This window comes from Paenibacillus hamazuiensis (assembly GCF_023276405.1).
Taxonomy (GTDB): Bacteria; Bacillota; Bacilli; order Paenibacillales; family NBRC-103111; genus Paenibacillus_AF; species Paenibacillus_AF hamazuiensis.
In genome coordinates this window covers 7,648,187-8,109,559 of sequence record NZ_JALRMO010000001.1, presented here as the reverse complement: position 1 = coordinate 8,109,559, position 461,373 = coordinate 7,648,187, and the positions used below count along the sequence as shown (strand labels likewise).

Annotated in this window: 404 protein-coding genes, 1 tRNA gene, 4 pseudogenes, 1 CRISPR repeat array, 2 riboswitches and 1 other annotated feature (2 of these 413 only partly in view); of the genes and pseudogenes, 86 read left to right on the top strand and 323 right to left on the bottom strand. The window is 53.6% G+C overall.

The features are described 5' to 3' along the window. Both MYS68_RS35885 and MYS68_RS35880 read left to right on the top strand, forming a co-directional pair. Nucleotides 1–410, top strand: the 3' portion of a protein-coding gene (locus MYS68_RS35885; protein ID WP_248930324.1) for a class I SAM-dependent methyltransferase. Its footprint begins 175 nt before the window's first position; the window shows 410 of its 585 coding nt (coding positions 176–585); the start codon falls outside the window, past its left edge; its stop codon occupies nucleotides 408–410. Then, entirely contained in the window at nucleotides 407–1,039 is a 633-nt protein-coding gene (locus tag MYS68_RS35880; protein ID WP_248930323.1) for a DedA family protein, read from the top strand. The genes MYS68_RS35885 and MYS68_RS35880 overlap by 4 nt, the downstream gene beginning before the upstream one ends. 192 nt (nucleotides 1,040–1,231) lie before the next feature. Here the strand turns inward: MYS68_RS35880 and MYS68_RS35875 are convergent, their stop codons facing one another. The 6 genes from MYS68_RS35875 to MYS68_RS35850 form a co-directional block, all read right to left on the bottom strand. Continuing rightward, entirely contained in the window at nucleotides 1,232–2,533 is a 1,302-nt protein-coding gene (locus tag MYS68_RS35875; RefSeq protein WP_248930322.1) for an ABC transporter substrate-binding protein, read from the bottom strand. A gap of 938 nt (nucleotides 2,534–3,471) precedes the next feature. Further along, nucleotides 3,472–3,645 carry a hypothetical protein gene (locus MYS68_RS35870; RefSeq protein WP_248930321.1) on the bottom strand — a complete coding sequence of 58 codons (174 nt, stop codon included), beginning with the start codon at nucleotides 3,643–3,645 and terminating at the stop codon, nucleotides 3,472–3,474. 50 nt (nucleotides 3,646–3,695) lie between these two features. After that, on the bottom strand, nucleotides 3,696–3,959 hold the full coding sequence (locus tag MYS68_RS35865; protein ID WP_248930320.1) for a stalk domain-containing protein: 264 nt from the start codon (nucleotides 3,957–3,959) through the stop codon (nucleotides 3,696–3,698). Nucleotides 3,960–4,456: 497 nt separating this feature from the next. Further along, complete coding sequence (locus tag MYS68_RS35860; RefSeq protein ID WP_275983629.1) at nucleotides 4,457–5,062, bottom strand: NAD(P)/FAD-dependent oxidoreductase; 606 nt, start codon at nucleotides 5,060–5,062, stop codon at nucleotides 4,457–4,459. A 173-nt stretch (nucleotides 5,063–5,235) separates the two neighbouring features. Continuing rightward, complete coding sequence (locus tag MYS68_RS35855) at nucleotides 5,236–6,072, bottom strand: carbohydrate ABC transporter permease (RefSeq protein ID WP_248930318.1); 837 nt, start codon at nucleotides 6,070–6,072, stop codon at nucleotides 5,236–5,238. Then, entirely contained in the window at nucleotides 6,072–6,956 is an 885-nt protein-coding gene (locus MYS68_RS35850; protein WP_248930317.1) for a carbohydrate ABC transporter permease, read from the bottom strand. The genes MYS68_RS35855 and MYS68_RS35850 overlap by 1 nt, the downstream gene beginning before the upstream one ends. 161 nt (nucleotides 6,957–7,117) lie before the next feature. On the opposite strand from MYS68_RS35850, the gene MYS68_RS35845 reads away from it, so the two are divergent. The 4 genes from MYS68_RS35845 to MYS68_RS35830 all read left to right on the top strand — a co-directional run bounded on the left by MYS68_RS35845 (nucleotide 7,118) and on the right by MYS68_RS35830 (nucleotide 12,147). Next, complete coding sequence (locus MYS68_RS35845; RefSeq protein ID WP_248930316.1) at nucleotides 7,118–8,911, top strand: cache domain-containing sensor histidine kinase; 1,794 nt, start codon at nucleotides 7,118–7,120, stop codon at nucleotides 8,909–8,911. Between the two features lie 2 nt (nucleotides 8,912–8,913). Further along, nucleotides 8,914–10,530 (top strand): response regulator, encoded by a 1,617-nt coding sequence (locus MYS68_RS35840; protein WP_248930315.1) that lies wholly within the window; start codon nucleotides 8,914–8,916, stop codon nucleotides 10,528–10,530. Nucleotides 10,531–10,639: 109 nt separating this feature from the next. Next, the gene (locus MYS68_RS35835; protein WP_248930314.1) at nucleotides 10,640–11,077 is read left to right on the top strand and encodes a hypothetical protein; all 438 of its coding nucleotides are present in this window, start codon (nucleotides 10,640–10,642) and stop codon (nucleotides 11,075–11,077) included. Next, a complete protein-coding gene (locus MYS68_RS35830) occupies nucleotides 11,077–12,147 on the top strand; it encodes a phosphodiester glycosidase family protein (protein ID WP_248931126.1) in 1,071 nt (356 codons plus the stop codon). The genes MYS68_RS35835 and MYS68_RS35830 overlap by 1 nt, the downstream gene beginning before the upstream one ends. A gap of 514 nt (nucleotides 12,148–12,661) precedes the next feature. Here the strand turns inward: MYS68_RS35830 and MYS68_RS35825 are convergent. Next, a complete protein-coding gene (locus tag MYS68_RS35825) occupies nucleotides 12,662–13,132 on the bottom strand; it encodes a carboxymuconolactone decarboxylase family protein (protein ID WP_248930313.1) in 471 nt (156 codons plus the stop codon). A 195-nt stretch (nucleotides 13,133–13,327) separates the two neighbouring features. Between MYS68_RS35825 and MYS68_RS35820 the strand changes: the two genes are divergently transcribed. After that, nucleotides 13,328–14,212, top strand: coding sequence for a sigma-70 family RNA polymerase sigma factor (locus tag MYS68_RS35820; protein ID WP_248930312.1), 885 nt, complete (start codon nucleotides 13,328–13,330; stop codon nucleotides 14,210–14,212). 67 nt (nucleotides 14,213–14,279) lie between these two features. On the opposite strand, the gene MYS68_RS35815 is transcribed toward MYS68_RS35820, so the two are convergent. Both MYS68_RS35815 and trmL read right to left on the bottom strand, forming a co-directional pair. Further along, nucleotides 14,280–14,540, bottom strand: a complete 261-nt coding sequence (locus tag MYS68_RS35815; protein WP_248931125.1) for an AbrB/MazE/SpoVT family DNA-binding domain-containing protein — start codon at nucleotides 14,538–14,540, stop codon at nucleotides 14,280–14,282. Nucleotides 14,541–14,695: 155 nt separating this feature from the next. Continuing rightward, a complete protein-coding gene (trmL, locus tag MYS68_RS35810; RefSeq protein ID WP_248930311.1) occupies nucleotides 14,696–15,160 on the bottom strand; it encodes a tRNA (uridine(34)/cytosine(34)/5-carboxymethylaminomethyluridine(34)-2'-O)-methyltransferase TrmL in 465 nt (154 codons plus the stop codon). A 139-nt stretch (nucleotides 15,161–15,299) separates the two neighbouring features. Between trmL and MYS68_RS35805 the strand changes: the two genes are divergently transcribed. Further along, on the top strand, nucleotides 15,300–16,013 hold the full coding sequence (locus MYS68_RS35805) for a response regulator transcription factor (RefSeq protein ID WP_248930310.1): 714 nt from the start codon (nucleotides 15,300–15,302) through the stop codon (nucleotides 16,011–16,013). A gap of 391 nt (nucleotides 16,014–16,404) precedes the next feature. Here the strand turns inward: MYS68_RS35805 and serC are convergent, their stop codons facing one another. After that, nucleotides 16,405–17,493, bottom strand: a complete 1,089-nt coding sequence (gene serC, locus MYS68_RS35800; RefSeq protein WP_248930309.1) for a 3-phosphoserine/phosphohydroxythreonine transaminase — start codon at nucleotides 17,491–17,493, stop codon at nucleotides 16,405–16,407. Between the two features lie 165 nt (nucleotides 17,494–17,658). On the opposite strand from serC, the gene thpR reads away from it, so the two are divergent. Beyond that, complete coding sequence (gene thpR, locus MYS68_RS35795; RefSeq protein WP_248930308.1) at nucleotides 17,659–18,240, top strand: RNA 2',3'-cyclic phosphodiesterase; 582 nt, start codon at nucleotides 17,659–17,661, stop codon at nucleotides 18,238–18,240. 13 nt (nucleotides 18,241–18,253) lie between these two features. Here thpR and MYS68_RS35790 read toward each other — a convergent pair whose 3' ends face one another. From MYS68_RS35790 to MYS68_RS35780, 3 genes are all read right to left on the bottom strand, one after another. Next, nucleotides 18,254–18,565 carry a hypothetical protein gene (locus MYS68_RS35790; RefSeq protein WP_248930307.1) on the bottom strand — a complete coding sequence of 104 codons (312 nt, stop codon included), beginning with the start codon at nucleotides 18,563–18,565 and terminating at the stop codon, nucleotides 18,254–18,256. A 275-nt stretch (nucleotides 18,566–18,840) separates the two neighbouring features. Continuing rightward, complete coding sequence (locus MYS68_RS35785; protein ID WP_248930306.1) at nucleotides 18,841–20,040, bottom strand: MFS transporter; 1,200 nt, start codon at nucleotides 20,038–20,040, stop codon at nucleotides 18,841–18,843. 47 nt (nucleotides 20,041–20,087) lie between these two features. Beyond that, nucleotides 20,088–20,531, bottom strand: coding sequence for a nuclear transport factor 2 family protein (locus tag MYS68_RS35780; RefSeq protein ID WP_248930305.1), 444 nt, complete (start codon nucleotides 20,529–20,531; stop codon nucleotides 20,088–20,090). A gap of 382 nt (nucleotides 20,532–20,913) precedes the next feature. Here MYS68_RS35780 and MYS68_RS35775 point away from each other — a divergent pair, with 382 nt between their 5' ends. After that, nucleotides 20,914–21,999: a glycosyltransferase family protein gene (locus tag MYS68_RS35775; RefSeq protein ID WP_248930304.1), complete on the top strand. Its 1,086-nt coding sequence runs from the start codon at nucleotides 20,914–20,916 to the stop codon at nucleotides 21,997–21,999. 43 nt (nucleotides 22,000–22,042) lie between these two features. Here the strand turns inward: MYS68_RS35775 and MYS68_RS35770 are convergent. The 12 genes and pseudogenes from MYS68_RS35770 to MYS68_RS35715 form a co-directional block, all read right to left on the bottom strand. After that, a pseudogene (locus MYS68_RS35770) lies at nucleotides 22,043–22,240 on the bottom strand (23S rRNA (adenine(2503)-C(8))-methyltransferase ClbB); the annotation flags it as partial. Between the two features lie 169 nt (nucleotides 22,241–22,409). Next, nucleotides 22,410–23,588 (bottom strand): N-acetylglucosamine-6-phosphate deacetylase, encoded by a 1,179-nt coding sequence (gene nagA / locus MYS68_RS35765; RefSeq protein ID WP_248930303.1) that lies wholly within the window; start codon nucleotides 23,586–23,588, stop codon nucleotides 22,410–22,412. 59 nt (nucleotides 23,589–23,647) lie between these two features. Then, nucleotides 23,648–25,033 (bottom strand): sugar phosphate nucleotidyltransferase, encoded by a 1,386-nt coding sequence (locus MYS68_RS38985; RefSeq protein ID WP_248930302.1) that lies wholly within the window; start codon nucleotides 25,031–25,033, stop codon nucleotides 23,648–23,650. Nucleotides 25,034–25,044: 11 nt separating this feature from the next. After that, a complete protein-coding gene (locus tag MYS68_RS35755; RefSeq protein ID WP_248930301.1) occupies nucleotides 25,045–25,767 on the bottom strand; it encodes an SIS domain-containing protein in 723 nt (240 codons plus the stop codon). A gap of 33 nt (nucleotides 25,768–25,800) precedes the next feature. Continuing rightward, nucleotides 25,801–26,799 (bottom strand): ROK family protein, encoded by a 999-nt coding sequence (locus MYS68_RS35750; RefSeq protein ID WP_248930300.1) that lies wholly within the window; start codon nucleotides 26,797–26,799, stop codon nucleotides 25,801–25,803. 33 nt (nucleotides 26,800–26,832) lie between these two features. Then, a complete protein-coding gene (locus MYS68_RS35745) occupies nucleotides 26,833–28,236 on the bottom strand; it encodes an APC family permease (protein WP_248930299.1) in 1,404 nt (467 codons plus the stop codon). 272 nt (nucleotides 28,237–28,508) lie between these two features. Further along, nucleotides 28,509–29,243 (bottom strand): GntR family transcriptional regulator, encoded by a 735-nt coding sequence (locus tag MYS68_RS35740; RefSeq protein WP_248930298.1) that lies wholly within the window; start codon nucleotides 29,241–29,243, stop codon nucleotides 28,509–28,511. 155 nt (nucleotides 29,244–29,398) lie between these two features. After that, nucleotides 29,399–30,238 (bottom strand): carbohydrate ABC transporter permease, encoded by an 840-nt coding sequence (locus tag MYS68_RS35735; RefSeq protein ID WP_248930297.1) that lies wholly within the window; start codon nucleotides 30,236–30,238, stop codon nucleotides 29,399–29,401. After that, complete coding sequence (locus tag MYS68_RS35730; RefSeq protein ID WP_248930296.1) at nucleotides 30,225–31,103, bottom strand: carbohydrate ABC transporter permease; 879 nt, start codon at nucleotides 31,101–31,103, stop codon at nucleotides 30,225–30,227. Before MYS68_RS35730 ends, MYS68_RS35735 begins: the two co-directional genes overlap by 14 nt. Before the next feature lie 74 nt (nucleotides 31,104–31,177). Then, complete coding sequence (locus MYS68_RS35725; RefSeq protein WP_248930295.1) at nucleotides 31,178–32,497, bottom strand: ABC transporter substrate-binding protein; 1,320 nt, start codon at nucleotides 32,495–32,497, stop codon at nucleotides 31,178–31,180. A gap of 15 nt (nucleotides 32,498–32,512) precedes the next feature. Further along, entirely contained in the window at nucleotides 32,513–33,361 is an 849-nt protein-coding gene (locus MYS68_RS35720; RefSeq protein ID WP_248930294.1) for a creatininase family protein, read from the bottom strand. A 157-nt stretch (nucleotides 33,362–33,518) separates the two neighbouring features. Continuing rightward, the gene (locus MYS68_RS35715; protein ID WP_248930293.1) at nucleotides 33,519–34,160 is read right to left on the bottom strand and encodes a GntR family transcriptional regulator; all 642 of its coding nucleotides are present in this window, start codon (nucleotides 34,158–34,160) and stop codon (nucleotides 33,519–33,521) included. Between the two features lie 160 nt (nucleotides 34,161–34,320). Here MYS68_RS35715 and MYS68_RS35710 point away from each other — a divergent pair, with 160 nt between their 5' ends. From MYS68_RS35710 to MYS68_RS35685, 6 genes are all read left to right on the top strand, one after another. Next, the gene (locus MYS68_RS35710; RefSeq protein ID WP_248930292.1) at nucleotides 34,321–35,487 is read left to right on the top strand and encodes a mandelate racemase/muconate lactonizing enzyme family protein; all 1,167 of its coding nucleotides are present in this window, start codon (nucleotides 34,321–34,323) and stop codon (nucleotides 35,485–35,487) included. Nucleotides 35,488–35,515: 28 nt separating this feature from the next. Then, nucleotides 35,516–36,340, top strand: coding sequence for a transporter substrate-binding domain-containing protein (locus tag MYS68_RS35705; protein WP_248930291.1), 825 nt, complete (start codon nucleotides 35,516–35,518; stop codon nucleotides 36,338–36,340). A 68-nt stretch (nucleotides 36,341–36,408) separates the two neighbouring features. Beyond that, on the top strand, nucleotides 36,409–37,080 hold the full coding sequence (locus MYS68_RS35700; protein ID WP_248930290.1) for an amino acid ABC transporter permease: 672 nt from the start codon (nucleotides 36,409–36,411) through the stop codon (nucleotides 37,078–37,080). Between the two features lie 5 nt (nucleotides 37,081–37,085). After that, entirely contained in the window at nucleotides 37,086–37,733 is a 648-nt protein-coding gene (locus tag MYS68_RS35695; RefSeq protein WP_275984147.1) for an amino acid ABC transporter permease, read from the top strand. Next, nucleotides 37,730–38,458, top strand: coding sequence for an amino acid ABC transporter ATP-binding protein (locus MYS68_RS35690; RefSeq protein ID WP_248930288.1), 729 nt, complete (start codon nucleotides 37,730–37,732; stop codon nucleotides 38,456–38,458). Before MYS68_RS35695 ends, MYS68_RS35690 begins: the two co-directional genes overlap by 4 nt. A gap of 14 nt (nucleotides 38,459–38,472) precedes the next feature. After that, entirely contained in the window at nucleotides 38,473–39,219 is a 747-nt protein-coding gene (locus tag MYS68_RS35685) for an HAD family hydrolase (RefSeq protein WP_248930287.1), read from the top strand. A gap of 203 nt (nucleotides 39,220–39,422) precedes the next feature. Here MYS68_RS35685 and MYS68_RS35680 read toward each other — a convergent pair. Both MYS68_RS35680 and MYS68_RS35675 read right to left on the bottom strand, forming a co-directional pair. Further along, a pseudogene (locus MYS68_RS35680) lies at nucleotides 39,423–39,758 on the bottom strand (23S rRNA (adenine(2503)-C(8))-methyltransferase ClbB); the annotation flags it as partial. Nucleotides 39,759–39,994: 236 nt separating this feature from the next. Beyond that, nucleotides 39,995–41,491, bottom strand: coding sequence for an Lsa family ABC-F type ribosomal protection protein (locus tag MYS68_RS35675; RefSeq protein ID WP_248930285.1), 1,497 nt, complete (start codon nucleotides 41,489–41,491; stop codon nucleotides 39,995–39,997). 503 nt (nucleotides 41,492–41,994) lie between these two features. Here MYS68_RS35675 and MYS68_RS35670 point away from each other — a divergent pair. Further along, nucleotides 41,995–42,396, top strand: a complete 402-nt coding sequence (locus MYS68_RS35670) for a VOC family protein (RefSeq protein ID WP_248930284.1) — start codon at nucleotides 41,995–41,997, stop codon at nucleotides 42,394–42,396. Nucleotides 42,397–42,553: 157 nt separating this feature from the next. On the opposite strand, the gene MYS68_RS35665 is transcribed toward MYS68_RS35670, so the two are convergent. The 4 genes from MYS68_RS35665 to MYS68_RS35650 are packed head-to-tail and all read right to left on the bottom strand — an operon-like array spanning nucleotide 42,554 to nucleotide 47,599. After that, nucleotides 42,554–43,849: an MBL fold metallo-hydrolase gene (locus MYS68_RS35665; protein ID WP_248930283.1), complete on the bottom strand. Its 1,296-nt coding sequence runs from the start codon at nucleotides 43,847–43,849 to the stop codon at nucleotides 42,554–42,556. A 3-nt stretch (nucleotides 43,850–43,852) separates the two neighbouring features. Then, nucleotides 43,853–45,526, bottom strand: a complete 1,674-nt coding sequence (locus MYS68_RS35660; protein WP_248930282.1) for an ABC transporter permease — start codon at nucleotides 45,524–45,526, stop codon at nucleotides 43,853–43,855. 12 nt (nucleotides 45,527–45,538) lie between these two features. Further along, the gene (locus MYS68_RS35655) at nucleotides 45,539–46,627 is read right to left on the bottom strand and encodes an ABC transporter substrate-binding protein (RefSeq protein ID WP_248930281.1); all 1,089 of its coding nucleotides are present in this window, start codon (nucleotides 46,625–46,627) and stop codon (nucleotides 45,539–45,541) included. A 6-nt stretch (nucleotides 46,628–46,633) separates the two neighbouring features. Beyond that, nucleotides 46,634–47,599 carry an ABC transporter ATP-binding protein gene (locus MYS68_RS35650; RefSeq protein ID WP_248930280.1) on the bottom strand — a complete coding sequence of 322 codons (966 nt, stop codon included), beginning with the start codon at nucleotides 47,597–47,599 and terminating at the stop codon, nucleotides 46,634–46,636. Nucleotides 47,600–47,810: 211 nt separating this feature from the next. On the opposite strand from MYS68_RS35650, the gene MYS68_RS35645 reads away from it, so the two are divergent. After that, nucleotides 47,811–48,713 (top strand): LysR substrate-binding domain-containing protein, encoded by a 903-nt coding sequence (locus MYS68_RS35645; protein ID WP_248930279.1) that lies wholly within the window; start codon nucleotides 47,811–47,813, stop codon nucleotides 48,711–48,713. 88 nt (nucleotides 48,714–48,801) lie between these two features. Further along, nucleotides 48,802–49,668, top strand: coding sequence for a hypothetical protein (locus MYS68_RS35640; RefSeq protein WP_248930278.1), 867 nt, complete (start codon nucleotides 48,802–48,804; stop codon nucleotides 49,666–49,668). A gap of 535 nt (nucleotides 49,669–50,203) precedes the next feature. Here the strand turns inward: MYS68_RS35640 and MYS68_RS35635 are convergent. Continuing rightward, complete coding sequence (locus MYS68_RS35635; protein ID WP_248930277.1) at nucleotides 50,204–51,439, bottom strand: DUF1501 domain-containing protein; 1,236 nt, start codon at nucleotides 51,437–51,439, stop codon at nucleotides 50,204–50,206. 17 nt (nucleotides 51,440–51,456) lie between these two features. After that, nucleotides 51,457–52,773 carry a DUF1800 domain-containing protein gene (locus MYS68_RS35630; RefSeq protein ID WP_248930276.1) on the bottom strand — a complete coding sequence of 439 codons (1,317 nt, stop codon included), beginning with the start codon at nucleotides 52,771–52,773 and terminating at the stop codon, nucleotides 51,457–51,459. 503 nt (nucleotides 52,774–53,276) lie between these two features. On the opposite strand from MYS68_RS35630, the gene MYS68_RS35625 reads away from it, so the two are divergent. Further along, nucleotides 53,277–54,632 carry an IS4 family transposase gene (locus tag MYS68_RS35625; protein ID WP_248928649.1) on the top strand — a complete coding sequence of 452 codons (1,356 nt, stop codon included), beginning with the start codon at nucleotides 53,277–53,279 and terminating at the stop codon, nucleotides 54,630–54,632. A 406-nt stretch (nucleotides 54,633–55,038) separates the two neighbouring features. On the opposite strand, the gene glnA is transcribed toward MYS68_RS35625, so the two are convergent. The 11 genes from glnA to liaF all read right to left on the bottom strand — a co-directional run bounded on the left by glnA (nucleotide 55,039) and on the right by liaF (nucleotide 67,695). After that, the gene (gene glnA / locus MYS68_RS35620) at nucleotides 55,039–56,463 is read right to left on the bottom strand and encodes a type I glutamate--ammonia ligase (protein ID WP_248930275.1); all 1,425 of its coding nucleotides are present in this window, start codon (nucleotides 56,461–56,463) and stop codon (nucleotides 55,039–55,041) included. A gap of 747 nt (nucleotides 56,464–57,210) precedes the next feature. Next, a complete protein-coding gene (gene aroF / locus MYS68_RS35615) occupies nucleotides 57,211–58,254 on the bottom strand; it encodes a 3-deoxy-7-phosphoheptulonate synthase (RefSeq protein ID WP_248930274.1) in 1,044 nt (347 codons plus the stop codon). Nucleotides 58,255–58,401: 147 nt separating this feature from the next. Then, nucleotides 58,402–58,956 carry a DUF2062 domain-containing protein gene (locus MYS68_RS35610; protein WP_248930273.1) on the bottom strand — a complete coding sequence of 185 codons (555 nt, stop codon included), beginning with the start codon at nucleotides 58,954–58,956 and terminating at the stop codon, nucleotides 58,402–58,404. Nucleotides 58,957–59,005: 49 nt separating this feature from the next. Next, nucleotides 59,006–59,959: a 4-hydroxy-3-methylbut-2-enyl diphosphate reductase gene (locus tag MYS68_RS35605; RefSeq protein ID WP_248930272.1), complete on the bottom strand. Its 954-nt coding sequence runs from the start codon at nucleotides 59,957–59,959 to the stop codon at nucleotides 59,006–59,008. A 104-nt stretch (nucleotides 59,960–60,063) separates the two neighbouring features. Continuing rightward, complete coding sequence (locus tag MYS68_RS35600; protein ID WP_248930271.1) at nucleotides 60,064–61,575, bottom strand: sensor histidine kinase; 1,512 nt, start codon at nucleotides 61,573–61,575, stop codon at nucleotides 60,064–60,066. Then, nucleotides 61,575–62,267 carry a response regulator transcription factor gene (locus tag MYS68_RS35595; protein WP_248930270.1) on the bottom strand — a complete coding sequence of 231 codons (693 nt, stop codon included), beginning with the start codon at nucleotides 62,265–62,267 and terminating at the stop codon, nucleotides 61,575–61,577. Before MYS68_RS35595 ends, MYS68_RS35600 begins: the two co-directional genes overlap by 1 nt. A 154-nt stretch (nucleotides 62,268–62,421) precedes the next feature. Beyond that, nucleotides 62,422–63,966 (bottom strand): trypsin-like peptidase domain-containing protein, encoded by a 1,545-nt coding sequence (locus MYS68_RS35590; protein WP_248930269.1) that lies wholly within the window; start codon nucleotides 63,964–63,966, stop codon nucleotides 62,422–62,424. 582 nt (nucleotides 63,967–64,548) lie between these two features. Beyond that, nucleotides 64,549–64,953, bottom strand: a complete 405-nt coding sequence (locus MYS68_RS35585; protein WP_248930268.1) for a YugN family protein — start codon at nucleotides 64,951–64,953, stop codon at nucleotides 64,549–64,551. A gap of 127 nt (nucleotides 64,954–65,080) precedes the next feature. Further along, the gene (locus tag MYS68_RS35580; RefSeq protein ID WP_248930267.1) at nucleotides 65,081–65,734 is read right to left on the bottom strand and encodes a response regulator; all 654 of its coding nucleotides are present in this window, start codon (nucleotides 65,732–65,734) and stop codon (nucleotides 65,081–65,083) included. Then, a complete protein-coding gene (locus MYS68_RS35575; RefSeq protein WP_248930266.1) occupies nucleotides 65,718–66,770 on the bottom strand; it encodes a sensor histidine kinase in 1,053 nt (350 codons plus the stop codon). The genes MYS68_RS35580 and MYS68_RS35575 overlap by 17 nt, the downstream gene beginning before the upstream one ends. 7 nt (nucleotides 66,771–66,777) lie before the next feature. After that, nucleotides 66,778–67,695, bottom strand: coding sequence for a cell wall-active antibiotics response protein LiaF (gene liaF, locus MYS68_RS35570; protein WP_248930265.1), 918 nt, complete (start codon nucleotides 67,693–67,695; stop codon nucleotides 66,778–66,780). A gap of 250 nt (nucleotides 67,696–67,945) precedes the next feature. Here liaF and MYS68_RS35565 point away from each other — a divergent pair, with 250 nt between their 5' ends. Next, the gene (locus MYS68_RS35565; RefSeq protein ID WP_248931124.1) at nucleotides 67,946–69,256 is read left to right on the top strand and encodes an ammonium transporter; all 1,311 of its coding nucleotides are present in this window, start codon (nucleotides 67,946–67,948) and stop codon (nucleotides 69,254–69,256) included. A gap of 515 nt (nucleotides 69,257–69,771) precedes the next feature. Here the strand turns inward: MYS68_RS35565 and MYS68_RS35560 are convergent. The 10 genes from MYS68_RS35560 to metA form a co-directional block, all read right to left on the bottom strand. Then, nucleotides 69,772–70,119, bottom strand: coding sequence for a hypothetical protein (locus MYS68_RS35560; protein ID WP_248931123.1), 348 nt, complete (start codon nucleotides 70,117–70,119; stop codon nucleotides 69,772–69,774). A 461-nt stretch (nucleotides 70,120–70,580) separates the two neighbouring features. Further along, the gene (locus tag MYS68_RS35555; protein WP_248930264.1) at nucleotides 70,581–71,279 is read right to left on the bottom strand and encodes a 3D domain-containing protein; all 699 of its coding nucleotides are present in this window, start codon (nucleotides 71,277–71,279) and stop codon (nucleotides 70,581–70,583) included. A gap of 172 nt (nucleotides 71,280–71,451) precedes the next feature. Further along, a complete protein-coding gene (gene thrS / locus MYS68_RS35550) occupies nucleotides 71,452–73,389 on the bottom strand; it encodes a threonine--tRNA ligase (RefSeq protein ID WP_248930263.1) in 1,938 nt (645 codons plus the stop codon). A 347-nt stretch (nucleotides 73,390–73,736) separates the two neighbouring features. Beyond that, nucleotides 73,737–74,681: a putative sporulation protein YtxC gene (locus MYS68_RS35545; RefSeq protein ID WP_248930262.1), complete on the bottom strand. Its 945-nt coding sequence runs from the start codon at nucleotides 74,679–74,681 to the stop codon at nucleotides 73,737–73,739. Nucleotides 74,682–75,077: 396 nt separating this feature from the next. Further along, the gene (locus tag MYS68_RS35540) at nucleotides 75,078–75,512 is read right to left on the bottom strand and encodes a hypothetical protein (protein WP_248930261.1); all 435 of its coding nucleotides are present in this window, start codon (nucleotides 75,510–75,512) and stop codon (nucleotides 75,078–75,080) included. 144 nt (nucleotides 75,513–75,656) lie between these two features. Continuing rightward, the gene (gene mqnC / locus MYS68_RS35535; RefSeq protein WP_248930260.1) at nucleotides 75,657–76,796 is read right to left on the bottom strand and encodes a cyclic dehypoxanthinyl futalosine synthase; all 1,140 of its coding nucleotides are present in this window, start codon (nucleotides 76,794–76,796) and stop codon (nucleotides 75,657–75,659) included. Nucleotides 76,797–76,948: 152 nt separating this feature from the next. Next, nucleotides 76,949–78,322: an EAL domain-containing protein gene (locus MYS68_RS35530; protein ID WP_248930259.1), complete on the bottom strand. Its 1,374-nt coding sequence runs from the start codon at nucleotides 78,320–78,322 to the stop codon at nucleotides 76,949–76,951. A 766-nt stretch (nucleotides 78,323–79,088) separates the two neighbouring features. Further along, entirely contained in the window at nucleotides 79,089–80,258 is a 1,170-nt protein-coding gene (locus MYS68_RS35525; RefSeq protein ID WP_248930258.1) for a MalY/PatB family protein, read from the bottom strand. Nucleotides 80,259–80,300: 42 nt separating this feature from the next. Beyond that, nucleotides 80,301–81,488 (bottom strand): aminotransferase class I/II-fold pyridoxal phosphate-dependent enzyme, encoded by a 1,188-nt coding sequence (locus MYS68_RS35520; RefSeq protein WP_248930257.1) that lies wholly within the window; start codon nucleotides 81,486–81,488, stop codon nucleotides 80,301–80,303. Beyond that, nucleotides 81,485–82,411: a homoserine O-acetyltransferase MetA gene (gene metA / locus MYS68_RS35515; RefSeq protein ID WP_248930256.1), complete on the bottom strand. Its 927-nt coding sequence runs from the start codon at nucleotides 82,409–82,411 to the stop codon at nucleotides 81,485–81,487. Before metA ends, MYS68_RS35520 begins: the two co-directional genes overlap by 4 nt. 110 nt (nucleotides 82,412–82,521) lie before the next feature. Further along, nucleotides 82,522–82,643, bottom strand: a riboswitch (SAM riboswitch). A 366-nt stretch (nucleotides 82,644–83,009) separates the two neighbouring features. Here metA and corA point away from each other — a divergent pair. Beyond that, nucleotides 83,010–83,945, top strand: a complete 936-nt coding sequence (corA, locus tag MYS68_RS35510; RefSeq protein ID WP_248930255.1) for a magnesium/cobalt transporter CorA — start codon at nucleotides 83,010–83,012, stop codon at nucleotides 83,943–83,945. Nucleotides 83,946–83,947: 2 nt separating this feature from the next. On the opposite strand, the gene MYS68_RS35505 is transcribed toward corA, so the two are convergent. Further along, nucleotides 83,948–85,075, bottom strand: a complete 1,128-nt coding sequence (locus tag MYS68_RS35505) for an HRDC domain-containing protein (protein WP_248930254.1) — start codon at nucleotides 85,073–85,075, stop codon at nucleotides 83,948–83,950. A 117-nt stretch (nucleotides 85,076–85,192) separates the two neighbouring features. On the opposite strand from MYS68_RS35505, the gene MYS68_RS35500 reads away from it, so the two are divergent. Continuing rightward, nucleotides 85,193–85,531: a hypothetical protein gene (locus tag MYS68_RS35500; RefSeq protein WP_248930253.1), complete on the top strand. Its 339-nt coding sequence runs from the start codon at nucleotides 85,193–85,195 to the stop codon at nucleotides 85,529–85,531. A gap of 108 nt (nucleotides 85,532–85,639) precedes the next feature. On the opposite strand, the gene ilvD is transcribed toward MYS68_RS35500, so the two are convergent. Continuing rightward, nucleotides 85,640–87,337 (bottom strand): dihydroxy-acid dehydratase, encoded by a 1,698-nt coding sequence (ilvD, locus tag MYS68_RS35495; protein ID WP_248930252.1) that lies wholly within the window; start codon nucleotides 87,335–87,337, stop codon nucleotides 85,640–85,642. A gap of 151 nt (nucleotides 87,338–87,488) precedes the next feature. On the opposite strand from ilvD, the gene MYS68_RS35490 reads away from it, so the two are divergent. Further along, a complete protein-coding gene (locus MYS68_RS35490; RefSeq protein WP_248930251.1) occupies nucleotides 87,489–87,782 on the top strand; it encodes a DUF3055 domain-containing protein in 294 nt (97 codons plus the stop codon). Between the two features lie 73 nt (nucleotides 87,783–87,855). Here the strand turns inward: MYS68_RS35490 and MYS68_RS35485 are convergent, their stop codons facing one another. The 6 genes from MYS68_RS35485 to MYS68_RS35460 form a co-directional block, all read right to left on the bottom strand. Further along, nucleotides 87,856–88,629, bottom strand: coding sequence for an alpha/beta hydrolase (locus MYS68_RS35485; protein WP_248930250.1), 774 nt, complete (start codon nucleotides 88,627–88,629; stop codon nucleotides 87,856–87,858). Between the two features lie 129 nt (nucleotides 88,630–88,758). After that, the gene (gene tnpB / locus MYS68_RS35480; protein ID WP_248931122.1) at nucleotides 88,759–89,862 is read right to left on the bottom strand and encodes an IS200/IS605 family element RNA-guided endonuclease TnpB; all 1,104 of its coding nucleotides are present in this window, start codon (nucleotides 89,860–89,862) and stop codon (nucleotides 88,759–88,761) included. 274 nt (nucleotides 89,863–90,136) lie between these two features. Then, a complete protein-coding gene (locus MYS68_RS35475) occupies nucleotides 90,137–90,454 on the bottom strand; it encodes a cupin domain-containing protein (protein WP_248930249.1) in 318 nt (105 codons plus the stop codon). A gap of 150 nt (nucleotides 90,455–90,604) precedes the next feature. Further along, nucleotides 90,605–91,444, bottom strand: a complete 840-nt coding sequence (locus MYS68_RS35470) for a 5'-3' exonuclease (RefSeq protein WP_248931121.1) — start codon at nucleotides 91,442–91,444, stop codon at nucleotides 90,605–90,607. 194 nt (nucleotides 91,445–91,638) lie between these two features. Next, complete coding sequence (locus MYS68_RS35465; protein ID WP_248930248.1) at nucleotides 91,639–92,277, bottom strand: TetR/AcrR family transcriptional regulator; 639 nt, start codon at nucleotides 92,275–92,277, stop codon at nucleotides 91,639–91,641. A gap of 377 nt (nucleotides 92,278–92,654) precedes the next feature. Then, a complete protein-coding gene (locus tag MYS68_RS35460; RefSeq protein ID WP_248930247.1) occupies nucleotides 92,655–92,966 on the bottom strand; it encodes a Dabb family protein in 312 nt (103 codons plus the stop codon). A gap of 193 nt (nucleotides 92,967–93,159) precedes the next feature. On the opposite strand from MYS68_RS35460, the gene MYS68_RS35455 reads away from it, so the two are divergent. Then, the gene (locus MYS68_RS35455; RefSeq protein ID WP_248930246.1) at nucleotides 93,160–94,032 is read left to right on the top strand and encodes a helix-turn-helix transcriptional regulator; all 873 of its coding nucleotides are present in this window, start codon (nucleotides 93,160–93,162) and stop codon (nucleotides 94,030–94,032) included. A gap of 164 nt (nucleotides 94,033–94,196) precedes the next feature. Here MYS68_RS35455 and MYS68_RS35450 read toward each other — a convergent pair whose 3' ends face one another. The 16 genes from MYS68_RS35450 to iolG form a co-directional block, all read right to left on the bottom strand. Beyond that, the gene (locus tag MYS68_RS35450; RefSeq protein ID WP_248930245.1) at nucleotides 94,197–95,093 is read right to left on the bottom strand and encodes an SDR family oxidoreductase; all 897 of its coding nucleotides are present in this window, start codon (nucleotides 95,091–95,093) and stop codon (nucleotides 94,197–94,199) included. 370 nt (nucleotides 95,094–95,463) lie between these two features. Next, nucleotides 95,464–96,405 (bottom strand): AraC family transcriptional regulator, encoded by a 942-nt coding sequence (locus MYS68_RS35445; RefSeq protein ID WP_248931120.1) that lies wholly within the window; start codon nucleotides 96,403–96,405, stop codon nucleotides 95,464–95,466. A 217-nt stretch (nucleotides 96,406–96,622) separates the two neighbouring features. Next, on the bottom strand, nucleotides 96,623–96,802 hold the full coding sequence (locus tag MYS68_RS35440; protein WP_248930244.1) for a hypothetical protein: 180 nt from the start codon (nucleotides 96,800–96,802) through the stop codon (nucleotides 96,623–96,625). Nucleotides 96,803–96,852: 50 nt separating this feature from the next. Beyond that, nucleotides 96,853–97,605, bottom strand: a complete 753-nt coding sequence (locus MYS68_RS35435; RefSeq protein ID WP_420852185.1) for an MgtC/SapB family protein — start codon at nucleotides 97,603–97,605, stop codon at nucleotides 96,853–96,855. Further along, nucleotides 97,602–98,624, bottom strand: a complete 1,023-nt coding sequence (locus tag MYS68_RS35430) for a CehA/McbA family metallohydrolase (protein WP_248930243.1) — start codon at nucleotides 98,622–98,624, stop codon at nucleotides 97,602–97,604. Before MYS68_RS35430 ends, MYS68_RS35435 begins: the two co-directional genes overlap by 4 nt. Next, complete coding sequence (locus MYS68_RS35425; RefSeq protein WP_248930242.1) at nucleotides 98,624–99,088, bottom strand: hypothetical protein; 465 nt, start codon at nucleotides 99,086–99,088, stop codon at nucleotides 98,624–98,626. Before MYS68_RS35425 ends, MYS68_RS35430 begins: the two co-directional genes overlap by 1 nt. Nucleotides 99,089–99,280: 192 nt before the next feature. Then, nucleotides 99,281–100,126, bottom strand: a complete 846-nt coding sequence (locus tag MYS68_RS35420) for an ABC transporter permease (protein WP_248930241.1) — start codon at nucleotides 100,124–100,126, stop codon at nucleotides 99,281–99,283. After that, nucleotides 100,123–101,295, bottom strand: coding sequence for an extracellular solute-binding protein (locus MYS68_RS35415; protein ID WP_248930240.1), 1,173 nt, complete (start codon nucleotides 101,293–101,295; stop codon nucleotides 100,123–100,125). The genes MYS68_RS35420 and MYS68_RS35415 overlap by 4 nt, the downstream gene beginning before the upstream one ends. 98 nt (nucleotides 101,296–101,393) lie before the next feature. Then, nucleotides 101,394–102,416, bottom strand: coding sequence for an ABC transporter ATP-binding protein (locus MYS68_RS35410; protein ID WP_248930239.1), 1,023 nt, complete (start codon nucleotides 102,414–102,416; stop codon nucleotides 101,394–101,396). Nucleotides 102,417–102,443: 27 nt separating this feature from the next. Next, nucleotides 102,444–103,268: an ABC transporter permease gene (locus MYS68_RS35405; protein WP_248930238.1), complete on the bottom strand. Its 825-nt coding sequence runs from the start codon at nucleotides 103,266–103,268 to the stop codon at nucleotides 102,444–102,446. Nucleotides 103,269–103,520: 252 nt separating this feature from the next. Next, nucleotides 103,521–104,663, bottom strand: coding sequence for a GNAT family N-acetyltransferase (locus tag MYS68_RS35400; protein WP_248930237.1), 1,143 nt, complete (start codon nucleotides 104,661–104,663; stop codon nucleotides 103,521–103,523). 181 nt (nucleotides 104,664–104,844) lie between these two features. Further along, a complete protein-coding gene (locus MYS68_RS35395; RefSeq protein ID WP_248930236.1) occupies nucleotides 104,845–105,882 on the bottom strand; it encodes a zinc-dependent alcohol dehydrogenase in 1,038 nt (345 codons plus the stop codon). A 296-nt stretch (nucleotides 105,883–106,178) separates the two neighbouring features. Beyond that, a complete protein-coding gene (locus MYS68_RS35390; RefSeq protein ID WP_338043652.1) occupies nucleotides 106,179–107,624 on the bottom strand; it encodes a CoA-acylating methylmalonate-semialdehyde dehydrogenase in 1,446 nt (481 codons plus the stop codon). 46 nt (nucleotides 107,625–107,670) lie between these two features. Further along, nucleotides 107,671–108,666 (bottom strand): 5-dehydro-2-deoxygluconokinase, encoded by a 996-nt coding sequence (iolC, locus tag MYS68_RS35385; protein ID WP_248930235.1) that lies wholly within the window; start codon nucleotides 108,664–108,666, stop codon nucleotides 107,671–107,673. Nucleotides 108,667–108,743: 77 nt separating this feature from the next. After that, the gene (gene iolB / locus MYS68_RS35380; RefSeq protein ID WP_248930234.1) at nucleotides 108,744–109,565 is read right to left on the bottom strand and encodes a 5-deoxy-glucuronate isomerase; all 822 of its coding nucleotides are present in this window, start codon (nucleotides 109,563–109,565) and stop codon (nucleotides 108,744–108,746) included. A 55-nt stretch (nucleotides 109,566–109,620) separates the two neighbouring features. Continuing rightward, on the bottom strand, nucleotides 109,621–110,634 hold the full coding sequence (iolG, locus tag MYS68_RS35375) for an inositol 2-dehydrogenase (protein ID WP_248930233.1): 1,014 nt from the start codon (nucleotides 110,632–110,634) through the stop codon (nucleotides 109,621–109,623). A 284-nt stretch (nucleotides 110,635–110,918) separates the two neighbouring features. On the opposite strand from iolG, the gene MYS68_RS35370 reads away from it, so the two are divergent. After that, nucleotides 110,919–111,233, top strand: a complete 315-nt coding sequence (locus MYS68_RS35370) for an aldo/keto reductase (RefSeq protein ID WP_248930232.1) — start codon at nucleotides 110,919–110,921, stop codon at nucleotides 111,231–111,233. Between the two features lie 225 nt (nucleotides 111,234–111,458). Here the strand turns inward: MYS68_RS35370 and MYS68_RS35365 are convergent, their stop codons facing one another. The 10 genes from MYS68_RS35365 to MYS68_RS35320 all read right to left on the bottom strand — a co-directional run bounded on the left by MYS68_RS35365 (nucleotide 111,459) and on the right by MYS68_RS35320 (nucleotide 120,471). Beyond that, the gene (locus tag MYS68_RS35365; protein WP_248930231.1) at nucleotides 111,459–112,118 is read right to left on the bottom strand and encodes a hypothetical protein; all 660 of its coding nucleotides are present in this window, start codon (nucleotides 112,116–112,118) and stop codon (nucleotides 111,459–111,461) included. Between the two features lie 29 nt (nucleotides 112,119–112,147). After that, nucleotides 112,148–112,900: a glycerophosphodiester phosphodiesterase gene (locus MYS68_RS35360; protein ID WP_248930230.1), complete on the bottom strand. Its 753-nt coding sequence runs from the start codon at nucleotides 112,898–112,900 to the stop codon at nucleotides 112,148–112,150. 173 nt (nucleotides 112,901–113,073) lie between these two features. Then, on the bottom strand, nucleotides 113,074–113,928 hold the full coding sequence (locus MYS68_RS35355) for an HAD family hydrolase (RefSeq protein WP_248930229.1): 855 nt from the start codon (nucleotides 113,926–113,928) through the stop codon (nucleotides 113,074–113,076). Between the two features lies 1 nt (nucleotide 113,929). Further along, nucleotides 113,930–115,084 (bottom strand): ABC transporter ATP-binding protein, encoded by a 1,155-nt coding sequence (locus tag MYS68_RS35350; protein WP_248930228.1) that lies wholly within the window; start codon nucleotides 115,082–115,084, stop codon nucleotides 113,930–113,932. 17 nt (nucleotides 115,085–115,101) lie between these two features. After that, complete coding sequence (locus MYS68_RS35345) at nucleotides 115,102–115,995, bottom strand: carbohydrate ABC transporter permease (RefSeq protein WP_248930227.1); 894 nt, start codon at nucleotides 115,993–115,995, stop codon at nucleotides 115,102–115,104. A gap of 42 nt (nucleotides 115,996–116,037) precedes the next feature. After that, nucleotides 116,038–116,934 (bottom strand): carbohydrate ABC transporter permease, encoded by an 897-nt coding sequence (locus MYS68_RS35340; protein WP_248930226.1) that lies wholly within the window; start codon nucleotides 116,932–116,934, stop codon nucleotides 116,038–116,040. 2 nt (nucleotides 116,935–116,936) lie between these two features. After that, nucleotides 116,937–118,355 carry an ABC transporter substrate-binding protein gene (locus tag MYS68_RS35335; protein ID WP_248930225.1) on the bottom strand — a complete coding sequence of 473 codons (1,419 nt, stop codon included), beginning with the start codon at nucleotides 118,353–118,355 and terminating at the stop codon, nucleotides 116,937–116,939. A gap of 16 nt (nucleotides 118,356–118,371) precedes the next feature. Then, nucleotides 118,372–118,587: a hypothetical protein gene (locus tag MYS68_RS35330; protein WP_248930224.1), complete on the bottom strand. Its 216-nt coding sequence runs from the start codon at nucleotides 118,585–118,587 to the stop codon at nucleotides 118,372–118,374. After that, complete coding sequence (locus MYS68_RS35325) at nucleotides 118,580–119,299, bottom strand: GntR family transcriptional regulator (protein ID WP_248930223.1); 720 nt, start codon at nucleotides 119,297–119,299, stop codon at nucleotides 118,580–118,582. The genes MYS68_RS35330 and MYS68_RS35325 overlap by 8 nt, the downstream gene beginning before the upstream one ends. Nucleotides 119,300–120,099: 800 nt before the next feature. Beyond that, the gene (locus MYS68_RS35320; protein WP_248930222.1) at nucleotides 120,100–120,471 is read right to left on the bottom strand and encodes a winged helix-turn-helix transcriptional regulator; all 372 of its coding nucleotides are present in this window, start codon (nucleotides 120,469–120,471) and stop codon (nucleotides 120,100–120,102) included. 218 nt (nucleotides 120,472–120,689) lie between these two features. On the opposite strand from MYS68_RS35320, the gene MYS68_RS35315 reads away from it, so the two are divergent. Continuing rightward, entirely contained in the window at nucleotides 120,690–121,454 is a 765-nt protein-coding gene (locus tag MYS68_RS35315) for an SDR family NAD(P)-dependent oxidoreductase (protein ID WP_248930221.1), read from the top strand. Nucleotides 121,455–121,559: 105 nt separating this feature from the next. Continuing rightward, nucleotides 121,560–122,243 (top strand): hypothetical protein, encoded by a 684-nt coding sequence (locus MYS68_RS35310; protein ID WP_248930220.1) that lies wholly within the window; start codon nucleotides 121,560–121,562, stop codon nucleotides 122,241–122,243. 106 nt (nucleotides 122,244–122,349) lie between these two features. Here MYS68_RS35310 and iolE read toward each other — a convergent pair whose 3' ends face one another. Together iolE and iolD are read right to left on the bottom strand one after the other, a co-directional pair. Then, entirely contained in the window at nucleotides 122,350–123,228 is an 879-nt protein-coding gene (iolE, locus tag MYS68_RS35305; RefSeq protein ID WP_248930219.1) for a myo-inosose-2 dehydratase, read from the bottom strand. Between the two features lie 19 nt (nucleotides 123,229–123,247). Continuing rightward, the gene (iolD, locus tag MYS68_RS35300) at nucleotides 123,248–125,110 is read right to left on the bottom strand and encodes a 3D-(3,5/4)-trihydroxycyclohexane-1,2-dione acylhydrolase (decyclizing) (protein ID WP_248930218.1); all 1,863 of its coding nucleotides are present in this window, start codon (nucleotides 125,108–125,110) and stop codon (nucleotides 123,248–123,250) included. Nucleotides 125,111–125,517: 407 nt separating this feature from the next. Between iolD and MYS68_RS35295 the strand changes: the two genes are divergently transcribed. Then, nucleotides 125,518–125,943 (top strand): alpha/beta hydrolase, encoded by a 426-nt coding sequence (locus MYS68_RS35295; RefSeq protein WP_248930217.1) that lies wholly within the window; start codon nucleotides 125,518–125,520, stop codon nucleotides 125,941–125,943. 132 nt (nucleotides 125,944–126,075) lie between these two features. Here the strand turns inward: MYS68_RS35295 and MYS68_RS35290 are convergent, their stop codons facing one another. The 10 genes from MYS68_RS35290 to MYS68_RS35245 form a co-directional block, all read right to left on the bottom strand. After that, nucleotides 126,076–126,747: a hypothetical protein gene (locus MYS68_RS35290; RefSeq protein ID WP_248930216.1), complete on the bottom strand. Its 672-nt coding sequence runs from the start codon at nucleotides 126,745–126,747 to the stop codon at nucleotides 126,076–126,078. A gap of 112 nt (nucleotides 126,748–126,859) precedes the next feature. Continuing rightward, the gene (locus MYS68_RS35285) at nucleotides 126,860–127,879 is read right to left on the bottom strand and encodes a LacI family DNA-binding transcriptional regulator (protein WP_248930215.1); all 1,020 of its coding nucleotides are present in this window, start codon (nucleotides 127,877–127,879) and stop codon (nucleotides 126,860–126,862) included. A gap of 141 nt (nucleotides 127,880–128,020) precedes the next feature. After that, nucleotides 128,021–130,864 (bottom strand): DUF5054 domain-containing protein, encoded by a 2,844-nt coding sequence (locus MYS68_RS35280; RefSeq protein WP_248930214.1) that lies wholly within the window; start codon nucleotides 130,862–130,864, stop codon nucleotides 128,021–128,023. A 32-nt stretch (nucleotides 130,865–130,896) separates the two neighbouring features. Beyond that, nucleotides 130,897–131,688 carry an endonuclease/exonuclease/phosphatase family protein gene (locus tag MYS68_RS35275; RefSeq protein WP_248930213.1) on the bottom strand — a complete coding sequence of 264 codons (792 nt, stop codon included), beginning with the start codon at nucleotides 131,686–131,688 and terminating at the stop codon, nucleotides 130,897–130,899. 6 nt (nucleotides 131,689–131,694) lie between these two features. After that, complete coding sequence (locus tag MYS68_RS35270) at nucleotides 131,695–132,984, bottom strand: CehA/McbA family metallohydrolase (RefSeq protein ID WP_248930212.1); 1,290 nt, start codon at nucleotides 132,982–132,984, stop codon at nucleotides 131,695–131,697. A 5-nt stretch (nucleotides 132,985–132,989) separates the two neighbouring features. After that, nucleotides 132,990–133,859, bottom strand: coding sequence for a carbohydrate ABC transporter permease (locus tag MYS68_RS35265; protein ID WP_248930211.1), 870 nt, complete (start codon nucleotides 133,857–133,859; stop codon nucleotides 132,990–132,992). A 7-nt stretch (nucleotides 133,860–133,866) separates the two neighbouring features. Beyond that, nucleotides 133,867–134,742 carry an ABC transporter permease subunit gene (locus MYS68_RS35260; protein WP_248930210.1) on the bottom strand — a complete coding sequence of 292 codons (876 nt, stop codon included), beginning with the start codon at nucleotides 134,740–134,742 and terminating at the stop codon, nucleotides 133,867–133,869. A 74-nt stretch (nucleotides 134,743–134,816) separates the two neighbouring features. Next, nucleotides 134,817–136,247, bottom strand: a complete 1,431-nt coding sequence (locus MYS68_RS35255; RefSeq protein ID WP_248930209.1) for an extracellular solute-binding protein — start codon at nucleotides 136,245–136,247, stop codon at nucleotides 134,817–134,819. Between the two features lie 172 nt (nucleotides 136,248–136,419). Beyond that, nucleotides 136,420–137,436 carry a LacI family DNA-binding transcriptional regulator gene (locus tag MYS68_RS35250; protein WP_248930208.1) on the bottom strand — a complete coding sequence of 339 codons (1,017 nt, stop codon included), beginning with the start codon at nucleotides 137,434–137,436 and terminating at the stop codon, nucleotides 136,420–136,422. A gap of 947 nt (nucleotides 137,437–138,383) precedes the next feature. After that, the gene (locus MYS68_RS35245; RefSeq protein ID WP_248930207.1) at nucleotides 138,384–139,199 is read right to left on the bottom strand and encodes a hypothetical protein; all 816 of its coding nucleotides are present in this window, start codon (nucleotides 139,197–139,199) and stop codon (nucleotides 138,384–138,386) included. 695 nt (nucleotides 139,200–139,894) lie between these two features. Between MYS68_RS35245 and MYS68_RS35240 the strand changes: the two genes are divergently transcribed. Further along, nucleotides 139,895–140,401, top strand: a complete 507-nt coding sequence (locus MYS68_RS35240; protein WP_248930206.1) for a hypothetical protein — start codon at nucleotides 139,895–139,897, stop codon at nucleotides 140,399–140,401. Further along, nucleotides 140,385–140,939: a hypothetical protein gene (locus MYS68_RS35235; RefSeq protein ID WP_248930205.1), complete on the top strand. Its 555-nt coding sequence runs from the start codon at nucleotides 140,385–140,387 to the stop codon at nucleotides 140,937–140,939. Before MYS68_RS35240 ends, MYS68_RS35235 begins: the two co-directional genes overlap by 17 nt. Before the next feature lie 100 nt (nucleotides 140,940–141,039). Here the strand turns inward: MYS68_RS35235 and MYS68_RS35230 are convergent, their stop codons facing one another. The 20 genes from MYS68_RS35230 to MYS68_RS35135 all read right to left on the bottom strand — a co-directional run bounded on the left by MYS68_RS35230 (nucleotide 141,040) and on the right by MYS68_RS35135 (nucleotide 158,360). Next, entirely contained in the window at nucleotides 141,040–142,026 is a 987-nt protein-coding gene (locus MYS68_RS35230; protein ID WP_248930204.1) for a siderophore ABC transporter substrate-binding protein, read from the bottom strand. Between the two features lie 25 nt (nucleotides 142,027–142,051). Beyond that, nucleotides 142,052–142,810: an iron ABC transporter ATP-binding protein gene (locus MYS68_RS35225; protein ID WP_248930203.1), complete on the bottom strand. Its 759-nt coding sequence runs from the start codon at nucleotides 142,808–142,810 to the stop codon at nucleotides 142,052–142,054. Further along, a complete protein-coding gene (locus tag MYS68_RS35220; protein WP_248930202.1) occupies nucleotides 142,807–143,754 on the bottom strand; it encodes an iron chelate uptake ABC transporter family permease subunit in 948 nt (315 codons plus the stop codon). The genes MYS68_RS35225 and MYS68_RS35220 overlap by 4 nt, the downstream gene beginning before the upstream one ends. Further along, nucleotides 143,744–144,697 carry an ABC transporter permease gene (locus tag MYS68_RS35215; RefSeq protein WP_248931117.1) on the bottom strand — a complete coding sequence of 318 codons (954 nt, stop codon included), beginning with the start codon at nucleotides 144,695–144,697 and terminating at the stop codon, nucleotides 143,744–143,746. Before MYS68_RS35215 ends, MYS68_RS35220 begins: the two co-directional genes overlap by 11 nt. A gap of 22 nt (nucleotides 144,698–144,719) precedes the next feature. Next, nucleotides 144,720–145,286: a nitroreductase family protein gene (locus MYS68_RS35210; protein WP_248930201.1), complete on the bottom strand. Its 567-nt coding sequence runs from the start codon at nucleotides 145,284–145,286 to the stop codon at nucleotides 144,720–144,722. A 146-nt stretch (nucleotides 145,287–145,432) separates the two neighbouring features. Continuing rightward, nucleotides 145,433–146,992, bottom strand: coding sequence for a helix-turn-helix domain-containing protein (locus MYS68_RS35205; RefSeq protein WP_248930200.1), 1,560 nt, complete (start codon nucleotides 146,990–146,992; stop codon nucleotides 145,433–145,435). 172 nt (nucleotides 146,993–147,164) lie between these two features. Further along, on the bottom strand, nucleotides 147,165–147,620 hold the full coding sequence (locus tag MYS68_RS35200; protein WP_248930199.1) for a MarR family winged helix-turn-helix transcriptional regulator: 456 nt from the start codon (nucleotides 147,618–147,620) through the stop codon (nucleotides 147,165–147,167). A gap of 189 nt (nucleotides 147,621–147,809) precedes the next feature. Then, nucleotides 147,810–148,463 (bottom strand): hypothetical protein, encoded by a 654-nt coding sequence (locus MYS68_RS35195; protein ID WP_248930198.1) that lies wholly within the window; start codon nucleotides 148,461–148,463, stop codon nucleotides 147,810–147,812. A gap of 162 nt (nucleotides 148,464–148,625) precedes the next feature. Then, nucleotides 148,626–149,588, bottom strand: coding sequence for a helix-turn-helix transcriptional regulator (locus tag MYS68_RS35190; protein WP_248930197.1), 963 nt, complete (start codon nucleotides 149,586–149,588; stop codon nucleotides 148,626–148,628). A 54-nt stretch (nucleotides 149,589–149,642) separates the two neighbouring features. Further along, nucleotides 149,643–150,665 carry a Gfo/Idh/MocA family protein gene (locus MYS68_RS35185; protein ID WP_248930196.1) on the bottom strand — a complete coding sequence of 341 codons (1,023 nt, stop codon included), beginning with the start codon at nucleotides 150,663–150,665 and terminating at the stop codon, nucleotides 149,643–149,645. A 213-nt stretch (nucleotides 150,666–150,878) separates the two neighbouring features. Continuing rightward, nucleotides 150,879–152,060 (bottom strand): LL-diaminopimelate aminotransferase, encoded by a 1,182-nt coding sequence (locus MYS68_RS35180; protein WP_248930195.1) that lies wholly within the window; start codon nucleotides 152,058–152,060, stop codon nucleotides 150,879–150,881. Between the two features lie 58 nt (nucleotides 152,061–152,118). Continuing rightward, nucleotides 152,119–153,198, bottom strand: coding sequence for a site-2 protease family protein (locus MYS68_RS35175; protein ID WP_248930194.1), 1,080 nt, complete (start codon nucleotides 153,196–153,198; stop codon nucleotides 152,119–152,121). Nucleotides 153,199–153,220: 22 nt separating this feature from the next. Continuing rightward, on the bottom strand, nucleotides 153,221–153,583 hold the full coding sequence (locus MYS68_RS35170) for an arsenate reductase family protein (RefSeq protein WP_248930193.1): 363 nt from the start codon (nucleotides 153,581–153,583) through the stop codon (nucleotides 153,221–153,223). Beyond that, nucleotides 153,580–154,524 carry an RluA family pseudouridine synthase gene (locus MYS68_RS35165; protein ID WP_248931116.1) on the bottom strand — a complete coding sequence of 315 codons (945 nt, stop codon included), beginning with the start codon at nucleotides 154,522–154,524 and terminating at the stop codon, nucleotides 153,580–153,582. Before MYS68_RS35165 ends, MYS68_RS35170 begins: the two co-directional genes overlap by 4 nt. A gap of 9 nt (nucleotides 154,525–154,533) precedes the next feature. Then, nucleotides 154,534–155,091, bottom strand: coding sequence for a cob(I)yrinic acid a,c-diamide adenosyltransferase (locus tag MYS68_RS35160; RefSeq protein WP_248930192.1), 558 nt, complete (start codon nucleotides 155,089–155,091; stop codon nucleotides 154,534–154,536). Between the two features lie 78 nt (nucleotides 155,092–155,169). Continuing rightward, the gene (locus MYS68_RS35155; RefSeq protein WP_248930191.1) at nucleotides 155,170–155,688 is read right to left on the bottom strand and encodes a type 2 periplasmic-binding domain-containing protein; all 519 of its coding nucleotides are present in this window, start codon (nucleotides 155,686–155,688) and stop codon (nucleotides 155,170–155,172) included. Nucleotides 155,689–155,758: 70 nt separating this feature from the next. After that, the gene (locus tag MYS68_RS35150) at nucleotides 155,759–156,025 is read right to left on the bottom strand and encodes an aspartyl-phosphate phosphatase Spo0E family protein (protein ID WP_248930190.1); all 267 of its coding nucleotides are present in this window, start codon (nucleotides 156,023–156,025) and stop codon (nucleotides 155,759–155,761) included. 171 nt (nucleotides 156,026–156,196) lie between these two features. Then, complete coding sequence (locus tag MYS68_RS35145; RefSeq protein ID WP_275983622.1) at nucleotides 156,197–157,399, bottom strand: aminotransferase class I/II-fold pyridoxal phosphate-dependent enzyme; 1,203 nt, start codon at nucleotides 157,397–157,399, stop codon at nucleotides 156,197–156,199. Between the two features lie 13 nt (nucleotides 157,400–157,412). Then, nucleotides 157,413–157,904: an Lrp/AsnC family transcriptional regulator gene (locus MYS68_RS35140; RefSeq protein WP_248930189.1), complete on the bottom strand. Its 492-nt coding sequence runs from the start codon at nucleotides 157,902–157,904 to the stop codon at nucleotides 157,413–157,415. A gap of 174 nt (nucleotides 157,905–158,078) precedes the next feature. Beyond that, nucleotides 158,079–158,360: a hypothetical protein gene (locus MYS68_RS35135; protein WP_248930188.1), complete on the bottom strand. Its 282-nt coding sequence runs from the start codon at nucleotides 158,358–158,360 to the stop codon at nucleotides 158,079–158,081. 509 nt (nucleotides 158,361–158,869) lie between these two features. Here MYS68_RS35135 and MYS68_RS35130 point away from each other — a divergent pair. After that, on the top strand, nucleotides 158,870–159,475 hold the full coding sequence (locus MYS68_RS35130) for a Uma2 family endonuclease (RefSeq protein WP_248930187.1): 606 nt from the start codon (nucleotides 158,870–158,872) through the stop codon (nucleotides 159,473–159,475). Between the two features lie 100 nt (nucleotides 159,476–159,575). Here the strand turns inward: MYS68_RS35130 and MYS68_RS35125 are convergent, their stop codons facing one another. The 7 genes from MYS68_RS35125 to MYS68_RS35095 all read right to left on the bottom strand — a co-directional run bounded on the left by MYS68_RS35125 (nucleotide 159,576) and on the right by MYS68_RS35095 (nucleotide 168,653). After that, nucleotides 159,576–161,564: a 5'-nucleotidase C-terminal domain-containing protein gene (locus MYS68_RS35125; protein ID WP_248930186.1), complete on the bottom strand. Its 1,989-nt coding sequence runs from the start codon at nucleotides 161,562–161,564 to the stop codon at nucleotides 159,576–159,578. 161 nt (nucleotides 161,565–161,725) lie between these two features. Continuing rightward, complete coding sequence (cysK, locus tag MYS68_RS35120; protein ID WP_338043649.1) at nucleotides 161,726–162,646, bottom strand: cysteine synthase A; 921 nt, start codon at nucleotides 162,644–162,646, stop codon at nucleotides 161,726–161,728. Between the two features lie 127 nt (nucleotides 162,647–162,773). Then, nucleotides 162,774–164,129: an MFS transporter gene (locus MYS68_RS35115; RefSeq protein WP_248930184.1), complete on the bottom strand. Its 1,356-nt coding sequence runs from the start codon at nucleotides 164,127–164,129 to the stop codon at nucleotides 162,774–162,776. 147 nt (nucleotides 164,130–164,276) lie between these two features. After that, nucleotides 164,277–164,750 carry a hypothetical protein gene (locus MYS68_RS35110; RefSeq protein WP_248930183.1) on the bottom strand — a complete coding sequence of 158 codons (474 nt, stop codon included), beginning with the start codon at nucleotides 164,748–164,750 and terminating at the stop codon, nucleotides 164,277–164,279. 104 nt (nucleotides 164,751–164,854) lie between these two features. Further along, nucleotides 164,855–165,274, bottom strand: a complete 420-nt coding sequence (locus tag MYS68_RS35105; RefSeq protein WP_248930182.1) for a DUF350 domain-containing protein — start codon at nucleotides 165,272–165,274, stop codon at nucleotides 164,855–164,857. Nucleotides 165,275–165,474: 200 nt separating this feature from the next. After that, on the bottom strand, nucleotides 165,475–166,155 hold the full coding sequence (locus MYS68_RS35100; protein WP_248930181.1) for a PspA/IM30 family protein: 681 nt from the start codon (nucleotides 166,153–166,155) through the stop codon (nucleotides 165,475–165,477). Between the two features lie 131 nt (nucleotides 166,156–166,286). Then, on the bottom strand, nucleotides 166,287–168,653 hold the full coding sequence (locus tag MYS68_RS35095) for an endonuclease MutS2 (RefSeq protein WP_248930180.1): 2,367 nt from the start codon (nucleotides 168,651–168,653) through the stop codon (nucleotides 166,287–166,289). Between the two features lie 237 nt (nucleotides 168,654–168,890). Between MYS68_RS35095 and MYS68_RS35090 the strand changes: the two genes are divergently transcribed. After that, nucleotides 168,891–169,256 carry a phage holin family protein gene (locus MYS68_RS35090; protein WP_248930179.1) on the top strand — a complete coding sequence of 122 codons (366 nt, stop codon included), beginning with the start codon at nucleotides 168,891–168,893 and terminating at the stop codon, nucleotides 169,254–169,256. A gap of 253 nt (nucleotides 169,257–169,509) precedes the next feature. Next, nucleotides 169,510–169,881 carry a cupredoxin domain-containing protein gene (locus tag MYS68_RS35085; RefSeq protein ID WP_248930178.1) on the top strand — a complete coding sequence of 124 codons (372 nt, stop codon included), beginning with the start codon at nucleotides 169,510–169,512 and terminating at the stop codon, nucleotides 169,879–169,881. 104 nt (nucleotides 169,882–169,985) lie between these two features. Here the strand turns inward: MYS68_RS35085 and coaW are convergent, their stop codons facing one another. The 6 genes from coaW to MYS68_RS35055 form a co-directional block, all read right to left on the bottom strand. Beyond that, entirely contained in the window at nucleotides 169,986–170,795 is an 810-nt protein-coding gene (gene coaW / locus MYS68_RS35080; RefSeq protein ID WP_248930177.1) for a type II pantothenate kinase, read from the bottom strand. Nucleotides 170,796–170,871: 76 nt separating this feature from the next. Continuing rightward, on the bottom strand, nucleotides 170,872–171,429 hold the full coding sequence (locus MYS68_RS35075; RefSeq protein ID WP_248930176.1) for a CvpA family protein: 558 nt from the start codon (nucleotides 171,427–171,429) through the stop codon (nucleotides 170,872–170,874). 18 nt (nucleotides 171,430–171,447) lie between these two features. Next, nucleotides 171,448–173,430 carry a cell division protein ZapA gene (gene zapA, locus MYS68_RS35070; RefSeq protein WP_248930175.1) on the bottom strand — a complete coding sequence of 661 codons (1,983 nt, stop codon included), beginning with the start codon at nucleotides 173,428–173,430 and terminating at the stop codon, nucleotides 171,448–171,450. Nucleotides 173,431–173,928: 498 nt separating this feature from the next. Then, complete coding sequence (pheT, locus tag MYS68_RS35065; protein WP_248930174.1) at nucleotides 173,929–176,361, bottom strand: phenylalanine--tRNA ligase subunit beta; 2,433 nt, start codon at nucleotides 176,359–176,361, stop codon at nucleotides 173,929–173,931. Nucleotides 176,362–176,380: 19 nt separating this feature from the next. Continuing rightward, the gene (pheS, locus tag MYS68_RS35060; RefSeq protein ID WP_248930173.1) at nucleotides 176,381–177,415 is read right to left on the bottom strand and encodes a phenylalanine--tRNA ligase subunit alpha; all 1,035 of its coding nucleotides are present in this window, start codon (nucleotides 177,413–177,415) and stop codon (nucleotides 176,381–176,383) included. Nucleotides 177,416–177,552: 137 nt separating this feature from the next. After that, nucleotides 177,553–177,824, bottom strand: a binding site (T-box leader). A 62-nt stretch (nucleotides 177,825–177,886) separates the two neighbouring features. Continuing rightward, nucleotides 177,887–178,660 (bottom strand): class I SAM-dependent methyltransferase, encoded by a 774-nt coding sequence (locus MYS68_RS35055; RefSeq protein WP_248930172.1) that lies wholly within the window; start codon nucleotides 178,658–178,660, stop codon nucleotides 177,887–177,889. Between the two features lie 167 nt (nucleotides 178,661–178,827). Here MYS68_RS35055 and MYS68_RS35050 point away from each other — a divergent pair, with 167 nt between their 5' ends. Continuing rightward, nucleotides 178,828–179,415 (top strand): DNA-3-methyladenine glycosylase, encoded by a 588-nt coding sequence (locus MYS68_RS35050; RefSeq protein WP_248930171.1) that lies wholly within the window; start codon nucleotides 178,828–178,830, stop codon nucleotides 179,413–179,415. 94 nt (nucleotides 179,416–179,509) lie between these two features. On the opposite strand, the gene MYS68_RS35045 is transcribed toward MYS68_RS35050, so the two are convergent. After that, nucleotides 179,510–179,968: an MEKHLA domain-containing protein gene (locus MYS68_RS35045; protein ID WP_248930170.1), complete on the bottom strand. Its 459-nt coding sequence runs from the start codon at nucleotides 179,966–179,968 to the stop codon at nucleotides 179,510–179,512. Between the two features lie 132 nt (nucleotides 179,969–180,100). After that, on the bottom strand, nucleotides 180,101–180,658 hold the full coding sequence (locus MYS68_RS35040; protein ID WP_248930169.1) for a DJ-1/PfpI family protein: 558 nt from the start codon (nucleotides 180,656–180,658) through the stop codon (nucleotides 180,101–180,103). Nucleotides 180,659–180,859: 201 nt separating this feature from the next. Here MYS68_RS35040 and MYS68_RS35035 point away from each other — a divergent pair, with 201 nt between their 5' ends. Then, the gene (locus tag MYS68_RS35035; RefSeq protein WP_248930168.1) at nucleotides 180,860–180,952 is read left to right on the top strand and encodes a putative holin-like toxin; all 93 of its coding nucleotides are present in this window, start codon (nucleotides 180,860–180,862) and stop codon (nucleotides 180,950–180,952) included. Nucleotides 180,953–181,154: 202 nt separating this feature from the next. On the opposite strand, the gene MYS68_RS35030 is transcribed toward MYS68_RS35035, so the two are convergent. Beyond that, complete coding sequence (locus MYS68_RS35030) at nucleotides 181,155–181,811, bottom strand: YheC/YheD family protein (RefSeq protein ID WP_248930167.1); 657 nt, start codon at nucleotides 181,809–181,811, stop codon at nucleotides 181,155–181,157. A gap of 267 nt (nucleotides 181,812–182,078) precedes the next feature. Between MYS68_RS35030 and MYS68_RS35025 the strand changes: the two genes are divergently transcribed. Further along, nucleotides 182,079–182,546: a GreA/GreB family elongation factor gene (locus tag MYS68_RS35025; RefSeq protein ID WP_248930166.1), complete on the top strand. Its 468-nt coding sequence runs from the start codon at nucleotides 182,079–182,081 to the stop codon at nucleotides 182,544–182,546. Between the two features lie 247 nt (nucleotides 182,547–182,793). After that, nucleotides 182,794–183,339, top strand: coding sequence for a hypothetical protein (locus MYS68_RS35020; protein ID WP_248930165.1), 546 nt, complete (start codon nucleotides 182,794–182,796; stop codon nucleotides 183,337–183,339). A gap of 115 nt (nucleotides 183,340–183,454) precedes the next feature. Here the strand turns inward: MYS68_RS35020 and MYS68_RS35015 are convergent. Further along, a tRNA-Gly gene (locus MYS68_RS35015) sits at nucleotides 183,455–183,525 on the bottom strand. Between the two features lie 352 nt (nucleotides 183,526–183,877). On the opposite strand from MYS68_RS35015, the gene MYS68_RS35010 reads away from it, so the two are divergent. After that, nucleotides 183,878–186,211: an EAL domain-containing protein gene (locus MYS68_RS35010; RefSeq protein ID WP_248930164.1), complete on the top strand. Its 2,334-nt coding sequence runs from the start codon at nucleotides 183,878–183,880 to the stop codon at nucleotides 186,209–186,211. Here MYS68_RS35010 and lepB read toward each other — a convergent pair. Then, nucleotides 186,204–186,737: a signal peptidase I gene (gene lepB, locus MYS68_RS35005; protein WP_248930163.1), complete on the bottom strand. Its 534-nt coding sequence runs from the start codon at nucleotides 186,735–186,737 to the stop codon at nucleotides 186,204–186,206. The genes MYS68_RS35010 and lepB overlap by 8 nt on opposite strands. A 97-nt stretch (nucleotides 186,738–186,834) precedes the next feature. Then, on the bottom strand, nucleotides 186,835–187,263 hold the full coding sequence (locus MYS68_RS35000) for a hypothetical protein (RefSeq protein WP_248930162.1): 429 nt from the start codon (nucleotides 187,261–187,263) through the stop codon (nucleotides 186,835–186,837). A gap of 168 nt (nucleotides 187,264–187,431) precedes the next feature. Here MYS68_RS35000 and MYS68_RS34995 point away from each other — a divergent pair, with 168 nt between their 5' ends. Together MYS68_RS34995 and MYS68_RS34990 are read left to right on the top strand one after the other, a co-directional pair. After that, a complete protein-coding gene (locus tag MYS68_RS34995) occupies nucleotides 187,432–188,352 on the top strand; it encodes an aldo/keto reductase (RefSeq protein ID WP_248930161.1) in 921 nt (306 codons plus the stop codon). Between the two features lie 186 nt (nucleotides 188,353–188,538). After that, complete coding sequence (locus MYS68_RS34990) at nucleotides 188,539–189,741, top strand: MFS transporter (RefSeq protein WP_248930160.1); 1,203 nt, start codon at nucleotides 188,539–188,541, stop codon at nucleotides 189,739–189,741. Between the two features lie 408 nt (nucleotides 189,742–190,149). Here the strand turns inward: MYS68_RS34990 and MYS68_RS34985 are convergent, their stop codons facing one another. The 5 genes from MYS68_RS34985 to MYS68_RS34965 form a co-directional block, all read right to left on the bottom strand. After that, nucleotides 190,150–191,760, bottom strand: a complete 1,611-nt coding sequence (locus MYS68_RS34985) for a copper resistance CopC/CopD family protein (RefSeq protein ID WP_248930159.1) — start codon at nucleotides 191,758–191,760, stop codon at nucleotides 190,150–190,152. Between the two features lie 53 nt (nucleotides 191,761–191,813). Continuing rightward, complete coding sequence (locus MYS68_RS34980) at nucleotides 191,814–192,227, bottom strand: DUF2203 domain-containing protein (RefSeq protein ID WP_248930158.1); 414 nt, start codon at nucleotides 192,225–192,227, stop codon at nucleotides 191,814–191,816. A gap of 12 nt (nucleotides 192,228–192,239) precedes the next feature. Continuing rightward, nucleotides 192,240–192,707 (bottom strand): nickel-responsive transcriptional regulator NikR, encoded by a 468-nt coding sequence (gene nikR / locus MYS68_RS34975; protein WP_248930157.1) that lies wholly within the window; start codon nucleotides 192,705–192,707, stop codon nucleotides 192,240–192,242. A gap of 204 nt (nucleotides 192,708–192,911) precedes the next feature. Beyond that, nucleotides 192,912–194,627 (bottom strand): diguanylate cyclase, encoded by a 1,716-nt coding sequence (locus MYS68_RS34970; protein WP_248930156.1) that lies wholly within the window; start codon nucleotides 194,625–194,627, stop codon nucleotides 192,912–192,914. A gap of 33 nt (nucleotides 194,628–194,660) precedes the next feature. Continuing rightward, nucleotides 194,661–195,044 (bottom strand): response regulator, encoded by a 384-nt coding sequence (locus MYS68_RS34965; RefSeq protein ID WP_248930155.1) that lies wholly within the window; start codon nucleotides 195,042–195,044, stop codon nucleotides 194,661–194,663. A 291-nt stretch (nucleotides 195,045–195,335) separates the two neighbouring features. Here MYS68_RS34965 and MYS68_RS34960 point away from each other — a divergent pair, with 291 nt between their 5' ends. After that, a complete protein-coding gene (locus MYS68_RS34960) occupies nucleotides 195,336–195,713 on the top strand; it encodes a hypothetical protein (protein ID WP_248930154.1) in 378 nt (125 codons plus the stop codon). Nucleotides 195,714–195,757: 44 nt separating this feature from the next. Here MYS68_RS34960 and MYS68_RS34955 read toward each other — a convergent pair whose 3' ends face one another. Further along, complete coding sequence (locus tag MYS68_RS34955) at nucleotides 195,758–196,150, bottom strand: gamma-glutamylcyclotransferase family protein (RefSeq protein ID WP_248930153.1); 393 nt, start codon at nucleotides 196,148–196,150, stop codon at nucleotides 195,758–195,760. A 221-nt stretch (nucleotides 196,151–196,371) separates the two neighbouring features. On the opposite strand from MYS68_RS34955, the gene MYS68_RS34950 reads away from it, so the two are divergent. Then, a complete protein-coding gene (locus MYS68_RS34950; protein ID WP_248930152.1) occupies nucleotides 196,372–197,133 on the top strand; it encodes a sulfite exporter TauE/SafE family protein in 762 nt (253 codons plus the stop codon). A 1,018-nt stretch (nucleotides 197,134–198,151) separates the two neighbouring features. Here MYS68_RS34950 and MYS68_RS34945 read toward each other — a convergent pair. From MYS68_RS34945 to MYS68_RS34830, 24 genes are all read right to left on the bottom strand, one after another. After that, entirely contained in the window at nucleotides 198,152–198,964 is an 813-nt protein-coding gene (locus tag MYS68_RS34945; protein ID WP_248930151.1) for a LamB/YcsF family protein, read from the bottom strand. 167 nt (nucleotides 198,965–199,131) lie between these two features. Further along, on the bottom strand, nucleotides 199,132–199,830 hold the full coding sequence (locus MYS68_RS34940; RefSeq protein ID WP_248930150.1) for an N-acetylmuramoyl-L-alanine amidase: 699 nt from the start codon (nucleotides 199,828–199,830) through the stop codon (nucleotides 199,132–199,134). Next, on the bottom strand, nucleotides 199,827–200,231 hold the full coding sequence (locus MYS68_RS34935) for a phage holin family protein (protein ID WP_248930149.1): 405 nt from the start codon (nucleotides 200,229–200,231) through the stop codon (nucleotides 199,827–199,829). The genes MYS68_RS34940 and MYS68_RS34935 overlap by 4 nt, the downstream gene beginning before the upstream one ends. Before the next feature lie 124 nt (nucleotides 200,232–200,355). Continuing rightward, nucleotides 200,356–200,823 carry a hypothetical protein gene (locus MYS68_RS34930; RefSeq protein ID WP_248930148.1) on the bottom strand — a complete coding sequence of 156 codons (468 nt, stop codon included), beginning with the start codon at nucleotides 200,821–200,823 and terminating at the stop codon, nucleotides 200,356–200,358. Between the two features lie 12 nt (nucleotides 200,824–200,835). Then, nucleotides 200,836–204,138: a hypothetical protein gene (locus MYS68_RS34925; protein ID WP_248930147.1), complete on the bottom strand. Its 3,303-nt coding sequence runs from the start codon at nucleotides 204,136–204,138 to the stop codon at nucleotides 200,836–200,838. A gap of 445 nt (nucleotides 204,139–204,583) precedes the next feature. Continuing rightward, a complete protein-coding gene (locus MYS68_RS34920; RefSeq protein WP_248930146.1) occupies nucleotides 204,584–206,032 on the bottom strand; it encodes a hypothetical protein in 1,449 nt (482 codons plus the stop codon). A gap of 288 nt (nucleotides 206,033–206,320) precedes the next feature. Then, nucleotides 206,321–207,079, bottom strand: coding sequence for a hypothetical protein (locus MYS68_RS34915; RefSeq protein ID WP_248930145.1), 759 nt, complete (start codon nucleotides 207,077–207,079; stop codon nucleotides 206,321–206,323). Further along, nucleotides 207,076–207,495: a hypothetical protein gene (locus MYS68_RS34910; protein WP_248930144.1), complete on the bottom strand. Its 420-nt coding sequence runs from the start codon at nucleotides 207,493–207,495 to the stop codon at nucleotides 207,076–207,078. The genes MYS68_RS34915 and MYS68_RS34910 overlap by 4 nt, the downstream gene beginning before the upstream one ends. 190 nt (nucleotides 207,496–207,685) lie before the next feature. Further along, nucleotides 207,686–208,285: a YmfQ family protein gene (locus tag MYS68_RS34905; RefSeq protein ID WP_248930143.1), complete on the bottom strand. Its 600-nt coding sequence runs from the start codon at nucleotides 208,283–208,285 to the stop codon at nucleotides 207,686–207,688. Continuing rightward, nucleotides 208,282–209,316 (bottom strand): baseplate J/gp47 family protein, encoded by a 1,035-nt coding sequence (locus tag MYS68_RS34900; protein ID WP_248930142.1) that lies wholly within the window; start codon nucleotides 209,314–209,316, stop codon nucleotides 208,282–208,284. Before MYS68_RS34900 ends, MYS68_RS34905 begins: the two co-directional genes overlap by 4 nt. Nucleotide 209,317: 1 nt before the next feature. Continuing rightward, a complete protein-coding gene (locus tag MYS68_RS34895) occupies nucleotides 209,318–209,716 on the bottom strand; it encodes a DUF2634 domain-containing protein (protein WP_248930141.1) in 399 nt (132 codons plus the stop codon). Continuing rightward, the gene (locus MYS68_RS34890) at nucleotides 209,713–210,054 is read right to left on the bottom strand and encodes a DUF2577 domain-containing protein (RefSeq protein ID WP_248930140.1); all 342 of its coding nucleotides are present in this window, start codon (nucleotides 210,052–210,054) and stop codon (nucleotides 209,713–209,715) included. The genes MYS68_RS34895 and MYS68_RS34890 overlap by 4 nt, the downstream gene beginning before the upstream one ends. Then, nucleotides 210,051–211,037, bottom strand: coding sequence for an XkdQ/YqbQ family protein (locus tag MYS68_RS34885; RefSeq protein WP_248930139.1), 987 nt, complete (start codon nucleotides 211,035–211,037; stop codon nucleotides 210,051–210,053). Before MYS68_RS34885 ends, MYS68_RS34890 begins: the two co-directional genes overlap by 4 nt. A gap of 10 nt (nucleotides 211,038–211,047) precedes the next feature. Beyond that, nucleotides 211,048–211,785, bottom strand: a complete 738-nt coding sequence (locus MYS68_RS34880) for a peptidoglycan-binding protein LysM (protein ID WP_248930138.1) — start codon at nucleotides 211,783–211,785, stop codon at nucleotides 211,048–211,050. Next, a complete protein-coding gene (locus MYS68_RS34875; RefSeq protein WP_248930137.1) occupies nucleotides 211,782–213,800 on the bottom strand; it encodes a phage tail family protein in 2,019 nt (672 codons plus the stop codon). The genes MYS68_RS34880 and MYS68_RS34875 overlap by 4 nt, the downstream gene beginning before the upstream one ends. A gap of 293 nt (nucleotides 213,801–214,093) precedes the next feature. Then, entirely contained in the window at nucleotides 214,094–214,516 is a 423-nt protein-coding gene (locus MYS68_RS34870; protein WP_248930136.1) for a phage tail assembly chaperone, read from the bottom strand. Nucleotides 214,517–214,532: 16 nt separating this feature from the next. After that, on the bottom strand, nucleotides 214,533–214,991 hold the full coding sequence (locus MYS68_RS34865) for a phage tail tube protein (protein ID WP_248930135.1): 459 nt from the start codon (nucleotides 214,989–214,991) through the stop codon (nucleotides 214,533–214,535). 1 nt (nucleotide 214,992) lies between these two features. Then, nucleotides 214,993–216,309, bottom strand: a complete 1,317-nt coding sequence (locus tag MYS68_RS34860; protein ID WP_248930134.1) for a phage tail sheath family protein — start codon at nucleotides 216,307–216,309, stop codon at nucleotides 214,993–214,995. Then, nucleotides 216,310–216,501, bottom strand: a complete 192-nt coding sequence (locus tag MYS68_RS34855; protein ID WP_248930133.1) for a hypothetical protein — start codon at nucleotides 216,499–216,501, stop codon at nucleotides 216,310–216,312. Continuing rightward, the gene (locus tag MYS68_RS34850) at nucleotides 216,494–216,925 is read right to left on the bottom strand and encodes a phage tail terminator family protein (protein WP_248930132.1); all 432 of its coding nucleotides are present in this window, start codon (nucleotides 216,923–216,925) and stop codon (nucleotides 216,494–216,496) included. The genes MYS68_RS34855 and MYS68_RS34850 overlap by 8 nt, the downstream gene beginning before the upstream one ends. Before the next feature lie 2 nt (nucleotides 216,926–216,927). Then, nucleotides 216,928–217,251, bottom strand: coding sequence for an HK97 gp10 family phage protein (locus tag MYS68_RS34845; protein ID WP_248930131.1), 324 nt, complete (start codon nucleotides 217,249–217,251; stop codon nucleotides 216,928–216,930). Nucleotides 217,252–217,391: 140 nt separating this feature from the next. Next, on the bottom strand, nucleotides 217,392–217,550 hold the full coding sequence (locus MYS68_RS34840) for a hypothetical protein (RefSeq protein ID WP_248930130.1): 159 nt from the start codon (nucleotides 217,548–217,550) through the stop codon (nucleotides 217,392–217,394). A gap of 193 nt (nucleotides 217,551–217,743) precedes the next feature. Then, the gene (locus MYS68_RS34835) at nucleotides 217,744–220,584 is read right to left on the bottom strand and encodes a glycoside hydrolase family 55 protein (protein ID WP_248930129.1); all 2,841 of its coding nucleotides are present in this window, start codon (nucleotides 220,582–220,584) and stop codon (nucleotides 217,744–217,746) included. A gap of 768 nt (nucleotides 220,585–221,352) precedes the next feature. Then, nucleotides 221,353–222,006, bottom strand: a complete 654-nt coding sequence (locus MYS68_RS34830; RefSeq protein WP_248930128.1) for a hypothetical protein — start codon at nucleotides 222,004–222,006, stop codon at nucleotides 221,353–221,355. A 168-nt stretch (nucleotides 222,007–222,174) separates the two neighbouring features. Between MYS68_RS34830 and MYS68_RS34825 the strand changes: the two genes are divergently transcribed. The 3 genes from MYS68_RS34825 to MYS68_RS34815 all read left to right on the top strand — a co-directional run bounded on the left by MYS68_RS34825 (nucleotide 222,175) and on the right by MYS68_RS34815 (nucleotide 224,139). After that, a complete protein-coding gene (locus MYS68_RS34825) occupies nucleotides 222,175–222,966 on the top strand; it encodes a helix-turn-helix domain-containing protein (protein WP_248930127.1) in 792 nt (263 codons plus the stop codon). 125 nt (nucleotides 222,967–223,091) lie between these two features. Next, nucleotides 223,092–223,730: an ImmA/IrrE family metallo-endopeptidase gene (locus MYS68_RS34820; protein ID WP_248930126.1), complete on the top strand. Its 639-nt coding sequence runs from the start codon at nucleotides 223,092–223,094 to the stop codon at nucleotides 223,728–223,730. Next, complete coding sequence (locus MYS68_RS34815; RefSeq protein ID WP_248930125.1) at nucleotides 223,720–224,139, top strand: S24 family peptidase; 420 nt, start codon at nucleotides 223,720–223,722, stop codon at nucleotides 224,137–224,139. Before MYS68_RS34820 ends, MYS68_RS34815 begins: the two co-directional genes overlap by 11 nt. Before the next feature lie 249 nt (nucleotides 224,140–224,388). Here the strand turns inward: MYS68_RS34815 and MYS68_RS34810 are convergent, their stop codons facing one another. The 5 genes from MYS68_RS34810 to MYS68_RS34785 form a co-directional block, all read right to left on the bottom strand. Then, complete coding sequence (locus MYS68_RS34810) at nucleotides 224,389–224,682, bottom strand: CD3324 family protein (protein ID WP_248930124.1); 294 nt, start codon at nucleotides 224,680–224,682, stop codon at nucleotides 224,389–224,391. 630 nt (nucleotides 224,683–225,312) lie between these two features. After that, nucleotides 225,313–226,323 (bottom strand): 5-oxoprolinase subunit C family protein, encoded by a 1,011-nt coding sequence (locus MYS68_RS34805; protein WP_248930123.1) that lies wholly within the window; start codon nucleotides 226,321–226,323, stop codon nucleotides 225,313–225,315. Further along, entirely contained in the window at nucleotides 226,320–227,306 is a 987-nt protein-coding gene (gene pxpB, locus MYS68_RS39225) for a 5-oxoprolinase subunit PxpB (RefSeq protein ID WP_420852184.1), read from the bottom strand. The genes MYS68_RS34805 and pxpB overlap by 4 nt, the downstream gene beginning before the upstream one ends. Before the next feature lie 3 nt (nucleotides 227,307–227,309). After that, a complete protein-coding gene (locus MYS68_RS34790) occupies nucleotides 227,310–228,101 on the bottom strand; it encodes an alpha/beta hydrolase (protein ID WP_248930122.1) in 792 nt (263 codons plus the stop codon). Between the two features lie 176 nt (nucleotides 228,102–228,277). Then, on the bottom strand, nucleotides 228,278–229,225 hold the full coding sequence (locus MYS68_RS34785) for a helix-turn-helix transcriptional regulator (protein WP_248930121.1): 948 nt from the start codon (nucleotides 229,223–229,225) through the stop codon (nucleotides 228,278–228,280). Nucleotides 229,226–229,382: 157 nt separating this feature from the next. On the opposite strand from MYS68_RS34785, the gene MYS68_RS34780 reads away from it, so the two are divergent. Beyond that, the gene (locus tag MYS68_RS34780) at nucleotides 229,383–229,841 is read left to right on the top strand and encodes a DinB family protein (RefSeq protein ID WP_248930120.1); all 459 of its coding nucleotides are present in this window, start codon (nucleotides 229,383–229,385) and stop codon (nucleotides 229,839–229,841) included. Between the two features lie 93 nt (nucleotides 229,842–229,934). Here the strand turns inward: MYS68_RS34780 and MYS68_RS34775 are convergent, their stop codons facing one another. Further along, a complete protein-coding gene (locus MYS68_RS34775; protein ID WP_248930119.1) occupies nucleotides 229,935–231,524 on the bottom strand; it encodes a bifunctional metallophosphatase/5'-nucleotidase in 1,590 nt (529 codons plus the stop codon). Between the two features lie 205 nt (nucleotides 231,525–231,729). On the opposite strand from MYS68_RS34775, the gene MYS68_RS34770 reads away from it, so the two are divergent. Beyond that, nucleotides 231,730–232,704, top strand: coding sequence for a phosphate/phosphite/phosphonate ABC transporter substrate-binding protein (locus MYS68_RS34770; protein WP_248930118.1), 975 nt, complete (start codon nucleotides 231,730–231,732; stop codon nucleotides 232,702–232,704). Nucleotides 232,705–232,816: 112 nt separating this feature from the next. On the opposite strand, the gene map (MYS68_RS34765) is transcribed toward MYS68_RS34770, so the two are convergent. Both map (MYS68_RS34765) and MYS68_RS34760 read right to left on the bottom strand, forming a co-directional pair. After that, nucleotides 232,817–233,563, bottom strand: a complete 747-nt coding sequence (gene map / locus MYS68_RS34765) for a type I methionyl aminopeptidase (protein ID WP_248930117.1) — start codon at nucleotides 233,561–233,563, stop codon at nucleotides 232,817–232,819. Continuing rightward, nucleotides 233,560–234,222 (bottom strand): TetR/AcrR family transcriptional regulator, encoded by a 663-nt coding sequence (locus MYS68_RS34760; protein WP_248930116.1) that lies wholly within the window; start codon nucleotides 234,220–234,222, stop codon nucleotides 233,560–233,562. The genes map (MYS68_RS34765) and MYS68_RS34760 overlap by 4 nt, the downstream gene beginning before the upstream one ends. A 172-nt stretch (nucleotides 234,223–234,394) precedes the next feature. Here MYS68_RS34760 and MYS68_RS34755 point away from each other — a divergent pair, with 172 nt between their 5' ends. Then, a complete protein-coding gene (locus MYS68_RS34755) occupies nucleotides 234,395–235,030 on the top strand; it encodes a DUF2238 domain-containing protein (protein ID WP_248930115.1) in 636 nt (211 codons plus the stop codon). A gap of 320 nt (nucleotides 235,031–235,350) precedes the next feature. Here MYS68_RS34755 and phnE (MYS68_RS34750) read toward each other — a convergent pair whose 3' ends face one another. The 9 genes from phnE (MYS68_RS34750) to cobU form a co-directional block, all read right to left on the bottom strand. Beyond that, nucleotides 235,351–236,178 (bottom strand): phosphonate ABC transporter, permease protein PhnE, encoded by an 828-nt coding sequence (phnE, locus tag MYS68_RS34750; protein ID WP_248930114.1) that lies wholly within the window; start codon nucleotides 236,176–236,178, stop codon nucleotides 235,351–235,353. After that, nucleotides 236,175–236,987: a phosphonate ABC transporter, permease protein PhnE gene (phnE, locus tag MYS68_RS34745; protein ID WP_248930113.1), complete on the bottom strand. Its 813-nt coding sequence runs from the start codon at nucleotides 236,985–236,987 to the stop codon at nucleotides 236,175–236,177. The genes phnE (MYS68_RS34750) and phnE (MYS68_RS34745) overlap by 4 nt, the downstream gene beginning before the upstream one ends. Next, nucleotides 236,987–237,757 carry a phosphonate ABC transporter ATP-binding protein gene (gene phnC / locus MYS68_RS34740; protein ID WP_248930112.1) on the bottom strand — a complete coding sequence of 257 codons (771 nt, stop codon included), beginning with the start codon at nucleotides 237,755–237,757 and terminating at the stop codon, nucleotides 236,987–236,989. The genes phnE (MYS68_RS34745) and phnC overlap by 1 nt, the downstream gene beginning before the upstream one ends. Nucleotides 237,758–238,047: 290 nt before the next feature. Continuing rightward, on the bottom strand, nucleotides 238,048–239,619 hold the full coding sequence (locus MYS68_RS34735; protein ID WP_248930111.1) for a cobyric acid synthase: 1,572 nt from the start codon (nucleotides 239,617–239,619) through the stop codon (nucleotides 238,048–238,050). 8 nt (nucleotides 239,620–239,627) lie between these two features. Beyond that, the gene (locus MYS68_RS34730) at nucleotides 239,628–240,278 is read right to left on the bottom strand and encodes a histidine phosphatase family protein (RefSeq protein WP_248930110.1); all 651 of its coding nucleotides are present in this window, start codon (nucleotides 240,276–240,278) and stop codon (nucleotides 239,628–239,630) included. Beyond that, nucleotides 240,275–241,366, bottom strand: a complete 1,092-nt coding sequence (gene cobD / locus MYS68_RS34725; RefSeq protein WP_248930109.1) for a threonine-phosphate decarboxylase CobD — start codon at nucleotides 241,364–241,366, stop codon at nucleotides 240,275–240,277. The genes MYS68_RS34730 and cobD overlap by 4 nt, the downstream gene beginning before the upstream one ends. Before the next feature lie 3 nt (nucleotides 241,367–241,369). Beyond that, the gene (cobS, locus tag MYS68_RS34720; protein WP_248930108.1) at nucleotides 241,370–242,176 is read right to left on the bottom strand and encodes an adenosylcobinamide-GDP ribazoletransferase; all 807 of its coding nucleotides are present in this window, start codon (nucleotides 242,174–242,176) and stop codon (nucleotides 241,370–241,372) included. A gap of 23 nt (nucleotides 242,177–242,199) precedes the next feature. Beyond that, a complete protein-coding gene (gene cbiB, locus MYS68_RS34715; RefSeq protein ID WP_248930107.1) occupies nucleotides 242,200–243,162 on the bottom strand; it encodes an adenosylcobinamide-phosphate synthase CbiB in 963 nt (320 codons plus the stop codon). Further along, the gene (gene cobU, locus MYS68_RS34710; protein ID WP_248930106.1) at nucleotides 243,150–243,797 is read right to left on the bottom strand and encodes a bifunctional adenosylcobinamide kinase/adenosylcobinamide-phosphate guanylyltransferase; all 648 of its coding nucleotides are present in this window, start codon (nucleotides 243,795–243,797) and stop codon (nucleotides 243,150–243,152) included. Before cobU ends, cbiB begins: the two co-directional genes overlap by 13 nt. Before the next feature lie 530 nt (nucleotides 243,798–244,327). Here cobU and MYS68_RS34705 point away from each other — a divergent pair. Next, a complete protein-coding gene (locus MYS68_RS34705) occupies nucleotides 244,328–244,885 on the top strand; it encodes a nitroreductase family protein (RefSeq protein ID WP_248930105.1) in 558 nt (185 codons plus the stop codon). 4 nt (nucleotides 244,886–244,889) lie between these two features. Here MYS68_RS34705 and MYS68_RS34700 read toward each other — a convergent pair whose 3' ends face one another. From MYS68_RS34700 to cobT, 13 genes and pseudogenes are all read right to left on the bottom strand, one after another. After that, on the bottom strand, nucleotides 244,890–245,447 hold the full coding sequence (locus tag MYS68_RS34700; RefSeq protein WP_248930104.1) for a cob(I)yrinic acid a,c-diamide adenosyltransferase: 558 nt from the start codon (nucleotides 245,445–245,447) through the stop codon (nucleotides 244,890–244,892). Further along, nucleotides 245,422–247,140 carry a cobyrinic acid a,c-diamide synthase CobB gene (locus MYS68_RS34695; protein ID WP_248930103.1) on the bottom strand — a complete coding sequence of 573 codons (1,719 nt, stop codon included), beginning with the start codon at nucleotides 247,138–247,140 and terminating at the stop codon, nucleotides 245,422–245,424. The genes MYS68_RS34700 and MYS68_RS34695 overlap by 26 nt, the downstream gene beginning before the upstream one ends. Nucleotides 247,141–247,394: 254 nt before the next feature. Beyond that, a pseudogene (locus tag MYS68_RS34690) lies at nucleotides 247,395–248,480 on the bottom strand (cobalt-precorrin 5A hydrolase); the annotation flags it as partial. Continuing rightward, nucleotides 248,473–249,267 (bottom strand): precorrin-4 C(11)-methyltransferase, encoded by a 795-nt coding sequence (gene cobM, locus MYS68_RS34685; protein WP_248930102.1) that lies wholly within the window; start codon nucleotides 249,265–249,267, stop codon nucleotides 248,473–248,475. The gene cobM and the pseudogene MYS68_RS34690, both read right to left, overlap by 8 nt. Continuing rightward, the gene (gene cobI, locus MYS68_RS34680) at nucleotides 249,264–249,986 is read right to left on the bottom strand and encodes a precorrin-2 C(20)-methyltransferase (protein ID WP_248930101.1); all 723 of its coding nucleotides are present in this window, start codon (nucleotides 249,984–249,986) and stop codon (nucleotides 249,264–249,266) included. Before cobI ends, cobM begins: the two co-directional genes overlap by 4 nt. Next, nucleotides 249,983–251,332 (bottom strand): precorrin-6y C5,15-methyltransferase (decarboxylating) subunit CbiE, encoded by a 1,350-nt coding sequence (gene cbiE / locus MYS68_RS34675; protein WP_248930100.1) that lies wholly within the window; start codon nucleotides 251,330–251,332, stop codon nucleotides 249,983–249,985. The genes cobI and cbiE overlap by 4 nt, the downstream gene beginning before the upstream one ends. Continuing rightward, nucleotides 251,325–252,488, bottom strand: a complete 1,164-nt coding sequence (locus tag MYS68_RS34670; protein WP_338043647.1) for a cobalt-precorrin-5B (C(1))-methyltransferase — start codon at nucleotides 252,486–252,488, stop codon at nucleotides 251,325–251,327. Before MYS68_RS34670 ends, cbiE begins: the two co-directional genes overlap by 8 nt. Nucleotides 252,489–252,574: 86 nt before the next feature. After that, on the bottom strand, nucleotides 252,575–253,225 hold the full coding sequence (locus MYS68_RS34665; protein ID WP_248930099.1) for a precorrin-8X methylmutase: 651 nt from the start codon (nucleotides 253,223–253,225) through the stop codon (nucleotides 252,575–252,577). Nucleotides 253,226–253,378: 153 nt separating this feature from the next. Beyond that, nucleotides 253,379–254,146, bottom strand: coding sequence for a precorrin-6A reductase (cobK, locus tag MYS68_RS34660; RefSeq protein ID WP_248931112.1), 768 nt, complete (start codon nucleotides 254,144–254,146; stop codon nucleotides 253,379–253,381). 879 nt (nucleotides 254,147–255,025) lie between these two features. Next, nucleotides 255,026–256,123 carry a sirohydrochlorin chelatase gene (locus MYS68_RS34655; protein ID WP_248930098.1) on the bottom strand — a complete coding sequence of 366 codons (1,098 nt, stop codon included), beginning with the start codon at nucleotides 256,121–256,123 and terminating at the stop codon, nucleotides 255,026–255,028. A gap of 17 nt (nucleotides 256,124–256,140) precedes the next feature. Beyond that, nucleotides 256,141–258,276 carry a precorrin-3B C(17)-methyltransferase gene (cobJ, locus tag MYS68_RS34650; protein ID WP_248930097.1) on the bottom strand — a complete coding sequence of 712 codons (2,136 nt, stop codon included), beginning with the start codon at nucleotides 258,274–258,276 and terminating at the stop codon, nucleotides 256,141–256,143. A 39-nt stretch (nucleotides 258,277–258,315) separates the two neighbouring features. Then, the gene (bluB, locus tag MYS68_RS34645) at nucleotides 258,316–258,993 is read right to left on the bottom strand and encodes a 5,6-dimethylbenzimidazole synthase (RefSeq protein ID WP_248931111.1); all 678 of its coding nucleotides are present in this window, start codon (nucleotides 258,991–258,993) and stop codon (nucleotides 258,316–258,318) included. Nucleotides 258,994–259,392: 399 nt separating this feature from the next. Continuing rightward, nucleotides 259,393–260,406 (bottom strand): annotated as a pseudogene (gene cobT / locus MYS68_RS34640) (nicotinate-nucleotide--dimethylbenzimidazole phosphoribosyltransferase); the annotation flags it as partial. 272 nt (nucleotides 260,407–260,678) lie between these two features. Continuing rightward, a riboswitch (cobalamin riboswitch) is annotated at nucleotides 260,679–260,873 on the bottom strand. 569 nt (nucleotides 260,874–261,442) lie between these two features. Between cobT and MYS68_RS34635 the strand changes: the two are divergent. Beyond that, nucleotides 261,443–262,423 carry an aldo/keto reductase gene (locus MYS68_RS34635; RefSeq protein ID WP_248930096.1) on the top strand — a complete coding sequence of 327 codons (981 nt, stop codon included), beginning with the start codon at nucleotides 261,443–261,445 and terminating at the stop codon, nucleotides 262,421–262,423. Nucleotides 262,424–262,497: 74 nt separating this feature from the next. On the opposite strand, the gene MYS68_RS34630 is transcribed toward MYS68_RS34635, so the two are convergent. The 19 genes from MYS68_RS34630 to MYS68_RS34540 all read right to left on the bottom strand — a co-directional run bounded on the left by MYS68_RS34630 (nucleotide 262,498) and on the right by MYS68_RS34540 (nucleotide 283,586). Further along, nucleotides 262,498–263,256 (bottom strand): ABC transporter permease, encoded by a 759-nt coding sequence (locus MYS68_RS34630; protein ID WP_248931110.1) that lies wholly within the window; start codon nucleotides 263,254–263,256, stop codon nucleotides 262,498–262,500. A 1-nt stretch (nucleotide 263,257) separates the two neighbouring features. Continuing rightward, complete coding sequence (locus MYS68_RS34625) at nucleotides 263,258–264,184, bottom strand: ABC transporter ATP-binding protein (protein ID WP_248930095.1); 927 nt, start codon at nucleotides 264,182–264,184, stop codon at nucleotides 263,258–263,260. A 120-nt stretch (nucleotides 264,185–264,304) separates the two neighbouring features. Continuing rightward, a complete protein-coding gene (locus MYS68_RS34620; protein WP_248930094.1) occupies nucleotides 264,305–265,114 on the bottom strand; it encodes a uroporphyrinogen-III synthase in 810 nt (269 codons plus the stop codon). A 347-nt stretch (nucleotides 265,115–265,461) separates the two neighbouring features. Next, nucleotides 265,462–267,336, bottom strand: a complete 1,875-nt coding sequence (locus MYS68_RS34615; protein WP_248930093.1) for a sensor histidine kinase — start codon at nucleotides 267,334–267,336, stop codon at nucleotides 265,462–265,464. Continuing rightward, complete coding sequence (locus MYS68_RS34610) at nucleotides 267,326–268,600, bottom strand: response regulator (RefSeq protein WP_248930092.1); 1,275 nt, start codon at nucleotides 268,598–268,600, stop codon at nucleotides 267,326–267,328. Before MYS68_RS34610 ends, MYS68_RS34615 begins: the two co-directional genes overlap by 11 nt. Before the next feature lie 153 nt (nucleotides 268,601–268,753). Continuing rightward, nucleotides 268,754–269,596, bottom strand: a complete 843-nt coding sequence (locus tag MYS68_RS34605; protein WP_248930091.1) for a carbohydrate ABC transporter permease — start codon at nucleotides 269,594–269,596, stop codon at nucleotides 268,754–268,756. Continuing rightward, entirely contained in the window at nucleotides 269,593–270,531 is a 939-nt protein-coding gene (locus MYS68_RS34600) for a carbohydrate ABC transporter permease (RefSeq protein ID WP_248930090.1), read from the bottom strand. Before MYS68_RS34600 ends, MYS68_RS34605 begins: the two co-directional genes overlap by 4 nt. 60 nt (nucleotides 270,532–270,591) lie before the next feature. Beyond that, nucleotides 270,592–271,845, bottom strand: a complete 1,254-nt coding sequence (locus tag MYS68_RS34595; protein WP_248930089.1) for an ABC transporter substrate-binding protein — start codon at nucleotides 271,843–271,845, stop codon at nucleotides 270,592–270,594. A gap of 218 nt (nucleotides 271,846–272,063) precedes the next feature. Continuing rightward, complete coding sequence (locus tag MYS68_RS34590) at nucleotides 272,064–273,812, bottom strand: DUF4179 domain-containing protein (RefSeq protein ID WP_248930088.1); 1,749 nt, start codon at nucleotides 273,810–273,812, stop codon at nucleotides 272,064–272,066. After that, nucleotides 273,799–274,380 carry an RNA polymerase sigma factor gene (locus tag MYS68_RS34585; protein WP_248930087.1) on the bottom strand — a complete coding sequence of 194 codons (582 nt, stop codon included), beginning with the start codon at nucleotides 274,378–274,380 and terminating at the stop codon, nucleotides 273,799–273,801. Before MYS68_RS34585 ends, MYS68_RS34590 begins: the two co-directional genes overlap by 14 nt. Before the next feature lie 225 nt (nucleotides 274,381–274,605). Then, entirely contained in the window at nucleotides 274,606–275,199 is a 594-nt protein-coding gene (locus MYS68_RS34580; protein ID WP_248930086.1) for a histidine phosphatase family protein, read from the bottom strand. Nucleotides 275,200–275,235: 36 nt separating this feature from the next. Next, nucleotides 275,236–276,114 (bottom strand): sugar phosphate isomerase/epimerase family protein, encoded by an 879-nt coding sequence (locus MYS68_RS34575; protein ID WP_248930085.1) that lies wholly within the window; start codon nucleotides 276,112–276,114, stop codon nucleotides 275,236–275,238. A 26-nt stretch (nucleotides 276,115–276,140) separates the two neighbouring features. Further along, complete coding sequence (locus MYS68_RS34570) at nucleotides 276,141–277,169, bottom strand: LacI family DNA-binding transcriptional regulator (protein ID WP_248930084.1); 1,029 nt, start codon at nucleotides 277,167–277,169, stop codon at nucleotides 276,141–276,143. Between the two features lie 27 nt (nucleotides 277,170–277,196). Next, nucleotides 277,197–278,768 carry a type 2 periplasmic-binding domain-containing protein gene (locus MYS68_RS34565; RefSeq protein WP_248930083.1) on the bottom strand — a complete coding sequence of 524 codons (1,572 nt, stop codon included), beginning with the start codon at nucleotides 278,766–278,768 and terminating at the stop codon, nucleotides 277,197–277,199. A 33-nt stretch (nucleotides 278,769–278,801) separates the two neighbouring features. After that, nucleotides 278,802–279,680: a carbohydrate ABC transporter permease gene (locus MYS68_RS34560; protein ID WP_248930082.1), complete on the bottom strand. Its 879-nt coding sequence runs from the start codon at nucleotides 279,678–279,680 to the stop codon at nucleotides 278,802–278,804. Nucleotides 279,681–279,732: 52 nt separating this feature from the next. Then, complete coding sequence (locus MYS68_RS34555; RefSeq protein WP_248930081.1) at nucleotides 279,733–280,626, bottom strand: ABC transporter permease; 894 nt, start codon at nucleotides 280,624–280,626, stop codon at nucleotides 279,733–279,735. 553 nt (nucleotides 280,627–281,179) lie between these two features. Further along, a complete protein-coding gene (tnpB, locus tag MYS68_RS34550; protein ID WP_248931109.1) occupies nucleotides 281,180–282,283 on the bottom strand; it encodes an IS200/IS605 family element RNA-guided endonuclease TnpB in 1,104 nt (367 codons plus the stop codon). Further along, a complete protein-coding gene (tnpA, locus tag MYS68_RS34545; RefSeq protein WP_248931108.1) occupies nucleotides 282,270–282,686 on the bottom strand; it encodes an IS200/IS605 family transposase in 417 nt (138 codons plus the stop codon). The genes tnpB (MYS68_RS34550) and tnpA overlap by 14 nt, the downstream gene beginning before the upstream one ends. Nucleotides 282,687–282,959: 273 nt before the next feature. Continuing rightward, the gene (locus MYS68_RS34540; RefSeq protein WP_248930080.1) at nucleotides 282,960–283,586 is read right to left on the bottom strand and encodes a Yip1 family protein; all 627 of its coding nucleotides are present in this window, start codon (nucleotides 283,584–283,586) and stop codon (nucleotides 282,960–282,962) included. A gap of 184 nt (nucleotides 283,587–283,770) precedes the next feature. Here MYS68_RS34540 and MYS68_RS34535 point away from each other — a divergent pair, with 184 nt between their 5' ends. Beyond that, nucleotides 283,771–284,004, top strand: coding sequence for a YozQ family protein (locus MYS68_RS34535; RefSeq protein ID WP_248930079.1), 234 nt, complete (start codon nucleotides 283,771–283,773; stop codon nucleotides 284,002–284,004). 109 nt (nucleotides 284,005–284,113) lie between these two features. On the opposite strand, the gene MYS68_RS34530 is transcribed toward MYS68_RS34535, so the two are convergent. Continuing rightward, on the bottom strand, nucleotides 284,114–286,900 hold the full coding sequence (locus MYS68_RS34530) for a WG repeat-containing protein (protein ID WP_248930078.1): 2,787 nt from the start codon (nucleotides 286,898–286,900) through the stop codon (nucleotides 284,114–284,116). 286 nt (nucleotides 286,901–287,186) lie between these two features. On the opposite strand from MYS68_RS34530, the gene MYS68_RS34525 reads away from it, so the two are divergent. Then, nucleotides 287,187–287,840, top strand: a complete 654-nt coding sequence (locus tag MYS68_RS34525) for a transcriptional regulator (protein WP_248930077.1) — start codon at nucleotides 287,187–287,189, stop codon at nucleotides 287,838–287,840. Nucleotides 287,841–288,234: 394 nt separating this feature from the next. On the opposite strand, the gene MYS68_RS34520 is transcribed toward MYS68_RS34525, so the two are convergent. Continuing rightward, the gene (locus MYS68_RS34520) at nucleotides 288,235–289,293 is read right to left on the bottom strand and encodes a TRAP transporter substrate-binding protein (RefSeq protein WP_248930076.1); all 1,059 of its coding nucleotides are present in this window, start codon (nucleotides 289,291–289,293) and stop codon (nucleotides 288,235–288,237) included. A gap of 71 nt (nucleotides 289,294–289,364) precedes the next feature. Further along, complete coding sequence (locus MYS68_RS34515) at nucleotides 289,365–290,093, bottom strand: class I SAM-dependent methyltransferase (RefSeq protein WP_248930075.1); 729 nt, start codon at nucleotides 290,091–290,093, stop codon at nucleotides 289,365–289,367. 163 nt (nucleotides 290,094–290,256) lie between these two features. Here MYS68_RS34515 and MYS68_RS34510 point away from each other — a divergent pair, with 163 nt between their 5' ends. The 3 genes from MYS68_RS34510 (at nucleotide 290,257) to MYS68_RS34500 (ending at nucleotide 294,134) form a co-directional block, all read left to right on the top strand. Further along, nucleotides 290,257–291,870 carry an ATP-binding protein gene (locus MYS68_RS34510; protein WP_248930074.1) on the top strand — a complete coding sequence of 538 codons (1,614 nt, stop codon included), beginning with the start codon at nucleotides 290,257–290,259 and terminating at the stop codon, nucleotides 291,868–291,870. Then, nucleotides 291,863–292,564 carry a response regulator gene (locus MYS68_RS34505; RefSeq protein WP_248930073.1) on the top strand — a complete coding sequence of 234 codons (702 nt, stop codon included), beginning with the start codon at nucleotides 291,863–291,865 and terminating at the stop codon, nucleotides 292,562–292,564. Before MYS68_RS34510 ends, MYS68_RS34505 begins: the two co-directional genes overlap by 8 nt. A 106-nt stretch (nucleotides 292,565–292,670) precedes the next feature. Beyond that, complete coding sequence (locus MYS68_RS34500) at nucleotides 292,671–294,134, top strand: HD-GYP domain-containing protein (RefSeq protein WP_248930072.1); 1,464 nt, start codon at nucleotides 292,671–292,673, stop codon at nucleotides 294,132–294,134. A 91-nt stretch (nucleotides 294,135–294,225) separates the two neighbouring features. On the opposite strand, the gene MYS68_RS34495 is transcribed toward MYS68_RS34500, so the two are convergent. After that, nucleotides 294,226–294,690, bottom strand: a complete 465-nt coding sequence (locus tag MYS68_RS34495) for a phage tail protein (protein WP_248930071.1) — start codon at nucleotides 294,688–294,690, stop codon at nucleotides 294,226–294,228. A gap of 342 nt (nucleotides 294,691–295,032) precedes the next feature. Here MYS68_RS34495 and dctA point away from each other — a divergent pair, with 342 nt between their 5' ends. Further along, nucleotides 295,033–296,322, top strand: a complete 1,290-nt coding sequence (gene dctA / locus MYS68_RS34490; protein ID WP_248930070.1) for a C4-dicarboxylate transporter DctA — start codon at nucleotides 295,033–295,035, stop codon at nucleotides 296,320–296,322. 40 nt (nucleotides 296,323–296,362) lie between these two features. Here dctA and MYS68_RS34485 read toward each other — a convergent pair whose 3' ends face one another. Both MYS68_RS34485 and MYS68_RS34480 read right to left on the bottom strand, forming a co-directional pair. Further along, entirely contained in the window at nucleotides 296,363–296,617 is a 255-nt protein-coding gene (locus tag MYS68_RS34485) for a hypothetical protein (protein WP_248930069.1), read from the bottom strand. Beyond that, nucleotides 296,614–296,994 (bottom strand): VOC family protein, encoded by a 381-nt coding sequence (locus MYS68_RS34480; RefSeq protein WP_248930068.1) that lies wholly within the window; start codon nucleotides 296,992–296,994, stop codon nucleotides 296,614–296,616. Before MYS68_RS34480 ends, MYS68_RS34485 begins: the two co-directional genes overlap by 4 nt. Before the next feature lie 140 nt (nucleotides 296,995–297,134). Between MYS68_RS34480 and MYS68_RS34475 the strand changes: the two genes are divergently transcribed. Then, complete coding sequence (locus MYS68_RS34475; RefSeq protein ID WP_248930067.1) at nucleotides 297,135–298,079, top strand: alpha/beta hydrolase; 945 nt, start codon at nucleotides 297,135–297,137, stop codon at nucleotides 298,077–298,079. Nucleotides 298,080–298,556: 477 nt separating this feature from the next. Here the strand turns inward: MYS68_RS34475 and MYS68_RS34470 are convergent, their stop codons facing one another. Then, nucleotides 298,557–299,579 carry a Gfo/Idh/MocA family protein gene (locus MYS68_RS34470; RefSeq protein ID WP_248930066.1) on the bottom strand — a complete coding sequence of 341 codons (1,023 nt, stop codon included), beginning with the start codon at nucleotides 299,577–299,579 and terminating at the stop codon, nucleotides 298,557–298,559. A 222-nt stretch (nucleotides 299,580–299,801) separates the two neighbouring features. Between MYS68_RS34470 and MYS68_RS34465 the strand changes: the two genes are divergently transcribed. After that, the gene (locus tag MYS68_RS34465; RefSeq protein ID WP_248930065.1) at nucleotides 299,802–300,932 is read left to right on the top strand and encodes an acyltransferase; all 1,131 of its coding nucleotides are present in this window, start codon (nucleotides 299,802–299,804) and stop codon (nucleotides 300,930–300,932) included. Between the two features lie 581 nt (nucleotides 300,933–301,513). On the opposite strand, the gene MYS68_RS34460 is transcribed toward MYS68_RS34465, so the two are convergent. The 12 genes from MYS68_RS34460 to MYS68_RS34405 all read right to left on the bottom strand — a co-directional run bounded on the left by MYS68_RS34460 (nucleotide 301,514) and on the right by MYS68_RS34405 (nucleotide 316,918). After that, complete coding sequence (locus MYS68_RS34460) at nucleotides 301,514–302,278, bottom strand: MerR family transcriptional regulator (RefSeq protein WP_248930064.1); 765 nt, start codon at nucleotides 302,276–302,278, stop codon at nucleotides 301,514–301,516. A gap of 197 nt (nucleotides 302,279–302,475) precedes the next feature. Continuing rightward, entirely contained in the window at nucleotides 302,476–304,740 is a 2,265-nt protein-coding gene (locus MYS68_RS34455) for a glycoside hydrolase family 3 protein (RefSeq protein ID WP_248930063.1), read from the bottom strand. A 180-nt stretch (nucleotides 304,741–304,920) separates the two neighbouring features. After that, nucleotides 304,921–306,414: a sulfatase family protein gene (locus MYS68_RS34450; RefSeq protein WP_248930062.1), complete on the bottom strand. Its 1,494-nt coding sequence runs from the start codon at nucleotides 306,412–306,414 to the stop codon at nucleotides 304,921–304,923. A 70-nt stretch (nucleotides 306,415–306,484) separates the two neighbouring features. After that, nucleotides 306,485–307,999: an ABC transporter substrate-binding protein gene (locus MYS68_RS34445; RefSeq protein ID WP_248930061.1), complete on the bottom strand. Its 1,515-nt coding sequence runs from the start codon at nucleotides 307,997–307,999 to the stop codon at nucleotides 306,485–306,487. 84 nt (nucleotides 308,000–308,083) lie between these two features. Continuing rightward, entirely contained in the window at nucleotides 308,084–308,959 is an 876-nt protein-coding gene (locus MYS68_RS34440) for a carbohydrate ABC transporter permease (protein WP_248930060.1), read from the bottom strand. Nucleotides 308,960–308,977: 18 nt separating this feature from the next. Next, complete coding sequence (locus tag MYS68_RS34435; protein ID WP_248931107.1) at nucleotides 308,978–309,847, bottom strand: ABC transporter permease; 870 nt, start codon at nucleotides 309,845–309,847, stop codon at nucleotides 308,978–308,980. Nucleotides 309,848–310,117: 270 nt separating this feature from the next. Continuing rightward, entirely contained in the window at nucleotides 310,118–311,041 is a 924-nt protein-coding gene (locus MYS68_RS34430) for an EamA family transporter (protein WP_248930059.1), read from the bottom strand. Between the two features lie 130 nt (nucleotides 311,042–311,171). Further along, a complete protein-coding gene (locus MYS68_RS34425) occupies nucleotides 311,172–312,788 on the bottom strand; it encodes a response regulator (protein WP_248930058.1) in 1,617 nt (538 codons plus the stop codon). A 107-nt stretch (nucleotides 312,789–312,895) separates the two neighbouring features. Beyond that, entirely contained in the window at nucleotides 312,896–314,635 is a 1,740-nt protein-coding gene (locus MYS68_RS34420; protein WP_248930057.1) for a sensor histidine kinase, read from the bottom strand. 144 nt (nucleotides 314,636–314,779) lie between these two features. Continuing rightward, on the bottom strand, nucleotides 314,780–315,628 hold the full coding sequence (locus MYS68_RS34415) for a polysaccharide deacetylase family protein (protein ID WP_248930056.1): 849 nt from the start codon (nucleotides 315,626–315,628) through the stop codon (nucleotides 314,780–314,782). A 233-nt stretch (nucleotides 315,629–315,861) separates the two neighbouring features. Further along, nucleotides 315,862–316,149, bottom strand: coding sequence for a YciI family protein (locus MYS68_RS34410; RefSeq protein WP_248930055.1), 288 nt, complete (start codon nucleotides 316,147–316,149; stop codon nucleotides 315,862–315,864). 109 nt (nucleotides 316,150–316,258) lie between these two features. Next, the gene (locus tag MYS68_RS34405; RefSeq protein ID WP_248930054.1) at nucleotides 316,259–316,918 is read right to left on the bottom strand and encodes an NADPH-dependent F420 reductase; all 660 of its coding nucleotides are present in this window, start codon (nucleotides 316,916–316,918) and stop codon (nucleotides 316,259–316,261) included. Between the two features lie 121 nt (nucleotides 316,919–317,039). On the opposite strand from MYS68_RS34405, the gene MYS68_RS34400 reads away from it, so the two are divergent. After that, entirely contained in the window at nucleotides 317,040–317,882 is an 843-nt protein-coding gene (locus MYS68_RS34400; RefSeq protein ID WP_248930053.1) for a LysR family transcriptional regulator, read from the top strand. Nucleotides 317,883–318,004: 122 nt separating this feature from the next. Here MYS68_RS34400 and MYS68_RS34395 read toward each other — a convergent pair whose 3' ends face one another. Continuing rightward, nucleotides 318,005–318,832, bottom strand: coding sequence for a helix-turn-helix transcriptional regulator (locus MYS68_RS34395; RefSeq protein WP_248930052.1), 828 nt, complete (start codon nucleotides 318,830–318,832; stop codon nucleotides 318,005–318,007). 202 nt (nucleotides 318,833–319,034) lie between these two features. Between MYS68_RS34395 and MYS68_RS34390 the strand changes: the two genes are divergently transcribed. Then, nucleotides 319,035–319,976 carry an NAD-dependent epimerase/dehydratase family protein gene (locus MYS68_RS34390; protein WP_248930051.1) on the top strand — a complete coding sequence of 314 codons (942 nt, stop codon included), beginning with the start codon at nucleotides 319,035–319,037 and terminating at the stop codon, nucleotides 319,974–319,976. Between the two features lie 469 nt (nucleotides 319,977–320,445). Here the strand turns inward: MYS68_RS34390 and MYS68_RS34385 are convergent, their stop codons facing one another. From MYS68_RS34385 to MYS68_RS34275, 23 genes are all read right to left on the bottom strand, one after another. Then, nucleotides 320,446–321,870, bottom strand: a complete 1,425-nt coding sequence (locus MYS68_RS34385) for an amidohydrolase (protein ID WP_248930050.1) — start codon at nucleotides 321,868–321,870, stop codon at nucleotides 320,446–320,448. 20 nt (nucleotides 321,871–321,890) lie between these two features. Beyond that, on the bottom strand, nucleotides 321,891–323,012 hold the full coding sequence (locus MYS68_RS34380) for a Gfo/Idh/MocA family protein (protein WP_248930049.1): 1,122 nt from the start codon (nucleotides 323,010–323,012) through the stop codon (nucleotides 321,891–321,893). 21 nt (nucleotides 323,013–323,033) lie between these two features. Beyond that, nucleotides 323,034–324,134: a Gfo/Idh/MocA family protein gene (locus MYS68_RS34375; RefSeq protein ID WP_248930048.1), complete on the bottom strand. Its 1,101-nt coding sequence runs from the start codon at nucleotides 324,132–324,134 to the stop codon at nucleotides 323,034–323,036. A 27-nt stretch (nucleotides 324,135–324,161) separates the two neighbouring features. Continuing rightward, nucleotides 324,162–325,919, bottom strand: a complete 1,758-nt coding sequence (locus tag MYS68_RS34370; protein WP_248930047.1) for a sensor histidine kinase — start codon at nucleotides 325,917–325,919, stop codon at nucleotides 324,162–324,164. A gap of 157 nt (nucleotides 325,920–326,076) precedes the next feature. Beyond that, entirely contained in the window at nucleotides 326,077–327,618 is a 1,542-nt protein-coding gene (locus tag MYS68_RS34365; protein ID WP_248930046.1) for an ABC transporter substrate-binding protein, read from the bottom strand. 65 nt (nucleotides 327,619–327,683) lie between these two features. Continuing rightward, on the bottom strand, nucleotides 327,684–328,571 hold the full coding sequence (locus tag MYS68_RS34360) for a carbohydrate ABC transporter permease (protein ID WP_248930045.1): 888 nt from the start codon (nucleotides 328,569–328,571) through the stop codon (nucleotides 327,684–327,686). 19 nt (nucleotides 328,572–328,590) lie between these two features. After that, a complete protein-coding gene (locus MYS68_RS34355; protein ID WP_248931106.1) occupies nucleotides 328,591–329,538 on the bottom strand; it encodes an ABC transporter permease in 948 nt (315 codons plus the stop codon). A gap of 93 nt (nucleotides 329,539–329,631) precedes the next feature. Next, nucleotides 329,632–330,483 carry a sugar phosphate isomerase/epimerase family protein gene (locus MYS68_RS34350; RefSeq protein ID WP_248930044.1) on the bottom strand — a complete coding sequence of 284 codons (852 nt, stop codon included), beginning with the start codon at nucleotides 330,481–330,483 and terminating at the stop codon, nucleotides 329,632–329,634. Nucleotides 330,484–330,669: 186 nt separating this feature from the next. After that, nucleotides 330,670–332,274 carry a response regulator transcription factor gene (locus MYS68_RS34345; RefSeq protein WP_248930043.1) on the bottom strand — a complete coding sequence of 535 codons (1,605 nt, stop codon included), beginning with the start codon at nucleotides 332,272–332,274 and terminating at the stop codon, nucleotides 330,670–330,672. Between the two features lie 18 nt (nucleotides 332,275–332,292). Continuing rightward, on the bottom strand, nucleotides 332,293–333,546 hold the full coding sequence (locus MYS68_RS34340; protein WP_248930042.1) for an MFS transporter: 1,254 nt from the start codon (nucleotides 333,544–333,546) through the stop codon (nucleotides 332,293–332,295). Between the two features lie 552 nt (nucleotides 333,547–334,098). Further along, nucleotides 334,099–335,550, bottom strand: a complete 1,452-nt coding sequence (locus MYS68_RS34335) for a stalk domain-containing protein (RefSeq protein WP_248930041.1) — start codon at nucleotides 335,548–335,550, stop codon at nucleotides 334,099–334,101. Between the two features lie 95 nt (nucleotides 335,551–335,645). Then, a complete protein-coding gene (gene rbsK / locus MYS68_RS34330) occupies nucleotides 335,646–336,599 on the bottom strand; it encodes a ribokinase (RefSeq protein ID WP_248930040.1) in 954 nt (317 codons plus the stop codon). Between the two features lie 4 nt (nucleotides 336,600–336,603). Next, the gene (locus MYS68_RS34325) at nucleotides 336,604–337,443 is read right to left on the bottom strand and encodes a carbohydrate ABC transporter permease (protein ID WP_248930039.1); all 840 of its coding nucleotides are present in this window, start codon (nucleotides 337,441–337,443) and stop codon (nucleotides 336,604–336,606) included. Between the two features lie 13 nt (nucleotides 337,444–337,456). Continuing rightward, nucleotides 337,457–338,317: a carbohydrate ABC transporter permease gene (locus tag MYS68_RS34320; protein WP_248930038.1), complete on the bottom strand. Its 861-nt coding sequence runs from the start codon at nucleotides 338,315–338,317 to the stop codon at nucleotides 337,457–337,459. A gap of 77 nt (nucleotides 338,318–338,394) precedes the next feature. Further along, nucleotides 338,395–339,726 (bottom strand): extracellular solute-binding protein, encoded by a 1,332-nt coding sequence (locus MYS68_RS34315; protein WP_248930037.1) that lies wholly within the window; start codon nucleotides 339,724–339,726, stop codon nucleotides 338,395–338,397. Nucleotides 339,727–339,814: 88 nt separating this feature from the next. After that, a complete protein-coding gene (locus tag MYS68_RS34310; protein ID WP_248930036.1) occupies nucleotides 339,815–340,711 on the bottom strand; it encodes a nucleoside hydrolase in 897 nt (298 codons plus the stop codon). Nucleotides 340,712–340,834: 123 nt separating this feature from the next. Further along, nucleotides 340,835–342,457: a response regulator gene (locus tag MYS68_RS34305; RefSeq protein ID WP_248930035.1), complete on the bottom strand. Its 1,623-nt coding sequence runs from the start codon at nucleotides 342,455–342,457 to the stop codon at nucleotides 340,835–340,837. Beyond that, on the bottom strand, nucleotides 342,432–344,189 hold the full coding sequence (locus tag MYS68_RS34300) for a sensor histidine kinase (protein WP_248930034.1): 1,758 nt from the start codon (nucleotides 344,187–344,189) through the stop codon (nucleotides 342,432–342,434). The genes MYS68_RS34305 and MYS68_RS34300 overlap by 26 nt, the downstream gene beginning before the upstream one ends. Before the next feature lie 104 nt (nucleotides 344,190–344,293). Next, entirely contained in the window at nucleotides 344,294–344,824 is a 531-nt protein-coding gene (locus MYS68_RS34295) for a hypothetical protein (RefSeq protein WP_248930033.1), read from the bottom strand. A 181-nt stretch (nucleotides 344,825–345,005) separates the two neighbouring features. Then, on the bottom strand, nucleotides 345,006–345,323 hold the full coding sequence (locus MYS68_RS34290) for a hypothetical protein (RefSeq protein ID WP_248930032.1): 318 nt from the start codon (nucleotides 345,321–345,323) through the stop codon (nucleotides 345,006–345,008). A gap of 130 nt (nucleotides 345,324–345,453) precedes the next feature. Then, nucleotides 345,454–345,945 carry a dihydrofolate reductase gene (locus tag MYS68_RS34285; protein WP_248930031.1) on the bottom strand — a complete coding sequence of 164 codons (492 nt, stop codon included), beginning with the start codon at nucleotides 345,943–345,945 and terminating at the stop codon, nucleotides 345,454–345,456. A gap of 67 nt (nucleotides 345,946–346,012) precedes the next feature. Next, complete coding sequence (gene thyA, locus MYS68_RS34280) at nucleotides 346,013–346,807, bottom strand: thymidylate synthase (RefSeq protein ID WP_248930030.1); 795 nt, start codon at nucleotides 346,805–346,807, stop codon at nucleotides 346,013–346,015. 370 nt (nucleotides 346,808–347,177) lie between these two features. Next, the gene (locus tag MYS68_RS34275; protein ID WP_248930029.1) at nucleotides 347,178–347,915 is read right to left on the bottom strand and encodes a WecB/TagA/CpsF family glycosyltransferase; all 738 of its coding nucleotides are present in this window, start codon (nucleotides 347,913–347,915) and stop codon (nucleotides 347,178–347,180) included. 259 nt (nucleotides 347,916–348,174) lie between these two features. Between MYS68_RS34275 and MYS68_RS34270 the strand changes: the two genes are divergently transcribed. Then, complete coding sequence (locus tag MYS68_RS34270) at nucleotides 348,175–348,981, top strand: Cof-type HAD-IIB family hydrolase (protein WP_248930028.1); 807 nt, start codon at nucleotides 348,175–348,177, stop codon at nucleotides 348,979–348,981. A gap of 76 nt (nucleotides 348,982–349,057) precedes the next feature. Here MYS68_RS34270 and MYS68_RS34265 read toward each other — a convergent pair whose 3' ends face one another. Both MYS68_RS34265 and MYS68_RS34260 read right to left on the bottom strand, forming a co-directional pair. Next, nucleotides 349,058–350,446 carry an MFS transporter gene (locus tag MYS68_RS34265; protein ID WP_248930027.1) on the bottom strand — a complete coding sequence of 463 codons (1,389 nt, stop codon included), beginning with the start codon at nucleotides 350,444–350,446 and terminating at the stop codon, nucleotides 349,058–349,060. A 138-nt stretch (nucleotides 350,447–350,584) separates the two neighbouring features. Next, nucleotides 350,585–351,547 (bottom strand): NADP-dependent oxidoreductase, encoded by a 963-nt coding sequence (locus MYS68_RS34260; protein ID WP_248930026.1) that lies wholly within the window; start codon nucleotides 351,545–351,547, stop codon nucleotides 350,585–350,587. 204 nt (nucleotides 351,548–351,751) lie between these two features. Here MYS68_RS34260 and MYS68_RS34255 point away from each other — a divergent pair, with 204 nt between their 5' ends. After that, nucleotides 351,752–352,351 carry a TetR/AcrR family transcriptional regulator gene (locus MYS68_RS34255; RefSeq protein ID WP_248930025.1) on the top strand — a complete coding sequence of 200 codons (600 nt, stop codon included), beginning with the start codon at nucleotides 351,752–351,754 and terminating at the stop codon, nucleotides 352,349–352,351. Nucleotides 352,352–352,476: 125 nt separating this feature from the next. Here MYS68_RS34255 and MYS68_RS34250 read toward each other — a convergent pair whose 3' ends face one another. The 6 genes from MYS68_RS34250 to MYS68_RS34225 all read right to left on the bottom strand — a co-directional run bounded on the left by MYS68_RS34250 (nucleotide 352,477) and on the right by MYS68_RS34225 (nucleotide 361,815). Further along, complete coding sequence (locus MYS68_RS34250) at nucleotides 352,477–354,540, bottom strand: hypothetical protein (protein ID WP_248930024.1); 2,064 nt, start codon at nucleotides 354,538–354,540, stop codon at nucleotides 352,477–352,479. Nucleotides 354,541–354,930: 390 nt separating this feature from the next. Next, nucleotides 354,931–356,184 (bottom strand): efflux RND transporter periplasmic adaptor subunit, encoded by a 1,254-nt coding sequence (locus MYS68_RS34245; protein ID WP_248930023.1) that lies wholly within the window; start codon nucleotides 356,182–356,184, stop codon nucleotides 354,931–354,933. A 21-nt stretch (nucleotides 356,185–356,205) separates the two neighbouring features. Next, on the bottom strand, nucleotides 356,206–359,307 hold the full coding sequence (locus MYS68_RS34240) for an efflux RND transporter permease subunit (RefSeq protein WP_248930022.1): 3,102 nt from the start codon (nucleotides 359,305–359,307) through the stop codon (nucleotides 356,206–356,208). Between the two features lie 163 nt (nucleotides 359,308–359,470). Beyond that, entirely contained in the window at nucleotides 359,471–360,823 is a 1,353-nt protein-coding gene (locus MYS68_RS34235; protein WP_248930021.1) for a sensor histidine kinase, read from the bottom strand. Further along, the gene (locus tag MYS68_RS34230; protein WP_248930020.1) at nucleotides 360,820–361,497 is read right to left on the bottom strand and encodes a response regulator transcription factor; all 678 of its coding nucleotides are present in this window, start codon (nucleotides 361,495–361,497) and stop codon (nucleotides 360,820–360,822) included. The genes MYS68_RS34235 and MYS68_RS34230 overlap by 4 nt, the downstream gene beginning before the upstream one ends. Nucleotides 361,498–361,572: 75 nt before the next feature. Further along, nucleotides 361,573–361,815 carry a hypothetical protein gene (locus MYS68_RS34225; protein ID WP_248930019.1) on the bottom strand — a complete coding sequence of 81 codons (243 nt, stop codon included), beginning with the start codon at nucleotides 361,813–361,815 and terminating at the stop codon, nucleotides 361,573–361,575. A 147-nt stretch (nucleotides 361,816–361,962) separates the two neighbouring features. Between MYS68_RS34225 and MYS68_RS34220 the strand changes: the two genes are divergently transcribed. After that, complete coding sequence (locus tag MYS68_RS34220; RefSeq protein ID WP_248930018.1) at nucleotides 361,963–363,360, top strand: hypothetical protein; 1,398 nt, start codon at nucleotides 361,963–361,965, stop codon at nucleotides 363,358–363,360. A 242-nt stretch (nucleotides 363,361–363,602) separates the two neighbouring features. On the opposite strand, the gene MYS68_RS34215 is transcribed toward MYS68_RS34220, so the two are convergent. The 3 genes from MYS68_RS34215 to MYS68_RS34205 form a co-directional block, all read right to left on the bottom strand. Next, a complete protein-coding gene (locus tag MYS68_RS34215; protein WP_248930017.1) occupies nucleotides 363,603–364,262 on the bottom strand; it encodes a LuxR C-terminal-related transcriptional regulator in 660 nt (219 codons plus the stop codon). A gap of 155 nt (nucleotides 364,263–364,417) precedes the next feature. Further along, nucleotides 364,418–365,575, bottom strand: coding sequence for an oligogalacturonate lyase family protein (locus MYS68_RS34210; protein WP_248930016.1), 1,158 nt, complete (start codon nucleotides 365,573–365,575; stop codon nucleotides 364,418–364,420). A gap of 102 nt (nucleotides 365,576–365,677) precedes the next feature. Next, nucleotides 365,678–367,216, bottom strand: a complete 1,539-nt coding sequence (locus MYS68_RS34205; RefSeq protein ID WP_248930015.1) for an extracellular solute-binding protein — start codon at nucleotides 367,214–367,216, stop codon at nucleotides 365,678–365,680. Nucleotides 367,217–367,593: 377 nt separating this feature from the next. Here MYS68_RS34205 and MYS68_RS34200 point away from each other — a divergent pair, with 377 nt between their 5' ends. Further along, entirely contained in the window at nucleotides 367,594–368,460 is an 867-nt protein-coding gene (locus MYS68_RS34200) for an AraC family transcriptional regulator (protein WP_248930014.1), read from the top strand. Nucleotides 368,461–368,613: 153 nt separating this feature from the next. Here the strand turns inward: MYS68_RS34200 and MYS68_RS34195 are convergent, their stop codons facing one another. From MYS68_RS34195 to MYS68_RS34180, 4 genes are all read right to left on the bottom strand, one after another. Continuing rightward, entirely contained in the window at nucleotides 368,614–370,965 is a 2,352-nt protein-coding gene (locus MYS68_RS34195) for a helix-turn-helix domain-containing protein (RefSeq protein ID WP_248930013.1), read from the bottom strand. Between the two features lie 153 nt (nucleotides 370,966–371,118). Beyond that, on the bottom strand, nucleotides 371,119–371,988 hold the full coding sequence (locus MYS68_RS34190; RefSeq protein ID WP_248930012.1) for a carbohydrate ABC transporter permease: 870 nt from the start codon (nucleotides 371,986–371,988) through the stop codon (nucleotides 371,119–371,121). A 120-nt stretch (nucleotides 371,989–372,108) separates the two neighbouring features. Beyond that, complete coding sequence (locus tag MYS68_RS34185; protein ID WP_420852183.1) at nucleotides 372,109–373,068, bottom strand: ABC transporter permease; 960 nt, start codon at nucleotides 373,066–373,068, stop codon at nucleotides 372,109–372,111. A gap of 20 nt (nucleotides 373,069–373,088) precedes the next feature. Continuing rightward, nucleotides 373,089–376,571: a glycosyl hydrolase gene (locus MYS68_RS34180; RefSeq protein WP_248930011.1), complete on the bottom strand. Its 3,483-nt coding sequence runs from the start codon at nucleotides 376,569–376,571 to the stop codon at nucleotides 373,089–373,091. 263 nt (nucleotides 376,572–376,834) lie between these two features. Here MYS68_RS34180 and MYS68_RS34175 point away from each other — a divergent pair, with 263 nt between their 5' ends. Then, nucleotides 376,835–377,572: a hypothetical protein gene (locus MYS68_RS34175; RefSeq protein ID WP_248930010.1), complete on the top strand. Its 738-nt coding sequence runs from the start codon at nucleotides 376,835–376,837 to the stop codon at nucleotides 377,570–377,572. 115 nt (nucleotides 377,573–377,687) lie between these two features. On the opposite strand, the gene MYS68_RS34170 is transcribed toward MYS68_RS34175, so the two are convergent. The 6 genes from MYS68_RS34170 to MYS68_RS34145 all read right to left on the bottom strand — a co-directional run bounded on the left by MYS68_RS34170 (nucleotide 377,688) and on the right by MYS68_RS34145 (nucleotide 385,922). After that, on the bottom strand, nucleotides 377,688–377,846 hold the full coding sequence (locus tag MYS68_RS34170) for a hypothetical protein (RefSeq protein WP_248930009.1): 159 nt from the start codon (nucleotides 377,844–377,846) through the stop codon (nucleotides 377,688–377,690). Between the two features lie 122 nt (nucleotides 377,847–377,968). Further along, nucleotides 377,969–379,255 carry a serine--tRNA ligase gene (gene serS / locus MYS68_RS34165; protein WP_248930008.1) on the bottom strand — a complete coding sequence of 429 codons (1,287 nt, stop codon included), beginning with the start codon at nucleotides 379,253–379,255 and terminating at the stop codon, nucleotides 377,969–377,971. Nucleotides 379,256–379,630: 375 nt separating this feature from the next. Next, nucleotides 379,631–381,154 (bottom strand): YcdB/YcdC domain-containing protein, encoded by a 1,524-nt coding sequence (locus MYS68_RS34160; RefSeq protein ID WP_248930007.1) that lies wholly within the window; start codon nucleotides 381,152–381,154, stop codon nucleotides 379,631–379,633. Nucleotides 381,155–381,179: 25 nt separating this feature from the next. Further along, nucleotides 381,180–381,992, bottom strand: coding sequence for a GNAT family N-acetyltransferase (locus MYS68_RS34155; RefSeq protein WP_248930006.1), 813 nt, complete (start codon nucleotides 381,990–381,992; stop codon nucleotides 381,180–381,182). Between the two features lie 240 nt (nucleotides 381,993–382,232). After that, a complete protein-coding gene (locus MYS68_RS34150; protein WP_248930005.1) occupies nucleotides 382,233–382,394 on the bottom strand; it encodes a hypothetical protein in 162 nt (53 codons plus the stop codon). A 33-nt stretch (nucleotides 382,395–382,427) separates the two neighbouring features. After that, nucleotides 382,428–385,922: a beta strand repeat-containing protein gene (locus MYS68_RS34145; RefSeq protein WP_248930004.1), complete on the bottom strand. Its 3,495-nt coding sequence runs from the start codon at nucleotides 385,920–385,922 to the stop codon at nucleotides 382,428–382,430. Nucleotides 385,923–386,410: 488 nt separating this feature from the next. Here MYS68_RS34145 and MYS68_RS34140 point away from each other — a divergent pair, with 488 nt between their 5' ends. Then, nucleotides 386,411–386,992 carry a CBO0543 family protein gene (locus MYS68_RS34140; protein WP_248930003.1) on the top strand — a complete coding sequence of 194 codons (582 nt, stop codon included), beginning with the start codon at nucleotides 386,411–386,413 and terminating at the stop codon, nucleotides 386,990–386,992. Between the two features lie 5 nt (nucleotides 386,993–386,997). On the opposite strand, the gene MYS68_RS34135 is transcribed toward MYS68_RS34140, so the two are convergent. Next, a complete protein-coding gene (locus tag MYS68_RS34135) occupies nucleotides 386,998–387,888 on the bottom strand; it encodes a LysR family transcriptional regulator (RefSeq protein WP_248930002.1) in 891 nt (296 codons plus the stop codon). A gap of 129 nt (nucleotides 387,889–388,017) precedes the next feature. Here MYS68_RS34135 and MYS68_RS34130 point away from each other — a divergent pair, with 129 nt between their 5' ends. Next, nucleotides 388,018–389,088 carry a branched-chain amino acid aminotransferase gene (locus tag MYS68_RS34130; RefSeq protein ID WP_248930001.1) on the top strand — a complete coding sequence of 357 codons (1,071 nt, stop codon included), beginning with the start codon at nucleotides 388,018–388,020 and terminating at the stop codon, nucleotides 389,086–389,088. Nucleotides 389,089–389,198: 110 nt separating this feature from the next. Here the strand turns inward: MYS68_RS34130 and MYS68_RS34125 are convergent, their stop codons facing one another. The 6 genes from MYS68_RS34125 to MYS68_RS34100 all read right to left on the bottom strand — a co-directional run bounded on the left by MYS68_RS34125 (nucleotide 389,199) and on the right by MYS68_RS34100 (nucleotide 394,846). Next, complete coding sequence (locus MYS68_RS34125; protein ID WP_248930000.1) at nucleotides 389,199–390,032, bottom strand: sugar phosphate isomerase/epimerase family protein; 834 nt, start codon at nucleotides 390,030–390,032, stop codon at nucleotides 389,199–389,201. A gap of 88 nt (nucleotides 390,033–390,120) precedes the next feature. Further along, nucleotides 390,121–391,311, bottom strand: coding sequence for an MFS transporter (locus tag MYS68_RS34120; protein ID WP_248931104.1), 1,191 nt, complete (start codon nucleotides 391,309–391,311; stop codon nucleotides 390,121–390,123). After that, nucleotides 391,311–391,775: a MarR family winged helix-turn-helix transcriptional regulator gene (locus tag MYS68_RS34115; RefSeq protein ID WP_248929999.1), complete on the bottom strand. Its 465-nt coding sequence runs from the start codon at nucleotides 391,773–391,775 to the stop codon at nucleotides 391,311–391,313. The genes MYS68_RS34120 and MYS68_RS34115 overlap by 1 nt, the downstream gene beginning before the upstream one ends. 90 nt (nucleotides 391,776–391,865) lie before the next feature. Then, entirely contained in the window at nucleotides 391,866–393,311 is a 1,446-nt protein-coding gene (gene cls, locus MYS68_RS34110) for a cardiolipin synthase (protein ID WP_420852182.1), read from the bottom strand. Nucleotides 393,312–393,476: 165 nt separating this feature from the next. Then, a complete protein-coding gene (locus tag MYS68_RS34105) occupies nucleotides 393,477–393,953 on the bottom strand; it encodes a NanQ anomerase/TabA/YiaL family protein (protein WP_248929998.1) in 477 nt (158 codons plus the stop codon). Between the two features lie 62 nt (nucleotides 393,954–394,015). Continuing rightward, the gene (locus MYS68_RS34100; RefSeq protein ID WP_248931102.1) at nucleotides 394,016–394,846 is read right to left on the bottom strand and encodes a glycoside hydrolase family 191 protein; all 831 of its coding nucleotides are present in this window, start codon (nucleotides 394,844–394,846) and stop codon (nucleotides 394,016–394,018) included. Between the two features lie 48 nt (nucleotides 394,847–394,894). Here MYS68_RS34100 and pelF point away from each other — a divergent pair, with 48 nt between their 5' ends. Then, nucleotides 394,895–396,325, top strand: coding sequence for a GT4 family glycosyltransferase PelF (gene pelF, locus MYS68_RS34095; RefSeq protein ID WP_248929997.1), 1,431 nt, complete (start codon nucleotides 394,895–394,897; stop codon nucleotides 396,323–396,325). Beyond that, the gene (gene pelG, locus MYS68_RS34090; RefSeq protein WP_248929996.1) at nucleotides 396,306–397,040 is read left to right on the top strand and encodes an exopolysaccharide Pel transporter PelG; all 735 of its coding nucleotides are present in this window, start codon (nucleotides 396,306–396,308) and stop codon (nucleotides 397,038–397,040) included. The genes pelF and pelG overlap by 20 nt, the downstream gene beginning before the upstream one ends. A 99-nt stretch (nucleotides 397,041–397,139) precedes the next feature. Here pelG and MYS68_RS38730 read toward each other — a convergent pair whose 3' ends face one another. Next, nucleotides 397,140–397,265, bottom strand: coding sequence for a hypothetical protein (locus MYS68_RS38730; protein ID WP_275983612.1), 126 nt, complete (start codon nucleotides 397,263–397,265; stop codon nucleotides 397,140–397,142). A gap of 118 nt (nucleotides 397,266–397,383) precedes the next feature. Between MYS68_RS38730 and MYS68_RS34085 the strand changes: the two genes are divergently transcribed. Then, nucleotides 397,384–397,869: a hypothetical protein gene (locus MYS68_RS34085; protein ID WP_248929995.1), complete on the top strand. Its 486-nt coding sequence runs from the start codon at nucleotides 397,384–397,386 to the stop codon at nucleotides 397,867–397,869. Beyond that, nucleotides 397,866–398,369, top strand: coding sequence for a hypothetical protein (locus tag MYS68_RS34080; RefSeq protein ID WP_248929994.1), 504 nt, complete (start codon nucleotides 397,866–397,868; stop codon nucleotides 398,367–398,369). Before MYS68_RS34085 ends, MYS68_RS34080 begins: the two co-directional genes overlap by 4 nt. Before the next feature lie 98 nt (nucleotides 398,370–398,467). Here the strand turns inward: MYS68_RS34080 and MYS68_RS38725 are convergent, their stop codons facing one another. Then, the gene (locus tag MYS68_RS38725; protein ID WP_275983611.1) at nucleotides 398,468–398,590 is read right to left on the bottom strand and encodes a hypothetical protein; all 123 of its coding nucleotides are present in this window, start codon (nucleotides 398,588–398,590) and stop codon (nucleotides 398,468–398,470) included. Between the two features lie 161 nt (nucleotides 398,591–398,751). Between MYS68_RS38725 and map (MYS68_RS34075) the strand changes: the two genes are divergently transcribed. After that, nucleotides 398,752–399,495: a type I methionyl aminopeptidase gene (gene map / locus MYS68_RS34075; RefSeq protein WP_248929993.1), complete on the top strand. Its 744-nt coding sequence runs from the start codon at nucleotides 398,752–398,754 to the stop codon at nucleotides 399,493–399,495. A gap of 177 nt (nucleotides 399,496–399,672) precedes the next feature. Here map (MYS68_RS34075) and MYS68_RS34070 read toward each other — a convergent pair whose 3' ends face one another. Next, the gene (locus MYS68_RS34070; RefSeq protein ID WP_248929992.1) at nucleotides 399,673–401,736 is read right to left on the bottom strand and encodes a molybdopterin oxidoreductase family protein; all 2,064 of its coding nucleotides are present in this window, start codon (nucleotides 401,734–401,736) and stop codon (nucleotides 399,673–399,675) included. A gap of 156 nt (nucleotides 401,737–401,892) precedes the next feature. On the opposite strand from MYS68_RS34070, the gene MYS68_RS34065 reads away from it, so the two are divergent. Further along, nucleotides 401,893–402,372 (top strand): hypothetical protein, encoded by a 480-nt coding sequence (locus MYS68_RS34065; protein ID WP_248929991.1) that lies wholly within the window; start codon nucleotides 401,893–401,895, stop codon nucleotides 402,370–402,372. Then, entirely contained in the window at nucleotides 402,369–402,887 is a 519-nt protein-coding gene (locus MYS68_RS34060; RefSeq protein ID WP_248929990.1) for a hypothetical protein, read from the top strand. The genes MYS68_RS34065 and MYS68_RS34060 overlap by 4 nt, the downstream gene beginning before the upstream one ends. Nucleotides 402,888–402,893: 6 nt before the next feature. Here MYS68_RS34060 and MYS68_RS34055 read toward each other — a convergent pair whose 3' ends face one another. From MYS68_RS34055 to MYS68_RS34025, 7 genes are all read right to left on the bottom strand, one after another. Continuing rightward, a complete protein-coding gene (locus MYS68_RS34055) occupies nucleotides 402,894–404,354 on the bottom strand; it encodes an AraC family transcriptional regulator (RefSeq protein WP_248929989.1) in 1,461 nt (486 codons plus the stop codon). 238 nt (nucleotides 404,355–404,592) lie between these two features. Beyond that, nucleotides 404,593–405,165, bottom strand: a complete 573-nt coding sequence (locus tag MYS68_RS34050; RefSeq protein ID WP_248929988.1) for a nitroreductase family protein — start codon at nucleotides 405,163–405,165, stop codon at nucleotides 404,593–404,595. Between the two features lie 19 nt (nucleotides 405,166–405,184). Next, the gene (locus tag MYS68_RS34045; RefSeq protein WP_248929987.1) at nucleotides 405,185–406,228 is read right to left on the bottom strand and encodes a FecCD family ABC transporter permease; all 1,044 of its coding nucleotides are present in this window, start codon (nucleotides 406,226–406,228) and stop codon (nucleotides 405,185–405,187) included. After that, the gene (locus MYS68_RS34040) at nucleotides 406,225–407,232 is read right to left on the bottom strand and encodes a FecCD family ABC transporter permease (protein WP_248929986.1); all 1,008 of its coding nucleotides are present in this window, start codon (nucleotides 407,230–407,232) and stop codon (nucleotides 406,225–406,227) included. Before MYS68_RS34040 ends, MYS68_RS34045 begins: the two co-directional genes overlap by 4 nt. An 83-nt stretch (nucleotides 407,233–407,315) precedes the next feature. Further along, nucleotides 407,316–408,317 (bottom strand): ABC transporter substrate-binding protein, encoded by a 1,002-nt coding sequence (locus tag MYS68_RS34035; protein WP_248929985.1) that lies wholly within the window; start codon nucleotides 408,315–408,317, stop codon nucleotides 407,316–407,318. Between the two features lie 241 nt (nucleotides 408,318–408,558). Continuing rightward, nucleotides 408,559–409,944, bottom strand: coding sequence for a sugar porter family MFS transporter (locus tag MYS68_RS34030; protein ID WP_248929984.1), 1,386 nt, complete (start codon nucleotides 409,942–409,944; stop codon nucleotides 408,559–408,561). Between the two features lie 205 nt (nucleotides 409,945–410,149). Further along, on the bottom strand, nucleotides 410,150–410,629 hold the full coding sequence (locus MYS68_RS34025; protein ID WP_248929983.1) for a hypothetical protein: 480 nt from the start codon (nucleotides 410,627–410,629) through the stop codon (nucleotides 410,150–410,152). Between the two features lie 206 nt (nucleotides 410,630–410,835). Here MYS68_RS34025 and MYS68_RS34020 point away from each other — a divergent pair, with 206 nt between their 5' ends. Next, nucleotides 410,836–412,023: an ATP-grasp domain-containing protein gene (locus MYS68_RS34020; RefSeq protein ID WP_248929982.1), complete on the top strand. Its 1,188-nt coding sequence runs from the start codon at nucleotides 410,836–410,838 to the stop codon at nucleotides 412,021–412,023. After that, nucleotides 412,020–412,784, top strand: coding sequence for an esterase family protein (locus MYS68_RS34015; RefSeq protein ID WP_248929981.1), 765 nt, complete (start codon nucleotides 412,020–412,022; stop codon nucleotides 412,782–412,784). The genes MYS68_RS34020 and MYS68_RS34015 overlap by 4 nt, the downstream gene beginning before the upstream one ends. Here MYS68_RS34015 and MYS68_RS39220 read toward each other — a convergent pair. The 9 genes from MYS68_RS39220 to MYS68_RS33975 form a co-directional block, all read right to left on the bottom strand. Next, nucleotides 412,765–412,896 carry a PIN domain-containing protein gene (locus MYS68_RS39220; protein WP_420852181.1) on the bottom strand — a complete coding sequence of 44 codons (132 nt, stop codon included), beginning with the start codon at nucleotides 412,894–412,896 and terminating at the stop codon, nucleotides 412,765–412,767. The genes MYS68_RS34015 and MYS68_RS39220 overlap by 20 nt on opposite strands. A 583-nt stretch (nucleotides 412,897–413,479) precedes the next feature. Beyond that, a CRISPR array of direct repeats spans nucleotides 413,480–421,181; the repeat unit is 33 nt; unit sequence ATTTCAATCCACACATCCCGTGAGGGATGCGAC. A gap of 182 nt (nucleotides 421,182–421,363) precedes the next feature. Further along, a complete protein-coding gene (cas2, locus tag MYS68_RS34010) occupies nucleotides 421,364–421,654 on the bottom strand; it encodes a CRISPR-associated endonuclease Cas2 (RefSeq protein ID WP_248929980.1) in 291 nt (96 codons plus the stop codon). A 63-nt stretch (nucleotides 421,655–421,717) separates the two neighbouring features. Continuing rightward, nucleotides 421,718–422,749, bottom strand: a complete 1,032-nt coding sequence (gene cas1c, locus MYS68_RS34005) for a type I-C CRISPR-associated endonuclease Cas1c (RefSeq protein ID WP_248929979.1) — start codon at nucleotides 422,747–422,749, stop codon at nucleotides 421,718–421,720. Further along, a complete protein-coding gene (gene cas4, locus MYS68_RS34000; RefSeq protein ID WP_248929978.1) occupies nucleotides 422,746–423,405 on the bottom strand; it encodes a CRISPR-associated protein Cas4 in 660 nt (219 codons plus the stop codon). Before cas4 ends, cas1c begins: the two co-directional genes overlap by 4 nt. Beyond that, nucleotides 423,395–424,255 (bottom strand): type I-C CRISPR-associated protein Cas7/Csd2, encoded by an 861-nt coding sequence (gene cas7c, locus MYS68_RS33995; protein WP_248929977.1) that lies wholly within the window; start codon nucleotides 424,253–424,255, stop codon nucleotides 423,395–423,397. Before cas7c ends, cas4 begins: the two co-directional genes overlap by 11 nt. 15 nt (nucleotides 424,256–424,270) lie before the next feature. Further along, nucleotides 424,271–426,178 (bottom strand): type I-C CRISPR-associated protein Cas8c/Csd1, encoded by a 1,908-nt coding sequence (cas8c, locus tag MYS68_RS33990; protein ID WP_248929976.1) that lies wholly within the window; start codon nucleotides 426,176–426,178, stop codon nucleotides 424,271–424,273. Continuing rightward, complete coding sequence (cas5c, locus tag MYS68_RS33985; protein WP_248929975.1) at nucleotides 426,175–426,894, bottom strand: type I-C CRISPR-associated protein Cas5c; 720 nt, start codon at nucleotides 426,892–426,894, stop codon at nucleotides 426,175–426,177. The genes cas8c and cas5c overlap by 4 nt, the downstream gene beginning before the upstream one ends. 247 nt (nucleotides 426,895–427,141) lie before the next feature. Beyond that, the gene (cas3, locus tag MYS68_RS33980; RefSeq protein ID WP_248929974.1) at nucleotides 427,142–429,571 is read right to left on the bottom strand and encodes a CRISPR-associated helicase Cas3'; all 2,430 of its coding nucleotides are present in this window, start codon (nucleotides 429,569–429,571) and stop codon (nucleotides 427,142–427,144) included. A gap of 356 nt (nucleotides 429,572–429,927) precedes the next feature. Next, nucleotides 429,928–430,731, bottom strand: a complete 804-nt coding sequence (locus MYS68_RS33975) for an alpha/beta fold hydrolase (RefSeq protein WP_248929973.1) — start codon at nucleotides 430,729–430,731, stop codon at nucleotides 429,928–429,930. Nucleotides 430,732–430,920: 189 nt separating this feature from the next. Here MYS68_RS33975 and MYS68_RS33970 point away from each other — a divergent pair, with 189 nt between their 5' ends. Continuing rightward, the gene (locus tag MYS68_RS33970; protein ID WP_036715734.1) at nucleotides 430,921–431,358 is read left to right on the top strand and encodes an Rrf2 family transcriptional regulator; all 438 of its coding nucleotides are present in this window, start codon (nucleotides 430,921–430,923) and stop codon (nucleotides 431,356–431,358) included. A 192-nt stretch (nucleotides 431,359–431,550) separates the two neighbouring features. After that, nucleotides 431,551–431,634, top strand: a complete 84-nt coding sequence (locus MYS68_RS33965; RefSeq protein ID WP_156124776.1) for a putative holin-like toxin — start codon at nucleotides 431,551–431,553, stop codon at nucleotides 431,632–431,634. A gap of 449 nt (nucleotides 431,635–432,083) precedes the next feature. Here the strand turns inward: MYS68_RS33965 and MYS68_RS33960 are convergent, their stop codons facing one another. After that, on the bottom strand, nucleotides 432,084–432,686 hold the full coding sequence (locus MYS68_RS33960) for a sulfite oxidase-like oxidoreductase (RefSeq protein ID WP_248929972.1): 603 nt from the start codon (nucleotides 432,684–432,686) through the stop codon (nucleotides 432,084–432,086). A gap of 196 nt (nucleotides 432,687–432,882) precedes the next feature. On the opposite strand from MYS68_RS33960, the gene MYS68_RS33955 reads away from it, so the two are divergent. Next, nucleotides 432,883–433,458 carry a hypothetical protein gene (locus MYS68_RS33955; RefSeq protein ID WP_248929971.1) on the top strand — a complete coding sequence of 192 codons (576 nt, stop codon included), beginning with the start codon at nucleotides 432,883–432,885 and terminating at the stop codon, nucleotides 433,456–433,458. A gap of 47 nt (nucleotides 433,459–433,505) precedes the next feature. Here the strand turns inward: MYS68_RS33955 and MYS68_RS33950 are convergent, their stop codons facing one another. The 7 genes from MYS68_RS33950 to MYS68_RS33920 all read right to left on the bottom strand — a co-directional run bounded on the left by MYS68_RS33950 (nucleotide 433,506) and on the right by MYS68_RS33920 (nucleotide 442,296). Then, complete coding sequence (locus tag MYS68_RS33950; RefSeq protein ID WP_248929970.1) at nucleotides 433,506–435,020, bottom strand: leucyl aminopeptidase; 1,515 nt, start codon at nucleotides 435,018–435,020, stop codon at nucleotides 433,506–433,508. A gap of 40 nt (nucleotides 435,021–435,060) precedes the next feature. Next, entirely contained in the window at nucleotides 435,061–436,107 is a 1,047-nt protein-coding gene (locus tag MYS68_RS33945) for an aldo/keto reductase (protein ID WP_248929969.1), read from the bottom strand. Nucleotides 436,108–436,457: 350 nt separating this feature from the next. Then, on the bottom strand, nucleotides 436,458–436,796 hold the full coding sequence (locus MYS68_RS33940) for a hypothetical protein (RefSeq protein WP_248929968.1): 339 nt from the start codon (nucleotides 436,794–436,796) through the stop codon (nucleotides 436,458–436,460). A gap of 67 nt (nucleotides 436,797–436,863) precedes the next feature. Further along, on the bottom strand, nucleotides 436,864–438,240 hold the full coding sequence (locus MYS68_RS33935) for an ATP-binding protein (protein ID WP_248929967.1): 1,377 nt from the start codon (nucleotides 438,238–438,240) through the stop codon (nucleotides 436,864–436,866). Between the two features lie 234 nt (nucleotides 438,241–438,474). After that, entirely contained in the window at nucleotides 438,475–440,046 is a 1,572-nt protein-coding gene (locus MYS68_RS33930; protein ID WP_248929966.1) for an anti-sigma factor domain-containing protein, read from the bottom strand. After that, a complete protein-coding gene (sigI, locus tag MYS68_RS33925; protein WP_248929965.1) occupies nucleotides 440,039–440,866 on the bottom strand; it encodes an RNA polymerase sigma factor SigI in 828 nt (275 codons plus the stop codon). Before sigI ends, MYS68_RS33930 begins: the two co-directional genes overlap by 8 nt. 1,004 nt (nucleotides 440,867–441,870) lie before the next feature. Then, nucleotides 441,871–442,296, bottom strand: coding sequence for a hypothetical protein (locus MYS68_RS33920; protein WP_248929964.1), 426 nt, complete (start codon nucleotides 442,294–442,296; stop codon nucleotides 441,871–441,873). A gap of 284 nt (nucleotides 442,297–442,580) precedes the next feature. Between MYS68_RS33920 and MYS68_RS33915 the strand changes: the two genes are divergently transcribed. The 5 genes from MYS68_RS33915 to MYS68_RS33895 all read left to right on the top strand — a co-directional run bounded on the left by MYS68_RS33915 (nucleotide 442,581) and on the right by MYS68_RS33895 (nucleotide 451,155). Continuing rightward, entirely contained in the window at nucleotides 442,581–443,087 is a 507-nt protein-coding gene (locus tag MYS68_RS33915) for a DUF4912 domain-containing protein (RefSeq protein ID WP_248929963.1), read from the top strand. Between the two features lie 11 nt (nucleotides 443,088–443,098). Next, nucleotides 443,099–446,005: a 1,4-alpha-glucan branching protein domain-containing protein gene (locus tag MYS68_RS33910; protein ID WP_248929962.1), complete on the top strand. Its 2,907-nt coding sequence runs from the start codon at nucleotides 443,099–443,101 to the stop codon at nucleotides 446,003–446,005. Nucleotides 446,006–446,057: 52 nt separating this feature from the next. Further along, on the top strand, nucleotides 446,058–448,460 hold the full coding sequence (locus MYS68_RS33905) for a sugar phosphate nucleotidyltransferase (protein ID WP_248929961.1): 2,403 nt from the start codon (nucleotides 446,058–446,060) through the stop codon (nucleotides 448,458–448,460). A 148-nt stretch (nucleotides 448,461–448,608) separates the two neighbouring features. Beyond that, nucleotides 448,609–448,875 (top strand): KTSC domain-containing protein, encoded by a 267-nt coding sequence (locus MYS68_RS33900; protein WP_248929960.1) that lies wholly within the window; start codon nucleotides 448,609–448,611, stop codon nucleotides 448,873–448,875. Between the two features lie 312 nt (nucleotides 448,876–449,187). Further along, complete coding sequence (locus MYS68_RS33895) at nucleotides 449,188–451,155, top strand: glycoside hydrolase family 15 protein (protein WP_248929959.1); 1,968 nt, start codon at nucleotides 449,188–449,190, stop codon at nucleotides 451,153–451,155. Between the two features lie 180 nt (nucleotides 451,156–451,335). On the opposite strand, the gene MYS68_RS33890 is transcribed toward MYS68_RS33895, so the two are convergent. Both MYS68_RS33890 and MYS68_RS33885 read right to left on the bottom strand, forming a co-directional pair. Then, on the bottom strand, nucleotides 451,336–452,199 hold the full coding sequence (locus MYS68_RS33890) for a sugar phosphate isomerase/epimerase family protein (RefSeq protein ID WP_248929958.1): 864 nt from the start codon (nucleotides 452,197–452,199) through the stop codon (nucleotides 451,336–451,338). A gap of 123 nt (nucleotides 452,200–452,322) precedes the next feature. Next, on the bottom strand, nucleotides 452,323–452,871 hold the full coding sequence (locus MYS68_RS33885; RefSeq protein ID WP_248929957.1) for a peroxiredoxin: 549 nt from the start codon (nucleotides 452,869–452,871) through the stop codon (nucleotides 452,323–452,325). A 239-nt stretch (nucleotides 452,872–453,110) separates the two neighbouring features. Between MYS68_RS33885 and MYS68_RS33880 the strand changes: the two genes are divergently transcribed. Continuing rightward, nucleotides 453,111–454,559: a catalase gene (locus MYS68_RS33880; protein WP_248929956.1), complete on the top strand. Its 1,449-nt coding sequence runs from the start codon at nucleotides 453,111–453,113 to the stop codon at nucleotides 454,557–454,559. 70 nt (nucleotides 454,560–454,629) lie between these two features. Here MYS68_RS33880 and MYS68_RS33875 read toward each other — a convergent pair whose 3' ends face one another. The 5 genes from MYS68_RS33875 to MYS68_RS33855 all read right to left on the bottom strand — a co-directional run. Next, nucleotides 454,630–456,090, bottom strand: a complete 1,461-nt coding sequence (locus MYS68_RS33875; protein ID WP_248929955.1) for a tetratricopeptide repeat-containing glycosyltransferase family 2 protein — start codon at nucleotides 456,088–456,090, stop codon at nucleotides 454,630–454,632. 61 nt (nucleotides 456,091–456,151) lie between these two features. Further along, the gene (locus tag MYS68_RS33870) at nucleotides 456,152–458,503 is read right to left on the bottom strand and encodes a hypothetical protein (RefSeq protein ID WP_248929954.1); all 2,352 of its coding nucleotides are present in this window, start codon (nucleotides 458,501–458,503) and stop codon (nucleotides 456,152–456,154) included. A gap of 169 nt (nucleotides 458,504–458,672) precedes the next feature. Next, on the bottom strand, nucleotides 458,673–459,752 hold the full coding sequence (gene leuB / locus MYS68_RS33865) for a 3-isopropylmalate dehydrogenase (protein ID WP_248929953.1): 1,080 nt from the start codon (nucleotides 459,750–459,752) through the stop codon (nucleotides 458,673–458,675). 163 nt (nucleotides 459,753–459,915) lie between these two features. Next, nucleotides 459,916–460,608 carry a response regulator transcription factor gene (locus MYS68_RS33860; protein ID WP_248929952.1) on the bottom strand — a complete coding sequence of 231 codons (693 nt, stop codon included), beginning with the start codon at nucleotides 460,606–460,608 and terminating at the stop codon, nucleotides 459,916–459,918. Then, nucleotides 460,605–461,373: the 3' portion of a sensor histidine kinase gene (locus tag MYS68_RS33855; protein ID WP_248929951.1), read on the bottom strand. It continues 767 nt past the right edge of the window; only the last 769 of its 1,536 coding nucleotides appear in the window; its start codon lies beyond the right edge, outside the window — the gene reads right to left on this strand; the stop codon is at nucleotides 460,605–460,607. The genes MYS68_RS33860 and MYS68_RS33855 overlap by 4 nt, the downstream gene beginning before the upstream one ends.

Below are 461,373 nucleotides of genomic sequence, written 5' to 3'. Positions count from 1 at the left end.
CCGTTACGAAATTCATTCATGAAGCCGGATATCCGGACACAAAGGTCTTTTTGTTCGAAAAGGAACCCGTCCTGAGAAGCAGGCTTGCCGGTGAATATCCGGAATATTACTGCTTCCCGGATGCCGTTCAACTGGATACCGCTATCCGCAGCAAAGGGGTAGAGCAGCTCGATTGCGTGATCAGCGGTTTGCCGTTCGCCAATTTTCCCCAGGAAATCCGCGATGCGATCATAGGACAGGTCGTGAAGACTTTGAAGCCCGGCGGTTTGTTTGTGGCGTTTCAATACTCTTTGCAAATGAAAAAGCAGCTGGCGCGTCATTTTCATATTGAGGATATTCATTTTGTCATGGGAAATGTGCCGCCCGCCTTCGTTTATGTATGCCGGAAAAAGGAAAGGAGCAGCCGATGACTTACGATGCTCTGCTGCAGATGATCCAAACGTTCGGTTATCCGGCCTTATTTTTCGCATTGTGGCTCGGCATCGTCGGCACCCCGATTCCGGACGAGGTGATCGTCATGACCGGCGGGGCGGTGGCGGCCCACGGGCTGCTGCAGCCGATACCGGCTTTCGCGGTAACGTATTTGGGCGTCGTCTCGGGACTATCCATCGGGTATGTGCTAGGGCGGTATGTCGGCACCCCGGTATTGGACCGAATTCGGCGGAAAAAGAAAATGGGCAAATATATGGCCGTATCGGAAAAATTGATCCAAAAATACGGACCCTTTGCGCTGTTTCTCAGCTACTTTTTCCCGATCGTGCGCCATGTTTTACCTTATATCGTCGGCTCTAACCGCATGCCGTTCGGCAAATATGCGTTATATTCCTATACGACCGGACTTATTTGGACGGGTATCTTTTTTATGACGGGACGGATGGTCGGCAGCCACATCCAGGAGGTTGGCGCCGTCATCCATCATTACGGAATAATTGTTCTGCTGATTGTGCTTGCCGCCGGCATCGTGTGGGGAATTATCAAGTACATTCGCCCTCTCAAAGGACGCTCGCTCCATCCTCCGGCAGGGGACACCCGCAACTGATCGGACAACCATCTAACCTCACGGAACCAAATCCCCAAAAGTGAAGTGAACCTTTCCCTTTGCAGCTTGTTCCTGGTACTTTTGTGGGGAGCCCCCGGTTTATCCACAAATGAGCTGCGCATCATTTCCTGAATGACAAAAATCCCCGGGCACTTCGTCGGTGCCTCAGGGATTTTTCTGCTTACATTGGCGTTATTTCGTTGTTTTCAGGCTGTCCCATGTTTTCTGCATATCGGCAAGCAGTTGATCCTTGTTCATTTGCTTGGCAATATAGGCTTGCATGGATGCCGCGAACTTCTTGCTCGTCGCTTCGCCGCCCGGGAACTTGAACCAGTTCCAGCTAAGTGTTTTGCCGTCCTTGCTGTATCTCATAATATCGCCGGCCAAAGGTCCGAGCACACTTTCGTCGCCGGTGATCGTTTTGAACGCCGGGATGAACTTGAATTCGTTCGTGATATATTTTTTGCCGACATCGGAAGTGACAAGCCAGTTCAGGAACTTTTTCGCTTCTTCCTTGTTCGGAGAGTTTTTGTTAATAACCCAGTTGTTCGGCACCCCAACGAAAAGCTTGTCGTTCGCCGCCGGATCGTCGCTGATCGGCATCGGCAGGAAGCCTACCTTCAGGTTCGGATTCGTTTGCGTCAGCTGAAGCTGGGTCCAGTTGCCCTGCTGCGTCATTGCCGCTTTGCCGGTGGCGAAGTCGGTGACTTGCGTTTTATAGTCGGTTTGCAGCGGGTTTTTGTTGCCGTATGCGAGCTGCAGATCGAACAGCCGGATCCATTGGTCGAATACCGGGTTGCCCGGAATTTTGCCGGTCCCTTTGTTCAGGCTGTCGATGAAGGCATTAGGATCCTGCTGGTAAGCAAACGGCAGATTGGCGAAATGGTTGCCGAGCACCCACCATTCTCCGTAGCCGTTTTCGAAAGGCGTGATGCCTTTGGCCTGGAGTTTTTTCGCTGCGTCTTCAAGCTGGGTGATCGTTTTCGGCAGCTCGGTAATGCCCGCCTGCGCGAACAGATCTTTATTGTACAGGAAACCGTAGCCTTCGAGGTTGAGCGGTTGGCCGTACAGCTTGCCGTTTTTGGTCATCGGCTCTTTGGCCACGTCAACGAGGTCTTTGACCCAAGGCTGGTCGGACAAATCCTCCAGATGCTCGATCCATTTGTCCAGGTCGGAGAACCCGCCGTTGTTAAACAGATCCGGTTTGTCCCCGGAATTGAATTTTGCCATCAGCGCCGCGCCGTAATCGGAGCCGCCGCCTACCGTATCGATTTGGATTTTAACGCCCGGGTTCGCTTTTTCGTATTCGGCTGCCAGCTTTGCCAGCGGCTCCGCGATCTCCACTTTAAACTGGAACATCTTCAGGGTAATGTTTTTGCCTCCGGCGGCCGTATTGCCCCCTGCAGCCGGCGTCTGTTCTTTCTTTGCACAGCCCGCCACAATGGACGTCGTCAGCACAAGGGACAAGCCAATTATGCCAAGCTTCTTTTTCAATTGAATAACCTCCCTAATTTGTCTTGTGTGGACGAAGCTTTTTTTACTTTTCTCAATTTTATTGTAAAAAATACCTCCGTTTCCGAACACGTACTATATTGATGGAAAAGGTGCAGTTTATTGATGGGAATATCTCCCCCCTAACTCCCCCCATCGGGGGGACCCCAGGCTTCCGAAGCAGGTTTTGCTCCGCAAAGCCCTTAAGGCGCTCGGGCGCCCTGGACCCGCCCGGTTTGCGTGGCTGCTTGCTTCTAATTCGCGTCTGTCTGGCATGGAATTTTTGCCTGCGGACAAAAATTCCTATGCCAGACACGCTTTACTATGGCGCAATGCTGTATGGAGGGACTATCTGCCTCGTGCTCGCGAATGCCCCGCCCTGCTTGCTGACGCAAGTTTGGGCGGGCCACGCTTTACTTTTACGACAAAACAAGAAAAGACCTTCGTTTTTGAAGGTCGGTCGTAGCGCTTTTTTATCTCACTTCAATAACAAATGCATGCCCCGTCTCCGCCAATGTTGTACCAGGCTTATATTGCCAGACCCCCTTCAATAAGTACACGTATTTCCCTTTCTGGTCAGGTACTCTAATGGTATTGTTTTGAATATCTTCGTAGGCTCTGTTCTGACGCTCATCCCAGTATTCGTAAAATTTTATAGTCGGTTCCGGTTCGTAGTTGTAATCTATCACAATCTGATCTCCGGGTTTAACCACGACCGGTGTCAGGTCCTTAACCAGAATATTTGCAGGCGCTGCGTCAGCACAACCAACAGTCCAGCAATGGGAAGCGTCCACCAAAGGGAAGGTTTGATTGCCGACGGACAAAGTTGGGCGAGGCTGATCTGCTCCTCTAACTAAATGAGGACCCAAATAATGTACTTTCAGACTAACATCAGCGTAATTGGTGACATCTCGTAATAGTTGGAGTTCAAAGTCCTTAATTTACCCCTTATCTATATTATCGGTATATTTGCTGGCCTCGCCAATCAGTTTATTGTCTTGATCAAAAAAACTAAGAGTCATATAGATTCCTACTTGATTATATTTTTCAACTGTAGGGTCATTATCTATAAGAAGCTTCCCCTGTACAACGGTGACAGCATCCTTTTTGGACAACTGTAACCCTGCAATGGAGACATTTGGATAAGCCGCATCTTTAATTGGCCTCACTTTATCGAAGCAACGGAGATCGTACCGGTTTTGCTGTCAAATCCGACGCTTCCGCCCAATTGCTCCGTAATGTATCTCAAGGGCACATAGATATCTCCGCCATAGTTAAGAAGTGAAGCGCCTTCGAGCTGTTTGTTATTAATAAGCAGCTTATGAGGTGAAATGATAAATTGCAGCAACTGTTGCTCGGCAAAGGCAAATGGACTTCTCATCAATGCGATGATTCCTAAAATAAAAATAAAAAATTTCCAGTTTCGCAACGTCCTGTAGTCCCCCACTTTAAACTCTCTAATAACTTCATCTGAATCTGGAATTTTAATCTTCGCATATGTTTGAAAGTGCAAGATGATTTGCGAGAATATTAGCATACTCCAACGGAATCGCCTGTAAGTCATATATACTGGCAGGCTAACGGTTGCTGCAGAGCTTATTTGGCTCAAAAACGTCATTTTTACATTGTAACGGTTGTGTCAGAGCTTATTTCTCATCTTGCCTCCCTTAAAACGAGGAAAGTTCACAAATAACCTCTCTGGCAACCGTTACTGTTCTGAAACCACCCATTTCGCCCCCATAAGCTCACCTGCAACCGTTACACCCCATATCGCATGAGCCGCAGCCGCCCGTCGTACTGCACATGATTTCTACTGCCAACGCATAACGAAATAGTACCCCAATTCCCCCCAAATATCCGCACAAAAAAGATGCCCCCCATGGAGAGCACCTCATTTAGACCATATTAGGCCTATTCAAAAGCTTATTAAGACTTCAGCACATCATGATCAACATAACGTTCGCCATTGATCTCGCTGATCACGTTGATCGCGACCTTAGCGCCGTCGCCGGCGGTGATGATCGTATGTAAGCTCACGCCTGCGGCCGCACCGGCGGCCCAGATGCCGGGGATGTTCGTTTTGCCGGCGGCATCGACATCGACTATCGTTTTAACCCGCGGCTCGGTGCCCGGTTTGGTGGCGATGCCGGACGCTTCCGCCAGATCGGCGAACAGACCCGTTGCCAAAATCACGTGCCCGGCCGAATAGCTGCCGCCCTCGGTGGCCACCGTAAAGCCGTCGTCCGACTTCGTCACCGAAGTCACTTTGCCCGTCACAAACTCGGCGCCGAATTTGCCCGCTTGCTTCTTGCCGAGCTCGACGAGATCGGGGCCGGAAATTTCGGCTACGCCGTAATGATTTTCAATCCATGCCCGCTTCGTGATGCTTTGATCGCTGTCGATGACCAGCGTCTTCTTGCCGGCTTTCGCGGTAAACAGCGCGGCGCTTGCACCGGCGGGACCGGCGCCGATAATGGCTACATCGTACTTCATCGTCTTATCCATCTCCTTATCGATCGAGTGGGTGCGCATCGCTTTTTCACGATGATTGTGTGGTGGTGTTTTTTGCTAATTTCATCCTAACGGAAAATAAGTTAGTTTGTCAACATTTCATACATTAAAGTTTGTTTAGTCGCCAAATAACGACAAAAAACCTAAAAAGGCGCAGTAGAAGCGCCTTTTTAGGTTTTCCCAAAACCCGTACATTATCCTTTGACCGAACCTGCCGTAATGCCTTCGATGATATGCCGCTGCATGAACAGGAAGAAGATGATGATCGGCAGTACGCCCAGCACAAGCGCGGCAAGCGCGAGGTCCCACTGCTTCGTATACTGCCCGAAGAAGGAAAACGTAGCGAGCGGAATCGTGCGCAGGTCGGGACTGTTCAGGACAAGCGACGGCAGCAGAAAGTCGTTCCAGATCCACAGGCTGTTCAGCAAAATGATCGTCACGGTCATCGGCTTCAGCAGCGGGAAAATAATGCGCCAGAAAACACCGTACGGTGAGCAGCCGTCCACCGTGGCCGATTCTTCGATCTCCATCGGAATCGATTTGATAAAGCCGTGGTACAGGAATACGGTCATCGAAACGCCGAAGCCGAAGTAGCAGATCACCAGCCCGGGGATGCTGTCCATGAGCCCGACATCGCTTGCCACTTTCACAAGCGGAATCATGATCGATTGGAACGGTATGACCATCGCCGCGACAAAGGCAAAGAAGATCATATTATTGATCTTGGTGGGCGTACGCACAAGCCGGTAAGCGGCCATCGAGCTGATCACCACAAGACCGAGGTTGCTGAATACTGTAATCAGCAGCGAATTCAGAAACGCCTTCGGAAACTTCATAATATCCCAAACCCGCACGTAGTTCGAAAAATTAAGCGACTTCGGCAAACCTGCCGCATTGATCAAAATTTCCGCGAACGTTTTCAGCGAGTTGGCGATGACGAAATAAAACGGAACGATAAACAGCAGGCCGAGCAGGATGCCTAAAATCTCCAGCCCGAGGACTCGCCCCGTGTAACGGCTTCTTGCTTCCACTACACTTCCACCTCCTTGGACTTCGTAATGCGAACCTGAACCAGACTGATGATCGCCACGACGATAAAGAAGATCAGCGCCTTGGCCGTACCGAGGCCGTAACGGTTGTTGCGGAACGCTTCCTCATAGATGTTGAGGGCGACCGATTGCGTCGAGTTAAACGGCCCGCCTTTGGTCAGCGACACGTTCAGGTCGTACATTTTGAACGCCCACGATATGGTCAAAAACAGACAGACGGTCACCGCCGGCATGATCATCGGAATCGTGATCTTGCGCAGCGTCTGGAATCGGGTTGCTCCGTCGATATAGGCAGCCTCCTGCAATTCCTTCGGCACGTTGGCCAAAGCCGAGATGTAGATGACCATCAAATAACCCGACGTCTGCCAAACGGCAACGATGATCAAGCCCCAGAACGCCGTCGGCGCATCGCCGAGCCAAGGCCATTGAAAAAACGGCAGATGCGTAACTTCCCCCAGCGTGGCAAAGCCTTTGACGAAAATAAACTGCCAAATAAAGCCAAGCAGGAGGCCGCCGATGACGTTGGGCATAAAAAACACCGTCCGCAGCACGTTGCGCGTCTTGAGCGCCTGAGTCAGCAGCAGCGCGAGCAAAAAACCGACCAGGTTCGCCATGATAACTTTGACGACGGTAAACTTGGTTGTAAACCAGAACGATTTATGAAAATCTTCATCATTCAGCAAAATGTACTTGATGTTGTCCAGCCCGATCCATTTGACGTCGGACGTCACTCCGTTCCACTCCGTAAACGAGTAGTAGATGCTCATCAGAAACGGAATGATTACAATGATGGTAAAAAACAAAACGGCCGGTCCGACGAACACCCATTGATGGAGCCAGCCCGTCAGCTTATTTTTCGAACGCATGGGAAAGTCCCCCTTATGTCAGGTATAGCAGCATACCGTTAGTATAAAACCGCGGTCCCCACAGCAACACCTATTCTCGTGACGCATCAGGTGGAATTTATTGATGTGGATTGGTACAATGAATGGCGTAAACGTGACTGACGGCAAAAGGAGGGACAGGTTTGATCCGAAACAGCATCAGGGGCAAGCTGATCTTGTTTTTGCTGGGCGCAACGATCCTGCCGATCGTATCCTCCATTGTCATCACGTATTATTTCACCAAGCAAAACGTTTCCCAGGAAACGATCCGCAGCAATTCGAACCTGATTTACCAAGGAAAAACGAACATTGTCACCTACCTGAACATCATCGAGCAAACGTCGCTCGCCGTATACAAGGATCAGGACTTGTACAGCATTTTGGAAACCGGCGGCAGCGACGATTTTATGGTAAAAAATGAAGTTTACCGCGCGCTGCAGTCGATATCCAATAGCGTGCGCGATATTCACCAAATCTATTTGTACATTGCGGCTGCGGGCCGTTCACATCTGTTTGTGCACGGACAGCCCGGAAGAAACGCGCCGCCCGACCCGGCCTTTATCCCGAACGTACACAAGGGCGGCGTGTCTCTCGAGCCTACCCATATCAGCCATTCGTACGGAGTCGGGAGCAGTTTTTATGTTCCCCCGAGCGTTGTCGTGTCTATGCACCGATCTATTTTTAATGTAGTGACCCAGCGGGAGCTGGGGACTTTGTCCATCGACATCAATATCGAGGTGATCCGCTCGATTTGCGAGCAGCTGTACGACCGGAATCAGGAGGAGCTGTACATATTGGACCGCAGCGGCCGCGTCATCTATGGACCTGACCCCAGCGTCTGGGGGAAGCCGCTGCCAAAAATGTGGGTGCCTTATCTGCTCGAAATGACCGAATCCAACGGCACGTTCGAATGGAACAAACCGGAGTTCCAAGGCGTCCATATATTTGAAAGGATGCAAACTCCATATATGGACTGGGTGCTCGTAAAAAGCATACCGAACGAGGTACTGTACCATAACGCCCGCGAAGTAACCCAGCTCAACTCGACGGTGTTTGTCATCTTCCTTGGGCTCGTCATCGGCGCAACGCTGTATATTTCGTTCCGTTTTACGCAGCCGATTAAAAATTTGCTTCGCTACATCAGCCAAATTCAGTCCGGCAATATGCAGGTCGACATTAAGGTGACTTCAAACGACGAGATCGGCATTTTGGCCAGACGGTTCCGGCAGATGATGCAGACGATCAACAATTTGATCATGCGCGAATACAAGCTCGACATCGCCAACAAGACGAATCAGCTCAAAGCGCTGCAAGCCCAGATCAACCCGCATTTTTTGTACAATTCCTTGCAGTCGATCGGCACGCTCGCGCTGCAGCACGATGCGCCGAAAATTTATTCCTTGCTGTCCTCGCTCGCCAAAATGATGCGCTACAGCATGAATACGAACGAAACGCTCGTCCCGCTCAAATTCGAGATCGACCACGTGAAGTCGTATTTGCAGCTGCAAATGCAGCGGTTCGAAAACGAGCTGAGCGTCACCTTCGACATCGATCCGCAGACGCTGTCCACAGAAGTGCCGAAGATGATTCTTCAGCCGCTCGTGGAAAATTACTTCAAGCACGGCTTTGATCCGCGCGAGAAAACCGGGGAGCTGAAGATCGCAAGCTCATTTGCGGATGAAGCTTTTTTACAGATCACGGTGGAGGATAATGGCCGGGGCATGGAGCCGGAGCAGCTGGAGGATTTGCAAAACCGTCTGATGCGGGACGAATACCCCGGGGAAGCGGTCTCCGGCAGCATCGGGCTCGTGAATGTCAAATCCAGGCTCGCTCTTTATTATGAAGGACAATCCCGGATTGAACTGGAACGAAGGGAACCGTCCGGGCTTAAGGTGACGCTGGCCATTCCGCTTTCCCGCGAGGAGGATATGCAGTAATTATGAAGGCGATCATTATTGACGATGAAAAACATGTCCGCGATGCGATCAAGCTTCTGGTTGACTGGAAGCATTTTGGGATCGACACGGTGCTTGAAGCGCAGGACGGGATGGACGCGATGAAGCGAATTGAAGAGGAAAAGCCGGAGCTTATTTTTACCGATATGATGATGCCGCTGAAAAGCGGGATGGAGCTGCTCGAATGGCTGCGGGACTATGCGCCGCACAGCAAGACGATCGTCATCAGCGGGCACGACGATTTCGAGCTTGTCCGCCACACGGTCAAATACGGCGGCACCGATTATATTTTGAAACCGATCGACCGGGACCAGCTGCACGAAGCGGTGGAGAAGGCGCTGGCCAGCTGGCGCCAGGAGGAAGAGCAGCGCTGCGAACAGCGGCAGCGCAACATCGAAATGAACCAGATCCGCCCGGTGTATTGGGACAAAATCTGGTCGGGTCTCATCACCGAGCCGCATAGCTACGAGAGCGCGGCGGAGGCGCTACACCGCGAATTCGGAATCGGCCGCGGCGCCTCCGAGTGCCGCCTGGCTATACTCAGCCTGCTGGCGATGAGCGAAAGCTTGAAGAGCAAGTTCGCATCGAGCCAGGACCTGCTTATTTTCAGCCTGATCAATATTTGCAACGAATTTTTGCACGGATCGGGGAACGGGACCGCCTTTCGCCATTGGAACGACGAGGATGAAATCATCCTTATCTGGTGGCGTCATCTGGACGGTGTGGAAGAGCAAATCCGCAGTATCGACAACGGCATCGTGAAAACGCTGAAATCCCGGCTCGATTTCGGCATCAGTCTCAGACAGCCGTTTCCGAAAGGGGTTCCCGCCGCCTATCGGGAAGCGAAGGAAGCGCTGCTGCAGCGCAACCTGCTCGTGCGGGACACGCGGCTTCACCTGTTTGCGCCGGCGCCGCCGGTTCGCCCGAAAATGCCGCACTTCAGCAGCTTCGAGGAAAGCTTCCGGTTCGCCATCCGCAGCGGCAGCGAGGAGCAAATCCGCATCGCGGTGCGCGAATGGATCCGGGCCGTGCGGGAGCAGGAGGCGATTACGCTGGAGCAGCTGCAGCTGTGGTGGCACGAATATACGGTGCTGCAAACCCGGTGGCTGCAGGAGCTGTTTCCCGAGGACGGCTCAACGCCGGCTCCGTTCTCGTCGTACGATATGCCTTTCAATGTCCCGCTGGACGAAGAAGGGAGGCTATCGATCGGCACATGGCAGCAGCAGCTTGAGAGCGCTCTGATCCAGCTTTCGAGGCGGCTTTTGGAGCGGCAACACAAGGAAAACCACGTCATTTACGAGATTGCAAAGTATATCCAAAACCATTATCATCAGGATATTACGCTTCAAGACATCGCCGGTCATTTTTACCTTAGCCGGGAGTACATATCGCGCAAATTCAAGCAGGAGTTTCACGTCAACATCAGCGATTATATCACGTCCATCCGGATGGATCGGGCCAAGCTTTTGCTGCTCAATCCGTCCTACCGCATTTCGCAAATCGCGGAGCTGGTCGGATATGACGACGAGAAATATTTCAGCAAGGTATTTAAAAAAACAGTCGGCATCTCGCCGAACGAATACCGCAAGCTTCAGTCCTGAGTGTGCTGCTGCCGTACTAGGTCGCAGGGGCTTTAAGTCCCAATCTCGCTGCGGTGTCTTAAGCGTTTAGACTAGACATGTTATACTGGGAGAGAGGTGAAACCGGCAAATGAGCACGCCAATAGAAACGACCGCTGTCCCGCAGCCGGCGGCGCGAAACACCCGATCCGCCGCCAAGGTCAAGCCGAGAACTTACATATTTTTGCTGATGGGTTGGATACTGCTCATCGCAGTCGGTGTCCTGGGGGCGAAAATGTACGCGGATTATTTAACGAAGCAGGTGGAGGCGCAAATCGCCGCGCAAACCGAAGCGCAGCTTAAGCAGGTGCAGGAAGATTACCAAAAGCAGGTAACCCAGCTCAAGGAAAGCGTTTCGGCGGATATGAGCAAAATGCAGACGAAAATCGACTCGTTAAACGAGCTTCTCGCCTTCACGAAGGACAGCGCCAACAGCAAAACGGACAACAGCAACCAGCTGTATACTCAGCTCAATGACGTCAAGAAAAAACTCGACGATTTGAAAAAAAGCTTGGATGTGCTGCAATGATGAGTCCCGTTCAAGCGATCAACCGGCTTTTTTTGCTGGCTCTCGCCCCTTTCATGGGAGCATTAATGTATATGCTGTTCATGCAGGCCGCCGTCAAGCTGCCGGATCTTCAGCTTGCGCCGATGCCGGCTTTTTCCGTCAGTGCGGAAGTGCAAGCGGCCGATCAGAAGCTGGAGAAAGCGAAAAACGACGCGGTCCTGACGAAAACGGTCATTGAGAAGTTTTACGAGTTGTATGAAAAAAGCACAAATGACGTCGCCGCCATGGCCAAAACGGCGGTAGCCGCCGCTGCGCGGCCGAATGCGATCTACGATTCGCGTATCACCGCCAAGCTCGGCAAGGTTGCAAGGCAATCCTCCAGCTCCAACATCGATCTGAAGCTTTTTTATTTAAATGAGGCAAACTATAAAGGGTATGCGCTCAAAGTCGAGATGAAGTCGGACAAAGCGATGAAGATGGTGCTCGGCAAGGACAAGCTGGGCAGCTCGGAGACGACGCTCGAAGCCGTAAGGCGCACCGGCGCGGTCGCTGGGGTAAATGCCGGCGGCTTCGCCGACGACGCGAAAACGGGCAAGCGGTACCCGCTCAGCACGACGATGATCGGCGGCAAATACGTGTACGGCTTCGAGCCAACGTTCGACAACTTGACGTTCATCGGTCTGAGCAAGGACCGCAAGCTGATCGGCGGCAAGTTTTCCCGACAGGCCGATTTGGACAAGCTGAATCCGGACTTCGGCGCCACCTTCGTGCCGACCTTGCTGCAAAACGGCAAAAAGGTGTCGATCCCGTCCCCGTGGAACAGCTCGCCCGCCCGCGCTCCGCGAACCGTCATCGGCAACTACTACAACGACCAGCTGCTGATTATCGTGACCGACGGCTACGACGAGAACGGCAATTCCGGCGCCACGCTCGCCGAGCTGCAGGACAAGCTGATCCAGCTCGGCGTCAAAGACGCCTACAATCTCGACGGCGGCGGCTCGTCAAGCCTTATTTTCGACGGCCAGGTGATCAACCGTCCGTCGGACGGCAAGCTGCGGCCGCTCGCGACGCATTTTTTGTTTTTCAAGTAACGGGCTGCAGGTGAAAATTGTTCACGGTTTATTCGGTTTCTTTTCAGATGGGCTTGGGATATAATAAAGTATACTTATGCGCAAAAGATGCTTGGGAAGAGGTGTACGAAATGTCCGCTACATTCTGGATTATGATGGTTACCATCGCGATGTTTCTTGCCGCCATGTTAACTGCCGCTTATAACGAAGACAAGACTAGAGGGTTGTAGCAAAATCACCCCCTAAATCCCCCTCCAGGGGGACCCCAGGCGCTCGGGCGCCCTGGACCCGCCCGCCGGGAGGGACTGCTCGCTGCTAGGTCGCGTGTGGCCGGCATAGATTTTTTACCTTCGGGTAAAAAATCCTATGCCGGCCACGCTGCACTTTGGGAGCGGTGCCGGGGCAGCAGGTACGTGCTTCTTGCCCGCGGGTGTCCGGAGCGGTTTGGCTGGCGCCAAACTGGCTCCGGACGCGCTTTACCATTTTGGAGGAGATGCAATAAAGGACGTCCCACAGAGGACGTCCTTTATTTGTCTTAGCCGGCTGAAACGTTGACCATCTGTTTTGTCGAGACATTGAGGCGATTCCACAAATTGACCGTCGCGATGCCGGCGATAAGTGTGGCAATCGCCTGTTCACCGTAAAGGCGCGCAGCTTCGTTATAGATCTCGTCCGGAACCGGATCTGTCCGGTCGCTAAGACGGGTCATCGCCTCGCTGAGCGCCAACGCGGCCCGCTCGGCTTCGGTGAAATGCGGCGTTTCCCGCCATGCCGCTACAGCCAGAAGCCGGTCTGTCGTTTCGCCTGCCCCCAGGGCGTTGCGGGAATGAAGATCAACGCAGACGCTGTCTCCATTCATTTGGCTGGCCCGAAGATATGCAAGGAAAAGCGTCGATTTGGGAATGCCGGATTTCTCTGCAGATGCAAACAGGGCTTTGCCCAAATCCTGCAAGGCTTGGACCGCATCGGGTACGATCGTAACGGGACTTTTCATTCTGGGTTGCATGGAAAAACACTCCTTCTTTTTTCGATGGAGCCGATTGATTTCGGCCCTTCAAAACGTTGACGTGTAGAATTCCGTAAATGTGACAGATGCGTCCGGGAAATGGGAAAATGAAAAAGTTGCTGCCGTTTTGTCACATCTGACCGATTTCGTTCGTCAATATTTTAGGAGCTAATTTTATATGAAGAAGGAATGGGTATGGCGAACAAATATGAACGGTTAGCGGAGCAATTTGAAGCAAATCGGGATCACTTGCGGGCAGTGGCGTACCGAATGCTCGGATCCTTAAGCGAAGCGGAGGATGCGGTTCAAGAAGCCTGGCTGCGCCTTAGCCGAACGGATGCGGACGTTATCGAAAACCTGGGGGGATGGCTGACGACGGTGGTCTCACGAATATGTCTGGATATGCTGCGATCAAGAACATCGAGACGCGAGGAATCGATTGAAACGCATATTCCCGAATCGCTCGCAAGCCAGGAGGATAAAATCGATCCCGAACAGGAAGCGGTGCTGGCCGAATCCGTCGGTATCGCCCTGCTGGTTGTGCTTGGCCGATTGAACCCCGCGGAGCGGGTCACGTTTGTTCTGCACGACATATTTGCCATGCCCTTCGCCGAGATTGCACCCATTGTTGGAAAATCGGAGTCTGCGCTGCGGCAGCTTGCAACCCGGGCAAGGCGCCGCGTGAAGGGCCAAGCGGATGCCCCCGGCGATAAGCTCGTCCGCGAACGCGAGCTTGTCGACGCCTTCCTGGCCGCTGCTTATGCCGGCGATTTCGACAGGCTCGTAGAAGCGCTCGATCCGGACGTCGTCCTTCGCGACGATCGCCGGATAGGAACCGCAAAAGTAACCCGAGGCGCAAAAGCGCTGGCCGAGCAGGTGTCGGGGCGCGCGCAGGCTGCGCAATCCGCCCTCGTGGACGGCTCGATTGGAGTTATTGCAGCTCCTCGCGGAAAACTGCTTTACGTGCTTAAATTTACGGTGAAGGAGGGGAAGATCGCTGCGGTCGACCTGATCTCCGAGCCTTCGCGCATACATCAGCTTGACCTTGCAGTACTGAATGATGTAAGTGTCCTAAAATAGCAAAACACCGCTCTTCTTCGGAAGATGCGGTGTTTTGCTTTATGCGGTCAAAACATAAAATATTGTATCAAGCGCGTTGTTTCGGTTTCATCTCGTTCATTTCGCTCAGGCAGACGGAACATATATGACGTTCCTTAAATTCGCTGACCTGCTCCATATTGCTGCAAAATACGCATCTCGGCCGATAACGCTCGAGAATGATGTGATCGCCGCTGACCAGAATCTCGACAGGATCCCCTTCGTTCATCTGATACCTTTTACGCAGTGACTTTGGCAGCACGATACGCCCCAACTGATCTACTTTCCGTACGACACCTGCCGGTTTCATCATCAATTCACCTCGCTTCCCGCAACAAACCTCAATCTCCTGAAGCATGTACTTATGGCTCTTACATTTATACATATTCGCCAAACAAAGGAAAAATCCTGCCAAACGTCAGGTCCTGCTCATAATGTTCGTAAATTGCCATTATTTTAAGTCCATTACGTTAAATGGAAAAATCCGTTTTGCCGAAGTCCCTCGTACAAAATAATCGCCGCCGAGTTGGACAAGTTGAGCGAGCGAACGGCATCGGTCATCGGCATCCGCATGAGCGTGTCGGGGTGTTCGTCCAGGATATGCTGCGGCAGCCCTTTCGTTTCTTTGCCGAACACGAAGAAATCCCCGTCGCGAAACGCAAAATCGGTGTAGATTCGCTTTGCTTTTGTCGTGGCGAGGAAGAAACGCCCTTCCGGATACATTTCCTTCACTTCCTGAAACGAGTCGTGATACTCCACCTTCACCGCATGCCAATAATCGAGCCCGGCCCGCTTGAGCGTCCGGTCGTCCGTATTGAAGCCAAGCGGCCTGACCAAGTGCAGCACCGTCCCCGTTGCCGCGCATGTCCGCGCGATATTGCCTGTGTTCGCCGGAATTTCCGGCTCTACCAAAACGATATGAAATGCCATATGACCCGGGTCACCTCTTTTTCATTATTGATGTTCATTGCCGCTTATTTTTACATTCGGTTTACCTTTTCTTAATATGTCGATGATCTATCGCTGTCATAATACAATCATAGACGCATAAATAAAGGAGACTTTCCGAATGAAAAAGAAGATCCTTGTCGTCGACGACGAACCTTCCATTTCGATGCTCATAGAATTCAACCTGAAGCTGGTAGGCTTCGAGGTTCATTGCGTATACGACGGCGAAGCCGTATTTCAGGCGATTCAACATTTTCGCCCGGATTTGATCGTGCTTGACCTGATGCTGCCGAAAATGGACGGCATTCAAGTATGCCGCAAGCTGCGCGACCAAAACAACCTCGTACCGATCATTATGCTCACGGCCATGCAGGACTTGACCGATAAAATCGCCGGACTGGACAACGGTGCCGACGATTATATGACTAAGCCGTTCAGCCCGCAGGAGCTGATTTCCCGGATTCAGGCGATTTTGCGGCGCGTTCAGGCGCTTCCTTCCGCAATGGAAAGCGCTCCGGTAACCGTCGGCCAAATCGTCATTCAGCCGGATCAGCGGGAAGTGAAAGTGCGCGGCGAAGCGATCGAGCTGACTCCGAAAGAATTCGATCTTCTGCTTTTTCTGAGCAAGCACCGCGGCAAAGTGCTCAGCAGGCAGCAGCTGCTGCACGGCGTATGGGATTATCATTTCCTCGGAGACACGCGGATCGTCGATGTCCATATCAGCCATCTGCGCGATAAAATCGAGCACAACGCACGCAACCCGGAATATATTGTAACGATTCGCAACGTCGGATACAAGCTGACGGAGCCGGCTGTTAAAGAGGTTATGGCGTAAGAGGGGCACACCCTAAGTCATGGGGCCCCCTAAATCGGGATGCCCTCCCCCCTAAATCCCCCCATCGGGGGGACCCCAGGCGCTCGGGCGCCCTGGACCCGCCGGCCGGGAGTTCATGCTCGCTGCTAGGTCGCGTGTGGGCGTCATGGATTTTTACCTTCGGGTAAAAATCCTATGCCGGCCACGCTTTACTTTGGGAGCGATGATGAAGGGAGTAGGTGCGTGCCACTATCCCGCGTTTGTCTGCCATGGTTTGCTGGCGCAAACCTATGGCGGACACGCTCAACTTTTTTGCTCGAAGTGCCCTTGTACCATGCAACCCGCAAAAATGCCCCACTGCCAAATACGGCAGGGGGCTCTTTTTGCATAACGTCCGTTTCTTACGTTCCGTTTATCCGTTCCGCTTTTGGAAATCGGCCATAAACTCGGCGAGCGCTTTGCAAGCTTCGTACGGAACCGCGTTGTAGGTCGAGGCGCGCAGGCCGCCTACGCTGCGGTGGCCTTTCAGGCCGACAAAACCTTGCTGCTCGGATTCCTTCACGAACTTTTTCTCCAGTTCTTCGTTTTCCATTCGGAACGTGATGTTCATCAGCGAACGGTATTCCGGAGCGACCACTCCGCGATAGAAGCCGCCGCTGTTGTCGATAGCCTGGTAAATGAGCGCCGTCTTCTCGCGGTTTCTTTGCTCCATCGCCGCTGCGCCGCCGTTTTCCTTGATCCATTTAAGCACCAGGTTCACCATGTATACCGAATACGCCGGAGGCGTGTTGTACAGGGAGTTGTTCTTGGCGTGGGTCGCGTAGCTCAGCATCGTCGGAATGTTTTTCGGCACGAGGCTCAGCATGTCTTCGCGCAAAATAACGACCGTAACGCCGGACGGTCCAAGGTTTTTCTGGGCACCCGCGTAAATCATCGCGAACTTGGAGACGTCCACCGGACGGCACAAAATGTCGCTCGACATATCGCCGATCAGCGGCACGTTCCCGCTATCCGGGTATTCTGGGTACTGGGCTCCGCCGATCGTTTCGTTCGACGTAATATGCAGGTAAGCTGAATTCGGTGCGAGCTTGATGTCGCTGAGCGCCGGAATGCGCGTAAACTTGTCCGCTTCGGAGCTGGCGGCAATCGCCGTTTCACCGAACTGCTTCGCTTCTTCGATCGCTTTTTCCGCCCAAGATCCTGTATGTACATAGCTGGCAACCTGGCCCGCCTTCAGGAAGTTCATCGGGATCATCGCGAATTGCGTGCTGGCTCCTCCTTGCAGGAACAACACCTTGTAGCCGTCCGGTATGCCCATAAGTTCCTTGAGCAAGCTTTGCGTCTCGTCGTTAACCTGCTCATATTCGCCACTGCGGTGGGAAATCTCCATAATGGACATGCCGATCCCCTTATAATCGACGAATTCCTCCTGCGCTCTTTGCAAAACCTCGAGCGGCAGCGCTGCCGGCCCGGCGTTAAAATTGTAAGCCCGTTTACCCATCTTCTCCACACCTTCGCATATGTTTTATATACTGGCTATGATAACAGAGTTGCTTCCCATCCTTCAAGGGGTTTGCCGCAATCTCCGACATATTGATACATTTTCCGAAAACGGCCATATTATCTATGACGGCAAGACCTCCAAGCAACGAAAGGAGCTGTTCCCGTGAGTGAAACCATTCGTTTATTTATAGCCGTTCCTCTGCCCGATCCGGTCAAAAGGGAGCTGGAAAAACGCTGCTTGACATTGCGACAGGAGCTCCCGTTTCAAAAATGGGTGCATCCGGACGATATGCACATCACGCTGCAATTCCTCGGCGAGACGCCTTCCGGCAAGGCGGACCGCATCCGCGAGGAGCTTGGGCGCCTCGCTGCCGAGACCGAGCCGATGCGCCTCGCTATCGAAGGGCTCGGCACGTTCGGCAAGCCGTCCGCGCCGAGCATCTTATGGGCCGGCGTCCGCGGCGACGTGCCGCAGCTGGCGGCGCTGCAGAAGCGCGTGGAAGCCGCCATGGAGCCGCTGGGCTTCGCGGCGGAAGGCCGCGCTTATTCGCCGCACGTGACGCTTGCGCGGCGGTATAGCGGCGCTTCCGCGTTCTCCCGCCAGGCGATGCCGGCCTGGGCTGGCGACGCTCTCGCCTGGACGGCCGGCGATATCGTGCTGTACCGCAGCCATTTGACGCGCAAACCGATGTACGAGAACATCGGTTCGTTCCGGCTTTTGGCTCAAGTAAGCACGGCTCACTAAAAACGAGCCGGGTTCAACTAAAATTCGCATACATAAGGAATCCGCCCAAAGATGCGATCCAAATAAGCGGAATGCCGTTCCAGATCAGGGCAGCCTTGTATTTTCGGCGGGAAAAGAAAACCCACCCCAGGACTAGCGAGACGAGAAATGCCAGCGGATAAAGCAATATAAAGATGAAAATGAGCCAGGTTTGCACATCGCCGGCCGCTTCGGGCGAGTCGAACATCATGACGGACATGCCGGAGATAAACAGCCATACGGCGATAAAGAGGACGTACACGATTTGCGATAAGATGAGCGCCACTAACGCTGCTTTACGATTCATTCGATTTAACCTCTTTTCCATAAGTCGCTTGGCTTGTCGAAGCCTTCTTCATATTACCATAGGCCGTCTTGGCGTACACTGAAAAGTAAGCGCTTTATGTCAGGTTTTTTCGAAAATAAGTGTAAACGGAAAAAACAAAAAACACGCCTCACCCGGCGTGTCCCGTAAATTACGTTCGGTTCCTTTCAACATGAGTGTGGCGCCTACCGTCGAAACGGTACCCATTCTGGCACTCCCTTTCCAATTTTGCCTCAAGGTTAAAACTTGAATCCCGCTCAGTCTGCCAATGAAATATCGGTTGTTCCGGGACGCTCCCGCCGCGACAACCAAAGTGAAAAGCCCGCTGCAAAGAATGCGATTAACACACTGACGGCTCCCACCCAACCGATATGCTTCTCCGAGAACAGATTAACCGTAAAGCCGCCGATTGCCGCTCCAAACGCCATACCCAACTGCAGGATCGAGTTGTTCAAACTGAGCATAAGATCGGATGCCCGCGGTGCCAGCGTGATCAAATAAAACTGCTGAACCGCAACGGTTGACCAGGCGGATAAGGCCCACACGATAAGTAAAAGAAACGCACCGACAAGAGATTTCGCAAGAAAAGCCAGAAGCAGCAATATAGCGGCGTGCACAAACAGCCCGATCAGCAAAGTTCGAGGTACTCCCCATTTGTCCGTTCCGTATCCTCCCAAGCGGGCTCCGGCAATGCTGAACAGGCCGAAGACGAATATGCCCAAGCTCACCTGGCTCTGCTCCAGCTGCACCACCTTTATCAAATAAGGCGATATATACGTAAAGACAACCGAGTATCCCAAAATCCAGAATAAGGTGGCGAGCAGACCGCTCGTAATTCGTATTTCTTTAAAAAGAGCAAGCTGCCGGCTGAACGGAACCGATGCTTGGCCGGCGATCACAGGCACAGCCTTCGCGATCGCGATAAGAGTTGGAATCGCAAGCAGCCCAATCCCTGCGAAGATATACCGCCAATCCGTATAGCTAGCAATTAATCTGCCGATCGGCACTCCCAGCACAAGTGAAGTACTGAAACCCATGATGACGGCGGCTATCGCTCTTCCCTGTTTACCGGGTGCCGACAGATGCGCTGCAACTGCAAGCGATACGACGAGATAGACTCCCATACTCATGGCCAGCACCACCCGGGAGAGCATCATAAGCTCAATTCCCGAACTGATGAATGCAATGAAATTGCCCAGGATAAAAACAACCAGAGTATAGATCAGCAGCTTCTTGCGTTCCATTCTCGAGGTGAGCGCTACAAGCAAGGGAGCGCCAACCGCGATGACAAGCGCAAAAACGGTAACCAGTTGCCCCGCCACAGCTACGGATACTTGCAAATCGGCTGCAATCACATCGAGAATTCCGGCAACGACCAACTCCGACGTGCCGATCAAAAAACCTCCGGCTGCCAGCAAAGCGATTTTCCATGAATTCGATATTCCCGTTCCATTCATTTTCATTTCCTCCTCTTGGCTTCACTATTTATTATGAAGCTGATCTTTTAATTACCTTTATCATAGCCTTGCTGCTCGCGAACTTCTTGTAAGTTATTCCACACATTTTGTATGAACTTGCTTAAATGTCCCTGATCCTGCATCGTCTGCAGGTCCGCAAAAATAATTTGGTTCTCCCGGATTCGAAAGGTGTACCAAACATGAAATCGTCCCGTTCCCGGCGCTTCGGCACTCATGAGAACGCGTGCTCCATGCGGTAACGGAAATCCGAACAGCGCCTCGTATCGATATCCGATCACTTTTAGTCCGGCCCACGCCTTGATTGCAGATTTGCCGATGATTTCACGATTCATGTCAAGTATGACGGCGGAATCCGAGAAACACGCCGTCAACTCCCGCAAATCGCCGCGATTGGCGCTTTCCATATAAACCTGAACCGCAGGCGGAATTATAAAATTTCCGTAATCCGGTTCATCCTGTTGATCTTTCATTCTCAAGACCCCCTATGAAATGATGTGGACTTTATATTCAGTATAAAAAGCTTCATCATACGGGTATTGGACGATTCTCGTTTGTTTTTGTATATTCCGAGCTCACAAAGAAAAAACGCAGCAGCGGCCAAGGAAGCCATGGATACAGTTGTTCCAGCGGGACGAAGGCCGATTCCACCATATTTTTTATCGCTCGGTTCAATGTCCGTTCGCCGCCCCCCTTTTGCGAGAGAAATATCGGACAAAATCAGGGAATGGGCGCATACCGTTTCCAGATCAATGTTTCGACATATGCTTGAATAGATCACCTTGTTTCGATCAAACCAACGATTTTGAACATATTGCTTTATCCTTTATCCAATTACTGGAAGGAATGATATGAATGAGTACGAATAAACGGGAACAAGACAGTACTCAGGATTCCTCACGCCGTCTTGCCGTTATTGATACGTGGTTCCCGTGGAAACAAAGCGGGTTCCGCTACTGGGAAAACATGCAAATTTTTTCGCAGCGGCCGGACACGCTGTTCTTTGCCATACAACCTTACCATGACGAATTCCCGGCTCCCGTCCATCACTTCTCTCAATTCAAATCTCTCGCCGTCTCGGAAAGAATTACGGATATTTATTGCGTTTTTCTGAATCTGACACTCAGCTTGTTTGGCACGTGCTCTCTACCGGATGGGAGCAACATGCCGGGATCGAATCCGTCTTGGAATATCGGATCCTTTCTGGAAGAACGACAGATTAGGCTGCATGCGACAATTTATCCGGGCGGTGGGCTGAGTCCATTAACGAACCCGGAATTTTTGAGGATTGCGGGCCGTTATTGCTCCACGATTTTCACGAATGTTGAGGAAGTACTCCTTGCCGTTCCCGGAAGCTTGTACCATCCTGTAGTCATCAATACCGATTTGTATGATTATTCTCCAAAACTTCATCAGTTGCCGATACAGTTGGCCTTCTCCGCCTACAATTCCGTGCGAAAAGGGTTCCCACTGATGGCCGACGGTTTCAACCGGCTTTCGGAGCATTTCCATCTCCATCTCATTGGCAATTGGGACGATCATTTGCACTTATTGACAAACAAAAATTACACTTTTCATGGTATCCTAAGTCCTGAGCGGTTGAAATCCGTCTACGAGAAATGTCACGTGTTCCTCAACTGCAGCATTCCGGATCAATATGCATTGGACGGATTTCCGACAACGTCGGCTGTTGATGCCATGTCCACCGGATGCGTTCTCGTTTCGACGAATCCGCGAAATGACCGACTCATTCTCGAGCCTGAAAAGGATTTTATCGAAGTGCAGCCAAGCGGCCAGGCCATTGCGGATGCACTTTTCTGGATCAAAGATCATTTTGGGGAAGCGATGCAGATTGGAGCGAATGGGGCAAACAAGATTAAGAACCGTTTTGACGCGAAGCAAATTGTTAAATCGAAGCTGTCGCATATTTTCAGTGAATGAGTGAACTAATAAACCGCTGCTTTATGTTAATTTCCGACACCGGTTATTCGGAGCGGTATAGCTGGCCGCATGCCGCGTTAATGTCCGATCCGAATTGAGTTCGGACCGTGATACCGATCCCCTTTGACTTCAAAATCCGAACAAACGTTTTAATCCGATCAGGATCGGATGACCGATAGCTGTCTGGCGTAACTTCGGTCGAATTGAATGGAATCAGGTTAACGTGGTAGAGATGTTCCCCAGCGATTTTCGTTTGTTTTTGTATATTCCGAGCCCAAAAAGAAAGCCGCAGCATCGTGAATGCTGCGGCTGGAAACCCACATTGATTAACGCGTGAGGAGAAACTCTCTGGGGGACAAACCGGTAATCCGCTTGAAATGCCGGTTCATGGATAAGTGTAACTAAGAAGTTTAGTTCGAATCAAACACCTTTCTGCCCCCGACCCACGTCGCGGCTACGTCAAAGTTCCGGTTCAGAACCGTTATATCCGCGTCATATCCGGGACAAAGCCGCCCTTTTCGATCATCGATACCGAGAACCGCAGCAGGGGCCAAGGAAGCCATAGATACAGCTTGTTCCAGCGGGACGAAGGCCGATTCCACCATATTTTTTATCGCCCGGTTCAATGTCAGCAAGCTGCCGGCCAACGTACCGTCAGGCAGCGTCGCTTTTCCGTCCTCTACTTGGACGGATTGGCCGCCCAAGTCGTAAACTCCGTTCGGCATTCCGCCCGCTCTCGTACAGTCGCTGATTAGAATCAGACTTTGTTTTTTCAATCTGTACAGCAGGTTGGCGACGTGAGGATGTACATGAATGTTGTCCGCAATGAGCTCCGTTCGCAAACCTTCAAAATACATGGCTGCACCTACGGCACCCGGTTCACGGTGATGCAGCCCGGTCATCGCATTGAAGCAATGCGTAATCTGGGTTAACCCTGCTTGCAGCGCTTCGGCGATTTGTTCGAAGCCCGCTCCCGTATGTCCCGCAGAGACTGTAACTTTCCTCTCGCTCAAATACCGGACCACTTCAAGGGCACCCGGCAATTCCGGCGCCAAGGTGACGATTTTCAGAAGCCCCTTTGCTCTATCGTACAGTTTCTTTGCCTGGGATAGCGAAGGCTGCGTTATAAAACTTTCATTCATCGCCCCGCGGTACCGCGGATGAATCCACGGTCCTTCGATATGAATGCCTAACACCGCTGCTCCCGATTCGAAAGCCCCATCTTTTTCTTGAAATTCGGTTACATTATCGATCGCATTCAGCAAATCTTCCTCACTGCTTGTAATCGTAGTGGGCAAAAATCCGGTAACGCCGTAAGAGGCTAAAGCCGCCGAAATGGTTAGTAAAGCTTCCGGCGTTCCGTCCATGACATCGCACCCTGCCAAACCGTGTACGTGCAAATCGATCAAACCGGGCAAAATCCAGCCGTCGCTTATTTCCTCAACTTGTGGAATCGTCCCGCCATCCCACTCTTCCATAGGTCCTGCAAAAATAATGCTCCTATTTTCGGCTACGACCAATCCATTATGGATAACCCGGTTTGGCGCCACCAGGTTGCCCTTCCAGGCGAATCTCGTATTTTCCGCCATCTGTACCTCACCATTTAAAATGAAATAGGGGGGCCGAAGCCCCCGTGGTCGCGAAGCGATTACCAGCCGTAACGATGGGCTCCCCATTCTTTTTTTACGAGCTGTTGTTGATCAAGGTGGATCAACGTGTGCGACGGCACATCCTTTTCCACCAAAACGGCCGGTCCGATCACGCTGTTGGAGCCGATTTTGACGCCCGGCATATAAAGCGATGCGATTCCGGTTCTGGCATAGTCGCCAAAATAAACGGCGTTTCCGAACTTTTCCGGATATTCTGTCCTACCTTGCACCTTCTGCATTTGCGGCAAATCGTCAAACCGCAGTACGCCGACCGTAACGCCGGCCGCGATATCGGTGGAAGTGCCGACGACGCCGAAAACTTCTCCGTAGTGCGTAAAGCTCACATTATCAAAGGTGATCCCTTCAAATTCGGCGCAATGACCGATACGATTCCGGTTTCCGATTACGCTGAAATCCCCGATTCTACAGTAGTCCGTGATGACGCAATTGTCGCCGATCACCGAGTTGCCGCCTATGATAGCTCCATTGTCGACGATAGTTCCCTTGCCTATTCTTGCATTTCCTTTGATTTGCACATTCCTTCCAATAATAACCCCTTCACCCAGAACGACCTGCCCTTTAATCTCGGCGGACGGATGAATAGCGGCGGAATCCGGGATGCTGCTCTCTTTGAGAGCTTTGATTTCGTCGTTTAATACCAATTGAGCGGCCTGCAATAAGTGCCACGGTTTATCCAAATCGACGACGTCGGTTTCCGCGCAATGCGCGGTTACGCGAAGACCGTCCTCGATCATGATCTGTAACGATTGCTCAAGTGCCGCTTCCATCGGCGGCATAACGCCGACATTCACATTCGTCATAAAGCCGGGATTTTGAGCCAGCGCCGATTGCAGCGCTGCCGTTCTGACTGCATAAACGCCTAATAACCGATGATTCACGTAATGCGGACGCGGATGCCCATAGATCTGCAGCACCATCTTGTTGTTGACGTTGGCGCAAAACCAGTCTTGCGCCCGATCCTTATCCAGCGGTTTGACGAGAAGATCCGCATCGCTCCCGGATTCGGACGATTGCCGAATAAAACTTTGCATTGCAGCTTGCGTCGTGACGATATCCCCATACACAATCAGCAGCTTCTCGTCATTAATCATCGGCAGCAATCGTTCCAATGTATCCGCCGTCCCTTGTGGAGACGGCAACGAAACCACTTCAACGCCTTCGATTCCGTGGCACAGCGATTTCAAGCGTTTGTCGAGATATGCTGCCGCAACGATAATACGTTCAATTGACAGACTCTTCAGATGACCGATCATTCTATGGAGAACAGGCTTGCCGGCAACCGGCAAGGCGGCTTTGGGCCAATATTCGTTATAGGGCCATAGCTTGGAGCCCTTTCCAGCAGCAAGTATAATGGCAGTTTTCACCGGATCCGGCCTCACTTTACGTAGGTTTTAAACAAAAGATCGTTGTATTGGTCGGCACCGTCTAAATTGCTGCTTTTAAAAACCGGCGGCTCGAATCCCGCTGCCACCAATTCGTTTAAAATCGTCACCAACATCGTCTGCGCCAAGGCGATTCCGGCGAAGCTGGATGTCGGCCCCGTAGGCGTTTCCAGACCTTCCACGAAGAATGCGGCGTCACCCGTTTCCGCGCCGTTGTCCAAAATAACGTCGGCCAATTCGAACAATCTTTTGCCGCTTTGATGGCGCGAACTGACTTTTGAGGAATGCGACATGCTGGTCATGGCGATGACGCCCGCGCCCAATTCGCGCGCTTTGATCGCCATTTCCACCACGACGGCGTTTCGCCCCGAATTGGAGACGATCATAACCGTATCCTTGCTTCCGACTTCCTTCAGGTTGAGCAGCACTTCGGCATATCCTTCGAGGCGCTCCAGATACGTGCTCTTATTAGGCTCTTCATGCAGCATCAGACTGGGCTCCAAAATAGCCTTGATCAGCGCCAAACCTCCCGCCCTATTGTACAGTTCTTCCGCAATCATATGGGAATGTCCGCTGCCGAAAACGTAAAACCGTCCTCCGGCCAGTATCGACTTTTTCACTAATTGAGCCGCTTGCAGGATGCTTTCCTGCTGGTTCAAAACAGCCTTCTCCAAATGTTTCATCAAGTATTCGCCATATTTTTGAATCATGTTCATCGTGTTTCCCTCCGTCTTATCCTTTTATCTAATCTACATGTTCGATTGTTTGCTTTTCCCCGCAATGAGCCGTTTCGCTCCCCATAACCCGCTCTTGTCTCCCAGCTCCGCGGCTTTCACTTGAATACGGTCTTGCTGAACCTTGAATAAATGTCTGTTCATTTCGGATGTAATAAGCGGAAGCAGTACGGCGCTCTGCCGCATCACCCCCCCTCCGAAAACGATGGCCTGCGGGTTCAGCACATGCACCAAATTGGCCGCTGCAATCCCCAAATAAATGCCTGCATTTCGGATGATAGCCTGACATGCCGAATCCCCTTGTTCAGCCGCTAAAAAAACCGTCTCTGCCGACACTTCGTCCATCCGACCGTTTGACAATCTCGCCACAATATCCGATTTGCCTTGCAAAAGAAGCTGCCTTCCTTGCAATCCGATCGCAGTGCCTGAAGCAATCGCCTCCAAGCAACCGCTATTTCCGCAGGAACAAAGGGGCCCGTCGGGGATCATCGTCATATGCCCGATTTCACCCGCCAAATCCTGATGACCGCGGTATACTTGACCGTCCATGATAACGGCTCCGCCGATCCCTGTGCTAATCGTGATATACACAATATGCTGCATACCTTTACCTGCGCCGTGACAAGCTTCACCGATGCCGGCACAATTCCCGTCATCATCGATGTAAACGCTAACTCCGCCGCACTCCGCCTGAAGCCGTTCAGCCACCGGATAATCGACCCATTTCAGATTGCCGGTAAAATGCACGATTCCTTCTTTCGTATTTAGCGGCCCCGGCACGCTGACGCCAATTCCCGACAACGTTCTGCAGGACAAATTCAGTTCCTCTTTAAGCTCGGTAAAAGTGGCGGCTATCCGCTTCGTAATATCGTCGGGTCCTTTCAAAGCATCCGTGGAGATACGCTTCGTCGCCAACAGTGCATCGTCGGAAGCGATTCCCGCTATTATTTTCGTGCCTCCGATATCGACCACTCCATACAAATCTTCGTGCTTCCATGTCGGTCTTTGCATCATTTCTTGTTAATCCTTTCGGTTTCGTCAGGCCGTTCAATCGCCTGGATGGTTCATGATCTTTTCAAGACGGTCAAGCATGTCCCCGCCCTTCTTTCGCAAACGGAATCCCCATATGATCCCGGCTGCGATGTAAAGCACGACTAGCAGCAATATCAGATTATACGGCCAAGGCGGCAACGGAAATACCGTTCCATATATCGGCAGCAGCATGAACAATCCGCCTATCCCTGGCATGATGGCATGATGCCACCAATTAAAATGCAATGGATCATGTTTTTTCATAAACCGGTATAATGAAAGGGAAGCGATCACATACAAGAGCAAAATAGGCAATGTCCCGAAAGATCCCAGAAAACCGTAACCATTCGGATATGGCCCGAATAAAATGCCGATCACCAGAGCCAGAACGATCGTACAGAGGGCAACCAGATGAATCGAATTTTTGGGGGCGGCGAATTTGGGATCGATTTGGCCGAGAACTCTCGGCAAAACGCCGTCGCGGCCCATGGCGAAAATCACTCGCACCGTCGCGTTGTTTAGTGCCAAACTTACGGCAAATGCGCTGAGAATGCCCGCAATATCGACTGCCCATCGCATGCCCGTGCCGGCATATCTGCTTGCCAAGTCCTCCATCGGAATCGTCGCTGCGGCAAAATCCGCACCCTTGCTGGGGCCATAGCCGATTGACATCGCATAAGTCATAAAGATATAAAAAATACCGACCCCGATAACCGAGCCCCATATCGCCCTCGGTATATTTTTACGCGGATTCGATGTTTCTTCGGCAACTGTCCCCGCCGATTCAAAGCCCATAAACGTCATCATGGCGAATATCATCCCGAAGAAAACGCCACCCCAACCTGTCGGCGAATGCTGCGGCGTAAATACGGACCATGTGTTTCCTTCCGCCCCGCCTTTCGCAATAATGGAGACCGCGACGATGACGAGAACCAACACTTCAAAAGCGACGAAAAACAAATCGGTCTTCATCGAGTTGCTTATTCCCCGCAACGATAACCACCATATGATTCCCGCAAACAAGAGAGCGATTGCAATCCAGCTGATCTCAAACCCGAACAGCGACTTGCACACGGAAGACGTAAAAAAAGCCGCAGCCAGCAAGTTTTGGGGATAAAAAACGAAATATCCGCTGAATAGAAGCCATCCCGAGACAAACCCGGCTACTTTGCCGAGCCCCGCCGTATTATAGGCGAAAAACGAGCCGGCGTGAGGCAATCTTTTGGCAAATTGTACGATCGTATTGGCGACAAAGAGAGAGCCGATCAACGATACGATGAATGCAAGCGGCACGGCGCCGCCGGCAGTTTGTGCGACAACCTGCGGAGCAAACATCATCCCTGCAGCCGGAGCCATAATCGCAATCGACATGGCGATTGCCCCCGGCCAACTTATAGCATTCTTCTTAAGTTCACTCATGCAAATCCCCCTTCAATATAGTCTAAGCCGATGTTATCGTTTGCCTTTCTACTGGAACGGTCTGAATGGTTGACTCCTCCTTCGCTGGATTCAATCTTTTCATCACGAAAACAAATATGATATCTGATAGAATTTAAATAGTAACTCTTCAGATGAGTTAATTATATCACGATTCCTTTTCTCCGCAACACTTTTTTTTGGAAATCGCTTCGGACAAACAAAAAAAAGCCACTCACGCGGCTTTTTTTGGTCGTTGAAGGTTGTCACAGCACCTACTTCATGTTCTCTGCACGGCGAATCACTCTGAAATTAACCAATTGGGGATGATAATAGTCGTTTGACGTTATCGCAATATTTCCTGAAGAGTCATAGCAAACCTCCTCTAACAATAGAACAGGTTCACCTACGCGGATATGAAGCCTTTGACTGACCGCCTGGTCCGCTGCCATAGCCCGCACGGTAGTTTCCGCAAAGCTGATCGTTGAACCGTTTCTCTTCAAATACTCCAATAGCGAGCCACTCTTCAGATAAGCCTCCAGTTCATCGATCGCCAGCCCCTCATCCTTGAACACGTCGATCGAGAATACGACGGGTTTGCCGTCGGCGGTTCTGACGCGTTCCAGCACAATAACCGACATTCCGGAAAAGTCGGGAAAGAACAGCTTGGAAGCATGCGCCCTTCGTATGTTCACGTACGAAGTGGAGGGCACGAAACCTGCGTCTTCAATCACTTTCGATACGCCGATGAAAGATTCAAGCCCGGGCTTTAACTTGTAAGCGGGACCCGAAACCAATATTTTCGTATTGGCTCCGTGTCTGACCTGAATAATCCCCTGCTCTTCCAAATGACGAAGAGATTCTCTTATCGTGCTTCGGCCCACCTCGTAAATGATCGCAAGCTCATTTTGAGGCGGCAAATGATCCGAGTATTTCCCTTCCCGTATATCGTGGTTTATTTTATCCGATATAATGCGGTATAATGGCTTTGACTCGTCTGAAGTGTCCATCGGATACCTGTCCTCCATTGGTAAACAACTTTGCAAATTGCATCGTCACAGTCGTATGCATTATAGCATATCGTCAAGTTTTTACCAAGACAGAAGAGGATATCTTCATAACGCTTCATTCAATGCCTTAAGCCTGTTTCGGGCGTCATATACCATCATTTCACGGCGCCTGCCGTCAAACTGCTAATAAAATATTTTTGCAAAAATAAAAATAGGACGATCAGGGGCAAACTCGATACGATGGACGCCGCCATCATATCGTTCCATTCGATTTTGTAAAAACCGTTAAGCTGAGCAATTCCAACAGGGATCGTTTTCATGCTCTCGGATGTTGTCAATATAAATGCGAACATATACTCGTTCCAGCCCACCAGGAAAGCATAAATCGCTGTGGCCGATAATCCAGGTAAAGATAAAGGAAGAATGATCTGCACAAATGTGCGCAGTCTGCTGCAGCCATCTATCATGGCAGCTTTGTCAAGCTCTTTAGGGATGCTTTGAAAGTACCCCATCATCATCCAAGTACAGAACGGTATCGTAAACGAAATATATACCAGGATCAAGCCAAGATGGGTGTCGATTAAACCGAATGATTTTAACACTTTGTAGAAGGGGATCAACAGCATAATGGAAGGAAACATTTGCGTCATTAATAAAAAAGTAAGGAAAGTACCCTTCCCCCGGAAGTTAAACCGTGAAGTTCCATACCCGGCTAATGCGGAGAAAAGTAAAGATATGACGGTAGCCGTAAAGACAATGAACACGCTGTTTGCGAAATATTCTGCGAACGGATACTCCTTCCATATGCGAATAAACGAGTTAAACGAAACCGTGTCCGGTATCCATTTCAAAGGCGTGGACATCACATCCTCCGACCGCTTCAATGCTGTGGAAGCCATCCAAAGCGAAGGAATCAGCACGAACAAGGATGCTATGATCAATACGATGTAACTGCACAGGTTAAGGAGCAGCATTCTGATTCTAATCGTTGTCATGGTTGAGCATCCTCCTGTATACATAACCTATTAATGTACAGACGAACAAAACGATAACCGCCATTGCCGCAGCCTTGCCAAACTCAAAAAATTCAAACGCCGATTTGTAAATATCGATACTGACGATATTCGTTTCGTTTGCCGGCCCCCCCTGCGTCAAAAGCCAGACCACAGTGAAATGCTTAAACCACCATACCGTGTCTAAAATCAGGGAGACCAGTAAAACAGGAAGCAAACCGGGGAGGGTGATGAATCGAAAGGATTGCACGCCGGTGCATCCGTCAATTTTAGCGGCCTCATATAAATCCTCGGAGATCGTCTGCAAACCGGCCAGCACCATTAGCATTAACATGGGAAATCCCTTCCAAATACAAACGACAACGACAGCCCAAAAAGCGACGTCCACATTGCTCAGCCAAGAAACAGGCGCCGATATCAAATTGAATTTGAACAAATAATGGTTCGTTAACCCGTACATCGGATTCAAAAGCCATTTCCACAGCAATCCGACAACGACCTCCGGCAGTAACCAGGGCAAAATAAGAATGGCTCGGAAAAGCGTTTGCCCCGGGAGTTTTCTATTTAATAAAATGGCTAAGCCCAATCCAATAACGAAGTGGCCGCCAACGGTCAACACCGTAAATTTCAAAGTCACAAAAATCCGCTGTAAAAATTCAAGATTTCCAAATATATCGCCGTAATGGCTGAACCCGACAAAATCCCATTGGTTCAGCAGATTAGTATTAAAAAAGCTGATGTACATCCCATATAAAAGAGGGTAGGTTACTAATAACATTAAAGTGACGATTGAGGGCAAAACAAACAGGTATCCGCTGATGTGAGTTTTCCCGGACAACTCCTTCATGAAATTACACTCCTCCAGAGTCGTCTGGAGGGACATTCGGTCTCCTCCAGACGTCCGATTTCAATTGAATATCGTCATTTCTGCTTGGAAATCAATTCATTGGCCCGGGCTGCCGCCTTATTTATGGCTTCATCCGTTGTAGCCGCTTTGCTGATCATCAATTGATAAGCTTCCGTTACAATGTCGTTAAATTGTGAGTATGAATCAAAATCCGGAGTCGGAAAAGCATATTCAATGGCCTTAACGAAACCCGCGAATTCCGGGCTGGATAATTGCTGATCTTTACCGACCTCTATCTTGGTTGGCAAACGGCCGCTGATTGCGTTAAACTTCAATGAGTTCTCCTTCTTAACAAGAAATTTCAAAAAGTCGGCAGTCTCATTTTTATGCTTGCTGCTTTCAGCAATGGAATAGCCGAATAAACCGAATGTTGCGGAATGTCTTTCTTTCTTCGGAAGGGGAGCGCTATAGAGTTTGCCTTTCAGATTCGGATTCTGCGATGTGATTGTACCGATCGCGTTAGGGCCGCTAATGATCATCGCAACTTTATTATTAGCCATCAGATTGGCAACCTCGGGGAATCCGTTCTCTAACGTTCCCGGCGGAACAACACCGTGTTTATTGTTCAGATCGGCGTAAAATTGAAAAGCTTCTTTGGCTTGAGGCGTATGAAGTTCCGTGATCCATTTCCCATTTCGATCCTTTGTAATCTCATCAACCCCAAAGGTTCGCAAGAAAGGGATAAATCTCGCAGCCCCCGAAGAATTTCGCGTGCCGATCATGCCGAATCCCCACTGGTCGGTCGTACCGTCGCCGTTAGTGTCTTTTGTAAGCTTTAAGGCGGCTTTAAGAAAATCGTCCCAGGTTTCCGGCGCTCCCAGTCCTTCTTTCTCAAACCAATCGCCTCTATAGATGAGAGCTTGAGGTGTGGCGAACCATGGAAGAAACTGCAGTTTCCCATCAACGCTCGCCTCGTTTATCATATTTGGGTAAAATTCTGCAATATAATCTTTGCCAAGCAGGGAAGTAAGATCGGCTGCTGCGTTCATTCTGTTTGCAATTCTCATAAATTCCGGCGTATTAAAGAAAGCATCGGGTAAATCTCCCCCCGTTGCAAGAGCGGTAACTTTCTTATAGAGTTCATTATAAGGAACGCCGATAAACTCGATTTTGATATTCGGGTGCTCGGCCATATATTGGTCGGCCAATTCTTTTTCCGCCGGCCCTTCCGGCTTCTCCGTTTGCTCAACGGATAAGATACGTAAAGTTATTTTATTTTCATTTGATTGGGAATGCTGGGTAGTTTCCGGTTTTTGCGTACAGCCATTTAACAGGAACAGCGCCGAAAGCAGGCATGCCGACCAAATGGCGGCTTTCATTTGTTTTCCTTTCATAGCCGTGCTCCTTTACTAAAAGTGAAGTAAATTGTCGAGTTCAAGTTCCGGTTTATTCGGATGATTATCGTGCCGCGGTCTGATTTCCCGATTCTTGAATTCCTTGATCAGCCGGGCCAGCCGTTCTACAGTCGTATCATATAAGATTTGGCCTTTCTCTTTAGTGGAAGCACTTGCAATTCCGGATACGCCGGACTTCGAGAACGTAGTCCACCATTCCATCATCAAAATCGGTGAAGGCGCTTGCAACTCGTTCCAATGGAACTCCGAATCCGGCAAGCCGTATTCGTCTTCAATTTTGTCCATACGCACCTCGTTTTCATTTAAGTGCAAGTACATCGATGTTTCCCACTCGCATGCGTGCCCCATACCGCCTTTTTCGGTCGTTCTGATTTGTCCTGCCACATCCAATGCCAAACTTGTATGAATCAGAGCGGTACATAGCGCTTTCCCTTTTGTTTCAATATTGGTTTGTCTTGCTACGATATCCAGGAACGGCATATTGGAACCGTGGCCGTCTACGATAATGATTTTTTTAAATCCGTGGTATGCCAAACTTTTGGTTACACATAAGCAATATTCGATGAACGTTCTGCCTGTAATGGTTATTTGCCCCGGAAAGTCCATATGGTGCGTATTGAAGCCGTAAGGAATGTTAGGCATGACCAGGACATCGTCAGGAACCAATTTTGCCGCTCCAATGGCAACCTCCCTGGCCAAATAGTTATCAACTTCCATTGGCAGATGTCTGCCATGTTGTTCGGTGGAGCCGACGGGAAGAAGAATGACCCTGTTCTCGTCTATCGCTTGTTGAATTTCTTCCCATGTCAGCTTCTCATAATAAAACGTTTTCAATTTACTCATTTTCCAACAACCTCCACAAATGATTTGATAAGTACACTAAGATTTTAGTAAACGTTAATGTTATTGTCAACAATTATCATGATGAAAAAAAGATCGCTTTCTCAATCCAAATGAAAAGCGATCTTTGGGGGCCGCGCCATTTTTAACTATGGTTTGGCTAATAGATATGCTCTTTTAACACGGGTTCAATATATTCCCAGTTCTTAGTCTTAATTGCTTCAAACAGCTCTTTATGTTCGTTCATCAATTGGGAGAAGTTATCCATTTGGTGTTTTTCCCGGGTGTTTGTCATGAAATGAAAAACAATTCTGGACGATACGCTTTTCCAAAGCGTGATCAGATAAGGTTCCCCTGTCAGCGCTATAAGATATTCATGGAACTCCAGATCTTTTTCAACAATTACTTCTATTTCCTTTTGTTTACAGGCTTGATTGAGCTCATCGAGTATTTTTTCCAATTGTACGAAATGAGTCTCGTTAAGATTAGGTATGATTTTTTGTATCGAAAAAGACTCCAGCAGCACTCTAAGCGGATTCAATAACATGGTAACTTCGTCTTTCTCAACCTTAGCTACCATAGTTTCTTTATGAGTTTGCGTAACGAGCAGCCCTTCTCTCTCCAGAAGCAAAATGGCTTCCCGAATCGGCCCCCTGCTAACGCCCATCTCTTTGGAAATGTCATTTTCCCTCAATCTTGTTCCCGGATCGATTTTCCCTCTGATAATTGCACTTTTTATATCCTTATAGACTTGATTTCTTAATGTATCGGTTTTTTTTACCGTAAAGCCGTATTCGTTCATGATATATCCTCCTCGCTAGCTATCACATTCCTTTTTATTATACATCCTTTTATACAAATAACAACTAACGTTTTTGTTAATGTTATTGTTGACAATACAAAAAGGGTGATGCTACTATGGGGTCATTAACAAACATTAATTCATACGGGAGGTAACAGCTATGCAAATTATTGATGTGACAACAACTCAAGTACAGATCCCTTTTCGGAAACCGGCAAAATGGTCGGGAGGCACGAGACGAAGCGCTCCGGCCATTGTCGTAAAAATCATCACGGATGAGGGAATCGTCGGACTCGGGGAATGTGTCGGACCTACGATACCAACCATTCAAACGATTGTGGAGAAAGAATTTAAACCTTTTCTTATCGGCTGCGACCCCATGCGAACCGAATGGATACTTCATCGCTTAGAGGAATATGTGCTGAATTGGAAACAACTAGGCCTTTACGCTTTGGCTGGAATCGATATCGCGTTATTGGATCTCAAGGCCAAAGCATTGAATACGCCGTTGTATAACCTGCTCGGGGGAATGTACCGCAGTCACGTTGATTTTGCAGGGTATTTGTTTATCGACGAGCCGCTTGCGAACGCCAAAGACGCTGAAGAGATCGTAAAACAAGGATATAAAGAAATTAAGATTAAAGTCGGTCGCGATATTGAGTTCGATACGGCACGTCTAAGAGAAATCCGCGCCGCAGTCGGGCCTAATGTCAAACTACGGATCGATGTAAACCAAAACTGGAGCGTCTCGACAGCGATCAAAGCCATTAACAAGATGGAAAAATACGATTTGCAGCTGGTGGAGCAGCCGACCCCGTATTATGACATCGACGGTTTGGCGCAAGTCAGCAAGTCCGTGTCAGTACCGATTACCGCCGATGAATCTTGCACGGATTTTGAAAGTGCTTTGAGATTGATCGACAAACGCGCTGTCGCTGCGTTTACCGTTTATCCTTCCGAGGCAGGCGGTTTGTTGAAAGCGAAGCAAATTGTCGATCTTGCTAATGAGAACGGAATTTGGTGTGTGACAGGCACTTGGGCCGAGACGGGCATCGCTACCATGGCTAACGTCCATTTGATTGCTGCATCGCGAAACTTCCCATTCGCCAATGACACCCACTACGATTACTATCATAGCGATGTGTTAACAACAAATTTGAGTTTCGCGAACGGCAAAATCGTTGTCCCTGCCAAGCCCGGTCTGGGCATCGATATTAGCGAAGAACGTCTGGGCGCCTTATCAAAAGAAGAAGTGCGTGAAATGGTCTTTTTTGATTCTCAGCAGCAAGATGATGAATTTGTTCCAAGAATCGGAAACCTGTTATAAAAACAGGTGAAAGCGGGGGGGGCTGTGTATGAGAAAACTTCATATTTATTTCTTGCTGATCGCATCGTTAGCGCTTGTTCTCTCGTTGACAGGATGTTTCGGATCTACGGCTGCGCCGGGCAACGGGGTGGAAAACTCCATTCTGGCAAAGGTCGTTCAATCCAAAAAGTTAAAGGTGGGGGTGATTCTTTCCTACCCTCCATTCGGTTTTAAAGACGAAAAAGGCAATCCGCAAGGCTATGACGTTGATATCGCTAAAGAACTGGCGAAGTCGCTCAATGCCGAACTTGAGATTATGGATTTGGATTCTTCCGCGCGAATCCCGGCCATTGAAACGGGGAAAGTGGATGCGGTTATAGGCAGCTTTTCGCGCACATACGAGCGTTTGCAAAAAGTAAATGTTTCCGCCCCCTATTCGGCTGCGAGCGAGAAAATGTTGGTCAGGAAAGATAGTACGATTGCAAAAGTTACGGATCTTAACGATAAGAAGGTAGCGGTTGTGAAAGGTTCCACCAATCAGGCCGTTACTGAGCTTGCTCCCCAAGCCCAGCTTGCGTATTTCTCCAATTCAGCGGAATGTGTCCTCGCAGTCAAAAACGGCCAAGCCGATGCGTTTGTAGAAGACGAAAGCTTCCTGGCTTACCAAGCCAAGCTTTATTCCGAGCTTAAAGTGGTAGGAGATCCGCTTGTGCCTACTTTATATCAAGGTATCGCGGTTCGTAAAGGCGATCAGGAATGGCTAAATTACTTGAATTTCTTTGTCTTTCAAATCAATAATCAAGGAACGAACAAAAGCATTTATACCAAATGGTTCGGCATAAATCCTCCTTATCCGCTTAACCCGCAGTATTAAAATGATAAAAAGAAGTCGAGGCCTGTTGAATGAGGCAGGCCTCCTATTGTGAGCAAGGAGGAACCCGAATGCTGCTCGACTGGTCTACCCCAATCCGCAACTGGAATTATTTGTTGGGCGGAGCCGTAATGACTTTATGGCTCACCATTCTCGTTTTCTTTTTATCGTTTTTGTTGGGTGTTATTTTGGCGGTTTGCCGCATGAATAAACAAGTATACCCATTATACTTGATTTCAACAACGTATGTGGAGTTAATCCGAAATACGCCCGCGCTTGTCCAGATCTTTCTTATTTATTTTGGCCTCCCCCAATTTGGCATACACTTCTCGCCGATTGAAGCCGGGATTATTGCATTGACCGTAAACAACTCGGCATATATGGCTGAAATCATCCGGGCCGGGATTCAATCCATTCATAAAGGACAATGGGAAGCAAGCAGGTCTATAGGCCTTACCTATATGCAAATGTTTAGATACGTCATTTTCCCGCAAGCTTTTAAAAGAACGTTCCCAATCGCAGGAAATCAATTTATTATGGTGATTTTCAATACGAGCCTGCTCGCGATTCTCGATGTGAAAGAACTTACCGACCGTGCGTTGATTTTGAACGGACAAACATTCCGGACGTTGGAAATTTTCGTTTTTGTTACCGGTATTTATTATGTGTTATATTTTATCATTTCCACGCTGTTCAATTGGACAAACCGCCGATGGTTGCTTAATAAACACGAAACAAGGTGACAACAATGGACTGGAGTGTAATCTACGAATACCGGCATCTTTTGTGGAGCGGATTTATGGTGACATGCAAGCTTTCCGTTACCGCCATCCTGTTAGGCACACTGACGGGAATCGTTATCAGCATGGCTGCAACCGGCCGGCTAAAGTGGCTGAAGGCACCCCTTGCCGCATATGTCCAGCTCTTTCGCGGGTCACCGCTTCTTATTCAATTATTTATGTTTTATTTTGGATTATCTTATATTGGAATCAATATCGATGTATTCGAGGCAACCGCCCTGGTTTTCACCTTATACTCCGGTGCCTACATCGCCGAAATTTTCAGGGCAGGTATTGAGTCCGTCCCCAAAGGGCAATTCGAGGCCGCAAAGGCCCTCGGCTTTTCTTATACTCTTTTGATGTTTAAAATCATTCTTCCTCAAACTTTAAAAATAGCATTGCCGCCGTTGATCGGATTTTATATCACTCTCATCAAGGACACCTCCATTGCCTCCGTAGTCGGTTATGCGGAGTTATTGAACCAAGGAAAAGCGATTATGAACATTGCCGGCAAACCTTTTGAAATTTTGCTTTCCATATCCCTCGTGTACTTTATCATATGTTATCCGCTTTCTTTGTTTGTAACCTGGATGGAAAGGAGAATTTACATCAAATGATTACGCTTAGGCATCTCAACAAATCGTTCGGACAGCTTAAAATTCTCCACGACGTATCGCTTCAAGTTGAAAAAGGGGAAGTTGTGGTCGTTATAGGTCCCAGCGGCTCCGGTAAAAGCACTATGCTTCGCTGCATCAATCATTTGGAAACAATTGATTCCGGCGAGATTTATATTGACGGGCAGCCGGTGCTGTCGAAAAAAGCAGTTATCCGTAAGATTGGAACCGAAGTGGGCATGGTTTTCCAATCGTTCAATCTATTTCCCCACTTGACTGTATATGAAAATGTTGCCTTGGGTCCCCGTCACGTGCGTAAGTTGAATAAGCGGCATGAAAGTGAAATTGTCGAGACTCTCCTTGGGAAGGTCGGGCTTCTCGACAAAAAAGAGCGCTATCCGGAGCAATTATCGGGCGGACAGCAACAGCGGATTGCCATAGCACGCGCCTTGGCGATGCAGCCCAAAATCATGTTATTCGATGAACCCACTTCCGCATTGGATCCCGAACTGGTCGGGGAAGTATTATCCGTTATGAAACAATTGGCCAAAGAAGGAATGACGATGATTGTCGTCACACATGAGATGAATTTTGCGCGGGATGTAGCCGATCGGGTAGTCGTCATGGCCGAAGGCCGAATTATAGAGGAAGGATCACCCGAGACGATTTTTACCAACCCGCAAAATGCCAGAACACAAGAATTTCTTAAAGCCGTTATCCAACGATAGGAGGCTATCAGTATATGAAATTGAAAGAAATTAGTATCGGGAAGCATAAAGTAAAGGCACAGGCGATCGGTTTTGATAAAGATGGGACGCTTTTCGACGCATTGACCTATTGGAGAAACATAGACCGGATCAGAAAAGAGCTGTTTTTGCAGATTGTCGGTTCCAAACACGAGAACGCATGGGAAAAAATCATGGGTTTCGTACACCCGGATCGAATCCATTACAGTGGTGTATTGGCCGTCGCTACAACCGAAGAAGAAATCATATTGGTAGCCGGATTGATGTTCCAGCTTCATGCCTGGCCCTGGTATCAATGTAAAAAGTTAGCCAGTGACTTGTTCATACAAGCCGACAAAAAACTGGAATACGACCGAGCCTTCTCCCCGGCAGCGGGAGTACCGGACCTGCTGTTGCGATTAAAGAGCAAAGAATGGACTGTAGGTATCCTGACTTCTGACAGTTCTTTAAGAACTAACGCATGCATGAAATTGATAGGTATGCAGGAAATGTTGGATTTTATCGTAACCCCAGAGAATGTTGAACGCGGAAAGCCTTCACCTGATTTGGTTTTCTACGCTTGTGAAAAAATAGGCATTGATCCTTCGCAGCTTATTGTTGTAGGTGATTCCATCGTGGACATGCGCATGGCGAAAGAAGCGGGAAGTATTGCGGTCGGACTGGTTACTCATGCAGGCTCTGAAGAAATATTGGGTAAAGAGGCTGATTTTCTTATTCACTCCTTGACTGAGATCGAACCGTAGTGAAAGCGCATAATGACAACCGCGCCCCTGCATCATTGAATATTTAGAAGCCCCACTCATCGAGTGAGGCTTCTTTTTTTATGGAGCCATGGGCGACTGCCCCTGAAGCTCATCGCTGCCAATGCAGCGTTTTCCCGTTTTGGTCAGTTTCATAACCCAAGCTTTTAATTCCCCGACATCGATTATTCGGAGCGGTATAGCTGGCCGCATGCCGCGTTAATGTCCGATCCGAAATACGATTTCCACCCCCGCTCATAAGTAAGTCGTACGGCTTCAACGCGTTCGTCGCCTGCAATGGCAAACAGCATCTTGCTGACCTGTTTCGACGTGAGTTCCTTTACCGGAACGATGCTGCAGACGTTCGGACCAAGCATCCGGGTCAATTCGTCGCGCAAAAATTTGGGCAGTATGGTCATCCGTCCGTATTCGCCGATGTTTTGCTTGAAAATTGCGTCCATTATCTGAGCATACCGATACTCGGGCTGCTTGAAATCGGACAACATTCGCCGAATCGTTTCATATTTCGAGGTTAGTTTCATGTCTTCTCCTTATCGCCGGAGAAAACGCAAAAAAGCAACCGTCAGTTGGCGCTTTGACACGTCATTAACCAACTATACAGAAAAGCGCATACGTTTGCAGAACGAATCGCTAAGTGCACCTGTCGATAGATGGGTAAGCCTCCGGCAACCGATTTGTTTTTTGGTGAACCGCTTCATCTAACAGGAACCGGTTCACATAATCATCTGCAACCTCAATCTTCATCGCTTTCATCCTCCTAGAATTGGTTGATCTCCTTCAGTTCCACAATCTTTGTCGCGATATGCTTGCAAAACTCGCTGTCATGCTCCACAAAAAGGATGGTCGGAGAATGCTCCAGCAGCAGCTCTTCGATCTGCATTCGGGAAATGACGTCGATAAAATTGAGCGGTTCGTCCCAAACATGCAAATGAACCCGCTCGCAGAGGCTTTTCGCGATCAGTACCTTCTTCTTCTGTCCGCCGCTAAAAGAAGCGATGTCCTTTTCGAATTGCAAACGCGAAAAATCGAATTTCCTTAAAATCGCTTTGAACAAGCTTTCGTCAATCCCGCTGTTTCTGGCGAATTCCGACAAATTGCCCCGCAAGTGGGAGGTGTCCTGCGAAACGTAGGATATTTTCAACTGGCTCCCTCTTCGAAACGTGCCGGAATAAGGAATTTCTTCGCCGTAAATCAGCTTGAGCAAGCTGGATTTGCCCGAGCCGTTCGGGCCGGAGAGCGCAATGCGGTCCCCTTGCTCCACCGTAAAGCTGACGTCGCGGCAAACCTTCCTCTCGCCGTAATGAATCGAAACGCGGTCAAACTCGACTAATTGCTGTTTGTGATACGCCATCTGGGATATTTTCAGGCTTTCCGAGCCTTCAACATTGTTAAGCAGCTGGGATCTTTCCTCAATCGCGGATTGTTGTCTTTGCTCGATCGATTTGGACCTCTTCATCATTTTGGCGGCCTTGTGACCGACGTACCCTTTATCGACCTTGGAGCCGGAGTTGCGGGTGCCGTTTTTTGTTTTTTCCACTTCATGCGACCAGTTGCTCGTCCGTTTGGCCGCTTCGGACAGCCGTTTGATGTCCTTCCTCAGCTTTTCGTTCTCGGCCATCTCAAAGTTGTCCTGTCGTTGTTTGTTCTCCCACCAGTCGGAAAAATTTCCTTTCTGGATTTCGATATTCGTCTTGTTGATCGAAAGAACGTGGTCCACGCAGTTGTCCAGAAACGCCCGGTCGTGCGATACCAAAATAAACCCGCTTTTATCGTTCAAATAATCGCTGACCAGCTTCCGGGCATGCAGGTCCAGATGGTTGGTCGGCTCGTCAATAAGCAAAAAACGGTCTTCCTTCAAAAACAGGGCCGCCAGCATCACCTTCGTTTGTTCTCCGCCCGACAACGATTCGAACGGTCGGTATAACACGTCCTCCGACACCTTCAGCAGAGAAAGCTCGCGAAGAAGCTGCCAGTGCTCAAAGTCCGGATAGATGTCTGCGACCACGTCGACGGTATGGTTCTCTTTGTGTTCAACGTGGAACGGGAAGTACTCGAAGCCGACGCCCGCCGAAATCGTTCCGCTGTATTCGTACTTACCGAGCAGCAGATTGAGAAAGGTAGTCTTGCCCCGGCCGTTTCTCCCCGTAAAGCCCAGTTTCCAATCAGTATCGATTTGAAAGCTTACATTCTCAAAGATGTTGTCGTAACTGCCGTCATAAGCAAACGTCAGGTTCGTTACTTTGATCAATGACATGTGTCGTCAACCTCCTTTGTTAAAATAAGAAAAACTTCTGATCGGAGCCTTTTCGATAAAGGTACATCCGTTTTTAGCGGAAGCTTTTCTTGCGTGCAGAAAGTTCTCATACGCGCTTTAGCGTTAATGAGCTTAAACTTTCTGACAATAAAAAAAGAGCTACAAGAAAGTTACCTTTCTTGTAGCTCAAAAAAAATACGGCACATTCAACCCGGCGCAGGGTATGAAAAGGGTATATTTTCTGAGTGAAAAGAATAAGGTAACTTTCTTGCCAATAAAGAATAAAACAAATTCCGCTTTATTCTTTAAACAGGTGGCAAGAAATATTACATTATCCTCTTCAACTCCAATCGTTAAGTGTCAGCACGATTCTAACATACCCGCTTCTACATTGCAACATCCTTTAGTCGGCTTCACTACCACAGATTCTTCTCAAACAATTCCAAAATTTTACACATTGATATAAATAATATGCTAAACTCAAAATGGAGGTGCGGTTAATAATGAAGATAGCAAGACTGGAAGGACTTACACTGCTGGCTGACGATGTGGCCCGCTTGGCCCGATTTTACCAAGAAGTCTTGGGATTTGATATCGTTGTAGAAGAGGAACATTACGTAGAATTCAGAAATACCGGGGTGAGATTGGCCATTTGCTCCAAATCTCTGATGTCCGAGAATACCAACGATCATCCTTCTTTCAGAGAAATTCGCAAAGGCCAAGCCGTCGAGCTTAATTTCCAATGTGATTCACCAGATCAAGTATACGCCTTGTACGCCGAATTCGTTTCGAAGGGAGCCATTGACGTCACAGCCCCACAAATCAAGTCTTGGGGGCATACTACTGGCTTCTTCGGCGATCCCGAGGGAAATATTCATTCCATATTTGCGGTGAATCCCGTGTAAATGGCGGTGGAATAATCACCGTGCTCCTACGCTTCGCTTTGTCCGCTCTGGACGAACCCTTCGGGTTCCCATTCACTGCCCTTTAAATATTTATGGAGCCAAGGGGGACCTCCCCCCTGACTTCATCGCTGCTAGCGATGCGCTCTCCCGGCTGGGCTTACCGCCCTCTTCCCCCGGTTACCAGCCTGTCACCACACTCGAGCGAATGGATTCCCTTATACCCGAGCTGCGCCAAATGAGCCGCCGCCAGGTCCGTGGACGCTTTGCCCGCGTGGACGAGCAGCGTCTCCTTGCTGTCCACCGCATCAAGCATTTCCCGCACATCGCGGATGCCCTGATGCACCTTGTAACGGATCAACTCGGCGCGGCAGCCGTCCGCAGATTTGCTTTTCAGCAGCGCGTCGCCGAAGCTTCCGGCGGCCAGATGCCCGGTCAGCACCACGCTGGCGGCAGCCGGATTCCGGCTGAGCTCGCGGTAGTACCACTGCGCTTTCGCCGACTGCATCATGCCGTCGCTCGTCAAAATGACGCGCGGTCCCGTTTCCCCGATCAGCCGTTCCCGCTCCTCCCGATCACGCACTTCGCGAACGAGACCGTCCGCCAGCACCTCGCGGATGCACCGCTCCGCCTGCGGCCTTAGCCAATCCGGCCAAGCCAGCATCCGCTCCAAAGCGCCCAAGATATCGGCCTCGGCGATGACGGGGAGCTGCGGAAACGTCTCGCGCAGCCAGACGAGCAAGTCCTGCCCGCGGCCGTATACCGGGACCGGCAGCAAAACCGTTCCCCCTCGAGCCGCCGTTTCCGCCACCGTCTCCTGCAGACGGGACAGCTTGAGCTCCTGGCTTTCCTCATCCATGCCGCAGGCGGCATCGACGATGGCCAGCTCCACCTGCCGTCCCGCAAGCTCCGGCCAATCCGCCGCCAGCAGGCATGATTCCCGCGAATAGTCGCCCGAGAAAAAAACGAGGCTCCCGTCCATATCGAGCAGCAGCCACACCGAGCCGGCCAAATGGCCGCTGCGGCCCCACATGACCTTCAGGGAAGGCGTTATCGTCAGCCATTCTCCTGCATCCACCCGCTCCTCCAAAAAAGCGAAGCGGATCGAATCGATATGCTCCTCACCGTAGGGGAGTTCCGCCGATCGCGATACGACATATTTTTTCCATGCGGCAAAATATCCCGGCAGCTGCTCGGCGGTAGCGCGGGTCGTCCAAACAAGGCCGCGGTAGCCGAGCTTATACAGCAGCGGAATCGCCATCGAATGGTCCTCATGGGCATGGGACAAAAAAACGGCGTCCAGCGCCGCCGCCTCTTGCGCGTCCACTGCAGGGTACTGCCCGGCGCCTTCTTTTTTCACGCCGCAATCGAGCAGAACGCGCAATCGATCCTTTTGAATGAAGTAGCTGGAGCGCCCGTGTTCTCCGGCGCCGCCCCAAACCGCTATGTTGATCATCGTTTATACATCCCAGTCTTTTTTTGAACTTAAGTAATTGACCGCAAGCAGCATCGCCGTAGTCAGTCCTACCGACACGACCGCCATCGCCATGCCGAGCTGCACCTTGCCCTGCTCGAACTGGGCGAAGATGTATGTGGCCGACGTTTCCATCGAAGGCGGCAAAATCAGCAAAGACGCCACCAGCTCGCGGATCGAAATCGTAAAGGTCATCATCCATCCGGCGAGCATCCCCGGGACGATCAGCGGCAGCAAAATGCGCCGCAGCACATACGACGGCTTGCCGCCGAACACCTGCCCCGCCTGAAAAAGCGCAGGATCGAGCTGGGTGAAGCTCGCTTTGACATACTGCACCGTATACGGCAAAAAAAACACCACGTACGTCAGCACGACCATCCCGTACGTATTGTAAAGCGGGATCGGCATCCACGGCGCGTTCCAGACGATGATCAGCCCAAGCACGATGACGATGCCCGGCACCGTATTGGGCAGCATGCTGAACAAGTCGGTCAGCCGCTGCGGCCATGTTTTCGCACGGTGGATCATAAGCGCGAGAAACGTTCCGAGCACGACCGCCAAGGTGGCCGCCGCCAGCGATAACGTCAGGCTGTTCGTCAGCGCCTGCATGCTCTTCGACCCCGGGGCGAGCAGCTGCACATAGTTGCTCAGCGTCAGGTTGCTCCAGGCAAGCCCTTGGCCCCGCAGCTTCATCAGCGAGGCGGCGATGATGGAGAAATATGGCACGCCGATCGACAGTACGAGCAGTCCGCCGACGTAAGCCCAAGCGATCGCGGCCTTCCAGCCGCTGAGCCGGTATATGCTGCGCCGCGCCCCTTTTCCGCCGACCAGTTGATAGGAATGCCTTTGCGTCACCCACGCCTGCACATACCACAGCAGCAGACAGGTGCCGAGCAGCACGGAAGCGAGCGATGTCGCTTTGCCGAAATCGATCGGCCAGCTCGAAATGTACTTATGGATTTCGGAGGTCAGGACGTAAAAACCGATTTTGCGTCCAAAAGTCGCCGGCGTGCCGAATTCCGCAATCGTTTTGACAAAAATGAGCAGCGCTCCCATCGCATAACTGGACAGCAGCAGCGGGACAACGATGCGCCGGAACCGGTACGCGAAGGAGCCGCCGTGCAGCGCCGCCGCCTCTTCCTTGCTGCCGCCGATGCGCACGAGAGATCCCCGCAGGATCAAATACAGAAACGGGAACAAATGAAGGCTCATGATCGCAACCATGCCGAAAACGCTGAAAAAATGCGGCGTCCACGCCGCCGCGGCCGGCAGCAGCTGCTCCATGTAGCCGTTACGCTGCATGAACAAAATCCAGCCCATCGAGCCGATATAGGGCGGCGTCATAAACGGCACGAGCAAAACGATGTCAAGCCATCTGTGCCGGGACAAGCCGGTATTGGCCATCACCCAGGCAAGCGGCAGCGCAAGCAGCGTCGTTCCGGCCACCGTGCACAGCCCGATCCACAGCGAGTTTACATACACTTCGCCGAGCCCGCTGCCCGCAACCGTTCTAAGCGGTGCAGCCAAATCCAACCCCTGACTCCCCTGCACGCTGGACAAAAAAATGAAAAAGAGCGGGACGACCACCAGCGCCGCCAGAAGAACCAAGGCGAGGGCCATCCCGATGCGTTGAAGCGAAAGTGTGCCGGTCAACTGCATATATTCACCGTCTTATTTGAACAGCTGGGCGAATTTTTTGGTAACGGCGTCTCCGTTTGCGTCCATCCAAGCCCAGTCCACCTTCATTTGCGGAATTTGCTCCGCGCCCGGGCGGTCTTTCGCTTTGACGTCCTTGCGGCCCGGCAGCAAATACGTGTCGGCCACCATTTTTTGCGCTTCGTCGGACAGCAGATAATCGATGAACGCTTTGGCGTTATCGACGTTTTTGCTCGTCTTGACGATCGCGGCAGGACGCGGACTGATCACGGTTCCGCTTGCAGGGTAGAGCAGATCGACCGGCTCTCCCTTTGCCTTCGCCTGGTACGTCATGTAGTCGACCGCGGCGGCTACGACGCTTTTCGCGCCGGTGATGACCGGATCGAGCGCTTCCTGATTGGCGCCGGCCATCGCCACGCCGTTTTTCTTGTACTGCTCCAGCAGGTCCCAGCCGGAATCGCCTTTGCCGCTCAAATAGCCGGTGACGAAATCAAGCGCGGAGCCGGATTGCGCCGGATCGGGGATATTGATTTTGCCCTTCCATTCTTCTTTGGCGAGGTCGGCCCACTCCTTCGGGGGCGTCTGGACGAGCTTCGTATTGTAGGCGATGCCGAGCGCGGAAGAGCTGTAGCCGAAGAAATGGCCGTCCTTGTCGGACCATTCGGGGATGAGCTTGTCCGCATTTTTCGCTTCCTTGTATTCCAGCGTCATGCCGCTTTTCTTGAGCCCTTGCGCGGCCGGAAGGGAAGCGAGCACGACGACGTCGACGACCGGATTCGCTTTCTCCGCTTCCATCCGCGACAAAATTTTCCCCGTCGTGCCTTGGAACATTTCCACCTTGACGCCGGTTTTCGCTTCATACCCTTTCTGAATCGCTTCCGCCAGCTCCTTCGGACCTGCACTGTACACGACCAGCTTTCCGCTCAGCTTCTTCTCTTCGTCTTTCTTGACTTCCTGCTTCGGTGCCTCCTGCTTCGGCTCCGCCGCCTGATTGGCCGCAGGTTTTGCGGCGCTGCCGCAGCCGGCGAGACTGAAACCGATCATTGCGGTCAGAAGCACCAGCGCCCCTTTTTTCAACCCATTACGTTTGTTCACTTGATACATCCTCCCTTAATTTGATATGGCATGTATGTGGCGGGGGGAAACGAACAGCTCGCAGGTTTCCCCGACCGGCAGCCGCTGCGGATGATAAGCGGTCCAAAGACCGGCGGCTCCCATGTCGATCCCGATCTCGTAGCGGTCCCCCAAGTAGCTGACCGTACGGATGACGCCTTCGTAGCTGTGGCACGCCTCTGTCCGCTGCCATAGCGCGTGTTCCGGACGGAACATGAGCCTGTCTTTTTCAATCCAGTTGGTCTTGCCGATAAAGCCGGCGACAAACGGATGCGCCGGACTGCGGTAAATGTCCTCCGGCGTGCCGGCCTGAAGCACCTGCCCGCCCTGCATCACGACGATTTCGTCCGACATCGTCATCGCTTCCGTCTGATCGTGGGTGACGTACAAGGCAGTCAGCCCAATATCGCGGACGAGGCTCATCAGCTCCATCCGCATCTCCTCGCGCAGCAGCGCGTCGAGCGCGCTGAGCGGCTCGTCGAACAGCACGAGCTGCGGCCTTGTCACAACGGCGCGGGCAAATGCCACCCTTTGCTGCTGGCCGCCGGACAATTGGTGCGGGAAGCGGTTTTCCATGCCGGTCAGACGAACCATCTCGATCGCCTCCGAGACGCGGCGGCGCACATCGTCTTTTTGCCCGGTCGCCCGAAGCCCGTACGCGATGTTTTCGAACACGGTCATGTGCGGCCAAAGCGCGAAATCCTGAAACACCATGCCGAACCGGCGGCGGTGTACCGGCATGTCGATCTTCCGCGCCCGAGAAAAAATATAATCCTCCCCGAGCCGAATCTCCCCTTCGTCCGGCTTCTCGAGGCCGGCAATCATCCGCAGCAGCGTCGTCTTGCCGCACCCCGACGGACCGAGCAATGTCGTAAACCGGTTATGCCCGATGCGCAGCGAGGTCGGCTTCAGCGCCTGAACCTGGCCGAAGCTTTTGGCCAACCGTTCGATGATGACATCCATTTTCGTAAATACCTTCTTCCATTCGGGAAACTATCCTCAGTGTACAGGCCAAACTCGCGGAAAATATTATCCGAACGTAAAGGTTTTGTTAATTTTTTCAATGGATTCTATTCATTTCTATAGATTTTATCTATAATGTGTTGTGAAAAAGCCCGAGGAGTAACGAAGGCAACGAAACGACTACCGGAGGGCTGCAAAGGAGGGCACCTAAGTGAACATCAATCTGGTGAAGCTGGAAATCGTCGAGCTGATCGAGCGGCACAAAAAAATTACACCCGTAGCCGGACTGCTCGGCCTTAAACAGCCGACCGTCACTTTTCATATGAAAAATTTGGAGGAGGAGCTTGGCGTCCCTTTGTTTGAATCCCGCGCGGGGAAAATCAATTTGACGGAAGCGGGTGCTGCTCTCCATCATTACGCGGTTAAAATCAACGCCTTGGCTCAGGAAGCCGAACGCGTCGTCAAAGAGTTCCGCGAGCCGGGGACGGGGTCGCTCAAAATTGGCGCGAGCTACGTTCCGGGCACCTACATTCTTCCCGAGCTGATCAGCCGCTTTGTGAAAAATCACCCGAAAACGAAGCTGAGCTTGTCGATCAAACCAGCTTCGCTCATTAAGGACATGCTGCTGAATCACGAAATCGATATCGGCGTCTTCTCGGCCGGGCCGGCTGCACATGCTCCTCTGGCAATCGAAACGGTGTGTGAGGATGAGATGGTCGTTATTTTTGCGCCGAACCATAAGTTTTCACGATATGAGCAGCTGTACCCGGACATGCTGAACGATGTGCCGTTTCTTTTCCACAGCCCGGAGTCCAGCACAAGAGCCCTGACGGAAAAATGGGCTCAGGCAAACGGCGTGCAGCTCAGCTGCGCGATGGAGCTCGATTCGGTGGAGGCGATCAAGCAGGTGGCGATGCGCGGGGAAGGCGTATCTTTCGTTTCGCGGCTGGCCGTCGGCCGCGAGGTCGAGCGCGGGGAGCTGGCGGTGCGCGCCATACCGCAAAACCACGTGAAGCGGTACGTCTTTTACGCGTTCAATGAGCACCGTCACAAGTCTTCTCTGATGGATGCCTTTATCGACTATATTCGTTCGTCCGTCACTCCTTTACGATAACAACATGTGCGGTTAACACTCTTCTTACAATTGCCGCTTACATTCTACCTTGTAGGAAAAAAATCCCCCTATGCAAAGGAGAATGAAAATGATGAGAAAAAGAAGCAAATGGATGGCCGGCCTGACCGCCGCTTTATGCGCCGTGGTCATGTCCGCATCAATCATGGCGCCGGGCCCTGCCAAGGCGGCAAGCAATATGGTGCCGGACTACGAGGTCAAGCTGCTGATGAACCCTTCCGCTGTGCTGGGTACGGACTACAAGCTGACCAGCGCCGTCAAAAGCGCCTTCGGCATGCCTGATACCGTAACCAAAATGAACGTGCAATTTTTGGACACCGACAGCAAAGACATTTACAGCAACGGCTGGAGTCCGCGCGTCCGCAAAACGGAAGGTGAAAGCGGCTTCGAGCTCACCTACAAAAAGCGGTTCCCCGTCGTGGGCGACGATATCGATGCTGCGCTCACAACGGCCAATCAGGACGGCTTCGACTCCAGCGACACCAACTACGAAGCGCAAATCGAGTGGGGCTACCAGAAGAAAACGCTCAGCGTCACCCGCTCCAAATCGGGAAGCAAGTCCGGCTACAGCGGCATGGATCTGCCATCCCTCAAAGATTCGCGCAGCCTGCTGATCAACAACGCTCCCGGCAAATTCGACGACTACGTATACAACGGCTGGGGCACCGAAATGCTCGGTACCTCCCGCATTTACGGCCCCGTTCTGGCCAAGCGATCCATCGGCACATGGAGCGGCCTCAAGACGTACATCGAAGTTTGGCCGATCAAAGATGCCGCCGGAACCGGTACGGAGTACGTCGTGGAAATTTCCTTCAAAACGGCGGACCGTGCCGTAGCGTCGCAAAAGCACGACGAGCTGATTGCCTACCTGCAGAGCAAGGGCTGGTTCCTCCCGCAGGATTCGCTGAAGACTCAGCTGATCATGGATCGCTACTGAAGTCCACCCCCTAAATCCCCCTGCAAGGGGGACCCCAGGCGCTCGAGCGCCCTGGACCCGCCCTGTTGGAGGGAGTGCTCGCTGCTAGTCCGCGTTTGCCCGGCATGGATTTTTTTTACCTTTGGATAAAAATCCGATGCCGGGCACGCTTTACTTTTGGTGCGATGCCTGGGGAGTCGGTGCGTGCCGCGCTCACGCGTATATCCGGCACGGTTTTGCTGCGCAAAACCTGTACCGGACACCATTACTTTTACCGGATCAGTCCAGTCAAAATCCCCCCGCCCTTCCCCGCCAAGTCAGGTTACGGGAACCATAGCGGAATTAGGGTTCGCTAAGTGGGTCAGTTTCCGATGTTTTTGAAAATTAGCGGAACTCAGGTGATCTATTTGTCTGATTCCCCACTGCATTAGCCATTTTTCACCGATATAGCGCATCTCAGTTCCTCTATTTTTTCAAAGTGCCTTTTTATCCGAGAATAGCGAACGTGGGTTCCTCTATTTATCATAAGCTGCTTATTTTGGCGGAATCTGTTCCATCATACAAAAGCCAACTTCTCGTATGTCTGACCCAAAGCTCCCTTGGCGTCGCCTTTGAGCCAGTTATCCAGCAAGGTGTAATAGACGGAGCGGAAATCCACCTCGTATTTCAAATCCCCATTGTCGAGGTTCGTAAGGCTCGGCTGGGTGCCGTAAAGCCCGCCCTTCACCCGGCCGCCGAACACAAACATAGGCGCAGCCGTGCCGTGGTCGGTTCCGCCGCTGCCGTTTTCCCTCACGCGACGCCCGAATTCGGAAAACGTCATCGTCACGACGCGATCCTGCAGCCCATGCGCCTCCAAATCCCGGTAAAACGCGCTGAGCGCCTGATCCATCTGCAGAAGCAGCTTGGCGTGCATGTTTTTCTCATCCGCATGATCATCAAAACCGCCCAGCTGCACATTGAAAACACGCGTCCCCGCCCCACCGGCAAGCAAGCGCACGACAAGCTGAAGATCCTTGGCGAAGCCGGATTTCGGGTATTCGATTTTGTTTTGATACGCGCCTGCCAGCGCATGAATCGCTTCCACGCTTTCATACGCGTCTACGCCGCGCTGGCAGGTGACCTGCACCCTGGCTATCTGGCGCTGCGGGTCGTACATGTCGAGAAACGCTTTGGACAAACGGTTCTGGTCGGCCTTCGGCGTTTTCGCGTCAAAAAAGTTAAACGATTCGATGGACTGAATGAGAGGCACGCCGATCTTCTCCGAGCTGAACGCCTTGCTCGCGGCGCTGCCGATCTGAATCGCCTTGAGAGGGTTTTTCGACTCCGCAAGCGCCGTTTCCACGTAGCGGCCGAGCCAGCCGGAGCGAATATACTTTTCCGGCTCCGCCGTCTGCCAAATTTCCATCGAACGGAAGTGGGAATGATCCGGCTTCGGGTACCCAACCCCCTGGATGATCGCCACCTTGCCTTGGTCGTACAGCTGCTTAAGCCCGGTCAAACTCGGGTGCAGGCCGACCTCGTTGTTGATCGCGAGCACCTCGCTCTCCGTAATTTTCAAGGTCGGTCTCGCGTCGAAATAACCGCCCAGCCCGTAAGGAACAAGCGTATTGATGCCGTCGTTGCCGCCGGACAATTGCACGATGACCAGCACCGGATTTTCCACGTTCGGATCATCGCTCACCATGCTGAGCGGCGTGCCGTCCTCGGCAAAAATCATCGGTCCCCCGAGCCCTAACGCGGCGAGGAGCGCAGTGCCTTTGATAAGAAATTCACGTCGGGTCAATTTCATGAAAAGCCACTCCTTCCTTATTTCATTTGGGCTTCGGGACTGATCATCAGCAGGTGGAGCAGCCCTTTCATGCCGCCCACTTTTTGCTTGCTGTAAACGAACGTATCCTCCGCGTATTTGGCAAGCACCTGCAAGGTGTTATCGCCGATCTCCCACAATCCGACATTTTTACCGAGTCCGGTCACCCACTCCTCCGGCTTGGCATGCTCACCCAAAGCGTAGTCCGCCGACGTCAGCAGGTTATTGCTCACACGCCTGGCGACCGATTCGGCGAATTGGTAGCGGGACAATAGCGGCGTGCTCGTTAGCCAGCTTGTACCGCCGCGCCAGCCGGCCACATCGGGAGGCAGGTAGAGCTCCTGCCCCATTTTCCGAGCCGCTTGGGCGAAGCCTTTCGACATCGGCAAATCGAACGCTTTCACGATGCCGACCACGTATTCGACCGGCGTTTTGATCAGGCTGCCGCGGATGCTGTCGTCGTAAAATTCGTCCGAGGTAAACAGATTGTATAATACCTCGCCGACCGTGCTTTTCGTTATAAAATCGTCCGCGACCTTCTTCACCCAATCGTCCGAAGGCGCATCCGCCGCAAAGAAACGAAGCAGCTTTAGCGCCATAAAGCGGGGAAGCGCCTCCTGTCTGAACAGCACGTCCACGAAACTCGTTTCGTCAAAATTTCCCGTTTCGCCGAGCACGGTTTTAGTACCCGAATCGTGCTGCTTCGGTTGAAACGTCACCGCGTCGGTCTTCTTGTCGTAATGCCAGCCGGTCAGGGCTCTTGCCGCCTCACGGATATCCTGCTCCGTGTAATTGCCGATCCCGAGCGTAAACAACTCCATGACCTCGCGGGCATAATTCTCGTTCGGTTTCCCCTTGCGGTTGCTGTTCGAATCCAGCCAAATCATCATGGCCGGGTCCTTCCCTATCTCCAAAACCAGCTCGTGGAAATTGCCGACCGCATATTTGCGCAGCAGCTCGTTTTGCCTGACCATCAGCGGAATTTCCCGGACCTTCCGGTAGGAGGTCGTCAAATGGCCGTGCCAAAAAAGAGTCATCTTCTCGATCAGCGGAGCCTCGGTATGAATCATGCGATACAGCCAATATGTCTGCTGGTCGCCGATTTGATCCTCCGTCAGCTCCTTGCCGTCGGCCTTGACCGAAACGAGAGGCGGGATTTCCTGCGGTTTCCCGCTCAGCGATTCGCCCGCAATCAGCCGGCGCACGGTCTCCTCTTTCCCCAAACCAAGCACCGTGCTGACATCTTGTTTGCCCGGAAAAAATGCCGCTCTATTTAACAGATGCGCCGCTTCTTTTTCCGTCCAGCCTGCTCCCATAAGGCACCACCTATCTGTGAGGGTTCGATGAGGTTTATTATAATTGGGATTTGTTACAAAATCGTGACGCCCCCTGAGTGACGCCCCCCTAAATCCCCCAACCGGGGGGACCCCAGGCGCTCAGGCGCAATGTTGTCAGGTTAAGTGGGAAATAGCGGAACTATGGTTCGCTAAGTGGGGCGATTTCGGACATTTTTGAAAATTAGCGGAACTCAGGTACTCTATTTGTCTGTTTTCCCAATCCACAAGCCATTTTCTGCCGATTTAGCGCATCTCAGTTCCTCTATTTTTTCGATGGGCCCATTTTTCCGAGAATAGCGAACATAAGTTCCTCTATTTTATAAATTATAAACTCAACTTTCGCACCTTGAAAATCTAACCTAAGCCAGATGTGGTGCGGGTTGCGGACGATTAATTCTTTGAGTTGACAGAAAAAACACCTTTCGTTTGGTAAAATGGAAATTGTCCAGATCCCCATTCCAAACAGAAAGGTGCGTATCTTCATGGTACACCAGAACGCTCTGTCTGAAAAGAGTTTGCATCGAATTACATCGTTGTTTGTTACTTTAAAAATCGGCCACTTGCTGCGCCAGGCCGGCATTCGCAAGTCGTTCGGTATGCCAGCGCTGGAAGTTTTTCAGCTTCTGTTCACGCTTGTTTTCCAACAGCGTAATTGGTATCGCCTGTTAGAGAGTGAGCGCTCCTCGGTGCCCGGCAAGGACGTCATCTATCGTTTTCTTAACCATTCCGGCTTTGCGTGGCGTAAATTCCTTCATAGCCTAAGTCTCTTGGTTGTTCGGCGCTTCGAATCTCTCATTTCAAGTTCTCGTACTCGCGTGTTTATCGTAGACGATTCTGTTTTGAAGCGAAATCGAAGCAAGAAAGCAGAACTGTTGGCTCGCGTTCATGATCATACGACAGGTCGATTCGTCCGCGGTTACAATATGCTCACGCTGGGTTGGTCGGATGGCTTCAGTTTTGCTCCCATCGATTTTGTCATGCTCAGTTCCGCTAAGATCACCAACCGTTTTTGTGAAATAAAAGATAACTTGTCGAAGCGGACTCAAGGATATAAGCGTCGCTTGGAAGCATTCACCCGTAAGCCAGATGCGGTCGTAGAATTACTCAAACGTGCGATTCGGGCTGGTTTTGCTGCTGATTTTGTGCTCATGGATAGCTGGTTTACGCAAGCGCCACTTTTGCGAAGCCTTATGTCGGAAGGGCTTCACGTCATCGGGATGATCAAGGACATGAAGCAGCGCTATGTCTTGGGTGAAGACCTCGTCACGTTGAAGGAGCTTTACCAAAGGCTGCCGCGATCGACCAAAATAGATGTACTCGGCTCGTTTCTTGTTCAAACAGCTTGTGGACTGCCAATTCGACTCGTATTTGTGCAAAACCGTAACTGTCGTAGGGAATGGCTTGTTATCTTGAGCACCGATACCGAACTGAGCGACACGGAAATCGTGAGGATTTACGGAATGCGGTGGAGCATAGAAACCTTCTTTAAATTCACTAAATCCCATTTGAAGCTTGGGACGGAGTTCCAAGGCAGATCGTTCGATTCGCTGATTTGCCATACGACGATTGTGTTCAGTCGTTACTTGTTATTAGAATGGGAACGTCGTGCGAATCAGGATGCTCGTTCACTTGGAGGTCTCTTCTTCCTATTTGCAGACGAAGTTCGGGAACTTGACTTCAAATCGGCGCTACAACAAATCGTGGTGTTCTTCTTGGAGTTGACCAAAACCAAGACGAAAAGGGAGAGGTCTGCACTTATTTGTCAAGTCCAACAATGGATTGCTGGTTTGCCCAACTATATCAAGGGTTTACTGACTGATCTTAGCTGCGAAAGTTGAGTTATAAATTACTTATTTTCGAGGAATAACAGTTTTCAAGCGTCATTCGGTCTTCTATGGTTCAGCCCTCGATTTCGTCCATACCTGTTAACCTGACAACATTGCGCTCGAGCGCCCTGGACCCGCCCGTATAGAGGGAGTGCTCGCTGCTAGTTCGCGTTTGCCCGGCATAGGATTTATTGCTGTTAGGCAATAAATCCTATGCCGGGCACGCTGCACTTTTGGAGCGGTGCCGTGTAAGAAGTTGAGTGCCACGGGCCCGCGATTGTCCGGTCTCGCTTTGCTGATGCAAAGCATTGACCCGGCCCCGCTCTACTTTTTACGGCGAGGCAGCATTAAGAGCGACCAAAATAAAAACCCCCGGGACGGTAACGTCCCGAGGGTTTGGGCCCACTTGCAATATATCTTACAGGTCGAAGTACAGGTTGTATTCGTACGGATGAACACGGATCGAAACAGCTTTCGCTTCGTCGCGTTTGAATGCTACGTAGTTATCGATGAAGTCCTTCGTAAATACGCCGCCTTCTAGCAAGAACTCGTGGTCAGCTTCCAAAGCGTCAAGCGCTTCGTCCAGGCTGCCCGGAACACTGCGGATTTCGGCTTTCTCTGCATCGGACAATTCGTAGATGTTTTTGTCGTACGGACCGTAGCCCAGTGCGCGCGGATCGATTTTCTTCTTGATGCCGTCCAGACCTGCCATCAACATAGCTGCGAAAGCGAGGTACGGGTTGGAAGTGGAGTCCGGAGTACGGAACTCGATACGGCAGCCTTTCGGCGTAACGGCAGCAACCGGAATACGAACTGCAGCGGAACGGTTACCTTTGGAGAATACGAGGTTAACCGGAGCTTCGTAACCAGGTACAAGACGCTTGAAGGAGTTCGTGCTCGGGTTCGTGATCGCGATCAGAGCCGGAGCGTGGTACAGGATACCGCCGATGTAGTTCAGAGCGAGTTCGCTCAGGTTAGCATAAGCGCCTTTTTCGTAGAAGAGCGGGTTGCCTTCGTTGAAAATGGACATATGCACGTGCATACCGCTACCGTTGTCGCCAAACAGCGGCTTAGGCATGAAAGTAGCCACTTTGCCGTATTGTCTTGCTGTGTTTTGTACGATGTACTTATATTTCAAAAGGTTGTCAGCTGTTTTAGTGAGCGTATCAAAACGGAAGTTGATTTCGCCTTGACCTGCAGTCGCCACTTCGTGGTGATGACGCTCGATGCGAAGACCTGCTTCCATAAGCAAACGGCACATTTCGCTGCGGATGTCTTGTTGAGTGTCGGTCGGAGCAACCGGAACGTAACCGCCCTTAACCGGAATTTTGAAGCCGAGGTTGCCGCCTTCTTCTTTACGGCCGGTGTTCCATGCAGCTTCTTCGGAATCCACTTCAAAGTACGATTTATTCATTCCGGATTCGAAACGAACATCGTCAAAAATGAAAAACTCGGATTCAGGAGCAAAGTATGCGTCTGTACCTACGCCTGCAGATTTAAGATATTCTTCCGCTTTATGAGCGATGCTGCGCGGGTCGCGATCATAGCGCTCGCCTTCCGGAGTGAAAATGTTACACATGATAACAAGTGTCGGATGAGCGGTGAAAGGATCGACAAAAGCGGATTCCGTGTCAGGCATCATAACCATGTCGGATTGCTCGATGCCGCGGAAACCCGGGATGGAGGAGCCGTCGAACGCTACGCCGTTAACGAAAGTTTCGGCGTCCACTTCAACTGCCGGCAAGCTGATATGCTGCACGCGTCCGGACAGACCGATAAAACGGAAATCTACCCACTCGATGTTCTTTTCTTTGATAAGATTCAAAACATTTTGAACAGACATGCTATAATTCCTCCTATTTCCGTACATTGTTCGTACTTGGTGATGAGATTGTTCAACTTTTCAATTCACTTGGGATAATTATAAGCCTATCTCCGAATAATCGTCAATAGTTATGTAAGGTATTTTTTAAGGAGGTGTAAGGTAATCTTACACTCCAACGGGTTTCTGTTCACAATTTGGACAAAAGGCATATTCACCCCCTAAATCCCCCTTAGGGGGACCCCAGGCGCTCAGGCGCCCTGGACCCGCCCGTACGAGGGAATGCTCGCTTCTAGTCCGCGTTTGTCCGATATGGATTTTCGCCTTCGGCTAAAAATACTATCTCGGACACGCTTTACTTCGTGCACTGTCCATTGGAGCAGCTTCGTGCCTCGGGCTCGCGTTTGTTCGGCCTTGCTTTGCTGGCGCAAAGCTTTGACCGAACACGCTTTACTTTAATAGGGGTGAGATGGGCTGCTGTGTGATAAACTGCGTGCCTCATCCAACATCCGCTTTACACTGCTCTTCTCTGCAAAGTTTCGTTAGGTTATGACTCCACCGGGCTCCATTTGAAATACACACCGAATTTCCGAATATTCGGGTTGGGCAAACGTTTCCATGAACGTCCATAATTACTATCATAATATAAAGATGAATCAACATCACTGGTGGAATGTTCCATGGGAACGAATCGACGATGAAGCAGGCAATAACAACAGCAAAATGCCCCTCGGCGTTTGGACGCCTGAGGGGCATTTTGCTGTATGATTACGCGAACACGTAGTTCTTCGCGGTGTTGAACGTTTTGCCGACGAGAGGAGCGAGCTTCTCTAGATCAAGCATCAGCTTCGCGAATTGATCCGGGAACAGCGACTGCACGCCGTCGCCGGTCATTGAGTTGTCCGGATCGGTATGCATTTCGACGATGAGGCCGTTTGCGCCGGCAGCGACGGACGCCTTGCTCATCGGCTCGACCAATTCACGGCGGCCGGTGCCGTGGCTCGGGTCGGAGATGACCGGCAGATGGCTCAGCGACTGCAGCACCGGAATGGCGGTCAAATCGAGCGTGTTGCGGGTGTACGTCTCGAAGGTACGGATGCCGCGCTCGCACAGCATGACGTTCGGGTTGCCGCCGGCCAAAATGTACTCGGCCGCATTCAGAAACTCATCATAGGTGGCGCTGAACCCGCGCTTGAGAAGTACCGGCGTCTGGATCGTTCCGAGCTTGCGAAGCAGATCGAAGTTTTGCATGTTGCGGGTGCCGACCTGCAAAATATCGGCGTACTGGGCGCATACCTCGACATATTCGGGAGTCATGACTTCCGTAATCGTCAGCAGTCCATGCTTCTTGCCGGCCTCGGCCATCATCTCCAGCCCTTCGACGCCGATGCCCTGGAAGCTGTAAGGGCCAGTGCGCGGCTTGAACGCGCCGCCGCGGAGCACCTGCGCTCCGGATGCCTTGACAAGCCTTGCGATCTCGTCGATTTGCTGAGGCGACTCCACCGCGCAAGGACCTCCCATGATCGTCAGCTCCTGGCCGCCGATTTCCACTCCTTTGATATTGATCACTGTGTCGGACGGATGAAAGTCGCGGCTCGCCAGCTTGTAGGATTTCGAGATTTTCACGACCTGCTCGACTCCGGACATTTGCCGCAGCTGCTCGGCAAGCTTCGGATCGGCTTTGCCGATAATGCCGATGACGGTTTTGTCCTCCCCTTTGGAAATGTGCGCTTGCACGCCGTGTTTTTCAATATGTCGGACGATTTCGGCAATCCGCTCTTCCGATGCTTTATTCGAAGTAATAACGATCATAATTACACTCTCCCTTTGAATATGTATAGTTGAAAAGCACTCATTCGCACTTAGACGCTTCAACGCTTATACGCTTTTAAGCTTTTAATCGCTAAAGCAAATATACAACGGGAAAGCCCTCCCCGTCAATCCCTTTGCAAAAAAAATTTACGTTTCGGATTCCGAGGAGAGCATCAGTTGTGCCTTGCGGCGCTTCCGTTTATCTTTGCGCTTGGCTTCGTAAAAGTCGAGCAGCCATTTGATCGGGAAATACGACAGCAAGCCGAGAACTGCGCCAACGACCATGCCGCCGACGATGAGCTTTAACCCGCCCTGGAGAAACATACCCAGCCAATCGGGCATCATGTCGAGCACATGCCGATAATGCTGCCTGGGGAGTATCAAGCCGCCTACTTTTCGGATCGGGAACAAAAACGGAATGTAGATGATTTTGCCCAATACGAACCCGACAATGGCTCCGGCCATGCTGGCCCTAAACAAATAAGTGAACGGAAATAGCAAAAAGGTGGCTAAGTATATGGTCGGCGGAGTGAACATCTCGATGGCGAGGCCGATGGCAAAGCCGCGCGCCACTTTGCTTGAACCGCCTTTTGCCCTTAGCAGCATCAAATATTTAAACCGCAAATACCGCTTCGTATTCCGGACGTTGATGCGTCTAACCGATTGCATCAGGCCGCTGAATTTACCTTCAATACGCTGCATGCCCTTTCATCCTATTCTGATCTTTATTGTCAGCAAAAGTTGCCTTCGTCTATTCGCCGCCCGATTTCGACTTGACGGCCGGGATAAGCTTCGCCATGTTGACGGTGCGGCGAACTTCCCATGTGGATGAATTGTGCGCATCGTATTGTTCCAAATATTGAATAACTTCCTTTGTAATAGGCGTAGGAGTGGAAGCGCCGGAGGTGACGGCAACTTTGCGGACCGGGGCGAGCCATTCCCGCTTCAGCTCCGTTACGTCGGCAATCCGGTAAGCTTTGACCCCTGCGATCTCTTCGGATACTTGGGCAAGCCGGTTCGAATTGTTGCTTTTCGGATCGCCGACGACGATGACCAGATCGGCTTCCTTCGCTTGCTCCGCCACCGCCTCCTGCCGCACCTGCGTAGCAAGACAAATTTCATTGTGAATTTCAGCCTTCGGAAAATGTTCCAAAAGCCGGTTCATAATATGCCGGATGTCCCATTGGCTCATGGTGGTTTGGTTGGTGATGATGATTTTATCCGATTCCAGCCGCAGCTGACCGATTTCCTCGGGCTTTTCGATCAGATGCACCTTGCCGGGAGCGACGCCGACGGCGCCTTCCGGCTCGGGATGACCTTTTTTGCCGATATAGATGACCTCATAGCCGTCCTGCACTTTCTCCCGGATCAAGTCGTGCGTGCGCGTCACATCCGGACAAGTCGCATCGACGACGGTCAGCCCCTTCTCCCGGGCTATGCGGCGCACTTCCGGCGACACGCCATGGGCCGTGAAAATGACGGTTCCGCGGTCGACTTTCTCGAGTATTTCAAGCCGGTTCGGCCCGTCCAGCGTAATGACCCCTTCGTTTTCGAAAAATTCAGTCACATGAGCGTTATGCACAATCATGCCCAAAATGTAAATCGGTCTGGGCAGATCCAGATTTTTTGCGGTTTGCATGGCCAAAGCCATGGCGTCGACGACCCCGTAACAATACCCCCGCGGCGATATTTTGACAACTTCCATCAGATAGCACCTACTTACTTCCCTTTTTTATGGAGAAAATTCTCCTATATTCGTATACGGAGCCGTGGTTTGTTTCTATATAAATTATACCGCATTCCTTTCGTTCACGAAAGCAATATCGCATCGCTTGTCGAATTTTGGTTTAAAACAGGCAGCCAGATGACAAAAGTCGACCCTTCGCCTTTCCGCGTCTTCACTTCGATGGATCCTTGATGCTCGTCGATAATCCATTTGGCGATCGACAGGCCGAGCCCTGTGCCCGATTTTTGGCCGCGGGACACGTCCGCCCGGTAAAAACGCTCGAAAATATGCGGCACTTCCTCTTTATCCATGCCGATCCCCGTATCTTCGATGCGAATGCCGACCTGGTCTTTCTCCTTGAGCGTATCCATCCGCACGAAGCCGGTGTCGGTATATTTGAACGCATTTTCCACAAAAATAAACAGCAGCTGCTGCAAATAATCCCGGTTGCCGTTCACGAAAACGCCGTCGATGGCCGATAAATCCCCGGTGATCCATTCCGCCGTACGCGGAAGCAGCTGCGCTTTGCGCGCGACCTCCTCAACCAAGGGCTTCAGCTCCAAAGGCTCCTTCGTCATCTCAAAACCGGCATCCGCTCTCGCCAAAGAAAGCAGATCACTCACGAGCCGGCTCATCCGCGCCGCCTCCCCGGCAATATCGTGCATCGCCTCGAGAGACAACTCAAGCTGCTCCTGACTCGCGTTTTCCGCGTTTTGCGACGTCGCTGTCCACATTTTCTCCAGTAGATCGACATTGCCGCGGATCGTGGTGAGCGGAGTCCTCAGCTCGTGCGATGCGTCGGACACAAAACGCCGCTGCGCACGGTAGGCCTCCTCCAAATCGTCATAGGCCAGCTGAATGCGGCCAAGCATACCGTTGATCGTGCTGGTCAGCCGGCCGATTTCGTCCTGCGGCCCATCATATAAAATGCGCTTCTCCAGATCGGCGCCTTTTTCGATTTGCCCGGCGGCTTCGATGACTTGATCGATCGGACGCAGCGCCTTGCGCGCGAGAAAGTAGCCGAGCGACGCTGCAAGCATAATCGTCAGCACTACGGTAAAGCTGAGAATGACCCGGAGCGAGCGGAAGTAACGTGCGGTCTGCTCCATCGGCAAAGCTGCTTGCAGCACTCCGATCATTTTTCGCTCATTGCTCTGCAAGGCGTAAATGCCTTTATTATAAATCAGAAATTCGACATTTTCGATTTGCGCGGTTTCAAGAAAAGAATAGGGAAACTTCGCGAGCAGCTGCTGCCTTTCTTCGTTTATTTCCGGCAAGGCTATGTCGAGATCTTCCAAATTGGCGGATTTGTTTTTTCTCCCGTTGATCATGTTTACCACTTGATAATAGGTGCCCGTGTTGCGCAGAACGTCCCGGTCTCCCAGCGCCAGGTCAAGGCTGAGATTGCCTTGGAGTGTCAAGGACGGCCTGAGCTGAATACGGGAGTGAACCGCGTCCGCTTCCGACTTCAGAACGTCAGCCACATCGTCATAGATGTAATAGTACAGAAAAAAATAAAGCCCGATACCGAACAGCAGCAATACGACCGACAAGATGCCTGTATACCATAGAGTTAGCCGCAGCCGAATGCTCATCAGGCTTCACCTCTCAGCACATAACCCGCTCCGCGCACCGTCTGGATGATGCGCTTATGGCCATATTCCTCCGTTTTCTGCCGCAGCAGGGCGATATACACCTCCAGCACGTTGGATTCGCCGCTGTAATCGTAGCCCCATATTTTTTCCATGATGATGTCGCGGGAAAGCACGCGTTTCGGATTTTGCAAAAACAGGTGGAGCAGGTCGAACTCCTTGGTCGTCAGTTCGATTCGTTTGTCGTCCCGATACACTTCGCGGGTGTCCAGATCCATCGTCACATCCAAATATTGAAGACGATTGGTCGGTTTTTCCGTTTTGTCCGCGGCGCGTCTGCGCAACAGCACACGCACGCGAGCGAGCAGCTCCTCGAGCGCAAACGGCTTGACCAAATAATCGTCAGCTCCGAGATCAAGACCGCGCACGCGGTCGGAGACCTCGTCTTTCGCCGTCAGCATCAGCACAGGCACCTCCGACCCGCTTTCGCGGATTCGGCGGCACACTTCCCAGCCGTCGAGCTGAGGCATCATCACGTCGAGCACGACGACGTCCGGATCGTGCTCCAATATTTGCTTTAAGCCTTCGACGCCATTGTGCGCCGTAAAGACGGTGTAGCCCTCGAAAGCGAGGGTGCGGCGCAGCATGGAAATGATTTTTTCATCGTCGTCGATCACTAGGATTTTTTCTCTCAAACCAGGTCACCTGCCCAATGCGGATCGTGAACCGTTATCACGTCCGTAGTTATATCTCATTTTACCGAATATTGTTCCCGTACACAAAAAGAAGCAGAGCTTCACGCCCTCGCGTCCACTCTACTTCCTTCGTTCTAACCTTTTTTTCTCTCTGTTACTGCTGCTGTTCGTTTTTGTCGGCGATCGTCACTTCGATCGGGATTTTTTTGCCGTCCCTCATGATGTTTAGCGTAACTTTATCGCCTACTTTAAATGTCTTGACTTTGTCTACCAGTTCTTTAGACGTTTTTACCTTCTGGCCGTTCACGTCGAGAATGACGTCGTAAGGTCTCAGTCCCGCTTTAAAGCCAGGACCTTTACGGTCGATTTGCGAGACGATCGCACCCTCCGTGTTTTCCAGCTTCAGCTCGCTGACCCACTCTTTATCGATATCCTGCAGGTATACGCCGATATATGGAACCGGCTCCTTCGGAATTTTGATATTGTTTTTCAAGTTGTCGAGAACCGAAGAGATCGTGCTGGTCGGAATCGCGAAGCCAATCCCTTGCGCCTGGGAGCTGACTGCGGTATTGATCCCGATCACTTCGCCGTTCAGGTTGAGCAGCGGTCCGCCGGAGTTGCCGGGGTTGATCGATGCGTCGGTTTGCAGCAGATGCTTGTATTCGCGTGTGCCCTGGCTGTCCGGGATGCTGATCGGGCGTTCTTTCGCGCTGAGTACGCCTACGGTAACGGTATGGTCGAAGCCGTAAGGGTTGCCGATCGCGACGACCCAATCGCCTACATTGACACTTTCGGGATCGCCGAGCGGCAGGGTGGCGAAATCTTTATCGCCGTCGATTTTCAACGCGGCCAGGTCCAGATCGTAGCTGTTGCCGAGCAGCTTGGCTTTAAACGGCTGATCGTATCCCTGCACCGTAACCCAAATTTCGTCGGCGCCGTCGATCACGTGCTCATTCGTCAGAATATAGCCTGACTTTTCAAAAATGAAGCCGGAACCCATGCCGCCGGGCTGCAGTTGATCATTCCCTTTGTTTCTCGGCTGCTGGGTGCCGAAATCATCGCCAAAAAACTGGCGGAAGAACGGATCGTCGAAGAGCGAGTTTCCGCGGCCGGAGCTTTTCGCCTTGACCTTCGTTTCGATCTTGACAATCGCCGGACTGGACTGTTCGACGATTTGCGCGATGTTGTTCGGGCGAGAGAGGTCGACCGACGTTTTCTTGATATCGCCGCTGCCTCCGGAAGACGATCCGGCCGCGTTGGACGAAGAGGGCGCCGCTCCGAGCGTTCCCTGCGAGCCGGTGAACAGATTCATTTTATCCGATGCGAACATCAGGCTTCCTACGACCAGAGCGCCCGCCAGGAAAGCGGCGAATCCGCTTTTTAAACCGGACGATTTTTTCGGTTCGAACTGCCAGTTGCCCATTGAGGAGGAAGTTTGCGACGAATACGGCTCAAATGTGCGAAGCGGTCTTGGCGGAGTCACCTCCACCCCGGGCTGTTCGCTTTTGCCGGCCGGATAACCGCTGTCCGCGGCCTTGTCATCGTGGCCCGACGATTTATACGGACCGTACGAGTAATAGTAGGATGGCCGTTCCGTCTCCGGCTTTCCCTGCGCTCCGTCACGCAGTTCGTTATTTTGCTCATCGGTGGAACGACGGCCGAAAAAATCGCTGTAATCGTTGCGTTTGTTGTCCTCCATAAGTCCTTTTCCCTCCAACTGAACATGACTCGTATGAATGCGCTGTCTAAATTTTATCGTTGACTATATCATGCACTTTCAACCTTAATGCAACCTTAAAATTTTATAAATGGATGCTAAAAAATCAGCATGATCACCTTTAATCACCGATTTACCCCCTAAACCACAGACCACCCCCTAAATCAGCCATGCCCCCTAAATCCCCCTAAAGGGGGACCCGAGGCGCCCCAAGCGCCCTGGACCCGCCCGCAGTACGGGAATGCTCGCTTCTGGTTCGCGTTTGTCCGGCATGGATTTTTTCGCCTTCGCTCGAAAAATCCTATGCCGGACACGCTGTACTGCGTGCTCAGCAGAAAGAGCAGCTTCGTGCCTCGTGCCCGCGGTTGTCCGGTCATGATTTTGCTGACGCAAAACCTATGGACCGGACCCGCTAAACGATGGAGTACAGCTGCACTGACACCATAAATGCAACACAACATATAAGAAAAGCGACGTCCTTGCCCTCCAAAGTGAGAGAAAACGGACATCGCTCTCGGGTAAACCGTCATCCGGGCCGGTTTGGATAAACCGACTTGAGTCGGATTACTTCAACCAGTTTTGTTCGACTTCCTTCAGCAATTGACGGGCTTTGGATACCCACTCGTCGCCCACCGGAGCATCCTTGTCGACCGGTTCCTGAAACTGGTTGAGCATACCTGCACCATGCGCTTCGGCGTCAAGCCCTTCGTTGTATACATGATTCAGAACGAAAGGCTGGCCGAGCAAAATCGTGGCCCCGGTCCGTTCCGCGTTGCCATCGACTTCGCCGCTCGTCGTTTGAAACGGGATGCGCAGCCATACTTTCTGCGCTTCGTCCAGGCTGCAGTCAAAGCAGCCGTTCTCATAGGTCCAATTTCCGCCGAGCGTAAATCCGTAACCGCTCAAATAATCCCGGGCCGCGTCAAAAGATTCCTCTTTGCCGGCCAAGCCGGATTGAAGCTGCTCCATGTCCCCACTCCTTCGCTATTCTTCAGTTGTAGGATGGACCTTAAGCAACCGTTTTATCCTCTTAGCCGACTGCCCAAGAATCCCCCGCCTCAGCGGCAGGGCTGCGAGTGGCGGGGATGTTCAAGTGTCAGTTTTTGCCGCCGAGCCCGTTCCGGTGAGCATAGATGGCGAGCTGCGTCCGGTCGCTGAGGTCCAGCTTCATGAGCAAATTGCTGACATGGGTTTTGACCGTCTTGATGCCGATGTGCAGCTCGTCGGCGATTTCCTGATTCGATTTGCCTTCGGCGATCAGCAGCAGCACTTCTTTCTCCCGCGCCGTAATGCCGTCGTCCTCCCCTTGGGCCGAACGCTGCCTTAGTCCGCGGCTGAGCGCCTGCGCCACTTCGGTATTCATTTCCGGCATTCCTTTGTACGCGCTGCGAACGACGCGGACAAGCTGATCGGAGGACACCGTTTTCAGAACATAGCTGGTCGCTCCCGCCTCCACGGCAGCCAGCACCTTTTCATCCTCCAGGAAGCTCGTCAGCAGCACGATCTTGATGGCGGGTTTTACCGCCTGCAGTCGTTTTGTCGCTTCGACGCCGTCCATCACCGGCATCATCAGGTCCATCAGAACGACATCCGGGGTGACTTCCCCTTTTTCGATCATCCGGAGTGCTTCCTGTCCGTTGGGTGCTTCGCCGACAATATCCATATCCGTTTCGAGCGACAAAAAAGTACGCAGCCCGATGCGCACCATATCATGATCGTCCACAATCATTACTTTAATCATTTCCGTCATCGTTTTTTACCACCTTCGGCTCTTCCTTGAACTTTGGAATTTTTACTTTAATCGTTGTGCCAGCACCCGGCTTGCTCGTCACTTCCATATCCCCGCCGAGCTTCTGCGCCCTCTCGCGCATGGTCGTCAGCCCGTACGATTGGCCGGTCACGTCATCCCTGCTGAATCCCTGCCCGTCGTCCCGAATCTGCAGCATCACCTGATGCCCCGCATCGAACAGCGACAAAATGACCGATTGCGCGGACGCGTGCTTCACGACATTGGCCATACCCTCCTGAACAATCAGGAACAGCTGATGTTCGATCGCTTCGGACAATCCTTCCAGACATTGCAGCTCCAGCCGGCCCTGCAGCCCGTTTTGCCGGCAATAATCGGGGAACCACTTATCGAGCCCTTCTTTGAGAGACACGCCCTCAAGCTCGATGGGCCGAAGCTGGGCGATAAGTCCGCGAATTTGCTTCTGCGCATGATGGGACATCTGCGTCAGCTGCTCCATAATCGGCTGTGCGGCTTCGGGTTTTTGCTCCAGCAGCTTCGGCAGAGAAGCTGCGGACATATGGATCGCAAACAGCTGCTGGCTCACTGTGTCGTGCAGGTCGCGGGCGAGCCGCTTCCTCTCCTCCGTAACGGCCCGTTCGATGGTTTGCGTTTCGGACGCATGTTTCTCCGCCGTTTTTTGCAGAAGCTGCACTTTATTTTCCACGGCCTCGGCCATCTCGTTGAAGTCTTGATAAATTCGGTGAAACGGGTCCGATGGATCGGATAAAATACGCCTGGTCCAATTTCCTTTAGACAGCTCGATAATCGATAAGTGCAGCGTATCCAAGCCCCTTTGAATCGAACGGCCGCGGAAAAAGCCGACCGTCAGCCCGAGCAAAAGCAGCCCCGCCAGCACCGTGATCTGGATCACCGGCGCCTGCAGGCCTTCCGACAAAATGCGGATGGCGGCGATGAAGCCGCCCATCACAAGCAGCGTCACCGCCCCGAAGGAAATAAGTACCTTCCATTTGATATTGGTCATTTTCGATGGCAACATGTACGGATCATCCTACCCTTTTAACTACGACATCGCCGATGAACATGCTGACGACGAGACGGATTTTTTTCCCTGCTTCCGAATAATGGGGGGTTTGCATGGAGATCGATCGCATCATGCCGCCTTCCCGGCGGTCGAGCACGTTCATGTCACCCATAAAGGATGAGGCCTCCACATGCACCTCCACATCGTAATCGTTCGGCACAAGCAGTTTGACGTCCCCTACGAAGGCGGACACGGTAATGCGCGTCTCCCCTAAAGGAATGGAAGCTTTCGTTAAATCAACGACCGTATCCCCTATAAAATGGGAAATATTCAGCGGAGTGAGCTCCCAGTAATCCTGGCCCAGATGGACGTCGCCGATGAAGCTGCTCCGCTCCTGAACATTGCTTTTCCAATCGGTATGGATATATTCGTGCCCGGAGTGCTTATGAAACACTTCCTTCGCCTTTTCGTAAAATTCCTTCGCGTCGTCGCGGTATTCGCGGCTTTTGTAGGCTCGTTTCATTTCTTTCCATTGCCGTCTGGCCTCCCTTCGCTGCCGCCGCAGCTCATCCCTTTGTTCATCATCCGGACGGGCCGGCTTGAACAGCATGCTTAAGCCAAAAACAATCAGAAGCAGAGGAAGCGTATATTGAAACACGTCATGAAAGGAAATATCGGTAACGTGAAGATTGTTCAACAGCAGAATCGTCCCGACAACCGTCACGATGCTGTTCCATACGTAGCCTCCGCCCCAATGCCTGTGGCGGGTGGAGTGGAGAAAGCCCGACAGACCGAAATAAATGATAAAAACCGGCCAATAGGTTGAAAATAAACTGCGTATGTCAAAATCGACCACCCCGAGCTGATTCAGCAAAAAGAGCACCCCTGCCGCGATCAAGGCGAATCCGAGCAGCAATTTATTTAAAAAGTGAGCGTTCATGGCAAAGTCCGTCTCCTTTTTATGCTGGTTGCATCCGTTGTCATGTGTACATTGTAAACCTTTCTGCAGCAGCTTAAAAGCGGCGTAAGATGGAATGTCCGCTCCGTCCCGGGACGGAGAACAAAATAGGAACGAACAATCGTTTATTTGTGTCATTTTATCTTACGTATTTCGTTGACATTACTATCATTAGACACGTATAATGATGGTCGAAAGTGTCATATTTGTACGTTTTAAGGAGATGAACATGATGGATGTGGCTACACTCTCTGGCGGCTTGGATACGATCTGGGTCGTACTGACAGCGGCCATGATTTTGCTCATGGAGGGTGGATTCGCCTTGCTAGAAGCGGGGTTCGTCCGGCAAAAAAATGCAGTCAGCATCATTATGAAGGTGTTTGTCGATATCGCTTTTGGTGCACTTGTTTTTTACTTCTTCGGCTTTGCGCTCATGTACGGCAAGGATATGTCCGGTATCATCGGTTCCAGCGGCTTTATGATGGGAGGGGACCTTACACACATCAATTTAACAATCTCCCATGACACCTATTGGCTGTTCCAATGCGCCTTCGTCATCGCGGTTATTTCCATCGTATCGGGCGCTGTTGCCGAACGCATGAACTTCCATGCGTATATTTTGTATACGATCGCCATGACGGGCATCATCTACCCGATTGCGGGCCATTGGGTGTGGAGCGTGGGCGGTTGGCTCGGCAAGCTCGGCATGATCGATTTTGCCGGATCGGCGGTCATTCACGCCTTGGGCGGCTTCTCGGCTCTTGCCGCAGCCATTATCGTCGGCCCGCGCATCGGCAAGTTCGGTCCGGACGGCACGGCCAACATCGTCCCGCCTTCCAATCTCCCGCTCGCTTCCGTCGGCGCGTTTATTCTTTGGTTCGGCTGGTTCGGCTTTAACTCAGGCAGCACGCTTAGCGCAACCAACGGCTCGATCGGCCATATCGCGGTGACGACGATGCTGGCCGCCGCTTCCGGCAGCGCGACGTGCATCCTGTTCACGATGCTGCGTTACCGCAAATCGGACCCGCCGATGGTCATTAACGGCGCTCTTGCCGGCCTCGTCGGCATCACCGCAGGCTGCGCCTTCGTCAGCGACGGCGCGGCGATCCTGATCGGGGCCGTATGCGGCATCGCGATGGTTTTCGCCACGGAGTTTCTCGAATCGAAGCGAATCGACGACCCGGTCGGCGCCTTCGCCGTACACGGCGTCAGCGGCAGCCTCGGCACTCTCGCGGTCGGGCTGTTCGCCAAACCCGAGCTGACCAAAGGCATCGGTCAGGAGTATAGCGGCCTGTTCTACGGCGGCGGCTTCTCTTTGCTCGGCGTCCAGGCGCTTGGCCTCGTCGTCGTTTGCATATGGGGCTTCGCTTTGACGTGGATCGCGTTTAAGACCATCAAATTGTTCGTACCCGTCCGGGTCAGCCGCGACGAAGAACTCGTCGGCCTCGACGTCGGCATCCACGGCGTCCCGGCCTACAGCCAGGAGCACGATTTTATCGAGCTGAACCAGCTTGGCAGCATTCCTTCCAAGGAAAGCCGTTAATAGTCGTTGACGATACCTCACATGACAATCCGGCACCATTTTGCAATAACAAAACGTGCCGGATTGTTTTTTGCCATATTATCGTATCGCACCAAATTAAAGTGTACCCGCATGAAGTGTGGCACAAGCCCAGCTAAAACACACCATTTCTACTTGCGGATTCTATACGAAAAATCATATAAAAGTTGCCCTAAGATCGTAAAACAGAGCAGTCTATATGAAATTTCATATACATATCTACCCTAGGACAATAGTATCGAACAATTTGTATGAAAAATCGGTTACAATTTTCCCTATTGTGTCAGTCTCAACTATTGTATCTGAAAAATCATATAGATTAACGAATAGATAGGAAAATGAGATCCCTCCACCACCCCACCACCACCAAACTAAAGCGAGCCAAGCACCACTTTCGGCGTTAGCCGCAACGTGTCTGGCATTCGCGGACACAAAGCACCGCCGAGTGTCTACACCACAAAAAAACCCCCCGCACGCCGCGGAGGGTTTATGACATGTCAAATCAATTCGTTTTCCATATCTTCCGGAACGTTCACCAAATCGGAAGGATTCGTCTGATTCAAGATCGCCCTGGCATTCTCCAGCTCTATGCGAAGCTGGCGTATTTGGTCCATCGGTTTCTTGACGTAATGGATATATTCAACGGCGAGATGATGATCCGGCTTTTTGCCGGAAAACATGCGGCGCAGCGGAGACATCGACTGATAGGCGCGCTCTTCCATCAAACGCTTCCTTTCATACCTTTCGACGACCTGCTCGATTTCAGCAATTTGCTGCTCTTTACGAGCAATATAGGCCTCAAGAAAAGGATATATATCCGCGGCTCTTCTTTGACTCACCTTCATCGAGCTCCCCGTCAGCATTGCGCTTAGCATGAAATATCACCTGTCTTTAAATGTTAACATTCATCACAATAATTTTATTTTACACCAAAAACCGTATTTTGAAAATAACTTTTTTAACATCAAATCGTGTTTGTGCATTTTTTACTGGTTTTTCCATGATAAAATAACGGACAATCTTCCATCAGGCCCGTAACTTCGTTCGTTTCCCCAAAAGGAAAAGCGCCGCTCTAAGTAGCGACGCCTTCTTGCTTTTATCATCAATCCACAATTATTTGCTTTTTGTTTCGCAAGCATTTTGAGCTTGCTGGTTTGTAGTCGCCACCTCTTGGGCGAATTCGACATCGTTTTGCACCGGCTGGTTTTTGTTTTGCTTGTTTTTAGCCATGTTCGTCACCTCCCTCACACTTATAGTATGGGAAGGAGGACGAGCATCTATGTTGGTGAATATTGCCGAGCGCGATTTAGGACAAAATTTCGTTTTTCAACTGATTCCATATCGCTTCCGTTACTTTGCCCCCGCCTTTTTTCACCACGTACACCTTGACGGTGCGCTTGCCCCATTCCTTAAACACTTGATCCTTCGTTTCAAAATAAAGGTCGATGCGATTCCCTTTCACCGCGCTTCCCGTATCCGCCACGACTCCGTAGCCGTAACCCGGAATATAAAGTACGGTGCCTAGCGGGAACACCTTAGGGTCGGCGGCTATCGTGGAAAACGACTTATCGTCGCGCCTTACCTTAAGTCCGGAATAAGTCAATCCGTATTCAGGATGTCCCGGATTTTTTCCGGTCGATTCCTTCCCGGCATAATAACCGGTTGCGACGACTTCGACCGCCGTATATTGGCTTAAATCCGTTTTCCAATCCGGAGCAAACTTGTAATGCCGTTCCTGCTGTTTTACTGCAGCTTGCGTTTGGGCGGCAATGGAGGATGCCGTTACCGCATCCCGCTTGCCATCGGCGGACGAGTTTTTTTCCGCGGCGGCAGCCCGTTCACTTTTTTCGGCATTGGCCGTTGCCGGTCCGAATGTCCAGTTCATCGATTGGGTTATATGTTCTGTTTCAGCCGGAGACTGTTCTTGTTCGATTAACACGAAAAGCATGATCAAAGTACTGGCCAGGCAAATCCATTTGGCGTGAAACGCCGTTCTGGGTAACATAACGATTGAGATACCTCCCCTTAATATAAGAGGCTGTCCCCTTTTGTAAAACTTTATACCTGAGGCAGTCTCTCATGGTTAAGGTTTCCCAATCTGGTTTGATTATTCACGCCTGCTTCGCATGATTTCCCGGCAAAAAAAGAGCGAAGGGCAGCTCCCTTCGCTCCTTGCTTTATACTTTTCTCGTGCGGATTTCTTCGCCGATATGCGCGATCGTATCCGCGATCGTTTTGGCGCCGAGATCTCCCTCGCCGCGTTTGCGGACGGAGACGGAGCCGGCGTTCATTTCGTTTTCTCCGACGACGAGCATATACGGAATTTTCTCAAGCTGCGCTTCGCGGATTTTGTAGCCGAGCTTTTCGTTGCGGTTGTCCGCCTCTGCACGGATACCGGCTTGCTGCAGCGCTTCGGTCACCTGGTTCGAATAAGCCTCGTACGCCGTCGAAACCGGAATGACGCGGGCTTGAATCGGCGACAGCCAGGTCGGCAGCGCCCCTGCGAAGTTTTCCAGCAAATATGCCGTCATCCGTTCCATGGTGGAAATGATGCCGCGGTGAATTACGACCGGACGGTGCTTCTGTCCGTCTTCTCCGATATATTCCAGCTGGAACCGCTCCGGCAGCAGGAAGTCAAGCTGCGCGGTCGACAGTGTCTCCTCTTTCTTGAGCGCCGTCTTGATCTGCACGTCCAGCTTCGGCCCGTAGAACGCCGCCTCGCCTTCCGCTTCGTAGAAGGGCAGTCCGAGCTCTTCAACAACCTCGCGGAGCATGCGCTGGGACATTTCCCACATCTGATCGTCCTGATAATACTTCTCCTTGTCCTGCGGATCGCGGTACGACAGGCGGAAACGGTATTCCTTGATGCCGAAATCTTCGTAAACCTGGCGAATCAGGTTGACGACGCGGGCAAACTCTTCCTTGATCTGGTCCGGCCGGCAGAAAATATGCGCGTCGTTGAGCGTCATCGCTCTTACGCGGTGAAGACCGGTCAGCGCGCCGGACATCTCGTAGCGGTGCATCGTGCCGAGCTCGGCGATGCGGATCGGCAGGTCGCGGTAGCTGCGCATATCGCTTTTGTACACCATCATATGGTGCGGACAGTTCATCGGGCGAAGCACAAGCTCTTCATTGTCCATAACCATTTTCGGGAACATGTCCTCATGGTAATGGTCCCAGTGGCCCGATGTCTTATACAGCTCCACGTTGGCGAGCACCGGCGTATACACGTGCTGGTAGCCGAGACGCTCCTCCAGATCGACGATGTAGCGTTCCATCGTGCGGCGCAGCTTGGCCCCGTTCGGAAGCCACAAAGGCAAGCCTTGTCCCACTTCCCGGGAAAAAGTAAACATCTTCAGCTCTTTGCCGAGCTTGCGGTGGTCGCGTTTCTTCGCTTCCTCCAAAAGCCGCAAATGCTCGTCGAGGTCGGCTTTTTTCGGGAAAGCCGTGCCGTAGATGCGCTGCAGCATTTTGTTTTTGGCGTCGCCGCGCCAATAAGCGCCCGCTACGCTGAGCAGCTTGAACGCCTTGATCCGCCCGGTCGACGGCAGATGCGGCCCGCGGCAAAGGTCGAAAAACTCGCCCTGCTCATAAATCGAAATTTCCGCATCCTCCGGTAATCCGTCGATCAAATCAAGCTTGAGCGGATCTCCCAGATCCTTGTAAATCCGAATCGCTTCATCCCGCGAAACGACGCGGCGTACGATCGGCAAGTTCTCGTGAGTGATCTTTTCCATTTCCTTCTCGATCTTTTCCAAATCTTCCGGGGTGAGCGACTTTTCCATATCGATATCGTAATAAAAACCGTCCTCGATCACCGGACCGATCCCCAGCTTCACCTCGGTGATCCCGTAAATCCGTTTGATCGCCTGCGCCATCAGATGCGCAGTGCTGTGCCGGTATACTTCCAGGCCGTCGGCGCTGTCAAGCGTCACGATCTCAATCGCCGCATCCTCATGCAGCTCCGTGTTCAAATCGACCACTTTGCCGTTCACTTTCCCGGCTACTGCGTTTTTCTTAAGTCCGGGGCTGATCGAGCCGGCGATTTGTTCAATCGTCGTGCCTGCGTTGTACTCCCTCACCGCTCCGTCCGGAAATGTTATGCGAATTGACATGATGTTTTCCTCCCTTTTCCAATCGATAAAAAATTAAAAAAGCGCGTCATCCCGCGAAGGGACGAGTGCGCTTGGTCTCGTGGTTCCACCCTAATTTCGATTCTGGACGGGCCGACTCGGCCGCGGAGAATCCTCATTGAATCATTGGATAACGGTAATGACCCGATGGCATTTACTTGGCCTTCTGTCTTGAGCCTTTCCATACCATAGCTACAAAGGGGTAAATCGCGAATGGTTCCCGAAGGGGCTTGCAGCCGTGTCCCCTCTCTCTGAGCGGTCCTTTCTCGCAATCGTTGTCTTTGATCATAGCCTTACTTTCATAATATTAAACACCGGGCCGCCGGTTGTCAAGAATGTTCGCCGAGCTGGAAAGCCCCGCCGGAACCTTTGGGCTCGCCGAGCAGCGCCTTGCACAGCTTGCAGTAACTGCACACTTCGGCCCGCTGCTCGAATATTTGCAGGATCGTATGGATGACCTGCACCTCCGGCTCCCGTGTATGAATAAAAATTTTTTGCGGTGATACCGTAATGAGTGTGCTGACAATCATATCCTCGAAATTGATGTCTTTCTCGATCATTTCCACGGTCAGCGTAGCATCGAAATCGCTCGTATCGATCGGCTCCAAATTATCGCCCAGCAGCGTAAAATCGTTGCCCCCTTGATGAATCAGATGCGCGACCGGGATTTTCGCTTCCTGAATGTAGACAAAATATTTTAACAGCGAAATAAATTCCTGATATTGTTTATCCATCACAAATTCGTCGATCGAGTATTCGACGACTTCCCTTAATTCCTCCAAGTACTCGTGGAGACGGAAGCGGACAAATCCCTGCAAATTCAGATCGGTATGCTCCTGCAAATATTTATGGAATGCGTCGGTTAACCGGTTTTTACGGCGAAGCAGCGTCGTTTTTCCCTGCTCGTGAGCATCCTCCGCACCATGAAGCATCTGGCGGCAGTACGCCAATATCGCTTCGATGTCGTCTTTATCGTGGTAGCCGTAATCGGTCTGAATCATCTTTTGCACAAGTCCGTCTTCCTGTTCGAGCAAAATCAGATCCGCGATGCACTCGGCCACCTTCCGGTAAACCATGTCCGCATGCTCCCCCAACTGAAAAACCGGCAGCACGCCCACACCGTTAATTTGGACGTTCGGCCCCAATTCCTTTTTGGAGAGCTGCACAATATCCTTGCCGATATGTAAATGAGCCAAAGCTTGTTCCATATTTCCGGTCAGCATATCCGCCATCTCCGCTTCCCGAGACATCAGCGTAATCGAAAACAGCTTCACTGTGCTCACTCCTTTCGCTTCCCAAAGTTCTTTTTAAAGTATATGGTTCGCCAGTTGCATATATACAAACAACAATTTGGAAGGGAGCCGGACAGTGGGATAAGCTTGAAGCGGTTTAAAGACGGACTGTTTGCGGAAACGGATCATGCAGTCCATAAAAACAGGGGGCAACAATCGTTGTCACTTGAGCGCTAAGCGGGACGGAGAAAGATAATAAGTTTGTAAGGGCAGCAATTTGGAGTAATCCAAGTGGATTGGAAGATCAATTTGTTTGCCATGTTACTATGCTGCAAATAAAAACCCTTGGAATATAGAACCATCCAGACCAGATGTAAGTTGGACGTCGACTGCGGTCCGCGACTCGCTGGGATAAGTATTCGCCGATCCGGAAGGAGCTCATGGTTCTCCATTCGTTCCTTCCCATTTGTCATATTTAAAAGCGTAACAAATATGAACTGTTAATATAACAGACAGCACAAGCACGATTATATGCAGCAAGTCAATTAGTAAATATTCATGTTTTCCGATTCCCGTAAGTGTCCACCAAAATATAGGCGGTCCCTGTATTATGATAGATGCTACCCCAAATATAAGTAGAAATACGGCTATTATTTTTTTTAATATTGCATTTTTGTAAAGAAGTGATACAGACAAAATTGATACGAGTTCCCCAAGTAAAAAACTTACATTAGCCCATCGCCTAACATATCCATCTTCCGAACCTTGTTCCATTCCCAAAAAGGAAAAATCAAAAACATTTATCTTATAACATGAAGCTAAAAGAATTGATGCGATCCCGAGTGAAAAAGAATACGTTATCAACTTTCTCATATCTTTGCCCCTCATTACTACCTGAATTTGGTAAACGGTAAAAACTCAGCGATCGGTCTTGTGGAGAAGATTCAACAAAAAAACGCTTATCGGTACGAATCCCTGCGGAGGATTAGTCAGATAAGCGTTTCGAAAAACCGTTAATCAGTTCTGCATGACAAAATCTTTGTCCACCGTTGCATTTTCATCGTCAAATACGCGAAGAATCTCGTATTTCGTATTGCGCTGCGCGGGAATTTTGCCCGCTTCGCGGATGATTTGCAGCGTGGATGAGATGTTCACCTTATGCGTAGCCCCGGCTGCGGAAACGACGTTCTCTTCGATCATCGTGCTGCCGAAGTCGTTGCAGCCGTAATGCAGCGACAGCTTGCCGATTTCCGGTCCCATCGTCACCCAAGACGATTGCAGGTTCGGAATGTTATCGAGCATGATGCGGCTGATCGCGACGGTTTTCAAATATTCCTCCGGCGTTTGGCGCTCAGCCTTCAGGTTCGTATTGTCCGGCTGGAACGTCCATGGAATGAATGCAAGGAATCCCGGCGTTTTATAGCCGTTTTTGATGCATTCGTCCTGCGCGTCGCGAATGCGGATGATGTGCAGCGCCCGCTCCTCCATCGATTCGCCGAAGCCGATAACCATCGTTCCGGTCGTATGCATCCCGATCTTGTGGGCCGTCTGCATGACGTCCATCCAGTCGCGCCAGGAGCCCTTCAGGCGGCTGATCTTGCGGCGCGTGCGGTCGTCCAATATTTCCGCGCCGCCGCCGGGAAGCGAATCTAGGCCGGCCTCGTGGATTTGGCGGATGACCTCCTCCAGCGACAAGCCGCCCGACACTTCCTTCATTTTCATGATCTCGGCCGGTGAGAACGAATGCATCTGAATCTGCGGGAAGCGCTTCTTGATTTCGCGCAGCAAATTCGTGTAATAGCTGAACGGCAGATCCGGGTTGGTGCCGCCCTGCATCAAAATTTCGGTGCCGCCGACATCGATCGTTTCCTGAATCTTTTGGAATATGACTTCGTCCGGCAGCACATACCCTTCCTTGGAGCCCGGCGGCCGGTAAAAAGCACAAAACCGGCAGTACACATCGCAAATGTTTGTATAGTTGACATTTCGCCCGATGACAAACGTCGTAATCGGTTCGGGATGATGCTTCAGCATGATTTGGTTGGCGGTATGCCCCATTTTCTCAATTTCGTCGGATTCGAAAAGCGCTATGCCTTCCTCAAGCTCAATTCGACCGCCGGCAAGCGCCTTGGCCAAAATCGGATCGATAGAACTCATCGTTATGCACTCCTTCTTTCCATCGCTTATTCATCCATCGTACCATAAACGGGCCCAACCGTCACCCGCATCCTGATGCCGGATTTGTCGTAAAAACGACAAAAGAACCCGTGAAGGTCCTTTTTGCAAAGAAGTAAACGGATCTGTTATTTTTAAGCCGAGCTGACCTTGCGGCTTTTCGGAATCCGCTCCTTGGCTCTCGACATTTGAACCTGGCGGTCCTGCTCTGTCATCCATGGGGCCGGTTTGGCAAAGAAAAAACCTTGTCCCATTGGAACCTCCATATCGACCAGCACCTCCGCCTCCTCTTGGCGCTCCACCCCTTCGGCGATCACCTGGCAGTTGATATGCTGAGCAAAATGAAGCAATGCCTGCAGCAGCGATTGTTTGACCGATGTCGTGTCGATGTTCTGGATGACGGATTTATCGATCTTGATAATGTCCGGAATGAGCTCGGAAATCGACTGCAGGCTCGAATACCCGGCCCCGGCGTCGTCCACCGCAAAGCGAAACCCGTAGGATCGGTATTTGGCCAAGATCGAGCCAATGTATTCGAAATCCTGGATCGCATGGCGTTCCGTAATCTCGATGATGATTTGACAAGGCGACAGGTTCGGGTATCCTTCGAGCAGCTCGAGCACCTGGTTTAAAAAAAGCGGATGACCGAGCGTGACCGGCGTCAAATTGATGAATACCTGCTCCTTGATCTGGCGCGCGCTGATTTCCTCGCAAGCTTTTTTGAACACGAGAAATTCCAGCTTGGACAGCACGTCGGCCTGGTAGGCAAAATCGAACAGCTCCACCGGCGTATGAAACGGACTGTTATGCGGACCTCGGGACAACATTTCCCAACCGAAAATGTCCCCGCTGCGCAAATCCATGATAGGCTGGGCCAGTACGGAAATATTTTCGGACTGAACGATTTGCAAAATATGCTGCCTCGATTGGGAGAAGCTGCCCGGCAGCCGCCTGGTCGCAATCGAAAGAGCGTAATGGTAGGCAAGCGAAAGCGCAGTTTCCGCGCTCTCGATCTCCTGTCCGATCACGTAACATCCGACCCGGAATACAATCGGTCCGCTCGTGCCGGCTCCCGCCCAGAGCCGCATTTGCCGCTCCAGCTCGTGACGAATCTGCATCCCTTTTCTTTGCAGCTCGTCAAATGAAAAATCGGCATGCTCTTTCACGATAACCCCGTAATTATCGCCGCTGAACTGTTTGATGCCGAGAATATCCTGAGGGGCGATATGGGCGGCTACGACCGCTTTCATCACCTGTTTGATCTGATTTTGCAGTTGTTTGATCGAAGAATACGAATGTGTCGAATAAAACCGGGTGTAATTTTCCAAATGAAATAAAATCATGCCGCACAAGCGTCCCTCATGACGGTATTGCTTCACCAGAGATAGAATAGGGTCGCGAAAGGTGAACTCCGGGGGGAAATATTTGAGCGCGGAATTGGGAAAGGGCAGGTACACCATAAGCTTGAGCCGCTCTTTCCATTTGCTTCCTTCAACGTTGCGTGCCATGGTATCCCCCGCTCGATAAAGTAGTTAAACCGCTTTTATCCAAAACTTAGAAATATCATATCATGAATGTTCAAACGAAGTCACCCCCCTAAAGGCATAACACCCCCTAAATCAGGAGGTCCACCCCCTAAATCCGGGAGGTCCACCCCCTAAATCCCCCTTAAAGGGGGACCCCAGGCGCTCGGGCGCCCTGGACCCGCCCGCTGGGAGGGACTGCTCGCTTCTAGGGTCGCGTCTGCCGGGCATGGATTTTTTTACCTTTGGATAAAAAATCCTATGCCCGGCCCGCTACACTTTTGGAGCGATGCCGGAGGTGGGGCTAAGTGCCTCGGACCCGCGGTTGTCGGCCATGGTTTTGCTGGTGCAAAACCTATGGCCGACACGCTCAACTGCGACGCAACACCCGCTTCTGCTTCTGCTTCTGCTTCTGCTTCTGCTTCTGCTACTGCTACTGCTACTGCTACTGCTACTGCTTCTGCTTCTGTTTCTGCTTCTGTTTCTACTTCTGCTTCTGTTTCTACTTCTACTTTTACTCCTGCACCTGTACCCGCTCCTACTTACATCACTTCTAATTCAACTTCCGCTCACACTCCCGCTTCAATATCGACACAAGCATCAACGTCAGCCTTACCCTCAACTTAAAACTTCAATATCAACATTTACAACAACATCTGCACCGCGGCCAGAGCTGCTTTGCCAATATGAGCAGCAAAAAAGAGCCTGATAATTCACCAGGCTCTTCTATATTGCTTTATTCTTTATTCAATTACGCATTTACCGCATCTGCGAAGCGTTCCAGCGCTTCGGCCAGGATGGAGCGCGGGCAGGCGATGTTGACGCGAAGGTAGCCGACGCCCTGCTTGCCGAACACGGAGCCTTCGCTGAAAGCGACGCCCGCTTTTTCGAACATCAGCTGCTTCAGCACCTTCGGGTCTTCCGATATGGCGCGGCAGTCCATCCAAACGAGGTACGTGCCTTCCGGCTTCATCACGCGGACCTGGGGCAGGCGTTCATGCATAAACGACAGCAGATAGTCCAGATTGCCCTGCAAATAATCGATCAGCTGCTCCAGCCATTCTTCGCCGTACGTGTAGCTGCTTTCCACAGCCGTTAGCCCGAAGTAGCTTTCCATGTGCAGAGATAAAGTTTTTAAAGCTTGGTTGTACTTGCGGCGGAGCCGCTCGTTCGGGATAATGACCGAAGCGGCTTGCAGGCCGGCCAAATTGAACGTTTTGCTCGTTGCGATGCAGGTGAACGAAATTTGGGCGAATGCGTCCGAGATCGACGCGAACGGAACATGCTTATGCCCGCGATAGACGAGATCGTGATGGATCTCGTCGGCCACAACCAGCAGGCCGTGACGTACGCAAATCTCGCCGACCCGCGTCAGCTCTTCCCTCGTCCACACCCGGCCGCCCGGATTGTGCGGCGTGCACAGCAGCAGCAGCTTGGCGCCTTCCGCAGCCTGTTTCTCCAGCAGCTCGAAATCGATGACGAAGCGGCCGTTCTCTTCGCGGAGCGCATTGTCGACGACCTCGCGGCCGTTCATTTTGATTACATCGTAAAACGGATAATAAACCGGCGATTGCAAAATCACTTTGTCTCCCGGCTCCGTAAACGCCTGCACGATCAGGCTGAGCGCCGGGACGACGCCGGGGCTGGATGTGACCCAATCGTTTTCAATGCTCCAGCCGTGCCTGCGGCTGAGCCACCCTTTGACCGCCTCGTAGTACGAATCCGTTCGAATCGTATATCCGTAAATGCCTTGCTGCGCGCGGCGGTTAATTGCCTCCACCACTTCCTGCGGCGGCTTGAAATCCATATCCGCCACCCACAGCGGCAGCACATCGGCGCGGCCGAACAGCTTTTCCGATTGATCCCATTTATAGGAAGCCGTTCCCGTCCGGTCGATGATCTCGTCAAAATTGTATTTCACCGTAGTTCCCGCCTTCTTCTTTAGAATGATCCGCCGGGCGGATTACTTCCCTTCGATCTCCTCTTGCGCCAGCTCTATCGCGCGGGACAGATCAGCGATCAGATCGTCGATATGCTCGATGCCGACCGAGTAACGCAGCAGCTTGTCGTCAACGCCGACCCTGCGGCGGATTTCCTCCGGAATGTCCGCGTGCGTCTGCACAGCCGGATACGTCATCAGCGATTCGACGCCGCCGAGGCTTTCCGCAAAAGCGATCAGCTTGATATGGCGGAGAATCGGCTCGATGAAACGGGCGTCTTTCATTTTAAAGGAGAAGATGCCGGTGTTTCCGGACGATTGCTTGTTTTGGACCTCATGCCCCGGGTGGGTCGGCAGCGCCGGGTAAAACACCTGCTCTACCTGCGGATGCTGCTCCAAATACTGCGCCATCTTCGTGGCGTTGTACTGATGGCGCTCCATGCGGATCGCGAGCGTCTTCATGCCGCGCATAAGCAGCCAGCTGTCCTGCGGGTTCAGCACGGCGCCGATTGAGTTGTGCAGAAACGCCATCTGCTCGGACAGCTCCTTGCCCTTCGTCACGATCAAGCCGGCGAGCACATCGTTGTGGCCTCCCAGGTACTTCGTCGCGCTGTGGATGACGATGTCGGCGCCAAGCTCGATCGGCCGCTGGAAAAACGGCGTCAGCAGCGTGTTGTCGACGATCGACAGGATGCCTTTCTTGCGTGCCCAGCTGCACACCAGCTCCAGATCGGTGATCATCATCAGCGGATTGGTCGGCGTCTCGATCAAAATCGCTTTCGTGTTAGGCTTAAAGCTCGTTTCCAGCGCGTCAAGATCGTTCGTGTCCACGTAGGTGGACGTCACGCCGAAGCGCGACATGATGCGCTCCAGCAATCGGTACGTGCCGCCGTACAGATCCAGCGAGACGATCAAATGATCGCCTTGGCTGAACAACGCGAAAATCGTTTGCAGCGCGGCCATACCGGAGCTGCAGGCGAAGCCGGCATCGCCGGATTCGAGGTCGGCGATCGCCTCTTCCAGGATCGCGCGCGTCGGGCTTTTCGTGCGCGCATAATCGAAGCCGGTGCTTTTCCCGAGCTGCGGGTGGCGGAATGCCGTCGATTGATAGATCGGGAAGCTGACCGCCCCCGTAACCGGCTCGGACTGGGAGCCGATTTGCGCGAGCCGGCTTTCGATATTTAATCCGCGAAGCGTTTCATTCAATGTCATATGGCGTATTCTCCTTTGTATAAATCGTACGGCGTTTCCTGGTACACATAATAGTTCAGCCAGTTCGAGAACAGCAGATTCGCATGGGCGCGCCATGTCACCAGCGGCTGACGGCTCGGATCGTCGTTCGGGTAGTAGTTTTTCGGAACGGCGATATTCATCCCTTTCTTGATGTCGCGGTCGTATTCGGCTTTCAGCGTACACGCGTCATATTCCGAATGTCCGGTTACAAAAATATGGCGGCCGTCCTTCGAGGCGGCGATATACACGCCGGCCTCCTCCGATTCCGACAAAATTTCCAGATCCGGCACCTTCAAAATATCTTCCCGGCGCACTTCCGTATGCCGCGACTGCGGCACGAAAAATGTCTCGTCGAAGCCGCGCAGCAGCTTGACGTTTGGTCTTGAGATCGTGTGCGGGAACACGCCGAACATTTTTTCCGGAAGCGGGTATTTCGGCACTCCGAAATGGTGGTACAAGCCGGCCTGCGCCGCCCAGCAAATATGAAGCGTCGATGTGACATTATGGGTCGACCAATCCATGATCGTCTTCAGCTCTTGCCAGTAGTTGACGTCCTCGAATTCGAGCGTTTCCACCGGCGCGCCGGTAATGATCATGCCGTCAAACCGCTCATGCTTCACATCGTCGAACGTCTTATAAAACTGCTCGAGGTGTTCGGCCGACGTATTTTTCGACGTATGCGTTTTCGGGTGCAGCAGCACAAACTCCACCTGCAGCGCCGTATTCCCGAGCAGCCGCAAAATTTGCGTCTCCGTCGTTTCTTTGGTCGGCATCAAATTCAGGATCGCAATCCGCAGCGGACGGATATCTTGATGAAACGCGACGGTTTCATCCATCACGAAAATATTTTCTTGCACCAGCACTTCTTTGGCAGGCAAATGATCGGGAATTTTAATCGGCATACTGCTCACTCCTTTAATATGTTCTCAATGGGTTGTAGGAGCCGCCGCCCGAGAATTAAAAAAAACCTTTCTCAGGGCGCGAGAAAGGTTTTTGTTTGTCACATTATCCTCTCTCATCTCCCAGAAGCGAATCGCTTCCGCAAGAATTAGCACCGTGCATCCCCCTCGCTAGAAAGGGTTGTCGGTTGCCGGGTATCATAGGGCCAGTCCCTCCACCTACTCTTGATAAGAGCTCCATCGATATGCAGTTGTTATAAATAATTTATACGAAAACCTTCCGCGCGTCAAGCGCAAAGCATATAAAAACGGAACCAAATGACGGCTTTTACCATAACTTAAAAAAGGCGCAAAAATCGCCGGAAATCCATTCTTTTCTCCTTGAATCGTGGAAAATGAAGGTATATACTAGACAAGTATTCGACATGATGATGAAAAGGGGTGCACATCCGCGCATGGACGGGGACCGAAGTAGAAGTTTTCCGTATTTCGCAAAACAACTGGATATGAAAGCTGGAAAACGGTCGGTGCTCACGCCTGCGGTTGTTTTGTAACCCCTGCGTGCCCGGCTGTTTTCCGCTGGCAGAAAGGGTGGGGACAGATGAAGGCACGTCTTGTACAAAACGGCATTTTTACGATTATCGAAGATATTACCCAAACCGTGGTTGAGCCCGAATCCGGCTTTTACTGGATCGACGCGGGAATTGAAGATTTGGAAGTTCTGCAGCCGCTGTTTCATTTGCACGATCTGGCGGTGGAGGACTGCTTGATGGAAGAGGAGCAGCGCCCGAAAATCGAGATTTACGACACGCATTATTTCATCGTGATGAACAGCATTCGCTTTGACGACGAGGAAATTTTCCTCCGTTCGCTTAACATTTTTCTCGGCAAGCATTACATCATTACCGTAACCCGGCAAAAAATCAACGAAATCCGCACGCTGAAGCCGATTCTTTGGGAAGAGGAAGTTTCGGCCCCGGACTTGTTTCTCTACCATCTGATCGATCTCGTGGTCGATAACTATACGACGGTCGCCGACCGGATCGACGTGAAGATCGAGAAGCTGGAAGAAGACATTTTGATGCATACGAAAAAATCGCACCTGAACGAAATCATCGGTCTGCGAAGCGAAATATTGTGGCTCCGCAAAGTGCTCGTCCCGCAGCGCGAGGTGATCGCCACGTTAAACCGCAAGGACCTGAAGCTGATCAGCGAGCCGCTGAAAAAGTACTTCGGCGACATTTACGAAAACGCGGTAAAGATCGCGGAGACGTTCGATACGTTCCGCGACCTGATGGGAAACTTGCGGGAGGCATACCAATCCAGCCTGGCCAACCGTGCGAACGAAATCATGCGCGTGTTTACCGCGCTGACGACCATATTCATGCCGCTCACGTTCATCACCGGTATCTACGGAATGAACTTCGAATATATCCCCGGACTGCACTGGCAATATGGCGGCGTGGCTGCCGTTGTATTTATGATCGTGGTCGGCGTAGCGATGTTTGTGGTATTTCGGAAGAAAGATTGGCTGTGAAGCTAGCTGGCCTCGACGATGTCGGGGCTTTTTGTTTTGCGGTACTTCAGGCGAAGCAGGCGGAGCCATTCGTAGATGCGATCGATTTCTTTGCCCTTCAGCTCGTCCGGCTTGTACATCGATTCCAGCACCGGCTTCAGGTACCGGTCGCCGAGCAGATCGAACGCTCCGAGCGCTTTTTCCACCTCAGCAGCGGGCACCGACTTAAGCTCGGCGTCGGCAAGCGGCGTCATATCGTAGCCTTCGCGGTCCAGTTCCTCCGCCCATGCGACGAGATCGCGCCGTTTGAGCGAAGTTTTATCCGCCAAGGTCGCCAGCGCCGCTCCTTGCGATACGGCTTCGAGCAGGCTCAGCTTAAGCTCCTTGCGCTGCTGCTCCGCCTTGCGCTTCTCTTCTTTTTGCTGCTGCAGCCACAGCACGAACTCGGCCCGGTTTACACGGTTTTCCACCCAATTGAGCGGAAACGCCATCTCGCGGTCATACGGCTGGGTAAGCCGCAAAATCGCTTCGCCATACTGCTTGGCCCGTTGTTCTCCTACGCCCGGCAGCTGCATCAGCTCCTCCGTTGTGTGAGGAACGAAGGCGCTGATCATGCGCAGCGTCTTGTTCGTCGCCAAAATAAACGGCGATTTGCCGTCCTTCGCCGACTGCTCTCGTCGCCATTGGCGAAGCTGCTCATACAGCTCCTCGTTGCTGCTGAACTCGCTGTAATATTGCAGCATCATCGCCTGCGCATACCGTTCGCCCATCAGCTCGACCGGATCGGCAACCGCCGCGTCAAGCAAAGGTCGGTATCCCTCGGACTGCTTGACGTACAAATTTTGCCGAAACGCTTCCATCAGGCTTTCCCAGCTGTGCCCTTCGTACCAGACCGACTGCTGCATCTTGCCGTCATCCCGCGGCTCGCTCCATATCGCATTCCATTCCCCCTGCTGCTCGGCAATGGTCAGCCTTGCGGTTTTGACCCGGTTTTCCGTTGTTTTCTTCTCCAGCGTTGTTAAAAAGACGACGTTCACATCTGTCTCCTCCTTCGAATGGTGGTCAGCTTCCAAACGCAGAACGCAAAAAAGCACCTCTCCTACCGTGTAAGAGAGGTGCTTCCTCGTTCCGTTCGTTTTGAAATTATCCATATGATAGCATGTCCTGAGCGCAAAATCAAGAACATTTTACCATATATTCCTGTATCGGGATAACAGCGGTACGTTCAGGGCACAATGGAGAAAACGTACATCACGGGAGGTTACCCAATGGACCGCTTGGAACGAAAACGCGAATCGATCCGCAACAACTTGTCCCCTCAAGCCCAAAACGGCTTTATTCAAGAAGAGGAGCAGCAGCGCTACACCGACTTCCGGAATGTCGAATCCCAGCGCAACGATTTGACGGCCGAGGAATTTCCGGAAGGTCCTTACGGCTCCGGCTCTCTCGTAGAATCCATCGGCAAAAGCACGCCATGGCGTGAGGATCAGCGCTCGCAAAACGCTTACACCTACGAAAATCGCAATCTGCATGAAGGTATCCCGAGAGACCACCCGGGCGATTTCGAAACTCCCTCCGAAAACGAGGATGTCGACTTGAACGCGTAACCCGCTTCACCCAAATAATCGATCAGACCGCTTGATAGAACTTTTCGGGGTGCCCCTTACCTTTCCCGGAAAAAAGGCCCCGCTTCCGCGAGGCCTCCCTTAGCTTGATTAAATTTTAAGCACACCGCCGGCACTTGCGTTCGTCACCAGCTTGGAATAACGTGCGAGATAACCCGTTTTCACCTTCGGCTCGAAACCTTTCCAGTTCGCGCGGCGGCGCTCCAATTCTTCGTCGCTCACCTGCAGCGTAATGGTGCGGTTAATCATGTCGAGGTCGATGAAGTCGCCGTCCTCGACGAACGCGATCGGACCGCCTTCCGCCGCTTCCGGCGAAATATGGCCGATGCTGATGCCGCGGGATGCGCCGGAGAAACGGCCGTCGGTGATCAGGCCGACCTTCGCGCCGAGGCCCATGCCGACGATTTGCGACGTCGGAGCGAGCATTTCCGGCATGCCCGGACCGCCCTTCGGTCCTTCGTAGCGGATAACGACAACATGTCCTTCTTTGACTTTGCCGTTGGCGATGCCGGCGAGCGCCTCCTCCTGCGAATCGAAGCAGATGGCCGGGCCGACGTGGCGGCCGCCGACGGATTTATCGACCGCACCGACTTTCACGATGCTGCCTTCCGGAGCGAGGTTGCCGAACAATACGGCCAGACCGCCCTCTTGGCTGTGCGGGTTATCGAGCGGACGGATAACGTCCTTATTTTTGATCTCCGCTCCGGCAACCGCCTCGCGAAGCGTCGTCGCATTAACCGTGATGCAGTCGCCGTTGAGCACGCCCGGCTTTTTGAGCAGCTCGTTGATGATTGCGCTCACGCCGCCCGCATTGTGCACGTCTTCGATATGCCACGTGTTGTTTCCGTCGACGGCCGGAGCCACTTTCGACAAATACGGCACACGTTTTGCAACCTCGTTGATGCGTTCGATCGGATATTCGAAGCCTGCTTCTCGCGCCAGCGCCAGTGTATGAAGCACGGTGTTCGTGGAGCCGCCCATCGCCATGTCGAGCGCGAACGCGTTGTCGATCGCTTCCATCGTCACGATGTCGCGCGGTTTGATGTCCTTCTCGATCAGAGTCATCAGCTGCTTGGCGGAACGCTTGACGAACTCTCTGCGCTCTTCGGAAATCGCCAAAATCGTACCGTTGCCCGGCAGCGCAAGGCCAAGCACCTCGCACAAGCAGTTCATCGAGTTCGCCGTAAACATGCCGGAGCAGGAACCGCATGTCGGACAGCCGTATTGCTCCAGCTCCTGCAGGCCTTTCTCGTCGATCTTGCCGGCTTGGTAAGCTCCCACGCCTTCGAATACCGAGGAGAGAGAGATCGCGCGTCCGTCGCTTGTTTTGCCGGCCTTCATCGGACCGCCGCTGACGAAGATGGTCGGGATGTTGACGCGCAGAGCGCCCATCATCATGCCCGGCGTAATTTTATCGCAGTTCGGGATGCAGACCATGCCGTCGAACCAGTGCGCCGAAACGACCGTCTCCAGGGAGTCGGCGATAATTTCGCGGCTCGGCAGCGAATAACGCATGCCGATGTGGCCCATCGCGATGCCGTCGTCCACGCCGATCGTGTTGAATTCGAACGGAACGCCGCCCGCTTCGCGGATCGCTTCTTTGACCAGCTTGCCGAACTCCTGCAGGTGCACGTGTCCCGGAATGATATCGATGTACGAGTTGCACACCGCGATAAACGGTTTATCGAAATCTTCTTCTTTCACGCCGGCAGCGCGCAGCAAGCTGCGGTGAGGGGCGCGGTCGAAGCCTTTTTTAATCATGTCGCTTCTCATTTTGGGCTTAGCCATACCGTTCCTTTGCCTCCTAAAATAAAAAATATGAATCTGGAATGGAATCACTTCATTAAATTCTATCACTTTTTGACCGAAATGAAAATTTATTATTTGAATTTAATCATGTATAATCGAAGGAAAAATGTGCCGAATGGAGCTGTTCCTCATGTCCGAATTTGATTTCTTGTACGATACGACCGAAGAAACGACAACCCGTTTTCTCTGCTTTGTCGGCGAGACGATGCGACGTTTCGACCTGGCGATAATCAACACGAACCGTTTTTACGGAAAAAAAATGGTCACCGACATGCAGACCGGACGCACCGCCGTCATCGGCCCGGACGATCTCGCCGCGGAAGGATACCTCGAATACGCGTACAAGCTGACGGAAGAAGAAGCGGAGGAGCTGCGCACCTTTTTGGGCGAAATCGTCGGGACGATTAACTTCACGGATATATAATCCGCAAGGCGCACCTCGCCAATATGATGCAGGAACCTGAGCAATCCGGACGGCCGGGCTCAGGTTTTTTCTTTTAAGGAGCGAGCGGAAGCCACTTGAGCACGCTTTGGATTTTGGCGTCCCAGTAGCCCCATTCGTGAGATCCGGCCTCCTCCTCGTAAGTCAGCTCCAACCCTATCGTGCGGCAGTGATCGCGGAAACGGACGTTATCTTCATAGAGAAAGTCCTCCGTGCCGCAGCATTGATACATCATCGGACGAGGCTTATCCGACGCCGACAGCTGCGACGCCAGCGCGAACAAATCGTGACTGCCGCCCGCCAAAGCGGACAAATCGCCGAAAATGTTCCGCATCTCCTGCGAATCGCGCCGCTTCACATGCTCCGCCATATCGAGCGCTCCCGACAAGCTGGCTGCGGCCGCAAACTTTTCCGGGCAAGTGAGCGCCAGCTTGAACGCTCCGTAGCCGCCCATCGACAGCCCCGCCACGAAGTTGTCCTCCCGCCGGTCCGATAAAGGGAAAAACGAACGGGCGAGCTCAGGCAGCTCTTCGCTGATAAACGTCCAATATTTGCCTCCGTGCGCCATATCGGTGTAAAAGCTGCGATGCACGGCAGGCATAACCACGGCGAGGCCGAGCGAAGCGACATAACGCTCGATCGAGGTGCGGCGCAGCCATATCGTATGGTCGTCCGACATTCCGTGGAGCAAAAACAATGTCGGATGTTTGCCGCCGCGCGCGCTGGACGCCAGACCGATCTGCCCTTTGGTCGGCTGGGGTATGATCGCGTACATCGAACAGCTCAATCCCAACGCCTCCGAGAAAAACTGACATTGCATCAAAGCCATGATCCGTCACCATCCTTAAAAGTTTATTTGAACCTCTCACGACTAAAGTCGCGAGATTCCTGCGCTAAACGCTCCAATGAGCGAAGGTAAGCAGGCTACCCCCGTAGTCCCTACGGTTGGCGTAACGATTTACGCTGAAAATAGTCTTTTGCCTTCGGCAAGAATGTTTCGACTTGCGTTTATATCCCTTTGATGATGTTCATGGCACGAAGGACAAGTCCAGTCACGAAGATTCAGATTTTTAACCTCTTTGTTTTGGTATCCGCAACTAGAGCACAACTGAGAAGAGGCGAATGTTTTCCCCACGACTACCAATTCTCTTCCATACCATTTCGCCTTGTACTCTAACATCGTTCTGAATTGATACCAAGACACTTCGCTAATCGCTTTTGCTAACTTATGGTTCTGCATCATATTCGAAACTTGCAGATCTTCCATCGCTATCATGTCGTGGTTTTTGACGATGTGCGTTGAAATTTTGTGCAAGTAATCGGTACGAGCAGCCGCAATCCCTTCATGGATACAAGCAACCTTGACCCGTTGTTTGTTCCAGTTGGATGAACCTTTTTTACATCTGGAAAGCTTGCGTTGTTCACGGGCTAATTGATGCTCCATCTTGCGAAGGAATTTCGGATTCGCAAACACTTCACCAGTAGAAAGGGTCGCAAAGTCTTTTAATCCAACATCGATTCCCACTTCCTTGTTTGTTTTTGACCATGCTTGTATCTCCGTCTCTACCAACAAGGAAACGAAATATTTTCCAGAAGGATTCCGTCTAATGGTTGCGTTCACAACTCGTCCTTCCACTTCTCTTGATTTCGCAAAACGAACAAATCCCAATTTAGGTAACTTGATCTTATTGCCTACGACAGCAATATTTCCATTTATATATTTGGTTGTGTAGGATTGCACTTTGTTTTTCTTGCTTTTGAATCGTGGAGCATCGTTTTGCTTCTTAAAAAATCGGGCGTAAGCATCGGCAAGGTTCTTTACGGACGATTGAATCGCTATGCTGTCCACTTCTTTTAGCCATGTAAATTCGGATTTTAATGCTGGTAATTCAGCGGAACAGGCACAGTATGTTAATCCGTTGCCCGTTTCCTTGTATACTTCATTCCACTTCGCTAAGAAATGATTGAAAACGAATCGACTACATCCAAGCGTTTTAGCGATTTGCGTAATTTGTTCTTGGCTGGGAAAGATACGAAATTTGTAAGCTTTATGGATTTGTATGGTTTTCACCACCTTTCTGATTTTGAATATACTGTCGAATTTGCGCTTCGGTGTGTTCGCTTACGGTTTTATTTTTTTCTTAATATTACATCATAACATGTGTTGGATGTAAAACGCACCAAAATTGGGGCACATCCATCCGAAACTCCGAAGCCGATTCATCTTATGACTAAAGTCACAAGTGTTCTCGGCTGAATCATAAACCGCCATCGTAAGCGCATTCATGCCTGCGAAAAAGGTACCTTTCTCCCTTGGAGCAAGGTACCTGCTGCAATCAGCGCTTGATCAAATCTTCGCGCACCGGTGTAAACGAATCGAGCAGAGCGCTTGGCTCCAGCGCCTTGCAGCCGTGCTTGGCGTTGCTCGGAATGTAGATCGTCTCGCCGGCGCCGATCACCGTTTTTTCCCCGTCGATCGTAAATTCCAGCTTGCCTTTCAGGCAGTACGACAGCTGCTCGTGCGGATGGCTGTGGACGTACCCTTCCGCTCCCTCTTCAAAATGCACTTCCATCATCATAATCGTCTGCCCCGGCGCGAAAATTTTCCGCTTGACGCCCGGCTCCGCGTTTTCCCATACGTTGATGTTGCTCATCGTTACAGCCTCCCGATCGGGACGAAACCCGAATGTTCATTTTTGACCAAAGCGGCCATGCCTCCGCTTCATTTTACCAAATGGACGGCATGGTGGAAAAGGGAGAAACTTTAGGTTCGTGGGGGTTAGCCCAGTATTCCTGGGGTCTTGTTAATCCCGCTGCACAAGCCGCTTCAGCCCTTTAAACTCAAGCTCGTCGAATTTGCCGAGCACCCGGTCCGCATCGATCTCCCATCGGCAATCCTCAAGCGCGCAGGCAACCGGTGCTTCGGTCAAAATCGTCGCGAGCTCCCGCGACAGATGCAGCATATCCAGCTCCGCTTCGATTTTACTGCGGATTCCTTTAGGCAGTTTATCCAGGTTTTCGAGAATCCCGTCGATCGATCCGTATTCCTGAACGAGCTTCAGCGCCGTCTTTTCGCCGATGCCTTTCACGCCCGGGTAATTGTCGCTGGTGTCCCCCATCAGCCCCTTCATGTCGATCACCTGCCGGGGCGACAGCCCTTTTTCCTCCCGCAGCGATTGCGGGGTGTATACGGCGTAGTTGGAAAAGCCTTTTTTCATGATCACGACGGTCACCTTATCGTTTACCAGCTGCAAAAGATCGTGATCGCCGCTAAGTATGTATACCCGGGCAGCTTCGCCGAAATGCCGGGAAAGCGTGCCGATGCAGTCGTCCGCCTCGAAGCCGTGAAGGCCGATGTTCGGCACGCCGAAGCTTTCGACCACTTCCTTCACAAGCGAAAACTGCGGGATCAGCTCCTCCGGCGCTTCCGGACGGTTTCCCTTGTAGTCCGGAAACTTTTCCGTGCGGAACGTCGAACTCCCCATATCCCAGCAGCAGGCGACATGCGACGGGCGAAACGTCTCCACCGCATCCCAAAAATATTTGACGAAGCCGTGCACCGCATTTACCGGCACTCCGGCGCTCGTTTTCTGTATGTACCCGCCGTAAGCGGAAGCGTAAAAAGCACGAAACAATAACGCCATTCCGTCGACCAGCAAAATCGAGCGGTCCTGCTCTGAAGGTTGTGACAATCTCGCTCTCTCCTTTCTGATATCGATTATACCATGGGAATCCCTGAAAAGCCCCCCCAAAACCCAAGCACCCCGCTGTTTAGCGGCAATAAAGCAGTAGACCGGGACTCCTTATCAAGCAAGGAATCCCGGCCATTTTAACATGATTATGAAATGGTCTGTAAAATATTGACGATCCGTTTTTCAAAATCAGAATCGTCCACCGTATCCAAATACTCGGGTCTAAGCAGTTGATACTGTTTCATTTTATAAAAATCCATAATGGCTTGTTTCAAGGTGACATCGTACTGAATCGAAAAGGACGGTTCCATGAAGCGCCGCAGCACGGCGTCATCTTGAACCATAAACAGCGCTGCATTCAATCTGTTGAAAATCTTCCGATCCATCCCGGCTTGAAAAAATGTTTGCAAATTTTTATTTCGATTTTGTTGGGCGGCTGCAAGACTATCAAAATGGTGGGGATAAAATTCTTTGAGATCTTCCAAAAACAAATCGGATATATAAGTAACACAGATCAAAGATTGTAAAAACGTTAATTGAAAGCGCTCGACAAAAGAGACGTCATCATCTTTGACAACGGCATTGGATTCTTGCACGTAATGAATGTAATATTCTACAACCTGCTGGATGATTTCATCCTTGGATGCAAAATGCTTATAGAGCGTCACTTTGCTGATATCCATATATTTTGCGATATCGTCCATTTTCAGTTGGCTGAATTTGATTCTTCTTATTACAGGTTTTATTTTTTCTATATATTGATCGACGCTCACGCGTTTTCTCACGAATGTATGCCTCCTTTGATGCTCATCACTCCTATTATATCAAAATCACGGCCACAGCAAACATTCTTTATAAAAGTAATTAAATTAACTAATTTAACAAAAAGTATTTATTTTATAAATAAATCAGCATGAAAGTCGTGATCACAGGAGACACATATAGTTGGAATTATCGGCAACGCCGGTAGTACCTCAATGCAGAAGGAGTTTCGTTATGTATCACCGGAGAGAAACGAACGAATATACAACGATTTTTTCAATTGTTCATTACGTTCTTCTGCCCCGTTAGGCGAGCAAAGGCTGCCGAATGTGCCGGCAGCCTTCATCATGAGTATATTGAGCTCTTGTATCCTTCATTTGAGTCGCATAATGGGATGCGGTCATGCAAACGGGTAATCCATGACTGCGATCCCTTCCACAAACGGGCCGACTCGCTGTAAAAAGTTCTGGTGCAGCGGATGCCGGATATAATCCCGGCAAGCCTGCCGATTCTCAAAGGTTACCCGAATGCCTAACGTATAACCCTGCATATGCTCCGCTTCATCCGTGACGTTAATTCCGGCGCTAAGGCCCACAATGCCCGGAATCGCATCCTTGAAGGCATAGGCGTGCTTCACCGCATCTTCTTGTTCGTCGATCGTAACGTTAGGCTTGAGTTTCAATAGTACGATATGTTCATACTTCTTGTTCATTTTCATCACCTCAATTGTTTTGTCCGAATGGACATGTGCAGGTTCAAGCCGCCGTTCCTGCCCCTTCCCATTCTTGCCTCCATCCCGAAGGATGACATAAACTAGTGTATATGGGCTCGACAAAGCCAGGAAGAGACTGGTTATCGTAGGATTGGGAGTCCTACATTCGCGTTCGATAGGAGGTGTGGTGAACATGTCGATCAAGTTGGACCGTTACGAGGAATTAGCCCGTTTTTTGCGCACACGCCGGGAACGGATTACCCCAAAGCAGGTGGGATTGCCGGAGTCCGGGCGCAGACGCACGCCGGGACTTCGCCGGGGCGAGGTTGCCCAGCTTGCGGACGTAGGCTTGGATTGGTATACCTATTTGGAACAAGGCCGTCCTATCAACGTATCCGTAGAGGTACTCAATCGAATAGCCGTTGCGCTTAGACTCGATGAATCGGAACGCAGGCACCTGTTTTTTCTTGCACGCAAACAACCGCCCTTAGAAGAAACGAAGATATCTGCCCGGGTGAGCATGGCGCTTCAACGTTTTTTGGATAGCCAAGGTGCTTCACCGGCGAATGTCATGGATGCACGCATGAATATCATCGCCTGGAATTCGGCCTACTGCGCATTGAACGGAGACCTTGCCGCCATGTCGGATAAAGAGCGGAACTTTGTTTGGATGACTTTTACATCTCCCCGATTTCGCTACATCAAGGGAGATCAATGGGAGCTCCACGCCAAGCGGATAACCGCTAAATTCCATGCAGGCTATGCGCGTTACGTTGACGACCCTTGGTGGTCTGAACAATACGATGCGCTGTGCCAAGCCAGCCCGGAATTCCGGGAATTTTGGGAGTCTCATGAGGTTCTCGACGCCATCGATGCCCCAAAGGCGCTTCGTTGTCCGAATCTCGGGGTCTTGAATTTCGATCATGTTTCGTTTCAATATTTGGAGGATCCAAGCTTGACGGTTTCCATCCATGTTCCCCATCGGGACGGCACGTTGGAAAACATGCAGCGATTGTTAAGCGATTACCGGCACCGCCAATCGGAATCGTTTGCTTCTTTAACTTAAATGGGCGACTGACTAAAAACCACTAACGAATACAAGCGATGGATCAAATCCATCGCTGTAGTCGCATGCCTCACCGGATTCAACGTCAGCGCCGGGAAATGTCGGACACATAGAATACATGCCGACAACGAGAGCACATCAGAACAGCCGATTATTCGGAATCATCAGGTTGTGAAATACTGCTCCCGATCAAGATCAGGAATAAGCGCCGGCTGCACAGGCCGCCATCCGAATCGTTCCCGCGTCAGAGCGCTTGATGCCGGCATATCCATCGAAACAAAGTGCGTCAACCAACCGAAGTGGCTCGCTGCCTCCTCGGGCGACTTGCTTTCCACCGGGACACCCAGGCGGCGGCTGATGACGCCGGCGACCTCACGGATCGCCACCCCCTCGTCGCCAATCGCATGCAGCTTGGTGCCCGCCGGTGCCGCCTCCAGCGCCAGCCGGTAAAGACGTGCAGCATCGAGTCGGTGCACGGCAGGCCAACGGTTGGCGCCGTCTCCTACATAGGCCGAGACACCCGTGCGGCGGGCGACATTGATCAAGGCCGGAACGAAGCCGTAATCGCCATCGCCATGTACCGAGTGCGGAAGCCGCACCACCGACACGCGCACGCCGCGCCGTGCCATCGCAAGCGCCGCCGCTTCCGAAGCGGCACGGTGCGTCACAGCGGAGCCCGGATCGGGATCGTCTTCTTCGGTCCCGAGGCGGCCTGGCGTGAGATGTCCGATCACGGAGGTGACGACTAAGGGCCGGCCGGATTCCGCAAGCGCGGTGCCGAGCGCCTCGACTGCGAGCCTGTCCGTCGCACCGGAGGCCGTAAGATTCGAGAAATCGTGAATAAAGGCAGTGTGGATGACACCATCCGAGGCAGCAGCTCCGCGCCTCAGGCTCTCCAGATCATCCAGAGAGCCTCGGTGCACTGCAGCTCCGGCCGCGTCGAGCATGGCTGCAGCCTCATCCGAGCGAGCGAGGCCGAGCACCTCGTGCCCTGCTTCTATCAGTTCGCGCACGACGGCGGAGCCGACGAAGCCGGTTGCTCCTGTTACAAAAACACGCATAATGAAGTCCTCCTTGACCTGCTATATAGTAGAGCTCTCGAATGCCTACGGTGCGAATCAATGATCAGCATCGCCGGCCTCGAGGCTAAGCTCATTATAAGTTGCGTTTCACCCGGATGTTTGCCCGTTCCGCGTCACTTCTTGCCTAAAACGCCGGAACTTGCCCTGACCTCTACCACGACCACCCATGGAAGAATATGGACGCCCAATTTTCCGCGAATAAAAAAAGAAAACCCGCCTGGCCCTACGGCCGCGGGGTGCGAGGGAAAAATCGGGGTAATGTCGTATCTCGGGCAGTACATACCGACGCAGTGAAGACGGCAACGCTTGGTGCCGTCCCATACGGATTTGGCCCATCCGGCATGTGTATTTACCGACGCAATCTGGCGATGTCTCTCCTGGGCGGGCTTCCGAAAAGGCGGCTGTAATCTCGATTAAATTGTGAGGTGCTCACATACCCCACCAGCCGGCATGCCGTGGTCGCATCCATTGAGCCGGAGACCATCAGACGTCTCGCTTCATGAAGGCGCAGCGTTTTTTGGTACTGCAGCGGGCTCAGCGAGGTGACGGACTTGAAATGCTCGCGAAATGAGGATTCGCTCATATGCACCAGCTCGGCCAAGTCTGCAACCTTCATCTGCTGGGAGAAGTTGTCGCGGAGCCAGGCAATCGCCTTCGCAACTCGCTGAACGCCGGAATCCGCAAAACCCATTTCAGCGACGTGAACGCCGATAGTGCTGCGCAGAACTCGTATCAAAATCTCGTCCATCACGAGCGGGGCAATCAATTCAGCATCGCCGGGATTCGGCAGACAATCCATCAGCCTCTTCACCGCACCTATAATGCCCAGGTCGGCGCCCGTGACGTAACCCGCGCTGCGCTGACGAGCCGGAGGCAAACCCTGGGGATATACTTTCAGGACCAGCTCGGCGATCTTTTGCGGATCAAGGTCCAGTCTTACGCCGAGGAACGGTTCGGAATAGCTGGCGTGTGTGGCCTTCATAGCGATCGGAAGGGCAACGGGAAACATAAGCATCTGCGACCTGCCGAACTGGTAGATTTCCTGCCCCACCGTGACGGTCTTTGCCCCTTGTGCAACAATTACCAATGAGGGCAAGTAGAAAGTTTTCACGTAGTCCATGTCCGTACGCGAATAGCGGCTGACGTGCAAACCGGAGATACGCTGGCTAAAGGTACCGTCATTGGGAGCATGGGTATAGATCAGGTGTGCCAACCGGGCCATTTCCGCATCAAGCGATCCCCCGATTTCCCCGGGCGCCTGTGAAACCGCATGTTCATCCAGCATCCTCATCTTTTCCAAGACAACTCCTGTATGCCACCTCAAGGGGCTGTTATTGCCATAGTTATGGGTATGGTTCGTTTACGATCCATTCTTAATGATATCATGCGGAGTTCAACCAATCTAGAATTTTCCATTGCGTCAGAATACGCAAAAAAAAGAACACCCTCCGGCATTCGCACGGATGGTGTCCCGTATGCTTCTTCGGACAAGCCTATAGTGCGGCGCGTCACGCATGCATGAGCGCCGATTCAAATATGGCGAGATTCGCCTGCTCGTTGAGCCGGATCTGTCCGGCATTCCGCCATGCATCGACTTGTGCGGAAAGCTCGCCGCAGACGTCGATGCCGACGACGTTTTTGCCTGCGATCAGCGCGTGCAGCGCTTCGATGAGCTGCTTCAGCCGCATCGTTCCTAGCTCCCAGTTGGTGGCGGTATAAACGCCGAACCGACTTCCGGCTAATGCACCTGCTCGACTCCGGCCGAATGGGTGACGATCATCGGTTTGCCGTCCGACTCTGTATACAGCACGAAATCGAGCGTGTTGATCTGCTCCATCGCGCTGACGAATTTGCTCGGATGGTTTACTTTCAAGCTGAAGCAAAGCCGCATGGTCGCCTTGTTCCCGTCCTCGCTCTCCGGGATCATTTTCACATTTACGATCTGAATCCCCTGCTCGCCGAATGCGGAAGCGATTTTGCCGAGCACGCCCGGTTGGTCCAGCGTTTTGATGGTCAGCTCATGGTTTCTTCGATTGCGCATCAAATATTTCTCCCACTTGTTCAGCACCAGCAGGCTGATCAGCACGAGCATCGTCGCAAAAAACGCAGCATACAGAAACCCGGCTCCGACGCAAAGCCCGATGGCGGCGACGACCCACACCGAGGCGGCGGTCGTCAGCCCGCTGATCACGGAGCCGTTGCGAAGAATTGCCCCCGCACCGAGAAAGCCGATGCCGCTGATCACCTGCGCCGCCAAGCGGGCCGGATCGACCCTTACATTGGTTTCATTCACAAACTCCGAGAAGCCGTAAATCGAAAGCAGCATAATCGTCGCCGAGCCGAGACAAACAAGAATATGCGTGCGAAAGCCCGCTGCGTGATTGTGCCATTCCCTTTCCATGCCGACCACGCCGCCAAGCACTACCGCGAGCACCATACGCAGCAGCAGCTCTCCGTGCGAGATCGTCCAAAGGCTTGCTGTTCCCATCATGTTAGTTCACTTCCTCCATGTAAATCGCGAACGTAAATCGCGTTCGTAAATCCGATCATCGTATGTGCGCCGCAAAAGGTGCCATACAGCTCCGCCCGCAGCCAGCGCACTCCGTCCAGCGAAATGTCGCCGGAAGCGGAGGGCTCGCTTCGGGTGACGGCGAATTCGCCGAGCGTCCCTGCGTTGCTGACGATCCTCAGCGTCAGCTTTTGCTCCGGCAGCTCCCACTGTCCTTCCCGCGCGGAAAAATCGGCTCCGGCCGCAACCCTCGCCGACCGTGAGCCGGTCTGCAGCCGGAGCTCGTCACCTACCCCGGCCACTTGTCCCTCCGGCGACGTGACGGCAAGTGTCGGCAGCGGCCCCATCGAGACGATGACGGCGCCCCTGCGCAGCGCATCCAAAGCGGCTGGGACAAGCCCTCCGGCGCACCCGTCAATACCGAGGAACGTCGCGCACACCGGCTCGCTGACCGGATCCGATACGTGCCAATCCCGGCCGGATGTCGCCGCAATCCGGTGGCCTTTGTTCAGCAGATCGGTCCACATGCCGAACGCACGGGCGTTATTTTTGCGGATCGACGGAAACAGGCCCGACCACACTTCCACGTAGTCGACTTCGTTCCAGTCGGTCACTTCGAATTCCCAGAAGCAGCCGGTGCACATCGGGCTTCCGACCCTAAAAGGATGGGCGACGCCGACCAGGCCGCCCTGGCGGTGAACCGCTTCGATGCCCCGGTGGATATGAAACGGGCTGAGATTGCGCCAATCCACATAGTCCCGGATGCCCATCGTCAGCATATGGCCGAAAAACGTCGTCCACTCCAGCCCGGGTATGATCTCGATTCCGGTTTTTCGCGTTACCTCCTCGCGTCCTGCGAGCCCGGTCATCGTATTGTGATCGGTTAAGGCGACACCGCGCAATCCGAGCGCTTTGGCGGCCAGCGCCAACTCCTCCAAAGACATCTTCCCGTCGCTGTGAAACGTATGGCAGTGCAGCTCAAACGGCAGCCACTCGGTCATTATACGCCGCCCCCTTCCCAAACATGCAAAGAATAGCGGCACTTTTCCGTAACCACGCAGTGCACGTTGATCATCACCTTCACCTGTCCGCGCGGAAATATCCCCGGGACAAGTCCGGGGGATGCCTGCTCCGCTCCAATCACCAGATGCTGAGCCGGATCGTGCCGGTGCCCCGCTCCGCGGAAGCCGTTTTCATCGTCGAAGGAAAGCGTCAGCAGATTGTTCAGCGGCATGAAATCCCGCCAATTTTCCTCATATCCTTTTCTATGCTCATCGAGAATAAATTGCTCCAAGCCCTGCAAAATCAGTGGCTTCGCCTGTTCCTCATCGTCCAGCGTCTTCGGCTCGTAAGCAAATTCCACGTGGAGCTCGCGGCATTCCTCGTGCAGATGCAGCGTATACGTAATGTGGCTTTTGGAACAGCTTGGCGTGACCGTTCCTTCCGCCTGCAGCAATGTGTTCATGACGTCTCCTCCCGACAATCGTAAATGTCCATACAGCAAGTATATGCCGGATTGTTATTGGAAAAAAGCACCCTTTCCTTTAGCCCGCCTCCCGCATTCGAAAGCCCGGCTAAAGGAAAAGGTGCAAAAGGGGAGCATTCGCCGAAGGAAATCTCTCCCGCGCGCTGCCGAACAGAACAGGCCCCGTTCGTTTTAATGCGACGATGTCTTGTCGTCCTTGATCATCGTACGGATATAGAAATACCCCATAATCGAGCAAAGCACGAACATAAATACCGCGTTGGCGCTCGCCAGCTGCGTATCCTGATACGCCGAAAAAATTTGCCGCATCGATACGCCAAGCACCTGGGGCGAGTTCGGACCGATCAGGAACGGCGCGGTAAAGCCGCCGATAATTCCCATGAAAATAAACGTCACGGCCACCCACATCGTCCGGTAAGACAGCGGCAAAATAAACCGGAAAAAGATCTGCAGCCGGCTCGCTCCGATATCTTTGGCGCTTTCGATGATCGCGTTTGGAATGGCGGACAGCGCCGAGCTGAGCAGCATCGTCGTAAACGGAATATTAAACCACAGGTTGGCGAGGATGATCCCTTTATAATCGAAAATGATCTTCGGTATCTCTTCGATGCCAAACGGCAGCAGCAGCCTGGAAAGCCATCCGTGGTTGCCGTACATATTGATGATCCCGTAAGAGGCGATGACTGAAGGAATGAACATCGGAATCATGTACATTTTCTTGATGCCGGTGACGATCGGACCGCTGCTGAACCGCAAGTAGACGGCGAGCGCGTAGCCGATGAGCAGCACCAGCACGACGGAAATCAGGGTCAATTTTAACGTAAACGTTATGTTCGCTACCGACACCTTATCCGTAAATAAATAGACGTAATGCGTCAAGCTGTAATTGCCCTTGCTGTCCTTAAAGCTCTCGTTGATGGCAAGAATGATCGGCACGATGACGACGAAGCACAAGATCAGGAAGGAGGGGATGACAAGCGCGAGCCCGAAAATCCCCTGTTTTATCGCTTTGCTCATTGGCCGGCAACATCCCGCTGCCAGCGTTTTTGAATCTCCTTGCCCAGATCTCCGAGGGCGAACGTGCGGTAGCCGCCGGCCACGTCCTTAAACTTGTCTCTGAGCTCCTGCGGCATTTCCGACCATTTGATGCCCGGGTAGCCGTTCATTTTGCTGACGATGACCGACTGCGCTTCCGGCGACAGCACATAGTCAAGGAATTTGGCTACCGATTCCTGATGCTCGCCGAGCTTCGGCACCATCAGGTAGGTCGGACCGCCGGTAAAAGACGGCTCGATTTGCGTCAGCTTGGTCGTGTCCGGCAGCAGCTTTTTGCCGATTTGCTCAAGCCCTTGGTCGGACCAGGCGGTAATCATGTCGACTTCGCCATTGGCGAGCAAATCGAGAGTACCTTGGTTTTTCTTCGGATAAACGCCTTTCTGATACATGTACGGATGCAGCTCCTTCAAAAGAGCGAACCCTTTATCCCACTGCTGCATCCACTTCGGATCGTCGCTTACGTTCGCTTCCGGCGGCAGGAAGTTGTAGATGGCGGTTTGTACAAAAGAATCTCCCGCGCCGCCCGTGGCGGGATCGTTGTACGCAAACCGTCCGGGGTTTTTCTTGATCCAGTCGTACAGCTCCTGAGCCGTTTTCGGCGGCGTCTTTACCTTGGCGCTGTTATAGGCAAGCACGACGGCGGAAGCGCGGTACGGAATCGCCATCGATTTGACGGTCGTTATTGCCTTGTCCTCAATCTTGGCGAGATTCGGAATTTTCTTACTGTCTACTGCGGCCCACAGATCTTCCTTGATGCCCTTCGTTACGTCCGACAATCCCGCCTCATACAGATCGATGTTGCCGGATTTCTGATTCGCCTGCTTCGCAGCAATGATGCGGTCGACCGTCGATTGGCCGCCGGCGCTGGAGTCGATATGCACCATTTTGACCTTGATATTCGGATTTTTCTTCTCGAACATCGGCACCAGCGTTTCCCAAAGCTCCTTCACATTCAGCGAACCGGTGAAATAGAAGGAAAACTCGTCTTTCGCCCCGGCCTTCGACGCGTCGCCCCCGCCGGACGAGCCTGTAGCAGCGGTTCCGCTTCCGCCCGAACCGCAGCCTGCCGCAAGAGACAACACCAACACGGAAGCCGCTGCCATGCTCAAACGCTTTTTCATTTTGACCATCCCTTATTCCTCCCAAATTATATATTAGGTCCCCCCAAAGTGAAGCCAACCTCCGCAGCCAATTCCCGGTACTTTGGTGGGAGCCGCCTTAAACAACCTTAAGCTGACTTGTAGGTCAGAACCTTGGAAAACGTAATGCCGACGAACTGGCCCGGATACATGTCCTTCACGGAATCGCGGGGTAAAAACGCTTTCAAATTGCCGCATTCCGTCTCCAGCGAAACTTCAGCATAATGACCGAGAATCATGATTTGGTGAATCGTTGCCCGCATCCCTTCATCCGGCTTCGAAATGGCGATATCCTCCGGCCTGACGGCGACGGTCACATCTCCTTGCAGTTGCTCCGTATTGGCGTACCGAAGCTGCTTTACATGCACGTGGCTGCCTTCGGCCTTGCCTTGGATAAAATTCATTTTGCCGATAAACTGCGCGACAAACAATGTTTTCGGATGGTCGTAAATTTCCTGCGGCGTCGCCATCTGCTCGATGTTGCCGGCATTCATCACGATGATCCGGTCGGAAATCGACAGCGCCTCTTCCTGATCGTGCGTGACGAACACCATCGTCAGTCCCGTGCTCGCCTGGATGTCGCGCAGCTCCTCGCGCATTTCGTGGCGAAGCTTCGCGTCGAGCGCGGAGAAAGGCTCGTCAAGCAGCAGCACCGCCGGCTCGAGCAGGAACGCCCGGGCGACCGCAATCCGCTGCTGCTGACCTCCGGACAGCTGGCCCGGGTATTTTTTCTCGGAGCCCGGCAGACGGACAAGATCGAGCACGCGCCGAATCGCTTCGTCGATCTCGCTTTTGCTTTTTTTGCGGATTTTCAGACCGAAAGCGAGATTGTTGTAAACGTTCATATGCGGCCACAGGTTGTAGCCCTGGAATACCATCGCCGTCGGCCGTTTTTCCGGCGGCAGCTTGAGCACGCTTTTGCCTTCGATGAGAATATCCCCCGAATCGGGCTCGAGAAAGCCGCCGATGCTGCGCAGCACCGTCGTTTTGCCGCAGCCGGAGGGCCCGAGCAGCGTAACCAGCTCGCCTTTGCCCACGTCAATGTTGATGCCGGATACGCCATCTCCCGTTTTGTACCGCTTCGTGAGGTTTTGAATCGACAGCTGAATCATAGGTTCCTCCCGTGTGTAGATGTGATCTTATTTCATCTGGAAGCCGCCCGACATCACGTCGGCCGAAACGAACCGCTGCGCAGCCAGCAGCAGCACGATCGTCGGCAGCGTCAGGATAATCGAAAACACCGCGCCCGCCGTACTCGGATAATCGGAAATGATCGAGTACATGACGACCGGCATGGTCCGGAAATCCGGGATACCGACAAGAAACGTCCCTTGCGCTTCATCCAGCGAATGAAGGAAAGTGAAAATCGAAGCGACCGTGATGCCGGGAAGCGCCATCGGAAACGTTATGTTCCAGAATACTCTGAAAGGGCTGGCCCCGACGTCCCTCGCCGACTCCTCCTGCGCCTGGTGCACGTTGCGGAACGCCGAAGACGGAATCCAGGTCATAAACATCAGCGTGTTGACGATGTGGATGAGCACGACGCCCATGAACGTATTCATCAGACCGACCTTGTAAAAAAGCACCGCAATCGAGACGTAAAGCCCCATTTTCGGAAAAGCGTTGGTGAGCAAAAACGAGAACAGGAACATCCGGCTGAGCGGAAAACGAATCCGCGCAAACGCGTAGGCGGCCGGGATGCAGATAATGATCGATAAAGCGGTTACAACCGTGGCTATCACAAAGGAAAGCCCGATCGATTTAACCACCTCATCCTTGGACAAAACGAATTTCCACCAGTCCAGGGACCACGATTGCGGGAGCGGAGCGGGATACTGCCACTTTCCTGTAAACGCTAACAAAAGCAGGTTCAGTAAAGGGCCCATAAAGAAAACGGCAAAAATGACGAGAATGATAAACTCGATCAGCCTTCGTCTGCCGAGGGCTTTGAAATACCACATCATGCTGTGTCCATCTCTCCTTTGCGTAAAAGTCGACAACTTTCAATTAAACCGGTTTAACGATTGGGACAAAAAGGGGTAAGCGGTTAACCTTATGTATTGTTGATTATGCGTAATGTTCAAACATTTGTCAATGTTTTTTTGTCGAATTAAGTAAATTTCATTTGTAAGCGCTTTATTATTCCGCTGCAAATATATCGAAGGGCTCTATTTCACAGCGGAATAAGGTTAAGCGATTAATCAAAATATAACTTCTTAAACAAAATTTAAATTGCTTGTATAAACAAACGGCAGCGGAAACAGCTCTCCCAACACTCTTTTAAGCTCCCCCTGCCCCGTCAGCTGCGGACCGTTAAAAACAAGCGTCGTCGCTCCTCTCAGGTCGACTGTAAGCGTCTCGTTCCCCAAGCGGATCCGGTAATTGCCGTTTGCGTAGTCCACACATTCGAGACGGGATGCCGCCTCTTCGCCGATACGTCCTGCCATATAGGGTCGCAAAGCGTGCCACATACCGGTGAAGTCAATCATGCGGATCGTGCCCGGAATCGTCGTTTCCTTAACCGCGCAGCCGGTGGAGGCCAGTTTCTCCGCCAACGCATGCCGATGCGGCATGACGGGGACATTCGTCCGTTCCGGTTTGAAGTGTCCCGCGACCTCGCTCAGCAAGCGCACAACCGTTTCGTCTCCTCCTGCATATTCGACGACCTCAGCCGTTAAGGAGTCCCCCTTTGCCGGAAGTCCGACCACGATGTAGCCGAGCATCTCGCCGTTGTCCGCCGTATGCACCAGCACATGCTGCTCCGCCGAGTAGTTGCTCATCACGGCCGCGCTGCGGATCAATAAAGACATCTCTTCCGGCGAACGCCGGTAGTATGCCTGATCCGCTTCCATCAGCCGCAGCATAGCCCGAACATCGCGTTCTTCATCGTATGGACGGACCGTTCCCGCTTGTTCGGCGAGTCCTTGCCAGTCTTCCCCAGGCATCAGCGTGAAGTGCCTGACTGAGCCTACCTCCATACAGTCGTTTCTGAGGTACAGACTGCGGTTGCCCGATATGAGCAGCACATGTACGTCGTTTTCCCGGCATTGATCGATCGCCATCTTCACCAGCGTATCGGCAAAATTTCGCCCGCGATAAGCCGTCTCCGTGCAGACCGAGCCCATGCCGACAGCGGAGATCGCGCAGCCTGCAACGGACAGCTGCATCGGCAGCAGCCCTACGAGCGTTGCCGGTATGCCGTCTTCTTCCATGACAAGAAGGTTCTCCGCATTATTCTCGGAAAAAAGCATCGCATAAGCCGTTCCCATCGAGGTTTGTCCCGGTTTGCGGAACGTGCGGTCCGATAAAGCGATAAGCGCCTCCAGCTCTTCGGGTTTGGCGCAGCGTGCGGTTGGCATATGATTTTCCTCCTCAAGGAACTCCTGTTATTCGCTAAATATTTGCTTCGCATAATTTTCCGGCAATAAGTAAAGCGCTTTACTCTATTAAATCTTATGCCTCTTCGAGCGAATCTATGACACTTTTGCCCGATCTGAAGCGAGAGGGGCTGATAACCAATCCCCTCTCATTGTATCCCCGTTACTCGTCGTATGACAAAAACACCTTCAGCCCTTGCTTCCTCTCGCACAGCTCGAACGCTTCCTTCCACCTGCTGAGCGGCAGGCGGTGCGTGACCGTCTCCGTCAAAGCCAGCTTCCGCTGGTGCAGCAGCTTGATGACGCGCGCCCACGTTTTCTGCGAATGCGCGAGCGTGCCGACGACCTGGAGCTGCTTGTACAGCACCGTGTCGAAAGGCAGCGTCACATCTTTGCCGATGATGCCGACCTGGATGTGCTTGCCGAGCCGCCTTACGGCCTCAAGGCAAGCAACCACCGATGCGCCGGCGCCGGCACATTCGACGGCGGCGTCCACGCCGAGTCCTCCCGTTTCGCGGAGGACGATCGCCTGCAAATCCTCGGCCGTCACGTCGACGGCGAGGCTGGCTCCGAGGCGCAGCGCCAAACGTAAGCGCATGCGGTCCTGCCCGGTGCCCGCGACGATGACGCGGCAGCCTTTGGCCGTGAGCAGCTGCAGGCAGAGCATGCCGATCGGACCGGGACCCGACAGCAGCACGACGTCGCCGGCATGCAGGTCGGTCAGCTCCTCGATCGCTTGCACCGCGCAGGCGAGCGGTTCGGCGAGCGCCGCTTCCTCCAGCGAGACGTGATCCGGCAGCGGATACACCTGGTCTTCGCGCACGGCGACATATTTGGTGAAAGCGCCGTTCACGCCGTGTCCCATCCCGCGGCGGATCGGGCAGAACATATAGTAGCCTTGCAGACAGTATTCGCAGCTGCCGCAGACGACGGCCGTCGACGGGTTGACGGCAACCCGGTCGCCCGGCTTCACGCGCTGCACCGCACTGCCGACCTCGACGACGACGCCGGAAAACTCGTGGCCAAGCGTGACGGGCGGGTAATTTTTAAACGTATCGTGGTAAACGTGCAGATCGGTGCCGCAAATGCCGGTGTACTTCACTTCGATTTTCACGCCGACGTCCGGACGGATTTTCGGCTCCGGAATATCGATCAGCTCGACATTTCCGGGTCCCGGGTGAGTTTTGACGAGAGCCTTCAAACGGGATCGCTCCTTTATGCGGGTATGGGCCGTTTCACGGCGGCAAACGGGAAAGGGAACGCGAGCAAGGAGCCGGCATAAGCCAAGCTCCTTACTTCTGTTCCCTGTCGTTAGCCGCCTTCAAAAGTACGTTCAAAAAGGTGCGTCGCTTCGGAGTAGGGGAATGCTTCCGGTCGCTCTTGAGATCGTAAATTTATAAATAAAATATAAAGGTTAATTTACGATCTCAAAGGCGAACGCTTACGCTCCTTCAGCATACCCCTAAACTCCTTCGCTCGCTTTTTGAACACTCTCTACTAGTAACGCGCGACGACCATTTTTTTGCGGGTATAAAATTCGACGCCGTCTTTGCCGTTGGCATGCAGATCGCCGTAAAACGATTTTTTGTAGCCCGAAAACGGGAAAAACGCCATCGGCGCAGGTACGCCGACATTGATGCCGAGCATGCCCGCATCGATGTTTTCACGGTAATGGCGGATCGCCTTCGCGCTGTCGGTGTACAGCACGCCGCCGTTCGCGAACTCGGACGCGTTGGCCAGCTCGATCGCCTCATCGAGCGTTTCGACGCGAACGATGGAAAGCACCGGCGCGAAAATTTCGTCGGACCAAATTTTCATCCCTTTTTTCACATGGTCGAAAATCGTCGGGCCTACGAAATAACCGTCGCCGCCGGCAGCCGGAGCTTCGCGGCCGTCAAGCAGCGCAATCGCACCTTCGTTCAGCCCGGTTTCGATATAGGAAACCGTGCGGGCTTTGTGCGAGTCGCGGATAACCGGACCGAGGAACACGCCTTCGTCAAGGCCGTTGCCGATCGTGATCGCCTTCGCCGCTTCCACGAGACGCGGGATCAGCTCATCCGCCGCTTTGCCTACCGCAACGACGACGGATGTCGCCATGCAGCGCTCGCCGGCGGAGCCGAACGACGCGTTGATGATCTCTTTGATCGCGAGGTCCATGTTGGCATCCGGCATGACGATCGCGTGGTTTTTCGCGCCGGCCAAAGCCTGCACGCGTTTGCCGTGCGCCGCGGCGGTTTTGTATACGTATTCGGCTACCGGCTGGGAGCCGACGAACGAAATCGCGCTGACATCCTGGTGCTCGAGCAGGCCGTTAACCACGTCATGAGCGCCGTGCACGATATTAAGCACGCCGTCCGGCAGCCCCGCTTCGCTGAAGAGCTCGGCGAGCCGGTTAGCGAGCAGCGGCGTGCGTTCGGACGGCTTCAGCACGAACGTGTTGCCGCAGGCGATCGCCAGCGGGAACATCCAGCACGGCACCATCATCGGGAAGTTGAACGGCGTGATCCCGCCGACGACGCCGATCGGATAGCGGTGGAAGTTCGACTCAAGACCTGTAGCGATATCCGGCAGATTGCTGCCCATCATCAGCGTTGGCGCGCCGGCCGCGAACTCGACGCACTCGATGCCCCGCTGCACTTCGCCGTACGCTTCGCCGTAGCTTTTGCCGTTTTCCTTGGTCACGAGCTCGGCGAGCTCTTTCCAGTTATCGACGAGCAGCTGCTGATATTTGAACATAATGCGCGCGCGGCGCGGTACCGCTACGTTTTTCCACTCCTTGAAGGCCGCTTTGGCCGCAGCCACGGCGGCGGCGACATCTTCCTTCGAGGACAGCGGCACGTGAGCCAGCGTTTCGCCTGTCGCCGGATTCGGCACGATATCGGTTTTGCCGGAGGTCGCTTCCACCCATTTGCCGCCGATAAAGTTTTTCAATATTTGAGTCACGGTGATCTCTCCTTAAAAGTTGTTCGTTCCGATCGTCTATTCTGCGTTACTTGCTCGTATGCTTATCGATAACCGCCTGGATTTCTTCGGCCGTCGGCATCGCGTCGGAGCAGCTGTGGCTGGACACGACGATGGAGGCGGAAGCGGCGCCGAACTGCTGGCTGCGCGAAATGTCCCAGCCGTTCATCAGGCCGTAGATGAACGCCCCGGCGAACGAGTCGCCTGCGCCGAATGTCTTAACGACGTTCGCCGGGAACGTCGTTCCCTTGAACGACTGGCCGTCGTGCGTAAAAGCGGTGGAGCCGTCGCCGCCGCGCTTGACGAGCACGATTTTGGCGTTATGGCGGAACCAGTTTTCCGCCGTCGCGCGGTCGTCCTGCTTCAGCGGGCCGTACGGCGCTTCGAGGAAATCGAACTCCTCGCGACCGCCGAGGATGACGTCGCTTTTCTTGGCGACAAGGCTGCAGTAGATGCCTACTTCGTCCTTGGAAGCCCACGTGTACGGGCGGTAGTCGATGTCGAAGAACACGACGACCTTATGCTTGCGCGCAAGCTCCACCGCCTTGAACACCGCTTCGCGCGACGGGCTTGCCGCAAGCGCCGTGCCGGAAATCATAATCGTCTTCGCATTTTTGATGTATTCTTCCTTCACGTCGGCCGGCTCGAGCTTCAGGTCGGCGACATTGTCACGGTACATCAGGATGCTGCAGTCGGTCGGCGATTTGATTTCGGTGAAAGCGAGCCCCGTCACGCTGCCGGATTTGTCGGTAATGACGCTCGACGTATCGATGCCGCGCTCCTTCAGGTAGTTCGTGATGAAGCGGCCATGCTGATCGTCGGACACGCGTCCGATGAAGCCGGCTTTTTTCCCGAGGCGGGCGATCGCAATCGTAATGTTGGCGGGAGATCCGCCCACGTATTTGGTAAACGTCCGCGTCTCTTCCATCGGACGATGAATTTCGTTGGCGTTAAGATCGATGCACAAACGGCCCAAGCCGATGAAATCCATCGGGCGGTTTTCTTCAAAAGTAATGTAGCTCATAGGATCCTCCTTGTTAAGCGAGAGGCTTATCCGGAGCGGCTGCACCGCCCGAATCACCGCCCCGCGCTCCGGCTCGTTTACTTCGTCCACTCATTGAAAATCCATTCATGATCCGGATCGTTCTTGAACTTCCACGTCCGAGTCGGCCCGGCCATAACGTTCAAGTAATAAACATCGTAACCCGGAGGCGCCGATACCGGATGGTAGCCTTTCGGCACAAGCACCGCATCGCCATTCCGCACGGCGAGCGTTTCGTCCAGCGTACGGTCGTCGGTATATACTCTTTGTATCGCAAAGCCGTGTTCCGGCTGAACCTTGTGGTAGTACGTTTCCTCGAGATAAGACTCCTCGGGCAAATTGTCCTGGTCGTGCTTGTGCGGCGGATAACTCGACCAATGGCCGTTCGGCGTAAACACCTCGACGACGAGCAGGCTGTCCGCCGGTTTCCCCTCCGGCAAAATGTTGTGGATGTACCGCTGCGCATTGCCCTTACCTCGAACCTCCACACCGACCTCGGACGGCGGAATGAGGCGCGCGGGGTAAGTGCCTTTGCCGGGAGCGCGGCATATCGCCACCTCCAGCTCGGTCAGCGCCTCGATGTCATAATGGTCCCCGTTCGGTACGTACACCGAATAAGGCGGCACCTGCTCAAACACGTTCATCCGGCCGCCGAGGTCTTCCCATTTTTCCTTCGCGGTCGCCACATTCGCTTTTCCCGTCATAATGACGACGCATACTTCCTGGTCTCCCGTTTCCTGACGGAGCTGCTGCCCTTCCTGCAAGCGGTACACTTCGAAGCCGACGTAAGTCCAACCCGCCGATTCCGGCGTGATGGCAAGCACATTGCCGTCACCCTTGCGCAGCTTGGAGCTGCTGACGATCAAATTCGAGGCTGTCATCGTTTGTTGCTCCCTCCCGAGTGGAAAAACTTGGTCCGCCTATTATTCGGCAGCCCTATTTAACTTCTTCAAGCTTGACCGGTCTTCCTTCCGAAAGCGATCGTTTAGCGGCAAACGCGATTTTCTCCGCCTGCAGCGCGTCGTTGCCGTCGACCGGCACCTTTTCCCCGTTCAGGACGCTGTCGATAAACTGGCGGGTCTCGTCGATGTAGGAATCGTGATATCTTTCCAGAAAGAAAAACTTTGGATTGTCGCGGATGATGCCGTTTTTCGTGCTGATCTCCGCCGTGTTCGGGAAGTCGTTGTTCGTGCCTACGCTGCCTTCCGAGCCGAACACTTCGACGCGCTGGTCGTAGCCATAAACGGCTTTGCGGCTGTTATCGATGACGCCGAGTGCGCCGTTAGCGAACTTCAGCGTGATGATCGCCGTATCGATGTCGCCGAGCTCCCCGATCGCCGGATCGACAAGCACCGCGCCCTGCGCGTAGACTTCGGTCACCTCGCTGCCCGAAACGAAACGGGCCATGTCGAAATCGTGAATGGCCATATCCATAAACAGGCCGCCGGATACTTTCACATAGTCGAGGCTCGGCGGCGCCGGGTCGCGGGATGTGATTTTGATCAGATGCGGCTGTCCGACCGTGCCGTTCTGAACGAGCTCGCGCACCCGCTTGAAGTTATGGTCGAACCGGCGGTTAAAGCCGGTTTGCAGAAGCACACCCGCTTTTTGCACCGCTTCAAGCGCTTCCACGGTTTGCCGGTAATCGAGGCTGATCGGCTTTTCGCAAAAAATATGCTTGCCCGCCTGAGCGGCTTCGGTAATAAACGGAACGTGCGTATTCGTCGACGAGCAAATAAAGACGGCTTGAATATCCGGATCCTGCATAATGTCTTTGTAATCGTTCGTTACGCGGCCGACGCCCAAATCTGTGGCCCACGAGTTCAATTCGTCCGTCACAAATACGTCGGAGATCATCTTGATGCTTACCCGCACGTTGCGGCTCAAGTGCTCCGCGTGCAGTCTTCCGATTCGGCCTGCGCCGATGATGCCTACTGTCAGTTTCCCCATAGTTTCAAACCTCGCAATGGCTATAATTTGGACGTGCTTGCTTGTTGAAAGGAGTTTGGTTAAGCGCTTAATCCCCATTATACTGAAATCCCCCCGGAATGGGAAGATGCTTTGCGAAATTTTGCAAAACTCCGTTATTCCGAGCTGCATGCCATTCAGACAGATTTCGCCAAAAAATTACGGCCTGCTTATTGTCGAAACGTTTTTGGTCGCGGTATACCGGACACAAGCTCAAGCAGGGAAAGCACTTACCCTAAATTCCTTTCGAAAGGGGCTGCGGACTGATGAAACGAATTTCCATTGAAGGATTGCATAAACCCGTCGGCCAGCTGATTATGGGCGGAGATCATTTTAGAGCCGAGAACTTCGAGCTTATCAGCAGCTTGCTGGACGAATTTGCGGCAAGCGGAGGCAACGCGATCGATACTGCGTATCAATATGGGGAAGACGGCGCCAGCGAACGAACGATCGGCCGATGGATGAAGGAAAGAGGCAATCGGGAGCAGATCGTCATTTTGACCAAGGGAGCTCATCACGACGAAACCGGACGGCGTGTCAATCCGAAAGCGATAACAAACGATTTGGACGCCAGCCTCTGAACCCGGATGATCTCTGCCGTTTAATTGGAGAAGTAGCAACAAAAAGGGGACAGGCCACGGCGCTGTGTGTTTGCGATTATAGCGCCTCCGAGGCTCTTGCTTCTTTTAATTTTTAATTGCAGCAGCCGTCACATTTGAAATTAAAAGTCAAGGACAAAAAGAAAAAATGTGGAAAACCTTCTGTAACGAGGTTTTTCACATTTTTCATGAAAACGAAACCGCTGGTTATAGCACTTTGTTCATAATCACCAATCCCAAGTTGGCTGTGTTCATGTCATCGCGAAAAGGTTTGATGACGCGCAGGTTCATTGCATATTTTTGCTGCAAGGAGTTTACGCCTTCGAAAGCGATAATTTTTTCGCCTCTTATTGTGCCGTATAATAAAATTTCTACTCCTAAAGGATCGTGCACCTTCTCATCTTTGTCCTTGTGCGCGGCACCCATGTACGCGGAGTATTCACCTGTACAGCCGCATAGAGGGCATTCGTCGACGTAGGAATGTAAACGTCTGGGCCGATCCACCTCGTAATGGACGCTGGCTGCAATTTGGTAATAAGATTTTCCTTCGATCATCGTCGGCGGCCGGTTTCTGAGCGGAGCCAAATAAAAACGAATGTGCATCGAATGGTCGTGACTGCGTGTATCGTCTGGCCCCAAACGGATAGGCTGCAGGCCTCTTCGCTGGGCGAAGGCGTCGCAACCCTCGGCGTTGTGGAAATACCCGAAATCATTGGCCATACCCGTACAATCCTCAAGCTCGTTCAAAAGCAGCTTTACGGCTCCGTCATAAGACGAGCACAAGGATTGCTCCATGTAAAACCAAACATTGGGATACCTGGGGGCGGAATTCGGAAATATGTCCATTGACGGCAATGAGTAAGACATGTATACCACTCCCTTAATCATAAATCTGTTCAAACGCGCAGCCTGGTAACCTTCTTAAGCACGTCCGGTACATCCGTATCCACCATATCGACGCCCCATTCCTGCATCATGATCCAAATATCCGGATCATTGTTCAGGCCCCCGCATACCAATAATCCCGCTTGATGCGCCTTGTCGACGACGTCTTTAGAAAGATGGTGCCAAGATGCGTTTAAGATGCGGGCGCCGATTTCTTTGGCATTTTTCACAGGGTCAAGCAATTTACAGTGATAGATCATGCTCGCCATCAATTCACCGTTCAAATCGGTCGTTTTTTTAACGGCAAGATGGTCGCTGGACATCACCTGGACTTGTTCGACCATGCCCGTTGTTTCGATCACCTGCACGACCTTCTCTTCCAATCCTTCGTAATGCCACGGGGTTTGCTTCAGTTCGATGCTTACCCAGATTTTCCCTTTTGCCCAAAGCAGAACTTCTTCCAGGGTCGGAATTTGCAAGCCGGCATATTGCTCGGAGAACCAGCTTCCCGCATCCAATCGCTTTAATTGCTCGAGGGTGTAATCGTTCACTCTTCCTTTGCCGTCGGTTGTTTCGTCCAAAGTGTGGTTATGAATAATGACCGGAATGCCGTCTTTACTAAGATGAACGTCAAGCTCAATAAGATCCGCTCCCATTTCCAACGCCTTCTCAAACGATAACATCGTATTCTCAGGATAATATCGGGCAGCCCCTCTATGGCCGCCGATATATGTCCCCTTTGATGGATCAAGTATTTTCCTCATTTGCTCATACCTCCATGTACATGAGTTGATCCCACCGCAGCCCATCGTAAGCAACCGTTACACGGTCGCCGCTTTCGTCGAACGCACCTGCATATCTTCATGCAGCAAAGCGAATTTATGGCTGATATGCTTGGCGAAAATTTGCGTGCGGGAGTCAATAGGCGGGAATCGCTTCAACGGCGCTCGTCCCTAAAAACAGAAGATCCTTGCAAATTTCTCCCTCCTAATGCATACTCAATCACTTCCAGCAGCGCATCCTCGTCATTCGTCCGGTTCGTCACCCAGGATGCAGCTTCCTTCAGCCGGGGGTGGGCATTCCGGACAGCGACGCCGTGGCGCAACATTCCCACCATCTCGAGATCATTCAAGTTATCTCCGACTGCCGCGAATTGGTCCGGCTCTGCGCCAACCAGTTCAATGAGACGGAGCAAAGCGGTTCCTTTATTGACATTCGGAGGCAATATTTCCAAATACGTCGGTTCGGATTGCACGGTATTAAGGGCGGCCGCTTCCTGCTGAAAGAGCCGGATCCGATCGGGAGGCCCGATCAGCATCATTTTACTGATGCCGTCCGGCATCGCATAGAAGTATTCGAAAGGACGACGGTCGATGTCAATTTGATCCTTATTCGCATGTTGGACGACGGCATCCGAATATTCCGGACTATAGACGCGCTCGCCGCCAAACACAAGCAAATCCAGGCCAAGCTCTTTGCCAACGGACTTGTAGAGATTCAGTGCCGCTTCAGCCGCCTCGGAGGGCAGCGCGTGTTCGACGAGATAACGGCCTTCGACCGGATCGTAAATTTTGGCGCCATTATACAAAATGAGCGGCGAGGCCAGGTTAAGGGCTCGAATAATGGGGAGCACGCCTGGTAACGTTCGTCCGGTGGCCAATGAAAAGTGGCCTCCCCACCTCATATATTGTTGAATTCGTTTCATTAGCTTGTCGGAAATTTGCTGCTTGGAATTCAATAAGGTGCCGTCCAGATCGGTTATAATCCATTGAATGCCAAGATGAACGATCATTTTATACAATAGCTGCTCTTTCCGGGTTCGGTTCCCGTTCGGGCTGGTTGTCCCAACCTTTATGCGAGCAGAGACTAAGCCCCGAATCAAGCTCAAACAGATATAAGTTTCCTCCGACTTGAAACCACACCGTCTGTCCTTCATGCACCTGCAACCCCACATCCGCGACTCCTTTGACGATCGAATTGCCTATCTCGATATGGACCAGATTTTCTCTTCCGGTATACTCGGTAAGCACCACTTTTCCCGAAAGATTCGGTTCTGGGGAAACCGGCTCCGCCGCACGGATTTTGACCTGATGCGGCCGGAACGCCCAGCGGATGTGCTGTTTCCTGTGTACTCCATTCGCCCCTTCCATCGCTCCATACGGCAGCGGGACGACGTGTCCGGTTTCCGTCAACCGTAAGCTTTGTCCCGCCGTCTCCCATACGCACTCCAATTCGTTCATGTTAGGCATGCCGAGGAAGCGGGCGACAAACCAGTTCGCCGGAGCATTATAAAGCTCTTGCGGCGTACCGAACTGCTGCAGCACACCACCGTTCATGATCGCGATTTTATCCGACATCGATAAAGCTTCTTCCTGATCGTGTGTCACCATAATGGCGGTGATGCCAAGTTCCTTTTGCAGCCGGCGAATTTCTTCGCGCATGTTGATACGCAAATTGGCGTCGAGGCTGGAGAGCGGTTCATCGAGAAGCAGCAGGCTCGGATTTTTGACTATCGCTCTGGCAATGGCCACCCGCTGCTGCTGTCCGCCGGAAAGCTGGCTCGGTTTGCGCGTTAAATAATCGTGCATATGCACTCGTTTCGCCGCTTCCGCAGCCCGGTGCAGCCTTTCTTTGAGCGGCACGCCCTGGTTTTTGAGCGGAAACGCGATATTGTCCTGCACATTCATATTCGGATACAATGCGGAGTGCTGAAATACCATGCCGAGATTTCGCTCTTTCGGTTGCACGCCGTTCATCGGCTTGCCGTTAAAATAAATCTCTCCTTCGGACACCGGATAAATGCCCGCGATCATCAGCAGGCTTGTCGATTTGCCACAGCCGCTGGGACCCAGGATCGTGACTAATTCGCCGTCACCGACGCTTACATTCAACCCCTTGACCGAAGGGGCTTCGTTATCATAAGTTTTGCTAACATTACGGAGTTCCACTCGCATCGAGGTCACCTCTACATTTTCATCTTCATGAGAGCCTGTTGGGAGAAAAAATACAATATGAGACAAGGCAGCATATAAAAAACAGCGAGCGCCATGACGATGCCGTAGCTGCCGTGAAATTCTTCTACGAACAGGCTGTGCAAAATCATCGAAAGCGTATTGGTACGGTCATCAAACAGAAATACCGAAACCATGACGTATTCCCCCCAGCCGCTCAGAAACGCAAACAGCGAAATGGCGACGACTCCCGGCCATACATTCGGAAGATATACCTGGATAAACGTTTGAAATCGGCTGCTGCCGTCCACGCTGGACGCCCATTCAAGATGCTTCGGAACTTCGTCGAAAAACCCTTTGATGATCCATGTCGACATGCCCATGCCTGCGAACGCCTTGAGCAAAATGATTCCGGTCAACGTGTTTACAAGTCCGACGGCGTTCAAAATGTAAAATGCTGCAATCATGCCGGTTATCGCCGGAAAAGCATGCGTCAGCAAAGTGGACTGAAGCAAGAACTTGCTTCCCGGAAAGTTTCCACGCGACAATACATAACCGGCCATCAGACTTCCCGCCACCTCTACGACCGATGTGCCTAACGCAATCGTTAGCGTACTGCCGAACATGTTCCATACATTCGGATAGACTGCACCGTCCATCACAAGGTTCGGTGACCATAGGAAGCTCCAGTTCTGCAGCGAAAAGGACTTGGGGAAAATACCTCCGATCAATTCGCCGCTGAACGAAATGAGCACGATCCATACGTATAGCAATACGAGCGGTACCGACGTCACCGTCATTAGAGCGATAGACAGGATGTTGGGCAAAGACTGTTTTATCCGCCCCAGCCTCCGCTGCCGCGGGTATGCTTGGCTGCGCCCTGCTTGCATTTGTTTGATCATTTCCATTTCTTCAGCGTGTCTCCTTTCTTCCTGGAATCGCGTTTCCCCCTACTTCGCTGCATTCATAAGCTTATGGAAGCCAAACACGCGATAGGCGAGAAATATAACGACGAACACAATAGGCAAAATGAAAAGCGAAACAGCGGAACCATATCCAAAATCCAGACTGGAGAACGCCTTATGAAACGCATATAACGCCCAGGTTTCCGAACGGCTATTCGGGCCTCCGTCCGTCAGCAGTAAAATCGACTCGTAGCTTGTAAGCAGCGCCAACCCTTGCCAAATGACGAGAAACATGATGGGCCAGCGCAGGAACGGTACGATCAGGTTGCGCAGAATGCTCCACTCGGACGCTCCATCCACTTTGGCCACGTAGAAATACGATTTGTTAATAGACTGCATCGCAGACGACAGAATAACCATCGAAAGCGACGAACCCATGACTCCTGCCAGCAAAATGTTGATAAGCAGCGGGTACTTGTCCAGCCAGGCGACTGGTGCCGAGCCGTAGAGAGTATGCATCAAGCTGTTCAGGACGCCATACTCGCTCGAACTGAAAATCCACGTCCAGAGCATCGCCTCCACGACTCCCGGCGATACCCGGGGCAGCAGCCAAATCGTGCGGAACCAGGAGCCGACCGTTTTGTTCTCCATGTAATAGGTGGTAGTGACGGCTATAATAAATCCCCAAACGACCTTGAACAGCAGCGTCATACATACGAATATAATCGTATTCAGCATAATGAGGCCGATTTTCGGGTCGATGAGCGCCTTGCGGAAGTTCACGATACCGTTGAACTTCCAGTGCATTGAGGAGTCCATCGACGTGAATGCGATCAGAATAACCAAAATCGCCGTGGCCAAAAAAAGCACGTATTGATTGAAAAAAAATGGGACCAATAACATCGCGTTAAAGCCCTGCTCTTTGACTTTTCTCCAAACCATCTTTATTTCACCACGATGCTGCCCAGGTCTAGCTTCATCTGCTGCTCCATCCACTCTGCCGCTTTTTCCGGTGTCATCGTACCTGTTTCTACGTTTTTCAACGCTTCGGCGCGGATTTTCTCGTATTTCGGCTCATCCGGGTGATTCGGCACGAATTTGGAATAATTGGTCATGTAGCTGACCGAATTTAAAAATGCGCTTTCCTTAGCAAGCTCTTGAGCTTCTTTGGTGAAAGGAATATGCGAGCTTTGCGTGGCATGGTTTTTCTGGTACTCCGGTGCGCTGACTTCCACAAGCAGCCGCTTCACGAGCTCGGGATGTTTCGTCGTCTTGCTGGCGACGTATACATAAGGATTGGACATGGTGATCGGCTTGCCGCCTTTCTTGCTCGGAGGCAGCAGGATGACGCCGAGGTTTTGCTGAATCCACTCGCTGTTCACGTTGCCGAGTTCATTGTGATAACCGTTTTGCTTGAACCTTGCTTCCTCCCAAATGCCGCCGCCTACGAATAGCGCGGTTCCGTTGACGATTTCTTTCAGCCGGTCTTTCTCCGAGTAAGTCATCATCGAATCGGGAAGCAGGCCCGAATCAACCAATTGCTTGACCTCTTTGAACGTTTCGACCACATTCGCTTTGTCGAAAACATATTGTTTTTTATCCTCGTCGTACATTTGCACACCGTTATTCACATAGAAGGCTGCAACGTCACGAGGGCCAGTATTATGCAAAAAACCGTGCTTCACGAGCTTTTGGTCCACCGCTTGCTTTGCGACGTCGGCCATGTCCTGCATCGTGAACTCGCCGTTCTCTACCTTCTTAGGTAGCGCAGCGATTTGCTCGTCCGTCCAGCCAAGCTTTTTCAGGTGAGGCTTGTAGAAGAACACCATTCTAGCCTCCGTATCCTGAATGACGCCCCAAATGTGCTTGTCCCATGTAACGGCATTCCAGTACCCAGGCATCAGGTTTTTAAAAACATCCTGGTTTTTCATATCGTCCATCTGCATCACATAATTTCCTTCGGCCAGCCAGCCGATATTGGAGTAGCCGATTTCTGCGATATCAGGCGCTTTACCGGACTTCGAGGAGAAGATGATATATTGATTCAAATCATCCGGTTTTAGAACGGGATTCACTTTCAGCCGGTATTTCGAATCTTCCTTTTCCAACTTTTGATTTAATTTTTCCGCAGCCTTCGCGAGGTTCTCCATCCCGTACGAATCGCCGACAGGGCGCCTTCCCGCCACCGTCAGTTCAACCGTCTCAACGTTCCCAGCCGTTTGAGCGGAGGCTTGTCCCGCATTGTCGCCCGCGACGCTTTTGTTGCCTTCAGTCGTCTTTGCCCCGCAGCCTGTTGATATTGCGGTTACTGCTGTCAGCAAAACAACTGCAAGCTTTACTTTATTGCCGTTCAATAGTTTCATCTTTGCCGTCACCTCATTAATAGGATTGTTTATCGCATTGCTCGATTAACATCTTCACTGCTTCAAGACATGATTGACTGTCTCGTTCAAACCTGGGCTTTAATTCGATGATGCCCATGACAGGCCGGCTATTCATTGCAAACAGCGTCTCGTAAAGGATTTCTCTCCATCCGACCGGAAGATGCAGGTCCCCTTCGCCAAGCCGTACTTTGTAATGTTCATCGTCAGCCACCGTTCATTCTCGTTCTTCGTACAAAAAATCGGATCAAATCGTTGCGCATATAATCGTAAGACAGGAAAATCGGTTTCGCTTTGGCGTCGTAATGAATTTGCACGAATTTGAGAAGCGGCGCCCCGGATTGTTTTAACCGGAAAGGAAGAGAGTCTTCTTCACTCACGGTTTTGATTTCCATCAATGCTTCGGATATCGTGATGCCGTGACTTTGTTCGAGATATCGGGAAAGTGAGCCGGACTCGAACCGGTTCGGGAAATCGTCCCCCACAATGCTTTGAAGTACAATGTTTTGCGAATAAACAATCGGCTCTCCATCCGCAGCGCGGATCCTATCGACGATAAACACCCAATCCTGCTTGTCCGTTTGCAGCAGAACCTGTTCCTCCTGGGCCGGTCGGCGCTTGAAAATTTGTATCTCCAAGTCGCCCACGGCCAGGTTTGATCTGCTGATCAGATCGGTAATGCTGGAATACCGGTTCAGGGTGCTTTCCATATGCAAGCCCTTTTGCCGGACGTAATAGCCCGATCCTTGGATACTGTAAATCCGTCCCATTTCAACCAAACTTTTCAGTGCCTTGCGAATCGTCTCACGACTTGTGCGAAAACGTTCGGCCATAGCTTTCTCAGTAGGAAGCTTCTCGCCTCCGGCAATCATATGAGCATCCATTTCATCGATGAGAATCTTGGCTATTTCAATGTATTTGTTCATAGAAGGCTTATTGGATCACCCCGACCGCGTGTCATATTCAGTTCAACACCCTTATACTAAGTAAAAACAGTCATCAGAGTGTTACATAAGTATCAAATACTATTAACGTGACATTAAGAGTTTGAAAATTTGTCTAGACATATTCGGAATATTTCCACTCCTCGAAAAAGTAATATTTGTTTTAATCGGCATTAATTCCGCATAAATCCTGCGATTCTAAGGTAATCCTTCGTAACACTATCAAAAATATTTGTCTAGTCCAATATGTAGCTGCGAACGGACTATGAACGCCGCAGCGAGAGAACGGGGAAGTTTGCTGGGAACGACCGTATCTTCGAAATTCAAGGTATGTCAAAAGACGAGTTTATTGCTCTGAATGCAATCGCGAAAATTTGCGAGGAGCTTGAATACAGGAGTGGAGAAATAATTGAATTAATTCGTGGCAAAAAGACGGAAGCCAATAATCGGGCTTCCGTCTTTTGTTAATGGATCTGTTAAAGTTCGTTGTTGATAGCCCCATAAAACCCGCCTCATTCGTCAGCAATAGGTAAACGTTTGAGGAGATCTCCGGCTTTTCCCTTTCGTATACGTGATAGATTTATTGTGACCGATTCGAATCGTTATGGACAGGTGTGTTGGGTTTGACGCTTACATTTCGCCAAAAATGGCTCCAATCCATCATCTGCAGCCCTAAAACGTCTCTACGGTCCGCCAAATTTTCGAATAGAAGAAAAAAGGGCGCCCCGGTCCGTTAAAATGCCGACAAGATATTGCCGGACGACTGCACCGACGCTCCGCAGCTAACTTTGCTCTCCTGCCTGCTTCGCTGCGCCGGTGCGTTTCAAAAACTCAATATGTTCGAACCCCCATCCGCACATATCGGTGAGCACCTTGCCCAACGTTTGTCCATGCTCGGACAGAGAATATTCCACCTTCGGCGGAATTTCCGGGTATACCTTGCGCACGATAAGCCCATCCTGCTCCAGCTCCCGGAGCTGGGTGGTCAGCATGCCCTGCTTCACTTCCGGGATGAGCCGCCGCAGCTCCCCGAAACGCTTCGTCCCCTCCTGCAGCAAAATAAACAATATGAACGGCTTCCATTTTCCCCCGATCGCATTAAGCGTCGCCAAAATGCCCTGCGTGGAGACGGATCCGGTCGTCCTCTCTTTCATCTGTCGCTTCACTCCCCAATCTGGCACAATAAAGCTGCTTTTGCAGTAACTTTAACAAATTATCCCCACGTTGAAAAGTACGTCGAAACCGCGTACTAAGTACGGTAAACAGGACTATGTCCGGAAAAAAAGCGTACTTCTCAAAAGCTCGTTTTTCGTTAATAATCAGTCTCGTCAAGAAGAGCACTCAATCACAATTTTCAGGGAGGACGATGAAAATGAACATTTCGTTGGATGGAAAAGTAGCGATGGTAACGGGAGCCAGCCGCGGCATCGGGCTTGCCGCCGTTAAAGTGCTGGCCGGGGCCGGAGCCAAAGTGGCCGCTGTCGCCCGCCAGTCGTCGGAAGAGCTTGAGCAGCTCGGCAAAACCTCCGATGTACTGCCTGTCATCGCCAACGCGGCAACAGCCGAAGGCGCTGAGCAGGCAGTAAGCGAGATCGCGGCCCGCTTCGGCAAGCTGGACATCTTGGTCAACAACATCGGCGCCACGGATACCCGCAAAGGGGCCGGTTTTCTCGCCTTGCCCGACGAAGAATGGTACGACATGCTGGAGGTCAACCTCATGAGCGTCGTGAGGGCAACGCGCGCCGCGCTGCCGCTGCTCACTGTGAAAGGAGGCGCGATCGTCAACGTTTCTTCCATGAATGCGATCATGCCGAACCCGTTTATTGTCGCTTACAGTGCAGCCAAGGCGGCGGTCACCAACCTGTCGAAAAATTTAGCCGGAGAATTCGCTTCCAAAGGCGTGCGGGTCAATACCGTCGCTCCGGGGCCGACGCTGACGGCGATGTGGGACGGCCGGGCTCCCGAAGGCGAGAAGGAACGAAATGAGATGGCCAAAAACTACGGCATCTCGCTTGGCCGGTTCGCGGAGCCTCACGAGGTCTCGAATCTGATCCTTTTTCTCGCCTCCGACCAAGCGGCCATGATTACCGGAGCCGACTACATCATCGACGGCGGACTTGTGAAAACAATACATTAATTTCAAAATAAGCGGCTTATCCTGCTGCCCCTTCGCGGCACCTTCAACATTTCCCATGACTAACATGATGTGGTATTATGCAGTTAACATGGGAGGTGCCGCACTATGGGCGCAAAAAAATCCGCAGGAAAACTGGCTTCCTTTGTCATATCCGGGATGATGGCATTAGCTGTGGTACACGATGCGACAAGCCATGCGACAAAAAACATGTCCGTACCGGCCATAGCGGATACGGCGTTTGACGGCATGTCCTGGACCGCTTCTCCGGAGCGGCTGACGGACGGCAGCGATGCGAAGATAAAACCGCTTCTGGGCACGATGTCGGGGGCGATAGCCCTCCATTACCGCGGGGCAAAAGATACGGTTGCCGTCAGCATCGAATATTGGCAAAATGGCATGAAAACGAAAACATCCGAAGGGCTCAGCATGGGCTTTCCGGACAGTGAGATAGACAACCAAGGAAATTACCAATTCGACAGCGATTTCGTTTATTCGCTGCAGAATCGTTACGACACGAGCGGAGCAACGGGCAGCGATCTGGTTTATGCGCTCGTCTCCAAGAACGGCTACGGCAGTACGGCCGTCAAGGTGGAAAAACCTGCGGAGATCAACATGCTGGGAGAAATGAAACTGCAGACAAGCGTCAAAGTCCCCCTGAATGAAAGTACTCTCGTGTGGGGGCTTCAAGGCACGGATGCGGGGCAGATGACCTCTTACTCCTCCATGGCCGACACGCTGCAGCATGCAAAATGGGCGATGGTTGTCCGGATCGGCTTCCCTTCGCCATAGGCCGATCCAAAGCCCCCTGTTATCCGCAATATTAGCTGTGCATCATTTGCCGGGAATCGAAAAAGCCCTGCCGTGGAAACGAGCGGCAGGGCTTAACAGCTTATTCTTATTTGCTCACCTGAGCGATGTACTCACGCGCTTTCTGCGCGTATTCCACGGGATTGGCGATCGCCGGATCCTGCTCCGCCTCGATGATCATCCAGCCCTCGTAGCCGCGGGCCTTCAGCTCGGCGAAAATCGGCGTGAAGTCGATGCAGCCGTCGCCCGGCACCGTAAACACGCCTTTGCGGACAGCTTCGCGGAAGCGGGTGTTCGTCTCGCGCTTCCATTCCAGCACGTCCTTGCGAATATCTTTCAAATGGACGTATTTGATGCGGTCATAATACGTCTTCAAAATATGCAGCGGATCGCTGCCGCCGAAATAGGCGTGGCCCGTATCGTACAGCATATGCACGAGCTCCGGATCGGTCGATTCCATCAGGCGCGCGATCTCTTCGCCGCTCTCCACCACCGTTTCGCCATGGTAATGGTACACGAGCTGCATGCCGTTTTCCTTGCAGTAGCGGCCGGCTTCGTGCAGCCCTTCGACCATATGCTTCCACTGCTCGTCAGACAGCGGCTCGACGGATACGGTGTTTTTCTCCAAATCCTCGAACGCGTTGCCGGTTTCGCACGTCACCACATATTTGCAGCCCATCGCCTTCAAAAAGTCCGTGTGCTCGCGAAACGCCTTGAGCTCTTCCTCGCGGCGGGACGGATCGCTGAAATGAACCGACTTCCACTGGGAAGTCAGCACCATGTCAAAGCTGCCGAGCAGCTTCTTCAACGCATCGACGTCGCGCGGAAACTTGCGGCAAAACTCCGTTCCTTCGAAGCCGAGACGGGACATATCTCCCAGCACCTGCTCCGCCGTATAATGGTCGCCAAGCTCCATGATGTCTTCATTCACCCAGTTGATGGCGGAGATTCCGTATTTTACGTTCATGGGTATGATGCCTCCTGAATTAATATTTTCTCGCTTCGCCAAGCTTTGCCTGCAGATCTTCGTACGAGCGCTGCACCTTCTCCTGTGTGGACACTTCGGCTACGCCGACATGCCACCACGATTCGTATCCGTCGGTATTCGTCCCCGGCAGCACCTTGATGTCGATCAGCGTCGTCACCGTCTCCTGCTTCGCTTTCGCCAGCGCATCCTGCAGCTCTTCGATCGTGCGGGCGCTGTACGCTTTTGCACCCATCGCGCGTGCATGCGCGGCGAAGTCGATCGGCAGGTAATCGCCGCTCAGCTGGTTCGTCGCCGTCGAACGGCTGCGGAACTCGTTGCCGAAGCCGTCGCTGCCGTGGCCCCTTTGCAGGTTGTGAATGCATTGGAAGCCGTTGTTGTCAAGCAGCAGCACCGTGATCTTGCGGCCTTCCTGGATGCTGGTCACGAGCTCCGAATGCAGCATCAGATAGCTGCCGTCGCCGACGAGCGCGTAGACGTCGCCTTTCGGATCCGCGAGCTTGGCGCCGAACGCGCCGGAAACCTCATAACCCATGCAGGAGAAGCCGTATTCGAGGTGATACGTCTTCGGCTGCGTCACGCGCCATACGCGGTGCAGGTCGCCGGGCATGCTGCCCGCGGCGCAGACGATGACATCATCCTCGCCGATGAAGCCGTTGATCGTGCCGAGCACCTGCGTCTGCACCAGGCCGTTCGGGCTGGTCAGCGAGTACAGCCGGTCCACCTCGTCGTCCCACTGCTTCTTCAGGCCGCTCAGCTCTTCCGCCGAATAGGAGGCCGCATAGCCGGCATCCTTCAGCGCGGCGGTCAGCGACTGCAAAGTGACTTTCGCGTCGGCTGTCACGTAAGTCGCATCCATCTTGTACGCGTCAAGCGGGCTTACGTTGATGCTGAGAATGTCGGCATCCGGAGCGAATGCCGTTTTCGAGGCGGTCGGGAAATCCTGCAGCCGGGAGCCTACTGCGATGACGAGATCCGCCTGAGCCGCAAGCCGGTTCGCGCCGAGCGTGCCGGTAGTGCCTACCCCGCCGAAGCCGAGCGGATGCTTCCACGAAATCGCGCTTTTGCCGGCCTGCGTCTCGGTAACCGGAATGTTAAACGCCTCGGCGAACCGCACGAGCTCATCCGTCGCAAGCGAGTAATGAACGCCGCCGCCGGCGATAATGACCGGGCGCTTCTTGCCGCGAATGAGCTCCACTGCCCGGGAAATCGCGGAAGGAGCAGCCGGCTTGCGGTCGATGTAATGCACCCTTTTCGCGAAAAACGATTCCGGATAATCGTAAGCTTCGCACTGCACGTCCTGCGGCAAACAAAGCGTCACCGCGCCGGTTTCCGCCGGGTCCGCCAGCACGCGCAACGCATTGATCGCCGCCGTCATCAGCTGCTCCGGACGGTAGATGCGGTCCCAATATTTGCTGACCGGCTTAAACGCGTCGTTCGCCGTCACCGTGTAATCCAGCGGGTACTCGATCTGCTGCAGCACCGGATCCGGCTGGCGACTGGCGAAAATGTCGCCGGGAAGCAGCAGCAGCGGAATGCGGTTTACCGTCGCGACGCCGGCGGCGGTCACCATATTAAGCGCGCCCGGACCGATCGAGGAGGTGCAGGCGAACATTTCGAGGCGGTTTTTTTGCTTCGCATATGCGATGGCCGCGTGGGCCATACCTTGCTCGTTTTTGCCCTGAATAAACAGAAACTCATCCTTGTACTGCTCCAGCGCTTGTCCGATCCCCGTCACGTTGCCGTGCCCGAAAATCCCCATCACGCCTTTGAACATTTTGTGCTGCACGCCGTCGATTTCGATATACTGATTGTTCAAAAAACGCAATAATGCCTGAGCCATCGTCAATCTGATCGTTTTCATGTTCCGCTCCTTCACCGACAAATTTAAGCGCTTCACCTGATTCAAATATATGGTGCTTTAGTTCAAATCATGCACTTGTTGATTGCAAAGTAAATCATTTTGATTAAGCGCTTACCCCACTACTAAAAATTATAACCGAAGCTCTCCGGTTGTCAATGAATTTCCTTTGTTGCGGACTTACAGCATGAAAAAAGCAATTGAAAAGAAACCGCTTCCCGGGTTTCGTGCTAGAATAAGGTGGAGTTTTCCGTTTTCCGGGTAAAATCAGAGGAAGGAATGAACGACGCTTGAGAAAACGTGTGCTTTTCATTCAAGGCGCAGGGCTCGGAGCCTACGAAGCGGACGGCAAAATGGCTCTGCAATTAAAGGAGGCCTTAGGCCCTGAATAAAATGTGTTTTATCCGCGGATGCCGGATGAAGGGAGCCCGCGTTATGAAGCATGGAAAGACCGGATTGGAAAAGAGTTTGCCGCATTAAACGGCGAGGTGATCGTTGTCGGCCATTCTTTGGGCGCTTCGGTTTTGCTGAAATATGTAACCGAAGAGGAGCCTGCCAAACCGGTTGCGGGTATGTTTCTGATCGCACCGCCCTTCTGGGGCGCTCCAAATTGGGAAGCTCGCGAGTTTGCGGCGTGTGAAGATTTCGCTCGCAGGCTTTCCGGCATAGAGCGAATTTTCCTTTACCACAGCCGGGACGACGAGGTCGTGCCTTTTGCCCATCTTGCGATGTATGCGCAGCATCTCCCGCAGGCGGCCGTCCGCGAGCTTGATGGGTGCGGGCACCAGCTTGCGGGCGATTTGTCCGAGGTTGCGCACGATATTAAAAGCTTGTGAACGAAGCCCCCGGCTCTCGCAAGTTTGCTTCTCATAATTTCCAGGCATAAAACAAATGCAGCGGCATCCGCGGCGTTCACCTTCGCGCACCCGGACGCCGCTACGCGTATTTGCCGGACGGCAGGCCAAAACTTACAGCGCGGCTCTGATCTCGGCGAGGCAGCTTTCGATCCGCTGCGGAATTTCCTTGTACAGCTGCTCCCACGGCACATACAGATCACGCGGGATAACGTAACGTTCGAATTCCATCGCCGGATCGAAGCGGAATTTTTGCAAATACTGCTCTACGATGCGGTTTTTCTCTTCGTTTGTAGTGTACACACCCTCGTAAATGCCCGTCACGATCAATCCGCCGTTCCCCGCCCTTACGTTTGTCGCCTCCCGCAAGTCCGGCAGCAGCTCGAACAGTTCGGCCATAGGTGAAAAAGCGTGTTTGCCCGGCTGCGAATACAGCTTTGCGTGCGTGCCGTCCTCGATGTTGCTTCGGTCCTTCAAAAGCCCCTTCAAATAGCGGCCGTGAAAACTGGCCTCGCAATCGAGCACCTCGCCGTCCTGTCCGACGAATATCCACACATGCTCCATCTCATACAAATGCTGAATGTCATAATCCCAATAAATCGCGTATTCGATCACGTGCTTCAGCTTCGGATTGTCGAAGCGGAATTCCCGGTTGAACGAGCCGGAGCGGCCGGCTTCGCTAAACACCGTGACGCCCACCCTGACCGGGAAAAACGGTTCTTTGCGGTCAAAGTATATATACGGCGCGTATTTTTCCGCCAGCTGCAGATCAAAGTTGGTTGTCATACCATTTTATCCTCCCGGTTGGTTTGATAAAAAAACCTCCCCGAGCTCTCCATCCGATAGGAGAGCGCCTTACGCCGGTTCGGCGCAAGACAGGAGGCGAAAAACGGTGGTTCTACGGAATTTCGATCGGCTCCTTCGGCATGCATGAGCTGCGGACCACAAGCTCCGGCAGCAGCACGACTCTTTGCTTGAGCGACTTTTCTCCCTTGATCTCCTGCACGAGCAGGTCGATCGCCTGCCGGCCGATTTCCTGTATCGGCTGTCCGATCGTCGTCAGCGGCGGGTCGATGATGGTCGCGAGCACGGTGTTGTCGAAGCCGATCACGGACAAATCGTGCGGCATATGCAGCCCCCGCTCCCGGGCCGCCTGAATCGCACCGATCGCGAGCAGATCGTTGCAGGCGAACACCGCGGACGGGCGGTCGTCCAGCTCCAGCAGGCGCAGCATCGCTTCCTTGCCGCTCTGCACCGTAAACTCGCCGACGGCGAGCAGGCGGTCGTCGAATTCGACGGCAGCGGCCATCATCGCCTGCTTGCAGCCGCGAATGCGCTCGAGGTTGCTTTTGTTAACCAAATCCTCCGCGATGATCGCAATGTGCCGGTGTCCGAGCTCGGCCAAATAGTTGCCGGCCTGATAGCCGCCGAGAAAATCGTCGACCATCACCGTATCGACCGCAAGCGTCGGCATTTCGTTGGTGATGAGCGCGATCGGAATATTTTGCGAGATCAGCTTCTTCAAAAATTGGTCGTTCTGAATCCGCGTCGCCACGATAATGCCGTCCACCCGCTTTTGCGTAAGCAGGGAATAATAGCGGATTTCCCGCTCCGGATCGTTGTCCGTGCTGCAGATGAACACGTTAAACCCGTACTCGTGTCCCCTGTCCTCGACAGCCCGTGCGATCTCGGCGAAAAACGGGTTGGCAAGGTCCGGGATGGTCAGCCCGATCGTAAACGTGCTTTTGCCGGTTAAGGCGGAGGCGACCATGCTCGGCTGGTACTTGAGCTGGTCCATGACGCTCAGCACGTGATTGCGCGTTTTCTCGCTGATCCGCCCCGTCCCGTTGATGACCTTCGATACGGTGGCGATGGAAACCCCGGCGGCCTGGGCTACATCGTATATGGTCGGCTTCATGCCCTGCTCCTTTCAAACGTTCACATTCTTGGGTATAGATTCTATCATACGATACGAATCGCCGTTCTGTAAACTTGAAGGGAGCCTGTCGGATTTTCGCGTTTTCCGCAGGATCCGAACGTCTACCCGAGAGCGCTGCCGTTATCGGATGCGAAGGGTATGCACTTCAAACGGCCGGGTATGCAGACAAACGACTGTACAGCTGCGCTCGGCATTTGCCCGCACTTCCAAAGCACCCGAATTCCTTTCGAGCAGATCGGTTTGCACGACCTCGCGCACTTCTCGAGGAAGATGGATCGCCACCCGGCGCTTCTCCCCTATGCATTCGCGAAGGCGCAAAATGACGCCGTCCCCGTCTTCCGCCGGCTTGAATGCGACGACGGCCATTCCGTCCAGCCCAAGCGGCAGCATCTCCTTGACGCCGCCGGCTGCCGGGCGATGAACCTGCAGCGCCATCGGAGGCGCCATCGTTTCCTGCGCCGTTTTCCAAACGCCGCCCTGCATCCAGTCGCCTTCATGCGGCACCAGCCGGTAGCGAAAGCGGAAATCTCCGCCCTGCCACTGCGGGAAGTTCGTCCCCCACCAGTTGTTGAACAGGTTGAAGTTGATCTCCGGCTTCTCCGGTTTGTAGTCGGGCTCAAAATCCCACATGCCGTTGCGGCCGATGAAAAACAGCGGCGTATCGAGCGGGATGATCGCCATCCCGGCGAAGCCGTTGGAGACGTCGACAAAGCTTTCGCAGCAGTTCAGCAAGGTGCTCGAGGACGGCACCAGATCGGTGCACGGGTCGAGCACGGTGCCAAGTTTGTTTACGCGGTACTGCGGGCGTTCCAGCTTCAGCGGGAACAGCAGGTGGCCGGATTCCGCCTTCGGCGTCTCCTCCTTGCCCGCGAGGTTCAGCTCCATATCGAGGTACGGCTCTTCGGAGAGCGAGTAGCTCCAGCGCACTTCCCGGGCGTTTCCGTATTCGCCGACCGATTCGGCTTCCGTGCCGGCGATGCATTCCACCCGGACGGAGTAACCGTCCTGCACGATGCGAATATCGCTCAGCTGAGTCGTATAAGATAGACGTTTCTGGTCCTCGGGATATCCTGTTTTCCCGAAATCGTGCACACCCCAGTCGTAAAACCGGTACGCGTATTTTTTCAAATACCTCGTAATTTCGCTGCTGGAGTATACGTTGTATTCGAACTGGCCGAAGCCATACTCGGCCGCCCCGTCGATCCATTCCTTGTTCAGCCTTTTATCGAAAAAGCTGCGGACCCAGCCGGTGCGCCGGTCGATTTGGATCAGCAGGTGCCTGTTTTCCAGCACCGCTTCCGCTTCGGTCAACCGGCCGACAACAGATGGCCCGGCACCGGCCGAAACGACCTCCTTGAGGACGGCGGAGCTCACATCGGCCGCCGAGGCGGCCAGTTCGAGGACAGCGTCCGGCACCGTGCCCGGTGCAGCGCTTGGCGTGACGCCCGATGCCGCTTCCGGCGCATCGCCGGGCTCCGCGCCCGGCGAGCTTCCCGCAGGATTGCGCTCGTAAGCGAGCGTCCTGAAGCCGAGCGCCGGCAGCTCCTTCACGAAAGCATAGGCTCCGCCGTCACAAGGAATGAGGCGGACCTGCCCGCCCGCAGCGGTGTCGATCAGCCGCTCGCCTTCCTTCGGCAGCTGCTCCTCATCAAGCCATACGAGGCCGTCGCGGGGCCAACCGAGGTAATTGTACACCTGCAGCATTTTTACCGAGCTGTCATCATCGACAGGACTGCCGTGCCCAACCGGACTGCTGCCGGCAATCCCGTCATCGCCCTGGCCGCCGAACGGCTCGGCCGCTCCGCGTTCCGCGATCAGACGAACCGCTTCCTGCAAGGCAGCCTCGGCTTTATCCAGATACTCGCGCTGCTCCTGCCACGAATGCTCCATCCGCTTGTAGCGCTCGCTTTGTTTGTCCTTGCGGAACGACTCCTTATCGTACGTTCTCGGGAACAGGAACGTCTTGCAGTCCATTCCCCACGTATGCTCGCCGAACAGCAGCGTATGCTCGTAGCTTTCGGCGATTTTCCCTTTCGCGGCGGCGATCTCTTCGCCGGCGCCTGCGAACGCGCGGTGCGCCAGCGCGCTCTCCGCCGCGGCGATCCGGCCGCGCAGCCCGCGGACGCGCGCCACTTCGCGCGGCGCCGTCCCGACGCCGTGAATCCACGCGTCGGCCATATCCCCGCGAATGACCGGAAGCTCCGGGTTTCGCGCGAGAAAATCATCGGCGAAGTCGCCGAGACTGCCGATGTGCAGCTCCGCATTCAGGCCAGCCGCCTGAATGGAAGCCTTCATCTCCGCAATGACCGAAGCGTCATGCGGGCCGTGGTTGTCGCTCGTTTGGATCATCGCGAGCCAAACGGGGTGGTTCCAGTCGCCCGGCGGAAGGATGCCGGTGCCGTAGGAGCCCTTCGAGTAAAAAGTCAGCAGCCGTTCGCCGTCCGGCCCTTCCCAATAAAACGCCGGAGGCACGTCCGGCGGCGTCGAGGCCGGGTTGCAGCCGAGATGCAAAATGTTCACGCCGGCTTTTTTCAGCAGCGACGGCACGATCCACGTGTGTCCCGGCACGTCGGTCATTTTCGCATCCTTCGGCTCGTAGCCGAACTGCTCCGACAGCTTGCGCGACACGTACATGCCGCGAATCCATTCTTCAAGCCCGCAAAATTCCGTATGCGTCGTATAGGGAAGCTTGTGCCAAATCAGCTGGCGGCTCGCCAAAAACTCCAGCGCCTTCGCTTTGTCCTCCTCACCCGCGCCTTCCAGCGACTGCAGCAAAGGCCAGGCGGACATCGTCCATACGTATTTCTCCGCTCCGGGGTTGTCTTTCGTTTTCTCGCATATATCGATAACGTCCTTCAGCATTTCGGTCCTGTACCGCTGCACGACGTCCGATACCCAGCCGGTAAAGCCGATATCGAAGTGCGTTTTGAAGACGACGTATATTTTTTCCAAAGATCGGCTCATCCGTTAATCTCCTTTTTTCTGTCCAGCTTTTCTTACAATTGCAATCGGGAAACGACCGGATAATGATCGGATGGGAACGCTCCATCCACCGACCTGCGGACGACCATCGTTTCGAGCACTTCGATGTCCGGCGAAACGAAAATATAGTCGATCGGCTCGCCCTCCGTCCCGCCTTTGAAGCTGTGGGCCGTAAGTCCGATCGGGCCGGATAATGCCGTAAAGGCGTCCTTAAGCCACGTCGAGCGGCCTTCATACTCCATATCGCCGCGCAAAAAACGGATCGGCACATCGTCCGGGGCGCTGTTGAAATCACCAAGCAGCGCGATCGGCAGCGAATGCTCGAATTTGTGGGAACGGATCACGTCCCAGATGACCTTGGCCCCGCGGCAGCGGGCATCATGGCTGTAATGATCGAGATGCGTGTTGTACGCCATCAGCTGCTTGCCCGTGCCGACGTGGCGAAACCGCGCCCACGTGCAAACCCGCGGGAACATGCTGCCCCAGCTTTTCGACGCGATCTCATCCGGCGTCTCCGACAGCCAAAACTGCCCCTGCTCCAGCAGCTCCAGCTCCGCTTCCTTGTAAAAAATCGCGCAATGCTCGTTGTCGCGGCCCCCGAAGCGCCCTTGCCCGATCCATGCATAACCCGGCAGCTTCGGTTCCAGGTCGGTCAGCATGTCGTAATAACCTTCCTGCGTCCCGACGATGAGCGGATTTTGCTCGCGGATCACAAGCGCCGCGTGCTCCACCCGGTTCGGCCAGGCGTTCGCGCCGTCCTTCGGCTCGTTATACCTCAGGTTGAACGTCATTGCCGTAAATTCCATCCTCCATCACCTTTCCCAATAAATCGGGTTCGTCAGCGCCGCAAGCAGCATTTGATCCGCCTGCTCGAAATGACGCCAAACTTCCGCCCGGTAAAATAACCGTCCCTCCGCATTCGCTTCAAACAAGCCTTCGCCGCTCCGGTTGACGTTGACGGTCTGCTCGACGCCGCGCTCGCTGATCAGCTTCACCCGGTCACCGGCAAGCAAATTGTCGATTCGCAGTCTTATGCTCGCTTCGTCCTGATCGGCCGAAGCCGGGATCACATCCCCCGTCATGTAATCGCCGCAGGTCAGCTCCATAAACGGTCCCTCCGGCGAATGCGTCATGACGACACGGCCTTTGCCGATGCCTTCCAAAATGCCGTCGATCGTCTTCATCTCCGCGTACACCCACGTGCAGGGCATCGCATGCTTCACATACGGGTCCGGGCGATGCACATCGCTTCCGCCGACGGCGACCAGCCGTCGACCGGATTCCAGCTGCTCCTGCCACCAGGCGAGCGTGCGCGCGTTCCGTTCGCTGAACGGGCCGTTCCAAACCTCCACCCAATCGTGGTCGACGTCGAATCCCCACTCCCAAGCGCAATAATCGCAGTGCGGGTGGTTCAGCACGATCTTCGCTCCCTTGGCGCGCGCTTCAGCCAAGTGCTCATTCACATCATCCCGGCTTTTCACGCGGAAATCGTTCAGCGGATCGGTCACGCCGAGAAAATTGCTGTGCCCGAAATTCGTCGTAAACTCCATCCCGGGGATCATCACGACGTTCGTTCCGCGCGGATACGTGTAGTTCTGGCTGATCGCGTTATGGTCCGTCATCGCGATGAAGTCGCAGCCGAGCTGCTCCATGATCGCCGCGTTTTCCTCCAGCGTATACTTGCCGTCGCTGTTCACGCTGTGCGTGTGCAGATCGCCCTTCAGCCATCTGGGCGTGGCGAGAGAGCAGCGAACGGTGACGTTCACCGTGCAGCCTTCCTGCGGCACCTTGTATGCGTTGTGCAGCACCGCCCATTCGCCCGGCGCAAGGTCGCCCGCCAAATAACCGGGGGTCGCCGTCTCCCGGCCGATCCGAAACTCCGTGCGGGCGCCGCCGCTCCAGCCGCGCACCCGCTTGCCGTCGCGCACGCCGAGGTCGATCACCGCACTCGGCTCCCCGTGCGATACCACACTGTAGGCGACATGAATCTCCTCCGCTTGCTCCGGCATGGTGAAAGGAATTTCGATATAGCTGCTTTGCGCCTCGGCGGGGATGAATCTTGTATATGAGGACGTGATGACTCGTCTTCCTGTCCCGTTCATTCGGATCACTCCTTATTGGCACCGACCATGATGCCTTTGACGAAATATTTTTGCACATAAGGATAAATGATGACAAGCGGCAGCAGGGCAATGACGATACCCGCCATCCTTACGTTGGTGGTGATGATGAAGTTGCTGCTTGTTGCGTCGGTATCGATGATCAACGACTTGAGCGCGATTTGCAGCGTATATTTCGCGTGGTTGTTAATGTACAGCAGCGCCGGAGTAAACTGGTTCCAACGGCTGACGAATTCGAACAGCGCGACCGTGGCGAGTCCCGCTTTGGCCAGCGGCAGGTACATCGTGACGAAAATCCGGAAATCTCCCGCACCGTCGATCCGGGCCGACTCGTTCATTTCGCTGGGCACCGTCAGGAAAAAGTTGCGCATAAGCAATATGCTGAAGCCGGATACGAGTCCGGAAATAATAAGCGCTGTCAAAGTATTAAGCAAGCCGAGCTCCTTATTCACGATATAAAGCGGAATCATGATGGCTTCGCCGGGCACCATCATCGTCAGCATGATCAGGGAAACCATCAGCTTTTTCCCCGGCAGCCCTTGCTGCACGAGCACATACCCCGCCATCGCGCAAAGGATGAGATGTCCGGCCGTGCCGACCAAAGTAACGATCACATTGTTTGTAAAAGGCATGTAAAGCTGCATCCGGTTCCAAACGGTCGAAAAGCCTTCCACGCTGAACTCCTTGGGCCAAAGTACGATGCCCGGCTGCATGGAAGCGAAATTCGTCGAAAACGCAAGCGCAAATGTGTTCAGAAAAGGAACGATCATCGTCGCGATCAAGAGCAGCAGAAAAACGGTGTTGATCGTGTCGAACAGCCGGCTGGCCCAGCCGCTATGCGGATATTTATCGAGCATGTATGTCTCACCCCTCATCGTAACGAATGATCGCTCTGGTCACAAACGTAATGATCAGCGTGGCGAAAATGACCAGGAACCCGGCGGCCGTCGCCGTGCCGATCTTGAACTCGAGTATCCCTTTTTGATACGTATACATCATGATGACATCAACTTTATTCGCTACGGCGCCGTTGCGCATGACGAAAATTTGGTCGAACATGCGAAGAATGCTCAGCACGTTCAGCATAATGACCACCTTCATCGTCGACACGAGCGACGGCAGCGTCACATACTTCACCTGCTGCCAGCGGTTCGCGCCGTCGATGCGCGCCGCCTCGTACAGCGAAGGGTTAATGGATACGATGGCAGCGAGGTACAGGATGCAGGTGAACCCCATTTCCTTCCACACCGCGGTCAGCACCATCACCCAGCGGATATAATCGCTGCTCGACATAAATCCGATCGGCTTCGCCGCCCCGGCCAACTTCAGGATTTGGTTGACGATCCCGGTATCCGGAGACAGCATCAGTATCCACATGCCGCCGACGACTACCCACGAGAACAGGTGAGGCAAATAAACGATCATTTGCGTTACTTTTTTGAACCAGGTCGAAAATACTTCGTTCAGCGACAGAGCAAGCACGATCGGCATCACAAAACCTACAACCAAGGTGCCTCCGCCGATGATCAGCGTATTTTGCAGCGTATCCCAGAAGCTGCTGTCCCTAAGCACCGCCAAATAGTTGTCGAATCCGACGAACGGACGGTTGCCGATCAGCCGGAATTCCTGAAAGCTGATCATAAAACCGCGAACGAGCGGATAATAGGAGAAAATAAGAAAATAGGCCATGATCGGAAGCATCATGATGTACAGAGACTTAAATTTCCATACGGCCTTCAAGTAAAATCACCGCCTTTTTGGCATTCGGAAGTAACGAGGCTGCCCTTAAAGGGACAGCCTCCAGCTACCATACTTTAGTCGATCAGCTTTTGCGCCTTCAGCGTGTCGCGCATTTTATGCACCGCGTCGGCTGCAGGCATTTCGCCCATAATCGCCTTGAACATGTATTCGTTGATGATCTTCTCGGCGTCGGCCCATTTCGGAGGCGTCAGCTCCAGAGAAGCGTATTTCATCACCAGGTCCTGAGCTTCCTTCACGCCCGGAAGCAGGCCGAACGGAGCCGGAACCTTCTTGTTGTACCAGAACGGAACGCCGTGATCCTGAGCATGGTCTTTGCCCGCCTGAGTGAGCTCGTACTTGTCGCCGTTCATTTTGTAATCCTGGTCCTTGATGCCGAGGCTGCCGAGAATGATGCCGTCTTTGGAGTGCCACCATTCGATGAATTCGAACGCCGTTTTCGGATGCTCCGCATTGACCGGAATAACCCAGACGTCAGGGTCGCCGCGGCGAAGCATATAGTTGCCGTTCGGTCCGGCAACGCCCGGAAGACCTTTTGCTTCAAACGCCGTGTTCGGATCCTGCTGTTTCCTCGTATTGTTCAGCATGCCCACCCATGCGTCCCAGTACGTGATCATGCCGACGCGATCGGTCAGGAACAGGTTGCGCATTTTGCCGGTATCATTAGTGGCGAAGTTCGGATCGAGAATGCCTTCCTTGTACAGCTTGTTCAGCCACTCGTAGACCGGAATCGCCGCGTCGGTGGCATAAGGAACGTCAAGCTTGCCGTCTTTCTCCACGTAACGCTGCTTGAGGCCCGCCGCGCTGAAGAAACCTTGAAGCTCGTAAGATCCTGCGGTGCTGAGACCGTAAGTGTCCTTCTTGCCGTTGCCGTCCGGGTCCTGCTCGGTGAACGCTTTGAGCACTTTGTAGTAGTCGTCGAGCGTTTTCGGTTCCGGCAGGTTCAGCTTCTTGAGCCAGTCGGCGCGTACGATCGGCATCGTACCGCCTTGGAACTTCGTGAATACGCCGTAAATTTTGCCATCCTTCGTCTTTACCTGATCCCACTCCCCGGAAGGCAGTACTTCCGGATCCTGCAGCGTCTTGGAGCCCTTTACCTGTGAGGTAAGGTCGGTCAGAATGCCCTGGGAGATGAACAGATTCATTTTCTCCTTGCTGATTTGCAGCAGGTCGAACTTCTCTCCGGAAGAAATCGCCGCAAGCAGCTTCTGATCGTAATCGGAAGCCGGTTTGTTAAGCGTCGCCTTGATGCCGGTGAGCCGTTCGATCTCCTTCTCGAAAAGCGTGTTCTCCTCCGGTGTTTTACCGCCGATAACGCCGGACATCATTTTCAGCACGCGCTCTTCCTTCTTCTCCTCACCTTTCGGCTGCTCGCCCGCTTTAGGGGCTTCCGAACCGCCTCCGCCGCCGGAACATCCGGCGACAACGCTGCCGAACAAGGCGACTGCCATCATGGAGCTTACGACTTTCTTTTTGTTCGTTTTCATCATGAACCTCCCATTTTGGATGCATTTTAAAATAAGCTGTTATATTGCAAACGCTTTACAAAATCTTAATAAAGCGCTTTCAAACCTGATGGGACAGGCTTCGCCGCACAAACTTAAAGTCTGCGTGCAGCCTGTGTCTTTGCCGGCCCGGGCGAGGTTATCCGCTAGAGCGTCATTCGCCCAGCCGTCTGCACGAATCGCGGAATACGATGGCGGCTTCGACAATTTTTTGCCGGATTGCGGAAGGGTCGCTCATCTTCTCGATTAAAATTTTCGCCGCTTCCGTACCGAGCTTCTCCGAAAACAGCTCCACCGAAGTCAGCTTCGGGCTCATCTCCTGGGCCAGCGTCGCGTCATTGCTCAGGGCAATGATCGAAAGCTGCCCGGGCACATCGACGCCGAGCTCCCTCGTCGCCCGCAGCACGCCGAGCGCCACCCGATCCGTATCCGTAACGACGGCGGTGTAGGGAATTTTGCCATACGTGTTCAAAATGGACATATACCCGTATTCGGTTGCGCTTGAATGCAGTTTTCTCGAAAAATTGATCACATGATCTTTCGCAAGCTGCAATCCGCTTTCCTGATAGGCTTCGGATAAACCGCTTTCCCTGTCAAAAGCAACCGTCATATCGGACGAGGCGTTCAGGAAAAGCGCCTTTTCGTGTCCGCATGCAAGCAAATATTTGCCTACGTCATACGCCAGCTTCGTGTTGTCGTTGTCCACGTAGCTGATCGTATCGTCCGGCGGATCGGGTCTTCCGACGAGCACGAGCGGAATGCCCATCTGGCTGTACCTCTCGATCCTGGCGTCGTGCTTGCGTGGGTTTAGCATGATGACGCCGTCCACAGGATCGCTGGAAAATTGCCTCGGATCATCGTGTTCCGGCAGCGTGTCCAGCAGTACCCGGTAGCCGTGCCTGGAGCATTCCTTAATGACGCCGTTGATCATTTGAATCTCAAACTGCGACATCGTTCCGTCTTTGGAAATCGGCATCTTGAGACCTGCGATCATCGTCTTCTTGATCGCCAGGCTCCTGGCAACATGGTTCGGATAATACCCGAGCTCTTTGGCTACCGCTAATACGCGCTCAGTCACTTCCTGGCTGATCGGTCTCTTTTTGCTGAACACGCTCGACACGGTCCCTTTGGACACTCCGGCATGTTTCGCAACATCATCGATGGTAGCCATGGTCCCCTCCCTTTTGTAAAGAAATCGTTAAACCGGTTTAATGATTTGCCAAATGAAAACCGGTCTATTAAACCGGTTTAATTGATTACACTTTAATTATACAACCCGTTTTTTCATCTTACAACCCTTTTTTGTTAACTGTGGGTAAATATTTAGTAAAGCGCTTAACTCATGAAGGTACCCCCTAAACAAGATGACCGAGCGTCACAATGGGGAATGAAAATGGGCGCCATCGTCTATTTTCCCATCAAACCCCCCCCACAGGAGGCCCCCAGGCGCTCGGGCGCAATGTTGTCAGGTTAGGCGGGAACATAGCGGAACTATGGTTCGCTAATCGGGTCGATTTCGGATATTTTTGGAAATTAGCGGAACTGAGGTGTGCTATTTGTCCGTTTCTCCACTCCTCAAGCCATTTTTCACCTATTTAGCGCATCTCAGTTTCTCTATTTTTTCAAATCGCCCATTTTTCCGAGATTAGCGAACGTGAGTTCCGCTATTTATAAACTACTTATTTTCGAGGAATAACGTTCCTAGTGTCGTTCGCTCTTATATGGTTCAACCCTTGATTTCGTCCATGCCTGTTAACCTGACAACATTGCGCTCAGGCGCCCTGGACCCGCCCTTATGGAGGAACTGCTCGCTTCTAATTCGCGTCTGCCCATCATCGATTTTTTAGCTTCGCCCAAAAAATCCTATGTCGGGCACGCTTTACGTTAGAGGCTATGCCGTGGAGAGTCTCTACGTGCCTCATGCCCGCGTTTGTCTGCCGTGGTTTGCTCACGCAAATCGACGGCAGACACGCTTTACTACGGCACGGTGCCCGGGGAGAGTAGGGGCATCCGGCCCGCGTATGACCGCCATAGTTCTGCTGTAGAGCTATGTAGTTATTTTCAACCTCTGCAACACGACGATAAGCAGTCCCCATGCGAACCCCGGAAAGGCGTTCCTCATAGCACAGGCTCCTGTTTCCGTTGTCGAATGTACATGAGAAGATGCTCCCCATATATCTTCGGCTGTATGTTCACTATTTGCGTGGATGCATATTCCCCTTCCCCGTTCGCGGTTTCCAGCGCAAATCGAAGCTGGTAGGCATGAAACCGGCGGAAATCGTTATCCGGTAATTGCACGGAATAATCAAGCTGTACCGAATCATCGGCTCGCAGTTTCAAGGGAAATAAGGCGAAATTCGGCATATGTCCATTCAATCGAACGTCAACCGCCTGGTTCAGTATGTTCGGAAAACTGTAAGTAACGGAAGTGATCGCGACATCGTTGCGGACGATATACCCTACGCTGCCGGTATCGTCTGACCAACCTTTTGAGTGAGTGGATTGAAGCGGATATTGACTCCGTGGATTTGGGTGTACGATAATCTCGCCGATCCGAACGGTATCGACCAGCCCGTCATCGTAGTAGACGCGCAATCGATCGAACGATACCGTCCGGTCAAGCGAATCGATTACGCCTGACTGCGGAGATACGATCGCTTCGCACAGTTGTAGCCGCCCCTTCTCATCGCGGTTCGAAACGCGCTCAACGCGCAGCTGCAGTCCGTTAGGCAGCTCTAATCGAAACGGCACTCGTTTAACGTCGTTATTCGTTACGAAGTATAGACTCATATGCTCGAACAACGATGCGGGTATTTCGTAGTAATGCATTAGAAATAGCGGTCTCTCCAGCTTTTGAGACTCGTAATACCACAAGTTCCCGCCCCATACCGCCACAATAGTTGCAAGGAACGGCCAAAGCCAGTATTTAAGCATAAAGTCCTCCGGTCGTTAATAACACGGATTTATGAGCGAAAAACAACTTACCCTAACAGTTAGACGCAAGCTGGACCGACATAATTGCCTTTCATTTCTTTGGATGGAAAAATATGGGGTAACCGATATCGGGATGTCCGTTATGCAAGCTCAGTATGTTGTCATCGCATAAGTTCAATCCTGGCGTCAGAGGTACGTCCGCCGAACGAAACTGGATAGCTTTGGATAAATTTGCTTTTATTTTCTGATAATAAGAAAAGCTTCTGATCGAAGCCATCTCGACGAAGATACATTCGTGTTTTAGCGGAAGCTTTTCTTGCGTGCAGAAAGTTCTCCTACTCGCTTTAGTGCGCTAATGAACTTAAACTTTCTGTCACTAAAAGAAAAGCTTCTGATCGAAGCCATCTCGACGAAGATACATTCGTGTTTTAGCGGAAGCTTTTCTTGCGTGCAGAAAGTTCTCCTACTCGCTTTAGTGCGTTAATGAACTTAAACTTTCTGTCACTATAAGAAAAGCTTCTGATCGAAGCCATCTCGACGAAGATACATTCGTGTTTTAGCGGAAGCTTTTCTTGCGTGCAGAAAGTTCTCCTACGCCCTTTAGCGCGTTAATGAACTTAAACTTTCTGTCACTAAAAGAAAAGCTTGCAGGTCATGCCTGGATGCGCCATATACTTTGATCGGGGAGGGAGGGTATGCTTGTATCCGTTCTGATCGCAAGCATTTTTGCTACCGCATTTTTGATAAAAGGAGCTTTCGCCCTCTCCCGTCATTTTCATTGGCTGGAATATTTTTGCCTGGTCTTTATGTTCATGGGCTTCAATTCCTGGGCATTTGATTTTTACCTGGCGGATTACCAATCGCTCGATTTAACGGAGAGCTACTTGCCGTTCGCGATTGTCACCGTTCATTTTGTCATTATGTATCCGTTAAGCTTCGTCTGGGTGCTCGCTCTTTTCAAAGTGAAAAAAACGGCTGCCGTTCGTTTCGGAGCAGCGGCTCTCTGGATAGCCGGTTACGAACTGTTATTGTTTTTGGATACCTTGCTCGGCATTTTCATTATTACCGGCTCTTACTGGGTTCCGGCAGCGGTCACCGTTTCGTACAACTTGATCACTATCATAGCCGCTATATTGTCGATAAATAGATTGGCTAACATCATACGCAAGGAGGAAGGGGAGGCGAATGGAGACCGCTCTTGAATTGTTTCATAAGTTTTATGACCCTATCAAACCTGTCGTTTTCGACAAAAATGAATGGGCGGTCATAGCCATCGCCACCATTACGGAAGGCAGCGCCATTTATATCTATGCCAAGCATAGAATCATGAGATTGAGCGAAGGGTTGGCTTTGATATTATTTAATGTTTATCTTACTTCGCTGCTTGAATTTATTTTGGCGACCAGACCTGTTGATTTGTACGACACGATTGACCGGGACAGCGGCGAACTTTTCGACTTCCCTTTGGAACTCGTATCTTACCCCGTAGCGATGTACATCGCCATGCATTTTTTTCTCTCCTGGAAAATTAAAAAAAGGTACTTCGTCCTCCTGGTGGCTCCTGTACTTTGCGCTCTGGAATGGATCTGTTTACGTTATTTTTCGCTATTTACCTATAAGAGCTGGAATCTTATGCTCAGCTTTCTGTTTTACATCGGCGTTCTTACACTCAATGTCAATATGATCAGTTGGATTCATCATAAAGTTGCGGCGAATGGCGGTTCGAAAAACGTGAAATAGAACCGGAGCCCCCGATTACCCACTAAAATTAGCCGTGCATAATTCCCTGGCAATAAAAAAGGACACCCCCGCCAAAGGCGGAATGCCCTTTTCACCTATTTTACTTAAACCCTTTCGCGACCTCGCCGATCATCTCCGCAGCGGAGACGAGTCCGCCGCCCGACAAGTACCAGTAGCTCGGGTCCAGGTATACGATAGTGCCGTTTGTGAACGCCTTCGTTTTCTTGATCAGCTCGTTTTCCACGAGCGCCTTCGCACCGGCCTTCTCCCCGCCGACGGCTGCGGTCCGGTCGATGACGAACAGGTAGTCCGGATTTTTTTGCGCGATGTATTCGAACGAGATGCTTTGTCCGTGCGTGGAAACCTCGATGTTTTTCTCAACCGGCGTGATGCCGAGCACATCGTGGATCAGTCCGAACCTTGAGCCTGGGCCGTAGGCGCTGATCGCTCCTTCGTTCGCAAGAATGACGAGCGCGTTTTTCCCGCTGGCCTTGGCCTTGTCTCCGACCTCTTTGACCGCCTGATCGATTTTGGCCAGCTCAGCGTCCACGGCGGATTCTTTGCCGAAAATTTGCCCGAGCATCTTCATGTTGGCTTTGAACGAATCGACGAATTTGCTGTTGTCTACGCCCACATACAGCGTCGGCGCCAGCTTGCTCAGCTCGGGATAAGCGGTCTGCTGCCTGCCGGAAATCAGGATGAGATCCGGCTTGATCGAGCTGATTTTTTCGTAATTCGGCTCCTGCAGCGTTCCGATGTTCTGGTACTTGGCGTCTTTGTATTTGGCCAAATAAGGCGGCAGGTTCGACTGTGCCACCCCGGCCACTTCGACGCCCAGCTTATCGAGCGTATCCAAGGCGCCGAAATCGAATACGATGACTTTTTTCGGATTTTTCTTCACCTTCGTTTCGCCAAGCTGATGTTTGAAAACCAGCTCGTCGGAAGCGTTGGCCGCAGCCGGCGTGCCACCTCCTGAAGTCGCAGCGGGTGCTGCCCCGCCGGCCGGTCCTGTACCGGACGTGCCGCATGCAGATGCAAATACCGTCAAACCGATCGCTAAAACCGCGAATAACAACCATTTTTTCATCACGACCACCTCTTTTAATAGTTTATCACGTAAAATAAACGCAAATTTTATGGCCGCCGATCGTTTCGACCGGAATGTCCATGTCGTATACTTCCCGCAGCACGGAAGGCGAGATGATCTCATCGGTCGTGCCTTCGCGTATGACCTTACCGCCCTTTAAAGCCACGATGTAATCCGAGTAACACGAAGCGAAATTGATGTCGTGGATGACGATGACGACCGTTTTGCCGAGCTCGCCCGCCAGGCGGCGCAGCACCTTCATGATTTGCACGGAATGCCGCATATCCAGGTTGTTTAACGGCTCGTCTAGCAAAATATAGTCGGTGTCCTGGGCCACGACCATCGCAATGTATGCCCGTTGGTTTTGCCCTCCGCTGAGCTCATCCAAATATCGGTGCTGGATGTCTCCCAGCTCCATGTAGGCGATCGCCTCGTCGACGTGCCGCCAGTCGTCCGGCTTCAGCTTGCCTTGCGAATACGGAAACCGCCCGAACGAGACGAGCTCCCTGACCGTCAGCCGCACGTTGACGTGATTGGACTGCTTCAGGATCGAGATGCGCTTCGCCAAATCCGTGCTTTTGCAGCGTCCGATTTCTTCGCCGTCGATCCGAATTTCTCCGGAATCCCGGGGAATGAGCCGGCTGATCATGGACAGCAAGGTGCTTTTGCCGGCTCCGTTCGGGCCGATGAAAGAAGTGATCTTCCCTTTCCCGATGCGGACGGAAACGTCGTCGACGACGCTTTTGCCGCCGTATGCTTTGGAAACGTTCCTTACCTCTATCATGATTTGTTCTCCCTCAGCAGAAGATATAGGAAGTAGACGCCGCCTATCAGGTTGACGATGACGCTCAACGTTGTCGTGAACGTAAACACTCTTTCCACGACGAGCTGTCCGCCGACCACGGCGATGATGCCGATCAGTATCGCGCCGGGGATGAGTTGCCGGTGGCGGTACGTGTTCATCCATTGATAGGCGACATTGGCGACAAGCAGTCCAAGGAACGTGATCGGCCCGACCAGGGCGGTCGACACCGAGATGAGGGCGGCGACGATGAGCAGCAGCCTTTTCACGACAAACTCATAATCGACGCCAAGGCTGATCGCCTGCTGCTTGCCGAGCGAGAGCACGTCCATATATTTGGCGAATCTCGAATAATACACCGCCACGATAATCACGACGAAGCAGCAAATAGTCGTCAGCTGTCCCTGCACCTTGTTATAGGTGGCGAACATTTTGCCCTGCAGGACGAGAAATTCGTTCGGGTCGATCAGCACCTGCATAAACGTCGTCAAGCTGCCGAGCAGCGTGCCCAGGATAATTCCGATCAGCAGTAAAAAATAAATATGATTGCCCTGCTTCTTAAACATCACCTTGTACAGCAATCCGGCAAACAGCAGCATGAGGCCGAGAGTCAAGGCGAAGTTGAAATTGTTGTCGACCAGCAGCTTGTTGCCCGATCCGAGCGCGTAGACGACCGCCGTTTGCGTCAGCATATACATCGAGTCGAGCCCGATCATGTTCGGCGTGAGAATCCGGTTGTTCGTCATCGTCTGGAAAATGACCGTGGAGAACGCAATGCAGCCGGCGGTCAGCACCATGGCCAGCACCTTCCACGCCCTGCGGGGCAGCACGTATCCCCAGTTGTCGCCGACGCCGGCGAACAAAAATACGGCGATCGCCGCAAGCGCGCCCGCAGACAGAAACGCGATCTTTGCCTTATACGTCATATGCCCTTCTCCTGATCAGCAAGTAAAGAAAAATAGCGCTTCCGAGTACCCCGACGGTAAGGCCGATCGGAATTTCAAACGGATAAATGATCACGCGCCCCAGTATGTCGCACGCCAAGACGAACAAGGCCCCCAGCACGGCGGTATGCGGCAGGTTTTTTTGCAGGTTGTCGCCCCGGTACAAGGTGACGATGTTCGGAATAATCAGCCCGAGAAAAGGAATCGTGCCGACCGTCAGCATGACGACGGAAGAAATGAGGGCGACGATCGCCAGACCGATGTTAACCACCTGCCGGTAGCTCAGCCCGAGATTGACCGAAAACTCCTCGCCCATGCCGGCAATCGTAAACCGGTTCGCGTACAGATAAGCGAGAACGACCACCGGAATGCTGACGTACAGCAGCTCGTAGCGCCCTTTCATGGTCAGCGCGAAATTGCCCTGCAGCCACGAGGCAAGGCTTTGAATCAAATCGTATTTATACGCGAAAAAAGTGGCGACGGAAGTGACGATATTGCCGAACATAAGCCCGACGAGCGGAATGAAAATCGCATCCTTGTATTTCACTTTGTCAAGAATTTTCATGAACACGAACGTTCCGGCCAGGGCGAACACGAAGGCGACGAGCATTTTTTGCAGCGATGTGGCGGACGGAAACAGCATGAGCGAAACGAGAATCCCGAGGCGGGCCGAATCGTCCGTTCCGCCTGTCGTCGGGGACACGAATTTGTTCCGGCTCAGCTGCTGCATGACAAGACCGGCGATGCCCATGCTCACTCCGGCAATGATGATGCCGATCAGCCTCGGCACCCTGCTGATGAGCAGCACCTGAACCTGATCGTCGCCCAGCTTCATCAGCTCCAGCGGGCTGATGTCCTTGACGCCGACGAACAAGGAGATGAGCGACAAGACGACGAGAGCAGCCAGCATGTAGCGCAGCTTCATTTGCCGCTCCTGCCCGGCCGGCCTAAGCTTCATCAATGACGGTCAAAAGCTCCTCCGCGGGAATTCTCGGCTGCGCGGAAGGAATTTTCGCCGGATAGCCGACATGCAGGCTGCCGACGATTTTTTCGCCGGGCCGGACGCCGAGCGCTTCCCGGAACTCCGGTTGATGAATCAGCTGGTACGTCTCCCAGACGAGTCCTAGTCCCTGCTCCCAGGCCAGCAGGCTGAAATTGTGAATGATGCAGCTCGTCGACGCGTAATCCTCTTCCCAAACGACCGGATGCGTATTTTCCTTCATTACGACAATGACAAACATCGGCACCGCCATCAGCTTGTCATATAACCGCTGCCCCGCCTCGCGGGCCTTCTCCGGGTCTCTCTCGCGCCGTTCTCCGGCTTGGCGGCTCACTGCGGCGATACGCTCGCGGCCTTCCCCGTGCACCAGAATGAACCGCCAAGGCTGGGTCATCTTATGGTTCGGCACCCAAACCGCCGTGTCCAACAGCCGCTTGACCAAATCGACAGGCACGGGGCGTTGCTCGAACACGTGTACGGAACGGCGCTCTTGAATCAATTGTGAAAGCTCCATAGTTCCTCCATTTATACCGGTTATTTTTTGTGACATTGATAATCATTATCAACAATAATTCATTTTACACCATTCGTACGCTGCTGGAATGGACATTTCTGTATTTCGCATGGATTTTTCTTGCAGCCGGCGGATCTGACGCCGGGTCAGCCGGTGGCCAGATCGTTCACCAGCTGATCGATCAGACTTTCATAAAATGCCGCATTGTAAAGCAGCGGTTCCTCATGGCGAATAAATATGCACCGCTTCTTGCTGCGGTTCCGTTTTAAATGCAGCCATTCCTCCTCGATCCCGCAGCAGCTTTCGTCTGTCATCGAATTCGGCGCCAAAAAGAGCACGTTATCGCAGTCCAGCGCAGCTATGTCGTGCAAAGACGGCACGTCGAGGAAAGCGATTTGCGAAACCGCGGCGGGCGGCTTCACGCCTAGTTCATCGTAAAACAAATCCCTGATCTTGATACGCTGCATCCCATATAAACGGAACATCGCCTCATAAACGCTGACGACGAGAAACGGTTCGTCTCCCAGGCGGCGCTCGACTTGCTTCCGGGCGTTGTCCGCTTTCGCTTGAAAATAAGCAAGCCAGCGCCGGGCCACGGTCGGAATGTTCAGCGTGCTTCCGATTTGCACAAGCCGCTCTTTCCACGAGTACCCTTTCCACTTGATCATGACGACCGGGCAAATTTGCGACAGCTTCTCGTACACTTCGTCTTCGACCGGCGCCGTAAAGATCAGTTCCGGGCGGCAGCTTGCTATTTGCTTCAGATAAGGCTCTTTGACCGGATCGCTGTACCATGCTCTCGGAAGCTCCAGAACGGGTGTGATGCCGAGTACCGCCAAATCTCCGCGAAAAACGGGACATAGATTGGCGACTCTTGTTCGGGAGCATGATGCGAATTCGGTCGGAGTAATGCCCATATGTTTTTTAAACAACCGGCTGAAATATAATTCATCGGGATATCCGATCGTATGGGCGACTTCCATCACGGATGACGAATGCCTGGCCAGCAAACGAAGCGATTCGTTAAGCCGCACACTTGTCATAAACTGCAGCGGGCTTAGTCCCGTATGCTGCTTGAACGCCTTGTAAAACCGGGCGCTGCTGGCGCCCGAAAGCTGCGCCATCCGCTCGATATCCATCGGCTCTCCGTACTGCTGCAGCATCGTTTGCTTCATCTGCACAACATAATCGAGCAGATCGTCGTCCGCACCTCTGGGCTTGCCCATAAATGCCGCAAGCTCGGCGGCAATGGCGTACAATTGGGCGTGCACCCGATAAAACAACGCCCAATCGTGCTGCCAGTATTCGTTCAAAAAATCCGCAACCCAGCGTTGAATGCGGGGCATCCGCAGATGATACAGCCGCAGCTCCTCCGACCGTCCAAATGGAGCCGGCAGAGCGCAGTTTGCACCGTCTTGCCCGTCGCCGGCACAACGCATCAATACCACGCAGACCTGCTGTTTGTCGTTATTAAATATCGAGCAGCGGCAATTTGCCGGTACAAAAAACAGTTCGCCATAATGCATCTGGCCGTTCTTCCGCCGTTCTCCGGCCTGCAACGTTACCCTGACCGAGCCTTTCAGCACAAAGCCGAACAAAATATGCCCGCCGCTGGAAAGCTCTTCATTTTTTCCCATCTCCAGTTTCAGTTCCTGGGCACCCATGTAACGAAGCGAGTGCCCGCAAAACGGTTGACGTTGTTCCATCCGGCACCCCTCTACAGCAAAAAAGATCACATTTCAAATTTTAAATGAAAATGATTCTCATTGTCAATTTTATTGACGGCAACCAAAAATTACGCATCATGCACACCGCTCATAAGCCGCGGCAATCGAAAAAAAATCACCCCTCATTGGGGGTGTCAAGTCCTTCTTATTCCTATTCCTGTTCAACCAGATTGCGAAGCACGATTTTCAACAGGTTTATGAGCAAATCATACTCCTCATCGGTGATGCCTTTCCGGGTTTTGCTCTTGACGCGGCTCAGCGCTTCCTGCACTTTCGGCACGACCTCGCGTCCCGCTTCCGTCAAATAGAGCAGCTGATAGCGGTTGTCGGCAGGATTGGCTTCCCTCCGCACGTAACCTTCCGCTTCCAGCTTGTTAATCGCCTTGGCGGTGGTCGTCTTGTCGATAAGCAGTTTCTCGCTCAGCGCTTTCTGAGTGATGGGCTGCTGAAAAGCAATGGCCATCAGAAAAATATATTGGCCGCTTCCGATTCGATATGGCGCAAGCTCGGCTGAGATCAATATTTGCATGTGGCGATAAATCGCCGAGATGTATTGGCCGTGCGATTCCGCTACGCTCTTGTTATTTGGCTTCCAATGCTCGCTCAAATTTACCCCCCTCAAACAGGATGTTATTGCAACTAATATCAGGATACATCACACAGAATGCTATTGCAACTATTAGTTTGAATGGCAAAAAGGCCTGAAATCACCGCAAGAAAGGACTGCTCTCTTGCCTGGATATTTCGGCCAAAGTTAAAGCAAGCTAACTATTAGGCGGATTTAAGTTCCGAAAAATCAAAATTCAAAGTCGTCTTCAAGCTCTTTTTTATATTGAAACGCCATGTAGGCAATAAACATGAAAAACAAGAGCAGGGCCAGATACAGAATCACCGTTTTTCTAAACGCAATAAGAATTCCTGCAATCGAATTGCAAAATAAAAAAACAAAAAGAAACGCAAGCCACCTGCCATGGAGTTTGGGCCGTTTCTGCTTATGCATCGTGGCGATCGAGGTAAACCCTATCCTTTTTTTATACAGAAACGCGGAAAAGAGGTAATGAAGGCCTACAAAATACCACGATTCCATCGTGTAGTCGTCGGCCAGCTTCGCCAAGGTGAGGTCGACGTCAAATTGATTCAGGAACAAAGTAACGGCAAACTCCAATAAACCGCTAATCGTGTAGCATACGACAACCATAGACAACGATTGGATCCAGCTGAATCCCGTTAACAGGGTAAAGAAAACAATGACCACTAAAGGCGGTACAACGGTTATCAGCCCTATCAGGTTTGCAGACTGCAATATCAAGGATATGCTGGAGGCGAATACGGAAATCAGCACAATTTCCTTCCAGATCTGCGTCGGCTTCAAGCGAAAAAGCACTAAGCCGTTAATAAGTATGGCGATCCATGCGCATAGCGATACCGTAAAAGAGTTGATATAATTCATTATTCCTTCGTCACCAAAACCCCGTTTTCCCTCCATCTTACTTGAAAAATCATTTCATAGCCATGTCAATTTGTTCCCAGCTTCATCTCCCGCCGGGTTCGGGTGCCCCTTCAATATTTCAACGAAAAAATTCCCGGCAAAGAGTATTTGCCGGGAATTTCCTTACACGCCCTTCATATGCTGCGCCCTGTATTGGGTCGGGGTCGTGCCGAGTTTCTTTTTGAATACGTAATGCAAATAGTTGGAGCTGGAAAAGCCGTTGTCGTAGGCGATCTGCTCAATCGTTCTGTCGCTGGTCGCCAGCTCCCCGCAAATTTGCGTCAGCCGAACCTGCTCCATATATTCGCTGAACGTGCCGCCGGTCATCTCGCGAAAAATGCGCTGCAGCTGTCTCGGACTGATCTGCACTCTTTCCGCCACCGTCTCGAGCGTCAGCGGCGCCATATAATTGTCGTGAATAAACTGCACGGCGAGCTGGTAACGGTAAGATTTCATATCGCGCGAAGGCAGATCGAGCCGAGGCACATGGGCATAAGCGCTGATCGTCCGCAGCAAAATCTGGATGACCGACTGCTTGATCATCGTATACAAGCCGAGCTGGTTATCCCGCCAGGCCCGATAGGCGGTCAGAAAGCATTCCATCGCGCGGTATTGGTCGGCGGCCGGACGCAGCGGAAGCTTATCCAGCTCCCGGATGCAGGCTTCCGCCTCGGCATATTCCCACTGCTCGCCCCAGTCCGTCCCTGAGGAACCGCAAGCGCCGCCACCCAGCTTCACGATGTCGATGTGCAGGCACAGCTCCTCCATCGGCTCGTGCAGATCCGATTCCTGCCTGTGCAGCACATTCGGACCCGTCAAATACAGCATCCCTTCATGCAGCGAAAAAGACTCCTCGCCGAGCACGACCCTTCCTTTTCCTCGGGGAATGAAGTGAAATTCGTATTCCGAATGCTTGTGAAAATCGATGATTTTCCCCGCTCCGAACGACGTGTAATGCAGCTTATACACCCGTATGCCGTAGCCGCCCCAGCGGAACTGAATATCCAGACGATCCAACGCATAACGCTGTTCCGTCATGATTTGATACGGAAACGGCTTCGTTCCCGTTCGCAGCTGTATATCCACGTTTTTTCACCTTCCCCGAGAAAATCCGTTCGGTTATGAGCAATCCCGCCGGTTTTACTCCGCCAAGCCGCTCAGCTTAAACGCCGCTCCGCTTTGCGCCGAACGGTTCGACGCCTCCATCAGACGCGTCAGGTCGAGCGCGAGCTGAATATTTTCCTCAGCGGTCGTACCGTTCCGAATATGCGATACCCATTGCTCGAATGCCGACGGCTTATTGGCCGGAAGCTCTTCCTTGACCTGCCACTCCTTCATCGCCTCTTCGCCCAGCTTCGAGCTGCGCACAAGCAGCTTATTGTCATGTGTCGAATACAGCAGACTGCCCTCCGTACCATGCACTTCGATCACAAACGGCGAGAAACGGTTGACAAACCCGGCTTCGACGATAGCCAGCGCCCCGTTTGCATAAGACAGCACCGAAACCGCATTGTCTTCCACTTCCCGGCCCATGACGTAGCCATAGTTAGCGCTTACGCTCTCCGGCAGTCCGAGGAACAATCGGGCAAGGTACATCGGATGGCAGCCCAAATCGATCATCGCTCCGCCGCCGCACTGCTCTTTATTGTAAAAATGCGCCGGCAGCCAGCCCTCCGGCCCTCGCTCCGAAGGCACCCCGCCGTTATGGGACAGGCGCGTCCGAACGAGCGTCACCTTGCCGAGCAGTTCCTCTTGCAAAATCTGCTGCACCGCCAGCGTATAATTCGCATTCAGCCGCGGCAGCGAAACCGTCAGCTTCACTCCGGAAGCTTCCACCGCTTGAATGATCTCGTTGCATTCCTTGATAGTCGGAGCTATTACTTTCTCGGTAAAAATATGCTTGCCGGCTTTGGCCGCCGCCACCATGACGTCGCGGTGCATATTGGTCGGCGTGTCGACGATGACCCCGTCGATATCCGGCTGAGCGAGAAGTTCGTCCAGGCTGTCGTAAAAACGCACCCCGCGCTCCTCCGCTTCCTTGCGGCCGCGTTCGGGAATTTCATCCCATACGGCTACGATTTCCGTTTCCGGATGCTCGCTAGCCTGCTTGGCATAATCTTTGGCATGCACGTGCCAGAAGCTTAACATAGCTACTTTAATCATCGGCTCTCTCCTCCAAAAAAACGACTTACTTGGATTTTAACATGGAGGTGGAACCGATGAATATTTTAATTTCGCGACAGACCGATATAAGAAATAATGACATGAATTTGAAAAGAGGCGGATTATATCACAGGATCCGCACTCCCGCAAGAGGACCTTTCTCCTGTCCATCCACTCGGCGTACCGGTGCATTTCTTTGGCTCATCTCATAGATTACCTGCTCCCTTTTTCCCGCAAAAACCGGCCGATCCGCTCCACCGCTTCAAGCAGCCGGTCCTCCTCCTGCACCAAAGCGATTCTGACGTACCCTTCGCCTTCCGCGCCGAACGCGTCTCCCGGAATTACGACAACGCCTGCCGAATACAAAATTTCCCGGGAAATTTGTCGAGATGTAAAGCCGGCCGGAATCGGCGCCCATATGAACATTGTCGCCTTCGGTCGAGGGATTTCCCACCCTACGCTGCGCAGTCCGTCGATAACGACATCCCTGCGCCGCTCATAAATCGGAGCCACACTAAGATCGGTTTCCATATCCTCTTGAAGCGCGGCGATCCCCGCTTCCTGGATGGCGGCAAACACCCCGTAGTCGATATTCGACTTCAGCGTCTTTAATGCTCCGACCGCTTCCGGGTTCCCGACCATAAACGCTATGCGGCAGCCCGCCATGTTAAAGCTTTTCGACAAGGAGTGAAATTCGACGGCAACTTCCTTGGCGCCTTCGATTTCCAAAATGCTGTTCGGGCGGAAGCCGTCAAATGCCATCTCCGAGTAAGCCAGATCATGTACGATCAGCAGCCCGTACCGCCTTGCGTAGTCGACAAGCTTCTCGAAAAACGACCGCGGGGCGACCGCCGACAGCGGATTGCTCGGGTAATTGAGCAGCATGAACTTCGCTTTGCGGGCAATATCCTCGGGAATCGACTCGAGCCGCGGCAAAAAGTCGTTATCCGCCCGCAAGGGCAGCAAATACGGTTCTACGCCGGCGAGTACCAAGCTCGCCGAATAGATCGGGTATCCCGGATCGGGAACGATCGCCACATCCCCCGAGTCCGTTATCGACAAGGCCAAATGCGCAAGTCCGTCCTGCGACCCCATCAGTGTCACAATTTCCGACTCGGCATCTAGCTCCACCTGAAACCGGTGTTGATACCACCGCGCAACCGCTTGTCGAAAAGCGGGGCTGCCTTCGGATGTCGGGTATCCGTATGCTTTCGGATTCGCGACCGCCTTCTGCAGCGCCTCCATCACTCTCGCGGACGGAGGACGGTCCGGGCTGCCGATGCCGAGGTCGATGACATCGACGCCGCTTCGTCTTACTTCTTCTTTCCATTCCGCCATTTCGGTGAAAATCGCCGAGCCGAGCCGGGACAACCGTTTGGATGCGATTTGCTTCATCACATTAACCTCTTTTATTTATGGGATTAATCGTTCGCCGCGTTTACTTTGTAAGCGATTATAGATCGACAGCTTTATGAATCAGATGCATCATGTAGACGAGAAATCCGACGAGTAAGCCATAGGCGGCGCCGAATTTCCAGCGCGAAGCTACGGGCACGTCGTAATAGGCGTCATTTTCATACACTTCGTAATCGACCTGGCAGTGAACGATGAGCTGCAGCCCCTCTTCCCTCTGCACGTGTTCGATTTTGACCACCTGCGCGCGCCGAACGAGTCCTTGCTGGGGCAATTCGAGCCGGCCTTGAAACTGCAAGCCGTCCCAATACACGTTAACGACCTGCCGTGCGTCGTCCAGATTCGAATAGGTCGAAAAGTCGAGCTCCCTCTTATGCTCCGGACCGGGTATAAAATACCCCTGCTCCACAAGCGGCTGTGCGGAGACCGGAAACGCCGCCGCGGCGCTCCGCTGCTGCCCTCTCTTGCGGTATTTGACGAATTTATTGTACAAATTCAATGCAAACATAATCCAAATGAAAATAAGTACAAAATTCCAGGTGTAATAAATAACGACAAGTCCGCCGATCAGCCCGGCCAGCCACAGCCAGCGTGTGACTGCGGTTACGATGCGGCCGCCGTCCAGAGGATGAACGGGCAGCAGGTTAACCAAATTCAGCAAAAAACCGGCATATGCGAGAGCGTACAGCAAACGATGGCCCGTCATCTCGGCCGCGGCAAACACGGCGACCGCTCCCACCGTGCCCAGCATTGGCCCGCCGATGGCCATGTAGGCTTCGGTCACCGCGTCCCGCGGATAACGCTTCATGCTGATGAATGCGCCGAGAAACGGGATGAACAGCGGCGCGGTGACCGGCAGCCCCTTGCGTTTCGCCGCGATCACGTGACCCAGCTCATGTACGAAGATGAGCAGCACGAGCCCTACGGCAAAGCCGAGCGGGTAGAGCATTGCATAAGCGGCCACCGATGCCAGCATCGAAAGCACGGCGGCGCCGGCTTTGCCGAATTTTAAAAGCGGAAGCAGCGTCTTCGCTTTTGCAAGCAGAAAGGCGAAAGCCGTTCCTATGACCCATAGCGGATTGCGTTTGCGATTGTTGTGCGGGTTGTTACGCGGGCTCAAGTAAGCTCCACCTCCACGGAATTTATCGGCGGCCCCACACCTCTTCGTATTGCTCCTCTTTATAGCCGACCGTCACCCGGCTGCCGTCGGTCACGACGGGACGTTTGATCAGGCGTCCGTTCGCCGCAAGCAGCTCGAGCTGCTCGTCTTCGCTCATGCCCGGCAGCTTATCCTTCAGCTGCATCTCTTTGTATACTTCTCCGGAAGTATTGAACCATTTGCGAAGATCGAGGCCGCTTTGTTTGACGAGCTTCTTCAGCTCGTCTTTCGAGGGGGGCTGTTCAAAAAGCGGAACCGACTCAAGTTCATGGCCTTTCGCCTTGAGCGACTTGACGGCGCTGCGGCATGTGCCGCACTTGGCATATTCGTAAATTTTCAGCTTCATGTCTTAATACGCTCCTTAGCTTCCAATAGATTCAAACATTGCTGCATATCCTCCGGCAAGCCCGCCGTAAACTCCACCCTCTGCCTTGTGGCCGGATGCGTGAAAGCCAGCCGGCAGGCGTGCAGCGCGTGGCGTTCCATCATCAATTCGGAAGCTTCTCCTTCCGGCTCGGCGGCGCCTCCGTACATTTTATCCCCGATAAGCGGATGGCCCAGATGTTTCATATGGACGCGAATCTGATGGGTTCGGCCCGTTTCCAGCTTCAGTCTGACGAGGGTCGCTTTGGCGAATCGCCGCTCTACCCAAAAATGGGTGACGGACGGATAACCGCTTGGCGTGACGATACGTACGTGCGGCTGCTCCGGGTCGCGATCGATCGGCTCGTCGACGGTTCCGCTGTCTTGCTCCACCATGCCGCGCACCAAGGCGAGGTACTCCTTCTCCACCGTTCCGGCCTGCATCTGCTCGGATACTTGCTGGTGCACGAACGGATTTTTCGCGATCGCAAGGACGCCGCTCGTTTCCTGGTCGAGCCGGTGAATCGGCCGGAACCGGCAGTGGACGCCGGTCTGCTGCCAGTGATAGACAACCGCATTGGCGATCGTGCCGACATAATGCCCGTGCGTCGGGTGAACGATCATGCCCGCCGCTTTGTTCACGATAAGCAGGTGGTCGTCCTCATATAGGATGGAGAGCGGCAGATCTTGCGGCAAAATGTCGTCCGACTGCTCCTCCTGCATCCGCAGCTCAACGAGATCGCCAGCCTTCACCTTGACGTTAATGTACTGTCGGACGCCGTTTACGGTAATGCCCTGTTCGGTCAGCTTGAGCCGAGAGAGCAGCTTGCGCGACACGTTCATCCTTTTTTGCAAAATCGTCCGCAGCAGGAAGCCGTCTTCCTCCGGCGGCACTGTATATGTCAGAGGTTCGTAATAATTCATCACGGATTTTTAAACACCTCGGCGCTTGGGCTCGTAATGGACATCCTCCACCCGCTCGCGGTAATTCGCCATTCGAGCTGCGGTGAAGAAGAAATCGGAGAGCCGGTTCAAATATTTGCGCACTTCTTCGTTGATCTGCTGTTCCCGTCCGAGCGTCACCACGCGCCGCTCCGCGCGGCGGCATACGGTGCGGCAAACGTGAAGCGCCGAAGACGCCGCCGTCCCGCCGGGCAGTATAAATCTCGTAATGTCCGGCGTCTCGGCATCGTATTTGTCGATCCACGCTTCGAGCCGCTCCACCATTTCGCCGGTTACCTGGTACGGGCGCGCTCCTACCGTGAGCACCGCCAAATCGGTGCCGCAGTCGAACAGCTCGTGCTGAATTTGCCGCAGATCGGCCGCAAGGTCGGCAAAACGCTCCTCATCCAGCCCGCTGATCGCGGCGCCGATGAAGCTGTTCAGCTCATCGACGGTGCCGTACGCCTCCACGCGCGCGTCGTCCTTGTCGACGCGTCCGCCGATAACGCCGGTTTGACCTTTGTCCCCGGTGCGGGTATATATTTTCATATGGCTTATCCCCCTCGACCTGGCATAAAGCAAAGCCCTCTATGATGCGCACCTGGCCGTCATAGAGGGCATCTGCATTTATTTTTGCGCGATAATCTTCATCACTTGAATCGATTTTTCCTTGTCTTTGGCGTTAACCGGAACAAAGGCGACCAAATCTTTGCCGTTCAGCTTCAAATCGGTCATCCATTTGACTTTTTCCAGCGGCACGCCGTACAAATGGGTTTCCCCTTCGCCATTCTCGCCTGCCGCCAGCACGCCTTCAGGGAAATCATCCTTGTTCAGCACGTCATCCAGCGGAACGCACCCGGTTTGTTTGACCATCAATTTAAACTGCTCGGTCGGAACGATAAGAATGCCGTTATCCCCGGCGGCAATTTCCACGATCAGCTTATCCATCGAAAAAATCGGGCTCGTATTCAGCTTGACGGTCGGCGTTTCGCCCAGCTTTCCTTGCAAAGCTGCCTGCAGCTTATCTCCCACCTCGCTAGGAATACCATTCGAAGACATCATGAAAATCGGGACATCCGCCTGCGGCCCGCCGCAGCCGATCAACGTGAACAGCAGAACAATGGCGAGCATCCATTTCAGTTTCATGTTTTCCCTTCTCCTTCTGTTCTCTTTCCTTCATCATACCAAAAATGATGGCATCAAAAAAGGGACCCTCTCACAGGTCCCCTTTCCCCCGATTCATATACTCATTGATTTTCTCGTCCAGCTGCATGCTGATCTCCACGATTTCCGGAGAGCTGAGGTCCGTATCCTCGCGGACCAAATGCTCCAGTCTGCGGCGAAGAGCATAAATCTCTTCCTCCAAAGACGTGACGGATGAGGATTGCTTTTGTTTCCGAAAAAACCACTGCACCTTTTCATTCGATTCGCGAATCCACGACATCTTCCGATAGTCGGCCAGCTGATATTCCAGAAAAGCCATAAACTCCCCTCCCAAATCAGTATCGCAAGACAGAGCTTCATGAAAGCCTGAAACTATCATGAATCTATCTTAAAGATACCAGCTTTTGAGAGAATTGGAAATCGCTAAATTTGTCGAATTTCAAAGAATAGCGAATATTTGTACGCTTCACGCGGAGAATTTACTATTTTATTACAATTTAGCCAAGAAATTTCCTATCCGATCAATCGCTTCGGTGAGCTGACTGACCGAATAAGCGTATGAGCAGCGGAGAAAACCTTCCCCGCCCTTGCCGAACACATGTCCCGGCACAGCGGCGACCTTCGCCTCAAACAGCAGACGCTGGGCGAATTCATCCGAGGTCATGCCGGTCGATGCGATCGACGGGAACGCGTAGAAAGCGCCCTGCGGTTCATGGCAGCTCAGACCGATTTCACGGAACCCTTTAACGACAAGGCGGCGCCGCTGGTTATACGACTCGACCATCCGGTCCTTTTCCTCCATCCCGTTCTTCAGCGCTTCGAGAGCGGCCACTTGCCCCATGGAGGGCGCGCACATGACGGTGTATTGATGGATTTTGAGCATAGCGGAAATCAGATCGCGGTGTCCGCAAGCGTATCCCATCCGCCAGCCGGTCATCGCGAAAGCCTTGGAAAAGCCGCTGACCAGAATCGTCCGGTCCCGCATGCCCGGAATTGAAGCAAAGCTGACGTGCTTCTGATCATATGTCAGCTCGGCGTAAATTTCGTCGGAGATGACGATCAGGTCGTTCTCTTCGACGATCTTGGCGATCGGCAGCCAATCTTCGTACGTCATGATCCCCCCGGTCGGGTTGCTCGGGTAACAGAGGATCAGCACCTTCGAACGCGGCGTAATCGCCGCCTTGAGCGACTCCGCCGTCAGCTTGAAATTGTCCTTGGCAAACGTTTCGATGCCTACCGGGATGCCGCCTCCGATCGAGGTAATCGGCGAATACGATACATAACAAGGCTCCGGAATCAAAATCTCGTCGCCAGGCACGATGAGCGCCCGCAGCGCCAGGTCGATCGCCTCGCTGCCGCCGATGGTGACGATCACTTCGTCCGTCGGCTCGTACAGCAGCTGGAACGATTCGTATAAATACTCGGCAATCGCCTCGCGCAGCTCAAGCAGCCCCGCATTAGGCGTATATTTCGTATTGCCGCGCTCGAGCGAATAGACGCACGCTTCGCGTACGTGCCACGGCGTGGAAAAGTCCGGCTCGCCGACACCGAGCGAAATGATGTCTTTGCTGCCGCTGACCAGGTCGAAAAACTTGCGGATGCCGGAGGGCGGAATTTCCCGCACGAGCGGCGCCAAATATTTGGACATCGACTTCTCAGCCGATGCGGTTTGCGACGGTTCTTGCTTAATCATTGCTCATCACCCTTTACGGAGAGATTAACATGCGGTGATCATCCTGATGATCCTCAAAGATGACGCCGTCCTGCTTGTATTTTTTCAAAATAAAATGAGTTTTGGTCGACAGCACCCGATCGATCGGGGACAGCTTGTTGGATACGAAGGAGGCGACTTCCTTCAGCGTCTTGCCTTCGATTTCCACGAGCAGGTCGTAGGCGCCGGACATCAAATAAACGGATTTGACCTCGGGATACAAATAAATGCGCTCCGCAATCGCGTCGAAGCCTCTGCCACGCTCCGGAGTGATCTGCACCTCGATCAGCGCGGTCACCTTCTCGCCGTCCACCTTCGACCAGTTGACGATCGTCGCGTATTTGGCGATGATATGCTCGTCCTCGAGCTCTTTAATCGCCTTCGCCACCTCCGCCTCCGATTCGCCAAGCAGCGTTGCGATCAGTGCCGGCGTTCGGCGCGCGTCTTCCTTCAACAGGTCAATAATCTTCGCTTTAAATTCGTCCATAGCTGGCGCCTCCTGCATTCAAGCAATTGTTTTATTACTTCATATTACAACGAATCCCCCGCACGTGCAAAGCGAAAAACGGCCGGGCCCGTTCAAGCGGAAAAGGCCCACTGTGGAAGTGGGCCGGATAGCGGCTATAGTTAAAATATTCATCGATCGTTTGCGAGCAAGGGATCAGATAAACTCCGCCTTTAACAGCTTCATGATATATTGCTCGATTTGCCGCTTTTCATAGGAGCTGTGCACCGCCACATCCATGACGGCCGCATCCTCCCCGGCTTCGGCGATGACGCCGATGCCGACGAGCTCATCCTGATCGTAGGCGGCGACTACATGCTTGGATTCGCAAACCGCCTTGTATTCAAACTCGTCCGTATGCATCGTTTCTTCGATACTATGCACAAACCGATCGAATACCTCCGGTTCCGGAACCGCATTATGATAGGCGATTTTCAAGACAATCCTTCCTTTCGCGAGAGCATATGGTTAATAATAATTATACGTTTAATTGCATTTTTATTCAATGTATTTTTAAAAAAAGGACCGCGAGACCATGTTCGGTTCTATATGCGAACAACATGGTGTAACGGTTGCAGTTGAGCTTATACAGGTCAAATTGTTGATTTCAGAACGGTAACGGTTGCCAGAGTGGTTATTTGTGAACTTTTATTGTTTTGAGGGATGCAAGATGAGAAATAAGCTCTGCCACAACCGTTACGAATTAAAGATGACGTTCTTGAGCCAAATAAGCTCAGCAGAAACCGTTAGCCAATCCTTCTACATGACTCACATGCCGGCAAGGTTCCCGAATAGGGGGATTTCGTTTCATGCCTGTTCTTTGCTTATAACGTTTTACTTTCGGCCAGCGTTAAGAGAAATTTCGTGAGAAGCTTTTGGACGGGCTGTGAGCGTTTAATCCGGTACGGTATAATGGGAGTAGTACGATACGTATGGGAGGCGGAAGTATGGAAGGGAAAAAAAATCGCAGCGACCTGATCCGCGAACAGCCGGTGGCATATGACGAATACGCAGAACTGCCGGATGACGGCAACCGTTATGAACTCGTCGATGGCCGGCTGGAGCTGATGTCTCCCGGAGCTTCGCCCAAGCATCAAATCATCGGCTCGGCCGTTTTGGCAAGTTTGACTGCAAGCTGCGGCGACGACTACCTCATTTTCTACGAGGTCGACATCATTTTATCTTCATACCATGTACGCCGGCCCGATATCGTGATGGTGCATCGCGACAGGAACGGCATCATAACGAAACGCGGTGTCGAGGGGCCTACCGACCTGGTCGCCGAAATCGTCTCCGTCCATTCGCTTAGACGCGACAAGGTCGATAAACTCCGCGCATACTCGGCATTCGGCATTCCGGAGTATTGGATCATCCTCCCAGGTTCCGGTATGCTTGAGCAATATGAGCTGGGACATGCCGGAATTTATGAACTGAAAGACGTTTATTCTGGCGACGAGCCGGTCCGCTCGGAGCGGCTTCCTTGCGTAAAGCTGACCGTAAACGACGCGCTGCGGGATGCCAGGCTGCTGCCGAATGAAGACGAAGGGGTTTAAGAGATGAGGGATCGCCCGATCAAGAACGATCCCCTTCCATGAAAAAAAGCTTCACGCGCAACGAAACGTTGCGTGAAGCTTTTTTTGCTGTTTCAGCGTCTTACCGGTTAGCCAGCACCCACACGACGTGAGCGATCTCCGCCCGCGAAGCCGGCTCCTTTGGGGCGAACCGGTTGTCCGGCCGACCGCTCAGCAAGCCGTCCCGAGCGAGCTCCGACACGGCGGCTCTTGCTACCGGGTCGATCATGGCGTCGTCGGCGAAAGTCGTATCTCCCGGCGAACCGGACACCGGCGTTTTCCCGGTTTTCTTCGCGTAGGCCCATTTCATCGCGACGGCCATTTCTTCGCGGGTCAGCTGCTCCGACAGCCCGGCTCCACTCCAGCCAAGCGCGGTTTCGAGCTCCGGCCGTCCGAGTCCGAGCGCTTTCGCCAAATAGCCGGAGAACTCGCCGCGCGTTACAGCCTCAAGCGGGGCAAAGCGGGTGACGTCCACGCCGGCGATGATTCCTTTTGCGGATAGGCCATAAATGTCCTGCGCGGCCCAATGATCGGACGTGACGTCCGCGAAGCCGTTCACGGTGATGCGGCCTTCCGTTTTAGCGCTCAGGACGCCTTTCTTTTCCGCATAAGCAATCAGCAGCTCGAAATCGGTCAGCGCCTCGTTCGCGCCGACGACGGTTTTGGCGCCCGCAAACATCGTATATTTATCGCCGCCCGTGTACATATAGTTGGAGAGAGCCAATCTGTATTTGCCTGCTTTATCCAAAGGCTTGCCGTTCACAAGCGCCTGCTCGATTCTTTGCCCGACAGGCTTCGCCGGATTGTAAGCATACGACAAACCCGACGTTTGCAGGAAAGCGCCGGCCACCTTGTCCACCGCCGAAACGCTGTTCTCGAGAGCGGCCAGCAGCATGTCGCCGGTCACTTCGGCTACAACGATTTTGTTGCCGAACGGCAGAATCGATTTGGCATCCTTCAAAGTGAAATCGCCCTGATTGATGCTGGCCCGAATGCCGCCGCCGTTGGCGAAGGCGATGTCGGTTTGATAATAGTCGCGGTAAGCATCGGCAATCAGATTGCCGATGGCCGTTTCTTGAAACCGGGATTCGTGGTGTTCTCCATACGGCAGGCCGCTGTCCGCCGAGGCGATCTTTTTGCCCAGCTCCTGATCGAGCCTCGCCTGGTAATCGGCGGCGAATTCGGCAAGCGCTCCGTCTTCCTTGATGTTCTCGTCCACCTTGAGAAACTCGTGCGAAAGCGTCAATTGGCCGTCGGCACCTCTGCCGACCGTTACATGCGCGATCGAGCCCATATTCCCCTGAGGCGCGAAAATATATCGCTTTACCGCACCGTCCACCTCATAAACAAACGATTTCTCCTCGGCCTCCTCTTCCGTAAACACAACCCGGATATCGGGAACCGCCTGCAGAAGAGCTTTGTCGTCCTCTACGGGCTCCTGGGTAAGGGCGACGATCAGATCGGGATTTTGCTCCTTTTTCAGCTGGTCCACGGCAAGCTTGGCCGCTTCGATGACATTTTTCTGCTTGACGGCGGAATCCGGAGTCGTCGTCTCCATAGCGCTCGTCAGCCCGATGACGCCGATGCGAATCCCCTGCTTTTCGTATAGTTGATACGTCGGCACATTTCCGAACGGCTTGCCGTCCTTGCCGACCAAATTGCTCGAAATCCAGCTGAATTTCGCTGCTTTAATGAGCTCCAGCGTATTGGCGGAGCCTGCGTCAAAGTCGTGCTGTCCGAAATTGGCGACATCGATCGGGATCCGGTTAAACGCTTCGACCATCGGAAACCCTTTGAACACGCCGCCAAACAACGTGCCTCCGCCGAGGTCTCCGCCGAACGCAACGATCTTCTCGTCGGCCGCGCCGTCGATCAGCGTCTTGATGCGGGCCACTCCGCCGCGGGTGCCGAGCTTATCGACCACCGGACTAATCTCATGTCCGTCGTTGAAATACATGATGGACACGGTGCCTGAAGAAGGCGTTTCCGCCCGGACAATTGAAACGCTTCCGAGGGCAAGGGTGAGAAGCGGCGCGGAAATGAGGATTGCGGATACGAATCTTTTAAGCATAGGTGTTTACCAACCTCTTCCATCGTTTGGACTCTAAACACACCTATACTATCGCTCCTATGTTTTCCCTATGTTAATCCTATGTTAAGAACGGGTGAAGCCGGGCAGCTGGAAGGGAGCCGGCGGCTTCCTCGGCGTCCGGCATGCCCGGCAGGTCCGTATCAAAAAATATCCATGCTGAGGTACCGTTCCCCGGTATCCGGCGCGATGCACAGCACCCGCTTCCCGGCTCCCAGCTTTCTGGCGACCTGAAGCCCCGTCCAAACGGAGGCGCCGGCCGACGGCCCGACCAATATGCCTTCCTCCCTCGCAAGCCGGCGCGTCGTCTCGAGCGCATCGTCGTCCGATACCTGTACGATTTCGTCGTATACGCTCGTATTCAGGATCGCCGGCACGAAGCCGGGGCTTGTCCCGACGAGCTTATGCGGGCCCGGCTGGCCTCCGGACAGCACCGGAGAGCCCTTCGGCTCAACGACGTAAATGCGGATGCCCGGCACTTTCTCGCGCAGCACTTCCCCGGTCCCGGTAATCGTGCCGCCCGTTCCCGAAGTAGCGACAAACGCATCGAGCCGCCCTTCCATCTGCTCGATGATTTCCACCGCCGTCGTGATGCGATGGATGTCCGGGTTCGCCTTATTCTCGAACTGCTGCGGGATGAAGCTGTTCGGAATTTGGTCCCTCAGCTCGAGCGCCTTGCGAATTGCCCCCGGCATCCGTTCGGCCGCCGGCGTCAGCACTACTTCCGCGCCGTAAGCCTTCAAAATATTAATGCGCTCCTTGGTCATGTTGTCCGGCATGACCAAAATCGCCCGGTAGCCCTTGGCCGCGGCATTCATCGCCAGCCCGATGCCGGTATTGCCGCTCGTCGGCTCGATGATCGTCGCTCCCGGCTTCAGCACCCCGTCCTTTTCTGCCTGCGCTATCAAATTAAAGGCGGCGCGATCTTTGACGCTGCCGCTCGGATTGAAATATTCCAGCTTGACGTACAACTCGGCATCTTCCGGCCCCACGAGCCTGCGAATGCGTACGGCCGGCGTATCGCCGATCAGCTCGGTGATGCTGTTTACCATTTTGCGGGTCACTATGCGCCACACTCCTTCTATTGCCATGCCGCATGCTGCGGCGGAAGCAATCATAAATCTATTCCATTATTGTAAACTCCGGCCTCCTTTTGTCAAGGAAAAAAGCCCGGCAGGGGCGTTTTTCGCCTTACCGGGCAGCTTTTTTTGCGGCTGCGGCCGCTTTTTCCGAAAGCGAAAGCTGACCGAGCTGCCTCCGCATGAAAAACCATGCAAGCAGCGGCGAGCTGCCGATGCCCAGCAGGAGCCAGTTGATCGCCGTAGGTGAAGTCGTTCTCATCACGACAAACGTAAATATGAGCGTTCCGAGCATCCGGCCGGCGTTCAGTCCAAGCTCGCGCATCACGATGTATTCCTCGCGTTTTTTCACGCTTTCCTCGAATTGTCCGATCAAATCGAACACGCTCGACGTCATCGGAATCGTATAGAGAGGGGTAAACAGCGCCACTCCCACCCCAAATACGAGCAGCGTCGCATAGTTCACCCGCCAAAAGAACGGAACGATGACGGCAACCATCACAAACGCTCCGGCGAACATCGCCCACTTCCGGTGCGACGGTTTAAGCAGCCTGCCGACGATCATAAAGCTGAACAGCGCAACGGCGGACGTAATCAGCGAAAAGTTGCCGATTTTCATTTCCGTGCCTGTAGCTATATACACCATGAGAGCGATCATAAAGCCGAATACGCCTTCGCGCATGCCCTGAGCGACCAAGGCAAGGCCAACCGTGCGCCAGGGGGTCTCCGCCCGCTTCAAACAGCGCAGCGTCAAAAACCATTCGTACCGGCCAACCGACTTCCGCTTTTTCAGAAAAAAGCTGCAAACGACGCCGATCAGGAAGATGACCAGCGACATCGTAAAAATAAGCCGGTATCCGCTCGCCGCCTCCATCCTTACGATCAAAAAACCGGACACCCACGGGGCAATCATCCCGGCCAAAGATCCGAGGAGGCCCGCCCAGCCGTTAAATTTGTCCCGGTTCGCCGGACTCGTCACTTCAAAATAAACGACATTGAAGGCGATCCAGAAAAAACCGGATGACATGCCTTGAATGATCCCAAGCAGTGGGAAGTAATCGACCGCCGCGGCACCCAGCCATAAAACGACCAAATAAAACAGCGCCGATACCGCTACGCCGGCCCGCAGGCAGTTCATTTTGTTATGCTCCTTGACCCATTTCCCGGCCAGCCAAAACGTAAAAGCCATCGTCAAGTGGTGAATCAGCGTAAACCAGCCAAGCAATGCGAAATCCTGCCTTGCTTTCCATAAGTACACGTTCACGAACGTGCCGGACAATGCGTTACCGACGGCGAACAGACCGTTTACCGTCAATAGCAGGCGGGATTGGCCCGTCAAGGCTGCCGTCTGCTCCCGCTTCTTCCCTCCGCTTCGCCCTCGCTCCCAGTCACTTCCGCGGAAGTAACCGCCTTTTTTCCACCGTCCCCATCCGGGTGAAAAAAGCTGTTTGCTGCTGTCTGAATGCATAAGACCACCTGTGACTTGAGTAGTGCATTGCTGAAGTTTCTTACTTAAGCTTCCCCCATACGGCGAAAATCATTAGAGATGTGGCGAAAATGGAGCGAATTGAAAAAAGGGACACCTTTGCCGCCTATGGCAAGGTATCCCTCTAGATTATTCGATATTTTGCTTGAGCAGCTCGATGAGCGCGGTCCGCTCCTCTTCCCCGAGCTGGGTTTCCATCCGGAAGCAGGCCGGACATATAAATACCTTGGTGTTGAACGGCGGCTTAAGAAGCGGCCGCGGGAGCAGGTCGTTCGGCGCCGGCTTAAACGTCTCCTCCGTGATCTTCTGTGTTCCGGCCAGCAGCATGAATTCGTGGCAGGAAGGGCATTCCGGAGTCTCTTCCTGGCGGTCGAGCAGCTGCTGCACATTTTCCTCATAAGTGAAAATGTCGTCGTCCGACAGCTCCTCATCTTCGTCTTCGTCGTCGAAAACAAGCTGTTCCCCTGTCTGTTTGACCTTCAGCTTGATGCTGCGGTACCCGCCCAGCTCGTTCAGGCAGTGCGGACACGTCTCTTCAGGGCCGATTTCCGGATCCCAGACGATTTCCGTCTGGCACCACGGGCAAACCTGGTTGTCTTCCATCGCTTATTCCTCCGGGATTTGGCGTCATGCGTATTTAATAAAATAATATACGCCCAAGGCGATAAACACAAACGATATGGCAAACAGCGTCCCCCATAAATACTTCATGTCACGCTGGCACCTACCACATAGGAAAGCGAAATCGAAATGATCATCGACAGGAAGCCGACGGCTCTGTTATCCTTTTGGATTTGTTCGTCGATATTGAAGTACGGCGTCAGAAACTCAAATATAAAATAAGCCACGAGCAGCAGCACGAAGCCGTAGCTCGCCCAAATCAGCGACTGCAAAATCGAATCGTTGTTCAAGATCGCAAAGCGGAACAAATTGCAGATGCCGAAAATTTTCCCTCCCGTCGCCATCGCAACGGACAGGTTGCCTTTTTTGATTTCATCCCAATCCTTGTATTTCGTCACAAGCTCAAAAACCGTCAGAAAGACGATCAATGCCAATACGGCAATGGAAAAAAACGCTAACGTTTCGATATACGGATTCGCGAGCAACAAGTCCACCTCTTCGTTCAAATATCATCCCTGCCTTTAATATAAAATCCCCCCAAAAGTGAAGTAATCCCTCCGCAGCCTATTCCGATTACTTTTGGAGGAGCCCCCGGGTTAATGACAAAATATCAGCTTCGTAATTTGCATTATTAGGCCGCAAACGGCTGAAGAGACTGAAGGGGTTAGCTTCAGTCTCCTTATGGGCGTTTATAGGCAACTTCCGATTAGGACTGCTGTTTCTTCTCGTTAATTTTCGCCTTAAGTGCGGCAAGTTCGTCTTCGACGCCGTCGTTTTTGTCGAGCGCACTCAACTCGTCGTCCAACGTGCGGTTCGAGGAACGCAGCTCCTTGCTCGCCTCGGCTTCGGCCTCAAGCTCGAGCACCTTTTGCGACATGCGGTCGAAGCCTTTGGCCGCGTTATCCGTACCGAAACCGGACATCGCCTGATTGATTTGCTTCTGAGCTTTGGCCGCTTCGGCGCGCGCTACCAACGTATCTTTCTTCAGCTTCATCTTGCTGAATTCGTCTTTCATCTCCTGAAGCTGTCCGCGCAGCTGATCCGCGTTGGTCTTCGCGATGTCGTACTGCTGCTTCATCTCATCGTAACGCTGTTGATGCTCTTTCTTGTCCTGCAACGCACGGCGGGCGAGATCTTCGTTGCCCTGCTCGAGCGCCTTCATCGCCTGCTCCTGGCGTTTGTTCACGATCTCTTCCAGCTCTTCCACCTGCTGCTGGAATTTCTTCTCTACGGCGATTTGTTTCGCTACCGCCACTTCCGCATCTTGAATGTCTTCTTCCATATCGCGCAGGAACTGGTTCAGCATCTTGACCGGATCTTCCGCTTTGTCCAGCAAGTCGTTGATCGAAGCCATCGTCAAGTCGCGCAATCTTTTGAAAATACCCATGTGTAAATCCTCCCAAACATAATATTGTATGATCAGTTTGAATAACTTTTCTTTCCCTCGAGGTCACTACACATGTAAATACGCATGACGGTGCACAAGAGTTTCAAAAAAATTTTTTGAGGCGGACGGCCTTACTTCAGCTCTGCGACCGTCACGCCGATGCCGCCTTCGTTATAATTGCCGACGCGATATGATTTGACATGCTTATGCCGGCGCAAATAGTCGTGTATGCCGGAACGGAGAATGCCGGTCCCTTTGCCGTGGATGATGTACACTTGTCCGAAGTTGGCCAAAAACGATTCGTCCAGGAACCGGTCGACCTCAATGAGCGCATCCTCCAAATTTTGGCCCCGCAGATCGAGCTCCATGCGCGTGTTGTCGTCGCGCGTCCGATTGATGCTGGAGGTCGCCTGCGGCTGCGCCGCCTTCCCTCCTCCCGAGGCGGCCTGTTTCACCAGCTCGAGGTTCGCCTTGCTTACCTTCATCTTCATAATGCCAAGCTGGACGGTTGCTTCCGTGTCGCCGATATCGACCACATGGCCTTTCTGGCCCAGGTTGGTCACCAGCACCTCGTCGCCCGGCTCGATCCGGTCGGCTTTCTTCTTCGGCGCTTTCGCGGATTTGTCGCGAAGCTCCGGCACCGCCTGATCCAGCCTGCGCCGCGCCGCGATCAGCTGGTGGTCCTTGACGCTGCCCGCCGCTTCCTTGGCGAGGCGGCGCAGCTCCGCGATGACCTCCTCGGCCTCGCGGCGGGCTTTCGCGACGGCCTCCGCGGCGTCGCGCTCCGCTTTGGCGAGCAGCTTGTCGCGCTGCTCGCGGAACTTCTGCCGCTCGGCCTCGAGCTCGCGGCGCAGCGTTTCCACCTCCCGCCGCAGCTGCTCGGCGGTGTGCCGCTCCGCTTCCGCGGTCAGGCGGTTCTCTTCCAGCGTGGCGATCATCGATTCGACGCGCTGGTCTTCCTCGCCGACCTGACCGCGGGCATGCTCGATGATCGAGCGGGCGAGGCCAAGACGCTCGGCGATCGCAAACGCGTTGCTGCGGCCGGGGACGCCGACGAGCAGCCGGTACGTCGGCTTCAGCGTCTGCACGTCGAATTCCATGCTTGCGTTGATGACCCCCTGACGCTCGTAAGCGTACGCCTTGAGCTCGCTGTAATGCGTCGTTGCGACCATCCGGGAACCCATTTTCTGAATATATTCCAATATTGCGATGGCAAGCGCCGACCCTTCCGCCGGGTCCGTCCCCGCTCCAAGCTCGTCGAGCAGCACCAGGCTTTTCGGCGTCATTTCCCGCAATATTCGGATGATGTTGGTCATGTGGCTGGAAAACGTGCTGAGGTTTTGCTCGATGCTTTGCTCATCGCCGATGTCGGCGTAGATCGCATCGAATACGCACAGCTGGCTGCCTTCCTCCGCCGGCACGAACAGCCCGGCCATCGCCATCAGCGACAAGAGGCCGATGCATTTGAGCGACACGGTTTTGCCGCCCGTATTCGGCCCGGTGACGATGATCGTCGAGTACTGGTTGCCCAGCTCGATATCCAGCGGCACGACCTTGTCCGGCGCGATGAGCGGATGACGGCCTCGCTTGATCTTGATAAATCCGCGGTCGTTCATCCGCGGCATCGTCGACTTCTGCTCGCGCGCCAACCCGGCTTTGGCAAAAATAAAATCGAGCTCGCCCAAGATGTCCACGTTATTCAGCAGATCGTCCACCACTTCGCCGACTTTCGCCGTCAGCGCCCGCAAAATTTTTTCGATCTCGGCCTGCTCCTTCAACGTCAGCTCGCGCAGCTTGTTATTGAGCTGGACAACCGACTCCGGCTCGATGAACAGCGTCGCCCCCGAAGCGGATTGATCGTGAATCATGCCTCCGAAATGCCCGCGATACTCCTGCTTGACCGGAATGACATAACGGTCGCCACGCATCGTGATGATGTTATCCTGCAGCATCTTCTGGATGGACGGCGTCCGGATCATTTGCTCCAGACGGTCCCGGGCACGCGTTTCGTTCGTTTTCAGCTCCTGACGGATGCGGGCGAGCTCGGGGCTTGCGCTGTCGAGCACCTGCGCGTTTTCGTCGATGCAGCGCCTGATCGCTTCTTCCACCGGCTTATGGTCGGCCAAATTGCCGCACAGCCCCATCAGAAGCGGCACTTCATACTCTTCGTTAGCGGCTTCGATGAACTTGTGCAGCCGCCGCGCGCCGAAAATCGTAGTGGCGATATCGAGCAGCTCCGTCGTGTTCAGCATGCCGCCGATGCGCGCACGGTGCAGCGCCGCCGTAATATCGCGGATGCCTCCGAACGGAGCGCCTCCCTTCAGTCGATCGACATTGGTAGCTTCGTCGGTCGCTTTCAGGCGCCGCTTCACTTCTTCGAAATCGCCGATGGGCTCAAGCTTCTCCGCTCTGTCCTTTCCGAGCGAAGTGGCCGCATGATGGGCAAGTGTATGTAAAATGGCGTAAAAATCCAACGTTTTTAATATTTTCTGATCCAAAATAAGACCTACTTCCTTTAGTCAATATACCTTTTATTATATCCAATGGCCCTGCGATTAGCTACACGGCGCGGTTGCCTTAGGGCCTGAAATGGGCAATATTGTTGCTTATAATTGTTTTTTCCGTGGGGACACTAGGTAATGCACCGGCAAACAAACGGCGTGCCACGGCAAGCGGCCCGGCGAATGCTGACCGATCCGGTTTTCCCAATGCAAACCATAAAGGAGGAGAACACGATGCACATTATAGGACATATCGTTCGTTTTATCGTTTCGGCTCTTGTTTTGATGTTTGTCAGCTTTATCGTTCCCGCCTTCTCGATTGGCGGTTTCTGGAGCGCGTTGTTCCTGGCTCTTGTCATCGCCGTTGCCGCCTATGTCATCGAGGGCATCTTCGGCAGAAAAATAACGCCGTTCGGGCGCGGTATCGTCGGTTTCCTGACGAGTGCGCTTGTGATCTGGCTCGCGCAATTCATTGTCGGCGGCATGAGAACGACGATTATCGGTGCGATTTTGGCCGCTTTGGTGATCGGGATCATCGACTTGTTTATCCCTGTAAAAACGCCGTTTGAAGGCTTCGCCCGCAACAAGCGGGATAAATAAATGAAAAATGCCGGGTTACCCTGCTGTTACACTCCGCACCTTTTACAGAAACTTAAAAGATCAGTCCTTGAGCATATGGCTTAAAGGCTGATCTTTTTCTTTTTCCGTGCAGACTATGATGCCGCTCACACCAAAATAAAACGTTCACGAAGACTTCACGCCGATTTCATAGGTTTGTCACAGCAAAAAATCGGCGCCAGGTGTAATATAGTATCCAGAAATATATGGATATTTCCTTCAGGAGGGACGTAGGATGAGAAAAGTATGGACATTGGCGATAGCGGTTGTCGTTATATTCGCGCTCGCCGCCTGCGGCAAAAAAGAAGAAGCGGCACCCGCCAGCGCGCCAACAGGACCTGTGCAAGAGGTGAAGCTGGAAGCTTCGAACTTCCAATTCGACAAGCCCGAATATAAAGTGAAAAAGGGGCAGGACGTGAAAATCACGCTGGAAAACAAACAAGGCGTGCACGGGGTGCAAATCCAGGGCATCAACGTGAAGCTGGATGCGAGCAAGCTCAGCCAGACGTTTAAAGCCGACAAGGAAGGCACCTACGACATCATATGTTCTGTTCCTTGCGGTTCGGGACATGTCAACATGAAAGCGAAGCTGGTCGTGGAATCTTAAATTATCGAAGTTATGATTAGTCCGTTTTGACTATGCCAAAAGAAGCAGTCTCTCCTCGCGGGGAGACTGCTTTTATTATTTCGCCGGAAGAAACGGCCGAAGGGTTATGACAGTAACGCGCCGAGCGCCCCGCTATAATGGCCGTCTTTCAACACCGTCGGTTCGCACCCTCTGAGCCTGGTATAGTTCGCCACAGTGTTTTCCAGTACGTCGTTTTCAATAAAAGAAGAACCTATGTAGACGATGGATGAAGTGCCGCTCTGGGCCGCCGCCTGCACGCTGATCGTCGTGATCGTCTCACCGACCAGCCCGATGACGGATGCCAGCATGTCTTCCGGCTCTCTCCCCGTCTGCAACCCGAGCGCTTTGCCGAAATTGCTGGCGGTTAAATCGCCCGGAATCGGCGGCTCGGTCCCTTCATAAATGTCGCTGACCTTCAGGTCGATGTGCTTGCGGTTTCCGAGGCGCGACATCCGGATGATTTCCTCATAGTCGCGGATGCCGGTGAGCAAATAAGAGAGCCCCATCAGCGTCCCTCCTCCGACCCCAATCCCTCCGACCCGAAGGTGCCGGTCCTTTTCCACGTAATGAACGGACGTACCGGTGCCGACATTCGTCAGCACAAACGAGTCCGGAAAAATCCCCTGACGTTCCATAAGAAACTTCGCGCCTTTGCAGGTTGCGTCGAATTCGACCATCGACCGGATCGGACGCTGCAAATGGCTTTGCAGAAGTGCGCTTTTCCCGCCGGTCGCGCAAATATCGGCATCCGGGAATCGGTCCCGAAGCCGTTTCGCCGCCTGCGCGATTTCCGCAGCCGGAACTTTCTCGAATTGCAGCACGCCGTCCTGCATATATGCGATTTTGATGAGGGTGCCTCCCGCATCGACGCCGATTTTATTTGAGCTGAGCAAAAAATCCCCTTCTTTTTCTTAGACTGTAATTGCGGATCAGCGCCGGGTTTGTCTTGTTTCCTCCGCAGGCAAGCGCTTAACGCGTTTTCCATATTTCGTGAAGTTTTTCCGCGACAATCGGAGCCTCATTGACCACATACGGTGCGGCGTAGGACCCCTTCAGCCACCGCTGCACCTGATCGTTCGGCACGATCGTCAGCACGTTGACGGCGACCACGACAAGCACCGCCGCCTCGATAAAACCTAACAGAGCGCCGGCTGTCTGGTTTAACGATTTGATCCCCGGTACCGATGCGACCAGATTCAGCAGCCGCCCGATGATGGAAAGCGCCAGCTTGGTGCCGAAAAACAATATCGAAAACGCGATCGCATTCGTTATGTATACGTCGAGGTTTAGCCCTTTGACGAGAAATTCGTACTGCGTATAAGTCCCTCCTGTCGGCTGGGTCATCCATTTGCCGATCCAGGTCCCGACATCGCCGTACCACTTGCTCGCCACCAAATAAGCTATAAACAAACCGGCGATCGAGATCAACTGGCTGATCAGCCCCCGGGAGTACCCGAGAGCCAAGCCCGCCAATATTGCGACCCCAATCGCCCAATCCAATCCGTTCAACGCATGTATGATATCCATATCCGGTATGTTTATCCTTTACTTTTCGTCAATGAGATGAATCCATTCGTTAAATTCTTCCTGCAGCTTCTCGTACTCCACCTTCAGCGCCTCGTAATCGCGGGCGACCGTTTCGGCCTGTTCGCGTCTGTCCTGTTCGTCCTTCAGCTGCCGCTGCAGCTTCTCCTGATCGTCCAGGAGCTGACTGACATCTTCCTCCAAACGGGCTATTTGGTCATACAGCCGCTGCATCGTCTCTTCCTGCGACCGTGCGCGCTCCAGCTCATCCGCCAGCTGCTTGTCCAGCTCCTCGTTTTGTGCGGCAATGCGCTCGTAGTCGGTCTGCAGCTGCCGTTCCTTGTCGTCGCGGTCCTGCTCGGCCTTTTGCAGCGCGGCGAGCCTTGCATCCAACTGCTCGTTTTGCTGCGCGAGCTGCCGCTGCGCGGCTTCCAGCCGCTGCAGCTCCTGCTGCAGCAGGTCCCGCTCCTCGCGCAGCTTTCCTTGCGCGGCTTTCAGCCGCTCAAGCTCTTGGCGCTGCTGCGCATGCGCGGTCTCCCAATGCACGCGCTCGCTTTCCAGCGCCTCACGCTGCTGCGTCAGTTCCTGTGCATGCGCTTCGCTCAGCCGCTCCCGTTCCGCTTGCGCCGCTTCCAGCGCCGCTGCCTGCTCCGACTGAACTGCCTCCAGTGCCGCCGCTCGTTCCGCTTCCGCGAGCTCCAGCAGTTCGCGCTGCTGCGCCAGTTCTTGTGCGTGCGTTTCACTCAGCCGCTTCCTCTCCGCCTCCAGTGCAGCGGCGTGCCGCGCCTGCATCGCCTCAAGCGCCGCTGCGTGCTCCGCTTGTAAAAGCTCCAGCAATTCGCGTTCCTGCGCCAGCTCCTGCGCATGCGCTTCACGCAGCCGCTCCCGCTCCGCTTGCGCCGCTTCCAGCGCCGCCGCGTGCTCCGCCTGCACTTCCTTCAGCGCCGCCGCATGCTCCGCTTCCGCGAGCTCCAGCAATTCACGCTGCTGCGCCAGCTCCTGCGCATGCGCTTCGCGCAGCCGCTCCCGCTCCGCTTGCGCCGCTTCCAGCGCCGCGGCGTGCTCCGCCTGCGCTCGCTCCGCCGCTTCGCGCTGCTGCGCCAGCTCCTGCGCATGCGCTTCACGCAGCCGCTCCCGCTCCGCTCGCGCCGCCTCCAGTGCCGCCGCGTGCTCCGCCTGCACTTCCTTCAGCGCCGCCGCATGCTCCGCTTCCGCGAGCTCCAGCAATTCACGCTGCTGCGCCAGCTCCTGCGCATGCGCTTCACGCAGCCGCTCCCGCTCCGCTTGCGCCGCTTCCAGCGCCGCCGCGTGCTCCGCCTGCGCCCGCTCCGCCGCTTCGCGCTGCTGCGCCAGCTCCTGCGCATGCGCTTCGCGCAGCCGCTCCCGCTCCGCTTGCGCCGCTTCCAGCGCCGCCGCGTGCTCCGCCTGCGCTCGCTCCGCCGCCTCGCGCTGCTGCGCCAGCTCCTGCGCGTGCGCTTCGCGCAGCCGCTCCCGCTCCGCTTGCGCCGCTTCCAGCGCCGCGGCGTGCTCCGCCTGCGCCCGCTCCGCCGCTTCGCGCTGCTGCGCCAGCTCCTGCGCGTGCGCTTCGCGCAGCCGCTCCCGCTCCGCTTGCGCCGCTTCCAGCGCCGCCGCGTGCTCCGCCTGCAGCGCCTCCAGTGCCACGGCGTGTTCCGCCTTCACTTCCGCTGCGGCCGTTTCGCGTACCTGCGCAAGCTCCTGCGCATGCGCCGCCTTCAGCTGCTCCCACTCCTGGCGCAGCTTGTCCTGCAGCCGTTCGAACTCCTGCTGAAGCTTGAAATATTCATCGGCCATGTTCACCGCAGCCAGCACCGCGATTCGCTGGGAATCGAGCCGCGCGTTGGCCTTGGCGATCGAGTGCATCTGGTCGTTCACATGAGCGGCCACCTGCTTCATGTAATGCGGGCTCGTGCTGCCGCCCCCGACCAGCTTGTACTGAGATCCATATATGTCGACGGTTAACCGGATTTTATCTTCTGCGCTCACCGCTCGTTTTCTCCCTTCTATCCTGCAGCGAAAATTCCGTCCCGCACGCAGGTTCATGCAATTTAAGCTCAAAAACTTGTTTAAAATCGGTTCCACTTAAGCTATCGGCAAACAATAGGCTTAAAAAGTTGGCTTATCACGGCGGCTTCCCCCATTTCGCGGCACCCTTGGCAAAAATAAGCCAAGTTTATTCGCTTAAGCCGATTTGCCGGTTCGTAATAACCCACATTAACCAAGATACTGCGCTTATCTCGCTTTAATCCGCTTTCGAAGCGTTTGGCCCCTTGTGTACCCTGTGCGTCTTATCCCTTCACGTACGCTCAAATGCATCCGAACCAGTCTCGGGAAACCTTCCGGCTCACAAAATGGGACCTTTTACCATTAGTTCCAATCGCTTTCGGAGACATACTCCCCGGCAAAACCCAAAAAGGCCCGCCGTATCCATAAAGATTCGATACGACGAGCCTTTTTTCCTGCCATAGTTCTGTAGAAGTTTGTCTATTTTCTGAGCTCCGCTCCGAAAGTTTGCTCTAAAGCGGCGACCGCTTTCGCATGCAGTTCGCTGACTTCCTCATCGGTGAGCGTACGCTCCGGCGTCCGATAGACGAGAGAGAACGCGACGCTCTTTTTGCCCGCGCCGAGCCGTTCCCCTGTGAACACGTCGAATACTTGAATCGATTCGAGCAGATCTCCCGCCACCTCGCTTGCTTTGGCAACCAAATCCGCCACCGGCACAGCTGCATCCACCACCAGCGCCATGTCGCGGCTGATAGCCGGATAACGCGGCAGCGCCCGGTAAGCGATGCTGCCGTTCGCATTCGCGGCGAGCGGTTCAAGTTCCACCTCAAGAACGTAGGTATCCTCCAAATCTTTGGCCTTCTGGTAAGCCGGGTGCAGCTGCCCGATATATCCGATCGCCTTGCCGTCAAGGCGGATCTCCGCCGTCCGTCCCGGATGGTAGCCTTCCGGCTGGGCCGCAGCATACGTCAGTCCTTCGATGCCGAGGTAACCGACAAGATTTTCAAAGATCCCCTTCAGATCGTAAAAATCGACCGCGGCCGCCTTCCCCGTCCAATGCATGTCTTGGCGCTTCCCGGTGATCGCCGCCGATAACAGCAGCCGCTCCTCCGGTAGCTCCGTCAGAGCCTTCTGCTGCGTCAAGAATGCTTTGCCGATTTCGAATACCGCCACATCGTCCATGTTCCGATTGCGGTTGTAGCCGATCACCTCAAGCAGATGCGGAATGAGGCTGGTCCGCAGCGTGCTGTGCTCCTCGCTCATCGGCATGGCCAAAGCAACCGGCTGCGTCTCTTTGAACGCGCCCGGGAACTCCTCGATCAGCTTCGGATCGGTGAACGTATACGTCACCACTTCGTGCAGCCCGGCGGCAGTCATCCGTTCGCGCGCAATGCGGCGAATTTTCTGCTCCTTCGTCAGCGAGCCCGGCGTGGTCACTCCGCTCATCAGCGTGGTCGGAATGTTATCGTAGCCGTGCAGCCTCGCCACTTCCTCGATCAAATCGACCGTGCGGGTAATATCGCCGCGCCGGCTCGGCACGTGAACAGTCAGCGATCCGTCTGCGCCTTCTTCCACCGGGAAATGCAGTCTGGCAAAAATATCCTTAACCTGAGCCGCGCTCAGCTGCGTCCCCAGGTATTGATTGATCCGGTCCGCCGTAATCGCGATCGTCACCGGCTTATGCTCTTTCGTGCGCGCCTCGACAATGCCCTCGGCGATCTGACCTCCCGCATACTGCGCCATCAGCGATGCAGCCCGGTTCAGAGCCGGGATCACGGCTTCGGGGTTCACTTCCTTCTCGAAGCGCAGGCTCGCTTCCGAGCGAAGCCCGAGCTGGCGGGACGTTTTGCGCACCGAGCCGCCGTCGAACTTGGCCGATTCGAGCAAAATACGCGTCGTGCCTTCCGTCACTTCGGAATTGGCGCCGCCCATCACACCGGCGATCGCCACCGGCTTCGTTCCGTCGGTAATAAGCAGCATATGCGGCTCCAGCGTGCGCTCCACATCGTCGAGCGTCACGAGCTTTTCGCCGGCATTCGCCAAACGAACGTCGATATGGCCGTTCGCCAGCTTATCCGCATCGAACGCATGAAGCGGCTGTCCGTATTCGAGCATCACGTAGTTCGTGATGTCGACGATGTTGTTGATCGGGCGGATGCCTGCCGCCATCAGCCGGTTTTGCATCCATAGCGGCGATTTGCCGACCTGCACGCCTTCGATCAGCCGCGCCGCGTAATGCGAGCATTGCTCCGCCGCCGTGATCTTGACGCTGATTTTATCCGCCGCGCGGACCGCGCCTCCGCCGATTCCCGCTTCCGCGTCAGGCAGCTTCACCTCGCAGCCGAGAATCGCCGCGATTTCATAAGCCGCGCCGAGCATGCTGAGCGCATCCGAACGGTTCGGCGTCAGGTCGAGCTCCAGCACCTCGTCGTCGATCGCGAGCACCTCGAGGATGCTTTGCCCGATCTGCGTGTCCTCCGGCAGCACGAGGATGCCCTCCTGAATTTCCTTCGGCAGCAGCCTGTCATTGAGTCCGAGCTCCTTCGCCGAGCAGATCATGCCCTGGGATTCCACGCCGCGCAGCTTCGCGCGTTTGATCACGAGGCCGTCCGGCAGCTTCGCGCCGATCAGCGCGACGGGCACCTTTTGCCCGGCCGCTACATTTTTCGCCCCGCAAACGATTTGCAAATCCTCGCCTTGCCCGGCATCGACGGTGCAGACGCTCAGCTTGTCGGCGTCCGGATGCTTCTCCCGCGTTTTTACATAGCCGACCACGACGTGTTCCACGCCTTTGTTGCGGCTTTCCACAATGTCCACTTCAATGCCGCTGCGCGTCAGCTTCTCCGCCAGCTCCGCCGCCGTATATCCGCTCACGTCCACATACTGGGACAACCATTGGTAAGATACTTTCATGTCTTTTCGCTCCCCTCTCTCACAAATGAACGAACTGCTTCAGGAAACGAAGGTCGTTCGTGTAAAAATGCCGAATATCGTCGATGCCGTACTTCAGCATGGCGATCCGCTCGACGCCCATCCCGAAGGCGAAGCCGCTGTATACTTCCGGGTCGTAACCGGCCATCTCGAGCACCCGCGGATGCACCATGCCGGAGCCGAGAATTTCCAGCCAGCCCGTCATCTTGCACGTGCGGCATCCCGCTCCCCCGCACATCATGCAGCTCACGTCAACCTCCGCGCTCGGCTCGGTGAACGGGAAGAAGCTCGGACGCATGCGGATTTTCGTCTGCTTGCCGAACATCTCCTGCACGAACTGCAGCAGCGTTCCCTTCAAGTCGCTCATCCGGATATTCCGGTCGATGACCAGACCTTCGATCTGCGTGAACATATGCGAATGCGTCGCGTCGTCGTCGTCGCGGCGGTACACTTTGCCCGGGCAAATGATCTTCACCGGCACTTCGCCTTTCATTTTCTCCATCGTGCGAACTTGAACCGGCGACGTATGAGTGCGCATCAAGATCTCTTCGGTAATGTAAAACGAATCCTGCATGTCGCGGGCCGGGTGGTTTTTCGGCAGATTGAGCGCCTCGAAGTTGTAATAATCCTGCTCCACCTCAGGCCCTTCCGCCACCGTATAGCCCATGCCGACGAAAATATCCTCGATCTCCTGGATCACTTTCGTCAGCGGATGCAGAGCCCCGGTTGCAGCCGGACGGCCGGGCAGCGTCACGTCGATCGTTTCCGCGCGAAGCCGGTTTGCCGTTTCCGCCTGCTCGTATTCCTGCTGCTTCGCTTCAATGACGGATTCGATCGCCGCGCGAACGTCGTTCGCGACTTGACCGATGATCGGCCGCTCCTCGGCGCTGAGCGCCCCCATGCCGCGCAGTATTTCGGTGAGCGGGCCTTTTTTGCCCAAATACTTGACCCTCAGGTCATTGAGCTGCTGCTGGTTTTCCACCTGCGCCAGCTCCTGCAGCGCTTCCTGCTTTAATGCTTCCAACTTGTCCTTCATGTTCATACCTCCTTCGAAAATTGCCTCCAAAAGTTTCGCGGCCATTTCATGCACAGGAACATATCCCCATATCCCCCGTTATCCACGGAATTGGCTGCGCATTATTTCCTAAACGACAAAAAAGGCCTTTTCTCCCAAAAAGGGACGAAAAAGCCGCGGTACCACCCTTGTTAGAACCTTTCTTCCTTCTTCCGCCGTTGCGACCGGCACAAGCCTGGAAAAGGTTCTCACTCGTTGCTCATAACGGATATTCTCCGGTTCCCCCTACTTGCACGCCGGATTCAGGCGGTTTCAAGGGTCTGCTCGGGAGCGAACTTCGGCAGCCTGGTTCTTTGAAGCGGCTCTCAATCTCCGGCCGGCTTCTCCCTGTAAAGAGGCGCTGCGTACTTTTCTCCTTCAACGCATTTGACGATATGTTCAATTAACACGTATTATATGCAAACGCCGCTTGCAATGCAAGTGGGCATTCGATTATAACGGTTTTCTCGCCTGCACGAGAATCGATTCGCCCTGAAAGCTGTGGACACGCCCGTTCTCGATTTCCACCTGAAAATGCTTCCGCACCCGCTCCGGCGCCTCCACCATCCGCTTCTCCAGTTCTGCCGCCGCCTCGGGCGGGAGCCCCATCCGCTCCGTCCAGCCGCGGAACTCGAACGGTTTCGGAAAAACCCGAAGCTGCTTCACTCTAAAGCCGCTGCGCTCGATACGCGCGAGCCATTCGGATTTTTTCCACGCGCGGACATGGCTGTGATCCCGTCTCTTCTCGATGTCGTTGTACCACTCGTCAAGTTCGTTCTCCTCCGGAGCCACATTGTCGATCAGCAAAAAGCTCCCGCCCGGCGCAAGCACGCGGAACGCCTCGCGAACGAAAGCGTCCGGATCCGGAAAATGGTGTGCGGCTATGCGGCAAGTAACCAGATCGAAAGCCTCATTTGCAAAAGGAAGCGATTCCGCGTCTCCCGCCGCAAAGCTGACGTTCGTGCGGCCTTGGCCGGCGATAAACTTCCGCGCCTGCTCCAGCATCGCTTCCGTCAAATCGCAAGCGGTGACGCTTTCGATGAATGCGGCGAGCGCATTCGCCACATGGCCTCCGCCGGTCGCTATGTCGAGCGCCCCGCGGCTCCCTTCGGCCTGCGCGAGCTCCACCAGCGCTTTCAAATCGTCCCCCTGCGCATGCAGGCGGCTTGTTACGTAATTCGCCGCGTTTTTCCCGAACTGGCTTTGCACTTGCTGCTTAATGTCCATTGTATACACACCATCCTTTTAGTTTCATTTGGTGAAACAATATTTCACGTGACGGTATGTTTATATTATCATAAATGTCTTCAAAGTTGAAGCGGCCTATGCCCTTTTTATCCAAAAATTCCGTTTGGGTTATAATAGATCATGATCTCAAAAGAAAGGGGAGCCGCATGCTTATGCAGCCTCTGGATGTTTCGTTTTTTCAACGGCCTACGCTCGAGCTGGCGCAGGCTTTACTCGGCAAGCTGTTGATCAAGGAAACGGAATCCGGGGCAGCCTCCGGATGGATCGTGGAAACGGAAGCCTACATCGGTCCGGAAGACCGTGCAGCACATAGCTTTGGAAACCGAAGAACTCCAAGGACGGAAATCATGTTCGGTCCGGCCGGTTATGCGTATACTTATGTCATGCATACGCATTGTCTTATCAATGTGGTCAGCGGACAAGCCGGTCAACCGGAGGCTGTTCTCATCAGAGCCATCGAGCCGTGTACCGGACTCGAGCTGATGTACGAACGCCGCGGCCGGGATAAAAAGAAAAGCGAACTTGCCAACGGTCCGGGAAAGCTGACCAAAGCCCTTGGGATCGTAAAAGCGGATTATGGACAACCGCTCTTCAGGAAGCCGCTTTTTATCGCGGAAGGGCGCACCGTAGATTCCATCGCCTCCGGACCCAGGGTTGGCATTGACAATACCGGCGAAGCAAAACATTATCCTTGGCGTTTCTGGGAGAAAGGTAGTCTCTTTGTTTCTAAGTGAGAAAGCAATCGAAGGAATCCGTCCCTCCGACAATCATGCGGCGCCCCCGGCACCTGCGGTCAGGGCAGCCGCATGATTGTTGAGTCGAACCCCGCTAAATATACTCATGCCTCGCGATCGCCGCCGCCTGCCCCACGTAACGGCCTTCGCCGTCAATCAAGTTCCAGACCGTCGCGTTGTTGATGGAAAACCGTTTGCCCGTCCGCGAAATGCGGATTCCCGTATAATTGTCGACATATCCTTTCTCGCTGACCGTTCTCATAAAAACCTCCCTTTCCGCCTGCATCATCGGCTCCGCCGTTTGACGCGACGGCGTTTGCGTAAAGGCATCCCATTCCATTTCCCACAGCTCCAGCGCCCTGCGGTTGCCGTAATTCAATACCGGATCGGCTTCCGTGCCGTGTGACAAAATGACGATCGGCGCCTCGAACAGCTGGCCTGCCAGCGGTTTTGCGCCGTCTATGTCGAGCAATTTTTTCCCCGTCCATCTAAAATAGCTGTCCACCAAAAGTCGTGCATGCGCCTCGCTTTCGGCAAGTCCTTTCTTCTGCATTTCGCGTCCCTCCCATAGTCTGGCTGCTTCTTTACGGTCTCTATCATAGCTGAAATTCCCCAAATATTTAAGAGAATTCCAGAGAAAAAAAAGAACCGCCGGCACGCACCGGCAGCTCTCGTTTTGTTCGTTTTATTGTTTCACCAGCCGCAGAAACTCTCTCATGAATCCGGGAAGATCCGGCCAAGCGTGACCCGATACGAGGTTTCCGTCGACGCACAACGTTTCCGACGCATAACGCGCTCCGAGGTTTTCCACGTCGGGACGGCAGGCGGTATATGCGGTCATCGTGCGCCCTTCGAAATAGCTGTTATTTTTCACCGCATTCAGCACAAGAGCCGCATGGCAGATGGCGCCGACCGGCTTATTCGCTTCAAAAAAGCGGCTGACGATACGGGGAATATTCTCATCCAAGCGGATATATTCCGGCGCCCGTCCGCCCGGGATGATGAGGCCGTCGTATTCCGCAGGTTCGACCTGTTCGAACGAAATGTGCGATTCGAGCTGGTAGCCGGGTTTCTCCGTGTATGTATCCCAGCCTTCGAAGTCGTGCACGACGGTCCTGAGCACTTTTTTCTTCGGGGAAGCGATCACCGCTTCGTAGCCTTCCTCCAGCACGCGATAATACGGGTAATACACTTCCAGCGCCTCAGCCGCATCTCCGGTCACAATCAGGATCTTCTTAGACATTCAATCACCCCAACGTCAAATTGTGGGTTTTGTCCCACTGTTTCCATTTTGAGGGAGACGCCTGTTTTTGTAAACGGAGGAAATATGTCGGAATATGCCGTTTTTCGAGTATATAAAGATTATATACGAATATATGTTCCTCATGGTATAATCTACTTGTACAACCAACCTTTGGTGAAGGCTCCTTCCGGAAAGGAGGGGATGCCTATGGATACTTTCCAAACGATTATGTCGTTTCTGAGCTTCGGAACGTTTATTCTGGCGCTCTTGACGTACGTCGATAAACGAAAGTAACCCACCTCTGGTTGCCGCCCGAGTGGGTTACTTCATCCTAAAGCAATACCTTTGGAGGGAGTCCCACCAAAGCTTGTTGTACAAGGACCGTGGATGCTACCAACATCTGCGGTCTTCTTTTATTTTACTCATTTCCTAGCTCAAATATATCACGTAAACTTTAGTTAAGCAATAAATGAAGCTCATGGGCCGATTGAAGCCGTTAATGAGGATTGGTATTAACCTCCAATATCCATACTCTTCCTTGCCTGTCAACGCCGAAATCATACCCCAGTGCGCCGATTCCCGGAAAGTGGGATTCCAGCAAAAACGTGCAGGTCCGCGCGACTCCAACCATCGTGGCGATTTTGGAACGGACGAGCGAGGCGGGGAACGTCCGCCGCAGCGCGTCCCGCCCTCTCATCAATGTACCTCCTCTGCATATATTGGTGACGAAAAGCCCCGGACGCGCCAGCCTGCCGACAACCGCGCGGATCGCCCACGAGCGGCCCGTTTTGACCATTTTCACACGGTAATCCACCGGCCGGCCGCCGATCCTTGTTAAATGGATGCCCTGCTGCACCATGTACTGACGGCCTTTGCGGATCCGGTTTAACGCTGCAACCAACCCCTCGAACGTGCCGTACCTTTTTTTGCTTCCGTAATAATGAAGAAAATATCCGCCTTGTGCTCTCTCGATTTTGACGACGAGGTGTCCTCCGGTGCCTATAAACGGTTTGGCCACAACGAAGGAAAATTGCTGCAGCATCGCCTTCAGGCTCTCGCTGCTGTACACCCGCATCGCCGGAACGTGCTTCGATGCCCCGTCATGGCGGAGCAGGATTTCGAACTTTGTCCATTTATTGGCGACATGTCGCATTAATGTCCCACCTCTCTTTTACAAGACACGCTCAATACTCAGAGTATGCTTGGACGAGAGGCTTTACCTAGACGCTTGGACCGCTGCCGTAAAATCGGGCTGGGCATCAAATAGCTATCGTGATGATACATATCATGAAATATGCTACAATTGGATACAGAGCCCCCTTTCAGGTGGCTTATTATTTTATCGGGAGGATGGCTGGTATGAATAACATCAACGGCATCAAACTGTGCAGGGAAAAACAAGTGGGGGGTGATATCTACTATGAACCCTAGTTTTAACGCGCTTGGTGCCACACGCCGACATTTAATCAGTCAACTTGTGTTTTTTGACGAACAAACCCACCACTTTGCAGATATGTATCTTTCGGGAATTAAAAACCCGGAACGAAATCTTGTGGAAACGTCGATCAAACAGTACACGGAAAAATTGATGAGTATACTTGAGAATGATGATCGTATACTTGATGAAATGCTTAGAAATGTCGTTTTAATCGGCAGCAAGGCGGAAGTGCTCTTTGAAGACGATGGCTCCAGCGAGTCTTTTACGGTAGTCCATCCGTCGGAAAGCGATCCCGACGCCAACCGAATTTCTTTTATCTCGCCGATAGGCAGGCAACTGCTTTGCGCGAAGCCCGATTGCCCTCTGCTCCTGGAGACTCCTGCCGGGGAGCATCCTGTACGGATTCGTGAAATCAAATATACCTATATCGGCGGATTTCAAATTGAATAATTGAAAAAAAGGCACACTAACTCATTGTTTATGGACAATCGGTTAGTGTGTTTTTGTTTTCTCGGTTTATGTCGGTTGATATGTATAGAGGGATAAGCAGAAATGTACCCATTCAATAAGTGTATCATCTTCACGTTTGGCATTTTTTCCAAAAACAAGCATAAACAACCTATATTTTCGCATTCCATTTTATGTAATTATTAAGAGGTAGCTGGCCAGCTATGAGTTCAAATCATGGAGGGGCAATATGAAAATGAAGAAACTTGTAAGCGTTTTACCTATGATTATAGCGTTGTTAACTTTCTCGCAAGCCGCATTTGCCGGAGCTACCCCTATTACATGGGACAATTATACGGACTACGGCAGGTACAACTGCAACCCAATTCCACAAGTAAGTGACGGAGAAGTTTCCGTCAATAGTATGATTGAAAACGGAAGCTATTGTTACGGCGTATCCCGTGGAGAAACTTATGTTGAGAATTTAAATCAAGTTGTAGTGAACTTTTATGGGTATCTCTATAATCGGGGATCAAATTTCACTGTAGATGTTTACGGCGGAAATTCCATTTACTCAACCCGATGCGGATGCACAGTTGAAGATATTAATTCCTACTATTGGTACGATTACCAAGGCGATGCTTCGGAAAGCGATGACTTTTACGATACATTAATAATCGATGTAACCGGATATTCCGGCCCGATCAATTTCTACGTTGACGCCGGTATTTCTAATTATTCCGGGATAAGTAACGGTGGTACCGCTTATGCCAGACTCGATATTGAATACAGATAATTGAGTTTCTATCATCCGGCTCAAACCAAGAAGGAGGAGGCAGTCATTGCTTCCTCCTTTCATCACAACACTCCATATAAGCAAAAAACCCTTGCTGCACAAGGGTTTTCGCGTAAGCGGGTGATGGGAATCGAACCCACGCTACCAGCTTGGGAAGCTGGAGTTCTACCATTGAACTACACCCGCATGATAAATAAAGCCGACGTAAAATTTATTATATATCGTGAATTTCGTATTGTCCAGATCTTACCCCGCTTCAAATTTCACCGCTCAAGAAATCGACAAAACACCCTAAATGTCATAGACAGCTTTCGACATAATATGGTATAAAAGAACTATAAATATTGCCAAACAAAGGCAAACCATGCGAAAGCGCGGGACACGAAACCAGAGGGACTCAGCAATCGGATTATGCCTGCAGTTGCCGCCAATAAGGTTACGAAACCCCTTACATCGGCAGCCGCCGTCTTTCGATTTGTCCTCGACCTCAAGACATCCGAAAATCATGACATCAAGGCCATCGGAGGATTGTGTATTCATGCATCTCTACATCTCCCTCATCCTTTTCCTGCTCCCAGTTTTCGGCTTGTTTTATATGGCGGTCGATATTTATCAGCGCAACAAAAACAGCGCTCTCAACCGGATCGCTTCTTTGTTTATGCTGACCTCCATGCTGCTGCCGTTCGGCAGCTTTCTCCTCAGCGTGCTGCCGGCCGCCTATACGGAGCAGATGGCCCTTACGTTCATCTATATTCCGTCCCAAGCCGTCATGTGTTTGGTCATCCTGTATTGCGCCCGCCTTACCGATCTTTACCGGGGCGTTTCCCGTATGCTCATGCATGTGGTTTGCTTCGCCCCCGGAGCCGCAGGAATTGTTTTGCTAACCCCGGCCGAATGGATTTCCATCGACATCATCCGCCACGGCAGCTGGATTGCTCAATACCCGGGTCCAGGTTTACTCGTGTTTTCAGTCATTTGTTCGATGTATACCTGTGCCGTCTGCATATTCATGTCCGTCTCCTCTTACCGTTATGTAAAAAGGCAAAATTTGACGCTAAAAATAAAGCAAATGAAATCTGTGCTTTCCGGGCTTGTGCTGGGTGCAGCCTGGGCCATCCCTCTCTCCTTTTGCAAAAATCCCGGGTTCCTCCCCGCCGACATGCCGCTGCCTAACTTAGGCATATTCGGCATTCTCATCTTTGCCCGATTTTTGCGTCATGCGATGGTCAGGTACGATTTCATGCCTTCGATTGAGCGAAAATACCGTGCGCTGTATGAAATGTCCCCCTTGTCGATTTTGCTGCTTGACCGGGACGGGGTTATCAAAGAAGCGAACCCGCAGGCTTCGTATTTGCTCGGCTGCGATGTTTCCACGCCGATCGGTCGCTCCTTTCGCGACTATGTCCGAACCGAAGTCCACCCGGCGAACCAATTGTGGAAGGGAGATTTCGAGATCGTCGCCGATCAGGGTGAGAGCCGATGCATCAGAGCGGAGAGCGAATATGTCGCTACTGCCTCCGACTTGTTTCAATGCGTCATCCTGCTGGATGTGACCGACAAAAAGCTGGCCGAAGATCAAGTGCGATATCTCGCCTATCACGATCCTTTGACAGGGTTGGCTAATCGAATCGAGTTTCGCTTGAAGCTGCAAACGGAGCTGTCGCTGGGCAACTCCTTCGTGCTCCTGCTGCTTGATCTGGATCATTTCAAACAAATCAATGATACGCAGGGGCATCACGTCGGGGATTTGCTCGTGAAGCACGTAGCGGAACAGCTTCGCAAGCGGTTATCCGCAGGGACGATCGTAGCCCGGCTGGGAGGAGACGAATTCGCCGTCATCCGCCGCATGCCGCTGCACGAACCGATAGCCGACTTTTGCCGGTCGCTTATCGACAGCATCCGGTCTCCCTTTTACCTTAACGACAAGCAGTATGATATATCCGCCAGCATGGGAGTTTGTCTTTCGCCCGAACACGGCAGCGATGCGGACGAGCTGCTTCAATATGCCGACATTGCCATGTATCAGGCCAAAAAGCTGGGGAAAAACCGTTATGTGATGTATTCGCCGGAGCTTCATCGGGTAGAGCAGGCCCGTTTTCAATTGGAACGTTCGATTCGCGAAGGGCTTGAACGCGGGGAATTCACGCTTCATTATCAGCCCCAGGTAGCTATCCGAACTGGCGAGATTGTAGGAGCGGAGGCGCTTATCCGCTGGCATAAGCAAGGGGTGGGGATGATCCCGCCGGGCGAGTTCATCCCTCTGGCCGAAGAAACCGGAGTTATCGCCGATATCGGTTATTGGGTGCTTCAGACGGTATGCCGGCAAATCCGCGTCTGGTCCGAATCCGGCCTTCCTCCCATATGCATTTCCATGAACTTGTCGGCCAAGCAGTTTTTGGACCCGGGGTTTCCTGCCCATCTGTCGGATACGCTGGCGCGAACCGGCATCGATCCGTCGCTGCTTTGTCTGGAAATCACGGAAAGAACGGCTCTGACGGACGAGTCGTACAGCTTGCAGCTGTGCCGCGATATCATCGGTCTTGGCGTGAAGTTGTCCATTGACGACTTCGGGACCGGTTACTCATCCTTCTCCCTGTTAAAGCAGCTGTCTGTCGATTCGGTCAAAATCGACCGTTCGTTTATCAAGGATATGGCGCAGGATGAGAGCGACCGCGCGATCATCAACGCGATTATCGCCATGTCCCGCAGCTTGGGCAAAAAAGTGATCGCGGAAGGCGTCGAGCACGAGGATCAGTGGAACATGCTGCGCATGATGGAGTGCGATGAGGTTCAAGGTTATTACGTCAGCAAGCCGCTGACGGCTGCGGATTTCGGACATTTTCACGCCGGTCAAAAAAAGGCCGCTATTTGAGCGGCCCGATCTCGGTGAGCGGATAGTAACGAAACATCGCTTTCCCGATAATTTTGCTTTTGTCCACAAACGGAGTCGGCCACAGATGGGCATCGAGACTGTCATTACGGTTGTCTCCGAGGAAGAAATATTTATCCTCGGGCACCTTGAGCGGGCCGAAGGTGTACGTCATTTTCTCCCTAATGTACGGCTCGTCCACCTTCTCGCCGTTGCGGTACAAGCTGCCGTCCTTGATTTCGATCGTATCTCCGGGAAGCCCGATCAGCCGTTTGACGTACCGCTCTTCCTCATGGCCCGGGAGCGGCGGATAAAATACGACGATATCCCCGAACTGAAAATCGGTGAACCGCACCAGCTTTTCCACCATAATTTGATCCTGCAGCTGTATCGTAGGAAGCATCGAGCCGGTCGGCACTCTCATGCCTTGGGCTACGTACGTATTAAATGTAAAGCTGACAACCACGGCCACGAGCAGGCTGGGCACCCATTCCTTGAGAAACTTTTTGATTGGAAGCAAACCGGTCACTCCTTTAAAGCAAGGTACCTTCACTTTACACGAAATGACCGGGCGATATATTAAAATAACATAAATTTTAAAAAATGCCTTGCCTTAGGGCACGCGGTTACTTAGCCGGTTGCTTGTTTTCCAGCTGCATATATTCCTTGAAATTGCGGCCTCCTGTTTTCCACTCCACTTCCGCGTGATCTACATCCGTCCACCTTTTCGGCGTTGTCTGAGCATCAGCCTTATATGCGACTTTTGTCGTTACCGCATCCGGGTTGACCGCCGGAAAATCAAGCGTGCTGTTATCCTTGAATACGAATCGGAATGTCAGTTCTTCTACTTTTTCCGCTGCAAAATATTCAACAACCGGCGTTACTGTGGTTTGATTCCCCGAGCGAATAAATGGCGCGGTAACCTTCCAAGTCTGCGACTGGCCCGTCAACAGAGCCGGTTCGTTGTTCCCCCGTTGCCGGATCGTGGCAAAGATGGAGATACCCACGATCACGATGATCAGTACGGCAGTAATGATGGTCGCTTTTTTACTCATAACGAATCTCCCCTCTGGTTTTTCCTCTTCCTTGATAGGATTGTTTGCCGTTAACTATTTTATTCCATATTCATGGACGATTTCAACTTTCGACAAGATCAGCCTTTGACTTGAAGCTTCTGTTAACGTTAACATAGAAATTGAACTTAACCGACTGGAGGGATTGAGATGAAATACCGCAGATTGGGCAAAACGGAGTTGAAGGTTTCGGTCATCGGCGTAGGCACTTGGCAGTTCGGCGGAGAATGGGGCATGGAGTTCAACCAAGGCGAGGTCGACGCCATTCTGGACAAAGCCGGAGAGCTCGGAATCAATCTGATCGATACGGCCGAATGTTACGGCGACCATTTGTCCGAGGCGTTTATCGGCGATTACATATCGCGCAGAAATCGGGAGGATTGGGTTATCGCGACGAAATTCGGGCATCATTTCGAGAAAAATTTCGAGCGCGAGCAGCTGTGGGCCCCTTCCGACGTGCTCAAGCAGCTCGACGGTTCGCTTAAGGCTCTGCGTACGGATTACATCGACGTATATCAGTTCCACTCTGGCACGGACGAAGCGTTCGACAACGACGAGCTGTGGACCGTTCTGGACAAGCAGGTGCAGGCCGGCAAAATCCGCCATCTCGGCACATCGATCGGCAGCAACGACAACTTCCACCAGACGGCTGGCTCGACCAAGGTCGGCTCGAAGGTCATCCAGGTCATTTATAACCGGCTTGATCGCAAGCCCGAGGAACGGGTTTTTCCGTCCTGCCAGGAGCAGGATTTGGGCGTGTTCGCGCGGGTGCCGCTGGCGAGCGGGTATTTGAGCGGCAAATATAAACCCGGGGCCGTGTTCGCCGAAAACGACGTGCGCCACCGCCACGATCAGGAACAAACACTGAAGAAACTTCAGCAGGTGGAGGAGATTCGGCAAAATGAAGTGCCGGCCGGCATGGATATGGCGACATGGGCTTTGGCCTGGTGCCTTAAGCATCCGGCAGTGACCGCGGTCATCCCCGGCTGCAAAAATCCGCAGCAGGTTGCCGCGAACGCCAAAGCAGCCGAATATTTGAACGACAGCCATCCGCAAGCTTGGAAAGAGTAATCGATAGAGCCGGATCCGCAAGAGCTTTTGAAAAAGAAGCCCTTTAGGGTCCGGCTTTTTTCATGAAAGCAAAATAATCCATGTTATTAGGTCACGGTGTCCATGTTATTCGGGGAAAAGCCGATGTATGCTAGCGACAAAAGTACATCTTTCATCATGTCGTACGGCAGAAAGGGCTTATCCCGCATGAACATATCGACGCGAATTTATCTCGATGCCGCTTTGCAAAACGTCAAAAGTGTCACGTTTTTCACCTTTTTGCAGGTGCTGATCGCACGTCTGGGTGCCAGCAACTTTGAAATTGCGCTGTCCAATTCGCTGCCGCCGCTTTTTTGCGCGCTGTCACTCGCTTTCATCACGAGACAGCTCCCCGTGACGAAAGGGGTATTCCTGACAAGCGGGTACGTTCGCCAATGTGCGTTTTTGTGCATGGCGTTTTCCGTGCTGCTGCCGAATCCGATCCCATACCTGCTCTTCTTCTGGTCGATCAACGCGGTAGCCGTCATGATCACCGGCGCCCAGCAGCCGGCCATTATGCGCAAATGGGTCGAGCCAAGCGAATTCCCGAAAATTTTCAGCACGAATAAAATTATCGGCATCGTCATTGCAACGCTCGGCAGCTTCGCCATCGGAGCCGTATTGGATGCGACAGGAGCCTTTTTCCCTAAAAACTTCGTCGTCTCCATGCTGATCGGCTGCTTGGCCACGTTTACCGGAATGTCCTTAATCGCCGAGCTGGCGCCGCATGAGAAAAAGCCGATCCGCTTCACTTGGGTGAAGCCTTTCCAGGAATGCGACCGAACCATCTGGTGGATGGGGCTCAACAATATCGGAGTGGCGATGGTCGCCCCTCTGTTTATCATCTATCACGTCAAAGTGTTGGGACTTACGAATACGCAAATCGCCTACTTCGTGGTGACCTCCGGCATCTTGTCGGCTTTGCTGCTGCCGCTTGCGCGCAGACTTATGGAACGGTTAAGCTCGTCCAAAGTGTACGCTGTCGCCGTTCTCGGCATGGCGGTCGCGATCATTCCCTATGGCTTCGTCCATCAGCTGTGGCTGCTGATCGTACTGCAGGGCTTGATCGGCCTTTGCCAATCGATCCACGAAGTCGCTTCGCAATCGATGATGATGGAGGAAGCCGGCAAGCATAAGAAGGAGATGGCGTATTTCTCCGACTTCCAGCTCGTCATGAACGGCGGCAACGCGATCGGCGCGTTTGTGGCCGGCGCCCTGGTCGCGGTCATGCCGCTTTGGGGCTGCTTTGTTGTGATCGCCGCGCTGCGGCTGGTGTTTTTTATGGCAAGGTCCCCCCTACGTTCCCCGGAAGGGGGCCACAGGCGCTCGGGCGCCCTGGACCCGCCCGTTGGAGGGAGTGCTCGCTTCTAGTTCGCGACGGCTCCCCCCTAAATCCCCCCAACGGGGGGACCCCAGGCGCTCAGGCGCCCTGGACCCGCCCGTTGGAGGGAGTGCTCGCTTCTAGTTCGCGTTTGTCCGGCATGGCTTTTTACCTTCGGGTAAAAAGCCTATGACGGACACGCTTAACTTTGGGTGCGATGCTTTGGGAGGCGGTACGTGCCGCGGGTCCGCGCCTGTTGGCATGGGTTTTGCTTACGCAAAATCCTATGCTGCCGCGCTTTACTTTAGGAGTAAGTGATCGTCCTCCCAGCATTCTACACCGTGCAGAAAGAGCGATTTGTCAACATCCCATATACACGTCCCGTCGGATTTCGCGCCAGCCCCCGATACAAAAACAGCATACATCGCAGAAATAGCTGCGTTGTACGCTGTATTTTTTCAGTAGATCCGCATTTCCTTTTCATACACCATTTCGTCGTCGTTGCTGTCCATGACCCGGACCTCGACCTTCCACAGTCCCGCATAAGGAAGGTAATTGCCCTCCGCCCGGTACGAATACGGCTTCATGCCGTAGTTTTCGCTGCCCGGCTGAGGATCATCGAACGGAGCGATCGGCACCTCGATCGGGGCGATGTCCGCGGATTCCTCATCCTTCAGCTTCAGCAGCACCTGCTTCGGCTTGCCCATCTTTTCCGGGAGCCACACCCGGACGATAAACGTATTCGGCCCGGGTGCGTTCGGGGAAATTTGCACGGTCATGTGCTGCTTCTCGCCCATCACGTGGTAATGGAGCGGTTCATTTGGCGGCAGCGGGCTCAAATACGTAAACACACCGACGATCCCGACGATCAACACCATCCAGATCGCATCCAGCACGAGCCATCCGGGCAGCGAAGGCTTCCGCAGCCGGTACGCCCGGCGCACCCAGCCCGCCGTCACAACGACAAAGAAAACGAGCGCCGTTTTCGCCAGCAGCAGCCAGCCCCATTTCGTGTAGATCACGTACCGGACATTCGGCAAAAAGAGCAGTGTCGTCAAAACGCCGGACACAATCAATATGAAAACAGAGTACAACGCCGCTTTCGAAAAACGCGGCAGAAAAATTAAAGCTTCCTCCCGGTTTATGCGGTACAACGCAAGCAGAAGAATAAGGCCGCCCATCCACACGGCCGCCGAAGCCAGATGGATGCCGTCCAGCAGCAGCGTTTCCCGAAGCGGCCCGAATGCCGCCGCATGTCCGTTATACGCTTCCGCCGCAAAGAGCCCGGCAGCCCAGAGCATATCCAGAACCGCATTGCGATGCAGCAATACGAAACCGAGCAGCGACAAACCAAGCACCGCAAGCCAGGCGTAGCCGGTTCCCGTACGCGTAAACAGCTCGATAAGGGCTTCGGCTCCGCCCCCGCTTACCATATCTTGCAGATGTGTGTACATCATCAGGATGACGGCAAGCAGCAGCGCTCTCTGCAGCCAGGTGCCAACGCCGTTAAGACGCGACTCTGTTTCCGGATGCAGCGGCTTCAGCATACGTCTCCAGATCACCCACCCGGTGGCGCCGAGCAGCGAGGCGTAATAAAGTATCCGCGCGATGAATTGCAGCAGCTCCTGCCAGCCGAAGGAATAAGCCAGCCCGTTATGCTGATGCATCCCCTGCATCGCATCGGCCGGCAAAGCGGTTTTCGGCCCCCCCTGGCCCACGGTAAACATATAAGTACCTTCGACCGGATGCCCGTCAGCGGAAATCACATGATAGGTGACAATGTAGTCGCCGTCCGGCAATTTCGGCAAATCGAGAGCAAGTCCGGTATGCTCGGCGTTCATGGCCGCCTTGGCCGCGGTGACCTGTTTTTTCCCGCTATCGTAAACCTTGATATAATAAGAACCTTCCTCCAGCCGTTCGTTAAACGTCAGCGTCACTTGAGCCGGCGACGACGCCACTTGGGCATTCATCCCGGGCTCGGTCTGAATGAGCGTCGCATGCGCGAACACCTTAACCGGCATAGCCAGAGCCAGTAAAACAAATATCCAAAGTAACCGTCTGATTTTCAAAAAAAGCTCCTCCCGGACGTTGCCTGAATAGTTCGACTCGGACGTCGCCGGATTTACCATTCTTCCCCGGTTATGGGCTTGCGGCCGGCGAAGCCGTCATACAAACCGTGATAATGAGCGATATCCGGCTCGCCTTGCTTCCAGCAAAGCAGCACCTCTTCCCCGCGGATCAGCGCGGGAAAATCGACAAGGCCGTGGTCGACGTCCTTCAGTTCGATCCCTTTACGCTCGAGGTTCGCCACCCCGGTCTGGAACTGCATTTGGATGAATTCGAGCTCGCATTCGAGAGCAAAATAAGGATCGTTTTCCTGAGACTGTCCGCGGTTCCCATGACTCAGCTTCAAGTCCCGCAGCTCCATATATTTCGCTTCAAACTGGCGCTTGAGCTGCTGCAGCTCGTCCAGCTGTACGCGAACCATCGGCAGCAAGCTGCTCGCCTCCTGCAGCGTAAAATATTTTTTCCCCACGACCGTTCCCCCTTACCCGTGATGATGATCTTCATGTCCGTGCGGCTCTTGTCCGCCATGATGCTCATCCACATGAGTAACCGACAGCTCGGCGTAAAAGACGCCTTTAAGCACCTGCATTTGCTGCTGCAGCTCCCTTAAACGGCGGTAAACCCCGCGAACGACAATCACTTCGAGACATTGATGATGGTTCAAATGAATATGCAAAGTCGAGTTGATCTCATGATGAAACCGGTGCTGGAGCTCTGTCAGCGTCATCGGCAGCTCGCTGATGTGATGGTCGTAAACAAGCACGATCGTTCCGGCGACCTGCCGGCTCTCCTCAATGCGCCCCGGAGCCAGCAGCGCCTTGCGGATCAGATCGCGAACCGCCTCCGAACGGTTGTCGTAGCCTTGCTGGCCGATCATCTCGTCGAACTGGTCGATTAAGGATTGGGGCATCGATACGCCAAAACGAACCAACTGTTCCTTGTCTGCCATAGCTTCCTCCGCACAAGTCGATAATATTTTTAATGTAACATACTCGGCGCGAAAAACCCAAATCTTTTTAACATGGTCCCTCCCGCAAAAAAAAGCCTGCGAAAAATTTCTAAACGAAGTCCTTCCAAGGATGAGCGACCGCGGTTCACAGGAAAATCCGACGGTGGGCACATTACGTTAAAAAAGGCCGGCGCAACGCCGACCTCATCCTTCCAGCAAACGTTTTACGCGCGTCTCCAGCTCCACGACGGAAAACGGCTTGATCATGACATCGTCCGCACCGAATTCGATCCCCTTAGCCGCCTCTTCCTCTCTGGAACGCTCGGACATCATCAGCACCTTGATGCCGCGGTGGAGCGATCGTTCGCTTTTCAGCCTTTCCAGCACGTTAAACCCGTCGGAATCCGGCATCATGCGATCCAGTATGCACAGATCCGCAGTGGACGGAGATGTTGCATGCCGATAAGCGTCTTTGCCGCTTGCCGCCTCTACGATCTCGGCATCCAGCTGCTGCAGCCTTGAACCGAGAATCGAGCGGAGAATCGGATCGTTCCCTGCGATGACGATTTTTTTGCGGGCGACAGGCTGCTGGGGAGCGGGCTGAGCCTCTGCGGCATGCCGTTTTTCCTCATACATGACGACACGGTCGCGGCCTTGCTGCTTGGCGTCATACATCGCGGCATCGGCCTGGCGAATCCATTGATCCAGACTAAGTCCGTCACTCCAAGTGGACACTCCCGCGGAAAAAGTAATGTGAAAAGGTTTGCCTTCAACGTGCGCCACGGGATTTTCGTGAGCCATCTGCCGAATGCCTTCCATGAGCTTGACGGCATTCGCTCCGTCCGATCCCGGCAGCACGATGACGAATTCCTCCCCGCCGAAGCGCGCCAATAGGTCCGTTGCCCGCACATGGTTTTGCAGCAGATGGGCTAGTCCCTGCAGGACCAGATCGCCGATATGGTGCCCGTACGTATCGTTGACCGATTTGAACCGGTCGATATCGATAAAAACGATCGAAATCGCAGCCGGATACCGGCGCACCCGCTGCAGCTCCACCTGCACCTGATGGTCAAAGTAGCGGCGGTTGTATACGCCGGTCAGCGGGTCGCGAAACGCCAACTGCTCGAAATTTTTGGTCCGCCGCAGCAGGCTGAAAATCCGAGCGCTCAGCTCCTCGTATTCGAACGGCTTCGTCACGTAATCGTCGGCCCCCAGTTGAAAGCAGCGCACCTTATCCTGGACGTCATTCCGGCCGGAAATGACGATGAGCGGCACCCATTTCAGCGTAGGGTCTTCTTTCAAAAATGCGAACAGCTCGTATCCGAGCTCGGGATGCATCATCAAATCGAGGCTGATCAAATCGTAGTTGCGCTCGTACAGCAGTTGTTTGGCCGTCTCAACATCGGAAGCTTCGTCTACGGTATATCCGTCCAACACAAGCCGACGGGCCAAATAGCCGCGCAGCACATCGTCATCGTCGATAATAAGCAGGCGGGAACCGCTTAGCGGATTTTCCGCTGGCTGAGGCGCCCCCCCTGGCTCGGCCACTTCCATTTCCCGCTCGTACAGCTCTTTTTCCATCATCAGCTCGAGCATATGCTTCCGCCCGCTCCCGATGCTTTCGAAAAAACGTTCCGCCGTATCGCCACGGTCATCTTCCGCATCCGCGGCCCACTCCCACAGGCGCGCCAGCTTTTCGGCAGCCGCACCGATGCGGGTAAAACCGAAAATCGGAGCGCTCCCCTTCATCGAATGAACCATCCGGTATATCGTTTTGGCCGCATCCGGCCCCGGTTTCCCGGCAAGCAGCGGCTCCAACTGCTGCAGCTGCTTATTCAGCTCCCGCAAGTACAGCTTGCGGCTTTCCTGAAGAAGCTTCTTATCCTTGCGCGCAGGATCATCCATTGGGGATGCATTCATTTTTCTCACTCCACTATAGTCCATAATAATCCGTCAAGAACCGCGGGAATCGATAAGCTCCCGCACTGCATCCAAAAGCTGCAGCGGACTGAACGGCTTCACGATGTACTGCGTAACTCCGGCCGTCATAGCCCGCTCTCTGTCTTTGTCCAACGTCTTGGCCGTAAGCAGGATCACCGGAACATCCCGGTTCGGGTTATCGTGGTTACGCAGCCATTCGCATACTTCCACTCCCGTACGCTCCGGCATCATATAATCGAGAATAATCAAATCGTACTGCCGCTCCTGAAGATGGTTCAGCGCCTGCAGACCGTCCTCGGCCTCCGTGATCGCATAACCTTCCTCCGCAAGCGTTTCCGTAAGCAAAAATCGAAGCGCCAGCTCGTCGTCGGCCAGCAAAATGTGATGAATCGTCATGGACATCCCCTCGGCAATGCGCCAGTTTGTACCATTATACCATTCCTCCTTGCTTCCTTGTTACATAAAATAAGTAGAACGAGACAAAGGCGCAAAACGGAGCGGAATAGCGCCTAAGGGGTAAATCTTGGATATACCGGAACTTTTATGGTTTCTAAGACTTAAGAACTATGTTAAAATAAAATCAAGTATATAAGGAAAAATTTATAATTAAGTACTTTCGAGGATGAGCGCCTGCCATTTAATCCGATCGATTCGGCGCCACTCTTACCGGCAAAGGGGCTGACCCACATGGACAATATCGACCACCTCATTCGCAAGGTATCCAAATACGTGTCTTTCGGACAGCCTGTATCCCAAGGCTCTCTGGTGAGCCAGCGCATTTCCGATCCGCGCATTCCGATCCTCGCTTTTTATTTGGGCATTCAGCAAATGGAAGGTCAAAACGACTACTATCACGAAGTGTGGCTGAAAAAAGAAGGAACGTTCGCCATTACCGAAGCTTGGTACCGGGGATCCAACGTAACGCGAAAGCTGCTTATGGACAACCTGAACTTCGAGCAGCTGAAAAAGAATTTCGGCGACGACAACGCCAATAGCGTCGTTTTACGCATAACGGAGATTATCAAAAAGTCGGAAAAAACCGACTACTGGAGGCCTTCCAGGTAAACCGGATTCATCGAATAAGGCCCCTTCAATGAGGCCGTAAGGGTTCAGCTTTGCACAGCTCCCCGCCCTCTGCGGTATTCCCGCCACGATCCTTCCCGGATCCGCGGCAGCCCTCGGGAGTCGGTATAGACATATACCCAGCCTTCCTTCGATCCATCCTCAATATCCTGTACCCAAACCCGCTCATATTCGTTCGTTTCGCCGGGCCCGTAATAGCTTTCCAGCTCATCCATTTCGGCCAGCCCATCCGGCGTTACCGTCAGCCATTCCCCATCGATCCGGCTTCCTTCGGCATCAAGCACAAGGGCAGGATACGGCCCGACATCGTACAGTGTCCCGCGAATGGCCCCCGGCTTTACGGCATATACATAGGGCGCAGCGATGCGATGATTGCTCTCCCCCGTGAGCAGCGTCCCATAAACAAATACGTTCACCATCGTTTCTCCCCCAGGAGCACAGCCTAATTATGGTGCATATTATACTGTAACTGGGCATGCGGCTACAAGATCGGGGCGGGTTCGAAATTAACCGAAAATTTTTTCAAAAAAACACTTCTGCTTAGGCTGAATCATATGTTATAATCAAAACCAAGTAAATTTATAGGCTTTCTTAATGATTGTCGTGATTCTACAAAAAAAGTTCACGTCGAGGTGTACTCATGGATATTAAAATTGCCCTGATGGGGTTATTGGTCGGATTTATGGTCGGATTGACGGGGGTTGGCGGAGCTTCGTTGCTGACACCGATTTTGGTAATTATCGGCATCAATCCGAAAATCGCCGTTGCCACCGACCTGTTCTACAATTCGGTCACCAAGCTGTTCGGCAGCATCCAGCATATCCGGCAGAAGACGATCAACGTCAAGCTGGTGATTTATTTGGCCATCGGCAGCATTCCGAGCGCCATCGTGGCGATATTGCTGCTGCAGTTTTACAATCCGCTGGCCGGCCATCAAGACGAAATCATCAAGCATTCGCTCGGCTTCGTCCTTGTCCTCGTTGCGATTATTACGCTCGCCAAGCAATTTTTCGAACCGCTCGGAAAAACGAAACTGCAGGATAAACCGATCGAAGAAAAACGCGCCCTTACCATCGCCATCGGCGCCGTTCTCGGCTTTATCGTCGGCTTGACCTCCATCGGCTCCGGCTCGCTGTTCGCGATCGCCATGTTGTATTTGTACCGGCTTACCGCCGCCGAACTCGTCGGTACGGACATCGTGCATGCCTTCTTCCTCGTGTCGGCCGCCGGCCTGCTGCATGCGGGCCTCGGCAATATCGACTATATGCTGGCGCTCAACCTTCTCGTCGGTTCGGTGCCAGGCGTGCTTCTCGGCAGCAGCCTCTCGGCGAAAATGCCGGCAAAGCCGCTCCGCGCGATCATGGCGACACTGATTTTGATCAGCGGGTTGAAGTTGATTTGAGGAAGCCGCTTATGATAAAAAATTCGGATAACCCTCCCTTACAGCTATTATAGCTCCGGGAGGGTTATTTATTTTTTCTGGGGGAATATACAGGAAGGCTGCAAATAGGAGGAAGCGAAATGACATCGAAGCTTTCTTAGAAGATATCCGCAAAACAGGCCAGTTATTAACTTGCCGGCGTACAGTTTATCCCCTTACGAAATACGAATCGAAATCCACTTAGGCGTTGGGTGTCAGTTGCGGTTTTGACATGTTGCGAATAGACGCAGTTTCTTGTTTTATTTCTTCGTCTGCCGTGATTCTGCGGCCTATAAACGCAAAAAGTTGTATTATTTTGAGACTATGCCCGAAAAACAAGAGGAAATGGAAACAATAATACAAGTCATTGTGTTAATTTGGTTAAAATGACCCTGATTGGATCCGGATAAACCAAGTTTTTGGTATTATCGCCGCCGAACCGACTTTCCGGCGCAAGCAAGAACCCGCTCCGGCAGCGATGCGCCTAAAGCGGCCGGTGTATCCGGGGGCGAACTGCCGCCGGGTCCGTGAATTAAGGCTCAAAGGCGCGGACCGTTACGCCAGCGGCTTCTCGAGCAAGAACCCACTCCGGCGGCAGCGCGCCTAAAGCGGTCGGTGTACCCGGGGCGAGCTGCGCCGGTTCCGCGATTAAGGCTCGAAGGCGCGGACCGTTACGCCAGCGCTTCTCGGGCAAGAACCCGCTCCGGCGGCGATGCGCCTAATGCGGCCGGTGTATCCGGGGCGAGCTGCGCCGGTTCCGTGATTAAGGCTCGAAGGCGCGGACCGTTACGCCAGCGGCTTCTCGAGCAAGAACCCGCTCCCGCAGCGATGCGCCTAAAGCGGCCGGTTTATCCGGGGGCGAACTACCACCGGCTCCGCGAATTAAAGCTCGAAGGCGCGGACCGTTACTCCCGCGGCTTCTCGAGCAAGAACCAGCTCCGGCGGCAGCGCGCCTAAAGCGGCCGGTTTATCCGGGGGCGAGCTGCTTCCGGCTCCGTGATTAAGGCTCGAAGGCGCGGACCGTTACGCCAGCGGCTTCGAGCTCTTGGCGGATGCGCGCAGCGAACTCGAGCGCGTGCGGGCCGTCGCCGTGGATGCACAGCGTATCCGCGGCAACCACGATGTCGTGACCGTCCGTGGCGGTCACGCTGCGCTGCCGCGCGATGCGGACCGCCTGCCTGGCGGCGGCTTCCGCATCCGCGATCACCGCCCCGCGCTCGCTGCGTGGGGCCAGTGCGCCGTCCGGCCGGTAGGCCCGGTCGGCGAAAGCTTCGGCTGCGGCGCGCAGCCCGATCCGCGCCGCGGCGCGGATCAGCTCGCTGCCGGCGAGCCCGAACAGGACCAGCGCGGGATCGACGCGCTGGACCGCTTCGGCGATGGCGGCGGCCAGGGCCGGATCGGCCGCCGCCATGTTGTACAAGGCGCCGTGCGGCTTCACATGCCGCAGGGCCCCTCCTTCGGCGCGCACGAACGCCTGCAGCGCGCCGATCTGGTACACGGTCAGCTCGTACGCCTCGCCGGCCGTGATCTTCAGCTCCCGCCGGCCGAATCCGGCAAGGTCGGGCAGCCCGGGGTGGGCGCCGATCGCCACCCCGCGGTCCAGGCACAGCCGGACCGTGCGGCGCATGACGCCCGGGTCCCCGGCGTGGAAGCCGCAGGCGATGTTCGCGGAGCTGACGTAATCCAGCAGCCGCTCGTCCTGGCCGATGCGGTACGCGCCGAAGCTTTCGCCCATGTCGCTGTTGAGATCGATGCGAGGGGAGGATATGTCAGGTTGTATTGGATGGGATGTTTTTTGGGTTGCTTTTTCCATGCTTGCCGGCACCTCCAATGGATTCACACGTTCCATCATTAGTGCCAGTATAGCAAAAGTGCCGGTCATGTGACCAACCGTCGTGATGGAGTCAAAGCATTTTTACGAACGGTTGAAGGATTTTGTTACAAGGCTCAAATTCGGAGGACCGGCTTGTCCGACAAGCTCTAATCCTGCACGTCCTGCCCGGACGCTTTACGCAGTTCGTTGGCCAACCGATGAAACTCGGCTCTGGCCTCGTCATTTCTTGTCGCCTCGTATGCAGCCGCCAAAAAAGCGATCATTGCATTGGCATCATCCGCTGCCAGCATGTAATCAGCTCCTTCTTGTTCCAATTCGAAATACAATCGTTCCCATGGGAACTTCGGGCCGGGACAAAGCGGCTTTCCGACCGGATTGACCATGAAATGCCCAATGACGTGGTACCGGTCCAGTTCGAAATCTTGTCCCCACATTTCCCTGATAAAATACCGGATATACCGATGCAGCCATACCGACGAAGCAAATTGCTCCTCCGTCAAATCCCCGTCCGTCCCCTCGTGTTCGATCGATACGGAATACAAATTCGGGTTAATGCCGGGGTTGTCGCGAATGACCGGCAGTTCCGAGGCCGCGATATCTTTTGCCGATAATCCGTTGGCCCATGCCATTCTCCGAATATCGACATACTGATGGATTCGGCCGTCTTTCGCCACCCCAAAATGAGCCGAAGATGTCTGATTATCCGGACTGCGGAACCAGTTGTCCATGCTGCTCATTGATCCGGCGGAAATATGATTCACAATCACAAAAGGGATAAGTCCCTGTCTGTCGCTTGAATTCGTATGCTCGTTACCCATCCAAACGATTTCTCTATCGGCTGTCACGATTGTTCACCTTCCCCTTTGGTTTTAAGCACCGTGATGATTTGCTTTACCGTGTCGGGCAAAGGCAATCCCATTCTTCCGTAGTTCTCCGTGATGCTGATCAGTTCGTTTGCAAGATAAAAGCAAATCGCTCCCGTCATGATCCAGTCCACTTCCAGCAAAATATCCATCCGATGAGCGAGTACGACGATGAGCACCATGAACATTTTTCGGGCCAAGCCTTTAAAACCTACGTCGCTGCTCAACCCTTTGCGTTCCATGATCGATGCGCCGATGCCGCTGATATAATCGATAAAAATAGCGATGAGAAATAAAGCCAGCAATTCGTTCCACCTCCCAAAAGCATAGGATAAGCTGATGCCTACCCCAGCCGAGGTTAAATTTGTGATCGTTTGGTACATGATCTGTTCCTCCCTTCTGCTTTTGTTTATGAAAGCGCGTTCATCATGCGGTATCAAAAGCTGAGTAACACGGTGGCCATCTGCATTCGCGTAAAGTTCGATAGACTATCATTGATAGCATAGATTACGCATTCTCTTTTAGTTGGTTGATATGATACTCTAGATCGGCGATACGGTTTGACTGGTCATTAATCCGCTGCTGTAAATCGAACATCAGCTGTAAAACATAATCATCCTGTGAGACGGTTGCGCGACTTTCAAGCGATAACGCATCTTTTGGGAGCCCTCTTGCCATATGCTCAATCGTTTGCGGCTGTGACTTGCTTCGGAGCGTATCGATTTCTTCCGGTGATAGCCCCTCGGTCCATTCCCCCGCTTCAAAGTCGAAACGCGGCTTATATAGACCCGGTGGAACGGAGATGGCTACTTGGTAAGCTTCGAATATTTCGAGTGATGTATCTATTTGGCTCCCGGTCGTGTAATCCCTACTGCCGCTTAATTCGGATAAAGGAAAAACGCCCGAGACATGATCGTCTACGAGCGTTGGTTCGAGGTAAAATCCGTCTTTATCGACGATGATTGCTTCTTTCAAATTTTAACCTCCTTACACTTGATCAATAAAGAACGATATGTTCATAAGAGAAATAAATGTACTATCACCGGTTAAAATTCTTACTGCGCCATTAGGTGCAATATCAACGTTGCAAGCTACACCGTTTAAAGAAAGTCCCTGATCAGAGAATAGCTTCGTGGGTCTATATCCAGCAGGCAAATAAAATGCTGGAGTGGTGGCCCCTATACTTCCGTTTTTAATAACACCTGTTAAATAAACTTTGCCAAATTCATCTTTCATATAACCAATTTTAGGTCTATTCGAATCACCATAATCAACCCATCCATTCAACAAAGTTGGCGTAATCCACTGTCCCTGTACCTTCCGCGCTTTTGTTATTTCTAATGCGCCTACTCTCGCTTCAATATCAGTTTGGTTTAAGACGAGTATATCCAGAGTAGTCTTAATATTACTAGCATACTCGCCTAATACTTGAAGTACGTTACATGTAAGGCTGTATTGGTCAAGTGCAAGATAACTAACTTCGTACGAGGAATAGGAATCATATGCATAAATAGGAATATCCGCTTGACTGGTACCATAAGTGTAACCGGCATCAGTCCCTTTAACGACAGCTGGCGAAATCCTACCATTTGAATAAACTGAAATAATTTTGGAGGCCCGTTTACTTAAACGGTTAAAATCATAATCGTTTGGTATACCAATGTGCCCATCTACATAAGAGTTGTTAATTCTATAGGTACCCCCAGCAGTATAAATTTTGGGAATAGTCTTCTCCCTCACAATCACCCCATTGCCAATTTCGATCTGATTAATACCCTCATTCAGCGTTACACCCCCTTCATAGGCGATTTCTTCACTTGTCGGCGTGGCAAGCTGGTATTGAAGCTTGTAGCCACTTCCGGTTCCATCCAAACCCGTGCTTGACTTACTTGTTGGAAGAGATGTAACGCCTTGCCATCCGGCAACTTTATCATATCTTGCCCAAGCCTTATTTAATCCGTCAGTTCTGTTATAAGTTGACGTTGGCGTTATGCCAGCGGATGAATCATACATCTTCCATCCATAAAAATAAGCCTGGATCTCTTCAGGTGATGGCCGATAATTGTCCCCCCAACCCGTGTCATTATTGTTCAAATCGAGGTATATGTTTCGGTCACTCCATAAAATAAATCTGTCGTAGACATTTGTCGCAATTGCGGTTTCTCCTAAGTTCGCCATAACTTTGCCGTCATATTTAGCAAGCACAGCCGTCCCAGGGGTATTGATAGAATTAATGATCGGAGCACCAACACGTTTGACCCCTGCGAGCATGTCGTTAAACTTCCACGGCAGATCTCCTGATAAATCCATTGTTTTAAACCTTGATAATTTAAAATACTTGCCGTCCCTTTTGCTCAGCGTATCATATACCGCCCCATCAATAGATGAAGAGAGACACAGATTCGGATAAATTAAATAGTCATCGTTCCTCGGTTTGAATGGTTTTATAAATGCACCAACGTTCAATCTTATCTTGTCAAATGTGTATGTCCCAGCAAAACTAGCAGTCAAACAATAAATTGCAATAGACGCTGTGTTACTTGTTGTTGTAAATGTAAGTGACCCCGACGCATTACCTTGACTAAAACCATAATTATCTGATATGGCATTCCCGTTTACATCATATAATAAATAATTAATTCTCGTTTCATCTGATGGGGAAGAAATCAATGCTGACAGTGTATATTGTGTATTTGGCAAAACAGGAATTTTCACTGATGTAGAATAATCAACAACACCTGCGGGAACCATTATATTCAATTTGTATGGTTCAATGATGGTCGCGTACTGACTAATTGTCCACTCGCTGAAAGGGGGAACCAGGTTCTCGCCATATTTATAGACATAGGGATTTGTGATAGATTTCATATCATCAACATATGGGTATTTTGCTACAATCCATTGATTTGTTGAGTTTACTGTAAATGTTCCGACTGGTAGCAAATCATATTCCACCGAGGGTATTTCATAAACACGCACACTGTCTACAATCAATTTTTGGCCTGTTGCATTCGCTCGAATAAACGGACTCATTGAGACTGTTAGATCTGTTGCAGATGTGAACTTCCTGCCTACAATCTTTAGGGTTCCATCCATAGGAACTTCATACGTTAGTAGTCCTGGGAAGTCAATTCCGGCACTTACCGTTGACGCGCTCTTTAATGAAGCTATACTTACATAGCATTTTCCAGCTTTAAATGAGTATTGTTTCTTTGTTACAGCACTCGCAAAAGATGAGGTACTAGACGTAACTGCAAGTGCATATATACCGTCTGTCAAAGCTGGAACAGTAGCAATTGTGGCTTGATATACGTCAAAAGTAGAAGTAGTGTCACAATTCCCATCCCGCCCAAGCAAATTAACCAGCGTTCTCCCCTTAATGCTGATATTCTCCAATGGAGCCGTCCTCGTCGCGGTGACAACCTGCTGCCCGTAACCTAACGTCACCTGCGTCGGTGCCGGGGACGTGCCTACGTAGCTGTCAACATAGGACGTTGTCGCCGCATCCGTCAGTCCCGCTCCGGAAATCGTCGTCGGCTTACCTGTCAATTCGTTCCAATCCACATTCCCCCACACTGCACTGTTTGCCGTTGCACCAGCTTTCAACACTTTGCCTGCGTTTGTAGTCCCGGTAGCCGGAACGTGGGAGTTGCCATCGCCGGACGGATGGGTATAAACCGTAACGTCGCTGCCATCCACCTGCACTTTGCCATTATTGGAAGAAGCGGATGTTCTGTTCGCCCCGTTGGAAATCCCGTCCAATTTGGCCTTATCCGTCCCCGTCATAAAACCCGCTGCCCCGCCGGCAACTGCGTTGGCATGAGCGGTTCCGCCTGCACCTGCATGCGCATCCAGCAAATCTTTCACCATCTGGGCCGAGCCGCTGACCTGCCCGCGCAGGTCAGTCGTTGAAATCGTCCCCAGCGTCGCCCCTGTGCCGATCTTCCAAAGCATCACTGCTCCATCGACTTCAGCCCCGGTCGTATTATGCGTAAAGCTCCCGTCGCTCTTCAAGTAAACGTAATAAGTCGTATTCGCTGCCGGAGAAACAATCGAATACACCGTATCCTCGGTTTTACTCACAATCGTCTGCAAAAAATCGGCCACACCGGGACCGAGCGTAACGTCAATTTTACTTGGAGAGCTGACGTAAACGACGCTTTTAAGCAAAAACGGCTCCCTAACCGCCATCTGATCGAGTTGGTCCCAGATTTTATTAAACGCAGCCCGGCTTACGATTTCATCGCCATACGGCTTTGGAATGCCCAGTTTGGCTGTATTTTTCGGCATTTAAGAAATCACCTCCATTGTGTTCCCCAACATGTTTAAAGCGTTAAATTCGTTCTAAGTCCAGTTTTCGGTGGCCGGATCTACCCCGTATGGATCCATAGACCTGCCACGCTGTCAACAAGAACACCAGTCACATAATCCCGCCGCCATCAAAACCAACAATACCTTGAGCACGTTGTCCTCCCCTCCGACATATGGGCATCAAAATAGCCCCGCATCAGCGAGGCTTTATTTTGATGTGTTTTCATTCCTGCATTTGTCTGAATTCGAATCGGACTTGCGTTCGGATCAGTTGCCGGTATCAGTTCAATGCAACCTAGAGTACAGCCCTGAGTATAGCAGCGTAATGATTTGAATGGCTACCCCGGTACCTGGTTTAAGATTATTTACTCTTATCGGCAGTACATTGTAATATCCAGTCCCGAAAAAAAGATTCGAGACTTACTTATCCAAGTGTGGTCCAACTATATGACTGTCTAATGTTAACACCACTAGGCTTAGTTTCTTGAAAAGTAAAACCATCTGAAGTTGGTGATATAGTGTAACTTGAGTTACTCGATTGTCCTGATGGACTTAACTGATAATACAACCATCTCAAGCTAGCAACTGAGACACCGTATTCATTATATACGACAATGTATATTGCTTTAGGCTGATACGGTAATCCAGTGACATTAAATGATACAGAAGTAACACCTGTTATAAGTGCTGTGGATCCCCTCCGCTCCATTGTATCCAATGTACCTGCTACCCCAAACATGGATACATTTTTGAGTATATTCCCGGGCTGCAGGTTAGGTTCTCCTATGATGCGACCACCACTATAATAACCGGCACCAAGCCATTGATCATACGTAGTTGGATTCCATGTAGGTGCTCCGTTGTTAGGCATCGTACCTTGCACTCCGGCAATCCATGTGCCCGTCAAAACTCTGTCAGTCGGAACGGATACCCCTGCGACATAACCTGATCCATTATGGTAACCCGCCGGAATGCCTTGGTTTGACGTGCTCGGAGTTATCACAACGGAGCCCTGGTTAGGCATTGTGCCGGCGACTCCTGCGATGGTTGTACCATATAGGACACTTGCAGCCGGCACATTAACACCTGCTACATAACCCGATCCATTATGGTAACCTGCTGAAATTGTCTGGTTCGATGAGCTAGGAGTAATTACCGTAGCACCACGGTTGGGCATTGTCCCTGTTTGCCCCGCAATGGTTGTACCGACAAGCACATTCGCGACCGGCACCGACACTGCGGAAACAGTCCCCCCAGAGGTGTATCCAGCCGGAATTGATTGGGCGTTACCGCTCGGCGTATAGTTTAGCGCCCCATTGTTAGGCATTGTCCCAGTTGCTCCTGTTGTTGTAGCGTTACTGAACGTCTTGCCTGCCAGCACATCACCCGTCCCGGCGTTGCCTGTCGCCAGTTGGATGCTGCTAATCTTCGACGATAATTGAGCAAAGGTATCGCTGCCGGATGCCGGTACCCCTTTGCCAGTAATGGCGGCAGCGATTGCTTTTTTACCGTCACTGGCATACTGAAAAAGCTCATTGATTGCTGCGACCACGTTATTTTTAGCCGTGGTGAGTAGCGAGGAGAGAGTACCTACCGCCCCATCTAGTTGGGCTTTTGTCGCAACGTCGCTGGCAACTTTAGTCGCCGTTACAGCCCCATTTGCGAGCTTGGCGGTCGTAACCGATCCATCGGGATGATCAAGCACCGCAGCCGTTTTATGCACGTTCATGTCATTGTCTGTCGCGTATTGCGGATGTGGGTCACTTGCATTCGTATGAGCCGACATCGCGCTATCGACGGTATCTTTACGGGCAATGTCATCGGCAGCGGAAGGCGCAGCCACCTTTGCCCTACCGTTCGTATCGCGCTGCATGATGGTACTCTCTGTTGCCGCCGAAGTTGCCCCGTGTACTCCGCTTGTCGCGGCGACGTGGCTATCTAAATCTGTTTTCCTGGCCGCATTCTGATCTATTGTATCTACCAAAGCGTTATGTGCTTGTCTTGTTACATTCTCGTTGCCTAACGGCCGCGGTAGGTTAAGCCTTGGTGTATAGTCGGGCATGATCAACACCATTCCTTTCTTTTTTTATTTTGTTCCGCCGTTTGTTTCGTGAAAGATACTTGCGGAACGGGCATGTCTGGTTGAGTCAGTCCCATTAGTTTACATACCTCCTATGATGACATTAACATGTATCTGATTATCACTTGTTATCGTACCCTGTTCGGGGTCATCCGAATAAATTCGAACGCTGCCGGATACAGAGTTAGCCCCGAAAGTTACATTAACTAATTTCATTTTTACTTCTGTTCCTGCATTTTGCCCTTCACTCCGTAACCATAGACTTTCCGCTATATCCTTAAAAGCTGTTGCGGTAGCTTTTATGTATAGAGGTGAAGTAATACCACGGTTATCTAAATTTTGTATTAACACAAAATTTGGAGCAAAAGCAACGTTGAAACTAAAAGCATAATCAGCTTGTTTAGTTGTATAGGAACTAAGCGTTAATATGACATTTTGGTTACTTGTGTTGTATTGAATTGCCCCACCACCACCGCCCGATCCGGTTCCCATAATCAAAGCGCCCTTCACATACGCTGTTTTTCCTGCTAGAATGTCAGCAGCCGTTGCCGTAGCATCGCTGGTAAACGTCCCGTTTACATTAAAAATTTTTACCCCTGCTGCAATGTTTGAGGGGGTTAAATTCTGGTCACCTTTTACGGTTCCGCCCCTGATATAACCTAAAGGTAATGGCCAGTCGGAATTAGATGGTACAATGTCCCCTAAAAATCCAATATCCGTAATAGCTCCTGATTTTTGTGCAAAGCTTCCTTTTGACGTAAACGTTGCGGTTTCTACTACTTGCCCAATATTTGCGTTTCCCTGTGGAGGGATAATACTTCCCATATTTAAAAAATTCATGACGGCATCACCCTCTCAATAGGATTTATATAGAGTGTTTGCGTGCCGCTCAGAGATACTACATCAAACGAAGCCAATCCAATGGTATCCACTTGACCGGGAATGAGTTTCATAATAATTTGTCCGCCAATAAGAATATGAATGTTCTGTGTATTTGAAGGGTCAGACTGTACTCTATACCCAATTGCTCCTGTAACGTTAACTGTCTGTGATGTCGTCGTCACGGACTTGTTGCTAGACTGACCGGGTATAAACCGCTCATACGGCATATCCATGATTATAGTTTTTATAGTATCTTTTGGAGTAACTCCATCGGCCCCATAAATCACCACGGGGACGAAAAAATTTTTTTCATCTGCAGTCGGTCTAACCGCTCCGGCCTTACCGTTCGAATCGGTCGGAAATGTAAAAGACATGGTTGATTATCCTCCTTACAGGGCAGTGGAAAATTCTTGTTGAAAAATAGTTTAATAGAAAAATAACCCAATCAGGCGAGTTTACGATATCCTTAAGGTTCTCAAGCCAGAAAAGAGATCGGATCGCAGAAAGAGTTATTCTGTTTATTACTTGATTTCGCCGCGATTGACCAACCATAAAATAGTGTGCTTATTCAACTCCTCTCAGTGGAATACCAGTCTCCGGAATGGAAGTACCGCGGAAAACTTCGATTTGGTCCCATGTTAAACGGATTTCGTCAAGCGCATCCCACGTCCATCTCATATAGTCCAGCTCGTTCCAAATAAAGTAAGTAAACAAGTACTCTACCGATAGATGCGCCGGTTTAATATCGTCGATTAGCTTTTTTAAATCGTTGAGATTGGACGGGATGCCGCGCGTATCGATAAACTTGATATAAAACTTGTATTCATCCAGCTTTTCCACGACATCCACGGTCCCGCCGTCAAAAGCCTCGGCCACGTTTTTAATTTGAGCGACTGTCACCGTACCGGTGCCGCGAAGCTTGGAGATAATGACCGAACGCCGCTCAGCGTAAGGCTTCTGGGGATTCGTCGGAATCGCCAGCTCGCTTTCCCACCGGTCCAGCCCCCAAGTTGCGGATTCCACAAAATGTTGATCAAACACGCTTTCCGAGGCCGTGAACAAAGCATCGAACTCCAAGCCCTCCGTGCTCATAAGCTCTTTCATTTCATATGAATTATCGTAATACCACGGCAAATACCGCATCAATAAATCCAAACGGCTCATGTGAGCACCACCGTCCCCATAACGGCTACGTTCCCATCTTCAATTTGGATATTGCCGGTTCCGCCGTTAACCGTCAGGTTAGAATAATCGAGTACACCCGGGGTATCCAGAATCAAATTTGCAATTCTTGCATAGCGTACCCACGGATCTTCAAAAGCAAGCGATACGAGATATTGCTGTAAAGCCTTTTCAAATACCGCTGATGCTTGCTGTAAATCCGTACCGGCAGTAACGGTCAGTTTGGCGGAAACATCTATAGGAACTTCACCGGCTGCTTCCACCGTAACCTGCGCTCCGATCGGGCGAACGCTCTCGATGTACTCCGCAACTTCGCCGATCACAGCAGGACTTGGCGCCGTCATATCCGTTCCGAGCAGGGCCACCTTTACGGAGAGCGGACCGTTCCATTCAGGGAAAGCCTTCGCTTTACCGACCCCGGGGTTGTTTCGCGCCCAAACTTCATATTGATAGCGGTTCCCGCCTGTAACCGGCTTCGTTACTTTCTGTTGATACCTGTCCAACAAAGACGCATCCGATTCCTTCTCTTCGCCGGGAATAAGGATTTCGGTCAGTTCCCCTCGCGCCAGACCGTCGATATAGTCGATAGGCAGCAAAGTTCCCACCTGCTGATTGCCGATATTCCCCGCCGTCTCGCATTCCATCACGAATTGACCGGCTGCAATCTGTTCAACGGCAACGAAGGTGACGCTTGAAATCGAAAACCTTTTGCCTATCGGAATATTGAACGGTCTGTTGCCGGCATCATAGAACAACCCTTTCAGCTTGGCCTTGGTCGCCGGCTTACGGGTGATCCCCGACCATGCGATGCAGCGATCCAAATATTCTCCACTTGAAGTACCGGCAAAAGACAGGTTGATGTTGGTATCCAGCTCCGCATAAAGCTGCGCAAGCTCAAGTGCTGCCGGTGCCAATGCATCATAGATGATGCTGCCTTCGCGTTTGTCGATATCCGAAGGAATACGCGCAAGCATTCTTTGAAGAATTACTTGATAGGTCTGATTCTCATACATACTAAACCTCCTTGGCTATTTGGAAGCTTCCATAAGTCGATACAACCGTAAATTGGACGACCGCTTCTTCGCCTTCGCTCGAGATTTGCACATTTTCGATCGCTTTAATCCTGTCATCCTGAAGCAGCGCCTCTTGAATCCGATTCGTAATCTTCGAGTTAAAAAATAGCGGGTCGCTTCCCAAAATATCCTTGAACTCGAATCCATAATTCGAGCTGTAAATCAAATATTGGAATCGTTCGGTTTCAAGGATTTTATAGACCGCTTGTTTGACCGCATCGAGTCCGTCCACCCTGCCGCGAATTCGCCCCGTTTTTATATCGAAGCGGTACGTCTTGCTCGGTCCGTTAACCACTTTTTGTGAGTTTGTGCTTGATAAAATACCTCCTTGGGGTATCATACGTTCACCAACTTGTCCAGTATAATGAATTGCTGACCTCCCTGAACGCGAAGCAGCAGCAATTTATCCCCCGTCTCCAAACCTTTTCGGATGACTACCGGTTCGGTCAGGGCTTCTTCCGTTACTCCATCCTTATAAGAATGGCTGTGTTTCAAGTCCACTGTAAAAGGAGTTAGTTGCTCAGGAATGACTAAAAAATCCTCTGAAAGAATTAAGCGCTGGTCGATACTCACTTCCAATGGATTCGTTTGAGTCACGGTTCCGAACATGATCGCCACCGGATTTCCAGCTTCCACCGCTCCGACTCCCGCTTGTTTAATTATTTCCAAAAGTCTCATATCGGATCATCACCTACCCGGATATCCATCAAATCCAAGGACATCGTATGGATCGCCCCCTCGAACTTATGCGTGCATTCGTTCACCAAAAAACGCTGGTTAATTCCGAGCTCGTCGATGCTGATTGAAATATAACAGCCTGCACGGACTCTCGCGTCTCCTAAAGCTTCGATTTGAAACGAGCGCTCCACTCTATTCTTCAGCCTGATCAAATTTTTCAGTGTTTGAATAATTTGCGCTTCGTTCATTTTTTCGTCGAATTCCCGATATTCCTGGAGCAGCCCCCATTGTACGATGTGGCTGTCTTCTTGGGAAATATAATGCTTGTCCTTTCCCTCTTGCTTGCTTTTTTGCACGAGTAGTACCCGGTTGAAGGAGTTTTCGATGGAGCGTTTTTGCTTATAGTCATACACCAAGCTGGCATCTCCAAGCGAAATGTTGACCGTCATATCCTTGGCATCGCGCAAAGACAGCCGCCCAAAATCGTCATAGAAAATGTAATTTACCGTGGTTGCGATAAGCGTCTTGTTTAAGGCTTTGCAGATGATATCCAGCAGTTTTGCATTCAATTCCAGCATGGAAGGAATTTTGTATCCCGTATCGGCAAGATAGCCGACTTTTAATTTGAAGTCTTCGGCAATCCGCTGAATGATCTCCGTTACCGATTTATCTTCAAACTTATAGGAATAGTTAAATAACAAATAACGGGTTTGGTCGTACGCCGTTACCCGTACATCTTCAGCTCTTCCGCCATCCACAGCGAAAACATAACCAAAAAAAAGGTTTTGCCCATCTTTTTTGACTCTGACGATGTTGCCGACATCGAGATTAAAATCGCGGTCTTCATATAATCCGCCTTTGATAAAGGTGAATTCGATGCTGGAAGGCTTGCCGATCTTGCTCGTTTTATAAGTTACCTCCGAAACAATATTGGATATATCCCATAAATTCCCTTTTTTGTCGTTGATTATGATTTCAAGCATGTGTACCTCCCTAATTCTGAGGTATTTTCAGATACTTACCTGCCGGCAAATGTTTCGCTTCCGCATCCGTGAGGCCGTTCAGATCCTGAATCTCCTTGCTGCGGCTGTCATCTCCGAGCAGCATTAAAGCCAATGTGGAAAGATTCATGCCTTCCGGGAGGGAGTATGTTTCCGGTCGAATTCTGCCATCCGGACGTCCGGGAGGTTGTTGAATCAATATCAATTGGCCGTTTTCATCCCTGGTTTCCGTTATTTTTCTTGCCGAGTAGAAAACGTACTCCTTGAGCGTTAAGCTGTACTCAATATCGCCGGGAGAACCTGCAACCTCTTTCCATTCAAATTTTTCTATGGATGCAGGGATGTTGATGTCGCGAACGTCATTTGATGTCAGCTTCGAGGTCGCCATGTTATAAATAAACCGGATAGGTCGTCGGCTTTCCTGCCACTTTCGAATCAGCAGCACATATTGCATCGGGGCTTTCACATCGTTAGTTACAACATACGGAGGATAAGGCTTTTCTGTAAGAAACGGAAAAAAGCTGCTGAAGTTGATCTCTTTGAGCCTCGGATTCTGAATCACATTGATCTCGCCTGCTCTCGTCTCCTGCGTGCCTCCGCCGATGCCGACGATATTGTAGGTTTTACCCTGCCCTTCCTCGCGGACTTCGATGGAATCCGGGTTTACCGGAATTCGAAATCCTTCGGCATAATTGTTGAAGCTAAGCTCGATACCATAATGTTCAATCAATAGGAATACACCCCTTGCGCGGAATTAGCGAGGGTCGCCTCCATCGCTTCTTCGATTCTTTTGATCATCGCATCGATATCGGCGCCTTGATGTATGTCCCCTGTAGATACTTGCACCGTAGGCGTCAACGTAACGAAATTTTGGATGCTTTGAATTTCCGCCAAATCCCGCATGACATCCAGATCTTCGCTGGAAACATCCACGGTATCATCGATTTTGCCCACAGTGTCTACACGTCCTATGTTTGCAGGGGGCTGCTTGGCGTTCCAATTCCCGAAGATACTGTTAAAATCCATATTGCCGCTTCCATTTTTAACGGCGTTGATGGCAATGTCGGAAAACTTAAGACCTTGGCCGAAAGCTTCGGTTACATTCTTTTGAGGCATCCGGTACTTGGATAAATCGCGTACATCTTCATTTGTAGTTGGCTTAAATTGGTCCAAAAACTTGGTGTCTAACGATTCAATGTCAACGTCAATTTTTAGACCCGTTATTGAGTTTATTTTACTGATCAGCCAATTAAGTCCTTTGTCTATGCTTTTAATGAAGTTGATAAAGAATTCAACCATTCCTTTAACAAGATCAAATATAAGCTTTTTGATGGCATACACCGGATCGTTGAACATATTTGCAAAAAACTCGACAAATGCGACAAGCCAGTTCCAAAATACGGCGATTACATTTTGCAAATAAGCAAACAAGGCGAAAAACGCTCCCGACACGAAGCCGACAATTTGTTGGGTGGATACTCCAAAATCATTTAAGACGGCAATAAGTAAAGCTACAATGGCAATGACGGCAAATACAGGCCACACCGCGATAATCCAGGAACCGAGCCAAATTGCGGCAACGACAGCCGCTATAATGCCAACGGCCAACAACACGTTCTGTAATGCTACTAAGTGATTCATAATGAAGCCGACAACTGTTGACGCTGCGTTGCCAATAGCATATAAAGCAACCTGCAGACCTGTAAAGAAAGGTTTGAATTTCCCTTCGTCAAATGCTTGATTAAGCACGGTAATCAGCGGCAGGAGAGATTGTAAGGCCATCCCCCCGGAATCGGCCAACGCGGACTTGAATTTTCCGCTCAATTGGTCTAATTGTTTTGTAGGGGTGCTGAGCATCTTGTCAAAAGCTTCTTTCCCCATGCCCTGTTTTGCCAAAAGCTCATCGAACGCTTTTAAAAACCCATCCATATTACCTGATTTACCAAGTTCACCAAGATTCAATTTCTCTATTTCGCTCTCAGGAATACTAAATTTCTCGGCAAGTGAAGAGGTATCGCCGGAAAATGCTTCTTTTACCGCCGAAACCGCTTCTTCGTACCCGCTGCCGGAGCTGTCGAAGGCATGAAGCCGCTGCGCAAAATCATTAAGCTTGGTTAATTGATCCGTGTTTTTGGTTACCGACAAAAGTGATAAAGATCCTTCCAGCGCTTCTTTGACTTCGGTACCCGTTTTAAGTGCATCGGCTTTAAACTTCTCAAACATCGCCGATCCGACCTCGGCATCCCCTGTTTTTGCTATAAACATATCTTTTAGCTTCTGATATTCCATGGCTCCGCCAATGGTTGCTTCGCCGAGCTTCTGGATAGTCTCCATACCTCCGAAAGCTTCTCCTACAGACTTTGCTTTTTCCAAGAACCCCTCGGATTTTTCATTGGCTCCTATTGCTTCGGAAACTGCTCCTGTAGCAGCGGAACTATTAGCCGGTCCTGGTTGGTTTCCTCCGAATAATTGTTTAATTCGGCCCGCGGCGACAGCCAGTCTTGCCACATTCAAAGCAACCTGAACGATAACCGGAAGCCTCCTCAAAAAGACTCGAATCGTCCTTCCTACTCGGCCCAGGCTGCTCGTATTTACCGCTGCACCTACATTCATCTGGACAGGGACACTGAGCTGCTGCTGCAGCTTTTGAGCCGTCTTGGTAGTTGCATTCATACTTGTTCGAGCTTTCGCCAAAGTTTGGGAAAACCGGTCAAAGAGCCTTAATGTTGCGCTGATTGTTGCCAAATATTTACCCTCCTTTCCTAAAATAACGATGTTTTGACACTTCAATAAAAACGGGAAAGGCAGGAGCCTCCTCCACAACTTAGGGACAAGCTCTCTGCCCTTCCCGTAACTACTTTCCCCAAATTACCTCGACTTCTTCGCGCGATGCTGCTTTTCCGTCTCCACGCGAATATCAATCATCGCATAAATGACGGCGCGCTCGCGCTTCGACATCTTCAGCAAATCTTGGGGTAAAATTTTTAGCTCATGGAGGGCGTAGTAAGCATAGTTAGCCTCACCGTCGCCCCCTTTAATCAGTTTTTTACGTCATCGACAAGCTCGTTGATATCCTGATCGAACCCGTTAAGCTCCTGTACCTTTTGAATAAGGGTCGTATACTCCCCGGGGAGCAGCATTTTCCGCAGAAGGTTTTCTGCGCCGAGGACCCCGTAGGAACTTTGAAGTTCGGCATCCTTAAGGTTAGGGAAAACGACACTCGCGACAACCAGGCGGGCGATATATTCCTCGGAGTTCGTCTCCGGAACATACATCCCGTTTTTACCTTTTACTCGGCGCGTAGCCGCCTTGCGGCACTCCTCGTTTTCCGCTTCGGTCATGCTCCGAAGTTTCCAGGGAACCGGCTGTCCCTGCTCATCCTTGAACCGTTCGGAGACGACAACCTCTTCCGTAATGTCGATGGCTGCGTTTTGCGCATAGAAAACACGTAAGTCGCTCATAGATACTCCTCACCTATTAAATAATTTTTGTAAAGTTATCTTTAATTTCGACATCGTCATAAGTGAACGACACTTCTTCTTCAAGAGCATCCGAATCGGTGTCAAGCGAAGCCATGATCACGCTGTCCAGATTGACGTTTTTCAAAATCACCGTTTGTTTGCCGATGCTCGACGAAGGATCTTCGTTCACAACCTGAATGTCAAAGAAGGCGTCCTTCCCCGTCGTGATGTAGTCATGCATCATTTTCCGGAACTTGGTCGTCACATAGTAAATCGTCATAGTTCCGGTGCCTTTCCATCCCTTCGGCTTATACTGAGTGCCGCGCTTACCAAGCGTTTTGATCTCGGCCTTGTCCTTTTCGGCCTTTGCCTCCAGTTTCTTGACGTAGAACATTTCTTCCCTTTGACTTCCGATAATCATAAAAGCCTTGCCCTCTTGACCACTGATCGTATCTCTCGCCTGTAAAAATGCCATATTACTTCACCTTCACTTTCGTATATACTTTTTCAATCGAATCCACTGGCTGAACGCTTACTTCCACGTACACGCTGTCGGAATCTTCGCCCGGCAGAACGACAACATCCGTTTCCGAATTTACATTTTGAACGGCATTGATGTTTTGAAGAGACTTGAGGTACGTAATGTATTCGTTCCAAAGCGTGCTTCGGCCGTCGGCATCGTTATCGACTTTGCCGTTGTAATACAGATCGAAAATGTTTTTGAAATCTACAGCGATGCCGTCAAGCACGCGGATCACGCGGTTTTTGGAAAACATTTTGCCCTTGGCCGGGCTAAAGCTTTTGAAAGAATTGATGTCCTGCTCGACGATAGCCCGGTTGTTGTTTTGAACGAAAACAAATTCCCCGTTCAGCAGCGCAGCTTCAATTTGAGAGTTCGTATACCGGATATCCACGTCAACCGCATCATCGTACGCTTGGTAGGTAAGAGATTGGTTCACCTGGGCTGCAGCCGTCGCAGCAGCCACCCAAACAGTAGCTTTAACGGAGTCAATGATCGTGCCGTCCGACAATTTTACACCGTTTTTGACGCTGATGATCCCTTCATAGTCCGCTGCAGGATAGTTTTCCACGACAACCTGAACCTTTCTTCCCTCGCTGTCGCGCAAACGCTCCACAAAAGATTTATACAACGATTTAAGCGTCGCATCGTTCGAGACGAGCGCCATCGTTTGAAACTCAAACACTTCAATGGCGGTTAAATAATCCATATGATCCTGGTTGGTCACCGTACCGTTGGCACCTCCGGTTAACGGAGCGCCGGCTGTAGTCGTAAGCGTGCCTGCACCGCTGAAATCGACCCAATCGTTATTAGCGAGTTCGTCAATGCCGGACACTGTTTGAGAGTCGACTTCTTCGCCCGAAAGCAACGTTTTTACATCGAACTTGGAATTGTCATCCAAATTGGTCTGGACTACAATCGAAAGATCGTTGCCTCTGGTTCCGCCATATTTAGCGGTTGCTGTCAGGTTGGAAACAGCAACCGTAGCTTTCGTTCCCGTGTTCAGACGATAAAGCAGCAACGTTTTTGCCCTTTTCAGCGCTTCCCTCACCAGCAAAATTTGGGGATTCGAAATATCGTAGCCCAAGACAGCGCTCGTATCGTCACCGGCGCTGATCGTCATCACTTTTTTGGAATCGCCCCAGCTAAGCGGCAAGCCCATCGTGACAACGCCGCGTTCACCCGCCGTGCCGGCAGGACCTCCCTCACCTACAAAATTAATATACATACCGGGACGAACTTTATTTTGAATGGTCCATGTTCCACCAGCCATTTATTTCACCAATCCTTTCTGAAACTTATGAATAATTGTCTCGACTTGCTCCGTCGTATAGTACTCGCCGTTTTGAAGAAGGGCGTTTAGCGCATCCTTTTCTACAGACGAAAACTGATTGGACGCCAAAAACTGTTGTTTTGTAAACACAGGAGCATCGTCCTGCGATTTAGGCTTATTTTCTTTAGACATTGTGAAGTTTCTCCTCCTGTTTCAAGTGCATCATTTTGGGGGACGGCAGCTTATCTTTTATGAGATAAACGTCAAAATTGACGAAAAAATGAAGAACTTGATCCATGATTTCAAACTTTATATCGCTGCTTCGAATAGAAGAGCCCGAATAAGGTACAAATTCCAACTGATCGAATAATCGCTCGCCCATGATCTCGCAATCCGTTCTTTTCTGGGACGAATTCCCATCGGGAATGAACTGAATTTCAAATGCGTAGGTCCGTTTGTACCTTCCGCCCGTCTCCCGGCTCTGAACGCCGTTTAAGGTAAATAGGAAGAAACAAGGCTTTTGAAATTCCTGCAATTCGTCCGTGTATATCGAAATTCCCGGTTCCATCTCCGACAGACGCTGCGCAATACCATTTTTGATATCGCTGTTTGTCATATTCACCATCCCAAATGCTGCTTAATAAATCGATTTGCTTTATTTTCCACCACTGCGGCCATCTCGTTTTCCAACTCCCGAAGCGATTGGAAATCCGCACCTTGATATTTTATCTCCACCGTATAGAAGCCGGCCTTTCTTTGAATAGGTCCGGCTGTCCAGCCGCTGTGGTCTTTAGGTGTCTTCTTTATAACTTTTGCCCTCAATCTGGAAGCAAGCTCATCCAAACAATCCTCAAAAAAGCGAGGTGTAGCAGCATGCATGTTATCGAGCTTTTGCCCCAAAGCATTGAAATCTTTAAATTCAAAATCGCCAAATTTGCTCATAGGCCTTCCCGCTCTGAATGAATTCTTGTTAAACGAAACGTGAATACCACTATAAAGCGTACTTACCTATCGTTCAAAACCGGACCCGCACGCCGGTCCGGCATCGTCACGCTGCCGCGCATCGCCCGTTCACCTCCCGTTCAATTCGGCTGAAGCCGCTTGGTTCGCGCCGATTCCTTGATGCAGACCGGCTTCATGCAAAACTGCACGCTGCCCTCCCACCGTCCCCAAATGCAGGAAGCGCATTTGCGCGGCGGCATCAGCTTCGGCTCGTCGCCGCCGGCGAGTCGAGAACTCATCCTGCCCCACCTCCTTCCGCCAAAGCTTGCTTTACGGAAACAAAAAGAGCCGCCCTGCGGCAGCTCCCTGTCCACCCCGGGTTTAACCGGGTTGTTTATTGTTCCTGACTTGATTATAAAACAAGAACATGTGTTCGAACAATTTTTGTATATTGTTCCTTATTTGCCAAAATTGTCAGCCTGAACGATCCGGTTACACAATAGCCCCAAAAGTCTTAAAGTCAGCCGCCGGACCAACATACTCCCACGTCACCGTACCGTCCATGGCGCTTCCCGATGTGTGTGTGGGTGCTACGCCGCCGGATGTCCCCGTACCGGTCTGGGATGCTCTATACACGTAGTTCCCGGACTTAACTACCTTACCGGAGTCATATAACTTATTTGCCCCCCACGTTAACTCATAGGAGTAACCTGCTGTCATACACACCCACCCTATATATGCAGTCGGATTGGTATTGTATATCTTATCTCCTTTATTCCAGTAAACCGCTGCGGTAGGCAGGGCAGAGAGCTCAGTAACTCTTTTACTGCTGCTGCCTGCCCCTATGTTATTATAGATTGTGCAGTAGTCGGCAGACACCGATATGATGGTCGTTCTGCTGCTGCCCATGTTAACAAATAAATTTCCTTGGATTACGTGGTCCTTTGAAGCATACACAGCACCTATCGCGGCTTGGGTAGCGTTACCGTGATCGGCAAGGTCAAATACGTTGTTGGAAACTGTAACCCTGTCGCCCAGTAAATTGACTACGCCCCCCCATGTATTTTGAGCCGATGTTGTTATATACCCGCTTATATAGTTTTCACTGATAATAGAATTTCCGAACACCCTTATACCGCCAACCCTGTTCCCTTTTACTATTGACCCTGCCGGTAAAAGCATGATTTTACCCGGGGAGTAGTTGTTCTCTACTGTCCAGTTAGCATCGGCTATATTCGTATATACTTCAATTGAGCACTCCTGGGCCGGATTAGGCATGATCATTCTATTGTCCGATATAATGTAGTCCTTGCCTCCACCGTGTATATCCATGGCATTGTATGGGCATTCGGCATCCAGCTCGATGCTGTTGCCAATGATACTAACCCCTTTGATGTTGGCCGCTATAGCATTGTTAGCAGCCACGCTGATACCGGAACAGCTGTGCCCACTAAGCGGATCGGTTTTAACTTTAATGGTGTTGTCTTTGATGACAATATTTTTCGCAGACTGACCGGGTACCGTCATTTCCAACTTTATGGACTGACCATCGAAATACATAGGAATGCCAGGGAGCGGTGCTCTAACTATCTTGTTATTAGAGATATTGATATTTTCCAATATACCGCTGCAGCCCAGATTGGCGCCAATGACGGTGTTATGTGAAATATTAATATTCTTATAAACAGCCAATGCCCCGCCAAAAGCTATAGAACCCCAGTTCTCTATAGTGTTGTACACGATGTCCCCATAGCTGGTTGTCCCCGGATTGAGACCGTTTACCAAACTTCTTAGGATGAGGGCCTCGGCTGTACCGACTTTACTGCCTCCGCTCATATCTATACCATTATAGCAGTCTTTCATCAAATTATGATCCACCATATACTTGGTGCCGCCTATGCCGCCGACATTAGAGCAGCTATGGTGGAAATAATTTCCGGTTATCCTGTATTCCTCACAACTTCCCTGATTGGTGCTTATCATCCTGCCTTTTTGGTATCTGAATTCACAATCTTTCACGACAAAGTTTTTATATGGGCCATTGCCTGTCGTGTTAAGGAATACGTGGGCGAATTCGCAGGTAAAAACCCGATTTCCTCCATCAAGCACTACTCCGTCAATAGTCCAGTTAGACGCAGTATCCCCCTTGCCGCTGAGAGTGGTTTGGTTATCCACACATATATTTGTGTGACATAAGATGATCCCCTTCTCCTTGGATACCAGATTTACATTGGATGTGATGAGCAGAGTTCTGGCTGTATCAGGGTTTACTTTGACATGGTATACACCCCTGGAAAGCAGGATAGTACCTCCGCCGGCAGCGCTTAGCATGTCGTACATTTTGTTGATTATCGCCGTATTATCACCTAAAACTGCCATATTGGATACTGTGTTGATAGCGGAGTCTGCTAACACCAGGGAAGTGGTGCCGCCGCCCGAAACTATAGTTGTGGTTAAAATTCTGTTTACCTTTGAGGCAGGCGGAGTTGAAGACACCCACGGCGGTATCCCTGCGGAAATATCGCCTTGGCCCATATCTTCCATAAATGCCGTAACATCCCTGAAAATACCCAAGATCCCCCTACTGCCCGGAGGGTTGGTCTGTTCGCCATACACTGCCCACCCATGCCGCTGCACTCCTGTAGGGAAGGTGATTTTGACCCTGCCGGTATCATACCCTAATTTGTCAGGCGCATTATTGATTTCAGCAATATCGCTGACAGCCGTATATCCGCCGTATTTATCAAGGATACAAATCCTATATCTATAAGTGGTGGTACCGGCAGGCACGGGAACGTTGTACTTATTCGTTAAAGTGAGCGTGGGCAGAGGGACTTTGGTTGGAAATGTAGATTGCAAATTGGCTCCTGCCCCTACAATCATGATGGTCTGCCCATCTTTAAACTTGGTCTTATCGGCGTCCGGTATGGTCAAAATGTTTGATCCTGCGGAGATAGAGGCCCTGTAGGTGATGACGCCTTTCTCCTCGTCCCCTTCATTAGTACCGCCAAACCATTGCGGATAAAATACGGACCCTTTTACACTGGTTGTGTAGGTCCCACTTCCTGTAAATATTGGCTGCAAAGGTGCGTCTATCGGGGAGTCTATGGCAACAGTACGACCGGCGTTTACTTTCAATCTGGCACCGGCAGCAAATACGACCTTTTTTGACTTCGGTAAAGTTAAGTTGGCGTCTACAGCGTATACTCCCTTAGGGAAAATAATCGTGCCCTCGTCACTGTTCACAGCGTTTGTAATTGCCGATGAATCGTCAGTGACTCCATCGCCAACAGCGCCAAAGATTTTTACACTTATACCCAGATCCGTACTCATCTTATCACCCCATATTTATTGTTTATAAAAGCTTAGCCATCTATTTTCCAGGACCGCTCAGCCAATAGGGTGCATAATATTTGATGAGAGAGTACATCTCCTCAAACTTTTTTTGATGCCATGCGTTGTTAAGGTGTACCATTTCTTCAAGACGATAAGTTGGCGTTTTGCGCGATGGTCGAAACAGACGCTCGCTACCTGCCCAGCTCCTTAATCAAAAGCTGTACAGGTCCGTATTCTTTACCGATTTGTTACTGCACCAACCGCATATACACTCCATACGGCGCGGCCGTCGCGACGCCTTGGCGGTTTTTGCCGGAAGATACGCTTGTACTCTACAAAAGTATCGTACCCTGTGACGCTGCCTGTGCATACAAGAACAGCTATAGCACAGGCACGCTGCAACTGACGATTGCTCCAGTAGGGTACAGTCTAAAGCCGAAGTCCATAGTGAGTTTACTGGATGGATCTATGCAGTAGCCGTTATTCCAGACCCGCCATTGGCCTTTACAGTATATGCCGAAACAGCTTGGCCGGCTCTAGGCGTGCTTACTGATTTAAGGGTTGCCGGTACGAGCCATCCTTGCCCAAAATGTTCCTCCTCCTTCCACAAAAGATTTACTACCGGAAACAAAAAGGAGCCGCCCTACGTCAGCTCCCTGTCCAACCCAGGGTTCACCCAGATTGTTCATTGTTCCTGTCATTACATATAAACCGGAAAGGATTTTATTTGAATTTTGGTTTAATATGCCTTAAATAATCAAATCATCAACCCGTCCGATCTCTGCTTACTTCCTCTCCATACATATAAGATGCAAGCTGCACCATCAGATCCCGGCGAATTTCGTACAGCCGCTGCCGCGACACTCCGATGTGCCGGGCAATCGCGTTCATCCGCTGCCCGTCCAACATACATTCGAGCACGGTCCGGTATCGGCCGTCCTTCACTTGCTCCGCCGCCGCGTCGATCCGCTTCACCTTCTCCTCCAGCGCCAAAAGCCGCTTCCAGCATTTATCCCGCTTCTGCACTTCTCTTAATACGACGCTGCTGTACGTGCCCTTGCCTTTCGGTTGGGCGGCATCGATTCCGTATTTGGACGTTAAGCCGGTGTCGATCTGTTCCAGTTCTTCCCGCAAGCGGACCATTTCGCGCACCATCCACGAGTAGTCTTTAACTTCCTCATCCACCTGGATGGCTCTTTCGAAGGCTTGTCCGGAGGAGGAACCATAATCTTCCTCCGCTTCCCTCACTACCGCTTTACGCGCTCCGGATCGCGGCTTCCATTCCGGGCAGTCCTCAACTTGTCCGATCGATATTTGATGAATGCGGCAAATGCTCTTCTCTCCCCAAAGACTGCCGGGACATGCTCCGCAAATATGTTCCCTGAAATGCTCTTGATCCGTCTTCGTCCATTTCGTCATGGTTCACGGCTCCTTCTATGCAAACATATGTTCCTATTCAATTATATTATGTACGCATTTCGCGTACATTTCAAGCATAAATTTTAATTTATTTCCAGACTATTGAAAAAACGTACGCGTTATGCGAAACTATATATACAAACATAAGTTCGCCGGAGATGAAGACAAATGATCGGTCCGAAATTGCAGCAGCTTCGCAAAAGCCGCCGCTGGTCCATCCAGCGTATGGCCGATGAGCTGGGTATCGCCAAAAGTACATATGCCGGTTACGAAACAGGGTATCGGGAGCCGTCGCTGGACACCATCCGCAAAGCGGCCGTGCTGCTGCAGGTTAGCGTGGACGAACTGCTCGGAACAACTCCGCCGAAGGAACCGTCTCGTGGCGGATTTGACGCGGAAGCTTCAGGTTCGGGCAGTTCCGCAGGGGAACATCCCGCAACGGGCACTCGCTCGCGCACGAGCGATCAAGCGGTGGAAGGGCCGATTCGCGAAGGGAGTTCGCATAGAAGCGGTCTCGCCGAGCGCCGTCCCGGGGGCCCCGGAACGCTTTTTGCAAGGGGAGCGCATTTCTCTTTAAGCCGTTCTCAGGTGCACAACGTTCCCACAGAGCGCAGTCCGCGATTAAGCGGCGATGCCGTAATGGGACTTCGCCATACGGCCCCCTCTACCGCAGGTACCACAAATGCCGACGATGCTACTGCGGAAGCTTCAGGTTCGGGAGATGATACCGAAGGTTCAGCCAGTAGGAACGGCCATGCCGATAAAGATGCAAGTACCGCCACCTCCTCCTCAACCGTTCTCCCCGAGCTTTCGCTGCAGGATACCGATCCCGAGCTCGGCTTGTGGTTCAAGGAGCTGCTCGAGGCCCCGGAGGAACGGCGCGCGGAGCTTAGGCAGATTTGGGATATTATCAAGCAGCGGGAAGCGGGACGCTCTCCTGGACAGCGGCAAGGAGAATGAAGCGGAAAGCCCTCGGAAAGGCTTTTCTTCAACCTATATATCGAACGTTCATTCCCGTTCTATGGGTAACGGCGAATGAAGAGGCTTGAACTTTTTTAATACGGTCAGATATATGGAGGGAATTTATGAAGTACGGATATAAAATGACGCCGCTGGAGGAGACAGTGAGCGGAATGCTGCAGCATCTCGGAATCACGCAGCCGGAGCAGCTGGAGCCGGAAGTTATAGCGGACAAGCTTGATATTTGGGTGCATTATGCAGAGATGAGCAGCAGGGCGCTCGAACGCGGCGGCATGGGCTCGATCATTCTCGACAGCAGGCTTTCGCGCGAGGAGCAGATGGAGGATTTCGCCCACGAGCTGTGCCATATACTGCTTCACGCCGGCAACCAGTTGGTCATGCCGATCGATTTCATCCGGCTTCAGGAGGCTAAGGCCGATCAGTTCGCGATGCACCTTTGCGTGCCCACTTTTATGCTGCTCGCGCTGGAGCTGCCGGAGCACAAGACCGAAGCGGCCGCTTCGATCGCAAGCATATTTCGCGTCCGTCCGGCGTTTGCGCTGCGCAGGCTGGAGCATTTCGTCAGGCAGTCGCTCGCCTCGCGGCGGGAGGATGATTTTCAAGCCGGCATTCGGGGGCAGGACAACCGGTTTAGAAGCGGTGGCATCGATTTTGCCGTTCGAACAGGCCGTTCAACGATGCTTTACAGTAAGGAAAGAGGCGTCGTCGGATATGTAAAAGAGGAGGCCGACGATGCAAACTAAAATCATACCGGTGGTCGCCGAAGGCCGAACGAAGCGCTTTTTCAGCTTGAGCCTGGACGATGCCGACTTGTCCCGCGCCCCGCACCTGCAACTGCCCCGGGTGACCGAGGCCCAGTTCGCGCTGCAGCTCGCCGACGAGGGACTTGCCGGACTCGGCATTCGCCAAGGCGACTATCTGCTGTTCGGAACGACACAGCCGCTTCGCGCCAGCGGACAAATCGCACTGATCCGCCAAGAGGACGAGTATATTATCCGGGAAGCGCATTGGTCGGGGGATACGACCCTGCTGCGGGTACCGGGCGACATATACCCCGAGCTGCAGCTGCCGACGGAGAACATCCGGATCGTCGCGGTGCTCGATAACGCGATGAAAGACGACGAGCATGTGCAGATCGTTCATTTTCACTGACCGGTCGCATGAGGAAAACTTAAGAGCGATAGCTGCTCCCCCAACAAAGTGAAGATACGCTTCGCAGCAAATTCCGAATACTTGGTGGGGCCCCCGGCGGCGGAAGTTTTTTCTCGCGATTCGGAATGTTGGACGTCTCCAGCTAATTAATCTCTATACAAATAACCCGGAGGCCGCTTCTGCGCCTCCGGGTTCGTCCGCCGCCGATGGACCCTTCCACCGGTCCGCGGCTCATGTGTGTCCGTGCCATCACATCTCCGCCTGCCGCGCCAGGCTGACGCGGGTTTTGACGATGATTTTACGGATGCTGTCTTCCGACAGATGGTATTTTTCGATCAGCTCCCTTACGGTTGAGCCGTTCTGATACTGCTGAAAAATTTCGTTGTTGCGCCGTTTGATGAACAGGCGGGTTCCGTTGTTCTCGCCCCATCCCGCGCGTTTTTGTTCTTTTTTCGGTATATAAATAATCTCACCCTGAATGTATTCTTGCAGCTGTTTAAGCAAGCTAGGGGGAAGAACATCTTTTCCGTTTTTGTAACTCATTTACAAAAACCTCCTTAAGTTTACCTTGAGCTGTTTCCGACTTCCAAGCATTAACTCCAAATGCAAATCCAAATGTATTAAGTGTGCTCATCGTTATACCTCCTAATTAGTTTTTTGAATTTCCCGAAAAACAAAAAAACGTCTGCAGCAGACGTCACGAGCCCGAACCCAGGCGGCAAAAATGAAAAAACACGATCCCCAAAAACAATCGTGTACCCCTGGTTCTTCCAATATGAAACTTAGCAGGTGGACGGTCTTGTTACGAGCTTATTCAATTGTTAATCGGGAAACCCCTCAAATCCAAATGTTGTCAGCACGGCACAACGCTCCTTTCACCTGTTATTATTTAACATTATTATCCAACACACTTTCAGTATAACCAAAGACAAGTATGTATGTCCAGCAAAAAATATAGGGGAGGCCCGAAGGCCTCCGGTTGCAAGGCTCTGCTTTACGCAGAGACCACCTCAGGTAACGTAATCATTTCTTTCGATCACTCCTTTCTCGAGAACTGGCCGCTTCCTCCGTTCGCTAGCTAAACGAAGCCGCTGCAAACGTCGCCATTTGCCGCGCTGCCGGCCGCACTTCCATTAACTCACATTCGGAAGGCTCGCTCAAGCGAAAGAATCGTTATACCGATTTAATCCTTGCCGCAATCCCTGCGGCGAGCAGCTGCAGCTCCCGGGAGCGTATCCACAGCAGCTCTTCGGCTTCTTCCACGGTGACGGGGCGGAACCGCACGGTATCACCCGGCTTCAGCTGCGCGAGCAGGGGCAGATCGACGGCCGCGACGTGGGCGATCCGGGGATACCCCCCGGTCGTCTGGCAGTCGGCGAGCAGCACGATCGGCTGCCCGCCCGGCGGCACTTGGACGGTGCCGGGGGCTACCGCCTCGGACACCATCTCCAGCGGCTGCCGAAGTTGGAGCTCCGCTCCTTCCAGCCGGCAGCCCATCCGGTCCGACCGCACCGTCACGCGGTACGGCTCGGACCAGAACCGATCCCGGGCAGCGGGATCGAAGCGGTCCAGCTCCGGGCCGGGGATCGCCCGGACCGTGACGCCTTGGCCGTAGGCCGGCAGCAGCTCCGGCTGCACGAACCACGGCGGCCACGCCGCCGCGGCGCCCGGCGCGGCCGCCGCCAGCCGCTCCGCGAGAGCCCGCCCGGCCGGGCCGGGCTCTCCGCGGGCGAGCGTATCGCCGGCCTGCAGCGCACGGCCGGCGAAGCCCCCGAAGCCGCCGCGCACGTACGTGCTGGCGCTGCCCATAACGGCCGGCACGGCGAAGCCGCCGGCCACGGCGATGTACGCCCGGCAGCCGCTGCGGGCGTAGCCGAGCTCGAGCACGCTTCCGCGGCGAACCAGCACCGGGCGCCAATACGGCACCGGCGCGCCGTCCACGCGGGCGTCCAGCTCGCCGCCGCAGAGCGCGATCAGCGCGCTCTGCTCGAAGCGAAGCGCAGGGCCGGCCATCGTCGCCTCCAGCACGGCGCAGCCTTCGGCGCCTCCGGCCAGCAGGTTGGCCACCCGCATCGCAAATGCGTCCAAAGCGCCGCTCACCGGCACGCCGACGCCTCTATAGTCGAAGCGGCCGAGGTCCTGCACGGTCGTGTGCAGGCCGGGCCGCAGCACCGTCACGGTCATAGGCCGCCCCCCTTTCCGCCTTTCGGCACGGCCAATCGGCGAAGCTCCTCAAACTTCGCCTCCGGCACAGGAACGAACCGGACGCGATCCCCGGGCCTCAGCAGGGCCGGCGGCTGCCGCAGCGGGTGAAACAGCCGGACCGGCGTCCTCCCGATGATTTGCCAGCCTCCCGGCGATTCAAGCGGGTAAATGCCGGTTTGCCGGCCGGCCAAACCGACCGAACCGGCCGCTACGGACAGCCGCGGTTCGGCGCGGCGCGGCATTTCAAGCTGCGGCGGAACGACGCCGAGATACGGAAAGCCGGGGGCAAATCCGACCATGTACACCTTGTATACATCCCGGCTGTGCAGCTCTACGACGGCATCCTCCGTCAGCCCGCAGCGCCTCGCCACTTCCACAAGATCCGGTCCGTAAGCGCCGCCGTAGCATACCGGGATTTCAAAGAGCGAAGCGCCCGAAGCGGACTCCCCGGCACCGTCGGCGGGCTCAGCTTCGCTCATATCGTGAAGCCGCTCGCGAATCCAGCTGCATATGCGCCCGTACGCCGAATCCGGGGAGATAGGTGATTCCCCGGAGATCGGTGCTTCCGCCGAGATGCGAAATCCTTGCCAGGAAGCACCATCTGACGGTATGCCGGACTTTTCCTCCGGCATGTCCGCGCGCCTTACTTCCGCCTCGCTTCCCGCGTCCATCCGGACCTCCGAAGCACCGGTCGCTCCTCCCGCTTTCGCCTTACTAAAGCTGTCACCGACTTCCGCAGCCCGCTGCACTGGCCCGCCTTCGCCCGCGCCCCCCTCGTAATACACCGTTACGGTCGCATAAGCGCAGGTGATCTCCGTCGCCAGCGGGTGCCTCGCCCTTTCCAATCGGCCGGCCGCCTCCTGAACGGCTTCGAACACCGCAGGATCCACAGCGCTGCCGAAGCGCACCGTCACTGCCGCATCTCCGAGGGGATACAGCTCGAACTGCGATACGGACGGCATCTTCTAAAACCCTCGCTTGCGCAGCCAGTTCGCACAAAGCGTCGTCCACGTATGGGCCTCCGGATGATCCCCGGCAAGGCCGAGGCCGTGCCGTCCGCTCTCGTACACGTGCAGCTCGTGCGGCACCTTATGCCTGCTGAGCGCCATAGCCAGCTGCAGGCTGTTCTCAACCGGAACTGACGCGTCGTCCGCCGTATGCCACAGAAAAGCCGGCGGCGTCTCGGCGGTCACCTGATGCTCACCCGACAGCAGTTTGACGAGCTCTTCATCCGGCTCGGGTCCGAGCAAATTCGATTTTGAACCGGCATGCGTAAATTCTCCGAACGTAATAACGGGGTAACACAGCACCATCAAGTCGGGACGGCTGCTTTCGCGTTCCACCGCATCGTCCGCTTCCGGATTGCCGAGGTCGTAGTGAAGGCCCGCCGACGATGCCAGATGCCCGCCCGCAGAAAAGCCGAGAATGCCGACGCGCTGCGGATCGATATTCCAGCGGGCCGCCGTGCTCCGCACGAGCCGGATCGCCCGCTTGGCATCGCCGAGCGGCACCGGATGCCGGTAAGGCGCAACGCGATACTGCAGCACGAATGCGGCGATGCCCAGAGAATTGAGCCAGCGTGCTACAGGCTCCCCCTCGTGCTCCGCTTTTCTTCCGTAGCCGCCCCCCGGACAAACGATGACGGCGGGAGCCGGATTCGCGCTTTCCACCGGAAACGGCACGATGTACGGAATATCTTCTTTTCCAGTTCCCTGAGCATAAGGTGTCCCATCAGACCACAATAAAATTTCTTCCATCCCTTTTCCTCCTCGTCGCTAAACCAATATTGATCAACAATCCGCAATCCGTTCCATATAAAATCATACAACAGCGTGAAAACGTTCGCATCTTTTTTTGCGCCGGAAATTTCATATGGGCCGTGACGAATGGCACACGTCTTAACCCCGGTGGTTTTTCGATCGGAAGTTTGCCCCTACTGATACAGCTTGCGCAGCTCGTCCAGCCGGTTTTTGATCATCTCCACCGCAAAATCCGGCTTTGTGAGCACGGCCTCCGTTCCGTAACCCATGAAAAAGTCGATCGCCCAAGGAATGAAAGGGCGGTCGATCGTCGTCCGAATCACTCCGGTTCCGTCGGAACGCACATGCAAATCGGAGGAAAGCCAGATGTCGGATTGGCATTTTTTCACGCCCCGCGGCGTCAGCTCCACCTCCAGCTCCACTTCATGCGTTTGGTTTTCAAAAGAAAACCAGTCTACGAGCGTTTTTTTCCGCACATCTTCTCTCCGTACGGACTGATCGTTTTTGACCTCGGCCGATACGATCCGGTCTACGCGGAACATCCGCATCTCTTCGCTTTTAAAGCAATAGGCTGGACAATACCAGAGCCCGTTCATCGCATACACGCCGATCGGCTGAATGTCCCGCTTGCTGACGCCGTTTTCGGAGTCGTATTCGATGAACAGCACCTGACCGCGAAGCGCCGCTTCCAGGCACGGCTTTAAATATTTCGCCCCCAGCTTGTGCTTCGGCACTTTGAACATAAAGCGGTTCTGAAGCGCCTGAATGCGCTCCTTGGCCTCTGCAGGCAAGTAATGATAAAACTTTTTCAATGCGGAGACGGACGACTCCTCAAAGGGCAGCGCCGAGTATTGCTCCAGCGACTGGTAAGCGAAAAACATCGCCGTCGCCTCCTCTTCGGAAAAACATATCGGAGGCAGCATTTTCTCCCGCAGCACACGGTAACCGCCCCCCGCCCCCACTTCCGAATACAGCGGAACCCCGAGCTCGCTCAGCTCCTGAAGATCGCGTAAAATCGTCCGCTTGGACACATGAAACTCGTCCGCAAGCTCCTGCACGGTAAACCTTCTTTTGGCGTTTACCGTCATGAGCAGCTCGATGAGCCGCTTCGGCTTGGCCATCCCCGGTCCTCCTTTTCCGCCAAATTATTTCGAATATGACAGGTTCTGTCACTATTTCCTGTTACGCTGCCAGTGGTTACAAACAATATAGCGCCGCGCGGCATAGGATGACAAGCCGTTTCTCATTGCCTGCGTGCAGGCGCGGGGAGGATTAAACATGAACGATGCCTTGCTTGAGACATGGCGTATTCACCAGCGGATTCATCTGTTTATGCTGGAGGCGATCGATGAGGAGCAGTTGAAAGCTTCTTGGGAAAAAGGAAGGTCGGTCGGGGAGCATCTGCATCATATCGTCAAAGTGCGGAGGATGTGGCTGAAGCAAGCCGCCCCGGAATGGCTGGGTGAGCCGAAAGATGACGATTCGAAAGTTTCCGTAACCAAAGCAGCGCTGCAGACGGCGCTCGCCGATTCCGCCGACCGGATCGAACGCCTGCTGGAGCTTGGGTTGGAAACCGGCCGGATCAAGGGGTTCAGGCCTCATCCGACCGCATTTCTCGGATATTTGATTGCCCACGAAGCCCACCACCGCGGACAAATCGCCCTGCTGCTTCGCCAAGCGGGCGTTCCGCTCGACAAGAAAACCGCTTACGGCATGTGGGAGTGGGGAGTGCGGTAGAGAGCCGATTTCTCTAAGTGTCCACGTGCCCGGGATTGGGAGAATGAACCGGGGGCCCTTCTCTTCGTCGTTCTCCCTCCATTGCATTCCATTTCAGTCATGAATCACTTTCCAGTTATTGTTGCAAGTCGCTTCGATGGTCCCTTTTTCCATAATGTAAGTAGCGAGCAGCTCCGCCACATCCGTCGGAATATCTCTCACGACCGGCTTGCCCTGAAACATCAAATAGTTTCCGCCACCACCGGCGCGGTAGTTGTTCATGACGACGTCATACTCCGCGGACGGGTCGATCGGCTTGCCGTTTACGGTCAGTTCAACCACACGTTCTCCCACTGGACGGGAAATATTGATCGTATATTCGATGCCTTCCCACATGTCGTAATTGTAGTGCTGCGGCTTCGGCGTCGTAAAATCCGGACTGACCTCGATCGGTCCGCCGTCATACTGTTTGAAATACGAGGCGGACCGCTCCAGAGCGTCCTTCATGTCCTGTCCGCTGATGCGGATAACCTGCAGCGTATTCGGGTAAATGTAATTCGACACGATGTCGCGCATCGTAATGTCGGGAGGAAAGCCGGGCGAAATATTGTCGAATAAAGCGGTGTTGGAGATCGGCGCCCCGGAAATCTCCATCTGCACCTTGTTGATGAATTCGATCAGCGGGTTGTCCTTCAGCCGCGTCGCCATCGGGTCCCGAACGAGCATATCGCCCTTCAGCTTGCCGATCGGCTGGTCCAGCCACACTTGAGCCTTCGCTTCATGCTCCTTCGCAATATCCAAAATCGCCTGATCAGCTTGAACGCCCTCCACCGGAATCAACTCGGAGCTTTTCTCCGCGACGACCCAGGCTCCGTCCCGCTTCTCCAGCTTTATCCGCACTTTGCCGAGCGTAGCTCCCGCCACTCCCGGCTGCACGACGGTCACCCCGTCTATACGGACACCTTCGATGCTGCGGTGCTGGTGTCCGGTCAGCAGCACATCGACGCCGGGAACCTCTTTGCAGATCGCATATCCCTGGTTTTCCCCGGTCAGCGGCTCGGTCGGCTCGCCCGTCGTCAAATCACGCTCGAAGCCGCCGTGGTACGAAACGACGATCACGTCCGGACGTTCGTTGTCGCGAACATATTGAATCCAGCGCTTGACTGCCGCCAGCGCATCTTCAAAAACAAGCCCTTGAATATGGTCCGGGTTTTCCCAATGCGGAATGTAATGCGTGGTGAGCCCGATGACGGCCACCTTGGGGCCGTCCGGAAACGTTTTTACGATATAGGGCTTGCCGAAAAAAGGCTCCCCCGATCCGGCATTCAGCAAACCGGCGCTGAGCCACGGAAAATTCGACTCTTTTACCGCTTTTTGCAAAAAGTCCTTGCCGTAATTGAACTCGTGATTGCCGATGACCGCCGCATCGTAGCCCAGTTCGTTCAGGCAGGCGACCATCGGATTGGGGCTCTCGCTGTCCAGCCTCGCATGATGATAGGCAAGCGGGGTGCCCTGAACCAAATCGCCGTTATCGATGACGATCACATGCTCGTTTTGCTCGCGTTCCCGGCGAATGAGCGTGGCGATTTTGGCCAGCCCTACTTCGCTTGGCTTATTATTTGCGTAATGGATGGGTAAAATATTTCCATGAACGTCGCTTGTTTCCAGCAGTGTCAAAGCAAAAACTGCCTTGCTCTCCGACATGATACCACTCCCGAAATCTTGATTTTTGGTATTTTAGACAAACTATATCAATTCCGGGGAGGGAAAACAATCGCACCTTCGCGACCGTTCGACATTATGTAAGCGATGTCAGCATACTTAACAACTTTTTAACTGAAATTGCAGGCGGATTATGGTATATTAAAAATTGTATGAAAAACAAAGAATTCACAGGAGGTCAATTTTAATGGTAAAAAAGTTTGCAGCGATCAGTTTGTCCGTCCTTATGGCTGCGGGAATCGTTGCCGGATGCGCAAAGAAAGAAGCGGCTCCGCAGCAAGGCGCGACACCGGCTCCTGCCAAAACCGCAAGTCCTGCTCCGCAAGGCGGCACCTTCGAACCGAAGGAGCTCAGAGTTCAGTTCGTTCCTTCGCAGCAGGCGGAAACGCTCGAAGCCAAAGCAAAGCCGCTTGAAAAATTGCTGGGGGACAAGCTTGGCATTCCGGTGAAAGTATCCGTCTCCACGAACTACAACACCGTTATCGAAGCGATGGCTTCCAAGCAAGTCGATGTAGGCTTCCTGCCTCCGAGCAACTATGTTGTTGCCCACGATGACAAAAAAGCGGCCGATCTGCTGCTTCAAGCACAGCGTTTCGGCGTAGACGACGCAACAGGCCAGCCGACGAAAGATCTTGTCGACTTCTACAAATCAATGATCATCGTCAAAGCGGATTCCCCGATTAAGGACATTAAAGACCTGAAAGGCAAAAAGATCGCATGGCAGGACGTTACGTCCTCTGCGGGTTACATTTACCCTGCAATCCTTCTTAAGAAAAACGGCATCGATCCGGATAAAGACGTTACCGGCATTACGGTAAAAGGTCACGACAAAGGCGTTCTTGCCGTTCTGAACGGCGATGTGGACGCTGCAGCCGTGTTCCAGGACATCCGCGCGCAAATGAAGGATGTGCCGGACGCCGTTCAAAAAACCCGCGTACTTTCCTTTACGGATAAAATTCCGAACGATACGATCTCCGTTCGTTCCGACATGAGCCAAGCCTGGAGAGATAAAATCTCGCAAGCGTTCATCGATCTCGGGAAAAACGAAGACAGCCGCAAAATCCTTGTCGACATTTACTCCCACCAAGGCTACGTCAAGGGAGACGACAAAAACTTCGATATCGTTCGCCAAGCTGCGAAAGAAATCGGACAGAAGAAGTAATCATATCCTTGGTGACATCGGTCACGAGCGAAACTTAAAAACCGGGAGCGGGGCTCCCGGTTTTTTTGCGCATTGCGATAGATTGACCTGCTACTGCGGTGCAAGCACGGGCTTACTGTTCGGTAAGCACGACCGGCCCGTCCGCCGTAATCGCGACCGTATGCTCATATTGCGCGGACAAGCTCCCGTCGGCCGTTCTTGCCGTCCACCCGTCCGCTTCGATGTACATGTGATGGCTTCCGGCGTTAAGCATCGGTTCGATCGTGAACACCATGCCTTCCTTGAGGCGAATGCCTTTGCCCGGCTGCCCGACGTGCATGTAGTTGGGCTCTTCGTGCAGGGAACGGCCGATGCCGTGGGCCAATAGATCCCGTACGAGCGAGTAACCGTGCCCTTCGGCGTGCGACTGGATAGCGTGAGTAACATCGCCGAGGCGGTTCCCCGGGACGGCTTGCCGAATGCCCGCATCCAGGCATTCCTTGGCTACCTGCATAAGCGACCGCGCCTCCTCCGATATGCGGCCAACCGCATAACACCAGGCCGAATCGCCCAGCCAGCCGTCAAGCTCGGCAACGATGTCGATTTTGACGATATCCCCTTCCTTGAGCGGCTTTGCCGACGGAAAGCCATGCGCAATGACATCGTTCACGGACGTACAGGTGGCAAAGGCGTAGCCGTTATATCCTTTGGTGTAGGGTCTTGCCCCGAGCTTCGTCATATGCTTCTCCACGATATTGTTCAGCTCAAGGGTGCTGACCCCCGGACGGACATAAGGAGCGATGGCCTTGTGGCATTCGGCAACGACGGCTCCGGCTTTTTTCATCTGTTCGATTTCATGAGGGGTTTTAAGAATGATCATAACTCCGCCTCCGATACGCCGAAGCCGGCAAACAGGACATCGACAACCTCGTCAAGGTGCTTGGCATCGTTCCGGTGATGGATATACAAGCCTGCACAGCCGACAAGCGCACCGATCATAGCGTTTATCCGCCGTTCCGCCCATTCGTTCGGGTTATTCCCGGACTGTGCTTCAAATCCGTTCCCCGCATTCGCCCGTTTCCGTTTCTCATTAAAATCATGTCTTTGCATCGCTTCCACCATCGGACGGTACAGTTCCTCCTGAAAGCGCGCGAGCACAAGGTCATAACGCTCATCCGGAAGCTGGTGGAAATTTTCGGCCACCATTTTATACAAAATAAACACCGCCGGTTCCTTGACCCAAAGCTGCACCAGCCGTTTGCATATTTCCTTAAGCTCCGTGCCCTGGTTGTTTTCCGAAGCATGATGGATGACGGTTTTTGCCTGATCCAGCGCATGGTGGAACAGATCGTCAAACAGCTGCAGCTTGTTTCTGTAGTAATGGTATACGGTTCCGTAGCCTAGACCGGCATGCACCGCAACGTCCCGCATTTCCATGACGTACCCTTTATCCAAATACACTTCGGCCGCCGCCCTGATGATTTGCTGAACTCTCATCCAGCGAATTTCCTCGTTTTGCTCTTTCGTTCGTGGAGACACCCGGCGTCCCTCCTTTTTTTTGACCTACTGATATGTCGATATAAAATATACAACTTTTTCCGGCAAAAAGCAACGGGCAGGTACTAGATCAAGTTAGTACTTACGCCTTATCCGGCTTCGATTTTACAATAAATCCGTAACCTGCATTTGGAAATAAAGAGGGGAATCCAGCATGAACACATTATCATCGTCTTTGCCGCTGCGAAGCAATCGGGCTCTTCTGTGCATGACAGCCGTCTACGGCGCCTTCTGGGGGTGGATGGCTGTCTCTCCTTCGAGCCGATACGATTGGTTCCTGGAAAATCTGCTCATTTTCGCCACACTTATCGCTCTTGCCGCAACGTATCGCAGGTTCGCGTTTTCCAATCGCTCGTATGCGATGACCGCGCTGTTTTTGGCGCTGCATACGTGGGGGGCGCATTACTCCTACGGCTCCATGCCGATCGAAGCTTGGCTGCAGAGCATCACCGGGTCGACAAGGGACAATTACGACCGGATCGTTCATTTCTGCTACGGCCTGCTGCTGGCGCATCCGATTTTCGAGTTTCTGCTGCGTTATGCGAAGCTTGGGCGGGGGACCGCTTATATTTTTTCAGCGACTGTCATCCTCGCTTCCGGCGCATTTTACGAGCTGATTGAAATGTGGGTCGCTCATTTGGTCGCTCCGGAGATCGGCACGCTGTTCATCGGCACGCAAGGCGACGAATGGGATACGCAGCACGACATGGAGCTGGCGCTGTACGGAGCGATCATCGCGTTGTCGGTTACTGCCGGAATGAGGAGAATGATTGCTCGCAAATTAGTTTAATAGTATGATAGACGCATATACTGGAGCAAACCAACGTCAAATTGGAAGAAACCAAAAAAAGAACTGAAGCAGGACATCGCCGCGCTCGCCTCGAAGATGGAACAACAGGAGAAGACATTCACCTACAGATCAAACATTCACGAATATAGCATTGATATACTCCACCCGCGAGCAATTGAAAATGAAAGCCGACATTGAACAGTAAAAAAGCAGATTATAATTGACCGCCCGACGGAAGTCGGGCTTTTTCTTTTTTCAAACAAAAAGAGCGCTCCACGAGGAACGCTCAATCGGTACATATTCATTGTCAGCGGCCCGGATTATACCAAGCGCTTGCGGATATAACCGGAGATCAAGTCGATAATCGTCACAAGTACAATAATGCCGAGCAAGATGATGCCGACGCGGCTCCAGCCCCTCGCTTCGAGGGCGAAAACGAGCGGCGTGCCGATACCGCCGGCGCCGATCATCCCGAGAATGGATGCGGAGCGTACGTTAATTTCAAAGCGGTATAACGTGAATGAAAGGAATTCCGGCAGCACTTGCGGAATGACGGCGAACCATAGCACTTGCAAACGGTTCGCACCACAAGCCGTAAGCGCCTCCGTCGGGCCTAAATCCATATTTTCCAGCGCCTCAGAGTACAGTTTGCCAAGCATTCCGATGGAATGAAGCCCCAAAGCAAGCACACCTGCAAATGGAGTAGGGCCTACAGCTTTAATAAACAATATCGCCATTACCAGTTCCGGAAACGTCCGGATCAAACTCAACATAAATTTACCGGACGCTGTCACCGCTTTGAATCTGCTCATATTATTGGCTGCCCAGAAAGCAAATGGCACGCACAATATTGCCGAAATGAACGTCCCCAGAATCGAGATCGCCAACGTTTCGATTAGCTTGGTAATCAGGTCTTCTCCTTCAGAAAGCCACTGGAGAAAACCCATCCCTTCAGGTATGTAGACATATTTCCAGTCAGGGTTGAACAATCCTTTCAGGATAGCATAAGAAACCTGGCCGGCGGTTTCCTTAATGCCGGAAAATTTTATTCCGCTAAATGACCATATATAAACTAACAAAATAAACAGGGCGACTAGCCAAAATCGAATGCGATAGCGCGGCGAAGTTTTCAAAGTATCGTTCCTCATAACAGCTTCTCCCGAAGTTTAGTACTCGTGTAATCGATGATAAGCACGATAGCCAGCGTCACCAGGATGATCGTGGAGGTGCGATCATACCGCAGTTGGTTGAGAGTCCGGTCCAGAAAAAGCCCGATCCCGCCGGCGCCGACCAAACCGAGCACGGCGGCCGCTCTAATATTGACTTCGAACGTATAGAGCACGTAGGCGGTAAACTGTGCCAGCACCTGCGGAACGACACCGAAATGAATCCACTGCAGCTTGTTTGCACCTACCGCGGTCATTGCTTCCAGAGGACCCGGGTCAATAGCTTCAATCGACTCGTATAAGAGCTTGGCTACAAGACCGAAGGAAAAAAACACAAGCGCAAGTACCCCTGCCACTGGACCAATTCCGAATATAGCTACGAATACGGCGGCAAACAACAAGTCGGGAATTGAACGAACCAGGTTCAATATGATCCGGGATACATAGATAAGCAATGGGGATTTCGTCACATTGCCTGCTGAAAACAAAGCGATCGGGATGGCGAGCAGCGCGCCGATTGTGGTACCGACCACCGCCATCTGAATTGTTTCCAATATGGGTCCCCAGATGACATCCAGATAACTCCAGTCAGGCGGTACCATTTCCACAAGCAGCTTACCCATTTCCGGAGTCCCGGTAAAGAGCGAAGTGAGGCTCGCGTCCGTCTTATAAGCGCTGCCCCAAAGCAGCACGACGATCAAAATCAAAGTGAGGTACGTTTTGGTGCGGTCCGGCTTTTTCAGGACGGCTGCCGCAGCCCCGCCGGTTTGCTTTTTGCCGGTATCGGCCATCAGTCCGCCACCCCCAACAGCTCGTCCTTCTTGATCGCCCGTCCGTAAATTTCCGAAAACTTTTCGTCCGTCGCCTCGGAAACCGGTCCGTCGAATACGACTTGGCCGGCGCGCAAACCGATGATCCGCGTCGCATATTCCCGTGCCAAATCGATAAAGTGAAGGTTGACGATCGTTGTAATGCCGAGCTCCTCGTTGATTCGTTTCAGGTCGTCCATAACCTGGCGCGTCGTCAAAGGGTCAAGGGAGGCGACAGGCTCGTCGGCTAAAATGATTTTCGCCTCCTGCGCAAGCGCTCTGGCGATGGAGACACGCTGCTGCTGACCGCCGGACAATTCATCGGCGCGGGAATACGCCTTTTCCTTGATATTGACTCTCTCGAGCGCTTTGAGGGCAAGGTCCACATCGTGTTTCGGGAACAATCCGAGTACGGTGCGCAGCGTGGAATGGTAGCCTACCCGTCCCGACAGCACGTTGCGGAGCACGGAGGAACGTTTCACAAGGTTAAAGCTTTGGAAAATCATCCCGATATCCCGGCGCATGCGACGAAGCTCCGCTCCGCTGGCCGCGGTGATCGATTTGCCGTCGATGAGAATTTGACCGTCGGTAATTTCATGAAGGCGGTTGATCGAACGCAGCATGGTCGATTTGCCCGCGCCGGACAAACCGACGATGACGACAAATTCTCCTTTATGAATAGTCAAGTTAATGTTGTTCAAGCCGACTGTTCCGTTAGGATAAACCTTGGAAACATTTTTAAACTCGATCATAGGCTACCCACTTTCATCCCAATGGTATATAGTTAACGGAAATATATTCGACATTGCTCGTCATTTTCCTTTTAGAGCGGGATAAATCAATAAAACCTTAAATTTCCTGGGTAGTTTGCCCCATTTCATCCACCGGCATCCGTTTTTTGCCATTTACAAACAAAAGACGAGTGCCGACAAAGCCGCAGGTCCGCAGCAGCCGGCGGATCGCGTTGTCGCACTCGTTTCATTTTGAAAAGCGTCTTACATATCAATATGGCGAATAACTCATGTTCCAAACTTTTAACCTTCTAAAGTTTTTTCCGTAAATCCGCAGCCTCTTTCTGCGATGCCGCTTCGTACGGAGCCAAGCCTGCGATGCCGTAAAGCTTGTTCATATCGAGATGCGCGCGGACGTGCTCTGCGAGCCGGTCGAAGGCGAGGGATTGGCGGCTGCGGAAAGAAAGCACCGTTTCGAGCGCCTCCAGGCCTTTGGCTTTGCGAACTCCGTCGAGCCAGTGTCTGCGGAACGCATCGTTATGAAAAATGCCGTGCACGTACGTCCCCCATATGCGCCCGTCCTCCGAAATCGCTCCGTCCTCGCGGTCCTGCAGAGAAAACAGCGAATGAACCGCTTCCAGCCGCGTCGTTTGGCCCATGTGGATTTCGTAGCCTTCGACGGGGATTCCTTGCCGGCCGGACCACTCGGGATGTCTGCAGGCAACGATGCCGCTGACTCTTTCGGTCCGTTTTTCCTTATAAAATAGCGTCTCCAGAGGCAAATAGCCGAGTCCCTCCGCTTCCCCTTGCTCCGATTCGACTTGAAACGGATCGCTCAGCTTGCGGCCGAGCATTTGATAACCTCCGCAGATGCCGACGAGACGGCAGCCGCTTGCCGCAAGCCGGTCGATGGCTCCGGCAAGTCCGGATTGCCGCAGGAAGGCGAGATCGTCCAGCGTATTTTTCGAACCGGGCAAAATGACGATATCGGGCTCATGAAGCTGATCTGCGCTTTGCACGTAACGGACGGATACATCAGGCTCGGCCGCAAGCGGATCGAAGTCGGTGAAGTTGGAAATACGAGGGAGACGGATGACGGCGATGTCCACGTCTTTGCCGGCGGTTTCCGCAGCGCTCTGCGGCCGCTCCAGCACAACCGAATCCTCCGCTTCGATGTCGAGGCTGGGCAGATGCGGGATCACGCCGAGCACCGGGATGCCGGTGCGCTGTTCCAGCCAATCGAGCCCGGGCTGAAGCAAGCTGATGTCCCCTCGGAATTTGTTGATGATAAACCCTTTCACCCGGCTTCGCTCGTGCGGTTCAAGCAGCTCCAGCGTGCCGACGATGCTTGCGAACACGCCGCCGCGGTCGATGTCGGAGACAAGCACGACGGGGGCGTCCGCCCATTCCGCCATGCGCATGTTGACGATGTCGCGGCTTTTCAGATTGATTTCGGCGGGACTTCCCGCCCCTTCGATCACAACGACGTCGTACTGCGAGCGAAGCCGTTCGAGCGCTTCCTTGACAATGCCTGCGGCGAGCGGCAAATACTCCTCGCGGTACCGCCTCGCGCTCATCTCTTCGTGCGGCTTGCCGTGCACGACGATTTGCGCCGTCATCTCCCGGGTCGGCTTGATCAAAATCGGGTTCATATCGGTCGTGGCCGCGATGCCGCATGCCTCCGCCTGAACTCCCTGCGCACGGCCGATTTCTTTGCCGTCGAGGGTGACATACGAGTTGAGCGCCATGTTTTGCGATTTGTAGGGCGCCACCTTCAGGCCGTCCCGGACAAAAATGCGGCACAGCGCGGTCGTCAGCACGCTTTTGCCCACGTCGGAGGCGGTGCCTTGAATCATAATCGTCTTGGCCCGCTTCAAGCTCATCCCTCCTTCTATGAAAACAATTGTTTTGCAAGCTCAAGCTCATAGGTCTGGCCGTGGCCGACGGCGATGTCCCAGAAAGGCTTGTGCAGCGCGCGTGCCAGCCACGCGCGAATCGGTCCGCCGTGTGAGACGATAAGAACCGGCCCGTTATGCCGCTTGCCGATGTCGGCCATAAACAGATTCATGCGCTCTGAGATTTGCTTCAGGGACTCTGTTCCGCCCGGAGGAGGTATCGTTTCGAAACGGTCGTACCAGGCGATCAGCTCTTCCGGGCAAACCCGCAAAGCTTCTTCGTAAGTGAGCCCCTCGATGCGGCCGAAGTCCGTTTCCCGCAGCCGGGCGTCGTATGCGATAGCGTGGAGTGGTGAGAGCCCCTTGGCGGCCGCCTGCATCTCCTGCAGGATCAGCTCCGCCGTCTCGGCTGTCCGCTGAAGCGGGCTGGAGTAGATCGCCTGAAAGCGAAGAAGCGCCAGCTTGCGGCCGAGCTCCGACGCTTCGAGTCGCCCCTGTCCGTTCAGCGGCTCGTCGGTGCGGCCGAGGTAACGCCGCTCGGCGTTCCAGTCCGTGACGCCGTGGCGTACGAGCATGACGCGGCAAGCCGGGGCCGGTTCCTTCGCTGCGTCGGGATGTCCGCCCGCTCCGGGTATCCGCCGGCTCACCGTCTTTCCTCCAGCGCGCCGGAAAGCGCGGCAATAAGCCGCTCGTTCTCATCGCGCGTCCGCACGGCGATGCGGAAATACGTGTCGTCCAGCCCGCGGAACGTGGCGCAGCGCCGGATCAAGATGCCTCGGCGGGCGAGCCGACGCTGCAGCTCGGACGCGTCCGGATGCCCTTGGCCAAGCCGGACGAGCAGGAAATTGGCCGCGCCATGGAAAGGCCGGCAGCCGAGCTTCGCCAGCTCGGCGAGCAGCCGAGCGCGCTCGGTCGCTATGAGCCGCCTCGTGCGCTCCGCGTAGTCCGTGTCGCGCAAGGCGAGAACGCCGGCTTTTTGCGCGAAATGATTGACGCTCCACGGAACCTGCAGCCGTCTCAACTCCTGAATGCGGGCCGGATGCGCCGCCGCATAGCCGAGCCTCAGGCCGGGAATCGCATAAAACTTCGTCATCGAGCGAATGACGAACACATTCGCTCGCTGCGCCGCCTCGCGGATTAGCGTCACATCCTCTTCGTCGGGGAAAAAATCGATAAACGCCTCGTCCATCACAACAGCGGTTCCGTGCCGTTCGGCATGCTCCAGCAGATCATGAAGGCCGCTGCGCTCCCAGCGCGTCCCCGTCGGATTGTTCGGCTGGCCGAGGAACAGCAGATCCGCCCGCGCAGCCGCATCCAGCAGCGCCGAAATATCGGGCACAAAGTTGTTGTCGGCTTGGGTGTAGACGGGAACCACTTCCGCTCCGCATTTTTCCGCCGCTTCCCGGTATTCGATAAACGCCGGCTCGACGAGTGCCACAGTGCCGGGCGTCACCGATCGCACAATAAGATCGATCAATTCCGCCGCCCCGTTTCCAACCAGGATCGCCTCGGCCGCTATCCGATGGACCGCCGCAAGGGCGGAGCGCAGCTCGCGCACCTCGGGGTCCGGATACCGCACGATCGCCTCCCACTCTTCCACAAGCAGCCTCTGCAGCGCCGGGGGCGGCCCCAGCGGATTGATATTGGCGCTGTAATCGAGCCCTTGCCCGGGCATGTGCCCGTACAGCTCGGCCGCCGTGGCCCAGTCTCCGCCATGGCCGTTTTTTTCCAGCATGATTTATCCCCCCCATTCTGCTGCCGCGTAAACGGCGGCGACCAGCCCCGCCGCTTCCACGGCTTCATTCAGCGCCCCGTACGTATCGCCGGTCCAGCCGCCCAGCCTGCGCATAACGTAACGGGCAAAGGCGAAGCCGGCGGCCAGCTGCCCGGCCGCGACGGCTCCCCATAACGGCCACGGCGCAAGGAAGGCTGCCGCTGCGCACCAAACGGCGCCGACAGCCAGGAGCATCGTGCGCCCCCGGGCATCGGCCAGAAGCGCCCCGAGCCCGTTCGGTCCGCCGATATAGGGCCGGCGCACGATCGCCGCCGCCATACACCAGCGGCTTATGGCCGGGACGGCAAGCAGCACGGCCGGCAGCGTTCGGGCGGCAAAACCGGGATGGGACGCGGCATATGCAAGCAGCTCGTACAGGCAGATCCATTTGATCAGTAGCAGCAGCACGGCGGCGATAACGCCCATCGCCCCTACGCGGCTGTCCTTCATGATCTCCAGCATCCGCTCGCGGCTTCTGTGGCTGAGCAGCCCGTCGGCCGCATCCATCCAGCCGTCCAGATGAAGCCCGCCGGTCAGCGCGATCCACAGCACCAGCAGCAATGCCGCATTCAGCAGCGCCGGCGCTGCCGGAAGAAGCCGCGCTGTGAGAACGAGCAGTGCGCCGATCACGATGCCGACCAGCGGGTAAAACGCGACGCTGCGGCTGACGGTCCGCCCGTCGTATGGCACGGAAACCGGCAGCGGAATCCGGGTCAGAAACTGCAACGCTACGGTAAGCGCCTGAAAAGCGGATACGATTTGCCGTTTCATCGAGGGTTGCCTCCTTCCGCTCATCAGCGCCACCAGGCGACGCCCAGCGATGCGCAAAGCGCCGTCATGAGCAGCGAAACCGCCGCATACATGATGCGGATCGTGCGCGGAATGTCCTCCGGCACGATGTCGCGGAGCGCATCGCCCATGCGGGCGCGCACCGAGATGTCGCCGCCGTAGCGGTTTTCGCCGCCGAGCTGGATGCCGAGCGCGCCCGCCACGGCGGCCTCCGGGATGCCGCTGTTCGGGCTCGGATGCTTCGCCGCGTCGCGGCGCATTGCGAGCCACGCGCCTTTTGCGCAAAGCGGGCGGATAAGCAGCGTGACAAGCCAAAGCAAAAGCCCGGTGATTCGCGCGGGTATGTAATTCAGCACGTCGTCGAGCCGGGCCGACGCCCAGCCGAAATAGCGGTATTTGTCGTTTTTGTAGCCGACCATCGAGTCCAGCGTATTGACCGCACGGTAAAGCAAAGCGCCGTATACGCCGCCGATCAGCGCGTAAAAGAGCGGCGATACGATCGCATCGACGATGTTTTCGGCGACCGTTTCGACAGCCGCCCGCGATACCTCGCGTTCGGACAGCAAATCCGTATCGCGGCCGACGATATAGCCGACGTATTTGCGCGCCTCGTCCAAACGGCCCGCCGCAAGCGGTTCGTACACAAGCATCGCGGCGTCCCGCAGCCCTTTCGCGGCTATCGTCGTGGACGTCAGCCAGACGGTCAACGCTGCGGCGGCGTACGGATGGATGCGTGAAGCGAGCGCGATCAGGCCGGCGGATAAGGCGAACGTAACGGAGAGCACAAATACAACAAGCGCAATGCCGCTGCACGTTTGCCGCCACGGCGGATGAGCGGGCCGGCGAAAATGCCGGTCGAACCAGCCGATCAGCTTGCCGAAGCCGACGACCGGATGAGGCAGCGCCCGCGGATCGCCGACGAGCAAATCGACGGCAAGCGCTGCGGCCGCAAGCGCTATCGAGTCCATGGCGGATCCGCCCCTTCCGGCCGCCACGCCATTTGCCGCAAATTCAGCGGCATGCCGCAAACGACGTAAAACACGTCGTCCGCTTCCTGCGCGAGCGTCTGGTTCGCTTGACCCGCGATGTCGCGGAATACCCGCCCGAGCGGATACTCGGGCACGAGGGCGTGCCCGACCTCGTTCGTCACGAGCACGGAGGAGAACGGAGCCTGCCTTAGGCGATCGGCAAGCTTCTTCACCCGCTGCAGGATGCGCTCCTCCGCCTCCGGCTCCGCCCACCGTTCTTCTCCGTCCGGTCCCGGCTCCAGCAGCAAATTGCTGATCCACATCGTGACGCAGTCGATCAGCACCGTACCCGTCGGCGCCGTTTCCTGCAGCTGCGCGATCGCATTTTCCAGGTCATAAGGCGCCTCTATCGTACGCCATTCCTTGGGCCGCCGCTCCCGGTGAAGTGCCGCGCGCCGCTCCATTTCCTCGTCCCACAGCTGGGACGTGGCGATATAGATCACGGGACCGCCGCTACGTGCGGCCAGCATTGCAGCGTAACGTTCGGCAAAGCCGCTTTTTCCGCTGCGGGCCCCGCCGGTAACGAGCGCCATTCCGCCGCGGCCGGCCGGGTCTGATGAAGTCTCGCGCAGCATAGGCGCCTCCTTTTGGCATGGGTTTATCCTTGATTCGACAAAAAAACGAACATACATTCCGCAATTATCTTTAAAACGGCAGTTCGGCAGGATAGGGGAACTGGTTCCTCTATGTCGCCGAAAAACGCAGGCGGGCCGTAAAAAACCGGGAAATAGGAAACCTCAGTTCCGCTAAACCTTGAAAAAACCTCGGAAAAGCTGTTATAGCGAACTGCAGTTCCGTTATTCGCAGCAAAAGCTTAACCCGAACCGGGCGGGATGGCCGGCATGTGTTTGACCACCGTCATGCGACGCCACACCGCGCGCTGCGAGCTGCCTGACCTTCCGCCGTGCAGCGCCGGAACGCATGCCGGGAGAACCGTGTGTTAGTAGCTCCTTGCTCAAGCCGAATGACCGGCCGCTCCGCAGCTACGAGCCCGGGGCTTTGACTGGCCCCGCGGGCGCCCATCCTTTTGTATTTCCGCCACTTTGGTAATCGTGTATGATGGAAAGTAGATCTCATTGTGACTTTTGAAAGGAGCATTTAATCCATGTCTGTGTTTGACGTGTTAAAAAGACGCCGGGCCGTCCGCAGCTACGAGCCCCGCGAAATCGAGGACGGCTTGATCGCCCGCCTGCTCGAGGCGGCTACTTTGGCGCCGAACGACCGGCTGCGCGAGCCGTGGCATTTCTATGTCGTGCGCGGCGAAGCGAAGCGGCGCTACGAGCAGATGGCGTCGGAATATTTGCAGGAGCGTTTTCCAACCAAGCCGCACCTCGTAAAGGAATCGCTCGCCGTGCTCGAAACGACGCCGCTGATGATCGTCGTCACGGCGGATATGATCCCCGGCGACGAGGCTTCCTCCGAGGACAACGAGTATGCCGCGGCCTGCGCGATCCATTCGATGTGGCTGGCTGCTCAGGAGCTCGGACTCGGACTCGTCTGGAGAACGCGCGGCGTCGGGCTCGTGCGGGACGAGCGGCTGCAGCGGTTTATCGGTTCCCCGGAAAACCGCAAAATCATCGGCACCGTGTTTGTCGGCTACCCCGCTGCGGAAACGCCGGCTACGGCCCGGACTCCTTTTGCGGAGAAAACAACTTGGCTGTGACCTCCTAATATTCAAGCCCCAAAACGGCGGGGACTCCCTCGTCGTAATAGTGCTTGACCGGCTGAATTTCCGAGACGAGATCGGCCTTTTCGATGATTTCCGGCTTCGCCCCCCGTCCGGTCAGCACGAGATGCATATATGGCGGCCTTTGCTCAATCAGCTCGAGCACTTCCGCAAGCGGAAGCACGTCGGCGACGGGAAATCGCTCGATGCCGAGCGCGTTGTTGATTTCATCGAGAATAACGACGTCCCAGTCCCCGTTCATCGTCTCCTCCTTCGCAATCGCCCAAGCCTTTCGCAGCGCCTCGCGATGCTCCTCCGGCGTCTTGGTCCACGTAAAACCGACGCCGAGCTGGCGCATGTCGATGCCGATCCGGCTTAGGGCGATCTGCTCCCCGTACGTGCGCTGCGGTGACTTGATGAACTGCAGCACCAGCACCTTGTAGCCTCGCCCGGCGGCGCGCACCGCTAGCCCGAGGGATGCGGTCGTTTTGCCTTTGCCATTTCCGGTATAGACAAGCGTGTAGCCCTTGCGGTTAGACCTCCGATCGGACGAGCCCATCGGTTCTCCTCCTTTTTTCACCGTAGAGGGCGCACTGCCTGACAAATCGGCGTGCCGCCTCCACATTAGATGCAAAATGGACATGCGTATACCCCGCCGTAAGCGTCGGCAAACCGTAACCGTCTTTGCCGGCACCGCGCAACCCTTTCGTCTCGTAGGCGTAAGGAAAATCGTTTTCGGCCGAGATATCCACCGTGAGCGTCGAATAATGAAACTCGTGTCCGCGAATCGTTTCGCCTTCAGCGAGCAGCAGACTGTCGCGCAACCCTTTGACCTCGCGGTAGCCGAGCGCCGCAAGCTTCGGCTGCATGCGCACCTCCGCCGGAATGAGCCCGGCCATTTCGTGCTTCACCCCTGCGCGGTCGGTGATGGAGCGGGTCAAATACATGTAGCCGCCGCACTCGGCAAACAACGGCAGTCCGGCCTCCGCGCGCTTCTTCAAATCCTCGCGGACATGGCGATTTTCGGCAAGCCGGGAGGCGAATTCCTCGGGAAAGCCGCCGCCGATGTAGACACCGTCCGCGTCGTCCGGCACAGCCTCCCCCGCGAGAGGGCTGAACAGGCGAAGACACGCGCCGAGCTGTTCGAGCAGCTCCAGATTTTCCGGGTAATAAAAGTTGAACGCCGCGTCTTTGGCGACGGCGATGACCGGGATTGGACCGGGATCGCCTTCGCCGGAATCTTCGGTACCGGCGGGACTGCGCGGACCGGCGAGACCGGCGGGACTGCGCGGACCGGCGAGACCTGCGGGACTGTGCGGATCGCCGAGACCCTCGGGACCAATGGTGCTGTGCGGATCGCCGAGACTCTCGGCACCGCCGGGACTGCGCCGATCGGCAAGGCCGTCGATATTGGATACACTGCGCTGATCGTCGAGACCAATGGTGCTGCGCGGACCGGCGAAACTGGCCGGACCGCTTAGACCTCCGGTCCTTGAGCCGGCGCTTCCGCGGGTTTCCGCCGCAAACAGCTGCCGCTCCGGCCAATCGAGCGCGGGGGCGCCGCCGGCCAACGCCAGCAAGGCGTCCAGATCGACGCCTTGCCGGGTCAGCTCGGCGGCACGCCGGAATAGCGGCGCGAGCTCGCCGCGCTCGACCGCGGGCACGAGGCCGAGGTGCCGCTCCGGCACTTGCAGCTCGTCGTCGCGGCCGAGCCAGCCGAGCACCGGAATGCCGCATTCCTGCTCGATCGCCGCTTTGACGAGCTTGAAATGGCCGGCGCTTCCGCATTTGTTCGCGATGACCCCGGCGATGCGCCCGGGGCCCGCCATTTGCATGAAGCCGAGCACAATCGCCGCAGCGCTGCGCGCCATGCTTTGCGCGTTCACGACGAGCAGCACGGGGCAGTCCAGCAGCGCGGCGATTTCGGCGGTCGAACCGGCGTCCGACAGCGGATCTTTGCCGTCGAACATGCCCATAACGCCTTCGATGACCGATACGTCCGCACCGGCCGAGCCGCGCAAAAAGATTTCCTTCATCGTATCGTGCGTCAGCATCCACGTATCGAGATTGCGCGACTGCCTGCCGGTGACGGCAGTATGGTACGTCGGGTCGATGTAGTCGGGGCCGCACTTGAAGCCCTGCACCTGCAGGCCTCGGCGCTGCAGAGCGGCCATCAGGCCGATCGTCACCGTCGTTTTGCCGGAGCCGCTGCCGGTACCGGCCACGACGAAGCGGGGTCTCGTCTCGCTCATCTTTGGCCCTCCGTACGGGAAATGCCTGTCAGCGTATCCGCCGAACCGGCATTCGCGTCGCTTTCCCGGCCGTCCGCCGCCGAATTGTGCGCCCCATCGCGGGACGCCGGGACGGCTTCATTAAGCGGCAAAGCTGATGGCCGTTCGGAAGCCGCCGGTTCTTCAGCCGTCGCCGCCGTTTCCGAATGTCCCGCAATTGCCGTTTTTCCCGCATCTTCCGAAGACTCGCGCCGCCCCGGCGCTCCGGGTGCTCCATTAAACGGCACGCGGGAGATCGAAATCGTCACGTTGCCGCTCTTGCTCTTCTCGAGCAGCCACTCCGCCGCCCCGCTCGACAGCCGCGCCGCCGGTTCGCTGACGCCGTAAGCGCCGGTGTACTTATACACCGTTTCCGACGGATTGGCGAGCGGCACTTCATTAAGCTGCTGCGGCGTGTATGTAACGAGTGGCCAGCCGTATTTGGCGCAAACGTCGAGAAGGCCCTGCTCGTCTTTTTTCAAATCGATGGTCGCGATATTGCGCACGCTTTTAACCGACAGCCCAAGCTCTGCCAGCGTTCCGAGAATGACGCTTTCGATCTCGTCCGCCGCCGTTCCGCGGTTGCAGCCCATGCCGAGCACGAGCGACTTCGGCCGGTACAGCACGCCGTTCCGCAGCAGCGCCTCCTCTTCCTCCGCAGTCAGCAGCCGGTCGGTGACAACAAGCGCGGCATCGTGTGCCGCCTGCATCGCCTCCCGCGCGCCGGAGTACACCCGAATATGATCCGGCAGCGGCTTGTCGTAAGGCCACCAGTTCGTTTCCCCCGTTTCCTGCACGACGGCGATGCGTTCCTCGTTGACGACCGAAGCGCTGACCGGGGTCGCTTTGTCAAAGCTTTCGATGACCCAGCCGAAGCTGCGGCCGAACAGGTCCACGGGAATCGTCTGCTGCACGTCCGAAGCGGTCGTAATGACCGGGCGCGCGCCGATGACCTTCGCCACCTCGCGGGTCAGCTCGTTCGCCCCGCCCAGATGGCCGGACAGCACGCTGATCGCATGCTCTCCGCGGTCGTCGATGACGACGACGGCCGGGTCTTTCTTTTTATCCTCGAGAATCGGAGCGATCATCCGGACGACCGCCCCGAGCGAAATAATTAGAATCAGTCCGTTATACCGTTTGAAAAGATCCGGCAAAATCAGCTTCACCGAGCCTTCAAAAAGCCGGAAGCCCCTCTCCTCTTCGTCCCCGCGGGCGAACTTGCTCATATAATACAAGTCGGTTCCGGGAAATCGGGCGGCGAGCTCGCGCGCCATCTCCACTCCATGCTTCGTAATCGCAACGGCGGCAAAAGGATTACTCACTGGCGGCCACCCCTTTTCGGTAACCGTGCGTAAACGTTTTGTCGTACAGCTTGGAGCGGTGCTCGTCCCGGTCGACCAGCGTCGGATCAAGCGCCTTGCCGGCCAAAATCATCGCGTGCATGCGGATGCCCGCCTTGCGCAAATCGTCGTCGAGATGCCGCAGCGTCGTGCGCACGATCTGCTGGTCCGGCCACGTCGCGCGCTGCACGACGGCCACCGGCGTATCCTCGTCCCAGCCCGCCTCGAGAAACTCCTTCACGACCTTTTTCGCCAGCGTCGCGCTTAAAAAAAGCGCCACCGTGCAGTGATGCGCCGCCAAATCGCGCAGCTTCTCGCGGTCCGGCACAGGCGTGCGGCCCTCGGCGCGCGTCAGAATGACCGTCTGCGTCAAATCCGGCACGGTCAGCTCGGCCCCAAGCACCGCCGCCGCCGCAAACACGGAGCTGACGCCCGGCACGATTTCGTAAGCGACCTCTTCCTGCTTCAGCAGCACCATCTGCTCCAAAATCGCCCCGTACACCGACGGATCGCCGGTGTGGATGCGTGCCACCGCCTTGCCTTCGCGCACCGCCTCCACCATAACCCGCACCATCTGCTCGAGATCCATGCCGGAGCTTTGCAGCACCTTTGCATGCTCGCCGGCACGGGCAACGAGCTCCTCGCTGACGAGCGAGTCCGTATACAGCACGACGTCGGCCTGCTGCAAGATGCGCAGCCCTTTCACCGTGATCAAATCCGGATCGCCGGGACCGGCGCCGACGATATACACCTTCGGTTCCAGCGTCATTTTCTCACCACCATCAGCGTCAAATATTCCAGCTCCTGTCCCTTCAGCTCGCGCACATCCCGCCAAACGAGCTCCTGCGGCGACGTCACCTTCGTGACGACGGATGCTTTTTCCGAGAGGCGCAGCTCTTCCAATATTTCGATCATCATATCAAGCACCTTGGCCACTTTGATAAAAACGACGGTCTCGTGTTCCTCGATCGCCCGTTTCATCTCGTCGCGGTCGCCGGTCGCCGGCACGATCGCCACCTGGTCGTCCCCGTCGGCCAATGGCACGCCAAGCCTTGCAGCCGCTCCGAGCACCGACGAAATGCCGGGCACCGAGCGGATCGGCACCTCCGGATGAAGCTCCTGCATCAGCCGCGCCATATGGATGAACGTGCTGTACAGGTTCGGATCGCCCTCGGTCACAAAAGCGACATCCCGTCCCGCCTGCAAATGCTGCCAGCATAAATCGACGGTTTTGTTCCATTCGCGGTCCAGCGTCGCCTGGTCCTTCGTCATCGGAAAAACGAGGCCGAGCATCTCCTTCTCCGCCGTGTTCACGTACAGCTCGACGATTTCGAGCGCATACGATTTGGCGCCCATCCGTTTTTTCGGATAGGCGATGACCGGACATTCCTTCAGCATGCGGAACGCCTTGACCGTAATCAGCTCGGGATCGCCCGGGCCGACGCCGATGCCGTACAGCGTTCCCGTTTTTACCGCCGTCTGCGTCATTCTCCGCTTCCTCCTTGCTCCAGCGCATTTCCGTCCCCGGCTTCCCGGTAACCGGTGATGACATAAATCGGATTAAGACCTTCGAATCTCGTCATGTCCAAAATCGGCTTGCTCCGCGACACCTGCACCAGCGTGATGTTTGCCGCGAAGCCTTCCTCCCGTATCGCCGAATGGGCCAGCGCCAAAGTCTCGATCGTCGTCGCATTCACGACGATGCGCCCGCCTTCCTTCAGGCGCGTGCAGCAAACGCGGATCAGCTCGCGCAGCTCGCCGCCGCTGCCGCCGATAAACACGGCATCCGGATCGGGCAGACGTTCCAGGCCGTCCGGCGCCTTCGCGTGAATCGCCGTAAAATCGGCGCGGAACTTGCGGCGGTTGTTCTCGATGTTAGCGAGATCGCCTTCGTTTTTCTCCAGCGCGTATACTTGCCCGTACGGCGTCAGCCTCGCGCATTCGACGGCGACCGAACCGGAGCCGGCGCCGATGTCCCACACGATGCTGTCCGCCTTCAACTTCAGCTCGGCGATGCTCAGCACGCGGACCTCTTTTTTCGTGATGAGCCCTTTGTCCGGCTTGCGCTGATCGAACTCATGGTCTTCGAAGCCGAAGCCGTGCCGGGACGGGGGCGCATCCGCTTTGCGGCGCAGCACGACGACGTTCAGCGGCGCGAACTGTGCGCTTGCCATATCCGCGAGCGTCCACCAGCCGCATTTCTCATCGTCGCCGCCGAGATTTTCCGCCACAAACGCATCGTATTCGTCCATTCCGAACTCGAGCAAATACCGCGCAATGGCGGCGGGACTGTTCTCTTCGTCGGTCAGCAGCGCGACCTTCGCCTTGCCGTCGATGCGCTGAGCCAGCCCCTTGATCGGTCTGCCGTGCACGCTTTCCAGCGCCGCATCCTGCCAAGCTTCTCCCATCCGGGCAAATGCGAGCTGCACCGAGCTTAAGTGCGGATGGATGCAAACCGCATGCGGTCCCGCTTTTTTCGCGATATAACCGGCGATGCCGAAAAACAGTGGGTCTCCTGACGCCAGCACCACGACCTTGCGGATTTCCCGCAGCGCATTCAGCCGGTCCACCGTTTGCGTGAGGCCGCTTTTGATCACGATGCGCTCGCTGCCGATGCCGGGAAACATCGCCAGATGCCGCTCCCCGCCGACCAGCACGTCCGCTTGTTCGATGAGCGCCAGGCTCGCTGCGTTTAACCCGCGCGGGCCATCGTCGCCGATGCCGATAATTTGTATCCGATGGTTGTCGTTCGGGCGCTCCGCATGCCCACTTTTTCCTTTCCAATCGCCAACGTTTTTCATAACGTCCATCTGCTCCACATACTCTTTACCCAACGATTTCCGCCCTCCCCAAAACGTCGCCTTTCATCGTTACGAGCGCCGTTTCTACCGTTACGCCGCCGCCGATATGCTCCAGCGCATGCCGGCAGGCGTATTCACTCAATTTGTCGAAAAATGTACTCAGCCCCGCCTCCGCGGCGAGGTCTCCGGCCTGAGCCGCCGTATTCGCCTCCGCGATCGCCTGCTGCAGCTGAAGCTCCGCTCCCGCTTCCGCCGCCACCTGCGCCAAAAAACCGAAATCGACGGGAGCGCTTTTCGAATGCACCATCATGACGCCCTGCGCGACCTTGGAAAACTTGCCCATCATGCCGACAAGACTGATTTTCTCCATTCCGAGCCGTTTGGCATGCTGCAGCGAAAATCCAACGAAATCGCCCATCTGGATAAACGCCTCTTCGCTCAGCTGCGGATTCATTTTCATCGCGTATTTCTCGCTGCTGCCTCCGGTCGTCAGCACGACGTGCCTTACGCCGGTCGCTTTCGCGACCTGCAGCGCCTGGATGACGCTCGCCTTGTAGGCGGCCGTCGAAAACGGCACCACGATCCCGCGCGTGCCGAGAATCGAGATCCCGCCGATGATGCCGAGCCGCGCATTCAGCGTCTTCTTGGCGATTTCCTCGCCGTCCGGCACGGAAATGACGATGCGGACGCCGCGCGAAGGGGCGATTCCGTATTCGCCCAGCAACTCCTCGGCCATCTGCGTCAGCATGCGCCTCGGCACCGGATTGATCGCCGCCTCGCCGACGGGCACCGGCAGTCCCGGCTTCGTGACGCGCCCGACGCCGACGCCGCCGTCCAGCTCGATGCCGCCGCCGTCCTTCCAGGTGACAGTGGCGACGATTTTCGCCTTGTGCGTCGCGTCCGGGTCGTCGCCGGCGTCCTTGATCGTTGCGACTTGCGCCATATCGCGCGTAAATTCGCCCTCGATCAGCTCGAACGTATGGGCAAAGCCGGCCGGCAGCCATATTTCCGCTTCGCTGACCGGCTGCTGGGTGATCAACATCGTGAGCGCGCCTTTGGCCGCTGCGGTGGCGCATGCCCCGGTCGTATAGCCGTGCCTCATCGGCTGCTTTTCGTCCTGCTCGTTCTGTTTATTCTGCTTGTCCCCGTTATCCTGCCCGCCGAGCCCGTCCTGCCGCCGCTCGCTCACCCGGATCACCTCCCGGCTTATCGTAATGTTATGCTGACTCCTCGTCCCGGCTCGTGCCCCGGCATCGATTCGCTTCGTTAATCCCGTTAACCCCGTTTGTCCGCCATAATCGACAGCGCGTTCAGCGCCGCCACGACGATGGTGCTTCCGCCTTTGCGACCGATATTCGTAATGAACGGAATATCGAGCTTGCGCAGCTCGTCCTTCGATTCCGCCGCCGACACGAAGCCGACCGGCATGCCGATGACGAGACTTGGTTTCGCGAGCCCGTCTTTGACGAGCCGGATCAGCTCGAGCAGCGCCGTCGGTGCGTTGCCTATCGCGTAAATGCCGCCTTCCGCTTCGCGCGAAGCTTTGCGCATCGAAATGATTGCGCGCGTCGTGTTAAGCCGCTTCGCCTCCTCCATCACGTCGGGATCGGAGATGTACACTTTCACGTCTCCGCCGTATTTGCGGATGCGGTCTTTGCTGACCCCGACCTGCACCATTTGCACGTCGGCCACGACCGTTTCGCCTCCCCGGATCGCGGCGATGCCCGCCTCTATCGCTCGCGGGTGGAATACGAGGCTGCGCCCGAGCTCAAAATCCGCCGAAGCGTGAATGACGCGCTGCACCACCGGGTACTGCTCCTCCGTAAAAGGATGCTCCCCGAGCTCCTCGGTAATGATCTGGAAGCTTTTATCTTCGATTTCCTGCGGCTGAATCGTCAGCGGCTTGAATTCCGTTTTGAAATCCATTTGGCTTGTCCTCTCTTTCATTTTTACAAAAAGGGCCCTATGATCAAAATACCTATTCATGCGGCGGCAGGCATCCGGTAACAAAAGCGAACGCGTTCGCTTTTTCGTCGGGGCTGACGTTCACTTCGCCGGTATCGCCGCTTTCGCCGCCTTTTACGCGATAATCGTCTTAAGCTGCTCCAGCACGCCTTCGTACTCTGTAAATACTGTGCCGAATTCGATCTCCGGCCGCGAAATGATAATCACGTCGATGCCCATTTCAAGCGCTGCTTCCACCTTATCGTCGACGGCGCCGACTTTGCCGCTTTCCTTCGTAATCATAAGCGTCGTGCCGAACTGCCGGTAAAGCGCGCTATTCAGCTCGCGGGAATACGGTCCCTGCATCGCGACGATGTTTTTATGCTCGATGCCGAGCTCCTCGCATTTCTCCATGTTATCGCGCCTCGGCAGCATGCGTGCGACGAGGCGGATGTCGGGATCGCCCAGCAGGTGCCGGGCGAAAATATGCAGCGTCTTGCTCCCCGTGGTCAGCATGACGGAGCCTTTGCGGCGCTTCGCTTCAAGCGCCGCCTCCTCATACCCCGGCACCACGGTGAGCCGGGGATGGTTGTCGTATACGAGCGAGGCCCGCTCGTAGCGGATGTACGGGATGCCGGCGCGTCTGGCCGCCTGCATCGCATTGCGGTGCGCCTCCTCGGCAAACGGATGGCTCGCGTCGACCACAGCGCGGTAGCCTCCTTCGGCGAGCAGTCGCACCATCTCGTCTTCGGTCAGGCGGCCGGTCCGCACCTGCAGCCCTTCCTCCTGCAGGCTTTTGGCGGCGCTGTCCGTCACCACCGACGTCAGCAGCGCCGCGCCGCTCTGCCGGATGCGCACGGCGAGCTCCCTCGCGTCGCTCGTGCCGCAAAGCATAAAGATCATCATGTTTCCTCCTTACGTAGGTAATACCGAGGTCTCCTTGCGCACGGTAACGTACGTTGTATTGACACAATGGAACTCTATTTGCATAATTTTGGCGATTCTTCGAACGTAACGGACTCAGGTGACGTTATTTCTGCTGCGGATGTTCCGCCGCACGGGGGTGCAGTACGATCCGTTTCGAACGTTGCTGCTGTCCACCCCCCGCTTTACCGCCGGATTGCAGCCGCTTACCGGACACATCCGTCTAATTTGGCCAAACCCCGCTCAAACGCATGCTTAGATGTAAAACCTCCAGTTAATCGGCGAGTTCCGGAAAATTTCGCGGGGAAACCTCAAAATCAACTGGAGAAATTCCATTTGATCGATTGAAGTGTGTTAGGATATATAAATTAACTGCAGTTTTTCCCACTGGTATGCGACGGAGCTAATCTAGTAGATCGATCCTGAATTAATGTTACTATCTAGTGACTCACAAAACGGACATCCGTGCCGCTATTGCCGTCACATGCATGGACCGCGAATGCAGCAAACGGAAATTCCGGTACCGGATTTGGTTTTTATCGACGATTCTACGTGTGGATTATGTATGAAAAATCGTATAAAAGTTACACAAGGATCGTTAAACAAAACAACATACATGAAAAATCATATACATTCATGCCATAGGACGGTAAGATCGAGCAATATATATGAAAAATTAGATATAAATTTTCTTTTTGCGTCAGTCGCAACTATTGTATTCGAAAAATCACACAAATTAACGAATGGACCGAGTCAATAAGATACACCATAACCGAATCATTATGGTTGTAATATTTTTAGATCATTTTACTAGGCTGTCTTCCGGCCATACCGTTTCGTTTAAGTTCTTTGTCGGAGTTATCGCTTACGCGCATACACTTGATTTTCTTGCTTATCGGCGTGTTCATGCGAGTGGTCATGTCCGTGAGCGTGCTCGGAACCATGATCATGCCCATGGGCATGGTCGTGCTCGTGATCGTGCCCGTGGTCATGATCATGCTCATGTTTATGTCCATGCTCGTGGTCATGCGAGTGATCGTGTTCATGCAAGTGGCCGTGACCGTGTTCATGATTATGTCCATGCGAGTGGTCATGGCCATGGGCATGGTCGTGCCCGTCATGATGATGATGGTGATGTTCCATATGCGCGGCCGCCTCCAGGCGGTATTTACACATGTCGCAGTTCATGAACGCTCGGCCTTCGAACGCCTCGGAAACGCGGTCCAGCAGCACTTCGGCAAGCTGGGGGTGAAACCCGAAATAGTCGGCCAGCACGACTTTACGGTCGGCATGACGCGCCGCGAAATCGGCGGTCATCTGCTCGATGCGCTTGATCAGCACTCCCGTGAACAGGAAATACGGCAGCACGTAAATGGTTTTGGCACCAAGCTGCAGACAGCGCTCCAGCCCCTCCTCAAACGAAGGCTCCGTCACTCCGATAAAACAGCTTTCCGTCCATTTGACCGGCACCTGTTCCCAGAACAGACGCGCCATTTTGTAAAAATCGCTGTTCGCATCCCCATCGCTGCTGCCCCGTCCCAAAATAAGCACCGCCGTATGCGGATCGCGCTCTCCGTCCTGAGGCCCGGCCAAATATCCAGATTCCGCAAGACGCGATTTCAAAATATTGATCACCTTCTGGTGAACGCCGATCGGGCGACCGTATGCAAACTGAACCTCCGGATATTTCAATTTTGCATGATCGATTGCATCCGGAATATGAATCTTCGCGTGCCCCGCCGCAAACAAAATGATCGGCACCAGCACGACCCGCGTCGCCCCCTGCTCCACGCACCGGGTGATACCCTTATCGATCGTCGGGTTTGCAAACTCCAAAAAACACGTTTCAATGACAACCTGCGGCGCCTTCGCGCGAACCATATCGGCAAAACGCAGCAATTCCTCGTTTCCTTCCGGATCGCGGCTGCCGTGTCCGACGAGCAAAATAGCTTCCATCCCGTTATTCCCCCTCATCAATCGCCGCAAACGGCGTCCACCTGGACCGGCGAAACGTGGTCCCGATGCTCAAAGCCTGCGACCTTACCGACCCGTTTGAAAAATTTGTGAAACCGTTCGTTCGGATGCCCTTTTTCCGTATATTCCTGAAAAATCCGCTCGATTGTCGGCACGATTTCCTCAGCGGAGATGCCTTCCGCCACCGGCTGCGCCGCGTGGGCGTTACGCCCGATCGATTTGCCCCCGAGGAACAAATCGTAAGCTCCCCGGCGGTACACGATGCCGACGTCTTCGAGCACCGCGCCGTAGCAGGCCATGCCGCAGCCGTTCACCCCGACCTTAAATTCCTTCGGCGCCTTTAAGCCGCCGATGGCCCGGTTCAGCTCCTCCGCCACCGGAATCGCATCGTCTTTCTCCAGATTGCAAAAATCGCACGCCTTGATCTGCGCCACATCGCCGATCGGGAAAACAAGCAGCTTTATCGCTTTGAGGCGCGCCACAATGGCCGAAGGTTGTTCGGTCGCGATACGCAGGATAATCTGGTGATGCGGCGTGTACTCCATTTCACCTTCCTCGCCGACCAGCTCTGCGAGCAGCGCCATTTGACGGGCGCTGTATTTTTTGCTGGCGATGCCGGGGGCGACGCCAAGCTCAAAGATCGCCTGCGGCTTGCGGGCCGCACCGGGCGGCGAAACCGCTGCGGCGGCATAACCGCCGGAGACAATCCCTTTCGCCGCAAGCAGCCCGAGCGCTTCCATCGCCAAAGCCGCAGGCTTCATCGGCGCCTGCTGTGCAGTACCGGCCGCGGAAGCGATCGCCTCACCGCTGCCGGACGACCTCCCTGCCTCTCCCCGGAGGTCCGGGCCCGCCATCGCAGTACCGTCCGCGGAAGCGACCGCGGCAGAGCTGCCGATCGGTCGTCCCGCATCGCTCCTGAAGTCCGCGCCGACCGATGGAGCCGAAGCCGCCGGCGAAATCCGATCCGGCCTGTCCACTCCCGGCGCATCCGGGGCCGGGGATAAAGCGTATGCGGCCGGGGCGGCGCCGAAAAGCCCGGCTCCGGCGGCATTCCCCTCTGCGGCCGCATTTTCCGATGGCTGCGGCAAAACCGCCGCAGCAGACGGCATCCGCAGCAGAGCCGCTTCCCGCGCGCGCCCCCGCACGCCGGCAGACACCGCCGTTCCCGACCATTCGCCTGCAGCGCCGTGCCATTGTTCCGCGCCGGCGCCTACCGGCGAACCGGACGATCCATCTGTACTCCAGTCCGCGCCGATAGCCGCCTCTTCGTCCTCTTCGCGCTCCCAGCCTTCCTCCTGCGCGTTCAGCGACCACGGCTCCGCTTCCGTGCGCAGCCTCTCATGCGGTCTTAAAGGTTGCTCGGCCGAGTCGAGCGTATACTTTCTCTGGTAGCCGCGCGGCGTAATCATCAAACCCTCGTACATGAACGTCGTCGAGTTGCCGATAATGACAGTCGTCAGCATCCCGATATCGTGATCCAGCATCGCCCCAAGCGTCGTCATAACGACTTGCTGACGGTCGCGGTATGCGCTTTTGACCAGGCCGACCGGCGTATCCGGCGAGCGGTGCCTCAGCAATATCCGCTGCGTCTCCACGATCTGCCGGGTGCGCCGGCCGCTGCGCGGATTGTACAGCGCGATGATAAAGTCGGCGGCCGCCGCGGCTTCAACCCGCTTCGCGATAAGCTCCCACGGCGTCAAATGGTCGCTCAGGCTGATCGTGCACGCGTCGTGCATAACCGGCGCCCCAAGCAAGGACGCACACGAATTGATCGCCGAAATGCCGGGAATGACCTCGACTTCCACCCCGTTCGCAGGGTTCCACCGCTTCCCGATCAGCACCTCGTAGACGAGGCCGGCCATGCCGTACACTCCGGCGTCGCCGCTCGAAATGACGGCTACCTTTTTGCCCATTTCCGCCTGCCGGACCGCTTCCTGGGCACGGCTCACCTCCTCCGTCATACCTGTACGGACGATTTCCTGATCGGTCAGCAGCCCGCGGATCAGGTCAACGTACGTGTTGTACCCGATTATGACCTCGCTCTCCTCAATCGCTTTCCGCGCCCGCTCGGTAATATGCTCGAACGATCCCGGCCCGAACCCGATGATGAGCAGCTTGCCTCTTTTTTCAGCCATCGCAAATCCCTCCTTCTATCAAATTCCCCGTTCGCAAAATCACTTTTCTCCCCAACGCTCGGCGTAAATAAGCTCCTTCAGATCAAGCCGCTTGCGCCAATTGGCCGTCTCGAGCAGCGGCTTCTCCGGAAATTCGTCCGTATAACCGACCGAGAGAAGCGCCACCGGATCGATGTGCGGCGGTATATCGAGAATGTGGCGAATATCCTGCTTTTTATAAAAGCTGACCCACCCGACCGCAAGCCCCTCGGCTCGAGCAGCCAGCCATAAATTTTGAATCGCGCAGGAAACGGAGGCGAGATCCGTTTCCGGAATCGAATTGCGCCCGAGTACGTGCAGGCCGCCCCGCGTCGGGTCCAGCGTCACGCACAGCGTGATCGGCGCTTCCGTGAGCGCTTCGATCTTCAGCCGGGCAAACTTTTGCGCCTGCTCGCCTTCGTAATGGAGCAGCAGCGCCCGCCGCTCTTTGTCCGCGGCCTGGCGCAGCCGCTCCTTCGTCTCCTGCGACTTCACGACGATAAAATTCCACGGCTGCATAAATCCGACCGACGGCGCATGATGCGCCGCCTGCAGAAGCCGGAGCAGCAGCTCCTCCGGCAGCGGATCCGGGCGGAACGAGCGGATGTCCCTCCGCTGCTCGATCGCTTTGTACACCGCCGCTTTCTCGGCGGCGGTAAAGGGATGGGCCGCAGCAGCGCCTCCCGGCGCCGGTGCGATTATTGGCGCGGCGCTTCCGGCCGGATCGGCCTCTTTCGCCTGCGCGCCGGCGATCGGCTGTCCCGCTTCGCCAACGCCAAACGAGGCGTCAGCCGAAGCACCCCCGAACATCCCGGCGGCTGCCGCTCCCATTCCGTGCCCATCAGACTGATCACGCCTTGCTTCCGCAACCGGCCGATCCGCCGCCTGTCCGCCGAACGGATCGCCCTCCATCGCCGCGGCTGCCTTCCGCTCCGCTTCGGCCAACGGCGAACCGCCGTCCGGCCCCGAAGCCATCCCGCGCTCCCCGGACCCGGCGGCAAGTATCTTGCTGCCCCGATACACCTCCCGTACGTGCGGCGCCGGATAGAGCGCGTACTCCTCCGGCTCCGGAGCGGGGCTCGGAAGTCCGAGATCGGCGAACGTCGCCATCTCTTCCGCGAGGCGCACAGCCGCATCGAACAGCGGAAAAGCAAGCGCCGCTCCCGTCCCCTCGCCGAGCCTCATGCCCAGGTGAAGCGCAGGAGCAAGGCCCAGCTCCTCGAGCATAACGCGGTGCGCAGGCTCCGCCGATACATGCGAGGCGAACATGAAATCGCGGCAGCGCGGCTCCAGCCTGTACGCAGCCAAGGCGGCGGCACCGGTAATGACGCCGTCGACGACGACCGCGAGGCGGCGCGACGCCGCACCGAGAATGACGCCGGCCAGCCCGGCGATTTCGAGCCCGCCGACCTTCGCGATGACGTCGATCACGTCGCACGCATCCGGCGCATTCACGCGGATCGCCCGCTCGATCACTTGCGCCTTCGCCTCCAGCGCCGCATCGTCCAGCCCCGTCCCGCGTCCTGTCAGCTCGCGCACCGGCCTCCCGGTGAACACCGCCGCCATCGCCGTGCTCGGGGTCGTGTTGCCGATGCCCATTTCGCCGAGGCCGATCATCGCAGCGCCTCCGTCCGCCAGCGCCTCGGCCGTTTCAATACCGATGCGGATCGCCTCCGCTGCCTCGCGCCGGGACATCGCCGGACCAAGGGCCATATTGGCGGTTCCTCCGCGCACCCGGCGCGATTCGATTCCTTCCGGCGCCTCCTCCAGACGGCTGCCGACATCGACCACCCGCACCTGCGCCCCGGTCAGCCGCGCAAGCACATTGACCGCTGCCGCCCCCCGGGCAAAATTGCCGATCATAAGCCCTGTCACCGAGGCAGGATAGGCGCTGACGCCCTCTTCCGTCACCCCGTGATCGCCGCACATGACAACAATCGCTTTTCGTCCGATTTGCGGCTTGTCGGTCGCCTGAATGCCGGCAAGCGCCACCGCGATGTCCTCCAGCGCACCCAAGCTGCCCGGCGGCTTCGTCAAATCGTTCATACGCATGCGCATGCGGCGCATCGCCACCGAATCCAACCGTCCGATCCGGTCCAGTACCTTCGTCAATGTCTCCAAGACGATCTTCCTTCCTGTTTACTGGGTACAGCATGCAGCAGCCCACACTTTTAAGCCAAACGCCTCTCCGCCTTTCTCGTCGAACCGCACGGAGGAAGCCCCTTTTGCCCATGAAAAAAGGCACCTCCATTGGAGATGCCCAGCGCTCAAGAAATACGTATAAGTTAGCAAAGTCGTGCTCCCGCCGCAAAAACTTGTCTGCTCGACAAGCCGGACAGAGCTGCACTGCCGCCTTACACCTCCCTAATTACGCGTAGGTTCCAATGGTGCTGTCGGAACAGGCAGGTCTCCTGACTTGCGGATCATGGCCATTGCCCCTTGCCTTCCCATTTCGCAGATCGAAACAGTGGCGTTCGGAGCGGCTCCTCGCTTACAGTGGCGCGACCGTACCGGATTTTCACCGGTTTCCCTATTAAGTCGAGTCCGATAAACTCGACACCCATTCCCAAAAAAATATATTCGATTTTGTGCTTAAAATATACCACGAACTTCGGAAAAGCGTCCACCGTATTTTGCTAAAACCTCCCCACCTAGCGATAGAAGCGAGCTTCCTTCGACAGGACACTGCAGCCAGAGTAAGGCGTTCGCACGAAATCGCGGGCGGCTCAGCGCTCACAAAATAAAGGAACTCACGTTCGCTATTTGCCGGAAAATGATATATCTGAAAAAATAGAGGAACTGAGATGCGCTAAATCGGTGGAAAATGGCAATTGTATAGAGCAAACAGGCAAATAACACATCTGAGTTCCGCTAATTTCCAAAAATGATCGAAATCGGCCCACTTAGCGAACCTCAGTTCCTCTATATTCCCGCTTAAGCTGATAACATCTTACACAAGCGGGCTGCCCCCGCCGTTCAGTCACCGCCACGCAAGTCGGTTAACGCAACGCCTCGGGCATGGATCGGCACTCACCTTCAAGTGACTAAATATCCCCGGCGACACTATCTTTACTGCATTTGCGTACTTTAAGAAACAGGCCGGTCCGCGTATGATGGAATTGAAGATATTTCCTGAGGAGGTTTGGTTATGGAATATGCTTATCTCGGAAAATCGGGACTTAAGGTGAGCAGGCTGTGCCTCGGCACGATGAACTTCGGCGTCGATACCGACGAGAAGGAAGCGTACCGGATTATGGACGCCGCGCTCGACGCCGGAGTCAACTTCTTCGATACGGCCAACGTATACGGCGGCCCGGGAGCCCGCGGCAAAACGGAGGAAATCATCGGTCGCTGGTTCGCCCAGGGCGGCGGACGCCGGGAGAAGGTCGTGCTTGCCACCAAGGTGTACGGCGATATGGAAGATCCGAACGACGGCCCCAACGCGCCGCGCGGGTTATCCGCTTACAAAATCCGCCGCCACCTGGAGGCGTCGCTGCGCCGGCTGCAAACCGACCATATCGAGCTGTACCAAATGCACCATGTCGACCGCAACGTCTCGTGGGACGAATTGTGGAACGCTTTTCAAACCCATATAGCACAAGGTAAAATCAGCTACGTCGGGGCCAGCAATTTCGCCGGACGCGACCTGGTCAAAGCGCAATACGAAGCCAAAGCCCGCCATTTCCTCGGCCTCGTATCCGAGCAGCATAAATACAGCCTGCTCTGCCGCCTGCCGGAGCTCGAAGTGCTCCCCGCCGCCGAAGAGCACGGCATCGGCGTCATCGCCTGGAGCCCGCTCGACGGGGGCCTTCTTGGCGGCAACGCCTTGAACCCGGCGCAGGGTTCAAGAAGCGCGCGCAGCGTGGAGCGGGTGGAGCGGCATCGCGGCCAATTGGAGGCGTTCGGCAAGCTTTGCCGGGAGCTCGGCGAGAGCGAAGCCAACGTGGCGCTCGCCTGGACGCTCGTGCATCCGGCCATGACCGCGCCGATCATCGGCCCCCGCACGCTGGAGCAGTTCCAAAACACGCTGCGCGTCGTGGAGCTGAAGCTGGACGAGGACGTGCTGAAGCGGCTGGACGAGATTTTCCCGGGGCCCGGAGGAGAAGCCCCCAAAGCTTACGCCTGGTAAACGAAACCGCAAACCTTGTCCGAAGCAGAAACGCCAAGCCCATATGTCATGGCTTGGCGTTTTGTCGTTTTTCTCTACCCGGCGACATCTCGCTTCGTAAACAGCGCCCAGGCGACCGCATAAAAAACAACCCAATATATAACGAGCATCGCCACGGAAAACCCGAGCGACATCCCCGGCAGCAGCGGCTTTCCGCCGTAAAAATACGGCTCCAGGTTCGTGTTGGCGAACAGTACGTATTTTACCCAGCTGTACTGCAGCATCGAAAGCACGCCAACCGCCGGCTCCGCAGTAAACATCAGGAACATCGACAAGCCGATGGCCAGCGAGCTGCTGCGGAACGCGGAGGAAATCATAAACGCCAGCGTCACCGACATCAGCGTATCGACAAGCTTAAAGCCGTACCCGGCCGCGATACGTCCGAGTCCGTCATCCGGGCCGGAAACGCCGATTCCGAAAAACAGCAGCCCGATAAAATACGAGCTGACGAACAGCACGGCAAGCAGGGTAACCATAAACAAGATCACGGCGATATATTTGGCCAGCAAAATTTTGCTGCGGCTGGCCGGGCGGATGAGCAGCAGCTTGACCGTTCCCCACGTAAATTCGGAGGCGACGATGTCTCCGGCCACGATCACCGAAAAAATAAACGCCAGCGTGGACAAATGACTGCCCATCGCCATGAAATCAAACGCGCCGCCGGGGGTCATTTTGACGATAAATTTCATCATCACGGCGAATCCGAGCAGGATGACCGGAAGCATAGCGATCATAATCCACGTTCGGGTCCGCAAATAAATTTTCATATTTTCGTTGCGAACAAGCTCCGCCATATTAAACAATGCGATTCCCCCTCGTCACCTCGAGGAACTGATCCTCCAGCGTTTTGGTCATCGTATGGATGGCGAACACCCCGATGCCCGCTCCCACCAGATCGGCGTTCAGCCGCGCGATTTGCCGGCGGGTCAGCCGCACCGTAAACGCGCCTTCGCCGCCGTTCACCTTGCCTCCCGTTGCGGCCTCCGCTATCGTGCAAGCCTGATCAAGCCTGTCCACTTCGAAGCGCACGTCAAGCGCCTCTTCATCCTGCCGCGTTTCCTTGAAGGAACGCACATCGAGCAGCTTGCCGTTTTGAATGATCGCGATGCGGTCGCACATCAGCTCCATTTCGGAAAGCAGATGGCTCGACACGATCACGGCGAGTCCCTCTTCCCGGGCCAGCCCGCGCAAATAGTCGCGCAGCTCGCGGATGCCGGCGGGATCGAGCCCGTTGGTCGGCTCGTCCAAAATAAGCACGGACGGGCGATGCAGCACCGCCTGGGCGACGCCCAGCCGCTGCCTCATGCCGAGCGAGTACGTCTTCACTTTGTCGTGGATGCGCTGCTCCAGTCCGACGAGCCGGACGACTTCATCGATCCTCTCCTTATCTATTCCGCCGGGGATCATCCGGGCAAAATGAATGAGATTTTGGTACCCGGTCATAAACTTGTACAGCTCGGGGTTTTCCACGATCGCTCCGACGTGGAGCATCGCCTGTTCGAACTGCTTTTGCACGCTGAGATCTTTGATCAACACCTCGCCCGAGGTGATCGAGATCAGTCCGACCATCATGCGGATGGTCGTCGTTTTGCCGGCGCCGTTCGGCCCGAGAAAGCCGAATACTTCGCCGGGCATAACTTCGAAGGACAATCCGTCCACGATCGTCCGCGAACCGATCCGCTTTGTTACGCCGTGCAGCCGCACGACCGGAGCTGAATTCATAAGCGAGTCTCCACCTTGTTATTTTATTTCCGCAAAAAAAATCGCGCATGATGCGGTCATACCACTCTCCACATCATGCACGATTATGCCTGCATATTCAAGCTGCGCTGCCTAATAAATCTAAGCCATCCGCTCGTAATATTGAGCGAGCGCCACCATCATGCTGCCCATCCGTTCTTCCTCCGGAGCGACGATGCGCTCGATGCCCTCCTCGCGAAGCGCCTCGGCGGTCACTTTGCCGACCGCAACGGCGACCGTTCCCGTGGCGAACGCTTGGAGAAGCCGATCCGCCGTTCCCTGCTCGCGGGCGTATCTCATAATATACCGCACCTGCGGCGTGCTCGTGAATGTGACCGCATCCACCTCGCCGCCCGCGATTTCCGCGATGAGCCTGTCAAGTATGTCCAGCTCCGGCGGCACGTGCAGGTACGGCAAAATTTCGTAGAATACGGCCCCCTGCTCCTTCAGCCAGTTCACAAGCCGCGGCGCATGATCGCCGTACAGCTGGAGCGCGATGCGCTTGCCTTTGACGTCGTAAGGCTGCAGAGCCCGCAATATGCCGGTGGTCGTCCCGTCATCGTCGCGCACCGCCGGCTCAAGGCCGAGGCTGCGCAAATATTTGACCGTCTTGTAGCCCCGGGCGGCGATGCGGATCGTCTTCAGCTTCTCGATGAAAGCTTCGGCCGCTCCCATCTTCTCCGCAGCGCCGTAAAGCATCTCCGCTCCGACGCCGGTCGTCAGGATGACCCAGTCCGCCCCTTCCTCAAGCAGCCGGCGAATTTGCGCCTCCACCTTCTCCTGTTCGATCGCCACCGTCCCCTGCGCGGGACGGACGAGCGGAATTCCGCCCATTTTTTCCACGATCACGCTCAGCTCCGCCGCCTTTCGCGGCCCCGTTAAAGCAACCCGCTTTCCTTCCAGTCTGCGCACCGGACATACCCCTTCCCCAAAGATGCCAAATTACCAGTTAGTCGATACGAACTCCGTACGTTCCGATTTCAAAGAAAGATAAATATAAAAAACCAACGCTACCAAGAAGTATGGCACATAACAAATGGAGTAAGCAATATTTTTCATATACGTCACCTTTCCTAACATCATATTCTTTATTTGTATATTAGCCGAAAAGTTAACGAATTTCAAGAAAAATATTGCTTATTGTTTGCATAAGATCATTTTATACACGGATAAATACGAATGAAATCGATAAAAAAACATTGATCGTTCGTAAAAATCGGACAACAGTCCATTTCCGCTCCAGTTTTTCATGTTATCTTTTATAACGCGAACTTCATTTTCAGCATAGCCGTTTCTTTGATATGTATCCGGATTGTCGTTCCCGTCCGGCCGGATGCACTCGAATGCAGTGTCATTTTATACTCGCCGCCGAAAAGCATCTTCAAGCGGGAATCGACGTTTTTCATACCGTAGCCGGAGGAGGAAACGGAGGCATTCTCCAGCACATCCGCGTCCAGCAGCCGGAGCTGCTTAGCGAGCTGCTCCGGCTTCATGCCGATGCCGTTATCCCGGATTTCCAGCACGATTTCATCATGCATTTTGCCGCCGGTTACGCTGATCTGTCCCTTGGCCCTTAGCCGCCTTATACCGTGGACGATCGCATTTTCCACCAGAGGCTGCAGCACCAGCTTGCCGATCGGGTATTCCGCAATATCCGGTTCGAGATTCAGCGTAAACTCGAACCGTTCCTCGAAGCGAATTTTTTGGATGCTCAGATAAATCCGGATCATCTCGAACTCCTCATGCAAAGAGATGACTTCCTTTCCCTTGCTTAATATGATCCGGAACAGCTTGGACAAACCGCTGACCATCTCGCTGATTTTGCTTTGCCTGTTTTCCTGCGCCAGCCAATAAATCGAATCGAGCGTGTTGTACAAAAAATGCGGGTTGATTTGATATTCCAACACGCGCAGTTCAAAAATGCGCTTTAGCCGCTGCTCCTCCTTCAGGCTTACGAGAAGCCCCTCGATATGGGAAGCCATCGAATTAAACGTATCCCCGATAATGCGGATTTCGTCGTTTCCTTTCAGCTCGATCCGGGTTCCCCAGCGCTCTTGGCCGAATTTGCGCATAGCCTGGTTTAATTTTCCGAGGCGTGCGGACAGCACCTTCGTTCCCAGGATGGAAATAAACACGGACAAAAACAGGAAAAACACGTACCCGTAATACAGCTCGCGGCGAAACCTGGACGACGTCTCGCTTATATATTCGGCATCCAGCCCGACAAACAGATAGTCCCGTTTTTCCATCTGCATCACGACGGTCCGCCAGGACCGTCCTCTGAATTCAGGCTGCGTCAAATGTCCGTTCAGCGCTGCCATACGGTCCGAAAACAATCGGCCGTGACCTCCGGTCATTTTTTTCTTGTCGTAGATCATCCACGTATTTTCCGCCTGATTCACCAAGCCGAATATCATCTGATCGTAATAGTTATAGGTTTCAAACGAGCTTCTCACCGCCTCCAGCGACAAATTGACAACCACGTAGCCGATCACCTGCCGGGGCTGGTCCACGCCGTATATTTTCCGGGCGATCGTGATCATGTCCGCATTTTTCGTGAGCGCGTCGTTGGTGCTCCAGGCCAGCCCCGATTGGTCCGGTGACGCCACTTCCGCCAGCAGCAGAGAACGGCCCATATCGTTATGATCGAATTGGTAGTTTTCCGAGGTGTTCAAATAAATTTCGCCGCGCCGATCGATTACGGCAATGGAAAAAATATTGTTCCAAACAAGCCTGTACCTGGACAAAATCGAACGCATCGTGTCCTGGCGGATATATTTGTCCCTGAGCGCCAGCCGCTCGTCCGTCGGGGAACCGCTGGCCGGGCCGCTCCCCCCATCCGCACCGGTTTTCAAAATGTGCTGAACGTCGGGTTCGATCAGAATCTGATTCGTGAGCGTCGTCACATCGCTGAAAATCGCCCGGATCTCCCGGCTTGCCGCATGCTCCAGCACATAGAGCGTATTGTCCATTTCCTCCGTTTTTTGTTTGATCTGCTTGTTCATGAGCTGATTGATGATGGCGAGGAGAAGCAAATTGGGAATGACGATGAGAAGGATGAGTTTAACGAAGATTCTCCGGCTTAGCGTACGGTACCAGGAAGTCAAACGCCCGAGCATGTAGTTAAGCGTCATGGCTAAGGCCGTCCTCCTTGTAGGCGGAAGGATTTTTACCGACCCATTTTTTAAAATAGGTGCTGAAATAAAGCGGATTGTCGTACCCGACCCGCTCGGCGATTTCGCATATTTTCAAATCGGTGCCGTGCAAAAGCTCCTTGGCCCGCTCCATTCGCAGGCGCGCCAAAAACTGCATGCACGACAGTCCCGTATGCCGGCGGAACGCCTGGGTCAAATAATTGGGGTGGACTTCCGCCTGGGCGGCAAGCTGCTGCAGGGAGAGCGAGCGGTTCCCGTAGTGGTCGTTCATATGCTTAATCACTTTATCAACCAGCGCGGAGTGCGGTTTGCCGCTGTAAGAAGCGATCTCCTGTGCCCGTTCCTCGGGTTCGCTTCTTATTCGGCGGGAGATGCGCTCTTCCATTCGCCGTAGAGCTGCGGCTACCGAAGATTTTAAGTGGAGGAGGCCGCCGGCTTCCTCCCCGAGCTCCAGGGCGACCGGCACTCCCAGCACGTTTTCGGATAGATCGGGAAACCTCATGACCACACCTAAAGCGTTTTCAAAATTCTCCGGCAAAATGCCGAAGATGAGCGTGTCGATCTCCTTCATCATCGCGAAACCTTTCATTTGCGATAAAACCGCTTCGGAAAACAGCTGCTTCACCGCAACGCCGTAGAGCAAAACATCCCGCTGCGTCAAATCCTGCCCTATCTTAAGCAAGCGGATAACCCCGCCGAGGATCGGATCGTTTAAGGAAAAAGGAAAGCATCCGGCAAAATCGCTCAGCTCCTCCCGGGAAATAAGCCTGCCTTCAAGCAGGTCCGAAAGCAGCTTGTCTCGGATATACAGCGCGGCGTTCGCCGCAAGCTGTTCCCTCCGCAGCAAATCGAGCTGTTTGGAGCGGTTTTTGTCCAGTTCCTCCTTCATGCCGCTTAAAACGGAATAAAGCTCGCCCGTTTCCGCCGGCTTGGTGATGTAACGGCAAACCTTCAAATGAATCGCCTTCTGCGCCAAATGAAATTCTCCGTGGCCGGATAAAATGACGAATTTGATATCCGGATACATAACGCTAACCTGTTCAATGAAATCGAGACCGTCAATGTACTGCATAAAAATATCCGTAATGATCAAATCAGGGAGGATGCTTGCCGTCTTCAGCCATTCCAGAGCGCTTTCGCCGTCATCGGCCGTACCGACGACGCGAAACCCGGCAAACTCTCCGATCGCTCTCGCCAGCCCGTTGCGGATAATCGATTCGTCATCGACAATCATGATATTCATCCGATCCTCTTCCTTCCCCTGCGGTTTTCCGGGCGCAAATGTCCGCCGCCCGGTCTACCTTGAATGCTACAAAATTATGGCTGCAATGCCAACTGAAAACGCACTGCAAGCGGTGCTTGCAGACAAAACAGGCCGGAACGCCGGTTCCAGCCGTTAATCTTTCATCGCACCGCCGGTCAAACCTCCGACGATATATTTTTGCAAGACGATGAAAATCACAATGATCGGAACGGCCGCCATCGTGGCGACAGCCATCAGGTTGTTCCATTCCGTGCCGTATTGTCCGATAAATTTATAAAGTCCCATCGTCAGCGGCCGGATCGATTCTTTGGAGGTCAGCGTCAGGGCGAACAGGAAGTCCCCCCAACCCCAAAGGAAGCTGAAAGCGCCCACCGTCATAAGTCCCGGCCTGACCAGAGGCAGCACGATCCGCCAGAACGCGCTGAATTTATTGCTTCCGTCGATCAGTGCAGCTTCCTCCAGCCCCCCCGGCACCGAAAGAAAGTAAGGCCTCAACACCAATATGGCAAACGGCAGCGAATGCGTCGTATTGGCTGTGATCAGCGCCGTAAAGCTGTTGATCAGCTGCATTTTGGAAAAAACGATAAACAGTGGCATCGCCAGCATGATACTCGGCAGCATCTGGGTGGCGAGCAGCAAAATCAGGATGGCCGCCTTTCCCCTTATCGGCAGCCGGGCGAGTCCGTAAGCCGCCGGCGCGGCGAGCAGCAGCGTCAAGGCCATCGTTCCGGCTGCGATAATAAAGCTGTTGGCCATATACCCGAGCATCGAGCGGTTTTTGATAAAATTGTCGATGTAGGAGCGGAAGGTCAACTGCTGCGGGATATAGTGGGGAGGGTTGGCAAACAGCTCCCCCATCGGCTTAAGCGACGTGACGATCATCCAATAGACGGGAAACAAAAACAGAAGCGTCAGGATAACGGCGATGCATGCCGTGATGTAATCTTTGCGGTCGTACGTTTGTTTTTCCTTCATAGCCGCTCCTCCTTCCGCGTGAGCCACAGGTAGACCGCCGCAAATGCGATCAGCACCCCGAACATGACGCTGGACACCGCCGCGCCGAGGCTGAATTCAAAGTTGACGAAAGCCAGCCGGTACGCATACATCGGGAACACTGTCGAAGCGTTAACGGGCCCTCCCCCGGTCATAATGAAAATCAGGTCGAACACCTTAAACGTATAAATGATCCCCAACATGAGGAGCACCAAAATCGTCGGCCTAAGCAGCGGCAAGGTGATGCTCGCGAACTGGCGCAGCCTTCCCGCCCCGTCGATTTTGGCCGCTTCGTACAGATGGTCCGGCATCGCCTGCAGCCCGGACAGCAGGATGACCATATTAAACGGGATGCCCACCCATATATTCGCAGCGACGGTTCCCCAAAGCGCCGTTTTTTCTTCCGTGAGCCAAAACACCGGTTTATCGAGAATGCCTGCGGACTGCAAAATATGGTTGAAAACGCCGTGATCGCCGGACAGCATCCATTTGAACAAGGTCGCCGTAATGACGATGGGCATCATCCAGGACAGCAGCATGACCGAACGCAGGATGTCCCTTCCGGGAAATTTCCGGTTGAAAAACAAAGCCAGCACAAATCCGAGCAAAAATTGCGCGGCGATGCTGCCTCCGGTAAACACCGCCGAGTTTTTGAAGGAAATTCCGAATAATTCGTCCTTAAATACTGCGCTATAGTTGCTCCAACCGACAAACTCATGCGCGCCCTTCAGGTTCTGGAGGGTAACGTTCTGAAAGCTGAGCAGCAGGTTGTACACGATCGGAAACACCAGAAAACAAACCATAAACAGCACACCCGGCAGCACAAACATATAATTGCTCAAGTGGCCCGGCCGGAATCGTTTGACCGGCCTGTCTTTCGCCGCTTCGGCCGCATGAGCCGCGGAATTGGTTACCATAGACCTCCCCCATTTCGGCAAAATCGGGAGAAGACATCGAGATCTCCTCCCGCCGGCGCTTTATTGCAAGAGCGGTTTTATTTTCGCATCGGTTTCTTTGACGGCATCTTCCGGCGATTTGTACCCGGACAGCACCTGCTGAAGCATCTCCTGCACGGCATCGGAAATTTTCGGATAATTGGGGCCGTATGCCCTCGCCTTGGCTACGTCCATCGTATCGGCGAATATTTTCATTAATTTGTCTTCCTGCCAGATCGGGTCCTTGATCAGATCTTTCCGGCTCGGCAGCCGTCCCGCCGCCTTCAGAAACGCCTTCAAATATTCCGGCTGCTGGGCGAATTTGACGATATCCCAAGCTACGTCCTTGTGTTTTGTCGTCGAAGTGATCGCCCAATTTTCCCCGCCCAAAATCGTGCCTCCCTGCTTGTTCACCGGAAGCGGCACAATGCCCCATTTGAATTTGGCGTCCTTCTGCAGCGGCGGAATTTGCCACGTTCCGTTGACCATCATCGCCACGTTGCCGGCAACGAACTGAAGCATCGTCGCCTGTTGATCCTGCCCTATCACCTCTTTGGACATCGATCCGTTGTCAATCATCTCTTTCCACAGCTTGACCGCTTCGACCGTGCCCGGACTGTTGAAGTTTGTCAAATCGGCCCCGGCCTGCCAGACAAAGGGGAGGAACTGAAAGGTCCCCTGCTCGTTTCGAATGGCGGAAGCGGCGAATCCGTACACGCCCGGCTTGGTCAGCTTCTTTGCGGCATCCTTCAGCTCGTTCCAGTTGGTTGGCGGCTTGACGCCTGCCGCATTCAGCATATCCTCGTTGTAAAACAAGGCCAGATTATTGCTGCTGTTCGGGATGCCGTAATTTTTGTCCTTATACACCGTGGACGACCAGGGACCTTTGTAATATTGGTCCGCTTGCCCCCACTCCTTGACCTCCTGCGTAATATCGGCGAGCACGCCGGCGGCGGCAAACGCCTGATGATCCGGGTTGTCCAGCCATACGATATCGGGCAGCTGACCCGCGGCGGAGCCGAGCAGCAGCTTGTTTTTCAAATCTCCGAACGGTACGTACGTTCTTTCGATCTTTACGTTCGGGTGCGACTTCTGGTAATCGTCGATCACTTTGTTCAAGGCGCCGACCATCGCATCGGAATTCATGTAATCCCACCAGGTGACCGTGATCTGCTCGGCCGCGGATTTGCCTGAGGGCTGCGCCTTATCCCCGGGCGGCGCAGACGATTCGGGCGCGCAGGCGGACGTCGTCAGCAGGGCAAGAGCCGACGCGATGAGGCTTAGCTTTTTAACCAAAACAATCCCTCCTTGGTATCGAAAACCTCTTCAGATTCAATTTCGCTTAGTTGAAGCGTTTACAGTACCAACTATAAAACAAGAGGAATATGTTGGAAATCAATAAAGTTAAGCCGCCACATGAAAATTCTTAATATTGGACGGCATTTCGCACAACAAAAAAGTCCTTGGTATGCAAGGACTTCCTCTTTACAGCATCCGCTTAAAGCTTCTTTGATTTATTTATCTGATTTCCCGGGGCCTTTGCTTTCTTCTTTTATCGGGATGACCCAGTCCACATTGGTGTATCGCCGGTCCACTACCGTGCGGATCAATTGCAGCCGGTCCGGTATTTGGGTAAGACCAGCGGCACGAAATTGGTATAAACCTCCCTGCATCGGTCCACCCATGAGGATGTGCCCTTCCTTCCAGCTCGAAGCCTCCGTTGTCGAAGCACCTCGCTTGCTGACCGTGTAGGTACGGCCATCCGGGGTTTTTAATATCCATTCGCTGAAACGATCTTCATTCCGCAGCCTCCCGTCAAAATGCAAGGCGCCTTCGGTCTCTTTGCTGTTCGTATCGGGCGGTGACTTCACAGTAAAGTCCCGTAACATCAGTTCATCGCCGTCGAAGCGGAAAGGCACGGGCCGCTCCTTCAGATGCAATGGCTCGAATTGAACCGACGCATCGTCGCGCTCCGAAACGAAATAGCCGTCAAATATGAATTTGTAGGGACTGTCCTGCGGCAAATATTTGAACGTATAACTCCAATGCATTAGCCCTGTTTTGTCGCCGGGGATACCGGATTGCGTCATCAGGCTGTCTTTAGACGGCGATTTTCTTGTATTGACACTATGAATTTCCTCTCCCTGCATATCCTCAAAGTGAAAGCTTAACCCCTGCTGCTTCCACAACTCTCCGGGGGAGCGGGCCAGCGCCTCCTCGCTTAGCTCCGTATCCATCTCCAGGCGAACGCCCTGCACCATCCGGGTCAGCCGCTTCAATCGAACCGTCATGCCGTCCGGGGTAGTATAGCTGCCCGCCAGCGAAGTAACGACCGTTTGTTTCTTGGCTTCTTTCATATCGACGGCGAACGAAAAGCTCCAATCGCCTTGTATAGAGGGTATATTGCGCATTTTATCACCAAGCCGCACAAGATGCCCTTCGATCGTAATCCGGTCGGCTTGCAGAGGTTCGGGGAAAAACGCCACGAGATAATAAAAATCGTTGGTCCTTCCCATATCGTACATCCTGCCGACAACTTCCCCGCGGTCATCCTTGATGAAAATGCCGTTCCCATCGGTTAAAACAAGCCGGTCTCTGTCATGCTTTCCGCCCGGTCCGAACAACTGCAGCGCGACGATGACACGTGTCGGATCCGCCGCCGCTTCATCGATTTTCACCGTATAACCTTTGTCCTTGACCATAATATTCGGATGCTCGACCAAGCCGAACTCCTGCATCCTCAGCAACCCGACGTCTGCGTTTTCCCGCGTAAAAAGCGACCGGATCGTATCGGCCAGCGTCGGCACGGCGTACAATATCGCCGCCCCTGCAATCAGGAGCAGCGAAACGGCTCCAAGTGCGAGCTTCCAAAAGCTCGCGCCTTTAGAAAGAGGCCCGGCCGTTCCTTCGGCGGCGCGCCGATTTTCTCCCAAGCTATCGGACTCGTCGCAGTTTGGTTCCTGTTCCGTGAGAATTGCTGCGGAACCCCCAACCTGCACCTGCGATGTTTCCGGCGTCGCCCCTGCCTCCTTCCCGGCCTCCCGATCTTCCAACGCCAGCATCGCCATCACCTTGGCGGTAAACGAATCAGGCAGAGTTTCCTCAAACAGCTGCCGCGACAAGATTTCCTGCTCCTCGAGCCGCTTCCTGTAAAGGGTCAGGCAGCGGGGACAGAAGTCGATATGCAGTGCCTTTTGCTGCTTTTGAGGCGAGGGGGTTTCCAGTATATAATCTTCCATTTCATCCGCGCTAAGGCATCGCATTGGTTATCGCCTCCCCGGTTGTCATAAGCTGCTTCAATCTTTTTTTGGCGCGGTAAAGATCGTTTTGAACTTTGATCAAAGGAACATTAAGCACTTCGCTCATCTCTTCATAACTCAAATCGTTCGTGTAACGGAGCAGCAGAACAATCCGGTAATTAGGCGGCAGGTTTTGCAGCAGAACGTGGAGCTCCCTCCGATGCTCCTCCCGCAGCAGAGCATCCTCGGGACCGTCGCGGGGCGAAAGCTCGGGAAATGAGCCCGCCGGCCCGTCGCTGCGGCGTTTTTTTCGCTGAAGATCCTTCAGCATGTTGGCGGCAATCGCGTAAATCCAAGCGGCAAACCGCTTCCCCGGATCGTGCGAAGCCAGCTTGCGATACGCTCTAATAAAGGTTTCTTGAGTCAAATCTTGGGCATCCTGATCGTCCGCCCCCATCCCCCGCAAAAGCCCGTAAATTTTATTTTTGTACCGGTTCACCAGAAAAGCGTAATCTTCCTTATGCCCTTCCAGCACTCGGCGTATCCATTCTCTCTCGTCATCGCGCTCATTTCGCTCGATAAATTCCTCCACCTGCCGGGCCTCCTTGAATTCTATACAGTATAGACGAAAATCATCGGCGAATCTCTCACATGGAATCCAAAAAATCCATACAATCCGATTTCGATATAAAAACGGCAACCGGTTCAAGTATGGCCGGCTGCCGTTGTGAGAATTTTTCAGGAAATATTCAGTATGTTAGGAGCAGCTGCTGCTGCGCCATGTGCGACCCACTATCCGCACGCGATCCCGGATGATCTAAGGGGTATTTTTTTCACTCTCCAGATGCCGCACGCAATCGTATAACAAATATTCCCACTTTTTGCCGTTTCGCACAACGGTCGTAACCGAAGTATTTCGCAGATGATCGCCGGTCGATTCGTCCCGTATCAATTCTTTGAGCGTCTGGCCGAGAAAATACCCGTGGGTAACCACGAGTATTTTTTTGCCCGGATACTGGTTGATCATATCGCTCACAACGCTCATGCCGCGCACCCGAAGCGATTGATCGGTCTCCTCGCCAAGATCGAGCTCTCTCCAGTTCGGTCCCCACTTCGCAACGCGTTCTTCTTCTATGGTGTCTACGATCTGGCCGCGGTCCTTTTCGCGAAGCCGAATATCGAACCGTTCGATCGGCAGTCGGATCGCTTCGGAAATAATTTCCGCCGTTTGACGCGCCCGCAGCAAATCACTGGAGACGAGAACGTCCCATGCCTCCTCCGACAGCCGTTTTGCAACGGCCGCCGCCTCCCGCAAGCCCGTTTCGTTAAGCGGATTATGAAGGTGGCCCTGCGCCCGGTTCTCCACATTGTGATTCGTATTCCCATGTCTGACAAAGGTGATGTGATCCATACCCATAAGCCCCCTTCCGCTCACGCCTGCGAATGCTCAAGCCAACGACAGGCAGTACATCCCGATTTCATAACCGGTCTTTGCCAGCGTATCCTTGATGGATTCCGGCAACCGGTCGAACTCATTGTGAGTCTCGAACGAGAAGTCCCCTTCATACCCGATTTCGGTCAGCACCGGCATAATAGCAGCCCAATCGACATTGCCGTGAAACGGAAACATATGCTCGTCTTCCTGTCCGTAATTGTCGTTTACGTGAGTCGATTTCAGCCGCCCGCCGAGCGTGCGAAGCGCAAAACGTTGATCCTTGTACAAGAAATTGCCGTGCCCGAAATCCCAGCATGCGCCGACGGCGCGGTCATTATAGGCGTCAACCAGCGCGGCCAGCTCGCCGGCATGACTGCAAAACCGCCGTTTCGAAGAAGCGCGTTCGATCATATTTTCGAAAGCAACTCCGACATTATGTTTAATCGCGAGCTCCACCACGGGAGCGAAATGCTCGAAGTTTGCCTTTATATTCGCTTCGAGGTCGAATGCCGCTTCGGTCTTTTTCGCTTCGATCGGATGCAAAGCGGCCCACTTGACGCCGAGAATGGAGCTTGCAATAATGGATCGTTCCATCATTTCACGGTACAGTTGCCGTTTGTCAGCCGGATGATCCTCGGGATGTCCGGGCAAAAACACAGGGTGCGATTGCGAAAATTCGATACCAAGCGATTCGGCCTCGTTACGAATTTCATACATTTGCTTCTCCCAATCATCCTTCACAAGCTCCGTCTTTCCAAAAATCGCATGGCAAAAACTTACGTCGAGCACTTGAAAGCCTGCAGTTCTGCAGCGCCGCATGGATTCGCTAATAGGAGTATACCCTCCATCCAATCTCCTGCCGAAAAAACTCGTCATCGTCGATAATCTCACGTTTTACCTTCTCCTTTATTTTGGCGTTAACGCTTTTTTACCGTGTCCCGGACGACAAGAGAAGGTGCAAGCGTAAGCCTTACCGTCTTCGCCTTCCGCCGGGATATCCGATTTAATAATATGCGGAGCGCTTCCTCTCCCATTCGCTCCTTATTGATATCGATCGTCGTGAGCGCAGGAACGGAATGCTCGGTAAGCACCGATTGCTCGTATCCGATGATCGAAATATCTTCGGGGATGCGCACCTTGCGTTCGTATAAATAACGCATGGCTCCGACCGCGATCCCGTCGTTTGCCGCGAAGACGGCATCCATGCGGGCGCCGGATTCCCACAACACCTGCATCGCCTTGTATCCGGACGCTCCCGTATAGTCACAGTATTTGACCGTATCCGCCCGAAGCGGCAAACCGGCTTCATCCAACGCCTTGCGAATGCCTTCCAGCTTCTTCTGAGCCACCGGGCTCGTTTCGGGTCCGAGTATAAACACGATATGCCGATGCCCGGTCTCCAGCAAATGCCTTGTCCCTTTATACATGGCGTCCAGCACGTCGGGAGCGACGGAATCGATGCCCGGATAGTTTCTCCCTACGATAACAGCCGGGATATTTCGCTCTTGAACGCGTTTTATAAACTCATCACCAAACAGTCCTCCCACAATAAACACACCGTCGACACGGTTGTTTTTCAGAAGAGAAGGCAGTTCCGCGTTCGCATCGAGAGCGGAAAATCTTTCGCTGAGCAGGCCGAAATCGGTTTGCTTCATGCCGGATGAGATGCCGTTAAACGTGTCGTACAGCAGCGTTTCCGTAACGGCATCGAATCGATAGGACTTGTTCGTTGTATTATCCGTCAAAAATACGAGGCCCAGAATATGCTTAATCTTCGTGGTCAACTCGCGAGCCGCCATATTAGGAACATAGCCGAGTTTACGGATCGCCTCCAGCACGCGGATTCTCGTTTCAAGCTTCACCGAGTCACTGTTGTTCATGACCAGCGATACCGTGCTTTTGGATACATTCGCTTCCTTGGCCACGTCCATTATGGTTACCGCCATAAGATCACCTCTCTATTAACCGGGCTTCTATTTTTTCAGCTTCTGGTATGCTTCGTTGACTTCCTTCGTGATTTTATCTCCTCCGGCGGCATTCCAGCGCTTTACATAATTGTCCCATTCGGTTTGGACGTCCCAGCTTCCGGTTATCGCTTTAATAAAAAACTCGTCCTCTATCTTTTTGACATCGGCGCCGAATTCACTGTAGCTTTGAATGATCGTGCCGGCCGGGATCAGTTGGTCGGTCGTTTTATAGCTCTTTTGGATATTCGCCTGAACTGCGGCTTCATTGCCGAAGCTCAGCTTGAACTGCTCCTCATTCCGATTGTTGACGATAAAAAATTTGATGCCTGTTTCCGCTTGTTTTTCGTTCGAAGCATACTCTTTGGTCAGCTCCGCCATACCTTCGCCGTTCACGGTAAAATGAACGCCTTCCTTGCCTCTCCATACCAGGTTATGAACGTCCTTATCGACAAGCTGGGCATCGAGAATTTGCAAAATCTTTTTCAGCTTCGCATCCGAGGTGTCTTTACCGACAACCATATACCGCCATACGCTGGACTGCTTCTCGAACACCGCGTCTTTGCCGTCCGGTCCTTTCAAAGGCGGCAAGTAATCCGTCGTCGCTTGCGGATTTTTCTTGAAGGTAAGCGCAAACCAGTCGCTCGGCCTGTACTTGGGCATCATAGCGGTCCAGCCGGCCGTTCTCATGCCCACGAACCCGTCCGAAAACAAAGCATCCTGGTCCTTTACGGTAACATCCGGATAAATGTATCCGCTCTTGTATAAGTCGGCCAAGTAGGCAATCAGGCTTTTGTAGTTTTGGCTCACCTGCGCCCGAATCAGGCTGCCGTTCTTGTCTTTGACCCAAGAATCGTCTTTGACCGTTCCGCCCGGCAGTGAAATGCCAAATGCCGCTGCCAGTGTATAAATATTGGAGTAACCTGTGGACAAAGAAAATGCGTAAGTGTCATTTTTTCCGTCGCCGTCCGGATCCTTCGTCGTGAACAGCTTGGCTACTTCCTTGAACTCCTCCAGATTCGTAGGCATATTAGCCCCTACCTTCTTGAGCCAGTCCGTTCTTACCGCCGTAAAAGGGAACAGTTCTCGCGTCCCTTCCGGCAGAGCGAGCAGTTGACCGTTTTTGTAAACGGACATTTGCTCAAGCTGCGGATAATTTTCAAGCGTCGATTTCCATAGGTTAGGAGCTGCTTGTTTGATCATATCGACCGGAATCGTTCTCCCCGCCCCTTGATCGAGAATTTTCCCGATGCTGTTCGCCCCGACGAGCATATGATCGGGCACCTCGCCCGAGGCGAGCAGCATGCTCAGCTCCTGGTCTTTAGCCGAGTCGGCTTTTACAGGCAAAAGTTTCACATTGAAGCGTTTATTCAATTCTTGAACAATATAAGCGTCTTCCCCGGGATACATTCCCGCCGTTCCGTTGCCCAGCCATTTGATTTCCAATGGTTTGTCGCCTTCAGCTGCCGACTTGTCGGAATTTTTCGCTGCGGACTGGCTGCCTCCGCATCCGGTCACGGCAATCGCCGCGGACAGCAGGATCGATAAAGCCGGTATTGCCTTTTTTGTTTCCATCATCATCTCGAATCTCCTCCTGGACAAGTAAAAGTCATATTATCCTTTCAAGGAACCAATAAGGACACCTTTGATAAAATATTTTTGCAAAAACGGGTACATCAGAATGACCGGCCCGATCGTTACAAGAACCGTCGCAGCCTCTACCGTTTTCGTAACGACCCCTTCGTCGCCTTGCAGGCTGTCCGTAATCCCCTCATTGTTATGCTCGATGAGCACTCTCCGCAAAAGCAGCTGAAGCACCACGTTCCGATTCGACCGCGTGTAAATCATCGCATCAAACCAGGAATTCCAGTGTGCCACGGCCTCCCACAAAGCGACTGTCGCGAAAATCGGCATAGATAGCGGAATAACGATCCTCAAAAGGATGGTAAAGAAACCTGCCCCGTCTACAAGCGCCGATTCCTCCAGCGACTCGGGAAGCGACATGATAAAATTTCGCATGATCAAAATTTGAAACGTGCTGAGCAGCGTCGGGATGATCAGCGCCCAGATCGTATCGAGCAGACCAAGGCTTTTGATGAGCAGGAAATTCGGCACAAGACCGCCGCTGAAAAACATCGGAATCAAGTAATAAACCGTAAATGCGTTGCGGGCGGGCAGCATCTTTTTGGCCAACGGATAAGCCGTAAGAAAACATAAAAATACGGTGATCGAAGTTCCGACGACGGTACGAAAGATCGAATTGAAGTATCCATAGACTATCAGCTTCGATTCGAACACCATCCGATAAGCTTCGAGAGTAAACCCTCGCGGAATCAGCTTTAGACCGATTTTTGACGCCTCTACGGCAGGACTGACGGAAACAATGAGCAGCTCCCAAAACGGGTAGATCATTAAAAAAGCAATGAACGCCAAAAAACTGTAATTGAAAACCTGAAAGCCGGCTTCGCCTGTCGACGTTTTTCTGTACAGCATAATTTCCTCCAATCCGTGTTATCAGGAGATTGTCGATCAAATATCGGCAGTCTCACCAAATGCCGTATCCACTGATACGTTTCGTAATTTTGCTGGCGAAGATCAGAAGGAGAAGGCCGACGACATTTTTGAATAAACTGATTGCGGTGGAATAGCTGAAATTAAAATCGATCAGACCTACCCGGTATGCATAAGTATCGAAAATATCGGCGACGCCGTAAACGGTCGGATTATAAAGATTGACGATGCCGTCGAAGCCCGCATCCATCATATTTCCGATCCGCAGGATGAACATCATGACGATGACGGGCGCAAGCGCGGGAAGAGTGATGCTGACCGCCTGACGCAGCCTTCCCGCTCCGTCGATTTCCGCCGCCTCGTACATATCCTGATCGATTCCGGATATAGCCGCCAAATAAACGATGCTGCCCCATCCGGCTTCCTTCCAAATATCCGCCGCAATAACGATTCCCCTGAACAGTTCCGGGATCATCATGAACTTGATCGGTTCGACTCCCATAAGCCCCAAGACGTAGTTGACCACGCCATTTGTCGGGGAAAGCACCGTTTGGATCAATCCGCCAATCACCACCCAGGAGATAAAGTGAGGCAGGTACGTAACCGTTTGAATCGCCTTTTTGAACCTTTCATGGCGAACCTCATTCAATAAGAGCGCTAATAGGATGGGTGCGGGAAACACAAAGATCAGCTTATATGTACTGATGATCAGCGTATTCTTGAGCAGCGTGAAAAACTGGCTGTTCGTAAAAAGTCTCTCGAAATACTTAAACCCGGCCCAGTCGCTCTCCATAATTCCCAACATCGGTTTATAGTCTTTAAAAGCAACAATGACCCCGTACATGGGAACATACTTAAAAATAAAAAACCAAACAAACGAAGGCAGCAGCAAAAGCAAAAGCCCTTTGTATTTGATGCAGCGTTTCAAAAACCGATTCCATTTTCGCAGCTTGACCGCATCGACTTGGGAAGCGTTTTGATTCAGAATGGATACCCTCCTATGGACGATTTTCCGGACCCATTTTTGGAACGTTCCAAAAATGCAGCGGATTAACCCCGAACAGTGATTTTCACCTCCTGAATTTGGAATAATTTGGTGATAATTGCAGTATTTCCACATAATTTTCGGGCAATTTTACGTCAACGGCGACAAAATTCGCTGCTGATTTACTAGACAAGGGACATTTTAAACCGGTTTTATTAACGGGGTGTTGTCTTCATTTGAAGAGATCGTAAACTTGGGCACTAAAAAAAAAGGAAGACCCGCTTGTTAAACAGCAGATCTTCCTTACCCAATCAACAGCCGAGTTCCTGTGAATGCAAGCCATTCGTCCAGCACGATATCCTTCGTCTGCAACCATCCGATGACAAATCCCCTATTGAACCTCTCACGACTAAAGTCGCGAGATTCCTGCGCTAAACGCTCCAACGAGCGAAGGTAAGCAGGCTACCCCCGTAGTCCCTACGGTTGGCGTAACGATCTACGCTGAAAATAGTCTTTTGCCTTCGGCAAGAATGTTTCGACTTGCGTTTATATCCCTTTGATGATGTTCATGGCACGAAGGGCACGTCCAGTCACGAAGATTTAGGTTTTTAACCTCTTTGTTTTGGTATCCGCAACTAGAGCACAACTGAGAAGATGCGAATGTTTTTCCAACGACTACTAATTTTTTTCCATACCATTTCGCCTTGTACTCTAACATCGTTCTGAATTGATACCAAGACACTTCGCTAATCGCTTTTGCTAACTTATGGTGCTGCATCATATTCGAAACTTGCAAGTCTTCCATCGCAATCATGTCGTGGTTTTTGACAATCTGCGTTGAAATTTTGTGTAAGTAATCGGTACGAGCAGCCGCAATCCCTTCATGGATACAAGCAACCTTGACCCGTTGTTTGTTCCAATTGGATGAACCTTTTTTACATCTGGAAAGCTTGCGTTGTTCACGGGCTAATTTATGCTCCATCTTGCGAAGGAATTTCGGATTCGCAAACACTTCACCAGTAGAAAGGGTCGCAAAGTCTTTTAATCCAACATCGATTCCCACTTCCTTGTTTGTTTTTGACCATGCTTGTATCTCCGTCTCTACCAACAAGGAAACGAAATATTTTCCAGAAGGATTCCGTCTAATGGTTGCGTTCACAACTCGTCCTTCCACTTCTCTTGATTTCGCAAAACGAACAAATCCCAATTTAGGTAACTTGATCTTATTTCCTGCGACAGCAATATTTCCATTTGTATATTTGGTTGTATAGGATTGCACTTTGTTTTTCTTGCTTTTGAATCGTGGAGCATCGTTTTGCTTCTTAAAAAATCGGGTGTACGCATCGGCAAGGTTCTTTACGGACGATTGAATCGCTATGCTGTCCACTTCTTTTAGCCATGTAAATTCGGATTTTAATGTTGGTAATTCAGCGGAACAGGCACTGTATGTTAATCCGTTGCCCGTTTCCTTGTATACTTCATTCCACTTCGCTAAGAAATGATTGAAAACGAATCGACTGCATCCAAGCGTTTTAGCGATTAGCGTGATTTGTTCTTGGCTCGGAAAGATACGAAATTTGTAAGCTTTATGAATTTGTATGGTTTTCGCCACCTTTCTGATTTTGAATATACTGTCGAATTTGCGCTTCGGTATGTTCGCTTACGGTTGCTACAAAATAAGAGGGATTCCACATGTTCCCTCCCCAGAGCTTCTTCTTTAATTGTGGAAACTCTTTGAATAGAAGATTTGCTGAAACACCTTTAAGAGCCTTGATTACGCTCGGAATAGAATGTTGTGGAGTACAGTCCACCAAAAGATGAATATGGTCAAGATCGCTTTCGATCTCGATGGTAATCCCATTGTCCGAAGCAATTTTATGTAATATTTCCTTGAGCCGTTTATCTACATGGTCAGACAATACCTTATGCCTGTACTTCACACACCATACGATGTGGTATTGAATAGAGTAGACGTACCCTCGTCCATGTTTAACTTCTGACATCATTGTCCACCTCTTAACCCGAGGATAACATATGTCAATAGATTTTGTGAAGATATCCTAATACTTATTTGTCTTTTTCTTATATTACATCGTAACATGTGTTGGATGTAAAACGCACCAAAATTGGGGTACATCACATCCGAAGCCGATTCATCTCATGACTAAAGTCACAAGTATTCTCGGCTGAATCATAAACCGGAAAAACTATTCTGCTTGATAGCTTGAAAAAGGCCGTCCGTTCGATCATAGCGGCCTTGTACGTTTTTTTTGCCGCTAAACCAACCGCACCGCAGCGGTAATGATGAGAACTACAGCGATGATGGCCGCAAACGGAATCGCCGCGCTGCCGAGAGCTCTCCATGCGGAAAAGCCGTGCACTTCTCCAAGGCATTTCAGAAAAATGACGATCGCCCAAATGGAGATCACCGCCTGAACCACGCTGATGAGCATAAACAATCCAAACAAGAGAGGGCTTGCTTCCAGCGTCGGGGAACCTTTCATAAACGCTTCCTTGCCGAGCACCAGCAGCTGAGGAATCCACAGAATGCCCGCGCACAGAATCGGCACATTGGACCAGGCCAGCGCGGCCCGCACTTCCTCGGAAGCGGCTGTTCCGCCAAGCAGCTTACCGCACCATCGCAAAACCGCCGCAGCTATGTACAAGCCAATCGGGCCGAACACGGCGCCGCCCACAAGCGCAAGCAGCAGGATGCCGGGCAAACCCATCGTTTCCCCCATATTTTTGGAAGCGGCTCGATCTAACGTTTGAATGAACCCTCCCGCCATGGAAAGCACGATCACGTGCCGGGTCGGGTTGTTATCGACGATCGTACGAATCGTTTGCCTGGGGCGGGTCCATATCGTTTTCCACGGATTAAAAGTTTGCTCCGAATCCATCATGCAGGATCACGTCCCATCTTCGTATTAATTGTAAAAATGGTCGGATCGTCTTTTCGGCCGTCGTTCCATGAGAGTGTATTCTCCGTTGTACGAAAATACCTTCCGGAAGAATAAAAAGCGGCAGCTTGGATACATTACCTTCTAGGCATTTTCATCCATATCGCATGAAGGAGAGATACGAACAATGGCATCCGATCCGGCGGCCGAAGCGCTGCAAAACAATTATCGCAAAGTGACGGACAACCGTTATGACATTTCCGACTACGAAAGCACGGACGAAACGTCCCGAGGTCATGCGGAGACCCACGAGCAGATGAGCGACGCGTATTTTGCAGGAACAAGCGACGGCGTAGTTCAGCGCGCGGAAGGGGAAGTGCATCTAACGGACGAGAATTTCGACGAGGATAACCAGGAATAGCGCTGCATGGAAAAAGGAGCGGCGGCCCGTCAGGCCGACCCGCTCCTTTTGTTGTTATTTGGGAAATTTTGTGCGGCAAATTTCCGCTACCGAGCTCCCCTGGTGTTCTTTATGGGGTGATATGATATTTGCTATTCAATAAATTTTTTGCTTTCGTTTGAGACTCTTCCGTCCCGGTTACCGTCGCCTTGTTCAAAGCGAAAATAGCCAGGTTGCGAGTGTACGACATCTCTGACAACGCGCGTCCCGCCGCCAGATAGCTGCCGCCCATGGCAGCGTGATTCAGCACGATGTAGGGATCTGCCTTGACCGCTTCCGCATATGCTTCAGAGATGAGCCTCGTGCTTCCGGATTTGTCCGCCATATACAATTTGTAGAATAGTTCCGCGTTTTTGTTCAGCTTGCCCGCCTCTGCACCGAGTTTTTCGGATTGTCTGCGAATGTCATCATCGTTCAAAAATTGCGCCAAATCTGCCATTACAACGGCATATTCCAAGTAAACGGCAGCGTCCGGAGATGCGCTTAGCTGAGATTCGTACTTTTGCTTGATATCGTTGATGAGCTCCGCTTTTGCCGTTTTGAACGAATCCGCCGTTGCGCTGAACTTGCTTTCCGCAGCAATAATTTCTTTTGGCGGTCCTCCGAATAAATAGATAGGAACATCTTGTCCGAGCAGTCCTTTTCCCGTAGCTTGTCCCTTGTAGTAATGAATGCCCAAATATTTGCCGCCGTTCTTTCCGTCCTCCTCCGGGTTTTCTATCGCAATATTGCTGTAATCGCTATGTTGTCCGGGATGGCCGCCCGAAGCGTAAGAGCTGTCGGAAGAACCGAAGATCACAAAAGCATCCTTTACGTTGTCGTTAATCAATCCGTTGAGTACGAACGGTGGGTTCTCGTGCCTTGCTGCATTGAGCTGATCCGCCGCTTTTTTATATGCGTCGAGCATATCTTTGTAGCTGCCTTGAAGCTCCGGACTATCCAAATGGTCGCTGCCTTCGATAACCGTATAAGGTAGATACTGCACCCGGGCCCCTATACTTTCCGATATAAAACGCACCGGAACCATAGTCGCTCCATCGATTATTTGCGGCGGCACTTCCAGATTTACCGAAGCACCGTTGACGGATGCCTGACGGTTATCGACCTGAAGTGTCAGTCGGGTTTCCTCCTTGGAAGCGGTGATCGTTTTCGTTGCATCGTCCCATGACAGATCCAATCCGAGACTCTCCAGGATTGCGCGCAGCGGTACCAGCGTACTGCCGTTGACAAGGACAGGAGGTACGTCCAAATCGAGTACCGTTCCATTAACCTCGATAACTTTACCGGCAACGAGCACTTTGTTATATTCTTTTCCGTTCGCATCCACGACCTTGATTTTATGACCGCTGCGGTCCACGTAGGCTTTTTTGCCGTTCAAGCGGACCGGAAATACATCACCTGTGACGTCGTATGCGAATTCGTAGGCGGGCTCAACAACGATTTTACCTTTATTGTCGATGAATCCCCATTTCTCGCCGACACTAACACGAGCAAAGCCTCTTTGAAAATCCCCGGCAAAATCAAACTGTGGCGAGATCGCCGTTTGTGCGGATTTGTTGATATACCCGTATTTGCCATTGATCTTGACGGCTGCCAGCCCTTCCGAGAAAGAGCCTGCAGCGTCGTACTGAAGCGGGATGGCCTGTTCCTCTTTTTTATTGATAAATCCCCACTTGCCGTTAACGCTCACGGCAGCCAAATCTTCCGAAAAATCGAGCGCGTTATCGAATTGATACGGAATGACAAGCTCGTTTTTCTTATTAATGTAGCCGAATTTGTCCTTGCTCTTGACTCTGGCCAAACCTTGGGAAAATACCCCGCCATCTTCGTATTTCCCTAAAATGCTGATGTATCCGTTTCGGTCAACGAAACCAAACGTTTTCCCGGTGAAGACGGGAGCAAAGTCCTCCTGGTATTTTAAAGCGAAATCGTATTGCAATTTAACGGCCGTCGAGCCGTCTTTATTGATAAAACCGACGATCGTATTACCGTTGCGGTCAACCTGGCTCACCTTCGCACGCCCTTCGGAAAACTCCGAAGCCGTGGTATATTGCGGCTGAATGGCCATTTTTCCCGACGTATCGATATATCCCCAGCTGTCTTCAACGGCCACGGCGGCCAAGCCTTCGGAAAAATCGTTGGCCCCGTCGAACTGCGGCTCGATGGCAATCTTGCCGGTCGCGTCAATATAACCGTACTTGCTGTCCATTTTTACAGGGAACAAGGTGGCTTTCTCTTTAACGGCCGTTTCAGCAGAGGGGGTATCTGCGGAAGGTGCCGGAGCTGGATTGGCATCGGGAGCCGGAGTTGCATCCGGTGTGCCGCTTCCGGAACCGGGTGTTGTTTTATGTATGAAATCGATCGCAATTTTCCCCTTGCCGGCGGCATCGAACGTAGCGTTATAACCCATTACGTTGAAAAAATCGAGCGGCAAATAGGGGTACAAATTCCCTTCCAAATGGTACGAAACGTCCGTGCTTAAGGTGGCTTCCCGCAGCTTTTGTTTGTCCTTGTTCAGAACGCTAACCTTTTTGGAATCCGCTTTCATCTCATAATAAGTGCCGGTTCTGGTTTCCAAAACGGAAACTTTTTCCTTGTCGTATGTCGTGATGAGCACTACCTCATAATCCGTATTATAAAAAGCTTGGATGGCGGTAACCGGAACCATCGGCTGACCGTCCTTGACAACGATGGTGACGGACCTCTCCCATTTTTTCTCGTCCCCCAATTCCGTCTTGTACTGAATGGTCAAGCTGCCGTTCTGCAATAAATCGACCTTTGGCGCCGCGGCGGCGACGGAAGTCCATTGCAGGGCAAACAAGGCCGCAAGCAAAAAATAAATCATTTTCCGTTTCAACACGTCATCTCCCTTTTATATTTTTAAAGATTCTACAACTCTATCAATGTACCAAATTTATGAAAAATTTTAAATAGTTTGGCATTTTTGTTTTTTTGGGGAGCCCCAACCTCGTTAGTCGTTTTCATTATCAGCGTAGTTTCACTTGAATATTTTCCCTTGCAATGGTACATTGAAAGCAAATATATGGTGTGAAGCACATACCGCATTTGATACGTCTTGTTCGTATGAACATTGACGTGTTGAGGCGGTATTTTTTATTTTTAACGATTGGATGTGATCATAAATGAGCAAGTTTGACGAAGTTTATCAAATCTGGATGGATCAGCGGATTGTCGAGGAGAAAAGTCCAAGAAGACGGGAAATACTGCAAAAAGGATTAAGCCGCGGAACGATTGATTTTTTGCGTTTGATCTGGTTTCCTGCCGTAGGCAATCTGGATCACTTATATCCCGAATTCGAGGTAAGGGACTTTAACAACGGTTATCGCTATCTGGACCTTGCGTACATGCCCGGCCATGTCAAAGCATGCATTGAGATTCAGGATTACCGAAGCCATGCCAGAGATATTGAAATCAGCCGGTTCAAAGATTTATGCATGAAACAGTCCCTGCTTGTTCTTGATGATTGGCTCATCCTTACCATAGCTTACCTGTCCATTCGGGACGATCCCGGGGTCTGCAAGCAGCTCGTCCTTTCCTTCGTTGGAAAGTTTCTCGGCAGCGCCGTCCCTTCCGGACTCAGTTGGGCGGAGGCGGAAACCTTGAGGTATGCTCACAGACTGCTGCGTCCGTTTACCCCTGTAGAGCTTTCAAGTCATTTGCAGCTTTCTGAACATCGCATTAGAGTCATTCTTCGAGTGCTGATAGAGAAAAAACTGTTGGAGGTAGCTAGCGGAAAAAGGCGATATCGCACTTACCGACTACCGGAAATAAAGTGAATGGGATGCGATAAAATTTCTAACGGTTGCCACAGAGGTTATTGCAGGAAAATTGCCGATGTTAAAATTGTAGCGGTTGTGGTTGAGCTTATTTTGGCAATATGCCGATCTCTTATCGGATAATCCTTCAAATAAGCTCGCTGGCAACCGATAGAATTTGAAAATGAGCATTTTGAGCTAAATAAGCTCTATGACAACCGTTACAGCTTATGCGAACAGCGTTTGGGCCATGGCCGTGACTTAAGCCGAATTCGGCGCGCTTTGCGGCGTTGCACGGCGGTTGGTCAGCCCCATGCTCCATGAACAGCCCTAGGTCTCGCAACACCGTGCTCGTCACTTCGTTCCAACGCGCGGACGACTCCAGGTCGCCCCCTTCGTCGGCTACTCGGGATTGTCACTTCCCGTACTTCCGCTGCAGCTCGCGGATTTTGCCGATCAGCTCGGCGCCGACGATCGGCTCCAGACGATTGTACGCCGGATCCATCGCCTCCATCCATTCCCGCCGCTCCTCCGGGGTCTGCTCGTGAATCCGGATGCCCGACATCGAGCGGATTTCGGCAAGCTGCTTCTCGTTAATCGCGATGGCCGTCTCGTTGGCGAATACCGTCGCTTCCTTCATCGCCTCGAGGATCGGCGCATGAAGCTCCTCCGGCAGCTTGTCCCAAAACGTCTTGTTCATCAGCACCGCATAACCGAGGTAGCCGTGGTTGCTGAGCGTCATATACTTCTGCACCTGATAAAATTTTTTCGAATAAATATTCGAAATCGAGTTCTCTTCGCCGTCCACGGTGCCCTGCTCCAAATTGCGGTACGTATCGTTAAACGGGATCGGAAACGTTCTGGCGTCCATCAACCGGAAATATTCCTCGATCGCCCGGCTCGGCAAAATGCGGAAGCGCTGCCCTTTGAAATCGGCGGGATGCACCATCGGTCCGACGTTGCTGGTCATTTGCTTGAACCCGTTGCCCCAGAACGCCATGCCGATGATGCCGCGGCTTTTCAGCTTATCAAAAAGCGCCGCGCCGATATCCCCTGCGAAAGCCTCTTTCACCGCCTCGTTACTCAGAAACGCGTAAGGCAGGTCCATCACGATCCAGGGAGGAGACATTCCCGATATGTTGGAAAAAGACGGCGCAATCATCTGCACGCTGCCGCGCAGCAGCGCCTCCTGCTCGTTAGGCTCCGTATACAAAACGCCGTTCGGGTAAACCTCCACCTTCACGCGCCCGTTCGTCTTCTCCTGTACAAGCCGGGCAAATTCGGAAGCAGCCAATCCCTTAGGGGTATTTTCCGCGACGACGTGGCTGAATTTGATCACGATTTCCCGGCTCATGCCGCTCTGTTCATCGTCGAAAACTGCGGGCGTGCGCGTAAAGGCCGGATAAAACCCGATCATCAGCGCGGCAGCCAGGCCGATGACGACAAACAGCCCCGTTCCTATAAAAGATTTCATGCTTCCTCCCGGCGCGAATGTTAGATTTGTCGGCTATAGTGTATCGCTATTTTCCGGGCATTTCAACTTCGTCAGCGCACGGCGCGAATGGCGACGAAGCCGATCCGATTCCCGTACTCGGCCAGAAACAAACTGTTTCTTACAAGCGCTTCCGTTATGAACGATTGCCGCAAGGCATCGTCCGAGGGAAGGCGAAACCGGTCGGGATAGTCGATTTCGCTCTGCACCGATTGCTGCATGCTGAGCCGGCTGTTTCGCAGCAGGCGGACTTTGGCAAAGCCGCCGTTTTCGTAAAGACGGGTCCATTCCGCTGCGGAAGGAAGCTGCGCCGCGCCGTACAGCTCGGCAATTTGCTGCTGCGGGACGGCGCCCCGCGCACACAGCTCCAGATCGATCGTCTGGCCTCCCGGCTTCGTGACGCGGGCATACTCGCGGATCGCTTCGTCGCCGGGGACGAATACGGTCACCGATTCGATCAGCACCGCATCGAACGACGCATCCGGAAACGGAAGCCGGCGAACGTCCCCGCATACCCATTCGACCTTTATGCCGGCAAGCTCCGCGCGGCGCCGCGCCTTCTCGATCATGAGCGGATGCCGATCGATTCCCGTAACTTCGCAGCCGTATTGTTCGGCCACATAGCAGGCGGTTCTGCCCGTGCCGCAGCCCGCATCGAGCACCTTCATCCCGGGCCGGAGTCCGGCGCGGGAAAGCAGCTTCACCGTAGCGGCGAAGCCCCCGGGATGGGCGCTGCTTTCGCCGAGCAGAGCCAGCACGTCATGGTAAGAATGACGGTGCAATGTCGGCCCCCCTCTCCATAGTTTGCAATAAGCTCCTACCAGCTTACGCGCGAGCCCGCTTTTTTGCCTGGACGGATGACCTGGCCCGCCTTGTTTCATTATTGCGCAATCCTGTTGTATGATGTGGTCAGCAGATTCATTTTTTTCAAAAGAGGATACCGCCATGCTGCAAAAACTGAAAATAAACTGGAAAATCACCATATTGTCGTTTGGCATCGTGCTGTTTTCCCTGCTGATCGGCGGCATCGTACTGGTCGGCAATATCGTCAGCCTGAGGGAGGAGGAGCTCGGCCAGCGGCTGCTCATAACCGCCCGCACGGTGTCCCAGCTGCCGCTCGTCCTGGACGGTCTCGAGGATCGTTCCAAGGCGGCGGACATTCAAACCGCGGCCGAGCGCATCCGCATCATCAACGACGTAACCTACGTGGTGGTGATGGACATGAACCGGGTCCGTCTGTCCCACCCGCTCGCCGCCAGCCTCGGCACGGTCTCCCACGGCGCGGATGAAGCGTCCGCTTTCGCCGAGCATACTTATTTATCCAAGGCGAAAGGCGAGATCGGAACGGCGCTGCGGGCGTTCGTCCCGATCATTAACGAGGAGCACCAGCAGGTCGGCGTCGTGCTCGTCGGCCGCATTTTGCCGGACCTCGCCCAGGTGATCCTGGACCTCAGCGGCCAGGCCTATGCGATTTTGCTGCTCTCGCTGCTGTTCGGCAGCTGGGGCTCGTGGAAGCTCGCGCAGCATATCAAGCGGCAAATGTTCGAGCTCGAGCCGCACGAAATCGCCCGGCTGCTCGACGAGCGGACCGCCACGTTCCACGCGATGCACGAGGGCGTCATTGCCATAGATAACCATGAGCGCATCACGATTTTTAACGACAAAGCCAAGCAGATGCTGAAAGTGGAAGGCGACGTCATCGGCAAAGCGATCCGCGAGGTTATTCCGGATACGCGGCTGCCGGAAATTTTGGAGCTCGATCATCCGATCTACAATCAGGAGCTCGTCGTCGGGTCCGCCCGCATTTGGAGCAACCGCGTGCCGATCAAGGTCGGCGGCCGCACGGTGGGTGCCGTCGCGATTTTCCAGGACCGCACGGAGGTGACCCGGATGGCCGAGGAGCTTACCGGCGTCAAGGCGTTCGTCGATGCGCTGCGCGTGCAAAACCACGAGTACATGAACAAGCTGCATACGATCGGCGGCCTCATTCAGCTCGGCAGCAAAGAGAAAGCGCTCGACTATTTGTTCGACATCACCGAGCAGAAGGAGCAGCTGACCCGTTTTTTAAGCGAAAACATTCGCGACGACAGCTTGAGCGGGCTGCTTCTCGGCAAAATCAGCCGCGGCAAGGAGCTCGGCATCAAAGTATGGGTTGACCGGGGCAGCCGCCTGGAGAAGTTCCCCGAGCAGCTTGACCATCACGATTTTGTCGTACTGATCGGCAATCTGATCGAAAATGCGTTTGACGCGCTGGCGGGCGTTCCCGCCAATAGGGAAAAGCGGATCGATATCAGCATCGAGCAGGATGATTATGTATTATCCGTACTGGTGGAAGATAACGGATGCGGCATGCCGGAGGACGTTCGCGAGCGCATCTTCGAACGGGGCTTTTCCACCAAAGGCGGCAAGGAACGGGGCATCGGCCTTTACCTCGTGGCAGGTCTCGTGCGGAAGGGCCGCGGTACGATCGAGGTCCGTTCCGCGCCCGGCGAAGGGACGAGCTTTTTCGTTTCTTTTCCAATGAACCTTGAAGAGGAGGAGGCAGCGGCAGATGAGTAAACTGACGGTGGATGTGCTGCTGATCGAGGATGATCCGATGGTCCAGGAGGTGAACCGGCAATTTGTCGAAAAAGTCGACGGCTTCCGGGTTGTCGGCGTCGCCTCAACCGGCGCCGAGGGACTGGCTAAAATCAAGGAGCTGCGGCCGGATCTCGTCATTTTGGACATATTCATGCCGACGCTGGACGGCATCGAGACGCTGACGCGCATACGCCGGGAGCAGCAGCCGGTTGACGTCATCGTCATCAGCGCCGCCAACGACCTGCGCACCATTCAGCGCATGCTGCAAAACGGCGCCGTCGACTATATCATGAAGCCGTTCAAATTCGAACGGGTCAAGCAGGCGCTGGACAATTACCGCATTATGCGGGCCCGTCTGGAAGAGAACCGGTCCGTTTCCCAGGCGGAGCTGGACGAGATGCTGCGCGGCGGACCCGGCAGACCGGGGAAGGACGTCGCCACCGCGGACCTGCCGAAAGGGCTGCAGGCCGTTACGCTCAAGCAGATTATGCTCCATCTGATGAGCCGGGCGGAGCCGCTGTCCGCCGAAGAGGTGGCGGAAGGGGTCGGCATCGCCCGGGTGACGGCAAGGAGATACCTCGATTTCATGGAAAAATCGGGGCAGGTGCGGATGGATCTTCAGTACGGAGTCGGCCGGCCGGTCAACAAATACGTATGGAGCGGAGCCAAGTAAAAACGTATCATTCGACAAAACCATAATATTCGGGCTGTCCAATTTATGGTATGATGAAATCGTCTGAAAAGAAAACGGTTCCTAACGAAAAGGAGACGGTCCCTGTATGAGATTTCGCAGCTTGATCGGGCCTGTTGCTGCTATAGCGATACCTTTCTTGTTGTTCGAATTTCTGACGATGCATGAAACCATGGACCACAAGTTTGCGATGCCGCGGGGACATTTTTACATCGTGAGTTCGGTTGCCCTGCTGTCCACGGTCATCGCGGTGGCCGTCGGCGTAGCTGGAAGCCGCCTGCGCAACATCAAGGTCAAATTTCTCTCGCTCGCTTTTATTTCGCTCGCCGAAATTTTCGCGGTGCACGGCTTGTCCACGCCGAATTTTATTCTCGGGGTGACCCAGCTGCCCGGCATTGCGGCCCAGCTCAGCATCGCCCTTGCGACGTTGTGGCTTTGGCTGTCTTCGCTTTCTTCCGACAATCCGTTCGTGAAGCTGCTTGCCGGCCGCGAAAAGTTTCTCCTCCCGGGCTGGATCGGGGTCACCGGATTGTTCGGTATCGTCGGCTTGATATGCCCGGGCATCGTCGAGCTTCTTCCGCTGAATGTAAATCCGCTCAAATTAATATTCACCGCGCTGACGATATTTTTGAACCTGATTACGCTGCTGCGTTACTATCACTCTTATAGGTATTCGCAGTTCCCGCTGCAAATGGCGATCGTATACAGCTGCGGGTGGCTGATCGTCTCGCAGCTGATCATGGCGTTCGGGGAGACATGGCGGGCGAGCTGGTGGATTTATCATTTCCTGCTGCTCTTCTCCATGATCGTCATGCTGATCGGACTGGTCCGCCAGTATGCGGCAAACCGGTCGATCGCCGGCGCGATGCGGGCGCTGTTCACGACCGACCCGGTGGAACGAATCACCGATTGCATGTCCCCCAGCGTCAAAGCGCTCGTGCTCGCAACCGAAACGAAGGATACATATACAGCCGGTCATAATTTCCGGGTGACGATGTACGCCTTGAAGCTCGCCGAGGAAATGGCTCTCAGTCCGGAGAAGCTGAGGGCGATCGCACAGGGGACGGTCATACACGATGTCGGCAAAATCCAGATCCCCGATGCGGTGCTAAACAAACCCGGCAGGCTGACGCCCGAGGAGCGGGGGATCATCGAGCAGCATCCGGTCAAAGGGTATGACATGTGCCGAAGTCTCGGTTTTATGAACGAGGAGCTGGAAATCATTCGCTGGCATCATGAAAAATGGGACGGCACCGGGTATCCGGACCGCCTGGCCGGAGAGCAAATTCCGCTGCTTGCGCGCATTGTTGCGGTCGCCGACGTTTACGACGCGCTCACCTCGACGCGCGCTTACCGGCAAGCCTGGCCGCACAGCGAGGCGATGAAGTTTTTGCACGAACATAAAGGGACGCACTTCGATCCCGTCTGCGTCGATGCCTGGACGCGGCTTTGCGAGCGCGATCCTTCCGTTTATTTGTATCCGCTGCAGGTGATGAAAGAGGACACCCGGGTGTCCAACCTGCCGACCGCAACGGGAATGCATCAAGGGTAGCTCTAGTGTATGAAAGACCGCCTCACCGGTCCGTTACATGGATCGGCGAGGCGGTCTTTCATGCTCGATTCTTCATTTGCGCTTGTTTACTTTAATACTCCCGTTTAATTACAAAAAACGAGCCCCGAATGGTTCCGGCCAGCTTGGACTTCTGCCTCGCAAACTTAAACTTCCCTTCCAACTCCTGTGGTATCTCCATCCCCTCGGAAAGCTTAAAACCAACGGCCCGCTTCTTAGGGTCATCAACCGTATACATGACGTTGACCGCAAGGCCGTCCTCATAAAAGACGTAGGCCATTTTGATATTTTCCACTTGAAAACGTGACGTTTCCAATGGTTTGGCCGAGAATTCAATATCACGTTCTTCTTTCAGAATTCGGTTCACATAATCCAGGGTCTCCCGGCTTTCTTCAGCCGGTACAACCGTAAATTCATGCTTGTATTTAGTCATAAAGTAGCGGGCTTCATTAGCACGTAAACCTGCAAGCGCTTCTGCTACAGGCGAAGACTCTAAACCAACCGAGGATACATTTTTGAAATCAACAATATAGGACATTTTCATCTCTCCTCTTAAGACGCGACTGTATCTTTCCCGAGTAACTGCTTCTTATAACACTAACCGCTAACTCGACACCTTTTGGTGTCTATTTTTATTATAACACCGTTTTGCAGCGTGTCAACGATATAACATTGCGTTGATCCGTCGCTTCTATCCAAGACCAAAATGACCAAAAGCATCAATATGTCCAAATCAACACAAAGCCCGGTGAAAGCGATATCATTAGCCACAGAGAAAGATCAGGAAGAGAGGAAAGCTGTATGTCCATTCCCAGCGGCGCAAGCACCGGCATGATTTTGCGCCTGAAAGCGCATAAATTTCACGAAATGAGGGACATCCATGAGAATTAATTTGAAAAACTTGACGGTTCAAGTGCTCATCGCAATCGTTATCGGCATATTGATCGGCCAATTTAACCCGGCGTTCGGTGTCGAGCTTAAAGTTCTCGGCGATATTTTCGTCAAAATGATCAAGATGGTTATTGCGCCGATCGTCTTCTTCACGATCGTCATCGGCTTCGCCGGCATGGGCGATATGAAAAAAATCGGCCGCATCGGCGGCAAAGCGCTGCTGTATTTTGAAATCATCACCACTTTCGCCATGGCGATCGGTATTGCCGTTATGTATATCATTCATCCGGGAAGCGGCATGGATACGAGCAAGGTCGGCAAAAGCGCTGCGGAAGTCGCCAAGTATACGAAACAAGCGGCGGAAACGCCTCACGGCTTCGTCGATTTCATTGCCAGCATCATCCCGGATAATGCGATCGGCGCCTTCACCAAAGGCGAAATGCTGCCGGTGCTGTTCTTTTCCATTCTGTTCGGTTTGGCCCTGGCTTCCCTTGGCTCCAAAGGCAAACCGGTGGTCGAGCTGTTCGAAAAATTAAACGACGTGTTCTTCAAGCTGGTAAGTCTCATCATGCGCTTTTCCCCGTTTGCCGCGGGCGGCGCCATGGCCTACACGATCGGGAAATTCGGCATCGCTTCCCTGTTCTCCCTCGGCAAAATGATGGGTTCCGTCTACATCACCATGTTTTTGTTCGTCGTCGTCGTTCTCGGCCTGGTTGGTAAAATCTACGGCTTTAGCGTGTTCAATTTGCTGAAATTTATTAAAGAAGAGCTGCTGCTCGTGCTCGGCACATCGTCTTCCGAATCGGCGCTGCCGCGTCTTATGCAGCGCCTCGAGCAGTACGGCTGCTCCAAGTCGGTTGTCGGCCTGGTCGTTCCGACCGGATACTCGTTTAACCTTGACGGCACCTCGATCTATTTGTCAATGGCCGCGCTGTTCATTGCCCAGGCATACGGACTTGAGCTTTCCTGGGTGCAGGTGTTGACCGTGCTTGGCATTTTGATGCTGACGTCCAAAGGCGCCGCCGGCGTTACCGGCTCCGGCTTTATTACGCTCGCCGCGACGCTGACCGCCATCCCGGGTACGCCGATTCCGGTCGAAGGCATGGCGCTGCTGCTCGGCGTCGACCGCTTTATGTCCGAAGCGCGCGCCATCACGAACCTGATCGGCAACTCCGTGGCGACGGTCGTCATCGCAAAAAGCGAGAAGCAGTTCAACCCGCAAGGCCAAAGCCAGGCAACGGCAGCGGCCGAAGCGGGCCAGCAAATCGCTGCGGGATAATTGCCGGCCCCGCTAAAAAAAGAGCTGTCCCCGGGCTGCCTCAGCAGCCTAGGGGGCAGCTTTTTTGCATAAAATCGGTTGCAAACTTATAGAAGGAAACGGTGACCGTCCACTTCGAACCGTCGGTGAGCCGATAAAAAGGACCTGTGAAATCGTTCCAGACATTAATGACCGTAAGCAATGAACCCGTGACAATGACAGGCTGCAGAAGCGCAAGCATGATCGAGCCAAACAGCCGGACCGCGCCGCCTGTTTCCTCCCGAACATTGTATGCACATAAATGGATAGGCATCATAAATAATTCGACACCTCGATCAAATTCAGATCCGGATCGCGCAAATAGACGGAGACGATTTTGCCGGTCGCGCCGGTTCGCTCCACGGGACCTTCGATGATCGTGCCTCCGTTCTCTCGGATATGCCGCGCCGCTTCGGCGATCGGGGTTTCGGTGATGAAGCAGACGTCCGCCGAACCCGGTGTCGGGACGTTCGCTTTCGGCTCAAATTCGCGGCCTGCCTCGTGCAGGTTGATTTTTTGCTGCCCGAACTGCAGCGCTTTGCGTCCCGCGCCGAACGTTACGACCTCCATGCCGAGCACCTTCGTATAAAACGCGCAGGTCGCTTCGATATTTTTCACGGTCAGAACAAAGTGGTCCAGTCTGCTGATCTTCACGGCCATTCTCCTTTGTAATTGGTTCCGCGATTATATGCCCGGGCCGCACCTTTTGTCAATATTCCGGTAAAAAAGAAGTGACGCTGCTGCAAAATGTCGTATAATGGAGAAAGACATTTTCAGCAGAAAGGAACGGTGGCATGAGACCTACTCCAGCGATCACCCGTGCTCCCCGCCGCAGAAGCGCGCCAACCCGAATCCTGTGGATCTTGCTGGCGGCTTTGCTGGTGCTGGCTCTGGCGAGCGTCGGCATCTCCGTCTACGTCGGTTGGCAGCTCACCCATCCGGCCCGCGAGGCACTCACCGATTCGCCCGATAAACACGGGCTTGCTTTCGATAACGTACAATTTATGAGCCGTACAAAAGACGTCAATCTGAACGGATGGTTTCTTCCCGGAGCGGAGCCCCGCACGAATATGACCTTGGTTTTGGCTCACGGCTACCGCAACAATCGGCTCCAAACGGAAGCTCAGGCCATGGACCTCGCCGGGGCGCTCGTCGAACGCGGGTACAATGTGCTGATGTTCGACTTCCGCAACTCCGGCGAATCGGAGGGCAAGCTGACATCGGTCGGCTACTTCGAGAAAAACGACCTGCTCGGCGCCATCGACTGGGTCAAAGCTAATCAGCAGGGCGTTAAAATCGGCCTGGTCGGCTTTTCGATGGGGGCCACCACATCCCTCATGGCCGCAGCGGAAGAGCCTGCCGTCGCCGGCATCGTAGCAGACAGCCCGTTCGCTCATCTGACCAAATATTTGCGGGAAAACCTGCCGGTCTGGTCGCACCTTCCGAATTTCCCGTTCACTCCGCTGATTCTCGGGCTGATCCCTCCGGTAACCGGCATCGACCCGGACGGCGTGGATGCGCTCGCTGCGTCCGGCAAAGTGTATCCGCGTCCGGTGCTGTTCATTCACAGCGTAAACGATCACTCGATTCCGTTCGCCAACAGCGAAGCGATCTACAAGCTGCACCCCGACAAGTTCGAGCTCTGGCAGACGACGAACGAAGGGCATGCGAAATCGCATGCCGCCGATCCGAAAGCGTATGAACAGAAGGTGCTCGATTTCTTTGCGAAGCTTCAGTAGAATGTGGCGCATGCAAGGCACTTTGGGGATAAAATGGCCGCCTTTGGCTATTTGGCTTCCGGCTCCAGCTGCGTTTAGAGGAACTGACGTTCGCTATTCTGCGGATAATGGGCACAGCCGATTTATTAGAGGAACTGAGATGCGCTAAATCGGTCATATACGGCGTACAGCCCCGCAAAACAAGTAAATAAAGCACCGTAGTTCCTTTATTGTTGGCAAACCTGTCGAAATGGTTATTTTAGCGCACTGTAGTTCCTCTATCGGCTTGGATGACAAGCGGAGCGAGCTCCGCATTGGGTTGAGCCTGGCCTCATTGGGCTCCCCAAGACCCCTGAACCGCCCGTGCTCGTTACCGGCGGGGTGGTCAGGCATGAATCCTGACATTCGGGCAAAAACCTTATGCCGGACAGGCTGATCTTTCAGCGGCTTCTCAAAAAATAATCCCTCCGGCATCATGGCCAGAGGGATATTTCGTTTCTACACCAAAAACGGCACAGCTTTCTGAGCCCGCGACGATTCATAAATGTCCAGCACCATCGTCAGCGCCTTCACGCCTTCGCGGGCATCGATCCAAAACGGCTTACCCGCCGCAAGATGCTCGTAAAAATCGCGAATTTGCACGGCGTGGCTGACGCCCCAGTACGATTTTTCCCCCAAATCGTTCACCCGCGGCTCGCAGAGCATCGTCTCCTGATCGCCCTTGCGCAAGTACAGATAGTCTCCACGCATGTACAGCGTCCCCTGCTCAAATACAAGCTCCACCTCGACCGGGGAGTTTTGCAAGTATGCATTCGTCGCATAAAAAATCGCTCTCACGCCGCTTTTGAACTGAATCAGCGCATGGGCGGTATCTTCAACCTCGATAACCCCTTCGAGCGAATCGTTGGAAATGGAGCCTTTAATGCTGGCGATCTCCCCGCCGAACCACTGCAGCAGATCGAGCGTATGGATCGATTGGTTAATCAGTACGCCGCCGCCTTCGGTTTCCCATTTGCCCTTCCACGGGGTTATATAATAGTTTTCGTTCCGGTACCAGGTGACGAGCCCCTTCATGCAAATCAGCTTGCCGAGCTCGCCGGAATCGAGAAATTGCTTGATCCGCTGCGACGCCGGGTTGTATCGGTTTTGGAAAATGACGCCGAGCTGGACGTTCGGATTTTGAGCGGCAGCTTGCAGCAGACTTGCGGCCGCTTGCTTGTTTTGCGCCATCGGCTTCTCCGTAAGCACGTGCTTTCCCGCAGCCAAAAGCTCCACGGCCAAAGGCGCATGCAGATGATGCGGAGTGCACAGGTGAACGACCTGCACGTCCTCGCGGTGGAACAGCTGCCTGTAGTCGGTCAAATAATCGCAGCCGTACTGCTGCGCAGTCCGCTTTGCGAGCTCTTCGTCGGTATCGACGACGACCTTCAGCTCGGCAAGTTCAAGCCCCGCAAACGATTTCAAATGAACGCCGGATATTGAACCGCAGCCAACGAGCGCGGCACCGAATGTTTTCGTCACAGTATCATCTTCCTTCGTCTTTTTGTACAAATTGTAGCCCATAGGGCCGGGGAAATAAATACCGAATGTTTGCACAGGGTTGTGGAATTTGGCTGCTCATTTGACTTGGGATGCGACCGACGCCGTTTGACGCAAGTTCCGGAATTCAGTACTATCTTATAGGTAAACATTATTTGGAAACCTATCCCAACTGCATCTGTAACATGAAAAGAGGCTGCTTACATGAAAAAACAAAAGCTGGAGGAAATCGAGGCGCTGCGCGCGTTTGCGTTTCTCGCCGTCGTGCTGCAGCACGCAATCGGGCATTACGCGTACACCCCCGAGTCGAAGCTGGCGGACGGCTTACTGCTCGGGTTTATTTTGATGCTGACGAAATTTGCCGTGCCGATGTTTATATTCATCACCGGTCTGGTCCTGTTCTACAATTATAGCGGCGGTGTCCGTTATTTCGATTTTATGCGGAAAAGGCTGAAAGACATCGTGCTCCCGTACCTGCCATGGGTGGTTGTTTACGGGGCGATCAGCTACAGCTTAACTTATACGTCCTGGGCGGATTTCCGCGAATTCGGCTTGCTCGCGCTAACAGGGAAGTCGTCGTATCATCTGTGGTATATCGTAATGATTTTTCAGTTTTATATGCTCTTCCCGCCGCTCCGCCGCGTCATCTTATGGGGAGCGAAGTTCGTAGGCTCTGCCCGTGCCGCGGCGGTTTTGCTGGCCGTGCTCGGTGCGGCGTACATTGGGCTTACCGCAGTAACGGGGCCGGTCAACGGCTTCGTCGGGGCTTTGGGCATCCCTGTGATCGGCGGCCTGTTCGGCGAATATGCCGACCGGAACGCGCTGTATTTTATATTTTATTTCGTGCTCGGCGCAGCGGCGGGGCTTGCGATCGGTCCGTGGAGAAGCTGGCTCGAGCGGTGGAAAACGCCGCTGCTGTCCGTATATTTCGCCTTCATCCTGCTCATGCTGTATGTGATCGTTTCCCATTTCCGCTATGAGCCGCAGCTGGTCATTCATTACAACGACACGCTGCTCGTGCAGCCGCTGATGGCGGCGTTTTTGATCGTGTCCGTGCCGGCGATGCACCTGATCGCCCTGGCGTTCTCGCGCCGGGCGGGCGAGAAGCTGCGCCGGGCCGCCGCCGCAGTGGGCGGGTACTCGTACACGGCGTACCTGGCCCATGCACTGGTGCTTGTCGGCGCCACATGGGCGGCCGACCTGCTGCTGCCAGGCGTGAGCACGACGGTGCGCACGCTGCTCGCTTTTGCCTTGTGCGCAGCCGGCTCGGTGCTGCTGGCGATGGTGCTGCGCCGGGCCGCCGCGGCGGTGGGCCTTACGCGGCGCAAGCGGTAGGCCCTGCGCGGCGCGGGCGGCTGCCCTTGCGCGGGGCGGGCGGCTGGTCCTGCACGGCGCGGGCGGTTGCCCTTGCGCGGGGCGGGCGGCTGGCCCTGCGCGGCGCGGGCGGCTGCACCTGCGGGCGTGGGCGGCTACCCTGCACGGCGCGGGCGGCCCGCCCGCCCAATGCTGGTAGGTCCAACGGACTTAGAGGAACTATGGTGCGCTAAATGGGTCAGTTTCGGATCTTTTTGGAAATTAGCGGAACTCAGGTGATCTATTTGTCTGTTTTCCCGTTCCTCAAGCCATCTTCCACGGATTTAACGCATCTCAGTTCCTCTATTTATTCGTATATACCCATTTACCCGAGGATAGCGAACGTGAGTTCCGCTATGTTTATACGGCATACGGGATTCGGATTGTAGTCCAGCTTCTGTGGTTTCACAGGCGATTCCCCGATCGATCTCGCGAACGCCTCCGCCACGTTTCCGCTGGATGCGTGCCTCCGGCAGCCGGATTACCCCACATCGGAGCACGGCAAAGGGGACACCGGCAGTTCGAACGACTGCGGCGCCCCCTTTTTCAACTGGCAATGCTTATTACTTCTTCATTCCCGTATAAATGTGCACGGCATCCCGCAAAAACTCAGCGAGTCCCGGCTGCTTTTCGTCGTAATACGCCTTGAACCGCTCATCGTCCACATACATCTGGGCAAGGTTCGCATGAGCTTCCTTGCTGTATTCGCTCCAGTAATAGGTCAGCCAGCGCTTATGCAGATCGGCCGCCTTTTGGGCGATATCGCTAGCGGGGTCTCCCGTTTTGAACGCTTCGGCAAGCGTGTCCTTCACTTCGGCTTCCAGACGTTTCAGTTCCTCGTATTGCTCCGGAGTCATATTTTTCAGCTTGGCGTTCGACTTGTTCACGGCATCGTCGCCGTATTTTTCGCGGATTTCTTCGCCGTATTTGGCCTCGTTTTCGTCGATCAGCTTTTGTTTGAAGCCTTCGAATTTCTCTTTATCGGTCATCGTTATTCTCCCTTCGTGCATCGCAATCGTTTTTTCCACGTTCGCGATCAATTGATCGAGCTGCTTTCTTTTGTCGAGAAGCTGCTCCCGATGTTGCCTCAGTGCCTGGGCCCCGTCAAAGGAAGGGTCGGTCACGATCTCCTTGATGCGCTCAAGACTGACCCCCAGTTCCCGGTAAAAAAGGATTTGCTGCAGCCGGTCGACTTCCGCCTGACCGTAAATCCGGTACCCCGACGACGACACTCTTGCCGGCTTAAGAATGCCGATCTGATCGTAATACCGCAGCGTTCTCGTGCTGATACCCGCGAGCTTTCCCAGCTTTTGCACGGTGTATTCCATCTGCTCACCTCCCGACAACTTCAATGTACACGTTGACGTAGCGTCAAAGTCAATATGTTTATGCAAAAAAGACCGGATCTTTTTTATGAAAAGATTTCCGGTCCTATGATCTGCAATTTGGAAGAAAGCATGCATGACATGCCGTCCTCCGGCACGCGCTGAGTCGCTGAACGGCGGCCATTCAGCCTCGTATACGATTATTTTTTGCCGTATTTCTCGGTTCGTGCGTCGCGGATGATTCCGCTCCAGTTCAGCCCGAAAGCGAAGTCATATGCGTTCCCGGCCGAATCGACGTAAACCTCCATGTCGTGCGGGACGTCTTCGAGCTGCTCCTCAACAGCTTTCATATCGGCGGGCAGCTGGAACGGCAGCAGCCCGCTCGGCTCCGCTTCCCCGGTCAGCAGCTCCATGAACGCCCGATCCTCCGCCCCAAAATGCGCCAGTATCGCGCTCGCCGCCGATTCGAATTCCCCGACTACAGCCGGATTCGCTAAGAAGATCGAAACGATGACCGGCTTATCTTTCATGAGCTCTTTCGTCTTCAGCACCATGTCGAGGTCTCCCTCGTTCGCCACCGTCACTGTCTTGCCCTTGTACGTGCGGTTAAGCACGTCCTTGGCACGCGGATCGCCGGCGATGCTCTCCTCCCGCGCATGCTCGGCAGTGTAGGGGCGGTACTGCAGGCTGATCGGCACGTACCCCGTGCCTCCCGCTTCAGCATCCGCTTTGCTGTAGCCCATCGTGTTGCGGGGACTCTCGATGAACACAAGCGCATAATCCGCCTCATCCGGATCGTCTGTTACCTCGAAATACTGCCGCACAACGTCCGGATTAACCGGATAGCCTTCCCAGGCGGGCGTCGGCAGCCCCAGCCAGCTCGTTCCTGCGGGAAGCGACCGCTTCGGAATGTAAACCTTCTTATGTTTCTGCAGCGGCAGCGCCCGGTTTTCATTTTTCAAAAGCACAAACGATTTCAGCTGCGCCTCGAACCCGGCCTGCACAAACTCGTCACAGCCTACGATAGCCGCGGTTTCTTCCACCCTCAGGTACGGATTCTCAAACAGCCCGAGCCGGAACATGTTCGTCAGCAGCCGTACGGCGGATTGCTCGAACCGTTTGCGCATAAACGCCTCGCCCTGCTCCTTCACTCCGATGTGATACGCTTCGATGACCGGCCCGGCCTGATCGTTGCCGCCGAATTGGTCGACGCCCGCCATCAGCAGCTTGTAGTGGCGCTCGGCGATCGTAAATCCTTCTTCGACTCCCCAGCATTTGCCGCCGGGAAACAATCTCGTGATATCGTCCGGCTCGTCGCCGGTGATTGCCCAGTCGGTGCAGACGACTCCGTCGTAGCCGGCCTTATCCCGCAGCAGGTCGTTTATGATGTAGGAGCTGTAGGAATTGCCGACGTTTTCCCCGTTTTTCTTATCCTGCCCATACGAGATCGTATAATACGGCATGACGGCCGATGCTTTCCCCGTTGGGCCTGCCAGCTTAAACGCCCCTTCGGTGAACGGAATCATGTGCTCCTCAAAATTATTCCCCGGATAGACGGCGTATTTGCCGTAGCCGAAATGCGCGTCGCGTCCGGCCTCCCCGGACCCGCCGCCCGGCCAATGCTTGACCATCGCGTTCACGCTGTCGTAGCCCCAGCCGTCCGCAATTTCCGCGTCCCCCTCGGACGTCTGGAAGCCGTCGATATACGCACGCGCCATATCGGCGGAAAGCTGCGGATCTTCGCCGAACGTCATGCCGAAGCGGAACCAGCGCGGATCGGTCGCAATGTCCACCTGCGGCGACAGCGCCGTCGTGAGGCCGAGCGCCCGGTATTCCTTGGCGGCGATTTCGCCGAATTTCCGCGCTACCTCCGGGTCGAACGTCGCCGCAAGGCCCATCGATTCCGGCCAGATCGAGATTTTGCTGCCGCCGCCGACTTTGAACTCCGCGGAGGCATCGAGCCCGTGGCGCGGGTCCGAGCTGTTGTTGGCCGGGATGCCGAGAGGCTGGCTTTCCGCAAACGACTGCACGAGATTATTCCATTTGGCCGCTGTCTCCGGGCTTTCCACCCGCGTCACCAGAATGTGGCGGATATGGTCGCCGGCTACGAACGCGCGCTGCTGGTCGGTCAGCTCGTGCGAAGCGGCGCCGCTTTCGGCAAACGTTTTGCCGCCGTACGTCGCCGGCTTCCAGCCCAGGCTGCCGGGAATCGCCTGATGGCTGCTGTACAGCATGAGCCCGGCGATTTGCTCGATCGACATTTTCGATGCGAGATCCTTCGCCCGCTCCTCGGGGGACAGCCGCCAATCCTCGTATTTGTCCAGCACGCCGTCTTTGTTCAAATCTTTGAACGCGAGGCCGTCCTGATGCAAAATACGGACTCCGGACTCCTCCGAATACCCTAACGTCGGGCCGCTCTCGTTTCTCACATAACGTATGACTGTGTTTTTTGCTTCCTTCTGCAAGCGCTTCCCCTCCCATGGAAAATATTCCGCTGCCCCAGGAGTCTGTCCGGCGAAAAGAGTACTACAGCTGTGGATGGATTCGGACAGAATCCTGAGCGGCTGCCGACACCTTACTTCCATTGTATGGTATTACCCGGCAACCCAAAAGTAGGTAAACTATAGCTTTCAGGTGTCGTTTTTTTACTTTTTCGGCGGCCTCGCCACGAACATTCCGCCATCGTTGTCGCGCGGAACGGTATCGGATGTCTGCAAATACCACTCCAGCAGCCGCGATTCCATCGCCGCTCTGACGCCGGCATATTCAGGATCATCATAGACGTTCCACAGCTCCATAGGATCCTTCTTCAGATCGTAAAGCTCATTCACCTCATCCGTCCGGCGAATGAGCTTATACTCTTGCGTCCGCATCATCGTCGTGCGGCACACGCTGTGAGGCTGCTCCTGCTGCTGCCTCGCTTTTGGCCAATAATAGCTGTCCGGGTTGTTCGCGAACCAACCGTCGCGCACCGGGTCGCCCTCGAAGCAATGCGGCTCCCGCGGGTTGTAGCCGCCTTCCGCGAACACGGCGCGGTCCGGATCGCCGGCTGCGCCGTTCAACTGCGGCACAAGCGAGTGCGCAAAATGATCGTGCTCCGCCTCAGTGTCCGCCAGCTCCAGCACCGTGGCCATAATGTCGAACAGCTCCACCTGTTCGGTCACCTCATGGCCCGCCTTGTTGCCGGGGGCGCGAATAATGAGGGGCACCCGGGTCAGCACGTCCTCCATGCCGTTCGGCCATTTTTCGACCAGCCCGTAGTCACCTGCGTAATCCCCGTGATCCGAGGAAACGATCACCGTCGTATTGTCCATGAGGTCGCTGTCCTTCAGCGCGTCCATGAGTATGCCGAACGCCCAGTCGACATAGCTGATCATCCCCAAATAAACGGCCTGGACCCGCGCCAAAGTATCGTCCGTCATCTTGTCCAGTCTCCGGTACGAGCGAATATGCTCATGAAACGAAGGCTTGCCGCCCAGCTCCGCCGGGCGCAGCTCCGAAATCGCCGCCGGATCGTACATGCTGTGGAACGGCTCGGGCACGACATACGGCGCATGAGGCAGCAGCGTAGGCAGGTAAAGCATAAACGGCTTCTCGCGGGCTTCCTCCGACTGGAGAAACCGCACCGCTTTGCGGATCGCCATCGCCGTTTCGGTCGAATGGACGTCCCCCTCCTCCGGCTCCAGCAAAAAGCTGTAAAACCTCGGATCGTCGGGAGAATACGGATTTTTCTTTTTAAAATCTCCGCGGAACTCCCGCATCATCTCGCCTTGTTCCTTGTACGCCTCGTCCCCCAATATTTCGACCAGATAAGGCTCGGAATACAGATGGTTTTTGCCGTACCACTTGATCTGATAACCCGCCTTCTTCAGGTAACGGAACAAGCTCGGCTCGTGCGGGCGCAGCAGATGCCACAGCGTGCGGTGGCCGGACACGTGCGGGTACAAGCCGGTCATCAGGCTGCAGCGCGACGGGCTGCACACCGGATTTTGCACGTGGCATTGATCGAACCGGACCCCCTCCGCGGCAAGCCGGTCCAGATTCGGCGTTTGGACGAGCGGATGCCCGTAGCACCCCAGGCTTTCCGCCCGCATCTCGTCGGGGAAGAAAAAAATGAAATTCATCGGTTTATCCGCCATAAGGCATCTCCTCTCTCTGAAAAACATAAACATACCCAAGAACATAAGGTATGTTTATATCCGCTCCTTGCTATTTGTTACCCTCCGCCTTCAGCCAGGCGTCGAGCTGCTTTTGCTTCTCGGCGATGATTTTGTCCAGGCCCGCCGCCTTCAGCTTGGCGTTGAATTCGGGAAGCAGCGACGGATCGAGTGTGCCGGTTTCCAGGCCGACTTTATACTGGTTCAGCACGTTCGTGACGGCGGCCACCTCCGTTTTGATCGGTTCCAGGTCCGCCGTAAAGCCGAGTGCCTTGGACTTGACCGCGGAATCTTTAAACGCCTTCATTTGATCCCAAATTTTCGGGTCGGTCCCTTCCCATATGTAAGTCAAATAGTTGTTGCCGACCTCCCATTGGTTGAACAGGTAGCCGCTTTCGGTGACTCCGGGTACTGGAGCGATGATGTTGTCGGATTTTTTCACATAATGTTTGCCTTCGATGCCGTTAGAGATCAGGTTGGCGATGTTTTTATCCGTATACAGCAGGTTCATGAACTGCATCGCCTTATCCGGATTGCCGCTGTTTTTCGCGATCGACATCATGAAGCTCGTTACGTTGTAGCTGTTCATATACGGCTTGGTAAGCCGGATGACGGCCATTTCCTTGCCGGTCTGCGCGGCATCCTGCTGCTCGTAGCCCGGCTTAAGGTTGGTCAAGTACGAGAACGCCTTGCCCGCTTTCACGAGATTCTGCCCGGTTTCCTGGGAGTTCGCGATATCTTTCAAAATATAGCCGGCCTGGTACCATTTGCGGACCAAGGCGAGAGAGTCCGCGTACTGCTTCGTTTCAAACAAATTTTGCACCTTGAGATCGCTGCCCGAATCGGCCAGGACACCCATGCTGTCGCCGAGCAGGTCGAACTGGGCGTTGTAAATTTTCAAAGCGGGCGTCTGCGAATTGTTTTGCTGAACGAGCGGAACGATGCCCGGCTCGTTGTCTTTGATCGTCTTGAAAATCGGCTCGAGATCTTCCCAGGTTTTCACCTTGCTCAGATCGATTTTATATTTGTCGACGAGGTCTTTGCGCATGCTGATGCCAAAATCGGTAGCCAAATCCCGCATGCTCGGAATGCCGTATATTTTGCCTCCTACCTTCGTTGCTGCAAGAAGCTCAGGGCCTACGGCATCTTTTATCCCTTGGCCGTATTTATTCAGCAAATCATCGAGCGGAACAAGCTGTCCTTTGGCGACCTGACTGCCGTAATTCCGGCTCGCCATCGTGACGATCAGGTCGAGATTTTCGTTGGCCGCGAGCATCAGGTTCACCTGCTGATTCCAGGCGGAAATGCTGATGGGCACCAGCTTGACGGTGGCGTTAATCTTTTCTTTGGTGATTTTGCTGATCTCGTCTTGAACGAGACCGACATCCTTCAAATTGCTGAACGTCATGAAGGCCATGGATATTTCGTACGGCTTCTCCTCTTTCGCTCCTTTCGCCGGCTCGGCTCCTTTGCCGGTGTCGCTGCCGCTTCCACAAGCGGCGAGCAGCGAAGACGATGCCAAAGCGATGCCGAGCAGCCCGGCGGCGGCTTTCATTTTTTTCGACATGTGCGGTTCCCCCTGTTTGAACGATTTGTCGTTTATTGTGTATTGTGCTCTATACTAACCGGACTATTGCGTCCGGGTACAACCTTAACCTTTTACCGCGCCTACCGTAAGCCCTTTGATGAAATATTTCTGGAAAAACGGGTACGCACAAAAGATCGGCAAAATTCCGATCACGGCGATCGCCATCCGCACCGTATCCGTCGGAATGCTCGCGCCCGCGGTGCTGGCGATGTCGCTTTGCTGCAGAAACTGCAGGTCGGTCAGCATCCGGTTGAGCATATTTTGAATGCTGAACAGCTTGCTGTTCGTCACATATATCAACCCGTTAAACCAGTCGTTCCAATACGAAATGCTGAGCATCAGACCGATGGTGGCGAGAATCGGCAAGGACAGCGGCATGACGATGCTGCAAAAAATCCGGAATTCCGTCGCCCCGTCGATATAAGCCGATTCGATCAAAGCAACCGGAATGGAAGTCGCGAAATAGGAACGGATCAGCAGGATGTAAAATCCGTTGGTCAAAAGTCCCGGCAGGATCAGCGCGAGAATCGTATTTTTCAAGTGAAACACTTCCGTATAGACCAGATACGTCGCCACGAGTCCGCCGTTAAACAGCAAGGTGAAAAATACGATGAACGACAATATTTTTCGCAAGGGCATATCGCTGCGCGACAGCGGATACGCCAGCAGCGTGGAGATGATGATCCCGACCGCCGTTCCGACGACCGTTATGAAGATCGTAATTCCGTAAGCTCTGAGCAGGGTGGCGGAATCCTTCAGCAGAAAGATATAAGCGTCGAGGCTGAACTTCTCGGGCCAAATCGAATATCCGCCGGTGATGAGCGCCTTCTCGTCGGTAAACGACGCCATGAACAGCAGCAGGAACGGAAACAAACAGGCGCAGGTCGAGATGACGAACAATGTATGGACGACCCACTGATTGAGATGGTTGGATTTCATACGAGTGCAGCTCCTTTGTCAAAATAGGGCTTGATCGCGATTTTTGCGGCTGACCGCATAATTGGAAATCAAGACCAGGATGAATCCGACCAGCGATTGGTACAAGCCTGCCGCGGAAGACATCCCGATATCTCCCAGCGTCATAAGGCCCCGGTACACATACGTATCGATGACGTCCGTCGTCGGCTGAAGCGGCCCTGAATTAAGCGGAACCTGATAAAACAAGCCGAAGTCGGAATAAAAGATGCGGCCGATAGCCAGCAGAGCCATGATCGTGATGGTCGGCGTCAGGAGCGGCAGGGTGATCGCGCGGATTTGCTGCCATTTGCTTGCGCCGTCGATCGTCGCCGCCTCGTAATATTCCTGATCGATCCCTACGATCGATGCCAGGAAGATAATGCATAAGTAGCCGACATGCTTCCAAACGTTGACGATCGTCAGTATATAAGGCCAGTACTTCGGATCCGAGTACCATGAAATCGGCTCCAGCCCGAGAAGCGGCAGGATGTGATGATTGACGAAACCGTTCTCCGCGTTAAGAAAAGCAAGCACCAGATAACCGACGATCACCATCGAAATGAGATGAGGCAGCAATACGACCGTTTGGTAAAAACGGGACATGAAGCGATGCCTCACTTCGTTCAGCAAAATCGCGACGGCCACCGCCAGGGCCAGGTTGAGGATGATGAAGAAGCCGTTGTACAAAATCGTGTTTCGCGTAATGATCCAGGCATCCGACGTTTTGAACAAATATTCGAAGTTCTTGAGCCCCACCCAGTCGCTTCCGAGAATGCCTTTGCGGTAGTTGATATTTTTGAATGCGATAATGACGCCGAACATCGGCATGTAGTTGTTGATCGCCAAATAAAGAAGTCCCGGTATGACCATCAAAAACAAGGCCCGATATCGTTTGAACGTTTTCCACGCCGCTTTCGCCCTGGTCTGTTTTTTAAGCCCGGACAAGTCCTGGTAGCTGATCCCCGTCGTGCTTTCCATAGCTGCCTTCCTCGCTTTCCTTTGTATGCCCTTATTGTAACGGAACCTGTCCCTTCGTTCTTACCAATAAAACGACCTGGCGCTTTTGATTTTCCGACTTTCGAACTTTCCAACAAAAAAATAAGGAGCACCGTGCTCCACGGCGCCCCCAAGCATTCTTTTTTATTTAGCCAATCGAAGAATGACAATCCCGACAATCACGATAAAAAGTCCCCATAACTCCAACCTCGTAAACCGTTCCTTTAGCCCGAAACGGGCATAAAGCAGCACAAACACAACATTCATCGCAACTACGACCGACACCAGACTCGTTACACCCAATCTGAAAGCCGGCATAATCAGCATCATCCCGAAGATGTTCGTTAAACCGACCACCATGCCCCATTGTACGGTTTTGGCAAAATTCCAGGGAGCCTTTGCCGCAGCTTTATGCGAAGCTTCAACCGGCCCCCCGGCCTCTTCCCTGGAAGCTGCCACCTCTCCGCGCGCCGCGGCTGTCCGTTTCTTGCTCAACATCCATGTGAGCCCGAACAACAGCATTCCGGTTACATACATGACGGAAAGCGTCGGCAATGTCTCCGCTTTGAGCAAGGTTGCCTGTTTGGAAGCCAAATCGGTAATCCCGAATCCGAACATGGTGACAATGCCCCATTGCGCCCCTTTTAAATTATTCCATGTAATATCGTTCGAATAGCGGATTAATAAAAGTCCCGCAACAATGATAACAAACGAAATCGTTTGCCATATATTGAGTTTTTCACCCCATAAAAAATAAGCCATGATGGCGACAACGACCGGCGGCAGCCCGGTAAACATCGCGATGACCGCCGCTTTTCCAACGGCGAACCCCCGGTACATAGCCATGTTCGCTATATACGAAAACAAACCGATAATAGCACCGACCCAGGTGCCTGCAGACCAATTTTGTCCCGCAAACAAATTAATTGCCAATGAAACGATCGTTCCGGTCAAAAATACGCTGAACAACAGCAAGTTCCTGTCAATCGGACGCTGCGAAGTCCATTGGTACAAAATCCCTCTCAGTCCGAAGCAGACGGCGGCGCTTGCCGCAAAAACAAACCACATCGTAGCAGTCTCCTTGTCGTCTTTTTATTCATGATAAAGGAGACGGCTCCTTTTTTGAACGGAAATGATTTTAGGTTGTTTTGTAATTTTTTTAGCATGTTATCCTGTCCGTTAGGAGCGAAGGCGGCCGTTATGCCTGCATATGCTGCCGGTGCTGCTTGCGGTAATCGTTGGGGCCTACGCCGACGGCTTTCTTGAAGATGGTCGAAAAGTAAGATAAATTCGAGTAGCCCACGGTGAGTGCGATGTCGCTGACGGACTGATGGCCGTTTTTTAAAAGCTCCTCGGCCAGCTGCATCCGCCGCTGCTGCAAGTAATCGGAGATCGGCATGCCCACTTCCTTTTTAAACACTCTGGTCAAGTAATCCGGATTGAGGTACACCGCGCTTGCAATGTCTTCGCGGGATAACGCCTGCTGCCCGAGGTTTTCGTCGATGTAGCGCTTCACCTTCTCCACGATCGACATGTTTTCCTGCACGGACTGGATGCGGTTCATCGCAACCTCGATCACGTAGGGAATCCATTCCTGAAGCGCAGACAGCGACCGTACGGCCCGTTCCGGCTTCTCCGTAAGCAGATTGGTCGAAAACACATCGTGCGCCTGCAGCCCCTTGCTGTGCAGAACGAAGAAAACCATTTGCAGAACGTCCTGATAAAACACGTGAAGCCACTGGGCATGGATGCCGCCGGGCAGCCGTTTGAGCGATTCCATATACTCCGTCAGGTCGGCAAGCAGCTTCTCCTTCGCCCCCTGCTTCATCCACTCGGCCCAGACCGGAAAATGCGGAGGATGCTCAGGGGAATTGAACTTGCCCATATCGCTGAGCGTTAGCGTCCGGTTCATCATCGTCACATTGTTTTCGTCCAGCTTTTGCAGCGCATGCACCATCGAAACCATCCCGGGAATTGTTACCCGTTTCCCAATGTAGCAGCACAAATCGCAAAAGAAGAACTCGTTGCAGGATCGAATATATTGATCGCAATCCGCCGCAACGTCTGCGGCCCGGTTATCCGCCATGGGCAAAATAACCAGCAGCGCTCCGCTCTGAACTGGGACGGCGATGGACGAAGGCATATGTCTCGCGACTTGCTCCATCGCCGCATTTTGCAGCGCATATTCCATAATCTTGAGCTCCCGTGCCGTAAGCTCCTTGCGCCAAATTTGCACGCGGATATAGACGGGCAAAAACAGCGTCTCCTCCGAAAAAGGCATGTTTTGCTTCTTAAGCTGCTCCCCTATGCTTTCCGGCGAAGAAGGCACGACCTGATGGATCAAATCCTGCCAAAACCGTTCCATCAGCACCGGCTGATGGGATTCCCACAGCTCGTAATACCGCTTGTAGGTCGATTCGAACGCAAGCATCTCCCGGCCGGCGCGAATTTTGTCCAGCGCCTTCCGAATGGTCGCTTCCAGCTCGGAATAATCCACCGGCTTGAGCATGTAATCGAAGCTGTCCAGCTTGATCGCCTGTTTGGCATAGGAAAAGTCCGCGTGGCACGTTAAAAAGATCGTCTCCGTCTGCGGATAATATTGTCTGACCCATTCCGCCAGCTCGAGGCCGCTCCCCTGCGGCATTTCAATATCGCACAGAAGCACGTCGGCCGGCTGCGCTTCGAAAGCTTCCCTGGCCTGCCTTATGTTGTAGGCGGTTTCCACGGAAGCGATCTGCAGTTTCTCCCAGTCGACTCCCATCTGTAGCCCCCTGACGGCGTGGGCCTCATCGTCGACAATCAACACGCGATACATCGGAAAACCACCTTCCCGGAAGTCATCTTAAGACAAACTTGCGGCTCCTTACCTTCCATTCAAATCACCCGGCCATTTTTGCCGAATCCGATCCGGTCCGCGGACTCTCAGCTCATCACCGCCGGCAATTGCAGCTCCACCTCGGCTCCTCCGGATGCCGCATTCGCAAACCGGATCGCCACATCCGTCTGATAAAGCAGACGCAATCTTCGCTTCATGTTCCACAGCCCGATATGCTCTCCCTGATCGCTGACCGGCTCCTCACCCGTCTGCAGCTGCTGCAGAACCGCCTCCGGAAAACCCGGTCCGTTATCTACGATCCATATCCGCATATAAGGCGCCTCCGGCTTGTCCGGCATGCAGGATGCATCGGCGCGTATCCGGATTTCCATCGGGTAGTCGGTGCTCATCGCGTGTTTGATGCAGTTCTCCACCACCGTTTGCACGACAAGCGGCGGAATCATCGCTCCCTTCAAATCTTCCATACATTCGATCCGATAAGACAAGCAGTCCGGGAAACGAAGCTGCTGGATGCGCAAATAGTTTTCCGTATGCTTCAGCTCCTCCTGCAGGGAGACAAGATGCGAGCTGCTGCGAAACATGAACCGGAAGTAAGCGACCAAACATTTGGTCATTTCCTGAATCAAGGCAAAATCTTTCACCGTAGCCAGATTATAAATGATGTTTAACGAATTGAGAAAGAAATGCGGGTTGATTTGCAGCTGCAGATGCTTCAGCTCGGCTTTTTGCAGGTTCAGCTTCTCTTCGTACACATGGATTTTCAGATCGTGAATTTCCGCAATCATGCTGTTGAACGTTTCGTTCATCATTTCGAACTCTGTGGAAGCTGCCTGCTCCTGTAGCCGCGTTTCCCACTTCCCATCGCGGATTCTCCGCATCGCCGAGAGCATTCGGTTAATCGGCAGGAGAAAAATCCGTCTCATGAAAAACACGAAAAGCAGCACGAACAAACAAGCGATCACGGAGATGATGGAGGCGATCCTTTGCATGAAAGGGAGCTTTTCCAAAATAATGTCGTCCGGAATCAAAGCGATCAGCCTGAAATCCCCTCTTGTCGAAGATTCCCCAATCACCATATATTTGACGCTGCTTCCGGATAAGTAATAAGGCCCTGTGTCCGGCTTCAATTCGATCGATTGCGATTCGATGAGATCCAGATGGTTGATCGGCTCCAGACGCTCCGTGGCAAGCAGGGCGGCTCCGGATTTGCCAAAATCGATTAAAGACAGGGGAACCATAATTTTTTCCGCATTGACCCAGGCTCCGACATACACTTTCCCGACTTTGACCATGTGGAACAAATAAAAATTCCCGTTATCTTTCCATATATACCAGCGTTTGTTGCTGTAAGAGGATTTATCGTCCTGAAGCATGCGGGCGACGGAAGCTTTGACGGCTTCCCGCTCCTCCAGGCTGGCTCCGAAATTTTGATTCATGATCAGATCGCGGCTGGCCTCGGAGTAAATGAAAAACAAATCGATGAATTTGTAATACCGGATTTCATTCGATATCAGATTGTTCAGGCGGATTTTCGCCTTCAGGTAATCGTTTTCAGCCGCCGGGTCGGTATTTTCCAAAATGATGAGATCGGTATTCAGCTGAGACAAATCGTATAAATAATCGTCCACCTGCTCCAAATTCCGATCGATTTGTCCCATGTACAAGCTGAGCAGGTTGGCGTTCGTTTGAGCGACTCCGTTTCGGACTACCTGAACGGCATAATGGTTGTTGACCAGCAGCACGGTAACGAGCGGCACGATGATGAGTACGATGACGGCAAGCAGCTTGAAGCGCAGCGAATTGAGATGTGCTCTGAAAGTGGTCATTCGGATCCGTTCTTCCTGTTCGTGATGTTTGTTAGTTTGTTAACCCATTGTACCATACGAAAAACGTCCCGACGTAGCCCCTCTTGTTTCCAAGCGGGACCATTCCCGCTTGATCAGACCGGTGCCGGGGACCTGCGGATCGCGTCAAGAACGCTGCATGTCGCGAATCTCCCGCCAGGTGATCAAGCGGATGTCCTCGTCCCTCAGCAGCCGCTTGATCTCTTCATCGCGAAACACATCGAAATCATAGCGGCGAAGCTGCCACGTGCCCGTGATTGCCTTCAGCTCTTCCGTATCCAGCGACGGATGGAGGATCAGCTCCGTGAGGCCGGGCTTCAGCCCCTTGATGATGCGGACAGCCGCCTCTTTCGTGTAGGTGTATGGGGCTTGTGCCGCTCCGGCCGGCGGAAAAAAAGGCAGCATCTCGATGTAGTCGGGAAGCAGCACTCCTATTTGGCTTGCCCGCTGCACGAGCCGCTCATGCTGCGGATACTGGAGAAGGGCTCCTTTCCGTTCGTGTTTGGGGTAACGCAGGGGAAGGGCGTATTTTTCGCAAAGCTCCAGTAAAATTTCCGTAACGTGGTACATCGACCCCATATGGTTATCGATATTGGTAATATCGATTCCAAGCCGCAAAGCGAATTCGATTTGCGCTGTGGCCTCCTCGCGAAGCTCCTCCGGATCGGCATGATGGATGACAGACCTGGTATCCGCCGGGAAATAACCGTTTTCGTCGACAAGAGTGGAGAGCCGGCAGTTCAAAGGCCCCCATTTGTAATGCTCCCATTCGCTGGTATGCGTAAGATGCACCCCGACATCCGCCCGCGGGTACCGTTTCAGGAAAGAAACGGCTTCAAGGAGCCATGGACAAGTCATCATCAGGCTGGCCGAAGTTACGGCTCCTTCCGCAAGTAATGTCGCAATAGCCCGATTCGTCGAGTGACACATGCCGTAATCGTCCGCATTAATGATAAGCAAGCGCTCGCCAGTCATATCTGTTCCTCCCGCACGCACATTATTTGATTTCATTGTAGGGCATCCCCCGGCCCGACACTATCATTTTATCGACCAATTGCTTTTGGAATTCCGACTTTTTGGGCTGTGTGCCGGATGCGCCTCCGATTCAAATCATGTAAAGAAAACTCTTTCCTAAGCATTGATATAACAAGAAGCCTTCCTCGGGCTCATCGTTTCATGAGCTGAGAAGGCTTCTTTTTCGAACCGGCTTATGACTTCAAATCTCCCAGGGAGGGGATGTACTTCGTCGGAATGAAGCGGATCGGCTCGTACGTTGCGGCTCCATGCCGGAAGAACGGGTCGTTTTCGATAAACTGCCGCACCTCGTCGTCGCTCTCGAACCGGGCCCAGATCACCCCGCCGGTTCTCGGCTCCTTGCGGCCGGAGCAGATCAGCTTCCCTTCATCGTACCCTTTCTGCAAATACGCCGCATGCTCGGGGAGCAGGCGGTCGACTTCTTCCAGCGGTTTTACGTAAGTCAGCAGGATCACATACATCGGATGGTTCTCTCCTCTCTCTCCAGTGCGCTTATTTGCTTAAATCGGGGCGATTTGAGCCGGAATCAACCAGGTTTTTGGGACTATCGTTGGCGGCGGCACACACGTCTCATTCGTCGCCGAGCCCCCAGAGCCGCCACGAAACAAGCGGATAAGTGCCGTACCGCTTCGCCAGCTCCCGTGAAAACAGCGTCATCCGTTCGATCGTCCGGTTGTTCGCCAGGCGGCCTCCGTCCAGAAAGCGGAACGGCAGTCCTTGCAGCATGCTCATGACAGTCCGCTTGGCCTCCTCGTCGTCGGAGGTAACGAAAACGTCGCTTTTCAGCCCATGGCGCTCCGGTTCGGAGAGCACTTCCCAGAACGTATTTTTGAAGGCGCCGACAAACCTGGCGCCGGGGGCCAGCTTCTGCAGCTCCTCCGCCGACGATGTGTTATAATCAGTCGTAAAATCGTCGAACGCGGCGTTAAACGGATTCGTGATGTTGATCACGATTTTACCATGGATGGCCGCCTGATGCGAGGGGAGCCACGCCGTCTGGTCCTGGTGCCAAAGCGCCGGAATAAGGATATCGGCGGCGTTCAGCGCCTCCTCATGCGATGCCGGCTCGATGGACAAGCCGCGCTCGGCTATAAGCGCCGCCGCTTTGGCTTTGTCGCGGGATGCCCAGAGCAGGCTGCCTGCCGGCAGATGCCCTGCCAGCATTCCCGCCAGCTTGACGCCCATGCGTCCCGTGCCGATAACGGCCGTTTTCATCGTCTTTGTTGTCATAGTTGATCGCCTCCTCAGGTTATGGACCGATCATAGCACGGCCCGCATCCCGGCAGAATTTCCGCATTGGCATAGGGGGCAGAACGAAACGTTATAGCTTGTTTACCGGGGAGAGATTCGGATGAATACGGAATGGTTCGAAACGTTTTTGGAGGCGGTGCGGCTGAAAAGCTTGTCCAAAGCCGCCGACCGGCTGCACCTCACGCAGCCGGCGGCCAGCAAGCAGCTTCACAGCCTCGAGGAGGCGCTCGGCGTGAAGCTGCTCGAGCGGTCGCCCGCGGGCGTGGCGCCGACCGCCGCCGGGCAAAAGCTGTACGACCGGCTCGTGCCGGTCGTGAGCGAGCTCGCGGCCATCCGGCGCGAGCTGAAGGAAACGGCCCAGCCCGTGCGGCTGGGCGCCATCCCGAGCCTTGCGGCGCACTACCTGCCGCAGCGGCTCGCCCGCTTGCAGCCGCCGGGGGCGGTGCAGCTCGCGGTGTACGGCACGTCCGCCGAGCAGCTGGCGGCGCTGACGGCCGGCACTCTCGACGCGGCGCTCGTCGAGAGCCGGTACGCCGCTCCGCCGTATTGGTCGGCGGAGGTGCTGACGGAGCCGTACTGCGCCGTGATGCCGCAGACGCATCCGCTGGCCGCACGCGCGGAAGTCACGCTGGAGGAGCTGGCGGAGGAACGCCTCATCGTTCACCCGCCGGCCTGCGACATTCGCCGCAGCATCGCGGAAGCGTACGAGGCGCGGCGGCTCGCGCCGCTCATCGGAGCCGAAGTCGGCTTCGGCGAATCGATCATCGGCTTCGTCGCCGCGGGCGCCGGCATCACGATCATGCCGCGCCTCGCGGCCGAGCATGCGGGCCGGCTCGGGCTCGCGGCCGTACCGGTCAGCGGCTTCGGCCGCGAGCGGACGATCGTGCTGCTTGCCGCATCGGCAGCTATCGGGCAGGCGCTTATGCCCGCGCTGACCGGCTAGCCGACGGCCCCCGAAGCGGCTGCCGCATGCCGCAGCCTTCGCCGCATCTGCACCCGCATCCGGTATGCATCGCCGCGAGCTCGCCCCGGGAGAGACGCAACACCCCGCCTCGCTGCAGAGACTTACTCCCCGCCCGACAAGCTCAACCGTTCGTGCAAAAGCTTCGCGGTACCCGGAGCCGCTGTGTATACCATAAGCTGCAAATGCTTGTTCATCGCCGGATTCAGGGCGACATATTCGAACTCCAATCGCCCGATCCCGGGAATATCCCACAGCTTGTGACAATCGGCGGGCGGACTTATATCGTGGCGGTTCCAGTGCAAACGAAACCACTCGCTCGTTTCCGCCAGCTCTCCGATTAACGCATGGATGGCCGGATCCTGCGGATAGCGGGCGTAATCGGCCCGAAAACGCGCAATCATCACCTGAGCTTTCATCTCCCAATCTGCGGAATTGGCCCGAACGGACGGATCGATCAAGAAACGCTTCAGCCAATTCGGTTTTTCCTGCGCAGCCGAATGCGCCGGGAGGCGAAATACAAGTTCCGCCGCCCGATTCCACAGCAATAAATCCCAGCTTTTGCGCATCACCAGCGCAGGATTCGGATCGAGCGCCATGACCGTTCTTTGCAGCCCCACGGAAATGTCCGCGTCATCCTCTACAGGCGCGGGCGGCCTTGCCAACCGGAATAAATGAAGACGTTCCTCCGCAGAAAGCTTGAACACCCGGGCCAGGCTGTCGAGCACCTGATCCGACGGGTTCGTCTCCCGGCCCTGCTCCAGCGAAATGTACCAGGAGGTGCCGATATGCGCGAGCTGAGCCACCTCCTCACGCCGCAGTCCCGGCGTCCGCCGCCGTCCGTAGGAGGGTAAACCCGCCTCTTCCGGCGTCATCCGTTCCCGGCGCGCGCGAAGAAACTCCCCCAATGTGAAACCTTCCCGATGCTTCAAGCCGCTCTCCTCCTTTATCCTGCCGCTGCCTATCGTACGATTCGTACAGGCAGGCAGAGAAAGTCCGAATCTGAGATAGTAGTAAATGACGCTTCCTTGTCCGGTACCGGTTTAAGCCCGGTTAGCGCGTTAAACTTATCATACTGAAGCGGGCTTCGGATTGACAAGGGAATGTGACCCCCTTAGAACGGAGGATGTAAATATGATTCTCATTACAGGCGGCATGGGGTTTATCGGCCTGCATGCAGCAATGTCTCTTCTCGGGTTGGGCGAGGACGTCGTCATCACCCGCTTCCGAGAATATCGTCTGCCGTCGTTTCTTCTTCCTTTTTTAAACAAGCGGTTATTTGTCGAAAAGGCGGATGTTCGGAACGCGGAGGATTTGCTCAGAGCCGGCCGTAAATACGCCGTTACCGGCATCATGCATCTGGCTTCGCCGCCGCTGCGCGGTCCGGTCGCCGAAGGGCTGCGCAGCAATGCCGAGGGATTGCTTCAGGTGCTCGAAGCCGGAAGCAAACTGGAAGTGGACAGGATCGTGCTGGCCAGCTCGATCGCCATTTACGCCGGAGTCGATGCCGATGTCTGGCGTGAAGATGCTCCCCTGCCGATCGATTCGCCTTATCCCATGACCGCTTACAAGAAAATGTTCGAAATCATCGGCTGCTATTACTCTGCGCAAACCCAGCTAAGCGTGGTCAGCGCACGCATCTCCGCGTACGGGCCGCTTGCCCGCGGCTTATATTTTTTTCCGGCGCAGGCCGCGCACGCAGCAGTGAAAGGAGTGCCCGTTTCCACACTGATCAAAGGCGGGAATCCGCCTCATGCGGAGGACGGAATCGATTTTGCATACGTGACGGATACGGCCGAGGTGCTCGCCAGGCTGCAGACGGCCGCATCGCTGCGGCATTCGGTTTATAATATCGGCAGCGGCAGGAGAGTAACCAACCGGGAAATTGCGGACGCCGTCCGCTTGGCCTCACCGGACGCGGTCATCGACCTTCAACCCGGACAAAGCGATCACCCGTTATATCCGCCTCTTCATATTGGACGATTGAAAGAAGAGCTCGGATGGTCCCCGCGTTACAGCGTCGAACGAGGGATTGCCGAATATATCGATTGGTTGAAAATGGGCAACCCCTTTTAACATGCAAGCAAGGAGAACTGGCGGTTCGATTGCAGAAAAATTTTTCAGCCCGAGGCGGTCCGACTAATACTTTTCTAATAATTGTCGGTTAATCTTTAAGAAGAAGGCCGCTTGTGCACATGGACGATATCCCCCACCTTTCGATATACTCCTCTCCTCCCCGGAGTTCCGCCAAATGTCAAGACTCTTTCTGCGGGGCAAAGCAGACCGAGTGGCGCACTCTCTTCTCTTCGCGGTCCCAGCGATTAAGGACATGGATCGGGACGGAGCGCCGGCGTGCCGCAATAACAGCCGGACGCATCGACCAAAGGAAAAACGCAGAACCAGGGAGGGAGTCTGCGTTTTAAAAAAGTAAAACGTATTTGCAAACATCGATCTTCGAAGCGGGTCATGTAACTCGCTTCTTTTTTTATGCTTACCAACGACTCTGGCGTACTTAAAGTAGAATGTTATTGCATGAAGCCACAACTTACCTTCTAACCGGGCCCGGAACCGAACCGTCCGGAATCGGGCTCTGATATACGCGACCCGCTATCCGCTGCCGGTGCTCCGCCTTTGCTTTCTCCAGAAGCTCGGGCTGCTGAAGCAGCTCCAGAACCGTCGCACCGATCACTTTGCCGGCATGCAGCATGCCTTTGTGGCCAATTGACATGCCGACCTGGCTCACAGCCTGCCAGGAATGCAGGGATGTGCCGAGTGCCATGCTGGCGATCCAGCTTTGCACCGTGGGTACCTTCCAGCTGACATCCCCCACATCCGTCGAACCCATGGCGACGGCAATCTCCTGCCGTACCTCATACGGCTCTAGCCGATCCGCGAACGCTTTACCCGCCAGCTCCGGCGGGAGACCATGGTTTCGCTCCGCCTCGGTCAGCGTGGAACGTATTTCTTCCGCGAATCGCGCTTCATCTTCGTCAAACTCCGGACAACCCAGTTCGGCGAATTTCTCATACATCGCTTGTTCGAATGTCCGATTGACGATGAGCTCGGACGATCCCGCATCGAATTCGATAGCCAGCTTCGTCCCGGTCATCAGTGCCGCTCCTTTTGCGACATTGCATACCCGCTCATACAAATCCGCAAGCTGCTCGGATTTGGGCACGCGTATTTTATACAGCACTTCCGCTTCCGCCTGCACCACATTCGGCGAGAGGCCTCCCGTATTCGTAATCGCATAATGGATCCGCGCTTCCGGAATGATGTGCTCGCGCAAGTAGTTGCAGCCTACATTCGTCAGCTCGACCGCATCGAGAGCGCTCCGCCCCAAGTGAGCATCGCCGCCTGCGTGGGCGCTGCGTCCGTGAAACCGGAAGTACATTTGGCAGGTCGCGAGGCTGGAGCTGCTCATGATATGATTGGTCGTTCCGGGATGCCAGGTGACGGCGGCATCCACGTCGTCGAACAGACCGTTTTTGACCATAAAAGCCTTGCCGCCCCCGCCTTCCTCTGCCGGACACCCATAGAAACGAACCGTCCCCGGCAGCTTATTCTCCTCCATATATTGGCGGACGGCAATCGCCGCCGCGATTGCGCCGCTGCCCAGAAGATTATGTCCGCAGCCGTGACCGTTTCCCCCCTGAACAACCGGGGACTTGCGGGCTTCTCCTCTCATCTGGCTCAGCCCGCACAATGCGTCGTATTCTCCCAGAATGGCGATGACGGGTTTACCGGAGCCGTAGCTGCCTACTACAGCCGTTGGAATACCGCCGGCACCGCGCTGTACGGCAAATCCTTCTTTCTCCAAGACTTCGGCAAATAATGCCGATGAGCGCCGCTCCTCATAACGGGTTTCGGCATACTCCCAAATCTGGTCACTGATCCGGATAAATAAACTCTTTTTATTTTCCACCAAATCGGCTATTCGCTGCAAGGCGTTCGAAGTCGATTTCGTCATGGTTACCGCTCCTTCAACAACTATTCCTTGTAAAACAAATCGGCTTTCGTCGCATCCAGGTTTACGGGCATGGCTGCAGGTCTGTCGCACGAACCTTGCATGACATAATGCCTGCCTTCGCTGGAAGCGATATGGAAACCGTGCATCGCCTCCAAAACCTGATAGCCGATATCACCGCTTGCTCTATGCGGGTACCCCAGGCGGATGCCGTACGCCATATCGAGCAAGCCGATGCCTCTTGAATTGTCCGTAAAGCCATGCGTGAGCGGCATCTCCATCCACTCGGCATCTTTGCCGGCAAGCCGGATTCGCACCGGGCCGCCGAACGTGTTCGGGTCCGGCACCGACAAGGTGCCGTGGCTGCCATAAATTTCGATGCGGGGCAGTGCCGAACCGCCTTTAATATCAAAGCTGGTGATGATCGTCGCCACGGCTCCGCCGGCAAAGTCAAGCACGCCGGCTACATGGGTCGGCGTCCGTACCGGGATTTTCTGCCCGTATCTCGCCTCGCTCGTAATCGTCCGTTCCGGGAATGAAATTGCGGCAGAACCGGTGACGCGGGAGATCGGACCTAACAACGTGATAAGAGAGCTGAGGTAATACGGCCCCATATCAAACATCGGCCCGCCGCCTACGTCAAATAAGAACTCCGGATTCGGATGCCATCTTTCCGGCCCTGCCGACATCATGAACGCGGTCGCAGCTACCGGCGTACCGATCCAGCCGTCGTCGATCAGCTTGCGGCATGTTTGAATGCCCCCGCCCAGCACGGTGTCCGGAGCCACTCCGACCCGCAATCCTTTTTTCCGGGCTGCTTCAAGAATACGCTTGCCGTCCTCCTGCGAGACAGCCAGCGGCTTTTCCGAATATACATGTTTGCCGGCTTCAAGTGCGGCGATGCTCACTTCAGCATGGACAGCCGGTATCGTCAAATTGATCACCATCTCCAAGTCGGGATCGGCAAGCAGCTCATCCACCGTACATGCGTTAGGCACGCCGTATTCTTCCGCTCTGGCCTTGGCACGAGCCAAATCGATATCCGCGATAGCCGCCACCTCGAGCAAATCGAACGATTGACAATTTTTCAAGTAAATGCCGCTAATTACACCGCAGCCGACGATACCTACCTTCATTTTGTTCATCTCTTCATCCCCCTTAGTCCGTCAACTTGGAAACTCAACGGTTTGCCCCGTTTCCGCCGAGCGGTATACGGCATCCAAAATTTGCGTGACGACATACGCTTGCTCCGGTTTAACGAGCGGCTCCGTATCCTGAATGATGCATTCCAGCCATTGTTCGGCCTCCAGCACACCCGGGGCTTCATCTTTGCCGCTAAAATAAGCGATGCTTGAGCCCGTATTCGCCTTGATCTCGACCAGCTTGCCGTATTCGGCCCGATTAAAGACGAGCTCCGTTTTGCGGTCAATTCCCGCTTTCATTTCTGCGCCGCCATTTATCCCGAACAGAGACGTCTTAGCTTCCTTCACGTCCGTTGTGTTCAAAGCCCATGAGCATTCCAGGAAAATCGTGGCGCCATCCTCCATTTTAATAAAAGCGAACGCCGAATCCTCCACGTCAAACGTCTTCGGGTCCCACGGCCCGAACAAATTGCCTTCCACGTTGTCCTTCAGCTTATAGTAGACCGACCCGGTCACCGATTTCGGCTTGTAATTGTTCATACACCAAAGCGTTAAGTCAAGCGCGTGCGTCCCGATATCGATGAGCGCTCCGCCACCCTGCAGCTTCTTATCCGTAAATACGCCCCAGGTAGGGACCGCTTTTCGGCGAATCGCGTGAGCTTTAGCCATGTAAATTTCGCCCAGATCGCCTTGGGAGCACGCCCGGTACAGTACTCGCGATTCTTCGTTGAAGCGGTTCTGGTACCCGATGGTCAGCTTCTTGCCGCTTTTTTGCGCCGTATCGAGCATTTTTTTCGCTTCTGCGGAGTTAATCGCCATCGGCTTCTCACACATGACGTGCTTGCCTGCTTCCAGAGCGTCTACGGTAATGAAGGAATGCTGCAGATTGGGCGTGAGCACATGGACCACATCGATGGATTCGTCCTTCAGCAGTTCCTTGTAATCGGTATACACCTTGGCGCCCGATGCGCCGAATTCCGCCGCCGCTCTGCTCGCGCGTTCCTCTACCACATCGCAGAAGGCTACCATTCTGCCCAAATGAGGCAGCTTGGCAAGCGACGGCATATGTTTTTGATTGGCAATCGCGCCGCAGCCGATAATTCCAATGTTTACTATTTTTTGCATATGAATAAGCTCCTTTGTCGCGACTTTCTATTGCATGTCTATCTTCGATGATGAAATCATGACCGGCAAAACAATATATACTTCCGCTCCGCCTTCCGGCCCGTTGGAAAATTCGATATTCGCCCTTTGACGGTAGAGCAGCGCAAGCCTGCGCTTTAGATTCCATATTCCGATATGATGTCCGGATTCATTGATGCCTGCTTGTTCAGTCCGCAGCCGCTGAAGAACCTCTTCGGGAAATCCCTTGCCGGTATCCCGGATGGAAATGCAAAGAAATTCCTCTTCCCCCGAACTCTCTTTATCCACAGCAATGGCGATATGAACCGGTTCGTCCATCGTTACGGCGTGCTTAATCGTGTTCTCAACAAAAGTTTGTACGACGAGCGGCGGAACCATCACATCCCCATGGTGTTCCGTCCCCTCCACCCTGTATGTCAGATGGTCCGGAAACCGCATCATTTGAATATTCAAATAGTTGCAAGTATGCCTGATTTCGTCATTCAAACGAACGAAGGAGAGGTTGCTGCGAAACATGTAACGGAAGTATTCCACCAGACTGAGCGACATCTCCTGAATCAATTCGAACTTCCGGGACTGCGCCAAATGATACACGATGTTCAGCGAATTCAGGAAAAAATGAGGATTGATTTGCAGCTGCAGATGCTGAAGCTCCGCTCTTTGATGGTTCAGCTGCTCTTCATAGACGTCGATTTTCAATTTCTGGATCTGCGATACCATTTCATTAAACGTCGCATGCATCACTTCGAATTCCCCGGATGTCGGATAAGGCGGAATTTGCGCGTCCCAGTTCCCTTCCTTGATTTTTCTCATCGCCGCCAGCATCCGGTAGATCGGACGAAGGATCAGCTTGCGCAAAAACAGCAAAAGCATCAGAAGTATAAAGACAAAGCCGATCGGAACGAAGGATATGATTTTTTGAAATATGGGAAGTTTCTCCATAATACCTTTTTCAGGCAGCAATACGATCAAACTGAAATCGCCTTTGCTCGATCGTTCTCCCACTTCCAGAAATGCTTGATTGTTGCCTGTAATTTTATACAATTCATTCCCCAGTGAAAGATCAATACCGTTAGATTGAATAATTTCGGCATGATCCATCGGCTCGCTCCCGCCGGCCGCCAAAAGGGAGATGCCGGTTTCCCGCAAATCGATCAAATTCATCGGAACCATAAGCCGGCTTACGTTCACCCACGCACCGATAAAGACGTTACCCATCCTCACGATATGGCTCAAAAAATAATCCTGCCCGATCCGGCGCACGCACCATTCCTGGGTACAGCGAGGCAGTTCCTGCTCATGATTCAGCATGCCGATAATCGCCGTCCGCGCTTGTTCTTTCTGTTCAAAGGTGATGAGATCGTTCAAGCCTATAAAAAAGTCGTCATTGGACTTGGAATAGACGAAAAACATATCAGAAGCTTTATAATTTTTTATATCTACGGAAATTTTGTTGGCTAATCGAATCTTGGCCAATTGATAGACGGTCGTGTAGAAGGAATTCGGTCGGTCCAGAAGGAGAAGATCCGTTTCCTGTGCCGCTGTTTTAAACAAATATTCGTCAACTTCTTCGAGCGTACGGTCGATTTGTCCCATGTACAGGCTGACCAGGTTTTTATTCGATTGGGCAACTTGATCCCGCACGACTTCACCGGCATACCTGTTGTAATAAATCAACAACATCATGAGCGGCAAACATATCGCGAAAAATGCCAAACCGATCCGAAACCGCAGGGACTTGAACAGCTCCTTATTGACGAATCTCATCTTATGCCGACCTCCATGGCTGCTGAAACGAGTATTGCGCGTTCGCCTAAACGGCATCGCCGCATGAACAAGCGCTTTTGTTCGTTATTATATCACGGGGAAGATCGGCTGCTTTAACGAGCAGCCCATGAACCTCATGGCTCACGGGCCGACACGATCATTGCTTTTTCGTTTTTGCCCATTCATCCAGCTGCTTCTGCTTCTCCGCGATGATTTTATCGATCCCGGCGTCTTTCAGCTTTTTGTTGAATTCCGGCAGTACCGATTGCGGGTCCAGCGTCCCTGTATGCAGGCCGTTTTTGTATTGGTTAACAACATTCATGACCGCAACGCTTTCCGTCTTTAACGAAGTCATGTCCGGAGTAAATCCAAGCGCTTTCGACTTGATCGCTCCTTTATTAAACTTGTCCATTTGCTGCCATAAATCGGCCGGATCCGGGGAAAATACATAGGATAAGAACTGATTGCCGAAAAGCCAGCCTTGATTGAGCCCGTACTGGACCGTACTTGCCGTAACCCCTTCCGGGTAGTCGATCATATTGTCGGATTTCTTGACGTAATCCTTGCCTTCGATGCCCCACGCCAGCAAATTGATGATATCTTTATCCGAATACATCAGATCCAGGAACATCATCGCTCTTTCCGGTTCTTTCGAGTTGTTCGAAATCGCCCAGTTAAACCGGGTAAGATTAAGGGTCACAATATTCGGATCGGAGAAACTGACCGTCACAATTTCTTTCCCCGCCGCTCTCGAAGCTTGCTGCGCATAACCCGGCTTCATGGTTGTAAAGTAGGAGAAGGCGCGCCCCGCTTTGATGAGGTCGTTGGCATTGTCCTTCGTGACAGCCGCGTCTTTGGGGATATACCCTGCGGTGTACCATCTTCTGACCGTGTTCAGGGTATCCGTGTAAAATTTGTTATCGTAAAGATTCATTACTTTCAGGCTGCTGTCATCGAGCGCCATGACGCCGAGCCCATCGTCCAAATTATCGAATTTGGTGCCGAGCATCGTGTCCGCAGGATTCGAGTTAGCTTGATAGCTCACTAATGGAGTTACGCCGGGTTCATTATCTTTAATCGTTTTGAAAACAGCATCCAAATCGTCAAACGTTTTGATCTTGCTCACATCGATTTTATACTTGTCGATCAGATCTTTGCGCATCGCAATCCCTCGGTCCGAAGCAAGGTCGCGGATGCCCGGGATGGAGTACAATTTTCCGTTAATGCGCGCCGCATCGAGGAAAGGAGCATCCACATACTTTTTAATATTCGATCCGTATTTATTGAGCAGATCGTCAAGCGGCATCAGCCTGCCTTGAGCCACCTGCGTCGAATATTGGCCAAGCCCGCTCACAAACAAATCGAGCTTTTCGCCGGAAGCCTGCATCAGGTTCATTTGTTGAAGATAGGAGCCGTAACTGACCGGCACCAGCTTCACCGTTGCGTTGATTTTCGCTTTGGTCAGCTTGCTGAGCTCCTCTTGAACGGCCGCAATGCCCTGTGTCTGGGAAGACGTTGTAAAAAAAGCCATCGCCAGCTCGGCCGGCGGCAAATTAGACCCCGGTTTTGCTTCTTGAGCGGCTCCCCCTGCAGAAGGCTTAGCGGGTTCATTGCTTTTGGTTGAACATGCGGTCAGCACCGCAGCCGAAGTGACACATACGGCCATAAGCGCGGTCATCATGCGGAATCCTTTTTTCATCGTCAAACCCTCCTGTTTATATGACGAAAATATTTATGCTAACCGGCCATAGACCGGAAGTAGCCTTACCCCTTAACGGCCCCGACGGTAAGTCCTTTCACAAAATACTTCTGGAAGAACGGGTAGCTGACCAAAATCGGAATCACGCCGATGACCGCCATTGCCATCCGCACGCTTTCCTTCGGAAGCGCCGCGATCATTTCCGCTTGATTGCCCCCCATCTCCGAAGAGCTCAAAAACTGGATATCCAGCAGGATTTTATTGAGCAAATACTGCAGACTGAACAGCTTGCTGTCGGTCACGAAGATCAATGCGTTAAACCAATCGTTCCAGTAATGAATCACTTGAAACAAACCGATGGTTGCAAGAATGGGCAGCGATAACGGCATAACGATTCGGAAGAAAATTCGAAACTCCCCTGCGCCGTCGATATATGCCGATTCAATAACCGGTACCGGAATGGAGGTCGCAAAAAACGTGCGCGCCAGCAGTACATAAAAGCCGTTGAGCAGCAAGATAGGAATAATCAAAGCCCAAATCGTGTTTTTCAAATCGAGGATTTGCGTATACACGTAGTAGGTCGGCACCAGTCCGCCGTTAAACAGCATAGTGAAGAACACGTAAAACGACAAGCCGTTTCGAAAAGGCATATCTTTGCGGGAAATCGGATAAGCGAACAGTGAAATCATGAGCAGACTGGCGATCGTGCCGATGACTGTAACCGCTACCGAAATGCCGTAGGATCGCAAAATCGCTTCCGCATCCTTCATCAGGTAGTCGTAGGCGGCAAAGCTGATCTGTGACGGAAATAACGAATAACCGCTTTTAATAATTTCTTGCTCATCGGTGATGGAAGACGATACGAGCAGCAGGAATGGCAGCAGGGCTGCAGCGGATATCAGCAGGAAGAGCGCATGCAGCGCCCATTGACCGTATTTTGTAGTTTTCCCCATCCTTATTTCACCTCTGCCGTTAAAATAATGCATTGTCTTTATTGATTTTTCGCACAATATAGTTGGAGCCGAGCACCAGAACGAAACCGACCAAAGATTGATATACTCCTGCTGCGGAAGCCATTCCGAGATCTCCGAGATTAAGCAAAGCGCGGTATACATAAGTATCGATAACGTTGGTCGTTGTAGTTAGCGCCCCGGCATTCAGCGGAACCTGGTAAAACAGTCCGAAATCCGAATAAAAGATGCGGCCGATGGCAATCAAGCTCATGATGACGATAACCGGCGTGATCAGCGGAAGCGTAATTTTGAATATTTGCTGCCATTTGCTCGCTCCATCGATCGTAGCTGCCTCATAATATTCGTGATCGATCCCTACGATTGCCGCGAGGAAGATGACGCAGAAGTATCCGGCGCCTTTCCAGACGCTGACCAAGGTTAATATATAAGGCCAATACCCGGGCTCGCTGTACCAAGGAACCTCCTCTGCTCCGAACAGCGGGAGCAGCGTTTTATTCATAAAGCCTGTCTCCATGCTCAGCAATGAAAAAACGAGATAGCCGATGATAACGGTCGATATCAAATGCGGAAGCAGGATCACGCTTTGATAGAACCGCGACATAAACCGGTTTTTAATTTCGTTCAAAACGATAGCGGCGCCGATAGCCGCCGAAAAGTTCAGTACAATGAACACCACGTTATATAGAATGGTATTTCTTGTAATGATCCATGCATCGCTGGTTTTAAAAAGAAACTCGAAGTTTTTGAACCCGATCCAATCGCTGCCGAGAATCCCCTTCGCGAAATTCACGTTTTTGAAAGCGATGATCACTCCGAGCATCGGCAAGTAGTTGTTGATCAGCAAATAAATAAATCCGGGGACGACCATCAGCATGAGTGGGAGATACCGTCTAAACCTCTGCCATCGTTTGGAGGAGGCGGTGGTTACGGTTTTTCTCTGCTCCATAGCCAGTTCGCTCATCTTGTGTTCTTCCTTTCTGTAACTGCTTCAGCATTCAGGGAAACTGCTCTCACTCGCGTACACTTTATCCTTTTCTCACTATGCTTCTTTCAATAATCGCTCCAAATTGCCGTAGCTGATAGCGACGCCTTCCACTTCATCTCTCGCCGTAACATCCTGCTCGACAAAGATATACTCGGCGGAGCCGATGCTTCGCGCAGCTTCGATAATCGCGCGTATATTTAATGTTCCTGATCCGACCTCGCAGAAATGCGCGGGATCCTGCGTTTTATACAGTTCGTCGATCGTGATGTTGCTGTTTGCTCCAAACACATCGAACCAATTCACGGGCTGTGCGGCAGCCGGCAAATCCTTCTGATGCAGCTTTTTGCAGCGATTCCCCAGCTTATGAAGCCATGCGATCGGGTCTACTCCTCCTCTTACCGCCCAGTAGGAGTCGAACTCGAAATGTATTAAACCTTCCTCCATGTTGCTCAGCATGATGTCCATCACGGTCTCGCCTTCGAACTGCTGAAACTCCTGAAAATGATTATGATAATACAGAGCGAGCCCATTCGTTTTACAAAGCTCGCCATATTGGTTGAACGATTCGCAAAATCGGAGCACATCGTCCTTATTCGAGAAAAAAGCGATGGAACAGCCGATCGCAGGGCTGCCAATAATATGATTGGCCTCGATGATCCCTTCCCATTCCGTCTCTTCATTAACACGGGTATGACAGCCGACCGCTTTCATCCCAAGCCGATCTAACTGTGCACGCACTTCCTTCGTTGACAGCTCGCCTCCAAGGCTCAATCCCTCGTCGGTTTTTCGAATCACCATCTCCAGGTTCTTATAGCCGATGGCCGCCACTTTTTCCAGCGTACCGATATAATCTTGCTTGAGCGCGTTTTTTACCGAGAATAATTGCAATCCCATGGATAAACTCATCTCTCTTACCCTCCGTGAATATGATTAAAATTCCGTTTGCCTACTCCACGATCGTACATGTTCCCATATAGTTGCGGCTACCCTTAAACCGACTACAATTGCCGTTTTTGCTACTTTTCCAGCGGAACATGCGAAAACCGGCCCGCCCTCTGAAGAGCGGACCGGTTTTCCGGGAAAACTCAGGCATTACCTTCTATGCTTTTTTCGGAACTCGAGCGGGTTCATATCCGTTACACGCTTAAACATTTTCGAGAAATGCGAAAAATTCGTATACCCGATCGAAGCGGCTATTTCGCTGATCGGCTTATCCGATTGAACCAGTATTTGCTGGGCGAATTTAAACTTCTCCTCGATCAAATAATCGGACAGGGACATCCCTGTTTCTTTTTTAAAAATGCGAGATAAGTAATCCGGGCTCAAAAATACGTAATCCGCGATGTCGTCCCGGGACAAATCCTTCTCGATATGCTCGGCAATATACCGTTTCACCCGGTCAATCACCGTATGCGATTCCTCCACGGAACGAATGCTGTCGATGGCCGTTTCAACGACTCGTTTCACCCACTCCTGAAAATGGGACACCGATCGCGTTACGTGCGCCGCTTGCCGCGGCGACGAATCTTCGGCGAAAATCAGATGAGCCTGCAGTCCTTTCAGCTGAAGCACATGGTACACCATTTGCAGAAAATCGTGATACAGCTGCGTCAATTGTTTAGCGTCGCATTGAGCCTGCCGCATCCGCTCAAAATAGCCGTCCATTTCGGCAAGCAGAGGCGCTTTCTCCCCTTGTTTCAGCAATTCCAACCAATGGCCGATATCCGGCGCCGCCAGTTGCTTCGGAATGGACGAGATCTCGTTCAACCGGTACACTTTCCTCGAATGGGTCACATTATTCAAGTCCATTTGAAGCAAGGCTCCCACAGCTTCATGAATCGCAGCGAGGGGCGTCGGAACACCTACATAACATGACAAATCGCAATAAAAATATTTGTTGCAGGAATCTACGTATTCCTTTAACGTTTCCTCCAATCGATTTTGTGAAGCCGATAAGTGGGCCTCCGGCATGAACAGAAAAATGGTTCTTTCCGCCGTTTGCACCACGCACCCTCCCTTCACTCCATCCAGCCCAAGGCTGTGTTCAGCCGCATTGCGCAGCGCGTATTCCATTATTTTTTCATCGCGCCCCGTCAAATCCTTATTCCATCCGCAGATAGAAACGAGCACAGGGATGAATCTGGCTCCAGCCTCATAAGGAATATTGCGTTTTCTCATCATTTCGCCGATATGCTCCGGCTGTGAGGAAACCGTTTGGTTGATGAGATCCAGCCAGAAACGTTCTACCAGCAGAGGTTGATGTTCGGACCAAAGCTGGTAATAATGCTTTAATGTTTCCGTAAACTTGCTCGCTTCACGTTCGGTTTCGATCTTTCGAATCGCTTTGCTGACAACGGCTTCAAGATCTGCATATCTTACCGGCTTCAATAAATAATCCAAACTTCCCAGCTGAAGTGCTTGTTTCGCATATTCAAAATCGGCATGACATGTTAAAAAGAGACACTCGGTCGTCTCATAATGTTCCTTGACCCACGATAACAATTCAAGTCCGTTACCTTGCGGCATCTCGATGTCGCAAATCATTAAGTCTATGGAACGGGCAGAGAACATCTCCTTCGCCTGCCGGATGTTATAAGCCACATAGACGTCCGATACCCCAAGCGCTGCCCAATCGATGCCGGATTCGATACCATGAGCGGCGTGAACTTCATCATCAACGATTAGTAATCCGTACATCGCCATCCCCCTATCATTCTAATAATCCCTGGCGCATCGACTTGTATTCATAAGAAGATATTGGCATAATGCCGTGCCTCCCCCATAAATCACCGCAATCATACCAAAGAGCAGCATGGCGGAATGAGTTAAAAACAAAAGCGATCCGATCATCGGACCGAGAGCCATGCCTATAAATCGGCATAAATTGTACATCGCGATGGCCGTAGCGCGCTCCTCACGGAACATCTCGGCCAATATCGAAAGCGGCGGAGGCATGGCTATACCGTAGCTGGCGCCGAAGAAACAAAACAATACGAACGCCGCAAGCACTGAAACCTTCACAAATACCGCAAAAAGGATCAGGGAAAGCACGTTAAACCAGCAGCCCAGAATAAAGCTTTTTTCGATCCCCCAAGCGTTTGCCATAGCTGCCGATAGTTTGGTAAATACCATAAAAGTCAGTGACATGAGCAAAAACGATACCCCGGTCGTTTCGGGCCGAAGCGAAAAATAGTCGTGAAAAATGGTAGGGATGAACACAAGCACCACCGTAGATGCAAGTGCTTGCGTCATGTCGATTACCATGACCGCTGCGCATTTGCCGTTTAACAGAAATAATCGAAATGATCCCATATTCATTTTGAGCGGCATAGAATGAGCGGGCCTGCTCTCCTTAAGCCATAACAAGTTGGCGAACCAAGCAGCAGCACTGACAAAGGCAAGAAACAAAAAAACGCCGTAATGTCCGAACCGGGCTCCCAAGATGCCGCCAATCATCGGACCGATTGCCGGCGATAATGCCAAGATGAACTGGTACGTTCCCATCGCTTTCGTCCGCTCGCTGCCTTGAAACAAATCGGAGATCACCGCGGCGGCGACAACCGGAATCGCAGCCGCTCCCATACCTTGTATAGCCCGGAAAACAAGAAGTGCAGCCACGTTTGTTGCGTAAGCGGCCCCAAACGAGGCGCCCACAAACAACAGCATGCCTGCAAGAAGTGCCGATCTTCTGCCTTTTCGATCTGCGACGGCACCGAAGACCAATTGCATGGCCGCCATGGCCACCGTATAAACCGTTACCGTCATATTCACCCAATACATGGAAGTATGCAGCTCTTCCTGCACCTGAGGCAGGATGGGATTATAAAAAAACTGCGCTAATCCGCTGATCAAGGCGCTTATCCCGACCAGATATAAAGTAAATACTGCTCTCATACCGCGATTGCCGATCGCTTTCTTGGACTTCTCATGATGACCCCTCCAGCCTAAGGATACATCATCACGGTTCAATTACCTGCCCCAAAGACGACTTATTTTTAACGTTATTCTGACCGACATGCATGGAACTAACAGTCTAATCTTTCTAACTATAACACCCGAAAGTCGGTTACGGCTCATGCGGATGGTGTAACGGTTGCAGGTGAGCTTATTGAAGCCAAATGGGCGATCTTGGAACGGTAACGGTTGCCAGAGCGGTTATTTGTGAACTTTTATCGTTTTGAGGGATACAAGATGTGAAATAAGCTCAGCCACAACCGTTACGATTTAGAAATGACGTTTTTGAGCCAAATAAGCTCATCAGCAACCGTTAGCCTGCCCGTATACCGGACGCCATACCATCAAGGGCCCCTCAAAACTGGTGTATTCTCCTTTTCAGCTACCATATTCCGAATGCAGCTTACCGATCACGGTTTTTTACGGCGAGGACCTGCACCGCCAAGTCATGCACTATAAAACAAAGCCCCGAAAACCGGGGCTTTGTCAACAATCCGGCCGCCCCCTTGTCACCAGAGAGCGGCTTTTTGGTTTTGCCGCAGCTGCGCGTCCGTCAAGCACCTCGCGCTACTTCAGCTGCAGCGAAGCGCGGTACAGCGCCTGGTCCCACGTGACGGCGGCTCCCAGCGTCTCTGCGACGAAGCGGAGCGGGATGTACATGTGCCCGTCCACGATCACCGCCGCCGCGTCGAGCGGAACGCTGCGGCCGCCGACCGTCGCCTGCGCCGCATCCGGACGCAGCGTCAGCTCCACCGCTCCGCGCTTCGCGGTCAGCACGCGGGCATCGCCGTCCCAGCGGAATTCCGCGCCGATCCGCTCGAAAATGCCGCGAAACGGCACCATCGTCACGCCGCTTTCCGTCACAAACCCGCGCATCCCGGCGATCAGCTGCCCGTTCACCGCGACCTGCACCTGCGGCCGGTCGTAACGCTTGACGATCAGCGCGTTGCTCAGCAGCCGGCCCGGCGCGCGTTTTATCGCCCCGTCAACATACAAACCGGAGCTGGCTCCGCCGTCCATGTTCATCGCTTGAACGAAACCCAGCTCCGCCAGCACATGCGCCATCTCCTCCACCGTGGCGGAAGAGACGGTGCCCATAACGAGCCGGCCCTCGCCGTCCACACCGGTGAAGCTTCGCACGTTCGCCGTCTGCGTGATTTTCGGATCGTCGAAGCCGTCGCGGGCAAAATCGACGTCGACGGCGCCTTCCGTAAGCAGCTTCGGCCCGACGCCGATCGCCGCCTCGTAGTCTGCTATGCCGCCGGTCGTCCCGAGATCCGTATCATGGACCGCCGTCTCCAGCGTCACCTCATCCCCGACGTGAAGGTTGGGCAGCAAATAGGTGTCATTGCCGGGCGTATGACCGACTACGATCACATAACCTTCCTCGGGAACCGCCGCTTCATCCTCCGTGAGCGCCGTAATGCGGCCGTTCTCGACCACCGCTTTCTTCGCATTCGTAAACGTGATCGTATCTCCGAACTCCCGCGTGTAAACGACGACCTGGCCTTCCGTCTCATCGCCGTAATACGTATTGACTCCCCACGGCTCGAACGCGTACACCGCTTGATTATGCTTCACCTTGACGCTTACCTGCACCTTGAGCTTGTGCACGAAGGGCGCCTTGTCCGCACCTACGGCGAGCGATTGGTTGTCTCCCGTTCGCACGGGATGACCTTCGCCCAGCATAAGTCCGTTCGGGTACCGCTTCGTTTCATCCGGCTCGTACGCGTCGAAAAACGTCCCGTTTACGCCGGCAGCGGCGCCGGTTCGCTCCATCATATCGGCGAAGCTTTCCACATGGCCGATCCCGGCCTCAGCCACCACCGGCATGACCCGCAGATAAGGGTCCTTCAGGTCGGCCGCGGCCCACTGCACCGTAAACTTTTTCCCGTTATAAGTTACTGTGGATGTTTCATAAGATACCGATGAGGCCGCGTGCGCCGCACCGCCCGCCCCGAGCGTTAGCGTCAGCGCCACGGCAACGGAAGCCATCGTCTTCGTCCCCCAAAACCTCATACAAAGCAAGTCCCCTCTCGTTCCGGCAAGTATATCCATCGTAAAGGGACAAGCGCATTTTGTCCATAGGTCCGGTGAGGGCGGGCAAGCCCGCTTCAGTCCTCCGGCTGACGTTCGATGTTCAGCTGCTTCATAAACAAGGCAACCTCATCCGCGCGCGGGATCGATTCCTGGGCGCCTGCCCGCGATACAGCAATCGCCGACGCCGCGCCTGCTCTGAGCAGGCATTCCTTAAGCGGCGACAAACGCTGCCGCTCTACGATAAAGGTGCCGATAAACGTATCCCCTGCGGCCGTCGTATCGACGGCATTGACCCGGCAGGCCGAAGTGTAAATGACCTTGCCCTGCCTGTTCATATAAAATGAACCTTTATCCCCCAGCGTAACGACGACCTCTTTGACGCCCGCCTGAAGGAGATGATCGGCAGCTTGATGCACCCGCGAAAAATCGTCGTCAAACCGGATGCCCGTGAAAAATTCCACTTCGGTTTCATTTAATACCAGCACATCGATTTGCGGAAAAATGTCCTTCGGGACCGATGCAGCCGGAGCCGGATTCAAATAAACCTTGCCGCCCTGTTTGCGGGCCGCCTCAATCGCATACTCCGCGCAGCTCCACGGAATTTCGTTCTGCAAAAGCAGCACGGAGGCCGGATCGAGCAGTCCCGGCAGATCGGCCAGATCCTCTACGGATAAGCGGCCATTTGCCCCTTCGCCGATAACGATCGTGTTTTCCCCTGCATCGTTGACGGTGATAAACGCGGTTCCCGTCGTCGTTTCCTTCCGTACAATCTTCTCGGTGTTTACGCCATACTGTCCAAGTCCGTCTACGATGTCGCGACCGAACGGATCGTTCCCCACAGCTCCGAACAAGGTGACGTTTCCTCCGGCCAGCGCTGCGGCAACCGCCTGATTGGCTCCTTTGCCGCCGGATTTCAGCTCCGCCTTATCGCTTGAAATCGTCTCTCCCGGAAGCGGATGATTTCGCACGTAATACACGAAATCCATATTGATGCTGCCCACAACAACGATCTTACCGATAGGAAACACCTCCTTACTCCTTTGATCCTGTATTCGCTATGCCGTTTACAAAATAACGCTGCAGCGGAAGCAGCACGATGACCGGGATGATCACCGCAATCATCGCTCCGGCGAACATTTCATTCCAGTAAGTGGCGAATTCCGTAATAAAATCGCTGAGCGCCACCTGGATCACCTTGTAATCTTTGGACCGGGTTGCAATGAGTGGCCACATGAACGATTCCCATTGGTGGATAAAAATAAGCAGGCCGGCGCTTACCGTGACGGGTTTGCAGAGCGGCATAATGATGCCCGCATAAATTCTGGACCAGGACGCTCCGTCGATCCGCGCCGATTCGATCAGCGCTTTCGGCAGGTCGAGGAAAAACTGCCGGTACAGGAAAATGACGAGGCCATTGGCCAGACCCGGAACGATGATGCCGGAATACGTATCGATCCAGCCCAATTGATCGACGAGGCTGTACAGAGGAATCGCGATGACCTCGAACGGAATCATGAACGTCAGCAGCACGAGAAAAAACAGCAGCGACCGGCCCTTGAATTCGAAATACACAAAAGCAAAAGCAGCCATGGAAGCGATGATCAGCCCGAACAGGACGGTAACGAAAGAAACGTAAAACGTGTTGAAGAAGATTCTGCCAAAACCTCTTTCCACAAAAAGCGAGACATACGCATCCATCGTGATATGCACGGGGACGAACGTTTTCCAGGAAACCGGGGACATATAGCGGAAAATGTCGTCCAGCGGACGCAGCGACGAAACGAGCGCAAACGCCAGGGGCAGCAGCACGATCAGCCCCAGGATCGTATGAATGACATACAGCAGCGGTACAGAGCCTTTTTTACGGTTCATAAGCTCACCTTTTCTAATGTTTGGCCTTGAGGAATTTGAACTGCAAAGCAACGATGCATAAAGTCATCAGCAGCAAAATGATCACAATCGCCGACGCTCTGCCCGTATCCGAGTACAGGAAGGCGCTGTTATAGCTTTCCAGCATCAGCACGTTCGTGCTGTGCTCCGGTCCGCCCTGCGTCAAAATGTACATCGGCGAGAACAGCAAAAAGTTGGAAACGGTTACCGATACCGCGACAAACGTCAGCGAGCGTTTCATCATCGGAAAGGTGACCTGCTTAAACTGCTCGAAGCGGGACGCGCCGTCCATGGACGACGCTTCGTAAAGCGATTCCGGCACCTCCTGCAGTCCGGCGAGCAAAAATATCGCCCAATACCCTACGCCTTTCCACGTGGCGATGCCGATAATGGAGGCGAGCGCCTGCTTGCTGCCGGTCAGGAAAGGCTGCGGCTCCAGGCCCAGTCCGACCAGCACCGAGTTGACCACGCCCTGCTCCGGGCTCAGCATGATGTTCCACAATATACATGCCGTCGGAATCGACACGGCGACCGGAACGAAATGGATGCCTCGGAAAATGCCGATATGCTTCAATTTCGAATTCAGCAAAAGCGCCAGCATAAAGGCGAGAAAAATTTGAATCGGATTCACGAACAAATTGAACAGCAGGGAAATTTTCAGCGAGCTCCAAAATACCGGGTCGGTGAAAAGCGATATATAGTTTTTCAAGCCGATAAACGTTTCGCTTGCCTGCAAGAAGGCCGGCGCGTAAAAGCTTTGCCGAAGCCCGCTCAAAACGGGATACAATTTGAACATGCCGAGCCCTACAATAGCCGGAAGCAAAAACAGATACGGCGCAATGGTTTCTTTTTTCATGACAGCTTACCCCTTCAATTCTGGGATCTTAAAAAGAGAGGATGGGAAACATGGATTCCCCATCCTTATCCACTTGTTTATTTGACGACGGACTGGTATTTCTTCAGCTGATTGTCGATCAAAGCTGCGGCATCGTCGAGCGCCTTTTTCGGGTCGGAGCCGTTTTTGATATCCTCGAACGCTTTGTTGACGTTGTTTTCCCATTCCAGGTAACCCGGCGTTTTCGGGCGCGGAGCCGCCGTTTCCCGCGCTTCGCTTGCCGCCAGCTTCATGATGTTGTTCGGAAACTCCTGATACTTCGAATCTTTGTCGATTTGATCGAGCAGCTCCTTGCTGGCCGGGAGCGCACCGTTTTCGTCGAACCAGATTTTCGAGCCTTTGCCGAGCGTCAAAAACTGGACGAACTTGGCGGCCGCTTCCTTTTTCGTCGAATATTTCGAAATGCCCACGTGCCAGCTTCCGGTCGGGGTCACGATTTTCCCGCCTTCAAAATAAGGGTGCGGGGCGATCCCGAAGTTCATGCCGGCATCCTTGATTCTCGGCATGTTTTGAGTGGAGGCGAGGAACAGCGCCACTTTGCCGGAAATGAAGTAATCGAGCGCTTCCTCGCGTTTGATTTTCGGACTGATCTTCCATTTGTTGAACAGGTCGGAGTAGAACTGGAAGGCGTTTACCATTTCCGGCGAGTTCGTGTATCCTTTGGCGGTCAGGCCGTCATCGCTCAGCGGCTTGGCGTTTTTGCTCTGCGCGAGTGCCAGCAGCTGGTAAGCTTTTCCGACCTGATCGAAGCTGAAGCCGAACACGTCGTTTTGGCCGTCCCCGTTCGTATCCGCGGACAGCTTTTTGGCTACCTCCACCACGTTCTCCCATGTCATCCGGTAATTGATCTGGTCGGACGGGAACGCAACGCCGGCTTTTTGCAGCAAATCCTTGTTGTAAAACAAAACGACGCTCGAGGAGTTCATCGGGGCGGCCATGAGCTGCCCCTGATAAGATCCGGCTTCCGTCGCCGAAGGAATCCATTTCGACTTCGCATCGGCTCCGAGCAAAGCGTCGAGCGGTTCGAGATAACCTTTCAGCGCATAACCCATCGTCAAAGGCACGTCGACGGAGATGACGTCCAGATCCTGGGCTTTGGACGCCAGCTTGATTTCGATCGTCTCGGTCAGCTTGGTCGTCGGGCTGAGCTGCAGATTCACCTTGATGTTCGGATTTTCCTTTTCGAACGCATCGACCACTTTTTTAATCGGCTTTTCCCAGCTGGAGTTGGCCAAATACGTGATTTCGACAGGCGCTGCATTGTCGGACGGTTTGGCGGCTGGCTGCGGCTGAGCCTCCGGTTTGGCGGAGCATCCTGCGGCCAGAAGGGATATGCCGGCACACACGGCGATCCATTTCATTTTTTTCATCGGAAGGTTCCCCCTAAAGAGCATTATCAAATAGGATGTTCGCGGTTTCGCTCTCTATTTGAACACGCTCTTGTATTTTTTGTATTGGTTAATTAAATACCCTTGCTTTGAGCAGGTCCAGGAAGGCGTCGCGGTTCACTTCCAGGCAAACCTCCACGTTGCCGGTTTCGCTCAGCTCGCCGATCGTCTGCCCTGTCGGGTGCCTGTGATCGTATTCGACCGTAATGTTCATTTTTCTCGTTTTCACGAGCCGGCGGTCAAGCAGCGTTGCTACCGCGAGCGGATCGTGCATGAACGTAAAATCCCGTTTGCGGTAATCCATATACCCTTCGATTTGCTTGGTCAAAGTGACGGCAAGCGGGGTTCCGGACAATGCCAGCTCATCCTTGTCCTTTCGCGTAATGGACACCTGCCGGGTTACGTCAAGCCCGACCATCAAGATCGGCGCGCCGCTGGAAAACACAAGGGACGCCGCCTCCGGATCGCATTTGATGTTATGCTCGATATGGGGAAGCTCCGCCGCGTTGTGGGACAGCCGGACCACACCGCCCATCATGACGATTTCCTTGACGTTCTTCGCGATGCGCGGCTCGCGGATGATCGCCGCAGCGATGTTGGTCAGCGGCCCGATCGTCACCAGCGTAATCTCGCCGGGATTTTTCATAATCGTCTCGATGATAAAATCCACGGCATGTTTCGTCTCTTCGGCACTCCCGGCGTCGATGTCGAGTCCTTCCCCTTCGATTCCCGCCCAAAACACTTCGCGGTTATGCAGCAGGGGCCTCACCACTCCGGGATAAACCTCCACTTGTTCCTCACTGCTTAAAGCCATAATTTTTTTGGCGATTTCCGCCCGCACGTGAACGTTTCCGTAAACCGTCGTAACTCCCTCAAGTTTGATTTCCGGCGATCTGATCGCCAGCGACAATGCGACGGCGTCGTCGGAATCCGTTCCGATATCCGTATCCAAAATGATGCGGTTCACTTGATTGCCCCCTCTTTCTTCGATATGTTTCTGCCGATACCCAAAGTATAGGACAGGGCTGTCCGCACGAATACGGATGATTTTTTAAGAAAATAGATGACAATTTCAAGCAGATGCGCAAGCTCACTCCCGGCCGGACATGGCCCGGTATTCTTGTGGGGACGAGCCGAAATAACCTTTAAACAATTTGGTAAAATACGGCGTATATTGATATCCGACCCCGGCGGCGATCTCATAGATCTTCGCCTTGGAGTTTCTCAGCAAATATGCGGCTTTCTCCATCCGGTACCGGTAAATGTACTCGCTTAAGTTTTCGCCCGTTTCCTGCTTGTACATCGCCGAAATGTACGCCGGGTGCAGATGAAGCTGCTCGCTGATGGCCTGCAGCGTCACATCCTCGGCCAGATGCCGTTCGATATACTGATGGATTTGCAAAACGAAAGAACCCCGGTTTTCCGTACTGCCCGCAAGCACGCGGTCTTTGATCCGCTGCAGCGTGTGCAGGGACCAATCGCGCAGCTGCTTGACCGTGCGAAACGCGGCGGCATTCGCCGGCACCACAGGCTCTTCGGTGACGTCGGCCAACTGCAGGCCGTTCATATGAACGATCCGGGTATAGGCGTTAGAGAGCGCGTAGAACACCTCGGATATATATTCCGCGGTATCCATTCCATTCCCGTTTAACTCTCCGAAAATATAATCCAATCTTTCGCACGCATCCTGCCAGCGCCCCGTCTCCAAAAGCTGCAGCAGCACAGGGGGCTCGTACAGCCGCTGCAGAGGGCGCAGCGGCATTTGCGAAGGCTGGTCCCACAGACGGATAAAATGCCCCTCCTCGCTGCCTGACAGCCTCCTCAGCGTGACCAGCGCGTGCTGGTAAAGCTCGGCCACTCCGTGAGGAAACGGTTCGAAGCCGCTCGTGATCACCGAAATTTTTCCGTGCAAATAGAAGGTGACAAAATGCTGCAGCTCGGGAATCAGCTGCTCCAGCAGCTTTCTTGCAGCGGAATCCTCCGCGGAAGGAGCTTTTATTTTGAGCAGCATGGTCAAATAATGGTTATCGTCCTTGCATGCCCACACCTCGAAATGCTTCTGAAACACTTCCTCGGCAATATTGACGATGGCGTATTCGAACAAGGAGATGCTGCGTTCGTCGTATTCCAGAAAGCTGTTCTCAATTCTCAGCATCACCACCGCCACGTCCTCCTCCGCCGCAAAAGGGATGCCCAGCTTCCCGGTTTCCTCTTCCAGCGTCTTTAGGGGCAGCTTCTTCCCTTTCAGCAAATCTCTCAGCAGCGACGCTTTCAGCTGCAGCAAATGCGAGCGCAGCGTCTCCTGAGCTTTCCGGCCGGATTCGGCAGCTTCGCGTTTTTGCTGCAGCGATTCCCACGTCCGGCGGATCGTTTGCAGCAGCTCGTCTTTTTTCACCGGCTTCAGCAAATATGCCGCCGCCCCATTTTTCAGCGCCTGCTGCGCATATTCGAATTCCGCGTAGCCGGACAGCAGGATGCACAGCACATTGTCGGCATGGTTTTGTATGACATGCTCGCAAAGCTCGAGTCCCGACATTCCCGGCATGCGAATATCCGTCACCACGATGTCGACCGGGAACTGCGCAAGCAGCTCGGCCGCTTCCTGCCCCGAGCCCGCCGTATAAACGCGCTCCACATCCGGCAAGCCGCTCAAAAACAATGATAAATCCTCCAAAATGACAGGTTCGTCATCCACCAGCAGCAATCGCATCATATCCGTACTCTCCTCTCCAATAAATGGTCACGCGAAGTCCTCCCGTATCGTTCGCGGGCGACAGCTCCAGACCGGCGCTTTCCCCAAACCGGTACTTCAGACGCTGCTCCACGTTCCATAATCCGCAGCCCGTCGTTTCATCCATCGGCCTTTCAAGCCGCTCCCTGATCTCCTTCAACCGTTCCCCGGAAAGTCCGACGCCGCTATCCTCTATCGTGATGCGCACGTATTCTCCGCTGCGTTCGCCGCTTATGACGATGTCGCCTCCGCCCATTTTCGGCTCCAGGCCGTGCACGATCGCATTTTCCACGATCGGTTGGATGAGCAGCCGCGGCAGCGGAATATCCAGCATCTCTTCCGGCATCCGGATCTCGTAGCGAATCCGCTGAAGCCGCAGCAAATGGATCTCCAAATAATTTTTCACGAGTCCAAGCTCGTCCTTAAGACGCGTATTCGGATCGTCGAGGCGCGTGATATAACGATAATAATCGCTCAGGTTGTAGGCCATGGCGATGACCGAATCGCTCCGCCCCAGGTTGGTCGAGCTGATGACGAAGTTAAGGCAGTTGTACAGGAAATGCGGGTTGATTTGCGCCTGCAACTGCTTCAGCGTAGCGAGCCGGGAACGGTTCTTCTCCTCGTATACGTTTTCAATCAGGTGCTGAATTTGCTCGGCCATCTCGTTAAACCGGACGACGACAAAATCGAACTCGTTATGAAACCACGATTTCAGCCGCACGCTGAAATCTCCGTTTTGGAACCTTTTTAACCCGCCGATCAGCGATTGCAGCGGAAGCTGGACGTGCTTGTACAGCAGGTAAGAGGCCATAAGCCCGACTACGAGCAGCAGCGCGATGCAGCAGTAAAACCAGTTCCGGATCGCCGTAATGGGCGACAATATTTGCTCCATCGGCGTATAGTCGACGATATAAAACCCGAGAGCTTGCGAATACACGTAATTGACCAGGAACGTTTTGCCGGCGATTTCCGCATTGAAGCTCCCTTTGTCCTGATGCGGCTGCTTGTACAGCGCTGCGGCCACCTCGTTCGTTTTGTCCCGGTCGGAACTGCGGTTGTAGGAGAAATGACCCTGCCCGTCCACCATGAACGGATCGCCTTTGCTGCCGGTTTTGAGCTGGTCCAGCAGCGACGTAATATTTTGCTCGTAGAAGGCAAGCTCGACCACGACCACGCTTTGCTCGAGCCTGCCGTTATCGCTGATCGGCCCTCCGGCGTAATACACAAAGGAGGACATGTCCGGACGGTCGGGGTCCGAACGGTAAATCCAGCCGGATTTCCGCGTATCGCGGTCCAGCTGTTTTTCGTCGTAGGGCACTTGACGGTAAAGAGTGGAAACCGTTTTTCGCTCGGTCGGAAAATACAACGTAATTTCGTTATTCCAGCTGCTCGCCGAACTTTGCAGCGTCAATTTTTCCTGAACGGTCGATTCGGTTTGGTACATCTTCTGCCGGTCGCCGGTCAGCATGATGTTTTCCAACCCTATCACCGTAGGGTCGCGAGTGAGCGTGCTCGCATTCATGGCCAAACTTAAAGCCATCGCATCGATTTGCTTGCGGAAAAATTCCAGCTGATTCATGTTCTCCTTCTGCAGATTAGCTTCGACAACCTGCACGCTGGCCTGGTTCGATAAGCCGTAGAGCAGCAGGACCGGTATGAGAAAAATAAGTATAACCGCGTTCATTTTGGTGAATATGTTTTTTTGGAATTTCATTCGGATCCCCCTCCCAGCCTTCGAGATCATTCTAGCAGAAATTCGTTTGCCTCGAAAAAGGGGAAAGACCGCCATATATGGGCGGTCCTGGTGACGGCAATCTTTTACAGTACAAAAAATTGATTGATAAAGACAACCCCTGTCGACGATCGGATCTCCAGAAGGATGCTTGAATTGTTGCTTCGCACCCGCAGCAGGCTGCCGGCCGGCAGAAGAGGCGAGATCAAGGTGCGAATCCTTGCGTTGTCTCTGTTTCTGGCTGCGGCGACAAGCTGGGCTGCGAATGTACTGTTGTCGCGGATTTTCCGGTACAGCGGCAAAATTCTCCTCGAAATGCTTCTTAAGCTTCTGACGGTCAAAAGAACGCTTTCCCTCGTGTGAGTCGCATTTTCCACCTGGTTCGCCGGCGGCGGGGCCGGAAATCCGATGTTAAATCCGAACGTGTTGGCCCCCAAATCGTTGAAACCCGAAGTGACTCTTCCGACCAGCCGACTTAGCGCCCTCAGATTGTTGCTGCGGATGGCTGCCGTGAATTTAGCTGCGTATATCGGATTGTTAGCAATTGTGCGATAAACGGGAATCGTTTTTCTCGCTGCCTTTTGCAGTGCCACTGCCGTCAATCGACTCAATGTCATGATCAGCTCCTTTGCCTTTTTCTCCACTAGTGTATTAGATCAGGACATTTTGGATTGGGCGGTTGTTCCGTATCCAATAGAAAAGAGACCGTCCTGATCGGCTGTCGGCCGATCGGAACGGTCTCTTATGGTCATTTCTGCGGCGGTACGGCCTGTTATTGACCGGATTGCGTCATAAGCCTCAGCGTACCTGCTTCGGCTGAAGCGCCTCTTCCAAAGCAATGCCGGCATCCTGCAGCGATTGATGGGTTTGCTGCTGCACCTGCTCCAGCTCCTGATGATGGTGCAGGTTATCGAATTCCTCCAGCTGGGCCTGGGCATCGTCGGCCATGTGCTGGGCGTTCTGCAGCTTGCCGAGCGCGGATTGCAGCCTCTTCGGATCGGACTTCTCGCGGGCCTGCTTGACTTCCATCTCGGCGTATTTGACCATCTGGATCGCCTTCTCGGCGTTGTCCACGCCATGCCGCTCCCGCATTTGGTGCTGTTCTTCCTGGGTCATAGGTTCGCTCATCCTTCCGGTGCGTATTGGCAAGGCGGCGGCAGCGGTTCGCCGAAACTTCGGCGCTTCCGACGCCGTCCTTCATTTGCCCAACTCCAGCATCCATTAAGATGCGCCAACACCCGGAATCTTATTCCTTATTTTGCCGCTCGTAGACGACGAACGCATGAGGATACTTGTTTTTCTCGTCAACAACGCCTTCGGTCCGCGATACTTCCTTCCATTCCGACATATCGACCTCCGGGAACCAGGTGTCGGCTTCGAACCGGTGCGCGATTTCCGTTATGTACATCCGTTCCGCGTACGGAAGAAACAGCTTGAAAATTTCCGCGCCCCCGAAAATAAACAGCTCGTCGTTCCGGTACCGCTCCAGCGCTTCCTCCACGCTGTGTACGACCTCGCAGCCCTCCGGACGGTAATCCGTCCGCTGCGTCATGACCACGTTTTTACGCCCGGGGAGAGGCTTGCCGATAGACTCGTACGTTTTGCGCCCCATCAGCAGCGTATGCCCCATCGTCAGCTTTTTCACGTAGGCCAAATCGGCCGGCAAACGCCACGGAAGCTGATTGTTCAGGCCGATCGCCCGGTTTTCGTCCATGGCCAACAAAAAATGGATGCTCACTCCGGCACCTTCCTTTTCCGCTTGTAGAGCGCATTGTTTGCAAACATACTTTATATTTCCCTGCCGCTTATACGGATATCGGAGCTATGATGCCTTTATGATGCTTATAATCGACAATTTCAAAATCGTCGTATTTATAATCGAAAATCGATGCCGGCTTTCTCTTGATAACCAGTCTGGGCAGCGGATAAGGCTCGCGGGCAAGCTGCCTTTTGGCCTGCTCGAGGTGGTTCAAATACAGGTGCACGTCGCCCCCGGTCCACACCAGGTCGCCTACTCCCAGATCACACTGCTCCGCCACCATATGGGTGAGCAGCGCGTAGGACGCCAGATTGAACGGAAGTCCGAGGAACGTATCGACCGACCTCATCTGGAACATGCACGACAGCTTGCCGTTCGCCACATAAAACTGAAACGCGTAATGGCACGGCGGCAAAGCCATTTGACCCAGCTCCGCCACATTCCATGCGCTCACGAGATGCCTTCTCGAGTCGGGATTTTTCCTGATCTGCTCGATCACCTGTGAAATCTGGTCGATCGTCCGTCCGTCCGGAGTCGGCCAAGTGCGCCACTGCGCGCCGTACACTCTTCCGAGGTTGCCGTCCTCGTCGGCCCACTCGTCCCAGATCGTCACATCGTTTTCCTTCAAGTAGTTGATGTTCGTGTCACCGCTCAAAAACCAAAGCAGCTCGTGAAAAATCGATCTCACATGAAGCTTTTTCGTCGTCAGCAGCGGGAAGCCCTGCGCCAAATCGACGCGCATTTGCCGGCCGAACACGGAAAGCGTCCCCGTCCCGGTGCGGTCCTCCTTCTGCACGCCGTGATCCAAAATATCCTGCAATAAGTCCAAATAAGCTCTCATAAGCCACCTCGGGCAAAACAAACTCACGGGGGCCGGCCTGTCTAAGGGGAAACGTTGTCAGGTTAAGCGAGCCTTAGCGGAACTATGGTTCGCTAAGCGGGTCCATTTCGGATAGTTTTGAAAATTAGCGGAACTGAGATGATCTATTTGTCTTTTCATCCGGTACACACACCATTTTCCACCGATTTAGCGCATCTCAGTTCCTCTATTTTTTTCAAAGTGCTCATTTATCCGAGGATAGCGAATGTGAGTTCCGCTATGTTTTATAAACTACGCTCCATATCCTGATAACATTGGTCCAAGGGGTCCCGTGGCTAAAAGTAAATCTGCGCGGCCTGACGGCACCTGCAAACGGCGGGCTGCAAACCCGCTATTTGCGGCATTCCAGCAGCGCCCTGAAGGCGAAAATCGGCAGCGCCAGCTGCCGGCGCCAGCGCGACGGCTGGGAAAGCAGGCGGTACAACCATTCCAGATTGAGCTTCTGCCAAATGACCGGCGCCCTCTTCACCTTGCCGGCGATCACATCGAGGCTGCCGCCGACACCGAAGGCCACCTTCGCCCGCACGGCGGATTTGTATTTGTAAATCCAATGCTCCGCCCGGGGAGCGCCCATCGCCACGATCAGGAAATCCGGCTCCGCCGCGGCGATTTCCTTCACGATGCCCGCTTCCTCCTCCAGCTTGTAAAACCCGTTATGACGCCCGACGATTCGTACCCCGGGGTACTGCTCGGCGATTTTTTCCGCGGCGATCCGGTTTGTTTCCTCATCCGCTCCGAGCAAATAAAACGACCAGCCGTGGCGCTGCCCGATGCTCAGCAGCTCAACCAGAAGCTCGTAGCCGGTCACTCTTTCCGCGATCGGCTCCCCTCTCCAGCGGGACGCGAGCACGATGCCGATCCCGTCCGGCGTAATGAGGTCGGCCGCGTGCATCACTTCCTGCAGCTTCGGCTCCTCCTGGTAGCGGACGACGATTTCCGGATTGGCCGTTATCAGATGGAACGGCTTGTCCCGCCCGCCCGATTGCGCCGTATGCTCCAGCAGCTTCACCGTCTCCTGAAATGTCAGCTTGGAAAAAGGTACCCCCAAAATGCGTACCGACTCGCTCATAACCCGTTCACCTTTCCGTTTTTGAAAATGGGCTTGTCTCTTTTTTGCATACCATCCATTATATCAGAAATCGGCGTTTACCGTGAGTACCCGGGGAGCGAATGATTGCGGTGAACCCGCTTCGTGTCAGGAGCGGCAGAATCGCCGCGAGTCTGCGGGAGGAACGCCCGGACCGGGCCGCAAGCTCTATCCTCCGCTTGGCAAATGAGGTATAATGAGAGCATTTGAACAGAAAGAGAACCGGAGGAGAGACCTGCTTATGTACAAAATGATGGCCATCGACATCGACGATACGCTGCTGAACGACGAACGGGAGGTGAGCACCGGCACCAAGGCAGCCCTTGCCGAAGCGGCCGCGCACGGGGTGACGGTGACGCTCGCCACCGGGCGCATGTACGCTTCGGCCAAGCAGCTTGCCGCTCAGCTCGAGCTGAACGTGCCGCTGATCACCTACCAGGGCTCGCTGGTGAAAAACAGCATCGACGGCAAGGTTTTATACGAACGCGCCGTCACCGGACCGGCCGCGCATTTTCTGTTCCGCTACGCGGAGGAACACGATCTTCATCTGCAGTCGTATTACAATGACGTTTTATATGTGAAGGAAGCGAACCAAAAGGCGATCGACTACGCGGAGCTGTCAAAAATTCCGTTCGAGGTGTACGCGGCGTTTCACGAACTGGCGGACAAACCGAACACGAAGCTGCTGATGATCGACGATCCGGAGCGTCTCGATGAAGTCGCGGCGGATCTGAGAAAGCACATCGGCCACGAGGTGCACATCACCAAGTCGAAGCCGCATTTTCTCGAGTTCGTGCACATCGAGGGCACGAAGGGACACGCGCTGGCCGCGCTCGCCGCGCATTTCGGCTACGAGCTGTCGCAGGTGATCGCGATCGGCGACAGCTTCAACGACCGCGAGATGCTGCAGACCGCCGGACTCGGCGTAGCGATGGGCAACGCGGTTCCGGCGCTCAAAGAGATCGCCGACTACGTGACGCTGAGCAACAACGAGGACGGCATCAAGCATGTGGTGGACAAGTTTGTGTTTAACCGGGTCAATGTTTAATTGCGTAAAAAATAAAAGGAGCGCAGCTCTTTAACGGGCCGGCGCTCCTCATATTTTTTACGGTATTTTTACGATCTCACAAAGTCTGCGATTTCTTTCCGTACGCCCTGTAGTAGAGCGAAATGCCGATGGCGACCACCACCGCAAACAGCAGCAGCAAATTCGCGTACATCTGCGAGGCCGGGTCGCCCACCAGCGGATGGAAGCGGAAATCGAACAGCTCGCTGTCGAGTATTTTGCCGACCACGGCGGTCCCGACGGCGCCGGAGATGAAGCCGATCAGGTTGAACAACCCCATCCCGACACCGGTTTCCTCCATCTTCAGCGTAAGCGATACGCTGTTCGACAAGGCGGTTTGGATGAACGAAAAGCCGATGTAGGTGAGCAGCAAGGAACCGGATATCAGCCAGGCGCTCATGCCGACGAAGCAGGAGATCAGCAGCAAGCTCGCAATCAGCAGACCTGCACCCAGATAAACGACGAAGCTGCTGCCTTTTTTATCCGCCAGATTGCCTCCCACCGTGCCGAATACGACCGCGCTGATCGCGCCCGGGAACATGATCCAGCCGATCGCCGTCGTATCGAGACCGTAGATTTTGCTGAGCAAGAGCGGCAGCACGAACATGATCCCCATCACGATGCAGAACACGATAAAGCCGACGATAAGACCGACGCGGAACAGCCGGTTGCGCAGCAGCTTCGGTTCGATGAAGGGCTCGGGCGTACGGCGGATATGAAAAACAAACGCGATCAGCAGGACGGCGCTGGCCGTCAAATAATACCATTCCGGATACGTCAGGAACAGCACAAGCGAAGCAAGGCCGAAACCGAGCATGAACGCTCCGGGGACATCGACCCGGCCCGGCCGCGGCTCTTCATCCGGAAGAACGCTGCGGAAAAACGGCAGTGAGATCAGTGTAAATACCGGAACGATAAACAGGAACGACCAGTGGTAGTGACCCGATATAAAGCCTCCGATGACCGGGCCGACGCCGACGCTGAACGAAACGGTGGAGGTCAGCATGCCGAACACTTTCCCCCGGTCTGACGGTGAAAAATAACGCGCAACGACGACCATGATCAGCGCCGGAATCGCTGAAGCGCCCGCTCCTTGCAGAGCCCGCGCCAAAATGACGAACAGGTATGACGACTGCAGCGCGAAGCCAAGAACAGAACCGATCGTATAAATAATGATGCCGATCGTGATCAGCTTTTTCAAACTGTACAAGTCCGACAGCTTGCCGTAAATGACCGAACCGATCCCGAAAAAAATGATAAAGCTCGTAATGATCCAACTGACTCCGGACGGCTGAAGCTGAAACTGCGCGGCGATGCTCGGCGTCGACACATTGAACATCGTCTCGTTAAGCACGCCGAAAAAAATGATATAAACGATCCAGGGCACCGTCCGCTTCAAATTCAGCGTAGGCGCATCCGCCGCCTGGGCGGCCGTAGCATGATGCATAGTTACTCCTCCCCATAACCGAATATGGCCCTTATCTCTAGTTTTCCCATCTTAACATGCCGCGGCGCGGGTACTGGTGGGAAAGCTTTGTTATAGGAAAAATTCCCGGCCCACGCCGCCTGCTGACTCAACCCGCCCTTACTCCGCCACACGCAGTACGATTTTTCCGGTAAGGCGCCGGCTTTCGCTCAGTTCGTGCGCTTTAGCCGCTTCCTGCAAAGGCAGGATAGTGTGAATCGTCGCTTTCAGACGGCCATCGTCGATCAAGCCGGCAATGTCGGCCAGCTTCGCCCCATCGAACGGAGCCAAGACCATAGCTTTCAAGTTGACCGAAGCTTCGGCAGCTTGCTCGGCGGAATATTGACCCCAGGCTACCGGTACGAGCGTTCCGCCCGGCTTGAGTGCCGCGAACAAGCGGCTCCCGTCCTCGCCGCCAACCGTATCCAGCACCAGATCGGCCTGCACAGTCGTTTGATCTGCCGATGTAACGGTATAATCGATAAAGCGGTCGGCGCCGAGCTGCCGTACGAATCGCTCATTGCGTCCCGAAGCGACGCCGATCACTTCGGCTCCCGCCATTTTGGCCAGTTGAACGGCAAAATGTCCGACCCCGCCGGCCGCTCCGTTCACCAGCACGGTTTGCCCTTTTTGCAGACCGCCCTGTTCAAACAGCGCGATCCATGCGGTAAAAGCCGACATCGGAATTCCCGCCGCCTGGTCATGATCGATCGACTTCGGTTTATGCGCCATGTTCGTCACCGGAACCGCAGCGTATTCTGCGTAAGTTCTACCGGTGCCCGTCATCCCGAAAACGGCATCCCCTTCGCGAAAAGCGGTCACATCGGGATGAACCGCCTCCACGATACCCGAAAAGTCGTATCCCGGTATAATCGGAAGCGGGAAGGCGAAGCCGAAGCGTTTGGCGGCAAGTCCTGAGCGGATTTGCCAGTCTCCGGGATTGACTCCTGCGGCGGCTATGCGGACGAGCGCTTCTCCCGGTCCCGCGGCAGGACGAGGCGCGTCTTCGTAACGCAGCACATCCGGAGCGCCAAAGACATGGTACCGTATAGCTTTCATCGTTTCACCGACTGTTTTCCCCACCTAAGCGCCTCCTTCATAGGCAAAATGCCACTGCATTTCGCCGACACTTGTTGATTAACGTTCATTAATTTGTTAAACATCAATCATTGCTTATCATGCTAACGTACGATTAAAATATAATCAATAAACAATATCTCGCCTTTGCCCGTTATTCAACGCATTTTGATAATTGTCGGAAAAATAATCCTTAAAGGGGGGTTAAACATGGAGACGCAAACCAAAAGTATCGACCGACGCGCCAAAAGATCGGTTCGGCTTATCAAACAGGCTTTCATCGAGCTTATGGGGGAAAAGGGGTTCCATTCGGTCACGATTCAGGACATTACGGACCGCGCCGATGTGAACCGGGGGACCTTTTATGCACATTTTCCGGATAAATACGCTTTGGCCGATTCCATTATTCGCGAGAATTTTCAAAATTTGCTGGAAACCAGCTTGCCGCCGGACTCCGGTTGGAGCCGGAGCAACTTGCGGCTGCTGATCCGGACGATTCTGCTGCATTTCGAAGATGCGTGCCGCCGCTGCTATCGGATAGAGGAGCTTGACCCGCTTTTTGAACGCGCGGTTCAGGAGACGCTTGCCGGACTACTTATGAAGTGGCTGGGGGAGGTTTCTTCGCAAGAAGCGGATTGGCGCGTGCCGACCAAGGCGATGTCGTTTATGGTCAGCTGGATGATTTTCGGAGCGGCGGTCGAATGGAGTATGGCTAAAAGCATGTGCACGATCGATCAGATGACGGACCATATTCTGACGCTTATTACCGAAGGAGTTTCCCGGCTTACACCCGGGGGATTGGCGGAATAAGGAGTGAACAAACCGGCAAAAATGAGCTGCACCTCATTTCCTGGCGTTAAAAAAAGAAGCTCCCGTCGATGCCGTCCGTTCAAGGACTGGCCTCGGGCAGGAGCTTTTTTGAGATTTCGCGCGGGTTACTGCTTCAGCGTCTTGACAAGGCGCTTCACTTCTCCGTTTGGCGTATCTATCGATTCGTAAAGGTTGATCGTCAGCGGGTACTCAAGCTGCTCGGTTTTCAAATTGCCGATCTGCACGGTCTGCTCGCCGCTGATCAGCTTGTTCGCCCCGACAAAAGGAACCGTTTCTGAGCCTAACGTGCGGCCGAGGCCATCGACGAGCTCGATTTTGAACTTCGAGAAGTTTTGATCGACCACGACATTGTCCTCCTGGCTGACGGTCAGATCGAGCTTCATTTTGTAAGAGTAGGTGAGCCCCTGCCCGACGCCGCCGTTGGTAAAAGCGCTCAGCTGCCAGTCGTTCAGCTTCACCGTAAACGGATAAAACGACATTATGTCGCTGTCCGTATCCTGCTGAACCGCCGTCTGCACGGCCGCGATCGCACTGCTGTACGGTGCGGTCGTCACGTTGTCCAGCAGCCGGATGGCAAGCTGCTGGCCGTTTTCCGTATCCGGCACCATGAAAGAGTAATTCATGACGTAGCCCAGGTTCGGCATCAAGTTCGTCGCCGTCGTCGTCTGACGGCTGCCGGCGTAAACGGAACCGTCCGAACCGACAAGCTCCGCTTGGAAGTTCGGCAGCGGCACGGTCAAGCTGCTCTCATTGCTCAGCTTGAACTTGGCGACGACGGTTTTATAGCCATCCTGGTCGCCGCCGTGCATGTGAAGCTCGACAAGCGAAACCTTGGTGTCTGCGTTCACCAGCTTGTTCAGCGGGTCAAACGGAATCGGTGTGCCGATCGCGTAAGGTATCGGCGTCATTCCCGCAGCGGCTCCGGCGCCGGATGCCGGCATCGCCAGCTTTAACCGTCCGACGTCGAACATCATCGTCGCGGGTTTCGTTTGGCCCGCCGCGGTTGCTGCGGGAGTAAACATCTCGCTGGTCATCAGCAGCAGATTTTGCAGCGTTGCGCCGTTATCGACCGGTATCGCGAAATGCACGTATTTTTTTTCGCCGGGTGCAAGAACAATATCCCCGGTCTCAATGCGGCTGCCGGTGTATACTTTGTCCGCCGTTTTTCCGTCGAGGCGAAATACGGACATCGTTTCGTTTGCGGCTCCCGGATTTTCAGCGAGCATGGTGACGACGACGGTTCTTGCTCCTTTGTCGTCATTTTGCTCCGACAGTTCGGTCGGCGTGAAGCGGATCGGCGATACAGAGCCGGGAATCGTAAACGTTTCTCCCCACGCTTTGTTCGCCGAAGGGTCCGTGATGTCGGCTTTGGAGCCGTTCCACACCGACGCGGCCGGTATTTGCAGCAGCACCGTTTCCTGCTTCGGATAAACATATTCGTCGACTTGCGTGAAGCTCACCCCGGTAACCGTCAGCTCGTCCTGGCGATCGATCGTGACCATATACGTCATATCTGCGTTTTCCTTCGCCTGGATCGAACGCTCGTTTGTCGCGCTCGCCTGCATCGTATATTCGCTGCCGTCCGCCAGCTTCACGCGCAGCTCGTAGTCCGGCACGCGGTTCATCTGCGTAGCTGTGTTGCGCAGGCGAACGGCGGCGCCTATCGTCGTGCCGGTTGCCGTCTTGCTGAGCGACAGGCTCTTCAGCTCCGCTTGAATCGAATCGGTCAGCGGATATACGGTGTTGGTCGGAGCCGCGGGAGCGGCAGCCGAAGTCGAGGCTGCTTGCACATTTGCCGGAGCCACGGCCGATGCTGCCGGTGCCGACGCGGCTGAGGCTGCCGGCGTTTCTGCCGCGGCTGCTGGTACCGCTGAGGCTGCCGGCGCGTCTACCGGGGCTGCCGGCGCGTCTACCGGGGCCGCCGGTGCCGGCGCTGTGGCTGCCGGGGCATCTACCGGGGCTGCTATACCCGCTGCCGAGTCTTCAGTCGGCACAGCAGCGGGGTCGGCGGAAGTATCTGTGGCTGAGGCTGCTGATACCGTGAATGCTGTATCCGATGCTGCGCTCACAGCAGCTGCGTCGCCGTCCGCCATCGCCGGCAAGCCTGCCGGAAGCGTGGAAGCCGCGATCATGAGCGCTGCCAAAGTAATTCTCCAGTGATTGTTCATTTGCATTGCCTCCTAAGAAGAAAGAATTTTGTCATAGATAAAATGCAGGGGCGCGCGTGCACTTGTTTGGGGTTTTTCCGACTCTCGGCCACTACCCAGGCACGGTACCCGGGCCGAGAGAACGTTTTCCCGACTCTCAGCCTGGCCTCCGGCTCCAGCCGGGGCCGTATTCGACCTGAGAGGCGGTTTTTCCGACTCTCGGCCACTAGCCGGGCACGGTACCCGGGCCGAGAGACGGGTTTCCCACCTCTCAACCTGGCTTCCGGCTCCAGCCGGGGCCGTATTCGACCTGAGAGGCGGTTTTCCCGACTCTCAGCCACTACCCAGGCACGGTACCCGGGCCGAGAGACGCTTTTCCCGCCTCTCAGCCAATTGCCCGGGCTGAACAAGTTACTTCGCCGCATCTTTGGACACTTCGACCTTTTGCCCGTCCTTCAGCTGGTGCTGGCCGGAAACGACGATCTGCTCACCCGGCTGCAAACCTTCGAGCACCTCCTGGTTCGCGTCCTTGATCCGGCCGGTCTTGATCTTCCGTTTCTCGACCGTGCCGTCCCCCTTCACCACAAACACAAACGCATCCGCTCCTTCACGCACAATGCTTAAGGACGGCACGGCGACGGACATTTCCTCGTCTTCCGTCGTCAGCTGCACCATGGCGCGGCCGCCCGATTTCAGCAGCCCGTCGTCGTTAGGCGCCTCCAGCTCCAAAGCGTAAAGCTTCGTTTGGCTGTTCATCGCACTCGCGAGATAAGTGATCTTCGCCTTGCTCTTAAGCGACGGATTGTCGGTCGTGTAATAAACAAGCTCCTGCTTGCTGCCGATCAGCTTAACCGCCGATTCGGTCAAATCGGCCTTCAGCTTGACCGAGCCGGTTTGCTGGATTTGCCCGATTTTGCCGGTGCGGGATACGGTCATGCCGACATCGGCGGCAAGATCGGTCAGCACGCCGCTGATCGGCGCTTTGACCTCGTAATTGGCGAGCGTGTTGTTAACGTCCTGCAGGGCGAGCCGCGACGAGTTCACCTGCGTTTCCGCGGCCGACAGCGTACTCGGCGAATCGAGCGCCGCCAGCTTGTTTTGCAGACCCTGCAAATCCATCCGCGCGCTGTTTACCGTATTTTCCGCCTGCTCCACCTGGCGTTTGGTCACCAGGCCCGCATCGTAATCGTTGCGCATCTTGTTGTAATCCTTCGTCACGCTGTCCAGCTGCTGCTGCGCCTTGGCGATCGAGTTTTGCAGATCGGTGCGGTTGTTCTGCAAATCCTCGCGCGCCTTTTGCAAAGACTCCTCCGCGCCCTGCAGCGCCACCTCGCTTTTTTCCTTCTGCACCTGGACATCCTTCGTATCGATGCGAAAAATCACATCGCCCTCATGCACCGTATCGCCTTTATGCTTCAGCACCTCAAGCACCTGCCCGTCCGCTTTCGGCACAAGATCGACCTGGGACGAAGCGAAGATATCCGCGATCTGCTCCTTCGGATCGCCCATGCTCATTTTGACGGCCTTGGCCACCTTGACCGGCCTGTTTTCCGAAACCGACGCAGCGGTTACGTCCGTTTTCGGAGCGCAGCCCGCCGCGAGCAAGGCGACAAGCGCAAGCAGCGCCGCAGCGCGCCATCCCTTTTTTCCCATCACCTGATCCATATGGTTAAAAATCCTCCTTCGCTACATGCTTAGCTTCGTGCCGGATTCGCCTTTCGGCTTGCGGTTAAACCAGCGCCCGACCCGAGCTTTGAACGATTCGATGAGCTCATAAACGACGGGAACGACAACAAGAGTAAGAATCGTCGAAGTCGTCAGCCCCCCGATAACTACGACCGCCAGCCCTTTGGAGATAAGCGTCCCTTTGGAAAAACCGAGCGCCAGCGGCAGCAGCGCAACAATGGTCGCTCCGGCGGTCATGATGATCGGCCGCAGGCGCACCATGCCGGCTTCCATCAGCGCATGGCGGACAGTGTAGCCTTCCTCGCGCAGCTGTTGGGCGCGGTCGATCAGCACAATGGCGTTTGTCACGACAATCCCGATCAGCATCATAAAGCCGATCAACGACGTAATATTCAGCGACTCCTTGGTCAAAAATAAACCAAGCAACCCGCCGATCGCCGCCAGCGGCAGCGAGAACAAAATCGCAAACGGCGCCCCGGCATTGCCGAAAGCAAGCACCATAACCAGATACACGACGAAGACCGCGACGGCCATCGCGACGAACAGCTGGGAAAAGCTGTCCTGAATGTCGGCGGCAACGCCTTTGACTTCGCGGGAAACGCCGTCCGGCAGCTCCACCTTCGCCAATTCGGCGCTCACTTTGTTGCTGACGCCGGATTTGTTGGACGAGTCGATTTTTGCCGTAATTTTCACGACCTGCTCCTTGCTTTCCCGCTGCAGCGCGGCCGGCGCCTGCACCTCGGTCAGCTTGGCGACTTCGTTCAAGTAAACGGTCGTGCCGTTCGCCGTTTTCAGCGGCATTTTGCCGAGCTGCTCGAGCGAGTTTTTATCGTCTTGATTCAGCTCCACCGTCGTCTTGTAGGTGATGTTATCGAACTTCAAATCACCGAGGTTGTCCTTCTGAATCCAGCTGCGGGCCGCATCGCGGATTTGCGCGGAGCTGAGGCCGAACGCTCTGGCTTTGCTTTGGTCGACGGCGATTTGCACCTCGGTCTTCGAATCGCTTAAGGAATCCTCGACTTCGCTCAGTTCCGGGAACTCCTTGAGCTTTTCCTTAACGGTAGCCGCGGCCTGCTCGAGCAGCTTCTGGTCGTCGCCCTTCAGCGAGTAGGAGAAATCGGTCGACGATACGCCTCCTCCGCCTCCGGCGAGCGTCTTCGGCGTCACCTCGGAGCCCTTCGGCAGATCGTATAATATCGCGTCGGTATATTCTTTTTTCACTTTTTCCGGATCGGCATTCTTGTTCACTTCCGTGTAAATCTCGGCAGCGTACGCTACCTGATCGGTTTTGCCGTTATAGCCGACAAGCGACTCGACGAAAGTAAAGAGCGGCTCGCCCTTGGTGTCTTTCGCATTTTGCAGCATCGCTTCGATTTCCTTGGCTTTCTGGTCGGTGCTTTCAAGCGAAGTTTCATACGGCAGCTTGATTTCAAAATACATCTGCCGCTCCGGCTCGCTGTCCGGCACGAAGCTGACGGCCAGGTTCGGCACGATCGCCGCGATCGAAACGACAAACAGCAAACCTGCGATCAGCAGCGTTTTGATCCGATGGTTCAAGCTCCAGCCGAGCACGCGCTCGTACAAAGCCTGGACGCGGCCGCGCTTCGTTTCGTCGTGATGCGGGATTTTGCCGCCGCGCAGCACGAGCAGCTTGGCCATCATCGGTATGACGGTGAGTGCCACCAGCAAGGAAGCGAGCAGCGCGCAGCCGATCGTAATCGCAAACGGGCGGAAAAATTCGCCGACGATGCCGCTGACAAACCCGATCGGCGCAAACACGCCTACCGTCGCCAGCGTCGACGATGTGATCGCCATCGCCACCTGCTTCGTCGCCATCAGGATGACCGACTCGCTGCGCTCATGCGCTTTTTGCAGCGCCGAATAAATATTTTCAATAACCACGATACTGTCGTCGACGACACGTCCGACGGCAATGAACATGCCTCCCAGCGTCATGATGTTGAGCGATATGCCGAACTGACCCAACATCAGCAGCGTAATGAGGATCGACAGCGGGATCGAAACAAGCACGATCATCGTCATCCGCCCGTTGCGCAGGAACAGCAAAATCATCAGCGAGGCGAGCAGCGCCCCCGATATGCCTTCGCGCAGCATGCCGCTGATCGATTCCTTAACCTGATCGGCGCTGTTGTAGATCGATTTGAACGTCACATTCGGAAGCGTCTGCTGCCAGCCTTTGATCAGCTGGTCGGCTGAGTTGGAAAATTCCACGGCGTTGGCGTCCTTCGTTTTGTACAAATGGATGCCGAGCGCCGGTTTGTTGTCCAGCCTTGCGATGAAATCCGAATCGGTGACGGCTTTGACTTTGGAAATTTCCCCGAGCGTGACGGTATCGCCCCGCCCCGTGGTGATTTCCATGTTTTCCAGGTTGTACAGGCTGTCCAAATCGCCCGTCACGCGGGCCATTTTCGTATTGCCGTCAAATTCGACGGTTCCGATCGGGCCGGTGGAGAGGGCGCTTTTCAGCGCTGTGCTCACCTGCGTCGGCGTCATGCCGAGAGCGGCGATCGCATCCGCATCAAGCTGGATGTCAAGCGACGTTTCCCGGGCTCCGATGGAGTCGATATGGTCGACGCCTTTGATCCCTTCGAATCCCGGCTTGATCGTATCTTCATAAATCTTGTCGAGCTCCGTCTGGCTCATGCCGTTGTCGGCATAAACCGCCAGGTAATATACGGGTATCGAAGCGAAACCGAACGTCGATACTTTCGGCCGGTCCGCCGTGCTCGGCAGCTTCACGTCCTGCAGCAGGCTTTCGATATCCTGCTTCTTTTTATCCGTGTCGGTATTTTGCTCGAACTCCACGATAACCGTCGAAACGTTATCGCTGGACGTCGAAGATAACGTATTGATGCCCCCGATGTTGGCGATCTTATCTTCGATCGGTTTGGTGATTTCGTCCATGACGTCCTTCGGCGGAGCCATGTACGTGGTCGTGATCAGCACGACCGGAAACGACACGTCCGGCATGTTTTCCACCTTCAGCGTCGATGCGGAGTAAATGCCTCCCCCGAACAACAAGGCGATGATGATAATGACCGCCGATATGTTTTTCATGGAGAAGCCGGTCAGCTTGTTCATGGTGTCCCTCCTTGGTCCTGCAGCATATTCCTCACCATAACGGGCCAATATGAACTGAATGTGAACCGGACCCCGCTTGCCGGAAACTACCAAATCACGCAAAAACGCAAATAACCCTCGGCCCGGGAACTCGTCTGTTTCAACGCTCCCGCAAAACCAAGGGTTATTTCGTATATCCGGGCAAAATAACGGTAAACACTGAGCCGCGTCCCGGCTCGCTGTCGACTTCGATGCGCCCGCCGTGCAGCGCGACGATCTTGTGAGCGATCGCGAGCCCGAGTCCGCTGCCGCTTAGCGTACGGTTCCGGGAGCGGTCCGCTTTGAAGAAGCGCTCGAAAATCCGCTCGCGGTCCGCTTGGCTGATGCCGATGCCGTTATCGGCGATCGATACGCCAATCTCCCGCGTGCCGGCTGCGGCGCGGATTCGGATCTTGCCGCCGGGCGGCGTAAATTTGATGCTGTTGCCGAGCAGATTCAGCCACACCTGGCTGAGCTGGTCTTCGTCGGCGTGAATTTTCAGCGGCGGCAAATCGACGTCCAGCTCGATCGTCTTTTCCATCCACTGCGGTGCACAGGCGACGACGACATGGCGCAGCTGCTCGTCCAGGTCGTAGGTGCGCGGATGAAACGGATGCCGCTCGGATTCGAGCGAAGCAAGCTTGAGCAAATTTTCGCTCAACCGAGACAAGCGCTCGCTTTCCGTACGGATGATATCCAGATAGTGCAACCGCTCTTCCTCAGGCATGTCTTTATTCCGCAGCGCTTTGGAAAAACCGGAAATCGAAGTGAGCGGAGACTGAATCTCATGCGAAACGTTCGATACGAAGTCCTGCCTCATCTGCTCCAGCTGCCTCAGCTCCGAAACCATATGCTGGAAGCTTTGCGACAGCTCCCCGATTTCGTCACGACGCCTGTTCCACTTCATTTCCACGTTAAAATCGCCTCTCGCAAGACGCCGGGTCGCGGCCGTCATCGCGCGCAGCGGCTTTACGAGATATTGGGCGGCGACAAAAATAAACAAGCTTCCCGCCGCCAGCGTAATAGCCAGCGACGTGTGTATGATCGGAACGAGCCACGTTTCCCACCGGTTGCGCGACGCTTCCATAAAAATCGCATTCGGCTCGCCGCCGATCCGAAACGGGATACCGACGATGATGCGCCCCGGGTCCGCGGCGCCGCCGCGGTAAATCTCTCCGCGCAGCACCTTGCCGGCGATTTCCGGTGTAATTCCCGGCGGAGGCCGCATCTCCCCGTCGCTTGCGCCGGGGGGCCGCAGCAGGCTGACATTGTAGCTGCCCACTGCGTTCATGCTTTGGATGAACGCCCCGATGTCGCCCGTGCCGAGCCTCGCGTACAGCTTGACCATCTCGGTCCCGGCCGACAGCATCTCCTCCTGGATTTCCTTCGCCACGCGGTCGCGGTAAAGGTACGTCGTAATAAAAAAGGAAGCGATCAGTCCGAACACCACCGCCGCCAAAAACGTCAAAACGACGCGGCCGTACAAGGTGCGGATCATGGCTTCAGCTCCAGCCGGTAGCCGAGTCCGCGCACCGTCACGATCGCGAACGGCGACGTGTCCTCGGGAAATCGTTCCCTCAGCCGTTTGATGTGCACATCGACGGTCCGGTCGTCGCCTTCGTAATCGATGCCCCAAATGTGCTCGATCAGCTGGTTGCGGGTGAAAATTTGCCCCGGATGGCTCGCCAGCATGAAGAGCAGCTCGAACTCCTTAGGCGGCAGCATCGTCCGTTCCTCTCCCCGCTTCACCTCGAAGCTGATCCGGCTGAGCTCGACGTCCTTGATCTGCAGCTTCTGCGACGATTCGATGCGGTAACGCTTCATGACCGCTTTTACACGCGCCACAAGCTCGGGCGGATCGAACGGTTTGACCACATAATCGTCGGCGCCAAGCTGAAAGCCTTTCACCTTGTGCCCGGTCTCTCCTTTGGCGGTCACCATCAGCAGCGGCAAATCGGGGTAATCCCGGCGCAGCTCGCGGCACAAATTCCATCCGTCCATCTCCGGCATCATGATGTCGAGAATGACCAGATCGACCTTGCCGTCCGCCACCGCCCGGAGCGCTTCTTTTCCATTCTCCGCCTCGCGTACTTCAAAACCTTCCTGCTGCAGGTAATATTTCATCAGCTCACGGATATGGGCGTCGTCGTCCACTACGATAATTTGGGCCATATGCTACTCCTCCATGTATCAAGGTTGAGCAGTTTTGCGCCCGTTATACGCCGGTTTCGAAAAAAATAACCCGCATCAGCGGTGCTGTGTCGTCACATATACAATCAAACTGGCCGTCGTCGTTGTGAGCACGGTCAGCAGAATCGTAATCAACCAGGTGGGGCGGGCGCTCAGAAGTTTGACGATGTCTTCCACTTTTTCGTTGATTTTTTCAAACGCCTTGTCGTGGGCATTCAGCCTTTCCACAGATTGCTTCACCGCCGCCTCGAGCTGCGTAATCCGATGTTCGGTTTCTCTTTGTTCTCCCATATCGGCCATGCCCTCACCTCCTTTCAAATTTCTTAAGAATAATATATTCATAGAATCAAAAAAGGGGTTGGACGTTCTTGCCTTGTCTTTCGCACCTTTTAAGCGCCCGTACATATGATGTACTACGACTAGGCGTTTATCATGGAGGCGATACCCATGGGTATTGAACTGGTTTCCCTGCATTGGGTGTATTTGCTGTTTATCGTGCTGATCATCGGTTTTATGGTCATGAGGCGGGATACGACGCTGCTCTGCGTCGTCGGCATTTTCGCGCTCGGTCTCATTGCGACGCAGTCGCTCAGCCACTCGATCAGCGGGGTGTTTAACAGCTTTATTTATGCCATTAAAGAACTGCTCGGCACCATACTCATCATCTCGATCATCGTGGGGATGAGCCGGGTGCTGACGCGCACCGGTATCAACGAAGTGATGATTTCCCCGTTCGTCAAGCTGATCCGGACGCCGGGACTTGCCTTTTGGACGATCGGCCTGCTGATGATGGTCATCTCGTGGTTTTTCTGGCCGTCCCCGGCGGTCGCGCTGATGGGGGCCGTGCTGCTGCCCGTCGCGATCCGCGCCGGTCTCCCGGCGCTTGGCGTGGCGATGGCGATGAATCTGTTCGGACACGGCATCGCGCTGTCCGGCGACTTCGTCATCCAGGGCGCGCCGAAGCTGACCGCAGATGCCGCCGGCATCCCGGTCGGCGACGTGATCCAGGCGAGCGTGCCGCTCGTCATCGTGATGGGCGCGGTGACAACCGTGGCCGCGTTCTATATGCTGCGCCGCGATATGAAACGCGGTGCGCTCCCTGCAGCGGCTGGGCAAGCCGAGCCGGTCGCGAGGCCGCACGAAGCCGGCACGGTCGCCCTCTCCAACGGCAGCAAGGTGTTCCTCGCGGTGCTGATCCCGATTCTGTTCGCCGCGGACGTCGTCGCGATGTCGCTCCTTAAGCTGCAGGGCGGCGATGCGACCGCGCTTGTCGGCGGCACGGCGCTGCTCATCATGCTGCTGATCGCGCTGCTTGCCCATCAGGGAGCCGGCCTGGAGCGGGCTACGGAATATTTGGTCGAAGGGTTCCACTTCGGCTTCAAAGTATTCGGCCCCGTCATTCCGATCGCGGCGTTTTTCTATCTCGGCGATTCAGCGTTCACCGAGCTGTTCGGCCAAACGCTGCCAGCCGGCTCGCACGGCATCGTCAACGACCTCGGCGTCGCGCTCGCGTCCGTCGTGCCGCTGAACGGCGCCATCGGCGCAGTGACGCTGACGGCGGTCGGCGCGATCACGGGCCTCGACGGCTCCGGCTTCTCCGGCATCTCGCTCGCCGGCTCGATCGCGCATCTGTTCGCAGCCGCCATCGGTTCAGGCATCGCGACGCTGACCGCGCTCGGGCAAATTTCCGCGATCTGGGTCGGCGGCGGCACGCTGATTCCGTGGGCGCTCATCCCGGCGGCGGCCATCTGCGGCGTCGATCCGTTCGAGCTTGCGCGCCGCAACCTGAAACCCGTCTTGATCGGACTGGGCGTGACGACGATCGTTGCGATGTTTTTGCTCTAGCGGCGGCCGGTGCGGCGAGCGCCGGATGACGCCGCCGGACCATGTCACCCGGCGGCTGCGGGCTCCCGCAAAAGAAGAGCGGAGCAAGAGATGCGCCACGGCGTGATGGCGGCTATTCGCCGACATTGCGCGTTTGACGTATCAAATGCTCCGCTAAATTTTATGGTTTTTTCCATTCGCTCTGTCAAGGTGTAAACCCTTCCGGCGGAATACTGCCGGTTAAAGCATGCGCGGCGGTGCCTTTACCCCTTCTGCAGCCGCTGCAGCTTCATGATGGCCAGCTTTCTGTCGCTTGTGCCGATTTTTCCGTAGATGGAGCTGACGTAATTTTTCACTGTACCTTCGCTGATCAGCAGTTGTTCGGCGATTTCCCGATTTTTCTTGCCTTCCCGCATCAGCTTTGCAACGGATGCTTCCTTACGCGACAATATCGACTTCTCCTTGCTGCGCCAAGCTCCTTCGAGGGCAGTGAATGCGCCGGTTTCGGCAAAACGAAGCCGGTCCACCAGCGCAGCGACGGCGGCCGGCGATAGCAAAAAATGTCCCGCCGCTGCCGCGCGGATCGTATGAAGCACTCGATCGAAGGGCTGGTCCATGGACAGAAAACCGGTCGCACCGCCGGCCAGCCCTTCAACGATGCTTTCCTCCTCGGTTACCGTCGTCATCAGCAGAACAGCCGTTTCCGGACGCAGCGCTTTGATTTTTTTCACATGAACAATCGCATCACCCGGCAGCCGAATATTCATCAGCACCACGTCCGGCTCAAGGCGATCCGTCATATCGACGGCTTGTTCGCCGGACAAGGCTTCCCCTACGATATGTATCTCGCTTTCCATCGATAACATTTTTTGCAAACCTTGGCGCATCAGCATCACGTGCTCGGCAATAAGGATACGTATCATCGCATTTCTTCCTCCGTCACATTTGCTTCATTTCCCTCCAATATACCGTGTTTGGGCCGAACGGTGTATTATACTAACGTATAGTTTTTCGTATACTTTTTAGTAAAAATGCCTCCCACCGGAAAGAGCTTTCCGGCGACGGAGGCATCTTGTTTTCATCTATTCTCGTAATCCGGCAGCCCGTTCGCCTCCTCAGGGATGTCGAGCAAATACAGATTGGCGTATCCGTTCCGGTCGCTCGTATACAGAAGCTGTTTGCCGTCCGGACTGAAGCGCGGATGCACATGCACCTTCTGCACGTGGAAGCTGCATCGGTGCTCGGCCAGCCGCTTCGGCCCCGAGTACGTATCGCCGATGCGACGCCAGTAAATCAGCTCGTTCAGCGGCGCTTTCCCATCCACTACGACCTGCGAAATGCCTTCGGCATACGCATGCCAATTGCGGAAAGCGAACTCGACCTCCTCTTCTCCGGTATTATCAAGCCCGATAGAGCCGAAAAAGCCGGTGCCGTCGGTGCGGAAGCCATGATAACCGATACGCTTTCCGTCCGCATGCCAAAACTCATGGCCGACCATCTCGAGCTCCTCCCGGCGGGGGCGGATGGCCCAAGTGCGCCCCGTGCTCAAATCGCAGCCCCAAATGCGGTGATCGACGAGATGCCACGGACCTTCATGGCAGTAGGTCAGAAGGTGGGGATCGATCGGGGAGGCGTTCACATGGCCAATCCAATCGTTCTCCTCCACCATCGTCTCAGCCGGTCCTCCGGCCGCAGGGATGCGGATAATTCGCGACAACGGCCTTGCCTCCATCACTTCCCGGTGCCCAATGTAGCCGTTGCTCAAGTCGATGCGCACACGGTGCGACAAATCTTCGTTCAAGGAGGTCAGCACATGCCGGCCATCCGCCGAAACGCACAGCTGCCCGACATTGAAGCCTTCCGGCCCTTCATAGAGCGGCCTTTCCCCCAGCGTCGCCATGTCGAGCTCTACGACCGTTTTTCCCGTCTTGTAATACGCCTTCGTTCCCGCCGGATTGAGACATGCGCTCAGAAAATCGCTGCCGCAAGGCAGATCCGTCAGCTGCGTAATCTCTCCGGTGTCCAATCGGATGCTGAACAGATTTGTCCGGTTGCCGCGGTCCGATACGAAAAGCAGCTTCTTTCCGCCGTCATACCAGCCGTTTTCGGTAAAATACAAATGATAGCTGTGCGCCTGGTAATCCGTCAGCTGCCGCACCTCCACTCCGCTTACCGCATCGCGGTAAGACCGCCATTCCGCCGGCCACACCGCACCTTTTCCGCTTTCTTTTATCATTGCTGCCAGCCTCTTCCCGCACCTCTTTTTAATATTGCATGCGAAACAAAGGGCAGCACCCTCCCGCCTTCCGGCCGGGGATGCTGCACCTTAAGTTTCTCCTCACTTACCGGTCCGCTTTTTGTAAGCGTCGGTAATTTCCTGGCTCATTTTAACCACGTTCGGATCGTTTTTCATCTTGTTGATGTAGTCGTCCCATGCGGACAGCGGAGCCGAGCCGAGCAAAATTTTCGTCTTCAAGTCCTGCAGATTTTTTTGGAATTCCGGCAGGAACTGCTGGGCGGTCGGCGAGTACAGGCCGATGCTGATATCCGCCACGCTGTTTTTCGCGCGCTCGTCCTGGATTTTTTTATACAGGTCGTTCGCTTCTTTCGGGAAAAATACCTTCGTCGAGCTTGCATAAGGATCGGCCACATACACGATCTGGTTGAAGTCCGGGCCGCCGTCTTCGTTCAGCTTTTTCGTATCGACGACCTTGACCCCATCCTTGACCGTATGGTGTGTTCCTTCAAAGCCGTAAGTCTGGATGGCAAAAACATCGTCGTTCATCCAGGTGTCGATCAGCTTGAGGATCCGCTTCATCTTCGCTTCCGGCACCTTTTTCGGAATCGCCAGCACGCCGGCAAAGCCGGGGCCTTTCGGGTTGTAGTTGTTGATCGAAGTAATCGGGTAAAAATCGGTTTCCTTGAAGTTAGGCATAATTTTCTTCATTTCCATGAAGTAATCGTTCATCGTACCCGCTTTGTCCGTAAGCATGCCTGCTTTGCCGGCCTTGAACAGGTCCTTCACCTGCGTGCCCTTCATGGAAGCGAAGTCTTCCGGAATAAGCTTTTCCTGGACGGCCTTCTGTAAAAACTCCAGCGCCTTGCGTTCTTCCGGCAGGAATGCGGCGTATACCATTTTGCCGTCAACCAGCTTCCAGTTTCCGTTGACGCCGGTAAATGCGTTTTCGATTTGGCCGAGCGAACCCATGTCGGTCGGGTTCACGTTGGCCGAGAAGCCGATGGTATCCTTCTTCCCGTTTTTGTCCGGATCGCTTTCCGTGAACGCCTTCATCATCGCGTACAGCTCGTCGGTTGTCGTCGGCACCTTCATGCCGAGCACATCGAGCCAATCTTTCCGGACAATAAAGAAGGAATCGGCCTCCGCCGGACGCGGACGCGGGATCGAATAATTTTTCCCGTCCTCCATTTTCGTCAGGTCCCAGGCGGTTTGCGATATTTTCGAAGTCAAGTTCGGATAGTCCTTGATGTAATTCGTCACGTCCCAAAAAGCGCCCTGCTGCACCATGGAGCGAAACACCGGCGAAAACGGATTGTCGATGTAAGTCAGATCCGGAATGTCCCCCGAAGCTAATGTAACGTTCAGCTTGTCCGTGTACGTGTTCGAGGAAACCCACTGGATCGTCATTTTGGAATTGGTCGCTTTCTCGATCGCCCGCTTCAGCACGTTGTCGTCCGCCGGAGGGGTCGGGTTCAGCAGAATCGTCATAATGCTGACCTGCAGCGGCTCCTCGGCCTTGCCTCCTGCCGTGTTGGTCGCGCTTTCATTTTTACCGCCGCTGCCTCCGCATGCCGCCAGAATGCCTGACAATGCGAGAACCGATGCCAGAGACGCGAGCGCTTTCTTTTTCACTTTCATTCGTGACTCCTCCCTTATAAACCTGTTTCGAATAGCCGGCAGCCTTCCGTTCACGTGGATACGGTCAAATGGCGCCCCGGTGTTAGTTTCAAGGTAAAGGAAAGGCTGCCTTCAGGCAATGAGACTTTCTTGCAAATACCGGTTTTCGCGGTGTGGACTTTATTGCAGGACCAGTAGAAAAGTGTGCTCCCCCTAAGTCCCCCCGGCGGGGGGACCCCAGGCTTCCGAAGCCGGCTTTGCTCCGCAAAGCCCTTAAGGCGCTCGGGGAATGCTATCGAGTGCCGGGGCCTTCCGGGCACCTGTCCGCAGAGAGCACGAATTGACAGGACGGGGCAAGTATGCTGTGATAGGATAAAAACTGAAAGGAGTGGTTGCAAGTGGAGTGGTTGACACGGATGAACGACGCCCTCGACTTGATGGAACGCCATATGGAGGAGTCGATTGGAATCGAGGAGATTGCGAGAGCCGCCTGCTCCTCCCCGTTTCACTTCCAGCGCATGTTCAATATCCTGACCGGCATGACGGTCGCCGAGTACATGCGCAGGCGTCGGTTGACGCTGGCCGCCCAGGAGCTCGCCGTCTCGTCGGCCAAAGTGGTCGATGTCGCGCTGAAGTACGGCTACGACTCCCCGGAATCGTTCGCCAAGGCGTTCCGTCGACTGCATGGTATTTCCCCGTCGGAGGCGAGGGACCCGGACGTTCCGCTGAAAGCCTGCCCTCGCATTTCCTTTCATTTATCGTTGAAGGGAGACAAGGAAATGGACTATCGTATTGTGGAAAAAGAAGCGTTCACCGTCGTCGGCAAGACGATCCGGGTATCGTTGGAAAACTGCGAGGAACCGGGACAGCAAGTCCCGCGTTTTTGGCAGGAATGCAACATAAACGGAACGACGGGCCGCCTCGCTTCGCTGAGCCGGGACGGCCATGTGCTCGGCATCTGCCTCGATATGCGGCCGGATAAGGAAGACTACACTTATATGATCGGAGCGGAATCCCGTCCGGATGCGGACGCCTCCGGCCTCGAATTGCGCGAAATTCCGGCGTCAACCTGGGCTGTCTTCACAGCGGTCGGCCCGATGCCCGATGCGGTCCGGAACGTATTTCAGCGTGTTTTCCAGGAATGGTTTCCGTCGACGGGCTTCGAGCATGCCGGCAAACCGGAGTTCGAACGATATCCGGACGGGGATACGACCTCGGCCGATTACCGGTGCGAGGTTTGGGTTCCCGTTGTGAAAAAAGGATAACCGCCCCGACGAGACATGAAGCGAAGGCAGACGAATGACGTGTGTTGCCGCCGTGCCCGGCGCCTTCGAGAGAGAGCGGCACAACCGCTAACCCGACAACATTGGGGGAGCCTATCGCCGGTCCCCCTCCCTTCTCTTTGCAACTCCTCCCTACTACCCCTCGCGAACCATTTCCCGATACTGGCTCGGCGTCACGCCCTCATACTTTTTGAAGATGCGGTTGAAATAGCTCTGCTGATAGCCGACCTGCCCGGCGACTTCGGTTATTTTCAGCTCGCTGTCGCGGAGCAGCTGCTTCGCTTTGCCGAGGCGAATGTTGGTCAAGTAGTCGATGAAGTTGATGCCGGTAATTTGCTTGAACGCCCGGCTTAATGTGTAAGGGCTTGTGCCGTAATGTTCGGCGCACGAATCGAGCGACAGGTCGGTCATATATTTTTCGTACAGGTACAAAATGACCTGCTCGACCATCTGCTTCAAATGGAAATCCTGCTTGCTGATCAGCTCCTGCACGAACGTGCGCACGATGCGCTGCCGGAACCACCTCAGCATGTCGGCCGGCCCTTTTTGCGCGCTAAGCTCGTCGAACAGATTGGCGCCTTCGAACATTTGCACCGGATTCATCCCGGAATGCACCATCGCGTTAAGCACACTGCCTAGCAGCTGGAGCATGCCTTGCCGGGCGGTCAGCTCGGTGGAGCCGATCTGCGACAGCTCCTTCAGAAACTGCTCGATCAGCCCGTCCGCCTCGTCCTCGGAGCCCATCCGGATGGAATGGATGATTTCCTTTTCCAGAGCAAAAGGGTAGGAGAACTTGCGCTGCGAATCGGTCTTGTTCAGCCTCTCCAGATCGATGATCTGGCTGTCCTCCGGCAAAGCCCGGTAGCTCAGCGCCTGGCGCGCCTCGTCGAACATATACGGGATTTGCTTCGCCTGAGGCGAGATGCTGCTGATCGATACCGTCACCGGCAGCTTCAAAATTTTGCCGATCGCCTGCAGCAATTCCTCGCAAAACCGGTGCAGCTCCTCCTTCAGGAGCTTCTCGGACGCATCCGACGGCACCATGACGAGCACGCCGATGCACATGTCGTGGAAGTTGACGACCTCCGCGTCGGCCTGGCGGCTGGCCGTCATCTCCTCAATGATGTTGGCCGCCGCAAAGGAGATCAGCTCTTCGTCTCCCGAGGAAAACCGCCCCTCCAAATTGGAAAGCCCCCCGAGCTGCACCATGATCGCGGCAAACGATTTGCCTTCGGCGTCGCGGCCGTAATGCCTTAGCCGCTCGCGGATATCGTATTCGGAATACGAGAACAAATACCCCTGCACCAGTTGGAGCATAAATCCTTCCCGCACGAGCGGCATCTGCTGCTCCAGCTTGCCGCGCAGCGATTCGCTTTCCCGGTTCAGCTCGTTCCAGTGCTTCTCGATCAGGTCGAATTCGTCCTTATTGTCGAAGCGGAACGCTTCCTTCGAGCCGCCGGTCAGCGTGCTCACGAGACGTTCGACCGGCGTATACAGCCGCCGCGAGGCGAGCCAGGAGAAGAGCAGCGCCAGCACCAGACCGCCCAGACTGATAAACACGATCACCTTGGAGATAAAAATCACCGGGGAAGTAATCGCCGTCACCGGCGCTGCGGACAAGTAGATCCATTTGTTGCCAAGCCGTGTAAACGCGCCGGACGATACCGAGTAGGTCGTATTTTTGTACTTGAATAGGAACGAATCGTCTTTTCCTTCCCGCTTCATAAATTCCGCCTGGATCGCTTGATCGAGCTCGCTCAGCTTGCCGCCTCCCGAGATCACCCAGCCGCCGTCTTCCGACATCAAAAGCGTGGAACCCTCGTTATACGGCGTAAGCGTGCGCAGCAGCTTGCTCAGCTTCGCTTGGTCCAGCCCTGCGATGAGCACGCCGAACGGTTCCATGCTGCCGCCCGGCAGCTTCGTCACCAGCGTCAGAGACTCTTCGCCACCTGTACCCGTAATCCCATGCAGACGGTCGGTCCAAAAAATCGTTTTGCCTTCCTTGATCAGCGAGTTGTAAGCATCAATTTCCGTCGGGTCGGCGAGAAAGCGGTATTTTTCCTTATTCATAGTCAAATAACGGGGTTTGTTCAGGTAAAGCTCCACTTTCTCAATAAGCGGATGGGAGCCTTCGATGATGATCATCGTGCGGTACAGCTCCTGCACCTGATCGTATTTATACGTAAAATCGATATCCTTCAGCTTGGTGTCGAATTTCGGATCGAACGTCCAGTGGGAAAAGGTCATCTCCAAAAAAGCGAGCTGGTCGTCGATATTTTCCGCCCGCTGCTTGATCTGGCTTTGATGAAGCCGCTGCAGCTCGTTTTCGATCTTGCCCGTGGCCGTCCAATAGATGCCGATGCCGGTTATGAGTCCTGGAATGCAGGCGATCAGCGCGATGATGAGCAAGCTTTTGCGGTAAAAGCTGCGTTTGTAGCCCCGTTCTTCTTTAGCCGGCTTGAACCAGTTCGTGATCGATTTGGACATACGCATATTCCCCCACCTGTCGCTTGGCTTAGTTCCTAAGATATTCAACGAATGAAGGAGGAAGTCCTTTACAAAAAAACATCCAGCCGCAAGGGAAATCCCCTGCGGCTTGCGGGCTCATGCCCATGCGCCGTTCCTCCGGTTTGCCCGCGCCTATCCTTTGACCGAGCCGACCATAGCCCCTTTGGCAAAATGCTTTTGCAGAAATGGGTAAACGGCAAGAATCGGCAGCGTGGCGATGATGACGGCGGCCATTTGCAGCGTCTCGGACGGAGGCGCCACCGAAGCGGTCGTGGACACAGCCAGATCGCTGTTGTTGGCGCTGAGCAGCATGTTTTGCAGCAGCACCTGGATCGGCCACTTGCTGGAATCGTTCAAGTATAACAGAGCGGAGAAGTACTGGTTCCAATATCCGACCGCATAAAACAATCCGAAAGCGGCAAGAGACGGAAGCGACAGCGGCAAAATAATCCGCACCCAGATGCCCATATCGTTGCAGCCGTCGATTTGCGCCGACTCCTCGAGCTCCGCCGGGATGCTGTCGAAAAAGCTTTTCATCAAAATCACGTTCCAGCCGCTTGCGAGCGCCGGAATGATCAGCGACCAGATGCTGTTGATCATGCCAAGCTGGCGGACGACCATATAATGCGGAATGATGCCGGGGCTGAACAAAATTGTCAGCAAAATCCCGAGCATGAACACCCGCCGCCCGCGCAGCCGCTTGCGCGACAGCGAGTAGGCGAGCGCCGCCGTCACGACGAGGCTGCACGCCGTTCCGACCGTAGCGAGAAAGCCGCTGTTGCCGAGCGAGCGGAGAAACGCCTTCGAGGACAGCATGTATTGGTACGAATCCAGCGACCAGCTCTGCGGAAACAGCACGAATTTTTTTTGCAAATATTCGGTCGGATCGGTAAACGAGACGACAAACACGTAATAGAGCGGAAAAAACGTGACGAGAGCGATGATGCCGAGCAGCAGTCCGTTGACGCTCGTAAACACGCGATCGCCGATGCTTAGTCTCATGGGGTTCCCTCCTGAAAGCTTTCCGTGAGGAAAGCTGACTTCGTAAGCGTTTGCTGAGCTTTCCGTATGGAAAGCTCACTTCGTAAGCGTTCGGTATCATCAGGCGTGATAATCCTTCTTCTAAAACACGCCTTCCTCGCCGAACTTTTTCGCAACTTTGTTGGCGATCAGCACCAGAGCGAGGCCCACTACCGATTTGAACAGGCCGACCGCCGTGCTGTAGCTGAACTGCGCCTGCTGAATGCCGACCCGGTATACGTAGGTGTCGAACACTTCGGCGACCTTGGACACCGCCCCGTTGTACATCAGGAAAATTTGCTCGAAGCCGACGTCCATAATATGGCCGAGCCGCAGAATAAGCAGAATGACGATCACGCTGCGGATCGCCGGAAGCGTCACGTGCCACATTTGGCGGAAGCGGCCGGCGCCGTCCATCCGCGCCGCTTCGTATATTTGCGGATCGACTCCGGCGATAGCGGCGAGGAAGATGATCGTACCCCAGCCCGCCTCTTTCCATACCGACTGGGCCGTCACCATGATCCAGAACAGGTTCGGGCTTGTCAGAAACCCGATCCGTTCCATGCCCATCGCCTCCAAAATTTTATTGACGACGCCCTGCCCCTTCGCAAAAAGCAGGAACGTCAGTCCGGCGATGATAACCCACGATAAAAAGTGCGGCATATAGACGATCGACTGCACGATCCGCTTGTAAATGACGCTTCGCAGCTCGTTCAGCATGAGCGAAACGATGATCGGCAGCGGGAAAAACAGCGCCAAATTCAGCAAATTGATCGCCATCGTATTGCGGAACAGCAGCATGAAATCCGGGTTCGCGAAAAAGCGCTCGAAATGCTGCAGGCCGACCCAGGGGCTTTTCCAAATGCCCATGAAAGGCGAATAGTTTTGGAAGGCGATGATCACTTCGGCCATCGGCACATATTTGAATACGAGGAAAAACAGCAGCCCGGGAAAAGCCAAAATATATAAATATTTGTCGCGTTTGAGATCGAACCATAGGCGGGATTTCGCACGGGGACGTGCCTTCGCCTTGGATAACGCCATTTCGGATGTTCGAGCCATCGCAAGACCTCCTTTCTCTATTACAAAAAGCTTCCGGCGGCCGGCGGTCCCGCATGACGCTCATGGACCGGCCTCAGCACATGCCCGGCATCGTCAAAATAGGTGCCTTCCAAAAGTCCGGCAAGCGAGCCTGCCACCAGCACCTCAACGAGGTTCTCGCCATGCTTCAGCAGCGAAGCCGCTCCCTGCCAGCGATAAGGCGACCAAGGCCGAACGCCGAGGCTTTGTCCGTTCACTTTAACCTCCACCGTATCGTGCACATTCCAGCCGCCGATCCGCAGCTCGAATTGTTCCGCCGCAGGTAGCTCATCCAGGCTGACGATCCGCCCATAGACCAAAGTCCCCGCGTAATACGGGTATCCCGGGCAAACGGCTTGCGGCAGCTCCTGTACGGACAGGGGCGGCTGCTTCATAATCGGCAAACCTTGGCGGCCGAATTCCACGCCGAACGGTCCGGCCAAATAAAGCGCATCGGTCACGCCGTCCCAGTCGTGCTCCGCCTGCAGGCGAACGGCCAACTCGTTCATCCCGGTCCGCAGCAGCCGCGTAACGTCGCACGCTATATTGGTGTAGTCATATACTTCATGGCGGGCAAAATGTTCCCGCGTCAGCGGATGGCCGTTCAGCGTAAGCGTCCACGTTCCGGATATCGCCGCTTCGTCCATGAACAAGCGGCAAAATGCCGGCACTTCTTCGATCATAAATTCGGTCCGGTACGTACAGATAAGCGGGTAAGCCAGGCTCAGCTTCATCGGCGTGCCGAACGTTTGGCTGAACGCCAGCGGAAACCGGCGCTGTTTTGCCAAATCCTCGCATTGGTCGATCAGCGTTTTCACCTTGACCGGATGGCCCGGGCCTTCCGCCCCGGCCTCCTCCGCGTCCAGTGAAAGCCGGAACGTATCGAAGCGGATCGCGTTGTCGGACTGCGCCTGAACGTGCCATTTGCCGTCCTTCGGAATATCCCAGACGGCCTTCTCCTCAGCCGTGTCCGGGAAAACGGCCGAAGATGCCTCCGCCCTGCATTCCTCCGCCGACCACCCGATCAAATGGGACTCGTACGGCTCGAACGATAACGGCAGCTTCCAGACGCCGCCTTCGTTCACTGCAGCAAGCGGAACGGATTTTCCCGTTTCCAGGTCGAGCCTTGCGAAACGAAGCCCGCACCCGCCGTTCCCGCATAGACGCGTCGCATCGACCTGCAGCTCCGCCGCAAGCATGCCATCCTCTTGATGGCTGATGAAAGCGGCATAATGGTCTTCCGCGAGCCGGCGCGTCTGCATGAGCACGGACTGCCGACCGCCTTGCACATCCAGGTGCACCGCAGCCGGAGCCAACTCCCCGAGCAGCTGCAGCAGCGCATCCAGCACATGGCCGTATCCGGCGCTTCCGCGGCACGGGATGAAATACGCCTGCAGCTCGCCGCGCGTCCAGGCCGCCTCAGCCGCTGCTGCCGCCTCAGCCTCAGCGGCTTCGCCCCGCCGGGATGGCTCGCTTTCTCCGATCATTCCGGCAGCTTCACCGGCCGCATGAGTGTCGATGACTGCGCTCCGAAACTCCTTCTGTCCGCCGTGATTCCGGACCTTTTCCTCCACAGCCCCCGCTGCCGTTCGATCTGCGCACAGACACCCCGCCGTTTCGCCCCAGTAGGCGTCACGATGAGCTGCGTCCGCTCCGAAGAAGGCGCTCGCCTCTACCTCCTGCGGGCTGCCCGGCTCAATCGCCTCGTGCGGCAGCAGCCCGAGCACTATGACGCGCCCGCCCTGCTCCGCGAAGGCGCGGATCTTCTCCCAGGCGGCAGCCTCCAGATTTGTCACAGGAGGAATGACGAGCACATCGTATTCCGCTGCACCCAGCCTGATCGAACCTTGCGATACATCGGCACCTGCCAATAGCTCCGGATCGAGATGATCGTAATCGAGCCGGTTTTTCAGCAGATGGACGCCCGTCGCTTCCCAATCCCGCTGCAATCTTGCGAGCCGTTCCTTTTCCTCCGCCGATGCACCGCCGTAATGAAAGCTGTGGAACGGGTTGCCCAGATGCGTCCAAAACGTCGTCGTCGGATCGAGCAAAGCGATGCGGATATCGGCTTTGCCCGCGCTCATGATATAGCTGATCCTTCCGGTGTAATCGCCAAGCTTGCGGAAATGCGGCCAGTACGGGTTTTGCAAAAACTGCGACGGCGGCGCGTCGTGTTTCGTCATCCCGCCGAGGGTATAGAAAAACGCATGAAAGTTGTAAAAATTGGTGCCGAGCGCAGCCATCCGGTCGATCATCCACTTCGCGTCCTGCAGCGTCATCGACCAGCCGACGCTGTGGAAGCATTCGATCAGATTGCGTTCCCGGCCGAGCTGGCGGGCCAGCGAGCTGACCATTTTCGGGTTCGCGCGCAGATAGCCGGCGTACTTCTCCAAAATCCAGTCCAGCGAACGGCCCAGCTTCTCGTGCGCCGAATCGCCGCCAGGCACGTGGCTGTACAGCTGCGTCGTCATCCGTACGGCCGGGACCTCCGCGACATACTGCAGCCCGTGCCGCTCGCACCAGTCGTGCACCTGCTTGTGGTAGGTGTCCCGCAGCAGCAGATGCACCGCCTGGTAATAATCGTAACGGACCTTGGCCCCTTCCGGATGATCCGCGTAATACAGCGCATGCAGGTTCTCCCGCAGATCGTATCCGCTGCGCCGTTTAAAATAGTCCGGCAGCTGCGGCGACCACGGGATGCGGCCAAGCAGCCCGATTTCGTCGGTGAACATCCCTTTGATCGTCGTGCCGAAATAATCGCTCAAATGTTCGGCATATTTGTCGTGCGTCTTGCGGATGAACGTCTCCATCGCCTTCCGGTTGCACGGATCGACGAAGGTGCCGTAATATTTGAAATCGTCGAGCTCTTTTTCGAGAAAAACGACGATCTCCCATTCGCCCGGCGGCACGTCCCAAATCAGCTTGTAAATCGTCCGATATGTGAAAAACCGCTTCCGGTTATATGCGGTAAGCCCCGCCTTCTGAAAAACCGGCTCGGCCTGATAGTTGCCGATCTCCGCCCGAACATCGACGGCCCGCTCCCACTGCTTCTCTCCCGAATCCTTTGAAAGCGGTACCGCCTTTGCGTATAAAATGCGCGCCCAGGGCAGCTCCAGCGTAACCGTTTGGCCCCCGCTGACGCGCCGGGCTTCGTGTACCAGCGTATAATGCTTCGCCTCGGGATGCTCTAAAGTAACCTCTCCGCCGGCGATGCCGCTCGGATACGGATACTCGTCGTAAAGCCAGACATGCATGCCGTGTTTTTTGGCGCTCTCTACAGCGGTGCGAACTTTGGCGAACCATGCCTGAGACAAGTAAGGCAGGGTCAAGCCCTGCCGGGCGCATACAAAAAATCCGCCCACGCCTTTATCCGCCATTTCGGCGATTTGCCTTTCGATCTGATCGTCCGACATCTCGCCGTTCCAAAACCAGAACGGATGAATGCGAAACGCCGGTCCCGGCTGCTGAAACTGGATCCAATCCATGCGGCCAAAGCCCCTCCCCGATGATGATGCTTCGTTTGTCTTGCCCCCAATATAGTTCAAGGGCTGCCAAGCGGCAATCGGACTTTTTTGAAGACAGCCTCAAAAAACATGTGGACTTTCTTGCACAAATGATACTTCGTTGCAAGCCCGGGACAGCCCGCCCGAAATGATATGAGTCTATCTGGGCGGTTGCCCAGACCGCCCAATTCGCCCATGCATAAAGTAGGGGTAGATAGGCAAACGCACAAAGGAGATGAACGTTTATGTATTATTACCCTATTGATCCGCGTACGTTTACCCCGGGTACTCCCGGGTTTCCCGGCACCGGGACCTTCCCCGGCGGCGGCTTCCCTGGCACCGGTACATTCCCCGGCGGCGGTTTCCCCGGCACCGGCACATTCCCCGGCGGCGGCTTCCCCGGTGCCGGCACGTTCCCCGGCGGCGGCTTCCCCGGCACCGGCACGTTCCCCGGCGGCGGCTTCCCCGGTACCGGCACGTTCCCCGACGGCGGCTTCCCCGGCACCGGCACGTTCCCCGGCGGCGGCTTCCCCGGCACCGGCACGTTCCCCGGCGGCGGCTTCCCCGGCACCGGCACGTTCCCTGGCGGCGGCTTCCCCGGCACCGGCACGTTCCCTGGCGGCGGCTTCCCCGGCACCGGCGCGTTCCCCGGCGGCGGCTTCCCGGGCGGGTACCCTTCGGGTGGCGACGGCGGCCCCGGAGGGGATCCGGTTCCGGGAGCGCCATCATCGCCGCCTCCGGCATTCACACCGACCATGCCGGCTCAGCAAGCGTTCGCCGTAGATCCGGGCAGCATCTCCCGCTGCTTGTTCCGGTTCGTTTACATTTGGCAAACCAACGGAACTGCATATTGGACGTTCCTGACCTTCGTCGGCCGCCGCTCGCTCGCCGGGTATCGCTGGATCGGCTTCGGACCGTTCGGCCGCTGGGCTTACTTCGGCCTCGACCTGAGACAAGTGCGGCAATTTTTCTGCCACCGCTGAGAATAAACCCCGGTTACGAAACCGGATTGGCATGTTCCGATATTTTTACCGACAAAAAGAAGGACACCGGGACTTCATCCCGTTGTCCTTCCCTTTTCCATTCCCGCCTGCGGCGCTATAATCCGAGGCTTCTTCGCCCCCGCCGCCATGCATGCATGCGGTCTTTGCGGCGGAGCCTTTTGCTTGCCGGCTGCCAGCGGTCCTCTTCGTCATCATCCTCGATTTCATCCAGCACCGTGTCCGTAATCGGCACCTGCTCCTCATGCGCTTCCAACCCGGAGGCCTCCTTTCCGAAAGTTTCGTCAGTTTTTCAAAGGATAACCGCCCTCGTTCCATTGCGGTCCAACGCCACAAAGTATATACACATATTTACCATAACATACTTATCCATCATTATCATACGACGGGAAGTGCGAGGCGTTCTACTCCGTTCATATATTTCCGCAAAGCCGGCGGAATTCGGATAGCGCCGTCCGGCTCCTGATGCATCTCGAGCAGCGGGATCAAAATACGGGGAGTAGCGACCGCCGTATTGTTCAGCGTATAACAGTAATGCAGCTTGCCGTCCTCGCCGCGAAACCGGATGTTCGAGCGGCGGGCCTGGAAGTCGAGCAGGCTCGACGACGAATGGGTTTCGCCGTAAGCTCCGCGGCTCGGCATCCATGTTTCGATGTCGTATTGCTTGTATGTTTTTTGCGACATATCGCCGACGCATACGGACATCACGCGGTACGGCAGCTCCAGCAGCCGCAAAAGATCCTCGGCGTTTTGCGTAATTTCCCGCAGCAGCCGCTCCGCCGTTTCCGGCCGGTTCTCGCAGATGACGACCTGCTCGACCTTGGCGAACTGGTGGACGCGGTACAGTCCATGCACGTCGCGTCCGGCCGAGCCTACTTCGCTGCGGAAGCATGCCGACGCCGCCATAACCCGGATCGGCTCCGAAACGTCGACAATTTCGCCGCTGTAATAGTCGACAAGCGGCACCTCCGACGTGCCGACGAGCCATTTGTTTTCGCCGGCCATACGGTACGTCTGGTCTTCGCCAAGCGGGAAAAATCCGGTGTTCGCAAGCGCCTCGGCGCGCACTGTGAGCGGCACCTCAAGCAGCGTGAACCCCCGCCCTGCGAGCAGATCGAGCGCCAGCTGCTGTACGGCGCGGTGGAGAAGCGCTCCCGCCCCCTTCAGGAAATAGCTGCGGGTTCCCGCCGTTTTTACGCCCCGGGGAATATCGATGATACCGTGAAGTTCTCCGAGCGCCACATGATCCTTAGGCTCGAAATCGAAAGCAGGCGGCTCCCCCCACCTGCGAATTTCCACGTTATCCTTGTCCGATAGCCCAGATGGCGTATCCGGCGAAACGATATTCGGCACCAGCATCGCCAGCTGCGCCGTCATCTTCTCCGCCTCGGCAAGCCCGCTTTCCAGAACGGACAGCTGCGCGTTGATCTCCTTTACGCCGTTCTTCAGCCGCTCCGCTTCATCCTTGCCGCCGTTTGCCGCCAGCGTGCCGATGCGCTGGGACAGCTCATTGCGCCGCCGTCGAAGATGTTCCGTCTCCTGCAGCAAATGCCGCCGCCGGTCGTCCCATTCGAGGAGTTCCGCAATGGACACCTCGATTCCTTTTTGCTCAGCGACCGTTCGAATCGTTTCTTTGTGCTGCCTGACCCATTTGATATCCAACATGTTCACCGCTCCCTTTCCGCGAAAAATGCAAAAAGCGCCCTCATCCGTATGGGACGAGGAGCGCTTGACTCGCGGTGCCACCCAAATTGACCGGACAGCTCGCGCTGTCGATCCACTTTGATTCCGCGGTAACGGGCGGGCCGGTTAACTTAGGGGAGCTGGGCTCCCTTGACGAAAACGCCTCCGAGTTGGATTCTCTTCATCGGCATAATGTCGGTGATTTGTTTTTAACTGGGGGCTCCCCCAAAAGTAATTGGAATAAGCTTCACTCCACTTTTTGGGGGGGTTTGTAGTAGTATATCGTATTCAAGGAGGTTTATTCAAGTGCATCGCGGTTCCCCTCGGGTTCCCCCGTACCGCCGGGTCTTAACCGGATTATCGGAGCTCCCGCCCGCAAATCAACTCGCCGGTTTGGGCGTCAACCATGCGAACCTCCCGCCCCGACTCCTTGTGCACGATGTGGTACCATAACCGGTAACGCCGTTTTTTCGTTTTGTCGGAATAATCGGTGTCCCACTTGAGCCGAAGGTCGATTCCGTCCAAAAACAGCCTGCGCGCCTTATCGGCATCGATCTTCGGAACCGCATCGAAGTCGGCCAATCGTTCGGGTGTGACGGAAAGGCCCGTCAAAAGATCGATCTGGCCAGTCGTTTTGTTGACGACGATATAAATTTCCTCCGTCCCCAGAATAACTCCATTCTTATGAACTCGAAATACAAACCGTTCCTTACCGGGATCCTGCTCATCCCCTTGTTTCAGCTGCACGAAAGGCTCGATGCCCGGATACGCGCGAGTCAGCAGACGCATGGCGATTTCCAGACACTCGCCCCGCGACAAACTCAAATCGCCCGACGATTCCTCGAACCGCATGAAAGAAATGAGCTTTCCACTTTCCGGATCAACCATCGCTTTGATCGTGGCTTCGTTACGATTCAGAAAAAACGAATCCACGGAAAGGTCGCTTTCCCCAGGCGGTGTCCAGCCGAGTCTGCGCCAGACGATTCCGTGTTTTTCGCCCATATCCGCCTCGCGAATGATTTCATACTCTTCCGGATCGAACCCGATCAGCTCATGAATTGCGGGCGGCTTGTCCGACTCGCGGCTTTCTCCGGACGACTGCGCCGGCACGGGCACCCAGCATTCTTCTTCGTACATTTCCGTGTCTTGGCGGACCGGTTCTGCTTGTTGTTCGTCCGCATCGAAACGCGTCAGATAAGGGTGGGGCTGGTAGACGAGCCGAATGTCGTCCTTCGGCGTTTCGTGAACGGATTCGTAAACGTGGCTCATCTGCAGCTTGAAACCGACGGTTTCGGCAATCCGTTCCAGGAGCTTCTCCTTGGAAACCATCTTCTTCGGCGCTGCCGGACTTTTTTGCTTACCCCAATAATGAAACCCTATGACTGCGCCGCTCCGGTCGATTTGAATTCTAAACCCGGAAAACGGCAGAGGCAGGCCCATCGCTTCTTGTCCGTATTCGTAGGAGATGCCCCGCTTCGTCCGTATTTCCCGGATGGGAACGAATTGCTCGAGCGCTTTAGGATAGTGGTTCAAAACGAATTTCTCCGCGTAGTCCCTTAATTCCTCAGCGGCCGCTTCCGCTTCATTCCCGATCGTTTCGTCCTTATCGATCGAAAAATCGATCAGCTCGCCTTTTTCATTGAGTTCCACGGAAATGCCGTTATCAGTCCCCTGTTCGGACCAGACGAACATGGCTTTGCCGCCGTATTGCGGGTTATCCCCGTAATCGTCAATAATGAGCTCGTATCCTTCGGGAATGGCAACGAGCGATTCCGCCCGCCGCTTTAAATCTTCCCGCAGCCGTCGGAGTTCCTGCTCCGGGTGGGCATCGTTTTCCTGTCCGTCCCTTGGATTCGAATCTTCGGCATATGGTTTGGACATGCAGACAGTCCCCCTCTCCTTAAGTTTACAGCGGCTCCCACACAGCGCGCGTCCAGGCCATCTGCATGCCGGTCCGTTCCATATTGTTCTGGCTGGTGCTTCCGAAGCCGGCTTGTGCCGTGACAAGCTCGCAGCCCGCCAGGTGGGCTTCATGCATGCGGCGGTGCAGCAGCGCGGTATGCAAACCTCTCCGTCTGAACTCGGGAGCCGTCGCCGCCAAAGTAAAAGACGCTATGCCGCCGCTAATAAGCATGACGCCTACCGCAGCCGGCGTTTCCTGAATGCGGGCTAAAAAGAATTTCCACCCGGGGCGGTGAAGCAGCCCTATGTTGTTGTTCACAAAGTGATGCTTGTGATCGGCGGACATGCCGAAGCCGACACAATGTATTTCCGCATATTGCCCGAATTCCCGCTCATCCGTAACTTCGTCGATGCGCACATGCTCCGGAAGCGGAGACATATCCCGACTGGGAGGTCCATACAGCACCGAGTGAAAAGCCTTCTGGTACAAACCGCAGGCGGCGAGTGCTTTAAGCAGCTCCGGGCTTGCCGAGCACGGATTTACGGCAATTTCGAAAGACCGCTGCCGCTCCCGGTAAAACTCCGCGATGCCGCCGATCTGATCGATATCGTCAGGCGTAAGCCCGACGACGCCGTTAAACGACCGCCAAGGCATCGTTTTCGTGTAAAAAGCCGTGGCCCCGCCGAATTTCCGGATCTCGACGCCCTCCGGATTACCCGACCGCTCGCCGATCGAGCTAATTCGCGAAGTGATATATTCGAGTTCGGACCGTTCCAACCGTTTGGCGAGGTCTGTATCGATAACGGGCAGCTTCACACCTGTCACTCCTTTTCTTTTCGGATGGCGGCTTCGATCATATCCGCAATCTCACTACGGCCTTTTTCGCGCGCATATTCGGCAGCCGTCAGCGGATCGGCTCCATTTTCAAGCAGATTACCATGTACAGGAAAATACTGTCAACCCCTGAGCGGCAAAAAACCGCCCAGCCAAGCATGTTGCTTGCTTCGCTGAGCGGCTTTTGCCGGTTACTGCTGCATAATATTTTTTACGCCTATATTAATCCGGGACGCACACTCTTTGCCAGAACCCTGAAGGGGAGAGCCGAAACTCCCAATGATGACCGCTCGGGCAGCTCGAGCTTAAAGCGGTCTCGAAGACGATGAGCTCATGATTGGTGACTGCCGGCGCTGCATATTGCTTTTTCCCTGCCAGTTTCATACCTGCCATCTCCTTTCGTCAATAACTTCATGGTTAGAACGAACCTGCTCCCGTGAAGGTGCCTTTATCAAAATCCATTTTGTTAGTCGGGCTTTCGGTATTGCCTGCACGGTCCGTACTGAAGTAGTCGACCGTATGCGTAGTTTCCGCGTAAATTTCAAACGGTGCGGTATAAACCGTCCAAGCCCCGCCATTGATGCGATACTTGGTGTCTTTCACTCCCGATTGATTGTCTGTCGCTTTAAGCGTCACCGTAAATCCTTTAACATACCGTTTTCCGGTACTTGTTTCCGCGTAAATGGGATCCAGACGGTATTTCGTAACGGGCCCGACCGTATCCGCCGGTTCGGCGCTGTATGGCGCTTCCGTGCGGGTACTCTCCGATTTGCCGGTGCTCGTTACGGATACATAGACATAACCCGCTGAAGTACCCAATTGATATACCGATGCCGTCACCGACGATTGGCCGCTGATGACCGGATTCGATGTCGCGAGCAGATTTCCGCTCGTTTGCTGATTGTAGACTTTGATCACGTCGCCTGCAGTAAGCCCTTTTACCGTAACGGTATCCGGCGTTCCGGCAGGATTGTTGACGACCGTGATGTTGGCCGCTGACGGAGGTGTTGAACGTGCCACTCCGAAATTGACCGTCGTTGTTTGACCTGCGGTTACTTGAACATTCGTCTTGCTCTCGGTCGGATACCCGGATTTGGAGGCGGTGACGGTGTACGTGCCCGGAGGAACGTTCAGCGTGTAGCTTCCGCCGTCATTCGTCGATTGACTGATGACGCCCGCGGAAACCGAAGCGCTGGGCACCGGTTGGCTGTTCTCGTCCGTTACGGTTCCGCTGATCGCACCGTAGCCGAAATCAACCGTCGTGGTACTTCCTACCGTTACCAGAATGTTATTCTTGACGTAGGGTGCGTACCCCGTTTTGGAAACGGTGACGATGTACGTTCCAACCGGAACATTCAGCGTATACTTTCCGCTCGCATCCGTATTTGCCGAACCGCCGCTGCCGCTGACAGAAACCGAAGCGCCGGACACCGGATGGCCGCTCGCATCCGTTACGGTGCCGCTGATCGATCCGGCGCTGACGTTGCCGAAGTTGACCGTCGTCGTTTGGCCCGACATTACCTGAACATTCGTCTTGCTCTCGGTAGGATATCCGGTTTTATAGACGGTGACGGTGTATGTGCCCGGAGGAACGTTCAGCGTGTAGACCCCGCCGTCATTCGACGTTTGATTGATCGCACCGTTGGATACCGTTGCGCCGGATACCGGATTGCCGTTCGCATCCTTTACAGTCCCGCTGATCGCTCCGTAGCTGAAGTTCAGCGTCGTCGTATTTCCCGCTGTCACTTCGATGTTATTTTGCGTGTATGGAGCGAATCCGTTCGCGCTTACCTGCACATAGGAGTACGTACGTGCAGGAACATTCAGCGTATACTTTCCGCTGGCATCCGTAGTCGCAGAGCCGGAGACGTTGGATGCATAAACCGTGGCACCGGAAATCGGATTGCCGCTCGCATCCGTTACGGTTCCGCTGATGACTCCGGAGCTGAAGTTGCCGAAGTTGACCGTCGTCGTTTGACCCGGCAATACCTCAATATTCGTTTTGCTTTCAGTAGGATACCCGGTTTTGATGACAGTTAAGGTGTATGTGCCCGGCGCAAAATTCAGCGTATACTTTCCGCTGGCATCCGTTGTCGCCGAACCTGAGACATTGTTCGCATAAACCGTTGCTCCCGAAACCGGATTGCCGTTCGCATCGTTAACGACGCCGCTGACCGCTCCGTAGGAGAAGTTCACCGTCGTCGTTTTCCCCGACGTCACTTCGATGTTATTTTGAAAGAAAGCAGGGTAACCGGTTGCTTGTGCTTGAACATAGTTGTAGTTGCCCTGCGGAACATTCAGCGTATATTTTCCGCTGGCATCCGTAGTCGCAGAACCGTTTGTGTTATAGGCGAAAACCGAAGCGCCGGACACCGGATTACCGCTTGCATCCGACACGGTTCCGCTAACCGCACCGTAGCCGAAATCGACTGTCGTCGTATTTCCCCCCGTCACTTGGATATTAGCACGTGCGTAGGCAGAGTACCCTGTTTTGGAAACGTTTACGGTATACGTCCCCGGCACAACGTTCAATGTGTAGGCTCCGTTCGCATCCGTTTTTTGGTCGATCGTGTTCGTATAAACCGAACCGCCCGGTACCGGATTTCCGCCGGCGTCCGTTACGGTACCACGGATCGCGCCATAGCTGAAGTTCATCGTTATCGTTTGACCTTCAGTCACCTGGATGCCATTTTGCGTGAAATTGGCGAACCCGCTTTTGTATACTTGCGCATAATCGTACGTTCCGGCTCTAACGTTCAGCATGTACTTTCCGTTCGCATCCGTCGTGGTATTGGCGTTACTGTTAGAGACATAAACCGAAGCGCCCGATACCGGATTGCCGCTTCCGTCCGTTACGGTTCCGCTAACACCGCCGAAGCTGAAATTGACCGTCGCCTTTTGCCCTGCCGTCACCTGGACATTATCCTGCGAATGGGATGAAAATCCGGTTTTGGCGCTGAGATTTACGGTGTACGTTCCCGGCGGAACGTTCATGGTGTAGGTTCCGTCGGCACCCGTCGTTCGATTGGAAATATTCGTATAAACCGTAGAGCCGGACACCGGATTGCCGCCGGCGTCCGTAACGGTTCCGCCGATTGCTCCGTAGCTGAAGTTAACCGTTGTCGTACTCCCTGTTGTCACCTGGATATTATTTTGGCTGTAGTTAGCGTATCCGGTTGCCTGTACCCACACATAGGCGTATGTTCCTGCCGGAACTTTCAACGTGTACTTTCCGCTCGCATCCGTTGTCACATTACCGGAATTGGCGGCAGCAACACAAGCGCCCGATACCGGATTGCCGCTGGCGTTCGTAACAGTCCCGGTTATCGCGCCATAGCCGAAATTGACTGTAACCGTATTCCCCGCCGTCACTTGAACGTTATCTTTGGTGCTCTTATTATATCCGGCACTGTGTTTATCCGCGTATACGCTGTACGTACCGGGCGGAACATTCAGTGTGTACGTGCCGCCGGCATTCGTCGTTTGTCCGGCATTATACGTATAAACGCTGGCGCCGGAGAGCGGATTGCCGGTTTCATCCGTTACGTTTCCGCTGATCGCTCCGTAGCCGAAGTCCAGCGTCGTCGTATTCCCTTCGGTCACCTGGATGTTAAACTGAGAGTAGTTCGCATATCCGCTCGCGCTAACGGTTATATACCGGTACGTTCCTGCCGGAACGTTGATCGTGTACTTTCCGTTTGCATCCGTCGTCACGGTACCGGATACATCGGAAACGTTAACCCTCGCGCCTACCACCGGATTTCCGCTGCCGCTCGTTACGGTTCCGCTAATGGTTCCCGTTGCGGCATAGGAAACATTCGAATGACCGAACTGAAGTAATAACGCTACGAATAGCAAAGCAAATATTTGAAGCAGCGATCTGGCAAAAGATCTGGTTATGGTCATTTCCATTACATTTCAACCTTTCCTTTCTTTCAAATTACCCGTAAGAAAACTTCTCGCGAAGTCCTTCAAGGGTGAGCGACCGCGAATTCAGCGGAAGTTTTTCTTGTGATAAAGGCCAATCCCATCACCTTAACGTTACTCCATATCTCACACCCTTCCTATTGGTTATTGCAAATTATAAAAAACGAACAGAGTTTGATACAAAACGTATCGAACTGAATTCTATTTTCCAATTTATCGCCTGTATTTATCCAGAGTACTCGTTCCTATTTCGCAAAAGGAGCGGTCATTATTACCAACCGTGACATGTCATGTTTTCATCGGTGCGAAACAAAGCGAAACGTTCATTCGCCCATGCAAAAATTCCTTACGACAAAGAAAAACGGAGAAAGGAACTGCAACGTCCTTTACTCCGCCCGGTTACACTGAATTTTGAATAGCCCTCCAGTAAATGGATAATACTAGAGTCGACAAATGCTGGAGGTGTTTACAACGTGCAAAATCAAATAGACAATATGCTGAGTTCGGCACATCAAATGGAAAGGAATTGGTGGCTGACAAACGATTTGTTCACCTTTCCGTGGTGGGTCATCGTTTTTGTAAATGCGTTTTTTCTCGTTTTGTTTATTATGTTTATTGACCGGAGAAGAACCCGGCAAATCACACTTGCGCTATTGTTCGGCTACGCTATCGTCGGCGTATTTGACCAAACCGGCAAATATTTCATGCTGTGGAGTTATCCGCACCAGCTTGTCCCGTTTGTTGCCAACTTTAATGCGGTGAACTTCTTGGCCGTCCCATGCATTTTCGCCATAATGTACCAAAAATTTATGTCTTGGAAAACGTTTGTGATCGCCGATTTGCTCGCTGCATTAGTGAACGCGTATATTGCCGAACCCATCTTCGTCGCGCTTGGCATCTACAAATTAAATCAATGGAGTTATACCGGTTCTTTTATCGTCCTGTTTTTGATCGGTCTGGCGGTAAAAGCGATCACCGACGGTTTCGGGAAAGAATCGTACTCGAACGAGCCGAGGGAGAGCTGGCGTTTTCCGATCAGACAAAAAGCAAGATAAGCCGGTCATTTCAGAAAAAGTTCGATGAACTGGCGGGCACTTTTGGAGAGGTAACGATCCTTTAACCACAGCAGGCCGACTTCGGATTGAAAATCGGCGTCCGCGATAGGGAGCGTTTTCGCAGCAGGCATAGGAAAAGACGCCATGACGGATTTGGGAAACACCGTAGCCCCGATGCCCGCCGCTACGAGCGCAACGATGATCGCCACGCTGGAGCATTCGCAGATCACCTTCGGCTCGAAGCCGTGCCGCCGGCACTCCTCCATCACCCGGTTATGCATGCCGGTCGTTTCGTCGGTTTTTAAGGACAGGAAAGGAACATCGGCAAGCTCGATCATATTTATCGATTCCCGCGACGAGGCGAGCTCCCACCCGCCGGGGAGCACGGCGACAAACGGGTCGGAGGGCAGCGGAACAACCGAATATTGCCGCGACTCGGAAGCCGCCTCGAAGGGAAGCCTGGCTACAACCAGTTCGATGTTCCTTTTTTCAAGCTGATCGCCTAACAGAAAATGATCGCCTTCGCTGATTTTAAACGTCACCCCGGGATACTGCTTGCGAAACTCCTCGATTTTGGGCGGAAGCAGCGAAACGCAGGATACCACCGAGCCGATGGACAGCACCCCGCGCACTCCCTGATCGACCTCCTTTACCTCCAGCATCGCCTCATGAAACTGCCGGAGCAGCTCCTCCGCCTTTTCCCGCAGCAGCTCGCCCGCATGCGTAAGCCTCAGCCTGTGGCCGCTTCGGTCGAATAATACGACGTCCATCTCCTGCTCCATTTGCTTCAGCTGCCGGCTGAGCGGCGGCTGCTCGATGTTTAACGCTTTGGCTGCCCGAGTGATTTGCCCTTCATTCGCAACGGTCAAAAAATAACGCAGCTGCCGGAGATCCATCGCTGATTCCTCCCCATTAATATACCTAATAGGTATGATAATTGTGCAAAATAGATATTTTTAATATAGCTAAAGGGGTGATACAATTCAAATTGATAACGCTTTATTTCGGAAGGATGGATGATGGCGATGGCTTATGTGATCGAAACGGAGCTTACCTCGGCAAAAAAGCAAAAACCGGCCGCTGATCGGCTCGGGTTCGGCAATTATTTCACCGATCATATGTTTATGATGGATTACGAGGGGAAACTCGGCTGGCATCGTCCGCGGATCGTACCGTATCAGCCTATTTCCCTGGACCCGGCGGCCAAAGTATTTCACTATGGGCAGACGGTATTCGAAGGTTTGAAGGCTTACCGTACTGCCGACGGGCGAGTATTGCTTTTCCGGCCGCAAAAAAATTTCCGGCGGCTTAATCAGTCGAACGGTCGCCTGAGCATCCCGGCGATCGACGAAGAGTTTGCGCTTCAGGCATTAAAGCAATTGATTTCAATCGACCGGGACTGGATCCCTTCCGAGGAGGGCACCTCTCTTTATATTCGTCCCTTCGTCATCGCTACGCAGCCTTCTCTGGGCGCCTCCTCGTCCACTCACTACCAATTTATCATCATTTTGTCGCCGGTCGGCCCCTATTACGCGGAGGGCATTCATCCCGTTAAAATCCATGTCGAATCCGAATACGTTCGGGCTGTCAAAGGCGGGATCGGCATGGCGAAAACGGCGGGAAATTATGCGGCCGGGTTAAAGGCTCAGGACGATGCCGCACAGCACGGCTTTGCTCAGGTGCTGTGGCTGGACGGCGTGCACCGGAAATACGTGGAGGAAGTCGGAAGCATGAACGTCTTTTTCAAGGTTGACGGCAAAGTGCTGACACCGGCTTTGAACGGAAGCCTGCTGGACGGCGTTGTACGGGACTCCATTTTGCAACTGCTGCGTTCGTGGAACATTCCTGCCGAGGAGCGGCTTATTTCCATCGACGAGTTGTACGAAGCGCACCGCAGCGGCACGCTGGAGGAAGCGTTCGGAACGGGAACGGCCGCCGTCATCTCCCCGATCGGAGAACTGAACTGGCGCGGCGAGCGGCTTGTCATCAACGGCGGAACAACCGGAGAGTTGTCGGCCAAACTGTACGAGACATTAACCGGGATTCAGCGCGGCGAGCTGGAAGATCAGCTCGGTTGGATGGTCGAAGTCGAATAAGTGGGTTAAAAAAAACTCCGGTATTTGGGCTGCATATGCCCGGTACCGGAGGTTCTTATCTTATTATCGCCGGACTCCCCTTCTCCCCCGGATGCTCGCCCCCGCTCGGGTTATTCGCCCCGCTCCAGCTCGCGCATATACCGGACATAATGCGGAAAGGCGATTTCCGCGTCTTCGATGTACGGATGCCATTTTTTCTCCCATTCGAAGGTGAACCAGCCGTCATAACCGCTAGCCAGCAGCAGCCGGTAAATGTCGCGCAGCGGGATATCCCCTTCGCCCATCGGGCGGTAGCGGAACCCGCCGCCTTCTTCGGCCGGCTTCAAGGAGGAGTCTTTCCAGTGGGTGTATTGGACCCACCGGCTGATCGATTGCCATGTCGTGTCGGGGTTCTCGCCGAGCGTCCGGATCGGATGGTGGGTATCCCACAGCACGGCGAGCCCGCTGTCGCTAACGCTCTCCATCACGGCCTTCACGTGCTCCGACGCGGTCCAATCGTCGTGTGTCTCCAGCAGCAGCGTGACATCGGCTCCGCCGGATTCCCGGACTGCCGCAATCAGCTCCCGCGCGTTCCTAGTAACGATAGCGATAGCCTCATCCCGGCCGGCATCTCCAATTTTGCCGCCGAACACGCGAATATACCGGGTGCCGAAAATGCCGCACAGCCGGGCGTACTGCCTTACTTCCTCAAGGTGCTTCTCATGCTCGTCCGGGCCGGCGAACAGCTTGACCGAGCTGGAGAAGCAGGTAACCTCCAGCCCTGCTGCAGCGATGCGCTCCCGCGTCTTCTCCGCCTCTGCGGAAAACTCCTGCAGTCGGTACAGTTCCAGCTCGCCCTGCAGGCCGCGGAAATCAATCCCGTCATACCCGAATTCCTTCGCTTTCGCAATGATCGTGTCCAGATTCCAATCCGGACAGCCGAGGGTGGTGAACGCCAATTTCATAGGAAGCCTCTCTCCTTTCAACTATAGAGCCGACATACCCTTACTTAACCACACCCGGCCCGATCCATCAACCGCTCCCGGCAAAAAATTACTCCCCCGGCCGCGGCCGAGCGTTTAAGACTGCTTCGCGGCGGTGATGCAGCGTATAATACAGCGCGGTGGACAGCACGACGACGAGACCGGCGATGAAGTACATCTCGCGGTAGCTCGTATGGGAAGCGACGATGCCGAGCACCGAAGAGCCGATGCCGTAGCCGGCGTCGAACAGCAGGAAATACGTCGCGGTCGCAAGCCCGCGGCGATGAGGCGGCGCGGCCTGCACCGCGAGCGTCTGGTAGCTCGGAAGCAGCGCCCCGTAGCCGAGCCCCAGCACCGCCCCCGCGGCCAAAAAGACAAAGGCGCTGTGCGCGCCGCTTAAAGCCAGCATGCCGGCCGTGAACAGCACCAGCCCCGGGTAAACGAGCACGTGGGCCCCCGAGCGGTCGAACAGCTTGCCCGTGAACGGGCGGGATAACACGATCATTGCGGCGAACACCATAAAGAAATAGCTGGAAACGGGGCCTAGCCCGATATCGTTTGCGTACACCGACAGGAACGTCGTAATCGCGCCGTAGGAGAAAGCCAGCATGCTTCCGGTCAGCGAAATCGGGATCGCTCCCGGCTCGATCAGCTTTCTCCAGCCCTGTACCGTCTGTGTGCTTGGCTGGACGGCGCGCTCCGGTATACGCACGATCGCTCCGAACAGCACCGACAGCACCGTGAATGCGAAGCAAAGAACGAATAATACCGTATAGCTAAAGTGCGCAATCACGGTGAGTCCGATAAACGGCCCGATGACCATGGCCAGGCTCATGAATAAACTAAAATAACCGATGCCTTCCCCTTTGCGGCGGTCGGGCACGAGGTCGACGGCGATCGCTCCGGTTGCCGTCGTCGCGATGCCGAAGCCGATGCCGTGTATAAACCGCAGCGCTAGCAGCAGCCCGTACTGGTGAACGAACAAATACCCCGCCGCGCATACCGCAAACAGCACGAGCGCGAACATCACGAGTTTTTTCCGGTTTACCTCCTCCAGCCATTTGCCGGTCAGCGGCCGAAAAATAACGGTCGAAATGATAAATACGGTCATGACGGGCCCGATCTGGTTTTTCCCCTGATGCAGCGCATCCGTCACGAACACCGGCAGCGTCACCGCCAAAATATAAAAGGTCATAAATAAAAAAAAGCTGCTGAGACATACAGCAACAAAATGGCGGTTCCATAATTTTGAATCGTCTATCACGGTTTCCCCTCCACGTCCTGGATGTGTTTCTGTGCTTTGTTGGCAATGTGGGTAAGAAACGCCCGAAAACGGACAATGTCCTGCTCGGACAAATCCTCCAGCATCATATCGACAACCTTTTTTTCGATAGGAACCAATACGCTGTTGAGTGCTCTGCCTTTATCCGTAATGTACGCGAGGAGAGAGCGGCGATCGGCCGCATTCGCCCGGCGAAAAACCAGTTCCTTGCGCTCCAGCTGATCGAGGATCCGGGTCAGATTGGTCTGGTCTTTCTCGCTACGGCGGGCCAGCTCCTTCAGGCTGATGCCGTCCTGCTCGGCAAGCCGGGTGAGAACGGTCCATTGCTCGGTCGTAATATCGTAAGGCTGGAAATGCGCCGTCAGCAGCTGCGAGATTTTGCGCCCCGTATGGTTAAGCAAAAATCCGAACGAATCGTCAAGACTAGGCAGTTCCGGCTTCAAGGCGAACCCTCCACATTTGTTTGCTATAGCAATTATACGCACAACAAATAAAAGCCGTCAACCCCGGAACGTCCCCGCTTGCGGGAAATCCTACAATAGCGGGGACAGCAGCCGCGTCAGCGACTCCTTGACCTGAGCCGTTCTGGGGCGCCGCTCGTACATATCCAAGGTCAGCTCGGTGCAATAAGCCATATCCCGTTCGAAAATATCCGTCAGCTGCGTCGCAGTCGCCCCACCGTAAATAAACGCGTTGACTTCGAAGTTCAGCTTGAAGCTGCGAATATCGATGTTGGCGGTTCCGACCGATCCGACCTTGCCGTCGGCCACGATCGTTTTCGCGTGCAAAAACCCTTTTTCATAAAAGAAACATCTTGCCCCTGCCCGAAGCAAATCCCCCAGGTAGGAATAGGACGCCCAATAGACGACCAAACTGTCCGGCTTGCCGGGAAGCATGAGCCGAACGTCCACACCGGACAAAGCGGCAAGCTTTAGTGCGGTCAGCACGCTTTCGTCGGGGACGAAATAAGGCGTCTGGAGGTAAAGCTTTTCCTTGGCGGAATGGATCAGCTTAATATATGCGTTTTTGATTTGCTCCCGGTCATTATTGGGTCCGCTGGAAAGAACCTGGACTCCTTCGCTGCCTTCATGTCGCTCCTGCACGAAGTATCTTGCCGTTGTTTTCAATTTCCGCTCGGAAGCCAGATTCCAGTCGAGGATAAACTGCACCTGCATTTGAAACACCGCGCTCCCGTGAATTTGCAGGTGGGTGTCCCGCCATTCCCCAAAGCGGGGGTCAAGCCCCAAATACTCGTCCCCGATGTTGAATCCTCCGATAAAGCCGTATTTGCCGTCGATAATGGCCAGCTTTCGATGGTTTCTGTAATTCAGCCGAAAGTTCACATACGGAATTCTGGATGGGAAAAACGCCGCCACCATGCCGCCCGCTTCTTTGAATTCCTGGAAGTAACGGCGCGGTATCCCCGCGCTGCCGATATCGTCATACAAAAAGCGGACCTCGACCCCTTCCTTCGCTTTGCGGGTCAGCAAATCCATAACCCGGGTGCCGATCAAGTCGTCCCGCACAATATAATACATCAGATGAATATGATCCTGCGCTTCTTCGATTCTTTGCAGCAGCGCATCGAATTTGGGCCCGCCCTCCGTATAAATAACGACCCGGTTATCCTGCGTAAAAAACGAATGACCGCCGGTCAAGTTCATATAGATAAAATCCCGGTATTCGCTGACGGACGGATCGTTAAAGGCAATGCGCCGCTCCTTGAAGTCTTCCTTCTGGATTTCGATCAAGCTCGCCATATGCTCGAGTTGGGCCTGCGGCACCCGGTATATTTTCCGCTTGCTTAAATTTTGTCCGACCATTAAATAAAGAATGAATCCGAGTCCCGGCAAAAACAGCAAAATCATCAGCCAAGCCCACGTTGTTCCCACGTTGCGTCGTTCCAGAAAGATGACCGTCGCGGCCAAAAACAGGTTCGATACCGTAATCAAGGTAAAAAAAGTTCGTAAGATGTCCACGCCGCTCCCACCTCCTGATCAATTTCGGGACAAGCGCTCCATTCTATATAGAATTTGCCGCTTATGGATTAATATTCGCCTGCAACGTCATCGTTGTCGCAAAAAAATTCCCTGCCCCAAAAGGAACAAGGAACTTCCAATCATCATGATTAGCCGTCCGCCGGCTTACTCCTGCCACAATTGCTTGTGAATTTTGACGACCACCTTTTTGATCGGCATGCTTTCCTTTACCTGACAGCACGGACGATGCACATCCCACGGGAAAAACACCGCGAATTGACCGGGCTGCAAAACGAGCTCGGACTCTCCGGCAACGCTGTCGTACAAAGCATAGTCGTCCGTCTCCAGCCGGTTCTCCGCTACGACGAGCTCCGGGGACCAGCGGCATACGCCGATTTTCTCCTCGCCGCGGATGAGAAATTGAATGTCCGTATGTGTAATATGCGACTCCGGTTTCCTTTGCGCAAGCGGCTCCGTATCCAGCTCCTGCACCAGGGCAAACATCAGGTCGCCTTCAATCGGATACTTTCCTTTCTCCACAGACTCCCAATCGCGGCTCTGCAAAAACTCAAGCCCGCGCCGCACCGCTGCCGGGTATAAATGCTTTTCCTGCTCCCATGCCTTCAGGTCTCCAAAAATCATACGTGTCTCCTCCGTATACATAACTATGTTTTCCTATAAAAGCTTGTTATACTTAAAAAAAGTCAATGCACCCGCCGGTCATAGCCATCCGGTGCGTCCAGATGAATGAACTTCCGCTGTCCGGCCGCCTTGGCGTTAATCGCTTCCATGCCGGCCGAGACGGTGAACACCGTGAGGCCATTCGCCTGCTCCTCGGTCAGCCGCTTGAGCCGGGGCTTCACCCACGGATCGCGGACCAGAGCGCCCCGCCAATCCTCCCACAAAAAGCCGCAGATATATGGCGCCGCCGCATCCAGCGACGCGAAGCCGCGATTTTGGATCAGCGCCAGGTGCGGATATTCGCGGGAAATATCCCGCAGCAGCTCCGCGTAGGCCTTACACAGCTCGTGCTTCAGCTTGGGGTCGGCAACGTGATCGTCGATATCGCCGACCGTATCGAGGAATATGCCGTCAAAACCTTTGGTCGCGATGTGGGAGCGAATCTCCTCGAGAAGCAGCCGGCGATAGGAGCTGCACCGAAGATCCATCAAATAGGAATCCCATTTCGGAAAATAAACCGGAGCCCCGCTGACCGTCAAGTAATGATCCGGCTGCAGCCGCTCCTGCCGGTACCGGTTCCAGGCGGGCGCCTCCATCACGCTGAGGTAGCCGATGGCGATCGTTTCGGCTGCATGCAGAGCCTGCACCTGCTCGTTCGAATACATCGAGGGCTCGATGATGGCGAGATCTTTCTTTTTCAGCTCGTGCATCGCGTCTTCTGTGGGGTACCCGTAAAAAATCGTGTAGCTCTTCACCTGCGCGAACCGCTCCCGGCGGCGAATTTTTCGCCGAAAACCGAGCCATGCACAAGATACGACAAGCAAAATAACCGATATTTCTCCGACTATGTTCATCACCTTATAAAGTATACTTCAATTTCTTGCAAAGATATAGGAGCATCTATGAAAATCATCCTGATTGCAGAGGGAAGTTACCCGTACGTGTTCGGCGGCGTGGCCGGCTGGATGCAGACGCTCATATCGGCAATGGAGGAGCATGAATTCGAGGTCGTCGCCATCTCTGCTTCCCGCCGGGAGAAGAGGCCTGTCCGGTACGAGCTTCCGCCGAACTTGACCCGGATTCACGACGTGTATATGGACGACGTTTTGGAGCTCCCGCGCGAAAAAAAACCTCGGCTCGGCAAGCAGGAGGAGAAGCTGATTCTGGATTGGTTCGACATGCAGCCCGGTTCGGAACGGGCGCTGCCGCTGATCGCGGACCGTGCCAAGCTCGGCAGTCCGCACGCATTCCTGAAAAGCGACCCGCTTTGGGAGCTGCTTGTCCGCTCTTACCGCCGCGAAGCGCCGCACGATTCGTTCAGCGCCTATTTCCAGGCGTGGCGGTCCATGTACGTCCCCGCGCTGTTCCTGCTGCGGCAAACGTACCCGGCCGGCGATATGTACCACGCGGTGTCGACCGGTTATGCCGGACTGATCGCCGCAAGCCTTTGCCTGAAGCACGGCACTCCGTTTATTTTGACGGAGCACGGTCTGTACGCCGAGGAGCGGGAGCAGGAGATTTTACAGGCGGACGGGATGGAGAGCGCGATTAAAGCCAGATGGATTTCATACTTCTACTATTTGGCCCAATGCGCTTACAACACGGCCGACAAAACCGTCGCATTGCATGACGCTGCCCGCCGCAATCAGCTGCGGCTCGGCCTCCCCCCGGACAGATCGCTCGTCATCCCGAACGGCATCCGCTATGACACATACTCCGGGCCGCCGCGCGGAACGGATTTACCCGGCAAGGCGTTTGTGTTCGGCGCGCTGGCCCGGGTCGTTCCCGTGAAGGATATAAAAACGCTGCTGCATGCGGCAAAGATGGCCAGTCGGGAAATCCCGGACATGCAGCTGTGGATCATGGGCCCGGCCGACGAGGACCGGGCTTATTACGACGATTGCGTAAAGCTCGCCGCCGACCTGCAAATCGGCCGCTTGGTTCAATTCATGGGCCGGGTGCAGCCCGAGGATGTCCTTACCCGGGTGGACGCGCTTGTGCTGAGCAGCGTCAGCGAAGGCCAGCCGCTTGCGGTGCTGGAAGGGATGGCCGCCGGCATCCCGTGGATTTGCACCGACGTCGGCGCATGCCGCGAGCTGCTCGAAGGCGCTGATGCGGACACCGCAGGCGCGGCGGGGTTTATCGTGCCGCCGGCCGATCCGGCCGCGATCGCGGAGAAGATGATCCTGCTGTATCGCAGCCCCGATCTGCGCCTGCGTTTGGGACAAGCCGGCAGAACGCGGGTCCGGACGCATTATCGCCTGGACCGATCGATCGACGCCTACCGCAGGCTTTACCGGGAGGTGGCCGCTGATGGCAGGCATCGGCTTTAAGCTGCCCACCGCACCGCACGAAGAAAATGACTTCCGGCCGTCGGCCCAAACCGGGCCGCGAACATGGCTCCCGGCTGTTCTGCTGTGGCTCGTCTCCATGGGTGCGGCTGCACTTCTTCATCGCCTGATCGGCGGCATCGATCTTAAAGCGACAATTCTTTCGTATTTGACGGTCATCCCCGCGGCACTGTTCATCATCTTTCCTTTCAAATCGCGAGTATACGGCAAATACATCCGGATGTACGGCACGCTTGTAAGCGGAGGGACACTGGACATGATCGGGCAAGCCAAAGCGCAGCTCGCCCAAACCGTACTCCGTGAAACGCTCCGTCTTGTCATCGTGCAGGGCGCACTCACGGCCATTGCCCTGCTCGCAAGCGATACTTGGCCCGGTTGGATACGCCAACCGGGAGTCGTCTCCGCATCGTTGCGGCTGTACGCGCCCGAAGCCGCGATCAATGTGATGCTGCTGTTATGCATTCTTGTCATGCATTTGTTCCGGGATCGCCGGGGTGCTCTCGCCGCTGCGATCGTCTTTATCGTTCTGCATGCAGGAATATCCGCCATCCCGCTGGCGTTCGGCCGCCATGGCTTTGATATCGGCGGCTGGAGCGCGTCGCTGCTCGCGGTTATTTGGAGCGGAAGCAAGCTGTGGGCTTACCTGAAGCGCATCGAGAGGCATATTCTTTTCATGGCGGATGCCGGCCGCCGATGAAAGCCGACGGATTACTTACACGTCTTAAAGAAAAAACCGCCCGCCCGAGTCTTGGCCGACACGGGCGGAGCGGTTTTTTCATCCCTATGTATGAACGAATTAATGCAAGTTCTCTTCAATGGTCTCTTGGATCACCGACGCAAAATGCTCTTCATCTTCCAAATCCTCGTAAGATAAGGTGAGACGAATGCGCCTCTCGTCCAGATCGAACACCTCTTCGAGCAATCCGGCAAGCCCTTGGGCGCGGCGGTCGATCTCAAGTCAGGTAATGGAATAATGCGGAACCGGATGGTAAAAACTGAATGCAACGACATGACAAGCTTCGAATGGAATGATGCAAAATATGCTGATTGCCGTTTTTATCGTCATCATCACTCTCGCCGCACTTGTGCTCTACTCCTTGCGGTTTACCCGGAAAGTGCTTCACCCTGTTGAAATTATCGTCAACTGGCTGATGATTTCGGCGATTTCCGACCATTTGTTTATATTGAACACGCTTACCCATAAAATGATCTTCTATGAAAAAAAACTGATCATCTTTTTCATCCTTACCTTGAACGCCGTCTTATTAACCCCCGGCTTGACCGTATGGCTTTTGAACGCCTGGTTTCATCCTCAATTAAACGTCTATCAAAAAGGAATCTTCGTCTTATGGTGGTTCCTGCTGACAGCGGGGGCGGATTATGCTTTGCACACGCTCGGTTTGACCACGTTCATCCGGTGGAATCAGGCATTCCAGTTTTTGCACGAAATCATAATGCTGCTCCTGTCCCTGGCCTTCGCGCATTTATACCGTTATCTGCTTCGGAAAGAAGGAGAGAAGCCATGAATTTGCCGAATCAGTTCGATGCCAACGAATGGTTCATTTTGACCGCTTCCGTCCTTGAATACACCGTCATCCTTTTTTTGCCCAAACGTTTCCGTCTCTCGCAGTCTGTGTTCATCTGGGTGTTTAATCTTACTTTGGCTGACTACGTGGATTTTATGATTGCAACTCCGCCGCTCAACTTGTATGAAATTAATGACAGCCCGGAATACGAATTGTTTGATGTGCTGATATATCCGCTGCTTTATTCGCCGACAGCATACCTTGTCATTTATTTCTACGATCGCTGGAAGCCGAGAGGCATATTCCCCGCATTGTATGTAATGGGCTGGGCGCTGCTGACGATCGGCCTCGAGTGGATGGCGGAGAAGTTTTACATATACAAGTACAACGGTTGGAAACTCGGGTACTCCTTGCCGGCGTATGTAATTCTCTACGCGGCAAACCTCATGTCGTTTCGTTTTTTTCGCAGCTTGTATTCCTCCGCCCTCCGTAAAACGTAACGATGCCGCTCAAAGAACAAATTCCCCGGCTATCCATAAAAATGAGCCCTGCATAATTTCCTTAGCAAAAATAAACTGCTTGCGGTCGCAAGCAGCTTCTAGATAAACCCGGCCCATTCGACATGAACCTGCTCTTCCTCTTCCGACTCCAGCTCCTCCGCCTCGTCAAGCTCTTCGAGATCAACGTCGACAATGGCTTCATCCAGTTCGTCAGGTTTCATCTGCACGCTCCTTTATGCTAAAGTAGTTGGTGTGGAATCGACCGGAGGAGCGGTGGCAATTTCCGCGTCCGGTCTTATATAATTTGCTCCGATTGGCCATATATTAGTAATGGTTTTTTGACAAAATCAGATTGCCTTCGGGTGAGATGGGAGAAGGTTATATGATCACGATCAAGACGAAAGAAGAAATCGGCCTGATGCGCAAAGCCGGAGAGCTGCTGTCCTCCTGCCATAAAGAAATCGCCAAACGGATCCGGCCCGGCATCACGACGATGGAAATCGACCAATTCGTCGAAAATTACTTGAAGCAGCACGGAGCCTCTCCTGAGCAAAAAGGATATCGCGGTTACCCTTACGCCACCTGCGCTTCGGTCAACGATGTCATCTGCCACGGCTTTCCGAGCCAAAGACCGCTGCAGTCCGGGGATATCGTAACGATCGATATGGTCGTCAATGTGGACGGATGGCTCGCCGACTCCGCCTGGTCTTATGCCGTCGGGGACATTTCCCCGCAAGCGGACCATTTGCTGAAGGTTACGAAGGAGTCGCTTTTTAAAGGCATCGAGCAGGCGGTGGTCGGCAACCGCATCGGCGATATTTCCCATGCGATACAAGCTTATGCGGAAGCGGAAGGGTTGTCCGTCGTGCGCGACTTCGTCGGCCACGGTATCGGGCAAAATATGCACGAGGAACCTCAGGTGCCTCATTACGGGCCGGCAGGCCGGGGACCCCGCCTCCGCGAAGGCATGGTCATCACCATCGAGCCGATGCTGAACACCGGCAGCTATAAAACAAAGGTCGACGAGGACGGCTGGACGGCACGCACGGTGGACGGCGGATTATCCGCCCAATACGAGCACACCATCGCGATCACCGAAGACGGACCTTTCATCATTACGCTGTAAACCGAACAACCCCCCCCAATATCCTCAAAATTAGCTGCACGTAATGACATGAAAAAAAGCTTTACCGCCCCTTATCGCCAAGGGAACGGTAAAGCTTTCTTTTTGGTGCGCACATCTTTAGCGGGCTCTATGTCCCGCCACACCGCACAATAGGCTCTTGGTCCGGCCGTTTCGCGTTCACTCGGCGGCTTCGCCCGCTTTCTCCAACTGCACGCGCCCCGAGAAAAACACGGCGCCGCCGCCCATATCGGCGATCCGGTCCGGCGTCAGCGCATTCACCAGGTTTTTGGCTCCGGGCGCGTCCGCCCACAGCCCCTGGCTGACGACGACGCCGGGCAAAACGTCTTCCCCGACCGCCGCGGTCAGCTCGCATTCGCCGCGTCCGTTCCAAACGCGAACCTTATCGCCGCTCGCAATGCCTAACCCGGCCGCATCGGCTGCGTTCATATGCAGCTTGAGCGTTTTCTCCATGGCTATGTGCCTGTCGTTATGTGCGAACGTCGAATTAAGAAAGCTGTGGTTCGGGCCGGGAATGAACAGGAAAGGCAAATCGCCGTCATTTACCAGAGGTGTGTATGTCGGCAGAGGAGGAAGCCCTTTCAGCTCCATCGCCTTTGAATACAGCTCGATTTTTCCGCTCGGGGTCCGCAGCTTGCCCGGAAACAGCGGCTGCACCTTCGCTTTGACGAACTGCTTTTCCGCCAGCTCGTCGTAGGTCAATCCGTCCAGGTACGGATTATGCGGGTTATCCAGCGCCTGCCGGATCATCTCTTCCTCGGAATCGCGGAAGGCCGCATCGTCAAAGCCCATGCCCGCCGCAAGCAGACGGAAAACGTCGACATTCGACTTGCTTTCCGCGTACGGCTCGATAACCGGCTGCTGGATTTGGATGTAATGATGCCAATAAGAACGGTAAAAGTCCGTATTTTCAAAAGACGATGTCGCCGGCAGCACGATGTCCGCATAAGCCGCCGTCTCCGTCAGAAACAAATCGTGCACGACGGTAAACAAATCTTCCCGAGCCAGCCCCTGCCTCACCTTGCCCGCGTTCGGCGCCACGACGGCGGGATTCGAGTTGTACACGTACAGCGAGCGAACGGGCGGCGTAAGTTCCAGCAAAGCGTCGCCGAGCCGGTTCATGTTCACATGCCGCGTCTTCTTCTTCAGCAAATCCGGCCGCTGCAGCGCCGTCACGTTATGGTTCAGGTAGGCGCCGTTGCCCTTGATCGCGCCGCCGCCTTTGTGCAGCCACTGGCCGGTCAGCGCCGGCAAACACGCGATCGTGCGGATGCACATCCCGCCGTTATCGTGGTGCTGCGGGCCATTGCCAATCCGGATAAACGACGGAGTTGTCTGTCCGTACATCCGGGCCAGCCGGTAAATATCGTCCACGGGAACACTCGTGATGGACGAAACGACCGCCGGCTCGTACTGCCGGACATGGCGGCGCAGCTCCTCATGCCCAACGGTGTACTCGCGGAGGAAATCTTCGTCCGTCATGCCTTCCGCGAACAGGATGTGCATGATGCCGAGCGCCAGCGCCGCATCCGTGCCGGGCCTGATCGGAATGAACCAGTCGGCCCAGCGGCCGGTTCTGTTTTTATGAACGTCGATGACGACGATTTGGGCGCCGTTTTTCCGGGCTTTTTCCGCGAGCGCGACCTGATGCATGTTGGTGCTTACCGCATTGATCCCCCACATGACGATCAGCTTCGCCTGTACGGTATCCTCCGGGTCGGTCCCGTAGCTGCCGCCCATCGTATAGCGGTAGCCTTCCGTTCCCGCCGCTTCGCAGATCGTGTACAGCAGCCGGCTTGCTCCCAAACGGTGAAAAAAACGCCGGTCCATCCCTTCCGTCCCGATCCGTCCCATATTGCCGTAAAAGCTGTAGGGAAGTATCGCCTCGCTCCCCTCCTCGGCAATGATCCGCTTCCACCGGGAGGTGATCGTATCCACGGCCTCCTCCCAGGAAATCGGGGCGAAGCGGCCTTCCCCCTTCGCACCGGCGCGCTTCAGCGGAGTGCGCAGCCGCTTCGGGTCGTAGATGCGTTCCGCCATGTGGCGGACTTTGCCGCAAATCGCCCCTTGCGTTACCGGATGTGCCGGATCCCCTTCGATCTTGACGATTTTCCCCGCTTCTTTATGAATCAACAACCCGCATTGGTCCGGGCAATCCAGTGAACAGACCGACGGGAATACCCCTGATTTTTGATCGATATACGAGCTGGGCAATATGATCATTCCTCGCTTCCGGGACGCGTTTGTCCGTCCTCATTATGAAGCTATCACAGGCGAGGCGATCTTTCAACGCCCGCAGGGCGGCATATGCCGAAGAACCGAGAACCGGGAACGCATAACATTTTCCTTTTCCCCCATACTAAGGAGAACCGGATATTCATGCGAGGAATTAAAATGGTCATCTCTCTGCATATTTTTTTCACGTGGCTGTTCGCGGGGATTTTCCTCCACACCGCCAAAACGGCTTCGCCCCGGCATCTCGCGTTTGTTTTCCTGTTTATCGATTTTCTGAATACGAACCTGTATTACTTGGCCGGCGAAACGTTTAAATGGTTTAAAATGTCCGAAGAACCGCTATTGTACGTTTCTTTCTCGCTGCTGCAAAGCCTGATTTATCCCTTGATCGTCGCGATAGCCGTAACGGCTTATCCCCTTGCCGGCTTCGCCGCCAAAAAGGCATCCGTATTGCTTTTGTCATGCTGTCTTCTACTTGGCCTGGAGCTTCTCACACGATATTTGAAAATCATCACCTACGACGGAACCGGACTGATGATTGCTCTTCTCGGCTACCGACTGCTTCTGCTGATCGCCGCCTTTATCGCTTTAAAATGCTTCAAAAGGATGTGTGCCGGCCGATGACAAACTACATGCCCTTGGATGAAGGGGCGTTCGATCTCAACGATTGGTTTATCCTCGGTTGTATTGCCGCCGCATATACCATCGTCTTCCTCCTGCCCAAAAGGTTTCCCTCGTCCGTCACATTCCTGCTCTTTATGTTCAGCTCTACGGTGGCGTGCATCATGGACAACTCCATTGGCGGCCATATTTTTGACCTGTATGACATTATGGACGGCCCCGCTTATACGATCATGGATTTTGTCGCTTACCTGCTGTACGGTCCGGCGGCATATTTCTTTATCTATTTCTACGACCGGCTTCAATTGAAAGGGCTGAAAACGGTCGGCTACATCGTGCTATGGTCATTTTCGGCGCTGGGTTTCGAGTGGTTATGCCATTGGGCGGGAGTATTTCGTTATAAAGATTCTTACAGCTACTGGTATTCCTTCTGTATCTATCTGTTTTCCCAGTCGGCCACCGTCCGGTTTTACCGGTTCATAGCCGAGGAGCCTCACGGACACCGTGCTCTCCCTTAACCTCGCTTACCGCTCCGACACGCTTTGCAGCAGTTCGTCGATGATTCGATGCTGCCCGATCGGCGACCAGCTCAAACCGATCCAATTCGAAACGAAGCGGACGCGGCTGTTGCGAAACGCCCCCGTACTACTCCAGGAACCCGTCTGCAGTTTCGATAATACTTGGTCCTCATCGGCGGCAGAAAGATACTTGTAAATAAACAGATAGTCCGTTTCAAAGAACGGTACGTGGTCCAACTGGTAGTCCTTGACCCTTTCGCTTAACGGTGTGCCGCTTCCCGGCTTGAGGCCGAGTTCCGCGTACAGCAGATCGTTGACGGGGTGGTCCCCCGCCCCTTGCAGCCGCAGCTTGCGATCGTACAAACGCATCACCGATACCGAATGGCTCCCGATCGTATGAGCCAGCAGATCGCGGGCTTGCTTGATTTTTTGCTCGATTTGAACGAAATGATGCTCCGCCTCCTTCTCCCTTCCCACCAATTCGGCGATTCTGCGGTGGTTTTTGCGCCAATCCATCGTGAAATCGAGCACGACCGTCGGTGCGATGCGCTTCAGCTGCTCATAAAAAGGCAGGTGCCTGTAATCGGCCAAGACGATATCCGGCTTCGCCTCCCCGATCTCGTGCAGCTTGATCTGCAGATGACGTTCCTGCTCCGGCCCGCTTTGCTCCGTATGAAAGTATCCGTTCCACTCGGCCAAAACCGGAACTCCGAGGGAACGCAGGTTGTCTCCGTACCGAAAGCAGGTGGCGACGGCAACCTTCAGCTCTTTGCGGCGCAAATAAAGGGCGGGTGTCATCCCGGTTTCCCGTTTGAACATTCGGCTGAAATAAAATTCGTTGCCAAAACCGACCAGGCCGGAAACCTCCTTGATCGAGCCGCTTTGCTGCAGATAAGCTTTGGAGTGGCCGATCCGGATCTTATTGAGAAATTCGACGGGGGAAACGCCCTTCGCTTTCTTGAAACTTCTTGAATAAGAGGTTTGGGTGAGCCCGGCTATGTCCGCCAATGTATCCAATTTGATTTTTTCCTGAAAATGTTTGTACATATATCCGATGCTCCGGTCAATGCCTTGGTCCGCTTCATCCCGGTTTCCCGGATCTTTCAGAGCAGACAGCAGGAACTGCAGCAAACTTTGAAAATGAAGCTGCCATTCGAAAACGTCCGCGGCATTTTGCCGCCGGAGTCGGTCTCTATGCAGCCGATGAACCTGCTCGAGGATGGGCCTGTGCAGCTTGACGCGCAGGCTGCCCTGCGGCAATGCCGAGCTTGTTTCCGCGCTATCGCAGCTCCAGCTTCCTTTCCGCTTCGTTATCGCGGCGCTGCGCAGCACCAGAATGTAGCACTCGGCGCAGCCGGACTCCAGCATCGCCTCGATGTCCATGGAAGGCCTCAGAACAAAAAGCTGCCCCGGCTGCAGCGGAAAAACCTCATGATCGAGGCGAAGATGACCTTTTCCCTGGACCACGACACATAACATCTCGCCGGGAAGCTTTCGCCATCGCAGCAGGCTGCTATTATAAAATCTGCGTCTATGTATGGATGAGAGAACGATAAGGGGGTACCTGACACCCGATTCCGGCCGCATAACCAGCTTCACCTTCCAAAATACACTCATTGTCATTGAGAACAATTCTCACCATTAGTATAACCTTTGATGCTGCATTTGGAAAGGGATCGGGCTGATTGCGGCAGCTGACGTTCACTCAGGAATCGACCACGGTCAGCAATTGTTCGGCAGGAATGCGCGGTTGTTTGGGCGGAATAATCTCGGGGTAACCGATTTGCAGAACGCCGACAATTTTCTCTCCCGGCCGAACCCCGACCGCCGAACGGAAGCCGGGATCGTAGCCGAAATGGTTCGTTTTCCATACGACGCCCAGTCCCCGTTCCCAGGCCGCCAGCTGGAAATTTTGAATCAGGCAGCATGCCGCCGCGTAATCCTCGTCCCATACTTTCTGCCGGGGATCTTCCTTCAGAATTACGATGAGATGAGCCGGCACGGCCTCGAAGGCCATCTTTTTCTTGAAGCCGTATTTTTCCTTTTCTTCGGCCGAATAGGTTTCGAGCATCGCCTCTGCCAGCCCTTTCCGTCCTTCCCCGGTATAGAGCACAAACCTCCACGGCTGCCTGTTGCCGTGGTTGGGAGCCCAAATCGCCACATTGAGCAATTCCGTCAGCAGCTCCGCGGATACCGGATCTTTTTTGAATACCCGGACGGATCTCCTTTCCTTAATCAGCTCCGCAACGGGAGCAGCGGATACAATCTTCTGCGTCATCGGCATATACCTCCAATCGTCAGTTTGAATTTCGCTTCGTATACAGCAAATAGATGAAAAATGGCGCCCCCACCGCAGAGGTAAACACCCCGACCGGCACGTCAAGCGGCAGGAACAAGGTTCTTCCGGCAAGATCGGCGAGCATCACGATCAAGCCCCCGAGCAGGACCGCGATCGGGAGCATGTTCTCGAAGCTCGAACCGACGAGCTTGCGTGCCATATGCGGCGCAATGAGCCCGATAAAGCCGACGCCTCCGGCCACGGACACCGCCGCTCCTGCGAGCGCGACGCTGAGAAGCAGCAGAAGCAGCCGGCTAAGCTCCACGGAGCTCCCCGCTCCCGCCGCGACATCGTCGCCGAGCTGGCCGATATTGACATGGCGGGATAGCAGAAACGCCAAAGGCAAAAGAACGATGCACCACGGCAAAATCGACAGCACGTTTTCCCAATTGGCGGCGTATACGGAGCCTGTCAGCCATAAGTACGCCTGGCCTGCGTCGTTTTTGGGATGAAACACGATCATCATCGTCGTGGCCGCCGAGGTCAAAGACGACATCCCGATGCCGACGAGCACAAGGCGAATGGGAGTAATTCCTTTTTTCCAGGCAAGCGAGTACAAAATGGCGGAAACCGCAACGGCACCGCACATCGCCGCCACCGGCAGCCACCGGATGCTGAACTGGCCGGCAAAAAACGTGAGAAAGCTGACGGCCGCCACGGAAGCTCCGCCCGTAACTCCCACTATGTCCGGCGATGCAAGCGGATTTCGGATCATGGCCTGGAGGATCGCCCCAGAGGCGGCGAGCGAAGCGCCTGCCAAAAGAGCGGTCAGGATGCGGGGGAGACGCAGCTGCTGGATCACCATCCTGTGCGCTTCCTCGCCGCCCCCCAACATTCCTCGGATCACATCCGAAGGGGAGATCGCCATCTCGCCGAGCCCTATGCTCACAATGGCCGCCAGCGCGCACGCAATGAGCAAAACGAGTGAAAGCGCAGCGGTTTTTTTATGAATCAGTATGGAAAACCGGCGATGTTTGAAACGCAAAGGGATATGGGAATTCACGATTTGGCAAGCCCCTTTCGCGCGATGAAGATGAAAAACGGAACGCCGATCATCGCGGTCATGACGCCGACCGGCACCTCCTCGGGGATCATGATGAACCTGGCGGCCAGATCGGCCGCAACGAGAAGAACGGCGCCGAACACCGCGCAATACGGGATGATCCAGCGATGGTCGATTCCCGCGAAAAACCTGGAGATATGCGGGATGACGATGCCGATGAAGCCGATCGGACCCGCCACGGATACCGATCCGCCTGCCAGCACGACGACAATGAGGCCCGCCGCAAGCTTGAGCGCGGCTGTTTTTTGCCCGAGCCCTTTCGCGGCCTCCTCTCCCATCGACAAAACGTTCAGCTCGCGGGAGATGAACCAGGCGGCAATCCAGCATACGGTCAAATACGGCAGAACGGCCGTCAGAGTCTCGGGAGAACGGCCGGCAACCGTACCCGTAAGCCAGTACAGCACCGTGCCGAGACTTTGCTTATTGACCGCAAGAATTCCTTGCGTGAAGGAGGAAAACAGCGCGGTCAGCGCGGTCCCCGCCAGCACCATTTTTAACGGAGTCAGTCCGTCCCGCCCGGCGGAGCCAAGCAGATACACGATCACGGCCCCTAATGCGGCCCCTGCGAAAGCCAGCCACATGAGCGCCTCCATTCGCGACACCGAAAACGTAACCGCCGCCAGCACAACGACAAAACTCGCCCCGGCATTGATGCCGAGCACACTCGGCGAAGCGAGCGGGTTGCGGGTCAACGTCTGCATGATAGCGCCTGCAATCGCCAAGCTTGCTCCAATTGCCGCGGCGATAAATGCTCTGGGCATACGCGCGGTACGAATCATCATTTGCCCGCCGTCATTTTCATCGTAATGAAAGGCTGCGTTCCAAACGTCCGTCCAGCTGTAATGAACCGCTCCGAAAAGCAGGCTCGCCCCCATGCACAGCAGCAGCACCGCACATCCGGCCAGCAGTCCGGCAGCCTTCCATATATTCGATTCCATCGGCATTTTCTTAAAACACCCCATAATGCGCAAATGAATGAGCCTGAAGCTCATTCATTCGGCAATTTCGTAACGGAAGGACCGTCATCTTACTTGATCTCGAAATATTTGTAAAGATCCTCCAGCATGCTTTTGGCGGCTATCGCACCGCCGCTCAAATTCCAGGTGACCGCATCCACCTCGAAATATTTGCCCGACTTCACACCCTTCAGGTTTTTCCAAAGCGGATGCTTGGTCCATTCGGACTGCGATTTCTTGGCACTTTGATCCTCGGGGGTCATGTACGTGACATCAAATATGTAATCCCCGTCGAGCTGGGACATCTGCTCCTTGGAGGTCAGGTTGACAACCGCCTTGCCTTCCGCCTGCTGGGCTTTCGGACGCGATAAGCCAAGCTCTTTGAAGATCGTGCCGGCAAAGCCGGTGATATAGACCCGGGAGCTGCCGTCCTTCTCGAAACGTATGAGCGAAACCTCGGTATTTTTCAAGCGGTCCCCGAGCTTCTGTTTAAATTCGGCGACCCGCTTATCCCAATCGCTTATCCATTGCTCCGCTTCTTTTTCCTTGTATAGCGCCGCGGAGCTGAGCTTCATATTCTCCTTCCAGTTGAACACCTCTTCGGTGATCAGCGTAGGAGCGATGTTGTTTAACTGCGGATATATTTTTTCGTGCCGCGTTTTGGTTCCGATGATCAGGTCCGGTTTGAGGGCGATGATCGCTTCCATGTTCGGCTGATTCTCATCGCCCAGATTTTTGACCCCATCCATCTGTGCGCGCAAATAGTTATACCACGGCTTCTGGTCCCACGATTCCACCGCTCCCACCGGTTTTACTCCGAGAGCTGCGGAAATGTCGACCATGCCGTTGAACAGCACGACGACGCGTTCCGGTTTTTTCTTCAGCGTAATCGTGCCCATCGCGTGTTTAATCGACTTTTCACCGTCACCGGCAGCAGGTGCGGCGGGCTCCTGCGGCTTTGCGGTATCGGCTGCCGCTCCTCCCTTTGCGGTTCCGCCGGTCGCTTGTGTCGAGCCGCAGGCCGTTATGGCAAAAACGAGCAGCAGCAAGATCAGCATGCGGGCTGTTTTCATTGCATGGTTTCCTCCTTGTGCAAGCAAAGCAATTGTCGGTCACTTTGATTGATATTGATAATTATTATCAATTATAAGAGCGGCGATTTTCGTTGTACATATCGGATTTTATCCGTTTCTCGCACCGATTTTGTCATTGTATTTGGGGGCAAAACAAAAAAAGAGCTTTGCCGTCGCCTTTCGGCCGCAAGCTCCTCTTCCGGTTTAGTTATGTCCATCTTGCCATACAGCAATCACGTCATCATACCTTATCCCGCGATCCGCTTGTCCAAAGCTTTTCAATCTCCTCCAGAGACCTGCCTTTCGTCTCCGGAACCACTTTCGCGCAAAACACCACGGTCACAAGGGAAATAACCGCAAATGACCAGAAGGTCGCGGCCGTCCCGATGCCCTCCAGAAGCATGGGAAACGTCTGGGAAACGACGTAATCCGCCAGCCATAAACAGAACGCCGCGACTGCCGTCGCACGCCCTCTGATCCTCGTCGGAAAAATTTCCGAAATCATGACCCACACGACCGGCCCCAGCGAAACGGCGAAAGATGCGACGTACAAAAGAATAAAAAACAGGATCAAATGGCCCGGCACGTCCGGAGAATGGAACCCATATCCCACGGCAAACAGACATATCGTCATCAGAGTGGAGCCAACCAGAAGCAGCGCTTTTCGTCCGACCTTGTCAATAAGCCACAAAGCGATCAGCGTAAACGCAAAATTCACGAGCCCGACCAAAATCGTTTGCGTCAAGGCCGCATCGGTCCCGGCCCCCGTTTGCTTAAAAATCTCCGGTGCGTAATACATAATTGCGTTGATGCCGGTAATCTGTTGAAGGATGGCCAGTGCGACACCCACAATCAGCGGAAGCCGAAGCGAAGAGCCGAACAACTCCTTGATCGATCCGCTCTCGTCGACCTTCAGGTTCATGATTTCTTCCAGCTCCGACTTCGCCGCCTGCTTGCCGTTCATGCGCTCAAGGACTTCCAGCGCGCGGACTTCCTGTTTATTTTTCATCAGCCAGCGCGGGGTTTCGGGGGTAAGCAGCAGCAGCAGCATATAGAGAATGCCCGGGGCTACGCCGAATCCAAGCATCCACCGCCATGCGGTCGAAACATCCCAGGCATCGTCGCCGATTCCGGCAATCGCTGCATTAACGAAAAAGGTAACAAAAATCCCGGTGACGACCGCGAACTGATAAATGGATACCAAGCGCCCTCTGATTCGGGACGGGGCAATTTCCGAAATATATAAAGGAGCAAGCGTCGACGCCATACCGACACCTATCCCTCCGACCATTCGGGCGATAATCAGCCCGGTAACCGTGCTTGCAAGCGCCGAACCGACCGAACCGACGACAAAAATAAGCGCCGCGGCCATCAGCACTTTTTTCCGGCCGAATTTATCGCTGATCACCCCGGATGCGGCCGCACCTGCGGCAGCCCCTACGACAAGGCTTGAAACCATCCATCCCGTCATACCCGCATTCAGGTCGAATCTTTCTTTAATAAATCCGACTGCACCGGATATAACCGCCGTATCATAACCGAACAAGAAACCGCCTATGGCGGCGATAATGGAATAAAACGTCGAATACAAGGAAAATGCTTTGCGTTTTGGTTCTGCGCTAGTCAAGATATGCCGCCCCTTTTCTTGTTGTTAAACTCATGATGACGGAGGTGTCGTTTTTTCTTAAACGACATTTTCCTATAATAATTATTATCATTGCGGTTGTCAATAATCCGCGCCGCGCCGATTAAACCGCAAGCAATCCGCGCAATGCCGGGCCCCCCGTTAAAAACGCCCATCCTGCCGGACAGGACGGGCGCCTCAAGAAGGGTTATTGCGAATAAATATTTAATGTAGCATCAACTCTCCTACCGCCGGAAGAAAGGCTATTGAGAGAAATCCAAACAGGGCCGGAATACCCGCTCAGGCCAATAGCCGCAGTTCCGTAGCGTACGGATTCTGAACCAATATTCAAAAACTCTCCTCCACCGTCATACTGGATCGATAAATACACATCTCCGGACCCGGAATCCCAAATGTCCAGATTCCAATCAATTAACAATTGATTGATATTGGAGACCTGAGTACTGCCTGTCAACTCCATGTCGCAAGATGATGTGCCTGATGTAACAAAGAGATGGGCGTAATAATCATCCGTATCTACACTGGATAATTGCTTGCAATAGTTTGTTCCCGTATAGTTGGTGACCGACCAATCGGTGATTGGGCTCACTTCCGCAAATGCGGATGTAGAGAAGGATAGAAGGGCAGTTATCATGACTAAAATACTTGCCAATTTTTTCAATTTCAAATGTGCGTCCTCCTAAAAAAGGGAATTGGCTGGCCAGCCATAAATATATATATCATGCATCTCCTTAAATGGATATAGGTGGTAATTATCATGTTTTGGCAAGTAAATTTTATCAGCAAGCCGATATTTACAATTGATTTTCTTGAAACCATGGAAATATCAGGATAAGATTTAAGATAATAGGAGTCAGGGAGGTGCGAAAACTGATGAACTTTATTTTTTTCTCGCCGAATTTTCCAAGGTACTGTACGGAGTTTTGCTTTCACTTGAAAAATTGCGGGGTGAATGTGCTTGGCATCGGCGATGCGGATTATGACTCTCTGAACGAAAAGCTGAAATATTCGCTTGCGGAATACATCAAGATCGATCGTTTGGAAAATTACGACGAGGTTGTGCGCACGGTCGGTTACTATATCCATAAATACGGAAGGATCGATCGTTTTGAATCGCTGAACGAGCATTGGCTGGAGCTTGAAGCTCACATTCGGACGGATTTTAACATTTACGGGACGAAGCTCGATTTCATTTCCAATTTGAAGCAGAAATCGAAAATGGAAAGGTTTTTCAAAAAAAGCGGGGTCGCATCCATACGTTCCATAACGAAATTCGATCGGGCCAAGGCAAAGAAATTTATCCGGAAAGTGGGCTATCCCGTCGTCGTGAAACCGAATCAAGGCGTGGGAGCGAACATGACCTACAAAATCGCGAGCGAATCGGAGCTGGAGCATTTCTTGCGCACCAAACCGGCGGAAGTCGAATTCATCATGCAGGAGTTTATCGACGGCGTTCTGCAAACCTACGACGGTCTTGTCAACAAGGATGGAGAAATCGTATTTGCGGCAAGCCACGAATTTCCGCACAGCATTATGGAAGCCGTCAATTCCGGGCATCACTTCAGCTATTATTGTTTAAAGGAAGTAAGTGGGGAAATCGAAGAGGCCGGAAGAAGGATCCTCCGAACCTATGGGATCAAAGAACGCTTTTTTCATCTCGAGTTTTTCAAATCCAATGCGGATGGAAGCATTATTGCGCTGGAAGTCAACATGCGGCCGCCGGGTACATGGATGACGGATGCGATCAATTACACTTACGATATCGATATCTACCGACTATGGGCGAGCATGGTCGTTCATAATTGGGTGGGGGGACCTTTTGCCGGGAAGTATTATACCGGGTTTGCCAGCCGCAAAGACCACCTCCCCTACGCTCATGGGCATGAGGAGATCCTGCAGCGATATCGGCACGAAATCGTTAACCACGACAGCATCACGGATGCGCAAAGCCGGTCAAGAGGAAATTATGCCTATCAATTTCGCTCAAAGGACTTTGATGAAGTGAAACGAATTGCGGCTTATATTCATGCCGTGAAAAACAAAGTCGGGGTGTCTTCATGAAAGTAACCTATCACAAAGCATACAGCAGCAGCTTGCATCGGGACATGGAATACAAAATCTACGGACATCAAGGCAAACCCGTTCTTGTTTTTCCGACCTCCTGCGGACGGTTTTATCAATATGAAGATTCCGGCATGATCGGCGAGCTCGAAAGTTATATCGATCAAGGGCAAATTCAAGTCTGGACATGCGACAGCATCGACGAAGAGACTTTTTATGCCAAGAACAAGGCGACCGATGAGAAAATGAAGCGCCACGACCAATATGATGCTTATGTGAAAAACGAACTCATTCCTTCCATTCTTCATGAGAGCAAGGAAAACAACGGGGGACGTACGGAGAAGATCTTGGCGACGGGGTGTTCGCTGGGGGCTTATCACAGTGCCAATATGTTTTTCCGGCACCCGCAATTTTTTGACAGCTTGATTGCTTTAAGCGGTTTGTATTCGACCAATCGTTTTTTTGGAGAAGAGGTCCCTCCCTCCGCTTATTTCCATTCCCCGCTTCACTATTTGAAAAACCTCGAGGAGGATTATTATCTGAATCAATACCGGAACAGCAAAATCATCATTTGCACGGGCCAAGGCGCCTATGAAGATTTAATGCAATCGGAGACGCAGAAGCTGAAGGAAGTGCTGGAGGAGAAACATATTCCGGCCAGCGTGGAATTTTGGGGATACGACGTGAATCATGACTGGTACTGGTGGAGGAAGCAGATCCGTTATTATATGGATCGATCGCTTACAGTTGCCCAATGCTAATGCATCGAATTTCATCAACTTGTTCGAGCCTTAAATCGTTTGTAATAAAAATATCCGCTCCTGCCGCGATTGCTAACGCTAAGATGAGTGCATCCGGGGTCTTAATCACCATGAATCCCGCTCCTTGCGAATATAATCGTCAGAGGTGTCACCATCTTGTTTCTCTTAATGAGATGATCCATTCGGCCTTCCCCCTCCCAAAACGTACGACAGATTTTCTATATATCATACCACATTCGATTTTACAGAAAAATTCCAGAGTCATTCGAATGCCGCGGCCAGTAGAATGAATATTTCGGTGCGGCGAAGCCGCTTGGCTAATCATGAGTGCCACGCTGTTAATTCATTGAGCCACCTTCTCGAGGAAAGAACAACCTCATTTTTAATTGATAAAAACGAGGTTGTTATCAAGAGCGAGCGTAATGAGTTCATCTTGACCCTCGATTCCATCTCAAACCCAAAATCCTATCCCTCGGTGGTCCTTACAAAGCTGACCCGCTTGCGGAGGACAGGTTTTGAAGCAGAGGCCCCAGGGGGAAGATGAAGCTGCATTTTATTGTCGATGACATTCAGATGGCCTTGGCTTCTAACCGCATGGCAATTATTTGTTTTAATGTAGTGGCGACTCAGCGGCAGTTCTACGTGCCCCTAAGGGATGCGACACTGGCCTGAGCGAGCATGTTCAGGATCACGTTATTTCAATCTACACATCCCGCGAGGGATGCGACGGCAGCACACTGTTAATGCGTGTAATGCAGGTTCATTTCAACCCACACATCCCGCGAGGGATGTGACCTCCTGATGCAGCCTGGCCCATGCCAGTAATAGCGATTTCAATCCACACATCCCGTGAGGGATGCGACGGCGATCAGCTGGTCGCGAATATCGGTATACGACGATTTCAATCCACACATCCCGTGAGGGATGCGACAATTTTGATCCCGGAGGAGGTTGACATAGATGAGATTTCAATCCACACATCCCGTGAGGGATGCGACGCCAAGTTGACCGAGATGGTGACCGCACTCGCTACTGCATTTCAATCCACACATCCCGTGAGGGATGCGACCCTAAAAGACCGTGCGTATCCGCGTCTGTCACTGATTTCAATCCACACATCCCGTGAGGGATGCGACGGATTTGTCCAAGGGTTTTATGTCTTTGACAGGTCGATTTCAATCCACACATCCCGTGAGGGATGCGACTATAATATGATTTACTTTAAAAGGCGGTGTTAGTGGTATTTCAATCCACACATCCCGTGAGGGATGCGACTGGGAGGCTGGAAAACACAAAATATGGATGCGACAATTTCAATCCACACATCCCGTGAGGGATGCGACGACACGATTCCACGAAACTTGCATGTGTTTGCAGATTTCAATCCACACATCCCGTGAGGGATGCGACAGGGGTACATAGGGTAGTCCAAAACTTACCCACCGATTTCAATCCACACATCCCGTGAGGGATGCGACTTTGTATCCGCTAAATTGCGTCTCGTCTGCAAACGATTTCAATCCACACATCCCGTGAGGGATGCGACCTAAAACGCCGTCCATATTCTCATGCGACTCGCATTTCAATCCACACATCCCGTGAGGGATGCGACGACCTACAATGATTGTCATATACGACGCACCCCCTACAATTTCAATCCACACATCCCGTGAGGGATGCGACGGTAAAGTACGCGGGCGTCGATATAAAGGCCGGATTTCAATCCACACATCCCGTGAGGGATGCGACGGACGGCAAACGCTGGAACGCGACCCTGGACAGCCATTTCAATCCACACATCCCGTGAGGGATGCGACAAGGAGGCCGAGAGACGGCTTGACGCAGCGAAATTTCAATCCACACATCCCGTGAGGGATGCGACAATGTTGTCAGTTACCGATGCGTCTCTTGGCTCGGCATTTCAATCCACACATCCCGTGAGGGATGCGACGCGGATTTTGGATGCGTCCCATGCTTGGTTACCATTATTTCAATCCACACATCCCGTGAGGGATGCGACCGTTCATGATGGTACCGCAATTTACCGTTTGGTTTATTTCAATCCACACATCCCGTGAGGGATGCGACCGACTACCGCGCGATAATTCCGGAAACACAATCATTTCAATCCACACATCCCGTGAGGGATGCGACCGCATGGCTGATTAACCTCTTCAAGCGTAAGATATTTCAATCCACACATCCCGTGAGGGATGCGACTGCCGCGACTGAGGCGTATGGGGCGTACACGTGTTATTTCAATCCACACATCCCGTGAGGGATGCGACAGGATAGCTTCGATGACCTCGCCTTGATGGATCGATTTCAATCCACACATCCCGTGAGGGATGCGACGAGCTACCAAACAGCGTTCTTCGAGCTGTAAGTAATTTCAATCCACACATCCCGTGAGGGATGCGACGAGCAGCGCGGCCCGGCTCGCGGAATAGCTGGACTATTTCAATCCACACATCCCGTGAGGGATGCGACGATTTCCACACTCCGCTGCGCGATGGTGATGAGATTTCAATCCACACATCCCGTGAGGGATGCGACGCAATCTGCCTGATGAGTCCGCCGCGGAAGCGGACATTTCAATCCACACATCCCGTGAGGGATGCGACGGTGGTTTCCCTTGTCAACCTTTCAGCCATGCGGGATTTCAATCCACACATCCCGTGAGGGATGCGACGAGCTACCGGAGCGGATCGACCGGACAGTACCGGTATTTCAATCCACACATCCCGTGAGGGATGCGACAATTGACCGCAAACTATTTCCATCGCTGGACATCATTTCAATCCACACATCCCGTGAGGGATGCGACGGGCAGCTCAACCCGGTGTGGGTGGAGGCCCTTATATTTCAATCCACACATCCCGTGAGGGATGCGACAAAGTCGCCCGCCGAAATCATCGACGACATCCTATTTCAATCCACACATCCCGTGAGGGATGCGACCTGTACTTTCCGCGGGATCGGTATATTTTTAAAATTTCAATCCACACATCCCGTGAGGGATGCGACTCGGCAAGCTAGATGACCGAACCAGTGAGCAAACATTTCAATCCACACATCCCGTGAGGGATGCGACGCAGGCTGTCGATGCTGAGCTTTCAAAAGTGATCATTTCAATCCACACATCCCGTGAGGGATGCGACGCTTCTCCGGCCGCCACGATCTCCGCTTACCTCAAATTTCAATCCACACATCCCGTGAGGGATGCGACGCTTACCGGGTCAGCAGGTAACATATGGACATCTGATTTCAATCCACACATCCCGTGAGGGATGCGACGCAGTTGCTGCTTTGTAGCGATACGCCAGTTAAACATTTCAATCCACACATCCCGTGAGGGATGCGACTCCAGCCCGGAGCAAGAATTTGGCCCGGTACCAGCCGATTTCAATCCACACATCCCGTGAGGGATGCGACGAGAATGGGGTTTGGCCGAGGTTGCTGGAACATTAATTTCAATCCACACATCCCGTGAGGGATGCGACCTATGCCAGAGTCCTCATCCATGCGCGGAGAGGAATTTCAATCCACACATCCCGTGAGGGATGCGACTACAATACCCTACGCTCCTTAGGCGTACCCACTATTTCAATCCACACATCCCGTGAGGGATGCGACCCCGTGACAGCAACCGTTGATAAAGCGAAAGGAATTTCAATCCACACATCCCGTGAGGGATGCGACCCGCCCTCCGCTGATCGACTGGCTTACTCTCGTCTATTTCAATCCACACATCCCGTGAGGGATGCGACCCGCCCTCCGCTGATCGACTGGCTTACTCTCGTCTATTTCAATCCACACATCCCGTGAGGGATGCGACCGTTAACGTGGTCGCATAAATCAAAAAATTCACGATATTTCAATCCACACATCCCGTGAGGGATGCGACTTGGACGCCCTTTTCAACGTTTAAGTCCGCAGTAAATTTCAATCCACACATCCCGTGAGGGATGCGACAATAAACGCCGGGGCTACTGTAAGTGCTTTCACCTATTTCAATCCACACATCCCGTGAGGGATGCGACTCAAGCCACGAAACGACGATTACCTATTCTTCCCATTTCAATCCACACATCCCGTGAGGGATGCGACCTACCGCGCCTATGGCAATAGCGACGCCCTGTACATTTCAATCCACACATCCCGTGAGGGATGCGACTTTATGGCGTATTACCAGGCCTTCGGGTATCGGTCCATTTCAATCCACACATCCCGTGAGGGATGCGACTTGATTGCCGGTCATGGTTCCTTCAATATTCAGCATTTCAATCCACACATCCCGTGAGGGATGCGACGCGAATGCGCCGATAGACATGGATACCACAGATACAGCAATTTCAATCCACACATCCCGTGAGGGATGCGACTCACCACTCGCCGCCTCCTTCGGCTCCATTTCCCGATTTCAATCCACACATCCCGTGAGGGATGCGACGATCATATCCCGGCCCATTTGGTAAGTTTGCTGCGATTTCAATCCACACATCCCGTGAGGGATGCGACCGGCCAAAGCTCCGTCTCGTGACCATAAACCGCATTTCAATCCACACATCCCGTGAGGGATGCGACGAGGAGCTCATTCGCTATCCGGCCGGAGAATCGGGATTTCAATCCACACATCCCGTGAGGGATGCGACGCGTGTTGTTCTTGACGATGTTTGCCGCGCTCGAAGCATTTCAATCCACACATCCCGTGAGGGATGCGACTCCAAGCACGAAAACAGGGTTTGTAGCGCTGGACGAATTTCAATCCACACATCCCGTGAGGGATGCGACTGACATCGCGCTTAAATAAGCGCGTGACGATACTATTTCAATCCACACATCCCGTGAGGGATGCGACGTGAATAGCCCATCACACCATCAAAACCCATTCCGGATTTCAATCCACACATCCCGTGAGGGATGCGACGAGAGAGACATGGAATCGGACTACAAGGCACTTGAATTTCAATCCACACATCCCGTGAGGGATGCGACTTATTAGCGTATGGCATTTTTGAATATTCTCGTCTATTTCAATCCACACATCCCGTGAGGGATGCGACTCGTCTGCTAAGGTGAGATAGAGACCTACGCCAGATTTCAATCCACACATCCCGTGAGGGATGCGACTCTCGCAGGTTGTCGAGGTGCCGTTTACACGCCAGACATTTCAATCCACACATCCCGTGAGGGATGCGACCGTAATTGAGCTGACCGTTTGCAGCGGTGGACGCGATTTCAATCCACACATCCCGTGAGGGATGCGACTTTTCTTCAAAAAAAATTTCACGCGGGTCTTTGTTATTTCAATCCACACATCCCGTGAGGGATGCGACGAATTTGTTGCCAACATATCGGCAACAAACCCCTATTTCAATCCACACATCCCGTGAGGGATGCGACTGCGGAACATCTGCCTGTTCTACTTGCAGCTCGAAATTTCAATCCACACATCCCGTGAGGGATGCGACCTCTTTCTCAATGTCATATTCAAATGGTTCAGACATTTCAATCCACACATCCCGTGAGGGATGCGACGATCTGTGCGGTTTGGTCGCTGATCTTTCCCGATATTTCAATCCACACATCCCGTGAGGGATGCGACAGAGGGTGTGTTCTAGTGGCTTATGCAAGCAGTATTTCAATCCACACATCCCGTGAGGGATGCGACGCTTATAAACGCGCTGTCTCGGATATTCTCCGTATTTCAATCCACACATCCCGTGAGGGATGCGACCGGTACGACCGCCGCCGCAATCGCCGACCAAGCATTTCAATCCACACATCCCGTGAGGGATGCGACGTCCGCGACACCTTGACCGCGCCCGCCGCATTAAATTTCAATCCACACATCCCGTGAGGGATGCGACTTGCTTTCCATCGACCGAAAAGTGCAACTCAACATATTTCAATCCACACATCCCGTGAGGGATGCGACATTTTACCTTCCCTGTCAATAAGACCCAAACGGATTTCAATCCACACATCCCGTGAGGGATGCGACATGCACGGAGTGCATGGGTAGTGGTACGCAAAAAATATTTCAATCCACACATCCCGTGAGGGATGCGACCTGCCGAGGAGCGGCTTATTTCCATCGACGAGTATTTCAATCCACACATCCCGTGAGGGATGCGACTTCGCGGCCGAAATCGCATCGAGCGCACTTTGCGATTTCAATCCACACATCCCGTGAGGGATGCGACCGGTCTTTGATTTCGTTTTCCCCCATTTCCTGCGAATTTCAATCCACACATCCCGTGAGGGATGCGACCTGCGTTGCGGCGACAATAGGGAACCATGCGTGAATTTCAATCCACACATCCCGTGAGGGATGCGACTTGATCCGAAAGACGCCGAATTTGTGATAGGCATAATCATTTCAATCCACACATCCCGTGAGGGATGCGACTGGCGTGCCGTCTAATTTCTCGCCCTGCGCGTGGACATTTCAATCCACACATCCCGTGAGGGATGCGACGGAAATGTCGATTACACAAACCCGGTAGAGCATGAATTTCAATCCACACATCCCGTGAGGGATGCGACGAAGGCGACGGCAACGCGGTCGTATTCCCACTGTTATTTCAATCCACACATCCCGTGAGGGATGCGACACCACCGAAAACCCCTGATGTAGCGAGTTTCCGGCGATTTCAATCCACACATCCCGTGAGGGATGCGACGTCCAAACATTCCGGTTTCAGCAGCACCGCCCCTAATTTCAATCCACACATCCCGTGAGGGATGCGACGCAGCCAAGAATTCAACGTGACGCAGATTTTCCACATTTCAATCCACACATCCCGTGAGGGATGCGACTCTGCCGTATGCTGCATCTGTTCCATTGTCGATATGAATTTCAATCCACACATCCCGTGAGGGATGCGACTGAAGCTCGGAAGCAGACGCTGGCGCAGTATTACATTTCAATCCACACATCCCGTGAGGGATGCGACGGGCCGCGCCTCAATCGTAATGGCTTCTTCGAGGTATTTCAATCCACACATCCCGTGAGGGATGCGACCCTTCGCGCTGCCCTCCATTTCGCCGTTATGCCACAAATTTCAATCCACACATCCCGTGAGGGATGCGACTGCGGAACATCTGCCTGTTCTACTTGCAGCTCGAAATTTCAATCCACACATCCCGTGAGGGATGCGACACCCGCTTCACTACGCCATTTTATGCGTCAATATACATTTCAATCCACACATCCCGTGAGGGATGCGACTAAGCTGCCGGTATACGAGCGCTCGCTTCGACTCAAATTTCAATCCACACATCCCGTGAGGGATGCGACGCTGCTCCAGTACCTTTTTTATTGCAGGCGGCAACGATTTCAATCCACACATCCCGTGAGGGATGCGACGCATGACCTCGAAGATCAGCCGGTTGCGGCCCGGAATTTCAATCCACACATCCCGTGAGGGATGCGACTATAACCAAGCGGTTGATAATCGTCGTGAGAAACGTTATTTCAATCCACACATCCCGTGAGGGATGCGACTGCGCCTCATACGAGGCTACAATGTCCTGTGGCGTATTTCAATCCACACATCCCGTGAGGGATGCGACTTCTATGCGGGCCGGGAAGGGCTATCCGTAGCAATTTCAATCCACACATCCCGTGAGGGATGCGACAGGCCGGAATAAGCGGCATTGCCGCTGCCGCAGATTTCAATCCACACATCCCGTGAGGGATGCGACCCTTTGCCCTTGCCAACAGTCCGATAAGGATTTCGTTATTTCAATCCACACATCCCGTGAGGGATGCGACCCTTTGCCCTTGCCAACAGTCCGATAAGGATTTCGTTATTTCAATCCACACATCCCGTGAGGGATGCGACGAAGCTCTCGCCCGAGATCACATATTATCATGGTCATTTCAATCCACACATCCCGTGAGGGATGCGACGTTTTCGCTGTCCCTCGTCATCTGCGACAGCATCATATTTCAATCCACACATCCCGTGAGGGATGCGACCAAACGAGCTGCGATCCGCATCCGGATTGCCGATTTCAATCCACACATCCCGTGAGGGATGCGACCCGTGAAACGATGAGGCTGCACCATCAACGGATCAAATTTCAATCCACACATCCCGTGAGGGATGCGACGAGGCCGTATGTCGCCACGCTGGCGGAGTCCTCAAAATTTCAATCCACACATCCCGTGAGGGATGCGACACGAGCAAATCATTGGATACCTAAACGAGAAAACCGGATTTCAATCCACACATCCCGTGAGGGATGCGACCAGTTTTCATCCTTCCATTCGTCATAGTTTTTGTTATTTCAATCCACACATCCCGTGAGGGATGCGACCATGGCGCGGTTACGGTTAACGCGTATACGCAGATTTCAATCCACACATCCCGTGAGGGATGCGACAGCGATTTTTAACCCAAAATCCCCTTAAATTACATATTTAGGATAAAAATCGCACCAATATCAACAAACTTTCGGATAAACTTAAGAAAAACCGCGAGTAAAATGGAATTTTAATCCATTTCTTCGGTGCGAATGTCCCCGTAAATCCATGTACGCTATACATTCGCACCGCTTTGTTCGCACTACAATATCAATGGGCCTTCTAAATCAAAGGATTGTTTCACACCAATATGTTCCACCTTATTCTTGTAATTATTCCCCAATTGATAGAACCGAAGGCTATCCTGATCTTGATCGATGATGTCGAGAAGCTTTAATTTTAATATAGCATATTGCGTAGCATCTACAACGCATTCAAAAACCGAATTTTGTACACGTTGACCGTAACTCAGGCATATTTTCGAGACTTGACGCAGTCTTTTTTGCCCTGCACTGCTAACCGTGCTAACATCATAGGTAACCAATACCAGCACCCACTCCACCTACTTCCGTAAAAAGTTCGGTGCATCCGCTTGGGATACTGCTCGAGTCCCCGTCTACTTCCATAAGAATGGCGGATACTCATCCAGATCATTACGCAAATATCTGGCTAACAATAATGCCTGTGCATGAGGGACTAATCCCCATGAGATCTTCTCGCCAAGGTAGGGGTGCGTGATTTTCTCCTGCTTCCTATCTTGCCATGAGGCTAGAAACTTCTTTCTAGCCTCATCCCTCATCATAACAGAGCCGTTCTCTTTTTTTACAAAATCCTCTTTACTCACAATCTTCTTATTAATTAACGACAGCACAAACTTATCTGCAAAGACTCCCCGAAGCTCTTCCATCATATCCAGCGCCAAAGAAGCGCGTCCCGGCCGGTCCCGATGCAAAAATCCAACATATGCATCCAGTCCGACGCCTTCCAGCGCGGCTGCCATATCATTGGCCAGCAGCGAATAAGCGAACGATAACATCGCATTCACGTTATCGAGCGGCGGCCTGCGGGAACGCGAGTGAAAGTAGAAATCTTCTTTTTGCTGTAAGATCATGGAATCAAACAGTTTATTGTAGCTAACGGCCGCCTGTCCCTCTAATCCTCTTAATCTTTCTAAATCTTCACACGATCTTACTTCTAATAGGATACCGGATAGCTGCTGCGAAATGGATTTGAACTGTGCGACATCAATGCGTAAAGGATAATCTCTGGTCATTCTTTCTATGATCCATTTGTGATTGAAAATTTTGCCGATAATAAAATTACGGGCAATTTTCGCAGACAGAACCTCATCTTCCGATACTTGATATTGCTTCTTTCTCAGGACGACGTTGCCCTTGCTTTCCCCGATGACTCTGGCAAGAAACCTGCCGTTCATCGTGTAAAATACTAGCGAGATATTGCGTTCTGCACAATATCCCATTAATGCCGGGCTTGCACCGGTGTAGCCAAAGGCGATAATCGATTCCAGGTTATGCAGAGGCAGCCTGCCCAGCTTCTCCTGCTCCTTAAGCACCACGATATTATCGCCGTCCAGCGACAAATAAACATCGGGTTGTGTGATATACAGCGTATTCAGCAGCTTTTTCATTCTTTGATTTTCCCTTCCACGTAACTCTTCACCGTCCGTTTATTCATAAGCTCCGGCAAGCAAATGTTTTGAAGGGAACAGCTTCGGCAGAAAGGCCCGGTTTTCACTTTAGGCGTATGTCTACGTTTGAAATAGTCATGCATTTCCGCGACAATTAGCTTCACTTTGTCTTTAATAGCTGCCGTTAGCGGAACTTCAACCCTATGTTTGATCTCGTTGTAAAACAGATAACCTGCGTCGATGTCGCACAGCAGCATTTCCTCCAGACAGAGGGCTTGTGCAGCTAATTGTAAAATGTCTTCATCGCTCGTTTTCGGTTTTCCGCGTTTATATTCAACCGGGTATGCGATGTATCTCCCTTCGGCACCATTAATTTCAACGCCGCCTTCGTTTCTTACAAACTCGACCACATCGCATACGCCCGTTATTTTAAGGTTCTCCGACTTCACAGGCATCGCGCGAACGATAAGTTTGTCGCCGCGCTTCTCCCTCGTAAACGGCTGGTCGGCTTTCCGATGCAGGTATTCTCCCTCAATGGTTTTGACATTTTCTTCCCATTGTTGTTCAATATGTATGAAAGCCCACTGTCTTTTACAAAATTGAAAATGCTGTATGCCGGACAACATTAAATAGTTATCGTCATCGTTATAATCCACTAACAATCTCGACCTTCAATCCTTCCAAGGGCAGAACAGAAAACGAGTAATCTCCAAACGACTTAGGTTCCGGGGCAAGTCTTTCAACGATTAATGACCGGTGTACCTTCGCAGAAGAGTATTGCCCCAGTTTGGAGCTATGCTCCCACCAATACACTGTGTGAACTTCCATGCTTCCTTCCGGTCTGGCGGACGATGCATCGTTTTCGAACAAGGAAACAAGCGCTTTCTTCACCTTTTCGGCGTCTTCGTTCGAAAATCCGGTTTTTTCCGCCAACTGCGTATTGATGCTGCCATAAAAGACGTAAACGCCCGAATCAACGCGATGCTTCATTCCCATCGTATCCGAACCTCTTGACGCACCCGGTTCGGAATTGACGCTTTTCGTAATTTGCATGCTGGTAATATCGATCGGATCAAGGCTTGTTGCAGTATGGATAGATACAGGGCCTCTAATTCCGACAGAGACACCTGCTCCCTTGTCCGCTTTAAATGCAAACACTTGGCCGAAGCTTCGGACATCAAGCCATTCCTGGCAAGCAATTCTGGCAAATTCGTCGCTTGAGACTGTTTTAGACTTCAAAATCTTCTCCAGCTCGGCATTCGCGTCCGCACGCTCTCTTAAACTATTATATGCATCCGATTTGCGGTCATTGGATTGGACAAAGATAGATTCGCCCATATCCTGCAGACGGTTTCTAATCTTCCGTTTAAGCGCGACGTCCGAAATTTCGCCATGACCATCGTAATTTTGACGCGGGCGATTGCCATTCAAAGGGTCCCCGTTCGGATTAGCTTTGGTCACCGATAATACAACTGCAAAATCGATTTTATGATCTAAAATGGCCATATCGATCTCTCCTTCTTAAATAGATGTTTCCGCTGGATCGTTATTTTCTTTCTTCTGATAGAGCTCATGCCGCTGGCTGTAGAAGCCGAGCAAGTACACTTCGGATAACGGCTTGTTCGTAAATTTGTCTGCCGGAATGCGCGAGGCTACTTCGTCAATGATTTTGGATAAATAGATTCCCTTTGTTCCGAGTCGGGCTTGGTACGGCTGCAAGCAATCCTGAATCGTCTTCCACGTTCTTGCCGGATGCCTCGAGAAGGCACTCATATAACGAATGGCGTTAGTGGCCCGGGTTTCGTCAGCGCCTAAGGCGCGTCTTTCCAATACATCGGCAATAGCCAACAAACGGCCGAATAAATAATCGCGGTCATTATTTTCTGTATCTAATGCCACATTGAATCCCTCCCGTCTGTAGTTTAGTTTTTTGTTGATTAAGGCACACGTAATGCTCAGCGTCTTTTCCCATTCCCATCTGTCCATGGCTTCCGGGTTCGACGTACGGTGGAAAGAACTCGATATGATATCTGACGGAATGTTGCGGCCATCGATAATGCACGGCAGCATACGCTCCATCAACCCTTTGACAATCTTGTCACTCGCTCTTGGACCGTATGCGGCAAAAGCGATGTCCCTCGTAGCCGGCGCTCCGTAAAACTGCACAACATCGCCGTTGTCATCCTTACGATAGCGATGCAGCCAGACGCAGGTGGAGTGCCAATCTACCAGTCTGTCCAAGTATAGCTCCTTGTCCATATTCCGGTAATACAGCACCGCCATGCGACCGGTTGTTGCCGAATCCAGAACTAAAATATTGACCTTGTCACCGGACGAACTCGACAGCCGGTTTCGATATCCATCCATCGCCTTGGCGACTTCGCTTGCAAATTCCTTATTCGTAAACGATATTTTCTCCTTAACGGCAGGGATGGGAGCGATCGAATAAAGATCCTCATCGATACTTGGAATATGCTGATCGTCGTTGCTCCATACAAGGAAAACTCGCTGATCGATGATTTTCGCTTGGCGGTTAATGAGCCACTTCAACGCGTTATGCGCTTTCTGGGAAACCTCATAGCTGATGCTTGCCGCTTCATGGCTATGATGGAACCTTCCGCGAAACGTAAACCCGCTCGTATCGTTAGCCGATATTAATTTGGCTTTATCCGCCGCATTTCTGATTTTGTTGGCATGCTTGTCCGTAGCAGGAAGCGTTTTCCCAGTGACGTAGCACAGATCCTCGTCCCCCAACTGACTGCTGTAGAAGCGAATGAAAGAATCGTACATCTCCCGATCCTTCCAGACTTTCGTCAAAATATTACCGGAGGACGAGTAGACGTTGAACCGAACGAACGCGCTCGTTAGCTCGCCGGTCACAACGGAAAATATGGGCGGCCTTGCACCGTACATCTCCTCCGCATGTTTGTCCCATTTGTCGATAAGCCGATGTTCGGTGTCCGCATATAAAATCTTGCAGTCGACTAAATCCTGAATGAGCCTCCCCTTGCTTAAATAACGGTAGATGCTCTTTACCTTGGCGGCAGCATAAGGTGAGTCGGCCCATTGCTCCAGCTGCTTGATGTAATAGGAAAACGGCTCCTCCTTCTTGATGACCCCACCGTAAGCAACATAATCTCCTGCCACATAGCTCAGTTTGTCATGCAGCGGATAAGGAGCAATGACAGCGCCTGCGCGGCTCGCGGAGTTTTCGGTGCACGGGATTATGGTATTCGCGTCGCTTTTGTCGATGACCGACGCCGAATGAAACTCGCCGTCTTCCGTAATCTCCACTTCGATGTGTGCATTTTGCGTTGTATGGGAGACAGGCAGCAGCGTGTATTCCTGATCGTTATGCTTGGTTTCAATTTTGCCGACGAGGTCTACATTAGCTTCATAGGTTTCATACAAATTCAATAACCAGCTCATGGATTCCCCCCCTCTTCCAGTTGTGCGAGCAGTTCATCCGATGTTATGACATTGGTACGGTCGAAATGCTTCGGCACCATGTCCGTAATCAAACGAACTTGTGTACACTGTTCAGGTCTAATAAATTGGATAATGCCGTTCTTCATAACCGGATTCCATAAACGTACTTCCAGTTGGTTCCTGCCCGTTTCATCCGGATAGTTGATGCCATGGATCATGCTGCCCAGATGAATATCGCCATAATTATTGTAGAAGCCGTCTCCTTCGCCAAAGACACAAGGCTCAACATAAGCCTGGCATTCCCTGGCGCCGAGGAAAATGTCCCTGCGACCTCCGGCCTTGAGCGATCTCTTTAAGATGTTATGATGCTTGAATTCGTTGCGGTCATAAGCCATGTCCGGGCGATTCATGTTGAATTCAAAGTAAGCGCGAACCTGATATCGCACATCTCTAAGGTACGTATAATTGGCAAGTGTGTTCCCTCCGCCGTAATCCATCGGACGAATGCCTTTGGATTCCATACGGATAGGATTCATAACGCGCACGGCATCGATATAAAAAATGAGCGTTGGTTTCCAGTAAATAGATTCCACAATCCCTTTAAGAGCTTGGTAGGTCGGAACCTGGTAACTGAGCTTTTCCCCGCCGAGTTTTGTCAACGGATCGGTGAACAGGGCATAGTCGCCGTAGACGACAAACTCTATCGAATTCCGCATAGATTCACCTCCTTTCAGCAAGTTATGACAAAAATTGTATTCCCTATATTTGAATAATATACCATTTCAGGAAGTATGTAAATACAAAATTTTATTTCACATTTATATATTATATGAATTTTTATTTTTGCTCTTGATCATGATAAAATAAAGAGTCGCTATTTCAACATAGCGTGGATTGAAAAATATAGTATATGAAGTGGAATTGGAAACCTATCCGCAAAACAGATAGGTTTCTTTCCCATGTTTAAAACATACCCAATTCAAACGTGCTGTCGTTTTCAAGATCGAGGCCAAATTCCTCGTTATAAGCACTTTCCTTCAAGGCGAGTATTTTCCCGTCGAGCAGGCCTACGAGCCCGTCGTTCTGTATCAACGACTCCCGTTCGTAATGAAACAGGTTGATCGTATATTGCTGAGCCTTCCGCAACATTCGGGAAAGTTCCTCCATAGTTTCGTTTCCATTTAGCTGCGCAATGATATCTCGACCTTCTTCGCCATAAGGGACAATAACGGGGGTTGTCCGATCGTCGATGACGTGAAAGTATTCAGCCGCCGTTCCGTAACTGTTCACGATAAATAAAGGCAAGTTTTCATTCTTGCTATGCTTATAGGCTTGATTATACGAGCTGTGTTTCCTGTCGGACGTTAACAACTCTGTCATGTCCTTCTGTAGTTTCGGGATGAAAAAATTTAGCTTTGTGCCGAACTCCGTATAAAACTCCTTAAAATACTTATCCATTGCGCGAGCAGATAAAATATTACCGCCATGTTGGGATGGATCCCGCTTGAGATCGACGAGGATCTTCTTGGAGATTTTTTTCCCGACTTTAATTTCCGGCAAACGATCCAGATTCTCCTCCGCATAATCAATCACATAAACCTGCCGGATCCCCCGCTCCCCATGACGGTTGCATCTGCCGGCGGCTTGCGCAACGGAATCGAGTCCGGCCAAGGAGCGAATCACACAATCAAAGCTTACATCGACCCCGGCTTCGATCAGTTGGGTGCTGATACATATGACTTTCTCCCTATTCTCGAGGCGTTCCCGAACTTGTTTCAGAATATGGTTCCGATGTGCCGCGCACATCGACGTGCTTAAGTGGTAGATGGGGATATCGCCCCCCTCCAATAGAGCGTATAGCCTTTTAACAACCGTTTTTGTATTCAAAATAACAAGTACACTCTGGACATCTGCGATTTTCTCCGATATAAATTCGGCGAGCTTGTCACTGTCAAACGGCTCGTCCGTTGCTTTGTCTATGATTTCCACCCGTTTAAAGGCTTCAATCACTTGATCCAGATTATGAATGATTTCTGCGTCCGGGTTTATTTCCAGTTTATTCTCGACAAAATCGAGTGCCGGTTGTGTCGCCGTGCAAAGAATGAGACAGGAATGGCCGTACGTCTTCAAAAAATTGAGCGCTTGATTAAATAACGTTACACACGAAACAGGGACTTTCTGTACCTCGTCGAATATGATGACCGACTCGCATAAGTTATGAAGCCTCCGAATATTTCGGCTGCCTTTGGCGTAAAACACATTCAAAAACTGCACCATCGTCGTAAAAATAATCGGGGAATCCCAGTTGTCCTTGGCCAGCTTTAATCTTTGCCGGGTGTTGATAATACCGGCTTGGTCCTCATCATTATCATTCGCATCATCGATGACGTTCGAGTGATGCTCCAGAATATGTTCGTCGTCCATTAAGATTTTGCGAACCTCTTCGGCATTTTGCTCAATAATCGTTGTAAAAGGCACTATATAGATGATGCGCTTCTTGTGATGCAGACGGGCATGCTTGAGCGCATATCTCAAGCTGGCCAACGTCTTGCCGCCGCCCGTCGGAATCGATAACGTATAAATCCCGGACGGCTTTTCCGCAAATTTGTCACATTGTTCGGACATAACGCTCCTGAGCATATTAATCGGCGTATTCGCATCGTCTCGAGAATGAAAGGAGTTGATTTTTTTTAAAAGTTTCCCATAATAAGCCTCGAACAGCTCTTTGCGATTTTGTTCAGGTTCGTCGCTCACATTTTCTTCAAATAGTCTGGTATTCGTTCGATCGGCATCGATTAAAGCGCTAAAAACAAACTTGGCAAGAAACATCAGCTTGCTTTCATAATTCCCGGCAAACGGCTTACTCAAAAAATCGTCCAATTCAGTCAATGCATTTACAACATATCGCTGAAATTCGGTTTCACTGATGACTTTTTCAAAAAAGATCTGCTTTGTAAATTCAAACTCCGGCAATTGCTCCTGCGTTTTCCGAACCCTGTTCAAGTATGGCGATTCCAAATTCGGATTCAGGAAATCGTGAAGATAGGAATGGTGCGATAGGATCGCGTTTCCTACTATTTCGGCCAAAATCCATTCGAGCCTGGAAGGTGCTCCCGTATGATAATGCTCGTATAACAACTTTCCGCCAGCTGTCGAATGGTCTACACTTCCTCTTTTCGGCGGAGAATCGGGATTACTCACCGCTGCTATGATGTACTCTCTAAATTCGTTGGTGTACTTGCCCAGGTCATGAAGCATTCCCGCCAAACCTGCTATATGCTTTACGCCAATCTTATCCCCGTAAAACTCCGCCAACACTCTTACTCCATCCAAATGCTCTTCTACGTTTTGAATCTGTTTGTCCCGTCCCCGTATATGGGCGATGTATTCCATTTTATCCCTCCTGTTCATTTCTCTTGGTTATCTATCATAAATATACAACATCTTATCGCCAACAAGTTGTCAGCAAACGTATGTTCTTGGAATACCGGCAAAATAATAAAAACAGCTATCACATCCACGATCCCCTGCTGACCGTAGACATAATAGCTGTTAAAACAATAGCATCTCTGAAGCATGAATACCTCTCAAAATCATATCGCTGATTCGTGCCGGGGATTGTCGTGATCATCTTAACATTTACTATTGTATTCATTACGCTGGTCGTGAAAATCATCGAGCTTCTTACCAAGAACACAAAGAAATAGACCGCCCCAGCCAACGGTAGCGGTCTATTTCGCTGCATAAACCTATTCTTTGGAGGGATTGAGTCCACTCATTTCAAGCTTGGCCAAAAAATTCGAGATTTCCGCACTGATTTGATCAGGCGCTTCTAAGGGAGAAAGGTGGCCTGTTCGGGAAATGACGCGCAGCTCTGCCTGAGGTATGCGCGGCAGCAGTTCACTGTTCAGTGTTTCCAAGCGATCTACCGGATCAGATTCCCCGGCTAACACCAGCGTAGGGACTTCGATGTGCATCACTTCAGCAGATATATCTTCGAGCATTGCAATTTCAGGCCATGCCGCACGAGCCATAGGTGCACTTTTTTGCATATCTTCGAGCACCATCTCACGTACATTCTCTTCAAGAGGAAGTAAGGCAATATTGCTTAATGCAATTTCCGCACCTTCACGATTATCATAAAAATGAACCATCGCCTTTCTCATTTCTTGAGGCATATCTTGAGGGGTCGGTGGGGATGGCGCAACCAAAATCAATGCCTCCAGTCCGTCAGGCTGACGTGAAGCCAGTAGCTGTGCCGCTTTACCGCCCATTGAATGACCAATGATCACATAGCGTTTCAATCCGAGCTCCCGAATAAGCGCTTGTGCATCATCAGCCAAATCCTTAATGGTGTAAGAAGCGGCCGACTTTTCCGAATCCCCCCATCCGCGCTGGTCATAAGCTATGCAGTGATATTCTTCCTTCAGAACATCAGTAATTTTACCCCAAGTTCGTAATGATCCGCCATAATAATGCAAAAACACAAGAGAGAGGTCTCCTTGTCCGTTCTGTTTAACGTGAAGTTCTACCCCGTTAACACGATATTGCATTTAAACCACTCCTCTATTAGTATTAGTAACAGTTACTGTTACTTTTATAATGTAACGATTCCAATAATTTATGTCAAGTTTTTCCGTCCCTTTTTATTATAAATTTGATTTACTTGTCCAATATCAATACACTAAAAAATATGTTTAACTGCATACACTTGTCATTTTTAAGTAAGGAGGAACTCGCCAATGGCAAATAGAAGCCAACAGTTCTCGGTGGCCGTTCATATTTTATGTTTTCTTGAATTTAATAAAAATGATCGAACCACTTCCGAATTACTTGCGATGAGTGTGAACGCTAATTCGGCGGTTATTAGAAGAATCATGCAAAAGCTTACTAAAGCGGGGCTTATTACATCTACTCTCGGAACAAATGCAGCTATCACCCTTGTCAAGCAGGCAAATCAAATCACGTTATTGGATGTGTATCGAGCAACCTTAGAGAATAATCAAGATTTGTTTATCATTCATCAAGATACAAATCCGACTTGTCCGGTAGGAAGCAAAATACCGCATTTGCTGGATGGAGTTTACTCTAAAGTACAAGCGACTATGGAGAACGAATTATCGAGCATTACGATTGATCAGCTAGTCAAGAGCGGCATAGTCCAGGGAGGCAATCCATGAAGGAGGATTGTGACGGTTTTGAGCTCTCACCCTATTATGTTTCACCCCCAGACGGACACGGCTGCGCGATCCGTGTCCGCCGAACAGGCGATCCTTTCGCTATTATGTCGATTGTCGATATGTAATAATTGAAGGGCAATAGAATAGGCTTGCAAGGGCGGTCGGCTAGTCTCCCGGAAGGGAGGTGATGCCATGGAGGTATTTCAAGCGTTGCAATTAATGTTCCTGTTCGGAATGTTTATTCTGGCGCTGCTTGCCTACCTGAAAAAGAAATAGACCGCCCCGGGCAAAGGTAGCGGTCTATTTTGCTGCTTAACCTACACCAAGCTTACCGCCCTTAAAAGCGGCTATTGCATCGGGAGTCGTGTTCGCTGCACGGCTCCTTTTGCATTGTAAGCATTTCTTGAATCAAGTATACCACAAGGGGCACCAAATTATTAGTCTATTTTATTTATATACGGTCAACTAACACAGCGGTAGCGATTTAGCCGCGAACTTTGGCGGCTTATTGTTGCAATGCCCATGGGAGTTCAAACGTATGACAAGGGAAATGATAGCGGAAGTTCTATCGGACGCCAGGAAGGCAATCGTGAACGCAAATGAAGCCGATAAGAAGGCGTTTTTTCGGTAATTTGAAGTGATCTCGGTCAATGCCGTCGGCAAAAGGAAAACCGGCACGCAGGAGGTTCAGCATGCCGGTTACTACGGACGGAGCTTGTGCCTGGTCAGTCAAAATCGTACCTCTGCTCTTTAAAAGGATCGCCGTACATGTGGTAGCCGTTGCGCTCCCAGAAGCCCGGCTTATCCTTCTCCATAAACTCGACGCCGCGAATCCATTTCGCGCTTTTCCAGAAATACAGGTGCGGCACAACCATGCGGACCGGATACCCGTGCTCCGGCGTAAGCGGTTGGCCGTTGTGCTTGATGCCGAAAAAGGACGTCTCTCGCTGGAAATCCTCCAAGGGCAGATTCGTCGTCCAACCGTGCTCCGCATGCAGCATCACGTACTTGGCCTCCGGCTTCAGCTTTACTCCCTGCAGCACGTCGCTCACGGCGATGCCTTCCCACACGTTGTCCAGCTTCGACCACGTCGTCACGCAGTGAATATCGTTGCGGTATTCGCGATGCGGCAGCGACATGAAGTCGTCGTAGCTAAGAGTTTTCTCCTCCTCCACCAAGCCGAAAATGCGAAAATCCCACTTGCTCATGTCTTTGTAGATCGGAACGCTGCCGTAATGCAGCACCGGAAAGCCGTCCGTCAATGTTTGCCCCGGGGGGACACGGTCGTTCGTGACGGAGGAAGCAGTGTTTTGCCTGCCGAAGATCATGCACAATCACTCCTTGCCTATATAAAATTTACTTTTATTATACCCCGCTTCAAAGCCTGATGCGAAAATTTCCAAACCCGCTTGACAATTAAAGCGCTCTTCCAGACAACGGCTCTTCAAACGAAGGAACGCTTATGATAGAATAGGACTGTTAACCTAAACCTACTACCTGCTACGCCATCTGGGGGAAAACATAATGTCGAAGTCGAATCGAATATTTTTGCTTCTGTCCGTTTGCCTGTTTGCGCTGCTGATAGGGCTCGCCGTTTATAAGGAATCGTCTTATTTCCTGTACGCGGCCAGCGCCATCCCGCTGCTGATCGTACCTTTTTTGCCAGATATCAAAACGAATCAATATATCAAAAAAGGAAACTCCCAGCCGGACGTCTGGTTGGCCCGAACGGCCGACGAAAGCGGACCGGACCGCATCGTTATCGGGTTTGAGCCCGGATTTATCGCCTGGAACAAACGCCGCCTGTATTTTTGCACGGACGACATTCCAGCGGAGAGCGGCTCCGCCAAAGCGCCTTCCCGCGACATTACCGCTTCGCTGTCCGTGCTGAAGTTCGATCTGGTGCCGCATCCGAAAAAAGCGGGCTGGGTCGGCATCGAGCTGGCAAACCTTGCCCAGCGGACGCAGGGCATGTCGTACACGGTCGATGATATTAACCGCCTGATCCTCAGCGCGGAGGATGTCGAGGAAATCGCCAAGCTCCCGGGCGTCACTACCGCCGCTTCGGCGCAGAGCCAAAACCGCGGCGTTCAAGCCTGAGCCGGCGCGCGGCATTATAATCATCATATGCAAAAAAGAGAGCCCGTTTACAGGGGCTCTCCGCATACATAGCGGACGATCGTTCGTACCATGGCACCGGTGCCCCCTTTGGGCTCGGTGCCTTTTTCGTCCCACAGCCAGGCCGTGCCGCCGGTGTCCAGATGAATCCATGGCGTATCCCCGGCGAAAAAGCCGATAAATAGCCCGCCGGTAATGCTGCCGGCATGGCGGTGCGAGGTCGCGTTGCGGATATCAGCGACATCGCTTTTCAGCATCTCGTGGTATTCCGGGTAGTTCGGGAACGGCCATACTTTCTCGCCGGCCGACTTCGCCGCCGAGAGCAGCTCGCCGAGGAAGGCGTCGTCGTTCGAGACGGCGCCGGTCGCCACATCGGCGAGCGCCACCAGCACCGCGCCGGTCAGCGTCGCGACGTCGATCAGCTTCGTCGCGCCGAGCCGCTTCGCGTACGTGATGCCGTCGGCCAGCACGATGCGGCCTTCGGCGTCGGTGTTGGTCACCTCGATCGTATGTCCGCTCAGCGAGGTGATCACGTCGCCCGGCTTCAGCGCACGGCCGGAAGGCATGTTTTCGGCGGCGGGGATGACCAGGACGAGATTGACGGGAACCCGCAGCGTGCAGACGGCGTGCAGCACGCCGAGTACGACGGCGGCTCCGCCCATGTCGCTGATCATCTCCTCCATCCCTTCCGGCTTCTTCAGCGAAATGCCGCCGGTATCGAAGGTGATGCCCTTGCCGACGAGGCCGATGACGTCGGCACCGGGCCTTCCGGCTGCGCCGTCATAGCGCAGCGCGATCATCCGCGGCGGGTTGTCGCTGCCCCCGCCGACAGCCGCGAGTCCGCCCATCCCTTGGGCGGCGAGCTCGCGCTCATCCAGCACGGTGCACGCAAGCCCGTGCTGCTTCGCCAGCGCGCGCGCCTCCTCGGCGAGTCCCTCCGGCGTCAGCCGGTTGCCGGGGAGGTTGGTCAGGTCGCGCGCATAGTTTACGCCCTCCGCCACCGCCAGCGCGAGGCGGAGGCCATCTTCGGCGCCGCGGCGGGCCTCCGCCTCGCCCGGCGGCACGAGCAGCGCGACCTCGCGAAGCTCGGTCGCTTCTTCCGGCGCCCGGCGGAATACCGGCATCCGGTATCCGCCGAGCAGCAGCCCCTCCGCGACCGCCTGCGTGCGGTCGCGCCAATCGTTCGCGCCGCCGCCTTCCAGGCGGACGGCGGCGCGGCCAAGCTGCCGCGCGAGCAGCGCGCGCGCGGCATACACCGACGCCGCGCGCAATGCGCCTGGCGTCGCGGCCTCCCCGAGCCCGGTGCACAGCACGTACCGGCTCGGGACAAGCCCGAAGGCCGGCAGCAGCTCCGTCTGCCCCGCCTTCGCGGCAAACAGCCCTCGCTCCTTCAGGCTCAGGAGCTCGTCCGCCAGCGGCTGCGGCAGCTGCGCGGCCGCGGCTTCCACCTGCCCTTCGGCGATATACACGATATGCGCATCGACCACCGGTATCGATTCGTTTTCCGTAACGACAAAAGCGGTGCTGCTCTTTCTAACAGGCATGAAGAGTGATCCTCCGCTATAACATGAATATTTCAATCCGTTAACGGTTAACCGCCTTAAACGGCTTTGCTTCCTTGAAATAGCCGGCCGACTCCCGGATAACCGTCGCCATCGGCAGATGGTACGGGCATTGCTGCTCGCAAAGCGGCTTCTCCCGGCACGGTTCGTAATCGGCGCACGACAATATGTTGTCCTTCTGCCGCTCGTAAAATCCGGTCCCTTTCGGCAGCAGCCCGAAATGCTCGCGGATTTTACTCGAGATCATAATGTCCGGAATGCGGATCTCGATCGGGCAGGAGCAGTAGTTGCAGCGGCGGCAATTGTGCTCTCCGAGCTGTCTGGCGAGCTGCTCGAGTTCGGTGCGTTCCTCGTCCCCGACTTCCCGCTCCATCGCCGCGATGTTTTCCTTGACTTCGTCCACGCTGACCATACCGGAAATGATCACGTGCACGTCCTGACTGTACGGATAGCGAATCGCCTTGTCGACGGGCTGAATAAACCCGCCGGAGAGCGGCTTCATCGCCACTCGTCCCATATTTTGCCGCACGAGCTCGGGAATAAGTTCATCCAGTGCAAACGGCTGCGCCAAATTCAAGTGAAACAGCACCTGATCGAATTTACCCGACTGCACCCATTTGGCAAGCAGCTCCGGGCGATGGCCGGTAATGCCGATATGGCGCACTTTTCCCGCCTTCTTCGCCTCCAGCGCCGCCTCGTAAGCGCCTCCTTCATCCATCGCCTGCTTATATTCATTGACATAGTTCACATAGTGAATTTGCAGCAAATCGACATAGTCGGTCTTCATCCGCTGCAGGCTGCGTTCGATTTCTTCCTTCGCGCTCTTATAATCCCGCTTGTTCGTTTTCGTCGCCAAAAAATACTCCGAACGCCGGTGAGAAATCGTTTCCCCGATGATCTCTTCGCTGTTGCGGTATCCTGCCGCGGTATCGATGTAGTTGATTCCATGGTCAAGCGCATAGTTGAGCGCGTCGCGAGCCTGCTCCAGCGGAACTCCCGGCAAATTCATCGCCCCGAACCCGAGAGACGACACCTTGTATCCAATCTTCCCAAACTCTCTGTACCGCATAACCTGCTCCTCCTCACCCAAGTCCGTACAGCAACAAAGTTCATCATAAGGTGACGTGAACCTTTGAAGCCAATACCGTTAAAGCAGCAAACGCTTCATCATTAAACACGGATGAACTTCTTGAATTGCTTCGATCCAAGCGTTTGGTATTACTTTTGGGGGAGCCCCCATTTAAAAAAGGCGTGAATGCATGGGCTTCAGTCTCCCGCGGCCCGAACGAATTCCCACCTTTTCATATACGTGATTTAACGCTATAACGCTTTCCTCCATTATAAGACATCTGTCCTAATAAGTCATCCATCTGCGAAAAAGAAAAAAGCACCGGACTTAGAAAGCCCGATGCCTGATCGTTACTGGTACGAGTAGCCGCCGACTTGCGGCTGTGCCAGCTTCTCCGCTGCCTGGAACTGCTGCAGCGCCTGCATCACCTGCTGCTGAATTTGCTGCAGCTGGCGCTGCTGCGCGTCCATTTGCACCTGAATCTGGTTTTGCGCGTTTTGCAGCTGCTGCACGGCTTGCTGCAGCGTTTGGCTCGCCTGCATCATCTGCTGCGAGAAGTTGCTCAGTCCCGACCGTGCGATCGCCTGCTGCGCCTGAATGACCTGCTGCACGGCCTGAGCCGCCTGCTGCAGCGGTTGGGCGGATTGCGGCATCACCTGCTGCCCCGCTTGCTGTCCGTAGTTCATCATCCGTGAAACACCTCCGCATGTTTGAAAATAATGGATCCGCTTTTAACATGCGGGGAATTCTGCGGTTTTATGCATCCGGATGAGGGAGATGAATGATAAAGGTTGTGCCCTGCTGAACCCGGCTGTCTACTTGAATCGTACCGCCATGGTTTTTGACGATGCGGTAGCATACCGCAAGACCGAGGCCTGTCCCTTCCGACTTCGTGCTGACAAACGGATCGAACAGCCGCGCCTGCACAGCCGGATCGATGCCCCGCCCGTTGTCTGCGATGGCGATGAACACCTGGCCGTCCTTCAGCCCGGCGGTAATGCGAATGCGGCCGTGTTCGGCCGAATCGGGCCGCTTCAGTTCCTCCACCGCATTTTTCACGATGTTGAGCAGCACCTGCTTGATCTGCTTCACATCCACGGCAATCATGATGCCGGGATCGATTGGCGACCTTTCGATGACGCAGCCGTTCAGCAGCGCCTCGCTCTCGTAAAGCAGGGAAATTTCCCGGACGAGCGAGGCGACCTGCACTTTTTCCTTGATCGGCGCCGTCGGCTTGGAGGAGCTCAGGAACTCGTAGATGATATCGTTAGCCCTGTCGATCTCCTGTAAAATAATCCGCGCATACTCCTCTTTGCCGAGCGCCGCGAGGTCCGGACGGAGCAGCTGAATGAAACCGCGTATCGATGTCAGCGGGTTGCGGATTTCATGCGCGATGGAAGCGGAAATTTTGCCGAGCATGGCCAGCTTGTCGTTCTGATAGGCAGACTGCTCGATCCGGCGGAATTCGGTCACATCCTTGACGCTGATCAGCATGTCCCCGTCAAATTCCTCTCCGTACATCGCCGTAACGAGCAAATGGCGTCCTTTTTCGTCGATAATCTCCTTAAAAGGCGCCCGCAGTTTATACATCTCGTGATATATTCGCAAAAAGAGCCGTTTTATGCCGATCGTCAGCAGGCGGTTTTTGAGCAGTCCGCGCATATCCTGACCGAGCAGCGTTTTACGCGGAGCCCCGACGATTTGGCTGAATTTGATATTGGCAAAGGAGATGTAGCCGTCCCGGTCGAACATGGCGATGCCGCTGTCCATATATTGAAGAACGTTTTCATATTTGTTTTTGACGTTTTGAAAGGAGATCTGTGACGATAGCAGCATTTCGCGCAGCTCATTCAGCAAGGCGTCGCTTGGCGGAGGCACATCGCTCTGTTGACGACAAGACACCATCAGCTCAATGAGAAACACGAACGATCGATGGTAATAGGTGAGTGCGTCCGTCGACTCGACGTTGGCTATCAGTACCCGCATGCAATCCTCATGCAATGCCGTTAATTGCTCCGGAAGCATATTTGTTGAATATGGCAGCAGCGTGGAAATGTACGATGCACAGCTTTCACTACCGCTTTGCACATAATCCGTTAACGCACGAACGTAGCGTTTTTTAAAATCCGACATGCACGAACTCCTCCCCATTTACGGAGCCCCAACTGTAACAGTCCGATCTCTAAGTAAAGAATAGTCAATAAAAACGGAAATGTAAATAATAGGTCCCCCCTGAATCATCCGTTCAATTATTATTTATTATCCCCCCCTCACAAAATATGGATGGACTTACAGTACCAAGTATATTCGACAACAACAAAAAAACTCCTTGTCGAAAAGGAGTTTTTCCCGTACAAGAAATCGAAATTAGTTCCGTTTGGCGTTATCGTCTTTTTTGGAGTCGGACTTGTCGTCTTTCTTGGAATCGTCTTTCTTCGAATCGTTTTTGTTCGAGTCATTCTTTTTCTTATCGTCATCGTTAGCGCCGGTATCCGACTTCTTGTCCGGCTTTTTATCGTCCTGCAGGTCGGTCTGCTTCTTGGAATCTTCCTTTTTGGAGTCGTCTTTCTTGGAATCATCCTTTGTGCTGTCGTCTTTTTTGGAATCGTTCTTCTTGGAATCCTCCTCCTTTGAAGGATCATCCTTTTTTGGAGGATCATCCTTCTTGGGGTCGTTTTTTTTCGAATCATCTTTTTTGGGATCTTCTTTTTTGGAATCTTCCTTTTTGGAGTCGTCTTTCTTCGAATCGTCTTTACGCGGGTCTTCCCGCTTCGGATCATTCTTGCTCGAATCATCCTTCTGCGGGTCGTCCTTTTTCTTATCGTCTTTTTTGTCGTCTTTCTTATCGTCCTTCTTGTCGTCTTTTTCGTCGTCTTTTTTGCTGTCCTGCTGCTTGCCGGCGTTTCCGTTTTTGGAATTCGCCGGATTGGCCGCCTTGCTGCCGTTTTGCGGATTCGAAGTGGCTCCCGGTTTGGACGAAGAATTGTTCGAAGATGAGCTGCCCGGGGATCCCGTTTTTCCGTTATTGGTATTGCCGCTTCCCGTTCCGGTTTTTTTCGGGTCGTTTTTGTTGTTTTTCTCCCGTTCCTTTTTAATCTCCTCTACCTTTTTGTCAAGCTGTCCGGTCTTTTCTTCCTCGAGCAGCTGCTTCATGGCCGTTTTGGTCGGCGGCGTCTCGGGGATGACTTTGTCCACGCCGTTATCTTTGGCGATTTGACGCACCGACTCTTTTTTCACATCGTCAATCGTCACGGGAACCCCATTGTTTTTCGCGTTCAAGTATACGGCATACTTGCCCATCGACAGCTCGTTTTTGCTTGCGGTTTCGCGAATTTCCTGGGGCGCGGCAAAAGCGGTAACCTGATAGTTGCTTGCCTTATCGGGATGTGTCGTTTGAATATGACTTACGACTTTTTGCTTCAGCTTTTGGGCAATTTCCTCGTCGCTCACCTTGGCGCTTTCGTTCACAAGGGTGCTCGCGATGACAATTTCCCCTTCGCCTATGGCCAGTGCTTTCTCCTCCGCTTTGTCGAGCAGCTTTTCCGTAACGTCTTCAACCGGCTTGCCTTTGTAATCGACCGACTGAATAAGCTGCTGCCCATCCGCGTTGAGGCCCCTCAGTTCAATGACGTTCTCGAGCTGGTCGAGGCCCATCTCCACGCTGGGGTTGATATCCATCGATACATAAGCGACAACCTCGGGGGTGCCTATCTTGCCGGCGAAGCTGCCGAACAAGACGAGGCAGAACACAACCGCTGCCGCCAGCGCCGACTTACCGGCTACCGACGGGCTTTTCCAATTGATGCGGGTATCGGCAAAAACAATTTCTTCGCCTACTTGGCATTGCCTATTTTTACGGGCAAGCCTCTCAAAACGTCCGTCCGCGGTCATCACGATGATGTCTTTATCATTTAATTCCATCACGATGCCTTTATTCAAGGTTGTCCCCCCTTTCCGTCGTTGCCGCGGCTTGATCCTCGGACTGATCCAATTGCAAATAATCCCTGAGATACGGATAAGGGCCGTTTTGAATCAATGCGACAGCGATAATAAATTTTCGGTTCCTTTCTAACGTTTTTCGAGAAAAATCGACCTTCTCCAGCAGCTCTTTGATCGGCAGCATCCGTTTGGACAACATCAGCCTCATCAGGCCGGTGTCTTCCGCGAGCAATTTGCCGATGCCGCATAACGCCTTGCGCGAATCCACATGCTTGGGAGATGCATCCACAAGGTCGCCAAACGAAATGCCGAAATCCGACAGGCAGCGGTTCAAATCGATGATTTCGCTGCGCCTTTCTTCCATACCTTTTTGTTTTTCGTATTCCTCGATCGCCTGGTGGATTTCAACCGGGTTGATGACGTTGTCTTCCTCGTCCTCCACCTCGAACGTGCTGTACGGAATTTGCTGGTTGTGCCGTTGCTCCTTGCGCACATAATCGATCAGGCGGCGCCGGATCACCTGCTCGGAAAACCCGAGAAAGGAGCGCCCCGCCTGCGGCGAAAACTGATTGATCGCTTCGTTGAATGCGCCGAGCGCGACGCTGAATTCGTCATCCCGTGCGGGATCGATGTATCTTTTGCAAAAGCGGCTGGTCACTTTAGCAACAAAAGGCTGGTAATCAGTGATGAACTGATTACGCAGACGCGTATCACCCTCTTGAATCCGAATCACTTGCTGTTCCGGTGTTTGCGAATCCGTTGTTTCAGGGCGGTCTGACTGGCGTTTACCTAAAAATTTTTTAAACAGAACCAGTAGCAACCGTTCCACCTCACACTATAGGAATTTCGGGCCCGAGGCACCGTTTTCGGGGGTCGACATACGTCGCCCGTGTCTATTATATCAGCAATCTGCAGATAAGCCCATTTTTGAGAGACTTGACCGAATTATGTAATCTTCTGCATGAAACCATAACCGTAGCATAACATGGAATTCAGGCTGCGGTTAAGGGAAGATAATGGAAGCGCGGGAGCCCCCCTAAATCCCCCCACCGGGGGGACCCCAGGCGCTCGGGCGCCCTGGACCCGCCTGTAGAGCGCGACTGCTCGCGGCTCTCTCCCCTAAATCCCCCTACCGGGGGGACCCCAGGCGCTCGGGCGCCCTGGACCCGCCTGTAACATGTTACTGCTCACTTCTAGTTCGCGTTTGCCCGCCATGGATTTTTTAGCTTCGCCCAAAAAATCTTATGCCGGGCACGCTTTACGTTAGGTGCGATGCCGAGGGAGTTTATATGTGCCTCGTACACGCGTTTGTCTGCCATGGTTTGCTGACGCTAACCTGATGACGGACACGCTCCTCTTTTGGTGCGGTGCCGGGGGACCCTCTACGTGCCTCGTATGACGTTTTCTTGCCGTATTCGGACCCTGAATCCGCTATTTTGCAGAGATGAGGCAATTTGAGCAGGTTCGTGGACACAGATGACGTTATCTCCAAAAAAGAGGCGCGTTTTAGTCGATAATTTGTTAATAAGAGATCTGGTGTCCGGCAAAAACGGAATTAACTTCGTATGGTCAATATAACGGATTTGAGGTCCGGAGGGAGAAGCGCAGAGCACCGGCCGCTGACCTGACAACATTTCAGGGAAGCCGCTGCTGGGCGATGCCCGGGAGTCTCCACGCGTCTCATGCACGCGCCTCTCCGTCATGGTTTGCTGGCGCAAACACAATGGCCGACACGCTCCACTTTGGCACGTTTCCAGGCAGCCTATTCCCCACACCGCAAAAAAACGCCTCTGAATGTCAGAGACGTTTTAAACTTGTATAAGGTTACGCTTTGTTCGAAGCTTTTTTCGCATTCAGCTTGCTCTTCCGCTGGCTGAGCAGCTTCAGCCGCTTCTTGAGCTGCTCTTCCCACTCCGCATCGCCCAAGTCTTTGGCCACCATCAGCAAATCGAGCGCCATGTCGATCTGGCTTTTGACGATGTCCATCGGCTCTTCGTTTTCGTGGTTGACGCAGTTTTCATAAAGCTCCGCTCCGTTTTTGGTATCGACGTATTCCTGAAAGTCCACTTCCGGGGCGCCGTCCCCATGAGCGTACTCGGCCAAAATTTCATATTCGTTCTCCACCAAATAATGCACTTGAACACGGTGGCACACCGGGCAGAACAATATCGGCACATTATGGATTTGGGTACGAATATGTTTGAGCGTCCCTTTTGTTCCAATCATGCTGGCACCGCAGCAAAAACTCATGGTTAATCCCCCCTAAAAAAAGCTTGCGATGAAAGAAAAGCCGGCTTCGGCAGGGCCCCTGGCTTTTCCAACATTATCGGCAAATTACGGCTGCATTGTTAGCGTTATCTAAACATATTCGCCCACAGCGGCCGGATTTCCTCTTTTGCGGGCATACCCGGAATAAAATTGCCTCAAAGCGCAAAACCTGAAACAGTTAAAGAGAAGCCGCCGCGCTAACTCCTATTAAACGAAACGACCCCCTTCAAAGGTTGCAGGAACTTTCAGGAAACAGGAGGGAACGGATGAATACGATACCGACCGCCGGCTACGAAGTGCCGGACCGCTACAACCGGGACCTGCTTCATCTTATGGTGAGAGACGCTCATACGCTGTACGCGTACTGGGAGGTAAGCGATCGCAAGCGGTGGCTCTGCTCGCAGCATTTCGAGTGCGACTGGCACGTGCTGCCGAAAATACTTCGCGTCTACGACGTCACCTGCATTTATTTTAACGGCCATAACGCCAACTCCAGCTTCGATATCCGTACGACGCCGGAAGCGAACAATTGGTATATTCCGAATGTCCATGCGAACGCTACATATATGGCCGATCTCGGTACGTATACAATTCACGGCCAGTTTGTTCCTCTGATGAGATCGAACGCCGCCGCGACGCCGCGGGACGCTAAAGCGGCTTGGGGCGAACCCGTTGTCGGGGCGGTGGAGGAAGTTCTGGAAGGCAAGGCGAACGGCCGAATAGAACCGCATTTTTTCGAAAATTTCAATGCCTACGGCAATTGTACACGGTGAGGTGTGACCCGATGATCAATAAAATCAAGCAAAAACCGGAGCTGAAAGGTTATTTGGCGCTGGTGCTCCACGCCCATCTTCCGTACATACGCCATTTCGACCGCGACGATTATATGGAGGAGCGGTGGTTTTACGAGGCGATGACCGAGACGTATTTGCCGCTCATCGAAGCCTTCGACCGGTTGATCGACGATAAAGTCGACTTTCGCATCACCATTTCCATGACGCCGACGCTGCTGGCCTTATGCACGGATCCGCTGATGCAGGAGCGCTACATGAACCACCTGCACAAGCTGATCGAGCTGGCGGATAAGGAGACGGTACGCCTGGCTAAAGACAAGCAGCTGCTCCCCTTGGCCCGGATGTATGCGGAACGGTTTCGCAAGCTGCAGCAAATTTTCATGGGCTGCGGCCGCAATATCGTGAACAAATTCCGTTATTACCAGGAACAAGGATTTGTCGAAATCCTTACGTCCGCGGCTACCCACGGCTTTCTGCCGCTGATGAAAACGGAGGAGGCGATCCGTGCCCAGATCGCTGCCGCGGTGGACGATTATGTGAGACATTTTGGCAGAAAGCCCAAAGGAATTTGGCTGCCGGAGTGCGGTTATACTTTAGGGGTCGATCGCATCCTGAAGCAGTTGGGGATCGATTTTTTCATCGCCGATACGACGGCTGTAACTTACGCCACTCCATATCCGAACCGCGAGCTATATGCCCCGCTCATGACCCCGTACGGAGTGAGTGCGTTTCCGCGCGATCCCGAATCGTCGCGTCAAGTTTGGAGCTCGCAGGACGGCTACCCGGGCGATTTCAACTACCGGGAATATTACCGGGATATCGGCTGGGATCTGGGCTGGAACGACCTGAAGGAGTGGGAACACATCCGGCCGTACGTGCTGCCGACGCATGAGCGCGTCAATACCGGGATCAAATATTACCGCATCACCGGAAAAGGCTCGCATCGCGAGCCGTACAACCCGGAGTGGGCCCGGGAAAAAGCCGCCGAGCATGCCGGCAACTTCATGTGGGGCCGGGAAAAGCAAGCGGAGCATTGGCAGCGTCACCTCGATCGCCGCCCGATCATCGTATCCCCGTACGACGCCGAGCTGTTCGGTCATTGGTGGTACGAAGGGCCGATTTTTATCGAGATGCTGTGCCGCAAAATCTTTTTCGACCAGGATCAGATCAAGATGATTACGCCTTCGGAATATTTGAAGGAATATCCCGTGGCCGATACAGGAATGTTGAACGAATCGAGCTGGGGGCGGAATTCCTCCGCGGAGGTGTGGCTGCAGGGCAACAACGACTGGATTTACCGCCATCTGCACGAAGCGGAAAAACGCATGATCCGCCTTGCCACGGATAACGAGCATCTCGAAAGCACCGCGCACATGTCGGCCGCGCAGCTAAAACGCGCCTTGAATCAGGCGGCCCGCGAGCTGATGCTCGCGCAAAGCAGCGACTGGGCGTTCATTATGGACTCGCAAACGGTCGTCGATTACGCGTGTCGGCGCACGAAGGACCATCTCGGCTGTTTTCGCCGGCTGTGCGACATGATCGAAGCCCGGCAGATCGACGAACCGTTTCTTTCCGAGCTCGAGGAGAAAGACAACCTGCTGCCCGACATCGACTACCGGCATTATGTTTCGATTTACCGCCGATCGCCGGTCGCCATTATTCCCGATGTCGCCCAATTCGAGCAAATCTTAAAAGACACTCGGGACAAGCCGAACCTGTTCATGCTCGCCTGGGAGTACCCGCCTAAATACATAGGAGGTTTGTCGCGCGCCGTTGCGGCGCTTTCGGAGGCTTTGGCCGCCCAAGGAGAGATCGTACATGTCATCACAAGTTCCCATTACGGCGCGCCTTACTTCGAGAAGCTGAACGGCGTTTACGTGCACAGGCTCCCGGTGTTGACTTCGGGGGATACGGATTTTTTCCATTGGACGTTCGAGATGAATCTGGCGATGGTCGACCATTTGCTCGCGTGGAAGGAAGGCGGAGGCCGGATCGATCTGCTGCACGCCCACGACTGGATGGTTTATCACGCGGCGCGCGAAATCAAGCTGAGCTTCGGCATTCCGCTCGTCTGCACGATTCACGCCACCGAGTGGGGGCGCAATCAAGGCAATCTGTACACCGATCTGCAAAAAAAGATCCATCACCTCGAATGGCGTCTCACCTACGATTCGGAAAAAGTGTTCGTCTGCAGCGAGTATATGCGAAACGAAGTACAGACGATTTTTCAGCTGCCACCGGATAAGGTGCACGTATTTCCGAACGCCATCGACCTTGCTTTGCCGCCAGGGCAATTCAGCCCCTCCTCGCGCCGGGACTGGGCGGCCGATAACGAGAAGATCGTGTTTTATGTCGGGCGGCTGGTCTATGAAAAAGGCGTGCAGGTGCTCATCGACGCGATGCCGTTCATACTATCGCAGGTGCCGGGCACCAGGCTCATTATCGCCGGTTCCGGACCGATGGAGCAGGAGCTGCGGGCGAAAGCGTATCATCTCGGAGATCGGGTGACATTCGCCGGATTTATCGTCGATGCGACGAAACGGCGGTTGTTCGAAGCGGCCGATGTGTGCGTATTCCCGAGCCTGTACGAGCCGTTCGGCATCGTGGCGCTGGAGGCGATGAAGCACCGCAGGCCGGTCGTCGTTACGGATACTGGGGGTCTCGCCGACATCGTGCAGCATGGCGTCGACGGCTACAAAGCGCTGCCCGGCCATGCACAGTCGCTGGCCTGGCACGTCAGCGATATTTTGCTGCAGCCGCAGCTCGGCTCCCGTTTTGCGGACGCCGCTTACCGCAAGCTGCAGGAGCATTACGACGGGCAGCGCATTGCGAAGAACATGAAAGTCGTCTATGACCGGTTAACCTACGCCCAGCCGTCGCTGACGATTGCGTACTGACCGTCATGCCGCCTTGCGTGGGCGACTGAGCTCTAGGATAGGAGTTGATCCGATGAAAGCAGTCATCATGGCGGGAGGCAAAGGGACCCGGCTTCGCCCCTTGACCTGCCATATCCCCAAGCCGATGGTCCCTCTGCTGAGCAAGCCGTGCATGGAATACATCATCGAGCTGCTGCGCGATCACGGCATTACGGACATTGCCGTCACCGTGCAATATTTGCCGGATGTCATCCGCGATTATTTTGGGGACGGGCGGGAGTTCGGCGTAAACCTGCATTATTTCGAAGAGACGGCTCCGCTCGGCACGGCGGGAAGCGTGAAAAATGCGGAGCCTTTTCTGGACGAACGGTTTATCGTCATCAGCGGCGATGCGCTGACCGATTTCGACCTGACGCAAGCGACCCGGTTTCACGAACAGAACGGAGCGCTCTCTACGCTCGTTTTGACCAAGGTCAGCCACCCGCTCGAATACGGTGTCGTCATGACCGGGCCGGACGGTAAAGTCATACGTTTCCTGGAAAAGCCGAGCTGGGGAGAAGTATTCAGCGATACGGTCAATACCGGCATTTACATTTTGGAGCCGGAGGTGCTTGGGCGGATGGAGCCGGGCGTCGAATGCGACTTCAGCAACCAGCTGTTTCCGGAGCTGCTGAAGGACGGGCTTCCGATGTACGGATACGTCAGCTCCGGCTACTGGTCCGATATCGGCAGCCTGGAGCAGTACCGGCAGACGCAATTCGACATGCTCGACCGTAAGGTGAACGTGCGCATACGCGGACGGGAAATCCGGCCCGGCATTTATGTCGGGGACAACGTCGCACACGCGCCTTCCGTCCGCTGGCACGGGCCGGCATTTATCGGGGACGGCAGCGTCCTCGGGGACGGCGTCGAGGTCGGCGAATATTGCATCGTCGGCAAAAACAATCAATTGCGCAAAGGCAGCTCCATCCACCGCACTATTTTATGGGATCATAATCATATCGCCGAACATAATGAGCTGCGCGGCGCAACGCTCGCCAGCCAAATTACGTCCAAGGAACACGCCGAGTACGCGGACGGCTCGGTCGTCGGCAGCCACTGCGTCGTCGGCCGGAAATCGTCCATCCGCCCCGGAGTCAAAGTGTGGCCGAAAAAGCGGATCCGCGAAAACAGCCGCCTTACCTCCTCTTTGATCTGGGGAGAGCATTCCGCAAAATCGCTGTTCAAGTCGGACGGCGTCACCGGTGCGCCCAATGTCGACATCACGCCGGAGTTCGCCGCCCGCTTCGCCGCCGCATATGGCGCGACGCTCGCGCCGGGAAAGGCGCTGACGGTCAGCAGCTCGCATCAGGAGTTCGCGAAGACGCTGAGGCGCACCGTCGCGGCCAGCTTGCAATCGGCAGGCACGCACGTGATCGATCTTGGCGAAACGCTCCCTCCCGTAGCACGTTTCGGGGTGCGGCAATTGTCGGCTGCCGGCGGCATACACATTCAGCTTGATGCGAATGCCGGGTTATGTACTATCGAATGCTACGACGGGGCCGGTTTACCCATCAGCAAGGCGGCCGAACGCAAGGCGGAAAACAGCTTCTGGCAGGAGGATTACGGCCGCGCGCCTTGGGACCGTCTTGGCACCTATCACACGGACGATTCGATCGCCGAGCTGTACTTGAAAAGCGTCCTCGCGGAAACGGCCTTGGAAGAAGGAGACGCATCTGCAGGCCGTTACCGGCTCGTCATTGCCGCCGCGCCGCCCGTATTTTCGCTGCTTGGTCCGCTGCTGGAACATATGGGCTGCGAGCTGCTGTATTTGTCCGGCATCCTGCACAAATCGGCGCTGTCCGACTATGTAGCCGCGCATCGGGCGGACCTCGGCCTCTGGATCGACGCAAGCGGCCGCCACCTCGCTCTCGTCACGCCGGAAGGCGAGCCGCTGGAAGGAGATCGCCTGCGGATCGTACAATATTTGGCGCTGTTCCACCGCTATCCGGGTGCCGCGATCGGCCTTCCCGTAAGCGCGCCTCAGCTGCTCGAAAGCTTCGCCGAAGGGCTCGGCTGCCGCACCTCGCGCACGAAGGAAACGGCCCGGGCGGTCATGGAGGCGTCGCCCGAGCTGCCTTTTCACCCCGCATACGACGCGCTGTTCGCCACCGCCCTGATCGTGCAAAACATGCGGCGCAGCGGCTTGACAGTCAGCGAGCTGCTGAACATGATCCCGAGCTTCCATCTGCAAAGGGAGCATGTCGACTGCCCTTGGGACGCCAAAGGGCAGGTGATGCGGCAATTGATGGAGCAAGCGAAGGATGCCGAAGTCGATCTCGTCGACGGCATCAAGTTTTATCATGACGGCGGATGGGTGCTGCTCCTCCCGGATTCGGACGAGCCGGTGTTTCAGGTGATCGCCCACGCCGACCGGCCGGAAATCGCAGAAGTGCTGGTACGGCGGTACCGCGAGCAGATTCTAAGTCATCTTTAGCCCGCATAAGATGTAAACACTAAGGAAAATTCGCAACCTGATCTCAGCCCGCCTGCGAAGAGCCTCTTGCATCCTCTTTCGGCCCTGCGCCGGCGGGCTCATCTTGGTGCTGCGGATTTTCCCATCTTTAGCGACTGGAGATGACTGCATGAATTTCATTCCGATCGGTTCGAAGCAAATCGCTTATGTCCGGTACGACGACCAGGCGGCCCAGATGGAGGTGCGGTATCATACCGGAAGAATCGTCACCTATTGCGGAATCCGCGCGGAGGAATACCAATCGTTATTAACCGCATACAATCCGTACGACGTCATCGTCAAGCTGACCGTATCGAAGCGGCCTCAGCCCGCCGCAGCCGTACAAAGTCAACAAATAGCCGGTCTCGCGGTCTCCGCCGAACAGCCGGAGGCGTAACCTTTTCTCCATCTGCTTAAAAATTTAACCGTTAATCATTCGAAAAGGCTTCGATCAGAAGCTTTTCTTCTTTTTCATTGTATAATCGGCCGAAAAGCGGCAATAGTACTGGAATATGGGCTTACTGAAGGCAAGGGGATTGCGAAAACTGATTGAAACATGTACGCTAGGGGATATAGCACTTACCGCAGCAATGTAACCATCCCTATCATATGCTTGACGCACTTATCGCAGCAGCTATCCTCCTCATCTGCATTCCAATTTATACATACACCAGCCATACTGCCAAACCGAAGAGAAGGAGTGAATGGATTGCCAAGGCATCTCGTCATAGGAAACGGCAAATTTCTCATCAATTTGGACCAGCATACCTGTATCCGCGATCTTTATTACCCGTATGTCGGCCAGCTCAATCATGTAGGGGGCTATCAATGCCGCATCGGCATTTGGGTAGACGGCGCGTTCTCGTGGCTGACCGACCCGGAATGGCAATTTCAGCTTTCCTATGCGGAAGATTCGCTGATTACGGAGGTCAAGGCATCTCACCCCCACCTTGGCATTTCACTCCTCATCAACGATGGAGTGCACCAGCGTGAAGACATTTACATAAAACGCGTTCACATTGCCAACAACCGGGATACCGTTCGGGAGGTTCGCGTCTTTTTCAACCAGGATTTGCTTATTAACGAAACCGAAGTGGGCGATACGGCTGCTTATTACCCTATGAATCATACTGTTTTTCATTATAAGAAAGACCGTTATTTCATGTTCAACGGCAGCACCGGAACCGAAGGGATCTACCAGTACACAAGCGGGGTCAAGCGGTTTTATAATGCAGAAGGCACTTGGCGCGACGCGGAAGACGGCCACCTGATGGGCAATGCGATCGCTCAGGGCTCGGTCGACAGCACGATCAGCTTCCGCTTGTTTGTGCCGCCGAATTCGGCGCAAACGATGTATTACTGGATGACGGCGGGCAAGAACCTCGAGGAAGTGAAGAAGCTCGACCAATATGTGCGGGAAAGCCATCCGGGCAAGCTGCTCGATCGGATCAAAATTTACTGGCAGCGCTGGGTGAACAAATCGGAGCGCACCTATGCCGATTTAAGCGAAGACGTAATCAATCTGTATAAAAAAAGCCTGCTCATCGTCCGCACGCAAACGGATGTGAACGGCGCGATCATCGCGGCGAACGATTCCGACATCATGCAATCGAACCGCGACCATTACAGCTACATGTGGCCGCGCGACGGCGCTTTGATCGCCTATGCGATGTCAATGGCCGGCTATCAGGGCATGATTACGCCGTTTTTCCACTTTTGCGCGCGCGTCATATCGCCGGAAGGCTACCTGCATCACAAGTACAATCCCGACGGCACCGTCGGGTCAAGCTGGCATCCTTATATTCATCAGGGCCGCAGCCAGCTGCCGATCCAGGAGGACGAAACGGCACTCGTGCTGTTCGCGCTGTGGCAGGACTTCCAAAAGCACGGCAACATCGAGCTGCCGCAGTCGCTGTACCGCAATTTGGTCCGCAGCGCGGCGCGGTTCATGTCCAGCTACATCGAACACGACTTAAGCTTGCCGAAGCCAAGCTACGATCTATGGGAAGAACGTTACGGCATCTTTACGTTCACCGCTTCCGCCGTTTATGGCGGACTAATCGCCGCGTCGAACTTCTGCAACCTGTTCGGCGACGACGAGCGCAGCAACCGGTACCGCCATACGGCGGAGAAAATCAAATCCGGCATTTTGAAGCATCTATGGGATGAGGAGGAAGGCCGGTTCGTGCGGGGGCTGTATTTGGAGGACGGTCAGTGGGTGAAGGACAAAACGCTGGAAAGCAGCGTCTACGGCATCTTCGAATTCGGCGTCCTCCCGGCCGACGACCCCCGCGTCGTCTCGACGATGACCGCCAATCGCGACGGCCTTACGGCCAAGACGGAAGTGGGCGGCGTGGCGCGATACCATCATGACTACTATTTCCAGCGCTCTTCCGACATCCAAAAGGTGCCCGGCAATCCGTGGATCATCTGTACGCTGTGGATCGCCGAATGGGAAATCGAATGCGCCAAGACGACGGCCGATCTCGAATCGCCGCGCCGCACCCTCGAATGGGTCGTCAGACACGCGATGGAAAGCGGCATTTTGCCGGAGCAGCTCGACCCGTTCGACGGCAGCCCGGTTTCGGTCGCGCCGCTCACCTGGTCGCATGCGACGTATGTGCTTGCCGTGGTGAAGTATGTGGAGAAGTTTAAAAAGCTATCGGGCCAGGCGTGAAGATCAGGAACACCTTCAAAACCAACGTCCGCTTCCATTTTTCGGGATGGAGCGGACAGGAGTTTCCTGCTGAATATTACAACGGCCCTGATGTTCGGAGAATCAAATGTCCAAAATGCGCAATACGAAGCCAACGGAATCTCCGTTGGCTTCTTCGCTTTGTCCGATTATCGAATTCTTTTACACCTCATCCCATATGCGCCGGGCATTGTCCAGCCCCGCCTTCGTGCCGAAGCGGCAGTCCTCCAGACCCTCGAATTCGATCGAAACGTATCCGTCGTATCCCGACGACTTCACGAGACGAATGATCTCCCGCATGTCGATATCGCCCTGCCCGACGATCGCGCCGCGCAAATAATCGCCGCAGGCGCTGCGAAACCAGCCCTCTCCCGGATTCCGGTCGTGCGGCCGGCGGTAAAAATCTTTCAGATGCACCATCGAAGCGTACCCGATATTCCGGCCGACTCCGACGGTCGGCGTTTCGTCTGCGCACCAGAAATTGCCGACATCCAGCGTCGTTTTGAAATTCGGCCGATCCACGGCGTGCAGCAAAGTCTGGACCCGTTCGCTCGCTTGCACGTAAAATCCGTGGTTCTCCACGCTCGTCGTAATGCCGTATTGCGCCGCATAATCGGCTACGCGCCGGCATGCTTCGGCAAGCCGATCAAGCTCCGCGGCAAAATGGCGGATCGTCGTCTCCGGCATTGGCCGGGATGCGACGTCATGGCGCATCAGCTTTACGCCCAGCGCAGCAGCGATGTCGACATGCCGCATGACACGGGTTATCTCCTGCTCCAAAGCATCCGGATCCGACGTGATGAAATTCGCGCCTATTGCATAATTGGACAGCTCGATGCCGAGATCGGCCGCCTTTCGCCGAATCGCCTTCGCCAGTTCCCCGTCGCCCTCCAGATCAAAACCGATCGGAACGATCTCCGCATGCTCGCCGCCGTTGTCGGCGATCCACTGAATAACATCAAGCACGCTCATCTCTCCGGATTTGATCAAACGGCTTAAACTGTAAGTGCTTACACCTAACTTCATAACGTTTCCTCCCCATATCGGCTCATTGCCGGGTCTCTTTCCCAGACCGTTTCCGGAACGCAAAAACCTCCGGGCTCGCTGCAGGACAAGCCGGAGGAATCATATTCATGTTACGTTGCCTGCTTATTTCGCTGCCAGGTGTTTATCGCCTTTTTTCCAGCCGGCCGGGCACAAGCCGCCGGATTGCAATGCTTCCAGCACGCGCAAAGCCTCTTCCACACTGCGACCTACGTTGTTATGATGTACGACTTGGTACTGCAGTTCGCCGTCCGGATCGATAATGAACAAGCCGCGCAGTGCGACGCCTTCCTCTTCGATCAATACGCCGTAGTCGCGGGCAACCGTTTTGTTGATGTCGGAAGCGAGCGGGAAGTTCAATTTACCGAGGCCGCCGTCGTTCCTCGGAGTGTTGATCCATACGCGGTGGGAATGTTTGCTGTCGATGGATACGCCGAGAATTTCCGCGTCCAGCTTCGCGAATTCCGGTACCGCTTCGCTAAACGCCGTAATTTCCGTAGGGCATACGAAGGTGAAGTCGAGCGGATAGAAGAACAGTACGAGCCACTTGCCCTTGTAGTCGGACAAGGACACTCTGCCGAAGTCGGTTCCGTTGCCGAGTGCGGTGTCCATTGTGAAATCGGGTGCTTGTTTGCCCACCAAACGTTCCGCCATGATGTAAAAGCCTCCTCCTGACTGTAGAAGCTCCTGCTTGTTTTAGAAGCATTTGGATATTCGGTCAATTCCACGTTAAAAATCGTATCACTCAGCAAATCGGAAGTCAATAAATTAAATAATTAGTTTTTAATAATTATTTTAAATAATTATATTGACATTCCGCCCAACTTTGATAATAATTATCAATATCAATTTAGAATTATTCTAAATAATATTTTAAAATGAGGTGCTTGCCCATGAACCCACATTCCTATTTAACGACCAATCAAGGCGCTCCCGTAGGAGACAACCAAAATTCCCGAACCGCCGGACAGCGGGGGCCGACTTTGCTCGAAGACTACCATCTGCTCGAAAAGCTCGCCCACTTCGATCGCGAACGTATCCCTGAACGCGTTGTCCATGCCCGCGGCGCCGGTGCGTATGGCGTATTTACCGCAGAAAACAGCATGTCCCGTTATACGAAGGCGGCTTTCTTGCAGGAGCCGGGTACGGAGACGCCGGTCTTCGTCCGCTTCTCCACCGTTATCCACGGGCAGGGCTCGCCGGAGACGCTGCGCGATCCGCGCGGTTTTGCCGTGAAATTTTACACGCAGGAAGGCAATTACGACTTGGTCGGCAATCACCTGCCGGTGTTTTTCATCCGCGATGCGATGAAGTTCCCGGACATGGTGCATTCGCTGAAGCCCGCTCCCGACACGAACGTGCAAACGCCGGACCGCTACTGGGACTTCATGACGCTGTCGCCGGAATCGACTCATATGCTGACGTGGGTGTTTTCCGATTACGGGACGCCGGCGAATTACCGCCAAATGGAAGGCTTCGGGGTTCATGCTTTCAAGTGGATTAACAAGGACGGGCATATCTCTTATGTAAAATATCATTGGAAGCCGCTTGCGGGTGTGCGCAATTTGAGCAAGGATGAGGCGGCCGCCGTGCAGGCTGTCGATTTTAACCATGCGACCAAAGATTTGTACAATCATATCGCCCACGGGGATTTCCCGAAATGGGACCTGTATGTGCAGCTGCTGGACCCGAGTGATTACGACCGGCTCGAGTTCGATCCGCTCGATCCGACCAAGCTGTGGCCGGAGGAGCTGTACCCGCTGCACAAGGTAGGCACGATGACGCTGAACCGCAATCCGCTCAATTTTTTCGCGGAGGTGGAGCAGTCGGCTTTCGCCCCGAGCGCACTCGTTCCCGGTATCGAGGCCTCCGAGGATAAGCTGCTGCAGGGCCGCCTCTTCTCTTATCCGGACACGCAGCGCTACCGGCTCGGGCCGAACTACCTGCAAATCCCGGTCAACTGCCCGTATGCTCCGGTCCGCAATCATCAGCGCGACGGCGCGATGCAGACGCAGCCGCAGGAGTCCAGCGTCAACTACGAGCCGAACCGCCACGGCCATTTGCCGGAGCAGCCGGAATTCCGCGATACCCCTGCACCTGTACACGGCATGGCCGGCCGCGAGCGCATCGCGAAAACGAACGACTTCCAGCAGGCCGGGGAGCTGTACCGGCGTTTTTCCGAGCAGGAGCGCGCCCATCTGATCCGCAATCTCGCCGACGACCTGGCGTCGGTGCACGAGCAGACGAAGCTGCTTGCGATCTGTAACTTTTTCCGCGCGGACCGCGAATACGGCAGTCGGCTCGCCGAGGCGCTTGGCGTCGATATTTCGGCGTTCGCGTAAAAAATCCCCTGAACGCCGGAACGGAACTCCGTTCGAGCGGTCAGGGGACTTTCTGTATTCGTTAGTCTTATTAACCTTGATCCGGTATGCCTTGTTTTGTTGCGGCTTGATTCAACTGCCGGCGCTGCAGTTCGATGGCCTCCAGGTTTCTCCGGGCCGACTGCAAATTTGGATGCTTGGCCGCGTACCTTGCGTACACATCGCGGGCCTCCGCCAGCATGCCGAAGCGTCTGAGCAGGTCGGCCTGCGTCAGATCGGCTTTCCAGTTCAAAATCTGGTGATCCGCCGCAACATTGCCGCGGTACGACTGAAAGCCTTTTTTCGCATCGGCGACGAGCTTCTCGGCTTCCTTCAGCTGCTTATCGGCCGAACGGATGCGGATTTGCGCCATGTAATACAGCGCATCCGGGAAGCTCGGATGCTTGTCCAGCACCTGTCGGCACAGCCGTTCCGCTTGGTCCGGCTGGCTGAGCGAAAGATGGATTTTCACCATCATCATCTGCACGTCGAGCAGGCGCCCGAACCTGGGCTGGCGCTGCGCCAGTTCATCGGCTTTTTGCAAATAGCCGAGCGCTTCCTCATGACGTCCGGCTGCGATCGTCTCCCTGCCGCGGAACATCCACCAGCCGGGGTTGTCCGGGTCTTCTTCATTCATCATTTCAAGCAGACGGAGATTCCGCTCGATTTTGTTTTTGTCGCGTACGATCGGAGTTTCGTACCCGTCATGCAGCAGGCGTATCCGTACCGGTCGGCGGATGAACTCACCGTGATAAATTCCTTCGGGCGGGCCGACCTGTTCGTGTATGCGCCCCCAATAGCGAAGCCCTTGTGCGCGCGGAAACATGCGCACCATCGAGAAATCGTGGTGAAACTCTCCGCGGATTTCGTTGACCTGCCATATTTGCAGCAGTGCGGCATAAGGAAGCCGGTTGAAAATGCCGGCGATTTCTTTGATATATGGCGCATCGTCCTCGTGGAGCCACTCGTCGCCGTCCACCCACAGCACCCAATTGGTTCGGACATGCTGCAGCGCCTCGTTTTTCAAGTCGGCGAAGCTGTCCCGGAACTCGGTATGATACAGCCGCACCTTCGGGAACTTCGCCGCAAGCTCATGCGTGCCGTCGGTCGAACCGGAGTCCATGACGACGATTTCGTCCACGGCATTGATGAGGCTTGCGAGGCAGCGTTCGATGCAGCGCGCCTCATTTTTGACGACAACCGCCGCCGTCACCGCCGGCCGCTCCGTCTTCAGCAGCGCATCGATATCCGGCCGCTCCGTACCCGGGGTCGTCTTGCGCAGCTCCCGATTGATCCCCTGCACCCATGCCGCCTCGGGATCGAGAATCCATGCGCGGTTAAACACCTTTTGCGCCGCCACCCCAAAGCCCTGCCGCATCAGCGCCTCGCCGAGGAACACCCACGCCTGCGCGTCGATCGGACTGCGGATCAGCAGGTCTCCCGCTTGCTGCTCGGCCTCTTGGTAGCGCTGATCCCTCAGCGCTTGAATGATGGATTCGTGGGCCTTGTTCATGGTTGCACCTGCTTTGCGGCCAACCGATGTTGGCCAGTAATTAATTTTTTTCTTGTGTTATTTAAGTAGTTAAAAGACTATAAGTAATTTTCTTCGTAGCGGTTAATCCACCGGAATCCGTTGCGGTTATCGTAAATTCAGTGTACGTAGTAAATGTTCCTGTGATTTTGATTTGTGCCTCATTAGTACCATTATTTAAAATTTCAGCATGAAGTCCGTTACTGTCTGCCTGGTCAACTGTAAAATAAAGCACATCCTCGGAATCGTCCACAAATAATCCGGTATTTGACCTAAGTGGCAACGTTTCATTAATGGTTGTACCGTAATTTGTAGATGCTGCCCAAGGCCCTCCAGTATAAGCCTGTGGCGCTTTATTGACTTTTAACTGGAACGTTTTTGTCGCCATTTGCCCGGCACTATCAACCCCGTGCACTTCAAAGTCAAAGCTGTTAGATGGCGTACCGGAAAAAGCCAACTTCGCATCCCACGTTTCGTTACCAGGGAAATTGATTAACATATTGGTTGATGATAAAACACTATAGGAATATTTAAGAGGCTCCGTGTCAGTAAAAAAGTCTGTTAAAGAAATGACAGGAAGCTCTGTAGCTCCTTCATTTACTACCACTGTGTAAGTATCCGAAGTAACGGTGGGACGTTTATTTACGTTGAAAATAAAACTTTTAGTCGCTGGCTGATTATCGCTGTCCATAGCTTCTACGGAAAAGCCGAAAGTATTGTACGCGGTACCGGAAAATGTCAACTTCGCATCCCATGTATGGTTATATGAAACATCAGGATAAACAGTGGTAGTCGATGGTACGGATTGTATAGAATAGGTTAAGGGTTCTGTATCTACAAAGAAATCAGTAAGCTTAATCTCCGGAAAAGTGGTATCCCCTTCCTTCACTCCTTGAACCGTATACGTACCTTCAGTGGTGCTTGGGGCCGGATTAGTCACTTCGAACAAAAACCTTTTCGAAACTTTTTGTCCAACGCTGTCGGCCGCCTCCAATTCAAACTCGAAAGTGCTATAAGCTGTGCCGGCAAATACAAGTTTCGTATTCCATGTTCCATTTTCGGAAAAGCTAGGAATAACCGTGCTAGTTGAAGGTAAAGTTTTAACTGAATACGTCAGCGGTTCCGTATCCATAAAAATATCTTTGAGCGAAATCTGAGGAAACGACGTAGCCCCTTTGTTCACCGGGATTATGTAAGTCTCTGACGTAACCATAGGGGGCGGGTTATCCGGGGCAGACCCGTATGGAATATTGAAAGTAATGGTTTTACTTAAGCCGCCGGGGTCGGTTCCCCGTACTGTGAAGCTCACTGGTGCAGTTGGCGTCCCATAAAAGTACACGGACGCGTTGACAGTATTATAATCATTAGTCGATGCATAAACACCGTTACTATACCCTGTACTCGGAAGCAACTCAAAAGTCAACAAATCTCCGTCAGGATCCGTAAATAAAGGAGCAGTACCTGCCACAAGCGGAATCGTAACCGCCGAATTCGGCCCCGGCCAATACACATTATATGTTACGCTCGAAACAGTCGGGGCTTGGTTGACACGATTATCAACCACTGCAACGTCTAAGGTCATGCTGGTGGAGACGCCAACACTATCGGTCACCGTTAAATTAAGCGTAGACGAACCTATTGCCTTAGCCTTATAGGTTAACAGCTTGTGTCCCAAAGCGTCCGAAGTGATAGTATAATCAACAAAAGAGCTTGTTCCTTGAACCGCATATGTAATCGGCAAATCCGCATCCTGAAAATAGTCGTCCAATACCAACGTTTTGATCAAATTGCCCGCCTTGAATTGCTTATAATTATCATTGGTCACGAATATTTGCGCATTGGTGAGCTCGCCTATTTTATCTTGGATGGGCAAAGGAGAATGGCCGTCGCCAACCGGCGGGTGAGATACCAAACCTGTCGGTTTAATCGGCTGGCTGATCATTTGCTCATAGTCCGAATTCATTGTCAAAAAAGGACGGTTAGCCGAAGCGAATTTGACCAGATCGCCGATATCCACCCTGCTGTCGGTTCCCGGATCGATGATACCGACTCTGAAAGTGTCGGATTTCGCATTATCGGAAGTCGTGACAGTAAACGTCGCAAAACCTTGGTTGTAAGGAATTATTTCCAATACTCCGTTTTGGTATTGATAATTCGCCACGTTGGGATTGCTTGAACTTATATTAAAATTACCGGTGTACTGGAATCTCGACGCCAGGTCCTCTACGATACCCTTGTCATTTAATGAAAGATACATATCCGCTATCGGATCACTTGTCGTCGCCTGAGCAAAAGCATCCGTCTGCAGCAGGACCGGGGAGGCCGCCATTAACACGGAAAGCGCTTTGGATAGTTCGCGGACTTTCGATTTTTGCTTCTTAAGTCTCTTTCCCATTCTCCACCTCATGATTAAAGTCTTATCTCCCGAATAGATACATGCAATAATTTTAGCACAGTCGGTCAATACCGGCATGAGTCATTAGTCATTTATGACCATAAAAAACCGCCTTCCGGCGCAGGAAGGCGGTTTTCCGTATCGAAAAATATCGATTTCTGTAAAAATCTTACTTGCGAATCGCGTTTACGATCAACTCGCCCATCGCGGTGGTGCCGATGGCTTTGCTCTTGTCGACCGCGATGTCGCCCGTGCGGTGGCCCGCGTCGAGCACTTCCTTCACGGCGCGTTCGATCGCTTCAGCGGCGTCGTGGTAGCCGAACGTGAGGCGGAACATCAGCGCCACGGACAAAATCGTCGCGATCGGATTCGCGATGCCTTGGCCCGCGATGTCCGGAGCCGAGCCGTGCACCGGCTCATACAAGCCGAACGCGCCTTCGCCGAGCGAAGCGGAGGACAGCATGCCGATCGAGCCGGTCAACATTGCCGCTTCGTCGCTCAAGATGTCGCCGAACATGTTTTCCGTAACGATGACGTCGAAGCTCGACGGACGGCGCAGCAGCTGCATCGCGCAGTTGTCGACGAGCACGTGCTCCAGCTCGACATCCGGATAATCCGGAGCGATCCGGTTGACGGTTTCTCTCCACAGGCGGGACGTTTCCAGCACGTTCGCCTTGTCGACGGAAGCGAGCTTCTTGCGGCGGGTGCGTGCGATTTCAAACGCCTGGCGCACGATGCGCTCGACTTCGCTCACGTTGTACACGCAGGTGTCGACCGCTTCCTGGCCGTTTGCGCCTTCGCGGCGGAACTTCTCACCGAAGTAGATGCCGCCGGTAAGCTCCCGCACGACGATCAGGTCGGTGCCTTCCAGCACTTCCGGCTTCAGCGTCGATGCGTCCTTCAGGCAGTCGAAAATAACCGCCGGGCGAATGTTCGAGAACAGCCCGAGTGCTTTGCGGATGCCGAGCAGGCCGGTTTCCGGACGAAGCTCCTTCGGATTGTTGTCCCATTTCGGTCCGCCTACCGCTCCGAGCAGCACGGCGTCCGCTTTTTTACACATATCGAGCGTTTCCTGCGGCAAAGGAGTTCCCTTCTCATCGATGGCGATGCCGCCGAATAAACCGCTTTCCGTTTCAAAACGGTAGCCGAACACTTCCTCCGTTTTTTTGAGCACTTTCAAAGCTTCCGCAACCACTTCCGGGCCGATGCCGTCGCCCGCGATGACCGCGATTTTTTTCACGTCTGCCATTGTGTTCATTCACTCCTATTACCAAGTATTATATCAGTTGTACCATATTTGACGGCCGATGACAAAGATATAAAATCTATCGTCTTCATAGCTGCTGCCTATAACATGCATAAAATAAGCAAAGCAGGAATAACGGTCCCCCGTCTCTCCTGCTTCTTCCGTTTCACTCCACCCGGAACCGGTACCCGACTCCCCAAATCGTCTCGATATATTGCGGCTTCGACGGGTCGGGTTCGATTTTCTCGCGCAGCTTGCTCACGTGAACCGTTACCGTAGCGATATCGCCGAGCGAATCGTAGCCCCATATTTTCAAAAACAGCTCATCCTTCGTAAACACGCGGTTCGGGTGATTGACGAAAAACAACAGCAAATCGTATTCCTTGCTCGTCAACGCCACTTCCGCTTCGTTAACGTAGACGCGATGCGACAGCTTGTCGATGCGCAGCGCCCGCAGCCGCACCTCGTCCGTGTTCCTTGCGGCGCTACCGGTCAGCCGCTCGTAGCGGGCCAAATGCGCCTTCACCCTCGCCACCAGCTCCCCGAGGCTGAACGGCTTGATGATGTAATCGTCCGCACCGAGGCCGAGGCCGCGGATTTTATCGACCTCTTCCTTGCGCGCGGATACCATCAGAATCGGCAAATTGCTCGTCTCCCGCACCTTGCGGCAAATTTCGTAGCCGTCCTTGCCCGGCAGCATCAGATCGAGAATCATCAGGTCATAGCCGTCCTGCAGAGCCATCTCCAGCCCGACATCTCCGCTGTCCGCCACATCGACGGCATACCCGGCCGCTTCCAAATAATCCTTCTGCACTTCGGAAATAACGGCATCGTCTTCTATCACAAGTATGCGCTTCATGCAATTGTTCCTCCTTGAACCGGTTCTGCCGCGGATGCTTTAGGCAGGGTAAAGATGACGGTCGTGCCGGAGCCGGGTACGCTTTCCGCCCATACCCGGCCGCCGTGCCCCTCGATGATTTGCTTCACGATGGAAAGCCCGAGTCCGCTGCCGCCGGCTCCCGTGCTGCGCCACGATTCCGCCCGGTAAAACCGGTCGAAAATATGCGGAAGCGCATCCGGCTCAATGCCGGTGCCGTTGTCGGCGATGCGGACAAGCGCATCCTTCCCTTGTTCGGAGAGCGTGAACTCAATCGTTTTGCGTTCTTTATCCATGTATTTCAGACTGTTGTCGACGATGTTCTGAATGACCCGGCGCAGCTTCTCCCAGTCGGCGGAAACGGTCATTTCCGGGCCGTTTTCATTGCGCAGCGATACCGATATGCCGGACAGCTGCGGATCGTGGCTCAGATCCTCGACACAATCCTGTAAATACGCGGTTAAATTCATTTTTTCGAGATGAAAAGGAACTCTGCCCAGATCGAGCTTGGAAAACAGGAACAGCTCGTCGATCTGCTTATCCATATCCGAAGCTTTTTTGTGGATCATCCGCACGTATTTGTCGCGTTTCTCCGGCGTATCCGCAATCCCGTCGGCCATCCCCTCCGCGCAGGCCTTGATCGCCGTGATCGGCGTTTTCAGGTCGTGGGAAATGTTCGCCAGGAGCTCCTTCCGGTTATCTTCATATTGAAGCTGCAGCGCAATCGACTGTTTCAGCCGGACGCGC

Bases quoted from the DNA above. Each gene is read 5' to 3' on its own strand.
- MYS68_RS35880 (WP_248930323.1), top strand. From the start codon at position 407: ATGACTTACGATGCTCTGCTGCAGATGATCCAAACGTTCGGTTATCCG.
- MYS68_RS35860 (WP_275983629.1), bottom strand. From the start codon at position 5,062: ATGCGCACCCACTCGATCGATAAGGAGATGGATAAGACGATGAAGTAC.
- MYS68_RS35850 (WP_248930317.1), bottom strand. From the start codon at position 6,956: ATGCGTTCGAAAAATAAGCTGACGGGCTGGCTCCATCAATGGGTGTTC.
- MYS68_RS35840 (WP_248930315.1), top strand. From the start codon at position 8,914: ATGAAGGCGATCATTATTGACGATGAAAAACATGTCCGCGATGCGATC.
- MYS68_RS35835 (WP_248930314.1), top strand. From the start codon at position 10,640: ATGAGCACGCCAATAGAAACGACCGCTGTCCCGCAGCCGGCGGCGCGA.
- MYS68_RS35830 (WP_248931126.1), top strand. From the start codon at position 11,077: ATGAGTCCCGTTCAAGCGATCAACCGGCTTTTTTTGCTGGCTCTCGCC.
- MYS68_RS35825 (WP_248930313.1), bottom strand. From the start codon at position 13,132: ATGCAACCCAGAATGAAAAGTCCCGTTACGATCGTACCCGATGCGGTC.
- MYS68_RS35820 (WP_248930312.1), top strand. From the start codon at position 13,328: ATGGCGAACAAATATGAACGGTTAGCGGAGCAATTTGAAGCAAATCGG.
- MYS68_RS35815 (WP_248931125.1), bottom strand. From the start codon at position 14,540: ATGAAACCGGCAGGTGTCGTACGGAAAGTAGATCAGTTGGGGCGTATC.
- trmL (WP_248930311.1), bottom strand. From the start codon at position 15,160: ATGGCATTTCATATCGTTTTGGTAGAGCCGGAAATTCCGGCGAACACA.
- MYS68_RS35805 (WP_248930310.1), top strand. From the start codon at position 15,300: ATGAAAAAGAAGATCCTTGTCGTCGACGACGAACCTTCCATTTCGATG.
- serC (WP_248930309.1), bottom strand. From the start codon at position 17,493: ATGGGTAAACGGGCTTACAATTTTAACGCCGGGCCGGCAGCGCTGCCG.
- MYS68_RS35790 (WP_248930307.1), bottom strand. From the start codon at position 18,565: ATGAATCGTAAAGCAGCGTTAGTGGCGCTCATCTTATCGCAAATCGTG.
- MYS68_RS35785 (WP_248930306.1), bottom strand. From the start codon at position 20,040: ATGAATGGAACGGGAATATCGAATTCATGGAAAATCGCTTTGCTGGCA.
- MYS68_RS35780 (WP_248930305.1), bottom strand. From the start codon at position 20,531: ATGAAAGATCAACAGGATGAACCGGATTACGGAAATTTTATAATTCCG.
- MYS68_RS35775 (WP_248930304.1), top strand. From the start codon at position 20,914: ATGAGTACGAATAAACGGGAACAAGACAGTACTCAGGATTCCTCACGC.
- nagA (WP_248930303.1), bottom strand. From the start codon at position 23,588: ATGGCGGAAAATACGAGATTCGCCTGGAAGGGCAACCTGGTGGCGCCA.
- MYS68_RS35755 (WP_248930301.1), bottom strand. From the start codon at position 25,767: ATGAACATGATTCAAAAATATGGCGAATACTTGATGAAACATTTGGAG.
- MYS68_RS35750 (WP_248930300.1), bottom strand. From the start codon at position 26,799: ATGATGCAAAGACCGACATGGAAGCACGAAGATTTGTATGGAGTGGTC.
- MYS68_RS35745 (WP_248930299.1), bottom strand. From the start codon at position 28,236: ATGAGTGAACTTAAGAAGAATGCTATAAGTTGGCCGGGGGCAATCGCC.
- MYS68_RS35740 (WP_248930298.1), bottom strand. From the start codon at position 29,243: ATGGACACTTCAGACGAGTCAAAGCCATTATACCGCATTATATCGGAT.
- MYS68_RS35735 (WP_248930297.1), bottom strand. From the start codon at position 30,238: ATGACAACGATTAGAATCAGAATGCTGCTCCTTAACCTGTGCAGTTAC.
- MYS68_RS35730 (WP_248930296.1), bottom strand. From the start codon at position 31,103: ATGAAGGAGTTGTCCGGGAAAACTCACATCAGCGGATACCTGTTTGTT.
- MYS68_RS35725 (WP_248930295.1), bottom strand. From the start codon at position 32,497: ATGAAAGGAAAACAAATGAAAGCCGCCATTTGGTCGGCATGCCTGCTT.
- MYS68_RS35720 (WP_248930294.1), bottom strand. From the start codon at position 33,361: ATGAGTAAATTGAAAACGTTTTATTATGAGAAGCTGACATGGGAAGAA.
- MYS68_RS35715 (WP_248930293.1), bottom strand. From the start codon at position 34,160: ATGAACGAATACGGCTTTACGGTAAAAAAAACCGATACATTAAGAAAT.
- MYS68_RS35710 (WP_248930292.1), top strand. From the start codon at position 34,321: ATGCAAATTATTGATGTGACAACAACTCAAGTACAGATCCCTTTTCGG.
- MYS68_RS35705 (WP_248930291.1), top strand. From the start codon at position 35,516: ATGAGAAAACTTCATATTTATTTCTTGCTGATCGCATCGTTAGCGCTT.
- MYS68_RS35700 (WP_248930290.1), top strand. From the start codon at position 36,409: ATGCTGCTCGACTGGTCTACCCCAATCCGCAACTGGAATTATTTGTTG.
- MYS68_RS35695 (WP_275984147.1), top strand. From the start codon at position 37,086: ATGGACTGGAGTGTAATCTACGAATACCGGCATCTTTTGTGGAGCGGA.
- MYS68_RS35690 (WP_248930288.1), top strand. From the start codon at position 37,730: ATGATTACGCTTAGGCATCTCAACAAATCGTTCGGACAGCTTAAAATT.
- MYS68_RS35685 (WP_248930287.1), top strand. From the start codon at position 38,473: ATGAAATTGAAAGAAATTAGTATCGGGAAGCATAAAGTAAAGGCACAG.
- MYS68_RS35675 (WP_248930285.1), bottom strand. From the start codon at position 41,491: ATGTCATTGATCAAAGTAACGAACCTGACGTTTGCTTATGACGGCAGT.
- MYS68_RS35670 (WP_248930284.1), top strand. From the start codon at position 41,995: ATGAAGATAGCAAGACTGGAAGGACTTACACTGCTGGCTGACGATGTG.
- MYS68_RS35665 (WP_248930283.1), bottom strand. From the start codon at position 43,849: ATGATCAACATAGCGGTTTGGGGCGGCGCCGGAGAACACGGGCGCTCC.
- MYS68_RS35660 (WP_248930282.1), bottom strand. From the start codon at position 45,526: ATGCAGTTGACCGGCACACTTTCGCTTCAACGCATCGGGATGGCCCTC.
- MYS68_RS35655 (WP_248930281.1), bottom strand. From the start codon at position 46,627: ATGTATCAAGTGAACAAACGTAATGGGTTGAAAAAAGGGGCGCTGGTG.
- MYS68_RS35650 (WP_248930280.1), bottom strand. From the start codon at position 47,599: ATGGATGTCATCATCGAACGGTTGGCCAAAAGCTTCGGCCAGGTTCAG.
- MYS68_RS35640 (WP_248930278.1), top strand. From the start codon at position 48,802: ATGATGAGAAAAAGAAGCAAATGGATGGCCGGCCTGACCGCCGCTTTA.
- MYS68_RS35635 (WP_248930277.1), bottom strand. From the start codon at position 51,439: ATGAAATTGACCCGACGTGAATTTCTTATCAAAGGCACTGCGCTCCTC.
- MYS68_RS35630 (WP_248930276.1), bottom strand. From the start codon at position 52,773: ATGGGAGCAGGCTGGACGGAAAAAGAAGCGGCGCATCTGTTAAATAGA.
- MYS68_RS35625 (WP_248928649.1), top strand. From the start codon at position 53,277: ATGGTACACCAGAACGCTCTGTCTGAAAAGAGTTTGCATCGAATTACA.
- glnA (WP_248930275.1), bottom strand. From the start codon at position 56,463: ATGTCTGTTCAAAATGTTTTGAATCTTATCAAAGAAAAGAACATCGAG.
- aroF (WP_248930274.1), bottom strand. From the start codon at position 58,254: ATGATCGTTATTACTTCGAATAAAGCATCGGAAGAGCGGATTGCCGAA.
- MYS68_RS35610 (WP_248930273.1), bottom strand. From the start codon at position 58,956: ATGCAGCGTATTGAAGGTAAATTCAGCGGCCTGATGCAATCGGTTAGA.
- MYS68_RS35605 (WP_248930272.1), bottom strand. From the start codon at position 59,959: ATGGAAGTTGTCAAAATATCGCCGCGGGGGTATTGTTACGGGGTCGTC.
- MYS68_RS35600 (WP_248930271.1), bottom strand. From the start codon at position 61,575: ATGAGCATTCGGCTGCGGCTAACTCTATGGTATACAGGCATCTTGTCG.
- MYS68_RS35590 (WP_248930269.1), bottom strand. From the start codon at position 63,966: ATGGAGGACAACAAACGCAACGATTACAGCGATTTTTTCGGCCGTCGT.
- MYS68_RS35585 (WP_248930268.1), bottom strand. From the start codon at position 64,953: ATGGAGCAGCTTCAATCCGGCTTGGCCGGCAAAGAGGAATCTTTTGAC.
- MYS68_RS35580 (WP_248930267.1), bottom strand. From the start codon at position 65,734: ATGACGGAAATGATTAAAGTAATGATTGTGGACGATCATGATATGGTG.
- MYS68_RS35575 (WP_248930266.1), bottom strand. From the start codon at position 66,770: ATGTTGCCATCGAAAATGACCAATATCAAATGGAAGGTACTTATTTCC.
- liaF (WP_248930265.1), bottom strand. From the start codon at position 67,695: ATGAACGCTCACTTTTTAAATAAATTGCTGCTCGGATTCGCCTTGATC.
- MYS68_RS35565 (WP_248931124.1), top strand. From the start codon at position 67,946: ATGGATGTGGCTACACTCTCTGGCGGCTTGGATACGATCTGGGTCGTA.
- MYS68_RS35560 (WP_248931123.1), bottom strand. From the start codon at position 70,119: ATGAAGGTGAGTCAAAGAAGAGCCGCGGATATATATCCTTTTCTTGAG.
- MYS68_RS35555 (WP_248930264.1), bottom strand. From the start codon at position 71,279: ATGTTACCCAGAACGGCGTTTCACGCCAAATGGATTTGCCTGGCCAGT.
- thrS (WP_248930263.1), bottom strand. From the start codon at position 73,389: ATGTCAATTCGCATAACATTTCCGGACGGAGCGGTGAGGGAGTACAAC.
- MYS68_RS35540 (WP_248930261.1), bottom strand. From the start codon at position 75,512: ATGAGAAAGTTGATAACGTATTCTTTTTCACTCGGGATCGCATCAATT.
- mqnC (WP_248930260.1), bottom strand. From the start codon at position 76,796: ATGAGTTCTATCGATCCGATTTTGGCCAAGGCGCTTGCCGGCGGTCGA.
- MYS68_RS35530 (WP_248930259.1), bottom strand. From the start codon at position 78,322: ATGGCACGCAACGTTGAAGGAAGCAAATGGAAAGAGCGGCTCAAGCTT.
- MYS68_RS35520 (WP_248930257.1), bottom strand. From the start codon at position 81,488: ATGACATTGAATGAAACGCTTCGCGGATTAAATATCGAAAGCCGGCTC.
- metA (WP_248930256.1), bottom strand. From the start codon at position 82,411: ATGCCGATTAAAATTCCCGATCATTTGCCTGCCAAAGAAGTGCTGGTG.
- corA (WP_248930255.1), top strand. From the start codon at position 83,010: ATGAAGGCACGTCTTGTACAAAACGGCATTTTTACGATTATCGAAGAT.
- MYS68_RS35505 (WP_248930254.1), bottom strand. From the start codon at position 85,075: ATGGATAATTTCAAAACGAACGGAACGAGGAAGCACCTCTCTTACACG.
- MYS68_RS35500 (WP_248930253.1), top strand. From the start codon at position 85,193: ATGGACCGCTTGGAACGAAAACGCGAATCGATCCGCAACAACTTGTCC.
- ilvD (WP_248930252.1), bottom strand. From the start codon at position 87,337: ATGGCTAAGCCCAAAATGAGAAGCGACATGATTAAAAAAGGCTTCGAC.
- MYS68_RS35490 (WP_248930251.1), top strand. From the start codon at position 87,489: ATGTCCGAATTTGATTTCTTGTACGATACGACCGAAGAAACGACAACC.
- MYS68_RS35485 (WP_248930250.1), bottom strand. From the start codon at position 88,629: ATGGCTTTGATGCAATGTCAGTTTTTCTCGGAGGCGTTGGGATTGAGC.
- MYS68_RS35475 (WP_248930249.1), bottom strand. From the start codon at position 90,454: ATGAGCAACATCAACGTATGGGAAAACGCGGAGCCGGGCGTCAAGCGG.
- MYS68_RS35470 (WP_248931121.1), bottom strand. From the start codon at position 91,444: ATGGCGTTATTGTTTCGTGCTTTTTACGCTTCCGCTTACGGCGGGTAC.
- MYS68_RS35460 (WP_248930247.1), bottom strand. From the start codon at position 92,966: ATGAACAAGAAGTATGAACATATCGTACTATTGAAACTCAAGCCTAAC.
- MYS68_RS35455 (WP_248930246.1), top strand. From the start codon at position 93,160: ATGTCGATCAAGTTGGACCGTTACGAGGAATTAGCCCGTTTTTTGCGC.
- MYS68_RS35450 (WP_248930245.1), bottom strand. From the start codon at position 95,093: ATGCGTGTTTTTGTAACAGGAGCAACCGGCTTCGTCGGCTCCGCCGTC.
- MYS68_RS35445 (WP_248931120.1), bottom strand. From the start codon at position 96,405: ATGAGGATGCTGGATGAACATGCGGTTTCACAGGCGCCCGGGGAAATC.
- MYS68_RS35440 (WP_248930244.1), bottom strand. From the start codon at position 96,802: ATGCGGCTGAAGCAGCTCATCGAAGCGCTGCACGCGCTGATCGCAGGC.
- MYS68_RS35435 (WP_420852185.1), bottom strand. From the start codon at position 97,605: ATGATGGGAACAGCAAGCCTTTGGACGATCTCGCACGGAGAGCTGCTG.
- MYS68_RS35430 (WP_248930243.1), bottom strand. From the start codon at position 98,624: ATGACCGAGTGGCTGCCGTTTGAGCTGCACTGCCATACGTTTCACAGC.
- MYS68_RS35425 (WP_248930242.1), bottom strand. From the start codon at position 99,088: ATGAACACATTGCTGCAGGCGGAAGGAACGGTCACGCCAAGCTGTTCC.
- MYS68_RS35420 (WP_248930241.1), bottom strand. From the start codon at position 100,126: ATGAGCAAAGCGATAAAACAGGGGATTTTCGGGCTCGCGCTTGTCATC.
- MYS68_RS35415 (WP_248930240.1), bottom strand. From the start codon at position 101,295: ATGGTCAAAATGAAAAAGCGTTTGAGCATGGCAGCGGCTTCCGTGTTG.
- MYS68_RS35410 (WP_248930239.1), bottom strand. From the start codon at position 102,416: ATGATTCAGCTGTCGATTCAAAACCTCACGAAGCGGTACAAAACGGGA.
- MYS68_RS35405 (WP_248930238.1), bottom strand. From the start codon at position 103,268: ATGATGTGGTATTTCAAAGCCCTCGGCAGACGAAGGCTGATCGAGTTT.
- MYS68_RS35400 (WP_248930237.1), bottom strand. From the start codon at position 104,663: ATGCCAACCGCACGCTGCGCCAAACCCGAAGAGCTGGAGGCGCTTATC.
- iolC (WP_248930235.1), bottom strand. From the start codon at position 108,666: ATGAGCTACATTACTTTTGAAGAAAACCGCCCGATGGATTTCATCGGC.
- iolB (WP_248930234.1), bottom strand. From the start codon at position 109,565: ATGACAGCCTCGAATTTGATCGTCAGCAGCTCCAAGCTGCGCAAGGGT.
- iolG (WP_248930233.1), bottom strand. From the start codon at position 110,634: ATGGGGAAACTGACAGTAGGCATCATCGGCGCAGGCCGAATCGGAAGA.
- MYS68_RS35370 (WP_248930232.1), top strand. From the start codon at position 110,919: ATGAAACGAATTTCCATTGAAGGATTGCATAAACCCGTCGGCCAGCTG.
- MYS68_RS35365 (WP_248930231.1), bottom strand. From the start codon at position 112,118: ATGTCTTACTCATTGCCGTCAATGGACATATTTCCGAATTCCGCCCCC.
- MYS68_RS35360 (WP_248930230.1), bottom strand. From the start codon at position 112,900: ATGAGGAAAATACTTGATCCATCAAAGGGGACATATATCGGCGGCCAT.
- MYS68_RS35355 (WP_248930229.1), bottom strand. From the start codon at position 113,928: ATGATCGTTCATCTTGGCATTCAATGGATTATAACCGATCTGGACGGC.
- MYS68_RS35345 (WP_248930227.1), bottom strand. From the start codon at position 115,995: ATGGAAATGATCAAACAAATGCAAGCAGGGCGCAGCCAAGCATACCCG.
- MYS68_RS35340 (WP_248930226.1), bottom strand. From the start codon at position 116,934: ATGGTTTGGAGAAAAGTCAAAGAGCAGGGCTTTAACGCGATGTTATTG.
- MYS68_RS35335 (WP_248930225.1), bottom strand. From the start codon at position 118,355: ATGAAACTATTGAACGGCAATAAAGTAAAGCTTGCAGTTGTTTTGCTG.
- MYS68_RS35325 (WP_248930223.1), bottom strand. From the start codon at position 119,299: ATGAACAAATACATTGAAATAGCCAAGATTCTCATCGATGAAATGGAT.
- MYS68_RS35320 (WP_248930222.1), bottom strand. From the start codon at position 120,471: ATGAAAGAGAGGACGACCGGATCCGTCTCCACGCAGGGCATTTTGGCG.
- MYS68_RS35315 (WP_248930221.1), top strand. From the start codon at position 120,690: ATGAACATTTCGTTGGATGGAAAAGTAGCGATGGTAACGGGAGCCAGC.
- MYS68_RS35310 (WP_248930220.1), top strand. From the start codon at position 121,560: ATGGGCGCAAAAAAATCCGCAGGAAAACTGGCTTCCTTTGTCATATCC.
- iolE (WP_248930219.1), bottom strand. From the start codon at position 123,228: ATGAACGTAAAATACGGAATCTCCGCCATCAACTGGGTGAATGAAGAC.
- iolD (WP_248930218.1), bottom strand. From the start codon at position 125,110: ATGAAAACGATCAGATTGACGATGGCTCAGGCATTATTGCGTTTTTTG.
- MYS68_RS35295 (WP_248930217.1), top strand. From the start codon at position 125,518: ATGCCGGATGAAGGGAGCCCGCGTTATGAAGCATGGAAAGACCGGATT.
- MYS68_RS35290 (WP_248930216.1), bottom strand. From the start codon at position 126,747: ATGACAACCAACTTTGATCTGCAGCTGGCGGAAAAATACGCGCCGTAT.
- MYS68_RS35285 (WP_248930215.1), bottom strand. From the start codon at position 127,879: ATGAAGCCGACCATATACGATGTAGCCCAGGCCGCCGGGGTTTCCATC.
- MYS68_RS35280 (WP_248930214.1), bottom strand. From the start codon at position 130,864: ATGAGCCGATCTTTGGAAAAAATATACGTCGTCTTCAAAACGCACTTC.
- MYS68_RS35275 (WP_248930213.1), bottom strand. From the start codon at position 131,688: ATGGAATTTACGGCAATGACGTTCAACCTGAGGTATAACGAGCCGAAG.
- MYS68_RS35270 (WP_248930212.1), bottom strand. From the start codon at position 132,984: ATGAACGGGACAGGAAGACGAGTCATCACGTCCTCATATACAAGATTC.
- MYS68_RS35265 (WP_248930211.1), bottom strand. From the start codon at position 133,859: ATGCTCGATAAATATCCGCATAGCGGCTGGGCCAGCCGGCTGTTCGAC.
- MYS68_RS35255 (WP_248930209.1), bottom strand. From the start codon at position 136,247: ATGAAAACGAACAAAAAGAAAGTCGTAAGCTCCATGATGGCAGTCGCC.
- MYS68_RS35250 (WP_248930208.1), bottom strand. From the start codon at position 137,436: ATGGCTACCATCGATGATGTTGCGAAACATGCCGGAGTGTCCAAAGGG.
- MYS68_RS35245 (WP_248930207.1), bottom strand. From the start codon at position 139,199: ATGCTTAAATACTGGCTTTGGCCGTTCCTTGCAACTATTGTGGCGGTA.
- MYS68_RS35240 (WP_248930206.1), top strand. From the start codon at position 139,895: ATGCTTGTATCCGTTCTGATCGCAAGCATTTTTGCTACCGCATTTTTG.
- MYS68_RS35235 (WP_248930205.1), top strand. From the start codon at position 140,385: ATGGAGACCGCTCTTGAATTGTTTCATAAGTTTTATGACCCTATCAAA.
- MYS68_RS35230 (WP_248930204.1), bottom strand. From the start codon at position 142,026: ATGAAAAAATGGTTGTTATTCGCGGTTTTAGCGATCGGTTTGACGGTA.
- MYS68_RS35225 (WP_248930203.1), bottom strand. From the start codon at position 142,810: ATGATAGAGGTAAGGAACGTTTCCAAAGCATACGGCGGCAAAAGCGTC.
- MYS68_RS35220 (WP_248930202.1), bottom strand. From the start codon at position 143,754: ATGACGTATAAGGCAAAGATCGCGTTTCTGTCTGCGGGCGCGCTTGCG.
- MYS68_RS35215 (WP_248931117.1), bottom strand. From the start codon at position 144,697: ATGAAGCTGCGCTACATGCTGGCTGCTCTCGTCGTCTTGTCGCTCATC.
- MYS68_RS35210 (WP_248930201.1), bottom strand. From the start codon at position 145,286: ATGGAGCTTTCACAATTGATTCAAGAGCGCCGTTCCGTACACGTGTTC.
- MYS68_RS35205 (WP_248930200.1), bottom strand. From the start codon at position 146,992: ATGGAACAACGTCAACCGTTTTGCGGGCACTCGCTTCGTTACATGGGT.
- MYS68_RS35195 (WP_248930198.1), bottom strand. From the start codon at position 148,463: ATGAATTATATCAACTCTTTTACGGTATCGCTATGCGCATGGATCGCC.
- MYS68_RS35185 (WP_248930196.1), bottom strand. From the start codon at position 150,665: ATGATTAAAGTAGCTATGTTAAGCTTCTGGCACGTGCATGCCAAAGAT.
- MYS68_RS35180 (WP_248930195.1), bottom strand. From the start codon at position 152,060: ATGAAGCAAATCGCATCCAAACGGTTGTCCCGGCTCGGCTCGGCGATT.
- MYS68_RS35170 (WP_248930193.1), bottom strand. From the start codon at position 153,583: ATGAAGCTGAAAATTTACGAATATGCCAAGTGCGGCACATGCCGCAGC.
- MYS68_RS35165 (WP_248931116.1), bottom strand. From the start codon at position 154,524: ATGAATTATTACGAACCTCTGACATATACAGTGCCGCCGGAGGAAGAC.
- MYS68_RS35160 (WP_248930192.1), bottom strand. From the start codon at position 155,091: ATGAAAATATATACCCGCACCGGGGACAAAGGTCAAACCGGCGTTATC.
- MYS68_RS35155 (WP_248930191.1), bottom strand. From the start codon at position 155,688: ATGAAACTGAAATGGATGCTCGCCATTGTTCTGCTGTTCACGTTGATC.
- MYS68_RS35150 (WP_248930190.1), bottom strand. From the start codon at position 156,025: ATGGCTTTTCTGGAATATCAGCTGGCCGACTATCGGAAGATGTCGTGG.
- MYS68_RS35145 (WP_275983622.1), bottom strand. From the start codon at position 157,399: ATGATTAAGCAAGAACCGTCGCAAACCGCATCGGCTGAGAAGTCGATG.
- MYS68_RS35140 (WP_248930189.1), bottom strand. From the start codon at position 157,904: ATGGACGAATTTAAAGCGAAGATTATTGACCTGTTGAAGGAAGACGCG.
- MYS68_RS35130 (WP_248930187.1), top strand. From the start codon at position 158,870: ATGGAAGGGAAAAAAAATCGCAGCGACCTGATCCGCGAACAGCCGGTG.
- MYS68_RS35125 (WP_248930186.1), bottom strand. From the start codon at position 161,564: ATGCTTAAAAGATTCGTATCCGCAATCCTCATTTCCGCGCCGCTTCTC.
- MYS68_RS35115 (WP_248930184.1), bottom strand. From the start codon at position 164,129: ATGCATTCAGACAGCAGCAAACAGCTTTTTTCACCCGGATGGGGACGG.
- MYS68_RS35110 (WP_248930183.1), bottom strand. From the start codon at position 164,750: ATGGAAGACAACCAGGTTTGCCCGTGGTGCCAGACGGAAATCGTCTGG.
- MYS68_RS35100 (WP_248930181.1), bottom strand. From the start codon at position 166,155: ATGGGTATTTTCAAAAGATTGCGCGACTTGACGATGGCTTCGATCAAC.
- MYS68_RS35090 (WP_248930179.1), top strand. From the start codon at position 168,891: ATGCACATTATAGGACATATCGTTCGTTTTATCGTTTCGGCTCTTGTT.
- MYS68_RS35085 (WP_248930178.1), top strand. From the start codon at position 169,510: ATGAGAAAAGTATGGACATTGGCGATAGCGGTTGTCGTTATATTCGCG.
- MYS68_RS35075 (WP_248930176.1), bottom strand. From the start codon at position 171,429: ATGGATATCATACATGCGTTGAACGGATTGGATTGGGCGATTGGGGTC.
- pheT (WP_248930174.1), bottom strand. From the start codon at position 176,361: ATGAAAGTATCTTACCAATGGTTGTCCCAGTATGTGGACGTGAGCGGA.
- pheS (WP_248930173.1), bottom strand. From the start codon at position 177,415: ATGAAGGACAAGTTGGAAGCATTAAAGCAGGAAGCGCTGCAGGAGCTG.
- MYS68_RS35055 (WP_248930172.1), bottom strand. From the start codon at position 178,660: ATGGACATTAAGCAGCAAGTGCAAAGCCAGTTCGGGAAAAACGCGGCG.
- MYS68_RS35050 (WP_248930171.1), top strand. From the start codon at position 178,828: ATGCTTATGCAGCCTCTGGATGTTTCGTTTTTTCAACGGCCTACGCTC.
- MYS68_RS35045 (WP_248930170.1), bottom strand. From the start codon at position 179,968: ATGCAGAAGAAAGGACTTGCCGAAAGCGAGGCGCATGCACGACTTTTG.
- MYS68_RS35040 (WP_248930169.1), bottom strand. From the start codon at position 180,658: ATGTCTAAGAAGATCCTGATTGTGACCGGAGATGCGGCTGAGGCGCTG.
- MYS68_RS35035 (WP_248930168.1), top strand. From the start codon at position 180,860: ATGCCTATGGATACTTTCCAAACGATTATGTCGTTTCTGAGCTTCGGA.
- MYS68_RS35030 (WP_248930167.1), bottom strand. From the start codon at position 181,811: ATGCGACATGTCGCCAATAAATGGACAAAGTTCGAAATCCTGCTCCGC.
- MYS68_RS35025 (WP_248930166.1), top strand. From the start codon at position 182,079: ATGAACCCTAGTTTTAACGCGCTTGGTGCCACACGCCGACATTTAATC.
- MYS68_RS35020 (WP_248930165.1), top strand. From the start codon at position 182,794: ATGAAAATGAAGAAACTTGTAAGCGTTTTACCTATGATTATAGCGTTG.
- MYS68_RS35010 (WP_248930164.1), top strand. From the start codon at position 183,878: ATGCATCTCTACATCTCCCTCATCCTTTTCCTGCTCCCAGTTTTCGGC.
- MYS68_RS35000 (WP_248930162.1), bottom strand. From the start codon at position 187,263: ATGAGTAAAAAAGCGACCATCATTACTGCCGTACTGATCATCGTGATC.
- MYS68_RS34995 (WP_248930161.1), top strand. From the start codon at position 187,432: ATGAAATACCGCAGATTGGGCAAAACGGAGTTGAAGGTTTCGGTCATC.
- MYS68_RS34990 (WP_248930160.1), top strand. From the start codon at position 188,539: ATGAACATATCGACGCGAATTTATCTCGATGCCGCTTTGCAAAACGTC.
- nikR (WP_248930157.1), bottom strand. From the start codon at position 192,707: ATGGCAGACAAGGAACAGTTGGTTCGTTTTGGCGTATCGATGCCCCAA.
- MYS68_RS34970 (WP_248930156.1), bottom strand. From the start codon at position 194,627: ATGAATGCATCCCCAATGGATGATCCTGCGCGCAAGGATAAGAAGCTT.
- MYS68_RS34965 (WP_248930155.1), bottom strand. From the start codon at position 195,044: ATGACGATTCATCACATTTTGCTGGCCGACGACGAGCTGGCGCTTCGA.
- MYS68_RS34960 (WP_248930154.1), top strand. From the start codon at position 195,336: ATGGACAATATCGACCACCTCATTCGCAAGGTATCCAAATACGTGTCT.
- MYS68_RS34955 (WP_248930153.1), bottom strand. From the start codon at position 196,150: ATGGTGAACGTATTTGTTTATGGGACGCTGCTCACGGGGGAGAGCAAT.
- MYS68_RS34950 (WP_248930152.1), top strand. From the start codon at position 196,372: ATGGATATTAAAATTGCCCTGATGGGGTTATTGGTCGGATTTATGGTC.
- MYS68_RS34945 (WP_248930151.1), bottom strand. From the start codon at position 198,964: ATGGAAAAAGCAACCCAAAAAACATCCCATCCAATACAACCTGACATA.
- MYS68_RS34935 (WP_248930149.1), bottom strand. From the start codon at position 200,231: ATGTACCAAACGATCACAAATTTAACCTCGGCTGGGGTAGGCATCAGC.
- MYS68_RS34925 (WP_248930147.1), bottom strand. From the start codon at position 204,138: ATGCCGAAAAATACAGCCAAACTGGGCATTCCAAAGCCGTATGGCGAT.
- MYS68_RS34920 (WP_248930146.1), bottom strand. From the start codon at position 206,032: ATGCAGCGCGATACGAACGGTAGGGCAAAGGTGGCTGCGCCTTCCGCT.
- MYS68_RS34915 (WP_248930145.1), bottom strand. From the start codon at position 207,079: ATGAATTTTTTAAATATGGGAAGTATTATCCCTCCACAGGGAAACGCA.
- MYS68_RS34910 (WP_248930144.1), bottom strand. From the start codon at position 207,495: ATGTCTTTTACATTTCCGACCGATTCGAACGGTAAGGCCGGAGCGGTT.
- MYS68_RS34905 (WP_248930143.1), bottom strand. From the start codon at position 208,285: ATGAGCCGTTTGGATTTATTGATGCGGTATTTGCCGTGGTATTACGAT.
- MYS68_RS34900 (WP_248930142.1), bottom strand. From the start codon at position 209,316: ATGTATGAGAATCAGACCTATCAAGTAATTCTTCAAAGAATGCTTGCG.
- MYS68_RS34895 (WP_248930141.1), bottom strand. From the start codon at position 209,716: ATGATACCCCAAGGAGGTATTTTATCAAGCACAAACTCACAAAAAGTG.
- MYS68_RS34890 (WP_248930140.1), bottom strand. From the start codon at position 210,054: ATGAGACTTTTGGAAATAATTAAACAAGCGGGAGTCGGAGCGGTGGAA.
- MYS68_RS34885 (WP_248930139.1), bottom strand. From the start codon at position 211,037: ATGCTTGAAATCATAATCAACGACAAAAAAGGGAATTTATGGGATATA.
- MYS68_RS34870 (WP_248930136.1), bottom strand. From the start codon at position 214,516: ATGAGCGACTTACGTGTTTTCTATGCGCAAAACGCAGCCATCGACATT.
- MYS68_RS34865 (WP_248930135.1), bottom strand. From the start codon at position 214,991: ATGGCATTTTTACAGGCGAGAGATACGATCAGTGGTCAAGAGGGCAAG.
- MYS68_RS34860 (WP_248930134.1), bottom strand. From the start codon at position 216,309: ATGGCTGGTGGAACATGGACCATTCAAAATAAAGTTCGTCCCGGTATG.
- MYS68_RS34855 (WP_248930133.1), bottom strand. From the start codon at position 216,501: ATGTCTAAAGAAAATAAGCCTAAATCGCAGGACGATGCTCCTGTGTTT.
- MYS68_RS34850 (WP_248930132.1), bottom strand. From the start codon at position 216,925: ATGACAAACAGCGATATCAAAAATGGTATTGCGCAGCGTCTGTCGGAG.
- MYS68_RS34845 (WP_248930131.1), bottom strand. From the start codon at position 217,251: ATGAGCAAATTTGGCGATTTTGAATTTAAAGATTTCAATGCTTTGGGG.
- MYS68_RS34840 (WP_248930130.1), bottom strand. From the start codon at position 217,550: ATGAGTTCTCGACTCGCCGGCGGCGACGAGCCGAAGCTGATGCCGCCG.
- MYS68_RS34835 (WP_248930129.1), bottom strand. From the start codon at position 220,584: ATGAGTACGGATCTGGGTATAAGTGTAAAAATCTTTGGCGCTGTTGGC.
- MYS68_RS34830 (WP_248930128.1), bottom strand. From the start codon at position 222,006: ATGACGAAATGGACGAAGACGGATCAAGAGCATTTCAGGGAACATATT.
- MYS68_RS34825 (WP_248930127.1), top strand. From the start codon at position 222,175: ATGATCGGTCCGAAATTGCAGCAGCTTCGCAAAAGCCGCCGCTGGTCC.
- MYS68_RS34820 (WP_248930126.1), top strand. From the start codon at position 223,092: ATGAAGTACGGATATAAAATGACGCCGCTGGAGGAGACAGTGAGCGGA.
- MYS68_RS34815 (WP_248930125.1), top strand. From the start codon at position 223,720: ATGCAAACTAAAATCATACCGGTGGTCGCCGAAGGCCGAACGAAGCGC.
- MYS68_RS34810 (WP_248930124.1), bottom strand. From the start codon at position 224,682: ATGAGTTACAAAAACGGAAAAGATGTTCTTCCCCCTAGCTTGCTTAAA.
- MYS68_RS34805 (WP_248930123.1), bottom strand. From the start codon at position 226,323: ATGACCGTGACGGTGCTGCGGCCCGGCCTGCACACGACCGTGCAGGAC.
- pxpB (WP_420852184.1), bottom strand. From the start codon at position 227,306: ATGCCGTCCGTATCGCAGTTCGAGCTGTATCCCCTCGGAGATGCGGCA.
- MYS68_RS34790 (WP_248930122.1), bottom strand. From the start codon at position 228,101: ATGGAAGAAATTTTATTGTGGTCTGATGGGACACCTTATGCTCAGGGA.
- MYS68_RS34785 (WP_248930121.1), bottom strand. From the start codon at position 229,225: ATGGCCAAGCCGAAGCGGCTCATCGAGCTGCTCATGACGGTAAACGCC.
- MYS68_RS34780 (WP_248930120.1), top strand. From the start codon at position 229,383: ATGAACGATGCCTTGCTTGAGACATGGCGTATTCACCAGCGGATTCAT.
- MYS68_RS34775 (WP_248930119.1), bottom strand. From the start codon at position 231,524: ATGTCGGAGAGCAAGGCAGTTTTTGCTTTGACACTGCTGGAAACAAGC.
- MYS68_RS34770 (WP_248930118.1), top strand. From the start codon at position 231,730: ATGGTAAAAAAGTTTGCAGCGATCAGTTTGTCCGTCCTTATGGCTGCG.
- map (WP_248930117.1), bottom strand. From the start codon at position 233,563: ATGATCATTCTTAAAACCCCTCATGAAATCGAACAGATGAAAAAAGCC.
- MYS68_RS34755 (WP_248930115.1), top strand. From the start codon at position 234,395: ATGAACACATTATCATCGTCTTTGCCGCTGCGAAGCAATCGGGCTCTT.
- phnE (WP_248930114.1), bottom strand. From the start codon at position 236,178: ATGAGGAACGATACTTTGAAAACTTCGCCGCGCTATCGCATTCGATTT.
- phnE (WP_248930113.1), bottom strand. From the start codon at position 236,987: ATGGCCGATACCGGCAAAAAGCAAACCGGCGGGGCTGCGGCAGCCGTC.
- phnC (WP_248930112.1), bottom strand. From the start codon at position 237,757: ATGATCGAGTTTAAAAATGTTTCCAAGGTTTATCCTAACGGAACAGTC.
- MYS68_RS34735 (WP_248930111.1), bottom strand. From the start codon at position 239,619: ATGAGCTTGAAGCGGGCCAAGACGATTATGATTCAAGGCACCGCCTCC.
- cobD (WP_248930109.1), bottom strand. From the start codon at position 241,366: ATGCTGGAAAAAAACGGCCATGGCGGAGACTGGGCCACGGCGGCCGAG.
- cobS (WP_248930108.1), bottom strand. From the start codon at position 242,176: ATGAAACGGCAAATCGTATCCGCTTTTCAGGCGCTTACCGTAGCGTTG.
- cbiB (WP_248930107.1), bottom strand. From the start codon at position 243,162: ATGGACTCGATAGCGCTTGCGGCCGCAGCGCTTGCCGTCGATTTGCTC.
- cobU (WP_248930106.1), bottom strand. From the start codon at position 243,797: ATGCTGCGCGAGACTTCATCAGACCCGGCCGGCCGCGGCGGAATGGCG.
- MYS68_RS34705 (WP_248930105.1), top strand. From the start codon at position 244,328: ATGTCTGTGTTTGACGTGTTAAAAAGACGCCGGGCCGTCCGCAGCTAC.
- MYS68_RS34700 (WP_248930104.1), bottom strand. From the start codon at position 245,447: ATGGGCTCGTCCGATCGGAGGTCTAACCGCAAGGGCTACACGCTTGTC.
- MYS68_RS34695 (WP_248930103.1), bottom strand. From the start codon at position 247,140: ATGAGCGAGACGAGACCCCGCTTCGTCGTGGCCGGTACCGGCAGCGGC.
- cobM (WP_248930102.1), bottom strand. From the start codon at position 249,267: ATGACGCTGGAACCGAAGGTGTATATCGTCGGCGCCGGTCCCGGCGAT.
- cobI (WP_248930101.1), bottom strand. From the start codon at position 249,986: ATGACGCAGACGGCGGTAAAAACGGGAACGCTGTACGGCATCGGCGTC.
- MYS68_RS34665 (WP_248930099.1), bottom strand. From the start codon at position 253,225: ATGGATTTCAAAACGGAATTCAAGCCGCTGACGATTCAGCCGCAGGAA.
- cobK (WP_248931112.1), bottom strand. From the start codon at position 254,146: ATGATCTTTATGCTTTGCGGCACGAGCGACGCGAGGGAGCTCGCCGTG.
- MYS68_RS34655 (WP_248930098.1), bottom strand. From the start codon at position 256,123: ATGGAAGCTATTTTGCTCGTCGGACACGGCAGCCGCGATCCGGAAGGA.
- cobJ (WP_248930097.1), bottom strand. From the start codon at position 258,276: ATGGCTGAAAAAAGAGGCAAGCTGCTCATCATCGGGTTCGGGCCGGGA.
- MYS68_RS34635 (WP_248930096.1), top strand. From the start codon at position 261,443: ATGGAATATGCTTATCTCGGAAAATCGGGACTTAAGGTGAGCAGGCTG.
- MYS68_RS34630 (WP_248931110.1), bottom strand. From the start codon at position 263,256: ATGGCGGAGCTTGTTCGCAACGAAAATATGAAAATTTATTTGCGGACC.
- MYS68_RS34625 (WP_248930095.1), bottom strand. From the start codon at position 264,184: ATGAATTCAGCTCCGGTCGTGCGGCTGCACGGCGTAACAAAGCGGATC.
- MYS68_RS34615 (WP_248930093.1), bottom strand. From the start codon at position 267,336: ATGACGCTTAACTACATGCTCGGGCGTTTGACTTCCTGGTACCGTACG.
- MYS68_RS34610 (WP_248930092.1), bottom strand. From the start codon at position 268,600: ATGAATATCATGATTGTCGATGACGAATCGATTATCCGCAACGGGCTG.
- MYS68_RS34605 (WP_248930091.1), bottom strand. From the start codon at position 269,596: ATGAAGGAAAAACAAACGTACGACCGCAAAGATTACATCACGGCATGC.
- MYS68_RS34600 (WP_248930090.1), bottom strand. From the start codon at position 270,531: ATGGTAACCAATTCCGCGGCTCATGCGGCCGAAGCGGCGAAAGACAGG.
- MYS68_RS34590 (WP_248930088.1), bottom strand. From the start codon at position 273,812: ATGCGATGCCTTAGCGCGGATGAAATGGAAGATTATATACTGGAAACC.
- MYS68_RS34580 (WP_248930086.1), bottom strand. From the start codon at position 275,199: ATGGATCACATCACCTTTGTCAGACATGGGAATACGAATCACAATGTG.
- MYS68_RS34570 (WP_248930084.1), bottom strand. From the start codon at position 277,169: ATGGCGGTAACCATAATGGACGTGGCCAAGGAAGCGAATGTATCCAAA.
- MYS68_RS34565 (WP_248930083.1), bottom strand. From the start codon at position 278,768: ATGATGATGGAAACAAAAAAGGCAATACCGGCTTTATCGATCCTGCTG.
- MYS68_RS34560 (WP_248930082.1), bottom strand. From the start codon at position 279,680: ATGCTGTACAGAAAAACGTCGACAGGCGAAGCCGGCTTTCAGGTTTTC.
- tnpA (WP_248931108.1), bottom strand. From the start codon at position 282,686: ATGTCAGAAGTTAAACATGGACGAGGGTACGTCTACTCTATTCAATAC.
- MYS68_RS34540 (WP_248930080.1), bottom strand. From the start codon at position 283,586: ATGATGGATTCGGAGCAAACTTTTAATCCGTGGAAAACGATATGGACC.
- MYS68_RS34535 (WP_248930079.1), top strand. From the start codon at position 283,771: ATGGCATCCGATCCGGCGGCCGAAGCGCTGCAAAACAATTATCGCAAA.
- MYS68_RS34525 (WP_248930077.1), top strand. From the start codon at position 287,187: ATGAGCAAGTTTGACGAAGTTTATCAAATCTGGATGGATCAGCGGATT.
- MYS68_RS34520 (WP_248930076.1), bottom strand. From the start codon at position 289,293: ATGAAATCTTTTATAGGAACGGGGCTGTTTGTCGTCATCGGCCTGGCT.
- MYS68_RS34510 (WP_248930074.1), top strand. From the start codon at position 290,257: ATGCTGCAAAAACTGAAAATAAACTGGAAAATCACCATATTGTCGTTT.
- MYS68_RS34505 (WP_248930073.1), top strand. From the start codon at position 291,863: ATGAGTAAACTGACGGTGGATGTGCTGCTGATCGAGGATGATCCGATG.
- MYS68_RS34500 (WP_248930072.1), top strand. From the start codon at position 292,671: ATGAGATTTCGCAGCTTGATCGGGCCTGTTGCTGCTATAGCGATACCT.
- MYS68_RS34495 (WP_248930071.1), bottom strand. From the start codon at position 294,690: ATGTCCTATATTGTTGATTTCAAAAATGTATCCTCGGTTGGTTTAGAG.
- dctA (WP_248930070.1), top strand. From the start codon at position 295,033: ATGAGAATTAATTTGAAAAACTTGACGGTTCAAGTGCTCATCGCAATC.
- MYS68_RS34485 (WP_248930069.1), bottom strand. From the start codon at position 296,617: ATGATGCCTATCCATTTATGTGCATACAATGTTCGGGAGGAAACAGGC.
- MYS68_RS34475 (WP_248930067.1), top strand. From the start codon at position 297,135: ATGAGACCTACTCCAGCGATCACCCGTGCTCCCCGCCGCAGAAGCGCG.
- MYS68_RS34465 (WP_248930065.1), top strand. From the start codon at position 299,802: ATGAAAAAACAAAAGCTGGAGGAAATCGAGGCGCTGCGCGCGTTTGCG.
- MYS68_RS34460 (WP_248930064.1), bottom strand. From the start codon at position 302,278: ATGGAATACACCGTGCAAAAGCTGGGAAAGCTCGCGGGTATCAGCACG.
- MYS68_RS34450 (WP_248930062.1), bottom strand. From the start codon at position 306,414: ATGGCGGATAAACCGATGAATTTCATTTTTTTCTTCCCCGACGAGATG.
- MYS68_RS34445 (WP_248930061.1), bottom strand. From the start codon at position 307,999: ATGTCGAAAAAAATGAAAGCCGCCGCCGGGCTGCTCGGCATCGCTTTG.
- MYS68_RS34440 (WP_248930060.1), bottom strand. From the start codon at position 308,959: ATGAAATCCAACCATCTCAATCAGTGGGTCGTCCATACATTGTTCGTC.
- MYS68_RS34435 (WP_248931107.1), bottom strand. From the start codon at position 309,847: ATGGTCATACCGGGACTTCTTTATTTGGCGATCAACAACTACATGCCG.
- MYS68_RS34430 (WP_248930059.1), bottom strand. From the start codon at position 311,041: ATGTGGTTTGTTTTTGCGGCAAGCGCCGCCGTCTGCTTCGGACTGAGA.
- MYS68_RS34425 (WP_248930058.1), bottom strand. From the start codon at position 312,788: ATGTATCGCGTGTTGATTGTCGACGATGAGGCCCACGCCGTCAGGGGG.
- MYS68_RS34420 (WP_248930057.1), bottom strand. From the start codon at position 314,635: ATGACCACTTTCAGAGCACATCTCAATTCGCTGCGCTTCAAGCTGCTT.
- MYS68_RS34415 (WP_248930056.1), bottom strand. From the start codon at position 315,628: ATGACTGGCGAGCGCTTGCTTATCATTAATGCGGACGATTACGGCATG.
- MYS68_RS34410 (WP_248930055.1), bottom strand. From the start codon at position 316,149: ATGTATGTGATCCTGCTGACTTACGTAAAACCGCTGGAAGAAGTCGAC.
- MYS68_RS34405 (WP_248930054.1), bottom strand. From the start codon at position 316,918: ATGACAACAAAGACGATGAAAACGGCCGTTATCGGCACGGGACGCATG.
- MYS68_RS34400 (WP_248930053.1), top strand. From the start codon at position 317,040: ATGAATACGGAATGGTTCGAAACGTTTTTGGAGGCGGTGCGGCTGAAA.
- MYS68_RS34390 (WP_248930051.1), top strand. From the start codon at position 319,035: ATGATTCTCATTACAGGCGGCATGGGGTTTATCGGCCTGCATGCAGCA.
- MYS68_RS34385 (WP_248930050.1), bottom strand. From the start codon at position 321,870: ATGACGAAATCGACTTCGAACGCCTTGCAGCGAATAGCCGATTTGGTG.
- MYS68_RS34380 (WP_248930049.1), bottom strand. From the start codon at position 323,012: ATGAACAAAATGAAGGTAGGTATCGTCGGCTGCGGTGTAATTAGCGGC.
- MYS68_RS34375 (WP_248930048.1), bottom strand. From the start codon at position 324,134: ATGCAAAAAATAGTAAACATTGGAATTATCGGCTGCGGCGCGATTGCC.
- MYS68_RS34370 (WP_248930047.1), bottom strand. From the start codon at position 325,919: ATGAGATTCGTCAATAAGGAGCTGTTCAAGTCCCTGCGGTTTCGGATC.
- MYS68_RS34365 (WP_248930046.1), bottom strand. From the start codon at position 327,618: ATGAAAAAAGGATTCCGCATGATGACCGCGCTTATGGCCGTATGTGTC.
- MYS68_RS34360 (WP_248930045.1), bottom strand. From the start codon at position 328,571: ATGGGGAAAACTACAAAATACGGTCAATGGGCGCTGCATGCGCTCTTC.
- MYS68_RS34355 (WP_248931106.1), bottom strand. From the start codon at position 329,538: ATGGAGCAGAGAAAAACCGTAACCACCGCCTCCTCCAAACGATGGCAG.
- MYS68_RS34350 (WP_248930044.1), bottom strand. From the start codon at position 330,483: ATGAGTTTATCCATGGGATTGCAATTATTCTCGGTAAAAAACGCGCTC.
- MYS68_RS34345 (WP_248930043.1), bottom strand. From the start codon at position 332,274: ATGTACGGATTACTAATCGTTGATGATGAAGTTCACGCCGCTCATGGT.
- MYS68_RS34335 (WP_248930041.1), bottom strand. From the start codon at position 335,550: ATGAGGTTTTGGGGGACGAAGACGATGGCTTCCGTTGCCGTGGCGCTG.
- MYS68_RS34325 (WP_248930039.1), bottom strand. From the start codon at position 337,443: ATGAACCGTAAAAAAGGCTCTGTACCGCTGCTGTATGTCATTCATACG.
- MYS68_RS34320 (WP_248930038.1), bottom strand. From the start codon at position 338,317: ATGAAAAAAGAAACCATTGCGCCGTATCTGTTTTTGCTTCCGGCTATT.
- MYS68_RS34315 (WP_248930037.1), bottom strand. From the start codon at position 339,726: ATGAAAAAAATGAAATGGATCGCCGTGTGTGCCGGCATATCCCTTCTG.
- MYS68_RS34305 (WP_248930035.1), bottom strand. From the start codon at position 342,457: ATGATGCGATTGCTGCTGGTGGATGACGAACCTGTCATTTTGGAGGAT.
- MYS68_RS34300 (WP_248930034.1), bottom strand. From the start codon at position 344,189: ATGAAATTCCAAAAAAACATATTCACCAAAATGAACGCGGTTATACTT.
- MYS68_RS34295 (WP_248930033.1), bottom strand. From the start codon at position 344,824: ATGACATTGAGTCGATTGACGGCAGTGGCACTGCAAAAGGCAGCGAGA.
- MYS68_RS34290 (WP_248930032.1), bottom strand. From the start codon at position 345,323: ATGACCCAGGAAGAACAGCACCAAATGCGGGAGCGGCATGGCGTGGAC.
- thyA (WP_248930030.1), bottom strand. From the start codon at position 346,807: ATGAGAGCTTATTTGGACTTATTGCAGGATATTTTGGATCACGGCGTG.
- MYS68_RS34275 (WP_248930029.1), bottom strand. From the start codon at position 347,915: ATGAGCGAGTCGGTACGCATTTTGGGGGTACCTTTTTCCAAGCTGACA.
- MYS68_RS34270 (WP_248930028.1), top strand. From the start codon at position 348,175: ATGTACAAAATGATGGCCATCGACATCGACGATACGCTGCTGAACGAC.
- MYS68_RS34265 (WP_248930027.1), bottom strand. From the start codon at position 350,446: ATGCATCATGCTACGGCCGCCCAGGCGGCGGATGCGCCTACGCTGAAT.
- MYS68_RS34255 (WP_248930025.1), top strand. From the start codon at position 351,752: ATGGAGACGCAAACCAAAAGTATCGACCGACGCGCCAAAAGATCGGTT.
- MYS68_RS34250 (WP_248930024.1), bottom strand. From the start codon at position 354,540: ATGAACAATCACTGGAGAATTACTTTGGCAGCGCTCATGATCGCGGCT.
- MYS68_RS34245 (WP_248930023.1), bottom strand. From the start codon at position 356,184: ATGGATCAGGTGATGGGAAAAAAGGGATGGCGCGCTGCGGCGCTGCTT.
- MYS68_RS34240 (WP_248930022.1), bottom strand. From the start codon at position 359,307: ATGAACAAGCTGACCGGCTTCTCCATGAAAAACATATCGGCGGTCATT.
- MYS68_RS34235 (WP_248930021.1), bottom strand. From the start codon at position 360,823: ATGATCCGCACCTTGTACGGCCGCGTCGTTTTGACGTTTTTGGCGGCG.
- MYS68_RS34230 (WP_248930020.1), bottom strand. From the start codon at position 361,497: ATGGCCCAAATTATCGTAGTGGACGACGACGCCCATATCCGTGAGCTG.
- MYS68_RS34225 (WP_248930019.1), bottom strand. From the start codon at position 361,815: ATGGCCGATATGGGAGAACAAAGAGAAACCGAACATCGGATTACGCAG.
- MYS68_RS34220 (WP_248930018.1), top strand. From the start codon at position 361,963: ATGGGTATTGAACTGGTTTCCCTGCATTGGGTGTATTTGCTGTTTATC.
- MYS68_RS34215 (WP_248930017.1), bottom strand. From the start codon at position 364,262: ATGATACGTATCCTTATTGCCGAGCACGTGATGCTGATGCGCCAAGGT.
- MYS68_RS34210 (WP_248930016.1), bottom strand. From the start codon at position 365,575: ATGATAAAAGAAAGCGGAAAAGGTGCGGTGTGGCCGGCGGAATGGCGG.
- MYS68_RS34205 (WP_248930015.1), bottom strand. From the start codon at position 367,216: ATGAAAGTGAAAAAGAAAGCGCTCGCGTCTCTGGCATCGGTTCTCGCA.
- MYS68_RS34195 (WP_248930013.1), bottom strand. From the start codon at position 370,965: ATGTCCAAATCGATCACGAACTGGTTCAAGCCGGCTAAAGAAGAACGG.
- MYS68_RS34190 (WP_248930012.1), bottom strand. From the start codon at position 371,988: ATGAGACTAAGCATCGGCGATCGCGTGTTTACGAGCGTCAACGGACTG.
- MYS68_RS34185 (WP_420852183.1), bottom strand. From the start codon at position 373,068: ATGGCTCGAACATCCGAAATGGCGTTATCCAAGGCGAAGGCACGTCCC.
- MYS68_RS34180 (WP_248930011.1), bottom strand. From the start codon at position 376,571: ATGGATTGGATCCAGTTTCAGCAGCCGGGACCGGCGTTTCGCATTCAT.
- MYS68_RS34175 (WP_248930010.1), top strand. From the start codon at position 376,835: ATGTATTATTACCCTATTGATCCGCGTACGTTTACCCCGGGTACTCCC.
- serS (WP_248930008.1), bottom strand. From the start codon at position 379,255: ATGTTGGATATCAAATGGGTCAGGCAGCACAAAGAAACGATTCGAACG.
- MYS68_RS34160 (WP_248930007.1), bottom strand. From the start codon at position 381,154: ATGTCCAAACCATATGCCGAAGATTCGAATCCAAGGGACGGACAGGAA.
- MYS68_RS34150 (WP_248930005.1), bottom strand. From the start codon at position 382,394: ATGAAACTGGCAGGGAAAAAGCAATATGCAGCGCCGGCAGTCACCAAT.
- MYS68_RS34145 (WP_248930004.1), bottom strand. From the start codon at position 385,922: ATGGAAATGACCATAACCAGATCTTTTGCCAGATCGCTGCTTCAAATA.
- MYS68_RS34135 (WP_248930002.1), bottom strand. From the start codon at position 387,888: ATGGATCTCCGGCAGCTGCGTTATTTTTTGACCGTTGCGAATGAAGGG.
- MYS68_RS34130 (WP_248930001.1), top strand. From the start codon at position 388,018: ATGGCTTATGTGATCGAAACGGAGCTTACCTCGGCAAAAAAGCAAAAA.
- MYS68_RS34125 (WP_248930000.1), bottom strand. From the start codon at position 390,032: ATGAAATTGGCGTTCACCACCCTCGGCTGTCCGGATTGGAATCTGGAC.
- MYS68_RS34105 (WP_248929998.1), bottom strand. From the start codon at position 393,953: ATGATTTTTGGAGACCTGAAGGCATGGGAGCAGGAAAAGCATTTATAC.
- MYS68_RS34100 (WP_248931102.1), bottom strand. From the start codon at position 394,846: ATGAACATAGTCGGAGAAATATCGGTTATTTTGCTTGTCGTATCTTGT.
- pelF (WP_248929997.1), top strand. From the start codon at position 394,895: ATGAAAATCATCCTGATTGCAGAGGGAAGTTACCCGTACGTGTTCGGC.
- pelG (WP_248929996.1), top strand. From the start codon at position 396,306: ATGGCAGGCATCGGCTTTAAGCTGCCCACCGCACCGCACGAAGAAAAT.
- MYS68_RS34085 (WP_248929995.1), top strand. From the start codon at position 397,384: ATGCTGATTGCCGTTTTTATCGTCATCATCACTCTCGCCGCACTTGTG.
- MYS68_RS34080 (WP_248929994.1), top strand. From the start codon at position 397,866: ATGAATTTGCCGAATCAGTTCGATGCCAACGAATGGTTCATTTTGACC.
- MYS68_RS38725 (WP_275983611.1), bottom strand. From the start codon at position 398,590: ATGAAACCTGACGAACTGGATGAAGCCATTGTCGACGTTGATCTCGAA.
- map (WP_248929993.1), top strand. From the start codon at position 398,752: ATGATCACGATCAAGACGAAAGAAGAAATCGGCCTGATGCGCAAAGCC.
- MYS68_RS34070 (WP_248929992.1), bottom strand. From the start codon at position 401,736: ATGATCATATTGCCCAGCTCGTATATCGATCAAAAATCAGGGGTATTC.
- MYS68_RS34065 (WP_248929991.1), top strand. From the start codon at position 401,893: ATGCGAGGAATTAAAATGGTCATCTCTCTGCATATTTTTTTCACGTGG.
- MYS68_RS34060 (WP_248929990.1), top strand. From the start codon at position 402,369: ATGACAAACTACATGCCCTTGGATGAAGGGGCGTTCGATCTCAACGAT.
- MYS68_RS34050 (WP_248929988.1), bottom strand. From the start codon at position 405,165: ATGACGCAGAAGATTGTATCCGCTGCTCCCGTTGCGGAGCTGATTAAG.
- MYS68_RS34040 (WP_248929986.1), bottom strand. From the start codon at position 407,232: ATGCCGATGGAATCGAATATATGGAAGGCTGCCGGACTGCTGGCCGGA.
- MYS68_RS34035 (WP_248929985.1), bottom strand. From the start codon at position 408,317: ATGAAAACAGCCCGCATGCTGATCTTGCTGCTGCTCGTTTTTGCCATA.
- MYS68_RS34020 (WP_248929982.1), top strand. From the start codon at position 410,836: ATGAACTTTATTTTTTTCTCGCCGAATTTTCCAAGGTACTGTACGGAG.
- MYS68_RS34015 (WP_248929981.1), top strand. From the start codon at position 412,020: ATGAAAGTAACCTATCACAAAGCATACAGCAGCAGCTTGCATCGGGAC.
- MYS68_RS39220 (WP_420852181.1), bottom strand. From the start codon at position 412,896: ATGGTGATTAAGACCCCGGATGCACTCATCTTAGCGTTAGCAATCGCG.
- cas1c (WP_248929979.1), bottom strand. From the start codon at position 422,749: ATGAAAAAGCTGCTGAATACGCTGTATATCACACAACCCGATGTTTAT.
- cas7c (WP_248929977.1), bottom strand. From the start codon at position 424,255: ATGGCCATTTTAGATCATAAAATCGATTTTGCAGTTGTATTATCGGTG.
- cas8c (WP_248929976.1), bottom strand. From the start codon at position 426,178: ATGAGCTGGTTATTGAATTTGTATGAAACCTATGAAGCTAATGTAGAC.
- cas5c (WP_248929975.1), bottom strand. From the start codon at position 426,894: ATGCGGAATTCGATAGAGTTTGTCGTCTACGGCGACTATGCCCTGTTC.
- cas3 (WP_248929974.1), bottom strand. From the start codon at position 429,571: ATGGAATACATCGCCCATATACGGGGACGGGACAAACAGATTCAAAAC.
- MYS68_RS33975 (WP_248929973.1), bottom strand. From the start codon at position 430,731: ATGCAATATCGTGTTAACGGGGTAGAACTTCACGTTAAACAGAACGGA.
- MYS68_RS33970 (WP_036715734.1), top strand. From the start codon at position 430,921: ATGGCAAATAGAAGCCAACAGTTCTCGGTGGCCGTTCATATTTTATGT.
- MYS68_RS33965 (WP_156124776.1), top strand. From the start codon at position 431,551: ATGGAGGTATTTCAAGCGTTGCAATTAATGTTCCTGTTCGGAATGTTT.
- MYS68_RS33960 (WP_248929972.1), bottom strand. From the start codon at position 432,686: ATGATCTTCGGCAGGCAAAACACTGCTTCCTCCGTCACGAACGACCGT.
- MYS68_RS33955 (WP_248929971.1), top strand. From the start codon at position 432,883: ATGTCGAAGTCGAATCGAATATTTTTGCTTCTGTCCGTTTGCCTGTTT.
- MYS68_RS33950 (WP_248929970.1), bottom strand. From the start codon at position 435,020: ATGCCTGTTAGAAAGAGCAGCACCGCTTTTGTCGTTACGGAAAACGAA.
- MYS68_RS33945 (WP_248929969.1), bottom strand. From the start codon at position 436,107: ATGCGGTACAGAGAGTTTGGGAAGATTGGATACAAGGTGTCGTCTCTC.
- MYS68_RS33940 (WP_248929968.1), bottom strand. From the start codon at position 436,796: ATGATGAACTACGGACAGCAAGCGGGGCAGCAGGTGATGCCGCAATCC.
- MYS68_RS33935 (WP_248929967.1), bottom strand. From the start codon at position 438,240: ATGTCGGATTTTAAAAAACGCTACGTTCGTGCGTTAACGGATTATGTG.
- MYS68_RS33920 (WP_248929964.1), bottom strand. From the start codon at position 442,296: ATGAGTTTTTGCTGCGGTGCCAGCATGATTGGAACAAAAGGGACGCTC.
- MYS68_RS33915 (WP_248929963.1), top strand. From the start codon at position 442,581: ATGAATACGATACCGACCGCCGGCTACGAAGTGCCGGACCGCTACAAC.
- MYS68_RS33910 (WP_248929962.1), top strand. From the start codon at position 443,099: ATGATCAATAAAATCAAGCAAAAACCGGAGCTGAAAGGTTATTTGGCG.
- MYS68_RS33905 (WP_248929961.1), top strand. From the start codon at position 446,058: ATGAAAGCAGTCATCATGGCGGGAGGCAAAGGGACCCGGCTTCGCCCC.
- MYS68_RS33900 (WP_248929960.1), top strand. From the start codon at position 448,609: ATGAATTTCATTCCGATCGGTTCGAAGCAAATCGCTTATGTCCGGTAC.
- MYS68_RS33890 (WP_248929958.1), bottom strand. From the start codon at position 452,199: ATGAAGTTAGGTGTAAGCACTTACAGTTTAAGCCGTTTGATCAAATCC.
- MYS68_RS33885 (WP_248929957.1), bottom strand. From the start codon at position 452,871: ATGGCGGAACGTTTGGTGGGCAAACAAGCACCCGATTTCACAATGGAC.
- MYS68_RS33880 (WP_248929956.1), top strand. From the start codon at position 453,111: ATGAACCCACATTCCTATTTAACGACCAATCAAGGCGCTCCCGTAGGA.
- MYS68_RS33875 (WP_248929955.1), bottom strand. From the start codon at position 456,090: ATGAACAAGGCCCACGAATCCATCATTCAAGCGCTGAGGGATCAGCGC.
- MYS68_RS33870 (WP_248929954.1), bottom strand. From the start codon at position 458,503: ATGGGAAAGAGACTTAAGAAGCAAAAATCGAAAGTCCGCGAACTATCC.
- leuB (WP_248929953.1), bottom strand. From the start codon at position 459,752: ATGGCAGACGTGAAAAAAATCGCGGTCATCGCGGGCGACGGCATCGGC.
- MYS68_RS33860 (WP_248929952.1), bottom strand. From the start codon at position 460,608: ATGAAGCGCATACTTGTGATAGAAGACGATGCCGTTATTTCCGAAGTG.